Origin of the sequence: Chryseobacterium defluvii, from assembly GCF_003634775.1 — a bacterium.
Lineage (GTDB): Bacteria > Bacteroidota > Bacteroidia > Flavobacteriales > Weeksellaceae > Chryseobacterium > Chryseobacterium defluvii.
Window position 1 is genome coordinate 403,700 of sequence record NZ_RBXB01000001.1, and the last position, 461,373, is coordinate 865,072.

Consider the following 461,373-nt stretch of genomic DNA (forward strand, 5'->3'; position numbering starts at 1 on the left):
TTTAAATTTGGGCTGTCGAAAGACATTCGAAATAATTTTTTTTCATCATTTGTGTTTTTCCTCCCATGAAAATGGGAGGTTTCTTTTTTTATTAACTGTTGATATTTCAAAGGATTTTGAATTATGATTGGGATCATAATTCATTTGGACGTGAAGTGGTAACTTTATCGGCGAGTTAAATACTTTTTTTCATCTTTATACTATCTATGCTTAAAGCTTCCTCTTGAAAGAGGAAGCTTTTATTATAAGAAACTTGTATTTTTTTTTCAACAATTTTCAGATATTGGAATACTTGGCATAATTTTTATTACTAACAACGTAACTCATTATATGAGTTTTCATGGTTATTAGTTTTTTCCCTGGAGCAATCCGGGGATTTTTTTTGCGTTACATTTAAAATAGCTGCCTGTGCCGGATCTTGGAACTATTTATACGCTTAAGAGATGAGAGAAATAAGTATAATAGTAGTAGTTTATTAAGTATGGGAAAATATAAAGTAAAAATAAAAGCCTCTGATATAAATCAAAGGCTTTTAATGAGGTACCTAGCGGATTCGAACCGCTGTAGATGGTGTTGCAGACCACTGCCTAGCCGCTCGGCCAAAGTACCAGTTTTGAAGTGTGCAAATATAAATATTTTTATGAATCAATCAAAGTTTTTTATGCAATTTCTTTCTCGCCAAGACTGTTTATATCTGCTTTTGCCTGTTTTTCAGACTCATAATTTTTAAGGTTAATCACTCTTGTTTCACTCCAGCTGTCGTGCCATCCAGTTTCACCTAAAAAAGATAGGGCATTGAAAGGAACAGCCCTTGAAAATGTTCGGGCAATGATTTGTTTAGATGTGGGTTCGTTTCCATCTATGCTTATTACTTTTGTTCCGGTGATGAATTTTGCAATGGTTCTTCCGTAATACCGCTCTGTTAAATAATAGTATGAGAAAGCAAATAATAAATACACTAATGCAAAAGAGAGATTAATAGCAATATCATTCTCAATTCTTTCCGAATCGATTTCTTCTCCCACAATCAAAACATACAATATTCCAAATAGAAAAATAACTGAATAGAAAATTATCTGTATAAAAATTCTATCTAAAAAATAATTAGCAAGTCTTAGCCAAGATGATGCCTTATGTCTGTCGACAATCTGTAAATATCTTCTCATGTTTTATGTTTTCTAAATTCCGTTGATCATTAGTTTTAAAGTGGCATTCGTATCAATAACAGCCGTAATTCCTGATGGGTTTAAAAGAATATTCGTAGGTTTCAGATTGAAGACTTTTCCATTCATTTTCAATCCTTTGTAATATTCTTTATTGAATGCTTCTTCAATGCTTTTTTTGGAAGCGTGCTCTAATTCCTGGGTAGGAATTCCGTATTCATCCTCAATCATTTTAATGATTTTCCCTCTGAATAGAAGAGTTGCTGTTTTTTGTAAAATGTTAGCTGTTTTCAGGTTGAATTTAGTATTAGATAATACAATTTTCTTTTTAGTCTCATCATACACCGGAATTCCAGAAATAAAAGATTTGCCTTTTACGTATCCTTCCGTTTCTGCTTCGATCATGACTCTGTTTTCAACACCATATACTTTGATATCCGTAATTTTTACCTTAGAACCCCGGACATCATATTCCTTGTTTAAAAACATATTTCTTGCAATGCTGGTTGCTTCTGTAAAAGGAACATTCGCAGTAGTTTGGAGCAGGAACTTATCCGCAAGAAGAGGAATAAAATTAAAATTGGCAGCGGATTTTATCGGTTGGGATGATTCCGGTTTACTTCCGGTAAAGGTTTCAGAATATATATCAATCCCAATATTGGTGTCAATCTGATTGCCATAAAATTTCAGTGGGGTAATGTTCACATTCACTGGGGTTACTTTCAGCCATGTATTGTATTCTTCCGAAATATTGAATGGTTGCGAGAAAACATTCCACGCCATAACGGCATACTGTTGGAAGTTTAGTTGAGTTGCCATTTGCTGGTCAATGGTTTTACAGAATTTTTCCTGCTGTTCTTTTAAGCTTTTTTCAACCAGAGAAGTGATGGGAATTTCAATTTTTCCAAAATCAAGAACAGGTTTGGTAACCCATTTAAAGCCCATTGGTTGTGTATTGGTCACAATGGTCCAATTGTTTTTAAAATTCAGAGCAGTATTAAAATACATGACCGTTTCAAAAGTGGTATTTTGATAAGAATATACACCCAAAGTTCCGATCCCTTTCTCTGCCCATATCTTTAAAGGAACTTCAATTAAAAGATTTTGATTGGTTCCTCCTACCAAACGGATAGGACGGGTTTTCCAGACTTTAACTTTAAACTGGTCGTTATTATTATCCGTATAAGAATCATCCTGGTAAATAAGATCTTTTACGGAAGAGTTGATCATATTGCTGATTCCCGAGAGCGGAATGGTAACCGGCATGGTAATGCTGGATTTGATCTTCGGAAAATTATAAACGACTAATTGATTACTGCTATTCTGTCCGAATACAGTTATAAAAGCCAGCAGAAATACTATTTTGATGAATTTCAATTCTTGATGTTTTAGTGAAACGAAAATAAGAATATTTTAATTTTCCGGTTTAAAACTTTTTTCCAGTTCTATGCTGGCCCCTTTCATTTCTCCCTGCATGGGAGGACTGGTTTTGGTTATCCTGATCTTTATATAATCAATCTGAGGGAAATTTCCATGGATTTTCGAAATAATCCTGCCTGCCACATGTTCCAGAAGCTTGGATTTGATCTTCATTTCTGTATGGATGATTTCATTAATGTCTGCATAGCTTATCGTATCGTGAAGATCATCAGATGCTGATGCTTTCCATAAATCTGTATGGAGTTCTGCATTCACGATATAATAAGTGCCAATAATGTTTTCTTCGGGAAGAACACCGTGATGTGCATATATTTTTACATCTTCAAGAAAGATTTTACTCATGATTCTGATTATATGTGACAAAAGTAATATATTTAAAAACCAAACAATAAAAAAATTAATATGAAAAATCTGAAAAAACTTAACAGGAAAGAATTGAGCACATTAAAAGGGGCCCTTACATGTGGAGGCTGTCCTACTCATGCTACATATGGGCCAGGTCCTGAGTATATGTATTCATGCGAAACGTATTGGAATCTTCCGAACAATTGCAAAGCATGTGTATTGGTAAGTGCTGATTGCTTTCCTCAATAATTTGATCTGATCAACAAAAAAGCACTGTGAGAACAGTGCTTTTGCTTTTTTAGCAATTTTCAGGAATATACTCGCCTCTTGGAACACAGATAAGTTCGCTATTACAGCCTCTTCCGCAAGTTTCATGGATTTCGCAGTTTAAATTGCATATTCCGCTTCCGCCATTTACATTTTTAAGACTTTTTCTGTCTAGCTTTTTTAGATTTTTCATGTTGAATATTTTGATGATGGTTAAAGATAATCAAATATTCAATATATGGTGAAAAATTATTTTATGGATTTTGAAAGATCAAGCATGGCTTCAATCGGCTTCAGAGCTTTTAAACGAAGCTCTTCGTCGATAAGGATTTCCGGCAGCTCGTACTTCATGCACAGGTACAGTTTTTCCATGGTATTCCGTTTCATATAAAAACATTCGGAGCAGTTGCAGCTTTCGTCAAAAACCAATGCCGGAATAAGCTCTTTATGCGGAGCACGTTTTTTCATTTCATGAAGAATTCCTTCCTCAGTGGCAATGATGAACTTTTGGCAATCATCTTTTTCCACAAAATTTAAAAGAGCAGAAGTAGAACCGATGAAGTGAGCCAGTTTTAAAACCGCCTCTTCACTTTCAGGATGAGCAATCAGTTTTGCATCCGGATTGTCAGCCAGCTGTTTGGCAATTCTCTCCATAGAAAATGCCTCATGAACGATGCAGCTTCCGTCCCAAAGGATCATATCACGGCCCGTTTTCTGTGAAAGGTATCTGCCTAGATTTTTATCAGGAGCGAAGATGATCGGCCTGTCTTTTGGTAACGCTTCAATCACGGTTTCCGCATTGGAGCTGGTTACGATAATATCACTTTCTGCTTTCGTTTCAGCGTTACAGTTGATGTAAGTTGCTATTAAAGCATTAGGATGCTGCTCACGCATTTTTCTTAATCCTTCTCCGCTACATCCGTCTGCCAAAGAACATCCGGCCATTGTGTCGGGAAGAACTACTTTTTTAGTCGGATTTAAAATTTTCGCGGCTTCAGCCATAAAGTGTACCCCGCAGAATACAATCATGTCTGCATTGGTTTCTTTCGCCTGTCTTGCCAATTGTAAAGAGTCGCCCAGAAAATCAGCGATGTCCTGAATTTCTCCCGGTTGATAGTAGTGGGCAAGAATAACAGCGTTTTTCTCTTTTTTAAGATCAAGAATGGCTTTTACCAATTCTTCTCCTTGTGGAATGGCAATATCTTTTATATCTAAAAATCCCCTAACCGGAATAGCGGATTTAGCTTTTTCTAATGTTTCGGTACTCATATCACCTCAATGTTTTTTGTTTTTAAAAGTAGAAATTTTTTAATGGCTACTGATAAAATTTTTTATTAAATTTTCTATTTCTTTTTTAGCATCATCCAGATCAATATTTACTACGATCTTATCAAACTCAGTAGCATAAGACATTTCTTCTTCCGCTTTTGCTACACGGGTTTTTATGGTTTCCGCATCATCCGTATTTCTGGTAATCAATCTTCGTTCCAACTCTTCAATGGAAGGAGGTTCAATGAAAATAGACAATGCTTTTTCCCTGAAGTATTTTTTTAGGGAGATTCCGCCTTTTACGTCTACATCAAAAATCACTACTTTTTCCTGTTTCCAGATCTTTTCAACTTCAGATTTTAATGTTCCGTAATATTTATCCGTGTATACTTCTTCATATTCCACAAAAGCGTCTTCTGCAATTTTTTGCCTGAATTCATCCGGTGTTAAAAAATGATAGTCTACTGCATGAACTTCACTGCCTCTTGGCTGTCTTGTAGTACACGAAATAGAAAATTCAAGTTCCGGGAATGTTTCCAGGGCGTGTTTTACCAATGTCGTTTTTCCGCTTCCTGATGGTGCTGAAAATATGATAACTTTATTCATTTTTCTTAGTTATAAATGATGAGTTATGAATGATGAGTTATTGAAACTTGCAGCAAGAAACTTATAGCTCATCATTAATAACTTATAACTTACAAAACGTTTAACGTTTGTTCTTTAATTTTTTCCAGGTCATCTTTCATCATTACCACCAGCTTCTGGATTTCGGCATGATTGGCTTTTGAGCCTAACGTATTGATCTCTCTTCCGATTTCCTGGGAAATAAAACCTAATTTTTTCCCATTGAAATCTTCATTATCCATAACATCTTTATAATATTTCAAATGTTGGGTCAATCTTACTTTCTCTTCGGAGATGTCCAGCTTTTCTGTAAAATAAGCCATTTCCTGATAGAAACGCGTTTCATCCACATTTTCAAATTCTTTCAATGCTTTTTGATAACGCTCTTTTACACTTTGAATTCTCACTTCTTCGAAAGGAAGGACTTCAGATAAATATCTATCGATGTTCTGAATATTTCTTTCCAGCTCTTCATGCAGGATTTTACCTTCTGTCTTTCTAAATTCTTCGAATCTGTCCAATGCATTATTGACAATACTGGCCAGTTTTTCCCATTCCCCTTCACAAAGTTCATCAGGTCTTGAAGTCACGGCATCCGGAAGCCTTACTGCCATTTTAAGGTATTCAAAATCAGGTCCGTCTGAAGCAATGCTGCGAAGCTCATTCATATAAGAATCAATAAGGTTTTTATTAATCTTCACATCGTTGCTTTCTTCAAGATTCTCCAGATTGATGTAGCAATCCACTTTTCCACGGATAATCCTGTCGTTAAGAATTTTTCTGATTTCAAATTCTTTCTCCTTATAGCGTAAAGGCATTTTGATATTTAAATCAAAGCTTTTACTGTTCAGTGATTTAATATCGATACAGATTTTTTTACCTTCGAAAACATCTTCAGCTCTGCCGAAGCCGGTCATTGATAAAATCATAGTTTTTTATTGTAGTACAAAGATAAACATTTAAATTAGCACTGTGAAATCGCAATGATTTTGAAAAGACAAACATTGATAAGATTTACGATTCCCTATGAAAAACTTGATTTCTGTAGTAGGTCCCACCGGAATTGGCAAAACGAGACTCGCGATTGATCTGGCAAAACATTTCAATACGGAAATTATTTCCTGTGATTCCCGGCAGTTTTTTAAAGAAATGAAAATCGGGACAGCCTCTCCGTCTGAGGAAGAATTGGCGGAGGCTCCTCATCATTTTATCGGAAATCTTTCTGTTCAGGATTATTATTCTATCGGGCAATATGAAGAAGATGCCCTGAAAAAGCTCAATGAATTATTTGAAAAACATGATACGGTGATCCTTGTCGGAGGAAGTATGATGTATGAAAAAGCCGTACTGGAAGGGTTGAATGACCTGCCTGAAGCCAATGCTGAAAATCAGGAAAAATTACAGGATATATTGGATTCCGACGGAATTGAAAAACTTCAGGAGATATTGAAAATTCTGGATCCGGAATATTATGCTGTGGTGGATATTCATAATCACAGAAGGCTTTTAAGGGCGATTGATGTGATCTGGCAAACCGATACGAAATATTCTGAACAAATCGCTGTTTCACAGGATTCCAGAGATTTTAATGTGATCAGGATCGGGATTGAAGCTCCCCGTGAAGAACTATACGATAGAATCAACAGGAGAGTGGATATGATGATGGAGAAAGGTTTACTGGAAGAGGCAAGAGGTTTGGAGGAATTCAAAGAATTAACTGCTTTGAATACGGTTGGCTACTCTGAATTATTCAAATATTTTGACGGGGAATGGGATCTGGATTTTGCGGTTTCTGAGATTAAGAAAAACAGCCGGAGATATGCAAAACGTCAACTGACCTGGTATAGAAAAGCCGATGATATTCATTATCTACAGTTGGGGTATTCTCAACAAGATTTTGATAATCTGATTGAATGGATTTCTACACAATTTCAAAACTAAGCCTAATTCTTTTTTAACGCAAAGAAAAATTATTATAACGCCTATAGGTAAGAAAGCAAAGAGAGAATCAATGAAATTGATTCTAAAAAGCCCTCTTCATCAGCGACTTTGTCGCTCATCTTTGCCCCTTAAAATAAAACATTTCGTATTTAAAAACTTTGCGTTTAAAAAAATAACCATTAAGTTCGGGCTAAGCTATTAAGAATATTACGCTGAACTTCACCTTAAGGCTTAAAAAATCTACTTGATTTTTTCTTAATGAAACTTAACTGCTCTCATATTTTTAATGGTTGAATTGTCATTCTGACGAAGGAAGGGTCTCATTGAATATTTATAGATTCTTCGTTTCACTGCGTTACATTCAGAATGACAAGGTAACAAGTACGGCATAAGCAAAAAAAATGCGATCCCGAAAGACCGCATTCAACAATATAATTTTAATTTACTACTTCCAACCACCGCCAAGAGCTCTGTAAAGATCAACAATACATCTCAATCTCATAAAATGCCTGTCATCTATAGAAAATTTAATTTCTACACACAAGCAACTTCAGTTTCTTCAATGTTTTTTTGATTTACTTGCGAATTGATTTTTTCCTTTTTAGTAAAAGTTATAAAACTTATGCCTAAAGTGATCGCCAATAAGCCAATACTCATCCAAACCACAAAATGAATTCCATACTGTGCAATAATGAATCCACCCAAGAAAGCACCAAGAGAAATCCCGATATTGTAACAAGAAGTGAGCAAACTGTTTACAAATTCCAAGGTATCTTTAGGTACAGATTGCGTAGTTCGCAGGTTGGGAACTAAAAAGCCTCCAGTGTGAATGAGCCCCCAAAAGGAAAGAATAATCACCATTGGTATGAAAAAGTCCCCAAAATAATAAGCCAACAGTTGCACAGAAATAAGAAGAACATAAAATAATCGTGAAGTTTGTATTAGCTTTTTACCCAAGGCAATCCCTGTAATCCAATTTCCGAAAATCCCTGCAATTCCGAATAAAAGCAGCATGATACTAATTTCTGTACCGTTCATTTTAGTGATTTTTTCCAAATAAGCAGCCAAATAGCTATAGCTGGAAAACATGGCCGCCAGAGTAAGAACGGTAGAAATCAGATTGAGCCAAAGTTGTGCATCTTTCAAAACGTGAAACTGAGATTTTGTTGCTTTTTCTGAATTTCCGGGAATAGACGGGACTAAAAATAAGAGACTCAAAAAAGCAATCAGACTAATCACACTTGAAAGAAAAAACGAAGCCTGCCAATTATTGAAAAATTCTGCTGCGTAAGTAGTAAGCGGAACACCTAAAACAGTTGCAATACTTAAACCGGCCATCACAGTAGAAACGCCTTTTGAACCATTCTCTTTAAATGCAATGGCCAAAGAAATATTCCAAAATAATGGGTGGAAAATAGCAGGAATAATCCTTGCAATCATCAATATCGTGAAATTGGGGGAAAATGCAGATAGCAAATTGGAAACAATGAACATTCCTAAAACCAAACACAACAATAATTTACGATTAATTTTAGTTGTAATTGCTGTAATAATAGGTGAAGAAAAAGCCACGGTAAGTGCAAATCCACCTAACAACCAGCCTGCAGTATCTACAGAAATATTGAAAACCTTAGCAATTGTCGGCAAGATTCCGATAACCCCAAATTCCGTATTGATAATTCCGAAAGCCCCAAAAGCAAGTGCATATATCGACTTTTTCATATTAGATTAATTTAAACATTAGAATTTATTTCGCCTACTTCCAACCACCGCCAAGAGCCCTGTAAAGATCAACGATACTACTCAGTCGCTGTCTTTTTACGGATGCAAGATTAAGTTCTGCCTGAAGAGAATTCGCCTGAGCGGTAATCACTTCAAGATAATTTGCCATGCCTCCTTTGTAAAGAAGCTGCGCGCTTTTTATTCCTTCTTTTAAAGTCTGTACCTGTTCTGCTGCTTTCTGTTCCTGAACTTTTAAGCTTTCATTGGAAACCATAGCATCTGAAACTTCACCTACCGCATTGAGAACGGACTGACGGAAAGCCAATACATTTTTTTCTCTTTGAATTTTAGCCACTTCCAGATCTGTTTTTAGCTGTCTTTTCTGGAAAATAGGCTGGGTAATTCCCCCTAGAACCGAACCAAATAATGAGGCCGGAATCTGGAACCAGTTATCAAATTTGAAAGAGTTTACTCCGCCGGTTGCCGTAATTTTTAAAGCCGGGTACATATTCGCCTGAGCAATTCCCACCATCGCATTGGATTCCAGTAAAACCAATTCCTGCTGACGTACATCAGGACGGCGGCTTACCATGGCTGCAGGAAGACCGGCTGAAATATTTTGAGGTAAAGAAGTATCAGACATTTCAAGGGTTCTGTTCACCTTATTCGGATTTTCACCTACAAGAATACTTAACGCATTTTCCTGAATGGCAATATTCTGTTCCAATTGTGAGATGAGAAGTTCCGTTGACTGCTTTTGTGCAGTAGCCTGCTGAACTCCCAGAGATGTGGTGTCTCCGCTTTCCCACATTTTTTGGGTAATAGACAGTGTGTTAGTGCTTAATTCAAGATTAGCTTTGGCAATGCTTAATTGCTTATCAAGCATCAGCAAATTATAATATCCTTGTGCAATAGCCGCTACAACCTGAGTTTGTATGGCTTTGGTAGCTTCATACGTTTGCAGGTACTGCATTCTTGAAACTTCCTGCTGATTTTTGATTTTTCCCCAGATATCGGCTTCCCAGGAAAGATTGAATGCTGCATTATAGTCTTCAACATGGCTTTGGCCTAAGAATAGATTAAGGCTTTGGCCGTTCATACTGTTTTTAGAAGGTCTTGAAATTTGTGCATTCACTCCAAATCCGACATCCGGATACTGAAGGTATTTTGCCTGTTTCAGTTTCTCCTGTGAAGAAGCCACCTGTTTCAACGCAATCTGCAGGTCATAATTATTTTTAATTCCTTTTTCAATGAGGTCGCGTAGAATAGGATCATTGAAAAATTCTTTCCATTCCAGATTGGCAACGCTTGCGGTATCTGCGGTAGCGGTGTACTGGAATTTTTCAGGGAGCTGTAAGTCCGGCTCCGTGTAGGCTAATTTAGACACACACGAAACCGAGGCTACAGCCAATATGAGTGTTAGAAAAATATTCTTTATTCTTTTCATAGTTTTTCTTTTTAATGAACAGTTGTTAGAGCCGGCTCATGATCTTGTTTTTGAAGTCTTCTCTTTTTTCTGCTCGGCATTTTTTCATGCAGATATTGGAAAATCACGTACAATACAGGAATGATGAAGATTCCGAATACAACTCCGGTTAACATTCCACCAACGGTACTCCATCCGATAGAATGATTACCTTTTGCAGAAGCTCCCTGTGTCCAAACCAATGGAAGCATACCGATAATGAAGGCAAATGAAGTCATCAAAATAGGTCTCAAACGTAATCTTGAAGCCTGAAGAGCAGATTCTATCAGTGATTTGCCTGCTTTTCTTCTCTGAACGGCAAACTCTACGATCAGGATCGCATTTTTCGCCAGTAACCCGACGAGCATGATCAATCCGACCTGTACATAAATATTATTATCAATTCCTGCCAAACCTGTGAAGGCAAATACTCCGAATATCCCTGTCGGAACCGTTAAGATAATGGCAAACGGAAGAATATAACTTTCATATTGTGCTGCCAGTAGGAAGTATACAAACAGGATACTTAAAAGGAAGATGAAAGCAGTCTGACCTCCTGTTTTAATTTCTTCACGGGTAATTCCTGTCCATTCATAGCCATATCCTCTTGGAAGAGACTGTTTGGCCACTTCTTCCACGGCTTTGATGGCATCTCCGGTACTGTAACCCGGTTTTGGAGTTCCATTGATCGTAACGGCGTTAAATAAGTTATTTCTTGTAACCGTTTCAGGACCGAATGTTCTTTTTAAAGTAACTAATGTCTTTACCGGAACCATTTCGCCCAGATTATTTTTAACGAAAATCCCTTCCAGAGAGTTCACATCCGTACGATAAGGAATATCTGCCTGCGCCATGACTCTGTAATATTTACCGAATCTGTTGAAATCCGAAACAAAGCTACTACCATAATAGATCTGCATGGTTTGCATTAAATCCGTCACAGAAACTCCCAACTGATTCGCTTTATCTGAATCCACTTCAATCGTATATTGGGGATTTCCTGCTGCATAGGTCGTAAAGGCGAATGCAATTTCCGGACGCTTCATCAGTTCTCCGATAAATGCCTGAGTGGTTGTTCCCAATTGCTCAAAAGAACCGTTGGTTTTATCCTGAAGCATGAATTCAAAACCGGATACATTACCAAAACCTTGTACGGTTGGGAAATTGAAGAAGAAAGCATTGGCATCTTTCACCTGGCTTACTTTACCTGTTAAGGCTGCTGCAATCTGATCCGGATCTTTCATTTCTCCACGTTCGTCATAATCTTTCAGCTTAATAAAACCGGCAGAGTAGGGAGAAGCATTGGCATTACTGATGAAGTTCAAACCGTCTGCCACCCAAAGGTGGTTTGTTGCACTTTCACCATTTACTATTTTATCAATTTGTTCCGTTGCTTTGTGAGTTCTTTCCAGTGAACTTCCCGGAGGCGTGTTCACAGCATATAAGACGAAACCTTGGTCCTCCGTCGGAATAAATCCTGAAGGTGCTTTTTTAATCAAGAAAATACTTGCTGCTGTAATGATAACCAGACCTCCTACTGCAACCCATTTGTTTTTAATTAAAAACTTAAGGCTGTAGATATATTTTCTGGTCATGGTATTGAAACTCGCATTAAAGGCATTGAAAAATCTGCCCCCGAAGCCTTTTTTCTGATTGTGTGCTCCATGCTCTCCCTGAGGATCATTTAAGAAAAGAGCACATAAAGCAGGGCTTAACGTTAATGCATTAACTGCAGAAATCAGAATGGCAATAACCAAAGTGAAAGCAAACTGTCTGTAGAATACTCCTGCAGGTCCTTGCATGAAACCAACCGGAACGAATACGGCACACATCACCAAAGTAATGGAGATAATTGCGCCCGAAATTTCACTCATGGAATTAGTGGTTGCCTGATCTACAGACATTCCGGTATGCTCCATTTTTGAATGGACGGCTTCTACCACAACGATAGCATCATCCACCACAATACCAATGGCGAGAACCAAAGCAAACAAGGTAAGCATATTGATACTGAAGCCAAACAGCTGAAGGAAGAAAAATGTCCCGATAATTGCTACAGGCACCGCAATAGCCGGAATCAATGTAGATCTGAAATCCTGAAGGAAAATATACACTACAATAAATACCAGGATAAATGCAATAACCAAAGTTTCCACCACCTGATGAATAGAGGCATCGAGGAAGTCTTTTGAGTTATACATGATGATCGGCTTCACTCCTTTTGGAAGCGTTTTTGAAAACTCATCAACCTGTTTTTCAATTTCAGTTAAAATCTCATTCGCATTGGAATCTGCGGTTTGTAATATCGCAAAACCTGATACCGGTTTACCATCCACTCTGTTGGCTGCAGTATACGTATAGGAACCGAATTCTACTCTTGCCACATCTTTCAGCCTTAAGAATGAACCGTCATTATTGGCTTTGATGGCAATGTTTTCGTAGTCTTCGTTTTTGTTTAATTTACCTTTATATTTCAGGATATATTCGTACGTTTCCTTACTTCCCTGTCCAAGACGTCCCGGAGCAGCTTCAAGGTTGTGATCTTTAATGGCATTCATAACCTCCTGTGGAGAAAGATTGTTGGCTGCCAATCGATCCGGCTTTAACCAGATACGCATGGAATAATCTCTCGTTCCGAAAACCTGAGCCTGTGCAACTCCCGGAATACGCTGTAATTGCGGAATAATATTGATTTTCATGTAATTCTGCAGGAAAAGCTCGTCATATTGTTTCGGATCTTCACTATACAATCCCATAAACATGATGAAGCTGTTCTGAACCTTTTGCGTAGAGATTCCCGCCTGAACAACTTCTTGCGGAAGCTGGCTCATTGCTTTGGATACCCGGTTTTGAACGTTTACCGCTGCATTATCTGCATCAGAACCCTGCTTGAAATATACGCTCAAAGTCATGGTACCGTCGTTACTTGAATTGGAGGTCATGTACGTCATGTTCTCCACTCCGTTTACGGCCTCTTCAATAGGGGTTGCTACTGACCGGGCTACCACTTCCGCATTTGCTCCGGGATAAAATGCCGTCACCTGAACACTGGGTGGTGCAATATCCGGAAATAGTGTAATCGGAAGGTTGAAAACCGACAGTGCTCCCAAAAGTAAGAGTATGATGGATATGACCGTTGAAAGTACCGGTCTTTCTATAAATTGTTTTAACATAAGAAGTTTATTTTTTTAAGTCTTCCGTAATTGAAAAGATGTTTACAAAGGTTTAGCTCTGAGCAGGCTATCCGAAGAAATAGCTTTTGGTTTGATCGTTGCACCATCTTTTAAGCTTCCAAGCCCTGTGTATACGATCTTTTCTCCCGGAGTCAGCCCTTCTGAAATGAAGTAATAGCTTTCCGTTTTTCCTGAGATTTTGATCGGCTTGCTGGTTACTTTCTGGTCTTTTCCAACTACATATACATAGGTTTTGTCCTGAATTTCAAAAGTAGATTCCTGTGGAATAACCATTGCATTAGACAGCATTTGAGGCATACGGACTCTACCCGTATTTCCGGTTCTCAGCATTCCTTTAGCATTAGGGAATTCTGCACGTACACTGATCGCTCCTGTAGTTTTATCAAACTGTCCGTCTACAATGCTCATTTTTCCTTTTTCAGGGTAAATGCTGTTATCTGCAATCACTAATTCTACCATGGGCATATTTTTCAGTTTTTCGTCTAAGGTTGCACCCGGGTATTTATTTTGAAAAGCAATAAAATCAAGTTCGCTTAAAGAGAAATAGGCATAAATTTCACTGATGTCTGATAATAAAGTCAATGGATTAGGATCCGTTCTGGAGATCAAGCTTCCTTTTTTATAAGGAATTCTTCCGATATAGCCACTTACAGGGGCTGTAATGGTTGTAAACCCTACATTGATCTTTGCACCTCCAACAGACGCTTTTGCCTGTGATGCCGCTGCAACGGCTGCTGCGTAGTTGGCTTTTGCTGTTTTCAGCTGTACATCAGAAACTACTTTAGCGGCTACCAATGGCTGAAGACGGTCTACTTCCACCTTCGCTTTTTGAATATTGGCATTAGCGACTTGTAAATTCGCCTGCGCCATATTCATCTGTTCCCCGTAAGCTCTTGAATCTATTTTGAATAAAGGTTGTCCTGCTCTTACATAGGCTCCTTCCTCTACATATATTCTATCCAGATAACCATCTACCTGTGATCTGATCTCTACGTTATTTTTTCCTTCTAATGCTGTAGGGAATTCCTGATATGTAGTGGCTGGAGAAGTAATTACGGTATAAACCGGCAATTCCGGAGCAGGAGGGGCCTGATTAGAACCTTCCGCGGCCTTGCTGCAACTTTGTAAAAGGATAATACTGGCAATGAGTATGATGATCCTTGTTTTTCCAGTTAATTTCATTTTGAGTTTAATTTTTTTAATGAAGTGTTTGAATTAAGTAATGTTATTTTCATTTAAATCCTGTTAATTTTACTAACAGTGTTAATAATGAATTCAAAAAAAATTATTGAATTTTTAATGATCGGTTAGATTGTCGTTTTCATAGCTGTCATTTCTTTTATTGTTGTTTTATATATAAGATGAGGTGTGTTAATTTTGCTAACGGTGTTAATTAAAGATTCTAAGTTGATTCAAATTCAAAAATAGTTGAATATTTAGTGTTAATTTTACTAACGGTGTTAATTTAAAATTCAAAAAAAATTTACAAAGACTTAATAAAGGCCGAAACTGTTTCGTCTAAAGTCGTCTTGTTCATCGTGGAAGGAATATCTGTGTTACGCATCATCATAATAGAGATCAAACCATGTATGGCGGAAAATAAAGCGTGTGACATATGACAGGCGTTATCCGTGTTTGAACCGTTCTTTTTAATGATATCGTACGTGCAGTAATAAATCATGTCCTGAAAGGAAGAAAATTCCTTTTTCATTTGTCCTTTTCCGCTGCACTGCATTCCAAGACCAAACATCAGCTGATAATATTCCTTATTTTTAAAGGCAAACTTCCAGTAAGCATCTACAATGGCTGTAAGCTGTTCTTCCGGAGTATCATATTTCTTTTTGGCTTTTATCAGTTCTTTATTCAAAAGATCGAAGCCGTTTAAAGAAATTTCAAATAAAATGGCTTCCTTGTTTTCAAAATAATCATACACAACAGGAGCGCTGTATTCAATAGCGTCGGCTATTTTACGCATGGAAAGCGATGCCCAACCCTCAGTTTTAGCCAAACCGAAAGCCGCCTGCAAAATATTTGCACGAATAGACTCTTTTTCTCGTTGACGGCGCTCATGTAAACCCATGATATTTTTACTAACAGTGTTAGCAAAACTACGAACTTTTAAACATATCTTCCAAATAATATGTTAACTTTAACATTTAACGCAACTTTATAAAATCCTGAATGGGCTATTAATAAAAGAAATTTTTATCTTTGTCGGCAAAGTATAAGGTTATGAATACACCCTCAAATATGTTGGCGTTAGGAACCAAAGCTCCTTTTTTTGAGCTTCCGAATCCATCAAAAAGTAATGAAATTCAGTCATTGGAAGAACTGAAAGGAGAAAAAGGAACGTTGGTGATTTTTATGTGCAACCATTGTCCGTTTGTTCTTCATGTGATTGATAAGCTTCATGAATTGTATGAAGATTATCATGAAAGAGGAATAGAGTTCATTGCCATCAATGCGAATGATGTTGAAAAATATCCTGCTGATTCTCCTGAAAAGATGATCGAATTCCAGATTGAAAGAAAATTTGATTTTCCTTATTTATATGATGAAAGCCAGGCTGTAGCTAAAGCGTATGATGCCGCTTGCACCCCGGATTTCTATTTCTTTGATGAAAAACTGGACCTTGTCTACAGAGGACAGATGGATGATTCAAGACCGGGAAATAATAAGGAGATTACCGGTGAAGATTTGATTATTGCCTTTGAAAATCTTTTGTTGGGCGAACCGCAGGAGGAAATTCAAAGACCAAGTATGGGGTGCAATATTAAATGGAAGTAATTGCTGGTTGATAGTTGTCAGTTGATGACCTATCAATTCAAGATAAAATATTAGCTGTTCAAAACTGAACAGCTTTTTTATTTGATAAGTGATAAATTTCTACTCATGTAATGCTGGGCAAAGTCGAAGCATCTCATCCTTAAACTCAACCTCAATCTAATAATCTATACACTCACCTTATTATGTGAATAGTCTTTGATAAATTCAGAAGGCGTCTTCTCCGTATATTTTTTAAACATTCTGTTGAAATAGGTCACATTATTGAAGCCACAGCTATAACTGCTTTCTGAAATGCTTTTATCCTGCGCCATCAGTAAACAGGCTTTATTAATCCGATACCGGTTTACAAATTCCGTGAAAGTGATCTGGGTCGCCTTTTTAAAGAAATTGCAAAATGCAGGTAACGTAAGATTCGCCAACTCCGCTACATCTTCTATGTTGATGTCCTTATCATAATGATGTTCTACATAAGTAAAGATATTCTCCAAGCGGGTTTTATTCTTTGAAATGATCGTATAAGGCATAATTTCATTATTCAACAATTCATAATCTTTACACTTTGAAAGCTCAAAAAGGATTTCCAATAATAAAAGGTATCTTTTATAACCTTCCGATTCCAACATAAGTCTTAATTTCGGAAGCAATGCCTTCTTGATCTTATGATGAAAATGAATCCCGTATTTTGATAGTTCCAGTAAATTTTTAATAGACCTGGCTTCCACTTCCTGTTGTGGGAACTGAAGAATCTCTTCTCTGAACTGAAGTACAATTTCTTCATGCGGATCAATAGAATTCAATCCGAATCCGGAATGCGGAATATTGGAACCAATCAACACCAGATCACCATTGGTGTAATTGCTTTTATGGTAGCCAACGTGTCTTGTTCCGTTCCCGGAAATTACACAGACGAGCTCAATTTCCGGATGATAATGATAAGCCCATTTGAATTCTGAAATAGGAGAGTTATTATGGATCGTGCGAAAAGAGCTTTTTTCATCAGGAATTACTCTTTCAAAAGTAACTTTCATTCAATTAATGTTATTTTATGCTTAAAAATAAGAATTATATTAATATAGTTCAAATATTGATTTATTGTGTTAAATTAATGGTAAGACAAATGCTTCTATCTTAGCCACCAAGAAATTATTTTAATGAAAAATTTCAATATCAAGGCGGTTTTATTCTTAAACTATTTTGTTTTTGCCATTCTGTTGAACTCTGTAGGGACGGTTATCCTTCAGGTACAGCAGAATTTTGGGATTTCAAAATCTTCTGCAAGTGTATTGGAAGGTTTTAAAGACTTACCTATTGCTATTTGTTCCTTTCTTTTAGCCTCATTTCTGCCTAAAATAGGAATTAAAAACTCTATGCTGATTGCCTTGTTTCTGGTAAGCTGTATGTGTTTTGTAATGCCTTTCACAAATGATTTCTGGTTCTTTAAATTATTATTTGCCATTGTAGGGATTTCCTTTGCATTAATAAAAATTTCAGTTTTTACTTCCATAGGTCTTGTTACGGACACAGATAAGGAACATTCCAGTTTTATGGGGTTTTTGGAAGGTTTTTTTATGGTGGGTGTATTGGCGGGAAATGTTCTTTTCAGCTTATTTATAGATGATTATAATCCCAAATCTACCCATTGGATGAATGTTTATTGGGTATTGGGAAGCCTTTCATTATTATCTTTTGTATTCCTTTTCTTTTCTAAACTGGATGAACAAGAGGCAAGAAGCGGAAAAACAGATCTATGGGGAGATATTAAAAACAGTATTCGTTTATTCAGCTACAAAAAAGTATTGTTCTTTTTGCTTTGCGCCTTTCTGTTTGTTTTGGTAGAGCAGAGCTTCCAGACATGGACGCCTACTTTTTATAAGGAGATTTTAAAAGTTCCTACTTCCATGAGCATTCAGGCAGGAGCTGTTTTGGCGGGAGCTTTTGCTCTGGGAAGATTTTTATCGGGATTTTTCTCCAGAAAATTCAGTTGGATTTATGTGGTGTCTTTTTGTGTCATTGGCTTTGCCATAAGCATATTATTGGTATTGCCTTTAACTCATAACATTCATATCAACACCAATACCAATTGGTTGAACGCTCCGCTCGTAGTGTATTTATTTCCATTGATGGGAGGCTTCCTTGCCCCTATTTATCCGAGTATCAACTCAGTGATTTTAGCATCCATTCCTAAATACCTGCACAGTGCGATGTCAGGACTTATCGTGGTTTTTTCGGCAATAGGAGGGACAGTCGGGTCTATGATTACAGGTTTTGTGTTTCAGGAATTCAGTGGACAACAGGCGTTTTACCTTTCCCTGATCCCGCTTTCTTTGCTGATCGTTTCAGCCATCTTGATGAACAGAATAACTATACATCCTAAAAATTAAAAAATGAGTAAACAGCTTTATATCAATGAAATCCAGGCTCTTTTTGATGAGGTTCAGAGGGCGCAGATCTTTGAAGACCAGAAAATGATGACCGATGCGGTTCCCCTGTTTCCTGTTTCTGAGATCAATACTCAATATGAGGAAGAAAAACAAAAGGAAGGTTTTGATTTAAAAGCTTTTGTACTGGAGAATTTTGATTTTTTAGGGGCAAAAATTTCTATCCAGCGAGAAGATCAATTACCCATTGATCAGCATATAGAAAAACTTTGGGATGAACTTACCCGTACAGCCTATGAGGAAAAAGGTACTTTGTTAAAACTTCCCAAACCCTATATAGTTCCGGGAGGGCGCTTTAACGAATTCTTTTATTGGGACAGTTATTTTATTATGCTCGGATTGCAGGTCTCCGGAAGAATAGAAATGATGGAAAACATTATTGAGAACTGTGCTTACCTGATTCAAAATGTGGGATTTGTTCCGAATGCGAGCAGAACTCATTTTTTAAGCCGTTCCCAACCTCCATATTTTTCTTTAATGTTGGATTTGTTATTTGACACTACAGGAGATGAAAAAATCTATCTAAAATATCATGATACCTTAGAAAAAGAGTATGCATTCTGGATGAACGGAGAAGAATGGCTTGAAAATGATTCTTCTATTAAACGAGTAGTGAGAACTAAGGACGGAAATATTCTAAACCGTTATTATGATGCCGAAAATGCTCCCCGTCCGGAAAGCTATTTAATTGATATTGAAGACAATCAAAACACTTCCGAAGAATTTTACAGAAATATAAGAAGTGCCTGTGAATCCGGCTGGGATTTTTCCAGCAGATGGTTTGCAGACGGGGAAACGATACAGACTATTGAAACCCTGAACCTGGCCCAGGTAGATCTTAACTGTCTTTTATGGCATTTAGAAGATACTTTGGCTAAATCTTCTAAACTTCAGAATTTAACAGAAAAATATAATTATTATACCCAAAGAGCAGCAAGCCGAAGACAGATGATTGACAATTATTTCTGGGATGAAAATGCAGTAATATATAGGGATTATCACATAAAAAAACACAAAAACACACCGTCTGAACACATTGCTGCTCTTTATCCCTTATTCCTTGGCTTAGCTGGTGAAGAACAGGCAAAAAAGGTTGTCCAAACCATATCTGAAAAATTTTTATATCAGGGAGGATTGGTGACAACAACCAAGCAAAGCGGTCAGCAATGGGATCTTCCGAATGCATGGGCACCCTATCAGTGGCTGGGTTTTAAAGCTATGAAAAATTATGGTTTTGATGAACTGGCGGAAACCATAAAAAATAATTGGTGTTCCAATGTAGAAAGAGTATACAACAATACCGGAAAGCTGATGGAAAAATATAATGCATTGGATACGGAAACCATTGCCGGTGGAGGAGAATATCCTAACCAGGATGGATTCGGGTGGACCAACGGAGTCTATTTAAAACTAAAACAAAACTAAACAAGTAAAATCATATGGCTATGAAAAAAAAATCGATCTTTTTAATTGCCGGAATTGCTACACTTTATTTCAATAATATGTATGCGCAGGAAAATCCTCAGGATTCCACTAAAACGGCATCTATTGATCAGGTGGTAATTACGGGGAATTCCAATCCGAAAAAGAAAATAGAATCCAGTACGGCAATTTCCACATTCAGTGCAAAAGAAATTCAGAAGCAGAATCCGGTAAGTGCGGCCGCCCTATTACAAAGAGTTCCCGGCTTTGCAGTAGAAACTTCAGGAGGTGAGGTTGGAAATAATCTTTTCGCAAGAGGTATTCCTTCAGCCGGAGCGTATGAATTTGTACAGGTACAGGAAGACGGTTTGCCTGTTTTTGAAGATGGGGCTTTACAGTTTGCCAATGCAGATAATTTTTTCCGTGTAGATAATACCGTAAGCAGATTGGAAGCTTTGAGAGGAGGTTCCGGTTCTATTTATGCCAATAATTCTCCGGGAGGGCTTATCAACTTTATTTCTAAAGAGGGAACCAATACCTTCAGAGGAGTAGCAAAGTTGGAAACCAGTACGTATGGATTGATGCGTACAGATGTTAATCTCGGGGGAGCTTTGATTGAAGATAAATTGTTTTTCAATATAGGAGGGTTTTACAGAACCGATGACGGGATCAGAAAAACAGGATTTAAAGCCAATAATGGGGGACAGATCAAAGCCAATCTAAAATATGTTTTTGATAAAGGATATGCTAAAGTCTACTATAAAAAGTTAAACGACAGAAATACATTCTATCTCCCGATTCCTTTGGTTCAGAACGGGAATGATTTAAAAGAATTTCCGGGATTTGATCCGAATTATGGAACTTACAGCTACAGAGCAATCAGTCAGCTTAATATCCCACAAGCGGGAGGCGGTTTTTTCAACAGAAGCTTAGAAGACGGAATTCATCCGAAAGTAGATGTAGTAGGAGCTGAGTTTAAATATGATTTAGGGGATAATTTTACAGTTTTAAATAAAGCAAAATATACGAGTATTGATATGAATTATACAGGGATTTTCCCTGCCGGAGGACCGCAGCTCGCAGCTGATTTTGCAGCCAGTAACGGAATTTCAGGCAATAATTTCCAATATTCTTCAGTGAGTTCCGGAGCTATCATGAATCCTCAATATGTTCAGAAACTAGGATTCTGGGCCATAGACAAACAAATGAATAATTTTGTGAATGATCTGCAGTTCAATTATAAGTTTGATAAAGGAAATATTACGGCAGGGTTTTACAAATCCAACTGGAAATCCCATCAATACTGGAACTGGAGCAATATTCTTACAACGGCTACAGACAGGCCACAGTTACTTAATTTAGTAGACTCTTCTCTGTCTCCGGGTGATTTAGGATATTCTAAAACCTACAACGGGGTGACCAATATGTCATTCTTATTGAGAGATTCTCAGATCCAGGGAAGCTTGAATGATTTATACCTGAATGTTGATTATAACATTACGGATAATTTAAGTTTCAATGGAGGAATTCGTTACAGCCGGGATTTTTATAAAGGCTACGGAGTCAACACAATTAGCTCCAATCTTAATAATTCAGATCTTACAACAGACGGAACTCATAGCTTCCTGACAACAACAGCAGATGAAAATATGTCTGTTTTAGGAAATAAATATACGTATTGGTATTATGATATTAGTAAGGTGTCTTACACATTGGCAACGAACTATAAGATCAACAGGGAAAATGCCATTTATGCCCGCTTCTCCCACGGATTCAGATCCCCGAATGAAGAAGCATATTATAACAATATGAATGATTTGAGTAAAATTGAGCCGGTATATACAGATCAGCTGGAATTAGGGTATAAATATTACTCCCGCTCGTTTGATGTGGCTGTGATTCCTTTTTATTCTACACTTAAAAATCTTTCCTTTACCGATGTGTATTCAGACGGAACTTCTGAAAATAAATTCGCTAACACTACCAATCTTGGGGTAGAATTGGAAGGATACGCAAGATTATTTAATAACTTATTGGAAGTAACATTTAATGGAACCTTCCAGAACCCTAAGTATAATGACTTCACAGGAAGGAATTCTGATGGAACCACATTCGATTACGATGGAAACTCTGTAAGGAGAATGCCTAAGTTTTACTTCAACATTTCACCGGCTGTTAATATTACGAAACAATGGAGAACTTATGTGAGCATGAATTATTATGGAAAACGTTTCCAGGATGAGAAAAATGCACAAACATTGCCGTCGTTTACTGAATTCGGAGCCGGAATGTCTTATCAGTTAGGAAAAATACGTTTTGCAGTTGACGGAACCAATATTTTTAATACTATTGGTATTACGGAAGGTGATCCCAGAGCTGGCTCTCCATCCGGAGACGGAATCATTATGGCAAGACCTATTATGGGTGCTGCTGCAAGAGCTTCCATTACGCTGGATTTCTAAACTTTTTACTTATATTCAAAATACAACCGCTTCAATTGAAGCGGTTGTATTTTGAATATTTTAGAGCTCAAAACTTGAACCACGAATCTCGCAACCCGAATCCCGAACCTCTACCTCAAAAAAGGATTATATTGCTTCTCAAATCCAATCGTTGTAGGATTTCCATGTCCTGAAAAAACCTGAGTTTCCTCATCCAGAATGAAAAGTTTCGTCCTGATTCCCTCGATAAGCTGGTCATAATTTCCCTTGTACAAATCCGTTCTTCCGATGCTTCCTTCAAAAAGGACATCACCGGAGATCATGAATTTTTGATTGTCATTGTGATATACCACACTTCCCGGAGAATGTCCCGGAACGTGATAAATTTTAAATTCTTCACCGTCCAGTTCAAGAACGTTACCTTCATGGATATATTCAACATCCACTTTAACAGGGTTGACCTGAAATCCGAATCTCATTCCGCTTGCCTGAAGCATATCCAAAACTTCCTGATCTTCCTGATGCATCGTCACCGGAACTTTAAACTTGTCAAAAGCCCATTGCAGACCCAAAACATGATCAATATGTGCATGAGTAAGAAGGATTTTCTGAATTTTCAACCCATTGCCGGTAATGAAATCATCAATCGCTTTGGTTTCCTGCTCATTCATATTTCCCGGATCAATCAGCCAGGCATTTTTGTTTTCATTAAAAATAATATAGGTGTTTTCGCTCGCGAAGTTGAATACGAAGCCTTGAATCTGAAGCATGTTCTGAATATTTTCACCAAAAATACGATATTATTAAGAAAATGCCGATTTTTCGTTATCTTCGTTATAATGAAAACATTACGAATATTCTTATTGACTTTAAGCGGATTGGTTTTTGGACAGAATATCCAAAGTATACAATTATTCAACCCGCAGACCAATGATGAAACTCCTGTTATTAAGTTTGGAGAGAAGCTGATTTTGAGTTTTGATGACCTTACCAATTCCAGTGAGATTTACAGATATACGATTAAACATTATGACCGAAACTGGAATGATGATAATCTTTTCTTTACAGAATTTGCAACAGGAAGCCTGAATGGTCTTTTAGATCAGTTTCAATACTCATTCAATACTTTACAAGCCTATACTCATTATACATTGGCATTCCCAAATGAGAGAATGCAGCCAAAAATCTCCGGGAATTTTGAGCTCATTGTTTATAAAGATTCTGCCGAAAAACCACTTTTTAAGAAAAGATTTTATGTAGTTGAAGATGCTGCTGCCTTAGCGCTGAATGTTTCCAGGATTGCAGATGCAAAAAATCCGAATATCAACCAAAGAGTAGAAGTACAGGCTGTTTCAAAAGGGGGTGATCTGTCTTCCAATGTAAATTCTATGTCTCTGAATGTGATGCAGAATAACAACCTGAATGTTACAGCCAATAATTTAAGGCCAAGCTCAACACTAGGAAATAAATTGCTTTTCCAGCAAATGAGCCTGACTTTCCCGGGAAACAATGAATTTTATTATTTCGATAATAAAAATATAGATATGGCAGCAGATATGGTCCGTGCCACTGAAGTAAAAGACGGGCTGAATAATACCTATTTGCATCCTGTTTGGGCCTATCCTTTAAATTATCAGTATCAACCGGACGTCAACGGAGCCTGGTACTACAGAAGGAATGATATGGGAATTGAAAGAAATGCAGAAAGAGAAGCAGACTATGCATGGGTTTATTTTTCTCTGGATTCTGATAAAATGGATAAAGAAATTTATGTGTTGGGCGGATTTAATGATTTTAAGCCTAATAAAGAATACCAGATGCAATATGATGAGGCCAATAAAAAATATGTGGCGAGAATTTACCTGAAACAAGGATTCTATAATTATATCCTGGCTACAAAAGAATCTGACGGAACTTTAAACTTCGGGGAGGTTAACGGGAATTTCTGGCAAACAGAAAACCTTTATCAGGCATTTTTATATTTTGCTCCTTTCGGAAGAAATTATGATGGCTTGATGGGATATGGAGAATTCAGGACACCTGTAAGATAATTGAACTTAAAATATCTCAATAAAACAAAACCTCCAAAAAATGGAGGTTTTTATATTATAAATAGTTCTAGACTAAGTAAAACTCATCCAACTTCTCTTCACACAAAGTTCTGATCACATCGATCCATCGGTCTTCATCATTCAAACAAGGGATATAATGAAAGTTTTCTCCACCTGCATGCAAAAATTCTTCTTTTCCTTCCACGGAAATCTCTTCCAGTGTTTCCAGGCAGTCTGAAACGAAGGCCGGACAAACAATAGCAAGGTTTTTTATTCCTTTTTTAGGAATGGTTTCCAATGTTTCATCCGTATAAGGCTCGATCCACTTATCTTTACCTAATCGGGACTGGAAAGAAACGATGGTTTTTTCTTTTGGAAGATTCAATCGTTCAATAACGGATTCGGTGGTTTTATAGCATTGATGACGATAGCAAAACTGGTGGCTCGGATTATCATCTCTGGAACAGCAATCGTTCAGATTACAGGTTTTGGTAGGATCTGTTTTATAAATATGCCTTTCCGGAACTCCATGATAAGAGAATTGCAGAGCATCAAAATTTTCAGGCAGTTTTTCCTTAATACTTTCAGCCAAACAATCAATATAAATATCCCTGTTATAAAAAGGCTGTATATAATTGATTTTTACACCCGGGAATTTTTTCTTTCTTACTTCTTCTGCCTTTTCGATCACTGTTTCCGTGGTGCTCATTGCATATTGCGGATACAGAGGGAAAAGAACGATTTCAGAAACCCCTTTGTCTGCCAACCTCTGAATTCCGTTTTCAATACTAGGCTCTGCATATCTCATTCCTATTTCTACAGGAACATCTACCAGCTTTTGTAGTTTTTTCTGAATTTTTTCAGTGATGACAATTAATGGCGATCCTTTATCGGTCCAAACCGTTTTGTAGGCTTCTGCAGATTTTGCAGGTCTTGTTTTTAAAATAATTCCACGGACAAGAAGTGCACGGAAGATCCAACGGTAATCAATAACTCTTTCATCCATCAGGAACTCATCAAGATATTCTTTTACATCCTTTACATCTGTAGATTTTGGCGAACCGAGATTGACTAATAAAATTCCCTTTTTAGAGTTTCGGGCTTCGGATTTCGAGAATTGTTTCTCCAAACTTTTTTGTTTTATATTTTTTATAATAACGAACAACTATTAACTGTCAACTAGCAACTAATTACCCATTGACAGCTTCTACTTTTTCCACTAAATCAGGAACGAATTGCTTTAAAATATTCTCTATTCCGTTTTTCAGAGTCGCTGTGGAACTTGGACAACCGGAACAGGCACCCTGTAACAGCATTTTTGCCGTTTTGGTGCTTTCATCATATTCCATTAATGAAATTTTTCCACCGTCATTCTCTACGGCAGGAGCAACATATTCATTTAAAATATCAGAAATCTTCTGCTCATCATCCGTGTAATCTCTGTTGATGATCTTTTCAACAGGATTTTCATGTTTTTGAGGCTCAAGGTTGGAAATTACTCCTCCGTTCTGCAAGTATTCAGCTATGAAACCACGAACAGCCATCATGATCTGATGCCATTCTACAGAACTGTCTTTAGTAACGGCAACAAAATTGTCAGAAATAAAAATTTCCTGAGCAAAATCGAATTCATTAAAAATAGCCTGTGCTAAAGGAACTCCTTCAGCCGACTCTCTTGATTTCACCTCAACGAAACCATCCATCAGCAATTTGCTGGAAACAAACTTCATCACATTGGGATTAGGAGTCATTTCCGCATAAATCTGGTACATTTCTTTCTTTTTTTGAAGGTAAATTCTCGGGTTAGCCAATAGCTCATCCTCAATGACGTTCTTCAGGCTTTCAGCTACATGCTCCCATTCTACAGTTTCCTGTTTGGCAATTGCCACAAAGTTAGCCGTGATGAAAACTCTCTCCACAAAAGGATAATTGAAAAGCTCCTGGGCAAGAGGAATTTCCGATATATCTGAACTTCTGTCCAATTCCAGAGACCCGGGAATCAAGTTGTAATCTGCTACAAATTTCATCACTTTTGGGTTTTCTGTAGGCTCTATAAGTATCTTACGCATTTTTTCGTTAAATTTGAGATACAAAAATACGGATAAGAAGTTAGAAGTTATGAGTTAGAAGTTAGATTTTTGCTATCGCTGTAATTTAAAAATTATGAAGCTGAAACCTTACCTTCAGCTAGCTCGTTTTTCACATAACTTATTTTCTAAATTATCAAATTAAAATTATGGCACTTGTAAAAGAACTTTTAGGAAAGACACCACAGATCGGAGAAAATACATTTTTGGCAGAAACAGCAACCATTATCGGGGATGTGGTGATGGGAAAAGATTGCAGTATCTGGTATAATGCTGTAATACGAGGAGATGTTCATTACATCAAAATGGGAAATAAAGTGAATGTTCAGGATAATGCCATGCTCCATTGTACCTATCAGAAACATCCTTTAAATATCGGGAATAATGTTTCTATTGGTCATAATGCCATCGTTCACGGGTGCACTATTCAGGATAATGTTCTGATTGGTATGGGAGCTATTGTCATGGATGATTGCCTGGTAGAAGAAAATTCCATAGTAGGAGCAGGGTCTGTAGTAACACAGGGAACTCACATCAAGTCCGGAGAAGTATGGGGCGGTATTCCTGCCAGAAAGATCAAAGATATTTCAGCACAGCTTTTAGAAGGAGAAGTCAACAGAATTGCTGATAATTATGTGAAATATTCTTCATGGTATAAAGACTAATATTTTTGAAGCTAAAAATAAAACTCCGCCTAAACTTAGGCGGAGTTTTTTATCCTTAGTGTCAAATAGCCTGAGGGTTTAAGTCATCAATAGGCTTTGTATCTTTAGTAAACTAAAACGGCCTTCTCGTTTTCACATGTAATAGAGGCCGGCTCATTAGCCATCATACAGTCAGAGGTAATATTATACTTCTTATTATATTCGGCCATTTTACTGGTGTATTCCTGAATCTTAGGCAAAATAACTGCTTCCTGTTTTTTAGGATAGGCAATATACGTCACCGGTCCGCCGCATGCCTTTGAGCCAATAGGAGAAAATGCCCATTCATTGGGATCCGTACATTTCTCTTTCGCAATTTCTGCCTCAATTCCTGCTTTTATTTTTTCAAGCTGGTTATTATCATATTTTTGACTGCTTTCATCTGCCGGTCTTTCCGAAACATCTTTAGGAAGAGTATTCGGGTCCGTAGTACTGGTACTTTTACAGGAAACGATAGTGAAAGCTATAACAGGAATATATAGAAATGCTTTTTTCATAAAATAATATTGTATCAGGGATTTTTCAAAATGTATGCCATTACAAGATTTTCCAATTCATTTTCCGTAATTTTGATGGCGATGAACAATGATTTTTTTGACTTAATAGAGCACACCAACAGAAGTGTTTTTCTTACAGGAAGAGCAGGGACAGGAAAGACGACTTTTCTTAATGATTTTGTGAAAAGAACAAGAAAAAAGCATATTGTTGTAGCACCTACCGGAATTGCAGCGATCAACGCAGGAGGGGTTACCATTCACTCTATGTTCGGATTGCCTTTAAGAACCTTTTTACCTACCACAGACCGTATTGATGGCAGTTTGGCAAATAATATTGCTGATCTGATGCCCCATTTCAAGTATAGAAAAGATAAACTTAAACTTCTGAGAGAGGTGGAGATCCTTATCATTGATGAGGTTTCCATGCTAAGGGCCGATGTTCTGGATATGATGGATTTCTCTTTACGGTTTATCAGAAGAAATAACCAGAGGTTCGGAGGAGTGCAGATGTTGTTCATCGGAGATTTATATCAGCTTCCGCCTGTGGTAAGGGATGAACATATTCTGAAACTCTATTATAAATCACCTTTCTTTTTTGATAGCCATGCGATCAAGGAAATTCCTTTGATTACTATTGAACTAACCAAAGTATACAGACAATCCGATGAAGAATTCCTTGAAATATTGAATGCCATCCGTGACGGAGATGTGGCTAATATTGATTTTGAACATTTAAATGAAAGATATAATCCGGAATTTGAACCTGGAAACGAATCTTACGTTTATTTGTGTTCCCATAATAAAATGGCTGATGAGATTAATCAGCAAAAGCTGGCGGAAATAAAAGTTATCCCCTCTACGTATGAAGCTAAGCTTTTCGGTGAGTTCAAAGAAAACCAGTTTCCCAATGAGCAGTTTCTGGAGTTGAAAGTGGGTGCACAAATTATGTTCATCAGGAATGATATTTCTCCGGATAAAAAATATTTCAATGGAAAATTAGGGGAGATTTCTGCATTGGATGAAAATGAAATCCGGGTTATCCTGGATGGAAGCGAAAGGGAAATTGTTGTTAAAAGAGAAGTCTGGGAACAGAAAAAATATTTCCTGGATGCAGAAAAAAACATCAAGGAAGAAGTGTTGGGAAGCTTTGAACAGTTTCCGATTAAATTGGCTTGGGCAGTTACGATTCATAAAAGTCAGGGTCTGACGTTTGATAAGGTGATTATTGATGCCGGGAAAAGTTTTACCGCAGGCCAGGTGTATGTTGCGCTTTCCCGTTGCAGGACATTGGAAGGAATCGTTTTAAAATCTAAGATCACTCCCGAAGTTATTTTTAAAGACAACAGAATTTTACAGTTTCAGGGAGATACTTTCGCCAATGATCATGTGGAAACTATCCTGAATCAGGAAAAATACGATTACAGCATCCGGAAAGTACTTCGTACTATTGATTGCGTGTGGCTGCTGCAGGAAGTGGAAGACTGGAATAAACTATCTGTTACTACGAAAAGTATTGATCATTTAAAAACCAATCAATTGTATCACCAATTGAAACAGGATGCAGCAAACCTCGGAAAGATTTTTGAAAAGCTGGAAAGGGTTTTATTTCAGAAGGCTGCCAATTTTATCAACCAGAAAGAAGAATGGTCTGAAATTGAAAACAAAGCAAAAGGAGCAGTTAATTTTTTCTTCACTGAAGTCAAAGATAAAATCTTTACTCCTTTAAAAGAATTCTATGCTGAGATCAAAGGATCAAAAGGACTAAAGCAATACAATGAGGAGTTCAAGAGATGGCTGGAAGATATTGAAGAGTATCTAAACAGTTTAAAAGAAATTCACCTGTTGGAAACGAAGCTTTTAGACGAAAAGAATGATAAAGAAATTAATCTAAAAATTGCTAAAGTTCCATCACAGGTTCTCACGTTCCAGTTATTTGAGCAGGGAAAAACCATTGCTGAAATTGCTTTGGAAAGAGGTTTGGTAAAAGAAACTGTTATTGGGCATCTGGCGAAATTTGCGGAGCAGGGATTGTTGGATATTTCCAGAGTGATTACCTCAGATAAGATCAAAGCTTTTGAAGAGGAATTCAATAAAAAGCCACATGAGACATTAACGGAATGGAAGAATGCTTTACCCAATGATTTTGAGTTTAATGAGATCAGGATCTTATTGAATCATTATAATTATCAAAAGGAAAAAGAGAAATAAAAGTATACTTAGTTATAGTAAGTCATTTTTATCGCAGTAAAATTACTTCCTTCCGGGCTGTTTATTGAATTTGAAAAATATCTTTTTGTCAATTCAAATACTGTTTCTTCTGTAACATTAAAATCAATAAAATCATCAAAATTCTTTTCTCCGTTTTTTGATGCTTCTTTAGCACTTTCAAGAATAAATTCATCTTTTATGGTTCTATTATAACATTGAATTTCTTCTGGTAGTTTTTGTCCAATATTTATTTTAAAAGAATCAGTTAATATTTTTTTTCTAATTTCATTACCATTCTGAATGATTGAATAAGAGTTTACATTGTATGCACTCACTAAAATTGCAATTTCGGAATCAGGAAATAATTTTATTAAATTATTTTTGAGAACCTGATTGTCATTTTCCAATATATCGAATATTAACTGAGGACTGACAATAATAATTTTGTCATCCAATTTTCCTATGGATAATCCAGTCATATTATTTTGAGCTTGCATGATTGAAATCTCTTTGTTAGGCTTTAGAGTACCAAAGCCTATTTTTTTTGGTACATCATTAATCTAGATATTAATTGCATTAGTTATAATGATAAGATAGATTTTCCAGCTCATATTTTGGGTTTTATGGTTATCTCAAATATATAAATAATATAAAAAAAGATATTAGCAATTGAATTTCAATAGTTTTTTCCTGAATTCATCGATCAGACTTATCAATTACAAAAAGTAACTAATGCGATATATATGTTTTAAATTTGTTTGGTTTTTCAGACCTAACAATTGAAATTATGAAAAATTTTGAGCTCTCTGTTCTGGATCTTGCTCCCGTAAAGCAGGAAAAGACTATCCACGATACCTTTCAGGACAGTTTATCATTAGCTAATTACGTAGAAAATTTAAATTATAAAAGGTTCTGGTTGGCTGAACATCATAATATGGCGAGTATCGCCAGTTCAGCCACCTCTGTTCTCATCGGGTTTATTGCAAACGGAACAAAAAGAATAAGAGTCGGCTCCGGAGGAATTATGCTTCCAAATCACAGTTCTTTAGTGATTGCAGAACAATTTGGAACCCTGGAATCTCTTTTTCCCGGAAGAATTGATCTGGGATTGGGAAGAGCACCGGGAACGGATGGTTTGACGGCGCAGGCTTTAGGAAGAAATCCGGCCATTATCAATGAACAATTCCCTAGGCAAATTTTAGAATTACAGCGATATTTTTCAAAAGAAAATTCAGAATCTTTGGTTCGGGCTATTCCGGGAGAAGGGCTGGATATTCCGTTGTATATTTTAGGCTCTAGTACAGACAGTGCTTGGTTGGCTGCAGAATTAGGGCTTCCTTATGCTTTTGCCGGGCATTTTGCTCCTGAACAAATGGAAATGGCTTTCAATATTTACAGAGAACATTTTGAGCCTTCTAAACAATTGGATGCTCCTTATATTATGGCTTGCGTCAACGGAATTGCTGCAGAAACTTCTGAAGAAGCGCATTGGCTGTCCACCACCTTGTTTCAGGCATTCATCAATATTGTAAGAAACGACAGAAAACCTTTTGCACCCCCTGTTGAAGATATGGATGAAATCTGGTCGCCGATGGAAAAAAGTGCTGTTTTACAAAAATTAAGATACAGTTTTATCGGAAGCCAGCCTGAAATTGAAGAAAAATTAAAAAACTTCCAGGAAAAATTCAATGTGGATGAACTGATCATCAATTCCCATATTTATGATCATCAGAAAAGACTGGATTCTTACAGAATTTTCAGGGAAGCAGCCAACTCTCTATTCAAAGCGTAACAAACCGTTTATATAAATTGGCACATGCCTGTTTTTATGAGTATCTTTGCAAAAATTTAAAAAGTAAAAATGTCTGATATTAAATTAAATACTATTCCAGAGGCAATCGAAGACCTTAAAAATGGTAAAATAATCATAGTAGTGGATGATGAGGACAGAGAAAACGAAGGAGATTTTCTTTGTGCTGCGGAATTAACGACTCCTGAATTAATCAATTTTATGGCGGTTCACGGAAGAGGGTTGATCTGTATGCCGCTTCCTGAAAAAAGATGTGACGAGCTTGGCCTGGATATTATGGTAAGCAGAAGCAGTGATCCTAAAGAAACAGCTTTTACCGTATCTGTTGACCTTTTAGGAAACGGAACTTCTACCGGTATTTCTGCAGGTGACAGAGCAAAAACCATTTTGGCTTTGATGGATGAAAAATCAAAACCAACGGATTTTATGAGACCGGGACACATTTTCCCGCTTCGTGCTAGAAAAGGAGGGGTGTTGAAAAGAGCCGGACATACGGAAGCTGCCATTGATTTGACTCATTTGGCAGGTTTAAAAGAAGGAGGAGTGATCTGCGAGATCATGAATGAAGACGGAACCATGGCCCGTTTACCTGAATTGTACGTATTTGCACAAAAACATAATATCAAAATTGTTTCTATTGAAGATCTGATCCATTATCAGCTCAAAAAAGGAAATCTTGTGGAGAGAATTGAAGAAAGAAAAGTGAAAACCCACTATGGAGAATTCGATTTCTTTGCTTTCAGAGAAACTTCGAATGATCAGGTGCATTTTGCTATAACAAAAGGAAGCTGGACGGTTGATGAACCTATATTGGTAAGAGTTCAGTCTTCAGATTCTTATTTCGATGTATTAACGAGATTAAATAATGGGGAAAAGCCTCTATTGGAAAAAGTGACCAATATGATCAACGAAGAAGGAAAAGGAGCGATTATTTTTATCAATAACGTTTCCAATTCTGAAAATACGCTAAGAAAGTTACAGCAGTTCCTGAATTACCAGGACGGGCAGGAACAACATCCTACTTTAGCATATAACTACAGGGATTATGGAATTGGGACACAGATTCTAAAAAATTTAGGAATTAATAAATTCAAGGTAATCACTCAGAACCCAAATATCAAACCTCAGGTTGGAGGTTATGATGTAGAAGTAACGGAAATGGTTCAATTATAGAATGTGAATAGTGGATACTCAATTTTGCTTCACAATTGACGATTCGCTTTTTTACAGCTAATATAAAAAATGGCTTGATGTATCAAGCCATTTTTATTTCGTCAAAATTCCTGAAACCGTTCAGGAAATCTTTTATATTCATTCTTTTCTTTCCTTCCAGTTGAAGCTCTAAAGGATAGTAAATTCCGTCTTGGGTATAGATTTTAAATTCATTTTTTGAAATATCCAAAGTTCCGACAGGTTTTCCATGATCTGAAAGCTCAAATTTTCCGCCATAGATTTTCAATCCTTTTTCCTCTTCTCCAATTTTTAAAGTGGTAAAAGCGGCAGGATAAGGAGACATTCCTAAAATAAACTGATGAACCGTTTTGGATGGTGCATCCCAGTTAATCCTTGTATCTTCTTTAAAGATTTTATAGGCATTTTTTGGATGTTCAACGTTGGGTTGAGGTTTTTCTACAATAGAATTTTCAGCTAAGCCATCCAGCGTTTTTACTACTAATTTGGCACCCATTTCCATTAAGCGGTCATGAAGGCTTCCTGCATTTTCGTCAGGTAACACTTCCAGTTCTTCCTGAAGCAGGATATTTCCCTCATCTATCTTCTCATTGATAAAAAAAGTAGTGGCTCCGGTTTTTTCCTCCCCATTAATAATGGCGTAATTAATAGGAGCTGCACCTCTGTAATCCGGTAATAAGGAAGCATGAAGATTGAAAGTTCCTATTTTAGGCATTTCAAAAAGAACTTTAGGCATCATTCTGAAAGCAACGACCACAAACACATCTGCATCCAGCTTTCTTAATTCTTCCAAAAATTCAGGATTTCTTAATTTTTCAGGCTGAAAAACAGGAAGATGATGTTCTGCAGCAAAAACTTTTACGGGGGACTGATTGATTTTTTGTCCACGACCGCTTGCTTTATCCGCAACTGTTACAACACCTACCACTTCATGATGAGACTTGTGAATAGCCTCCAATGAATTTTTGGCAAACTCCGGGGTACCCAGAAAAACGACTTTCAATGATTTCATGGTGCAAAGATAAGGGTTATTGAAGGATTTAAAAATTGAAAGATTAAAAGATTAAAGAATTGATACTGTCATTCTGAACGAAGCGAATGCGAAGTGAAGAATCTCAAAATTCTATAAATGACAAAATTTTATGCTAAAGTATACGTTCTGAAATTCAACATTTTTACCTTCCCCGAATCTAAAAGAAAAATTAAATTTTCCAGAATGTTTTCTTTAGGATGATAACTGAGTTGTACAGAAAGCTCTTCAATGGTTGAAGGTTTCTTAGCCAGCAAATCAACGATTTGAAGTGAAATGTTTTTCCCGAAAATAGACTGCTTATTCTGTTCGCAAACAGAACACTGATCACAATTTTTTGAATTCTTTTCTCCAAAATAAGAAAGAATAAGTCTCATTTTGCAGTACTCTTTATTTTCTACATAAAATTTCATTTCCTCCCATTTCTGGATTTTATTTTTCTGAATATGTTCGAAAAGATTCCAATAAGCTCCTTGGACAGCTCTCTCATCTCTTGGCTTTAAAAATTTTACACTGGACAATGCCCCATCCACATATTCCAGGTAATTTTTTTGATGAAGTTCCTTAAGGCGTTCCTTGATTAAAGGAATTCCAACCCCTATCTTGTTGCTTACCTGTTGTTCACTGAACATTACCTTATGAGAAGTGATACCTGAAACCGTACGAAGTAAAAGCTCAATGAAATAAGCGTCTTTCTGAGGCAATTGGTCAATTTCATCAGCCTGCATCAGCAATTCCAGGGATGATAAGCTTTTATTGTCATTGAAATAAATGATTTCCTGATTGTGAAGGAAATTTAAAACATTTTTTATCTTGGCAGTGGAGAGCTTGGTGAAATTTTGAATTCCGGCCATATTAAGCTGAAAGACTTTTTCCGGTAATTCATATTCTGCAATCTGGAAAATAGAGTAGAGATAGGTGATAATCTTCTGAAATTCAGATTTGCTTGGGGTCTGGTTTTTTAAGATCTGATCAAAATTTACGAGCTCCTGCTTATTCCAGAGCAAGAATGCAAAACTCTCTTTTCCGTCTCTTCCCGCTCTGCCAATTTCCTGATAATAATTTTCTAATGAAGAAGAGGGGGAAAAATGAATTACAAAACGTACATTGTCTTTATCTATTCCCATGCCGAATGCATTGGTAGAAATCAATACATGTTGGCTGCTGTTATTCCAAAGACTTTGCTTGGCATTTTTTTCTTTTGTTTTCAATCCGGCATGGAAGAAGTCTATGTTTTTTAGATTATTTTTCTGCAAAAATGCAGTAAGAAGCTCAGCTTCTTTTCTGGTTCTTACATACACAATACCGGAATTTGAATTATACTTTAAGATATCCAGGACTCGCTGAAATTTGTCAGAAACTTCGTCAGTGAAAATTTTAATATTTTTCCTTTTAAAGCTTTTCTGAAAAACATTAACGTTTTTAAGCTCAAGTTTTATTTTAATTTCTTCAAGAACTTTAGGAGTGGCGGTAGCTGTTAAAGCCAGACATGGTATCCCGGTATTATTTTTTCTGAACTCTTTTATGTTTTGATAACTTGGTCTGAAATCCTGCCCCCATTCGGAGATACAGTGAGCTTCATCTACTGCAATAAAAGATAACTGAATATCTTCAACATTCTGGAGAAATTGAGCATTACTCAATCTTTCCGGAGATATATAAAGCAATTTTATTAAGCCTTCTTTACATCGGTTGAATATCAGTTCTGCATCAACATCCTCCAATTCCGATGATAAATATTCTGCTTCAATGCCGCGATGCTTTAATTGGTTAACCTGATCCTTCATTAATGCCAATAAAGGGGAAATAACAAGGCAGACTCCTTCTTTTAATAAGGCAGGAAGTTGATAGCATAATGATTTTCCAGCCCCTGTCGGTAATAAGACCAGGGTGTCTTTTTCCGTAATAACAGAGTCAATAATTTCTTCCTGAGAATCTCTAAAACTATCATATCCCCAAAAGTGTTTGAGGGTGTCATATTTGAGTTGTTGGAATTCTTGAGAGGAAATCATAGGGTAAAAATAAGGAAAGTATGACAACAAAAAAAGTCATGCAAAGCATGACTTTTATATATTACATAATAAGTTTATTATTTTGCTTCGAAGTATACTCTTCTGTTCGCTCTGTTTTTCCATTCAGGACATTTAGTTGCAGGCTCACATTCAGGATACTTAAGATCTTTTTCACCTCTACCGATAGCGTTAAGCTTACCAGATTCAACACCGTTTTTGATTAAATAATCTTTAACATTATTGGCTCTTCTTTCAGATAATCTTTGGTTATAAGCATCAGAAGCTCTTGTATCTGTAGCTCCGATTACGTTATAAGAACCTGTTGAAGAGTTGATATAGTTAACAGCATTGTTAAGGATAGGAGTATTAGATGGTAAAATTCTATCTGAATTCAAGTCGAATTCGATTCCTTCTAAAGTTCTTTCCTCTTCTTTCACTGGTCCGGCAGTTGTTGTTGGACAACCGTTGTTTTCAACTGGTCCAGGAACAGTTACACATTTATCGTAAAGATCAATTACTCCATCCAAATCAGTATCAAGAGCAACACCAGCACCATCAACTCTAGCACCTGCCGGAGTATCAAGTTGTCTGTCCCAATCATCACAAACGCCGTCATTATCAGCATCACCTTTCTTACAAACTTCGATATCCTGATTTTTGTTAGCCAAAACATCTAGCTTGTAATAAATTTCCTGTAATGGGTCATGCCACATTAGGTGGGATTCGTGCTTTCCTAGCTTTAAGGAAACCCCTAAAGTTGCATTGAAGAAATTATCAGATACCTGCTCTTCACGCTTGTTGATATCGCTATATGCAGAGCCTCCGCCATCAAACTCATCATCACCAGTAACCGCATACATTACTCTACCTTCAATGTCAATTCTTCTGTTTACCTTATATTTAAGACCTGCTCCGGCCTGTGCAAACATAGAACCTAGTTTGAACGGTTTAACCTCAGTAGCTAATCTTTGTCCGTTTTCGTCTTTCTGATAAGCTCTGTAAGCTAAAGTTCCAATACCTGCATATCCGTGTAATGCCCATCTGAAAGGAGAATGATTGTCAACTCTTCTTAAAAGATTAGAGAAGTTGATGTCTCCTAATAATGAGATCGCATCATACTGAGTTCTTGCACCCACTTGTTGATATGCGGAAGCATTGGCAGGAGCGGCATCTTTAGTATTGAACCATCCTTGTCTGGTTTCCCCTCTGTCATACTGTAATTTTAACCCAAAAGCATGAGTAATAGCTTTGTCAATACTTACATATGCAGAATAGCCGAAAAGGTTTTTACCATTACCATTTTTAATAGATGTTAAGTCTGCCGACTGAACGAAAGGTACACCTACACCTGCTGAAATTGACCAGTCATTAAATCTTTTAGAGCTATTGGTAAACGGAGATACATTAGCAGAACCTGAAGAAAATGTGTTAGGATATTCTCCAGTTGAAACTGCTGTTGAGTCCTGTGCATAACTAGCAGTAGGTATTGCTAAAGCTAATGCGACAATTGCTAAACTTAATTTCATAGTGTATTTTTTATTTAGTTAATTAAATGATTTTTATTTTGCTTGAAAGTAAACTCTTCTGTTTGCTTCATTTTTCCATTCAGGGCATTTTGTTGCCGGGTCACATTCAGGATATTTTAAATCTGATTCTCCACGACCTTCTGCAACAAGCATGCTGGAAGAAACTCCTTTATCCGTTAAATATTTCACAACAGCATTAGCTCTTTTTTGTGAAAGATTCAGGTTATATGTGTCTGATCCTCTGGTATCTGTAGCTCCGATTACTAAATATTTGCTATTAGAATCTAAGGTTTTGATAATATCAGCAGCATGATTTAGTTTCTCAAAAGATTGAGGTCTTATCTTATCGCTGTTTAATTCAAACTCTATACCTTGGAAATCGGAATTAATTGTTTCTATTGTTGAAGCTGTGTTTGCTGGTGCCGGTGCAGCAGTGGTTGGACAACCATTGTTGTCAGCTGGCCCCGGAACGGTTACACACTTATCATATAAGTCGATAACACCATCAAGGTCCATATCTAAAGCAACACCCGCTCCGTCAACTCTTGCGCCAGCAGGAGTATTAAGCTCTCTGTCCCAATCATCACAAACTCCGTCATTGTCATTATCTCCTTTTTCACAAACGACAAGTTCAGTCGTTGCATTCTCTAATACATTAGCTCTGTAATAAGCTTCTTGTAAGGGGTCATGCCAAGCTAAGTGAGAAAGGTGTTTTCCTAATTTGAAAGATAGTCCTAAGTTTACTGTCCACAGATTATCAGACCTTTTGTCATTAATCATGTTATACTTGGAGACTTTTGAAGAAGGATCATAGTCTGCAGGACCTGCATTTCCACCGCCGTCAAATTCATCATCACCACTGATGATGTACATGGTTCTTGCTTCAATGTCAATAAGCCTGGATACTTTATACTTCAAACCAATACCTCCCTGGTAAAAGAATGAACCAATGTCTAGCTTTTTGTCAATAAACAACGGGATTCTAGCTGGAGATGTACTCCATCTGAATTCATTGTTGTCATGCAGGGAAGTGTTGAAATTCATGAAACCGATACCTGCATAACCATGTAAAGCCCATCTGTAAGGAGAATGATTATCTACTCTTCTTAATAAGTTAGAAAAGTTAATGTCTCCCATTAAAGCAACCTGATTATACTTTGTGGTAGCAGTAGCTATACCACCCAATACTCCTGCAGTACCCTCAAGTTGAGCCTGCTGTTTTGTTTCACCTCTTTGATAGATTAAGCTTAATCCAAAAGTATGGGTGATTTGCTTATCTAAACTCACGTATGCATTATATCCCCAGTTTACTTTCTTATCATAAAAAGAAGTAAGGTCTGAGTGTACCATGAATGCAGCTCCACCACCAATGGAAATAGACCAGTCGTTAAATCTTCTGGCTGAATTGTTAAAAGGTTGAACATTGGCAGAACCTGAGGAAAAAGTATTCGGATATTCATTAGATGAATTTACTGCAATACTGTCCTGAGCATAAGTGGCAATAGGCAACGTGGCCAATAATAATAAACCTAATTTCATACAATATGTTTTATGTTTTCCTAGATAAATTTTTTAATAATATTTTAGAAAATTCTCTCTCAAAAAGATGTTTTTTATGAGGGACTTCTAATCTTTCTGATATAAAATTTAGTTCATTGTACGTAATGATGTCAATGTCTATGACTCGGTCTGTATACCCGCCTGAGACTCTTGAATCATCTATTCTTCCCATTTCAACCTCAATACCTTTAATGAAATTAAGTAGTTGAATTGGTGAAAGATCTGTCAATATTATTGTTGCAATATTACAAAAAATATTGGAACTAACAAATTCTACAGGTAGTGAAATTAATATTTCACTTTTTTTTAATATTTCAATATTGCCGCTTTCGAGCTTTTCCATAGCGACTTCCAGGTTTTTTTGGGGGTCTCCCAAATTACTTCCCAGTAACAAAACGACTTTTTGTTGCGACATATTGTTGAAATGATTGATTTATGAAAAGTTTTTTTAAAAGTGTCTTGGCAAATATAGTAGCAATTCTCATACTGTGTGCCGTATTTTTCTTCTTTTTTATAATGATGCTGGTGTTCAGTTCCATGGGAGGAGAGAAGGCTATCATTAAGAAGAATTCTATATTGACCATCAATTTAAAAACCAATATTATTGATAGTCCGACTGAAGAACAGAATGATTGGTTCGATATAAAAAGCCAAAATAAAAATGTGTTAATCTATGAAGCACTTGAGGCCATTAATAAGGCCAAAACAGACGATAATATTAAAGGAATAAGTATTGAAGCTGATGACCTGCATGCGGGAATTACACAAATTGACGATTTGAGAAGTGCTATTGAGGATTTTAAAAAGAGTGGCAAATTTGTATATGCGTACGGAAATGTAGTTTCACAGTCTTCTTATTACTTAGGGTCTGTTGCAGATAAATACTATTTGAACCCTTCCGGAATGATTGAACTGAAAGGATTGGCTACAGAAGTTACATTTTTTAAAGATTTTGCTGAAAAATATGGTATTGGAATTGAAGTTATCCGTCATGGAAAATTCAAATCTGCAGTAGAACCTTTCCTGAGAAATGATATTTCTCCCGAAAATAAAGAACAGCTAAGCACTTTATTAAATGACATCTGGAAAAATACCTCTACAAGAATTGCCTCTTCAAGAAAGATTGATACAGCTCAATTCAGAACCGTTGTTGATAGCTTATATGGAATGATTCCTGAGCAAAGTTTAAAATACAGACTGGCTGATAAGCTAATTCAGAAAACGGAGTATGACGAAATGATGAAGTCTCAGCTGAATTTAAAGGAGGATGATAAATTGAATAAGGTTTCATTAGGGAAATATATCAGCTCTTATGCTGATGAAAATAAGTCTGGGGACAAAGTGGCGGTATTATATGCTTCAGGATCTATCAATAATGGAGACGAGTATAATGAAATTTATTCTGAAAAATATATTAAATATATCAAAGAGCTTCAGGAGAATGATAGAGTGAAAGCTGTTGTATTCAGAATTAATTCTCCCGGAGGAAGTGCGAATGCTTCGGATGAGATCTTGTTTGAATTGCAGCAATTAAAAAAGAAAAAACCATTGATTGTTTCATTTGGAGATTACGCAGCTTCCGGAGGATATTATATTGCTATGGCAGCAGATAAAATTTATTCCGAACCTAATACGCTTACAGGGTCTATCGGTGTTTTCGGGGTAATCCCTTATTTTAAAGATATTGCCAATAAAAACGGAATCCGCTCAGATATTGTTTCCACTAATGCCAATTCACAGTATTATTCATCCCTGAATGGAGTTACTCCTTATGGCGTTAGTTTAATTACCAGAAGTGTGGAAGGAACTTATAAAAGATTTGTTCATTTTGTAACACAAAACAGAAAGCAAACCTTTGAGCAAATTGATAGCGTTGGAGGAGGAAGAGTATGGAGTGGTGTTCGCGCCAAAGAAATCGGTTTGGTAGATGAATTGGGGACTTTGAACGATGCGATTAAGTTTGCGGCTCAGAAGGCGGGGCTTACGTCTTATCACGTTGCCTCCTATCCTAAAAAAATGTCTCCGTTTGAGCAGGTTTTCAGCGATCTGAATGAAGAAGATATTTCTGCAAGAGTGATTAAAAATAAAATAGGCAAAGCCAATTATGAGATTCTTCAGCAGATTACAGATAAAAAGCTGCAGTCTGAAGTAAAAATGGAAATGCCCTACCAGATAAAAATTAACTAAACTATATTGTACACAAAAATCCCGGACTTGAATTTCAAATCCGGGATTTTATTTTTTTAAATATTTTTAGCTTTTCCTCGTTGCCATTCCGTAGATCCAGAGTACGATTAATGCTCCTCCCACTGCTAATAGCATGCTCCTGAAGTCAAAGTCGTCTACTGTTCCCCAACCCAGCATACTGCCAATAAATCCTCCGACAAAAGCTCCGACGATCCCTAAAATAATTGTTATTAGCCATCCTCCACCTTGTGTTCCCGGCATAATAAGTTTCGCAATTGCACCTGCAATAAGACCAAATATGATCCAAGTTAAAATTCCCATAGTCGTAAATTTTTTAAATTATTAATTGATTAATGCGTTTACTAATGTAAGGGAAAATATGATAAATATCATCTTTTCTTGAAAAAAGAGTCAACAAATTCTATACCATTGAATAATTGAAGGTCCTGCATCTTTTCGCCAACACCTATATATTTCACAGGAATTTGAAACTGATCGGAAATTCCTATAACGACACCTCCTTTGGCTGTACCATCCAGTTTGGTAACTGCTAATGCATTTACCTCAGTGGCTGCCGTAAATTGTTTTGCCTGTTCAAAAGCATTCTGTCCGGTGGAACCGTCAAGTACCAGTAAAATCTCATGAGGAGCATCAGGAATTACCTTTTGCATCACTCTTTTGATTTTTGAAAGCTCGTTCATTAAATTGATTTTATTATGAAGCCTTCCTGCAGTATCAATAATTACGACGTCTGCATCCTGCGCAACAGCACTTTGTACAGTATCAAAGGCAACAGAAGCAGGGTCTGAACCCATATTTTGCTTAACGATAGGAACGCCCACTCTTTCGCTCCAGATGGTTAACTGATCCACGGCGGCTGCTCTGAAAGTATCTGCAGCTCCCAGAATCACTTTTTTTCCTTCAGATTTAAACTGATGAGCCAATTTTCCTATGGTAGTGGTTTTTCCGACACCATTTACTCCTACCACCATAATTACATAGGGCTTTTTGGTGGTGTCGATATTTCCGGTTCCCGCATGAGGGTTTTCCAACAGTAAGCCTGTGATCTCTTCACGGAGTATTTTGTCCAGCTCACTTATACTTACATATTTGTCTCTGGCAACACGCTCTTCAATTCTTTCTATGATTTTAATAGTAGTTGATGCACCTACATCGGAAGCGATAAGCACTTCTTCCAGATCATCCAGTACTTCATCATCTACTTTGCTTTTACCGACTACGGCTTTCGTCATTTTTTCAAAGAAACCCTGGCTGGATTTTTCCAATCCTTTATCTAACGTTTCTTTTTCTTCTTTTTTGAAAATATTCTTAAACCAACTCATAGTTTTTCTTATTTATTAATAACTGCTGTAGCTTCTATTTCTATAAGTATATCATCTCTGAAAAGACGGCTTACTTCTATGAGGCTGCTTACAGGAGGGTTTTGAAGGTTGATATATAAATCCCGGACTTTTCTGAAGTCCGGTGTCTTCGAAATATCTGTAATGAAAATTCCTAATTTTACAATATTTTTTCCGGTAGCTCCATATTCTTTCAGAATATTTTCAATGTTTTTAAAAATCTGCTGGGTCTGCTTCGTAACGTCATTTCCAACCAAGTTACCTTCTGCATCTAACGGAGCCTGCCCCGACAAAAGAATCATAGTAGAATTTCCGCAGTCAATACTTACGGACTTTGATAATCCTTGAATGGTAAAAACTTTTGAAGAATTTTTATATTCTATATGGTTCATTGTTTTCTTCTGACTGAATGAAAATAGAAAAATTATTGTAAAACCGGAACAAGAATCTTTTTCATAATAAATTGATTAATAATCCGGTGAGCAAAGATAGCAAAAAAACTTCCTTAATTGAAGTTATCATCCGTTAAAATCAGAGCTCCACAATGTCTCCCATCCTTGCAATATGATATCCGTTTTTAAGGACTGTTTTGCTTTCTGGGCTATCCGGAATCAGTAGATTATTAGTATGGTTGAAGTGAATAAAATATACTCTCTTTTTCTCTTCCGGCTTCAGGTCTTTAAATAGCTCCATGCTTTCTTCCACTAAAGGGTGGGGAATAGTAGAAATATCCCGGTTCCCGATTTCATCTGCATTGTAAAATGTAGCATCAAGAAAGGCATAATCAACTTTTTTTACAAAATCTACAATATTATATTTCCACTTCTTCCATTTATCAATATCGGGAATGAATAATGCCTTTTTCTCAGGGCCTTCTATCACATATCCTACTGTTTCTGAAAATTCATCACGATGTGGTACCTGGATCGGTGTTATCTTTAAAGACGGACTTAAAACAACAGGTTTTTCGTTTTCCATTTTCTTGACCGTTATATTCTTTAGACTGATCAATTGTGACCATGGTCCATTGTTTTCCAGGAAAGAAGCAAATTTCGGCATGGCATAGACGGGAACATTTTTGGAAGACATAGCCTCTTTACCTAGATACATTAATCCTGTATAATGGCCTATGTGGGCATGGGTTATGAAGACTCCGTCTACTGTTCCTGATGTTTTATTGTTTTGCTGTAACATTTGCAGCTGATAGGTAATATCGGGACTGGCATCAAAAATGTAATTTTTTTGAAGTCGGTGATCCATTACACCAATAGAGATTATTTTTCTCTTCAAATCAGGCTCGCGCCATAGTTTTTCACAACATTTCTTTTGGCATCCTATCTGTGGGGAACCTGCGTCCTGAACATTGCCCAGAACGATCAGTTGCACTCCTGTTTTGTGGACAGCGGGTTGTTTTAATGTTGACTTACTACAGGAATTGCTTATGTATAAAAGAGCAGATATATACAATAGGAGTTTTTTCATCATGTATTTTCTTACGAAAATAAGTATTTGAATAGAATAAAAAAAAACTACCCGGATTCCGGGTAGTTTTTATATTGTAAATAAAGTGTGGATTATTTTTTCAAATAACCGTCTACTTCGTCTGCATTCATTACTTTTTCTTCGAAAACGTAAGCACCTGATTTAGATGACTTCACCATTTTCACAACTTTAGTCATTTTTTTTGACTGACCGCTTTGTAGGGTTGCTACTACTTTCTTTGCCATGGTAAATTATATTTTATAAATTACTTGATTTCTTTGTGAACAGTATATTTCTTAAGAACAGGATTATACTTTTTAAGTTCTAATCTCTCCGTAGTGTTCTTTTTATTTTTAGTAGAAATGTATCTTGACATTCCTGGCATACCGCTTTCTTTATGCTCTGTACATTCAAGAATTACTTGAACTCTGTTTCCTTTTTTTGCCATGATTTCTTAATTATTTAATAAATCCGTTTCTTGCTGCTCTTTCAAGAGCTTCTTCAATTCCAATCTTGTTAATCACTCTCAATCCATGAGCTGAAACTTTTAACGTTACGTGCTTATCTTGCTCTGGAAGGTAAAACTTCTTCTCCAATAAGTTAATTTCAAAACGACGCTTCGTTTTGTTATTAGCGTGAGAAACGTTGTTACCAACCATTGCACGCTTTCCTGTTATTTGGCAAATTCTTGACATATCTCGATGTTCTTATTTGTATAATATTTGAGAGTGCAAAATAACGAAGAATTTTTTAGATAGACAAATGTTTTAAAATTTATTTTCCAAATAGTTAAGATTATTTTTTTAATAATTGAGATTTTAAGGTGCTATTTCGCCGTCTTTCTCTGGAACCATTTGATCAGGAAATAAAATAACAGAAATCCTAATGCAAAAATCGAAATTCTCGATAACAGATCCCCCGCTCTTGTATAAAAAGTCTGCTTGTCATACAAATTAACTTTGGCAAATAAAGTGGTCTGATCGCCGTAAAAAGTATCAGCTATTACATCTCCTTTTGCATCAATGTGAGCAGAAATACCGCTGTTGGCAGAACGTGCAATTTCTCTCCGGGTTTCTATAGCCCTTAGCCTGGCATAAGAAAGTAATTGTTTATGGCCTTCCGTAACGCCCCACCAGGAGTCATTCGTCATGATAGCTAAGAAATTAGCTCCCTTTTTCACGTAATCGGTCACAAATTCACCGTAAATGCTTTCATAACAAATGATAGGAGCCATTTTTCCTTTGTTGTAAGGGTTAGCAAAAGCAACTCTTTCTTTGTCTATACCTAATGAAGCCACTGTTCCGCCCAAATTGAGCATTGCATCACCTAAAACAGGTTTTAAGACATTCATGTACGGAAAGATCTCGACACCGGGTACAAGCTTTCCTTTATGATAGACTTCCACTTTCTGGCCAGGGATGATCTGTACTGCAGAATTATAGCTTTCCACCCATACTCCGGAATTGATCTGATAGGCTTCTTTGGGTAAATCCTGCTGGCCGAAATAGTAACGGTGGGAGGAAATCCCCGTAGCAAAAACGGAACCGGGATGTTTGGATAAGAAATCTTTAATATTGTTTAAAAGAAAACTTTTTTCAAAAGCAGTTTCGGAAATGGAACCTCTTCCGGGGATCGCTGTTTCAGGAGCGATATAATAATCTATTTTTCCCGTTGAATTTTTTTCGGCAAGGCTTAAAAGATCATTTTCTATGGTAAGGCTGTCTTTCAGGTATTTTTCATTATAGGGATCAAGCTCCGGCTGTAATAATAAAACGTTTACCTGACCTGTGGGTTTTTCATCAAAGCTGCTATACTTTATCAATGAAATGATCATAGGGAGGATAATAAGAAGAGCTGCAATGGATATGTTTTTTATTAAATCCTTTCTTTTTCTTCCGGCCTCCCAGGTTCTTACGGTATAAAATAAGAACACGTTGATCACTAAAATCCAGAAGCTTCCTCCTGTTGCTCCCAATGTATCATACCATTGAATAAGTCTGGGGTATTCTGAAAATACATTTCCCAGATTTAGCCAGGGCCAGGTGAGTTCCCATGCCATGTGGAATTTTTCAAAGCTCATCCAGATTGCCACGAAAAAGGCAAGCCCCCAGTACGTTCCCTGTGCATTTTTATACCAATGGTAACATTGGAAAATCAAAGAATATAACAGAGAGTTTACCAGAACCGGAAATACTACTGCCATCAGGGAATGGCTTCCGTCCGGATTTTTGGAGCCGTAGAGCCAACCTGTAGTGACAATATTCCAGATGATAAAGCACAAGTAGGAGAGTCCGAAAACAATCCAGCCTTTTCTTTTATAACTTGAAAATTTGGAAATTCCGTGTTCCATCATCAAAAGAGGAACAAGTGCAAAGAATATAAAAAACGGAACACCGTAAGTAGGCCATGAAATGGACAGCAGCATCGCTGAAATGAGCGTAAGTAAAACGTATTTCATTAAATTAAATTAACATACAAATTTAATGTTTTTGAAATGAATAAATTTGCAATTGATGTTAAAGAAATTTTACAAAATATTGATTGTTCCTTACACGTTGTTTTTACTTTATCTCATGTTTTTAGGCATGGGAAGATATCAATACGATGATAATGTGGTAAGATTGGAACCGATCCTATCCACCATCAAATTTATTGAAGGAACAATTTCATGGAAAGATATCATCATTATTGTACTGGGGAATATCGTGATGTTTATTCCATTCGGGTTTTTGGGCTGGATTTTTCCTCAATTGAAAGATTTGAAAAGCCTGCTTTTTACATTTATGTCAGCGATCATTATTGTAGAAGCTCTCCAGTATTTTACCAGAATGGGGATTTTTGAAGTAGACGATGTTATCCTCAATACTTTCGGAGTGTATTTAGGATGGTTGATGTGCAAACAAATTGAAAATAAATTAGCCGTTTAGTTCCTGAGCCCGTTTTTCAGCGTTTAAAATACCTTTTTTCAGGATTTCTTTGAAGTTGTTTTCTTCGAAGGTTCTTAATGCAGCCTCAGTAGTCCCACCTTTGGATGCAACATCCTTAATGAGCTCTTCTAAATTTTTATCAGAATTGTTGATAAGGTGATAGGCTCCCAGCATAGTTTGTTTTACAAAGAGCTTGGAAAGGTTTTCTTCAATACCCATTTCGATTCCTGCCTTGATCATGGCATCAATAATATAATAGAAATAAGCGGGTCCGCTTCCGGAAAGCGCAGTAACGCCATTCAGCAGGTCTTCGTTTTCCAGATAAACAGATCTTCCGGTACTGTTCAGCAATCTTTCAATATTGATTAGCTGGCTGAAAGAAATACCGTCTGCTGAAGTATATCCGGTGATTCCCATTCCTAAAAGGGTAGGAGAATTGGGCATTGCTCTTACCACAAGAGGATGATGAAGAAGTTTCTGGATCTTTTCAATCTTTATTCCTGCCATGATGGATAAAACCATCTGGTTCTCTTTTAAGGTAAATCTGATGTTTTCGGCAACGTATTGGAAGTCCTGAGGTTTTACAGCAATAATAATAAGGTCAGCATCTATTTCTTTAACATCTTGAAAAACAGAAATCCTGGAATGAGGAAATTCTTCTGATATTTTTGCTAATCTGGATTCGTTTCGTGTGATTAATTGAAGGTTCTCAGGTTTTATAAGTTCGTATTTCAAAAAGGATTTTGAAAAAGATAAGCCCATGTTTCCCGCTCCTAAAATAGCTATTTTCATATGGATTAGTGTCTATTCTTTAAGATGTTTTCTGAAAATCAGTGTGTAATTATCGTTAAAAGTAACCATTTCTATCTTTTTGAAAGAAATTTTATGGGGTTTTTTATCCAGCTTTCCGGTCGGGTCATAATTTCGGATGAGTACGGATGTCTCATTCACTACTGTGATTTCTCCTATTGAAAACCCTTTTTTCTTTCTGCTGCTTTCAATGCTACAATGGAAATCCTGTTTTTTTAATGATTTAAAAAGAGATTCCGGGTTTTTGAGCGATGTATTCCCGATGGCTTTGTGATTGAATTGGATGAGATGCTCTTCAGATAAAATCTTTTTCTGCGTCTTGTCATATTTGTTGCATCTGATGCTTAATATTCGTTCCTGGGGAATTATTTTAATACCTGTCAACATAAAATCTGAAACCTCCTGAACCATTAAAAATTCATCAGATCTTTTAAGAATAAATCCAAATATGCATTCATCAGGGCTTTTTTCAGAAAGATAAATCTTAACAAAATTATTTTTATCAATATGTTTCTGAATCAGTTGATTAAACCCGGCGTCAGATAAAGTTTTTCCCATATTGAAGATTTGATATGCTAAAATAATCTATTTTTCAATAAGTTATGTGGGTTATTGAAGCAGATGTTAAGAACAAAATGAAAAATTAACCTTTATATAATATTGACCTCTCTTTCCAGTTCAATTCCGAATTTTTCTTTTACGGAATTGATGATCTCGGTGGAAAAATCGAAGATTTCCTTCCCGGTTGCATTTCCGGTTGCATTGATGATGACTAAAGATTGGAGCTTATGTGTGGCAACGTTTCCGATTTGCTTTCCTTTCCATCCGCATTGCTCAATAAGCCATCCTGCAGGAACCTTTACCATATTTCCATTAGGATACCCCTGAATATTTTCAAAATTTTGCTTTAATTTTTCAAACTGGGCCAAAGGTATTGTTGGGTTTTTAAAGAAGCTTCCGGCATTACCAATTTCTTTTGGGTCCGGCAATTTGCTTTGCCTGATATGGATGACCGCTTTGGAAACATCCTGGATAGTCGGGTTTTCGATGTTTAATTTCTCCAATTCGGACTGGATAGCACCATATTCGGTTTTAATAACATGTGCTTTTTTCGTTAGTTTAAATGTGACCTCTAAGATGACGTACTTTCCTTTACCTTCCTGCTTAAAGATGGAATCCCTGTACCCGAATCTGCACTGCTCAAGATTGAATGTCTCAATCTCCATGTTTTCCAGATTCAAAACGGTACATTTTACAAAGACATCTTTTATCTCTGTTCCGTAAGCACCAATATTCTGCATAGGTGAAGTGCCCACATTTCCCGGAATAAGGGAAAGGTTTTCTAAGCCACCGTAATTTTTTTCAAGACAATGCATCACAAACTCATGCCAGTTTTCTCCTGCTTTTGCGGTTACCAGAATATGATTTTCATCTGAGCCTTCTTCAGAAATTCCTTTTAAATTGATTTTAATAGCAAGTCCGTCGAAATCTTTTGTTAGTAACACATTACTTCCGCCACCTAAAAAAAGCAAAGGCTGGGAGTTTTCCGAAAGAGTATTTTTTAATTCTTCAATCGTTCTGACTTCGGTAAAATATTTTGCTTTAGCTTCTACGCCAAAAGTATTGTATGGTTGTAAAGAGAAATTTTCGTGCATGTTTATTGATATTCTTTCGGAAGAATTTTTTCTAATTGATCTTTAAATTTTTGTAACTGCCTGTAATGGATGGTATCATTATAAGAGTTGACATAAATGTAAGACTTTTTCGGAGTTTTGATCTGAAAAGTCTCATCTATTCCGTCCAATGACTGTATGCTTGCCGAACTTTCAATCTTATCCAAGCTCTTGATATCGATAGACGAGATAAGTTGTGTCCAGACTTTAGGAGCCAGAGCCAGGTTTTTTTGATGATGAACCTTACGGGCAGTCATCCCGCGTTCAGCATGAATAGAATCCTTTGTAACTTTGATAATTCTGTAGTTTCCCGCACTTCCGCCAATATATGACAGGCTTATCAATGTAATGCTGTCAGAATTATTATTAATAGGTTTTGTTTCTGTTTTTTGACATGAAAAAAATGTCAGCAATAAAAATGTTGAAAAGACTATTTTCAAAGTATTTATAAATATTACTGACATTTTATATTATAGTATTACAGGCTGAATTCAGACTTGTATTTTTCCAGTGCGTCTTTTAGAATTTCAGCACTTCTTTTTAAATCTTCTTCTTTTAAAACATATGCGATTCTGACCTGTTTTTTTCCTAATTCAGGATCACTGTAAAAGCCTCCTGCAGGAGCAACCATAATGGTTTCGTTCTTGTGGGAATATTTTTCTAACAACCACTGTGCGAATTTTTCGGTGTCATCTACAGGTAATTCCGCAACACAATAGAATGCGCCTTTTGGCTTAGGGCAGATTACTCCCGGAATGGCATTTAAAAGGTCCACAAGTGTATTTCTTCTGTGGGTGTATTCTTCCCTTACTGCACGGATGTAGGCCCCGTCGTTTTGATGCGCGGCTGTAGCGGCAATTTGTCCTAAAAGTACCGGGCTTAGTCTTGCCTGTGCGAATAACATGGCTGCATCATGGATTTTTTTAGAGCGGGTAATCATGCATCCGATTCTCACTCCACACATAGAATAACGCTTGGATTCTGAATCAATAATGATACAGTTTTCGCTCAGTTCAGGAAAAGTAAGCATAGAGATCTGTTGCTTTCCGTCATATACATATTCTCTGTATACTTCGTCGGAAATAATAACAATGTCATGCTTTAAGGCAATATCTGCCAACTGTTGAAGTTCTTCACGGGTATAAAGATAACCTGTCGGATTTCCTGGATTGCAGATAATGATCGCTCTTGTTTTGCCGGTGATTTTTTTCTCGAATTCTTCAATCGGAGGAAGTGAAAACCCGGTGTCAATGGTAGACGGAATGGCTACTACATTTACATTAAATGTACTTGTGAAACCATTGTAATTGGCATAATAAGGCTCCGGGATAATGACTTCGTCTCCTTCGTCGCAAAGAGTGGAAATGGCAAAATTCAAGGCTTCTGATCCACCATTGGTTACAATGAAATTATCTGGAGTCAGATCTTTGAAATCTAAAGAGTGATAATAATCCGTCAGCGCCTTTCTATACTCAATATTTCCTTCTGAAAGAGCATATTCCAATACTTTTAAATCAATGTTTTTTAAAGCATTTAAAGCTGTTTCCGGAGTTTCAATATCCGGTTGCCCGATATTTAAATGATATACTTTTATTCCTTTCTGTTTGGCTTTTAAAGCGTAAGGAACCAGCTTTCTCACCGGAGAAGGCGGCATGTGCTGTGCTCTGTTTGAAATATTCGGCATTGTTTTAAAAAAATTTGTATGGCAAAAATAAGATTTTAATTTTCAATACTAAAATATGTATGAAATGTATTGAAAACATGAATGGAATTGCTTTGTCGTGTTTTTATTCTTTTTAGCATATTATCATATTCTTTTTTAGTGTTTTATTAGATTATTTGGTGATAGTGAAAAGATAGGCGCTATAATTCTATTGGTTTTAGTTTGTTATGTTTGTAAAATTGTTGGATTATTTTTAAAAAAATAATTTTAATATTGATTTTTTTTTAAATTTACGGCGATAATACTAAGTATATGAAAAGAAAACTACTTTTTGGAGCTTTAAATACTATGGCTCTTCTTTCTGCGTCTGCTATCATGGCGCAAAATTTCCAGACCATGCCGGTGCAATCCGGTTATACTGCGGATGTAATAGCTAACGGGATAGGTTCTTCATCAGTCTCTACAAATAATGATGTAGATGGAGTGTCTTATGCTTTTGTTGCTAAAGATTTTCAATTAACTTCCACGAGTGCGGCTATTACGTATGGTATTCCTGTTGACGGGATTATTAATTCCGTCGTGACAGCGACACCGGGGCTCAGCTATACATTGGGAAATTTAAGCGGTAATAATTCTTTAAGGCTGGCTGTTACGAACGATAGTGGAACCCTTACTTTTACAACCCCTAAAGCGGCGACTAAATTGTATATGCTTTCTACCAGCGGAAGTGGCGGTTCAACGGTGTCTGTAACTGTGAATTTTTCAGATGGTACGAATCAGCAATTTACCAGTATTAGTGTTGCTGACTGGTATACAGGTACCAATATTGCAATTCAGGGCTTTGGAAGGATTAAAAAACCAACTACACCTTCTACTGCCAGTGATGATATTCCGTCACCTGAAGGTGGAACCAACCCAAGATTATATCAAAACGAATTGGTTATAGATGCAGCTAATCAGCAGAAACTTATCCAAAGTGTAACTGTAACAAAAACGGCTGGTACAGGAATACCAAATATTTTTGCTTTCTCAGTTGATGCTTATTCCGATTGTGCGCCTCCTACATTGCAGGCACCTTCCGCTATAACGGCTAATTCTGCTTTAGTGGCATGGACGGCTCCATCCAATGCTGTAAGCTATGATGTGTATCACAGCACTTCCAACACAACCCCTACAAATACAACAACGCCTACTTATCCGGGAGTAACAGGTACAAGTACAACGATTGGAAGTCTTAATTCGAATACTACCTATTATTATTGGGTAAGAACAAACTGTAGTTCTGCAACCAGCCAAAGTGTCTGGTCATTTGCCGGTACATTTAAAACGGCTTGTTCTACTTTCACTGTTCCATATACTGAAAATTTCGATACTACAAGTACCGGTTCTTCATCGAATAATAACGCACCAAGTTGTTGGGCGTATTTAGAAAGCACATCATTTGTGGGGTACGGATATGTAGTTGCTTCCAATAATTTTTCAGCACCTAATTCTTATTATCTGTACAATTCGAGTGCTACTACTGGAAGCCAGATGTTAGTTTCACCTCCAACTGTAAACCTTTCAGATGGTACGAAACGTGTAAGATTTTATGCGAAAGGAGGAGCGGCTAATTATACATTATTAGTGGGTACTCTATCAAATCCTACAGATCCGGCTTCTTTTACACAAATAGGCTCTCCCATTGCCTTAACGACTACCCATACACAATATACCGTTAATGTCCCTGCGGGTTCTGATCTGCAATTAGCATTTAAGCATGGGTTAGGAGGTTCTGGCCGTTCTATTTATATTGATAATATAACAGTTCAAAATATCCCTTCTTGTCTTGAGCCAACCGCAGTTACATCATCAAACGTTGCTGCATATTCGGCGACGATTGGTTGGACAGCCCCTGCTTCGGTACCGGCGATGGGATATGAGGTGTATTATAGTACAAGCAATACAGCCCCTACTTCAACTACCGTTTTAAATGCTACCAACTCTGCAACTTCTACTACAACTTCTGCACCGTTGAGTGGATTATCAGCTGCAACAGTATACTATGTTTGGGTAAGATCCAAATGTTCTGCTAGTGATGTAAGTGAATGGTCGGTAGGATCAACATTTACTACACTTTGTGCTGCTGTTATTCCTTCATATACTAACGACTTTAATACAATTCCGGGTACTTGTTGGACAAATGCACTTTCCGGAGGATCTCCAGCAACAGGTCCTACAGGAACTACAGCTTATTGGATTGCAGACGGATTCCTTAATGCAGGAACTACTGGAGCAATAAGAATGGAGCTTTACAGCAATACGAGAGTTGGATGGTTGAAAACGACAGCATTTGATTTATCTGCTGGTGGTTATAGAGTAAAATTCGATTATGGGGTAACTACTTTTTCAGGAACTACTGCTTCAGCAATGGGCTCTGATGACGTTGTACAATTCCTTGTTTCTAATGATGGGGGAACAACATGGACTGTGCTTCAGACTTGGGATGTTAATAATACTCCGTCAAATTCAACCAATACCTATATTTATAACTTAACAGGGAATACCAATCCGAATACAATATTCGCATTCTATGGAAGCGAAGGGTCAGTGAATGATACCCCTGATTATAACTTCTACGTAGATAACTTTGTGGTAGAACCAGTGAGTTTGAGTACTTCGGAAGTAAGTGGTGATAAAAAACAGATTAAAATTCATCCAAACCCATTCAAAGATGTATTGAACATTGAGGAAACGAAAGATATGAAATCTATAACGATTACGGATCTGACCGGAAGGGTAGTGAAAACTATCGATCAACCTTCAAAACAACTTTATTTAGGTGAATTGAATGCAGGTCTATACTTAGTGACTGTAAACTTCAAAGACGGATCAAAATCAACCGTGAAAGCTATTAAACAATAATTTATTAATAAAAATAAGTATAAGCAGCTATTGATTCAATAGCTGCTTTTTATTGTTGAAAATTTAAGCTGTTATTAGATATAAATTTTGTTATTTTGAAGATTATAAAAATGAATTACGATGCAAATTCCGGCCATTTCAGTAGATGATTATATTTCGAAGATTCCTGAGGAAAGACAGGAGATTTTTAAAAAACTATTTGATACCATTGATGACAATTTACCTAAAGGCTTCAAACAAGGAGTAAGTTACGGAATGGTAGGATGGGATGTCCCTTTGGAAACATATCCTTCAGGCTACCACTGTACACCGGGTACGCCATTACCTTTTATGGGACTGGCTTCACAGAAAAACTTCATTGCGCTTTATCATATGGGAATATATTCTAAGCCTGAACTTCTTGAATGGTTCGTTTCTGAGTTTCCGAAACATTCCAAAAGAAAACTGGATATGGGGAAATCCTGTGTGCGTTTTAAGAAAATTGATGAAATTCCTTTAGAGCTTATTGCTGAGCTGAGCCAAAAAATGACTGTTGATGAGTGGATCAAATGCTATGAGAAAAACCTTAAGAGATAATTTTGTCAATATTTTTATTCCCTTTTTTCTTTTACTTCTGGTTTCAGGCTGTAGGAGTTTGGGAACTTCACAGCTGGAAAACGGGGACTTGCTTTTTGTAACGGCAAAGGAAACAGGGCTTTCCGGTGCTATCAATAATGTTACCCAAAAGCAGAAAGCCATTTCCTTCGATCATATCGGGATATTAAAAAAAGAAAACCATGCTTTTTTCGTGTTGCATGCCGCACCTAAAGGAGGATCACAGAAACAGGCTTTGAAAGATTTTGTGAGAGATCAGGCTCATGAAGGACAAAAAATTATTGTTTACCGCCTGAAACCCGAATATCAAAAAACCATTCCGTCTGCTATTCATAAGGCACAATCTATGTTGGGAAAACCTTACAATTTTAATTATATCCTGGATGAAAACTCTTACTATTGTTCGGATTATATAGAACGTGCTTTTAGAGATGATCATATTTTTAAATTAGAGCCTATGACATTCATTGACCCTAAAACCGGTAAAACCCATGAATTCTGGAAAGAATTTTATAAAAAGAAAAATCTGAAAGTTCCGGAAGGAGAGCCGGGATGTAACCCAAATGGTTTAGCAGGGTCCGATAAATTAATGAGAATTAAAGAATTATAAATCAAAGAGAAGTACAATAACTTCTCTTTTTTTATATTTTTGTCAAAGAAATATAAGTCAATGCCATAAAAGACGTCCAATTCAAAATAATTTAGCTATGATTACACCCCATCCTGGTCTGCAGGTTTTACAGAACAAGGTCAACCTGCCCAAAAAAGAATTGATATTAGAAATAGAATTGAATGGGAAAATGAAATTTGAACATTTAATGAATGTTGTATATAATCAGTTTGGGATATGTCACAGAGTGTTGTCAGCTAATGTGGAATATGTAGAAGGGCGTAGTTTTGGTTCAGTGCAGTTATATATAAGCGTCAATTCAGAGGAATACGATGAACTTGAGTATTATCTGAACAACAATAAACTTTTGAGTACAACTGTAGAGTACATCTGCAGAAAATATTCTTAGGGGAGATTCATATAGTTTTAATTACAAAAAAAGCGTTCAGGCAACTGAACGCTTTTAATTTTATTTAATTGATCTTAGATTCTTTCAATATCTGCACCAATAGCTTTTAACCTGCCGTCTATATTTTCATACCCTCTGTCGATCTGTTCGATGTTATGAATAATGGATTTTCCTTCAGCCGAAAGAGCGGCAATAAGTAGTGCGTTTCCTGCCCTGATATCCGGTGAAATCATCGTGGTTCCTCTAAGCGGAGTTTCCTGGTTCAACCCGATAACGGTAGCTCTGTGCGGATCACAAAGAATAATCTGTGCTCCCATGTCGATCAACTTATCAACGAAGAACAATCTTGATTCAAACATTTTTTGGTGTACCAAAAGGCTTCCTTTCGCCTGTGTGGCAACCACCAGGATGATGGATAATAAATCCGGTGTGAATCCCGGCCACGGTGCGTCCGAAATAGTAAGAATGGACCCGTCTATAAATTTCTGGATTCTGTAATTTTCCTGTGCCGGAATATAAATATCATCATTGCTTTGTTCAAGCTGGATTCCTAGTTTTCTGAACGTATTGGGAATAACACCCAGCTGATTCCAGTTGACATTTTTAATGGTAATTTCAGATTTCGTCATAGCTGCAAGACCAATCCATGAGCCGATTTCTACCATATCCGGAAGCATTGTGTGCTCAGTTCCGCGAAGATAATCAACTCCCTCAATTGTTAAAAGATTGGATCCGATTCCGGAAATGTTGGCCCCCATTCTGTTCAGCATCTTACAAAGCTGCTGCAGATAAGGTTCGCATGCTGCATTATAAATCCTGGTCTTTCCTTTTGCTAAAACTGCTGCCATTACGATATTAGCAGTTCCTGTAACGGAAGCTTCTTCCAATAAGATGAATTTTCCGTTAAGCTCAGTAGCTTTTAAAGAATAAAAATACTCATCTTCATCATAATTAAACTCAGCACCAAGTTCTACAAGGCCTTGGAAATGGGTGTCTAATCTTCTTCTTCCGATTTTATCACCTCCCGGTGTCGGCATATAGGCTTCGCCATATCTCGCCAGCATAGGCCCCATAAGCATAATGGAACCGCGAAGCTTCGCGCCGTCTTTTTTGAATTCGTCGGATTTGATGTAATCAAAATTTACTTTATCCGCCTTAAAAGTATAATCTCCCTGTCCGTTTTTAGTTACTTTTACACCGAAGTCACCTAAAATTTCAATCAGCCTGTTGACGTCATGGATATCCGGGATATTTTTAATTCTTACCTCTTCATCTGTTAACAAAACTGCACATAAAATCTGGAGAGCTTCATTTTTGGCTCCCTGTGGAGTAATTTCCCCTTGCAGTCTTTTTCCTCCTCTTATTTGAAACGTTCCACTCATTTATTTTTTATTTTTAAAATTGTGCCTTTTCTTAGACTGATTTTTATTATTGTTGTTATTATTTTTATTGCTTCGGTTATTGCTTGTGTAATAGATTTTACTTTTTTCAAGAGAATCAATTCCCGTCAGATCCAGCCTGTTTTCAGATAATTCTTTCAAATGGCGGAAAATTACATCATCAGTAACGTGTTCTTTATTATATACGTTATAAGACTTTTTCATATTATTGGCAATCACTTCAATCAGTGCTTCCTTTTCATCTCCCGAATCGAGTTCGATGGCTTTTTCGATAAGCTGCAGAATACTTTTACCGTAAAATTTGAAATCTCCCTGAAGTTTTGGGTATTCCATTTTCTTTGGCTTTTCCGATAACTGTTCTTTAGTGGGAAAAGGATAGGGCGAGTCTACATCAAGATCATGATTGGCTAGTATGAAAAGATGATCCCAAAGTTTATGTTTATAATTTTCTTCATCACGAAGCTGAGGGTTTCTCTGACCCATAAAATCAATGATGGCCATTGCCATTTCATTCCTTTCTTCTTTGGAAGAAAGCTCTTTGCAACGCTCAACCAACTGTTGTATAATTCTGCCGTATTCCGGCATATGAAGCTGGGTTTTTTGGGTATTATATTCCATAGTATGCAAATATATGGATTATAAGAAAAATTGTATTTAAAATATGAAAAGTTTATGATTTTTTTAATGAAAATATGCAACGATTTTTTCTTCAGGTTGTAGAAAGTGAAAATTATATCGATTTTATTTTGAATTATTCAATAAATGTGTAATTTAGTTATTGGTTTAACAATTAAAAACATTCTTTATGAAAAAAACACATTTCTTACTTTCTTTTCTCGCTTTAGGGCTTATTAATTCCTGTCAGACCACTGATGAAGCCATTAATGAAATGCCACAACAACTGGAAGTTCATGATAAAACCGTAAATGTTACTCACCATGACGGCAGGCCGTTCAGCACAGGGAATAATTCGTCCAGCGCCAAATTTGTTTCCGGGCCTGGTGGTGGTGTTCTGATGCAGGGGTTTTATTGGGATGTTCCTTCAGGGGGAACGTGGTGGAATACAGTAAAAGGTAAAGTAACCGATTGGTCAAATGCAGGAATAGGAGCAATCTGGTTGCCGCCTGCTTCAAAAGCACAGAATGGAGCCTACTCCATGGGGTATGATCCTACGGATTATTATGATTTTGGAAATTATAATCAGAATGGAAGCACCGAAACACGTTTTGGATCCAGAACCGAGCTGGAGGGTCTGATTACTCAGGCTCATGCGGAAAATATGCAAGTATATGCTGACATAGTGATTAATCATAACAGTGGTGGACAATCCGAAGCAAATCCTTATACCGGAACGAGCACCTGGACTGATTTTTCAGGAGTGGCTTCAGGAAAATTTACCAGAAACTATAATGATTTTTATAAAAACTCTTACGGCAATAATGATGAAGGTGCTTTTGGAGGTTTCCCTGATTTATGTCACGCCAACCCTCATGTTCAGGACTGGTTATGGGGAAGAGATGATTCTGTCGGAAAATATTATAAAAATGTAATGAAGTTCGATGGTTGGAGATTTGATTACGTTAAAGGGTTCGGACCATGGGTTGTAAATTCCTGGAACTCGAATATTGGAGGATTTTCTGTAGGCGAATTGTGGGATTCCAATGTCAATACCTTGGAATGGTGGGCTAATAATGCCAACAGTTCGGTTTTTGATTTTGCAGCTTATTATAAAATGGATGAAGCTTTCGATAACGGAAACTTAAACCTTCTGAATGATGATATGATGTGGAAAAGAAATCCGTACAAAGCCGTTACATTTGTAGCCAATCATGACACCGATATTATCTGGAATAAAATGTTGGCGTATGCTTATATTTTAACTCATGAAGGATATCCAACGATATTCTACAGAGATTATGAAGAATGGTTAAATAAAGAAAGATTAAATAACCTGATCTGGATTCATAATAATAAAGCAACCGGAACCACTTCCATTCTTTATACCGATAATGATGAATATGTTGCAAGAAGAAACGGATATAATGGAAATCCGGGACTTGTTGTGTACATCAACAATTCTTCCAACTGGCAGGAAAGATGGATAGAAACCAATTGGAGCAACCAGCAAATTAAGGATTTTACGGGGCACTCTTCCTGGTATCCGACAACGCAGGGTGATAAATGGGTGAAAATCCAATGTCCGCCGAACAGTTATTCCGTTTGGTCTTTAAATCAATAATGAATAAGGAGAGCAATTTGCTCTCCTTTTCATTTATACTTCTATAATTTTCTTTCTTTGATGTGGGCTCGGTAAAAAACACTTCTGATTAGCAATGCTCATCCTGTTTCTGGCAACCATATCATAAATCCTGTCACTTACGGCAGGAAACATTAGCTTTCCGAAAAAGCTTAACAATTTGTAACGGCCTCCGAGGATATTGGCAATTTTAAGTACGGCTTTAGATTTTATCAGATAATACTGATGAGGTTTCCATAAATACAAGGTTTTAAATTGTTTTCTTTCCAGTCCTCTCTCTGATAAAAATTTCTGTCCGAAATCTGACTGCAGGGAAGCAAATAAAAAGTTGTCCTTTTTATCCCTTTCCAGAATCCACTGCACCCAGAAATTGCATACGCCGCACTCTCCGTCAAAAAAGACTATATATTTATTTTCCCAATCTTCCCTCATGATGTAAAATCTTTAATAGATCATTGTTCTTTCCGTTTCTTCTTTTACCTTTTTAAAGTAATTGATCAGCGCCTGTTTCTGTTCAGGAGTCAGTTTAGCATCTGAATGTCCTACAATATAGGATTCCAAAGGCATTTCATCCTTCTCGATCATTTCAATACATTCCTGCAATTTGTGTGCCTGTCTTTTAGGCTCATACGTTGAAAAAATAGAGAAGTTCAGGTGTTTTCTGCCTTCATCGATATGGTTCTTTAAAAACCATGAAGACGGAGCAATGCTGGAATACCATGGATACCTTGTTTCATGGGAATGACAGTCGTAGCATGAGGTGTTGATGATTTTAGCAATTTCCGGTGGCGTTTTTTTTATTTTTAAAAAGTCCATTCCCGGATTTAAAGGCGGGTTGGTTTTATCAATCGGGAAAAACTGAATCATAATAAATGCCACCAAGATGACAACCAATACTTTTTTCATACAGAAGAGTTTTATAACTATAAAAATAGCTAAATTTTTTAAATAAGGAACAGGGTTCAGGATTCTTCATTTATCTGGAATCATTACAGATATGACTTTTAATGAATAATTAAATGGAAATTTTAGTAATTTAAAGCTTTGTAGAATCGATGATTAATTATAGTTTTTAACTATGTTAGATATAAATATTAATAGATTGTATTTATTATTCAACTGTTGTAAGTTTGTTTCAATAATAATTTAAACAACATAAAAATCTAAATTATAATGGAAAAAGATTTAAATGACATCAGTAAATGTCCGTTTCATAACGGAACGATGAAAAAACAAAGTGTAGCTGGTGGTGGAACTCAAAATCAGGATTGGTGGCCCAACCAGTTGAGAGTGGATATCCTTCGCCAGCATTCATCACTGTCAAATCCAATGGACCAGGATTTTAATTATGCTGAAGCTTTTAAAAGCCTGGATCTGGAAGCTGTAAAAAAAGATCTTCATGATTTAATGACAGATTCACAGGATTGGTGGCCTGCGGATTTTGGACATTATGGTCCGTTATTTATTCGTATGGCATGGCATAGTGCAGGGACCTATCGTGTAGGCGATGGAAGAGGAGGAGCAGGTGCAGGACAGCAGCGTTTTGCTCCGTTAAACAGCTGGCCGGATAATGTGAATCTGGATAAAGCAAGAAGGCTTTTGTGGCCTATCAAACAGAAATATGGAAATAAAATCTCCTGGGCGGATCTTTTAATTCTTACAGGAAATATCGCTTTAGAATCTATGGGCTTCAAAACATTTGGATTTGCAGGAGGAAGAGAAGATGTTTGGGAACCGGATATGGATGTGTATTGGGGTGCAGAGACTACATGGTTAGGAGGTGATCTGCGTTATGCGCATGGTTCGGAGGGAGTAGAAAAAAGTGGAGCCGTTCTTCCTACGGATGATAATGCGGATGGAGACATCCATTCAAGGAATCTTGAAAAACCTTTGGCCGCCGTACAAATGGGACTTATTTATGTAAACCCGGAGGGACCGGACGGAAACCCTGATCCGATTGCAGCAGCGAAAGACATCCGTGATACATTCGGACGTATGGCAATGAATGATGAAGAAACCGTAGCGTTAATTGCAGGAGGCCATACTTTCGGCAAAACGCATGGCGCCGGCCCGGCTGATCATGTAGGAGATGAGCCTGAAGCTGCAGGAATAGAACAGCAGGGATTAGGTTGGAGCAGCAGTTTCGGTACAGGAAAAGGGCACGATGCCATTTCAAGTGGATTAGAAGTAACATGGACCAAGACACCTACCCAATGGAGTAATAACTTTTTTGAAAATCTTTTCGAAAACGATTGGGAATTAATCAAAAGCCCTGCAGGAGCTCATCAATGGGTAGCCAAAAATGCTGAAAATACGATTCCGGATGCATTTGATCCCTCAATAAAACGCAGGCCAACTATGCTGACTACCGACTTATCATTAAAGCTGGATCCTGCTTATGAGAAAATATCAAGACACTTTTACGAAAACCCGGATGCTTTTGCAGATGCCTTTGCCCGTGCATGGTTCAAACTGACCCATAGAGATATGGGGCCTCGTGCCCGCTATTTAGGACCGGAAGTTCCGCAGGAAGAGCTTATCTGGCAGGACCCAATTCCGGAAGTTAATCACGAACTGGTAAGCAATGAAGATATTGATTCGCTTAAAGAAAATATCAGAAATTCTGGATTGAGCATACCGGAATTAATATCAACCGCCTGGGCTTCCGCGTCAACATTCAGAGGAAGTGATAAGCGTGGTGGAGCTAATGGAGCAAGAGTCCGTTTGGCACCTCAGAAAGACTGGCAGGTGAATAACCCGGCACAATTACAGAAAGTTTTAAATGTATTGGAAAATATTCAAAAGCAATTCAATGAAGCTCAGGCGGGAGGTAAAAAAATCTCGTTGGCAGATGTAATTGTATTAGCTGGAAATGTTGCTGTTGAAAAAGCAGTACAAGGGGCAGGATATAACTTTACTGTACCTTTTGTTGCAGGAAGAATGGATGCTTCGCAAGAGCAAACGGATATAGAATCAATGGGATATTTAGAGCCTGCTGCCGATGGATTCCGTAATTATCTGAAAAGGAAATATACTATTCCTACAGAAGCTTTATTAATAGACAAAGCTCAGCTATTGACTCTTACAGCTCCTGAATTAACGGTGTTATTAGGAGGAATGCGCGTGTTGGATACCAACTTTGATGGCTCTAAACACGGTGTATTTACCCAAAGGCCGGGGGCCTTGACCAATGATTTCTTTGTAAACCTTTTAGATATGAATACCCAATGGAAAGCTATGTCCGAGGACAAAGAATTGTATATTGGTACTGACCGGTCAACAGGTCAGCCAAAATGGACTGCAACACGTGCAGATTTGGTTTTTGGTTCTAATTCTGAATTGAGAGCAATTGCCGAAGTCTATGCGAGTTCCGATGGTCAGGAAAAATTTGTTAAAGATTTTATTGCGGCCTGGACTAAAGTAATGAATCTTGATAGATTTGATTTGAAGTAATCTAATGTATTTAACATAATATTGAGAAAAACAGTCATATTTGGCTGTTTTTTTAATAAATATACATTGTGTGTTTAAAATATTTGTGAAATTGTTTTGTTTTATCAAAATAAAATATACTTTTGTTAAAAAACGCGCACACATGACTAAAAAATTATTTTCTGTCTTTTTATTGGCAGGCTCTTTCGCTTTTGCCCAGGTTGGAGTAAATACTCAAACTCCGCAAGCCACCTTAGATGTAGTAGGTAACCCTACGGATACTGCAAAATATGATGGGATTATTGCTCCAAGGATTACGGGAGATCAATTAAAATTAAAAACATATTCTTCATCTCAGACAGGAGCTCTTGTTTATGTAACATCCGCGGACTCTGGCCCAAGTGGACAAACATTAGAGGTGACTTCGCCGGGATATTATTATTTTGATGGAACGCTATGGAAGTTAGCAACGGGAAATGATTGGCATACTACAGGAAATACAGGGACAGTGCCGGGAACAAATTTTATTGGGACTTCAGATGATAAAGCTTTGATGTTTAAAGTAAATAATACAATAGGTGGTTTTATTGATAATGTAGATCCTACGGCTTCCTCCACAAATGGTGGAAATACAGCGTTAGGAAAAAATGCTCTGGCTTCGAGTTATAATGTATCGAAAGAAAATACAGCAATAGGAAATGCTGCACTTTTTAGTTTGGATAATACAACAACGAACTACTGGAATACAGCAGTTGGAGCTGGAGCAATGAAAAATTCTATTGCTACGCGGTGGAATACCGCTATTGGGGCCAATGCATTGGCAAACCTAAATACAGGAAACAGAAATATTGCAGTAGGGATAAGCTCATTGTCTGCTGTGGGAATGACAGGAAGTTTTAATGTAGCAATCGGTTCCAATGCTTCTGATAAGATTACCTCGGGAAACCAAAATATTGCGGTGGGTCTTACTCCTTTAAATAGTTTAACCTCAGGGAGTGGAAATATCGGATTGGGTTATTTTTCGGGATTGGGGCTTACCACAGGAAATAATAATATTGCCATAGGCCAACAGACTCAGGTATTTAATGTTACTGGAGATGGTCAAATAAATATTGGAAATGTATTGTTCGGTTCCGGGGCTTCATCGAATTCAGCAGTAGACCCGTCAAAAAAAATAGGGGTCAATTTAAGTGCTGCTCCCCATTCGACATTACAAGTAGGAGGTTCCTTATCAATGGCTTATGCAACCCCTAATTCCGGTAATGTGTTGCTAGATGAAACGTATTATACTGTAAGAGTTTTTAATGGAAATACTGGAATAACTTTACCGGATGCAAGCACATGTAAAGGGAGAATCTATATTTTAATTGGAAGTAATGGGATTAGTACTAAAAATATTTCTGTATCAGGGGGTTCCGGAATCTATGATGATGTTACCAACACGAGCATAACTTCTATTTCGTCAAATCAAAGAATTCAGATACAGAGTGATGGAACAGGCTGGATTGTTATAGGAAGATAGTATAAAGTTTATATTGAAATATGATAAATATCTGCTATTTTAATGGCAGATATTATTATAAATAAAATCTTATGCACACTGTTTTACCTTTTTTATTAGCCATGATAGTAGTAATTGTACTGCTGGAAATGTTGGCTGCAAAATTGAAAATAGCATATCCGATATTATTGGTAATAGCGGGTTTGCTCATAAGCTTTATCCCCGGATTACCGGTTGTAAAGATTGATCCGGACCTTATCTTTTTTATATTTCTGCCTCCACTGCTCTTTGAAGCAGCATGGTCTATTTCGTTTAAAGAAATGAAAAAGTGGTGGCGGATTATCGGAAGCTTTGCATTTCTCGTCGTGTTCTTTACGGCTCTTTCCGTTGCATTGATTACCAATTATTATATTCCCGGATTTTCAATTGGATTGGGCTTTTTATTAGGGGGGATTGTATCTCCACCGGATGCGGTGAGCACAGGAGCTATCACAAAATTTGTAAAGATTCCCCGGTCTACCTCTACCATTTTAGAAGGAGAAAGTCTGTTGAATGATGCTTCTTCTCTGATTATATTCAGATTTGCTTTGGTAGCGGTGGGAACAGGACAGTTTATATGGCAGGAAGCGGCTTCAAGCTTTTTGTGGATGGTACTTGGCGGCGCAGGAATAGGTCTGATATTGGGATGGTTTTTTGTACAGGTGCATAAACGATTGCCTACAGATGCTCCTACAGACATAGTTCTTACGCTTGTTGAACCCTATTTTATGTACTGGATAGCGGAAAAAATGCATAGCTCGGGGGTGTTGGCGGTGGTAGCCGGAGGTTTATTCCTGTCAACCAGAAGATTGCTTTTTTTAAACAGTGCAAGCCGGGTTCGGGGATATAGTGTCTGGGAAAGCTTTGTATTTATTTTAAATGGGATTGTATTTTTTATCATTGGATTACAACTTCCGGAGATTGTAAAAGGGATACGTTCGGAAGGCATTTCATTGAATACAGCAATTGGTTATGGAGTATTGGTTACAGGTGTTTTGATAGGGGCAAGAATCATCAGCTCCTATGCAGCCATGATCGCTACTTTGATTTTTCGGCCCAGTGTGGCTCCTCATGCACGTTCACAAAGGTTAAGGTTTTTTATGCCTTTACTTCTGGGCTGGACCGGGATGAGAGGGGTTGTTTCATTGGCTGCAGCATTGGCTATTCCTGTTACTTTAGATAATGGTGAAGCCTTTCCTCATCGCAATCTTATCCTGTTTATCACTTTTGTGGTTATTTTGCTTACACTGGTTGTACAGGGGCTTACTTTGCCTGCCATCATTTCGCGGACCCAGTTGTTTGGATTATATCCGGAGGAATCAGAGGAAGAAGCAAAGCAGAAGATTGTTGAGGGCTTATATAAACATACATATAGATTTTTAAAAAATAAATATGATAATGAACTGCATGATCATGCCGGTTTACAAAAAATGCTGAAGCATGTGGAAGAAAAAATGGAGGCCTCCGATGATAACTGGATGAATGAAAAAACAAAAGCGATCTTTATAGAAATGCTGGAAAGCCAGCGTGAATATCTTTCGAAAGTCAATAAAGACCCCTCTATTGATGAGGAAATTATTCGTCAGCAATTATTCCGGATTGATCTCGAAGAAGAACGGATAAAAATGATTTGATATGGTGAAGGCAAAATATGTCTTTTTATTACTAAATAATAAAGCCTTATCTTTGCAAAAAATTGGGCTCCAAAAGTTGGAGAAACCCATTAATAATTAACTTATTAAACATTTTTATGTCGAATATTGTCGCAATCGTTGGGCGTCCCAACGTAGGAAAATCCACACTTTTTAACCGTTTACTTGAAAGAAGAGAAGCTATTGTAGATTCTACAGCAGGTGTTACGAGGGACCGTCATTACGGGAAATCTGACTGGAACGGAGTAGAGTTTACTGTAATTGATACCGGAGGATATGATGTAGGAACAGATGATATCTTTGAAGAAGAAATCAGAAAGCAGGTGCAATTAGCTGTGGATGAGGCTACTTCCATCATCTTTATGATGAATGTGGAAGAAGGACTTACCGATACGGATCAGGAGATCTACCAATTATTAAGAAGATCAAACAAACCTATATATATTGTTGTCAATAAGGTAGATTCTGCAAAAGAAGAACTTCCTGCAACAGAATTTTATCAATTAGGAATTGAAAAATATTATACTCTTTCTTCTGCTACAGGTTCCGGAACGGGAGATTTATTGGATGATATCGTTAAAGAATTTCCTACAACAGATTACAAAGACCCATTCGAAGGACTTCCTAAAATTACCATTGCGGGACGTCCGAATGTAGGGAAATCTACCTTGACCAATGCCCTTTTGGATAACGAAAGAAATATTGTAACAGATATTGCAGGAACAACAAGAGATAGTATTCAGAGTCTTTATAATAAATTCGGACACGAATTTGTTCTGGTGGATACTGCCGGAATGCGTAAAAAATCCAAAGTCAATGAAGATCTGGAATTCTATTCCGTAATGCGTTCTGTGCGTGCAATCGAAAATTCTGATGTGGTGATTATTATGGTAGATGCCACCCAGGGTTGGGAAGCTCAGGATATGAGTATTTTCGGAATTGCCCAGAAGAACAGAAAAGGAATTGTGATCCTGGTCAATAAGTGGGATCTTATTGAAGACAAGAAAACCAATACCATGCGTGATTTCGAAAAAGCGATTAAAGATAAGATAGGACAATTCAATGATATTCCAATCCTCTTTGTATCAGCTTTAACGAAACAGAGAATCTTAAAAGCTGTTGATACGGCCATGGAGGTTTACGAAGCCCGTAAGAAGAAGATCAAAACTTCAAAATTAAATGAAGTGATGCTTCCTGTTTTCGAGGGGACTCCACCGCCGGCAAACAAAGGAAAATATATTAAGATCAAATATTGTGTTCAGCTTCCTACACCATCGCCACAGTTTGTATTCTTCTGTAACCTGCCACAGTATGTGAAAGAGCCGTATAAAAGATTTACTGAAAATCAATTGAGAAAAGAATTCGGATTTACCGGAGTTCCGATCGAGGTATATTTCAGACAAAAATAAGCTGATTTGTAGATGAGATAATGTGTTGATTTGCTAATACCATATAGAAATGGAAGTCAAGAATGTAATAGCAAATCAATTATTAAAGTCTGGAACATCAATTGGCGCTAATATATTTGAAGCACAAAGTTCAGAAAGCAGAGCGGATTTTATTCATAAAATGAAAATTGCAGATAAAGAAGCAAAAGAAACTGAATATTGGTTGCTCCTATGTGAGAATTCAGAACATTATAATTTTGATTCTAGTTTGAAACTTCAATTTGATCAGTATTCAAAATAATTGCAATTGCAAAAAAATATTAAAAAAACAATAAATCAACATATCGTCAAATCTTCATATTGTCAAATTTTATGATAACAATACTGTCAAATCAATTTTCTCTAGTTAATTCATGGATTAATGAGCTTCGAAATGTTGAAGTCCAGAACGACAGGATGAGATTCCGCAGAAACATGGAACGTATCGGAGAAATTGCTGCTTTCGAGATAAGTAAAGGATTGGAACAGAAAGAAATTCAGATTCAGACTCCTTTAGATACGATTAGAGTTAAAGAGATTGCGGTTCAACCGGTGATTACCACTATTTTAAGAGCCGGAGTTCCTTTGTTTCAGGGGATTTTAAACTATTTCGACAGAGCGGATTGTGGCTTTGTTGCCGCTTACAGAAAACATGATGCCAATGATTATTTTTCCATCAAACAGGACTATTTAACCTGTCCAAGCATCGAAGGAAGGCCTTTAATCGTTGCAGACCCCATGTTGGCAACCGGAGCATCATTAATTGAAGCCATTAAAGATCTGCTGACCAACGGAAAACCCACACAACTTCATATTGTTGCGGCCATTGCTTCAAAACAAGGGGTTGAAACTATTGAAAAAGCTTATCCCGAAGCCAAAATATGGGTGGGAGCCATGGATGAACAATTAACTTCCAAAGGGTACATCACTCCCGGTTTAGGCGATGCCGGAGATTTAAGTTACGGAGAAAAACTTCAGAGATAAATTTAAGAAAGATTCCAGAAATCTTTCATTAGATTCATCAATAACGTAGGCCGTACTTTATCCATAGGATGCTTTGTATCCGGAAGTACGGCTAATTTTGCGTTAGGAAGACTTCTGTAAACCTCAATGCTTTCCTCAAGACTTACCATATTATCCCTATCACCAATCATGATCTGAACCGGAATATTGATTTCTGCCAAATTTCTTTGGTTCAAAGCTGGATTTTTACCCAGGGAAATCATCATATTGGCGATGGCGGGAAGAAGTTGTTCCCATTTTGAGCCATGTTGAGCTTCCAGCTGTTCGGCGTATTTGGGAATCTTTTCCACAATAACATTGGGATGAAGCATTTTGCTTTCCTTTATTGCCTGTTCCTCTGTCCAGTTAAACTTGGTTCCCAATGTCATAATAGAATTGATTCTTTCAGGATTCTGCAGAGCGTAGCAAAGAGCCACATAACCTCCCATGCTATGTCCGAAAATATAAGTATTCGTTAGATTTTCCTTTTCGCAATATTCACCTAACTCTTGAGTATATTTTTCAATCGTAATACCATCATCAGAAAGATCAATATGCCCATGTCCGGAAAATAAAGGAGTATGAATTTTAAAATATCGGGACAATTCTTCCGTATAAAGGGTGAAAATATCACTGTGTCCTAAAGCTCCATGCAGCAAAAGCAGATTTTTCATAAATATTAGTTTTTGCCCGAAATTATAAAAAACATTTGAGAATCAGAAATGAGGTTATAACCGAAAAGGTTGCTTATACAATCGTAACTCATAATTTATAACTCATAACCTATAACTCATAACTCATAACTCATAGCCTATTGCTTATCAATTATTATTGCCGTACTCACTCATCCATCGCCATTACCAAAATGCTCACCTTATTGTTCCCGGATTTTAAAACTTCCCAGGCAATCATGGAAAGCGTATTTCCCGTAGTGAAAACATCATCGATCAATAATACATGCTGATTGTTAATAGATTCCGTTATTGAGAATATATTCTGATTTTCCAACCGGTGCTTCTTGTCTTTCAAAGCCTGTGCTTTCGAATAATGATTCCTTTTGATGAGGCCGTGTTTAAAAGGAATGCTATACAATTCAGATAAAGTTTCTGTATATACATGCAGCTGGTTGTAGCCTCTTTTCCTTTGCTTTTTAGGATGGAGCGGAACGGAAACAAGCATATCCGGTTTTCTGTCTTCAAATATTACACGCTCATTCGTCCATTCAGCGAGTGTTTTCCCGATTTTCTCCCTGCTCTGATATTTTAAATGATGAATGATTTTTCTGCTGATACTTTCCTTTTCAAACCGCAGTAAAGCATAAGCATTTTCTACCGGAAATAAAAGCTTGCATCTTTCTTTAAGTATATTTTCATCAGAATAATCAAAATGGGAAAAACGGATCTGGCCAAAACATACATTACAAACAAGCAGATCGCCGTCAATGATCCTGCTGCAACTGATACAGCGGTTTGGGAAAAATACATCTAAAATCATTTGTGTGTTTTATAATGCTAATATAGCTTTTTAGCAGTAAAAAGTACCCCACTGACTTCTATCTTCTGGTATCAATTTCCTTCCTGATTCTGTCAATAGAGTTTTTCATATTCAAATTAAAATGCTCTTTTTCCAGTCTGATCGGAGGTGCCTGTCTCACTTCACAGTCTGCAATACTGCATGTTTCACAGGTTACTCCCACATTAATGGTTTTTAATGTTGGAGATTTGATGAAATTGATCTTTTTAATCGTTTGGGAATTCAATAAAATTCCCAGGCAGTAACTTCTGTTGCTTCCGTCGGAAAACGGGTTCTTCTGTGAGGTTGAAATCACCAGATAACTTACCCCCTGATCTTTATAATGCGAAATCTGGGCATCAGTCAAAGTTTCGTTTTCCTTTAAATGATGCAGGTTTTTAACAGCGATCCACCTTCTGCAGTAATGCTCATTGGTGGCATTGGCGTGTGGAGCCTGTTGATGGTTAAGGTGCAGCTCCTTTAAGATTTGTATTTTATCAGAGTTCTTCTTTTTTACCAGACATAAATAAAACAGGTCTTTGATCCCTAATTCCGATGATAGAACATTAGTTAAACGATAATAAAAAGTTTCCGGCGAATTGGTAAAGCTTTCGATGAGGTTTTCAAAACTTTCAGGCTCCCAGTTATTTTGTAAAAAGAATTCCGAAGCCTTTTCCATGATCTCATCTTTGGAAATCAATAGAGCGCCTGCAAAATAAGAGGCATAAAAATTATTCAGAATTTCTTCAAAACTTCCGAAATCCAGCCATGAATATGTGTGAGGACGATTTTTTAATTCCAATACATTGAATCCTATCTCTTTTGCTAAGATGAAAGTCTTCTGGTCTTTTTCAAGCTTTTTATTGAGAAGTAACAGTTTTTTCTCCGGTATAAACAAAGAACGGAGATGGTCCAGCGTTCCATACTTTTCAAAATCCTCAGATTGAATGGTATAATTAAATTTTTCAGCGAGAATATCCCCTAAAACCTCTGCTTTTAAATCCTTATTGATTTCCAGCTGATTTTCCTGGGCAAACAGAACCACCTTTTCTTCAATTTCAGGGAAATAATTGTCATATAATTCCTGAAAAGATCGTAATACCGCAAAATAAAACCGCTCTTTTCCCAAATTATAATTCTGTGAAATTTCTATTAATGCATTAATAAATGCAGTCACTTTTTTAGGGGCATCACTGATGATACTAATGAGATTATTTTTATTAATCCCGAAAAGTTCCAAAGGAATTTCCTTAAAAAAATCCGATTGGAGAATCTCATTGAAAGGAGCAAGGCTTTTATCAAGTTTAGTGGAAACAAGATCATCAAAAGTGCAGCTTAACGCTTCGGAAAGCTGAATGATTTTGTCATGTTTCGGGTATTTTTTACCATTCTCGATCTCATTGAGATAAGATTTTGATAAGCCTGTCTTTACAGCAAGATCCTGCAAAGACCAGTTTTTTTTCTGTCTCTGCTGTTTCAGCTTCAGTCCGAAAACCGTTTTGATAAAGTCACTTTCCGAATTCATACCCAAATATAAATAAATGATTGCGATTATTCGCATAATAATTTTTAAAAATATTTAGCGAACGTTCGCTATTTGTGAAAATTTTTATTTATGTTTGTAATGTCGAATCACAAAATCAGTATGTTATGGAAACAAAAACTCAATTAAAAATAAAGGCACAAAACCCATTTGAAGAAGTTTTTACCCCTGAATTGGTCGATTTTCTGGTAGAGCTTCATCAACAATATAATGACAAAAGAATAACGCTTTTAGAAAATAGAAAACATATTCAGCAGAAATTCGATCAAGGGAATCTTCCGGCATTTTTAAGTGAAACAGAAAAGATCAGAAATGAAAACTGGGCGTGTAATCCGCTTCCTGAAGATTTGCTCGACAGAAGAGTGGAAATTACCGGACCTGTAGACCGAAAAATGATTATCAATGCCTTAAATTCAGGAGCTCTGACTTTTATGGCAGACTTTGAAGACAGCAACTCGCCAACTTGGGAGAATTGCATGCAGGGACAGCTTAATCTTTCTGATGCCATCAACAGAAGTATTGATTTTAAAAATGAAAATGGAAAAATCTATAAGCTTAATGAAAAAACAGCCGTTCTTTTGGTGCGTCCAAGAGGTCTGCATCTGCAGGAAAAGCATATAGAAATTAATGGCGTAGAAGCTTCCGGCTCTTTAATTGATTTTGGAATTTACTTTTTCAGAAATGCCAAGCAGCTTCTGGAAAACGGAAGTGGCCCCTATTTCTATCTTCCGAAACTGGAACATTACCTGGAAGCCCGTTGGTGGAATGAAGTATTTGTTTTTGCTCAAAATTATCTGGGAATCCCACAGGGAACCATTAAGGCTACGGTTTTAATCGAAACCATTACAGCTTCATTTCAGATCGATGAGATTTTATTTGAATTAAAGGAACACAGTGCAGGTCTGAATTGTGGCCGATGGGATTACATTTTTTCCTACATCAAAAAATTCAGGAACCTTCCGGAGTTTATCGTTCCGGACCGAGATCAGGTAACCATGGCTTCACCTTTTATGAGCGCTTATTCTAAAAGAGTGATCGAAATCTGCCATAAAAGAAATGTACATGCCATCGGCGGAATGGCAGCACAGATTCCAATAAAAAATGATTATGAAGCCAATAGCATTGCTTTTGGAAAAGTAAGAAGCGATAAAGAAAGAGAGGTAAAAAACGGTCATGATGGAACGTGGGTGGCTCATCCTGCCTTGGTTTCCGTGGCAAAAGATATTTTTGATCAATACATGCCTTCAAAGAATCAGATTGACAAGAAGTTTGATTATCGGATTTTGGAAAGTGACCTGCTGGAAATTCCAAAAGGTGAGATTACCGAAAAAGGAGTCAGAAAAAATATCAATGTCGGAATCCTTTATCTTGAAAGCTGGTTAAGCGGAGTGGGAGCTGCAGCCATTTATAACTTAATGGAAGATGCGGCAACTGCAGAAATTTCAAGAACCCAAATCTGGCAATGGCTGAAAAATGAAGCCGTTTTAGGTGATGACCGCACTTTAACCAGAGATATGATTCTTCAATGGGAATTTGAAGAACTGGAACGCATAGAAAAATATGTAGGCGAAGAACGTTTCAAAAAAGGGAAATTCAATCTGGCTAAAGAACTTTTCAATGAATTGATTTTCTCCGAAAACTTTGAAGAATTTTTAACCTTAAAAGCATACCCTTTTATTTAAGTTCACAAGGTAGGAGAGTTTGAGATTGAAATTGTAAAATATTCAACTCACAGCTCGAATCCTGCCTGAAAATCATTAATAAGATTAACCCCTAACTCCAAATATTATGAAAACAAGACAAGAACAAATCCAGGCTATAGAACACGATTGGCTGACAAATCCTCGCTGGAACGGGGTGAAAAGGCCTTATACCGCAGAAGATGTTTTGAAGCTTCGCGGTTCTTATACCATTGATTATACTATTGCCACCGAAATGTCAAAAAAATTCTGGGATAAATTGAACTCTCAGGATTATGTGGCTGGATTGGGCGCTTTAACAGGAAACCAGGCTGTGCAGGAAGTGGATGCGGGTCTGGAAGCGATTTATCTTTCCGGATGGCAGGTGGCGGCTGATGCTAATTTATCAGGGGAAATGTATCCCGATCAGTCATTATATCCAGCCAATTCAGTTCCATCTGTGGTGAAGAAAATCAATAATGCATTGTTGAGAGCAGACCAGATTCAATCTGTGAACGGAGGCGGAGATAAAGAATATTTGGTTCCGATCATTGCAGATGCAGAAGCGGGATTCGGAGGAAATCTTAATGCCTTTGAGCTGATGAAACAAATGATTGAAGCCGGAGCTGCAGCAGTCCATTTTGAAGATCAGCTGTCTTCTGCTAAAAAATGTGGGCATTTAGGCGGAAAAGTTTTAGTTCCTACCCAGGAAGCGATCAATAAATTAATTGCAGCCCGTCTGGCGGCAGATGTTACCGGAGTACCATCCATCATTATTGCGAGAACAGATGCGGATGCAGCCGATCTTCTGACTTCAGATATTGATGACAGAGATAAAAAATTTGTAACCGGAGAACGAACTTCTGAAGGTTTCTATGTAGTGAAAAACGGAGTGGAACAGGGAATCGACCGCGGATTGTCGTATGCTCCATATGCAGACCTGATCTGGATGGAAACTTCCAATCCTGATCTGGAACAGGCTAAAAGATTTGCAGAAGGAATCCATGCGAAATTCCCGGGAAAGATGCTGGCGTACAATTGTTCTCCATCTTTTAACTGGGCGGCGAGATTAAGTGTTGAAGAAATGACAACTTTCCGTGAAGAACTGGCCAAATTAGGGTACAAATTCCAGTTTATCACATTGGCGGGCTTCCATGCTCTGAATACGGCAATGTTTGAATTGGCTTTAGCCTACAAAGAAAAAGGTATGGCGGGTTATTCTGAGCTTCAGGAACGTGAGTTTGCTCTTCAGAAACAAGGATTCAGAGCGGTAAAGCATCAATCATTTGTGGGAACAGGATATTTTGATGAGGTTCAGACCATTGTAACGATTGGAGCTTCAGCCACAGTTGCGATGAAAGATTCTACAGAAACGGCACAGTTTCATTAGATCATTTTATAAATTTTTTACGATTATGGAACCTCCTCAGTTGGGGAGGTTTTTTTATGTCTTATTTTTGAGTAAATATTTGAAGAAGATGAGTAATTTGATTTTTGAAAAACAAATACAGGTAACTGAACACCATATTGACGGGAATAATCACGTTAACAATGTTCAATATGTACAGTGGGTAGAAGAAATTGCCGGGGAACATTGGGATTTTGTGAAACATAAGACTGAATTTTCAGAATTTGCATGGATGCTTCTCGATCATCATATCCAATATAAGAAACAGGTGTATTTAAATGATATCATAACCATCAAAACCTATCCAAAAGCACCTGAAGGAATTAAACAACCCAGAAAAGTTGAGTTTTATTGTCATGATCTGCTGGTTGTGGATTCAAGCACGCTTTGGGTTTTAGTGGATATAAAAACACAAAAAATCAAAAGATTGGAAAGGGATTGGCTGGATAGGTTATAATCAGAAATTATATACTGAATAAAAAGCCCAGATATTAATTGCCGATTAAGGTTTTTTTAGTTAGTCTTGTTTATCTTATCTTTGCACCATGATACGTATTACAAAAATTTTTACATTCGAAACGGCGCATGTGCTGTACAATTATGACGGAAAATGTAAAAATATGCATGGGCATTCCTACAAACTGTTTGTAACGGTAAAAGGAAAGCCTGTCAATGATTTGAATAATCCTAAAAATGGGATGGTAGTAGATTTTGGCGATATCAAGACGATCGTAAAATCTGAAATTGTGGATGTATGGGATCATGCAGTGCTTATCAATGCACTTTCTCCACACAAAGAACTGGGAGAGGACCTTGAGCAGAAAGGCCATAAAGTAATTTACTGTACCTTCCAGCCTACCTGCGAGAATATGTTATATGCTATTGCTGCCAAAATAAAATCCAGACTTCCGGAAGGCGTTTCTCTGGCTTATCTTAAGCTTCATGAAACGGAGAATTCTTATGGAGAATGGTTTGCAGAAGATAATAGATAATTGTAGAAAACGAAAATTCAGGCAGTGTTAAAAACGATCATCAATCTTGAACCCGGAAAAAAAGTGTATTTCGCTTCAGATCAGCATTTTGGTGCACCCAATCCAAAAGAGAGCAAAGTACGTGAAGAAAAATTCATCCGTTGGATGGATTCCATCAAGGCAGATGCGCAGGTGGTATTTTTGATGGGTGATCTGTTTGATTTCTGGCATGAGTGGAAGTATGTGATTCCTAAAGGATATGTACGTGTTCTGGGGAAAATAGCAGAATTAAAGGATCATGGAATTCATATTTATTTTTTTGTAGGGAACCATGATCTGTGGATGAAAGATTATCTGGAAGAAGAAATCGGATGTACGGTTTTCTACAAGAAGCAATATTTTGAGATGGGCGGGAAGCAGTTCTTGCTGGCTCATGGAGACGGATTGGGTCCCGGTGACAAAGGATATAAAAGAATGAAAAAACTATTCACCAATCCTATTGCGCAATGGGCTTTCAAATGGCTTCATCCCGATATTGCCATGAAAATAGCGTTGTACCTGTCACAGAAAAATAAAATGATTTCCGGGGAAGAAGACAAAGCATTTTTAGGAGAGGATAAAGAATTTCTGATCATTTATTCTAAAGAAAAGCTGAAAACAGAAAAAATTGATTACTTCATTTATGGCCACCGTCACCTTCCTATGGTGCTGGAATTGGAGCAGAATGCTAAGTACATCAATCTTGGAGACTGGATTTCTTATTTTACCTATGGTGTTTTCCAGGAAGATTTTGAATTAAAAACTTTTGAAGCAGACACAAAAAAATTACCCCTGTAAAGAGGTAATCCTAAGGATGAAATAAATCATCCTGTTTTAATCCATATTCCGGGAATAGGACAGCAATAACTTTACCAAATATCCCGCTTTATATTAAAAAAAATATTAAAAAATATATGCTCATCTTAATATAATTAGGATTGGCAGATTGAAAATAATTTAGAACATTGGAAAATATATTCAACATCCATACAGAACAGGATTTTCTGGAGGCTTCATTGAAAACATTTCGTTATCAGTATGAAAACGTTGAAATATACAGAAGCTTTGTAGACTATCTTAAGATTGATCCTGAACAGGTAGATGAACTGACAAAAATTCCGTTTCTGCCCATAGAAATGTTTAAAAATCATCAAATTCTTGACAGAAATGCGACTGCAGGGTTGTATTTTCAGAGTTCGGGAACTACCCAAATGAATTTGTCAAAACACTTTATTGCAGATGAAAATATTTATCAGGAGAGTATTTATAGGAGTTTTGAACAGTTTATCGGAAAACCTGAAGATTTTATCTTTTTAGGATTATTGCCAAGTTATCTCGAGAGGCAGAATTCATCATTAATTTATATGGTGGATTATTTAATGAAGAAGTCTTCACAACCTGAAAACGGATATTTTCTTTACAATCATTCAGATTTATTCGAGCTTTTGAATACTTTAAAGGATAAAAAAGTAATCCTTTTTGGAGTTTCTTTTGCCCTTTTGGATTTCTTAGACTATTGCCATTTCGGGCAAAGTGAGAAATCTCTTCATTCTTCTGAAAATTTAATAGTGATTGAAACCGGAGGAATGAAAGGCAGAAAAGAGGAAATGACGAAAGATGAGCTGTTGAAAATTTTACAGGATGGTTTCAAAACCGATAGAATATATTCGGAGTATTCAATGACTGAGCTTCTTTCACAAGCCTATTCATTAGGGAATAATGAATACCAATGTCCCAACTGGATGAGAATCATGGTAAGAAATGCAGAAGATCCTTTTAGCTATGAGAACATCGGAAGAACCGGAGCGGTAAACATCATTGATCTGGCTAATATTCATTCCTGCTCATTCATTGCAACACAAGATCTGGGGAAAATAGTTTCTCATGATACATTTCAGATTCTGGGAAGAATAGATCATTCGGATATCCGGGGCTGCAGCTTACTGGTGAGTTAAGAGTTATGAATTATGAGTTATAAGTTATAATGATTGGTTAATTTTGCAACTATCAACTATCAACTATCAACTATCAACTATCAACTATCAACTATCAACCATGTTGAAGATCGAAGAACTTGTTCACGCCTATATTCATGCTCACTGCGATTTTGAAAAAGAAATTGTACTGACGAATCATTTCCAGGCTGATTGGGAAGCAGATATCTTAATTATTGATTCTGAAGGTTTCAGTCATGAAATTGAAATCAAGCTTTCAAAGAGTGATTTTAAAAATGATTTTAAAAAATCTTATCTCAATGCGAATACAGGAGAGAAATTTTTAAAACATGATAAAATTTCCTGTGGGGATTATATATGCAACGCATTCAGCTTTTTGTTGCCTATGGGAATGATCGAGCATTCCCTCATCCCTGAACATTGTGGAATTATAGAGTTTTATCACGATGTCGATAACTGGAAAACGGAATTTTATGGGGTGCGTTCCCCTCAAAAAGTACATCAGGACCCTTACTGGAATCTGGTTGATAAAGATCTTTTCATCAGGAAAATGGCATTGAACTTAATCCAGCGTAAGATGGAGATCAAAGGAAAGCATGAAGAACTCATATTTAAAAATCCTTTTGATATCAAAAAATTAAAATAAAAGCCTGTCGGATTCGACAGGCTTTCTTATGATTGTTTATTTCATTTTAATCATCAGACTCAACAGCGTCTCTTTGAAGTAAAAATTTGTAGATCAGTCCACCAACGATTCCTCCGAGAATAGGGGCTGCCCAGAATAACCAAAGCTGGGACATTGCCGCACCACCCACAAAAACAGCCTGAGATAATGATCTCGCAGGGTTTACGGAAGTATTGGTAATCGGAATGGAAATCAAATGGATCAACGTTAACGCTAAACCAATAGCAATTCCTGCAAATTTTCCGTTAGCCCATTTATCTGTGGCTCCCAGAATAATGATCAGGAAAAATGCCGTTAATAGGAATTCAGCCAGGAAAGCTGCTCCCATAGAATAGCTCCTGTTGTTATAACCGGGCATATCGTAGAAGTTCGTGGCAAAAGCACCTGCTCCTTCTGCAGAATAAGCACCTGCGCCGTTAAGGATGAAGTAAAGAGCACCTGCCGCTGCAATAGCTCCGATACACTGGGCTACAATGTATGGAATAAGGTCTTTTGCAGAAAATCTTCCTCCCGCCAAAAGCCCGAAAGACACAGCAGGATTGAAATGTCCACCTGAAATATGCCCTACAGCATACGCCATGGTAAGAACGGTAAGACCAAAAGCTAAAGAAACACCGAGAAGTCCGATTCCGATGTCGGGAACACCCGCGGCAAAAACTGCACTGCCGCAACCGCCGAATACTAGCCAGAACGTGCCAAAAAATTCAGCAAATAGTTTTTTAATCATATTGTTTATTTTTAAATGTAACCCAAATTTAAAATTTAAATTTTGAAATAAAAAGTTAAAATGTAAGATATTTCAAATCAGGGTGAACCGTTATTTTGAATTTAATGAATGGATAGAGAGATTTGTGAAAGGAATATTTTTTGATAAGACTTTATAGGTGAATTATATACCATAAATGCTTATTTTTCGTTTATTAATTTAAAAGATTCTTAATGAAAAAGTTGTTGAGTTTGATTTTTACATCTTTTGTTTTTACATTTTATTATTCTCAGGCTGCCTCAAAAAAATTACCATGCTACGATCTTACGGAAGTATTAAAGGTAGAGCCAACTGCCCTTTACAAGCCTCATTTGGATGCTTCCAAGAGTTTTGGGGTCAAGCTGCTGAGAGATTCAAAAACCGTCCAAAAATATATCGGTAATGGAAAGCTTCATAAAGTCAAGAAAACAGCAAAAGGATATCGTGTGCAGAAGCTCGATTACAGCAGGGCTTACCTGGTTTCCAAAGCTAAGATTACCCTGGAAAAAATAGGAAGCCGGTTCAGTAAGGAAACAAAAGGGCATACCTTTACGGTTTCTTCCATTACAAGAACCCTGGAGGATCAGTGCAGGCTGAGAAAGGTGAATTCAAACGCTTCATTGGGAATTAGTTCTCACAACTACGGAAATTCATTCGATATTTCATATGTACGCTTCAACAATGTTTTAAAGTACAACCCTAAAATGGAGGCCGCTTTGGAGAAAGTTTTAAAATATTATGCCAATGCAGGCAGAATTTATTACATCAAAGAAAAGCAGCAAAGCTGTTATCATATTACGGTAAGGAATTATTAACATATATTCAATTATGGGTGAGATATTTGCACAAGAAGTTTAGTTTATATAATTTTATGAAACTAAATTTAACCTTGAAAGCATGAATAATTTTACCAGAGAACAGTACGACCTGGCTGTCACTGAATGGACAAACTGTTGCAGTAATTTTTCAACACTGCAAAATCTGATTCCCACCAACTACGTTTTTAATCTTTCCCTTGAAGACATTAATTGGCTGAAAAGCAAGAACCAGTATAAAGACTTTTGTGTGGAAATGGGAGTGTATAATAATCAGGTAGTTTTGATATTGGCGGCACTTGACGGAAGCGGCCACAGAAAAGACGTAGAAGAATACCCGTATGCTGCTCTTACGGAACTGAGTGGAGATCTTAGATTGGTGGAGACACAAGAATATACGGTCATAAAAAATGCCGTCCTTTCTAAAGATCTGAGAAAAATTGATAACGATTCGGATATGTTCTTTCCTGTAGCCAATAAGCCATTAATGGAACAGGATAAAGCAGTAGATGCCATAGAATTGTGGAGAAATGAAGGCGTAAGCTGGTTCTTTTATGAATGCAGCGAATATGAAGGGACAAGAATATTTAAGAAATTTTATGTTCCTGCCGATAACCTTACCCCGCCAAAAGCAGGACTGAACAGTTTTGTCTGCTCATTTGGTCTGAAATATTCTGATATTTATCAAAGAATGCTTCCTACAATTATTTTCATTTCTTTTTATGATGATCTGTCTAATGACGGAAGCATAGAAACCATCTCAAATACTTACGACTGGTCACAGCCATGTCCTCCATTCTGTCAAATATAAAATAAATGTTGGGCTTTAAAATTATACTGTATCTCAATAATAGTCTCCTGTTATTATCCTTTGTATTGGGTATAATGAAGCTTAAACGTCTGAATAATAAAGAAAAATGGTATGTCTATTATATCATTTTTCTTTTCATGATAGAATTGATGAATAAGCTGTTTATTTTTTTGGAGTTAAAGAGTATGCCTTTTTTATATCCGGTATACATTGCGGGAGAATTCTTCATCCTGACTTCTTTATACGCAAAAAAACTTGGGTTAACCCAATACGGGTTTATTCCTTTATCTGCAGTGGCAGGAATTTTTCTTATTTCAGCACCAAGCCTTGGATTCACCATAGATAATGATTATGCAAAAGTAATTTCGAATATCATTATTGTTTGTTTATCCGGCTATGCACTGGTACAGGAAATAAAAGGAAGTGAAGCAGCCAATCGTTTTTTATTGGTAGATGCCTGTATTTTCTTTTATTACTCCGTTTCAGTGTTCACTTTTATTGTTCAGCACCAGTTGGCTGCACTTTCCCAGCAAAACGCAAGCCTGATATGGGGGATCAATAACCTTCTGTCAAGTGTGGTCTATGGAGCATTAATTTATAAATTTTTAAGATTAAAGAAGTAACTTTAAATATCAATTTCATTATCCTGTTAATTGTTACCATAGCAATTATCGTCTTTTTTATTCTGTTGGGTTACAGAACATTTATTAAAAGGATTATTAAGGAAAAAAATGCTCAACATGAAGCTGAAGTTCTTCATCAGAAGAATTTGGTTCTGGAAAATATTAAGGCACAGGAAGAAGAAAGAAAAAGAATTGCCGTAATGATTCATGATGATATCGGAAACCGGCTTAATATTGTTTCACTATGGTTGAATAACCTGGATACACAGGGAGATGAACTGATCAAAAAAAACATATCCGGTCAAATGTCGGCACTCATAGATTCTGCCAGAAGTATTTCCCATTCATTGTATCCTGTGAACCTTGAATCGGTGGGGCTGGTTTTGTATATTGAAGAATTAATTGCCAATCTTTCTCAAAGGATCAATATTTCACTACATGTAAGTCCCAAATACCGGAAGAAAAGCATTTTTACAGAAGTACAGCTGTACAGGATCATCCAGGAATTTACCACCAATGTCCTTAAGCATTCGGAAGCGACAAGAATCTGGATTTATATCAAGGACAATTCCAAAAATATGGCAGTAGTGATTTCGGACAATGGTCAGGGTTTTGACTACGAAGCTGTAAAAAAAGGAATGGGAATTAAAAACATCGAATCCAGAATAAAATCCATGAATGCCCTTCACAAATGGAAAAATATTACCAATCACGGAAGCCGTTTAATCATAAAAATACCAATCACCCATGAATCCCCAAATCAAAATAGCATTAATTGATGATGAGCAGCTGATCCTGGAAGGAGTGAAAATGTTATTGTCAAACGAAAAAAATATATCAGTATCCTTCACGTCCAACAACGGTCCTCATTTTATCGAAAGCCTGGAACAGCTTACACCAAAAGATTTTCCCGACATTGCCCTGGTTGATGTCCAGATGGAGCCGATGAATGGTTTCGAGCTGGTGGAAATCCTTAAAGAAAAATATCCCGATCTCAAAATTATCATCCTTTCTTCCCACTATAAAACTTCCATTCTCGGATATATGGTGAAATTGGGCGTTTCTGCTTTTTTACCTAAAAACTCAGACAGGAAAACATTCATTGATGCCATAACTGCCGTATATAAAAATGGAGTATTTTTCACAGCAGAAGACCATCAGATGTTACTTTCTTATATGAACAGCTCTACCAAGAAAAAAACACTTTTTGAAATGGATGATGAGCTTTCCGAACGTGAAAAGGATGTGGTGAAGCTTATTTGTCAGGAATATACCAATAATGAGATCGCTGAAAAGCTCTTTATAAGCCCGAGAACCGTTGAAAGCCACCGGCAAAGGATTGTAGATAAAATCGGTGCCAAAAATACAGTAGGTATCGTCATTTATGCCATCATTAATAATATCCATTCCCTTGAAAAAATATAGTTCCGTAGAAATACGGAATTTTTTATTTGGTATCTTTTACTCTAGCATGAGTTTCCTTTTCCTTGTTATTTTGAAAAGTGTTTAGTAATGAAGATGCGTTTGATGATCTTAATGACTTAAACACAATAGACGTATTCTAAAAACACATCATCATGGAAACGAATCAGATATCCATTGGAATTTTTTTCGATGGAACAGGAAATAACGGGCTCAATGCAACCTCTACTTATAAACCTTCAAAAAACAATGGCAGTTATTACAGCAGTACTACCAATATTTACAAGCTTTTCGGGTTATTTACCGGGGATCGGAAAATATATATTGAAGGAATAGGAACATTAACGGGGAAAGAAGACAGTGATTTTGCCATGGCGACCTGTAAAAATCCGGCAAGATATACAGGATATTCTTCTGATGATAAGCTGGAAAAGGCTTTTGCTTTCGTCAACGAAAAAATAAAAGATAAGGCCGAAGAATACCATTTTTATGTGTACGGATTCAGCAGAGGAGCCATGTTGGCAAGAACGTTTTGTTATGAATTATTAAAAACAGGATCAAAAATAACCGGAAATATAAAAGTGAAATTCCTGGGAGTCTTTGATACGGTAGAATCTACCCCTTTCAATGATTACAATGTAAGTATATTACCCGGTGTTGAAAATGCTCTTCATCTTTGTGCAGTGAATGAGTGCCGGTACTTTTTCCCTTTGACCGGATTTTTTGAAGATTCGGATAATATGAAGGACACAAAAACAGGAACAGAAACATCAGTATGGAAAGAAATCTTCATTCCCGGAGCGCATGCGGATGTAGGCGGAGGTTATCTGGAAGGGCCGCAGTCTGTTTATGTTTCGGCAGATTACAGAAAAACAACAGATGTTGAAGCTTATGTGGATCATGTAAGAAACACAAAAAAAGATGCAGATGGCAATTACATTTGGAACGAGCTTTTAACAGATTACCGGATTGATGAAGGCATATTTTTTTCTCAGGCCTATGTAGCACGGGATTTAGTATATAATGATCTTTCAAAAGTATATGGGAAGCTGGTTGCATTGGAAACCAATACCATTGAGCAGGTTTTTAGCACTCATTTTACATCTTCCGATTTTGAAATCGATCCGAAAAAGCATCCTTTTTTAATTGTATTTTCAGAAAAGCTGGAAAAATATGTAAAAGATCTTTCACCTGAATTGAAGCCCGGGTATAAGTATGATGATTTTGTGGAATATACCCATATTTCAGCCAATTTCGGATTACATAAAGCGGTTTTGCTTCAACGGTCTGAAAGCGAGATTGACGTTGAAATGATCAATAATAGTCTTAACGTTCCCGGAAATCCCACTATCCATGAACCGGATATTTTTCCTTCGCAATTTCAGAAGGGAATTCCCTATTTGCAGGAAAGTTCGGTGATAGATTATGCATATGGAACCAATATTCCCAATAATGATATCTGGTACCGTTCAATACTGATAAAGTAGTTTACAATAGTTCGTTACTTTTTTTCAGTTTTAAGTTTAGGCGGAGCTGTCCTTTTTAGGGCAGCTCTTTTAGGATCTGCAAGGATTACGTAGAAATACGGAATAAGAAATTTGAGCATTTTTACGCTATTAATTGCTCTTTTTTCATTGTTACTTTGAACTGCTTTAATAAAATGATCCTTTTTTTTAATTCATACATCCATCATCCTTAAGTTTGGGCTGTCCTTTCGGGGCAGCTCATTTTATTTCTCGGCAGTTCATTTCTTTTTCCGTATTTTTGCACCCGAAAATTCAGTATTAATTCTTAATTATATCATTACATGCTTTCGGTTCAAGGTTTAGGGCTACATCATTCGGGAAATTATTTATTTCAAAATGTCAATTTCACCATTAAAAAGGATGATAAAGTTGGTTTGGTAGGTAAAAACGGAGCGGGAAAATCCACTCTGTTGAAAATGCTTTCCGGAGAAATTACATTTTATGAAGGAAACGTAGTTCCTGAAGGCAATATCACCATCGGTTTCCTGAAGCAGGACCTTGATTTCGTAAAAGGAAGAACCGTTTGGAATGAAACGATGCAGGCTTTCGAGCAAATCAATGCCTGGAAAAATGAACTGGAAGATGTGAATCATCAATTGGCAACAAGAACCGATTACGAAAGCGATTCTTATACAAATCTGATCAACAGGATGACTGAGCTGAATGACCTTCTTATGAATCATGATGCCTACAACCTGGAGGGTGATATGGAAAAAGTATTATTCGGTTTAGGATTCAAAGCAGATGATTTCCAGAAAATCACCGATGAATTTTCCGGAGGGTGGAGAATGAGAATTGAATTAGCCAAATTACTTCTTCAAAAGAATGACATCATGCTTCTGGATGAGCCCACCAATCACCTGGATATGGAATCCATTATCTGGCTGGAAAATTTCTTGAAAGATTATCCCGGAGCCATTGTATTGGTAAGTCACGACAAACAGTTCATGACGGCAGTTTGTAACAGGACTTTTGACATCAATAATAAAAAAGTTGACGATTATAAAGCCAATTATTCCAAATATCTGGTTATGCGTGAAGAACGCCGCGAAAAACTGATTCAGGCTAAAAAGAATCAGGATGCGGAGATCAAGCAGATGGAGGATAATATTAATAAGTTCCGTGCAAGTGCTACCAAAGCCTCTTTTGCACAGTCGCTTATTAAAAAATTAGATAAAATTGAACGTATTGAGGTAGATAATGAAGACGTTTCCAAATTCAACATCCGTTTCGTACAGTCTGTTGTACCGGGGAAAGTGATTTTTGAAGCGGAGAATCTTGGGAAATCTTACGGACAGAAAAAAGTTTTTGATGATGTGGATTTCTTCGTTCAGCGAGGAGACAGAATTGCCCTATTAGGACAAAACGGACAGGGAAAAACCACGTTGGCTAAAATTCTTGCCGGCGATATCAAAGATTATTCAGGAACATGGAATTTGGGGCATAATGTGAATATCGGATACTTTGCCCAGAATCAGGAAGAAGTTTTAACTCCTAATAAAACGGTTTTAGAAGAAGCCGAAGATGCGGCTACCGAAGAAACCAGACCGAGAGTAAGAGACTTATTAGGATCATTCCTTTTCCAGGGAGAAGCCGTAAGTAAGAAAACAAAAGTACTTTCGGGAGGGGAAAGAAACCGTTTAGCACTTTGTAAATTATTGTTACGTCCTTTCAATACATTGATCATGGACGAACCTACAAACCACTTGGATATCCAGTCAAAAGAAATCATCAAGCTTGCTTTACAGAAATTTGAAGGGACCTTGATCGTAATTTCGCACGACAGGGAGTTCCTGCAGGGACTTTGTGATAAAATCTTTGAATTCCGTGACGGAAAAATGAAAGAATTCCTGGGGAATATTGATGAATACCTGGAATACAGACAAAAAGAGACCATCAGGGAAATTTCTGCGGAAAAAGCAAAACTTCATGGTGAAGAAGAGAAAGCTGAGGTTAAAGCTAAGGTTGAGGAAAAACCGGCTGCAAACAATAATCCGTCGTCTGCGATTGTAAGTAAAGAGCAGAAGAATATTCAGAATAAAATCAAAAAAGTAGAAGAAAAAATCTCCGAGCTTGAAACCCTGATTGAAGAAATGGAAGCTTCCTTCACGAAAGAAAACCCTTCCGATGAAACATTAGAGAAATATAATAAAGCAAAAGAAGAATTAGACGTAACATTACAGGAATGGGAATATTTAGGAACCCAACTGGATTAAATATTTTTAGAATTTAATAAGCAGGCTTTAATTTTTAATTTAAATTATTTTCATACTTTTGAAGAAATGATTTTTAAAGAAAGCAGACAAATGAAGAACTTTATCTCCAAACTTTTGTTTGGGATATACTTTATTGCGCTGTTTTCTCAAAATTTTCACCATCACGATTCCTTTGATTACTTCAAAGACGGAAACTTTAAAAAATCTGAAAATACGATTTCAAAAAACGTTGCTAAAGAAAAAGCCGGTGACTGTTTGGCTTGTCATTTCTTAGCAAACGGACATACATTGGTTCCTGAAGAATTCAGTTTTACTTTTGAATCTTATACTCATGAGGTAAAGCAGATCATTGCTGTTCAGGAAAAAGTGTGGTCTCAAACCAAATTTACTTTCCAGCTTCGGGGTCCACCCTTCATTTCATAATTCATAGATTTCATATTGGATTTCTTAATGATCTTATCGGCTTAAATAATTCTTAATGGTGAAATGATATCCATTAAGGACGTGTTAAATGGTAAGAATATCAAGCAGAATGTAAATATTTACATCATACACGGTACCGGTTACTTTGTATAAATATCCAATTCAAACATTTTTTAGTTAAAAAAAGTACTGTCTAAGTACACAATCTATTTACAATGAAATTGATATATAGTTTATTGCTGGTCTTTTGTGGATTGGTATTAACGAATGCACAGAAAACATATACTGTACAGGGAACCATTCAGGATTTTCACGATAAAACCATGCTGGAAAATGCAGAAGTGAAAATTGGTGATTTCACCACAAAAACTGATAAAAAAGGAAGGTTTTCATTCGATAAAATTCCCGCAGGAACTTATGCTCTTGTAGCGAAGCATTCTGAATGTAACGATTATACTGAAAATATAGAAGTTCAGCAGGATCTTCATCTGGCGATCACTCTGGAGCATCATAGCGAAGAGATCGAAACCGTCAATCTGCACGGAAGCCATAAAACTAACGGTTCATTAATTGTCAAAACACTCGATAAATCGGAAATCGAAAAGAATTCTACTGAGAATTTGGGGAATTTATTATCCAGAATATCAGGAGTTACGGCATTAAAAACAGGAAATAATATTACGAAACCTGTCATTCATGGTTTGTATGGAAGCCGCGTTTCTATTTTGAACAATGGCGTGAAAATGGCGGAACAGGAATGGGGAGTAGAACATGCCCCGAATGTAGACGTCAATGATTTTGAACATATAGACGTGGTGAAAGGTGCTTCAGCACTGAAGTATGGAAATGAAGGTGTAGGCGGAGTGGTGGTTTTAGAACCATCAATACTGCCTAAAAAAGATACTCTGATGGGGAATATAAAGCTTTCGGGAATTTCTAACGGCAGAGGAGGGGAAATCTCTGCCAATATTGCGAAAGCCTGGGAAAATCAATGGTTTGTAAAAGCGGGTGGAAGCTATAAAAAGTTAGGAGACCTGTATATTCCTCATCATACTCTTCAGAACACCGGAGCGGAAGTGAACTCTTTTAATTTTTCTTTTGGGAATCATAGCTTTATGCAGGGTTTTGATGTTTCATACAGCGGAATCAATCAGGAATTTGGGATTTATAAAGGAGCACATCTGGGAAGTACATTAGATTATTATAATGCATTGACTTTCGGACAAGCTTATTTTCTGGACGATTTCAGTTATGACATTACCAACCCGAAGCAGGAGGTAAGCCACCATATTGCTAAAATTTCAGCGTACAAACGTTTTGCCAACTTTGGAAAATTAACCTTTCAGTACAGTTTTCAGTTGAACCGCCGTAAAGAGTATGATATCAGAAGAGGCGAATTAAATGATCTTCCATCAATGGATTTGAGATTAATTACCCATTCTGCAAGTCTTACACACTTTATTGAAAGAGGAAACTGGAGCCTCGAGAGTGGTATCTCCGCGGCATTTCAGGATAATTATCCAAATCCGGACACAAAGGCGAGACGTTTGATCCCGGATTATTACCGATATGATGCGGGAGCATTTTCTGTATTTAAATACCGCTTCAATTCAAAATTCAATGCAGAAGCAGGAATCAGATACGATTTCAGCAGATATGACGCCTATAAATATTATGATGAAAACGAATGGAATGATAAATACGCAACGATTTTCCCGGAATTTTTCATCCAGAAAAATGATAGCAGGGTTTTAACCCGTCCTATCTTAGATTATCATAATTTTTCGGCGAATCTTGGCCTGAATTATAAGCCTGATAATAATCTTGAGTTTAAATTGAACCTGTCCAGAGCAGACAGAACCCCGAATCCGGCAGAATTATTTGCAGATGGTCTTCACCATTCAGCGGCAGTCATGGAAAAAGGAGATCTGACGATTAAAAAAGAAGAGATTTATAATGCCAATCTTTCCATTTCAGCTCATCTCAACATATTGAAAGGATTGCATATAGAAGCTAATCCCTATATTATGTTTTCCGACAGCTTTATCAACCAGGTTCCTGTAGGAATACAGTCTACCAACAGAGGAGTTTTCCCGGTTTGGAACTATCAACAGATCAAGGCAAGAATTTTTGGTATTGATGCAGATGCTGAGCTTAAAATTCTGGATAACCTGAAATGGAATACAGGTTTCAGCTTTCTGAGAGGAGATGATCTTACTCATAATGAACCTTTGATCCTGATGATGCCTGCCAATTTGAGAAATACATTGGAATTGAAGCTGGATAAGCCGAGAAACTTTTATATAAGTCTTGAAAATATGAATGTATTCAAGCAAAACCGGTTCCCGGTAAGGAATCAGAATGTTGATTTTATTCAGGATGGTGAATTGGTGACAAGGGAGATAGATTTTAGTTCTACTCCTGCCGCTTATTCTATTTTCAATGCTTCCGTAGGAGCCGATCTTTTCAAAAACCTAAATCTGAATTTCAGGATCAACAACCTATTTAATACAGAGTACCGTGAATATCTTAACCGATTAAGATATTACATGCCGGAATCCGGAAGAAACTTTATCGTTACTCTTAAATACAATTTTTAATTATTAATTATTTCAAATTTAAATCAAAATGAAAAAAATATTCAACATAACACTAGTTCTTTTTGCTGCTATTTTATTATTCTCTTGTAGAAATGATGATAATGATATCCCTGAAGATATCCATGAGCATGAGGAAATCGAAAAGCTTGTAGTTAAGGTAACAAATAAAAATGACGCTACTGATGTTCAGACAATCAATTATGTTGGCGGACAGGCAGATACAAGTCTGCATTTGCACCAGGGAAATGTTTATAATGTGGAACTGGATTTTCAGGTAAAACATAATGATCACTACGACAGTGCTAATGGCGAAATCGAAGAAGAAAAAGATGAACATTTCATTACTTACAATTTTGCAGGAGTTAATGTCAATGTCTTAAGAGCAGCCAATGATCTTGTAAGAACCGATGGGAAAAAAGTAGGACTTAAAACGGAATGGACAGTTACTTCCGCTCCATCTGCCGCCAAAGTGAATATTAAATTGATCCATGCACCTACTTCGGTAAATGATAATTCGCCTTCGGCTACCAACCAGTTGGGAAGTGTTACGGGAGGAGAAAGTGATGTAGACGCTTTAATTAATGTTGTTCAATAATAAGCTTCTAAGATAAAGTAATACTGAAAAGTATTATAGTAAAACAGTAGTAAGTCCGGACTTACTACTGTTTTTGTTTTAAATTCATTGGAAATTTTATCTGATATTCCAATAATGTTGAAAGAATTTTGTTACCCAGGACACGGATAAAACCATCGAAATTTAGGATAGTTTTTTATTTAACATTATTTAGCTTTTAAGTTGACTTTAAATGAGTGATTTTCATAAAAATTTCATATTTTTGCAACCTAAAATTTTAATCAATAATGAAGGTTACCGCACAAAACCATGATGATGTAAGTGCATTGCTTACAGTGACATTGGAAAAATCTGACTACAAAGAAAAAGTAGAGAAGCAATTGATTAATTATGCTAAAAATGCGCAAGTTCCTGGTTTCAGAAAAGGGAAAGTGCCTTTAAGTATGGTTAGAAAACAATATGAAGCAGGTATTGCATTCGAAGAAATCAACAAGCAGGTTTCTGATGCTTTGAACAACTATGTGAACGAAAACAAATTAAGATTAGTTGGTCAGCCTGTTCCTCAGCCCGTAAATGAATTCGATTACAATGCGGATCAGTTACAAGTTGCTTTTGAAGTAGGGTACGAACCTGAATTCACTATAGATTTAGCTAAATATGAAGCTCCTCACTACAAAGTAGAGGCTTCTGAAAAAGAAATCAATAAAAGCATTGAAAACATGCAGAAGCGTTTCGCTGAGCAGGTTCCACAGGATAAAATCACTAAAGATTCTTACGTTGCTTTAGAAATTTCTCAGGTAGTTGAAGAAGATGCTGAAGGAGAACACCACCACCATCCGAAGAATGTTACCATTACAGCTGAAAACAAAGAAGCTTTCAAATTGGTAAAATCTTTGAAAATGGACGGAACTGTAAGAGTATCTAAAGAAACTCTTGCCGGTGACGAAGAATTGGCAAAAGAATTAGGATTCAGCAAAGAAGAAGTAGAGCACTTGCACCACAATGAAGTTGAAGTGAAAGTAAGAGATTTCTATTCTTTGAATCTTGCTGAGCTTAACCAGGAGCTTTTCGATAAAGTATATGGAGAAGGAAACATCAAGTCGGAAGAGGAGCTTAAAGAAAAAGTGAAATCTGAGTTGGATGAATATTTCCAGCAAAATGCTGATGTTCACTTTGTGAATAAAGTATTGGAACAGGTTTCTGAAAAAGAAGAAGTAAAACTTCCGGAATCTTTCCTTGTGAAGTGGTTACTATTCTCTAACCAGAACATCCAGACTGAAGAGCAGGCGAAAGAAATCCTTGAAGCAGAGAAAAATCAATTGAAATATCAGATCATTGAAGGTAAATTGATGACTGATAACGAAATCAATCTTGATTATGCTGATGTTTTAGCACAAGCTGAGCAATTGGTAAGAAACCAGTTAGCAATTTATGGAATCCACCACTTAGGAGATGAAGAAATCCAGAAATATGCTGTTGAGATGTTGAAAGATCAGGAACAGGTAAGACAAATCTCTTCTGAGGTTGCTATGACTAAACTTAAAGATGTTATCCTTGAGAAAGCCAGCAAAAAAGAAACTAAAATTTCTCACGACGAATTTTTAGCAGAGCTTAAAAAATAATTTATTTGAAATAGATTGATAAAACCACCGGAATTTCTGGTGGTTTTTTTATTGTTGGACAGAGAATGTCAATTTTTGGAGGAAATTTTTGTTTATGAAGTATTCCCAGAAAGTACGGGATGCCTATTGACCGGGCAGGATTTGAATGTGATTTGGCTTTCATATACTGAAAGTACAAACGGTAAAGAAATAAAATGTAGCCTATTCAGTCATGTCAATCAATATTCATATATTTACGGACTAAATTAAATATATGAAAAAGTTCATTCTTCCATTTTTCTGTGCCGTTTTGTTTACTACTTCAGTAACTGCACAGCAAACCACGGCGGCTTCAGTAAAGACGGAAGCTACGAAATCAAAATTAACCTCTAAAGAAGTAATTGATAATTATCTTAAAGCTTTAGGAGGAAAAGATAAATTGCAGGCTATAAAATCTACTATTATAGATAATACAGTAGAGGTACAAGGAATGCAGGTTGCTATGACAACTAAGAAAATGGGAAATAAGTTCAAATCTGAACAATCCGTAATGGGTCAGAAAATGGTTCAGGTTTTTGATGGTGAAAAAGGATATTTCGATCAGATGGGGCAGAAAATGGATATTCCTGCCGATAAAATTGCGGATTTAAAAAAGAGCCAGGTTATTGAAGCGCTAAGCTATGATGCTGCGACTTTCAAAACAGTAACCACTGAGAAAATCGACGGAAAAGATTATAACGTATTGTCTTCTGATAAAGGAAAATTCTATTTTGATGCTTCTACAGGGTTATTGTATAAGTCCACTTCGGAAGAAGGAACGGCAGTTGTTAAAGGGTATATGACGGTGGACGGGATAAAATTCCCTTCTGAAATAGAAGCGGAAGGAAACGGCCAAAAAGTAGTGATTAAAACCAGTAAAGTCGTAATGAATACCGGAGTTACGGATGCGGATTTCAAATAAGATAAAACTCTTAAAACGATAAAAAAGCCGGGCAATTGCCCGGCTTTTTGTTATATGAATAAATTTAACTCAATTTTAACTAAAATATGAATGATTTCATTTCCACACCTGGTGAATAATTGATTATTTTTAATCTCGGAAATAAAATCAGATTATATGAGAAAATTTTTATCTTCATTTGCAGTAGTCTTTTTAGTATCGGCAAATGCTTTTGCGCAAAATATCCCAATGGATCCTTCTGTTAGGATAGGTACTCTTTCAAACGGAATGAAGTACTATATCAAGAAAAATACATTACCTGAGAAAAAGGTAGACTTCAGACTGGCCATCAACGCAGGATCTATCCTTGAAGACGAAAACCAGAGAGGTCTGGCTCACTTTATGGAGCACATGAACTTCAATGGAACCAAAAACTTCCCGGACAATAAATTAGTGGACTTTCTGCAGTCCATCGGGGTGAAATTCGGTCAGCATCTTAATGCTTATACAAGCTTTGATGAAACGGTGTATATGCTTCCTGTTCCTTTGGATAAACCGGGAAATCTGGATGCAGGATTGAAGGTGATGGAAGACTGGGCATTCAATGCCACCCTTTCTGATGAACAGATCAATAAAGAAAGAGGGGTTGTTCTTGAAGAATTAAGACTGGGATTAGGGGCAGATAAAAGAATGATGGATAAATACCTGCCTAAAATGTTGTATAACTCACAATATGCAAACAGATTACCGATCGGTACCAAAGAGGTTCTACAGAATTTCAAGCCAGATGTGATCAGAAAATTCCATCAGGATTGGTACAGACCGGATCTTATGGCCATTGTAGTTGTAGGAGACATTAATGTGGATGAAGTTGAAAAGAAAATTAAAGATAACTTCGGTAAATATAAAAACCCGGCAAAACCGAGAGAAAGAAAATCATTTGACCTGCCTAATCATAAGGAAACATTAGTTGCCATTGAAACTGATCCGGATGCTACCAATTCTATGGTGCAGTTTATTATGAAGGATTCTGAAGCGTATCAGCCGGATGTAACCATTGAACAATATAATGAAAGCCTTATCAAAAGTCTTGCGACAACGATGTTGAACAACAGGTTGAGGGAGCTGATTAATTCTAATAATCCGCCATTCACATTCGGGTCTGTATATCATGGGGGAACGTATGCAAGAAGCAAAGAAGCTTTCCAGGGATTTGCTATGACCAAAGAGGGCGATCAGCTTAATGCCCTTAAAGTTCTTTTGGAAGAAACAGAAAGAGCTAAAAGGTTCGGATTTACTCAAATAGAACTGGACAGGGCAAAATCTCAGATTCTATCCAATTATGAAAGATCTTACAATAACCGCGATAAAACAGAAAGCGGAATGTTGGTGGATGAATATGTAAGAAACTTTTTAGAGCATGAGCCAATGCCGGGAATCGCTTGGGAGTATGAAGATGCTAAGAAATTCCTGCCATCCGTAACGTTAGCCCAGACAAATGAAATCATTAAAAAATTTGTAAAAGACGACAGCAGAGTAGTGATCATTACAGGCCCTAAAAAGGATAATATAACCATGCCTGCAGAATCACTGGTCCTTAATACATTTGAAAAAGTAAAAGTAGCAGACCTTAAGCCGTATGAGGAAAAAGCAACCATCAAAAACCTGGTGAAGCCATTCAAGTCTGAAGGTAAAATTGCAAAAACAGAAACGGATGCCCAATTAGGAACAACAACATGGACCTTAAGCAATGGGGCAAAAGTTACTTTTAAGAAAACAGACTATAAAGATGACGAAATTGTCTTCACAGCAAGAAGCTTAGGAGGGAATTCCATTATTCCTGATGCAGATTACAATAAAACCCAATTTGCTTTCCCTGCGTTGGCTGATGCGGGAGTGAACGGCTTCTCTAAATCTGACCTAACCAATTATCTGGCAGGAAAACAGGTCAGTGTGAATCCTTTTATCGGTGGTCTGACTGAAGGAATTTCAGGAAGAACAACTCAAAAAGACCTGGGAACAGCAATGGAATTAGTTCATGCCTATTTTACAGGCTTGAATTATAGTCCTGAAGCATTCAATGCTTATAAAACAAAGCAATCTGCTATGACGAATAACCTGTTGTCTAATCCGCAGTTTTACTTCTCAAGTGAGCATGCCAAATTCATGAACCAGAAGAACCCGAGATTCATCGGAATAGTTCCTTTGGAAAAAGAATGGGCAAATACAGATTATAAGAAAGCATATGACATCTATAAAGAGAAATTTGCGAATGCTGGAAACTTCCATTTCTATTTCGTAGGGAATATAGATGAAGCTAAATTCAAAAATGAAGTGCTGCAATATATAGCAAGCCTTCCGTCAACTGGGAAAACCTCTACGTTTAAAGATACGGGGTACAGACAAATCATGGGAGACTATACCAAAATATATAAAAAAGGAAAAGATCCGAAGAGTATGGTAACGATCTCTTATACGGGAGAAGCTCCATATAATGAAAAAGAAGCGTTGGCTTTGGAAGCCTTAGGAGAAGTGGCTACCATAAAAGTGATTGAAAAGCTTAGAGAGGATGAAAGCGGAATCTACGGTGGCGGAGCCAGAGGCGGAATGTCTAAAGTACCCTACAGCGGATACAGCTTTAGCATCAATTTCCCTTGTGGACCGGAAAATGCTGAAAAACTGACGAAAAGTGCCATTGCGGAACTTCAAAAGCTGATCGCGAATGGACCTGAACAAAAAGACCTGGATAAGTATAAAGAAGGAGAATACAACGATCATAAGACAAGTCTGAAAGATAATATGTACTGGATGAATGCCATTGCTAAGAATCAGTTAGACGGAAGTGATAAATATGAAATCCTGAACTATGAAGAGAAGGTAAAAGCGCTTACTGTGAAAGACCTTCAGGATGTAGCTAAGAAATATCTTACCAAAGGAAGAATTGTAGCTACTTTAATGCCGGAAGACGGATGGGAAAATGCCAAGAAAGAAGAAGCAAAGCCTGCTGTTATCAAAACAGGTGCATCCAATTAGAATACTTGGAATCTCAAAATATAAAAACCGCAGATAATCCTGCGGTTTTATATTTTTTAAGAACCATATTCTTTCTTCCATTCTTCAGCGGCTTCACTTAATACGGTGTAAAATTCTTCTCCGTACTTTCTTGTCAAAGGTGTTTTCAGGAATTTGTAAACAGGGACCTGTAATTCCTTTCCTAATGTACAGGCGTCACTGCAAACATTCCATTCGTGGTAGTTCAGAGCAGTGAAAGAAGAATATTCCGTAATACGGATCGGGTAGAGGTGACAGGAGATAGGCTTTTGCCAGTCAATGACACCATCTTCATAGGCTTTTTCAATACCACATTTAGTAATTCCTTTTTCATCAAAAGTTACATATGCGCATTCACGGTCTTCTACCATAGGGGTTACATACATTCCGTCAGACGGATCAGTAGTCCATGTTCCCTGTTCTTCTAAAGCTTTGATGCCTTCCTGGGTAAGGTAGGGTTTTATTGTATCAAAAATGCTATCTAAAATTTCAAGCTCATCCTTATCTAATGGGGCACCTACGTCACCTTCCACACAACATGCCCCTTTACATTTTGTAAGGTTGCATACAAACTCTTCGGAAAATATATCCTCGGAAATCAATTTATCATCTATCTGAATCATAATCTTAAAATAATTGAAAATAAGTACCTGCTTTAAAGGTAATTAAACTAATAATAATCAGCCATAAGCTTATCTCCTGCATCCAGTACTTGGGAAGGAATCTCAGCATTCGGCTAAGAATGATACTGGCAGGAAAAGCCAGCAACAACAAATATTCATAACTTTTATCCATGTATAGGATAATGGTAACCAGCTGAGCCAAAGAGAATACAAGTAAAAAAGTATATTTATACCGGCTTATCGGGCTCTTTTTATTATAATTTCTGAAATGGTCGTACACAGCATAAATAAGCATTAAAAAAATAGGAATTAATGGGAATACGCCACGATAATCCATTACAAATCTCATTTTTCCAAACGGGAAATAATCTGCATTCCATGTGGTGAATCTAAGGAAGAACATCAAAGAAAAATAACTGAATGCTATAAGGGTTATCCCTAAAAGAAACCTGAAAAGATTCAGGGCAATCTTTTCTGAAGTGGCAATAACGTGAATAATCACAAATACAGCCATTGGCCATGTGGTGGGGAGAAAAATAAAATTTAACGCTACAATGGAACCTACCAGTACATAAGATTTCTTACGGATGTCCTCATTTGTACTTGTTAGTAGTAACAAAAGAAAAGAATTGGTAAGAAGCGCCACTGCAATTCCTATATCCAAATGCCCGGGATAAAGCCCGAATATAAAAACCGTATATAAAAATAAGGGCAGATGTGTCTGGTAATTAAGTGCTATGGTATGAAAACAAAAATAAGCCAGGGCAATCCCCAAAAAAGTAATTCCGGCAATAATGGCTTCGTATGTGTTGAAATTCAGTATGTTAAATATTATAACTACTAAAAGAAGAAAACCAATATAAACAGGAATTGAAAAAATATTGCTTTCTTTTGAAAGTAATTTAAACATTTTTTATAAATTTGTGCAAAGTTAATTTAAAAAAGGAAAATAATGACGTCTTTCTTTCTATTCTTAAGTAAAGTTTTCAAATGGTCTTTCGGTTTTTTTGATACCTTTGGAAATGTACTGAACTGGATTTTATTTATCGTTTGCTGTGGATTGTTTACGTATTGGTGCTATGTTTTGGTAGTTACACTAGGTGGCGATAAAGACAAAGACTATTATTCACCTACAGAAGGAAAACATCCTTATTACGATCCAAAGATCTATAAAAAAGAAGGTTAATTAATTGGTTATATAGTAAAAAACCGATCAAAAAATTTTTTTGATCGGTTTTTTTATTAACGATTAAAATTTAGTCATGAATAGGAAGAACCAAAACCGGAATAGGGGAGCTCTTAGTTAAGCCTTTCGTCAGGCTTCCTACAAAAACATCATAAATTCCACTTCTTCCGTGGGAGCCCATTACAATATAATCGGCATTTTTAGCTTTTGCATATTCTAAAATAATATCCTTTGCAATACCTTGTTTTAAAAGGTGTTCGCACTCTACATCGTGAGCCAGTATCCGCTGCTCAATTTTATTAAGCTGAATAAGCTCTTCTCTGATCTCATTTTCTTCCACCTCCGGAAAATATTGGAAACCCATATCACCGATGGCAAAGCCAATATCTGAAGGCGCCACATGAATAAGGAAAATCTTGCCATTAAGCTGCTTGGCAAATTTCACAGCACCATCTACCAGCTGTTCTGTTTTTTCCCCAAAATCTACGGGTAATACAATATTGATCATAATCTAGAATTTGTTATTTAAAGATAGTAAAAAAATGTTAAATCTTATGTTAAATTACTTATAATATTCTGATATCAAGAACTTTTTCACCTTCAAGAAAAGCCTCCAAAACATCATTTTCTTCTACTTTGCCAACTCCTTTGGGAGTGCCGGTAAAAATAAGATCACCTACCCTTAGCGTAAAATATTGAGAGACAAAAGCAATAATATCTTCAAAGCTAAAGATCATATCTTTTGTATTTCCATCCTGGACTTTATCTTTATTTTTTAATAATGAAAACTGCAGGTTCTCAAGATCATAATTTTCCTTTTTAAAAAAGCTTCCCACAACAGCAGAGCCATCAAAACCTTTTGCCAGTTCCCAGGGCAAACCTTTGGATTTAAGGTTGCTTTGAAGATCTCTCGCCGTGAAATCAATTCCCAGCCCGATTTCTTCATAATGCTTATGGGCAGCCTCCTTCTGAATATATTTCCCCCCTTTCGAAATTTTCAGGACCACTTCCAGTTCGTAATGCACATCATTTGAAAATTCAGGGATGTAAAAATCGTTTCCTTTTAAAACAGCCGTGTCAGGCTTCATAAATATAACAGGACTTTCAGGAATTTCGTTTCCTAATTCTTGAGCATGTTCGCTGTAATTTCTTCCTATGCAGATGATTTTCATAATGTATTTTGTTCTTTATACCAAAAAGGAATGTGTTTAAGTCTTTAGAATCTGGAGGATAACTGGATTTTAGTGAATACTTTCTTTGTATACAGTGGGAATTCAGCATTCTGAAGCCATCCGAAATATCCGAGGTCTTTCTGGAAAACGGTTTTCACGCATTGCCCTTTATACTTCCCGAAATTGAAAACCTCTTCCATTTTTTCATTGAAGCCTATAAAGCCTGCCAGATCAGCATTCTTATTGTGGGTAGTGAATTCGCTGAGTGAAGGAATATCTTTCGGAATGTCATCGTATCTGCCAATTTGAGCATCCAGAACTTCAAAGGTAGCCATGACGTCAGCTTCAGCAGAATGGGCATTTTCAAGGGTTTTTCCACAGTAAAACTGATAAGCTGCACTTAGGTTTCTGGGTTCTTTTTTATGGAAAATAGTCTGTGCATCCACCAGTTTGAATTTACTCAGATCAAAATCAACTCCCGCTCTTAAAAGTTCCTCAGCTAAAAGGGGAACATCGAATCTGTTGGAGTTGAAACCTCCTAAATCAGTACCGGAAATCATCTCCATGACTTTAGATGCAATCTCCTTAAATGTTGGTGCTTCTTTCACATCTTCATCATAAATACCGTGAATATGGCTTGATTCCAGAGGAATGGGCATTTCAGGATTCACACGCCATGTTTTGCTTTCCCGGGATGCATCCGGATTTACTTTTAAAACACAGATTTCAACAATCCTGTCTTTCCCGATATTGGTTCCGGTAGTTTCTAAATCAAAAATACACAGTGGTTTATGGAGCTTTAAATTCATTTTTATAATTTGAAAATGTGTTGATTTGATAAATTTTGAAAATGACGGACAGTAATAAACTTCCTGTTTCCCTTATCCATCTTCCAGCCTAATTTAGCTGTTTTTGAAAAATAATTGATACTAAAATATAATACATAATCACCATCGGGATCCCGACAGCTTTAAAAATAATTAAAATAATAACGGCACCAATCAATAAAGCAAGCTTGGGGTAATTGTCCTGAAGCTTCATGGATTTGAACTTCATGGCGATCATTTTAACGGGGCTTACCAGAAGCCATGATGAAATCACCGTTAATCCAAGTAAAAAACTTGTATTGTTAAATAAAAAAACAAAACTTTGATTTTCTTTGAAAGCATAATACAATCCAAAGATCAGAATCGTATTGGAGGGAGTATTCAATCCTTTAAAATAATATTTCTGATCCTCGTCCAGGTTAAAAATAGCCAACCTTAAACAGGAAAAAGCAGTAATCAAAAAGCCCAGATAGCAATACCATGGAAAACCGGTATGTGAATTTTGAGCGAGTGCAACAAACATGGTCAATCCCGGAATAAATCCGAAACTTACCATATCCGCCAGGGAATCCAGCTGAATGCCTAAATTGGAGTTGGACTTCAGGGCTCTTGCTATAAAACCGTCAAAAAAGTCCAGAACCAAGGAAATAACGATACAGATGGCCGTAACCTGATAATCACCTAACACAAGATGAACAGCCCCTATACATCCGGAAAATAAATTTCCCAATGTAAACAAGTTGGCAAGGTTATTTTTAATGAAATTCATGACAACAAAAGTAAAGAATAGAATTTACATTTCAGGATTACTTATATTTGCATTTATGAAAAATTTAAGCGTATTAGAGAAAATAATTGCTATTATTCTCTTACTGACAGTCATATATGCCATTTATGTGTTCTTTACGGATAGTTCATTTTTCGACAGGCTGGTAGAGGAAGACGGATTTTATGAAAATCTGACATCCATATTTTTGTTTTTCACAAGTTTTACCCTGTTCTTCAAATTTTTCAAGTATCAGAAATATTATGGAATGCTATGGAAAATTGGAGTATTGCTAATGGCCTTAGGAATGTTCTTTGGTGGCGGAGAAGAAATTTCTTGGGGACAGCGAATATTCAATGTGCAATCGTCAGAATTTTTTAAAGAAAATAATGCTCAGCAGGAAACCAATCTTCACAATATGGTTGTAGGGGATGTAAAGTTGAATAAGCTGATTTTCTCCAATCTGATGTCTATTTGTTTCGGGATTTACTTTCTGGTATTGCCGCTTTTATGGAATAAATCCGCAAAAATGAAGAACCTGATCGATACATTTGGAATTTCTGTGGCAAGACCGATTCATCTTTACATTTTTGTGATTATTACGGTTTTAATATTGGTACCGATCAATCATGCAAGAAAATGGGAGATTTGGGAATATGCATTTGCTTTAATCATGTTCCTGATTGTTTATAATCCACTCAATATCAAAGAAATTTTTTCTAAAGAAAATCATTCATAAAAAAAGCGCTGATGGAATCAGCGCTTTTTTGTTTCAATTATTTTACAACTTTATAAACGTAGTGTATTTTTCTCTCCGAATAATTTTTTGAATGAGAGCCTTCTTCATTATCATCAAAGGTGCCTATGTAGGTTACTTTTCCTAAACTTTCCAGGGTTTTTACAAATTCATTGCTGTTGGAGTTCATGGCTACATAAAATACCTTTTCTTTTGGAAAGGTTTTAGGATCTTCAAATTTGATTTCGGGAATAGCTTCCTGGTAGCGGAACCACACTTCAGGAGAATATTCAGCATAACTGTACATCCTGGTGTTCTCTTTCTGAACCTGACTTCTAAAGGTTGACAGGCTTTTGAAATTTTTATTGCTGTTGAGCATAGTGTCCAAAACCGGAATCCCAAATATGCCGGTACTGACCATTAGAAAAACCACGGAGTAAAATGCCTTTTCAAAGTGATTCTGCTTATAAATAAAATAGAGGAGTCCAATAGCAGCAATGAAAGCACAAACAGAGAAAAGAACAGTGTAAATATCAATTTGCAAGGGTAAAAAATATACTCCCACAGCAATTGCCAGCGCAACCACTCCTAAAATTGTGAAGATGGTTTTATTAAGAGTAAGCTCCCATTTTTTCAAATTGAAGTTCAGAAACAGGTAATATAAATAATACCCGGTGGTTGCCGCTAAAGGAACCATCATCGGGAAAAGGTAACGTTCCTTTTTAGAAGGGATCAAAGACAGGAAAATCAAAGAAAATAAGGTCCAGTAAAAGAAAAGCATATAGATTTTCGGTTGTTCCGTTCTTTTTTTGATCATTGGAAAAATCAGTCCGATCACACTATATAGAATCCATACTCCTGTTTGTACCGGAAAGCTTAAATATCTGGTGAAAGGCTTGACATCCCTGTTTCCCCTTGCTGTCGCTTCTTTTTCCATAATAGCTAAGAAGGTTTCGGAGTCTGCAAGGTAAATATAGATATACCAGGAAAACCCGATAAGTAGAGTAACAATTGCACACAGGATGATCCCGCGGATTTCTTTCCACCTCGGCCATCCGAACAGGATAATATATCCGAGATAAAAAGGAACAAGCAGAACGTAAGGCCCTGTAGGTCCTTTGCTTAATACGGAAAAACCAAACAGTACTCCTGCGACCAGGTAATTGGGAATGGTCTTGATATCTTTTAAGGCCAGGATGAAATAATACATTCCGATTACCATAAAACTATAACTGTAAATATCCCAGTTGGCCCTTCTTCCTACATATACAACCAGGAAATTAGTAACCAGTACCATAGAAGAAATAAAAGCAAGACGTGAATTGTTGCTCAGAAAATGAACAATCTTATAAAAATAAATGACCAGTAAAAAGCAGGATAAGGCGGCAGGAAATCTCAATGCACCAATATCCCGGAAACTGAAAATTTCTCCCATCCATGCACTCAGCCATGTAGGTAAAGGGGGTTTTTCATATCGCGGAAGATTATTCATTGTTGTGAAAATCCAATGTCCGTCGTTGGCCATTTCTCTTGCCGAAACAAAGTTTCTGGCTTCCATAATATCCACATATAATTTTCCTAAATGAGCAAAAAGTAAGATAGCGCTTACAGCCAGGAGCAAGTAATACAGAGACCGCTGCTGAATTTTCATAACTGGATAATTTCTGCAAAGATATTTAAAAGCTTCAATATCTTTATGCAATCTGAAATTTCGATTATCTTTGCAAATATTTTACATCTATGAATGCAGACAAGTTTTATTCGGTTGTAGTACCGCTTTATAATGAAGAAGAAAATGCGCCTTTGCTTATTTCAGCCATTGAAAGTGTACTGAAAAACTATCGTTATGAACTGATCCTGGTTGATGATTTTTCAACGGATAAAACAGTAAAAGTGATTAAAGATATAGCTGCTCCGAATGTGGTTCTGATAGAGCTGAAGAAAAACTACGGACAAAGTTCTGCATTAATGGCCGGAATTGATTATGCAACCGGAGATTATATCATTACCATGGATGGAGATATGCAGAATGATCCTACCGATATTCCGATGATGGTGGCAAAAATGGATGAAGACGGTGCCGATCTTGTCATTGGAAAACGCCAGAAAAGACAGGATAACCTTCTAAGGACTTTCCCTTCCAAAGTAGCGAATTTCATTATCAGAAGAACGACCAAGTTAAATGTAAAAGATCATGGTTGCGCTTTGAAAGTTTTTACAAACGAGACCGCTAAAAATCTTGATCTATATGGTGAATCCCACAGATTTATCACCCTTCATGCTCATATCAACGGAGCAAGAATTTCAGAAGTTCCGGTAAAACATCATGCAAGACAGTTCGGAGTGTCTAAATATGGAATCGGAAGAACTACAAAAGTGATCAATGATCTGATTCTTTTACTTTTTAATCAGAAATATCTTCAAAAACCGATTTATCTGTTCGGAAATATAGGAATTGTCGCCTTTGCTTTAGGAATGTTGATCAATACATATTTGCTTATCGTTAAAATTTTAGGACATTCCATTGGTGGAAGACCTTTGCTTATTTTAGGTATTTTGCTTGTTTTTGTGGGTATTCAGCTTTTTACTACAGGCATTATCATAGACCTGTTAATGAAAACCTATTATGAATCTCAGAAGAAACGTCCGTTCAATATCCGAAAAATTTCCACTTTTTGAAAAAATTCAAGAAAATAGCGGTTACATCCTTGAAAATTGGCATTAGCCTGCTGTTGCTGTATTTCGTTTTCAGAAAAGTACCTTTTTCAGATGTCTGGGAGCTTGTTAAAACAAGTAAACTTTATTTTTTAATTATAGCTTTAATTGCATTTGTTGTTTCCCAGGTTATTTCTTCACAAAGACTACTTTCTTATTTCCATGCGAACCAGTTTCTTATTCATAAGATCGATAACCTGAAGCTTTATCTGATAGGCATGTTTTATAATTTCTTTATTCCCGGTGGAATAGGAGGTGATGCCTATAAGGTATATATTCTGAATAAACAATTCGGCTGGAGTGCGAAAAAATTAACGAAATCCGTCTTCTCTGACAGGCTTTCCGGTTTACTCGCTATCATGATTTTGATAGAAGCCTTAGCATTCCCTTTGCTTCCGGGATACTATAAACTTTTAATTATTCCTGCCGTAGCAGTTACAATAGCAATAGCAAGAATATTTTTCATGAGATTTTTCCCGGAATTTAAAAGGATTTTTTATAAAACATTGCTTTATTCTTTGGGCGTTCAGCTATGTCAGATGCTTTCCATTTATTTTATTCTCCAATCTTTTACCCAGGTTGAGGATATCTGGATTTATTTTATTGTTTTCCTGGTCAGTGCTGTTTTAAGTGTGATTTCCTTTTCAGGAATCGGAGTCAGGGAATGGCTGTTCATGAAAGCGGCTCAGTATTTTACCTTTAATGCGGATGTATCTGTTTCCACGGCAATGCTGTTTTCATTTATCACGGCAATTGTAGCATTGGTCGGGATCAGCTTTCAGTTTAAAAAAATGACCATTCGCCTTCAGTAATATCTCCTTTGTTTAAAACCTGTTTAATTTTAAAATTTGGTATGTGTATTGTTATATATGCCTAGGATAATAAAAGTTTTTGTTTGTTTGAAATTAATTTATACTTTTAGCAATAGATAGACAACAAAAATATTTTATTGAAATTAAATAGATAAGAAATATGAAAAAATTATTATTAACATTCGTGCTTTCATTATTTGGAGTAATGTCTTTTGCTCAGATTGAAGGAAAATGGAAAACAGTAGATGATGAAACAAAACAGGCCAAATCTATTGTGGAGATTTATAAAAAGTCTGACGGGAAATACTATGGGAAAGTGTCCCAGCTTCTAATAAAGCCGGCTAATCCTAATTGTGTGGATTGTAAAGATGACAGAAAAAACAAGCCTATTTTAGGAATGGAGATCATCAGAGGATTGAAAAAAGACGGGGATGAGTTTACAGGGGGTACTATTACAGATCCTAAAACTGGAAAGACTTATAAATGTACCATTAAAAGAAGTGGAGATCAGTTAAATGTAAGAGGCTATATCGGGCTATCTTTAATCGGTAGAACACAAACCTGGACTAAAGTAAATTAATTACGGTTAAATAAAATTAATAAAACGGCATTTCATACAAATGAGATGTCGTTTTTGCTATGTGAATAATAAAAAAATACTATTTTTGTACTCTAATTTTTCAAAAAAATATGGCAGAATATACTTTTCGTGAAGTAATTGCACAGGCAATGAGCGAGGAAATGCGTAAAGACGAATCCATCTATCTGATGGGGGAAGAAGTTGCAGAATACAATGGTGCATACAAGGCTTCAAAAGGAATGCTGGATGAATTTGGTCCTAAAAGAGTAATCGATACACCAATAGCTGAGCTCGGTTTTGCGGGGATTTCCGTAGGAGCTGCAATGAATGGTAACAGGCCAATCGTTGAATTTATGACCTTCAATTTTTCTTTGGTAGGGATTGATCAGATTATCAATAACGCGGCAAAGATCCGTCAGATGAGTGGCGGACAATGGAACTGCCCGATTGTATTCCGTGGTCCTACTGCTTCTGCAGGACAATTGGGAGCTACCCACTCCCAGGCTTTTGAAAGCTGGTATGCGAACTGTCCGGGATTAAAAGTAGTGGTTCCTTCCAACCCTTATGATGCAAAAGGATTATTAAAAACTGCTATTCAGGATAACGATCCGGTAATCTTCATGGAATCTGAACAGATGTATGGCGACAAAATGGAAATCCCTGAAGAAGAATACTATTTGCCAATCGGTAAAGCAGATATCAAGAAAGAAGGAAAAGATGTAACATTGGTTTCTTTCGGGAAAATCATGAAATTGGCGATCCAGGCTGCTGAAGACCTGGCAAAAGAAGGAATTTCAGTGGAAGTTATCGATTTAAGAACGGTTCGTCCATTAGATTTTGATACAATCCTTACTTCTGTTAAGAAAACAAACAGATTGGTAATTTTAGAAGAAGCATGGCCATTTGCTTCCATCTCTTCTGAAATTACGTATATGGTTCAGCAAAAAGCATTTGATTATTTAGATGCTCCTATCAAGAGAATTACAACTCCGGATGCACCTGCACCTTATTCTGCGGCATTATTTGCAGAATGGTTCCCTAAACTTGAAAAAGTAAAAGAGGAAATCAAAAAAGCAATGTACGTTAAATAATTATAGATTATAGAGAAAAACTTCCGAAAGGAAGTTTTTCCATTTATTATATTCATGAAGAAAAATGCTGAGGGATGTAAATTTAATTTAAATTTGCGCTTTTAAAAATTAAAATTGCTGATATGGCAGAAGTTACAGAAGGTGGTCACCACTTTGATCTTAAGAAACTTTCATTTGTAGGAGTTATCGTATCATTAGGAATTGTATTCGGTGATATCGGTACCTCACCGCTTTATGTAATGAAGGCGATTGTTAATGCTCGAAAAGATGGTGCTACTATGCCGTTCGATGAATACATTGAAGGTGCTCTTTCTTGTATTATCTGGACACTTACACTACAAACCACCATTAAATATGTTATTATTGCCCTAAGAGCAGATAACAAAGGAGAAGGTGGAATTTTAGCCCTTTATTCCTTAGTGAAAAAGCTCAAGAAAAAATGGCTGTACGTAGTCGCCATTATAGGGGCGTCAACATTGGTGGCGGATAGTGTTATTACGCCTTCTCTAACCGTAATGTCGGCTATTGAAGGGCTTAAGATCTACAATCCCGAGACACCAGTAGTAGCAATTACTCTTGTTATCTTATTTGTAATCTTTGTAGTTCAGCAATTCGGTACGGCATCCATTGGTAAATTCTTTGGACCTATTATGGTAACCTGGTTCCTTGTTTTGGGGGTTTTCGGTTCCATCCATATTGTTGATCATATCGAAATCTTAAAAGCATTCAACCCTATTTATGCCTATAACCTTATCACCCATTCATCCAGTGCGATTGTTATAATGGGAGCCGTTTTCTTATGTACGACGGGAGCTGAAGCGTTATATTCCGACTTAGGGCACTGTGGTGCAAAAAATATCAGAATAAGCTGGGTTTTTGTTAAGGTAATGCTTATTCTCAATTATCTTGGGCAAGGTGCCTGGTTATTGGATAATTATCAGCAGGTTTTCAACGGGGTAAACCCGTTCTTTGGAATCATGCCTCAATGGGCAGTTTTACCCGGAGTAATTCTGGCTACGGCCGCTGCTATTATTGCGAGTCAGGCGGTGATTACAGGATCATTCACCATGTTCTCGGAAGCAATGTCCATTTCATTCTGGCCCAATCAGCATATTGAGTACCCTTCAGGGATCAAGGGACAGATGTATATTCCTAGAATCAACTGGGGATTGATGGCATTCTGTTTTGTAGTTGTAATTTTCTTCCAGAAATCAGAAAAAATGGAAGCGGCCTATGGTCTTACAATTACCATAACCATGTTGATGACCACCATTTTATTACTATTCTGGTTAAGCAGAACAAGGGTGAGCAAATTCTTTATAATAGGCTTTGGATTAGTATACCTTTTCTTGGAATCAGGATTCTTTTATGCTAACGTCATCAAATTTATTGATGGAGGTTGGCTGACCATGGTTCTTGGAGGATTTATTGCAATTTGTATGTATGCGTGGTATAACGGAAGATTAATTAAAGCCCACTTTATACAGTTTGTTAAAATAGAAAAATATGTTTCTATTATTAAAGACATGAAATTGGATGAAACCATACCTAAGTATGCTACCAACCTTGCATATTTGAGCAGGGCCAAAAGAAATGATGAGGTGGAATCTAAAATTATTTATTCCATCATCAAAAAACAGCCTAAAAGAGCAGACCATTATTTTATTTTGAGTATTGTCAACCAGGAAGATCCATATACATTCAAATATACCGTGGACGAAATATTACCCGGAACAATCTATAAAATCAATTTCTTATTAGGATTTAAGGTAGACCGCAGGATTAATGACTATTTCAACATGGTTCTAAAAGACCTTATGGCAGATGAAACGATTCCTTCAAGAAGCAGTCATCCATCGCTAAGAGCTCATAATATTCCGCCGGATCTTAAATATGTGATTATTGATAATACCTATATCAATGATATCTTATTGACTGTTAAAGAGAAAATTACTCTTAATATTTACAACTTTGTGAAGTATATCGGAAGTGACGATTTCAAGGCTTGGGGAGTGAGTTCACATAATGTAGAAGTGGAATCAGCACCGATTACAGAGTTAACGGTTTACGACAACAGTATACAGCAGGTTGGATTTATACGCCATAATTCTTAAAATCCATTGGCATAAAGCATAGCATCTATTTAAATAAAAATCGATAAATTTGTAGATAATTTTTTTGATGGATACTGTACAAAAAGAAAAAAATATTGCTTTAATCAAGGATGTTTTACGAAACTACCTTCTGGAAAAGGGTTTCAGAAACACGCCTGAACGATATACCATATTAGAGGAGATTTACAATATGGATCACCACTTCAATGTGGATGATCTTTATCTTCTAATGATGCAGAAAAAATATCATGTCTCTAAAGCAACCATTTATAACACGATTGAAATTTTCCTTGATGCCGGTCTTATCCGTAAGCATCAGTTTGGCGAAAAAACACTTACTTCTTCATCCTATGAAAAGTCTTATTTCGATAAGCAACATGACCATCTGGTGATTTACAAAAAAGATTCCGATAAAGAAATTGAAGAAATTATCGAGTTTTGTGATCCAAGAATTCAAGGAATTAAAGAAGCAATTGAAGAAGCATTTGGCGTAAAAATTGATTCTCATTCGCTATATTTTTATGGCACTAAGAATGATTAATCAATGAGGCTAATTTTTTTTCTGTTAATTTTTATTTCCACAATAGCATTTGCACAGGATAAACCCAAGCCGGTGCAAAGAGACCCGTATTTACAAAATCCTGTAAAAAATCAGCCACAGCAGCTAAGTCCTGGAAACATGGTGAAAATAATTCATGCGGATGAAATTAAGAAAGATCCCCTGAAATATGACGGCAACCAATTTCTTACGGGAAATGTTCAGGTAGAACACCAGGGTTCTATTCTTACCGCCGATGAAGTGATTATTTACAAAGAAGAAAACTTTGTAAAAGCTATAGGAAATACCAGGCTTCAAAATACAGACGGTTCGGTAATTACGGCAGGGGAAATGGAGTATGACGGAAATACCCAGAAAGGGGTTGCCAGGAAAAATGTTATCCTTACCGATCCAAAACAGACGATCAAAACCGATATTATGTATTACGACAGGGTTTCTAACCAGGCCTATTTTAATACAGGGGGCACCATTTCAGACGGCCAGAATGTAATGTACACCAAGACTGCTACCTATTTCCTGGATACAAAAATGATTGATTTCGTTGGGAATGTGAAAATAGACAGCCCTGATTATATCGTTGAAGGAGTCAATATCAAGCAGAATCAAAATACAAAAGTTGCTGAGTTCTTTGGCCCGACCACCATTACCAATCGTGCCAATCCTAAAAACAGGGTGTATACGGAAAGAGGCACTTATAAAATGAATACTAAGGAGGCTTATCTTAACAAGAATTCCAAGATTTTTTACAATGATAAGATTCTTACGGGCGATGATATGTATTATAACCAGCTCAGCGGTTTTGGGAAAGCAACAGGAAACGTGACACTTGATGATCCGCTGGAAAGGCGATACATAAAAGGGGGATATGGAGAGATCTATGAAAAGAAAGATTCTGCCATGATGACTAAAAGCCCTTATGCCGTTAAAATTCTGGAGAAGGACTCTATCTATTTTGCTTCGGAAAAGATCATTTCTTATCAAAAACCGGATTCCTTAGATGCTACTAAAAAGAAGAGCTTCCTCAGGGCATTCAGAAAAGGAAGGTTTTATAAATCCAATGCTCAGGGAAGGGCAGATTCAATTGCTTTCAATGAAACAGACGGTATTTTACACATGTATACAGAACCCATTCTGTGGAGTGGAGAAAAACAAGTGACCGGAGACAAAATTGAAGCTTATTTCAATACGGAAACAGAAAATATAGATTCTTTAAAAGTACTCGGAAATGCTTTCGCCATAAGCAAAGTGGATTCCCTAACCCGTAAAGATGAATTCAATCAGGTGAAAGGGAAATTAATGACGGTTTACTATCAGGATAATAACATAAAAGAAGCGAAAGTAATTGGAAATGCCCAGTCGATCGTTTATGTGGATGATGAAAACCAGCAGACAAAGCAAAAAGAAAGAATAGGGATCACCTTATCTTCCTGCGGTATTATCGGTGCATTATTTGAAGAAAAAGCGTTACAAATTGTATCGTGCAGTATCGGTGCTACTTCAGACACTTATCCGATGAGTATGTTAGAGCCTTCAAAAAGGAAATTTCCTGACTTCAACTGGAATACCAAAGACAGAATAAGAAAATGGCAGGATATTCTTGTAGATACGCCGAATTACCCTGAAGTACAGTATGAAGCTGATAATTCACTGTATGATAAAGCTCAGGAAGCCGTAGAAAAAGAAAAAGCTAAAGAAGAAGCAAAAAAGCCTAAAAGAATAAGGAAATAATAAAACAGTAATGAGTAAGCTGAATAATTCACCTGTTTTTATTAATTACAGGCTTATTCTAAGTTTGAACTTTTCAAAGGCGGTTTTATAATCTATCGTGATAATTTCGGGATTTGATGAATGTTTTTTAGCTTTGCTGAAATTTTTTACTCCATGGAATTGCAAAAAGATTTTTTTACATATCAGGCACAAACAACGAAGTTTGCTGCGGGTTTTGAAGTTGAAAAAGCGGAAGGAAGCTATATTTTCGGGACGGATGGTAAGCAGTACCTGGATTTTGTGGCAGGAGTATCTGCAAATACATTGGGGCATTCTCACCCTAAGGTAGTGAATGCTATAAAAGAACAGGCAGAAAAATATCTCCATGTTATGGTATACGGAGAATATGCCCAAGAAAAACCTGTGGCATTATGTAAATTACTGGCTGAGGCAACGCCCGATCCCCTGGAAATTACTTACCTCGTGAACAGTGGTGCTGAAGCTATTGATGGAAGCTTGAAATTAGCGAAAAGATATACCGGAAGAGAAGAAATCGTTTCATTTAAAAATTCTTATCACGGAAATACCCACGGAGCCTTAAGTGTATCCGGAAATGAAGCCCATAAAAGAGAATTCCGCCCTTTATTACCCCTTGTAAACTTTATTGAATTCAACAACGAAGCAGACTTCGATAAGATTACTGAAAAAACGGCATGTGTAATTCTGGAAACCATTCAGGGAGCAGCAGGATTTCTTGTTCCTGCCCCGGATTATTTAAAAAAATTAAAAAACAGATGTGAAGAAGTAGGAGCTCTTTTAATCCTTGATGAAATTCAGCCGGGATTCGGGAGAACAGGGAAGCTGTTTTCTTTTGAACACTTCGGCATTGTTCCGGATATTCTCGTGATGGGAAAAGGAATGGGGGGCGGTGTTCCTGTGGGAGCCTTCATGAGCTCTTCAAAAATTATGGAATCCCTGGCTCATTCTCCTAAGCTAGGACATATTACTACTTTTGGCGGAAATCCTTTGATTGCGGCTTCCAGCTATGCTACTTTAAAAGAAGTGCTGGAGAGCGGATTGATGGATACGGTTGAAGAAAAAGAAAAGCTTTTCAGGGAACTCCTGATACATCCCAAAATTAAAAATATTAACGGAAAAGGCTTGATGTTAGCGGTAAACCTGGGAATCCCGGAATACACTCTGGAAGTAGCTAAAAGGTGTATGGAAAAAGGGCTGATCGTTTTCTGGCAGCTATACAGAAATGAGTATTTGAGAATTTCCCCACCATTAACGATTTCTCCGGATGAAATAAGGAAAGGCTGCCAAATTATCCTGGAAGTATTGAATGAAAACTAATGAAAATTCCCTTCTTTTGAAGGGAATTTTTATGTTAAGTGAGCAAGATTTTTGATCCTTAAAATTGGCTTAACATCTATTTGAAAATCTCTGATAAATATCATGCATATTGTATAAAAAAGTAAATACATTTTTGTGTAATAAAAAAATTAATTTATATATTGCGTGACGATTAAAACAAAGATTATATGGCGAAACATAAAGTCCATTACGAGTTTCCAATGCACTGTCTCTCAGAAATTTTATATGAATATCTGGCCACTGCAGAAGGATTATCCGAATGGTTTGCAGATGAGGTTGTAGAGAAAGGTGATGATTTCTATTTTAGCTGGGGAGGCGGGCCTGCCGAGAAAGCCACTTTAATCCGATATAAGCCCGAAGGTTTTGTACGTTTCAGATGGGAAGAAGATGAGGGAACTAAAAACTTCTTTGAAATGACTATCGTTATAGATGATATTACCGAAGATTTATCTTTAAACATTACGGATTTCTGTGATGAAGGCGATGAAGAGGAAAATGCAATGTATTGGGAAAATCTTATCGAAAACCTCAGAATAAAATTAGGCGCAGCTTAGAGACGGCTGTTGAACCAACGATTAAACTGATGAACGATTTATCGTTCATTATTTTTTTATAAACAAATCAAATTATACATTGGAAAATCAATATTTTACATCAGACGGGTTACAGGTGAAAAACAGGGCATTTTTGTTTGGGGATGCGGTTAAAGCTTCTTTCTTTATCAGGAACTCCACGCTTATCATGGATGAAGAATGTTATTTTTTCTTAATGGCTTCCATGAGGAAAATGAGGCTGAATATTCCATTAACGTATACCTTGGAATATTTTCAGTCACTTTTTAATAAAGAAATAATAGAAGGAAGGGGAATTACAGACGGGATCATCAATTTCCTGGTCTTCAGAAATTCAGACGGACTTACGCTATCCAAATCAACGGTATCCTATTTTTATGAAATCGATGAATTGGAAGATGTTCTCGCAGTTCATTCAAGATTGCTGGAATTGGATTTAATTAAAGAGATTAATGTAAATAACAACCTGTTAAGCAATATCAGGATTCATTGCCCGGAAAATATATATGGCAGCATCTATGCCCAGGAAAACGACCTGGATGATGTTATTTTACTGAACCCCAATAAAAGAATAGCACGTTCTACTTTAGGCAATCTTTTGTTTTTGGAAGGAGATGTGATTAAAGTTCCCAAACAGTCCGAAGGAGCTTATATCTCTCCTTTATTGGAAAATTTTGTTACTTTTTTGCATAAAAATAACCTTGCAGATATCCAGGAACACGAGATTATTGCATTTGAATCTCAGAAGGCTGAGGAGATTTTACTGATCTCTGATGAAAAAGGCATATTTTCTGTAGGTAAAATAAGGAACAAGAATTTCGGAAATTCCCGGTTCTCAGAACTGGTGGAAAACTGGAAGAAAAGTTTTTAAAAAATTGACAAACCCGGTAAACAACAAAGTTCCAAAAGTCCTTTACCGGGTTTTATTCTGAATAAATCAGAAATTGTTTCTTGAATATATCAATTTAATATTCGTTGAAGATCTCCACGAATTTTTGTGCGATTTCTTTTTGTCCTTTTTTGCTCGTTAAATAGTCCCTGTCTTTGGCATTGTTGATATAACCAAGTTCTACCACAACGGCAGGAGCCTGGGTTTCTCTTAAAATATGTAAATTACGTTCTGTAACATTACATTTCCCTAATTTATTCGTAATCTGCTGAGCAATATTTTTAGATTCTTCAGAAGACTGAACGAAAATTTCATGTCCTTGCTTGGAAGTTTCCGTTTCGGAAGTTTTGTTGACATGTAATGAAATAACCATTATAGGACTCAATTCATTGATCTTCTTCGTTCTGTCTGAAAGAGTTCTGTATTCATCCGAATTTCTGGTTAAAAACACTTCATACTTTTCCTGAGCTTCATTAATTTCATGAATCTCCTCAGCGATATCAAGTACGATTTGTTTCTCGGAAAAATTGTTGTGTGTTGCACCAAAGTCATTACCACCATGTCCGGCATCAATTACGATATATTTCTTTTTGACAGGTGTAAAGGATAAAAACGCCGTTGAAAAAAGAGATAAAGCAAGTAATTTGAGTGCTTTCATTTCCAGTGATTTTTGGTTTATCAAATAACGGAAATTCTTTTTTAAAAATTGGTTAAAGCAATCTTAAAATTTGTTAATTGTATAAATCCGCTTTATTGAAATAATTACAGCTTTTAATTAAGCGAAATATCTTCAGGCGAATTAGCCCAAAGCAGATATTCTCCGCCCAGATTTTGCATAATGGATTTCCATAATGTCTGGTCGTTGGGTAGAGTATAATCTAAATTATAAATATCCACCACTGTCCACATTTTCTTCTGAATCTCATTATCAAGCTGCATGGCAGACCATCCTGAGTATCCTGAGAAAATCTTTACGTCAGCAATATCAAGTTCATGATTAAGGATGGCGTTGATGATGTTTTCAATGTCTTCTGTTAAGTAGAACTCTTCTGTAATTTCAGTATAGGCTTCGGTTACTTTCTTGCCTTTTACAATAAAGAATACCTTATCATTTTCTACAGGTCCACCGTCATATACATCAATCTTGAATTCGAAGAAATTTTTGAATCGGCTACTCATCTGGCTGTTTTTCTTATTCAGGATTAATCCAAATGCGCCACTTTCATTATGGTCTACCACTAAAACTACTGACCTGGAAAAAATATCTCCGGAAATATCTGGGGTGGAAATTAATATTTTACCTTTGTATGAGTAATTCATACTCAAATTTAATAAAAAATATTTATGGAAAACCTTCATGATCATAGAAAAATCTATGCTAAATCCCAACTTATTGAAAGTGAGATAAAACAAAATCCACTGGAGCAATTCAGGGATTGGTTTTTGGAAGCCAGTGAAGATCCTGCGGTGTCTGAAGCCAATGCTATGGCCCTTTCTACCATGGAAGAAGATGGATGCCCGCGTACCAGAATGGTTTTACTTAAAGCATATACCCATGAAGGATTTATATTTTATACCAATTATAACAGTAAGAAAGGAAAAGCAATAGAAAGAGATCATAAGGCATGTCTTCATTTTTTCTGGCCCAGTCTGGAAAGGCAGGTCATTATAAAAGCAGATCTTGAAAAAGTGGCGGAAAATCTCAGCGATGGATATTTTCACTCCAGACCGAAAGGAAGTCAGCTTGGTGCAGCTGTTTCACCGCAAAGCCAGGTAGTCCCGGGAAGAGAGTTTCTGGAAGAAAAACTTCAGCAGCTGGAAAAAGAATATGAGAATAAGGAGGTTCCGAGACCTGTAAACTGGGGTGGATATATTGCCAAACCTTATGAAATTGAATTCTGGCAGGGAAGGCCGAACAGGCTGCACGACAGGATAGTGTACCAATTAGTGGATTTGGACTGGAAGATTTCACGTTTGGCCCCTTAAACACATACAATAAAAAAACCTCATCTGTAAAGATGAGGTTTAATTTTTCTAATCTGAATGATTATTTTTTCTTAGCACCCGAAACTGCGTTGGAAAGATCAGCTCCAGCCTTGAATTTAGCAACTTTTTTAGCAGCAATTTTAATCGGTTTTTTAGTTGCAGGGTTGATACCTTGTCTAGCAGCTCTCTCAGCAACTGAGAAAGTTCCGAAACCTACTAAAGAAACTTTTCCGTCTTTTTTCTTTAAAGTAGAAGTTACGTTAGAAATAAAAGATTCTAGAGCAGCTTTAGCTGCAACTTTAGTAATTCCTGCATCTTTTGCGATTGCGTCGATTAATTCAGACTTGTTCATAATTTTTAATATTAAAGTTAGTTTGTAATTAGAGCAAATATAATACAATTTTCTAATTGTGCAATTTTTTTATTAAAATTTGTGTAATCCTTTCGATTTTTAATGAAAACGATTAAAATATGATAATTTGACTTTTCACGAAAAATCTACGTTACCCGTTACTAAAATCATGCCAAATGCTTATGTGTATTGACTTTAGCAAAAATGGAAAATTATTTTTTACATTTATTAAATTCTAAATTTTGATGTAAACTGTTAATGCTTTTTACTATATTCTTATTGATTCTATAAGTAAAGTTCAAAAAAATTATTTTTAATAAAATTAAACGTCTGTGTTTCTGATATTTTAAAATCATTTTAAAAACTTATTTTATGAATTTTTATTAATAAATTTGCAACATGTTAATAGAAGTTTTCAAGTCTAAAATTCATAGGGTAAGGGTTACGGCCTCTGACCTTAATTATATTGGGAGCATAACGATCGACGAAGATCTTATTGAAGCGGCTGGTTTGGTTGTTGGAGAAAGAGTGTATATCGTGAATGTAAATAACGGAGAGCGATTTGACACTTACGTTATCAAAGGAAAAAGAAAATCGGGTGAGGTTTGCCTGAATGGTCCTGCTGCAAGAAAAGTCCAAAAGGATGATATCATCATTATTATTGCTTATGCACAGATGACCCCTGAAGAAGCTGGAAATTTCCAGCCGAAAATCGTTTTTCCGGACGAAAAAACAAATCTTCTTACCTGATTCATGGAAAAAAAAACACCTCATCCATTAAAATCTGTAATTACCATTATAGTTTCGCTTGCTTTTGCAGGCTTTTTTTTGTGGCTGGCTCTGAAAGGGCTGGATTTTGAAGTTATCCGGAAATCCCTTGCCAAAGCCAATTACCTGTGCGTAGCTTTTGCTGCTGTTTTTGGGCTTTTAGCTTATTGGTTCAGGGCAATCCGATGGAATATTTTGCTGGAACCGATGGGGTATAAAATCTCAGATTCCAATGCACTTTGGTCTATTTCCTTTGGATATTTAATGAATCTTACCATTCCCAGAAGTGGGGAAGTAGCCAGAGCTACTGCTTTGTATGGAGTGGAGAAAGTTCCTGTTGACAAATCTTTTGGAACTATTATTCTGGAAAGAGTAGTGGACCTCATTTGTATGTTGGGATTTTTAGCTTTAACATTGTTTTTTAAATACGATGCTATATTATCGTTCTATGAACGTTCCGGAGTACAGATCAATCCTAATAAAATATTGATAGCCGTTATAGTTGTGATTATAGGTACTGTTTTATTTTTTGCTTTTAAAAAAAAGCTGGCAAATGTTCCTCTACTTGGGAAAGTTATTGGCTTTATTGATGGGATCTTCCAGGGATTGGCTACTATATTTAAACTGAAACAAAAGTTTAAGTTTATTGTGTATACTGCTGCTATCTGGATCTGCTATTATCTTGCGGCTTATCTGGTGTGTTTCTCCCTTCCTGAAACATCTGATTTTACTATTGCCGACGGTTTTTTTATTATTGTTGTAGGGACATTGGGGATGATCATTCCTGCAAGTGGCGGAATCGGAGCCTTTAACCTGGCGATGAAATATGGTTTTATGGCACTGTTTATCTCAATGGGTAAAAGTGCTGAATTTGGTGGAGAAATGGGACTTACATATTCATTTATATCACTACCATTACAGATTGCAATAATGCTGACAATGGGACTTATTTCTATTCCAATGCTGACCAAAGCCAGAAATAAAGCGGTGACAGAAAATAAGATTACAATATAAATACTCCTGGTTTTAAAAATATAAAAGGCTGGTTTCAGAGAAACCAGCCTTTTATATTAATCCTTCAACGTTAATTCCATCTGGATATTGCAACGTTTATAGGGGGTCTCCCTTCCGAAAACCTGTTGGAATCCTAATTTATAGTAGAGGCTGATAGCGGGTTTCAATTTAGTGTTGCTTTCCAGGAATATTTTGGACGCTCCCAATTCTTTGGCTTTTTCGGCAATTGCCTTTCCTAATAGCCAGCCGATATTTTTTCCCTGTGCTTTTGGAGAAACCGCCATTTTTGCCATTTCATAATCATAATCGGGATCGTCCATTTTAATCAGGGCGCAAACTCCTACAGGCTCATTATTGTAAAGCGCAACAAGGATTTTACCGCCTTTATCCAGAATATATTCATTGGGATGATCCAATGCTTTATGATCCGCTTCTTCCATTTCAAAATAGGTGGAGATCCATTCTTCATTCAACATTTTGAAAGCTTCCTGATATTGCGGTTCGAATTCCACAATTTTTACATCCCGGCTTTCACGTTCCTTTTTCTGTTCCTGTACTCTTTTAAACAAAGACTTTTGTTCCAGCAGGTGTTCCCATTCTCTGATGGCTTCCCAAAGATTATGAGACGCTTCATTCAACATCAGCTCAACGGCGGCATCAATATCCGCACATTGAATTTTTATTGTCTGGGAAAGAGCCTTTCCTTTTTCTGATAGACCGACAACGTTTCTACGTTTGTCTTTAGATTCAATCGTATCATTGATCAAACCTGCTTTTGTCATTTCCTTTACAATCTTGGTAACCGAAGGTTGGGAATGCCCTATTTCCTCTGCAATTTCCGTAATGGTCTTTTCGCCTTCTTCGGAGAGCAAAAAATAGACAGGAAACCATTTCGGAACAAAACCTTCCACCTTATACATTTCATAAATCTTGGCAGCGTCTTCGGTCATTTTAGCAGTTAATATCCGCATTCTGCTTCCTAATGCCATTTTTCCGGTTTTTTCAAAAACATTCATAGGTATAAAATTAATTATATAACTGGTTATTCAAATATATTAATAATTTTAATTCCAGCAATAACTTTTACACAAAAAAAGCTTCCGATTTTCGGAAGCTTTTTTAAGGATTACCCAAATGCTCTTTTCAGAAGGCTTTCCACTTTAGGTTCGCTCCCTCTGAAGTTTTTATAGAGCTCCATAGGATCTTTTGTTCCTCCCGAGGAAAGAAGCACTTTGTATTTAGCCGCAATTTCAGGATTGAAAATTCCGTTTTCCTTGAAATACTGGAAAGCATCTGCATCCAGAACTTCCGCCCATTTGTAGGAATAATACCCTGCAGAATATCCTCCCTGGAAAATGTGTGAAAAACTTGGGCTCATTGCTGTTTCAGGGTTTCCCGGATAAAGCTGGGTAGCCTTGGTATATTTGTCTTCAAAGTCTTTCACGCTTTCTTTCTCCAGCTCTCCAACTCTGGAGTGATAGTTCATATCCAGTAATCCGAAACCTATTTGCCTCAAAGTTTGGTAACCTTCCATGAAATTTTTAGACTGTTCGATCTTTTCAATTTTTTCATCAGGAAGAACTTCGCCTGTCTTGTAATGTTTGGCAAATGTTTTCAAAAATTCAGGTTCATAACAGAAATTTTCAAGGAACTGTGACGGCAATTCTACAAAATCCCACTTTACAGATGTTCCTGAAAGAGTAGGATACTGTGTATTCGCCAGCATTCCGTGCAGGGCATGACCGAACTCGTGGAATAAAGTGGTCACTTCCTGGAATGTCAATAAACTTGGAGTATCTTTTGTCGGTTTGCTGAAATTGCAAACGATGGAAATATGAGGACGTGAGTTTTCACCATCTTTTTTATACTGGTTCTTATAACTTGTCATCCAGGCTCCCGCTCTTTTCCCTTTTCTTGGGAAATAGTCCACGTATAGCAAAGACTTGTATTCGCCATTTTCCTTTACTTCATAAGTTTTTACATCTTCATGATATTTAGGAATATCATTTCTTTCTTCAAAAGTAAGTCCGAAAAGCTTATCAGCCAATCCAAACACAGCATCCTGAACCTGATTCAGAGGGAAATACGGCTTCAGCTCCTCATCATTGAAGTCATATTTCTGTTTACGGAGTTTTTCGGCATAAAAAGCGTGATCGTAGCTTTGCATTTCATCAATTCCGTCTGCTTTTGCCAGAGCTTTCAGTTCATTAATTTCATGATCTGCATAAGGTTTGGCTTTCGTTAAAAGTTCATTTAAAAAATCCAGTACTTTGGCCGGAGATTTGGCCATTCTTTCTTCTAAAACATAATCTGCATAGCTTGTATATCCCAATAATTCTGCTTTTTGTTGTTTTAAAGCAAGCAGCTCTTTAATTAAATGTTGATTATCAAACTCACCTCCATCAAAAGATTTTTTACCATTAGCTAACGCAATTTCCTTTCTCAGCTCACGGTTTTCCGCATAGGTCATAAATGGAATATAGCTTGGGTATTGTAAAGTGATAACCCAACCTTCCAGATTTCTTTCTTTAGCCTCTTCGGCATATTGTTCGATGATCGGCTCAGGAATTCCATTCAGGTCTTCTTTATGGGTGATATGTTTGAAGTAAGCATTCGTAGAAGCCAATACGTTTTGTCCGAACTGTAAAGATTTTAAAGAAAGATCCATATTGATCTTCTTTAGTTTTTCCTTGTCTTCTTCATTCAGCAAGGCACCGCTTCTTACAAAACCTTTATAGGTTTCATCCAACAGCATTTGTTGTTCTTCATTAAGGCTATATTTTTCTTTCTCGTCGTATACTTTTTTAATCTTATTGAATAAAGCTTCGTTCTGAGAGATTTTTGAAGAATATTCCGTTAAAATAGGAGAAACTTCCTGAGCAATCTGCTGAAGCTCATCACTGGTTTCTGCAGAATTTAAGTTGAAAAAAATATTAGATACCACATCAAGTCGTTCGCCTGCATAAGCTAATGCTTCTATAACATTCTCTAAATTAGGCTCTTCCGGATTGTTAACAATAGCCTCTATTTCCTCTTCGGATCGTTGAATAAGTTCTTTGAAGGCCGGAAGATAATCTTCATTTTTAATATGAGTAAAAGGTGCTGAGTGATATGGAGTATTAAATTTTTCGGTTAAAATGCTCATTTTTTTAATTTTATTTCATGTAAATTTAACAATTCTACTGAGTTCACGGCTGAAACGACTCAAAAATAATGCCTGAATGAAAGTTGTGACAAAAAGTTTATTATGCAATAATCTTGTCCTATGCAAAGAGGAGATGCAGAAGGAATAATTAATTTTGATCCAACAAAAAGATTATAGTTAAACCTTAATATATTAAACTATGAAAACACTTTTAAAAATTATCGGGATCATTATCCTTTTAATTGTTGCTTATGCAATAATTGCAATGTTGGCTTTCAGTAAAGATTATCACTTTGAAAAATCGATAGTCATTAATGCTCCGAAAGAGAAAGTATGGCAGCATGCAGGCTCTTTAAAAGGATTTAATACCTGGAATCCATTTGCAAAAGCAGATAAAAATGTAGTCATTACCTATTCCGGAACCAGTGGGCAGGTGGGGGAATCTTATCACTGGAAAGGAAATGATCAGGTAGGAGAAGGGGAACAAACAGTTATTGAATCTGTTCCTAATGAAAAACTGACAAGCAAACTTCATTTTATCAAACCTTGGGAAGGAGAGGCCAAAGGAAGCTTTATCTTAACACCGGAAGGAAACGGAACAAAAGTAACCTGGGCTATGGATAACGAGCTTACGCCTATGATGAAACTGATGAAGCCTATGATGGATAATCAGATGGGCAAAATGTTCAGTCAAGGATTGGAAGATCTGAAGAAATTATCTGAACAGTAAAATATAAGCCTTGTCATTGTACAAGGCTTTTTTTATAGAAAGATATTAACATCTTTATAATTGTACATAAAACTATTTTAGGGATTCAATGATTAAAAAATAAAATTATTATCTTTATATAAAGAATAGATTTATGGAGAAGATTGTATTTGAAAAAAATGACATCAGGAACTATGTAAAGAAGGTGATAGCCGAGAAGATCGAGAAGCTGAAGAAGTTTATAGAATTTACTTTAGAAGCCAGTCGTGATATTAAAAAGACTCCAAAATATGATAGTATGAGAGAGGAAATGCAGGAGGAAATTTATCAGATGCAGAAACAGTTAGGTGCTTTAAATGATCTTCAGAGAAATATGTCAAAGGTTTTGAATAACACCACCGGAAGAATACAGCTTGGTTCTTTGGTAATTACTAATAAAGCCCGTTTTTATATATCAGTATCATTGGGAGAGTTCTTTTTTGAAGGTGATCGTTTTTATGCAATATCTCCTGAAAGCCCTATGGCTAAAAAGATGATGGGCATGAAACCCGGAGATTCTTTTACATTGAATAACATTCATCAAAAGATTGTGGAAGTGTTATAGAATTGGGAAAAAGAGATTAGAGATTTTTTGATAGATCAGTAAGCGGTAATTTTGCAACTATCAACTATCAACTATCAACTATCAACTATCAACTATCAACTCAACTTTTTCGTAATTTTGTCTCTATGAATAAGGCAGAAGTTTTAAAACAGATCATAGAGCAAAGAAGAAGCATTTTTCCTAAAGATTATTCTGAAAACGAAATACAGCAGGAAGTCATTGACGAAATTTTACATTCCGCATCATTGGCACCGAATCACAAGCGTACCAAACCATGGCGTTTCAAAATCTTCAAAGGTGAAGAAAAGGCAGCATTAGCCTCAGAAATGCAGGCCATCTACAAGGCCACTCAACCCGAACAGCTTTTTTTAGAGAAAAAATATCAGGATATCGGCTTTAAAATCAATAAAGCGGATGTAGTCGTTTCCATTGTTGTTAATTTCAGCGGAATGGTTCCTGAATGGGAAGAAATTGCTGCCGTATCAATGGCGGTCCAGAATATGTACCTCACATGTACTGCCCATGGAATTGGCTGTTACTGGAGTTCCCCGAAAATTGTGGATCATCTTAAAGATTCTTTGCAGATAGAAGAAAACCAGAAATGTTTAGGGCTTTTTTATATGGGGAAACTGGATGATTTTGAGGTATAAGAATTGTCAATAAAAAAATTAAAACAAATTATTACATTATCATACCAATGCATTAAAAAAAATAGTATCTTTGCACTCTTAAATATTTAACCGGGACGAGTTCCCCTAAAATTCAAACATTATGTCAGTAAAAATCAGATTACAAAGACACGGTAAAAAAGGAAAACCTTTTTTCCACATCGTGGTTGCAGATTCTAGAGCTAGAAGAGATGGTAGATTCATCGAAAAATTAGGAACTTACAACCCAATTACTAACCCGGCAACTATCGAGTTGAACGTTGATTCTGCTGTACAGTGGTTAAACAACGGTGCTCAGCCAACTGATACTGCTAGAGCTATCCTTTCTTACAAAGGTGCACTTTACAAAAAACACTTACAAGGTGGTGTTGCTAAAGGTGCTTTTGATGAAGCTGAGGCTGAAAAAAGATTCAATGCTTGGTTAGATGCTAAAGAAGCAAAAGTTCAAGGTAAAGTTGACGGTTTAGCTAAAGCTGATGCTGATGCTAAAAAAGCTGCTCTTGAAGCTGAAGCTAAAGTAAACGAAGCTAGAATTGCTGCTGCTGCACAAGCTGAAGCTGATGCTAAAGCTGCTGAAGAGGCTGCAAACGCACCTGCTGAAGAAGTTGCTGAAACTGAAGCTACAGAAGGAGAAGCTCCTGCTGCTGAAACTGAAGAAAACACTGAAGCTTAAGAATCAACCTGTATGCGTAAAGAGGATTGCTACTTTTTAGGTAAAATCACACGCAGACACGGTCTTTCGGGGAACGTTATCCTGAAATTGGATACAGACCAACCCGAGCTTTACAATAAACTGGAATCAATATTCGTTGAAATCAACGGATTATTGGTTCCTTTTTTTATTGAAAAATTATCATGGAGCAAATCTGATGCTCTTAATATATCTTTTAAGAATTCTTCTGAGGCAATGGTAGACCAGGCTTTAGGAAAAAGCGTTTATTTACCGCTTGCTACATTGCCCAAACTTTCCGGAAAGCAATTTTATTATCACGAAGTAATAGGTTTTAATGTTCTTGACGAGCAAAATACTATTTGCGGTGAGATTGAATCTGTAAATGATCAGACTGCGCAACATTACTTTCTTTTAAGATTAAACGGAAAAGAAATTGTAGTTCCTATTATTAAAGACTGGATACTGGAGGTAAACAGAGAAGAGAAATTCATCAAAATGCAGCTTCCCGAAGGCTTAATGGATGTATTTTTAGTTCCTTCTAAAAAAGACGAGTAACCCACTGTTACTTATGGCTTATCAATTGCGGGCAGCAAATATTCCTGAACGATCTTATCAGCTTGTGAATGGGCATAAGGCTTATTATACGCTTTAGCTGTTATTACTATCACTACCGGGATTTCCGTACACATGATCACTTTATTTCCTCCGTTCCCGCTGGACTGGTATGTTTCGAATATCCGGTTTGATGTCCTGTAAACCTTTCTCCAGAATAAGTACCCATATCCGTCGAAATTATCATGATCCGGAAAATAATTATGAAAAGACTTTTTGATCCAGTCTTTGTCTAAAATGGTATTTCCGTTCCAAAGCCCTTTATTCTGATAAAGCTGTCCGAATTTTGCAAAATCAAGAGAGCGCATACGTAATCCCCCGGCCAGAGAAGGTTTTTTTTGGGGAGTATAGGACCATTTGTAACGTTCGATTCCCAAAGGTTGAAATAACTTTTTATGTGCATACTTTTCGAGCCCTTCAGGAACGGATTGCTCCAGAATGTCACCTGTAAGTACAACTCCAGCTGTGAAATAACTCCAGTTCTTATGAAGTGCCACAGGAAGATCCAGGGCAAAATGTATCCAATTGTCAGTTGGGTACATGTTTTCTTCGTTCCCAGGGGAATCGGGAAAGTCATCATTACCTTCAAAACCTGAACTCATGGTGAGTAAGCTTTTTATAGTCACATGATCTTTTTCGGAGGAGTAATTTTTGAAACGTTTTAAATTATAGAACTCATTTAAATGTTGATATTCACTCCTAAGATAGCCATCTCTTATGGCAATTCCCGTTAATGCAGAAGCAAAGGATTTCCCTACGGAACGGGTATCCTGTAAAGAATCTCTTCCGGAACCATTAAAATATTCTTCTATGAGCAGTTTTCCGTTTTTAATAACAATAATACTTGTGATATCCTTAAATCTGTTTTCTGCAATTTTTCTATTTAAAAGTCTGATTTTATCCGTATCGAACTTATCTTTGGAAATTTCCCATCCGCTACCGGGTTTGATTTTTTGAATAGAAATTAATTGTTCGGGAATTTCTTTTTGCTGAACCACTAAATTGATTTCTCCTTTTGCAATAACCTTTCCTGTTTGTAAGGTAGGGGCTTCTAAATAAGGCCTGATCTCAATCGTTAAAATATGATTTCCAGGTCCCAGTACATCAATTCCTTCATTGGCCAGATAAAATCTCGTCCACAGATATCTTCCCCAGGAATCTTCACTCGTTGAGCTGATGAAAGGAATCCTGAATGTGGTTTTGCTTGTTTTCGCATCTGCTTTTCCGGCTCCCGGATTCAGGTTTTCCCGGTATATCAGTTTCCCGTCAACATAAAAGGTGAACTGATAATTTCCCTTTTGAAGCAATTCATCAACGCTTAAAGACGGATCAAGACGATGTAAATAGTTTACCAGTGAATTATCCATGAAAACACGGACATCAAAATCTTTATCATCCTGAAATGTTATACGGTTCATAAAATCAGTTTCCTTTAAGTTTTCCATCGGAATAACTTTATCTAGGAAAACTATTCTATTTAAATTGCTTTTCTGAACGGTACTTTCAATCCTTTCGGGCTGAATGATATTTTGATCCTGACCTGATAAACTTAATGCAAGTCCTAGGAGGAAAAAAAGAATAGATTTCATGTCAATATGTATGTAAAACAAAAATAAAAGAGAATCTTATGAAAAAATAGAATGAAATTAACATTCTATTTTTTCATAAGTTGTCTATACTTCATAGGTGTAATCCCGATATTTTCTTTAAAACAGCGGATAAAATGGCTCTGATCTGCAAACCCACATTCAAGAGCAACCTCAGTTAAAGAATCATAGGTGTTGAGTAATAAAAGGGATCGATCCACTTTCATCTTTCGGATGTACTCTCCCAGATTACAGTTAAAATACCTTGCAAAGTTTCTGCTCAAATGAACAGGATGGATATTCAGGGTTTCCGACAACGCAGTAAGATTCAGTTTATCGGTATAATTTTCATGTAAAATTTCATCAAGCTGATTTACCCAAGCCGGTCTCTTTTCATTAAGTTCCTTTTGTCGGGAAAGTTGACCAAAAAGGTTGATTAAAAGCTGATTAACCGAGACTTCAATCGCATCGTCTCCGGCTTTCGTTTCTTTGAAAATTTGGTACATGAGCAGCTTTAATGAAGGGTCTTTAATGCAGAAACTTCCTTCAGTGTAGCCTGTTGGGATATGAAATTCCTCAAACCAGTCCCGTGAGATTTCAATATGAAAACCTCTTGTAAAGACATCCGGCTTACTGTTGTAATGAGGATCTTCCCATTGATGATAAAGCATACTGCCTGCAGTGCAATGATATGTTTCCTTCCTGTTTCCCTCTGTCATGAATCCGTGAAGTAAAAAAGTGAAATAAGCATTTTCGTGGTAATGCCAGTCAACATACGGATGAATATATTCCGTATCTGTAACGGTTAGCCCTCCAAAATGCAGAGTATCATTTGTTTGTCCGAAAAATTCACCACTCCTAAGTGTCTTCATTCTTGCAGCTTTTGGGTTAAACGATCAATCTGCACATACATCTTATTGAAAAATATTTTTCTGTCGCGGTTACCTGACATGTTCAAGGATTTTGAGTTTTTGATCTGATGTTCAAAATAATTTTGTGTTTCTCTGCAGGTTTTGGCGTCATTGATCAATGTATATCCAAACATATTTGTTGGCATGGCAAAAAGCGATTGTTCCGGATGATGAAAAAAGATGTCATTGGAAAGATGCATCAGTTCATTTTCATACAAATGAAACTTTGGATTATTCTCTGTTTTTTGTTCAATATACTCTATCAATTCTTTGACTTCTTTCAGAATAATTTCAGCTTCGTTTTTTTTCAAAAGCCCGGTTTCGTAATAAAATAAAACCTGCTGTAAAATACTGGAAATTGTCATATCATTCCATAATTCTATAACATTTTGTGTTTCATATCTCTTCTTTAGTTCCCGGGTATCTGTTTCGAAATTCGGAGGTGAAAATTGTAAAAAAGGAATAAAAACCTGCTTTGAATTCAACAGATTCATCCAGACATAGATTTTAAAACGGGAAAGCAATGTATCCGAAACAGTATAAAAAAAAGGAATATCCTTCGCCGAATAGTAAATTGTCATCTCCTGAGAAAGGGGAAGATTATCAAAAATGCTGAGGTTATTCCGGAAAAAAGACTGCAGATCTGCCGTATCAGTCACTGCTGAAGTTTTTTTAACTAAGATTTGATGGTCCGAAGTAAGAAATTGATCTAAGGAGATCTGATAGTATTTTGCCAGTTCCAATGCTTCCTCAAAACTGAACTTTGCCTTTAGAGAAGTTCTTCTATGAGCTGCGTCATAGCTTATATTAAGAATATTAGCAATTTCATCATTCAAAGATTTATCCCCGATTTTTCTCCGGATTTCTTTAAGCAAAAGTTCCTGATACATGGTTTTTGTGATTTTCACAAATGTACTTATTTATTTTAATTTTTTTTCACATTCATTTTCACGTTTTCTGCGGATAATTTTGAAATGGAATTTTAAAATAATAAGCTATGAAAACAAAATTTTTATTCATCATCGGTCTTTTATTCAACTACTTAGTGTATGGGCAAGACAGTTTGAAAATGTCCTGGCCAAAAACCCAGTTCATTGCTTTTACCCCTTTAAAAAATGAAATTGAAAAAGTAAATGGGCTGACGGTAGGGTTAGGTTTTGGTCCAAAATATACTCCTAATACCCAACCCAATTTTCAAAAGGTAAATGGACTTAATCTGGATATAAATCCCTTGGGATTTTTAATCTGGATGTTTTATGATCCTTCAAAAATTGCCTATAAAGAAGCCTATTTACAGGTTAATGGAATTAATATTTCCGCTGCAGGATATTTCAGAGGGATTAATCATAACGGAGCCAGCCTTTCCATGTACAATTATGGAAATACAATGAATGGTATTTTGGTTTCTGCCATTACAATGGATATAGAAAAAGGAAACGGAGTTTTAATTTCCGGATTAGGGATTTCGGCAAAAGAATTGAAAGGATTGAGCATTTCTGTATTCAATGATGCCAACACCTTAAAAGGGATGCAAATCGGCTTTCATAATAAAGCAACAACGGGAAAGGGATTACAGATTGGGATTGTGAATAAATCAGACAAACTTAAAGGGCTACAGATCGGATTTTGGAACGAAAATGAAAAGAGAAAACTGCCTTTGGTTAATTGGAATTTTAAAACTAAAAAGTAATGAAAACACTTCCATACCTACTTATAGGAATTAGATTTTTAATGGCTCTTATTATTCTGTTACTAGGCTATTTTAAAGGAGATGAGTCAAGAACTTTACTATTGATCCTTATGTATTTCGGCTTGCTGACTGATATTTTTGATGGGATTATTGCCCGTAAATACGGTGTTTCTTCAGAAAAACTGAGAAGACTGGACAGTCAGACCGATTTGATATTCTGGCTTTCATTAGGATTTGCTTCGTATTGTATCAATCCGGAACTCATCAAAAAAGAATGGGCAGGAATTCTTTTGATAGTAGTGATGGAATCGTTATGCTATATCGTCAGTTGGTGGAAATTTGGTAAAGAAACCTGTACACATGCTTTCTTATCAAAAATGTGGGGAGTAAGCCTGCTGATTGCATTGACTTATTTGATAGGATTTCAGCAAGCAGGCTGGGCATTTAATCTGGCCGTAGGATTGGGATTCATCTCACATCTTGACGTTATTCTGATTGTCTTATTGCTGCCGAAATGGCAATACGATGTTCCCAGTTCCTATCATGCCTGGAAAATTCGGAAAGGCAAAGAGCGAAAGAAAACGATTTTCTTTAATTAATTCATATTTAATACATAGTTTTTAAATGAACAATTGATAAATGATTTTTAATTAAGACAGCGTAATTTCATCATTGCGCTGTTTTTTTGTAACTTTGCGGACATTAATTTTTACATAAAAATTTATCATCAACACATGAAAAAGCGAACCATTAAAGAAATCCTACAGGATTACAAGAAAGTATTACATCATGACATTACGGTTTACGGTTGGGTAAGAGCATTCCGTTCCAATCGTTTTATAGCACTTAATGATGGTTCTACGATTAATAATTTGCAGATCGTTGTTGATTTCGAAAATTTTGATGAAGAGATTATCAATAAAATAAGTACGGCTTCTTCTCTTAAAGTTGTAGGGGAAGTGGTGGAAAGCCAGGGAGCCGGACAAACCGTAGAGATTATTGCTAAGAAAATAGTCATCTTAGGAGATAACTTTACCGAAGAATTGCAGAGTACCATCCTCCAGCCTAAAAAACACAGTCTGGAAAAGCTTCGTGAACAGGCACACTTAAGATTCAGAACAAATTTATTTGGAGCTGTTTTCAGAGTTCGTCATGCCGTAAGTTTTGCGATTCACTCATTCTTCAACCAAAGACAGTTCTTCTATATTAATACTCCTGTTATTACAGGGGCAGATGCAGAAGGAGCAGGAGAAATGTTCGGGGTTACCAACTTCGACCTGGATCAAATTCCAAGAACTGAAGACGGCGCAATTGATTTTGCACAGGATTTTTTCGGAAAGAAAACCAACTTAACGGTTTCCGGACAGCTTGAAGGAGAAACAGCTGCCATGGGATTGGGAAGAATTTATACATTCGGTCCTACTTTCCGTGCAGAAAATTCAAATACAACCCGTCACCTTGCTGAATTCTGGATGATTGAGCCGGAAGTGGCATTTAACAACCTTGAAGATAACATCGATTTGGCGGAAGATTTCCTGAAATATGTGATTCAGTATGTATTGGATCATTGTAAAGATGATTTGGATTTCTTAGACAAGCGTTTTGCGGAAGAGCAGAAATCAAAACCGGAGAAAGAAAGAGCAAAAGAAGGTCTTATTGAAAAACTTCAGAATGTAGTGGCCAAACGTTTCATGCGTGTAAGCTACACAGAAGCAGTTGAGATCCTATTGAACTCTAAAGAAAATAAAAAAGGTAAATTCCAGTATCCGATTGAAAAGTGGGGTGCAGATCTTCAATCTGAGCACGAAAGATATTTAGTGGAAAAACATTTCGAAAGCCCTGTAGTGTTATTCGATTATCCGAAAGAGATCAAAGCATTCTATATGAAGCTTAATGAAGATAACAAAACGGTTGCGGCAATGGATGTTCTTTTCCCGGGAATCGGAGAAATTATCGGAGGCTCGGAAAGAGAAGCCAGATTAGACGTATTGAAGCAGAAAATGGCTGAAATGCATGTTGATGAGCATGAATTATGGTGGTATCTTGATACTAGAAAATTCGGTTCTGTTCCGCATGCAGGGTTTGGCTTAGGATTGGAAAGGCTGGTTCTTTTTGTAACGGGAATGACGAATATAAGGGATGTGATTCCTTTCCCAAGAACCCCTAAAAATGCTGAATTCTAGAACATAAAAAAGCCTTAAAACATTGTTTAAGGCTTTTTTGTTTATTTTTCAATAGTTTATTTAGTATATAATAGAAAGCAAAAATCATGCTAAAAGTTATTTTTCTCGAATAAATTCATTAAATTCGTACAATATGTTATGTTAAAACGTAAATAGTTATATGCTTAAACAACACTTACAACTCAAATTAGGACAGAAGCTGGCACCTCAGCAGATCCAGTTGATGAAGCTGATTCAGCTTCATACATTGGAATTTGAAGAGGAATTGGAAAGAGAGTTAGAGGAAAACCCTGCTTTGGAAATTGTAAAAGAAGATTCTAAAGAGGATGAGTATTCTTCTCTTGAAGATGCCTACCAGGATGAAGGAACAGAAAGCATTGAAACTGATTTTGATGTTAACGAATATTTGTATGATGATGAGCCGAACTATAAAACGGCTTCCAGCAACTATTCTCCCGATGATGAAGAATTTGATAATGAAAGCCTTCTGACTGAGGGTCAATCCCTGTATGATTATCTGCTGGAGCAAATCCATCTTATTAATATCAGCGAAGAAGATTTGAAAATTGCCGAATATCTTATCGGAAACCTTGATACCGACGGATATTTAAGGAGAGAAATCAAAGCGATTGTCGATGATCTGGCTTTTTCACAAGGTATTTATACAACCAAAGAGAAAGTGGAAGACATCTTGGAAAATTATGTTCAGAAATTGGATCCTGCAGGAGTAGGGGCAAGAGGCTTACAGGAATGCTTATTGTTACAGATAGAGAAAAAAGTAAGCTCAGATAAAGCCGTTTCCCTGGCAGCCAATATTCTAAGACATCAGTTTGATGCTTTAACAAATAAGCACTATAATAAAATCATTCAGAAGTATGATATAGAAGAAGATGATCTTAAAGATGCTTTGGATGAAATTTCAAAACTGTCACCTAAAGTGGGCGGTAATTTTGATACTCAAACAATTACCATTAACCAGGAAATTATCCCGGATTTTGTCATTCAGGTAAAAGATGGGCAGGTTGTCCCTTTGCTGAATAGCAAAAATGCCCCGACTTTAAGAGTTTCAGAAGAATACAAAGATATTTTGTCAACATATTCACATGATAAAAATTCAGCGGAGCATAAGCAGGCCGCTTTATTTATCAAACAAAAACTGGATGCGGCAAAATGGTATATTGATGCCATTAACCAGCGTCAGAATACTTTGTTGCAAACTATTACCGCTATTGTTAAATTTCAGAAAGATTACTTTATCACCGGAGATGAAAAATCCTTAAAGCCGATGATCTTAAAAGATATTGCGGATATTACAGGATTTGATATTTCCACCATTTCAAGGGTTGTAAAAAGTAAATATGCAGATACATCAAATGGAATTGTTTATCTGAAAGATCTATTTTCGGATAGTTTGACGAATGATGATGGCGAGGAAGTTTCTACCAAAGAGATTAAAACCCATCTACAGGAAGTAATCAATAAGGAAAATAAAAGAAAGCCGCTTACAGATGACGCTTTGGTGGTGATTCTAAAAGAGCAGGGATATAATATTGCCAGAAGAACAATTGCCAAATACAGGGAACAGCTTAATATCCCGGTAGCAAGGCTAAGAAAGGAACTTTAATAGATTATAAAAGCATTTCAACTGAAATGCTTTTTTTATTTATCCTTTAAGGGTGTCTATTTCTTTAAGCTGTTTCAGATTTTTGTCAAGCTTTCTTAAAATAATTCCATATACTAACCTGTAATAAACCCAGACCAGAAGAACACTCAATCCTGTGCTCACAATAACCAGAATCAGAAAACGAGTAAGAGTGGAATTGGTAAGCTCAATATTCTGTGCGTTTAAAGTGTAAAATACAAATGACACCAGAATGGACGTAAATGCAATTAATAGAACAATATTGGTGAAAATAAAAGCATTGACTGTTTTTTTGAATCGTATAATGTTGATGATAAACCGTTTTAAATTTTCCTCAATATTTATAGACCGGTAATTTTGATAGAATTTATATACAAAATAAGCGGTTACGGCTAAACTCAAAATTTTCAGAACCAGATAAATGTTGTCAAAAGTCTGTTCCAGTTCGGGAGTTCTTTGTGCTCCTAATTTCTTCAAAATACTTAAGAAACTGTTGGAATCTTTATCCTGTATAAGATAAAATAATCCGGCAACGGTAAAGAATAAAAATTCTGCTACACTGATCCAGAAAATATATTTTACATAGTTACGCGATTTCCGGTTCAGCATCTGTAAGATTTCGGTATCATCATATTTTTGCTGAACGGGCTGTTCCTGCCATGTTTTCTTAAAGCTGTCTAAATCAAATTCAGGCATATTTTTCCATCTGTTCTTTGAGGGTTTTCTTTAATCTGTTCATTTTCACACGCGCATTTACTTCGGTGATTCCGAGGTTTTCTGCAATATCCTTGTAAGGCAAATCATCCAGATACATCATTACGATAGCTCTCTCCACATTGGGAAGCGTTTTGATCACGGTATACAAAAGTGATATTTGCTGTTGCTTCTCATCATCATCTTCCACAAAATCTTTGTGGTTGATGTCCAGTTCATTCGTAGGAAGGCTTTTGCTTTTTTTTCTGAAAAGAGTAATGGCTGTATTAAGGGCTACACGATACATCCACGTAGAAATTTTTGAATTTCCTTTAAAAGAATCATAGCTTCTCCAAAGCTGTAAGACAATTTCCTGGAAAAGATCTTCCTCGTCTTCCAGGGAATTGGTATAGAGACGCGATACTTTAATAATCAATCCCTGATTATCCTTGATAAGCTGCGCAAATTCTTTTTCTCTAGAAATCAATGTAGATGTATAATAATTGCACGAAGATAATAAAATAGTAGATATGTTGAGGTGAAGAGATGATGATTTGTTAATTGACCCTCATCACATTATCATATTGCTATTGTCTCATCAACTTATTGCCCATCGCTACATTGCCAAAATTAAATCGTATCTTTGCACCCGCGAGAAAGTCGGCTTGTTGATTCTTGCTTCGGCAGGGGTAGGAAAGTCCGGACACCATAGAGCAGCAAAGCGGATAACATCCGTCACCCGTGAGGGTAGGACAAGTGCAACAGAAAGCAAGTACAGTTCGGCTGTAGTGAAACCAGGTAAACTCTTTGTGGTGCAATGATAAGTATATCGGTTCTTTTCAGCAATGAAAATAGGAGTTGCTCGCTCTGAAAGCCGAGGGGTAATCAGCTCAAGTTTTGCAGCAATGTAAAACGCAGATAAATAACAAGCACTTCTTCGAAGTACAAAATCCGGCTTACAGATTTTCTCGTATTTTTTTATTCGTTTTCCAGCTGTTCTTTAGCTTTTTGCAAATCCAGTTTGTCCTGGCTTGAAAGCTGCGGATATTTCAGATTCATTTTTTCTAAAGTATCAATAATGATCTGAACAGCGGCAACCCTGGCAAACCATTTATCATCTGCAGGTAAAACATACCACGGAGCATATTCTTTAGAAGTTTCATTAATTGCTGCTTCATAAGCTTTCATATACTGATCAAATAATTCCCTTTCCGGTAAATCACCTATAGAAAATTTCCAGTTCTTTTCCTGTTCATTGATTCTGTCTAAAAGCCTTTGCTTTTGTTCCTTCTTGGAAACATTTAAAAATATTTTTATAATAGTAGTTCCGTTCTGAGAAAGGTGCTTTTCAAAATTCCTGATGCTTTCATATCTGTTTTCCCAGAATGTATTGTTGAAATCTTTTACAGAAGTCCATGTTTTCTCACTTAAATTATATTCAGGATGGACTTTACATACCAAAACACTTTCGTAATGAGAGCGGTTAAAAATCCCGATCATCCCTTTCTGAGGAAGAGCAAGGTAATGCCTCCATAAAAAATCATGGGAATATTCTTTGGTACTTGGAGCCTTAAAGCTTGTCACACTGCAGCCTTGAGGGTTTACGCCCCCGAAAACGTGTTCGATCAGGCTGTCTTTTCCTGCGGCGTCCATAGCCTGTAAAACAACAAGAAGAGACTGACTTCCGTCCGCATATAGCTTTTCCTGCAGCTCATGAAGTTTTTCTTTTTCGTAGATTAATAATTCTTCTCCTTCTTCTTTAGTAAGCCTTCCTTTATATTCCGTTGATGTTTTTGCTATTGAAAATTTTCCTTTTACCAGGAAGTCGTCAGAAAAGTTAGTATCCATATTATATTTGTTTCATATAAATATAAAGAAAAAACCGTCTCTTTGAAGACGGTTTTTATTTTTTTAAAATGTAAAGCTTATTTTGCGGCAGCTACTTTTTTAGCTTGTCTTGCAGCTTTCTTCTCAGCCTTAGCAGCAGCTTTTTGCTCTGCAGGAGTTAACGGTTTTGGCTCAGGAGCATTAGCATCTACCGTACCTTTGATATAGATTACGCTTCTGTTGTTTGCCGGGTCGTTAGAGAAAACTTCAATCATTTTGTTGAATCCTCCATTAATAGCCGTGTTGTATCCAACTTTGATTTTAGCTGATTTTCCTGGCATGATAGGATCTTGACTGAACTCAGGAGTTGTACATCCACAAGCTGGTTTCACATTGGAAATAATAAGAGGCTTATCACCAGTATTAGTTACTGTAAAGAATCTTGTTCCATCAGCATTAGGCTTGATAGTACCATAATCATACGTGGTTTTATCAAAAGTGATGGTTTGTGCAGATGCAAGAGCAAATGTTCCAAATAATGCAATTCCTGCAATTAATTTTTTCATATTCTTGAATGTTAATATGTTTGTTAGATAAATTTTGAGAAACAAAGTTAAAAATTATTTTAATTCATACTTAAAAATTTTTTTCTTTAAACTATTTTTGCAAATTGTAAGCCAAAGAATTAGAATTTATGCAGATTTCAGAAAAGTACAATCCAAAGGAAACTGAACAAAAATGGTATAACTTCTGGCTGGAGAATAAGTATTTCCACTCAGAGCCTAATAACAAACCACCATATACCGTTGTAATTCCTCCGCCCAACGTTACGGGGATCTTACATATGGGGCATATGCTGAACAATACCATTCAGGATGTTCTGGTCCGTCGTGCAAGAATGCAGGGCTTCAATGCTTGCTGGGTTCCGGGAACAGATCATGCTTCCATTGCTACTGAAGCAAAGGTGGTTGCCAAACTGAAATCAGAAGGAATCAATAAATCAGATATTACCCGTGAAGAATTTTTAAAACATGCATGGGAATGGACCGATAAATATGGAGGAACCATTCTTGAACAGTTGAAAAAATTGGGATGCTCATGTGATTGGGACAGAACCCGTTTCACGATGGAAGACAAGCTTTCCCAACAGGTAATCAAAAGCTTTGTTGACCTATATAATAAAGGTCTTATCTACAGAGGATACAGAATGGTTAACTGGGATCCTGAAGCTAAAACCAATATTTCTGATGAAGAAGTAATATTTAAAGAACAGAACGGAAAATTATATTTCCTTAAATATAAGATCGAAGGCTCGGAAGAATTCCTTTCGGTAGCTACTACGCGTCCTGAAACGATCTTCGGAGACACTGCTGTTTGTATCAACCCGAATGATGAAAGATATGCTCACCTGAAAGGCAAAAATGTAATTGTTCCGATTGTTAACAGAGTTGTTCCGATTATTGAAGATGAATATGTAGATATAGAATTCGGAACGGGAGCTTTGAAAATTACCCCTGCGCATGATACCAATGACTATGAGATCGGGCAGAAACATCAGTTAAAAATGATTGATGCTCTGGATGATGATGCAAACCTTAACGAACACGGATTGCATTATGCAGGAAAAAACAGATTCGAGGTTAGAAAACTCATTGCAAAAGAATTAGAAGAAAAAGATCTTTTGTTAAAAGCAGAAGATTACGTAAATAAAATAGGAACTTCAGAAAGAACAGGTGCTGTCATAGAGCCTAAAATTTCTGTACAGTGGTTCCTGAAAATGTCTGAAATTGCCAAACCAGCATTGGATGTGGTAATGGATGATGAAGTTAAATTCTATCCGGAGAAGTTTAAAAACATTTATAAACACTGGATGGAAAACATCCGTGACTGGAATATTTCCCGCCAGCTTTGGTGGGGACAGCAAATTCCTGCATATTATTATGGAAGTGGAGATGAAGACTTTGTTGTCGCCGAAACTAAAGAAGAAGCTTTAGATTTAGCTAAAGAAAAAACGGGGAACCAACAACTGACAATCGACAACCTGAAACAAGACCAAGATGCTCTTGATACCTGGTTCTCATCATGGTTGTGGCCAATGTCTGTTTTCGACGGACTGCTTGATCCTGAAAATAAGGATATTAATTATTATTACCCGACTTCTGATCTGGTAACTGCTCCGGATATTATCTTCTTCTGGGTAGCGAGAATGATCATGGCAGGATTGGAATACAAAAAAGAAGTTCCTTTCAAAAATGTTTATTTCACAGGGATTGTAAGAGATAAACAGAGACGAAAGATGTCCAAATCATTAGGGAATTCACCGGACCCATTGGAATTGATGGAGAAATACGGAGCGGATGGAGTTCGTGTAGGAATCTTATTGAGTTCTGCAGCCGGAAATGATCTTCTTTTTGATGAAGAACTTATGCTTCAGGGAAGAAATTTCATGACGAAGATCTGGAACGCTTTCCGTTTGATCAATATGTGGAATCACGAAGACAAACCGGCTAATTCAGGAGAAACACAGACGATAGAGTGGTTTGAAAATAAACTCAATAAAACAATTGCTGAAATTGATCAACAATTTGAGAAATTCAGGATTTCTGATGCTTTACATTTGATTTATAAACTAATCTGGGATGATTTCTGCGGTTTATACCTTGAAGCGATCAAACCAAATTATGGAGAAGGAATTTCTAAAGAAGTGTATGACAGAACTATTATCTTCTTCGAAGAATTAATGAAGCTTTTACATCCGTTCATGCCTTTCCTGACGGAAGAATTATGGCAGATTATTTCTGAAAGAAGTATCGATGATGCACTAGTTATTGCTCAACAGAAAAAAGCCGGAGCATTTGATGAAACCATCATTAAAAACTTTGAAACAGCATCGGAATTGATCTCAGGAGTGAGAAATTACCGTCAGACAAAAGGAATTTCTCCACGAGAAACAGCTGAAATTTATACTAATGCTTCTGAATTTGCGAATGAAGCCGTAATCAGAAAGCTGGCTAACGTATCTGAAATTCATTTCGGCGAAAAAACAGATAAGCCAAGCTTTACTTTCCTTGTGGGAGCAACTGAAGTTTCAATTCCTTTGAGCGAAAACCTGGATTTAGGAGAAGAAAAACAAAAAACAGAAGAAGAGTTAACCTATTTAAAAGGATTTTTAATTTCGGTTGAAAAGAAACTTTCTAATGAGAAGTTTGTTGCCAACGCAAAACCTGAAGTTGTAGAAGTAGAGCGTAAAAAACAAAAGGATGCTCAGGATAAAATTGCAATTTTAGAAGAAAAACTGAAAAGTTTATAACACTTATACTATAGATTATTCTGTTTTGTGATTCGGCGGAGGCGAAGCCTCCGCCGAATCACAAAACCATAAAGAATTGTAAAGCTACATGACACACATAGAAAACATAAAAAAGCTATTTTCAAAGAACTTTGTAGAAAACCCATTACTGGAAAGCTTTGAAGTGGGGAAAATTTACCTTTCCAGCGGAAATCTGGTTGCCTGCGATCCTTTGATTACCAATGATATGCAGCCCTTTTCTACACAATTTCCCAAAGGAGACTTTTCTGTTTTGCTGCATAAGGAAAGAGAAAGCAATTGTGTTGCCTATGCAGAGATTATTTTTAGCAATGAGAAGATCACCGACTGGAAATTGGCTACTACATCAGGTCAGGATACAAAAGATCTGGCGGAAGGAGAAGTTTTCGGATATCCTGTGGAAAGCGGAATGGGGTGTTTTATGGATACAGATACCCAAAGCAGCCTTAATGAATTGGAGAAAAGGCTATATCATAGCAAAGGAGTGGACTTTATGGGGATCTATGAAGAGTTTTTTCATGACTATTTTTTTGATGAGAACGGAGCGATTGATCAGTATGCCTTTCTAAAGCCTGCAAAAGAGCATCCTGGAACCATTTTTGCTTTTGAAACCGGGTATGGTGAAGGATTTTATGCCAGTTATATCGGATATGATGAAAATGCTACACCTGTGAAAATAGTGACGGAATTTATTGAAATTAGTTAATAAAAGTTAATTTTCATTGAAAACATATTCTCTTTTTTAAATTTGATTAAACATTAAAGCACAATGAATATCTCATCGGAACAACCCAAAATTATTGTTGTAGGCAGCTCTTCTATTGACTTGGTTCTGGAAACGGATAAACTTCCCGCATCCAATGAAACGGTTTTGGCATCGAGCTCGGAAAGCTATTTTGGAGGTAAAGGAGCCAATCAGGCAGTAGGAACAGCCAGGCTTGGGGCAAGCGTATATTTCATAGGTTGTGTGGGAATGGATCCTTTAGGACAACAGATTATGAGAAATCTGGTGAACGAAAATGTGAATGTGGGATTTGTTTATGAAACTGATAGAGAAGCAACAGGAACAGCATATGTAACTGCTTCTGGCGGGGATGCCGTAATAGTGGTTGTTCCGGCTGCAAATAAATGTTTAACTACAGATCATATAGAATCTGCCGATAGATATTTTCAAACATCAGATCTTGTTCTTGTTCAGTTGGAAGTATCTTTGAATGTGGTGGAATATGCAATAAAAAAGGCGAAAAAATATGGCAAAAAAGTAGGTTTATATGCTTCACCTGCTCTGAAACTCAATGAACAGATTCTGGATAACGTGGATTTTGTTGTTGCCAAGAGTACTGAATTGTATACCATTTTCGGAGAAGATCAGAAAGAAGAGATTTTAAAAAAGTATTTCAATAAAGTATTTGTAAGAGATGATACGAACTCTACCATTTATTTTGATGGCACGGAAATGAAATACTACAGAAATGATAAAGATAAAACCGTATATAAAATGGGAATGGGAGATGCTTTTACCTCAGGATTTGCAGTGGCATTATGCCACGGTAATTCTGTGGAAGCATGTGTGAAATTCGGGAATGAAGTTTCAGCCAGAGTTTCTGTGAACAAAGGATCGCAAACGGGGCTCCCAAGATTATCAGATTTCATTTCTTAAACTATTTGATACATATCGAAATTCAAAAAGTTAACATAAAAATAAAAGTAAAATTTCCACTTTTATAGTGGATTTTTCTTTTTATACCTATGGAAAAGCTTATTCTCACCACCCAAGATCATATTTCTGTGATAGCCCATCTTTTTCCGCCGGAAAATGACAACAAGAAGCTACTGCTGATTAATTCCGCAACTGGAGTAAAGCAACAGATCTATTTCTCTTTTGCGAAATATTTTGCAGGAAAAGGATTTACGGTAATTACCTATGATTACAGAGGAATAGGCCTTTCAAAGCCGGAGCAGCTAAAGGGTTTTGAGGCATCTATGAGAATTTGGGGTTCAGAAGATTATAAAGCTTTAACCCGATATATCAGAACCCGTTTCCCTGCGTATAAAAAGTATTGCCTGGGTCATTCTGTAGGTGCCCTGATTTTGGGAATGAATGAAGATTCGGAGATGTTCGATGAATTTGTTTTTGTAGGGACCCAGAATGCATTCGTAGGAAATTTGAAATGGCGAACAAAAGTTGAAGCATACCTTGGCTTCGGAATTGTACAGCCTCTGACCACTCAGTTATTAGGCTATTTCCCTTCCCAATGGTTTGGTTTGGGAGAAAGTCTTCCGAAAAATTGTGCTTATGACTGGAGAACCTTAATTTTGAATAAGAAATCGACCAACGGTTTACTGGAGAAAATTGATGATTATTCCAGAAATCTCACGCAGAAAGTATTTGTGATCAGAGCGGAAGATGATGCATGGCTGACTGAAAAAGGAGTCCGGAGCCTGCTCAATGATACTTACCCTCATTTGAAGCCAACGTATAGGTTGGTTCGTGTTTCTGAATCAGAAAAAGGAGAAATAGGACACATTAATTTTTTCAGAAGTTATAATGAAAAACTTTGGAATATTATTTTAAATGAATTGACAGATGAACAACTTGATTGAAAGCACGGTAGAATTTGTAAAAGAAAAATTAAAAGGCGCAGAAGCGGGTCACGACTGGTTCCATATAGAAAGGGTATGGAAACTCTCAAAAAAAATTGCCGAAACAGAAAACTGTAATCAGGAAGTGGTAGAGCTTTCGGCATTGCTTCATGATATTGCTGACCCCAAATTTCATGGGGGTGATGAAACCATAGCTTTAAAAGTGTCGCGTGAATTCCTGGAAAACCAGAATGCTTCTGAAGATACTATTGAGCAGGTATTATTTATTATCAAAAACATTTCATTTAAAAATAGAGGCGAGGTGCCGCAAAATCTTCCTATAGAGCTTAAAGTTGTTCAGGATGCGGATCGTTTAGATGCTATCGGGGCTATAGGTGTTGCCCGGACTTTTAATTTTGGAGGTTTTAAAAATAATCTGATGTACCATCCGGATATTGAACCGAAATTGAACATGTCTAAAGAAGAGTATAAAAAATCTGACGGAACAACGATCAACCATTTTTATGAAAAGCTACTCCTGTTGAAAGGATTTATGAATACTGAAAAAGGAAAAGAAATAGCCGAAGAAAGACACAATTTCATGTTACAGTTCCTTGACCAGTTTTATAAAGAGTGGAATGTTAGCTAGCATTTCTTCAAAAAGCAGTCAAATGACTATATTTGCAATATGGGATTAATCGTTTTTGTTTTGTTTCTGTGTTTGGCATTTTCTCTTCTTTTATCAAAAGTGAAATCAGGAAGAGGTGCTAATTGGGCAAAATTATTCCGTATAGCTTCCGTAGTCGTTTCAATTTCGATATTCACCTATTGGTTTATTAAGAAAAGTGCAGTTGGAGTTGTAAATGAAGCAGTAGGTTTGCAGGTGATTAATATACTTCCCCAGACTTTGGATTTTTATGTTATCAATATCAATGATGCCGATAATAATGGGATATTGGATGTCAAACATATTGGTAAAATCCGCCCGGAACACTACAGAATTGAATATCTTAAAATGGATCAATCTGATGAATACTGGATCACTGGTTACCTGGGAAAGAAAAACCTGGTATATTTTTCCCAACATTCAGTGCCTAATAAAAACATTGATCAGATTGTTGAAGTTCAAAATTATATTAATCAAAGCGTAAAGCTTTCAGATAAGGCAAAGAAGCAGGTTGAAGCTTATAATTACGAAAACATTAAGTTAGGAATTTGGGTAACTTTGGACTTTTTGTTGCTGTTTCTCAATCTGGTTTTATTGCTTAAAAGAAATAGGCTATCCAAAAAAGGATAGCCTAATATATTTTGCAGGCAATGGGTCTTTAAAATAATGTTCCTGTACTTCCCGGAGCCATTTCAGGGACTTTCAAGTCGGTTTTCCATTCTTCGTTCATCTTTTGGATGAAGTGAGCCGATAATAAAGGGGAAGCTTTTTCAATATTTTGATGAACAAAGAAATATAAATTCCGGAGCCCTTCCTTTTTCCATTTCGTTAAACGTTCCAACCATTCATCCAATCTTTCATAATCACTTTCTGCATTTGCACCTACATAGCGGATAAACGCATTGGGTGTGGTAAGACGCATATGAAGCATATCCCTTCTTCCCGCCGTATCTACAATAATATTGGTAATATGATGTGCTTCAAAAAGTTCACAGGTTGTATTGAAAATCTCTTCATTGGTAAACCATTCCGTATTTCTGAGCTCTATGGCTAAAGGAATTTCTTCCGGCCAGTCTTTCACAAATTTTTCCAGCCTGTCATAATCTTTGGGTTTAAAATTATCATGAAGCTGAAGAAAAACCATTCCCAGTTTATTTCCGAAATTCATCATGGAAGTTGAAAACTGGGTCACGGGTTCTGTGACATCAATCAATCTTCTGAAATGTGAAACGGTATTGGTGATTTTAGGAAAGAATTTAAAATTTTCGGGGGTTTTTTCCGCCCAGGTAATGACCTGTTCAGGAGTAGGCATCCCGTAAAATGTAGCGTTTAATTCAATTGAATTGAATTGTGTAGCATAATAGGTTAATTCGTCTTTAGTGCCTTTAGGATAAAATCCTTTTAAATCTGTTTTATTCCATTTTGCACATCCGATAGAAATGTTTTCCAATCCTTTTTTATTCCGGCTCAGAATTTTTTTCGTTTCGGAATGGTCTTTAGGTAATGTAAAATCTATTTGAGAAGGATCTTCTACTTGTCCGAATTTCATATTTCAGGTTTTAGAATTAAACTGTCTAACAAATATAGAACAAAAACCATAGAAACTTCTATGGTTTTTGTTGTTTAAACAATGAATTATAATGGGTAGAACAAAAAATTATTTTACAGTCGGGGTAATCATTTTATTGGAAACTACGGCATATACACATCCGGTAGTTTTAAGGGTCACAGTAATGGTTGCCGGAATAGATCTGTAAGCTGTATCCCCGTATGGCTCAACTATTTTTCCGTTCGAATCTGTTACGGTTCTCCCTTTCACAGAATACGTCATGGTTGCTGTTCCTGTAAATCCGCTGGAAGGGGTAAAGGTAACAATACCTGTATTCGTGTTGAAAGTCCATGTTCCTTGCGGAGTTACTTTTTTGCGGTATAAAGTGAGATCTGTTTCACTGTTTTTCGTAAAACTGAATGTTTTATAATCAATATTATTTTTGCTTCCCGTGGGAGGGGTTGTAATACTGATCGGGCCTTTATACGCAATATCATTATCCAGGACAGGAATATAGACAGGCTGATTTTTACACGTTGATGCAACATCATCATTCGAAACCGCCGAATAAGGCAACGTTAATTTCACATTTCTGATAATATGCTGCTGAAATGCGGCACCTGTTGCAGCAGCAAAACCCAATTTGAGCATTGAAGGAACTGTTGCATTTAATGTCTGTGCAGTAGTTGCGCCTTCAGTATCAGAATTATTATAGTCTGTTATTTGCGGATTGGCATTTTCCGTATAAGGAACAGATGTTTTATAATGATAATAGTTGATAATATTGATAGGAGCTCCGTTGGCGGTTGTCTGCATATCCACCTTGATGTCAAAACCATCTGTTGTAGTAGGAGTAACGAAGTGCGGAATCAGATCCAAAAATACTTTTCTGAATTCTCCGCTTCCGTTCCTAAGATCAAAAGTTGAAGGTAATGTATTGGTTGTATTGGCATAAGTTCTGTCAGCTTGCAGCACTCTCCCTACCGTTCCTGTATTACTTAATGTAGAACGGGTAACCAGAACCGGATATCCAGTATAGCCCGGGCCTAATCCTATCGAGCTGTTAATATCTGCACCTCTGGCACCTCTCATGGTAATATGGCTGGTTGAGGTGCTCCAGGTACCTGAAATTCCGTTTATCCTTGATTCTCCCTGAAAACGTTTAGACTTGAAATTACCAAACTCATCCAGGGCAATTCCCAGATAAGCACCCGTTAAACCAGCTTTTCTAAAGCTTGCATACTGATCTTTAGCTCTGTTGTAAGAATATCCTAACCCGGCTCCCGGAGCGCCAATAACCGGACTTGCAACAGACCCATCATATAAAAAGAACGATAATCCATCACCATAGGTCCCGCTTAAAGGTGTTCCTCCTTTCATTTCGTATTCAAATTCTACATGTAAACCATTAACGGATGTGAATGTTCTTCCGTTGATAAAAAGTCCTCCGAATTGAGAAGAACTCGCAGGTGTAAGCTGTACTCCGGTAGAGGTGTGAGAAGCATTTCCCTGAAGAGTAAGTTCCGGAGCCGATGAGGCATTCATCAATGAACTTGAATACGAATAAAATCCATAAATACTTGCTACTTCCGTACTGTCAGTTTGTGCACTGACACCACTGGAAAGCATCACTAAGATAAGGCTTATCCATGATAGCCCTTTACAACTTCTTTTCATACTCCTTTTACTTTACGACAAAGACGATGTTAATAAATGAAGCTGATGTTGCGTTGGAAAGCACGTCGTAATTTAATACCCCCGTATCGCTAATACTGTTAATTTTAAATACAGTTGAATCATAACCCGTTACATAATAGTACAGGTCTGATGCATTAGGAAAGAAAGGTATGGCAGCCGGTGCTGAAGTACTTCTTGCGTTGGCAGGAACGTTAGCAAATTGATTTTTATAAAGTGTATACAAATCTTTTGTTTGCCCTGCAGCAATAGTTGAGGTATCAAAAACGACACTTGGCATATAAAAGAACTTGGCAACATAAGGAGAAAGACATGACCAGTTGGGTGCTGCCGGGGTACCTATGTTCTGACTGATACATTTTTTATTGGTGTCGAAGATAACTAACCCTGTTGCCGGATTGCTTACAGAAGCCAGATTACTTATTCTAGGAAGCAGTATCCCTTTTGTTGTACTGGATACATCCAAAGCGGCGCTTGGATCAGGGTTTGAAGTGTTGATACCTACTTGTGCAGTAATAACGTGTGAAGTTATTACCAAAATTAATACAATAATTTTGTTCATCGAAATAATTTTTTTGTTGTGTGTGCGGAATATTTTAGCAAAATTTTTGCCAAAATCTTGAAAAATATTCCTTTTTGTGTTTATGTGCGGTGCAAATGTATGCAAAAATTATATTTAAAATACTAATTGGCTTAACGCTAGAATGTTGAGTATTATCTCTAATATGGGAGTTAAATGGCCTTTTTTCTTGTATTTATGATTAGTGGCTAAAGAATAAATAATTTTAATTAAAGGTTTGAAATTTTGAAAAATAGATAAAAATCTATAAAATAATAGCATTTTTATAACTTTAGAAGCTGTAAAATCAGGTATTGTTGATACAAAAGGCTCCAAATCCCCTTACCTGGCATTAGTGAAAAAAGAATGCTAAGAGCAAAAATAAGAAACCTGCAAAATATTTTGCAGGTTTCTCTTGTATATAATTAGTTTATTATTTTATGCCTCACAGCTTGAGCATGAAACAAAGTTAACCATCAGTTCCTTAGATACAGAGGAGCTTCGCTGATAATACAATGTTTTCACTCCTTTTTTCCAGGCTTCAATGTAAAGATAGTTGACATCTTTTACAGGCATTGTTGACGGAATTTGTAAGTTCAAAGATTGTGCCTGATCAATATATTGCTGTCTTTGGGCGGCCTGGGAAATAATTTCCATCGGCGAAATTTCCTTGAACGTTTTGAATACTGCCTTTTCTTCCTCAGTAAGCTCATTTAAATGTTGAACGGAACCATGGTTCAGCATGATTGTTCTCCATGTTTCTTCATTATCCAGTCCTTTTTCTTCTAATAATTTGGCCAGATATTTATTCTTACGCATGAAGTTCCCTTTAGCTAACCCTGCCTTATAATAATTGGAAGCGAAAGGTTCAATTCCCGGAGAGGTTTGTCCTAAAATAGCCGAACTTGAAGTGGTAGGAGCAATAGCCATGGTTGTGGTATTTCTCAAACCATATCCTTTCAATAATTCAGGTTCACCATAAATATTAGCCAATTCTCTTGAAGCCTGCTCTGCCTGCTCTTTAATATGTCTGAAAGCTCTTGCATTAAATTGAGTAGCTTCAAAGCTTTCAAAAGGAATCATATTTTTCTGTAAATAAGAATGGTATCCTAAAACGCCTAATCCAAGAGCTCTATGGCGCATAGCAAAGTTCCTTGCTCCCTGTAGATAATAGTTTCCTTCCGTTTTGTCAATAAATTCGGATAAAACGGCATCCAGAAAGTAAATCGCCAGTTTTACGGCGTTGGTGTCTTTCCATTCATCATAGAGTTCCAGATTCATAGAAGACAGACAGCAGATAAATGATTCTTCCATAGAAGACGGAAGCATGATTTCCGAGCAAAGATTACTTGCATTTACCGGTAATCCCAGATCTTTGTAAACCTGGGGCTTATTTCTGTTCACATTATCTGTAAAGAATATATAAGGAAGGCCTTTTTGCTGACGGCTTTCCAGCACTCTCGCCCAAACTTTACGTTTTTCCATATCTCCGTCAATCATATCCTGCATCCAGTAATCCGGAACGCAAACTCCTGTAAACAAGTTCTGGATCGGACTTCCGATATCTTTAATGGATAAGAATTCTTCAATATCCCCGTGGTCAATGTCCAGATAAGCAGCAAAAGCTCCTCTTCTTACGCCTCCTTGTGAAACCACATCCATTGCCGTATCAAACAATTTCATGAAAGAAACCGCTCCTGAAGATTTCCCGTTATCCGTTACGGCAGTACCTCTGTTACGAAGTTCCCCGAAATATCCTGAAGTTCCTCCTCCGATTTTCGTCTGCATAATTACTTCTCCCATTTTATGGGTAATACCTTCAATGCTGTCCGGGATGTGAACGTTGAAACAAGAAATAGGGAGACCTCTCTGTGTTCCCATATTGGCCCAGACCGGAGACGAGAAGCTGATCCATCCTTTGGTGATCATTTCCTTGAAAGCGGGCTGTAGCTCAGGTTTGTACAATCTTTTGGCGGCTGCCGTCGTAATCCTGTCGATCGCTCCTTCTACAGTTTCCCCTTTCAACAGATATCCTCTGTTCAACATCTGCTCAGACTCTTCATTGAGCCACCATATATTTGTGTTTTGCTCTTCCATAGTTGTTTATATTTTCGAATTCCCGAATGCGTTGCTACTCAGGAATTTTGTTTTTATATTGCTTGTAAAATTTCTACTTTGTGGGAACCGTTCAATCCGCTTTCGTCTCTTAGTCTCTGAAACTCTTTAAAAGACGGAACATTCAGAACCTCATGCTGTACTTCTTCATTGATGTAATTGGAATAATGTAAAAATGTAACACCATCTTCTTTCAGATATACCTTATATTCGAAGGTGGACTGATCCAGTTTTTCAAAATCATCCAGGAACTTCTGAATATTGGCTTTGTTTTCTGAAACGAATTCGGAACTGACCGTATAAGTTACAATTACATTAATCATATTATATTTATCTTATTTTGATATCTATTCCGAAGAATCGGGAATAATTTTTAGTTTTAATTTGAGGTTTGATTTTTTAATCTCTCTGCCTTGACGCTCGCTTCGCTCGCGACCTTAATTAAAACAAATCATTCGCCGTAATACTCTTATCGTGTTTCGTATAATCTACCGGTCTTTTTGCAAAGAAATCATCCATGGAATTGGCAAAAACTTCTTCTTCAAACCACTTCATCGGACGGTATTGTTCCGGAGTGATATTGTAACGGGTGTTCATGTTGATTTTCTTTAAGCTGTCATCAACACGGTATTTCATGAAGTTTAATAAATCTTCTTTTGAGAAAACGCTTAATTCTCCCAGTTCAAAGATCCAGTCAAGGATTTCTCCTTCCAGTTCTACAGACTGGTCCACTAAAGTATAGATATCTTCAATATCCGAATCAGTTAACAGATCAGGCTGTTCCTCACGGATCTTATTGATCAGATAAATTCCTGCATTGGCGTGGATCTGTTCATCTACTGAAGTCCATGCAATGATATTGGACACATTTTTCATATACCCTTTAAATCTTGTGAAAGAAAGGATAATGGCAAATTGTGAGAAAAGAGACACGTTTTCAATCAGGATACTGAATAATAAAAGTGAAGAAACATATTCTTTCGGGGTTGCAGAATTCGCATGCTTAAGAACATTTGACAAGAAATCAATTCTCTTTTTTACGGCTGGGATTTCCACTACGTGAGTGAATTCTTCATTGTATCCTAACACTTCTAATAAACGAGAATAGGCTTCAGAGTGACGGAACTCGCATTCCGCAAAAGTAGCTCCTAATCCATTGAATTCAGGTTTCGGAAGGTGGTTGTATAAATTTCCCCAGAATGTCTTTACAGACACTTCAATCTGTGCAATAGCTAAAAGTGCATTTTTCACAGCATGTTTCTCATGGGGTTCCAGCTGTGAATGAAAATCCTGAACATCTGCAGTAAAATCCACTTCCGAATGTACCCAGAATGATTTGTTGATCGCTTCTACAAATTGAAGAACCTCAGGGTATTCAAATGGCTTATAACTTACTCTTTTATCAAAAATTCCCATACTAAAAATGTCTTTAAATTAAAATAATTAGATCAATGTGGATAAAACTCAAAAAACAATTAACAATTTGATTTGTTGGAACTTATGTTTAAAAGTTTTTCACAAGAAAAGTGTTTTTATTTTTTGTAGCGTGCAAGCACAAAGTTAGAAAACCGGAACTGATTTTGAAAGAGCTAAACACTAAATGGTTGAGTTTTAACCGTAAAAGTTTTCCACATTTACATGAAACTTGCTCTGACATGGACTTACACACAATAATGGAGCAAAAATAAATAAAAATGACGAGTTAAGGTTAAACAATGCTATGTAAATGTTTATAAATAAAGGAAAAAAGTATTAAACATTAATTTGGTTAAAGAAATTTTTATTCTTCGTAACAAATCAAAAATATTTTCTACTTATTGGGTATAAAACATACATCACTTAATGTTAGTAATTCAAGATTTACATAAATCATACGATACAGGAAAAAGTAAGCTGCACGTTCTCAAGGGAATTAATCTTAATATTTCCGAAGGCGAGTTTGTTTCTATCATGGGTAGTTCCGGGTCAGGAAAATCAACGCTTCTTAATATTATCGGGATCCTGGATGAAAAAGATTCGGGAACGTATGAACTGGATGGTGTTCCCATTGAACATTTGTCCGAAGTGAAAGCAGCTGAATACAGAAGCCAGTTTTTGGGTTTTATCTTTCAGTCTTTTAATCTGATCGGATATAAAACGGCATTGGATAATGTAGCGCTTCCTTTATACTATCAAAATGTACCCAGGAAAGAACGTAACCAGAAAGCTATGGAATATCTTGAAAAGGTAGGTCTTGCCCAGTGGGCCAATCACCTTCCCAATGAACTTTCCGGAGGTCAGAAACAGAGGGTGGCCATTGCAAGAGCATTGATTACGAATCCTAAAGTGGTTTTAGCGGATGAACCTACGGGAGCATTGGATTCTAAAACGACTCATGATATCATGAAGCTTCTTCAGCAGATTAATAATGAAGGAAAAACCATTATTGTCGTTACCCACGAACCGGATGTTGCAGCACAAACCAAAAGAAATGTTGTCTTAAAAGACGGGATTATTGAAAGTGATGAGTTTATCAAGCAGGTTGTTTTATAAAAATGTGCTGATTTGAAAATTTGATAATGTATTAATTTGAAAATTTAAAGCCTTATGTCTTCAATATTTTAATCTTTAAATTTTTCAATCATTTAATAATATAAAATTATGTTTGACCTTGATCGTTGGCAGGAAATATTCAGTTCTATCCGTAGTAATGTATTACGGACGGTGCTTTCAGGGTTTACGGTAGCATTAGGTTTATTTATTTTTATTGTCCTTTTCGGTATTGGAAAAGGACTGCAAAATGCATTTACCGAAGGCTTTGCCAGAGACGCCCAAAACCTTATCTCCATTTTTACGGGAAGAACCACTCTGGCTTATAATGGTCTTCAGAGTGACAGAACGGTTACCATGAATAATGAAGACTATGATTTTCTGGTAGGAATGGATAAGGAAAAAGTAGGATATTCCTCTCCGAGATATCAGGCAAGCTTACTGGTTAAATACGGGAAGGAAAGCGGAACCTATCAGATCAACGGAGCTGATACGGAAGAAAAGTTTATTGAAAACAGAAAGCTTCTTGAAGGGCGTTATCTTACCCCCACAGATCTGGAAAGAAAGCAAAATGTTGCCGTTATCGGGAGGATGGTGCAGCGGGATTTGATTAAAAACGGAAGTCCGGTGGGCAAAGATTTAAATATCAACGGAACCATGTTTAAAGTAGTAGGAGTGTTCTCTGATGATGGAGGAGACTGGGATGAAAGACATATTACAATTCCAATCACTACTTTGCAACAAATGAAAAAAGGATCGGATACCGTAAGCACGGTGTATATAGCCTATAACGAAAATATGACGCCGCAAGAGGCCATTAAATATGGGGATGAACTGAAAAGCAGGCTGAAATCCAGAAAAAATGTTTCTCCGGATGATGAAAATGGAGTAAGGGTGTGGAACAATGCACAGAATATGAATGATACATTTATGTTTTTGGCTGTAATCACGGCTATTGTAACTTTTATTGGTCTTGGGACCTTATTGGCAGGGATTATCGGGATTAGCAACATCATGGTATATATTGTTAAAGAAAGGACTCAGGAAATAGGCGTAAGAAAGGCGATTGGGGCGAAACCCAAAAGTATTGTCGCTTTGATCGTTCAGGAAAGTGTCCTGATAACAGTAATTTCAGGGTTTGTAGGAGTGGGGCTCGGGGTATTGGCGTTGAATTTAATAGGAGACAGCCTGGAAGAGTTTTTCATCAAAGATCCTAACGTAGGCTGGGTAACCATTTTTGCTGCATTCATTGCTTTGGTTTTCTCCGGATTGATTGCAGGGTTTGTGCCGGCGTACAGGGCTTCCAAGATTAAGCCGATAGAAGCTTTGAGGGTAGAATAATTAATTTGATCATTTGAAAATATGGTGATATCAAATTAAACTGAAAATAATTATCACTCATCATTTATAACTTATAACTCATATTAGAAAGTGAATATCATATTCAAAAAAGATACATGGCAGGAAATTTATTATTCATTGAGGAATAATAAGCTCCGTACATTCCTGACGATGATCGGAGTGGGATGGGGGATGTTCCTATATGTAAGTCTTCTGGGTGCCGCTAAAGGAATGGAAAACGGGTTTGATAAATTATTTTCCGGATTTGCAACCAATTCTATTTTTCTTTGGGCTCAGAACACCTCTATACCTTACGAAGGGTTTCCGAAAGGAAGACAGATGCACCTGCATTTGTCCGATATGGAAATGCTGAAAAGGAAAATTCCGGAGATCGATTATATCTCGCCACAGAATGCCCGGGGAAGCTTCACCGGAACTCCTGGAGAAGCGATGTCCAGAAATGGTAAAAACGGAACCTATTCGCTGACGGGAGATTATCCGGTAGGTAATAAAATTTCGGAAAAAAAGTTGATCTTCGGACGATATATCAATGATGCGGATGTTTCGGGAAATAAAAATGTGGCTGTTATCGGTGAAGAAATATATAAGAATTTCTTTGATGCCAAAAAGCAGGAGAACCCTCTTGGCAAATCCATTAATATTAAAGGGATCTTCTTCAATGTCATCGGAGTTTTCAGAGTGAAGAAAGGCGGAGGTTTTGAAAATGATCAAACGGTATTCATTCCTCTTTCTACTTACACCAAGATGTATAATGCGGGAGACCAGATTGATATGTTTGCAATTGTGAGCAAACCCAATGCGAATGTGGATAATGTAGAAGAAAGCGTAAAGCTGTCATTAAAATCTAAAAACAAAGTTTCCCCGGAAGATACGAATGCCTTCGGAAGTTTTAACCTGGGAAAAGAGTTTAAGAAATTAACCGGATTTTTAACGGGAATGCAGCTTCTGACCATTATTGTAGGAACCTTAACGATTCTTGCAGGGGTTATTGCCATTTCCAATATCCTTTTGATCACGGTAAAGGAAAGAACTAAGGAAATAGGGATCAGAAGAGCGCTGGGAGCAAAGCCCGCAGAAGTAAGAAACCAGATTTTGTTGGAAAGCGTTGTCATCACATTGTCTTCCGGATTGCTCGGATTTATTTTTGGAATCTTTGTTCTCATGATTTTAAGTATGCTTACCCAAAACCAGGATTCGTTTCCATTCTATAATCCTACAGTAAATTATGGAAACGTATTTGCAGCGATGGCGGTGATGGTAATATTGGGATTGATTATCGGAATGATTCCGGCTCAGCGAGCTGTAAAAATACGACCTATTGAAGCATTAAGAACAGAATAAATAATAAGTTGATCATAAGATAATTGAAGATTTTATAATGATTATAACTCTTTAATTATCCAATCTTAATTTTAAAATCATTTAAATAAATAAACTAGATATATGAAAAAGAAATTCACTTGGAAAAAAGCCATTTATATTCTCTTAGGGCTTTTATTTGTAGTGGCATTATTCTCAGGAATAGGGTATCTGATTAAATCCAACTCCAAAGAGAGTGAAGCTTTCCTTACCCGTAAACCCACCATTCAGAATATGGATGATAAGGTAATGGCTACAGGAAAAATTATCCCAAAAGAAGAAATTGAAATAAAACCCAATATTGCGGGAATCATTGATAAAATTTTAGTAGATGAAGGAGACAAGGTAACTGCCGGACAACTGATTGCTACGGTAAGAATTATTCCTAATATTGCGGATGTAAACAATGCGCAACAGGAAGTCCAGAATGCCCAGCTTCAGATTAGTAACGCCAGAATGAATGTAGAGAACATGCAGAAGCAGTTTGCCATGCAGCAAAAATTATATACCCAGGGTGTTATTTCCAAGCAGGAATATCTGAATTCTCAACAGCAGCTCTTTTCTCAGCAGCAGTCTCTTAAAAATGCCAATCAGCAATTGCTTACGGCACAAAAAAGATTGCAGATCGTAAAAACAGGTGCTACTCCTGAATTACAAGGCCTGGCAACTACCCAGATTCGTTCTAAGGCTTCAGGAACCGTTCTTGAGGTACCGGTAAAAGTAGGAAGTCAGGTAATTGAAGCCAATTCTTTCAATGCCGGAACCACTATTTGTTCTATTGCTGATCTGAACTCTTTGATTTTCCAGGGGGAAATTGATGAAGCTCAGGCAGGAAAATTAAAGCAGGGGATGGATATGAATATCGTCATCGGTGCTTTACAGAACAAGACATTCCCCGGAAAGTTAACGATGATTGCTCCTAAAGGAAAAGACAATAACGGAACCATTAAATTCCCTGTGGAAGGAACAGTTTTCAATCCCAACAATGAATATATCAGAGCGGGATTCTCTGCCAACGGGGAAATTGTACTGGATTCAAAAAAGAATGCTTTGTTACTGGATGAATCCCTTGTTCAGTATGAAAAGAAAAACGGAAAGGATGTTCCTTTTGTTGAAGTGAAACAAAAAGACGGGAAATTCAAAAAAGAATATGTAAAACTGGGAGCCAGCGATGGAATCAATGTTCAGATCCTTCCGGGATCGCCAATTACAAAAGATTCTGAAATTAAAGTTTGGAACCCTTCAGACAAAGACAAAGAAGAACTAAAAGAAAAATCAAAAAAATAGTAGACTAATACTGTATATTCAAATGTAGAATCCTAAGGAGTTTTTCTTAGGATTTTTTTTAATTTTAAACTAAATAATAACGATAACCCATGAAAAAAAGCACTCTTATTCTGATCCTTTTTATCCTGGCAAAATTTGTTCTGCAATATACTCTCATAAGTCCTGAATATGAGCTTCACCGCGATGAATATCTACATATTGATCAGGGGAATCATCTGGCGTGGGGATATTTATCGGTTCCGCCGGTGAATTCATGGATAGCATGGGTCATTATCATGTTGGGGGGCTCCGTATTTTGGGTGAAGTTCTTCCCGGCTTTATTCGGTGCCTTAACGATCCTGATGGTCTGGAAAATAATTGAAGTGTTAAAAGGTAGTTTATATGCTCAGATTTTGGCTTCCACAGGAATCTTATTTTCAGTGCTTCTCCGTCTGAATATGCTATTTCAGCCAACATCACTGGAAGTTTTATGCTGGACAATGATTTATTATTCGCTGATCAGGTATTTCAATGAGAAAAAAATAGCATGGCTGTATATCGGAGCCGTAATTTTTGGATTAGGGATGCTAAATAAATATAATATTGTCTTTTTACCTTTAGGACTTATTCCTGCCCTTTTGCTGACCAGGCAGAGGAATATATTTTTACGGCCTCATCTTTATGGAGCTGCAGCTATTGCCTTTATTATTTTTTTGCCCAATTTATTATGGCAATACAACAATGGTTTTCCAGTCATCCATCACATGAAGGAACTTTCGGAAAGACAGCTGATCAATATCAATAGGCTGGATTTCATGAAATCACAGATATTATTTTTCGTAGGGGTGATTTTTGTAATTATAGCAGGTTTTTATGCCTTGGTTTTTTATAAGCCGTTTGAGAAATTCAGGTTTTTGTTTTTGGGATATATTTTTACCATAGCCTTATTTTTATTTTTTCAGGCTAAAGATTATTATGCGATAGGTTTATATCCGGTTTATATTGCTTTCGGATCAGTGTATCTGTCTCATCTTTTCGAAAAAAGAAAAAAAATTCTCCAGCCTGTCAGTATTTTAATTCCGGTACTGTTGTTCTTGCCTTTATATAGTGTTGCTTTTCCTAATAAAAGTCCCCAATACATTCTCAATCATCAGGAAAAATATAAAAAGCTGGGCCTGCTTCGCTGGGAAGACGGAAAAGATCATTCCTTACCGCAGGATTTTGCCGATATGCAGGGGTGGAAAGAATTGGCCCAAAAAGTTGATAAAGAATTTTCCAAGTTTCCTTATTCTGAAAACACATTGGTACTTTGTGATAATTACGGACAGGCAGGAGCTATTAATTATTATTCTGTAAAGGGAATAAAAGCCGTATCCTTCAATGCAGATTACATCAATTGGTTTGATTTAAGTGAAAAATATGTCAACCTAATCAGAGTGAAGGAATACTCCGAAGATAAAGAAGATGAACTGGAAGAAACAGGAGCGTTCTTTGAAAACTCTAAAATTGTAGATTCTATCACCAATGCATTTGCCAGAGAAAAGGGGACAAGGATCTTTAGCTTTGCGAAAGCTAATATTGACATTAAAAAAAGAATTCAGGAGGAAATCAATGAACAGAAAAACAGGGATTAACAGATAATTAACTCTTCTGCATAGTGATGTATTCTAATTAAATTTTTATTTTCGTTTTAATGAAAAGTACTCGTATGAAGATCTTATTCCAAATTTTATTTCTGTTCTTTGCAACCATTATTCTAAGCTGTAATTCTCAAAAATCAGCCGTTGAAAAAGGAAAAATAATGTATAAATCTGATGATTTGGTAATCATCAAACTGTCTGATAATTTATATCAGCATATTTCATTTTTAAATACTGACTCATTCGGGAAAGTTGAATGCAATGGAATGATTGCAAAAGATGGAAATGAAACTGTGATTTTTGATACTCCTTCTGATGATAAAAGTTCTGCGGAACTTATTTCCTGGATTAAGAATGATCTGCATGCCAACATAAATGCTGTGGTTCCAACTCACTTTCATAACGACTGTGTAGGAGGATTGAAGGAATTTGATAAAAATAATATTCCTTCCTACTCCAATAATAAAACCATTGAACTAGCCAAAGCAGCAGGAGCCAATGTACCGACTCACGGTTTCGATAATGAATTGACCTTACATGTAGGCAGCCAGAAAGTATATGCAAAATTTTTTGGAGAAGGACATACCAAAGACAACGTAGTAGGTTATTTCCCTAAAGAAAATGCCGTATTTGGCGGCTGTCTGATTAAAGAGGTAAACGCAACAAAAGGCTATCTTGGTGATGCTAATGTTCAGGCCTGGTCTGCAACGGTTGAGAAACTAAAGACTCAATATCCTGATGCGAAAATCATTATTCCGGGGCATGGGAAAATAGGAGGGATAGAATTATTGGATTATACGATAAAACTCTTCAAAAATAATTAAGAACAATTTGAACAATATCCGGAAATAAATCCGTTGAAATTTACAGATTGATACCCCTGTGGTAATTTTATATCCACTTCATTTGGTAAACATTCGATTTTTCCGCATTGTAAACACCTGAAATGGAAATGATTGTGCTTATGAGCTTTTTCGGAACAATTCACACAAAAAGCAAAATAAAACTTTCCGTCATCGCTCAAAATTTTATGAATGATTCCGTCATCACAAAAACTGTTAAGGACACGGTAAATGGTGGCCCTGTCTACCGATTCTCCCAGCTCTTTCTGTAAGGTTTCCTGGCTGACGGCTGATTTAGTTTTCTTTAAAGACTCTAGAATCAATTGCTTTGTTTTTGTGTTTCTCTTAATCATAATGCAAATATAAAAATTATTATTGCGACATTATCGCATTAATAAAAAATGTTTTACCTTTGCTGAACAACAGATTAAAAGTTCACTATGGAAAGCAACAATTTTGAAGTAATTATAATAGGCGGAAGCTATGCGGGACTTTCTGCGGGAATGGCCTTAGGAAGATCTCTGAGAAATATCCTGATCATTGATAGCGGCAAGCCATGCAACAGGCAAACTCCACATTCCCATAACTTTATCACCCATGATGGGAAGGCACCGCAAGAAATAAGCTCCATGGCCAAATCGCAGGTAAAGAAATATGACACAGTGAAGTTTCATGAAGGTGTTGTGAGAAATGCTTATAAAACTTCAGGAGGTTTTGAAGTTGAAACAGCGTCAGGTGAAAAGTTTAATGCTGGAAAACTCATCATCGCTACAGGGGTGAATGATATAAAACCTGATATTCCGGGATTTGAAGAATGTTGGGGAATTTCAGTACTGCATTGTCCGTATTGTCATGGTTATGAAGTGAAAAACGAAACGACGGGAATTCTGGCTAATGGAGATATTGCCTATGAATTCTCAAAAATGATTCTGAACTGGACTAAAGATCTAACGTTGTTTACCAATGGGAAATCAACCCTTAGCAGTGAACAGGCTGAAAAGCTAATGGATCATCATATTCATATCAATGAAGATGAAATAAAAGAAATAGTACATGACAATGGGCAGATTCAAAAAATTGTTTTTAAAAACAATAAGGAAATACCCCTGAAGGCATTGTATGCAAAAATACAGGTGGAACAAAATCTGGATGTTTCCCATGATCTGGGTTGTGAAATGTCTGAACATGGTCTTATTAAGGCTGATGCTTTTCAAAAAACAACCGTTCCAGGCGTATTTGCCTGCGGAGACAGTACAACCATGATGAGGTCTGTGGCCAATGCGGTTGCTCAGGGAAATTTGACAGGTGCGATGGTCAATAAAGAGCTTGTTGATGAAGAATTTAATTAAAATAATATCCTTGTAGCTTAGCTGCAAGGATTTTTTTCAGAAAAAATTGGTGATGTAAATTAATTATCGTAATATTGCGATATAGATTATCAATAAAATGGGTGCTACAAAAACAGACTTCTTTACAGAAAAACAAAATAAGCTCGCAACGATTGCGAAAGCTTTGGGACATCCTGCAAGGATTGCCATTATTGAGTATTTGCTTAAAGTGAATGATTGTATCTGTGGTGATATTGTGAATGAATTACCATTAGCGCAGCCTACAGTTTCGCAACATTTAAAAGAATTGAAGAATGCAGGATTAATCAAAGGGAATATTGAAGGAAACTCCATTTGCTATTGTATTGATGAGAACGCTTTTGAAGATTTAAATGCCTTCTTTACCAAAGTTATTTCTATAGTGAAAAAGCAAAAATGCTGTTAAAAAATTTTATCAAAGTATATCGCAATATTGCATTATAACAATTTAAAAACAAATATTATGAAACTTTCTGAAATCAAAACCATTCTGCCAACCTTGGAAAATGTTGAGTTTCAATTGGAAGACGGAAAATTCGTACCTGAGCATTTTCATGTTACTGAAATAGGCATCGTAACCAAGAACTTTATCGATTGCGGAGGAACCATACGAAAAGAAGAAAAAGCGAATTTTCAGCTATGGGATGCTCATGATTTTGAACACCGCTTAAAACCCGGAAAACTTTTACATATTATCAAGCTTTCCGAAGAAAAACTGGGAATCGGGGATTTTGAAATTGAAGTTGAATATCAGGATCAGACTATAGGAAAGTATGACCTGGATTTTAATGGTGAAAATTTCGTTTTGAAAAACAAAATGACGGCCTGTTTAGCAAATGATGCCTGTGGAGTACCGTCACAGAAGCAAAAAGTAAACTTAGGAGAACTTGCTCATCAACAGAATTCATGTTGTGCACCCGATTCAGGATGCTGTTAAATTTTAACTAAACTATTAAAAATGAACGTGTCATTAACAGAACTTATTGAGAACATCCTTATTCAGCCGATAGATGAAGGGCGGAAGAACATTCTTCAACCGTTGATAGATTTTATACAATGTAAAATTGAAGAAAAGAAGCCGGTAAATATCAATTTTATATGCACTCATAATTCCCGCCGGAGTCACTTTTCCCAAATCTGGGCTCAAACCGCATCTTCATATTTTAATGTTCCTGACGTACAGTGTTACTCAGGAGGGACAGAAGTCACGGCTTTATTCCACAAAGTTGCTGAAACATTAGCAGCGCAAGGATTTACTGTTTTTAAAATCTCAGATACTGAAAATCCGGTTTATGCAATTAAATACGCGGAAGACAGACATCCTGTAATAGGTTTTTCTAAAAAATATGATCATCCTTTTAATCCTGCCGGAGATTTTGCAGCTGTTATGACCTGTTCACAAGCGGATGATGGCTGTCCTTTCATTGCGGGAGCAGATCAACGTATCCCTATTACTTTTGAAGATCCTAAAGGGTCTGACGGAACTTCTTTCCAGGATCAGGTATACAAAGAAAGAAGCTTGCAAATCGCAGCAGAAATGGTATACGTTTTCTCACAGATAAAAAAATAGAATGAAAATAGCAGTAATAGAACAAAAACATTATCCTGAAATAGCAGGAATATATGAGCAGGGAATCCGTACAGGAATTGCCACCTTTGAAACCACAGTTCCTAATTGGGAGGCTTGGAATGAAAGCAGGCTTCCTCACAGCAGGCTGATTGCAGTTGATGGTGAGGAGATATTAGGATGGGCTGCTCTTTCTAAGGTCAGTAGCCGTTGTGTATACGAAGGTGTGGCGGAAGTGAGTGTCTATGTATCGGAAGCCCACAGAGGAAAAGGGGTTGGGAAATTTTTAATGGAAAGCTTGATACAAGAAAGCGAATCTAATGGAATATGGACCCTGCAGTCCGGGATGTTTCCGGAAAATGAAGCTACTATAGCTCTACACAAGAAAAATGGGTTCAGAATCATTGGCTATCGTGAAAAAATTGGCAAGCTGGCCGGAATATGGAGAGATAGTGTTATAATGGAAAGACGAAGTAAAACAATAGGAATAGATTAACCATATGCAGCCTAAATTAAAATTCCTTGATCGATACTTGACCCTATGGATTTTTCTGGCAATGTCAGCCGGTGTGGCTTTAGGGTATGGATTTCCTGAAATGTCGAAGGTTACGAACAGTCTTTCCGTTGGTACTACAAATATTCCTTTGGCGGTTGGACTCATCCTGATGATGTATCCTCCTTTGGCAAAGGTAGATTATACATTACTGCCTCAGGTATTTAAAGATAAAAAAGTATTATCCATTTCACTACTATTAAACTGGGTGATAGGTCCGGTACTCATGTTCATATTGGCAATCCTGTTCCTTAGAAATGAACCGGATTATATGGTAGGCTTAATTCTGATCGGCTTAGCAAGATGCATTGCTATGGTAATTGTATGGAATGATCTGGCAAAAGGGAATCGGGAATATGCCGCTTTACTGGTGGCTCTCAATAGTGTTTTTCAGATGCTCTCTTATAGCTTTTTGGTTTGGTTATTTATTAATGTATTACCAAAACAACTTGGTTGGGGGAACTTTAGCGTATCTGTACCAATGGGGGATGTCGTTAAGAGTGTAATCATTTATTTGGGAATACCATTTGTAGGCGGTTTTTTGTCACGGTATTTTCTTGTAAGGTTAAAAGGAAAAGAATGGTATAACAGAAAATTCATTCCTGTACTATCTCCTGTTACCTTATATGCATTATTATTTACCATTGTTCTTATGTTTAGTCTGAAAGGAGATAAAATATTGGAATTGCCGATGGATGTGATAAAGGTAGCCATTCCGCTGACCATCTACTTTATCATCATGTTTTTTACCAGTTTTTTTATAAGCAAACTCATGAAAGTCCCGTATGACAAGAATGCTTCAATCGCATTTACTGCTACAGGAAATAATTTTGAGCTGGCTATTGCCGTTTCCATTGCTGTTTTTGGAATACATTCATCTCAGGCATTTGTAGGAGTAATAGGTCCATTAGTAGAAGTTCCGGTATTGATTGTATTAGTCAAAATAAGTCTGTATCTTAAGAAAAAATATGAACGGGTATAGATTGAATATTCATTCGGGACGAAGAAAAAATCATATTTATATATACTGAAATCTCGTTGGAAATTCCGTACATTTGGGGTGGAAAATCTTTAAAATTATATTAGATGGACATTATTTTCGACCTTATTGAAAAAGAAAGACAAAGACAATCCCATGGATTAGAGCTTATTGCATCAGAAAACTTTGTTTCTGAAAATGTAATGAAAGCAATGGGGAGCGTACTGACTAACAAATATGCAGAAGGATACCCTGGGAAAAGATATTACGGAGGGTGTGAAGTAGTAGATGAGGTTGAAACTTTAGCCATCAATAGGGCAAAAGAGCTTTTTGGTGTTGATTACGCCAACGTGCAGCCACATTCTGGCTCTCAGGCCAATGCAGCTATTTATCTTGCAGTTTTGAAGCCCGGAGATAAAATTATGGGAATGGACCTTTCTATGGGAGGGCACCTTACTCATGGCTCTGCAGTTAACTTCTCAGGAATCCAGTATGATGTTGTTTCTTACGGAGTACAGCAGGAAACCGGCTTGATCGATTATGATCAGATGAGAGAAGTTGCCCTAAGAGAAAAACCTAAAATGATCATTGCAGGATTCTCTGCATACTCAAGAGATCTGGATTACGCTAAATTCAGGGAAGTTGCTGATGAAGTAGGAGCTACACTTTGGGCAGACATTGCCCACCCTGCAGGTTTAGTGGCGAAAGGATTGTTAAATTCTCCTTTTGATCACTGTCATGTGGTAACCACAACTACTCATAAAACGCTAAGAGGCCCTAGAGGAGGAATGATTCTTATGGGCAAAGATTTTGAAAACACCTATGGCCATAAAACACCTAAAGGAGAAATCAAAATGATGAGCCAGGTGTTGGACGGAGCTGTTTTTCCTGGAATTCAGGGAGGTCCTCTTGAGCATGTTATCGCAGCTAAAGCGGTTGCTTTCGGGGAAGCTTTGGATATTCAGTTTGAAACCTATGCGAAACAAGTCCGTTCTAATGCTCAGGCATTGTCAAAAGCTATGATCAACAGAGGTTTCGATATTGTAAGTGGAGGAACAGATAATCACTTAATGCTTGTAGACCTAAGAAATAAAGGAGTAAACGGGAAAGAAACCGAAAAAGCCTTAGTTCTTGCTGATATTACATGTAATAAAAATATGGTTCCTTTTGATGATAAATCACCGTTCACAACTTCCGGAATCAGATTAGGAACTGCGGCTATCACAACAAGAGGCCTGAAAGAACAGGATATGGAAACTATCGCTGAATTGATCTCGGAAGTAGTTGACAATCTTAAAAATGAAGAGGTAATTGCATCTGTTAGAAAAAGAGTTAATGAATTAATGGAAGGGAAAGCATTATTCAACTATTAATATTTACCAAATTGATATAATAAGAATGGGCGTAAGCTCATTCTTTTTTTGTAATCATGGATAAAAAATCTTTTACTTTTGAAGAAATTAAACAGAAGCTGGTTCATTATTGCGTGTATCAGGATCGCTGTCATGCAGAAGTAGAGCAGAAAATGAAAGAATTTTTGCTGATTCCGGAAGCAAAGGAGGAAATTTTTTTATACCTCATACAGGAAAATTATTTGAATGAAGAAAGATTTACAAGAAGCTATATCAGAGGTAAGTTTTACATCAAACATTGGGGGCGGAACAAAATCCGGATCAATTTGAAACAGAAACAAGTTTCTGAGAAGCTGATCGAAAAATGCTTTGATGAAATTGATGAAAGAGATTATGAAAAAACTTTGAGAAAAATTTTTGATGATTATTATTCAAAACAGAATGGATTAAAGGAATACCAGAAGAAATCCAAGACTATAAAATATTTGATGAGTAAAGGTTTTGAATATGAGAAAATAAATGATATTTTTGAATAACACAAAATGATGTAAATAATAATAAACAATTGGAAGAGCAAAAAATATGGCTTTCGCCTCCGCATATGGGAGGTAATGAGTTGAAGTATATACACAATGCATTTGATACGAATTGGATTTCACAATTTGGTCCGAATATCAATGAGTTTGAAAAATGCCTTGAGAATTATTTAGGAGAAAATTCTTTTGTATCTGCCGTGTCTTCCGGAACAGCAGCTATTCATTTAGCATTGAAATTATTAGATATCCAGAGCGGAGATATTGTCATCTGCCAGTCATTTACTTTTGTAGCCTCGGCAAATCCCATATTATACGAGAAAGCGATTCCCGTATTTGTAGATAGCGAACCTGATACTTGGAATATATGTCCAAATGCTTTGGAAGATGCCATAAAGCATAATATTCAAAAAGGAAAAAAACCTAAAGCTATTTTGACCGTCTCTTTATATGGAATGCCTTACAAAGTTGATGAAGTTCTTGAAATTTCCAAGAAATATGAAATCCCTGTTATTGAAGATAGTGCCGAAGCTTTGGGAAGTCGCTATAAAAATCAGCTTTGTGGAACTTTCGGGGACTTATCTATTGTGAGTTTTAATGGAAATAAAATTATTACAACCTCCGGAGGCGGAGTTCTTATTTCCAGAACAAAAGAACATAAAGAAAGAGCTTTTTATCTAGCAACACAGGCCAAAGAGGATAAGGAATATTATAGTCATTCGGAAACAGGATATAACTATAGAATAAGTAATGTTTCGGCAGGCATTGGAATTGGACAAATGGAGGTTTTGAATGAAAGAATCGCACAACGAAGATTGAACCATGAATTCTATAATGACATTCTAGCTCAATTTGAAAACATAGAATTATCTTCTGAACCGAACGAAAATTTTTATTCTAATTATTGGTTGAATACTATACAAATCAAACGATCAGATAAACTATCCAAAGAAATATTAAAGGAAAAGTTTTCAGAAAGTAACATAGAAACCAGATACTTATGGAAACCGATGCATCTGCAACCTTTATATAAAGGATGCGATTTTTTTGGGAGTAATCTTTCTGGTATAATTTTTGACAAAGGTTTGTGCTTGCCTTCAGGTACAAATCTTACGGATATATGCAAAGAGAGAATTTTAAAAGTTCTAAACATGGTGAAGTAATTTGTTTTTTGAAATTTTATTTTAATTTTGCATGGCTATATTATTAAAACTTGAGTTTTTATATCTCGTTAACATGAACATAAATAAAGACAATGTACAATTCTCTTAGAAAAAAAATATTTGGAGGAGATAATGTTGTCAACCTCTCGGACGTAAGATATCTTCCCAGATGGATAATCCTTGTCATAGATATTATCATTCTGATAGCATCTCTATATCTTTCTACTTATATAATAGAGAAAATTACCAAACAGGAATTTATTTATCACAAAGATAAAAGCGTCATTTTTGCCTTTATCATTCTTATAAATACTGTGTTTATGTATGTCTTTAAAACCTATGCGGGGATTATAAGACACTCAACATTTATAGATTTATTTAAACTGTTGATTTCATGTTTCTGTACAATGATTATTGTAGGGACGATCAACATTACTTATTTTTGGGTTACAGGGAGCAAATTCATACTGACTCCTTATTTAATACTTTATTTTATTATTTCCTTTATGGGGCTTTTTCTTTTCAGATTATATGTGAAAGAATTCTTTCATATAGTTCGTGAATACCGAAGAAGCGCCTTAAAAAAAAGAATCCTGGTGTTGGGAATTGATGAACAATCCATAGCCATTGCAAGAGCGGTTCTTGACAATCCCAGTCTTCCTTATCAGGTAGTAGGTTTTCTTACTCAAAGAACAGACACTAAAAGAGCTTCTTTATTAGGAAAACCGATTTATGAGAAGAAAAAAATTGAGGAAACAACAAAGGAAGACCTTGTGATAGATGGGGTAATCATTATCAAGGAAATGATGTCTAAAGATGAAATGAACTCATGGGTAAATTTATTCTTGGAAAAAGATCTCCATATTTTTAAAGCACCATCAGTACAAAAATTAAGAGACAGTGATCTTGGAGGATCTATTAGGAATCTCCAAATTGAAGATTTACTGAACAGAAAGCCAATTAAGATTGAAAATGAAGATGTTAAAAAAAGACACTTCAATAAAGCGGTATTGGTTACGGGGGGAGCGGGATCAATCGGAAGCGAAATTGTCAGACAGGTTGCTCAGTTTGATCCGTCATTGATAGTTGTTTTAGATCAGGCTGAAACACCATTGTATGATGTTGAGCTTGAAATGAAGGAAAAATTCCCTCATATCAGATTCAAGTTTGTTTTGGCTGATGTATCCAATAGGCATAGGATAGAACCATTATTTCAGACTTATAATTTCTCGATGGTATATCATGCAGCAGCATATAAACATGTTCCATTGGTAGAAGAGAATCCTCATGAAGCTATTTTGGTCAATGTCTTAGGATCAAAAAATATTGCTACATTGTCCAGTAAATATAAGGTTAACAGGTTTGTAATGGTGTCAACAGATAAAGCTGTGAATCCTACCAATGTTATGGGTGCATCCAAACGTGCGGCAGAATTATTTGTTCAATCGTTACAAAATGTTGATGGAAATACTACCAAATTTATAACCACGAGATTCGGAAATGTTCTGGGATCAAACGGTTCAGTGATTCCTCATTTTAAAAGACAAATTGAAGCAGGAGGCCCCATTACCATTACTCATCCTGATATAGTAAGATATTTTATGACTATTCCTGAAGCCTGTGAGTTGGTTCTGCAGGCAGGAACAATGGGGCAAGGAGGTGAAATTTTCGTTTTTGATATGGGTGAGCCGGTTAAAATATTGGATCTTGCCAAAAGAATGATAAAATTATCAGGATTTGAACCTAATATAGATATTAAAATTATTTATACAGGATTAAGACCGGGTGAAAAGCTATATGAAGAACTATTAAGTGATAATGCCAAGACACTTCCTACTCATAATGAAAAAATTATGATTTCAAAGGATCCTACGATGGAATTCTTTAATATTGAATCTCTGGTTAATCTAATTACCAAAGCTTCCATAAGAAGAGACAAAGTAGAAGTGGTGCGGATTTTGAAGACTATTGTTCCTGAATTTAGAAGTAATAATTCTATCTATGAAGTATTAGATAGATAAGAAATTATAATGTATATGTACAATTTAAAAATATGAAGAATACGTTTTTGACCATATTATGTATGCTTGTATTAGCTTCCTGTAAGACTAAAACAAATGCTCATAATGATTTGAATTATATGCAGAATATTGAGCAGGTTGCCATAGATGCATCTGTCAGAAACTCCAGTTCCACCATACAGACAGGTGATCAATTGGTTATTTTGATAACAGCAAAAGATATGGATGTTGTAAAACCATTTAATCAGAATTATTCTTCATCAGAAATAATACAGCCTAATACTATGGCAGGAGGGAATACACCTTCACAAGGAACTGTGAATGTGTCTGGACCAACTTATATAGTAGACTCTGAAGGGAATATAGATTTTCCTGTGTTAGGAAAACTAAACACCAGTGGTAAGTCATTGGTAGAATTTAAAGATGTATTAAGAGATAAAATGACCCGTTATGTAATTAACCCTACAGTTAATATAAGACTGATTAATTTCAAAGTTACTGTTTTGGGTGAAGTAAACAGACAGGGTGATTATACTATTTCAAACGGAAAAGCAACGATATTAAATGCATTAGGTTTGGCTGGTGATTTAACAATGTATGGTAAAAGAGAGGATGTATTAGTCATTAGAACTGAAGATGGCAAGGTCACCCATGGAAAGATAAATTTGCAAGATGCTAATTTAATTAATTCACCATATTATAATTTGAAACAAGGTGATGCCATAATAGTTTCATCCAATAACACCAAGGATCTCACGGCTAAACAGAACCCGAATACAGGACTTTATTTAACTGCAGCTTCAATAGCCATTACAGCAGTAGCAGTAGTGGTGAGTTTATTTAAGAAATAAAATTAATGGAAAACCGATACCACTCTTCGCAATCTTCTGAAGTAGATAACAAATCAAATAGTATTATTATTAGTGAAATAATAAAACCTTACCTGCGCAAATGGCCTTGGTTTGTTTTAAGTATACTACTATCTTTAATAATAGGTGTTGTTATTTTAAAGTTTATGACACCTATATATCAGGTACAAACGACGATTCTTATAAAAGATTCTAAAAGTTCATCCTCATCTAAAGAAAGCAATTTAGGAATTCTTCCCGATTTATCGGGGTTTGGGGGACTAAAAACCAATAGCATTGCTAACGAAATAGAAATTTTGAAGTCTAAAAAATTGATTAGAGAAGTAGTAATTGCTAAAAATCTTCAAACTACCATTATTGCAAAAGATAAAATCAGAAATTTAGAGTTATATAAAGAGACATCTCCTGTTGAGGTAAAAGTAGTTAATGAAAAATCTACCAAGGGGGGGGCAAATGTTTTTAATCTACAAATAAAAGGGGAACAATTAATAATAAGCTCAGAAGGTCTTAAAAAAGAAATTATAACGACTTACGGAAAAACTATAAATTTACCGGCAGCTAATATCATTATTACAAAGAATAAAGCCTATAAACCAGAAACAACCAAAGAGATTGATACTAATAATCTCGTTTTCACTATTGCATCTGTAGAAGCAAGAACCAATAGCCTGCAAGGAGCCTTAAGTGTAGGCTTAGTGAATAAAGATGCAACACTTCTTAAGTTAGGAATGATATATCCTGAAATATCAAAAGCAAAAGATGTGCTTAACGCTTTAGTGTTAGCTTATAATAATGATGCAATTATAGATAAAAATTCTGAATCAAAAAAAACGTTAGATTTTATCGAGGATAGAATTAAAAAACTTTCAGTTGAATTAGGCCAAGTTGAAGATCAAAAGGCGGAATTTAAATCAAGGAATAATCTGACAGATCTTGAAACAGAAGCAAAAATAAGCCTGGAAAGCTCTGCAGCAGCTAGAAATAAGCAACTGGATATTGATGCCCAGCTGGAATTGACCAATGCACTCATTGGTTTTGTATCAAGACAGGGACAGTTTCAGGCTTTGCCTTCCAATGTAGGCCTGAATAACCCGGAAGCTACTGCAGGGATCACCGCATACAATCAACTGATCCTTCACAGAAACAGATTACTGGAATCTGCCACTACTGAAAACCCTACTGTTGTGGATGTCACCAAGCAGATCAATACAATGCGTTCTTCTATCGTACAAAGTCTGCAGAGAAACAGAGAGGGGCTGGAACTGGCCAGAAATGAATATTTAGGCGAGCAGAATAAGATTTCAAATAAAGTATCTAAACTGCCTTCCATTGAAAAGATGTTCCGGGGCATTGAAAGACAACAACAGATAAAAGAGAACTTATATTTGCTGTTATTGCAAAAAAGAGAAGAAACAGCTATCGCACACTCTATTACGGCTCCTAAAGCAAGAGTTATAGATGCTGCTTACGAATCATCAATACCTGTGTCTCCGAAGCCCAAAATGGTACTCTTGGCTGCAATTATTATAGGATTGCTTATTCCATTTGCTATTATATATTTGTCTGAACTGTTCAACAATAAAATTGTCACTAAACATGATGTTGAAAAGATTGTTCACGCTCCTGTCATTGCTGAAATCCCAAGTTTGGAAAATGGAGATTCAGATATAGTTAAGTTAAATGATATTACTCCTATGGCCGAAGCATTTAGAATACTTATTACTAATATGAATTTTATGCTTCCTAAATATAATAGCAATAATAATCGGGCTAAGGTTGTTTTTGTTACTTCAACAGTGAAAGGAGAAGGGAAAACCTTTACATCTGTTAATTTGGCTCTGACATTAGCCACACCAAGTAAGAAAGTTTTGATAATTGGTTCTGATATCAGGAATCCACAATTGCAACGTTATAATACTTCTAGAAAAGGTTTAAAAGGCCTTACAGAATATCTTTATACTGATCAAACCAAAGTAGAAGAAATTGTTCATGTATCTTCTTTCAATCCTTATTTAGATGTTATTTATTCAGGAATGATACCTCCTAATCCTACAGAGTTATTATCTAACGGACGTTACGAAAAGCTTTTGGATGAGCTGAAACCTAAATATGACTATATAGTTTTAGATACGGCACCTCTGTTGCTTGTGACTGATACATTCCTGATTGCTGATCTTGCTGATATAACATTATATGTTTCGAGATCAAAATATACTGAAAAATCATTATTAGAATTTGCCAATAGCAATATTGATCAAAAGAAGATCAAAAATGTTGCACTTGTTTTAAATGATATCAACAGGGATAATTTAGGATATGGTAACAAATATGGTTATGGGTACAATAATGGAAAAGAACAAAAATGGTTTGAAAAAATTAAAAATAAATTTACTAAATGAGACATACAATAGCGGTTATTGGACAAGGATATGTAGGATTACCACTTGCGTTAGAATTTGCAAGGCATTTTCCTGTGTATGGGTTTGATATCAATCCGAAGAGGATTGAAGAGCTTAACTCTGGAAGAGATCATACATTAGAAGCGGATTTAAGTTTATTGCTGAATGTAATAAATGAAGCTAAACAAAGTAATTTTGTAAAAGGATATAAAGCATCTAATTCATTAGAAGAAATCAGCAATGCCAATGTCTTTATTGTTACTGTCCCTACACCAATTGACAGATTTAATTCTCCGGACTTAAATCCTTTGCTAAAAGCAAGTGAGATGCTCGGAAAAATCATTAAAAAAGGAGACATTGTAATATATGAATCAACCGTTTATCCTGGATGTACTGAGGAAGAGTGTGTTCCCATCTTAGAAAAGGTTTCCAATTTAATATTTAATAAAGATTTTTTTGTAGGCTATTCACCTGAAAGAATTGTTCCGGGTGATAAGGTGAATACATTAACGACCATTAAAAAAGTAACTTCTGGATCTACTCCTGAAATTGCGGAAATAGTGGATAATTTATATAAAACAATTATTACAGCAGGTACTCATAAAGCCTCAAACATAAAAGTTGCAGAAGCTTCAAAAGCTATTGAAAATGCTCAAAGAGATGTTAATATTTCTTTTGTAAATGAATTGGCATTGATTTTTGACAGAGTCGGTATTGATACCAATGAAGTCTTGGAAGCAGCGGGAACAAAATTCAATTTCCTTAAATATAAACCAGGATTGGTTGGAGGGCACTGTATTTCTGTAGATCCTTACTACCTGGCTCATAAAGCAACACAGTTGGGATATCATCCGCAGGTAATTCTTAGCGGAAGACGTGTGAATGATATGATGGCCCAATTTATTGCTGGAAAAGTAGTAAAATTAATGATCAAGAAGGGGATGCCGATTAAAGGTGCAAAAGCTTTGATTTTAGGTGTTACCTTCAAAGAAAACTGTCCGGATGTGAGAAACACCAAAGTTGTGGAAATATTTTCCGAACTTAAACAGTTTGGTTTAGATGTTAATCTTTATGATCCATGGGCACATAAAGCTGAAGTTAGAGATGAATATAATATAGAATTACTTTCAGACGCTCCTGATTTATCCCAGTATTCAGTGATCGTATTGGCTGTTGCTCATAATGAGTTCAAAGAATATGATTTTAAAAAACTATGTGACGGGAAAAGAGTTATTTATGATGTAAAAGGCCTTATTGACAAAGAGTTTGTTGATGCCAGATTATAATTTTTTTGATATGATACCTATAGTAAAACCATATTTACCTCCCAGGGAAGATCTTATTCCGGAAATTGAAAAGATCCTCTACAGCGGATATATAGCAGAAGGAGAACCTGTATATGAATTTGAAAGAAAATTTGCAGACTTTCTGGATAATAAAAATGTACTGGCACTTCATTCGGGAACAGATGCGCTTCACATTGCATTGCTATTGGCAGGTGTAGGATTTGGAGATGAGGTGATAAGTACTCCCATGACGGCAGAACCCACCAATGTTGCTATTACCATGGTAGGAGGTAAAGTGGTGTGGGGTGATGTGGATCCTAATTCGGGATTGTTGTCTCCGGAATCCGTAAGATCACTTATTACGGAAAAGACCAAAGCCATTCTCCTCGTTCATTATGCGGGAATGGTTTGTGATATGGATGAATTCAACAAGATTTCTCAGGAATTCAATATTCCTATCATAGAAGATGCTGCCCATGCTTTGGGAAGTAAATATAACGGACAATATGTAGGCTCAAACTCTCCATATACTATTTTTTCCCTTCAGGCGATAAAGCATATGACAACCGTTGACGGAGGTTTTCTGACCTTTAAAGAATCGGTTCAGCTTCCAAGAGCAAAAAAAATGAGATGGTTCGGTTTAGATAAAGGAAAAAGCAGACTTGAGAACGATATAACCGAGACCGGATACAAATATGCCATGAACAATGTAAATGCTACCATTGGTCTGGTGCAGATGAAATATCTGGAGGAAGTATTGGGGAAATACATAGGAAACGGTAAATTCTATGATGAAGCTTTAAAAGGCATAGACGGTATTGAACTGGTAAATTATAATAAAAATACCGAACCTTCATACTGGCTTTACACCATGAAAGTAGATCGCAGAGATGATTTTATAGCTTTGATGACTGAGAATGGAATTTCAGCTTCACCTCTGCATCATAGAAATGATCTGCACAGTATCTTTGCAGAATCTAAAAGAGAATTACCGGGAATGGATCGCTTTTATGAAAAGCTGGTTCACATTCCTTGTGGATGGTGGGTTTCCGATGAAGACAGAACTAGAATAGCAGATACCATAAAAAAAGGCTGGTAATTATGATTCCTTTATTTAAGCCTTATATGCCTCAAGACATCTCAGAAGGAGTTAATGAAATTTTATATTCCGGTCAGTTGGCTTTTGGAAAATGGGGAAAGCTTTTTGAGCAAAAGCTCACGGAATTCTTGGGAACAGAATCTCTGCTTATCGTTAATTCATATTCCTCAGCATTAAATATTACCTTAGATGTTTTAAACATTACGGCAGGGGACGAGATTATCATGTCACCGATGTGCTGCTTGCAGTCCACACAACCTCTTTCCGCAAGAGGCTTAAAGATCGTGTGGGCAGATATTGATCCTGAAACCGGTACTTTGGATCCTGAAAGTGTAAAACAGAAGATCACTAAAAACACCAAAGCTATATTTCACAATATGCATTTGGGATATGTGGGCTATATTGATGAAATCAATAAAATAGCGAGACAGCATGGCATTTTTACAATTGATGATTGTGTAGATGGTATGGGACAGGAATACAAAGGAAATAAAATAGGGAATTGTGGTAGTGATGCTACTGTTATTTCTTTTCATGCCGTAAGACTTCCCAATGCAATGGAGTCTGGAGCAATTGTATTTAAAGATCCCGGGTATGTTGAAAAAGCTAAAATCAAAAGAGATCTTGGATTAGAAAGACAACTATTCAGGGATGCAAAGGGTGAAATCAGCGAAAAGTATGATGTTACCATACAGGGATATGGTGCAACAGCCAATGAGGTGAGTTCTTATATCGGGCTGAAGCAGATGGAAATACTTCCGGAACTCATTGCAAAACAAAGAGAAAATGCCAGAAAATGGTCAGAATATCTGAAAAATGAGAACCTGCCATGTACCCCGATAAAAAATGTACCTGATTCCGATCCTATCTATTGGGTATTTGGTATGTTCACGGAGAAGAAGGATGAGATGATGGATTATTTCCGGAATAAAGGCTTTTGGGCTTCTACAGTACATTTAAATAATAACAGATACTCTTTATTTGGCGAATATGTAGATTTGCCAGGAGTGAATGATTTTTATTCTAAATTCTTAGCTATTCCGTCAGGATGGTGGCATAAGCTCTAATAAACAAAACAATGGAGTTTAATTTTATTAAGCACTCGGAATTGACTGAAGGTCTTTTATTGAAAATAATTGAGATCAAACAGCATCATTGGAACTACCCGTTGGAAAATCAAAAAAAATGGATAGAGGAAAATCTGAAGTCCGATGATTTTCATTTAATATTATTTGACAGCAGTGGATTAATAGGATATTTAACCTTGGTAGATCTGGAATTACAGATTGATAGCTCTTCTAAAAATTATTATGGTATTGGAAGCGTGTGTGTGCATGGTGAGATGAAAGGAAAACAATTGGGATTATTGCTTATGAAGCTTGTTGATTACTTTCTAAACGTTAAGAAAACCCCTGGAATTTTACTTTGTAAATCAGAACTTGTAGATTTCTATAAAAAATGTGGATGGAAACTATACAATGGAAAGGTAAGAATAGGAAATGTTTTTTTTGAACATTATTTGCTTTCAACAAATACTATTATGAATGAGCAAATTGATGTACCTTTTTCATTTTAAAAATTTACTTTTATATTATGTTTTTCAAAATAGGATTGGCTGTTAACAGCTTTTGGTATTCATTTTTACTTTTTCTTCCGGATGAGTTTAGTAAGTTTAGAGTAAAATATTATAACAGGAAAGGATGCCGGATAAGTGAAACATGTTCAATATCTCCAAATGTACGGATCAAAGGAAAAGTTGAGATCGGAGATCATAGTTCTGTTGCCCAGAATTCATCTATTTCCGGAGAAAATGCGGGTGTTTTTATAGGAAAAAATGTGATGATTGCTCCTAATACGGTAATAGTTGCCTTCAATCATGTTTCAAAAAAAATAGAACTGTCCATGAGAGAGCAGGGAAATGTTGAAAGTCCGATCTACATTGAAGATGACGTCTGGATTGCCGCTAATACAACAATTGCTATGGGAGTTACAATAGGTAAGGGAAGTATTATAGGGGCCAATTCTTTTGTGAACAAAAGTATACCGGAATATAGTATTGCTGCAGGAGTTCCTGCAAAAGTTATAAAAACCAGATTAGGCTAATAAATATGTTTAAAAATATTATTGCTAATTTTTTTGGGAGATTTTGGAGTATCTTATCCACCTTTTTATTTATACCGTTATATATAAAATACTTAGGTTTTGAAAACTACTCCATCATCAGCTTTACTATTGTTATTGCTGGCTTTATGGCGATCCTTGATTCAGGACTGACATCAACATTATCAAGAGAATTTGCCAGGACTGATCATGATCTGAGTCATAAAAAAAGAGTTTTTTTTTCATTGGAATCCATTTATCTGATAATAACACTTTTAGTTATTGTCACAGTCTTTTTTTCTTCCTCTTTTATTGCTAATAATTGGTTGAATATCAAATCCGGGAATAATATCTCATACCTCATTAAGATTATTAGTATTGATACAGCATTACAAATGCTTTTGAGATTTTACATGGGTGGGCTTTTAGGGCTTCAAAAGCAAGTACTGGCAAACGGTTTGCAGGTTATCTGGGGAGTTTTTCGAAACGGAGTTGTTTTGTTGATCATCATGTTTTATCCCAGTATTGAATTTTTTTTTATCTGGCAAGGGATATGTACAATTGTATTTACAATATTATATAGAATATACTTATTTAAGGAAATTTCAGAAGATAGTAAATTTAGGATCAATCTATCGGTGGATAAGGAAATTCTAAAAAGTGTTTACAAATTTGCAGGAGGAATGCTCTTAATTTCTCTAGTATCGGGAGTTAATACACAGCTGGACAAATTTGTTATCAGTAAACTTTTTCCGATCGAGCAGCTGGGAAATTATTCATTAGCTATCTCATTAGCAATGGGAATTGTAGTAATTATTAATCCAATTTCGATGGCGTTACTCCCAAAGTTCACTTCATTGTTTTCTTCAAAAGCCAACCAAGAGATAATTTCTGTATATAAGTCTTCCAGTCTTTTTACATCCATTATCATAAGTACTTTTTCAAGTGTACTAGCAGTATTTTCAAAGGATCTGATTTGGATTTGGACCGGAAACTCTCAAATAGCAGAGAACAATTATATTATTTTAAGTATAATGGCATTTGCATATTCATTTATGGCTTTTGCCGTAATCCCTTATAATATGGCTATTGCAAACGGATATACGACCCTTAATAATAAGTTGGGATTACTAAGTATTTTGATTACAATACCTTTTTATATATTGGTAGCTTCAAAATATGGAATTGAAGGAATAGCTGCTGTTTTTTGTGCGGTACAACTGCTGATAACAATTCTATATTTAATATTTATTAATAAAAAATTCCTTAATATTCAGCCATTTGGGAGTTTTGTTATTAAAAGTATTGTTTTCCCTCTTCTTTTTTCTTTTTCTTTAAGTATTCTTTATTATTATATCTTATCAAGATTTGATTCTGATATTAGAATTTTATCTTTAATTCTTATTGGTTTAGGCGCATGCATTATATTTGCCTTTAATTATTTAATCTTTGTACCCAAAGCTGAAAAGAAGATAATACAACAAAAAATAAAATTTAGAAAATAAATTTTCTAACATAGAAATGAAAGACACCCCTATTTTAAGTATAATAGTACCCACTAAAAATAGATACTATTATTTATGGTTTTTAGTCGAATATTTTAATGCTATCACAGACTCTTCCATTGAACTCATTATTCAGGATAATAGTGATGATATTGAAGAGCATAGAGCCTTTTATGAAAAAGTAAGAGATTTAAATGATAGCAGAATTAAATACAATTATGTTCATGAAAGCCTTTCTGTGATTGAGAATTCAGATAGAGCATTATATAATGCTACCGGTGATTATGTTTGCTTTATTGGAGATGATGACATCTTTAGTAAAACAATTTTAAATTTTATTTCAGAAATTAAAGAAAAAGACATAGATGCTGTTTTTCCTTTGAACTCGTCTTATAGCTGGCCGGATATTCACTCTAGGCTTTATGGGGACAAACTATCAGGTAAATTTACTCAAACCAACATTACAGGTGAAATAGTGAAAGAAACCCCCAAAAAATTGCTTGATAAAGTATTAAAATTAGGGGGAACGGATATCATCAATCTTCCGAGAGTATATCACGGAATCGTAAAATTGTCGGTACTAAAAAAAATATATGAAAGAACAGGATCTTTCTTTCCAGGCCCTAGCCCGGATATGGCTAATGCCGTTGCACTGTGTAATTATGTCAACCGTTTTATAATTATTGATATTCCTTTTGTGGTGTCCGGGCATTCGTCAAAAAGTACTGGTGGACAAGGAGCTGCCGGAAAACATTTCGGCGAAATTAGAAATATAAAGCATTTGCCGTCAGATACTGCTGATAAGTGGACTCCGGAAGTTCCATTTTATTGGTCAGGCTATACTATATATGCCGAATCGGTGATTCAGGCTCTTAAAAGACTGGGACTTTCCGATGAGTTAAAGACTTTGAATTTTAATTACCTTTACGCAACATGTTTAGTTTTTGATGTACCATTTAAGGATAGAATTGTAAAAACAATGAAAGAAAACCAGAGCATTTCAAAATTGACGATATTATTCAATTATTGTTTGATATGGGCTAAAAGAATCAGGTTTCATCTTTCCGCGAATCTGCAATACATCCTTCCTGAGAAAAATACCAAAAGGATTTTTAAAAAACAAAATATACAGGAAGTCGCGGAATTGAATGATAAACAGATTTTGGAGTTTTATAATAAGAATGGAAAACAATATTTAAATAACAACCTTCCGAAATTCTAATTGTATATTAATTTGGCAACGCATAAAATAAATATCTTTTTAAGTACCCTAAGTTTTATCCTGTGTATTATAGGATACCAGTTGGTAACAACCATATTTTTGCCTTCAACCTCGGATTTTGAGAATATTTCCAGGGCAATTACAGTACCTTACCGAGCTTTGGCACTCGCCATCATGCTTGCCGTTATCTATATCAACATCAGGAATATATCGGATTTCAAATCGCTGCCGCTTGTTGTCCTGATTATTTACTGGCTTGCACTTATTGTAAGGATATTCTCTGATAATTTTTTGAGGACAGATTACCTTATTCAAAGTACTTCCCAGCTCTGGCTGTACGTTTTCGGAATATGTATGGCAGCTTTGGTTTCTACGATCAAAAGCTTTAAATATATTGATTTAAACAAAGCGCTTCATGTCGTTTATATATCCATTATTGTTATTTTGACTATAACGTTATTCTCCAACCAGGCGTTGATCAGTAATACGGACAATGAATATCGAGCCGATGCCAATGTTGCCCTGAATACCATCTCATATGGAAATCTGGGAGTAATGGGAATGTATATGTCCCTGTTTATGCTTCTCAAAGAAAAACATAAGCTCCTGTTGAAAATAGGGATTATATTGGTGCTGATATTATCTGTATACAGTTTACTGCGTTCAGGAAGCCGCGGGCCCATTCTTTCGTTTTTAGTGGTTGTTTTTTTCTGGTTCTTTTCGAAGGGTAAGAATATTATGACCGGTGTTGGTATTTCGATGATATTATTATTGGTCATTTATCTTCTTCAGGATCCCATATTGTCATTAATGGGAGATATCTCTCCGGTGATTGAGATCAGGCTGAGAGAAACCATCAGCGGAAGCGGCCCCGATGAAAGAAGCTTATTGCATGATGCTGCTCTCAAAGTATTCTATGAACATCCTTTTATAGGGGATCAGTTTGCGATTTTTAATAAGAATGGAGAATATGCCTATGCCCATAACATTATACTGGATTCATTGATTGCTTTGGGAATCATAGGAGGAATAATGATGGCTTATATACTGTGGTCGGCTTTGAAATGCTGTTATAAAAATATTCATGATGATCATCCGCATTTCTGGATAAGCCTGATCTTAGTTCAACAGATTTCGTCTAGTATGGTTTCAGGAGCATTTTATCAGGATCAGACTCTTACTGTATTGTTAGTTTATCATTTTATTTTATTTAGGAAAAGTTTTATTGGATGGAAATAGCCATAATTACAAATGTAATCACTACATATCGTGAAGGTTTTTATGATCGGCTTTTAAATAAAGACGGAATAAATGTTACTGTTTATTGCCAAGATAAAATCCCTGGAGTAAATGTAAAATCTATTCACAATAAATATGGTGAAAAAGTCCATATAGTAAAATGCAGTTCTTTGAAAAATGAAAAACTTGCTTTTCAGTTTCTGCCGATAAAAAAAATAATCAAGAGATCGGATGTTATTTTTCTTGACGGAAATCCAAGAATTTTATCTAATATATTATTAGGGATTATCTTATCTTTTACCAGAAAAAAAGTTGTAATTTGGACAATGGCTCATTCCTTCGGTGCAAATAAATATACGGAGTGGTTGAGACTAAAATGGACATCTAAATTTAAGAATATTTTTGTATATACAGATAAAGAGGTAGATATACTGAGGAAAAGGGACTTCTTTAAACAAAATATACTGGGAATGAACAACGGTTTAGACCAGAAAAAGATTGATGATGGAATACAAAATTGGACACAGGAAAAACTGAATCAATGGAAAAAAGAGAAAGGATTGCAAGGAAAAGTACTCTTACTTTCAATTGCAAGACTTGTTCCTAAAAATAAATTTGAACAAATGGTCAAAGCATTGCCGGAAATTACGTCACAAATACCTGATATATGCTGGTGTTTAGTAGGTGGAGGTGAAGAATTTGAGAATTTAAAACAACTCGCAAAAATACTGGAAGTAGAAAAATATATTTACTTTGTTGGGCCGGTATATGAAGAAGATAATTTGGCACCATTTTTTCTAAATTCAAAACTATTTGTACATCCGGCTTCAGTAGGATTAAGTATTATTCATGCCTTTGGATATGGGTTACCTGTTATAGTAAATCCTAATGAAGCAATGCATGGACCGGAATATGGAGCCTTTACAAATAATGAAACAGGGAAGAATTTTAAAGAAGATGATGTTTCTGATTTGGCAAAAACAATTATAGATCTTTTACAGTCACCTGAAAAACTTGATGCAATTAGTAAGAATGTGAAAAAAATTGCCAGGGAAGATTATAATGTAGATGTTATGGTGGAAAGGTTTTTGCAAATGGCAGACAGTACTTTCAAAACATAAGATAAAAACACAAAAATGAAATACAAATGAGTAAGATTACGAAAATTAAAACAATGATAAATGCTTCTTTAGGAAGGATTACTAATCTAAAAAAAAATATTTCCATTGATCATCAATGGTTCGGAAACGAATACGGTGGTTTTTATGTCGCCTCAAATGAATTAAATAATAAATCTATTGTTTATTCTTTCGGAATCGGAGAAGATATATCTTTTGACGAGGCTATTATTAAGAAGTTTGATTGTGAAGTGTTTGCTTTTGATCCTACTCCAAAATCAATAAATTGGGTGAAAAATAAAACTGATCTTCCGGCTCAATTTCATTTTTTTCCTTTTGGAATAGATGATAAAAGCGGAAATGTAGAGTTTATGCTACCTTATAATGATAGCCATGTTTCAGGAAGTGTTATCAAACAGAAGAATGTAAATGAACAAAAAGTAGTAAAAGTTCCGATGAAATGTCTCTCAGACATTATTCGGGATTTAAACCATACCTCTGTTGATCTACTTAAAATGGATATTGAGGGATCAGAGTATAAAATAATAGAAAATATTCTTGATACTCCGCTAGAAATAAAACAGATTTTAATAGAAATACATGAAAGATTTTTTGAAAATGGTAAAGATAAAACACAAAAACTTCTAAGTGTTTTAGAACAGTATGGCTATAAACTATTTGGTGTATCTGATAGTATGGAAGAGCTCTCATTCATTAAAATAAAATAAATATAAATCTTATAACAAGAAATATTAAGATATATCTGAAAATTAAAAATGAAAATTTTATTTATAGCACCAATTCCACCTCCTGTAAATGGACAAAGTAAAGCCTCAAAAGTTTTACAGGATGCTTTAGTTAATCAACATGAAGTAGAAATTATCAACCTGAGCAAGTCAAGTCTGAAAAATGGCGCTAATTCTTTTAGAAGATTTTTTGAAATTATGAATATTTTGAAAGAGGTAAAGAAGAAAAAAAATAATAATGATATTATTTATATTTCTCTAGCGGAATCCTTTGCCGGAAATATGAGAGATTTGGCGATTTACAATTTATGCAAAAAAGACTTGAATAAAACTTATATTCACATGCTTGGCGGTGCAGGTATGAAAGAAATTCTTTCCAAAAAAGGATGGCAAAAAAATGTAAATGCAAAATTCATGAAAAAGCTTGCCGGAGTAATTGTTGAGGGCCCGGTAAATTATGAAACGTTTAAAAAAGTAATTCCTGAAGAAAAAATACATATAGTCCCCAATTTTGCGGAAGACTTTCTGTTCGTTACAGATGAAGAAATAAAAAAGAAATTCGAAAACTTGGATCCGATTAAAATACTTTATTTAAGTAACCTAATACCGGGGAAAGGTTATGACGAGTTGACCGATGCTTATTTATCCCTTTCTGATGAGGAGCAGGGAAAAATAAAAATAAGTTTTGTAGGAGGTTTTGAGAGTGATGAAAGTGAAAAAAAATTTTTAAAGAAAATAGATCAGAATTTAGGATTAAAGTACTTGGGGAAATTTATTGATGGTGAAGAAAAAAGAAAATTATACTGTAAGAATCACGTTTTCTGTTTACCAACCTACTATCCTTTTGAAGGTCAGCCTATAAGTATACTGGAAGGATATGCTACTGGATGTGTAGTTATTACGAGCAATCATAGTGGAATACCTTATATTTTTGAAGATAACGTGAATGGACTAAGAGTGGAGAAAAAATCTATTTCTTCCTTGGCAGGAGCATTAAAAAATCTTATTTCTGAAAAAGAAAGACTTATGGAAATAGCTTTTCATAATCGAGATGAGGCTTTAGCAAAATATAGAACGAGTATTTATCAGGAAAAGCTTTTGAAAATATTTTCTGATCAGTATAGGCATAATTCAAAATAGTAATTAAAGAGATGGCAGTGAAAAAAATCTTCGTTAATTTAGTTTTTTGTTTATTTATAAGTATATCGTGCAATTCTCAGAAAAATAGAAATGAGAAAGAAGAACTGCAGGGTACACTGCAGAATATTAAAGTTTTGTATCAGCTGGGAGTGCTCAGTAAGGATGCTCAAAAACAATTCAATACTTATGGTTTTGAACAAATTGATTTTGTTGACGAAAGCTGTTTTTTCTCAAAAGATAAGTTTATAGTAGATTCAGTAAAACTAAGAAGTAAAATACAACAAATTTTCCCAGATGCCAAGAAATTAGGATATGCGTATATCAATCTGGAATCACCTTATATTGAACTGATAAGAGATAAAGATGCAAATGACCCTGAATTTAAAAAATCCCTGGCTTTTTTCATCCAAATCATTAAAATATGTAAGCAGGAAAGACCATTGATAAAATGGGGATTTTACGCAATACCATTTACTACTTTTTGGGAAATATATACTGGTTATTTTAAGAAAAATGATAAAATAGCTGCTCTATTAAAAGAAGTAGATGTTTTTTACCCTTCAATGTATATGTTTTATGATGAAGATGTGGATATGATCAAAAGTATAGGAAATGATAACTATATTGAAAAGAATATTGAAAATAGTCTTTCTCTTTCTATGAAATATAAAAAGCCGGTCTTTCCGTTTGTTTTACATAGATATCATCCCAGTAATGCTAAAGTTGGCTGGAAGCAGATGAATGCTAGCAAATGGGGGAAATATATTGCAGACATCACTTCAATAGAGGTAAATAAAAAACATGTTGACGGAATTGTGTGGTGGGGAGCCGATGACTTTTTCTATGGAAGAGCCGATGCCCCTAATATTACCAACGAATATAGAGGAAGCAAGAAAGATTATTTAGACTTCAACGGCAGGAATTTATCAAAAAAAGCTTCTGAGATTATTCAGAACTGGAATAAAAAATAATTAAAGAACTATTAAAATTAGCATTTGTATATTTGCAAAATTATATGAATACAACAAGACCATACCAAATTTGTACTAAAACAATTATGGATACTACAGATCCTAATATTGTTTTTAATGAGAAAGGCGAAAGCGATTATTTTACAAATTTTAAAGAAAATATAGAACCCAACTGGCATACAGATGAAAGAGGTTATGACGAATTGATGAAAATTGCCGAAAGGATAAAAAAAACATCAAAAAATAAAGATTTTGATTGCATTATCGGGTTAAGTGGAGGGTTAGACAGTTCCTATGCCGCTTATGTCGCTAAGGAAATAATGGGAATCCGTCCTTTGATTTTCCACGTAGATGCTGGATGGAATACAGATAAAGCCGTTGGAAATATAGAAAAATTGATTAACGGGTTAAACCTGGACCTCTATACCGAGGTAATCAATTGGGAAGAAATGAAAGATTTGCAGGTTGCATTTTTAAAATCTCAGATTTCTGATCAGGATTTACCACAGGATTATGCTTTTTTCTCTGCCTTATATAAATTTGCCAGAAAGCATAAAATCAACTACGTACTTACCGGAGGTAATTTTTCTACCGAATGTTGTAGAGAGCCTGAAGAATGGGGCGGTTTTCCGGGAATTGATGTTACCTTGGTTAAAGATATTCACAGAAAATTTGGTAAAAAAGAATTGAAAACATTTCCTCTGGTCGATATTTTGTCGTATAAAATCTATTACAAATACATTTATGGAATGGAAGTTTTCAAACCATTAAATCTTGTACCGTATGTGAAAAAAGATGCCGAAAATCTTTTGAAGGAAAAATTCGATTGGGAACCTTTCCAGCATAAACACCATGAATCCAGGTTTACCAGATTCTATGAAGATTACTGGTTGCCAAGAAAATTTGGCTATCAGAAAAGAAAAGCACATTTCTCATCACTTATCTTAACAGGACAAATGACCCGCGAAGAAGCATTAGATAGGGTTTCAAGGCCAGAATTATCTGAAGAATTCCTTCAGAAAGAGTTTGAATATGTTGCTAATAAATTGGATTTGACAACAGAAGAATTACAACAGATCTTTGAAGGCGAGAATAAAACATACAAAGACTACAAAAACAAAATGGGTATTATCAAGCTTGGTGCCCAAGCAATGCAGAAATTAGGATTAGAAAAGAGATTATTCAGATGATAACAATTATAGATTACGGGGTTGGTAATATTAATGCTTTTGTAAATGTATACAAAAGAGTAGATGTTCCTGTAAAAATAGCCAAGACAAAAGAAGATCTTGAAGATGCACAAAAACTGATTCTTCCCGGTGTTGGACATTTTGATCATGCTATGACTCAACTGAATAACTCAGGAATGAGGGACAAACTGGATGATTTGGTACTAGATAAAAAGATACCCGTTATTGGGATCTGTGTTGGAATGCAAATGATGGCCAATAATAGTGATGAGGGCAAATTGGAAGGTTTGAAATGGATCGATGCTACAGTAAAGAAATTTGATGAAACGAAAATCAATCAGGTGACAAGACTTCCTCACATGGGATGGAATGATGTAAAGCCCGTGAAAGATATTGAATTGTTTAAAGGATTAGAAAATGACTCTATTTTCTACTTCCTTCATACGTATTATTTTCATTGTAATAATGCAGAAGACATCATGGCGGTAACCGAATATGGAGGTGAGTTTGCTTCTGCAGCCCATCACGAGAATAAATACGGAATACAGTTCCACCCCGAAAAAAGCCATCATTATGGTGAAATTTTACTACATAATTTTGCAAAACTTTAAACACCAATGTTAAGGCCAAGAATTATACCCAGTCTTTTGATCCAGGATAACGGACTTGTAAAAACAGTAAATTTCAAAAATCCTAAATATGTAGGAGACCCGATCAATGCTGTAAAAATTTTTAATGAAAAGGAAGTTGACGAGCTTGCCATTTTTGATATTGATGCTACGGCTAAAGGTCTGGAACCAAATTATAGCCTGATTGAAAGAATTGCTAACCAATCTAGAATGCCACTTTGCTATGGAGGCGGAGTTAAAACCGTAGAACAGGCACAAAGAATTTTCGGACTTGGAATAGAAAAAATAGCACTTTCTTCGGCAGTGATCCAAAACCCTGAGCTTATTACCAAAATTGCAGAAAGAGTAGGAGCCCAAAGTGTAATCGTAGTTCTGGATGTAAAAAAGAAGTTATTTGGAGGATATGAAGTGTATACCCATAACGGAAAAAAATCTACCGGAATAAATCCTTTTAAATTTGTAGAAGAAGCCCAGAGATTGGGAGCAGGTGAGATTATCATTAACTCCATAGACCAGGATGGAGTAATGAAAGGTTTTGATATGGGACTGATTGAAAAAATTAGAGAAAGAATCTCTCTTCCGCTCACAGTATTAGGAGGAGCAGGATCTTTAAATGATATTAAACAGGTTATCAAAAAGCACGGGATTATAGGTGTGGCTGCAGGAAGCCTGTTTGTTTTTAAAGGGGTTTATAAAGCCGTATTAATTAATTATCCTGCAAAGGATGAGAAAAAAGAATTATTTTAAAAGAAATATGCAAATAAAAGATAAGACACTCCTGATTACAGGCGGTACTGGTTCATTTGGAACCGCAGTATTAAGAAAATTTATTAATACAGATCACTTTAAAGAGATTCGTATTTTTTCGCGTGATGAAAAAAAACAGGATGATATGAGAAATCAGTTTAAAAATGATAAACTGAAGTTTTATATTGGAGATGTACGCGATTATAATAGTATTGAACCTGCTATGAGAGGTGTAGATTTTGTTTTTCATGCTGCTGCACTTAAGCAAGTGCCTTCGTGCGAATTTTTCCCTATGCAGGCCGTAAAAACAAATGTTGAAGGAACACAAAATGTAATCAATGCCGCTGCCAAAAATAACGTTAAAAAAGTAATTTGTTTAAGCACTGATAAAGCGGCATATCCCATTAATGCAATGGGAATTTCTAAGGCAATGATGGAAAAAGTTGCAGTAGCTGCATCCAGAAATTTAGAAGATACAGTAGTTTGTCTCACGAGATATGGAAATGTAATGGCCTCCAGAGGATCAGTAATTCCTTTGTTTGTAAAGCAGATTAAAAATGGGGACCCCATCACCATAACAGATCCCAGTATGACTCGTTTTTTAATGTCGTTGGAAGAGGCTGTAGATTTGGTATTATTTGCATTTGAACATGGAAATCCGGGTGATTTATTTGTTAATAAAGCTCCTGCAGGAACTATAGGAGATCTGGCCCAGGCATTAAAAGAAATGTTTAATGCAGATAATCCTATAAAAGTTATTGGTACCCGTCATGGAGAGAAACTATACGAAACTCTTTGTACCCGTGAAGAAATGTTGAAAGCACAAGATATGGGCGACTTTTACAGAATACCTGCAGATAATAGGGATCTTAATTATGCACAGTATTTTTCTGAAGGTGTGGAAGATATATCTAAAATAGAAGATTATCATTCACATAATACTCAGCAGCAGGATGTTGAAGGAATGAAAAAACTTCTCCTAAAACTTCCATTGATAAGAAAAGAAGTTTTAGGAGAAGATATAATGCAATATCCTGATTAATAATGGAGGCTAAACTTATTCCTGGAAAGTTATTCTCAGATAATAGAGGAAAAGTTATGTTTAATAATGATTTCGATGTTTCTGAAACAAAAAGGATATACAGTATCGAGAACATCGATAAGAATTTTGTTCGTGGTTGGCAGGGACATAAAATCGAAAAAAGATGGTATATTGCTGCTTCAGGAGCATTTAGTATTAATCTGATTAAGGTTGACAATTGGGAAAAGCCAGGACAGCAATGTAAAAAACTAAACTTTATTATCACTGCTGAAAAAATGGATGTATTGTATATCCCCCCTGGATATGCCAGTTCAATTCAGGCAATTGAAGACAATTCCAAGCTGATGATAATGTCAGATTATCGGCTTCACGAAATTGATGATGAATATAAATTTCCAATAGATTATTTTGTAATTTAATTATGATTGCAATTGGTATTACAGGAAATAATGGTTTTATAGGCTCACACCTTGTCAATATGTTGAGATTACAGCCAGACCGTTATAAAATAATAAACTTTGATAAACATTTTTTTGAAAATAAAGAGCTGCTTGATAACTTTGTGAAACAATGCGATGCTATTGTACATTTGGCTGCTTTAAACAGACATTCTGATCCTGAAATTATTTATTCAAAAAATCTTGAACTTGTGAATGTGCTTGTGGATTCCTTAAAGAGGACAAATTCAAAAGCTCATGTTATTTTTTCGTCTTCATCACAAGAGGAAAAGGATAATTTATACGGAAAATCGAAAAAACAAGGCAGAGAAATTTTAGCAAATTGGGCACATCAGAATGGCGGAAAATTTACAGGATTGATAATTCCTAATGTTTTCGGGCCTTTCGGAAAACCTAATTATAACTCTTTTATCGCCACTTTTTGTTATCAACTTACCCATGGAGAGACTCCTATTATCGATAATGATGGTGAAATAAAGCTGATTTATGTATCAGAACTCGCCAAAAAAATCATCAATCAAATTGAACAGGAAAAGGGGCAAGAGGTGTATTATGTATCACATACTTCACTTAAAAAAGTTTCAGAGATTTTAATTAAACTTCAAAATTATAAAGACATTTATTTTGAAAAAGGTGAAATCCCTGAAATTAAAGATACTTTTGAACTTAATTTATTCAATACTTTCAGAAGCTATTTTAATTTAAAAGAATATTATCCCGTAAAACTTAATGAATGTAAAGATTCGAGAGGTGCCTTTATAGAAATTATAAGATTGGGCATTGGAGGACAATGCTCATTTTCAACTACTGTTGCAGGTATCACGAGAGGAAATCATTTTCATACAAGAAAAATTGAAAGATTTACTGTAATTAAAGGAAAAGCATTGATACAGTTGAGAAAAATTGATACAGATGAAGTGTTAAATTTTTACCTTGATGGTAATGAGCCTGCTTATGTAGATATGCCTATCTGGTACACCCATAATATTAAAAATATTGGGGAAGAAGATTTATATACAATTTTTTGGATTAATGAAACTTTTAATCCTGAAGACTCAGACACTTATTTTTTAGAAGTTTAAATGGAATTATTAAAAAAATATAATATTGAGCTTTATTTTACTTTTTTTGTAACCTTTGGTTACATATTTTTCTATTCATTTGCGCTCCCGTTTAATACTCTTAATCAATATTTTTCAGTTCCCTTTAGGGTAATTATATTTTTCTTAAGTCTCTATATCATATATTTAAATTGGGATAATGTAAAAAAAAGAAAGGTAACCTTTTTTTCTGTAGGTGTTTTTTGGATATTTTATTTAATTAAAACTTTTTATAGTTTTCATAATTATACCTTTTTTGAAAACACAGGTAAACAGGAATATTCAATTTATATACGAATTATATGTCTGAATCTTATTCCCATTTTTGCTCTTTTAAGTATAAATTTTTCAAAAAAAATAATTAATGATCTTATTCCTCTGATTTTTAATTTTTTATTAGTTATCTTAGGAATTAGTTTTTTATATGTAATATTAATTAGTCACTATTATAATGCTTCAAGCGGGATATTTACCAGTTATTATATTAGCACAGGCCATTATGGATTGTCTTTGATCATAATTTCCATATTTTGTTATTTCCATCCCCCCCAAGAAAAAATTAAGTCAATAATCGGAGTTTTATTGGGAATATTTACAATATTGATTTCATCCGCTAGAAGTCCCTTGTTGGCGGGATTTATTATTTTACTTATCCTTTTATTATATCTCAATAAAATCAAATATTGGTTTACCTTGTTGATATTTATACTTATCTTTTTAGGTGGAATCTATTATTTGAAACACCTTTCTGTTGATTTTCAATTTATTGAAAGGGTTTATGCTGGAATATTTGAAGGAAATGCATCAGGAAGAGGGTATTATCTATTGAAAGGATGGGATGTTTTCAGTAACAATATCTTCTTTGGAGGAAGAACCTTGTTTGAAGATGGCATGTATCCGCATAATGTTTTTGTCGAAATTTTAATGAGCATGGGGCTTATAGGGCTTATATTATTATTTCTTTATTTTAAAGATCTGAAAAAGTTCAGGGTAAATTATATTAAAGAGAATACATACTATTTACCCTTTTTTTTATTTTTTGTTCAATATTTAGTTCTTGTCCAAACCTCATATTGTATTTTTGCTAATATGGAGTTTTGGCATTTTTCAGCTCTATTTATATCTATTATTTTATTTTGTTATGATGAAAAAATTAAAAGTAATGACAGTCGTGGGAACACGACCGGAGATCATTAGATTGTCGAAAGTATTATCTGCTTTAGATGCTTCTGAAGCAGTAGAACATATTATTGTCCATACAGGTCAAAACTACGATTATGAACTCAATCAGATTTTTTTTGAGGATCTGGGGTTACGTAAGCCGGATTATTTTCTTGAAGCAGCAGGAAAAACGGCTACGGAAACAGTAGGAAATATTCTGATCAAAATCGATCCGCTTCTTGAAGAATTACAACCTGAAGCATTTTTGGTTCTGGGAGATACCAACTCTTGTCTTTGTGCCATTCCGGCGAAGAAAAGACAAATTCCTATTTTCCATATGGAAGCTGGAAACAGATGTTTTGACCAAAGAGTTCCGGAAGAAACCAACCGTAAAATTGTTGATCATACAGCAGATATCAATTTAACATATTCTGATATTGCAAGAGAGTATCTTTTGAGAGAAGGTCTTCCTGCAGATAGGATTATTAAAACAGGCTCTCCTATGTTTGAGGTTTTAAATCATTACTTGCCTCAAATAGAAAGCTCAGACGTTTTAAAAAGGCTTAATTTAGAAGAAGGTAAATATTTTGTAGTGTCTTCTCACAGGGAAGAAAATATAAATTCCGAAAAAAACTTCAATGGATTAATAGAAAGCCTTAACGCTATTGCTGAAAAATTTGGGTATCCGATCATTGTTTCCACTCACCCGAGAACCAGAAACATGATTGATAAAAAACAAGTACAGGTAAGGCCGGAAATTCAGTTCCTGAAACCTTTAGGTTTCCATGATTATAATGCACTTCAGATGAGAAGTTATGCTGTTTTATCAGATTCAGGAACCATTTCTGAAGAATCATCAATATTGAACTTCAGAGCTTTAAATATCAGAGAAGCACATGAAAGACCAGAATCAATGGAAGAAGGTTCTGTAATGATGGTTGGTTTGTCTCCTGAAAGAATTTTACAGGGATTGGTTCAGCTTCAGCAGCAGACAACAGGTAAGGAAAGAAACTACAGGCCTGTAGCCGACTATTCAATGCCAAATGTCTCTGAAAAAGTGGTAAGAATCATTTTAAGCTATACGGATTATGTCAATCGAGTAGTTTGGAGTAAAAAATGATGAAAATATTAATTGTAACCCAATATTTTTACCCAGAAAATTTTAAAAGTAATGACATGGCCTTTGAACTTCAAAAAAGAGGTCACGATGTTACTGTCTTAACGGGAATACCCAATTATCCGGAAGGGGAAATATATGATGGTTATGGTTTTTTCAAAAAAAGACACGAAATAATCAATGGAGTGAAAATCATTAGAGCTCTTCTACTCCCAAGAGGAAAGGGAGGAGGAATTAGATTGTTTCTTAACTATTTTAGTTGGGCATTTTTTGCATCATTGAAAGCAAGAAAGTTATCGGCTTCTCAAAAATTTGATGCGGTTATTGTTCATGAGCCATCTCCAATTACTCAGTTCTATCCGGCACTTACGGTAAAAAAGCACCAGAAAACGCCCGTTTATTTTTGGGTAATGGACCTTTGGCCCGAAAGTTTAGAGATTGCTGGAGGAGTGAAAAATAAAATGATTTTGAACTTTTTCACCAAAATGGTTCAGCATTTTTACCGGGAATCTGAGAAGATCCTTATCACTTCCAAAGGTTTTAGAAAGTCGATATTAGAAAAGGGAGATTTTAATAACAAAATTGAATATTTCCCCAATTGGGCTGAAGACACCATTTCTTCGGGTGATCTAAACTATCCGATTCCGGAAATTCCTGAAGGGTTTAAAGTAATGTTTGCTGGGAATATCGGTGAAGCGCAGGATATGGAAAACATAATGAATGCAGCTTTAAAACTAAAGGAAAAAGAGAACATTAAATTCATATTGGTAGGTGATGGAAGAAAAATGCCTTTCGTTCAGGATTTTATAAAAGAACACAATCTTCAGGAAACAGTATATACCTTAGGAAGATTTCCTGTAGAAGCCATGGCATCTTTTTTTAATCAGGCCGATTTATTATTGGTAAGTCTTAAAGATGATCCTATATTTAATTTAACTGTTCCGGCAAAAGTTCAGGCCTATATGAGTTCCGGAAAACCAATCATGGCTATGTTGAATGGAGAAGGATCAGAAAATATTAAAGAAGCTGAATGCGGATTCACTGTTCCTGCGGGAGATAGTGAAAAGCTGGCGTATGAGATAGAAACCGCTTCTCAAAAAAGTAAAGAAGAGCTGGATAAGATGGGAATGAATGGAAAAACTTTCTACGAGAAAAACTTTAGAATGGAAGAATGTATCTCAAATCTTGAAAAAATAATCTCAAAAAAATGAAAATTGTAATCACAGGAGCTTCAGGATTTGTCGGACAAAATCTATCCCGATATTTAAAAGAAAACAAATATGAAGTTTGTGGCCTTTCTTTGAGAAAGGAATGGTATCTTGATCATGAGGCTAATGCCATCATTCATCTTGCAGGTAAAGCACATGATACGGCCAACACATCTGCTGAAGAAGAATATTACACTATTAATACCGATCTCACTAAAAAATTATTTAATGAATTTTTAAAATCAGATATTAGGGATTTTATTTATTTCAGTAGCGTTAAAGCTACAGCAGATATCGTAGAGGAGATTTTGGATGAAGAGCACATCTCGAATCCTAAAACTCCTTATGGAAAATCGAAGCTTTTAGCAGAAAAATATTTGTCAGCGCAAAAGCTTCCGGAAAATAAAAGGCTTTTTATTATCCGTCCATGTATGATTCATGGCCCGGGAAATAAAGGTAACCTGAATCTCTTATATAAAGTTGTTGAAAAAGGAATTCCATGGCCATTAGCTTCTTTTGAGAACAGCAGATCATTTTTAAGTATAGATAATCTTAATTTCTTAATGTTACAGATCCTTGAAAATAAAAGTATTCCTTCAGGAGTTTATAATTTTGCAGATGATGAGTTCATTTCAACTAATGATTTGATAAAAATTATTGGGGATGCTTCTGGCAAAAAAAGCAGACTGCTGAAAATACCTTCCGGAATTATTTCTTTAGGAGCAAAACTAGGAGATATTATCAGATTACCATTGAATTCAGAAAGGTTAAAAAAACTTACTGAAAGTTACAGAGTTTCTAATCATAAAATTAAAAAAGCTTTAGATATCGAACGCCTTCCCGTTTCAGCCACAGAAGGATTAATAAAAACAATTAAAAGTTTTCAAAACCAATGATGGAATATATTGCAGTAATCCTTATTTTGTTTATTTCAATTCTGATTTATTTTAAAATAGCGGATAAATATAATATTATTGATAAGCCTAATCATAGAAGTGCTCACACACAGATTACACTTAGAGGTGGAGGAATTATTTTTCCTATCGCTTTTATTGTTTTTTGTTTATTTCATCTGCATGATGCAGTTAACCAATATTGGTCCTTTGGATTGGGACTTCTGGCAATTTGTTCGATAAGCTTTATTGATGATATCAGGAACCTTTCAAGCAAGATAAGACTTTCCGTTCATTTTGTTTCCGTTATCTTACTGTTATACTTTACCGGAGCTTTTAATTTGATGCCGTATTGGGTTTGGCCTATATTATTTATTCTCATTATAGGAACCCTTAACGCTTATAACTTTATGGATGGCATTAATGGAATGACAGGCCTTTATAGTCTGACTGCATTATCTTCACTAAGCTATATTAATAGAGAAATCGTTCAGTTTACGGATAATAGCTTTATATATTATCCTATTCTCGCTTCTTTGGTATTTTTATTTTTCAATTTTAGAAAAAAAGCAAAATGTTTTGCTGGAGATGTGGGGAGTATGGGAATTGGTTTCTGGGTAATAGGCCTTATTACTTTATTGATTATGCAAACCGGTGACTATAAATATATTTTGCTATTATCAATCTATGGGATGGAGGTAGTGTTAACTATTATTGAGAGAATTCTATTGAAAGAAAATATTTTTGAAGCACATAGAAGGCATTTATATCAGCTTTTTGCTAACGAAAAAAAAGTTTCACATTTATTAATTAGTTTTGTGTATGCTTTATTTCAATTGATTATCAATGCATTTTTGATTCATTCGGAATTTCCGGTATGGATGGCTATTTTAATTATTTTTATTCCTGTTGGGGGACTTTATTTAGGATTAAAGTGGACCTTAAAAAAACAATATAACCTGTAACTGAATTTTACTATGAAAGTTAAAGAAACCCCGCTTAAAGATTGCTATATCATAGAACCCACTATTTTTGAAGATGACAGAGGTTATTTCTTTGAAAAATTTAATGAAAAGAAATTTGAAGAGCTTACAGGAATGAACGGCCATTTTGTTCAGGATAATATTTCAAAATCTTCTTATGGAGTAGTGCGGGGGTTACATTTACAGAAAGGAGAACATGCCCAAGCAAAACTGGTTTCCTGTTTGGAAGGTTCGGTTTGGGATGTTGCGGTGGACTTAAGAGAAGATTCACCTACATTTGGTCAATGGGTGGGGATAGAACTTACAGCAGAAAATAAACTTCAGCTATATATTCCAAGAGGTTTCGGACACGGCTTCTCCGTTTTAAGTGAAACAGCCGTATTTGCTTATAAATGTGATAATTTTTATGATAAAGACTCGGAAGGAAGTGTGAAATTTAATGATCAGGAACTTGGAATAGATTGGAAAGTTGATGAAAAGGATATGATTCTCTCGGAAAAAGATCGGAATGCTCCTACGTTTAAGGAGAAAAACTTTTAAATAGATATGGAAACCACTTATTAAAGTGGTTTTATTTTTTTGATTTTATACTCTTCAATATTTCGTATCTTTGCAGATTCAAAATCAAAAAGATGCGCACAAAATCTGTAGGTAAGAAGAAAATCAATATTGTAACTCTGGGTTGCTCTAAAAATGTTTATGATTCCGAAGTGTTAATGAGTCAGCTTAAAGCTAATGGTAAAGAGGTTGTTCATGAAGACAGAGGGGATATTGTGGTGATCAATACCTGCGGATTTATAGATAACGCTAAAGAAGAATCTATCAATACCATCCTTGATTATGTAGAGGCTAAAAACAGAGGGGAAGTGGAAAAGGTTTTTGTTACCGGATGTCTTTCCGAAAGATACAAACCGGATTTGATAAAAGAGATCCCGGATGTTGATCAATACTTCGGGACAAGAGATCTTCCTGTATTATTAAAGCATCTTGGTGCAGATTATAAGCATGAGTTGGTTGGAGAAAGACTTACCACGACGCCAAAGCATTACGCCTATCTGAAAATATCAGAAGGATGCGACAGACCGTGTTCTTTTTGCGCAATCCCATTGATGAGAGGCGGACACGTTTCCACACCTATAGAGAAATTAGTGAAAGAAGCTCAGAAGCTGGCGAAAGCCGGAACCAAAGAATTGATCCTGATCGCACAGGATCTTACTTATTACGGACTGGACATCTATAAAAAACGTGCACTCGGAGATTTATTAAAAGAACTTGTAAAAGTTGAAGGAATTGAATGGATCCGACTTCATTATGCATTTCCTAGTGGCTTTCCGGAAGATGTATTAGATATCATCCGTGAAGAACCTAAAGTCTGCAACTATATAGACATTCCGCTCCAGCATATCAATTCAGATTTGCTTAAATCCATGAAAAGAGGAACAACTCATGAAAAAACGGATGCTCTTTTGGCCAAATTCAGAGAAAAAGTTCCGGATATGGCAATCAGGACCACTTTAATTGTTGGCTATCCTGGTGAAACAGAAGAAAGATTCCAAGAGCTTAAAGATTGGGTAAAAGAACAGAAGTTTGACAGATTAGGGTGTTTTACTTATTCTCATGAAGAAAATACAACCGCTTATGTGTTGGAAGATGATATTCCGCAGGAGGTGAAAGAGGCAAGGGTCGAAGAAATTATGGAGTTACAGTCTCAGATTTCATGGGAAAAAAACCAAGAAAAAATAGGAAAAACATTTAAATGTGTTTTTGACAGAAAAGAAGGTAATTACTTTATCGGAAGGACAGAATATGATTCTCCTGATGTGGATAATACTGTATTGGTTTCTGCCGATAATACCTATATTTCTATTGGTGAATTTGCGATGGTAAAGATTACTTCTGCGGAAGAGTTTGATTTATATGGCGAACTTGTTTAAAAAAATACAATAAAAACCAATGAGTATTTCATTGGTTTTTTTATGCTCAAATTTGAATTCTTAATAAAAGGTTATTTTATTGATTTTCAATATGTTGTATTCTGTGTGTTAATTAAATTATGCTTAAATTAGTTAATTATGTTAACTTTTTAACTTGTTTTTTAACATTTTTTAACACTGGGTTCTAAATACCCTGTTCATAGAAGGTTACAAGTTTTTTTAACTTAATGTTTAGTTTTTATTAACATATTTTAACAAACTGATTGGGGAGTTTAGAAGTATCATGATACATTTGCTCCGTCGAAACCAATAAAATTCAAAATGATGAAAAGATTCATTCTCGTAATCATAATGATGATTTCAACCCTTGGTGTTTATTCTTTCAAGAATAATGCCACAGATGCGAAAAAAACAAGTTATGCATCGTACTACCACGATAAGTTTAATGGTAGAAAAACTGCAAGCGGAGAGATTTTTGATAATTCAAAATTTACTGCTGCAAACAGAACGCTTCCTTTTGGCACTATGATTAAAGTGACCAATATGAAGAATGGTAAAGAGGTAATTGTGAAGATTAATGATAGAGGACCTTTCCATTCATCAAGAGCATTAGATATTTCTAAAGCTGCGTTCAATGAAATCGGAAATACCGATCATGGTACCATTCCGGTGGAATATGAAATTGTCGATTAAATTTATGATTTAAATTAAATTAAAGCTCCGGCTGATCGAAGATCAGCCGGAGCTTTTTTATACATTCAATTCCACTAAGGCGGGGCAATGGTCGGAATGAGCTGCTTCCTTTAAAATAACAGCTCTGGAAAGCTTATCTTTTAAAGAATAGGAAGTAAAGTTATAGTCCAACCTCCATCCTTTATTTTTGGCTCTTGAGTTTTGGCGGTAGCTCCACCAGGTATAGTGGTCCGGTTCGTTATTAAAAAAACGGAAACTATCGATCAGCTCACATTCTTCGATGAAATTAGTCATCCATTCCCTTTCCATCGGTAAAAAGCCGGATACGTTTTTCAGGCGTACAGGATCATGGATGTCAATGGCCTGATGACAAATATTAAAATCTCCGGAAATAATAAGATGAGGAATCGTTTTCTTTAAATTTTTAATATACTCCAGGAAATCATGGCAAAACTGCATTTTAAATCCTAACCTCTCAATATTGGAAGCTGAAGGAACATAGACAGAAATCACCGAATATCCGTCGAAATCGGCACGGATGATTCTTCCTTCATTATCATAGCTCTCAATTCCACATCCGTATTCTACATGAAGAGGCTTTGTTTTTGATGCTATACCCACGCCACTGTAGCCTTTTCTTATAGCAGAATGCCAATAGCTGTGATATCCTAATTTTTCAAGACTTTCAATATCTATCTGGTCATTTCCGGCTTTGCTTTCCTGAATGCAGATAATATCGGGATCAGCAGTAGACAGCCAGCCTAAAAAATCTTTGGTAAATGCTGCCCTGATTCCGTTAACGTTATAAGTAATAAGTTTCATATTCCAAAAATATTAAAAAACAAGCGGAAAAAATCAATGATTTTTTCCGCCCGGACCCAAATTAAATAAACTATGAAAAAAACTACTTGGGTTCTAAAATACTGAATGGAATTATACATTCTTCCAATGAAATTCCTCCATGTTGGTAAGTTTCTTTATAGTAGTTTACAAAATGATTATAATTCTTAGGATAAGCCAGGAAAATATTGCTTTTTGCAAAGATATATTTTGAGCTTAGGTTTCCTTTTGGTAAAAACAGTTTTTCAGGATTGGTAATAGCCCATACATCACTATCATCATACGTTAAACTTTTACCCGTTTTGTAACGGATATTGGTAGAGGTCTCTCTGTCTCCCACCACTTTGCTCGGTTTTTTTACGTACACTGTTCCGTGGTCTGTTGTAATCACAAGCTTATAGCCGTTTTCTGCTGCTGCTTTTATGATCTTTAATAGGGACGAATTTTCAAACCAGTTGAGAGTTAATGATCTGAACGTTTTATCATCCCGAATCAATTGGTCCACGATATGATTATCTGTTTTCGCATGAGAGAGAATATCGATGAAATTATATACAATCACCAACAGGTCGTTATTCTTATGCTGATTAAAGTCATCATAAATCTTCTTTTCAAAATCAGCATTCAATACCTTCAGATATTTCATTGATTTTGAACCCAGGCCGATTCTTTTCATCTGGTCTTCCAGAAAATCACGTTCGTATTCATTTTTATTGCCTTCCTCATTGTCATTGAACCATTTGTCCGGGAAGCGTTTTTCAATTTCAGATGGCATTAAGCCCGCAAAAAATGAATTTCTTGCATATTGAGTTGCCGTGGGAAGAATACTGTAGTAATAATCCTCTGAAATTTTGTTGTAATACTTGGTAAATAAAGGCTCAATTACTTTCCACTGATCATAGCGAAGATTATCGATCATGAGCAGGAGAACCTTTTCATTTTCCACCTCGGGTTTTACTTTTTCTTTGAAAAGGGTATGGCTCATATGAGGCTTTTCAGAACCATGAAGCCATTCTTCATAATTGTTTTCAATGAATTTGGCGAACTGGATATTCGCTTCTTCTTTCTGAGACTGCAAAAGATCAGCAAACTCATTATCTGTAACCTTGTCAAATTTGATTTCCCAGTTCAGAATCTTTTTGTAATATTCAGCCCAGTCCTGATATGTCCTTAAATAGGACAACTCTAAAGAAAGGCTTCTGAATTCCTGCTGATACTGTAGAATGGTTTTTTGTTCCACAAGGTCATCCTCCTGAAGGTTTTTCTTTAATGATAATAAAATCTGGTTAGGATTTACCGGCTTAAGGATATAGTCTGCAATCTGAGATCCGATTGCTTCTTCCATAATATGTTCTTCCTCACTTTTAGTGACCATTACGATTTTTAAAGAATTATCTTTTTCCTTGATCATGGGAATGGCTTCCAATCCGGAAATTCCGGGCATATTTTCATCAATAAGAGTCAAGGCAAACTTCTCGGAATCTATAAGATCCAAAGCTTCATTCACATTGTTGACAGGAGTTACATGATAACCCTTTTTTTCTAAGAATACGATATGAGGTTTGAGTAAATCTATTTCATCATCTATCCATAATATCTTTTCCGACATAATTTATTTTTTTACATGGTTATTGCATCAAAATGTTGACCAATTCTTTATAAAATCTGCCAAAATGAGCAGATTAAAAGTTAAATATTAGTTAAATGAAATTAAGCAATATTTTTTTATCTGTGATTATTCATTAAAGTCCCGTTTTTATATACTCAAGAGCCCTTTCCAATACTTCGTCTTTTCCCTCTTTTATTCCTTTTATTGTTGGTTTTATAAGAATGTCGGGAATAATTCCTACCCTCTGGGTCTCTCTCTGATCGGGATAATAAGCTCCATGTCCGGTGAAGCTTGTGTCCAGTCCGGCAATTTTAAATCTGATGATATCTCCGTTAGCTCCTGAAGTATGACTGCCAATTAGCTTTGCTTTAGGGTGTTGCTTAAACATCATGGCTGTAGTTTCTGCCTGGCTTTGGGTATTCTCATCAACCAAAACGATAATGTTGCCTTTATAATAATCCGGATTATTTTTCCCGATGCTGTTTTTTCTGCTGTAGAATTTACTCAAATAATTGGTTTCCGGAAAATTAAACTGATAATAAACAGAGCTTTTAGGAAGTAATAGCTTGCTTAAAGGCAATATTGTCTGTTTAGGATAGTTTCTTAAATCAAAAATAATAGATTCGGTAGTTTTCAGGGCATCATACATTTCATTGATATCCTTTCTTTCAATGGTTCCCATATGAACATATCCTATTTTTTTATCCATGTCAATAAATTTCCATTTTTCAGGCATGACAGGCTTTTCATAATTGATATCCCCGGGAAGATAAGTTTTTATGGTAATAGCCATATTCTGACCGTTTCTTTCAAGTTTAATATCAATGGAATCATTATTTGAAAAAAGAAAAAGGTTCTTTACCTTCTTTATTTTGCCCCAGGAATTGGAAGCAGGAATATACTTTCCAAAAGCATTTACCACCTGGGGAATGGTTTTACCATTTATGTCGTAAATTACATCTCCCGGTTTCAATAAACATACTTCATTAAACTTATTGGAATTGATTTTCGTTACAACCAATTTTCCTTCCGCATACTCATATTCCACAGGAATCCTTCTTCTTCCGTACTGATTGAGACTGATCAGTGGAGAGAACAGAAAAGCATGCGAGTCATCTACTTTAGTAACCAGTTCTGCCAGTGTCAAATGGTACTGCTCATCATTATTTACTTGAATAAACTTTGGAATCATTTCTTTCAGGACCTCATTCCAGGATTGATCCGTTTCATATTTATAAGGAAAAAAATACTCAACATAGTTCCAGTATCTGAATAATTCCAACAGGCTTATCTGCTTGGAAGTGAATTTGGAGCCATAAGAATTTTCATTTCTGAAAAAAACTTTCCTTCCGCCGGTTCCGAAATAATGATGACTGCCTAGATTCCTGTTATTTTGGATATAATCAAGCTTTCGGCTTACATTCTCAGAAAAAATAACGGAATCCTGGATCCAGCGTAAATCAAAATTTTTGAGAAAATAAATTTTATCTTCCTGTTCCTTACACTTTGCACATATTTCTACTTTACCAAGATTATCAATCCATTGAGAGTACAATTCATTTAACTGTGCCTTGTCATGAACATTTTCCAATTCATCCATTTTTTGAAAAAGCTGTTGATCCCAGTTGAAACTGCCTTTAGCTACATGAGGATGATAATACTTTAAAAATCCCCATACTTTGCATAAAGACTCCAGTTTTTGAATTTCGGAAATCGTTTGGGCAGAAAAAGTAATACTTAATAATAGAAGGATAAAAACAGAGATACTCCTCATGGATGATTATGACTTTATAACTCAAAGATACAGGTAAACCCCAAAATACATGCTATTTTCTTTCTAAATAGAATTGTAGTTATCGTCATATTATCAATCAAAATTAAATCAGGCTAAAATTAAATTTCCCTAACTTTGTTTGCTAATATCGAATTTTCAATGCAGAATAAGCTAAAAATCATTAATGATCCGGTTCACGGATTTATCAAAATTCCTTATGAAATTTTATTTGATGTTATTGAACATCCCTATTTTCAAAGACTGAGAAGAATTTCTCAGACGGGGCTTTTGAACCTGATTTTTCCGGGAGCAACCCATACAAGATTTCATCATGCTTTAGGAGCTATGCATTTGATGTTTACTGCTTTGGAAACATTAAAACTAAAGGGTGTCGACATTTCAAAAGAAGAGGAGAAAGGCGCGATGTTGGCTATTTTGATGCATGATATTGGTCATGGCCCATTCTCTCACGCATTGGAAAGCATGCTGATGGACGATTGGCATCATGAAAACCTGTCATTGTTATTGATGAACAGATTAAATGAGGTATTTGAAGGTCAGTTATCAATTGCCATTGAAATGTTTCAGGGGAAATACCACAGGAAATTTTTTAACCAGCTTATTTCCTCCCAATTGGATGTCGACAGACTCGATTATCTGAAAAGAGACAGTTTCTTTACAGGGGTTTCGGAAGGAAATATTAATACTCAGAGAATTATCTCCATGATGAATGTTTGCGAGGAAGGAGAGTTGGTGATTGATGCAAAAGGTATTTATTCCATAGAAAATTTTTTAACAGCCAGAATGTTCATGTATTGGCAGGTGTATTATCATAAGACATCAGCTTTGGCAGAATTCCTTCTGGTAAAGATTCTGGAAAGAGCCAAATACTTGGTTTCTCAGGGAGTGGAACTTCCGGCAACAGAAAACCTGAAGTATTTCTTGTACCGTGGAAAAAGTGCAGCAACAGATGAAGATGTGGAAAGATTCACTCAGATGGATGATAATGACGTGATTCAGGCCATGAAACTATGGCAGAATTCTGATGATTTTATCTTGTCTTACTGGTGCCGGTGCGTGATCCAGAGAAACCTGCCAAAAACCATTATTTCTTCCCATCCTTTTGAAAAAGAGTTTATTGAAGAAAAAATAAAAAAAACTAATGAATTTTTCGGAATTGATAATGGAGGAGAACTGGTACATGAAATCAAGAGAAAACTCCTGCCATATAATACGGAAAAGCAGCCTATTTATTTGCTGCAGAAAAATAGCAAAAAGATCAGAATGCATGAATCCGAAGACCAGCTCCTGTCAGGATTAATGGTTAATAAAACGGTGAGGTACATTCTTACCTATCCTAGAGAACTCTATAAAATTAATTCTTAAAGAATATTAAAATTGCAGTCCTGAAACTAAAAAATGTTTGCGAATTATAGAATTTCTTATCTTTGCAGAATATGGAATTTACAGCTTCGCAAATTGCAAGTTTTATAGACGGAAAAATAATAGGTGATGAGAACGCACTTATTACCGGAGTTTCACCAATTGAAAATGGAGAAACCGGTCATCTTTCTTTTATAGCACAGGACAGATTCTCGCATTTTCTGGATACTTCAAAGTGTTCAGTCCTTATAGTTTCAGAAAAATTAATAACAAAAGATAGTTATAGTGCAACCATTATTGCCGTAAAAGATGCCTATCTTTCCTTTCAGGTTTTAATGAACCTTTATCAGGAAATGCAAGGCCGAAGAGAAGGAATTGAAGATGGCTCTTCTATTCATTCCACTGCAGTAATTGGTGAGAAAGTATATATCGGAGCTTTTACCTACGTTTCTGAAAAGGCCAAGATTGGAGAAGGAACACAAATCTATCCTCATGTATATATAGGAAAGGGTGTGAAAATAGGCAAAAACTGTAAAATTGACAGTGGCGCAAGGATTTATGATTATTGTATTATCGGAGATAATTGTGTTATTCATTCCAATACAGTGGTAGGAGGAGATGGGTTTGGTTTTCAGCCTACACCGGAAGGTTTCAAAAAAATTCCTCAATTAGGAAATGTGATCATAGAAAATGATGTGGAAATAGGTTCCAATTGTAGCATAGACAGAGCTACCATCGGTTCTACCATTATCGGGAAAGGAACAAAAATAGATAACCTGATCCAGATTGCCCATAACGTTAAGATTGGACAAAATAATGTGATTGCGGCACAAGCGGGAATCGCAGGATCCACGATTATCGGTAACTGGAACCAGATTGGAGGACAAGTCGGTATTGTAGGACATATCAATATTGGTAATCAGGTTAAAATTCAGGCACAGAGTGGTGTGAATAATAATGTTGAGGACGGAGATGTATTGTATGGATCTCCTGCCATTTCTGCATCAGACTTCCGCAGAAATTATGTTCATTTCAGGAATTTCACAGAAATCGTAAGTAGAATAAATAATCTTGAGAATAACTCAAAAGATAAAACTAATGAGTGATATGCAAAAAACAGTCCGTGAAGAAGTAACGCTTTCCGGAATTGGTCTTCATACGGGTAAAGAAGTAAAACTTACCATTAAACCTGCAAAAGAAAATACAGGTTTTGTATTCGTAAGAACAGATTTAGAGGGACACCCTCAGGTAGAAGCGGATGTAAATTATGTGGTGGCCACTGAAAGAGGTACAACATTAGAGAAATTAGGAGTAAAAATTACTACCTGTGAGCACCTTCTCGCTGCATTGGTAGGTTGCGACATAGATAATGCCGTTCTTGAAATGGATGCTTCAGAACCTCCAATTTTAGACGGATCTTCCAAATTTTTTGTGGAAGCTATCGAAAGTGTGGGCGTAGTAGAACAGAATATTGCCAGAGAATATCTTGTAGTAAAAGAAGTTCTGAACTATGTAGACCCTGCAACAGGATCAGAAATTACCATTATTCCTTCGGATACTTACGAAATCACTACCATGGTAGATTTTGGGACTAAAGTGTTAGGAACCCAAAATGCAACCATGAAAAATATATCTGATTTTAAAGAAGAAATCTCATCTGCAAGAACTTTCAGTTTCTTACATGAATTGGAAATGCTTTTGGATCACGGATTGATCAAAGGAGGGGATATTTCTAATGCCATCGTATATGTAGACAAAGATTTAACTCCGGATACTACAGAAAAACTAAAGAAAGCATTTGGCAAAGACCATGTTGCGATCAGACCCAATGGAATTCTAGATAATCTTACTTTAAATTATCCTAATGAAGCTGCAAGACACAAATTATTAGATGTAATTGGTGATTTGGCTTTGGCAGGAGTGAAAATAAAAGGAAAAGTTATTGCCAATAAACCGGGACATTATGTAAATACTCAGTTTGCCAAGAAGCTGAACCGTCAGTGGAAACTACAGAAAAAGAAAAATGTACCTGATTTTGATTTAACGAAAGAACCTGTTTTTGATATCAACGGAATTATGCGTCTTATGCCGCACAGACCACCGTTTTTATTAATCGATAAAATTCTTGAATTATCAGATTCTCATGTGGTAGGATTGAAAAATGTAACAATGAACGAACCGTTCTTTGTAGGACATTTTCCTAAAGAACCGGTGATGCCCGGAGTTTTACAGGTGGAAGCTTTAGCTCAGACAGGAGGAATTTTGGTATTGGCAAGCGTTCCGGATCCTGAAAATTACTCGACGTATTTTATTAAAATCGATAAAGTAAAATTCAAAAGAAAAGTAGTTCCGGGAGATACCATCATTTTCAAAATCGAATTGATTGAGCCTATTAGAAGAGGTATTGTACATATGCAGGGATATGGATATGTAGGAGATGCAGTGGCTGTAGAAGCAGAGCTGATGGCCCAAGTAGCAAAAAATAAAGTTGATTAAATGATTCATCAATTAGCCGCCGTAGATAAACGTGCGAAAATCAGCAAAAATGTTATTGTAGAACCTTTTACTACAATTGCAGGAGATGTGGAAATCGGAGAAGGAACCTGGATCGGTCCCAACGTAACCATTATGGATGGGGCAAGAATAGGTAAAAACTGCAGAATTTTCCCGGGAACAGTAATCTCTGCAATTCCACAGGATCTGAAATTTGATGGCGAAGATACTCAGGTCATTATTGGCGATGAAACAACGATCAGAGAATGTGTAACTGTAAACAGAGGAACAAAAGCGCTGGGTTATACCAAAATTGGCAAAAATTGCCTGATCATGGCCACTTCCCATATTGCTCACGACTGCGTTATCGGTGATCATGTAATCATTGTAAACGGTTGCGGTATTGCAGGTCATGTGGAAATCGGTGATTATACTGTAATGGGTGGTCTTAGTGCCGTTCATCAATTTGGAAAAATCGGAAAACACGTAATGATTTCCGGAGGTACATTGGTGAGAAAAGACATTCCGCCTTATGTAAAAGTGGCTAGAGAGCCGATGTCTTATGCAGGAATCAATTCGGTAGGATTGAGGAGAAGAGGGTTTACCAATGAAAAAATCTTCGAGATCCAGAAAATCTACAGGGCTATTTTCCAGATGAAAATGAATGTTTCCCAGGCGATTTCGTATATTGAAAAAGAAATGCTTCCAACCGCTGAAAGAGATGAAATCCTTCAGTTCATTCAAAACTCTCCAAGAGGTATCGTGAAAGGATACGGAACAGGAAAAGAATAACCGTAACAGCTAAAAGGCTAATTTGTGGTTTGTCTTTACAAATAAACAAGTAATAATAAAAGATAATATATATTAATGGCAACAAGTAACGATATCAGAAAAGGACTTTGTATTGAGTACAGTAATGATATTTATAAAGTAATCGAGTTCCTTCACGTAAAACCAGGAAAAGGACCGGCTTTCGTAAGAACAAAACTAAAATCAGTAACTAACGGAAAAGTAATTGATAATACATTCTCTGCCGGTCACAAAATTGACGAGGTAAAAGTGATCACAAGAAAATACCAATATCTTTATGATGATGAGAATGGTTTTCACTTCATGAATAACGATGACTTCTCTCAATTGTATCTTAACAAAGAAATGATTGAAAACTCTCAGTTTATGAAAGCAGGAGAAGAAGTTACGATCATTCTGAAAGAAGTTGACGAAACTCCGCTTTCTGCAGAACTTCCACAGTCAGTGTACTTAGATGTTATTGAAGCTGATCCGGGAGTAAAAGGAAACACTGCTACCAACGCTCTTAAAAATGCAATTGTAGAAACAGGGGCAAGAGTAATGGTACCTTTGTTCATTGAACCGGGAGACAAAATCAAAGTAAGCACAGAAGATGGTTCTTACTTAGAAAGAGTAAAAGAATAAACTATAATTTACAACAATTCGGTTTGCCTCTGCATTCCGAATTTTGTTTTATAAGACAACCAATGTTATGAGATTCCATTCTCCACAAAAACTTAAAACTATTGCAGATTTAGTAGGAGCAAAGTTTATTGGGCCTGAAGACTTCGAAGTATTGGGGACCAATGAGATTCATATGGTGCAACAAGGCGAAATAGTGTTTGTTAACCATCCGAAATATTATGATAAAGCCTTAAACTCTGCAGCAACTATTATTTTAATTGATAAAGAAGTTGAATGTCCGGAAGGAAAAGCACTCCTGGTTTCAGAAGATCCTTTCAGGGATTTCAATAGAATCAATACACATTTTACCAGAATATATAACTTCACGGAAGAGCTTCACGATGTTGAAATTGGTGAAGGCACTAAGATCCATCATTCCGCTGTCATTGGAAACAACGTGAAAATTGGGAAAAATACTCTTATTTTCCCCAATGTTGTCATAGGAGACAGAACTGAGATCGGGGACCATGTCATTATTCAATCCGGAACCGTACTTGGAGGAGATGCATTCTATTACCGTAAACTGAATGGCAATTTCGACCGCCTTATTTCCGTAGGAAATGTGGTGATTGAAAATAATGTGGAAATTGGAAATAACTGTACCATCGACAGAGGAGTGACGGCCTCTACGGTGATCGGAGAAGGTTCTGTTTTGGATAATCAGATTCAGATAGGCCATGATACGGTAATCGGTAAAAAATGTTTAATTGCTTCACAGGTGGGAATTGCAGGGTGTTGTGTGATAGGCGATGAGGTTACACTTTGGGGACAGGTGGGTATCGCTTCCGGTAACAAAATTGAAGGCGGGTCCGTAATATTAGGGAAGACGGGAGTCAACAGAGACCTTGAAAAAGGGACGTATATCGGGATGTTTGCAGAAGATTTTAAAACCTATTTGAAAAAAGAAGTAAAGCTGAGAAATCTCAAATAAACAAATTCAAAGTTTTATCTGAAATCAAAGAAAAATAAGTAAATTTGTGAGCATTAATAAATTCATTAAATAAATTTAAATAACAATAAAATGTCAATTTTAGTAAACAAAGATTCTAAAGTAATTGTACAAGGATTTACAGGGAACGAAGGTACTTTCCATGCAGGTCAGATGATTGAATACGGAACCAACGTAGTAGGTGGTGTTACTCCGGGAAAAGGAGGTAGCGAGCACTTAGGAAAACCGGTATTTAATACAGTTGCTGACGCTGTTGAAAAAGCAGGAGCTAACGTAAGCATCATCTTCGTACCGCCTGCATTCGCTGCAGATGCGATTATGGAAGCTGCAGAAGCAGGAATTAAAGTAATTGTATGTATTACTGAAGGTATTCCGGTAGCAGACATGGTAAAAGTAAAATCTTATATCGCTGACAGAGACTGCAGATTAATCGGTCCGAACTGCCCTGGAATCATTACTTCTGAAGAAGCTAAAATTGGTATTATGCCTGGTTTCGTTTTCAAAAAAGGAAAAGTAGGTATCGTGTCAAAATCAGGTACTTTAACGTATGAAGCTGCTGATCAGGTAGTAAGAGCAGGTTTCGGTATCTCTACTGCGATCGGTATTGGTGGTGACCCAATCATTGGTACTACAACCAGAGAAGCTTTGGAATTGTTCATCAACGATCCGGAAACAGAAGCTGTTGTAATGATCGGTGAGATCGGGGGCGGATTAGAAGCTGAAGCTGCAAGATGGTATAAAGCTAGTGGATCTACTAAACCGGTTGTAGGGTTCATCGCCGGGCAAACTGCTCCTAAAGGAAGAACTATGGGGCACGCAGGTGCTATCGTAGGAGGTGCTGAAGATACAGCTCAGGCAAAAATGGAGATCATGAGAGAAAACGGTATTAACGTTGTAGATTCTCCAGCTGACATCGGTGCAACTGTTGCAAAAGTTTTAGGATAAAATAATTCAAAACCAACGATATGAAAAAAATTTTATTAACCTCCGCTTTGGCTCTTTCCACATTATCATTCGCGCAGATTGATTTTAGCAGCACAAGGTTCGGTATAACGGCCGGAGGTAATTATTCCCGAGTAAAAAATGCTCATAATCCTTCAGGGCCAAGATTTGCCTTCCACGGAGGAGCATTAGCTTTAATTCCACTGGGAAGTGATAACCAGTTTTATCTGCAACCGGAAGTATTGTATTATGGAGCGGGAGAAACAGGAAAGGATAAAGATGCTAAAAACGTTGATGGTTATGATGCAGTATATGCCAATAACTATTTAAGCGTACCTGTTTATTTCAAAGGCTATTTTTCAGAAGCTGAATCTGAGTTTTTTGGAATGGCGGGGCCAAGATTTAACTTCCTGTTGAGTCAGAATGTTAAAAATGCTCCTGCATCAAGACCTTACTATGATCCTGATGTAGTTGATCCCACCCAACCGGAAGTTAGCGGAAAAGCGGCAAGCTTTAACTTTGCTATCGGCATCGGTGTAGGATATAGCTACAAGAGACAATTAGAAGTTGCTCTTAAATACGATTTTGGAGTATCTAATACGTATCCTGATCTTTCAAAAGAAAAAGGAGGAACTTCAAAAGGTAAATCCGAACAGGTTATCGGGCTAAGCGTAAGCTACATTTTCCAATAGAATATTTTTATTCAGTATACAAAAAATCTCGGGAATTTCCCGGGATTTTTATTATTATATATGATTGACCTTATCCTCTGATCCATTTCCAAAGCTCCTTCATCGTGGCTTTATTTCCATACATCAGAATCCCCACTCTGTAGATCTTACCCGCCAGGAATATCATGAAAACTGTTGTTCCCAACAGAAGCACTATAGACAGAACCAGTTGCCACACAGGAACACCGAAAGGAATCCTTGCAATCATCGCAACAGGTGAAGTAAAGGGAATAATTGAAAGCCAGAAACCTAAAGGACCGTCCGGATTATTCATTAAAGAAAAACTCCCATACATTCCTAACGTTAGAGGTAAAATGGCAAATAAAGTAAATTGTTGGGTTTCTGTCTCATTATCTACTGCAGAGCCAATGGCTGCATAAATGGAACTGTAAAATATGTATCCTAATAAAAAGTAAATGATAAATACAAAAATGATCAGCGGGAAGTTAAGCTCCAGCAGGCTGTGAGAAATCTGTGTGGCAATCTGGGCAATGTCCAGTTTACTCATCAGTTCCTCATTTCCCCCCGGAATATTCTTTTGAATGGATGAAAAGCCTGTATTTAGGATCAATGCTCCAATGACAGACATCGTGATCCAGATGATAAACTGAGTTAAAGCAACCATCGTTACCCCCAGAATTTTTCCCATCATCAGTTCAAAAGGCTTTACGGAAGAAATAATGATCTCAACCACTCTGTTGTTTTTCTCCTCCAGAACACTTCTCATTACCCTTACTCCATAAATAATGATGAACATAAACGTCACATACATCAGAACCATGCTTAAACCGGTTTTTACCCCAAAAGCAAGATCGGAATCCTCTTTATTATTCTCAGAAACGTTGATGGTTTTTAACGTGAAATGTTGATCCAGATTATTAAGCTCAGTTTCAGCAATACCCAGTTGCTTCATCTTTTCTTTTTTAATCACATTGGTGATGTCGGAAACAATACGTTGCTTGGTATCAAACCCTATTTTGCTATTGACGACGAGCCTGGTATTTTTTTCCAGCTCGTCATAATTATGATTTTTAAGCTCCGGCAGAATAAGAATTCCGTTTAAGGACTCGTCATTCTTTAAAGTATTGATTTTAGCGTTTTCATTGGCATCAGAAATAAAAACATAATTAAGCTGATCATCTGATTTCATCTGACCTTTAAAAAGCCCGCTTTTATCAACAACCTGGATAACATTGTGAGATTCGTTGGCTTTAAACATTAAGCCGATAACTGCTCCAAAAGCAACAATCATCAACGGGGCCAATAACGTTAATATAATGAAGGATCTCTTCTTAACCTGAGTAAGAAACTCCCTTTTTGTAATAAGAAAAATATTATTCATAATTAAGAATGATTACTTACAGCATTAATAAACACTTCATTCATACTCGGAATTTTTTCATCGAATGACCTTACCTTTCCGACATGCACCAAATCTAAAAGAACACTGTTCTGATTTCCGGTACTTTTAAGGTCAAAAGAAGTCAGATTATTCTTATGAGAAAAATTGGAAATTTCATATTTATTTTTAAAAATATCCAAATGTTGTTCATCTACCTCCGAAAGAGTAATCCCGAAAATATTTTTCTTGAATTTCTCTCTTACATCAAACACCCTTCCATCAATAATTTTCTTGGAATTATTAATTAAAGCCACATAATCACACATTTCTTCCACACTTTCCATTCTGTGAGTGGAGAGGATAATAGTAGTTCCGTTATTTTTAAGGTCGATGATCTGATCTTTGATCAAATTGGCATTCACCGGGTCAAAACCTGAAAAAGGCTCATCCAGTATCAAAAGATGAGGTCTGTGCAAAACCGTTACCACAAACTGAATTTTCTGAGCCATTCCTTTAGAAAGTTCAGAAAGCTTTTTCTTCCACCATTGATCGATATTCAGCTTTTCAAACCATTTTTTGGCTTCATTCAGGGCGTCATTTTTACTCATCCCTTTCAGTTCTCCAAAATAAAGGATCTGGTCACCTACGCTCATGTTTTTATAAAGCCCTCTTTCTTCAGGCATATAGCCGATATCTTTAATATGATGTGGACTAAGTTTATCCCCATTAATAAAAACATTTCCGGAATCCGCCTGAGTAATTTGATTGATGATACGGATGAATGAAGTTTTTCCTGCTCCGTTGGGTCCTAAAAGCCCGTAAATACTCCCTTTGGGCACATGTATACTGAAGTCATCCAATGCTACTTTTTTCCCTGCATTGTAGGTTTTAGTAATATGTTCAGCTTTTAACATTAAGTTACTTTTCTGTAATTAGTATAAAAATATCCCGAAAGTTACGGAATAATGAAACAGAATCTGTTGAAAAAGAAAAAATCCTGATGATTATCAGGATTGTATTTTTATTGTTTTACGATCTGTGTGACCTTTTGGGTGTTGTCACTCAGAATGTATCGAATCAGATATTTACCGGGCTTTAATCTTTCAATATTGATTTCCCCTGAATTCATATTGACAGAGTAACTCGCTACCTGCGTACCCAGAATAGAGTAGAAGATAACGCTTTTAATCTTTAAAGAAGAATCCTTAGCCTTTACGATTAAATAATCCTTTGCGGGATTAGGAAAAGCAATAAGAACACCGTCATCAGACTTTTGAGCAGCGGTGGAAGGCTCTCTGAATTGTTGAGCTTTTAAATTGCTGGACAATCCAACAAACGTGCCTAAAAAGATAAATAAAAGTAAAAGTTTTTTCATCAAATTATAATTTCTCGAAATATATTACAAACAAAAATAAATAATTCTGTAATTCCCTGCAATAGTTTTTTACAGAATCTTGTAGTAAATTTGCATAAACTTATTCAAAAAGTATTCCAAAATGATGCATTCAAGAAATAGAAGGCTGAGAGTAAATGAATCTATCAGAAGTCTGGTAAGAGAAAGTATCCTTACCACCAATGATTTTGTAATGCCCATCTTCGTAATGGAGGGCGAAAACAAGCAGGAGCCGATCCCGTCTATGCCGGGGATTTTTAGGAGGAGTATAGATTTGACGGTGAAAGAATGTAAGGAATTATTTTCTTTGGGAGTGAAATCCGTTAACCTGTATATGAAGGTTTCAGAACATCTGAAAGACAACACAGGAAAAGAAGCATGGAATAAAGACGGTTTGATGCAAACCACCATTAAGGCCATAAAAGATGCAGTTCCTGAGATGATTGTAATGCCGGATGTAGCTTTAGACCCGTATTCCATTTACGGACATGACGGAATTATTGAAAACGGAAAAATCTTGAATGATGCCACCAATGATGCATTGGCAAGAATGGCTGTATCTCACGCTGAGGCCGGAGCTGATATTGTGGCACCAAGCGATATGATGGACGGAAGAGTATTGGTGATGCGTGAAGCTTTGGAAGAAAGTGGCTTTACCGATGTCGGTATTTTAAGTTATTCTGCAAAATATGCAAGCTCTTTTTACGGACCATTCAGAAGCGCATTAGACAGTGCCCCTAAAGATAATATGGAAATTCCGAAAGATAAAAAGACCTATCAGATGGATTTCCATAATTCAAGAGAAGCTTTAAATGAAGTTTTCAAGGATATCGATGAAGGAGCGGATATCATTATGATCAAACCGGGACTTCCTTATCTTGATATTGTTTCTAAAGTTCGTGAAGCCATCGACCTTCCGATCGCAGTATACAATGTAAGCGGAGAATATGCAATGGTGAAGGCAGCTGCTCAAAACGGATGGCTGGATAATGACAAAACCATCATTGAAAGCTTAACGTGCTTTAAAAGGGCAGGAGCAGATATGATTTTCACTTATTTTGCGAAAGAAGCTGCAATACTTTTAAATAAATAATTCAGAGTTAAAATAAAAAAACACCTCACAATTGTGAGGTGTTTTTATTTTTTTAGCCAAAACATGCATTATAATAAGGGTCTCCCGGCATAATAGGGTCTTCACCACCATTATCATTTACGCAAATATTGGTCGGGCATAAATACCAGCCTGCAGGACAGTTACCATTAGCATCAGGAAATCTGATATTTCCTCCATTGATTTTCTTTAAATCTTTTTTTGTTAATTTTTTCATGATAATATTTATTGTTTAGTATAACGAAAATAATAAAAATTTATCACATAATGTTGAAATCTTTTCCTTTGGTAAATTTCGCTGCAAAGGGAGCTTGGTTCCCGGAATATTTCAGCACAAAATGTTTTTGGGTATCCGTATCTATTTTGGCATCCACTTCAACATCCTTAGTCTGGAAACTTACATCTAAACCTACCCCGGATTCTTTTTCTAAAAAAATCTCTACACTTTCAGCGTAGAATAATGAAGTACTCAAATAATTGAATTTGATGTTTTTCCTGTACGTCTTGGTTTTATTTTGAGTGAAGGAGGAGTAATTTTTTAAAATTTCAATTCCGGGAGAATCTATATTGGTAATTCTGGATTTCGTAACGCCATTAACCTTCACAGAAAAATCTTTGGCATTTTTGATATTGCCATTAATTCCGATATTGAACAAAGAAGGTAAAGAAAATCCATATTCAATCATGCTTTCTTTATTGAATTCAAAATCCGGGATTAAAGCAGGATTTTTAGGAATGCTGATCAATTGATTTTTAACAGTATTCAGTTCATCGCCGGAAAACAAATAACCGATCAGGTTGTTTCCTGTTGTTCTCCAGTTTCTTCCGTTCCATTCAAAAATTTCGCAGAGCAAAGTGTCAGTGGAAGAATGGGGGAGCAAATCCATATCCTGCCATTTGAAAACTTCTTTTGCATAAGGCCTTCGGTTGACAATATTGATTCCGAGATCCAAAGCCAAAAGCTCGGTCAATTCTTTGTTATTTTCCATATTTTATTGAGTTGATTGGTTGATAAATATATGGAAATAGCATGAATGTTTCCTGTTACAACCAAGCTTTTTTTCCATGAACATAAGTGTCATCGAATTGCTTATCACTCATGAATAAATACAGAATTCCTTCAATAAAAGGGATAATAGTAGCAACTCCGAATGTTACCACATTAAGAATGATCTGAATAATACCTTCCTTCGTATATCCTAAATAAAATTTATTCAAACCCAGCCATCCGACAAGAATTCCCAGTAATGCAGCAGGGATTTTCTTTTCTGAACGGTAAGGGATATTGGCTTGTTGATTTTGAGCATTGTCTGAATTGGTATAACCGTAATTTTCCATTTTAATATTTTTTAATGATTGATTTTTGTTTCCGATAGGTCGGACGAAACTGTAAGTCGTTACAAAATAGAAGGTTGAAAAAGTATTAAAATATCATAAAACTTCAAGGTCTGTATTTTTTATCTAAAATTTAAATTCAAAAAAATTCTATCTTTGCTCCTATGATTTTACGAGGAGAAAACTTAATCAAGGAATACGGTCCTAAGAAAGTTGTAAAAGGCGTTTCTGTAGAAGTTCAGCAGGGAGAGATTGTTGGTTTGCTTGGCCCGAACGGAGCCGGGAAAACCACGTCGTTTTATATGATCGTAGGCTTGGTTAAGCCGACTTCGGGAAGGATTTTCCTGGACAAACAGGAAATTACCACTGATGCGATGTACCGCAGGGCTCAGAAAGGCATCGGTTATCTTGCTCAGGAGGCTTCCGTTTTCAGAAAACTATCCGTAGAAGAAAATATTATGGGAGTTTTACAGCTTACCAAACTCTCCAAACGTGAACAGCAGATGAAATGTGATGAGCTGATTGAAGAGTTTTCACTACAGCACGTCCGTAAAAACAGGGGAGACCTTCTTTCAGGAGGAGAAAGACGTAGAACTGAGATTGCAAGATGTTTGGCAACAAGTCCCAATTTTATTCTTTTGGACGAACCTTTCGCAGGGGTAGACCCGATTGCCGTTGAAGATATTCAAAAAATCGTAAGAAGTCTGGTAGATAAGAATATCGGGATCTTAATTACAGACCACAATGTTCAGCAGACTTTAGCTATTACCAATAAAACATACATCATGTTTGAAGGAAGAATACTGAAAGAAGGACTTCCTGAAGACTTGGCGAATGATCCGCAGGTAAGAGAAGCTTATCTTGGAGAAAATTTCGTTTATCAGAGCATTTTGGATAAGCCTAAGAAGAAGCATTATGCTTATAATATCTGGGCCGGAAACTTTGATTCCAAATCCCAGTTTCAGAACTTTGTGGATGATCATTTCCAGCAATTCGATGACTTAAGATTGATGTATGGTTTTGAAGACATCAGCTTTGCATCATTGGCAAATTCCGATATTGAGCATGTTTTTACGGATGTAGTAGATAAAAATGCGAATAATTCATTTATATTTCAGAAAAAAGAGATTAACTCCCAGTATACAAAAGAACAGGCAGAAGCTGAATCAAAGGCAGCAAGCAAACCGGAGCTTCATTATCTGACAACGTATTTCTACGAAGGATAAATGGAATCTCCTATAATTAAAGATTTTATTCCCGGAGCTAAAGTTTTTTTAGACAACGAATTTGGAGTGGTTTTAAATGAAAGCAGGTCAAATTGTCACGGGATAATTCGTTGGGATACTCCAGATGAAAAAGATCTCGAAGATTGGATTGGTTTGTTTGGAACTTTTACTACTATAGGAGGCAAAATTGTAAATTTCCATGAGTTTGAATATATTAATGACGATGGAAGTTTAAAAAAGTGAAATTTAAATTAAAGCAAAAAATTTGCTAAAAAATAGAATTAAACGTACCTTTTTCTTTTGAAACGGTACGTTTTTTAGTTAATAAAATTCATGGCAAAACCCTTTAACCGAACAGTCACTTTATTTGGAATTTATAAGCAACTTATTCCATTTATCAAGCCTTATCGTTTAATGATCTATGGAACTTTGTTCCTGACCTTTTTGGGTGCTCTTGCCGCACAGGTTAACCCGATTGTATTGAAATATACTGTAGATGAGGTTACAAAACTAACAGGGCTTCCACATCCAATGTCAGAAGGCATTCATATTTTAGTAGTGATCTCCATTATTTTATTGGGAAAAGAGTTACTGAATATCTTTATCAATTTCGGGCAGAAGTTTTATGGGGAAAAAATCCGGATCAATGTAAGTTCGGTTTTGGCGCAATCGGCCATCGATAAAATCCTGATCTACAGAGTGGCCTATTTCAATGATGAAAATCACGAATCCGGAAAATTACAGATCAGAATTGACAGAGGAATTGAAAGCTTAACAAGACTGGTGCAGAATTTCTTTATTGATATTCTTCCGCTTTTTTCCAATGCAATCATTGCCCTGGTCATTATGTATATGCAGAATGTGTATGTAGGAGCCGTTTCCACCGTTATTATCCCGATTTACTTTTATATAAGCTCTTTACAGGCAAAAAAACTGGGGGGAGTCCGAAGGCAATTGAGAAATCAAAGAGAACAGAAAACGTCCGGTTTATTGAACCTGATTAATTCTATCATGGTGATCAAAAGCTTTGTCCGTGAGAAATTTGAAGGTAAAAAGCAATATGATCTGCAGATGCAGCTGATGGAAAGCCAGATGTTCACAAGAAAAACCAACTTTATTTATGATGGTTTAAAGACTTTTATAGAACAGTTTGGAGTTGTTTTGATCATTCTTTTGACGGTTTATCTTGTACTTGACCAGCAAATGACCATTGGAGCTATTATGCTGCATATTATGCTTTTCAATAACATTTCTGCACCCATTCGCCAATTGCACCGTATTTATGACGATATGAATGATGCGATGATCTATGCAGAAGGCTATTTTGATATTTTAAATGCAGATAAGGAAGAAGAACCTAACGGAGATTTCATAGAAAAAGAAATTAAAGGAAAATTTGAGCTAAAGCATGTGGATTTTACCTATCCTAACGGAACTCAGGCTTTGCATGATGTATCCATGACCATTGAGAGTGGGAAAACTACGGCTTTAGTCGGATTAAGTGGTGCCGGAAAATCTACCATCATTAATCTGCTGTGTAAATTTTATCTTCCCGATTCCGGAGAAATTGTATTAGATGGAGTTGATCTGAATAATTACAACAATACCTATCTCAGGGACGATCTTGGATTAGTGCTTCAGAAAAACCATATTTTCCAGGGAAGTATTGAAGATAATATCCGTTATGGAAATATGAATGCCAGTTTTGAAGAGATTCAGGAAGCCGCAAAAAAAGCATATTTGCACGATCAGATTTTAGATTTGCCGGATCAGTATCAGCATGATGCGACACAGCTTTCCGGCGGACAACAACAAAGAATTGCCATTGCAAGATTATTCTTAAAAAATCCGCCTATTATTTTCCTTGATGAACCGACTGCAAGTTTGGATGCTATTGCCACAGAACAGATTAAAAACTCATTAGATGCCATAAAAGAAGGAAGAACAGTGATTATCATTTCTCACTCCTTGTCCCAGATTTTAGATTCTGATACTATTTATGTGATGAAAAAAGGAAGAGTGGTGGAAAAAGGAACGCATGACGAATTGGTTCAGATGAACGGGACTTACCGTGAGATTTTTGATGCTTCGGCCAGAAGCCTTAATCTTGACAAGCTGGTGAGCACATTCAAAGAAAATTAGTTTTTAAATACTACAATAAGCTCAACAAAAATTTTGTTGAGCCTATTTTCTGATTTTTTGTTGAAGTTAATTCTTTTCAGGAACCTGATAAGTTCCGACCTCAGCACCGAAAGCAATGTTTATCCTGTTGTAGCTATTGATTGCAATAATAGCCATCGTAAGGTCTACCATTTCAGTTTCGGAAAAATATTGACTTACTTCCGAATAGATTTCATCAGAAACCTCTTTTCCGTCTAAAGCGGTCAGACTCTCTGCCCATAACAATCCTGCTTTTTCTCTTTCAGAATAGAATGAGCATTCTCTCCATGCGCTTACCAGATAGATTCTTTGCTCAGTTTCTCCCTTTGATCTTAATTGTTTTGAATGCATATCCAGGCAAAAAGCACAACCGTTGATCTGTGAAACCCGGAAATAAAGAAGTTCTAAAAAAGAATTGTCGATAGATGAATTTTCTACATGGTATCCCATGGTGTGGAGTGCATTTACAGCTTTGTTTCCCATTGCGAATGCGTTGATTCTTTGTGACATAATAATTTGTTTTTGATTATTGATGAGACAAATGTATGGGGCAATTTTCTGTAATTTTTTTACAAATGATAAAAAACTATTTTTGTGCCCGGATTCTGCTTAAGGATACCTGGGTAATTCCTATATAATCGGCCAGGTCACCAAGACTGATGCGCTGAATAAGTTGTGGTCTCTGTTTCAAAAAATTGTTATAACGCTTTTTACCATCGTCTTCCAGCATTTCGCTTATCCTTCCCATCATATTGACGGGAGCTCTGGAATATAATTTACTGAAAAGTGTTTCTGCTGAATGATGTTTTTTGCATAAGGCTTCAACCACGTCTTTATGTAAGCGTAAAACTTCAACGGGCTCCAATGCAACAATCATATATTTTGAGGGATTTCCGGTTAAAAATCCGTTAAGCTCTGTGAAAAAAGAATTTTCCGCAAAAAAAGTCATAATGAAATCTTTATCCCCGTTATCAAAGAAAAGTTTTACCAGCCCTTTTTCAAGGAAATAGAAATATTTACAGGTTTCATCAGATTTTAATAGAAAATCGCCCTTTCTGTAATTTTTTAGTTCTAAATTTGAAGTTAATTCATCCATTACAACCTGTTCGGTCTTTGAAATTTTTTCAATGGTCTGGATGAAATGAGTATAATGCATAATCGATATTACATGAGATTCTTAAGTATTTAAAGATAATGAAAATTGGGATTTTCACTATATTTAAGTTTTCTTATAAAAGCGTGTAGATTTATTGACTCCCAAAAAAAATGAATGATCATTATCTGAAAAAACTAGACCGAGTAACCGCTATACTCACTCAACTACAGTCCAAGCCTTTGGTGAGAGCACAGGATCTTGCAGAAAAATTCGATGTGAGCATCCGGACGATTTACCGTGATGTGAAAACATTGGAAAATGCCGGAATTCCAATAGTAGGAGAGGCAGGAAACGGCTATTCTCTGATGGATGGTTATAAGCTTCCCCCGGTAATGTTTACTAAAGAAGAGGTTCTAAGTTTCATTACGGCCGAAAAACTGATGCAGAAGTTTTCCCATCAAAGTTTGGGAAGTCATTATCAGACGGCAATGGAAAAGGTACGTTCCGTATTGAAATATTCAGACAGGAATTTGATTCAGCATATTGAAAAACAGATCGATATTTTCAATTATCAACCCAAACCCGAAGATTCCATTAAGAATGTAATTCCTACCATCTTGGAAAGTATCGCCGAGAAAACTCAGTTGAATATAGAGTATAAAACTGTGGATTCCAGAGTGACAAACAGAACTATTGAAGCGGTAGGAGTCTTCTTTGAATTTAATTACTGGTACATCATGGCTTTCTGTACCCTGAGGAAAGATTTCAGGCAGTTCAGGGTAGACAGGATCCTGAAAATTTCTAAAACACAGAATCCTTTTTCACAGGAATACGGACAAATCAATGATTATAGAAGAAACCCGGAAACGAATGGTACAAAAGTGAGACTTCTGGTGGAAAAAAAGATTATGGGACATCTTGTGAACTCTAAAAAATACTATGGACTAACAGAAGAAATAGAAAGGGAAAATGGAATGGAACTTACCTTTGAAACGGAATGGATTGAAGAAGGTTTTCCGCGATGGCTGATCACTTTTGCGGATTATGCTGTAGTCCTGGAGCCTGAAAGCCTTAAAACAAAACTGAATCATCTATTGAAAACAATTTCAGAAAAGCATCAATAAAGCCCGGCCAATTGGCCGGGCTCAGCTTATAATAAATTTGAATAAAGAGAGTTTTAGATCCTGATCAAAAAGCAGAAGCCTGGAAATGATCGTCAAAATTTATTTTATGGACTTAAGCTTTAAGGCCAAGTCTAAAATCTCTCCCAGAAGAAAGGCGGTTCAATTCCCAACGCTCTCAGGTAAACATATCCCTGTCCGCGGTGGTGGATTTCGTTATCTACGAAATACAAAATGTTTTCAAATACAGGAAATTCATACTGTCCGAATAAATTGAAGGTTTCCTGGAAACGCTCCTCAGAAATCTGGTTAAAATAGTGGTTGATCACTTCCGTTTCTTTGTCCCATCTTTCAAGGATATCTGCTTTTGTTTTAGGAGCAAATCCTTCTTCGCTGTATCCTTCCATATTTCTTTCAACAATTCCTTTTAAAGCTGGTCCTCCGATGCTGATCAGTTCTACTGCCAGTTTTGCAAATGGTCTCATTCCGCCTACGGAAAACTCAAATAATTCCTTTTCAGGGAATGTTTCAATAATTCTTCTTGTCAGGTTTCTGTGTCCTTGCCAATGCTTTAATAATTGTTCAGAAGTCATAAATTGTGCTGTGGCTGTTGCTGTAGTTGTCATAATTTTTTGTTTTGATTTGTTATTGTTAAGACAAAGATAAGATGGGGTAATGACAACAGTTTGTCAGTAGGAATTTGAACAAAAAAAATATTTTTTAAATTTAAAATATCGGACACGGTTTTCCGTTCATAAGAAGACAAACACACAATTAGCTCTCAAAGAATGAAGAAATACATTCTGCCTGTTATGGCAGTTCTTTTATTAACATCATGTAATAAAATTGAAGAAAAAATAGATCAGACAGTTCAGAAAACTACGGAAGCTGTTCAGGAAAAAGCTCAGAAAGCAGTAGAAGAAACAGTAAAGAAAACAGTTGATGAATCTATTAATTCTCTTACCAATTCAAAAGATGTGCAATTCAATGAAGTTTTTCCAAGCTCTGGAACCGCAATAGTAACAGACGCAAAGGGAAAGAAATTCACATTTCCAAACGGTTCCGGAGGATATATTTTCAAATATAAGGCAGACAAAGCCACTTTGATCCCGTTTTTAGAAAGCCAGCCTACAACGGACGAAAGCAGGTCTGATAAAACAGTCAGGAAGATAGACGGACAGAGCATCATTGATAAAATAAGCTTTATAGAGAAATTTCTTCCTGAAAATACCATAGATACAAGTATCATTCAGGACATCAAAAACGATAAAAATATTGAGTATTATAAATTGAAAAGGTTTCCGAATAACAGTACGATCATTTATAATCCAAAGAATCATGTGGTATTGCAATATGTTGAGGTAGATAAATAATTTGAAAGTAGCCGGTTTTTTTAACCGGTTATTTTTTTTAGAAAAATGATATTTTTAACAAATATTATGGTTGAATCTGATGAATTTAAAAAATATCTGGCCAAGTGTTTTCGTTTTAATGATAGATACTAATCAGAAACATAATGTATTGAACTCTTTGAATAACAGTCAAATGTTACGTGAAATTAAATGAACGGACAGTTAAAATTAATACTCAATTCAAAGTGTGTTCAATACTTTTGAAAAATATTATTTTATGTCAGAAGCAATTAATTCAGATCAGGTTTTCAGGGAAAAACTGGAGCACCTTTCGGACTTTGAGTTCAATACCAAGGTAGCCGGTGTTTTTGATGATATGGTAAGCCGCTCCGTTCCGTTTTACGATGAGCTGCAGAGAATGACGAGCGAATTGGCAGGAAATCATGCGCAGCAGGGTAGTTATGTTTATGATTTAGGATGTTCCACAGGCACTACAATGCTTTTAATGGATAAAACGATACAGGAAGGCATTGGATTTATAGGAATTGATGATTCCGAGGAAATGATCCTTAAATGCAGAGAAAAACTGGATAATTTCAAACTCAATCGTCATGTTGAGCTTCAGGTAGCCGATCTCACGAAAACAGTTCCTGTTGAAAACGCTTCGGTAGTGACCATGGTGTTGGTTCTGCAATTCATCCGCCCTATCAACCGACTCAATATTGTCAGGCAGATCTGTGATGGAATGGTAAAAAACGGGGTCTTTATTCTTATTGAAAAAGTGCTTACAGAAGAAAAATCGTTTAACCGGGAGTACATCGACTATTATTACGATTTCAAACGAAGGAATCATTACAGTGAGCTCGAGATTTCGCAAAAAAGAGAAGCCTTGGAGAACGTTTTAATTCCTTATAAAACCAGTGAAAACATCAATATGCTTCATGAAGCCGGATTTGACGAAGTGGAAGTGTTTTTCAGATGGTATAATTTCACAGGTATTATCGCAAAAAAATTATGATACAGATTGGTAATTTCTTTTTCAAATACAGAAACTTTCTTTTTATTGTACTGTATTTGTTACTATTCATCCCGTCACCACCTTTATTTGGAGAAAAACTAGGTCCGGATCATTACTGGATGGCTATTATATTAGGTTTGGGGATTACTGTTTTAGGACAGCTGATCCGGGGAGGAACGATTGGCCTGGCTTATATTGTGAGAGGAGGAAGAGATAAAAAAGTATATGCGGACGGATTGGTTACGGAAGGTATTTTCAGCCATGTCAGAAATCCATTGTACGTAGGAAATATTCTCATGCTTTTGGGAGTAGGTATTTTAGCCAATTCATTGCTGTATACTTTTGTTGTGATGCCGATTTTCCTGTTTATTTATCAATGTATTGTTCTTGCGGAAGAAAACTTTTTGAGAAATAAATTCGGAACTGATTTTGAGGAATACACGAAAAAAGTTCATAGGTGGATTCCTAACCTTTCGGGATTAAGCAGGACTTTTGCTTCCATGGAATTTCAATGGAAAAGATGGCTGATCAAAGAATATAACACTCAATTTATATGGCTTTGCGGTATCGTTTTGATCCTACTTTTTAAATATCCCCAACTGACCAATAGCGATACCCATGTCAGAAATATTCTGGCTTTGGTTTTCCTCCTGATTTTTACCGGATATTACTTTTTGATAAGATATTTGAAGAAATCGGGAAGATGGGTTGCTTAATGCCAATACATAAAAAACTCTGAAAAAGCTTTGTAGGCTTAGGCTGAAAAAAGTATTTTAGTAGTATGAAAATTTATACTAAAACAGGAGATAAAGGTCAGACAGCGTTGTACGGCGGAACACGGGTTTCCAAAGCCAGTGCAAGAGTGGAAAGCTATGGGAATATAGATGAATTGAATTCATTTATAGGCATTGCCAAAAGTCACATCGAAGATACTGAAGTTTTACACCAATTAAAGAAAATCCAGTTTGATCTGTTTACCGTAGGTTCAGAAGCCGCAACACCAGTAGATAAATTAATGTTGGCAAATGGAAAGTCCCGCCTTACATTAACGATTTCCGAAACTGAAATTGAAGAGTTGGAACATTGGATGGATGCTTTCGATGAAAAACTGGAGCCACTGCAATACTTTATCCTTCCGGGAGGGGGGAAATCTGCTACCTTTTTACATGCGGCAAGAACCATCTGCAGAAGAGCAGAACGTTCTTTAGTTTTCTTAAACGAATCTGAAGAAGTACGTCCGGAATTGATCAAATACCTGAACAGGCTTTCAGACTACCTTTTTGTTTTAGCAAGATACGTTTCCAAACTGAACAACGAACCGGAAGAATACTGGAACCCGAATGAAAGATAAAGCATTACTTTTCATTAATGGCGACGCTCCGAAATCTTTTCCGGATATAGAAAATTATAGCCTTATCGCCTGTACCGACGGGGCTTTTCATTATCTGAAAAACCAGGAATTCCCTTTGGATAAACTGGATTTTATTTCCGGAGATTTTGATTCCCATTCCGGAGCTGATGAGAACATTTATGAAGAAAAATTCATTTATACTCCCGATCAGGATAAAACAGATTTCCATAAGGCTTTGGAAATCATTTTGGAAAAAGGTATCCATAACGTGGATGTTTTGGGCGGAAGCGGAGGAGAACAGGACCATTTTTTGGGAAACCTTACCGTTGCCTATTCCTTTAAAGATAAAATGGAAATCAGATTCTATGATGAATTTTCAGAATACTATTTCATTCCCAAAAATTTCATTTTAAAAGAAGTAAAAGATAAAATGATTTCTCTGTATCCGTTTCCCATAGTTGAAAATATTACCACCAAAGGACTCAACTGGCCATTGATCCATGGAAACCTGAGCATTACAGAAAGATTGGGAACGAGGAATTTTGCTGTAGAAAATGAAATCTCTATTGAATACGAAAAAGGTGACCTTCTGATTTTTATTGGCGGAAATTATTTATAACCGCAGGAAAACTTGAAAATCAAAGAAATATCTGCAAAAATTATCTTATTCCCAAAAAACTTTGACCCCATTAAACTTTAAGAAAATTTTAAACTAAAAAATCAAACTTTTTTAGCAATTTTGCATTCTTAATTCACTTGCTGTAAAATGAAAATAAAATACTCGGAACTGATTGATCAGACATTATATTTTCCAACGGAAGAATTCAATGTTTCTGAGAACAATTTGTTATTTCACGATATACCTTTAATGGATGTTGTTGAAAAATTTGGAACTCCTTTAAAGGTAAGTTACCTCCCGAAAATTTCTCAAAATATTCAAAAAGCAAAAAGCTGGTTTAAAGAGGCCTTTGAGAAAATTGATTATAAGAAGAATTATACCTATTGCTACTGCACAAAATCGAGTCATTTTAGATTTGTCCTTGAAGAAGCTCTTAAAAATGATATTTCTATAGAAACTTCTTCCGCTTATGACATGGATATCGTAAAATCTCTTTATGACAGCGGAAAAGTAGATAAAAACATTGAGGTGATTTGCAACGGATTCAAAACAGATGATTATCTGGCAAAAATCTCAGATATGATCAACAATGGTTTTGAAAATATTACCCCTATTTTAGATAATTACCGTGAGCTGGATAAGCTTACGGAAAGTATTGACACCACATTTGACATCGGAATCAGAATTGCTTCTGAGGAAGAACCGAAATTCGAATTCTATACCTCAAGATTGGGGATCGGATATAAAGATATTATTCCCTACTACAGCCAGAAGATTGCTGAACATCCGAATGCAAGATTGAAAATGCTTCATTTCTTCATCAATACGGGGATTAAGGATACAGCATACTACTGGAATGAATTATATAAATGTCTTCGTGTATATGCCCGTTTGAAAAAAATCGCACCTGAAGTGGATTCATTGAACATCGGAGGCGGTTTTCCAATTAAAACTTCTTTGAATTTCGATTACGATTATCAGTATATGGTAGAAGAGATCGTTTCTCAGATCAAAAAGTTCTGTGAAGAAGAAGGAGTGGAAGAACCAAACATTTATACGGAATTCGGAAGCTTTACCGTTGGAGAAAGTGGAGCAAACCTTTATAAAATCACTTCTCAAAAACGTCAGAACGACAGAGAAAAATGGAATATGATCGATTCTTCATTCATGACCACTCTTCCGGATACGTGGGCGATTTCAAGACACTTTATCATGCTTCCGCTTAACCGTTGGGAAGACAGCTACGAAAGAGTATTCCTGGGTGGGCTCACGTGTGATTCGGATGATTATTATAATTCCGAGCAGCACACGAATGCCATTTATCTGCCTGTTTTCAGCGATACAAAACCTTTATACATCGGCTTCTTCCATACAGGAGCGTATCAGGAAACCATTGGAGGATATGGAGGAGTTCATCACTGTCTGATGCCTCAGCCAAGGCACATATTGATCCAGAAAGATGAAAATGGAGAACTTCAGTATGAAATTTTCCGTGAGAAACAGGAACCGGAAGATGTATTGAAACTTCTTGGATATAAATAGAACCTTCTTTGTCATTGTGAGTAGTGAATCAACGAAGCAATCTCAAAAAACATAGATTCTTCACTTCGTTCAGAATGACAGATCACATAAAAAAGCCATCAACGTGATGGCTTTTCTTTTTTATTGAAAGTAATTGGAAATCTTATCCAATTCAAGTTCCGTATAATCTGAAACGGTAATATTGGCTAAAGAATAATCCTGTTGTTTTGAATGTTGGCTTTGATAAGCGGCACAGAAAATATTGGCTTTGTGTGCAGCTAAAATTCCATTCGTGGAATCTTCAATCACCATACAGTTTTCATTCGGTTCACCGGCCATTTTTGCCGCCAGAAGAAAAATTTCAGGATGAGGTTTTGATTCTTTTAAATCTGCACCGCTTATTTTTCCGCTGAAATACTTTTCCAGCCCGAATTTTTCAAAAACCATTTTAATAGTGGTCATACTTGCGGAAGAAGCTACAATCAGCTTTATCCCGTTTTCATAATAATGTTCGATCAGTTTTCTTACCCCGGGAATCAGATCAAAGTCTGCGTCATTATAAAAATAATCTTTAAAAAATGTCCTTTTGATATCGGTAAGGTGTTCGTGGTTATGGCTGAGATTGTATTCGCGGATCAATGTTTCGCAGACCCTTTTGGTAGAAGCTCCGGTGAAAGAAGTGTACAAATCTTCCGAAACTTCAATTTCCAATTCATTGAACATTTTGAAATAAGCTTTTCTGTGCAATGGTTCTGTATCTACAATTACCCCATCCATATCAAAAAGCACGGCTTTTAAAGACATACTGAAAAATTTTTTGCAAAGATAGACATTCGGGTGATAAGTTATGAGTGATGAGTTATAAGTTATAATGTTCCAAAGTTGTAAATAGAAAATCTCATCACTCATAACTTGCCTCCATCTTCCAACTTCTTTGTATCTTTGTGGCAATCTTTGAATCTTTAAATCATTTAATTTTTTAATATAAAATATATGAAAACTTACGCAGGAATTCCTGAAGAAAATGCATCATTGGAAAATTCAACAGTAATGTTGGTTACTGTTCCTTACGATGGAACTTCCACTTGGGGAAAAGGAGCTGACAAAGGCCCTGAATTGTTCTTAAACGCTTCTGAAAACATGGAGCTTTATGATATTGAAACAGGTACTGAACCTTACCTTGAAGGCGTTTACTTAGCGGGAGAAGTTTCCGAAAATTCAACTCCTGAAGCTATGACGGAAGCTGTTTACCAAAAAACAAAAGAGCTTTTGAACAATGACGGTAAATTATTTACCCTTTTCGGAGGAGAGCATTCTGTTTCTATCGGATCTATTCGTGCGGTAGGTGAAAAATTTGAAAATCTTACGGTTCTTCAGTTAGATGCCCATACAGACTTACGCCCTGAATTCCACGGATCTACTTCCAATCATGCTTGTGCGGTGTTCGAAGCCAATCAGAAACATAATTTGGTACAGGTGGGAATCCGTTCTATGGATGTTGAGGAAGTTGAATATTTACCGGAAGGAAGAGTATTTTTTGCTCATGAAATTGCCAACAATGAAAACTGGGTAAATGATGTGTTGGAAAAAGTTTCAGGAAACGTTTATATTACGATTGACCTTGATGCTTTTGACCCCTCAATTGCTCCGTCAACCGGAACTCCCGAACCGGGTGGATTGCAGTGGTATCCGACATTGGAACTATTGAGAAGAGTATTTGAAAAATGTAACGTTGTAGCATTTGATATTGTAGAATTAATGGATTCTCCGATGGCAAAACCAAGTGCCTTCCTTGCTGCGAAGCTATATTATAAAATGCTTGCTTACTATCATATTTATAACAACAACTAAAATTCCGCAAGAATCGGATTTTTTCTGCCACCTATTCTTTGGAAATTTGTGGGGTAAAACAAAATGAAATGTCCACACAAAGTCAAATAGATTATAACAGAATTGCTACTGCGATAGAATATATCAAGAGCAATTTCAGGCTTCAGCCAAGTTTGGATGAAGTGGCGGAGAAAATTCACCTGAGTCCGGCTCATTTCCAAAAGATATTTACGGATTGGGCAGGAACAAGTCCTAAAAAGTTTTTGCAGTTCATTAGCCTTGAACATGCTAAAAATCTTTTAAAGGAAGAAAAAGCGAGTTTATTTGATGCTGCTTATGAGACAGGACTTTCCAGCACAAGCAGATTGCACGATCTGTTTGTGAAAATTGAAGGGATGTCTCCTGCAGAATATAAAAACGGCGGAAAAAGCCTTAGCATCAATTACAGTTTTTCCGAAAGTCCTTTTGGAAAAGTAATTGCAGCTTCTACAGAGAAAGGAATCTGCTATATGGCTTTCGAAGAAGATAAAGAAACAGCATTGGGAGATTTAAAACAAAAATTTCCTAATGCTTCTTTTTTTGAAAAACAGGATGATCTTCAGAAAAACGCCTTATCCATTTTTAATAAAGACTGGACTGAACTCAATACGATCAAGTTACATTTGAAAGGGACAGATTTTCAGCTTAAAGTCTGGGAAAGCCTGCTAACGATCCCCAAAGGAAAATTATCTACTTACGGTACTTTAGCGGATAAAATCGGAAATCCCGGTGCTTCCAGAGCAGTTGGAACTGCCATCGGAAGTAATCCTGTTGCATTCCTGATTCCTTGTCACCGCGTGATCCAATCTTCCGGACACATCGGTGGGTACCGATGGGGTAGTGATAGAAAACAGCTTATTATAGGTTGGGAAAGCTCACAGCTTTACGGAATCAATGGGAATGGGCTTTAGCCCATTTAAAAAAAATAAATCAATTGACTTTAGTCAAACGTATATTCTTAGCCGCCTTAAAGGCTTAAAACGACTTCAACTTAAAATGTAATCGAAAATGATGAGCTTATTTGAAGAAATATCAGATTATCCGCTTAATATACTTCCTCATGACGGAACCGTTCATTATTATGGAAAGGTTTTTTCTAAAGAGCAATCGGATTTTTATTACGATTATCTGTTTAATCGGATTCCATGGGAAAATGATGAAGCAGTGATCTTTGGAAAACTTATTCTAACCAAAAGAAAAGTGGCATGGTTCGGAGAAGAAAAATTTGAATATACCTATTCCAACCGTACCAAACACGCAAAACCATGGACTCCCGAATTATTGGAGTTGAAACAAAGGTGTGAGGAAATTTCAGGAGAAACTTATAACTCCTGTCTTTTGAATTTATATCACGACGGAAGTGAAGGAATGGCTTATCATAGTGACGGAGAAAAAGATCTGAAAAAGAATGGAGCCATTGCTTCCTTAACTTTTGGCGCGGAAAGAAAGTTTTTATTCAAACATAAACAAACAAAGGAAAAAGTGGAGATCTTTCTCGAAAATGGAAGTTTATTGGTGATGAAGGGAACTACGCAAGATCATTGGCTTCACAGACTTCCACCAACAACTAAAGTAAAAACCCCAAGAGTAAATCTTACATTTAGAACCATTGAAGAGGAACATCAATAGTTTTTAGTTGAGCATTCCAATTTGTTTCTGTTTTTCTTGTATTGTAAGATTATATGTATCAGTATTTCTCTGTTTATTATAGAATTGAAATTTAAATCATATAGTGGTGATATTAAAAATATTATATTTGAAGGAGCGGTATCCGAAAAGCTTATAGAGTAGGAGAAGTCAAAAAATATTATATGAAAAATTTTAAAAAAATTTCAAGAGAAAAATTAAAATCCGTTAAGGGAGGTGGTTTTATCAACGATTGTAAAGGAAAAGAAGAGGGAGCTTTTTGTGATTGGATTAGCGCATCTGGATATGGAACAGGTACTTGTGATGGATCAGGTAATATTTCAGGATGTATCCCAGATTAATTTTTAGTGCCTATGAAATAATAAACTGTATAGGTATATAAAAAATAAATGGTGACTGCATTTAAAGTCACCATTACTATTTTAATCTGAATTGAGGATAAGGAAATAAATTTCTTATTTCAAAATATCAGCTTCTATCGAACTGTCATTAAATATCTTGATCAATGCTTTCGTATAATCTGCTTTCGTGGCAAAATTCGGGTTTTCTAAGAATTTCTGTGGATTGATCGCGAAAAGCGGGAACCATGTACTGCTGATTTGTATCTGGATTTTATGTCCCTTTTTAAAGGTATGAACTACATCCTGTAATCTGAAGTTCACTGCCGTTTTCTGATTGGGAACCAAGGCTTCCGCTTTTTCTCTCGAGTTTCTGAATCTTGCAGGCATGATCTCACTTCTTACCATTTGATGATAATTACCGTAAATAACACCGTCTTTCTTTTGTACCGGTTTGAAATCTTCCGGGTATACGTCAATAAGCTTTACCGCAAAGTCTGCATCTGTGGAAGTGGAAGCAATATTCAGTTTGGCCATGATTTCACCGGCGAAAGTAATGTCTTCTGTTAAAACATCTGTCGTGAAAGTCAGAACATCCGGTCTTCCTACGGCAAATCTTTGATCTTCCGACATATAATTTTTAGGAGTGAAGCCGTTGAAATCTTTTAAATGATCTGAGCTTACCACGGGGTTGTTCGGATCACTGTAATATTCTGAATATCCCTGATCTGCAGAATTTTTCAACGTCGCATTAGATAAGTAAAAGTTAATTTTCTGTGCCTTTTTAGGCGGATATACTGCAAATTCTTTCCATTCTTTGGCTCCGGTGTCATACATAAGAGCTTCCGGAAGCCCGGCATCCTGCTTTGTATTTCCCTTCAGGTAGTGGTTGAAGAAACGGGTTTCAACATTTTTTTGATAATAAGTGGCAATGCTGTCTCCAAAATAAATTTCACTGTGGAAGTGCTTTCCCTGCTCATGCGCCCAGGCTCCGTGTGAGAAAGGTCCCATTACAATCGTATTCTTTGCTTTTGGGCTTGTTTTTTCAATCGTTTTATAAATATTTAAAGGTCCGGATAAATCTTCAGCATCAAACCATCCTCCGACAGTCATTACCGCATGATTCACGTTTTTCAGATGAGGTAAAAGGTTCCGTTTTTGCCAGTAATCATCATAATTAGGATGATTCATAATTTCAGTCATGAAAAAATTATCCTTGTAATATTTTTCATAAGCATCTTTTAATGTTCCTAATTCTCTGTAGAATTTCAATCCGTCTTCTGACGTTGTTTTGATCATAGAATCGGTGTACCATGCTTTGTTCTCTGCTTTCGTTTTCTGTACTCCGAAAACAGGGAATGTTCTGAAATATCCCAACATGAATCTTCCGTTATGAAGAAAATCGTCATTCCAGAAATCTGAAATAGGAGCTTGTGGAGAAGAAGCCACTAGAGCCGGATGCTGCGCTAAAATCCCTGCAGCCGTATAAAACCCGGGATAAGAAGTTCCGTACTGACCGACTTTTCCATTATTGTTTTTAATGTTTTTCAATAGCCATTCAATCGTATCATAAGTATCTGTACTTTCATCAACATTGGCTTTACCTTTACGCTCCACTTGCGGAGTCATATTGGTAAATGTGCCTTCACTCATATACCTGCCTCTTACATCCTGGAAAACAAAAATATACTTATCTTTCATCAGGTACGCATTCGGGCCCAGCTTTGTTCTGTATTCATTTTCACCATAAGGCGCAATGCTGTAGCAGGTTCTCTGCATTAAAAAAGGATATTTGTTCTTATTCGATATATCTTTTGGAATATATACCGCTGTAAAAAGTTTTACTCCATCACGCATTGGGATATAAACTTCCTGTTTGATGAAATTGTCTTTTACAAAGTTGTCTTGTTGCTGATTGTTTTGAGAATAGCCTGCAATGAAAAAGAAAATAGACAGAATGAGTATACGGATCTTCATAAATTTAATTTGTAGCTAATTTAACAATAAAATATTTTTTGAACGATGCTGAAATAAAAATGACCGGAAATTCCGGTCATACTAAATTATATAGTAATTATTTTGTTTACATTTTCTTGCCTGCAAACTTATTAAGCTTCATAGTCAGAGAGAACATGATGTAACGTTTCAGAATCAAATCTTCACGGTCTTCAAAATAAGAATTGGATATTGTTCTTCGTACGCTTTGGTTTTGGTTAAGAACGTCATAAACTTTCACTTTCGCAGTCAGTTGTTTAGTGAAAAAAGAATACCCTAAGCTTGTATTCCAGAAGTAGAAATCTCTTTTGAAACCGGGAGCAATGTTTGAGCTTGTATTGTATTCAAAATCATTTCCGAAAACCAGGTTGCTTTTAAACAAATAATTGGTTATCTGTAATTTCAGTGCCTGATTGGTGGTCTCAACCTTTTCAATGCTGTAGTTTGTATAGCTTGAGGTATTGTAGCCGATACTGTACGACGGTTTTATCGTTACCTTGTCTTTGATTTCATACGTAAGATTCAATCCCGGACTTATCGTATAGGTATTGCTGATGTATTGCTGCCCGTTGATAAATCCTTTGTTATAATTATAATTCATATTGAACCTCGGATTAACGGTGAATTTATTGGTCTCCTTCCATTTGAACGTTTTACTGAAACCTCCTCCGAAGTTCAAAAACTTATTTCCGCTCACGTTGTTGTAGGTGACAAACTGTTTTCCGGAATCATCATAATAAGAGTAATTGGCAACATCATTATTTTGATAGGTAAAGTTTAAATTTAGGTAATAATTGATGTTTTTTACCATATTGTAATTGTTGAAATACAAATAAGTGCTGTTTGACCACCTGTTTTTCAACTCAGGATTTCCCTGAAATGCAACCAATGGATTCGATAAATCCGTATAAGGTGTAAGCTGCTCTGCTGAAGGAATCGAGTAGTTTGCATTATGGTATAAGCTCAATCTTTTTCGGTCTGAAAACTGATACTGAATACTCACATTATAATTGGGAAGTACAAAATTTTTCTGCAAATCATACTGTTGACCATTATAAACAGAATTCACTTTCATATCTGAAATATCAAAATTTGCCGAAGCCCACATATTAATTTTCTTTTTGTTGAGCTCGAAAGTTAATTCCGGGGTAATCTCATTCACTTTCTGATTCATGCTGTTGGAAAGAATCATATTGTAGTTAGAGTATTCTCCCGTAATGTCATTAAAATCATTAACGTCCCTCGTATTATTATTAAACCTTGATTCATAATTTAAACTCAGACTTACACTGGCAGAATCGGAAATAGGTTCAGCATATCCCACACTGAAACGGTAATTATTGTTTTGATTCTTGCTTTTTGATAATTGATTCCGGATATCGTCGGGATCTGTACTTTGATAAAAAATGGTTTGAGACTTGTTGATATTATTCCTTTTCGACTCGGAAATGGTGGAGCTCATATTGGCATGTAAGGATCTCCTTTTTTTGTTGAATCTTTTAGAAAAATAAATATTAGGTGTAAATGAATTGTTTTCGGAATCGCTGCTTGTATAGGAATCACTTTCATTAAGAAGAATATCATCTTTCAACGTAGATGATTTCGAATTATTAAAAGTAAAGCCTTTCGTTTTTGAAAAAGAAGGTGAAAAATAAATTTCGGTCAGAGAATCCAGCTTTACTCTCACAGAAGTATCGAAGCTGTATTGTTTAGATTCATTCTCCCCATTATTTTCAGAGTTTGTTTTAAGAGTGAAATCAGGAAGCAAGGTTGTTCTCGAAACTTTTGATCTTGTTTCCATTTTATTGTCTGAATGCATCAAACTAAACGTGTCTAAACTGGTGTCTTTTCCTATCTTATCACTATAATTAAGACCAATGGTTGTAGACCTTTGAATCCCTTTGGTGTTACCACCACCCTGAGTGTAATAGGTGTTTCCACCGCTTGTGACCACACTTCCGCCTTGCATCATCCAGGAATTTCGGCCATTTCCCATGCTATCGAAAACCTCGTCATTGGAAAACCCCTGAGAATTGATATTATTGGAAGAAGCCAGTAAGCTTATTTTAGTATCCTTTTTAAAATAACTTAAAAGCAAGCTGCTTTCATAGCGTTTATCGGAACCATAACCAAGGGTAAGTCTGGAAATCAGTCCTTTGTTTTTCTTTTCGTCTATATTGAAATTGATAGTAGTGTTGTTCGATTTGGCAGTCTTTCCGCTAAGCTCTTCCTCTTTGGTTTTGGTGGTTGTAAACTGGATATTTTTAATAATATCCGCAGGAAGATTCTGCAATGCAATTTTACCGTCTTTATCGAAGAAAGGCTTTCCGTTGATCATGATCTGGTCCACCTCTTTTCCGTTAACGGTAATTTTTCCTTCGTTACTGATCTCTACTCCCGGAATTTGCTTCAAGAGCTCTTCAATTTTACTGTCGGGGCGCACTTTAATAGCAGATGCATTAAACTCAATGGTGTCTTTTTTAATTTTTACGGGAGAAGCTGTAATTTTTACTTCGTCAATATGGGTAACCGTATTTTTCTCAAGTTCGATATCGCCTAATGAGAAGGACTGGTCAATTTTGTTATAGCTTTTAGAGAAAGACAGGAGCTTTTCAGCATCAATTCTTAAAATGGACGGTTCGTTCAATTCATCTGTTTTCAGGGAGAACCTTCCTTCTTTATTGGTTGCGGTGTAGTTGATGATGGAAGAATCTTTTTCTTTTAAAAGATAGACCGTTGCATTTTCGATAGGTATTTTGTCAAAATCAGCAACTTTTCCCTCGATATTTAATTTTTGAGCGTTTAGAATTGCTACATTGATTATAAGAATCAATATCAGAAGAATCTTCTTCACTTTCATAGGTTATTAGGTCTGTAAAGCCGCAAATATATAAAAAAACATCCCTGCTTAGGGATGTATTTTTAAAATATCTTGAAAAAAGCTTAAGCTCTCAAATATCTTGAGTACGCATAACCTTCCTGTCCGTCTTCCGTTTTTACTTTCCACCAGTCGTCAGAAGTCTGCTCGATTAAGGTTACTGAAGAACCTTTTGCAGCTTTACCAACCACAGCGGCTTCAGTAGAAGGCTCCTGTCTGATATTCAGGTTAGAATCTTCCGTAGCAACGGTAAGAGCTGCTCCCGAAGAAAGACCTGCAACCTGTACGTCAATATTGATGTCAGAAGCTGAATAGGTAGAGTCAATAGCTCCTAAAGCATTCCATACTGCATCTTTAGAAGCCGTACTGGAAGCATTTCCTGTAATATAAAGGATGCCATCTTGTTCCTGAACCTGAAGATTTGAAATTCCGGCAGTCTGAGCTGCAGAAACAACGCTTGAATATTTATCTTGTAATGTGCTCATTTCTAATTAATTATTTTACAGTGTAGTTATAATTTACCTTTCCAACTTTCAAAGCATCAACAGATTCTTTGATTTTTCTTGCCTGTTGTGGAGAAACAGTTCCGGTAAGCGTTAATTCCCCGTTTACCACTTCTACTTTTACAGACGGGAAATCTTTCACCGCATCCTGAACTTTTTGCTGAACAGCAGGATCTACAGCCGTAGTAGTTTCTACTGGAGCAACCGGAGCCGGAGCAGCAATTGTCGACATATCCATTACGTCTTTCACCCCATTAATAGCTTTTAACTGAGCAATCATAGCATCTTTAGAAGCCTGATCTGCAAAAGTTCCGCTTAAGTGAGCAACACCATCTTTTACTTCAACAGAAGCATTAGGGTTAGAAGTTACCACAGTTGTAGCCTGAGTTTGAAGATCCGCATCAGAAACTTTCTTTTTACAAGAAATCGACCCAAATGACACAGCTACAGCCAATGCAGCCATTGCGATAGTTTTTTTCATAGTTGTATGTTTATTTAAATGTTTTAATACAATCAAATGTAATAATAAAATTTATACCAAATGGATAAAAAATAGATAAATGTTTCTTAAATTTTTTACAATATTTTCAGAATCAGGCTATTAATTTTAATGCATCAAAAATGTAACATAAAATTAATCTCAACGAAGAAAATCTACAGCTCCAATGAAAAACATTATATTTGTGCCACTTGAACTATTTATATGAAAGGACAAAATAAACTATTTATAGCAATTATTATTGCTCTTATCCTGGGTGTTGGAATTGGTGGGCTTGTACACACCCAATATCCGGAAAGCGCAGAACCATTTTCTAAGAACATAAAACTTCTGGGAACCATTTTCATCAGATTGGTCCAGATGATTATTGCTCCATTGGTATTTACCACTCTGGTGGTGGGAATTGCCAAAATGAGTGATATTAAAATGATAGGAAGAGTAGGAACAAAAGCTATGCTATGGTTTATTTCAGCCTCTTTGATTTCCCTTTTTATCGGGTTGATCTTTGTAAACTGGCTTGAACCCGGACATGTAACCAAATTACCGATTCAAGATGCTGCTTCAGCTGAAGAACTTTTGAAGAGCAGTAAAGGTTTTTCACTGGAAGATTTCGTAAAACATGTGATTCCTAAAAGTATATTTGAAGCTTTCGCGACCAATGAAGTATTGCAGATCGTAGTTTTCTCCATTATGTTTGGAATTGCATTGGCTAATTTGGGTGACGAATATTCTCAGCCCGTAATTAAATTGCTTGATGTAATAGCGCATGGAATCCTGAAAATGGTAGGCTATATCATGTGGTTTGCCCCGCTTGGAGTATTGGGTGCTATTGCAGCTGTAGTAGCCACCAACGGATTTGAAATATTTAAGGTATATGCAGTTTATCTCAGGGATTTCTTCTTTGCGTTAGGAATTCTTTGGCTGGTCCTGTTATTAGTAGGTTATCTTATTTTAGGAAACCGTCTTTTCGAATTATTGAGAAGAATTAAAGAACCATTGTTGATTGCTTTCTCAACCACAAGTTCGGAAGCTGTTTTCCCGAAACTGGTGGAAGAACTGGAACGATTCGGATGCAATAACAGGGTAGTGTCTTTTATTTTACCGTTGGGATATTCATTCAACTTGGACGGAAGTATGATGTATATGACGTTTGCTTCTATTTTTATCGCTCAGATCTATGGCATTGAAATGAGTATAGGACAGCAAATCACTATGCTTTTGGTTCTGATGCTGACTTCAAAAGGAATTGCAGGAGTTCCGAGGGCTTCTTTGGTTATTATTGTAGCTACCTGCTCCATGTTCGGGATTCCACCGGAAGGAATTGCTTTGATTTTGCCGATCGATCACTTTTGTGATATGGGAAGAAGTATGACCAATGTGTTAGGAAATGCTTTGGCTACTTCTGCTGTTTCCAAATGGGAAGGTGAACTTGAAAACCATGGAGGGAAAATGTAATTCGTATGAATTTACAAGCTCATAAAAATCATATTCTCGAAAACGGATTTACCACAATCAATTCCATCTTTTCAGATAAAGAACTTGAAAAGATAGATGAGGTTTTAAAAAATATTGATACTTCAAACGAGAATTTCAGAAAATCTGAAGATTTATTTGCGATAAGACAGTTTTTAAAGGAGCTTCCGGAGATAAAGGATTTACTATTTAATGACAACATAAAAGCTATTATCAATGAAATTTTCGGGGAGAAATATGTCGCTGTAAAAAGTATTTATTTTGACAAACCCGAAAAATCAAACTGGTATGTTGCTTATCATCAGGATTTGACTATTTCTGTTGATAAAAAGATGGATCTTACAGGTTTTGGTCCCTGGACGACTAAGCAGAATCAATTTGCTGTTCAGCCCCCTCTGAATATATTGGAAAATATCTATACGATCAGGATTCATTTAGATGATACGGATGAAAATAATGGAGCTTTAAAGGTAGTGCCAAAATCCCATTCCAAAGGAATTTACAGAGCCGAAACCATTGACTGGAATGTAGAAACCGAAGAAATTTGTAACGTAGAAAAAGGAGGTGTGATGATTATGAAGCCTCTTATTCTTCATGGTTCAAACCGAACAACCAATGGAAAAAAAAGAAGAGTGATTCATATCGAGTTTTCTGATATGGAGCTTCCGGAAGAATTGCAATGGTCTGAGAAAAATTGAATTGAAGAAATAAGATATGCTGAAGGAAATCGAAGCATCTACAAAATACAAAACCTCCGATAATTCCGGAGGTTTTGTATTTTTTATCATTAAGAATTATTTCAAAGAAATCTCATCAATAAAGATATAGGAATCTCCACCTGCTCCCTGATGCCATTCCGGAAGCTTTCCAAAGAAATAGGCTTTTACTTTTATATATCTGGCTTCGGTAGGAAGAATTTCCGTTGCAAAATCTTTGATCTGAACTTTATCATCTTTTGGATCTATGGTATTGTCCAACGTTTTTAGAAGAATATAATCCTTACCATTCATAGAAGCATAATATTCCACTTTTTTAGGCATTAAAATCCATGCTCTGCTGTCCTGAAGATAAGTAGAAGATAGTTTGGTGATTTCCTGAGGCGACTGCATATCAATGATCGCTTCTAAATTCTGTCCCTGATACCCCTGCCATTCTCCTTTTCTCCAGTTCTCGCTTCCGTTAATTCCATCGATAAGAGCCAACTTACCTCCTGCAGTATATTGAGGATTTACACTGGAATTTATTGTGATCTCCCAATGATTGGGCCTTCTGTAGAAATTGGCAACGGTAACAGAGCTTTTTTCCCCTTTTCTTTCAGCATAAGCGGAAACCTGGGTGGTTTTGTAAATGTTGAAAGGTTCCTTATAGACCTTGAAAGTCTTTCTTACATTTGCATCACCTTCATCCAAGGTCATATAGTAGATCTTATCACCCGGATTCAGAGGAGTGATCTCAACTTTGCTAGAGAAATCAAAGAGCCTGTCTGCTGCGATTACAGGAGAAGCTGTCAATTCAGAATATTTGAAATCTTTTGCTGGCTTTACGTTTTCAAAGCCCAATTTTTTAAGCTCAGCTTTGCTGGTGTTTTTGGTGATAATTCTAGTGGTTCCGTCTTCTAAGTGAAGCTTTATTTCATCAAAATAAGGCGTTACGGTTTCCCATTCCGGTTTTCCCGGAGTTACGGAATAGATTCCCATTGTGCTCAGAACATACCATGCGCTCATCTGTCCGCAATCTTCATTTCCGATCAGTCCGTCCGGTGCATTTTTATAGAAGTTATCGAGAATATATTTGATTTTCTCTTCTGTTTTTTGAGGCTTATCGACAAAATTGTATAAATAAGCAATGTGATGACTTGGTTCATTTCCCTGGGCATATTGGCCCATTAATCCGGTAATATCTGCCTGTTCTCTGCCTACTGTTTGTTCGGGTGCTGAAAAAATAGCATCAATGAACTGTTCAAATTTTTCTTTACCGCCATGCGCTTCAATTAATCCTGGAACATCCTGTTGTACAGAATAGGAATAATGCCATGAATTCCCTTCCGTATAGTTGTTGTTCACTTCTCTCGGTTCAAAAGGCTCATACCAGTTTCCGTTTTTTCTTGGCTGCATAAAGCCGTTTTTCGGATTGTAAAGATTTTTCCAGCTTTGAGATCGCTTCATAAAATATTGGTAATCTTCTTTTTTGCCTAAAATTTTAGCCATCTGAGCGATACACCAATCATCATAAGCGTATTCCACCGTTTTGGAAACACTTTCATGCTCATCATCAATACTGATGTAATTGTTCTGTTTATAAGCATTGAGCCCGAAAATATCCAGCATGGCAGAATTTTTGGCAGCCTGAAATGCTTTTTCATAATCGAATCCCGTGATTCCCTTTGCCATCGCATCGGCAATTACAGAAACTGAATGATAACCGATCATACATTCGGTTTCATTAGAAGCTAGCTCCCAAACCGGAAGCTTTCCACCTTGTTCATATTGCTTGATAAATGTGTTGATGAAGTCGGCAGTTCTTTTTCTGTCGATTAAAGTCATCAAAGGATGTGCTCCCCTGAAAGTATCCCAAAGGGAAAAAACAGAGTAGTAGCCAAAATCATTGGCAGTATAAAGTTTATGATCCCTGCCTCTGTATTTTCCATCCACATCCATATTGATATTCGGTTGGGTGAAAACATGGTACAGAGCAGTATAGAAAATCGTTAATTTATCCTTATCATTAGATGTTACCTCAATTTTTGAAAGCTCTTTATCCCATGCATTCGCAGCCTGTACTTTTACGGATTCAAAGTCATTGGATGTACCTTCGGCCAGCATATTTTTAGCGGCACCTTCATATGTAGTAGGTGAAATTGCCACTTTTACATGGATCTTTTCTCCTTTTTTGACAGGAGTTGAAAAAGCCAGAGCCAATTTGGTTCCTGTAAAAAAATTGTTTTCCTGCTTTCCATTAATATCTTTTTTTGAAATTTTCATTGGTTTGGAAAACTCGATTCTTGCATAGATGTACTGATTGGTTGCCCAAGCTTCACTTCTTCTGAAAACTTCAATGGTTTTATCATTAATTATTCTTACTTCACCTTCAAGCAGTTTATCTCTGTGATTTAAATCCAGTATTATATTGGCGTTTCCTGCGTTGTTGAAGGTGTATTCGTGATACCCCACTCGTGTCGTTGTAGTCAGGCGAACATCAATATTATTTTTATCTAATTTCACTGAATAGAATCCCGCTGAAGCCTTTTCATTCTTATGCGAAAATTTTGAAGAATATTCTTTGTTATTAAGGCTTGGATTTCCCATTGTTGGCATCAGCATAATATCTCCATAGTCGGAAACACCTGTTCCGTTAAGATGCGTATGGGAAAATCCGTAGATGACAGAGTCAGAATAATGATAACCGCTGCAGCCGTCCCAACTGCTGTCAATTCTTGTATCGGGAGATAGCTGTACCATCCCAAAAGGAACAATAGCACCCGGAAATGTATGGCCGTGACCTCCTGTTCCAATAAACGGATTAACGTATTGGGAATAGTTTTGAGCGGAAATGATTTGGGTAATGAATAAAGAAAATAAGATTAACCTTTTTTTCATGGAAAAATTTTTGACAGCGAATATATTGAAAAAATAAGCAAGTAATCATGAGAAATTAAACAGATGGTAAGATTATACTTCTCCTTCAAAAAAATCATTTAAATAATCTTGCCTGCTGCTTTCTTCCCGATCGGTCCCCAAGAATTTTTTCCAGGTTTTTGATTCATAATAAACGATTCCCATTTCCCAGACACAATACGTAGGAAGGTGGATTTTATTTTTGTCCCAAACTTCAAATGTTCCGGAACCATCATAATATACACTTTCCCAAAGCTCATTTTCATTTCTCCAGGTGCAGACTAAAAGCAGGTAATTTTCCCCACATCTGTGCATAATGACAAATCCCAGGTCGTCTCTATTTTGAAAACTTTCTGCAGCATTTTCTATACAGGTTTTAGCACTGTCAATATCCTCTTGGACAATATTTTCAAGATCTTTTGCCAGATGATACCATTTGAATCTGGTTTTCCCGACTGTAAAAATCCCCTTGGGAGAAGCGTATTTGGATGGATAAGCGGTGGAATTCATGTTGTTGCTTTTAATGAAGTCAAAGTAATTACAAGGAAATAAATATAAAAAATTATAACGATGCGATTTATCACCTGATGTTATAGATTTTATTGATTCTAAATTGTCGAAAAAATCCGTAAATTTGTAAACATTTATTTTAGTTTATGTTGACGAAAGAAAAGGTTCAGAATTTCCTTAAAGAGATAGAAGTTGATGATTTAGTGAATAATCTTCAGATTATGGGTGATGAGGTGTATATTGATATGACGGCACATTCACCGGCCATGCACGAAAAGAAAAAGCTGGAAGCTGCGATGAAGCAGGCTTTTGCCAGTGAGTTTGGGGAAAATGTTCATTTAAAACTTAAAATTGTTTCTCCGGAGCCTAGTGAAATTCAGCAAAGCCAGATCAAAGGAAAGCAAATCCCGGGAATTCAGAATATTATTGCCATAGCTTCCGGAAAAGGAGGCGTTGGGAAATCTACGGTAGCTGCCAATATGGCGGTTACTTTAGCTAAAATGGGCTTTAAAGTGGGATTATTAGATGCGGATATTTATGGCCCGTCTGTTCCTACGATGTTTGATACAGAAGGTCAGAAGCCGATTTCAGTAGAGGTGGGTGGTAAGAACTTAATGAAACCTATTGAAAATTATGGAGTAAAAATGCTTTCAATCGGATATTTCTCTGGCGCTAATCAGGCGGTGGTTTGGAGAGGTCCGATGGCTTCAAAAGCATTGAACCAGATGATCAGAGATGCAGCATGGGGTGAATTGGATTTCTTACTGATAGATCTTCCTCCGGGAACAGGAGATATTCATTTATCCATCATTCAGGAAGTTCCTGTAACGGGGGCTGTAATCGTGAGTACTCCTCAACACGTAGCTTTGGCAGACGTAAGAAAAGGGATTGCCATGTTCCAGATGGAAAGTATTAACATTCCGGTTCTTGGTTTAATCGAAAATATGGCGTATTTTACACCGGAAGAATTACCGGACAATAAATATTATATTTTTGGCAACCAGGGAGCGCAATATTTAGCGGAAGATCTTGGAATTCCTGTATTGGGAGAAATTCCGTTGATCCAAAGCATCAGAGAAGCAGGAGATGTAGGAAGACCGGCTGCTTTACAGGAAGGCTCTAAAATTGCAGAAATCTATACGGAAACTGCAAGAAATATGGTAGAAAGCCTTGTAGAGAGAAATAAAAATCTTCCTCCGACAGAAGCGGTAAAAATTACAACAATGGCGGGATGTTCGCCGAAGGCTAAAAAATAATCATTCAATAAGATTTGAAAAAACCGAATTGAACAGAACAATATGGAAACAAACATAACACACGAAGATACAGTAACAAGAGTAATGGAAGCTCTGGATAGCATCCGCCCGTTCTTGAATAAGGATGGTGGAGATATTGAGCTTATCGATGTGAAGGATAATCAGGTTTTTGTAAAGCTGTTAGGAAACTGTTCCGGATGCTCACTGAATTTTTCAACCCTGAAATTAGGCGTTGAAAATACCATTAAGCAACACGCTCCGGAAATTGAAAAGGTAATAAGCGTAGAGTAAAAAATAATTACAGATATTTTTTTAAGACAGGTTTTTAGGCCTGTCTTTTTTTATTTTGAAGTAGAATAGTAGGGTTTCGGGCGGCAAGCGAAGCTTGCCGCCCGAAACTTTTTACAATAACAAAAAGCCCCGGAAAATCCGAGGCTTTATCAACTGAATAAAAACTATATATTACTTTACAATGACCCTTTTGGTATGACCCTCAGAAGTTTTGACAAGATAAACACCCGTAGAGAGGTTAAAAGTATCTATCGTTAAAGCATTTTTCTCTTTTCTGATCAACTTGCCGGATAGATCATACAATTCGTAATCCTGTGCTCTGTTGAAATATAAAGTATTTCCTTTGGTAACCGGATTCGGGAAAATATTGAATGTGGCTTTTTCCATTTTGATGTTACCTGTTCCTAAAGTAGGAGCAGCTATTTCGTATATGGATAATGTTCCGCTGATTTCATTGGCGATCAATACATATCCTTTTCCTGTGGTGGTATTTTCAGAAGCGATATAAATGATTCCTTCCGGTCCGTTATCGCCTCCGTACGCTGATGTTGAGCGTGAATGCTTGTAATCCGTAAATGTCGGGTTCTGAGGGTCAGTGATATTATAAACCATTACACCACCCGTTCTTTCTAAAGTGACGAATGCATAGGTTTGTCCGTTGATGGTTCCTAAAGCTACTCCTTCCGGTTCCGGGCCTTTGGCACGGCTTCTGTTTTTAGCTCCGTTAGCTTCATTATCGGCATTGAAAATTAAAGGGAGACTGTTCGCAATATATCTTTCAAATTGGTCACCACTGTCATAAACGATTTGTTGGGTGTCTGCATTAAAAATTGAGAAAGAGCGTGCTCCTAAAGCGTGAATTTCTTCATACTCATTATCTCCATCCGTATTTCCGTTCACACTGGTAACCCTGAATCTTCCTAAATTATGAGAGGCTTTCAAAACAGAAGAATTAGGGAAAACAGCTGCATCTAAAGTATATCCTGCCGCCCCCACAGTAGTTCTTTCACTGAAACCGGATAAGTCTTTTTCATCTCCTTCATTAGCGGCTACAATATAATTGGTATTTCCTACCTTGTAATTCTGCACTGCATCCGGCATATAATATGATTTTACAGGCCAATTGGCAATTACAATTTCTCCATTGGTATCGGAAGCGTCAAAGCCGTTTCCTGGCAGATTCATATCTTTTTTGCCTAATCCCCATATTCCTGTTATGGTCTTAGTGACAAGATTCACCTCTGCAATGGCATTGTTCTCCTGAAGAGTAACCCATGCTTTCTGGCTGTCAGAGCTTACCGTCACATATTCAGGTTCTAAATCCTGAGAAAGGGTATTCGCTGCTCTTACTTTTCTTAACCCTGTTGCCGTTAAAGTTGCCAGCTGAGAATCAAAGTTGTTGAAATTAAGAGTGGTAACATTACTTTGCGTAAGATTATTGATTCCTCCTGAAATATCAATAATACTGATGGTACCTTCCGGATCTACCGTGTAAGCATCATTAGGTTCCCCTTCATTAGCGGTAATGACTTTGGTTCCATCCGGTGTGAAAGTGATCATATCCGGTAAAGCACCTACGGTAACTTGTTTAAGGAAAGTTCCATTGGTGTCGAAGAAAACCACAGAGCCATTTTGCTGAGGATTGGCGTTTGGAGAAGAAACGGCTACGATTCCGTTTTTTACGGCAATACTTGTAATTCCCCCGTAAGGAGCCATATTCACGGTCTGAATAACCGAAGGGATATTTGGATTACTGAAATTAATAATGTCAAATACATCCGTTAAGGAGCTGATGGTAAATAATTTTTGACTTGCAGGATCATGAACTACAATTTCCGTAGAACTGTTATTGCTTCCTGAAGGATCAAAGCTTCCGACGTAATTTAATTGTATCTGATGAGACGGAACAGGCGCGGGTTTATCATTATCAACAATATAAACAGTGGCAGAATTATCTCCTGAAATGGTGGCGCCGGTCGGATTTTCAAGGCTTACCACAAAATATTCTGCATGCTGCTCCTCTAAAGTATCATCTGTGATGGGAATGTTTACAGTATAGCTTGTTGTTGAGGGGGTGATAGCAATGGTTTGATTGGCTAATGTAAAATCATTACTGCCTGCTGTGCTGTAAGGAGCCGGTTTTACTACTAAATTCACCGATGAAGTTGCCGGATTGTTTACATTGATTTTGAAGTTTAAGCTTCCTGCATTTTCGTCCACCTTCACAAAATTTTTCTCTAAGGAAATGGACGTTCCGGCTGTAGTGAATGTACTTGAAGTTGAAGCGGTAATCGCATTATCGCTCAGATCTTCCACCATATTAGGTTTTAAAGCCAGATAATAAGCCTGGTTAGGTACTAAACCGCCGGTTGGGATTACCGTGATTTTGTTGTTGCTGAAGAGGGTGGTAAATGGAACTTGGGAACCTGAGGAGCTTCCCAAACGGAAGTCAATAAGATTTTGTGCATTAGAATCGTTGATCGCAGAATTATCTGTTAACCTTACATCTTCATTAAATGAGATGGTAGGATTTACAGCAATTGACGCATTATTGGTGTTATTTGAGGGAATATAGGTTACAGATGGCGGAGTAGTATCAACAGAGCCTGTAGCTGTTGCGTCTACCGTGAAATTATCAAAACGGTTGTTTCCTACCGTTCCGCCTGCACCAACAGAAAATTCGACCTTTAATTTGAAATTCGGGTTGTTGGCAACTCCTGAAACAGATGAAAAATCAAGTGTGACCAGTTGAGGATTGGCATCTAGTGGAGTTACAGTCTGATATTGAGTAAAAGTTGTCCCGTCTGTAGAATAAGACCATGTTTGAGTTCCAGCACCGGAGCCGGATCTTCTTGTTGTAAATTTCACTACCACATTATTATATCCTGTCGTGGGAAGAGAAAATTGTAAAGCTCCGCCAATGGGATTATTGAAGCGTAAATGAGTACCCGGTACATCACCATTTCTGGCGTTTAAATTTTCGATGCTGAAATTTTGGCCGGTTCCTCCAGCCGGATCAATTACACTGGTTCCTCCTGCAATGGGGGTCAATGATGAGCCACTGACTAAAGATGAGGTTGGCGTTGTAATGGATGCTTCTGAAGCATTGTTATTAAAATTCCAGTAATGGATAAGAGATTGTCCGAAAAGGCTGCTTTGAATAAAGAATGCTGCAGCTACAGACGTTTTTAACAAGTAGTTGTTAATCATGTTTACTAATTAATTTATGCAAAAATGAACTTTCTACCTGGTAAATATTTTAAGCGAATTTTAATAAATGTTTAATAAATGTACCTTGATGTGCATTAATGAGATTTGATTGCTTTTTTAGGATCGATTTTTTTAAATTTTTGCTGCTTAAATTTTCCCATAACGCTTTTTTCAGACTGATACTTCTGGGTGTAAAGAAATCCTGAAATGGCAGTTATAATAATTAATATAAAAGCAACCCATACAATTCTTTTGAGCATTTCTTTCATATGGCTAAGTTTTTAATGTCCTGAATTTCTAGAATGGAAGTTGGATATCCTTTCTGTACAGCATGAATCATTGCCCTTCCAACCTGATGTAGTGTTAATGACTGTGAGGGCAGTAAAATGGGAAAGAACCAGATGAAAGGCTTGAAAAACCACTTGACACGGATCTGTCCGTCAACAGGCTTCATAAATCCCGGGCGAAAATTATAAACGGCTTTAAAACCAAGTCTTTTCAGATCATTTTCTGTTTTTCCTTTCACCCGCGCCCACATAAGTTTTCCGCTTTCGCTTCCGTCTGTATGTTTTCCGGAAACATAATTGAAAACCATTTCCGGATTCTGCTTTAGAACTGCTTTTGCAAAATGCAGAGTCGTGTCATACGTAATTTTGGTATATTCTTCTTCACTCATTCCTACACTGCTGATTCCTGCACAGAAAAAGCAGGCGTCATATCCTTTTAAAACACTGTCGTCCAAGTTATTTTTCAGGAAATCCGTCACAATATACTCTTTTAATTTAGCATGTTTTTTTCCTGACGGTTTCCTGCTTACAGATAAAACCTCCGAAACGGAAGGGTTTTCCAGGCATTCTATGAGAACGCCTTCACCAACCATTCCGGTGGCTCCGGTAAGAATCACTTTTATTGGATGTAAGCTCATTTTTTTAACATTATTAATCTTTATGACGATTGGTGGTTTAAATTTACTTTAAAAAAAATAAAATCAGTTACATTTTGTAACTGATTTTAAATATTTATTAGATTTTTTCATTTATTTCTTATGTTGTAAATGACTGTAGATGTTATGAATAAGGCCATCGGCAACCGATATTTTAGGAACAAAAATCCTGCTGATATCCGCCCATGTCATCACATTATTGAAAATTTTCAGAGCGTATACCAATACATCGGCTCTGTCTTCCCTCAGATTATACCGGGTCATTCTTTCTTCTACAGTTAGCTCATTAAACTCTTTATATACCTTTTTGAGATGAGACAGTGACATGGGTTTGCCATCTTTAGTTTTGCTCATGGAAAAAACTTTGTTGATGTTTCCTCCGGAACCAATGGCAACAATAGGTTTTTTGCTGGTAATATTTTTCTGAATTTCTACTTTCATTTCCTTCCAGTTATCAAGAGTCACCAGATTATTTAATAAGCGTATTGTTCCTATATTGAACGATTTTTCATATTTCATTTTACCGTTTTCATAGAAAGTAAGCTCGGTAGAACCACCGCCAACGTCAATATAAAGATAGGAGAATTCTTTATCCAGGCCTTCTGCAACGTGGTTTTCAAAAACCAAGGTAGCTTCTTCATCTCCTGAAATGATCTCAATGTCAATTCCGGAAGTTTCCTTTACTTCCTTTATGATTTCCTGTCCATTGGCTGCATCCCGCATCGCACTGGTAGCACACGCCCTGTAATGATCAACTTTGTACACTTTCATCAGGTCACTGAATATTTTCATAGAGTCAACCACCATTTTTTCTCTTTCTTCTCCGATTTTTCCCAATGTGAAAACATCCATTCCCAATCTTAAAGGTATCCTCAAAAGATTCAGTTTAATGAATTCGGGCTTTTTATTATTAATTTTTACTTCATTGATTAAAAGTCGGGCGGCGTTGCTTCCTATGTCTATAGCGGCAATCTTCATTTTGTACTCGTTTTAGCTTTTAAATATTTATATGTTTCAATCTGGGAACGGCATTCGTGTTTGTCGTTTCTTACATATTCATTGCTCAATTTCTTATCCAGTATTCTTGCTTTCACATTATCTCTTAGCTGAATATCGAGGATATCCTTCAATTCTTTTTTCAGTTCTTTATTTGTGATTTTTGCAGCGGCTTCAATCCTGTAATCGAGATTTCTGGTCATCCAGTCTGCTGAGGAAATATATATGTCTTCTGCACCTTTATTATAGAAATACATTACTCTTGCGTGCTCCAGATACTCATCTACAATACTTACTCCTTTTATTTTTTCCTTGAAATCTTTCTGGTTTACGGCACAATAAATTCCTCTTACGATCATCCTGATTGTTACTCCGGCTTTTGCAGCATCATACAATTTTATAATTAATGTACGGTCACTTAAGGAGTTGGCCTTAATGATCATTTCTGCTTTTCTTCCGGCCCTGGCTTCTTCAATTTCCTTATCAATATGGTGAACAATTTTTTCACGCATAAATTGCGGGCATATCAACAGACTTTTGCAGGTCTTCAAAACGGGCAAAATATCCTCTTTTGGTTTTTTCAGGACATTGAAAACTTTGTTGATATCTGCCATAATGCCACGATCCGCCGTCATAAGAAGATGATCGCCATAAATTCTGGCAGTTTTTTCATTAAAGTTTCCGGTGCTTACAAAACCATACTGAATTGTTTTATTATGCGATCTTTTTTTAATGACGCAAAGCTTAGCATGAACTTTTTTGTTTGGAATCCCCACCAGAACAGTAATTCCCTCAGGCTCCAGCATATCTTTCCATTCCAGATTGGATTCCTCATCGAATCTGGCCTGAAGTTCAAGCATTACAGTTACTTCCTTACCGTTTCTGGCGGCATAAATCAATGCGTTGATGATTTTTGAGCTGCTTGCTAAACGATAAGCGGTGATCTGGATGGATTTTACATCGGGATCCATGGCCGCTTCACGAAGTAAATCGATCACGGGATTATATTTATGATAAGGGAAAGTAAGAAGTACATCATTTTTCAGAATCACATCCGTTACCCTTTCGCCATGTTCAAAAGCAGGGTGTGTGAAAGAAGTTCTTTCTACAGGTCTTTCATATTTTTCAAAAACATCAGGAAAATCCATGAAATGTTTGAAATTATGAATTTTACCACCCGGAATAATACTGTCTTTTTTGGTTAAATTTAATTTACGGATCAGCATTTCCAGCAATGCCTTGTCCATATCTTTATCAAATACAAATCGGGTAGGTTTCCCTTTTCTTCGGTTTTTAAGCCCTTTTTCTATTTTTTCCGCGAAATTGGTTCTGATATCGTTATCAATATCCAATTCAGCATCTTTAGTCACTTTAAATGCGTTGGCGGCAAATTCATCATATCCGAAATAAGAGAAAATATGCGGAAGATTAAAGGTAATAACGTCTTCCAGCAACATTACGTTCTTTTCTTCAGGATCTTCTGTAGGTAAAAGAAGAAATCTTCCTACAAAACGTGACGGGATTTCAATAATGGCATAATTACTCTGATATTGCCAGTCTTTTTTTCTCATGGCAACTCCAAGATAAAGGCTTTTATCTCTTAAATAGGGCATCGGAGTGTTGTCATGAAGCAAAATAGGAATGACATTGGATTCTACTACTTCATCAAAGTAATTCCTTACGAATTCCTTTTGTTTGGCTGTCAGATTCTTGGAATTCTTTATATACACCTTATGATCTGCCATTTCAGCCTGGATTTTTTTCCAGGTTTTATCAAAGTTTTGCTGTTGCTTAATAACAATGTCATTAATTCTCTGTAATATTTTAGAAGGAGGCTGATAAAAGGATTCAGCAATTACTTTTTCCTTAAAATCCATTGCCCGCTTTAATCCGGCTACACGCACTCTAAAAAATTCATCCAGATTATTAGAGAAGATCCCAAGAAAACGGATTCTTAAATGCAAAGGAACGTTCTCATCCATTGCTTCCTGTAATACTCTTTCATTGAAGGCTAACCACGTAATATCCCTTGGGTTAAAATGTAATGACATATTTGTGTTAAAATTTATCAAAAATAAGAATTAATCATATTGGTAGATGTAATTTAAGGTTAAACTTTAATTAATTTTTAAAACCGTGGATTGTTTTCTAGCAGGGATTTCGGAATACAGTGTGTCAATTTGTCACAAATTTCCGGATGGTATAAATATTGAGAAATTCTGAATGTAAATTGAAATTAAAAATTTAGAAAAAATATAAAATATTATGAGTAAAATAATTGGAATTGACTTAGGAACCACCAACTCTTGTGTTGCCGTAATGGAGGGTAAAGACCCTGTAGTTATTCCTAATGCAGAAGGAAAAAGAACTACACCTTCAATTGTAGCATTCACAGAAGATGGTGAAAGAAAAGTAGGAGACCCTGCTAAAAGACAGGCTGTAACGAATCCAAAAAAGACAGTATATTCTATCAAAAGATTTATTGGAACTCATTTTAAAGATGACGGTAGCGAAATTGCAAGAGTGCCTTATGAAGTAGTAAGCGGACCTAATGATACCGTAAAAGTAAAAATTGACGATAGAGAATATACTCCACAGGAAATCTCTGCCATGATCCTTCAGAAAATGAAGAAAACGGCTGAAGATTATCTTGGACAGGAAGTTACAAGAGCTGTAATCACGGTTCCTGCTTATTTTAATGACGCTCAAAGACAGGCTACTAAAGAAGCAGGTGAAATTGCAGGCCTTAAAGTAGAAAGAATTATCAATGAGCCTACCGCTGCAGCATTAGCGTATGGGTTAGATAAAAATCACAAAGATCAGAAAATTGCGGTATATGACCTTGGAGGAGGTACTTTTGATATTTCTATCCTTGATTTAGGGGATGGCGTATTCGAAGTATTATCTACCAATGGAGATACCCACTTAGGAGGTGATGACTTTGATGATGTGATCATCAACTGGATGGCAGATGAATTCAAATCTGAAGAAGGAGTGGATTTAAAGGCGGATGCTATTGCTCTTCAAAGATTAAAAGAAGCTGCTGAAAAAGCAAAAATCGAATTATCATCTTCTTCACAAACTGAAATCAACTTACCATATATCACAGCTACGGCTACAGGTCCTAAACACTTAGTGAAGACTTTAACCAGAGCTAAATTCGAGCAGTTAGCTTCTGATCTGGTAAGAAGATCTATGGAGCCGGTTGCAAAAGCTTTAAAAGATGCTGGATTATCAACTTCGGATATTGATGAGGTAATCTTAGTAGGTGGTTCTACAAGAATCCCTGTGATTCAGGAAGAAGTTGAAAAATTCTTCGGTAAGAAACCATCTAAAGGAGTAAATCCTGATGAAGTTGTAGCGGTAGGTGCAGCTATTCAAGGAGGAGTTTTAACAGGGGATGTGAAAGATGTATTGCTTCTTGACGTTACTCCACTTTCTTTGGGTATCGAAACGATGGGTTCAGTATTTACTAAATTGATCGAAGCGAATACAACGATCCCGACTAAAAAATCCGAGGTATTCTCTACAGCTTCTGACAACCAGCCGGCTGTAAGCATCAGAGTAGGACAAGGGGAAAGACCAATGTTCAATGACAATAAAGAAATCGGTAGATTCGATTTAACGGATATTCCACCTGCACCAAGAGGGGTTCCTCAAATTGAAGTAACTTTCGATATTGACGCGAACGGTATCCTTCACGTATCTGCAAAAGATAAAGGAACAGGTAAAGAACAGTCTATTAAAATCCAGGCTTCTTCAGGTCTTTCTGACGAAGAAATCGAAAGAATGAAGAAAGAAGCTCAGGAAAATGCTTCAGCGGATGCCAAGAAGAAAGAAGAAGTTGAGATTTTCAACAAAGCAGACGGATTAATCTTTCAGACTGAAAAGCAATTGAAAGAATTCGGAGACAAGCTTTCTGCTGACAAAAAAACAGCCATCGAAAGTGCAGCTGCTGAATTGAAAACTGCATTCGAAGCTAAAAACGGAGATGAGGTAAAAGCTAAAACAGAAGCTTTAGATGCAGCTTGGATGGCAGCATCAGAAGAATTGTATGCTGCAGGACAACAAGCTCCGGGAGCTGATGCAGGAGCTCAGAATCCAGGTGGAAATGCAGGAGGTGCTGAAGATGTACAGGATGCAGACTTCGAAGAAGTGAAATAATAGTTACATAAAGCTAATCAGATAGAAAAATCCCCGGGCTTCGCCCGGGGATTTTTATTTATTCAAATCAATCTTATTTAATTTTGGAATCAATCTTCTCTATTTCTTTTCTATAAAACTCAACTTCTTTAAGAGTAAGCTGATGATAACCTTCTTGAATAATGCTTTCTAATTGTGCTTTGGAAACATCATCTTTTTCTTTTAAAAGTATATCTCTCATTCCTATGATTTCTTTTGCGGAATAAATTTCATCTCTTAAGAAATCTGCAATATTTTGCCGGGAACCTATACATCCCATTTTATAATTCATTATTAAAGGGTTTTCAGCATAAAATTTGTAGATTTCAAGGAAGCGTTTATCATTTCTTTTGAATAATTCCTGACTGGAATAAAGTTTCAATGAATTACTTCCATTTTTTGCAAAATAAAAAAGATCGTCATTGTTAGCCACTTCTGAAAGTTTTTTAAAATATTCATAAATTTTGCTTTTTTCTCCAGCTATCCCAATGCGTGAGGATTCCGCATGGGAAATAGTATCCAATGGTTTAGCAAAATTTTGAACCTTTTCTGAAATCTGAGCATTAAAAAGACAAGCTTGCAAAAAGAATGTAAAGGCTATTTTCATTTTCATACGCTAAATATAATAAAATCCCCGGGCGAAGCCCGGGGATTTTATTATGAAAATTTTATTTTTTGTCAGAATCTATTTTTCCTATTTCCTGCCAATAGAATTTCAAATCATTTTTTGTCAGGTTTTTATACTTCTCCTCAAACTTCCTCAGCTGTTTGTTTTCAAAATTCTCTAATGCATTGTTGCTTTCATCGTTTTTCCATTCTTCTACCAGCGAGAGCATTTCCGTAGCGGTTTTCATGGCTTGCTTCAGATGTTGTTTTATATCTTCATCCGATACTTCACTGCCATACATATAAGGTAATGAAAAAGGGTTTTCTGTATAGAATCGGTAGATTTCAAGAAAGCGCTTATCGTTTCTTTTAAGTAATTCCCTGCTTGAATAAAATTTTAATGATTTGCTTCCGTTTTTGGCCAGATAAAACAGCTCATCATTGTTGGCCGCTTCAGCCAGCTTTTGAAAATACTCATAAACTTTACTTTTCTCTGCTCCTACTGTTATATATTCTGATTCGGCGTAAGCAATAGTATCCAATGGTTTAGCCAGCTTTCTGACCTGATCTGAAATTTGTGCATTAAAAAAAGATAAGGAGAATAAGAGTGCAAAAGCAATGTTCATTTTCATGGCTGCAAAGATAAAAAAACTCCCCAAAACTTATGTTCCGGGGAGCGAGTCTTTTCAAATTAAATTTTATTTACCAAAGAATATTTTATCCTGTTTCTGCTGATCATTATAAATAAGCTGAAAACTTACGGGCATATATTCATAAAGAAGCTTCCAATGTTGTGTCTTGGCATGCTTTTTAAAGCTCTCAAATGATCGTACAAATAGGTTTTCGATCATATCTCTCACATATGAATTTCCATTTCGGTAAATCCAGTCCATTAATTTGATATGATGGGCGATGAGATTAATCTTTGATTCCTGTAGAAGATCCTTTAAGTAATTGATTGTTGCCTGCATAATCCCCGCAAAATTACCTTGTGTTGATAGTTGGTTGATCTCATTTCGAAGTGGGGGATAGAAAAATTTTAAATACTCGATAGCTATTTTTTGATTAATAGTTTTCATTTGTCCGTTCATCATAATTTTAATTTTTCAAACATTACTAGTGCCGCGAAAAGTGTACCAAACTTATAAACTGGCAGCAAGAATAAATATTCCGGTGATCATAGTGATATGTGTTGTCAATATCCAGGTATGGTGTCTGGAATTGGACTTTTTTACTCTTTTCAATCGGAGAGTTTCCTGATTTTTGGTTCGTATTTTTGTAATGAATGTATTGAAAAATGTAATGAAACTACATTTCTGACTGATAAGTCTGTCCCGGATAGATTCCTATAGATTATAGGAGTATTTTAAAAATGACTTTTTTGCAGTTCTCGTCACAAAATGTGGTAAAGTTGTCCAGGAATAGAGGATATGTTATGGAAAGATGTTGAAAATAAAAAAGCTGTCAACACCCGACGACAGCTTTATTGTGTTTTTACCTTCTTGCTATAATTGCAGTTGGTTTATTTTGTGAGTGCAAAGATGTAATATTGTATCCGGTTTTAAAAGGTTTAAAACAGACATTGAATGGTAAAAAACGGACACTATTGCTCTTTATAGGAGGTAGATGTTTCTCCTGTATGCTTTTTAAAATATTTAACGAGATTGGTAGGTTCATTAAAATGAAGAGAATAGGCAATTTCTTTTATACTAAGCTTTTCGAATAATAAAAGACGTTTTATTTCGATGATGACCCTGTTATCAATAAATTCTTTAGCTGATTTCTGAATGGAAGACTGGGTGATCCTGTTTAATGTTTTAGGCGTAATGGCCATAAGGGAAGCATAAAAATCTACACTCCTTTCCCGGGAAAAATGTTTTTCAAGCAATTGCTTGAAGTGGTAATATTGGGACAAATAATGATGATTGGGAATATGCTCATTATTCCTTTGCTTTTGTCTTTCCGCGTAAATTAAAAATAAGCTTGTCAGTTTTTGCAGACTCTCTTCTTTCACAAAAGTATCCATTGATGAAAGCTCTGCCTGCAGTAACAGGAGCAATTGCAGCATCTGAGAAAATATTTCAGGTTCCGGCCGTATTAAAGCACTGGGAAGGGTGGTGTCAAAAATAAGTGTCTGATTGAGAAAAGCAAGTTCGTTAGCTTGTTTGCGAAAGAAATTTTCGGTGAATAAGAGGAGGTACCCACTAAATTGAGGGTTTTTCTCATATTGCTGAATCTGGCCCGGAGCTACAAATAGTATAGTTCCTTTTTCGAGGGTGTATTCTTTGAAATCTACAAAATGTTTGCCTTTTCCTTCCGTAATAATGAATGCAACATAAAAATGTATTCTTTCCGTTTTGCCAAAATAAGTAAATGTTGACAGCATTTTAAAAAAGCTGTCCAGCTCCATAATTTCACATTCATACGGAGCCTTTGCCTGATTAAATCTGATATTTTTAATAATCCTTTCCAAATAAATGCTAGCAGAACAAAATGGGATTTTAATATGAAAGCCGGATCAGTACTTAATATTTTGCTGACTGAAGAGTTGTTTTGTCCTTTTCTACAGTTAGATGAAAGAGGTTGGCATAGTCATCTTCAGCAATATGATCAAAAGGTTTTTTAGCTCCAAAAGCTTCCAGGGTTTCCAGAATAGTATTGGAATGTCCCACAATAATGATGTTTTTTCCGGAATATTTCGAAAGAATTTCTTCTACCAGACTTTTGATATTTCTCGGATCATAAGGGGTAATTTCTATTTTATTCAATAAAGCAATGGGTTCTGCAGTTTGCTGTGTTCTGTGGAAAGGAGTGGAATAGGCAGCAGAGAAATTCACCTTATTCAGTTCTTTAAGTAATTTTTCAGCCCGTTGTTTTCCGGCTTCACTAAGGTTCGGATTGGCATTTCCCTTATCACTAATATCTTTTTCTGCGTGTCTCACAACATAAACATGAGTTGCCTGTGCCTGCATCATGCTGAAGGAAAAGAGAAATAAGAAGACGAATAAAAACTTTTTCATGGTAGTAAAAACCAGGCTTTATCTGGCTGTATGCTAAAATAATAATTATATCCTAAAAACAAATACCTTAATGAGTTTCTTGCTGTCTTTGAAGTTTACAGCTATATTTGTCCCCTCAAAAAAATTAAAATGTTCTCAAAAATTATAGTTCACAGAGTAGGTAATAAAATCAATGGAGAATCCCTAATTCTTTCTCAGGAAGAATTGCAGTTAGATGAAGGTATGGCGGAATTGCTTGAAAATTATTTTCTGGGTTCTTTCAAATCAGAAGAAACCTATCAGTTTTATAGTGATTCTTACCTGGTGAACAATCCTGTTTACAGTGCTGTATCTGAAATTTTTGAAGATAAAGCCAAATTCCTCTGGGAATCTGAAAATATTGCAAAACACCTTTTTGAGGCTGCCGAGAACCCAAGAGTTCAGGGCGGTGAATTATTTATCGTGTATTTTGAAGGAGATGGAGAAGGAGATGAAAAAGTAGATAAAATCGGAATCTTTAAAACGGAGAAAAGAGATTCGTTCTTAAAGATATTTCCTCAAAATGAAACTTTTGAATTGGAAAAAGACCAGGGAATCAGTCTTTCTAAAATTGATAAAGCAGCTTTAATTTATAATAATGGTAAAGAAAGCGGCTATGTGCTTTCCGTTGTGGACAATAACAAAAATGGAGACATGTATTATTGGTTTGAAGACTTTTTGAAAGTAAAACAGCGTGATGATGAATACTTCCATACCCAGGAGGCACTTATGGTTTACAAAGACTATATTACCAAGCAGCTTCCACAGGAATTTGAGGTTTCAAAAGCAGATCAGGCAGATTTTTTAAACAAATCCATCAACTTCTTTAAAGAAAAAGAACAGTTTAATCTCGATGAATTTACCAATGAAGTATTAGGAGATGAACATGTTATTGAAAGCTTTGTGAATTTCAAGACCGATTATGAGCAAGATATGCAGATTAATATTGCCGAAGAATTCCCGATTAACGAAACTGCCGTGAAAAAATCCCAGCGACATTTTAAAAGTATCATCAAATTAGATAAAAACTTTCATATCTATATTCACGGTGACAGGCAAAAGATTGCTCAGGGACAGGATGAAAAGGGGAAATACTATATGTTGTATTTCGAGAAAGAGGATTAACCTCTGATTACCAGGATTATGTCTTGATACTAATACGGAAAAAACGAATAACTCTAATGCTTATATTAGAGTTATTCGTTTTTATGGCGTTGAATAATTGATTCAAAAAAATGAATATCGGGGTTATTGATTGTGGAATAAAATAACAATCTGTTATAATTTTTTTGCTGTATTATCCTAAGCTTCAATTGATCATTGGATAAAAGATTGTAAAAAAAGAAAATATATGAATGAGGTTTTAGATTTTTGTGGTATCTAAAGTATGGCTTACCATCATAAAACTTTAAAAAATTCGTTATATTTGATAGATTTAAGTATTATATGAATTTTGTAGAGTGTCATGAGGAGCCTATCCACATTCCGGGGTATATACAAAGTTTTGGTTATCTTATTGGCATCGATGCAAAATCATACACCATAACTTTTTTCAGCAGGAATATTTCGGATGTTTTTAATATTGAAAATGCAGAACAGATTTTCAATAAGAAAATTACAGATTTTCCTGAAAGTTTTCAGAGCATTATAGAATCTGAAATCTATACTTCTTTAGACAGATTTATCCGGAGAAAAAACGAGACGTATTTTGATAAAATTATGATCAATGGTAAGGAATACCATTTCTCTGTTTTTCGAAGTGATGATCATATATTTTTAGAGTTTGAAGAGGTTCTTATCAATCCGAACAAACGCATATCCAATAAATATGATAATTTCTATTTTATAGAAGATGCGCAGGAAATATGGGACCAGCTTTTAGGCACTTTGTCTAAAATTATAGATTATGACCGTCTAATGGTTTATAAATTTATGATGGACGGTTCGGGAAAGGTGATTGCTGAAAAAAAGAAAGAGAATATGGAAAGCTATCTGGGGCTGCATTACCCGGAAACAGATATTCCCAGACAGGCAAGAGAGCTTTATCTAAAGAAAAGAAAAAGGATTTTCAGTAATGTGCATGCAGAAACAATTCCGATTTTAAGCAGAACTAAAGATCCCATTGACCTTACTTTTACTGCTTCACGGGGGATGTCTCCTATTCATGGACAATACATTAAAAACTCGGGGGCTTCATCAAGTTTCAGCGTTTCTATTATCATTGATAACCATTTGTGGGGATTAGTGACTTGCCAGAATACGGAACCTAAGCACATAGATCTTGAAGACAGGGTGCAGGCGGGAATTTTTACAGCACTGGCATCCAATGCTTATTCCTCATTTAAATCCAAGAAAGAGCTGAATTACCGTTTGGAGCTGAATGAAAAATCATCACGGTTAAAATCGGAATTTCTGAAGCAACACTCTTTATTTGACTCCCTTGTTGAAAATAAAACAGAAATTAAAAATTTACCGGAAGCAGATGGCTTGGCCATTGTTTTTGATGAATATATTGTTACAGAAGGAATCATTCCCCAACGTAATGCTCTTGACAATGTAATAGAATGGGCTTATGAAAATGTAAAGGACAATATATACATAAGCCGTACTTTCCTTAAAGATCATGGGGATGATTTAGGACTGGATGAACGTACAGCCGGTATTATCATTTATTTTATAGAAAAAAGTAAAAATGAGATGCTGATCTGGTTCAGAAAAGAATTTGATGAGCATATTGACTGGGCCGGAAATCCTGAGAAAAAAGTTGAGGTTTTGGTTCAAAACGGAGAAGAAAAACAGATTGTATCGCCGCGAACTTCCTTTCAGTTGTTTACTGAAAATATAAAGGGAAATTCAAAAAGATGGAACTCCGGAAATATAAGTGCTGTACATGCCATTCGTGATGTAATTCTGGAAACATCCCATAAACAGTATACTGTTATCAAGCGTCTTAATGATGAATTGAAAAAAGTGAATGAAGAGCTGGACAGCTTTTCATATACGATTTCCCATGACCTGGGAACTCCATTGACTGTGATGAAACTGAATGCGCAGATGCTGTTGAATAATCTTACCGATGGTTCGGAAAAAAATAAAAATAAAATCAACGCCATTATTGATGAGATAGACAGTATGGCTGAAATGATGCATGATGTTTTACAGCTGAGCCGGGCAAAGTACAGCGAAATACAATTGGAGGGTATTAAAACCAATGCCATGATTCAGAAAATCTCTGAAAACGCCAAGATTACCTTTGACAGTCCGGCAAGTGAAATTATCATCAGGGAATGCCCGGATGTTCTGGCAGATAAAACCATGCTGCATCAGGTCTTTTTAAACATCATTAACAATGCCGTTAAATATTCTTCCCATAAAGAACAGCCTAAAGTGGAAATTGAAGGCAGGGAAGAAGAGCAGTCTATTATATACAAAATTTCGGATAACGGAATAGGAATCCCTGAAGAAGAAAAACACAAGATGTTTAAAATTTTCAACAGACTGGATAATGCTAAGAAATTTAAAGGGAATGGAGTGGGGCTGTCCATTGTCCATAGAATCATGAAAAGAATCGGAGGAGAGGTAAGCTATGAAAGTGGGAAAGAGGGGACGTCTTTTATTTTAACATTTAAAAAGCCCTATCTTTGAAGAACTCTTTAAATCTTATGATGGTTTCGGAATATCTTAAACAAAATACTGCAGAATACCACGACGCTGCCGAAAAGTTATTTAACTCTGAAAAAATTTTTAATAAAACATTCACCTTAGAAGACTATAAAAAGATTATTCATATTAATTACCTGATGCTTTTGCATTCTGAGGATAAGATATTCAAAAGTCTTTCTTACAGGTTTTCTGAAAAACTTCAATTGAATCAAAGAAGGAAGCTGCCTTTGATACAAAAAGATCTTAAAAGCCTGTCATTGCAAAACAGAACTGCCACTTATACCCTGGAAATCGAAAATGAGCATGAAGCTTTAGGGATGCTGTATGTGATTGAGGGCTCTACTTTAGGAGGAAATGTTATTGCCAGACAACTTTCCAAAACGGAAGGCTTTGATGATATTACATTCAATTTCTTTGGCTGTTATCAGGAAAATACAGGTTCTATGTGGAAGGTTTTTAAAGATGTTTTAGACTCAGAAGTCTCTAAAGAAAATTATGAAGAGGTCCTGTCAGGAGCTAAAAAAATATATACATTCCTGCTAAACGTTAATTAAATCTTTTCCCTGTTTATCTTCAATTTTTTTCACTTGCAATTAAATTCCTTAAAAATTGCTCAACTTTTCAATAATTATTAAATTTGGAAGTCAAAAATTTAGACCGGACGAATTAAATAAACAAATAAAAAAGTATACATTATGAAAGTAACCGTAGTAGGTGCAGGAGCTGTAGGAGCAAGTTGTGCAGAATACATCGCAATGAAAAATTTCTGTTCAGAAGTAGTTTTAGTAGATATTAAAGAAGGTTTTGCCGAAGGTAAGGCAATGGATCTGATGCAAACAGCATCATTGAACGGATTTGATACTAAAATTACAGGAACAACAGGAGATTACAGTAAAACTGCAGGTTCTCATGTAGCAGTGATCACTTCAGGGATTCCAAGAAAACCTGGAATGACAAGAGAAGAATTAATCGGAATCAATGCAGGAATTGTAAAAGAAGTTACTGAAAACCTGGTAAAACACTCTCCTGATGTTATCATCATTGTGGTTTCCAACCCAATGGATACTATGGCTTACTTAGTACACAAAACTTCAGGCCTTCCAAAACACAGAATCATCGGAATGGGTGGTGCCCTTGACTCAGCAAGATTCAAATACAGATTGGCTGAAGCTTTAGAGAGTCCGATTTCTGATGTAGACGGAATGGTTATCGCTGCCCACAGTGATACAGGAATGCTTCCATTATTGAGCAAAGCTACAAGAAACGGAGTTCCTGTAACTGAATTCTTAAGCGAAGAAAAGCAACAATACGTAATTGAAGAAACTAAAGTAGGAGGTGCTACTCTTACTAAATTGTTAGGAACTTCCGCTTGGTATGCTCCAGGTGCAGCGGTGTCTGTAATGGTTCAGGCAATTGCATGTGATCAGAAGAAAATGATCCCTTGTTCTTTAATGCTTGACGGTGAATATGGAGAAAGCGATATCTGCTTAGGTGTTCCTGCGATCATCGGAGCAAACGGTGTTGAAAGAATTGTTGATATTACATTAACTGAAGAAGAAAAAGCAAAATTTGCTGAAGCTGCAAAAGCGGTGAGAGAAGTGAATGGAGATTTGAAGTTTTAATCTGAACTTTATATAAAAGACTCCGGCGCGGCCAAAGGCCGCGCCGGAGTCTTATTATCCAACAAGTTAGCTTTATTGTAATTTACTTTGTTCTATTTATAAAACTAGTAACAGCATCTACAAACTCTGTATTTCTTTCATAGTAAAGAAGATGTCCCCCGTCAATAGCGACAACTTTCTGATTGGGAAACTGAAAGTGTTTGTAATGATTGGTCCCTACAGCTTTATCTTTTTTTCCTGTGATAACTAACACAGGAATATTGATGTTTTTTGTAAGTGGGGTATAATCGTAGTAATATTCCGGATATTCCTGAGGTTTTGAAATAACGGCCATCCCAAAATCAATGATTCTTGGATGCAGGGAATCTATTTTGTCCATTTCTTTGATGGTTTCGATATCACTGGTGAGAAATTTATATCCCATCCGTTTTGAACGCAAAGATTGGCTAATTGCAGAAAGTTCAGTAGAAAGACTATCTTTAGGGATGGCTCTGCTTTTTTGCTGAAGAAGCTCATTCCCATATTCAATTTGTTCTCTCACAGATTCATCATTAAGAAAATGGAGCGTAACGTTGGCTAAAATCAGTCCTTTTATGTTCTGAGGATATTTTTTTGCATAATTTACAGCAATGATTCCTCCAAAAGAATGAGCCACCAGATATACTTTGTCGAGATGAAGATGTCGTCTTAATTCTTCAATGTCTTCAACCATTGTATCCAGATGATAATTATCTGACTTTCCGGATTCCCCAGACCCTCGTTGATCCATATAGATCATTTTCATATTTTTCTCAAGGCTGTTACCGCCTAACAATTCAAAAGAAGAATATCCTTGTCCGGGACCTCCGGGAATATAAATGCAGGCCTCTCCATGCCCTGAAACTTTTTATTTAATAGGAATCTGATCTGTTGATGTCTTGAAAAACCCTTCAGACTCTAATTTTCTACTCGTTTGGGCTGAAATGAGATTCACGAATGTGAAGAAGAAAATAAATAGGAAGTTTGTTTTCATATTATTATAACAACTGAGAAGAAAGATTTATTACTAAAGATTTACAGTATGGTTTCCGGAAAGTTTCAGCGCGGCCGAAGGCCGCGCTGAAACTAATATGCAGATGAGACTAACTTAATCTCTTGAATATCGTTCGGAACAGTATATAGTATCTTACACCAACGTCTTCAGATATTTTACGAGGGTTGAAAAATGGGGCTATTGGTTTTTACTGAACGGGTAATATGCGTAAAGCCAGCTTTTATTTGGAATTACTCACTTGCACCACATTTCCTGAACATAATGAATTGTTTTAACCCAATAAAATCTTTTTTGTTATTCAGGGATTGAATATAATCTGATAAAAGAGCCAATCCTTCTTCCCAAGGTTCATTATTGAACAGGCATTCTCCTGTTATAGTTCCGTTAGAGTCAGATATATATATTTTTAACCAGTTTAATTTGCTATTTTTCAGTTTTTGAGAAATCTTATCTTTAAGTAGTTCAAATAAGAATTCATTTTTCGGTGGACCTTCCCAATCCCCTTGCAGAACAGTATTACCAAGTTTTGGATGCCAGAGTGTATGATGATATTCAAAATCGAGCTCCGGATCATGGGTGTCAGAAAAACTATCAATGATAGGTTCAAAGGTTGTATTCAGATAATTGTTTAAAACAGAATCTATTTTTTCTTCAACGGTATTTCCTATTCCTACTATATTTTCTGCTATGCCATCAGGAAAATAGGTCGGGTGAATGGTAATGATCATCAAATGCATCAGTAGAGGATGATAATCTGGTCTATCCAGTATTACAGTGGCAATTTCAAGTTCTGAATTAATGATTAGAGCTAGATATTTGGAATGCCATTCTACTTCATAACCCTTGTCAATTAGCCTGTTTTTTAAGGTATCCAAAAGGAGAACATTAGGATCTGATTGTGGTTGTGCAGATTCTTTTGTTTTAGATTTGTTTTCTGTATTCTGTTTTTTCTTTAAAAAGTCAAAAAATCCCATATTAATTTTTTATTTTGATTGCGATAAGCTTTTTCAGGTCTTCTATTAGAGAATTGTCTTTAACCTCTATCCTGATTCCACGTCCTTCTGCATACTTTTTAGCAGTTGTAAGTTCTTCCTTAGTAGATTCTGCAATAGTACTATTGCTGATCTCCTCTATTGAGCGGTCACCAAAGACAAAGGCAGCCTTGAAAAAATGATTTCTTGGGAGCAGATAGAGGAGTACTCTTTTTTTATCACTGATTCTGAAACTCCATCCGAACTTTTGTCCTGAAAAATGCCATGCATAATTAGCCTCAGGAAAGGCATTTATTGTAAAGGAGAAGAGCTCTTTCCAGTATACATATTTTTCTCCCAAAGCTTTTTCAAGATCAGATTCAGTGGGTTCAATAGATTTATCTGTAAAAATGCTGGTCATTAACTGTAGAATTTTGTTGTTTGAAAGGCTTTCAAAAATAGGATTATTTCGTTACAACGATACATCCTTGTTGTAACAATTTTAATTCAGTTATTTCTATTTCATACCATATGATTTGTATGACGTTAAATATTTGTTGAGTAGCTAAAATAAAAATCTCCCACAGAAGCTGTGAGAGACAAGTAAAATATATGAAATTGACAGTTTTTTTTTAATTATTAAAAACACTGAAAGCGCCTTCTGTAGCTGAAAAGAAATTATTATATATTAATTCCGTATTTCCCACACGAACTTCATAAATATCTTCCCTAAGTGCTTTTACAAGATCATTCGCCACATCTGAAGCCGGAATTCCATTTTCTCTACCTCCGATTCCTACGGAAAGATCAGTATTTACCAATGGTGGCATCAATTCGAAAACTTTTATTTGGGTGTCTTTTGCCAATTCATATCTCAACAATCTGGTATGGGAATGAAGTGCTGCTTTGGAATCAGAATAAGTAGGGACATGAGAACCCGGCACAAAACCTACGATAGACGAAACATTGACGATAGCTGCTTCGCTGTGCTGTTTTAATAAAGGAAGGAATTTTTCAGTCAGCCTGATCGGTGCAAAATAATTGGTAGTGAACTCATCCACTGCTTTGCTATACATATCGGCATTTTCTGAAAGAGTGTATGTATAAGCATGACCGGCATTATTGATCAGAATATTCAACCCTCCGAAAGTTGTTTTTACATCTTCGTACAGTCTGTTGACGTCAGATTCATTTGTAATATCAGCCTGAATGGTGAAAACGTTTTCTAAGTCTTTGGCTGCCTTATCTAATTTTTCTTTGCTTCGTCCTACAATGATGATTCTGTTAGACGGACTTAAAGCTTTTGCAATTTCTAAACCGATGCCGGAGCCCCCGCCGGTAATCAAAATGGTGTTGTTGATAATGTTCATAATAATTTGTTTGTTTTTATATTGTACTATTTGGTACAAAATATGTTAAAAAAATTTATTTTAATAAGGTAAGATTCATTTCAATCATAGCCCGAAGGATTTCAGGAGAACTTTCCATACGTCTTGTTACGTGGATACCATTCCAAAGGTTGGTTAAATGCCAAGCCAGGATTTCAGGATCTTTATGCGTGTTCAATTGTTTCTTTTCTTGAGCTTTTTTAATGGCTTTGGCAAAAATATTTTGTAAACCTTTTAGTAATTCTGCCGTTATTTTCTTAATGTCTTCATCTTTTTCAGAAAGCTGAACCAAAGCGTTTCCAAGGTAACAGCCTCTGTCAATGTCGCAGTCTTCAGCGTTTGCAAGGGTTAAGAAAAACTGTCTGATAAACTCAATCTGGTCTTCTGATTTTTCAACGGCTTCTGTGATTTTCCGGTTAAAGCTTTCCGCAAACTGTTTGATCGATCGAACATACAATTCCTGTTTTCCTCCTTTGAAAGCCAGATAAAAGCTACCTTTTCCTATTCCCATAGCATTCAGCAATTCGTCTGCAGAAGCAGTGTCGTAGCCTTTGTTTCTAAAGACTTCGGTGGCTTTTTGGATCGCTTCCTGCTCGTCGAATATTTTAGGTCTTCCTGCCATTTTTAATTTTTGATGAGACAAAGATATATAATTGTACTGTTTAGTACAAAATAAAAATTCAAATATCTTTTATAGTTTTTGTCAATTAAACTTCGAAACTCATATATAATGCTGTTTCCGAAGAGTCATTATATAATTTTGTATGGATGCCTGTAAAAAGAAAGCCTGCCTTTTGATAAAATTTAATAGCAGGATAGTTGGTATTTTGGGTTTCCAGCTCAACAATTCTGCATTGCAGTGCTCTTGCTTCCCGGTTAACACTTTTAATCAGCAATCTTCCGATATCCTGTCCTCTGTATTTCTCACTGATAAGCATATTCTCTATAAAAAGACTGTTGTTCCACGCCCTGAAGTCACAAATGACCCAGCCGATTAATTCATCATTTTCAAATGCACCAAAGGAATGTCCCTGCGCAATAATTGCATTCAGCTCATCTATATCATTGGAATTGGTTTCCCAAACTTTTCTGTAATGCTGATTTTTTTCCCTGATATTAAATTCAAAAGAATTCCCGATTTCAATGGCAGAAATCACAAAAATCTTATCGGTCTCATAACCATTGAGTCCCCAGTTGAGTGTTGGATTATAAAGTAATTTTTCTAACTTTCTAATTTCCATTATATATAAGAACTTTAATATTAAATTTAGTTTTTACAGAGCCTTTTCAGGAACGTAAATTTTAATTTCAGTTGTTCTCTCCAAAAGTGTTAATGTATTTATTTAATCAAATTTAAATAAAATTTCACACCGCAAAACCTTTAAAACCTGTAAATTTGTTACCAAATAAAAAAATTACCGGATGCTTAGGAAAATTTCAATCGCAGCAGCTACTTTTTTGTCTGTGATTACAATCAATGCTCAGAAGAATAGAAATTCTCAATTGGAAAGACCTAAATTAGTAGTAGGTTTAGTGGTGGATCAGATGAGATGGGACTATTTGTACCGATATTATAATAAATATGGTAAAGATGGCTTCAAAAGGCTTCTAAACACCGGGTACTCTTTAAATAATGTTCATATCAATTATGTTCCTACAGTTACTGCTTTAGGACACACTTGTATTTATACCGGATCCGTTCCTGCGATTCATGGGATTGCCGGAAATGACTGGACGGATAAGGAGACTGGAAAAAATGTGTATTGTACTACAGATGAAAATGTACAACCGGTAGGAACAACGAATGCCAAAGTAGGAAGTCATTCTCCGAAAAACCTTTGGTCTACAACGGTGACGGACGAGCTGAGACTGGCTACCAATTTCCAGGGAAAAGTGATTGGAGTTTCCCTTAAAGACCGTGCTTCGATTCTTCCTGCAGGACATACTCCTACAGGTGCATTCTGGTTTGATGACTCTACAGGAAATTTCATTACAAGTACCTGGTATATGAATGATTTGCCACAATGGCTGAAATCTTTCAATTCTCAAAATCTTCCTGATCAGCTGGTTGCCAATGGATGGAATACTTTGCTTCCTATCAGTCAGTATACAGAAAGTTCTCCGGATAATTCTTCATGGGAGGGGCTTTTAGGGAGTGCAAAGATGCCTACTTTTCCTTATAGTAACCTCGCAAAAGATTATCAGGCCAAGAAAGATAACATCAGATATACACCTTTCGGAAATACTTTGACCTTTAAGGTTGCAGAAGCTTCCGTGGAAGGAGAAAAGTTGGGTAGTGATGATGTCACCGATTTTCTGGCGATTAACTTGGCTTCAACAGATTATGCAGGACATAAATTCGGACCGAACTCTATTGAAGTGGAGGATGTTTATTTAAGACTGGATCAGGATTTAGCTCAGTTTTTCAATTATCTTGATGCGAAAGTAGGTAAAGGAGAATATATGGTTTTCCTTTCTGCGGACCACGGAGGTGCCCACTCTGTAGGATTCCTTAAAGAACATAAAATAGCAACAGGATTTTTCGGTGAAGGAATGGAAAAAGATATTAACCAGAAGCTGAAAGATAAATTCGGAGTAGATAAACTGATCAATGCTGTAGACAATTATCAGATTTATTTTGATAGAAAATTAATGAAAGACCATAAAATAGAGTTGGATGATCTAAGGGATTTTACCATCCGTGAATTAGAAAAAGATCCTACCGTTTTATATGCGGTTTCCGTGCAGGAAGTTCAGGAGGCTACAATTCCGGAACCGATCAAGCAGAGAATCATCAATGGTGTTAACAGGCAGAGAAGTGGCGATATTCAGCTGATTTCTCATGATTCCATGCTTCCACCGTATTCCAAAACAGGAACTACGCACAGTGTATGGAATTCTTATGATTCTCATATCCCGTTGATATTCATGGGTTGGGGAATCCGGCAGGGTGAAAGTAATAGGCCGTATGATATGACGGATATTGCTCCTACCGTTTCTTCCTTACTAAAGATACAGTTCCCAAGTGGGAATGTCGGAAATCCTATTACCGAAGTTATTGGAAAATAATTATACTTAAAAAAAACATTCCTTATCGAGGAATGTTTTTTTTATGATCTTATAAGCTGTTGGATTTCTTTCTGATATTTTCGGTTTGTTTTCCTTATATTCAGGATAAAATATAAAAGAAGGATAATCAGGATTATTCCAATGCCAATGCATATAATCGTGAGGATATTATATTGTTTTTTGATTTCCCGGCTTTTCTTTAGAGTTTCCTTGTTGTGGTTGTTGATGATCTGGTTAATAGAACTCAATTCATTTTGTTCTCTTTTAAAACGCATTTCAAAATGCTTTTTATTGTATAACTGATATCGGGAGGGGTTTCCCATAGCAAGATAATTATCCGCCATTTCCTTATAAATTCCTTCATTAAGGATAATGTCTCCCGTATTTTTGCTGAGGTTTTCAGATTGTATTAATAAGTCTAAAGCTTTTCGATTTTCACGTTTCTGTTTATATACTTCGGCCATACCTTTCAGTGCGAAGGCTTCAAGGCTTTTAGCCTGTACTTTTCTGGCATAATCTGCTGACCGGATGAAGGCTTCTTCAGCTTTATCTCTTTGAAATAAATTCAGATAACAGTAGCCGATGTTGTAGTAGACCACACTCATATTGGCATAAGTTGTCTTCTTTTCCTTTACCTTTTCAAAATTTCTAACGGATATCAGAAATTTTTCCAGGGCAATTTCAGAATTCCATTTACTTTTGTAGATCATCCCGCGAATGGCATAACTTCTGCCCGTCTCAATGTGCTTTTCCGGCGCGTCATCCGGTAGTTTTTTCAGGTATCCGTCTGCTTCATTCAATGTTTCGAGACTTTTGCTGAAAAGCTGCATTTGCTGGTATTGAATGGCAACGGAAATTAAAACACGGGTCTGTATTTTCAAATCATTAGACTTTTGTGCCAATTCTTTTGCCTTTAATGTATAAAGAAGGGATTCGTCAAAATTTCTTTTGGCAATATTGGCTGTCGACATAAGCATATACAGCCTGATCGACATATTGATGTCATTTTCCTTTTCCAGTAATTTTTTGGCAATATGGATAGCATGATCCGGGTTGTCATAAATTTCCAAATTAGCTTTTTTAAGCAAGGAATCATCAGAGACTTTCTGCCCATACAGCGGAAGCTGACAGACTAAAAGAAGAAGGATGATTTTTATAACTGATTTCATGAGGCCTTATTTTTACTGATTTCCTGAATATAGGCATTAGGTGACATTCCCGTAACAGATTTAAATACTGTTGTGAATGCACTGTGTGACGAAAATCCTGAGAACTCCGCAAGATAGCTTACCTTGTAGTTAAGATAAGTGGAATCGGTTTTTAATAAATGAGCAATATGGTTGATCCTTAGCTCATTAATATATCCGTTGAAATTTTTCCCCTTACTGTTATTAATTACTTCTGAAAGATACTTGGTATTAATCTCCATTTGGGCGGAAAGAGAGGAAAGGGACATGTTTTTATTCAGGTAAAGTCCGGATTTCTCCCATTCATTAAGCTTTTGCAGTATTTCAAATTCTTTTTCCTTTGAAATCTTGTTACTTTCCGTGCTTTTCTCTGTCTGAATAACACCTTCATTACTAATAGAAGAGATGAGTTGTGCTCTGTTTTTTTGTTTTTTAAAGAAATCGAACTGTTTTTTAAGGTCTTTTTTTCTGCGGGTTTCAACTAAGAAATAAATGATCAAAAGCATGATGATCAGGAGAAATATAGATGCTAATGTCCAGAATTTTCTCTGCTCATTTTGTTTTTGAAATTCAAGGTTTTTATTTTGATTAGTCTCTACCAGCTTTATGATATATCGTATTCCTTCTTTGTTATTGGAATCCAGCTTAGCTTTTAATTCTGCATACAGTTTATTGTAATCGTAATATTTTTCGTCGTTATGCAGGGCAAAGTAATTTTTTGATAATGATTCATAAATTTTTACTTTCAAATAATTATAGGGCAATTTTTCAATCTTTGAAAGCCCTTTTTCCAGAATTTCAACTGCCTTATTATAATCCTCCTTTAAAAAATAATATCTGGAGGAAGCTTCATAAGCAAGGGCAGATAAAAACGGCTGATCGTTTTTCTTTTCCAGGTCTGAAATTACACCCTCAATCAATTTTCTGGCTTCTTCCGGTTTATTTTGCCTCAACAGATAGGTGGTTTGAAAAATCTTGTTTTCAGTACCGATGATTCTATTTTCTTCGTTGTGGTTATCAATATACCGGTTGCTTTTTTCCAGGTTTTCCAAAGCTAATGCATAATTACGGTTGATCCCGAAATTGAGGGCCTGAAGCTGGTAGAGTTCCGCAACAGTTATTTTAAGTTTAGGATCATTACTCGTTAATAACTTTTTACTGGCCAGCAAATCGGATATAATTCTTTGGGATTGATCAAACAGGTCCAAATTCTGATACTGGTCGGCAAGATCATAATCCCCAAAAACCTGCATGAAATAGGAAAGCTTATCTTTCTCTTCATACACTTCCTTTTGTGTGGAAACATTTACAGATTGTACGTAATCTCCCTTCATGGCATAAGCTTGAGAGATAATGTTCTGCAGAATAATTTTGTGTTCGATATTTTGATCGCTGATCAATAAACTTTGAGAATAGCTGATACAATCGTCAGGATCCTGATATAATTTCTGAAAAGCTTTATCTAATAAGATGCTGAAATCAGGGCCGGATTGCCCATGTATAAAAATGGAACAAAACACAATAAACAATATCTGGATACTTTTTTGACGCATTTTGAATAAAAATAATTCAGTTTTTGTTTTTGTTTTTGCGATTTTGGTACAATTTGTCTTCTGTATTTGAGTTTTGCATGTTATTGTTTATTAGGTACTTAATTTTTCAGTCCTTTTAAATTTCCTGAATTATGCAAGTCAAACACTTTCGAAAAGGTAAATATAATATTAATATTGCTCCTGACAATTTAAAATATTAAGATCAAATCTGAGAATAGAGAAAGGATACTGAATTTTTATAAACATATTCCAAATAAAGTAAAAAGTTAGAAGTTAAATTACAAAAGGTCAGTCAAAAAAAGGATCATCTGTCTGAATAAAATCAGGTTGGTTATCCTCCCGGTCAAACGGGAATCATGTATTAACAATTTTTTGTGAAAGGGGAAGATTCACAGAATTTTAAATTCATAAAACAGTAAAATAAAATTAGGCACACTTTAATTTAAAAGACTTGACCAAAAACTCGCAGATTTTCTGCGAGTTTTGTTTTTTTATATATTGATAGAATCAATATTTGTATATAAATCTTTGATTTGAGGAATAAGGTGTTATTTTTGTTTTAAAATAATAATATGAATATTCAATTAAAAACATTACTCGCGAAGAAAATAAATTTATTTTTCGCAGCAGGTATCCTGTCGATGACAACATTTCATGCCCAATCTTTTACAGTTGAGCAAAAAGCGAAATTTGACAAAAAACAAACTATGCAAATGGTTACCGGTGGTAAGTCTACCATTAAGGGACAAGCTTTTGCAAGAGATAATGAGAGTGGTATTAAAGGGATTGCCGTCCTTAATATGAATAAGAAACAATATGCTGCTCGTGGTACTACTGTTGTGCTCATTCCTTACACCGCCTACTATAAAGAATGGATAGAGGTAAGTAAGAAATATGGTAAACAGGGTAAAGTTGTTGAATTGCCTAAGGAAGCCCGAGAATGCATTCGTATCACACAAGTGACCAATGATGAAGGACAATTTGAATTCACTAACCTGATGCCGGGACAATATCTTTTGTATTCGCAGTTTGGTTATGAGCATACACAACATGCTTCAGAAGTAGTAGGGCGCAGAGATCATTATATAAACAACTCTTATCAGGGCTCTTCGGATATTCTTAACTATTTTACTTATAACGTAAATGCAAGTGCATATGTTGACAAAGTAGTTACTATAAAAAAAGACGGAGATGTGGAACAGGTAAAATTGAAAAAAACATTGTAAAAATTCTTAACTGCTTAATTGACCTGTTAGAATTTTCTTTAATGAAGTTTGATTGTAGACACTTTAAAAGACCATCAAAAAACTCGCAGAATTTCTGCGAGTTTTTATTTTATTAGAATGATGCATAATTTATTCATCATCTTCATCTTCGTATTGCTCAAGGTAATAAGTGAAAGTAAAGCTTTCAAGCTCTTCTTCTGCATCTTCCAGAGTGGTCAATAGGTCTTCGAAAATTTCCAGCTGATCTACACTCATATTTACGAATTCGATGTGTAGAGGCATTTCCAGCCCTCCGGTAATCACATCATATAAAGCATCAAGATTGTCTCCGAAATATTCCGGAAGACTGATTTTTTCTTTCAGCTGGGTGTAAAAATCTTCATAGTCACCAATGTCTGTAAAATCTATATATATCGTTTTCATATTGAATTGAATTTCCAGTTTTTATGTATCAAAAAGGTTTTACATTGTTTGCAAAAATCTTTTTCTTCGTTAGTAGGATTCTTGCCTTCTGCATCTCTCATGAAGCACGTTTTTTCCGGGCAATGTTTTAATCCTTGAGTATGGCCAAGTTCATGAATGGCTACTTTAAAAAATTGTTCATTGGAATTTTCCTTACTTAACCGGAATGTTGAGGCAACACAGGCTCTTCCAGGTCTGTATCCTAACCCCATTACCCCAAAATCTTTGACCTTTCCTTTGGTGACACTGATGTCTTTCGACGTCAGAGCAACGGTAACATATCCCTCTTTGGTTTTCTCTTGCAAAAACTTAATGATAGAATCTGCCCGGTATCGGTTTCTCTCTTTATAATAAGCATTTTCAGGAAAATCTATGGGCTCCAGAATTTTTACATTCGGGTAAACTTTTTTTATTTCCCGGGCTACAAATGCTACATTTTCGGGGTTTATATCCGTGAAGGGCTGAACCAATATGGTCATAGAATCATTTGCCTTTACTGTTTTATGCTTTTTTTCAGTACAGGAAATTATGAATCCAAAACAGAGGAAAAGAAAATACAGGCTATTGCTTTTCAAAGCTTTTATAATGGTTTTTGGTAAGGTAAACATCTCCATCCTTCGTAAAAACAATACGATCGGCATTCCTGTTTCCGCAGTTATAATTGACGTCCGCTTCAAAATATTGTTCCCCTTTGGGTAAATTTCCTTCTCTGTTACTGAACTTGTCACCTCCGATGGCTCTTCCCGGCAAAACTTCACAAAGATTTCCCCGGGAAGGGTTCCAGCCTTGTTTTCGGGCTCCATTTTTTGTGATGTAATAATCAGGAAGTTTATGATTTTGTTTTACATAACTGATGACCTTCTTTTCTTCGGTCAACTGATCGATAGATTGCTGATCGGAAGAATAAGCAACTGTGCTTTCTTCAGAAGATGCGGTTCCGTAGCTTATTTGCCCTGATGCTGAAGCTTCCGTATTGTTTTTCTTTTCATGGTTGAAATTTTTGATAAGATACATTACCAACATTCCGAAAAGCAACCCTGCAAAGGCAAAAAATAACGGTCTTAATTTACCATTCATAATAAATTCATAATGTTTAATTCTACCATTATATCTCTTATTCCCTCCATTCCTCCGGAATATCGCATACCGGAATAGGATTCATTTTATGTTGTGCAGCTTTATTCATTCTTTCGAAAATAAGGAATACTTCCTTATCTCTTCCTTCATAATCGTCTGCCGTTTTGGTTCCATATTCCTTCTGGATCTTTTCAAGCTCAGGATAAGATGCCCCGATCTGATCTTCGTCTGTTCTTTCAGCATCCCAAAGTCCATCGGTTGGAATTGCTTTCTGAATACTCTCTAAAATATTTAAAGCTTTTGCCAATGTATATATTTCAGTTTTGTAAAGATCGGCAATAGGTGAAACATCTACACCACCGTCTCCGTATTTGGTGTAAAACCCGATCCCAAAATCCTCCACTTTATTTCCTGTTCCGCAAACCAATAAGCCATGAAGCTGACCAAAGTAATATAAAGTCAGCATTCTGAAGCGAGATCTTGTATTGGCCAATGCCAGATTGTTGCTCCATCTTCCTTCCACGTGATCATGTACCACATCTTCGAAAGTCTCAAAAACAGGAGTCAGGTTAATTGTTTTCCCCTGAACATTATTGAACCTGTTCTTCAGGTCAGCGATGTGATCCAATGCACGGTTCATCTGGTCTTCTTTTTGACGGATCGGCATTTCCAACAGTAGAACTTCAAGCCCGGTCATGGCGCAAAGCGTGGAAACCACCGCAGAATCTATTCCTCCGGAAACCCCAACTACATATCCTTTTACATTTGCTTTTACGGCATAATCTTTCAGCCAGCTGACAATATGATCAATTACTTTTTGTGTTTGCATTTTTTATTTTGTTTTTAATCTATTCCAAATTCTTTAGGGTATCGTGCTATCCCTGTTATGTTTTTTAATCCGTCTTTTACCAATTCAATAGCCATTCCGTTTTCTTCAGGAATGTCAAATGGAAAAGAAATTCCAAAATTAGTGGTTTTTTTGTATCCAAACTTAGGATAATAATTTTCGTGTCCTATTAATATGGCAGATTCATATCCCAGTTCTCTTGCAATATGATGCCCTTCATGAATAAGCATTCCGCCAATTCCCTGATGTTGGAATGCAGGGAGTACGGAAACCGGAGCTAAAGCTAAAGATTCAAAAGATTGTAAGTCATTTTCAATGGTGATTTTTGTGAGTAAAATATGACCAACAATTTCATTATTTGCTTCGGCAACAAGAGATAGCTCCGGAATAAAAGCCTCGGACTTTCTCAATCTTTCCACTAAAAAATGTTCCTGATGATCACTGTATTCCAGATCCCTGAAAGCTTCTTCAATTACCTGAAAAACCTGTTGATGATCTTTTTCCTCTTCCTGTCTTATTACCATTATCCTGAAATATAATTTTCTTTTTTCAATTCATACCAGAAACAAACTCCATCCGGTTCAACAAATTCGCCGGTTTTTTCAAATCCCAGTTTCTTCAAAATATGATTGGAACCTTCATTCCCAGAATGAGCATGAGCGTAAATAACACCTGTCTTTAATTCATTAAAACCAAAATCAAGCGATACTTTTGCCGATTCAAGCGCATATCCTTTACCCCAAAACTCAGGAAGAAAACGATAGCCGAGATCATAAATATTCTGGTAGCCGTTGATAGGTTCGATCAATAATTTTAAGCCGCTCCAGCCAATTAATAGCCCGCTTTTCTTTTCAATGACCGCAAGTCTTCCTGTTCCGTTGTCAATATATTGTTGCTGAATCATTTGTATGACTTTTTCAGATTCTTTTTTATCGGTCAAAGGCTGCATGCCAATATATTTCATGACTTCAGGATTGGAATCCAGAAGAAACATGCGTTCGACATCATCTTCCTCAAATTTCCGTAAAATAAGTCTTTTTGTTTCCAGTTGCATGTGATTTGTATTTATTGGGCAGCTCCGAAAATAATCAGGTCAGTCTGAGAACCTTTATGAATGGCTGTTTCCTTCATTTTGTTTCCGCCTATATTTAAGGTTTTTAAATTGTAATTCCTGGAAATATCCAGCTTTTGAAGCTGATTATGCTCAAGGTTCAATTTTTTTAAATTCCTAAGATCACTTACGTCAATCGCTTTTAATTGGTTTAAAGATATAGCTAATTGATCGATCCTTGGTAATCCTTTTAAAAAAATATTGTTGATAAAATTATTGTTGACATACACGGAAACCAGATTTTTAAGATTTTCCGCCCTGAATGTAGAGATTCTGCAGTTGGTGCATGAAAACAGCTGTAAGGCATCCAGATTTTTCAAAGAAATTGTTGAGATTGAATTGTCATCCAGAACAACCATTTTGACTTGGCTGAAAAAAACAAGATCATCCGCAGAAGTGATTCCTTTTTTCACCAGAAATAAATTGGATACCTGCAGGGCTTCTTTTCCATCTATAAAACCGTCCTTATTGATGTCGTAATTTTCTATGGCCGCTTTTTCAAAATTCTTGTCCTTAAAATTCAATTTTTGGGCAGTAGAAAACATAACGGTTGCGAATAGGAATAACACAGCAAATATTTTATTTTTCATCAGAAATTGTGTTTAAATCACTATTTTTGTAAACTTAAATTTCATGTAAAAATATGAAGATTTTCAGAACTATTGCACTTTCTTCCATCTTGGTATTGCTATTGAATTCTTGTAAAAAAGAAGCTCAGGACCAATGGAAGGTTGAAGTGAAGGATCCCGTTGAAAAAATTGAGATGGCGGATATTTCCAAAGAATTTTACAACCCGAATATTCCGTTGGATCAGTTTAAAGCTAAATTCCCTTGGTTTCAGGGAACTGTTCCTGATGCCGATTTTGTAAAACGAAGATCCGATGCAGAGGAAATTAAAATATATAAAGAAGCAATCGGTAAAATAGATCAGAATAAGCTTCAGAAGGAGCTACAGGAACTATTTTCCCACATCAAATATTATTTTCCAAAGTTCAAAACCCCTAAAGTGTACCTGTTTTCATCCGTTTTACAGATGGTACAGGATCCTGTTTTCTATGATTCTAAAGAAAATCTGTTGTTTATAGATGTTACAGGATTTATGGGGGAAAACAATCCGAATTACAAAGGATTGGAACTGTATTTCCAAAAATCAATGAACCCACAGAATATTGTGCCTAAAGTTTCTCAGATTTTTGCAGAAAATGCTGTTGTAGCGACTCCTGATCATCAGAAGTTTATAGATCATCTGATCCTGAACGGGAAAATCATGATGCTTCAGGATGCATTCTTACCTGACTTACCTGATTACCTGAAGCTGAACTACACACAGAAACAATATGACTGGGCTGTAGCCAATGAAGCTAATATCTGGAATTATTTTGTGGAAAGTAATTTGATTTTCGGAGATGATCCGAGATTAGTAGACCGTTTTATTTCTCCGGGGCCTTTCTCAAAATTCTATACGGAAATAGATAATGAATCTTCACCCCAGATCGGGATTTTTACAGGATGGCAGATCTGTAAAGCCTATTTTAAGGAAAAGCCGGATACTAAACTGCAGGACTTCCTGAAAATGGATGCCACTACAATTTTTAACGAATCAGGGTACAAACCTAAAGCTGAATAATAAAAAATTAGAAAAAATAGAAAAATGAGAAAGACTCAGATAACGATAGATGTTGAACTGGATGAAAACCACATTCCGGAAAACATTACCTGGAATGCACAGGATGGAGGGGTTGAAAAGGAAGAAACAAAAGCGACGATGATCTCTGTCTGGGATGATAAAGCTATGGAAGCTTTAAGAATTGATCTTTGGACCAAAGAAATGCCGGTAGATCAGATGAAGATGTTTATCCATCAGATCCTTGTTTCATTAGGAAATACCTATCAAAGAGCAACAGGGGAAGAGGATGTGGCACAATGGATAGAGCAGATGGCAGAAGAGTTTGCCATTAAGTCAGCGATAAAAATGTAAAAATCAATTTGAAAATTATCACGATATGTTTTAATCTTCAAAATTCTCAAATTACTTAATCATACAAATTATGAATTTTAATACAAAGGTAATACATGGCGGACAGCACCACGAATCTGCAACAGGTTCTGTGAATGTTCCGGTTTTTTTAACTTCAACATTTGCACAGAAAAGCCCGGGAGTTCACTCAGGATATGAATATTCAAGAGCGGCCAACCCTACAAGACAGGCTTTGGAAGACTCTTTGGCAAGCATTGAAAACGGAGCTAGAGGTTTGGCTTTCGGATCTGGTTTGGCAGCCATTGACTGTGTTTTGAAATTACTGAATCCCGGTGATGAGGTAGTGGCTGTTGATGATTTATACGGCGGAACCTACAGAATGTTTACAAGACTTTTTGAAAAATACCAGTTGAAATTTACCTTCGTGAATTTTGATGATGTTTCTAAAATTTCTGATGTTATTACAGATAAAACCAAACTGATCTGGGTGGAAACTCCGACAAACCCTTTGATGAAATTAGTTGATATCAAAGCCGTTGTAGAGATTGCCAAAGGAAAAGACATCCTGGTTGCAGTAGATAATACATTTGCCACCCCTTATCTTCAAAGGCCGATTGATTTAGGTGCGGATATTGTAATGCACTCGGCTACCAAATATTTAGGTGGTCACTCTGACGTTATTGCCGGAGCTTTAATTGCTAAAGATGCTGAATTGGGAGAAAAACTTCATTTCATTCAATTTGCAAGCGGAGGGATTTTGGGACCTCATGATTCTTATTTGGTATTAAGAGGAATTAAAACATTAGCATTAAGGGTTCAAAGACATTCGGAAAACGGAATGGCAGTGGCGAAATATCTGGAAAATCACCCTGCAGTTGCCCAGGTAATCTATCCGGGACTGGCATCTCATCCACAATATGAGCTGGCAAAATCCCAGATGAAAGATTTCGGAGGAATGGTTTCTTTTACCTTTAAATCCGGTAAAAAAGAAGATGCTATTAAATTTTTAGAGAAACTGAAGGTTTTCACTTTAGCAGAATCTTTAGGCGGAGTAGAATCTTTAGCCAATCATCCTGCTTTAATGACTCATGCTTCTATTCCTGCCGAAAAACGTGCGGAATTAGGCATTACCGATGATTTAGTTCGTCTGAGTGTTGGAATTGAAGATGCAGAAGATCTGATTGCCGATTTAGAAAGAGCCTTTTCTTAAATTATAAAATAAATATAATGAGAAAGATTCAGATTTTAGTGTTACTGAGCTTTTTCAGCCAGTTTCTGTATTCTCAGGTAAAACAGACCGATGAGTTGTATAAAACGGCTAAAAAGCTGGACAGTTTGATATTTGATATCGGATTCAACAAGTGTGATCTTTCTCATTATAATTCCATAGTCAGCAATGACCTTGAGTTTTATCATGATAAAGGCGGAATTACTGCCGGAAAAGAAGCTTTTACAGCGTCCATTAAAAATAATATCTGTGGCGGACCCAACAAAGTGAAACGCGAGCTGGTTCCGAACAGTATGAAAGTGTATCCTTTGTACAATAATAATGTCTTGTACGCATTTATTCAGGAAGGCGAACACGAATTTTTTGAGTCTGTTAACGGAAAATGGAACAAAGGAAGCCGTGCAAAATTTACCATTCTATGGATTTTAGAAGGTAAAGACTGGAAAATGAAGCGGGTTCTCAGCTACGACCATCACTTATAATAACTATGAAAAATACAAGAAAAGCAACTGCTCAGGATTTACCTCAATTAGCTGAATTATTTGATCAGTACAGGATTTTTTATCATAAAGAATCTGATATTCCGGCGGCAGAAAATTTTTTGAAAGAACGAATTGAAAAACAAGATTCTGAAATTTTTGTTGCTGAAAAAGATAATGAACTTGTAGGGTTTGTACAATTATACCCTATATTTTCATCTACAAGAATGAAACGCTACTGGTTGCTGAACGACTTATACGTTAATGAAAACCACAGAGGAAAAGGCTATTCCAAAGAACTGATCGAAGAGTCGAAAGAACTTTGCCAATCTACCAATGCCTGCGGAGTTTTACTGGAAACAGGAAAGAGCAATGATATCGGAAATCAGTTGTATCCGGCTTGCGGATTTGAACTGTATGATTCCGTGAACTTCTATGAATGGACAAACAATTCATCTATCAATTATCCTTAATATTTTTATACATTATCAATTACCTATTACCCATATTAATATGACAGATTTTCAAAAATACGTTCAAAGATATTTAGACAATATTCCATCCGAAAACTGGCTGGATGAAATGAATACATCAGGAAATAAAACAGTTGAAATGTTTTCCGGACTTACGGAAGAACAATCTCTTTTTGCCTACGATGAAGGAAAATGGACTCTGAAAGAAATGCTTTTGCATTTATCAGATACTGAAAGAGTATTCCAATACCGCGCATTGGCTTTTGCGAGGGGAGAGCAGGCAGAATTACCCGGCTTTGATGAAAACGGATATGCAGATAATTCTTATGGAAACGAAAGAACGTTGGACTCATTACTGGAAGAATATAAGCTGGTGAGAAAATCTTCTCAGATCTTTTTTCAAACCCTTAATCCATCAGCCTTAAGTAATATAGGAACTGCCAACGGAAACCCAATCTCTGTAGAAACCATCGGGAAATTGATTGTCGGACACAATTATCATCATTTGAATGTTATTGAAGAAAGGTATTTACCGAGGTTGTAAAAAGAAATTATATCAAATTACATCAATAGAAATGGGCTTTAGCCCATTTTTTTATTGGATTTTTCAATCTGGCTTTAGCCAAAATAACGGAAATGTTTATTTTTGATAAAAACACAAATGTCATTTATCAAAATTTATATTCATATTGTATTTTCCACGAGAAATAGAATTCCTTATCTACATTCATCCGAACTAAGAATAAAAGTTTGGAAGCATATAAAATAAAATGCTTATGAAAAAGGTGTTTTTTTGGATATGGTAAACGGATATTCAGATCATTGCCATTGTCTTGTCTCTTTGGGCTCGAATCAAAATATAGAAAAAATTGTCCAGTTGCTTAAAGGAGAATCTTCTTATTGGATCAATAAAAATCAATTAACAAAAGAAAAATTTTCCTGGCAGGATGAATACTTTGCTGTTTCTGTTTCTGAGTCAATGGTAGAATCTGTAAGAAATTATATTAAGAATCAGGAAAAACATCATCATAAGAAAAACTTTGCGGAAAAATATCAGGAATTTATTGAAAAGTATAATTTTCAAACATAAATTTTGGCTAAAGCCAAGAGATTTTTTACTTTTATAGACGGGCTAAAGCCCGCCCTATTGAATTATGGAAAACATTATCGAAATACTAAAATCCGGCGGAACGATCCTTTACCCTACAGATACCATCTGGGGAATAGGTTGTGATGCTACGAATGTAGAAGCGATCAACAAAATCTTTGAGATCAAGAAGCGTGAAAAAAATAAATCCATGATCATTTTGGTGGAATCTGAAAAGAGATTGCAGGATCTGGTGGATGTTCCGGAAATGGCTTGGGAAATTATCGATCTCAGTGAAAAACCGGTTACGATTGTATATGAAAATCCTAGAGGTTTGCCGAAGGAATTATTGGCAGAAGACGGAAGTGTAGGAATTAGGCTGGTAAAAAATGATTTCTGTAAAAAACTCATCTCAAAACTGAATAAACCAATTGTTTCTACATCAGCCAATTTTAGTGGAGATAAAAGCCCTTTGAAATTTTCGGACATATCTCCCGAAATGATTAAGTTGGTAGATTATGCAGTAGAGGAGGACAGAGAAAAAGTTTCCCAATACTCAGGCTCTTCCGTTATCAAAATATGGAGTGACAACAGGATAAAAGTTCTTCGGGAATAACAGCAGATTTAATTATCTTTGCAAAATCATTTTAACCATTAAGGTATTAAGCATATTGAGGTCAACCTGGTACACTTAATCTCTTAGTGGTTTTACATTAATAATTAGATATGTTCATTAACCTTACTCAAAATAAAAATCTAAAGCTTTTCAAAATCATTTCTGAGGTAGCCTTCCGGAATAATCAATCGGTATACATTGTAGGAGGATATGTTCGGGATTTACTGATGAAGAGAAAAGCATCTACAGATATTGATTTTGTTACTGAACAGAACGGAATAGAGCTGGCTCAAAGCGTTGCACAGGAAATTGACCCGAAACTGAAAGTTTCTGTTTTCAAAACTTATGGAACGGCAATGATTAAATATAAAGACCTTGAACTTGAATTTGTAGGAGCAAGAAAAGAGAGCTATTCCGAGAACAGCAGAAAACCGGAAGTAGAAGGTGGAACGCTGGAAGATGATCAGAAAAGGAGAGACTTCACCATCAATGCCATGGCAATATCTCTGAATAAAGATAATTTTGGCGAGCTGATCGATCCATTCAACGGAATCGAAGATCTGGAAAACGGGATTTTAAGAACCCCGTTGGAGCCGGCTCAAACGTATTCTGATGATCCGTTGAGAATGATGCGTGCCATTCGTTTTGCCTCTACTTTACAGTTCAAAATAGAAGACAACTCATTATCTGCTATTCAACAGGAAGCAGAAAGGATTAAAATTGTTTCCATGGAAAGGATTATGGTGGAATTCAATAAGATCATGCTTTCTGAAAAACCTTCCCTTGGTTTGAGATTAATGGAAGAAACCGGACTTTTAAAGCTGATCATTCCGGAACTGATAGAATTGAAAGGAGTGGAAGAAGTGGAAGGACAAACCCATAAAGACAACTTTTATCACACGCTGGAGGTAGTTGATAATATTTCTGTGAATACAGACAGTCTTTGGTTACGTTGGGCCGCATTGCTTCATGACATAGGAAAAGCTCCGACTAAAAAATTTGTGGAAGGAACGGGATGGACATTCCACGGACACGAGTTTTTGGGCTCAAAAATGACAAAAACCCTTTTCCAGAGATTGAAGTTACCATTAGGAAATGATATGAAGTATGTCCAGAAAATGGTAAAATTATCATCACGTCCTATTGCTCTGATCACAGATGATGCTTCCGATTCGGCACTTCGGAGATTATTATTTGATGCAGGGGAAGATTTGGAAGACCTGTTTACCTTATGTAAAGCCGATATTACAACTAAAAACCCTAAAAAACAGGAAAAGTTTATCAAGAACTTTGAATATGTAGCGGTAAAAATAAAAGAAGTGGAAGAAAAAGATCAGGTAAGAAACTTCCAGCCGCCTATTTCAGGAGAAGAGATTATGGAAATGTTTGATCTGAAACCGGGAAGGGAAATCGGTATTTTAAAAGAAAAAGTGAAGGAAGCCATCCTGGAAGGTGACATTCCTAATGACAAAGAAGAAGCAAGAAGCTTTGTGATTGCTGAAGCTGAAAAGCTTGGACTTCAAATAAAATAATAAAAAGCAGACAGAAAATGTCTGCTTTTTTTTGAATACCTTAATAAAAATCGGGCGGCTTCGTAGAAGCCGCCCGAAAAAAACACAAATGATGAAAAAAAATATTACGCCAAAGGCGCATTGTATTAGTTTGCATAGAATCCGTTAGAACCTTTACCTGCTGTAAAAGTGCTGATAACAGATCCTGAAGTATTATAAACAGTGATCTTACTGTCTTGAGTAAACCCGTTTGCGTCAGAAGTATAAATTCTTCCATTCACCACGTTGAACCCGTATAATGTAGAGAAAGAATTATCCGTAACAGTAAACAATGGGGTAGTAGGAGCTGCTGTAGCATTCATATCCATTACATATACCTTGTTTCCTGAAGTGAAGTAAAACTTATTCGTATCAATTTCAAGATTCGTAGCATTGGCAATTCCTGTTAATGTTGTTGTTTTCACAATAGAACCGGTGCTTGAAATCTGGTAAATGTAAGAATCTGCAGTACCTTTTGCAATTACATATACATTATTGTTATTGGAAATGGTTTTGTTGATATTCCCGTTAGGTAAAGTAATTACAGACTGGATTTCATTGTTTGAAGTATTGATATAAGTAATCTTATTTCCAAAACCATAAGAAGCATTCTGAACGAAAATATTTCCTCCTGCCTGCACAATTCTCTCAACAGAATCCGTAAAAGTAATCTTCTTTACAAAAGATAGATTAGCTGCATTGTAAATACTTACGTACTTATCTCCGCCGTATTTATCGTTCGTTACATACAGGGCATTATTAGCAACTGCCATATAACGGGGCTGGTTGATCTGTTCTGTGATTTCTCCTGTACTTTTGAATGTATATCGGTTGACTACCTTTACTTTATTAGAGTTGTTTAAAACCAGATATGCTTGATTTCCATTGAACGCGATGGTTTGTAAAACATCTCCGAGATTAGATCCGTTATTAGCTGCAAAAATATTATCCTGTTTAAGGCTTAAATCTCCCGTTACAAAAGTTACGTCTGCATTAGGAGTTCCGAAATTACCTTCGTTGGTAATTAAAATCCCGTTTTCGTAAGAAGTCGTAGGGATCATAACTTCATCATCATTACTACAAGAAACGTTGAAAAGTAGTGCAAATGCAAAAAGAAGTTGTAAAATTCTGGTCACTTTCATATAATTGATATTAAAAATTTATTTCTCCGTATATACTGTAGTTCCTTTTCGGAAGAGGATAATAAGCCACTGCTTTATAAATTGTATTGGTAGCGTTATTTACTCTGAAACCTAAAGTATACTTCTTTGAAAGCGTAGCTGAAATCCCTGTATTTAAAACAAAATAAGGATCCAAAGCATCCGCTCTTTTCTCGTCTGTTGTTGTGTATGTCAGCCCATTAAACATACCCTGAACATACAGTTTCAGGAAATCATATTGGTAATCAAAACTTCCGAAAACTTTATGTAATGGTACATACATCATCTGTTTTTGAGTCTCTTTATTGATAGACCTGGCATACGTATATCCGGCATTAAGTTTAAAGCGATGCTTATTGATTTGCTTATAATAGGTTAATTGAGATTCCAGACCGTAAGACTCCACCTTATTGGTGTTAAAAGCCGCCCAATATCCATATTGTGTAGGAAGCCAGCTGATATAATCTGAAATATCCATATAATACGGACTCAATGAAAGCTTAAAATTTCCAAATAGAAACTCGTGTGTCATATCCCCCTGAATAGAAGTCTCCGGTTTCAGGTTAGCATTACCTCCCGGTTCCCAGTACAAATCGTTGAACGTTGGAAACCTGAAATTTCTTGACATATTGAAAGCTACATGATACCATCGTAAAGGATTCCATTTTCCGGAAAAAGAATATAGAATAGGAGAGTCAAAATCCTCAACAAAATCTTTTTTGATCCCGGCTTCAAAGCGTAAATTATTACTAACGAAATACCTCAGTAATCCCGCTAAAGAACCCACATTTCTACTGATATTACCGATTCCGGAACCATAACCTTCCCCTTTATTTACCTGGAATTCGGAAATAACATTCAGATTGAGTTTAGGAGTGAAGAAATAGTTGAAATCATTTTTGAAAATATAATTCTTTCCCGTAGCTCCACTGGTTTTCGGACCTGAAATATCTCCAAAATACTGGAAATTTTCTTCCGTAAAAGCCGCTTTCAGGCTGTTGGAAAATGTACTTTTCTGAATATCCCATGAAATCAGGCTTCTGGTACTCTGGGTTTCATATTTTGTCTTATTCCCGTTCTCCACAAAAATAGGATAGTGTTGTGAAGAATCGAAAAACTGGCTTTGCCATGAAACAGTTTGCCTGTCTGCAATTTTATAGGAAGCCCCAACATTGAAAGTCGTATTGTAATACCTTCCGTTTCTGTTGATATACTCTTCTTCCTCAACTTCATAATCATTCTGACTAATGAAATAATTTCCTGAAACCTTAAAGCTGAATTTATCATTACTGTAAGATGCTTTCGCAAAATTATTATAAGTTTCGAAAGAAGAAAATTCAGAATATAAAGAAGCATGAGCCCCCTTATTAAAGTTTAACTCATTATTCAAATGAATGCTTCCTCCGATAGCACCGCTTCCGTAAATAATACTTCCACCACCTGCTTTTACTTCAAGCTGATCATATCCGAAAACCGGAATATTATTAATATCTCCCTGACCTAAAAATTGGGAATTAATATTGATACCGTTCCATACAAAAGCTGTATGACTGGCTCCTGTACCTCTGAATGAAGGCGAAGAAACCATTCCACGTCCATTTTCCTTAATATAAAGGGAAGTCTGGAAACGTAAAACGTCAGATAAATTAGCGGAATTTTTTTGAATGTCTGCCGGAGAAAGAGTACGTATCGGATGAAAAAGCTTCACCCTCTTCATCTGATTATCAAAAACAGTAACAGTGTCAATCGTTTTCTCTTGTCCAAAAAGAAAACAACCATAAGACGATAAAAGTAATACTAAAGACCTTTTTATATCCATATTATTTTACTTTTCCTCCGAAAGCAATATATTTTTGTGTTATAACTCTGGCAGGTCTCCTGACTTTCGCTTTCTGCGCCTTCCCGTTTTCACAGTGGCCCGTTGCAGAAATCCTTATGCGATTTACAGTTGCGGGGACAGTTTGGGATTTTCACCCAATTCCCTTTTCATTCCAATACCTTGGAAACCAAAATTTTTGCAAAGATAGATGATTTTTATGTAAACAGAAAAGTAAAATCGTGAAATCGTAAAATGTGGGGGTGCTTCTGAAGTTTTAAACCGATATTCTTTCTGTCATTTACCTATTGACTATAAAAATGTAGCATCAAATGAAAACGGAAGCAGGTCCTTTATAGACTTAACCTTGATCACTTCTTCATTCATGCTTGAAAAATAAAGATCAATATTTTCGTTTTGCTTGGTCTCAAACTCCAGTAAACTTTGTCTGCAGGCTCCGCAAGGCGGAATAGGAGGGTTTTTCTCAGAAAATTCCTTAGGCCCGCCGACCACAAATATCTTTTTTATTTTTTCCTTCGGGAAATTAGCCGCTACCCAGAACAAAGTTGTTCTTTCCGCACAAAGACCGGAAGGAAACGCCGCATTCTCCTGATTATTGCCGGAATAGATGTCTCCGTTTTCCAACAGCACGGCACAGCCCACCAAAAACTGAGAGTAAGGAGCATAAGCATTCTCACGCGCCAGTTTTGCTCTTTCGAATAATGTTCTTTCTATATTGCTCAGCTCGCTGCTATTTTTAAAATATTCGTAACCGATCTGTATGTCTTTTTTCATATATTGTGAAACTAAAAAAGGGGGATAAAATTAGCTCTTTTTCATCAGGTGGGCAAATAGTTTTTATTCTTCTTTTTCAACTGAAATTCAAAAAGTTCAAACATGTTATATACTCCTATACAATTCAGAAATGTAGAGCTCCAAAATAGATGGGTAATGTCACCGATGTGTATGTATTCCTGCGAAAATGGTGTTGCTAATGATTTCCATTTTGTCCATTACGGAAGCCGTGCACAAGGTGGAACAGGATTAATCATGGTAGAAGCGACGGGAGTGGAGCCCCGTGGAAGAATTACCAATCATTGCATGGGAATCTGGAATGATGAGCAAGCCCGTGAACTACAAAAAATTGTCAACTTTATTCATAAAAACTCCGCAAGTAAGATAGGAATTCAATTGACTCACGCAGGAAGAAAAGGTTCTACATGGAATAATATTCAGATTCCGGTAGAAGAAGGCTGGGAAACCATTGCGCCAAGCCCTATTCCTTATCATCCTACTGAAAGAATTCCTCATGTACTTTCTGTTGAAGAGATCAGAAATTTGGTTCTGAATTTTAAAGATGCGGCCAGAAGAGCCGTTGATGCAGGTTTTGATATTATTGAAATTCACGGGGCCCACGGATATCTGATCCATCAGTTTCTATCTCCGCTGTCCAATATCAGAACAGATGAATATGGCGGAAGCTTTGAGAACAGGATTCGTTTTTTACTGGAAATTGTTGATGCAGTGAATGAAGAACTGAATGAGAATACAGCTCTTTTTGTAAGAATTTCCGGGACAGAATATGCAGAAAATGGCTGGAATGTTGAAGATAGTGTGAAATTGGCAAAAGAATTAAACAATCATCACGTTGACTTGGTAGATGTTTCCAGCGGCGGGAATATTCATGGAGCTAAAATTCCGGTTTTTGAAGGATATCAGGTTCCGTTTTCCTCTCAGGTAAAAAACCGGGCAGAAGTAAATACGGGAACCGTAGGTTTGATCACCACGGTGGAACAGGCAGAAGAAATTTTACAAAAAGGTGATGCTGATCTTATCTTCATCGCCAGAGAGATATTGAGAAATCCTTATATAGCCGTTCAGGGATCATTTGAAATGAAAGAAGAATGCTTTTTCCCGCATCAGTACCTGAGAGCGAAAATTTCTTCTTAATTTTATAGAATATTTGAAAAATAAATATCCATGAAAATTGAAGACTTCATGCTTCCTTGTCCAAGCAAAAAATTCCTGGGAATCGAATGCTTCGGATGTGGTACCCAGAGAGCCATCGTATTGGTTTTTGAAGGGAAATTCTCTGAAGCTTTTCATATGTTTCCGGCGGTGTACACCTTACTCCTTTTTTTGATGATGATAGGTGTAAGTTTTATCGATAAAAAAAGGAATTATGGAAATATTATTGTTTTTTTAGCCATTATTAACTCAATTATAATGGTATTTTCCTATTTTTATAAACACTTTTATTTACAGACACATTAAATTAAAATTATAAACTATGAATCAAAAATTACCAAACGCAACAACAGTATTAATTTTGGGAATTGTTGCTATTTTAGGAAGCTGCTGCTGTAACGGGATTATTGGGGTAATCTGCGGATTGATCGGGATGAATCTTTACAACAAAGATAATGCGTTATATCTGGCTAATCCGGGGCAGTATACGGATTATAATAACCTTAAGACAGGACGTATTTTATGTATTATAGGTCTTGTGATAGGAGTATTGAGCTTAATCTGGTTTATCTACGTAATTTCAACAGGAGGTTGGGATGCTTACATGGAACAGATGGAACAGATCAAAAATATGGGGAAATAATTCTTCCATGATAATAAAAAAAGACCGCAATCTGCGGTCTTTTTTTATTATATAGGTCGTTCTGTTTACTTAACAATGAACTTCAATGTAGACTGATCCAGCTTTAAAAGATAAACGCCCTGTTCTAAATTCTTGATCTTAATTGAATTTCTACTATTCTTAAAAGGATGATCAATAGTCTGTAACACTTTTCCTTGTAAATTATAGATTTCAGCCTTTTTTACATTTTCCGTATTCCCTTTTATAAAGATCTCCTGATTAGAGATTGGATTCGGAGAAATTTGTAAACTTTCCGTTTCCTTTACATTCGTTTCTGAAGACGTTACAAAAGTTGTATTGCTTTGTTTTGCTGCTGTTGAATAACAAGTCCAGCTTAAATTATCAATCGCAACTCTGTTTCCGGATACAGTATTTACCAAACTTACCACTACATTTCCTGAAACATTGATATTGTTGATCGTAGTCGTTGCAGAAGTTGCGCTGTATGGAATTGTTCCTACCGTTGTACCATTTACCTGAACATTAAACGTTCCGTTACTTCCTGTAAACTTCAATTGAGTAGTTACCGTTAAAGAACCGATACCATTATTTAAAGTATTAGATTGTAAAGAACCGTCTCTTACAGTAATCGCTTTAGCAGAAATCGTCTGATCTGTTCTTGCATCAGTCGCAGTCCAGGTTACCCCTCCATTCGTCCATGTTCTTGTTAAATAACTTGAAGAACTTGCTGTAGGAATCGTTTCAAACGTTTCATTCACACAATTCGTAGGCGGAGTTACGGTTCCTGAAGTAGTTCCTGAAACGGTTGAGCTGTTTGAAGAAGAATTTCCGGCCGCATCTTTTGCAACAATATAGAAATTATATGTTGTAGAAGCACTTAATCCTGTAATAGTAGTAGAAGTGGAGCTTACGGTAGTTTTTAAGCTTCCGTTCATGTACACTGCGTATGAAGTAACTCCCACATTATCCGTAGATGCATTCCATGCAAGGGAAATGCTGCTTGAAGTAGTTCCTGAAACATTCAGCCCTGTAACAGAAGTTGGAGCCTGAGTATCCGATGAAGGTTGTTGAGAACCCCAAATAAGATCAACATAGTTAGGATTATCAATAAAAGGATTTCTGTTCCCCTGGAAAGTATATGAAGCATTATTTCTGTTAATTTCAGCTTGTGAAACAGGATCTTGATTATGCCATGCCAATAAAACATTCAATTCCCAAGTTTGTAACCCCGGGAAAGTGGAACTTCCCAACATATTTCCTGAAGTGAACGTAGAAAGTTTACTTTGATAGCGGGTTACAAAATAAAAGATCATACGTGCAACATCTCCTTTAAAAACATCAATAGGTTCGAAAACAGTTCCCGAATATCCTGAAGACACAGAATTTCCAAGTTTTGAACCGTTCTGGGATGTGAAAGTAGCAGTTCCCACTTTTCCGAAAGGATAGTTGGATCTCATACCGTTGACCTTACCATCCGTTGCTCTGATAAAATGAATATCAGAAACCATAGGTGCAGCCTGATTGAATAAACTTTGCGGTACAATATGCTCGCGGTTATAGCAGTTACCTTCCACCGAATATGTTCCGCACTGATTGGTTACAGGAGTATATTTATAGGGGTCTGTTCCCGATGGATTTTCAGAATAGATATCCAAAATAGACCCGTCGTTCTCATAATTTTTATCAATATCGGTTGTTTTATACCCGGTCCAGAGACCACTGTAACCCTTATCCTGATGACCATTGGTAATAATGTTGCTCAAAGCACTTTTAAGGGCTGCACCGGACAATCCGCTGGCAGAATTGTAATACCCTGCAGGTGCCTGGGCATAAGCCAAGCCGCCTACTAGAAGGGAGAGAATAAATTTTTTCATTAGAATATAATTTTTCAGTAAGAATACTACATTTTTATGAATGAAAAATTACGACACTGTTAATTTTGAAATGTTATGCATTGAGCTTTAAATTGAGCCTTTAAGATGTCCCCCAGTTTTTAAGGTTATGAAGAATCTGTTCAGAATTATAACTTTTATTTTTCTCTTTGAATATCCAAAGTTTATCCTACTGAAACCTTTAGAATAGGCGTAGTCAAAACATTATAATATATAATTTGGATCCCGGGGAAATAACTAACGGAACCGTATTACTAAAGATATAAATCTGAGCATCAATAGAATCGGGCTTTAGCCCGCTTTATATAAGCAAAAATGAATGAAAGGCTTTAGCCAAAACTTATATTTAATGAACAAAAAAAGCCAACACAAAAATGTATTGACTTTTCATATATCTGATTATTCAGTTTTAATTATTTTCTCTGTGGCGGGTAATTCGCCATAATTTCTGCCACAATTTCAGGAATTTGTTTTTGCTTAGCCCGTGGTGAGTCTACAGAAATTCCACTTCCGATCCCCTGCCAAACCAATTTATTGGTTCTTGCGTCAATAAGATCAATGATCAAAGCACCTTCATTATAATTGCTGCTCCATGTTCTGCTCATTCCTACACCCCAACCGAAAGGACCACCCCATCCCCACATTCCGTAAGGAGAGTTATTGGTAATATCGGTAACTTTTTTATGATTGGCTTTTACATTAATGATCAGATCCGGGTTTTCACCGGAGGTAAGACCTTTGCTTTGTACTTGTTTTGACAATTCATTCAAAACTCTGTCTTTATCAATATCATTCAACTTCAGATCATCAATTCTCAGTTTATAGGTCTTGTAAGAATTGAAGTTGGCCGTTTCGGCATAATCTGAACGTACCTGGAAAGGACTACACGACGTTAAACCTAAAGCAGCCGAGGCTAACAAAATAAAAATATATTTTTTGCTCATTACACTTATATTTAAATTAGAGAATTCGCGAATCAGTGATTTCATTTTATTTATTTTTTTTATCGTTTTTAATGAATGTATCTGTCTTTTTATCATATCCGTAAGGACAGTGTTTACAGCCACTTTTACAGCAATATCCCCTTTTCAGGTGAAACTTTTCTGTAAAAACCTTGTATCCCTGTTCATTATAGTAAAAATCCTCATTTTCTTTGATGTCAAAAAGGGCCATAAGTTAAATCTTGATCAAAAAATTTTATATTTGTTATTATGATAATTGTATGCCAAAAGCCATTAAAAAAACTTAAAATTAACGGCATCGCTCTTTTTCCCTTTATCTTCATTAGGAAACCCGAAGATAAGGAAAATAAAATACTTATCAATCACGAGAAAATCCATTTAAGACAGCAACTGGAATTACTGGTTATCTTCTTTTATATTTTTTACGTGATCGAATATTATTACTGGTTTTTCAGATTAAAAGACAGCTTTATGGCCTACAGGTATATTTCGTTCGAGAGGGAGGCGTATGCAATGGAAAGAGATTTACAATACCTTAAAAAGAGAAAATTCTGGAGTTTCCGGAAATACCTGGGCAACTCTTAATCTTTATTTCTGGTCTTCCCACTCCTTATCAAAATTTTTCTGTGTTTTATAAGGTGGAAAATACTTATCGTGGTTTCTTCTGATATCATAAAATATGGCTTTTTCAATCAGTATACTCAGATCAGGGATAATCCATTCGGGAGAGCCGTTTTTTTCCTGTCCGTTGGTGAAAACTTTCACTGCTTTTCCATCTTTCATTTCAACTTTCATTAATAAACAAGGTCCCATATATCCTGAGCAAGGATGACCTGTATAGACTTCTTCGGCAGTAGTTCCATCATTAAAAGCAATTTTCAGCTCTAGATAATTTCTAGGCTTTGTAGACTTTACCCCATATCGGGAATAGCTTTCAATAGTCCGGATGGTTTTTAAATAATTGATGGCGTTTTGTCTGCTCTCTGGAATATAGCCCGGATGCATTGGACTTTGAGTATGATTTTCAATTTCATTTTCAATCTGAGTGTTCAACATATTTATTATCTTATCATTCTGCTTGTTAGCAACATCAAATTCAGAACGGGGAATAAATAGGTCACCCAAAAATGCATATACTATAATTGCTGATAAAATAATAAAGAACCAGGGCGATAGAAAATAACTGGTCGTTTTCTTCATAATAATCTTTTAAGTTTTGTTTAACTAATTTATTAAAATAAATTCAAGAAATTTGCAATCGATGAAACTTCCGGAAATCCAAATCCCCATTGTTGAAATTCTCGTAGGGAAAAATGTGAGGCTCTTTATAAAAAGAGAAGACCTTATTCATCCTCAAATATCAGGGAACAAATACTGGAAACTTTTCTATACTACTAATAGATATGTAGATAAAAAACCTCAGAATTCCCGCCTTATTACTTTTGGAGGAGCTTATTCCAATCATATTGCAGCAGTTTCTGCGGCAGGGAAATTATTGGACATTCCAACAGTAGGAATCATAAGAGGGGATGAATTGAGAGATAAATGGCGGGAAAACCCGACTTTGATGTTTGCTTCAAGGAATGGAATGAATTTCAGATTTATTACCCGCGAAGAATACCGGCATAAAGAAAAACTAACGGAATTTCTGCAGGCTGAGTTTCCGGATGCCTTGATGGTGCCGGAAGGGGGAACCAATGAAGAAGCTGTAGAAGGGGTAAAAATGATGCTGAATGACGAAACAAAAGATTTTGATTATCTTTGCACAGCAGTCGGAACCGGTGGTACCATTGCGGGAATTTCAAAATTTTGTGAAGAGAATCAGAAAGTTATAGGCTGTACAGTCGTGGCAGACTCTTCATTGGAAAACAAAATATTGGAGTTAACCTTCAGGAAAAATTTTAATCTAATAGATTCAGATTTTGGAGGTTATGGTAAAATAAAAGATGAAAACATCCGTTTTATCAATGATTTTAAAGTGAAATATGGGATTCCTCTGGAACCGGTTTATACTGGAAAAATGATGCAGAAGGTTTTTGAACTGATGGATGAAGGGTATTTTCCTGAGAACAGCAAAATTTTGTGCTTTCATACCGGAGGTTTACAGGGGATTGAGGGAGCCAATTTGCTTTTGAAAAAACAGAACAGAAATTTAATTATATAAAGTAAAATTGAAAAACATGAAAAGACTTTTCTTGCTTATAAGCCTTTTAGTTTTATCAAAATTCTCAGCTCAGAACTGGGCTACTGAAGATCAATATATCCAGAAATTTGCTCAATATGCCGTAGAAGAGATGGAAAAGTATAAAATTCCGGCTTCTATTACTCTTGCTCAGGGACTTTTGGAAACCGGAGGAGGGCAGAGCAGACTGGCTCAGGAAGGGAAAAACCATTTCGGAATAAAGTGTAAAGAAGACTGGACGGGCAAAACGATGAGACATACTGATGATGCCCCTAACGAATGTTTCCGTGTATATGATGATCCGAGACAGTCTTATGAAGACCACTCTATATTTTTATCAACCAGAAAATATTACGCGAATCTTTTTAACCTCGATATGAAAGATTACAAAGCGTGGGCACACGGACTTAAAAAAGCGGGATACGCAACCAATCCGCGCTATGCTTCCATTCTGATTGGTAAAATTGAAAAATATAAGTTGTATGAATTCGACAATACCAATTCCAAAGAGGTATTGTACGCCGTTCTTAGGATGTACCCTAATTTAAAGGATGACAGAACTTTTATGGCCCAGCTGGAACCTGCAAAGGTGATTAAAAAAGACCCGGTAACCGTTAATGTTCCTTACAAGCAGACTTCTTATGCGCAACAGCAAAAAAGAGTGGAGAAGATCAAAACAAAGGCGGAAATCCTTAATTCCATCCTGATTAAAAGTCACCCGAATGAAGGGTTGAAATATATTATCATTCCTGAAGATACCAATGTTCAGTTCATTGCCAATAAATTCAAAATCAGTGAAAGTAAGCTGATGAAGTGGAACGAACTGGAAACTGATGTTTTACACAAAAACGATATCGTTTTCCTTGAATCCAAAAATTCCGATGGAAATAAGCCTACTTACAAAGCAGAAGCAGGCGAGGATATGCATGATATTGCCCAAAAATTCGGAATTAAATTAAATAAATTATACGCTAAAAACAGAATGGATGAAGGTCAAAAACCATCTACCGGACAGTTGATTTATTTAATAGACAAAAAACCCAGAAATTAATAGTTGTTAGTTGCTAGTTATCAGTTGACGGTGAATGCTGTTGATTAAAAAACTATCAATTATCAACCCTCAACTATCAACCAAAATGAGATACCAAAGAAGTTCGGCTTTATTTGAAGAGGCTTACAAGTACATTCCGGGAGGAGTAAATTCACCCGTTCGTGCATTCAAATCAGTGGGAGGAGTGCCTGTTTTTATGAAATCTGCAAAAGGGGCTTACCTTACTGATGCGGATGACAATACATACATAGATTATATTAATTCATGGGGACCTGCTATTTTAGGTCACACCCATCCGGAAGTGTTGGAAGAGTTGAAGATCCAGGCAGAAAAAGGCTTCTCTTTCGGAGCACCGACGGAACTGGAAACAGAAATCGCTAAATTCATTACGGAAAATGTCCCGAATATCGATCAGATCAGAATGGTTTCTTCGGGAACTGAAGCTTGTATGAGCGCGATCAGACTGGCAAGAGGATATACGGGAAGAGATAAGATCATCAAGTTTGAAGGATGTTATCATGGTCATTCAGATTCTTTCTTAATAAAGGCAGGAAGTGGTGCTGCAACTTTCGGAAACCCGAATTCTCCGGGAGTTACTCAGGGAACTGCAAAAGATACTCTTTTGGCCCGTTATAACGATTTTGAGCAGGTGGAAGATCTATTTCGTCATAATCAGGGAGAAATTGCTGCGGTCATTATCGAACCTGTAGCCGGGAATATGGGATGCGTTCTTCCCGAGAATAATTTCTTGCAAAACCTAAGAAAAATCTGTGACGAGAATGGAACCTTATTGATTTTTGATGAGGTAATGACCGGCTTCAGACTGGCGTTTGGAGGTGCTCAGGAACTTTACAATGTAAAAGCAGATTTGGTAACGTATGGAAAAGTAATCGGCGGAGGTTTGCCGGTGGGAGCTTTTGCCGGAAGAAATGAAATTATGGATCATCTGGCCCCGAAAGGGGGAGTTTACCAAGCCGGAACATTAAGTGGGAATCCATTGGCGATGAGAGCAGGATTGAAAACACTGCAGATCATCAAAAATGACGGAGATTTCTTCAACAGACTGAATAAAACAACGGAGACACTTGATTTTGAAATCGGGAAGATCTTAAACGAGAAAGGAATTGCCCATAAAATCAACAGGAAAGGCTCTATGATGTCTGTATTCTTCCATATCAACAGGGTTTCTAATTTTGATGAAGCTCAGGAAGCGAATCATTCATTATTCAATAACTTTTTCCACCAAATGTTGAACAATGGTGTTTATCTTCCGCCAAGCGGCTATGAAACTTATTTCATCAGTGATGCCATTAAGGATAGGGAAATTGATATGACGTTGGAGGCTGTAAGAAAATTTGAATATTCTTAATAGAAAAAAATACAATAAATAAAAGGATGAGGTTTTTACTTCGTCCTTTTTTGTTTCGATAGTGTATGATTTTAGATATCTGATTTATCTTAGAATAAAACCTTAATAAGTCATGGATGTATATAAAGATATGGCAATAAGAAAAATACAGAAGTGTGATAAAACTTATATTAATTCTTGTTAACGTGAATTTAACAATTATTAAAATTTGTTAAATTAGCTAACTATTGATAATAAAAATTAGTACTAACCCTTAAATACACAAGATAGATGAAAAAAATCTACATGAGTACACTTTTCTTATGCACTACCGCTATATTATATTCTCAAAACGTATTGTGGCAGAAAGACATCAAATCCAATACCCAGGATTTCCTTTCCCAGGTAACCACCACGATTGACGGACAGTATTTGATCACAGGAAGCTCCATTCAAAGCTCTAAGTCTCAGGCTTCAGGCAGTAAGCAAAATAACGGCTACGATTTCCATTTAGTCAAGCTCAACCAGCAAGGCGAAGAAGTCTGGGAAAAATACTTCTCAGGACAGAACCATGATTTCCTGTCTGCCACAGTGAACACTCAGGAAGGAGGCTTTCTTCTCTCTGGAACATCTTATAGTGGGAAATCTTTGGATAAGAAAGAAGATTCCAAGGGAGGCTCAGATTTGTGGCTGATCAAAATCAATGAATTCGGGGAAGAGCAGTGGCAGAAAACACTCGGGACTGCTTCCGATGAAGAAGCCAGAGCTGTGATTCAAACCACAGACTTAGGCTATTTTGTAGCAGGAAATGTACAGAACTCGGCTAAAGGCTATGGTTCTAAAGATATCTGGATCATAAGACTCGATAAAACAGGAAAACAGACTTCGGAACTGATCTTAGGAGGAAAAGGACTCGATGAAGTAGAGAAAATGATTCCGACCAAAGATGGAGGAGCTTTATTAGGCATGTATTCCAGAAGTAATATCGGAGGATCAAAAAAGACTGAGAACTACGGTGAAGGTGATTACTGGATTATTAAGCTAAATAAAGACGGAAAGGTAGAATGGGAAAAGAACTATGGTGGAAAAGCAGATGATCATTTGAGAACCCTTGCTTTAACTTCTACAGGATATTTGATTGGTGGAGAATCAAGATCAGAGAGATCAGGAAACAAAATCTCTGGAATAGAAGAAGGAACCGATTTATGGTTAATTGCCTTAAATGAAAGAGGAGAAGAATTATGGCAGAAATCCTACAACTTTAAGAACAGGGATGTCTTGATGGGAATGAGTGTGATCAGTGGGATAATGGAAGCAGGAAGCGGGAAGTCTAATGAAAATGCAACCAAAGGAATATTATTAGGAGGCTATACCCAAGCAGAAGGAAGAATAGAAAGTGATGATGAGACGTTCTGGATGCTGTATCTGGACCAGGAAGGAAAGGAACAATGGAGAAAGCATGTGAAAGGAGAATCCAGAAAGAAAGAAGAAAGACTTTCGGATATTAAGCTTAACAGGGATGGTTCAATCATTTTAGCAGGAACCAGTGCAGAGGAATTAGGAAAGGAGAACTGGAAGATTGTGAAACTGGGAGACGGACAGATTGATCAGCTGATCGAAAAGCAGGACATCAGAGTCTATCCGAATCCTGTATCAGATTATACCTATGTAGAGATCGGCTATGAGTTTAAGGAAGCGGATATTTTACTGTATGATATGAGCGGTAAGCTGTTGCAGCAAACCAAGACCAAGAATAAGGTAACGAAGATCAATACTCAGCCTCTGGTTCAAGGAGCTTACCTTGTGACCATTAAAACAGATACTAATAAAACAGCGAATGCTAAGATTATTAAGAAATAAATTAAAATGAGAAAAATATTAAAAACAATAACTGCAGGAATTTTTATAGCAATACATTGTAATACTCTTGCTCAAGTAGGAGGTATTGATGGCATTGCTAAAGGAGAAGTTAAAGATGTAAATTTTAATAAAGATTTTGCGGTTGATCTGTATACAGGTACAGTCAATATTAATATTCCCTTAGAAAAAATACAGCAAGGTAGTCTTCCTCTAGATTTAGGATTGAGCTATGACGCAACAGGAGTACTGGTCAATAATATTTCTGGAATAGTAGGACAAAATTGGCATTTAAACGCAGGGGGATCAATAACCCGCAAAATAAAGGGAATGTGTTTTGACGAATTAAATTATGATAAAGGTGGACAACCAGGTTTAAGTAGTGCTATGACATATCAAACCGGTTTTTTTGAGGCGCGAATTTTATTGAATCGTAACGACTGGAAAGATTTGGCTCATATGCAGCGTATTTTAACAAGAGCAATTGCTATTGCACCTATTGGACCATTTTACGGAGGACCTCCCTATTATGAAATTGATTTTGGTGACGGGTTACCCGATTTTGATAAAGTTTTTAAAATTGATACGGAACCGGATATTTTTTATTTCAACTTTTTTGATAAGAGTGGCTATTTCTTTATGGGGGAAGATGGAAACTGGAAGGTTTCATCAAAAGATAATTTGAAAGTGTTGTATAATGAAGAAACCGATTTAGTAAACCCTCTTTCAGGGATAAAATTTAAAAGTCCTGCAGTTGAAATTTCCGAATCGTATAAAAGAAAATCTATTGGAAGATTAACGTTAGTTGATGATAAAGGAGTTAAGTATATTTTTGGGGATAATGACTTAAAAAGCATGGAAGTAGTTATGGGGGAATATTACACTACTGAATTCTTTTACCCATTTGTTGCGAAATGGAATCTAAAAAAAGTAATAGATCCCAATGGTAAGATACTTTATGATTTTACCTATAAAACAGGGCAGCATTTTTTGTCAAATTTGTTTGTTGAAGCCCGCCATGAAGTTTCTTCAAATGAAGATAACGGAACTTATACTTATTCTGCAAATCCTCAAACTTGGTCAAATTTTTATAAACTCTATAGGGAGAGTGGAGATTTGTACAAGCCTTCATACTTAAGTCGGATAGTAGCGTTTGATGGTACTTCAGTAGATTTTGCTTACGTTGAGAAAGCAAATATCCAGTATACAAGATCGGGCAATGTTTTTTTTGAACAAAAACCATATCCTGATTCTCCTTATTATCCTTTATTTAATCGTAAATGGCTACACGAAAAATTAAATACAATCTATTCTGACGAGATACCCGCTACCGACGGGACAGATCAAAAAAGTATCAGATATGTTTTAAGTGAAGTCAAAGTTAATTTCAATAATAAATTGATTAATAAATTTAATTTTCAATATGCTAATGCAGACCCAAGAGTATTTTTATATCAAATTATTAAAAATGATGATGAAAAACATCAGTTTTTTTATCATTACCCTAACGATTTACCGGGATATTTTTCGGAAAAAAAAGATATGTGGGGGTATTATAATGGATATTCAACTTCTCTTTCTCACTCCAATAATTACAATTTTTGGCAAAATTTTGAAAATAATAAGTATTCAACAAGAGGCACAGTAACCTCTAAAATGTTGAATGGCTCTCTTCAGCAGATCGTATGGCCAACAGGAGGGAGTACAAATTTTGTATTTGAGCCTCACTCTTTTAGACACAGGGTAATCAACCAAAAATCATTGAATAATAGTGTAATTACAGAAACCTTCCCAAATGGTGGTGGTGGATTGAGAATTAAGAAAATCATCAGTGAAGGGAAGGAAAGAGAATTTTTCTATAATAATTCTTTTGATGAAATGGACAATAATATATCATCTGGGATATTATTGTATGAGCCTATATTTTTTCTACGTCATCCCGTTTATGAGTTAAATTTTGGTGATGTAACAGGTACTATGATTCCATCAGGTGGAACATCTTCTGCTGATGGAATAAACCCAAAATCAGATTTTTTTAAATCCAATGTTGCATACAGTACTGTATTTGAAAAAACTAATGATGGATATATAAAATATACTTTTAATGATTTTTTCGATTCTCCGGATTACTATATGGAAGAGAGAATGAGACCCTTCAATAAACTTTCTAAAAAAATTGACATGAGTTTTGATAGAGGACAATTAAAAACTAAAACTTATTTTGATGCCAACCAAAATATGATTTTGTTTAAAAGCTATGCATATAAAAAACTATTTGGAGGATTAAGCTCGAAAGGAATAGATTACAATTATTTTACAAGTAATTATTCTGAGCATCCACAGGATGATGTTTTCGGGGGAGGTCTTTTTCCGATTTCACAACCAGATTGTTTAGGGTGTAATTCCAAAATGGATCCTTACTTAATCTATTACTCAGATAAAGTGTTAGAAACTGAACTTACCACTGAATATTTTAAGGACGGCAGAAAAATAGAGTCTTTAAAAAGATATTATTATAAAAGTCCTTTGGATGCCAGCTACAGCCTGATTGACAAAATAGAGGAATATCCTAGCAAATATGACTTATCAAAATTCAAAACAATTAGATTTGATTATGCGATTGATACGGATACATCAGAACCAATTATTCAGAGTATGATAGAAAAAAACATGGTAGGTATTCCTTTAGCGGTGACACAATATAATGAGCAGAATGAACCTATTTCTAGAACAGAAACTATTTATGCTAAAAATTCAATAACTAATAATTTAGTACTTCCTGTTTCAACTAGAACTTCAAAGACGGGAACGTATGGTTATGGAAATGATGCAGCAGTACATAGACAAGTAACCTATGATTTATATGATGCTCATGGACGTATTTTACAGTATACAGATGGATCAGGAATTCCTACAACTATCATTTGGGGGTACAACAGATCACAGCCTATTGCAAAAATAACAGGAGCTACCTATAATCAGGTTGAGGCAAATGTTAATATTGGATACTTACAAGATGCATCGGATGTTGATATTGATGTTGCATCGGAAAATATTTTGATCTCATTATTGGATGATCTAAGAAAAAATATGGCATTCAAAGATCATCACATTACTACTTATACCTATGACCCGTTAGTTGGAATAACAACTCTTACCGATCCTGATGGATTACGAGAGCATTATAAATACAATACCAAAAACAAGTTGGAAAAGATTATGAATTCTGAAGGTAAAGTATTGGAAGAGTATCAATATCATTATAAAAACTAGTGAACCAATGAAAAAAATATTAATTATAGTATTGGGGCTAATCTTCAATTACTCCATTTCTCAAAATCTTACAAGTACTGAAAATTATGTATACAAGAAAACTCACCTTTCAGATCCTTCAGATCCAGTACAAAAACAGTTAGAAACTGTACAATATTTAGATGGACTTGGGAGACTTAAGCAAATTATTTCAATAAAATCTACTCCAACTGGGCAAGACTTAGTAATACCTGTGGTGTATGATCAATTTGGTAGAAAGACTAAAGATTATCTTCCTATACCCGTATCAACTTCTAATGCGGCAATTCAAAACTCTGTTTCAGAAAGTACGATAAACTCATATTATGGAGTCACTAATGCTTTTTCAGAAAAAGAACTTGAATCTTCTCCTCTAAGCAGAATATTTCAATCTGCAAGTCCGGGTGAGGATTGGAAAATGAGTTCTGGGCACACCGTGAAGTACGGATACGATGCCAATTCTATAACGGATCAGGTAAAAAAATATCAAATTACTACTACTTGGGATAGTGCTAACCAAATGTATACTTCCTCTCCTTCCCAGATTATTTATTATGAGGAAAATTCATTATATAAGTTTACGATTAAGGATGAAGATAATAATGAGAAAATTGTTTTTAAAGATCTGTATGGCCATATTGTTCTTATCCGAAGAAATGATGGAACAAATAATTTAGATACCTATTATGTATATGATAAATATGATCAGTTAACATATGTTATTCCTCCTTTAGCATCGGTTGAATCTGTATTATCTCAAGCTATTCTTGATAATCTATGTTATCAATACAGGTTTGATAATAAGAAGAGGGCGGTGGAAAAAAAGTTTCCCGGAAAAGGTTGGGAATATATGGTGTATGATAAACAAGATCGACTAGTTGCTATTCAGGATGCCAATTTAAAAATACAGAATCGGTGGTTGTATACCAAATATGATCAGTTTTCAAGGGTGATTATGACCGGTATTTGTATGGGTATGGGAACGAATCGTATAGATGAGCACGATTATGTAAACACTAAAGGCAACAATAATGAGAGTAGATCATCTTTTGTAACAATAAATTACAGTGGGATGGATGTCTATTATTCAGTAACACAAGGGTATCCTCAGTATGATAAGGTATATAATTTTCTTAGTTTAAATTATTATGATACTTATCCTGAAGGTTCTCCAGTTATTCCAACGCAGGTATTAGGGCAAAATGTAATGTCTCAGGATGCACAAAATTCTAATATGAGTACCAAAACTTTACCTACTGCCAACTATATAAAAAATACAGAAGCCAATGATTTTAGATGGACAAAACACTATTTCTATTATGATACTAAAGGGCGAGCTATAAGTACCCATTCCATCAATTATTTAGGGGGATATACTAAGACTGAGACGAAACTTGATTTTTCAGGAATTGCATTACAAAATAATACCTATCATAAAAGATTAATTACTGATGTTGAAAAAGTTATAACTGAAACTTTCACTTATGACAATCAAAACAGATTACTAACCCATAAGCATAAGGTGGATAATAATCCTGAAGAAATTTTATCTCAGAATACCTATAATGAGCTTTCACAATTAATCAGTAAAAAAGTAGGAAGTACTGTTGGATCTGCAAACCCACTTCAAACTATAGATTACGCCTACAATATCAGAGGATGGCTAACCAAAATCAATGATCCAGTAAATCTAAACGGTAAATTGTTTGGTTATCAATTGAGATACCAGAATCCAGAACCGAACCAACTGGGGATTGATGAAGCAAAATATAATGGCAATATCTCCGAAGTAGATTGGAAGATGGCAACTGATGGCATTCTAAAGAGGTATTCATATAAATATGATAGGCTTAACAGACTTGTTCATGGCATAAGTTTCCAACCTCAAGCTACTATTCCAAATGATGATTACTTTGAATATCCGGAGTATGATCGTAATGGAAATATCGTTTCTTTAATCCGGGGAGGTAAAACGGCTGCAAGCCCTGTGACTACAACGACCTTCGATGAGCTACGATATTCTTATGAAGGTAATAGGCTTGTTAAGATTGTGGATAGTCAGAATAATACATCTGGATATCCAGGAGGAGGAAACTTAATAACTTATGATGGAAATGGTAATATGACCAGTATGATGGATAAAAGAATTAAGGAGATCAGTTATAACTTTCTGAATCTTCCCAGTTCTATTACCCTATTAGAAGGAAGTGGTAAATCACAAAAAGTTCAGAATATTTATCAATCGGATGGTACAAGACTTTCTAAGAAATATACGAAAGGAACTACTATAATAACTACCGACTACTTAGACAATTTTCAGTATGAAAATAGTACATTACAGCCAACAGCACCTGACTTAAAATTTGCATCAACTGCAGAAGGGTATTATAGTTTTGAAAATAATAAGTATATTTATCAATATAAAGATCAGGTTGGAAACGTTAGAATTTCTTTTTATAAAGATGCGAATGGCAACCCGGTTATAGATAATGCCACTGATTTTTATCCCTTTGGATTGGAGCATCATGATGGTGCAGCGAGTATATCCATTACACCAAGCTATAAATATAAGTATCAGGGACAGGAATTACAGGAAACCGGTTTTTACTCCTTCAAATGGAGAAATTATATGCCGGATGTAGGTCGTTTCTTCAACGTAGATCCTTTAAGTGAAATATATGCTTACCAATCTCATTATAACTTCTCCGAGAATAGAGTAATAGATGCTTTAGAAATTGAAGGTCTAGAAGCGGAAATTATAAATAAAGAAAACGAGTGGGCTAGTTTTGAAGGGAGGCCATATGACGGGGGGCTTGAATCTATAACTACCTATACTGATGGGACAAAAGAAGCTAATATCAAAACAGTTGAATTGGAGTCATCTTATAAAACTCCTAATGATTCTGGTTTTGGATGGGGTGATGCAGCAAGGGTTGGCGTAAGTTTTGTGCCCTTTGTAGGCAGTGGTTTGGATATATATGAGGGGGCAAGAGATGGAAATTGGCTACAGTTTGGATTTGGTATAGGTGGTATGGCGTTGGATATTGTAACTTTAGGGTCTGGATCTATTGTTAAAGGTGGAGTAAAAACCATTGGAACCCATTTGGTTGAAGAAGGGATGGAGAAAGCCACGAAAGAGTTAGCAAAAAATGCTTCAAAAGAAATAGGCAGTAGTGGAGGAGGTGAAATTTTATCAATGAATGTTGAAAGAATTATTTCACATGGAGAGAAAATTGATGATCTTACAAATGAAATTAAAGGAATGACTTGGTTAACGGGTAATGAGCATGCTATTGTTAGACTAGCTAGTGGTGAAAAAGCAATTATAAGTGGAGGATCCGGAGGGATAAGCTTTAGACCAAAACAGATCAAAACTCTTTTTGGACATACACATCCCACTTCAGCGGGACCGAGTTCAGCTGATTTTAACTTTTTGAGAAAGTATGAATTCTCTGGTTCCAAAAAGTTAGGACAAAGCAGACAATACATACTTCATGGGGGGGAAACTACTTTAATAAGACCTTAATATTAATTCTAATGGCAATTATATTTACAGATAAAACAGAATGTTTACTTTGTGGTAAAAAAATAACGGATGAAGAAGATTTTTTTATATTTCCGCCCTTTATTCAGAATGTAAAAGATATATACTACAAATTTAATGATACGGGATTTCATTCTAATTGCTTGAAAAATGATGAATTAGGAAATCAGGCAATTCTATTTGCTCAGGAATATATTGATAAAACCAGGCCAAAAAATAGAATTTGTATTGTTGGTGGAAATCTAATTCAAAGGTTTGAAGATTACATATTTATTGATATGTTAACTTCCGATAAGGAAGAAGCACTATTTAAATTTAACTTTATTACATTGGATAGGAATAACTTACAACGATGGAATGACAGAGAAAACTTTATCCAGTATGCAGAGGAATTTAAAAAAGAAAATAAATGGGAGGATCTTACGGAGTTTAAGTACTTAGATAACTTAATTAAAAAAGTTTCTGACCCCAATTAAATTTAACATAAGAAACTTACAAAGCCTTTACTAAAACTATAGTAAAGGCTTTATATAATATTATAAGAGAATCATCCAGATGACAAAGTTGTTAATCTTACCTTTGATTAATCTAATAATATTGTACAAATTTATTACCGTTGAATTAGACTAAAGAGCCGTCAGGAAATTATTTCCTGACGGCTCTTTCAATTTGATACGAAGAAACTATTATAACTAAATTATTGTAAAGCAGATAAAAGGTTTACTCCATCTACAGTAGCCCAAGCTCCGGCAACTAAAGATACTTTGGTAACACTTGCGGTATTAGTAAATGTTTTTCCTCCGTTTGTTACAGCATATCCCCAAACACCTGGATTATCAGAATTCACATAATTTAAAGGAGATACAACAACTTTACTAGGATTTGCGTTTACTTGGTTGTTATTCGTTGCGTCATCCTGAATTAAAACTGCATAAGCATTTTTACCACCAGTGTTTTTATATCCACTGACATATACGTTTGAGAAAATACCAGTACCCTGTCTTTTGAATTGAATAGCAGAGATTTCTACAGATCCTGCAGTTTCTGGATTTGTATTCGTATCTCTTATTAAAGTAATATTAGAAATTTTCGGAGGAGTATTATCTATGTTTGCAGAAGCTTCAATCTCCATTCCGAAATTACCTGTTACTGTTTGGAAAGCAAACCAGTTGCTGTTGTTTTGCCCGCTCCATGCATCCTGCCAATCGAAAGAGTCATCATAATTACCATAAGCAACAAGGTTTTTTGCGCTTACAGTACCTCCGAAGAACTCAAATCCATCATCGGTTCCTTTATAAGCAACCAAGTTTTCTAAAATAGTACCATCACCTACGGCGTAGAATGTGAAGGTATTGGTTTCAGAAGTTCCGTCATTAATTTTCTTACCAGCATATTCTACTCTAACATATTTCAAAATACCAGAACTGTAATTAGCATCATTACCACCGTATGTAATAAAATTACCATCTTCAGATACAGCAGTTGGGCTTCCGTTTACAGCCTTGATAGGAGCTCTTCCATAAATAGTAATTCCTCCCCAACCTCCAGGAACTTTAGCAGCAGTTGTAAAAACAATTGGTTCGCTAGCAGATCCTAAAGCAAGTATTTTTCCACCTTGTAAAACAACCAAACTTGAAGTAGTAGTAGTAGAAACTGTAAATGTTGCACCTGCTTCAATAGTAAGAGTTGCTCCATCAGCTACCTTCACGATACCTTCTAATGTATAATTTCCTTTTTTTATAGTTAAGTTGGATGTAATATCACCGGATAGTTTTCCTCCTTCAGGCAGAACTCCTGAAGTATTGCCCGGAGTTGTAATAGTTCCACCATCTCCATCATTTACTTCAATAGTACATGAAGACAATGTCAAAAGCAATGTCAATGATAATAAAGTTAAAAGATTTCTTTTCATTTTATAATAAGATTTTTAATTTTTAATATTTTCTAGAATGTATATCCTACAGTAAAATTGAAAGATATACCATTAAAATAACTGTTTAATGCATAGTTATTATTAGTTTCTACTGGGTAATAGCTATTATCTCCCAATTCAACACGATATTTGCTGTCCAGAATATTCTGTACTGCGAATTTTACATTCCAATTTTTATCGAGTTGATTTTGGTAGACAAAGTCTAACTGATGGAATGGCCTTTCATAATAATTATCTGAACCTGCCCCCCCAACAGCATAAATTTTTGATCCAGACACATTATACACTAGGGAAAAAGTTTTTGCAAAATTTTTAGAATTTTTATATTCATACTTCAAATCTGCATTGATGGTATATGGTGCAGCACCTTGTAGTCCTCTTTTATGAAGTTGTTCTTCGGTATATCCTTGTGGTTTTTCAATTACTAATTGTTCCGGGCTTCTTTCTACATCAGAATACATGAATGTTGCATTAGCACCCAAAGTAAATCTGTCTAGAGATTCAGAGAATCTGCCCAAGTTCAATATACCCTCTAATTCTATCCCTGCTAGTGTTGCTTTTTTAGAATTGTAGTAGGTAATAACAACACCACTTGCATTTCCTGAAGGAGCAATAGAGCGTTCTATTGCCTTATCTATTCTTTTTGCAAATAAATTAACTGCAAACATTTCTTTATTAGAAGGGAAATATTCCCATTTTAAATCTGCATTATAGTTTTCACTATTCTGAATATTTTCATTACCAAGGATGGATGAATTATCTGGATTGATATATTCAATTGGCATTGTTTCTATAAGAATAGGACGGGTTATAGTCTTACTTAAAGATAATCTAAAATTATTCTTACTATTCAGTGCCTTTTTTATAGAAAGAGATGGAAGAAAATAATTTTTATTATTAATTATTTCAAGTATTTCTGGCTGACCTTTTTGATACCTGATTAGTCTCATATCATTTTCAAGCCTTCCGCCTATCAAGATATCCCAGCTATCGTTTGGTTTATAATCAAAATTAAGATAGCCGGCATTTACAAATTGATAAATATTAGATAAGTATAAATTAGGGTTGGTTCCTTCTAAATAATAAAGTTGATTATTCTGAATCGAATTGTCTAATGTAGATTGTGGACGATCCACATTAATATATACAGAAGTATTACCATTCGTTGGGTTACCAAAAATAAAGCGATATGAGTTTTTCCTTACATCAGCAAAACCATTATATCCTATTGATAATTGTAAAGGATAGTCTTTTCGATCACCTTTATTACCCATAAAAACAGAATATTCCCCATAAGCTGATCCATAAAATCTACCATCAACATCAAGATATTGACGGATGAAATTATTACCTCCGTAAGAAATTAATGCATTATCAAAATTTTCAGGAGAAGTAAGTTCAAAAATCTTTCTATCCGGCTGACTATAATTATTGATAACATAACTTCCTCCTGTCTTAAATTGATGACGGTCTCCGATTTTTTGTGCAGCAGTTAATTGCAAATCCAAAAATCTTGAAATATCCTGCTGATTGGTTCTGAAGAAACGTACATCTTGGATGCTGAAGTTTTTATAACCATTAAAGTCCTCAATAATATTAGAGGAGTTTTGTAAATAAATGGCATTTAAATTTACATTGGTACCTCTGTTTTTATAAGCTAATCCTAAGAGAGTTGAAGACTCTGTTTCGTATTCATACCCTTTTCTGTATAGCAGGTTACTTAGTTGTATAACACCACCATTATCTCTGTATTGATTGTTATCTCCTTCCTTGTAAGAATACTTTGACGATTGATTTAAAGAGAATAAAATTCCAAGATTTCCGGTTTCTCCAGCTTTTATTTTTTGTACTGTAGTGAAGCCAATGCTTGTATTTGGCATTGATTTAATATTATCCACATTCCATGAATCTTTAAATGAGGATAAAGACTGTTCTCTTGTGAAAATATGACCATTGGGTTTCGAGTCCCTCACTTCTACAGGCAATCTTCTGTCTCTAGAGTTTAAACCAAGATAGCCTTTTATTCCGTCTGCACCTTCAGCTACTTTAAAGTTATCTCTGAAAGTACTTAAAGTATTTACTCCAACACTGAATTCTACTTTTGTAAACGCTTTATCAATCGTTAAAGTTTCAATATCGAAAGTTGCTCCGGCGAAATCTCCGTAAAGATTGGAGTTAAAAGTTTTATAGATATTAAGTTTCCCTACAACGTCTGTTGGAAACTGCTTTAAAGCAATGATTTTTTGAAAAGGGTTGTTAGAGGGCGAACCAAGACCGTTAATCAATAGATAATTGTATCTTTCTTCCAATCCTCTTACAAAAAGTCCTCTTCCTTCTACTGTAGTGATCCCGGTTACCTTGGTAAGACCTTGTTCTACATTAGATATTCCTTTTCTGGAAATTTCTTCAGCACTTACAGCCTGTTTTTGTATAATAGCCTTTTTCTGTTCCCCAAGTACTGCAGTTTCTGTTTTCTTGTTACTGCTTCCCTGAATGACTACGCCATCAATTTTGTTTTCCTTTTTTATGCTATCCTGCTTGGTTTCCTGTGCATAGAATACAGATCCGGACAAAAACAAAACGGCAATGCTAAGCTTATGAATTTTCATTATTTACTTTTCTTTATTTACACTTAGATTCTTTCGGTGCAAAGGAATAAAAGAAAGGCGTTGTAAATGGTTTAGTAAAATTTAATTTTTTCTTAACTATATATTAACAAAACAACATTATTGTTAACTTTATGTGAACGATAGGGTATTTATTAATCTGTCATTCAAAAATTGTTAACTTTGACTCAGTAAAAATTAAAAATGAACCAAAAGAAAATACTCTTAATAGACGATGAACTGGATATTTTAGAGATTCTGTCTTACAATTTAGAAAAAGAAGGATACGACATTTATACGGCGACCAACGGTAATGAAGGAATAGATAAGGCTAAAGATATTATTCCGGATCTTATCCTGTTAGATGTCATGATGCCGGAAAAAGACGGGATCGAAACTTGCCAGGAACTTCGTAAAATAAAAGAGCTACAGAAAACACTTATTGTTTTCCTTTCCGCCAGAAGTGAAGAGTTTTCTCAATTGGCAGGCTTCCAGGCAGGAGCGAACGATTATATTGTGAAGCTCATCAAACCGAAAATCCTGATTTCTAAAGTAAATGCTTTGTTACAGCTGACATCTCAGGTTTCAGATAATGCGAAGCTGATTGAAATCGGTGATCTGGTGATCGATAAGGACAACTTCAGAGTTTCTAAAAACGGACAACAGTTCTTACTTCCTAAAAAAGAATTCGACTTACTTTATCTGCTGGCATCCAACACGGAAAAGGTTTTTAAAAGAGAAGAAATCCTTGAAAAGGTTTGGGGGAATGACGTGATCGTAGGAGAAAGAACCATAGACGTTCATATCAGAAGATTAAGAGAGAAATTAGGAATTAATACGATTCAGACCCTGAAAGGAATAGGCTATAAGCTTATCGTATAATCCCTGAAAAAAAACTTATCTTTACATCAACCAATAAAACTTTGTAAAATTGAAATTTTACAGACTTACCCTCGTCGCCTCGTGTCTTTTGACACTGGTGATGTTTCTTTTAGTAATCATTTTCGATTCGCTAAAGGAAATCTATTATAAGACACCCTTCTTCAAAATAGGTCTTTTCATATGCATCGTGCTTATTTTCATCATTAATTATGTTGTGCTGGAATTGCTGTTCAATTATTACGGTAAAAAGCAGGTACGCACAATTTCTGAAATCCTCCCGCAGGAAATGGTGAATGATAATGACGAAAACATTACGATTAAAGAACTGGGCGAAAGGTTTTCCGATCTTAACCAACAGAAGGCTTCCCAAATTGACATGATGAAAGAGATGGAGAGTTATCGTAAGGAGTATATAGGGAACGTTTCTCACGAACTTAAAACTCCCTTATTTTCCATCCAGGGATATGTGGAAACACTGAGAGAAGGCGGCGTTGAAAATTTAGGAATCAGAGACAAATACCTGGAAAGAATCGGGATCTCTGTGGAAAGATTGATCGCTATCGTTACAGATTTGGATATGATCAACCGGTTAGAAGCAGGAGAAATCAACCTTACGGTTTCCAGATTCGATGTCAATCTCCTGATCAAAGAAATTTTTGACCTCCTTGATCTTGAAGCAGAAAAAAATAATACCACCTTACAAATTCAGACCCTGCATCCGCAGATCTTTGTAGATGCCGACAAACAGAAGATTTCCCAGGTTTTTATTAATTTAATTTCCAATGCCATTCATTACGCCAACAGACAGGAGGCAAAAGTAGTGGTAAAAACCAGTGTCCTTAAAAATAAAGTGCTTATCGAAGTTATAGATAACGGAATGGGAATCAAGCCTGAAATCCTGCCGAGGATTTTTGAAAGATTCTACCGGGTTGAAACCAGCAGAAGCAGACGTGAGGGCGGCTCCGGATTGGGGTTGGCCATTGTAAAACATATCCTTGAAGCTCATAACGAAAACATTACGGTGGAAAGCGTATATTTAGAAGGAACTAAGTTTAGTTTTATGCTCGAAAAAAGTAAATAATTCCGCAAAATGTATGAAAAAAAAATATTTTAAAAAATTCTGAAATATTTTTTTGTGACATGTCATTTATTATATATTTGCAACAGAAATTTATCATAATAATAAGGCAAAAAGAAATTTAAAAACTGGTATGGTTTACAAAATCCGCGTAATATTAGATGCGAAAGAAGATATTTTCCGTGATATTGAAATTAAAGGAAAACAGACTCTATGGAACTTACATTTAGGAATTAAAAGTGCATTCAGCCTGCTGGGAGACGAGCTTTCCACTTTTAATTTACTGGAGGAAGATGGGACAATCGTGAAAAGCGTCCCGTTGGAAGATATGAGTGATGACGGAGATGGCGAGATTATGTCGGATGTTTATATTGATGAAGCATTTGAAAGCATAGGAGATAAAGCTCAGTTTCAATATGGCCTTCTTGATCTTTGGGAATTCTTTTGTGAGCTTGTTGAAATTATTGAAGAAACAAAAGGAGTGAATTACCCTATCACCGTATACAGATTCGGAAACGTGCCTTTAAAGGCTCCAAGTAAAAACGGAAGCTCAGGTTCTAAAAAGAAATCAGCAATGCCTTTAATGGATGATGATTTCAATTTTGATGACGATTTTTCCGGAGGAAACTTTTCAGATGAAGATGACAGCTTTGATGATGATGAGGAAGAAGATTACAATGATGATATCTTTGATGAAGAAGATGATGATCATGAAGAAAGATAAATAAGTATCAACCCTGAATATGTTTTCAGGGTTTTTTTGTGCCTTGTTTTTAAATACAATCCTTATTTTTGTTAAAACTTGATTAATGAAGAAAATAATCTTAGCAGCAATTATTGGCTTGGGAATTGTATCCTGTGCTGTTCAAAATACAAACAAAAAGACTATGGATTTGCCGAAAGAATGGAAGCATACTACAAATATCTATGAAGTTAACTTAAGACAATATACTCAGGAAGGAACCTTTAAAGCTTTTGAAAAAGAAATGCCCCGCCTGAAATCAATGGGAGTGAAAACGCTCTGGTTTATGCCGATTACTCCTATTGCCCAACAAAATAAAAAAGGAAGTTTGGGAAGTCAGTATGCAGCAGCAGATTACACTTCCATCAATCCTGAATTCGGAACCCTGGATGATTTTAAGCACATGGTGAACGAAGCCCACAGACTGGGTTTCAAAGTCATTATAGATTGGGTAGCCAATCATACGGGTTGGGATCATATCTGGACCAAAACACATCCTGAATTCTATTTGAAAGACCCGGATGGAAAATTCCATATTGCTTCCGGAATGGATGATATCATTGAGCTGGATTATAAAAACCAGGAAATGCGGAAAGAAATGATCGATGCTATGAAATATTGGGTAATAGAAACCAATATTGACGGTTTCCGATGTGATCTGGCTTCATGGGTAGAAGTAGATTTCTGGCAGCAGGCCCGTCCTGAAGTAGAAAAAATAAAGCCTCTTTTCTGGATAGGAGAATTTGATGAGCTTGAAAATCCGGATTACGGAAAAGTATTCGATGCGAGCTATTCCTGGACATGGATGCATAAATCCGAGGACTACTACAAAAAAAACCTTCCTTTGCAGGAGTTAAAAGACTTATTGGTAAAATATTCTGCGATTGGAGATGCTTCCATGAGAGCGTGGTTCACCACCAATCATGATGAAAATTCCTGGAATGGTACAGAATATGAAAAATATGGAGCGATAGCAAAACCAATGGCGGTATTTTCGGCAACATGGAATGGTATTCCTTTATTATATTCAGGACAGGAATTACCAAATATGAAGAGACTGCAATTCTTTGAAAAAGATGTCATCCAATGGACGAATAATTACCAGATGGCAGATTTTTATAAAACATTATTGAACCTGAAATCCTCAAATCCTGCCTTACGCGGAGGTGACTCAAATGTGATCACCTATTTGCTCAACACAACAGCAAATGATAAGGTGTTGGCTTATGTAAGGAAAAATGGGAAAGATGAGGTTCTTGTTGTTTTAAATATGTCAAAAGAAGCAGTGAATTTCAGTATTGAAGACGAACATTTATCCGGGACATTTAAAAATGTTTTTGAAGGAACAAAAAGAGACTTCAATGCCGGGAAAGATTTCAGCTTTAAGCCTTCAGACTACGCTGTATTTGAAAAGTAAATTAAGGTTTTAGCAATAGGAGCGGGCTTTAGCCCGCTTTTTTAATCCAATGAAAAGGCTTTAGCCCAAAATGAAAGAATGGACAAATCAATAATTTTAGATACGGTTAAAAATAAAATCTCCGAAAAGATCCGGAACTTTGAAAGTCTGATTACAGAAACCCGTGCTTCAAATAACGATACCAAAAGCTCGATGGGAGATAAATATGAAACCGGCCGGGAAATGCTTCAGCAGGAAATCAATAACCTTCAGAGACAGCTCAATGAAGCCTTACATCAACAGGCAATTATTCAAAAAATATCACCGGAATCTTCAGAAAAAGTACAAAATGGAGCATTAGTAAAAACCAATAAAGGATTGTTTTATATTTCAGCTTCTGTAGGAGAAATTGTTGTTGAAAATACCAAAATCATGACCATTTCGGATGAAGCTCCTCTGGCAAAAGTTATGATGGGATTAAGAACAGGACAAACATTTGCCATTAATACTCTGGAACAGACCATTGAAAATATTTGGTAACCTTAGATTATTGGGGAGATAGCTTTATGGAGAAAAGAAATTCGGCAGGCTGAAATCTGTAAAAGGAAACACTAAAAATATCATGGTAGTTTTTTTATAACAAAACGTTTGATAAAATCTAACAGTTTTTCATTTACTTTTTTCTAAATTTGAACCATAAAAATCGCTTTTCAACATGCAGAATTACTTAGACCTTTTACAGCATATTTTAGATAACGGAACAGATAAAACAGACAGAACCGGTACCGGAACAAGAAGTGTGTTCGGATATCAGTTGAGATATGACCTGTCGAAAGGTTTTCCTTTGGTAACCACCAAAAAAGTACATTTGAAATCCATTATCTATGAATTGCTTTGGTTTTTGAAAGGCGATACCAATATCAAATACCTGAATGATAATGGAGTAAGCATTTGGGATGAATGGGCTGATGAAAACGGAGATTTAGGACCGGTTTACGGAGCACAGTGGAGAAGCTGGACAGGAGCAGATAACAAAGTGGTGGATCAGATATCGGAAGTGATCGAGCAGATCAAAAAAAATCCGGATTCCAGAAGACTGATTGTTTCCGCATGGAATGTTGCTGAAATTCCGAATATGGCTTTGGCTCCATGTCATGCATTATTCCAGTTCTATGTTGCCGATGGTAAATTATCTCTACAATTATATCAGAGAAGTGCAGATGTTTTCCTTGGTGTTCCGTTTAACATTGCAAGCTATGCATTACTGTTGATGATGGTTGCACAGGTTTGCGGTTTAGAAGTCGGAGATTATGTTCACAGCTTTGGAGACGTTCATATTTACAATAATCACTTTGAACAGGTAAACAGACAGCTTTCGAGAGATCCGAGACCACTTCCTGTCATGAAATTGAATCCGGAAGTGAAAAACATCTTTGATTTCAATTTTGAAGACTTTACCCTGGAAAACTATGATCCGCATCCGGGAATCAAAGCACCTGTTGCCATTTAAATTTGACGGATAATAAAAGGAGAGAATTGTAACAAACCCCCTCTGTTTCCGACATATTATTGAAATCATTAATATGTTCAATAAACTATTTTTCAGTGTTTCAGTTGTAGCTTTCAGTTTGGGTTTTGCCCAAAATATCAATAAGCAGAAACTAGATGAGTACTTCAAAGCTTTAGATGAAAACCATAAAGTGATGGGAAGTTTTGCCATTGCAGACAAGGGGAAACTAGTTTATACGAATACTATTGGTTTTGCTGATGTAGAAAGCAAAAAGAAAGCTGATATCAATACCATTTACAGAATAGGTTCTATTACCAAAACTTTTACCGCTGTTCTGGTAATGAAAGCAATTGAAGATAAAAAGCTCACTTTAGATACAAAGCTAAGCCAGTTTTTTCCGAACATCAAAAATGCAGAAAAAATAACCATTGAAAACCTTCTTACCCACAGAAGCGGAATTCATAATTTTACAGATGATAATTTGTATCTTACCTATTATACACAACCCATTACTCAGGAAAAGCTAGTCAGTATTATCGAAAAAGCAGGTTCTGATTTTGAGCCGGGTTCCAAATTCCAGTACAGCAATTCAAACTATTCTTTATTGACCTATATCTTAGAAAAAGTATATAAAAAATCTTATGCTGAACTGATTGAAAAGGCCATTATAAACCCTTTAAACTTAAAGTATACCAAAGTAGGAGGCAAAATTGACGTTTCCAATAACATCGCCAACTCATATACTTACGAAGGAAATACTTATGTAAAGAGTCCTGAAACAGATATGTCTGTCCCAAGCGGTGCAGGAGCGATCATTTCCACTCCTTCAGATCTTATCGCATTTATGAATGGTTTGACTTCCGGAAAATTGATTTCCCAGGAAAGCCTTGATAAAATGAAAAAGTTCAAAGACGGTTATGGTTTCGGATTGGTGGAAGTTCCTTTCAATCAGAAAAAAGGATTTGGTCATAATGGAGGTATTGATGAATTTCATTCGACATTATACTATTTCCCGGATGGAGAAAAAACCTTCTCAATGGTTACTAATCAGTCAAGTTATGATAACAATAATATTTCTATTGCGGCTCTAAGTGCTGCTTATGGAAAAGATTTTGCTATTCCGGCTTTCAATGTTATTGCGGTCTCTGAAAATGAACTTCAACAATTCGTGGGAAATTATGCTTCTCCCGAAGTCCCATTGAAAATTAATATCTTTATCAAAGACAAAACCTTAATGGCTCAGGCTACAGGACAGGGAGCTTTTCCTTTGGAAGCTACTTCCAAAACAAGCTTTAAATTTGATATGGCAGGAATTGTGATCGATTTTGATCCCGGAAAAAAACAATTTGTGATCACTCAGGGATCCCACAAAACTACCTTTACAAAAGAATAATATGATGAAGTATTTAAAAATAAACATTGAAGAAAAAGCAGACATTGAGGTATTGAAAAATACAGTTCTACAATTAAAAGGAGTAAGCTCGGCAGAAATCATTGATGATGAAAATCCGGAAAGCGAACTGAAAAAAGCATTTGCCAAAACGAAAGAACAGCTTAAAAAAGGTGACTATGAAACATTAGTCAATGATATTTTCGACATATTAACAAAAAATAATTCTAAAAATAATAAATAGACAGATGAAAAAGGCTATTTTATCTATTGCCATACTTGGAGTGATGTTTACCGCTCATGTATCGGCACAATCCGAAACTTCAGGTAGAGAGAAAGTGTACAGAGCCACTCACACCAAGGTAACGGAACTGAAGCATACCAAACTGAAAGTAAATTTCGATTATCAGAAAGAGCAAATGAACGGGGAAGAGTGGTTAACGGCCTCTCCTTATTTCTATCCGTCCAATGAATTGGTTCTTGATGCAAAGAGTATGCTGATTCACGAAGTAGCCTTAGACAACAATGGCAAAAAATCTCCTTTACAATATGAATATAAAGATGATATTTTAAAAATCAGACTCGATAAAACTTATCAGAGAAACCAGGATTACACCGTTTATATCAAATATACATCACGCCCGAACGAAGTAAAACAACAGGGAAGTGCTGCCATTAATGATGCAAAAGGTTTGTATTTCATTAATGCTCAGGGAAAAGAAGCAGATAAACCGACTCAGATCTGGACACAGGGAGAAACAGAATCCTCTTCTGCATGGTTTCCAACCATTGATAAACCCAACCAAAAGACCACTCAGGAAATCTATATGACCGTTCCTGATAAATACGTAACATTATCCAACGGTATTTTAAAAGATTCTCAAAAAGAATCCAACGGTTTGAGAACAGATCACTGGGTAATGGATAAAAGGCATGCAACCTACCTGTTCTTCATGGGAGTAGGAGAATATGCCATTGTAAAAGACAAATGGAAAAATATTCCGGTAGATTATTATATTGAAAAAGAATACGAGCCATACGCAAAACAGATCTATGGAAACACCCCTGAAATGATCGAGTTTTTCTCTAAAAAGCTGGGTTACGATTATCCTTGGGCAAAATATGCGCAGATCTCAGGAAGAGACTATGTGAGCGGAGCCATGGAAAACACGACAGCCACCCTTCACGGAAGTGATATTCTTCAAAAACCGGGACAGCTCATTGATGAAAACACCTGGGAAGATACTATTGCCCATGAATTATTCCACCACTGGTTTGGAGATCTGGTAACAGCAGAAAGTTGGAGTAATCTTACCGTCAACGAATCTTTCGCCAACTATTCAGAATACCTTTGGAACGAATATAAATACGGAAAAGACCAAGCGGATTATCACCAGATGGAAGACGTAAACAGATATATTCACAATTCGGGTGATTTCAAGAAAAATCTGGTGAGATTCAATTACGACTCCCGGGAAGATGTTTTCGATCTGGTAACCTATCAGAAAGGAGGCGGAATACTTCATATGTTAAGAAATTATTTAGGTGATGATGCATTCTTTGCCGGAATGACAGATTACCTGAAAACCAATGAATATCAAAATGCTGAAGCCCACCAGTTAAGACTATCATTTGAAAAAGTTTCAGGAAAAGACCTGAACTGGTTCTTCAATCAATGGTATTTTGGAAGCGGAAATCCAAAGCTGAACTATTCATATACCTATGAACCGGTTAAAAAACAGGTTTTAGTTACCATTAATCAGTCACAGGATCAACCGTTTGAATTCCCTCTTGCTATTGATGTGTATGACAACGGAAAACCAAAGAGATATAACGTTTGGGTAAAAGCCGAAGCAAAAAATACATTCAGTTTTGATGCTTCTAAAAATCCGGATTTAATCAATATCAATGCAGACGGTATTTTGTTATCGGATATTACAGATACCAAAACTCCGGAGCAGTATCTGATGCAGTTTACCAATTCCAAAGAATTCAAAAGCAGATATAATGCACTGAACGGAATCAAAGATCAGGTTGGAAAAAATACTTCTGCTACAAAATTATTAGCGGCGGCATTAAAAGATCCGTACTTCAGAGTAAGAATGAAAGCATTGGAATTGATGGATCTTACCAACCCGGAACAATTAAAAGCTTTAGGAGCAGATGTGGAAAAACTGGCTTCCAATGACCCTAAAACCTTAGTTCAGGCGGCAGCCATATCAGCTTTGGCTAAAACTAAAGATAAGAAATACCTTCCGATCTTTGATAAAGGTGTGAATGCTGTTTCTAATTCTGTAAAAGGAAAGTCATTAGGAGCAATTATTGCTATCGATCCTACAAGAATCAATTCTTTAGCAGAGAAAATCGACCTTGAAGGAGCATCAGAAGACCTGTTGATTCAATTGTTACCCATTGTCGTAAAAAATAAGATAACTTCTCAAATGGCTAATATTGCTCAGATAGCGGCATTTTATCCGTTTGTGAAATTCCAGAATCCGGAATTGGGTAAAGTGGCTGAAGAAGGCTTCAACTGGATCATGACCTCAGATAATATAAAAGCTACCGAAAGCATTACTAAAATGATAGGACACATAAAAGGTCAGATCGCCGATAACCCACAGGCTAAAATGATGATCTCTCAGATGCTGAAAGACGGACTGAGCAAAAAAATGGAATTGCTTAAACAGAATCCACAAAGCGCAGCAAGCATCAACAAGCAGATTGATGCCCTGAACAAATCAATTGAAGATTTTAAATAAACCTCAAAAGCACTTCCAACGAAGTGCTTTTATTTTTAACTGATCAAAATCATAGCCCTATTAACCATTTACTTTTATAAATTAGTATAAAATTTAAGGAATTATGAGTTTTGGAATTGAGGCAGCAAGCTATTATGTGCCTTCTTTGTATTTGGAAATTAAGGATTTAGCAGAGGAAAGAGGAATTGACCCTGCAAAATTGGAAAAGGGATTAGGATTGCATAAAATGGGATTTCCTGATGTTCATGAAGATGCTGCCACATTTGCAGCGGAAGCATTGTTAAAATTGATAAACGACTATCAAATTCATCCAAAGGATATATCCAGGATTTATCTGGGAACAGAAAGTGCGCTCGATGCCGCAAAGCCTACTGCTTCTTATGTCATGCAAATGGTGGAAAAAGTATTAGAAAAAGAATTGGGAGCAAGATGCTTTAAAAATTGTGATGTAGTAGACATGACTTTTGCTTGTGTAGGCGCAGTGGATGCTCTTCATAATTCTCTGGATTTTGTCAGGGTAAACCCGGATAAAAAAGCGATTGTGATTGCCAGTGATTATGCAAAATACGAGTTGGCTTCTTCCGGAGAGTATACGCAAGGTGGAGGAGCTGTAGCTTTATTGATTTCTTCGCAGCCGGACCTATTGGAAATTGAAAACCATTGGGGAGTAGCCACAGAAAGTGTGTTTGATTTTTTCAAACCCAGGAGGCACTATAAAAAAGAAGAATTAATCAGCAGTCCTGAATCTTTCCCTGATAAAATAGAAATTTTTACAGATGAGCCGGTATTTGACGGTCAATATTCCAATCAATGCTATCAGGACCGGATAAGAGAAGCTTACCAGCATTATAAAGAAGTTTCTGGGAAAGATAAACCTTATGAGGCTTGGAAATACCTTATTTTCCATCTTCCTTATGCTTTTCATGGAAAAAGGGTTTTTACGGAAATTTACAGCTTAGAAAACGGCCTTTCCTATGAGACTCCTGATGAACAAAAAACAGTAGCTAAATCAGAAAATTACCTTCAATTTATTAATAATAAAATTGAAAAAACACAAAGAGCCTCTTCAGAGATTGGAAATATGTATACGGCTTCGGTTTTTATGGCTTTGCTTTCGGTATTACAAACTTCTTTTAACGAGAATGAAGAATTAGCCGGAGAAGAAATTGGGTTTTTAGGTTACGGAAGCGGTTCCAAATCAAAAGTTTTTGCCGGGAAAATTTCCGGAAACTGGAAAGATGTAGTTTCAAAATGGAACTTGTTTGAGAATTTAAAAAACAGGACAGCCATTAATTTTGAAACATATGAAAAGTTGCATAGAAAGCAATTGGATCAATCTGTTAATCAAAATTATAAAGGATTTGGATTACAATCTATAGAATTGTTTAATCCAGTTCTGAAAGGAGCGAGGTATTATGCTCATCAAAAATAAATTCTTAATCCTATTTAACATAAAAAAATACCTTTAATAAAGGTGTTTTTTTATGTTTGATTTTTCACAATTTATTGAGAAAAAAATTACGGTATATTAAGAAAAATAGTAAATTAGTAGGCAGAAAATTATTCAAAAAAACACAATTTTATGAAAAAAGTATTACTTATTGCAGGCATATTGCTTGCCAATTCTACTTTCGCACAGTTGTATACACAATCCGGAGCAATACAATCTACAACAAATTCATCTTCTGCTAATGTGGGTATAGGTACAGCCTCTCCACTAGCAAACCTGCATCTGGTTTCGGGTTTTTCTACTCCTGATCAAACGGGAGATCTGATTATAGGGAATGTTAATTATCCGAACTTAAGATTCGGGGTTAGCAATCAATATAGCTGGATTCAAAGTCATGCCGGATCTCCTTTGTATATTAATTATCTGGGAAACAATAATCTTATATTCAATCATACAGGAGGTAATGTAGGAATAGGCACTGAAGCCCCAAGTCAGAAATTAGATGTGCGAGGTAATATTTTAGCAGGTGCTAGTGATGCTACAGAAGGAATTAATGCTTTTGCTATCAGGTATGCTGACGGGTCATTAAGCAATTGGGGATCATTAAGAAGTTCTGCTGCCACCTATATGAGTTTTGGAGTAAAAGCAGATAATATAAATGGAGGATGGCTATCTAGTAATGGGACGTTAAATTTTGCTAAAGTAGCTATGACTATGGGGAATGAAGGATTTGATTTTTGGACATCTCCACAACAACAGATAGCTTTAAATTCTCCAGTTTCTATGACCCCGGCAGTAAAAATTACTACCAATGGTAATTTAGGAATAGGTACCATTTCACCAGCATATAAATTAGATGTTGTAGGTAATGCTCAGTTTCAGGATATTATAAGCGGTGGTTCTAACTCATGGATTTTCCATACTCCTGATGATGGAAGAAAAACTCTTCATATAGCTTATGGTTCACCAGGTGCATGGGGATGGGGGAAAGCTTTTGTTCTATCTGGAGATACGGGAAATGCCGCCTTACAAGGTAAATTTGAAGCAAAAGAAGTAAAAGTAACCCTTACCCCAACAGCAGATTTTGTATTTGAAGAAGATTATAGCTTACCAAAGCTCGAAGAGGTAGAAAAACACATCAAAGAGAAAAAACACCTTCCAGAAATCGCTTCGGCGAAAGTAATGGAAAAGGAAGGAGTGAATGTAGGAGAGTTTCAAATTAAATTATTGCAGAAGATAGAAGAGTTAACCCTTTATTCAATTGAACAGAACAAACAGATCAAAAAACTTCAAGAAGAAAATAAAAACTTACAGTTTCAGTTTGAGAAACTCAAAAAAATAGAGAAGCAATTGGAACAAATACTTTCAGAAAAAAAATAATGTGAAATTTTCATAAAATAAATCATAGAGCAGGAATTATCAGCTCTTATTGCTTTTCATGAATCACTTCCAGCTTTTCACCCATAATTTTAGTCACAAACATCGCAGCCACAACATCCCCAACCGCATTCAAAACGGTTGCCAAAGGATCAACCAGTGTACCGATAATCATTACCGCAGGAATAGCTTCTTGCGGTAATTTGTATACGGAGATCATCAGCATTTCTCCGATATAACCTCCGTTGGGGATTCCGCCGGCAACAATGCTCACAAAAACCGTAATTCCTAACGCTAATAAAAGATTGGATGGCTCAAAGAAATCCCTTCCGATAATTAAGAATGCTACATAAATTTTAATAATAGAGGACATGGAAGAGCCATTCTTATGCAATGTAGTTCCAATTGGGATCACCAAATTGGCGATAGAATTTGGAATACCGATTTTAGAGGCTGCCTGTAAATTAGAAGGCATAGTGGCAAAACTGCTGCACGTGCTCAACGCTGTAAGAGTAGGATAAATGGCGTTGGTCCAAAAGCTTTTCACTCCATTTTGTCCATTGGCCACAAAAGCATATAAAGAGAAAAATACCAGGAAATAAATAATTCCAGCAATGTAATAAAGCCCCAACGGCTTTCCATAAAATCCAAAAAGCTGAGGCCCTAAAGTCGCTACCTGATAGGCAAAATAAGCTCCCAAACCTATCGGAGCCAGCTTCATGATCAATAAAAGCAATTCCTTCATCACTTCATATCCCGAAGCAATAAAAATTCTGAACGGTTGTCCTTTTTCACCTGCTTTTCTGGCCGCAAAACCTGTTAAAAAAGCAAAAATCAGAAGAGCAAGCATATTTCTTCTTGAAAACAATTCTGTAAATTCTCCTACAGTGAAAAAGCTTACAATTCTGTTGCCCCAACTATCTTCAGTGGCTGTTTCCGTGATCACTTCAGAACTTCCGGAAATAGAAGACACCGGGAAAAGATAGATCACGCAGATCGTAAAAATAGCCGCAATTAAAATGAAAAGCAAAAAAGTAAAAGACATGGTAAGAATAATCCTTCCGAACTTTGATTGCTGTTCCAAAGAAGCAATCGAATTGGAAACTGCAAAAAACACCAAAGGAACAACACTTACGAAAAGCAGATTAAGGAAGATATCTCCAAGGGGTTTAATATAATCTACAACAGCAGGTGCTGCAATACCTATGATGCTTCCGATTGTAATTCCTAACAGCAACAATATAATTCCTGAGTAATTTTTCAATACCTCTTTCATGCAGGGCTTTTTATCAAAGATAGGTTTATTTTTAACATTCCGTTATATAATTTTTAGGCGTAAAATTTCTACATTTGAGTAAACATCGTTGATATGGCTTATATCGATTATTATAAAATTTTGGGCGTAGACAAGAACGCCACCCAGGATGACATTAAAAAAGCCTACCGAAAACTTGCCAGAAAATTACATCCCGATCTTAATCCCGATGATAAGGAGGCTGAAAAAAAATTCAAAGAACTTAATGAAGCCAATGAGGTATTGAGTAATCCTGAAAACCGCGCCAAATATGATAAGTATGGAGAACACTGGAAGCATGGAGAGGAATATGAAAAGGCTCAACAACAGCAAAAACAGTATCAGCGACAAGATTATGGAGGTTTTTCAGGAACTGATTTTGGCGAGGGAGAAGACTTTTCAGACTTCTTCCAAAGCATGTTTGGCGGGGCAGGTAGTTTCAGAAAAAGTTCCCGTGGGAGCGCATCCGGAAAATTCAAAGGACAGGATATGCATGCCGAACTGAATTTACATTTAAGGGATGCTGCCAAAACCCATCCGCAGACTTTTGAAATTAACGGTAAAAAAGTAAGAATCACCATTCCTGCGGGAGTATATGACGGGCAGCAGATCAAATTGAAAGGACATGGAAATCCCGGCTTTAACGGAGGCCCAAACGGAGACTTGTATATCACCTTTAATATTCCGGTAGATCCGGATTTTGAAAGGGTAGGAGATGACCTGAAAACAAAAGTAACAATTGATCTGTATACAGCTGTTTTAGGAGGAGATGTAAAGGTAAATACACTGGACGGAAGCGTCAGCCTTAAAGTAAAGCCTGAAACCCAGAACGGAACCACCGTACGATTGAAAGGAAAAGGATTTCCCGTATATAAAAAAGAAGGGCAGTTTGGCGATTTATTTGTAACCTATGATATCAAATTGCCTACCCATCTCACAGACAAGCAGAAAGAACTTTTTGAACAACTTAAAAATTCCTGAGCCATGAGTGAAAGAATATCACGAGAAGAACTCGTAAAAATATACAATATAGAAATCACTTTCTTTGATGAGCTCGTAGACTTTGGCCTGCTGAATGTACAGAATGAAAATGATATCTTGTATATAAGTTATGAAGATCTGCCTGCTTTTGAAAGATTTACCAATTGGTATTATGATCTGGAAATTAATCTACCAGGTTTGGAAGTGATCCATGATATGCTTCAAAAAATAGAAGATCTGAAGAGAGAAAATCGTGAGCTGATGAAGAAACTTTCCGCAATAAGTGAGAAGTATGAAAATATTTAGTTTAGCTTTGTAGACTTTTTAAAGCAAAATTAATATAGAATGAGTGAAGAAAAAGTAATCAGATTAAAGCCTAGCAGAAAAGATTTCGAAGAAGTTTATTTTAATGGCACTCAGGGGAGCTTGTTTTTCTCACCCACTACAAAGGGAAAGACCATTACAACTATAATCGTTGGGATCATTCTGTTGATTTTACTTTTTTTGAAAGATACATTAAACAAAGAAAACGTCGGGATTTTATATTTTGTAAGTTTTTTATTTCTCCTTTGCGTTGTTTTTCTTTCAGTAAGTATTAATAATATAGCCAGGTGGAAAAAAGGAGTGGAGGCGTATTTAAAGTCCCTTGAAAGGTGCAGCATATATGAAATACGCTTCAATAATGAATTTTTCAAGGTTAATATCGATCATCAGGAAGAAAATAATCTATGGAAAGATTTTGTAACGGCAGATATTAATGATGATTATATTTCATTAGACGGAAAGCACAGCTATATGTTTCCAAGGAAATCCATGAGTAAAGAAGAGTATAGCTTACTTACAAAATCAATACGGCAAAATATTGATCAGCAATAAAAAAATCAGAGCAACTGGCTCTGATTTTCTATTTTATTTTAGTCCAACCAACCCATTTCCTTCATCCATTCATCATTGTAGACCTTCGCCACATATCTTGAACCATGATCATGCAGTAAAACAACAATTACGTCATCTTTGGTAAACTGATCCTTCATCTGGATCAGGGAAGCGATAGCGCTTCCTGCAGAATAGCCACAGAAAATTCCTTCTTCTTTAGCCAACTTTCTCGCATAAATAGCCCCGTCTTTATCGGTAACCTTTTCAAAATGGTCAATAACAGACATATCATAGTTTTCAGGAATGATGTCCTCACCGATTCCTTCCGTGATATAGGTATATGCGTGATCGTAATGAAGCTCACCCGTTTCATGGAATTCCTTCAAAATAGAACCGTAAGTGTCCACCCCAATTACTTTGATATTTGGATTTTTCTCCTTGAAAAACATCCCGCATCCTGTAATGGTGCCTCCCGTTCCTGCTCCTACTACAAAGTGAGTTAGCTTTCCGTCAGTTTGTTCCCAGATCTCAGGCGCTGTGGATTCATAATGAGCTGTTCTGTTGGATAAATTATCGTATTGATTAACGTACCATCCGTTTTCAGTTTCTTTGGCCAGTCTTTTGGAAACTGAATAATAGGAGCGCGGGTCTGTAGGTTTTACATCCGTTGGACATACAATCACCTCAGCGCCTACGGCACGAAGAATATCACATTTTTCTTTAGATTGTTTGGAGTTGGTTACAAAAATACATTTATAACCTTTGATAATGGCTGCAAGTGCCAATCCCATTCCTGTATTGCCTGAAGTCCCCTCAATAATGGTTCCTCCCGGTTTCAATCTGCCATCTTTTTCAGCATCTTCGATCATTTTAAGAGCCATTCTGTCTTTCACCGAGTTTCCTGGATTGAAAGTCTCTACTTTGGCTAAAACTAATGCCGGAAAATCTTCCCCTAAAACTTTATTTAGCTTTACTAATGGGGTGTTTCCTATAGTTTCAAGAATATTTTTTGCGTATTTCATAATCGATTTTATAAGCGGTGCAAAGATACAGCTTTAAAATTAGAATTTAAATAAGATCAATGGTGAAAGGTGAATAGTCAATTAATGCGAATAGACAAAAATTCACCATTCACATTAATTATATTTAATCGCTTTCACCGGTGAAATCTTACTGATCAGGTAGCTCGGAATAATCAGGGCCAATGCGGAAATGATCAGAATTCCGGCTGAAATGGAAATAATAGCAACCGGGTCTAAATCCACAGGAACTGTACTTACGTAATAATTTTCGGGGTTCAGTTTAATGATACCGAAAAATTTCTGCAGTAAAATTAATCCAAGGCCAATAACATTTCCATATAAAAGCCCGGGAATCATAATGATAAGAGTATAATTAATGAAAGTTGCCCTAATCTGGGAGTTGCTCGCTCCTAAAGTTTTAAGCAAACCTATGGAATTGGTTCTCTCAATAATAAGAATAAGAAGAACCATAATAATATTGATAATCACCACAATCAGCATAATGATAATGATTAAGGCAATATTGGTGTCAAAAATACTGATCCAGTCGGTGATCTGTGGAAATTTTTCGGTGGCTTTCTCTGCATAGTTTTTATATCCGATCTGTTTTTCAATTTCAGGGAAATCCCTGTCGATATCATTTACATTTTTCAGGAAAATGTCAATTCCTCCTACTTCATCCGGTTTCATATCCTGAATTTTTCTTACATGATTGATCCCGCCGATAACAAACTGATCATCAATCATTTTAATATCCGTTCTGTAAATCCCCACTACTTCAAATTTCCTGTATATAGGTTTCTGATCCGCTTTTGAGAACACGGTGACAATACTGTCTTTTACTTGTAAGTGAAGATCATTTGCTATTTTTTGTGAAATAGTGACTCCATGATTGTATCCCACCTCAGTTACCTTAGGAGTAGTCCCGGAAATCAGGAATTTTTTAAATCTTAAACTGTCAAAATCTTTCCCGACTCCCTTAAAAATAATCCCGGCAAAATTATGCTCATTACGCATAATTCCTGTAATCATAGCATATTTCTGAATGCTTGCCACATCAGGAAGCTCTTTGATTTTTTGAATATTCAAGCCCTGATTGTCGAGAACCGAAGTATTGTAAGAAGAGTTGGATCTTGTAGATTTCACGGTAATGTGGCCGCTAAAATCCGCCAGTCTTTCCTTGATGGCCTTCTTTGATCCGAAACCTGTGGAAACCGTAATCAGAGAAACAATAATCCCTAAAGCAACAGAAAGTCTGCCGATGAAGATGATAACCCTTGAAAGGTTATTTTTGTTATCTTTGGAAAATGCTATTTTTCTAGAGAAATATAAAGGAAATTTCAAGCTTATGAATTTAGATTTCAAAATTAAAAATTTACTTTTTATTTGCCTAATTTTTTTAGGAGTATTCAACCAATATTATTCTCAGGCTCAATATAAAGACTGTTTCAAAACCGGTGCAGACAGACCGGAATTGTATCTGCCTTTATTAAAAGATAAAACAATCGGAGTGGTGACCAATCAAACTGGATTGATGAGTGACAGGACTCATCTTGTAGATTTTCTGGTTAAGAATAACATCAGGATAAAATCCATCTTTGCTCCGGAACATGGCTTCAGAGGAAATGCCGATGCCGGGGAAACGGTAAAGAATGGAGTTGATGCCAAAACCGGAATTCCTATTGTTTCCTTATATGGGAATAATAAAAAGCCCACACCGGAACAACTTAAAGGTCTTGATATAGTCGTTTTTGATATTCAGGATGTAGGAGTGAGATTCTATACTTATATTTCCACATTGACCTATCTAATGGAAGCGGGCGCTGAAAATGGTGTAGAGATCATAGTTCTGGACCGCCCAAATCCACACGACGGGTATACAGACGGGCCGGTTTTAAAGCAGAAGTGGACCAGTTTTGTAGGCATGCATGAAGTCCCGGTAGTATATGGTTTAACAATCGGGGAGTACGGAAAAATGGTCAACGGAGAGAAATGGCTGAAGAATGGAGTACAGGCAAAATACACCTTGATTCCTATGCTGAATTATCATAAGAAACAGCGTTACACGATCCTGGACAAGCCATCTCCAAACTTACCTAATGATAAATCAATCAATTTATATCCCAGTTTATGTTTTTTTGAAGGAACCCAGGTTTCTGCAGGAAGGGGAACAGATATTCCTTTTCAGGTATATGGGTCCCCATGGACCAAAGACTTACCCTATCAATTCACGCCGAAACCTAACTTCGGAGCAAAAGATCCATTCCTAAACGGAAAATTATGCTATGGTGAAAATCTCTCCAACTATCCTGTAGATTTGCGTGAACTTAATCTTGAATGGGTTATTAAAGCATATAAAAATTATAAAAACCCCAATCAGGATTTTTTCCTGAAAAACCTATGGTTTGATACATTAGCAGGGACAGACGAATTAAGAAAACAAATTATTGCCGGACAATCGGTTGCAGATATTAAAGCATCCTGGAAGCCGGGTTTGAATAGTTTTGAAATGATCAGGACCAAATATATTGTATACGAAGATTAATCAAAGTTTTGAGGCGGATTATTATCGTTTTTGCCTTTGTTTAAGATCACAAGTCCGATAGATAGGCCAATAACCCCTGCCAAAGCAGTTAATATCGCTCTTTGCAATTTGTCCGGAAGGTCATTCCCTATGTAATTCATTAAAAAAAGTATGACAAAAGTAATGATCGAAATGATGATATGGTTTTTTCCGAATAGTTTCATTTTATTTTAGTTTATAAGAAATCATTACCCCTCCTCTGTACGGGAGAATTTCTCCACTTCTGTTCCAGCCCTTTGCATCATCATACCTGATAAAACTATCAGGCGGAACACTTTCATATCCGTGATAGAAACCTTGTGAGGTTCCTCCTCCTAAATAAATATCAATATTCCACCGTTCCTTCCATTGGAACTGATAACCTACCGTGGCTCCAGCCATAATATTAAATCCGCGCTGGAATTTTTCCGTCCCACGGTAATTCCATTTGGTAAGGTCAAATAAACCAAAACCTGTATTGATACCTACATACCAGTGTTTAAACGCCTCATTAAAATAATATCTTCCTTCCAGGTGTCCCATATAAACCTGCATATGGTTTCCTGAAAATGATTTCCATGGGGAAATAAGGACATCGCCCTGTAATGTATATTTTTTGCTTAACTGTTTTTCTAAGCCTACATTGACAACTCCTATCGGAGCCAGTAAAGCATTTCCTTTTATATACAAGCTCTTTTCTTCCTGAGCCTTTACATTTCCCAATAAAAATAAAGCAAAAAAGCTGGTAAGAAATTGATACTTCAGCATAAGTATTATTGAATTTGTTGTAATAGCTTTTCCGAAAGACTTGCGTCCTTATTGGCTTGTAAAGCTAATTTTTTTGACATTTCAGCGTATGTTATGGCCATTTCCTTATTTCCTGTAAGGAAATACAGCCTGGCCAGGATATAAGTGTTTTCAGAAGTTTCACCTCTCATGACAGATTTTTCAGCCCATTCAACAGCTTTTTTAAGAGATGAAGGAGTTTTTATGTGCTCTGAAAACACCCATGCTGCTTTTAATAAATCATTAGAATCAAAGGAATCCGAATTTTTATAATATTCAAGTGCTGCTTTCTCATATTCCGCAAAATTGGCATTTTGCTCATAAAAATTAAGCTTCGTCTGGTTTAATTTTATTGTAGCATCATACTCTCCAATTAAAGGCACTGCTTTTTTCAGAAAATAGTCATCATTGATCTTCTTATTTTTTTCATCAATAGACTCTTCCATAATTTTAGATAACATTAATTGATCATCAAATTGTTTATAGGTATCTGCCGGCAGGTATTTAATGATTTCCTCTTTTCTGGAAGTGAATATTTTATAATTGGGATCGTCTACGGATTTTAAAAAGAATAATAAATAACCCACATCATCTTTAGTGAATTCATCTGTTTTCTTTTTATTTTCAAAGTATCTTTCAGATGCCTTTTTGGCAAACTCAAAGTCAGAAGTGGAAGTAAGTTTCATGACATTGATCAGGAATTCCGGATCTTTCTCTCCCTGTGCAAAACGTTCTTTCAAAGAACCTTTTTTATTGTTGGGAGCATTAACGTCCTGTGCCATAGAAAGGAACAGGCTTTCCTCCATATATCCGTAATTTTGGGAGATCAACTCACCGTTACCATTCAGAAAAAGATAAGTAGGATAGGAGCGTACCGCATATTTGGCAGCAATATCCCTCCCTTCTCCTTTTTCCATATCAAATCGGGCATTCACAAAATTAGTATTGAAATAATCTCCTACGGATTTTTTGGTGAAAATATTCTTTTCCATCATTTTACACGGACCGCACCATGAAGCATAAGCATCAATGAAAATTAATTTTTTTTCTTTCTTAGCTTTAGCTATAAGGTCTTTAAATGGTAAATCCTGGAAATGGATGGCTTCCTGAGCAAAAAGTACAATGGATAGGAAAATAAATAATCCGGAGATAATCTTCTTCATTTTTCTATTAAATTTCTAGGCGAAGATAATTATTTTTACCGTACAAGTATCTTAATAAAAAGCTAAAAAAGTTTAAAGTGTGCATAGATGAAACTCATAGAATAAATCAGGACAATTATTCTATGAGTTTTCAAATGCAAAGAAAGTAACCAAAATTATTTAATGAGAAATAGTTTTTTCCATTTAGCAACAGTATTCCTGCTGAGATGAAAATGTTTTGCCAGTTGTATATTATTAAGCTGATGTTCTTTCTGATGATCCAGGATTTTTAAAATGGTGGTTTTATCATAGGAACGGCATTTTTGATTGAAGACAAAGCTTTCCTGATTTTCCCCGAATACCAGATTGTTGATGCTGATTATATCCAGGGTAGATAAATGTTGTTTTTTGAGAATATGCATGCATTGCATCCTTTTTTCAGGATACTTTCGGGTAATAATATCATCATAGATACGGTGATAATCTGGAGATACTACTTCTGGTATTTGTCTATCCATTTATAAAGGGTTGTTTTAGGAATTTTGTAATCATCAATTATTTGTAGTTTTGTTTTTTCACCGGTCTCAATGAGTTCCAGCATAAATTCTATCACTTCTTTGGTGTATATTTTTTTTCTGAACTGTGGAAGACTGGTTTTATGCAGGCGAGAGGCAGAATTATTATTCGAACTTGGGGGAGCAAATAAAATCAGATGTTGGGAATAGAGTCTGAAAAAATCATATTCCAGTAATTTGCTCCATTTTAACAGGGTATCCGTATCGAGGCTTTTAGCCTGATAAACCTGCTCAATATCTTTTGCACTGCATTTGAAAAAATTGCAAATACGGACCAAGTCTATCTCACATTCAATACATCGCTGCTGAATCAATAATCCTATGTGAATGTCTTTAAAACGCATAATCGTATATCTTTTTTCATCTATGCGAATATATCAGGTTCAGGGTTATTTTACGAGAAATTGAATACAACTTAGATACATCATTATGCATCAAATGAGTTTTACATGTATTCCTGAATTAGGATTGGTTATTCTAAGCTTTTAAGGAAAAAGTATATATCGGTATCAGAAGGAATATTCAGCTTTTTTCTTAATCTGTTCTTTTTGGTCTGTACAGAGCGATGCTGCATAAACCTGTAATCTGCAATTTCCTTAGATGAGAATCCAAGCCAGATCATAGCAGAAAATTCCAATTCAGATTTAGTGAGATTAGGGTTGATTTTTATTAGTTTTTCATAGAGATCAGGATATACTTCCCGGAACCGCGTTAGAAATTCAGTATTGTTTTCTTTTGCCAATTGAACAATTTCATCAAAAGCATCGTTTACTTTCTTTTTTAAAACCCGGGTCTCTATTTCCTTTTGTTCAATAATCTCTTTTTTCTCTGCAATAAGCTTTTTTTTCTTTTGGTCTGCGCAGTACAGATATATAAAAATAAAAAGACAAATGCAGAGGCCAATCCCGGTATATATCCATAATTTCTGTATCGAATTATTGCTTTCTTCCTTCTTTTCTTCTTCAAGTTTTTTGATGGATTCGTCAACTCCTTTTACTTGTGCTCTTTCAATACTATCCTTTAAAAAAGTATACTTTTCAAGATATGTTTTTTGTTGTTCCGTACTGTCGAGTTTTTCATAAGTAATAGATAATTGCCTGTAAATGTTTGAATTATGGAGAGGGTTGTTGATCTTATTGATGGTCATTGATTTCTTTAAAGACTTCAAAGCATCCGTATATTGTTTTTTTTCATTATAATAATATCCGTAATAATAATATATTACCGAGACATCGTAAGAAGTTGTTTTTTCATTTAACAAAAGCAGAGCTTTGTCCAGATATATTTTCGCAGAATCCAGGTTCCGTTCATACTCGATATAATGCCGGGCTATATTGGATGTATTAAATGGGGTAGGATATAACTTTTTTGATTTTTGAAGATAAATCAGTGCAGAATCTTTTTGATGGGTTACATATAATAAACTGGAACGGGTACTATATATATACGTTAAAAATTTCCTTTTTGTAAGGGGATCGTTTATTTTCAATCCATAAAAAATGGCTTTAGCATTATTTTTTAATGCAAGCTCATATAAATTCAGAGGATAATAAGTCTGGGAATATTCCTGATAAATTTTCGAGATAGTATAATCATCTGCTCCATATTCTTTTATAAGCTTTTCGGCAATATTAAGGGTTTCTATACTTTTTCTAAAATTTCCCGACCGCCAGTAATAGTTGCTTAAATTGGCAAGAGCCCATATTTCACCTTTATGATAATTCTGCTTTTTGGCTTGCGCCATAAGCTTTGTATTCCAGGCGATCATTTCCTCACGGGATTTGGTTTTTTGAAGCTTCTTATTCTCTGTTATCAACAAGGAATCAAATTCTTGGGGCGCAAGAATTTTTTGCGCAAATAGGGAATTGTACAGTGAAATAAAGAAAAAACACCATGAAAATAATATATATTTCATCTGGAAATACTGTTATAACAAATATAAGAAAACAATAAGAAGAATGAGGCTGAGCCTCATTCCAAGTAAAAATAAAAATGTATAGCTATGAAGTTACTGACCTAAAAAGACAAACATATTGACACTCATGCTTTGGGGACGGATATCAATAGGCTGTTGAGTTACTCCACCATTCATACTGTTGGTGGTAATGGTATGGTTGTGGGTATCTTGCCATAGTTCCGTAGGGCTCACATTATTATCTTGTAAGGTACCTGAACTATTTAGTGCTGCCAAAAACGATGTTGAGGGGCCGTTAGCTATTTGGGCTTGATTTGGGTTAGTTCCGTTTCTGATATCATAGTGAATATCAGGGCTCACACTATTGGTAGTACCACCAAGCTGCACATTAGGCAGCTGGTTCTGCGAAATCGTCTTTGTATTGCTGCTGCTGATGCTGCCTAGTGAGCTGCCGTTCTGAACCAGGTAAGAATTAGTGGCATTAGGCAGATTGGTACTGAAGCCAAGCGAAGAGGCTTTAGATTGCTGTGATGTTGTAAGTGTGCTGATAGATCTTCCGTCCAGTCTCACCCATCCATTGTGATCCGCTGTCAGAAAGCTGGACTTGATGTCTCCAATAACCGTATTTTCAAACGCCATCCATTGGGTACCGTTAAAATAATAATAACCGGTTTTACTTATGTTAGCGGTTTTAGAAGTAAGCGGAACAGTGGGCATAACGGTAATATAAATAATAGATCCGGTTTGTGCTGTGGTATACACAGGATCTTTACTAATTAGTTGGTCTCCGGAGAGCCTGGGGGCTATCACACCGTCAATAGCCGAGGTGGTTGCCGGTTTTCCCGTAATATCCAGTGTCGCAAGTGGTGTCTGAGTATTAATGCCAACCTGAGAATATGCTTGATACCCTAAACATATGCAGGTAAAAAGAAGTAAATTTTTCATCCGTATAATTTTTTTTATTGTATTAATGTTTAATACAAATCTAATTTTTTGAAGAATATTAAGTATAAAAACCTGATACATCATAGATACATCACCCATCTTAACTGCTGATTATCAAGGCTAAGATGGGGTGTTATGTAATTCTTGTTTTTATCTTTAGGGTTTCCAGAAGCTCCATACACTTCCGTTGAAAACAGCAAGTTGTTTCGCAGTGGTGTCATACACCATCATGCCGGGAGCAGGATTGATAATAGCAAGGTGTGGGCTGGCTACTTTAGGCAAGATCATTGCTTTGTTGCTGTCCTCCAGGACTAAAATTCCCGGAACGGCAGAAGGAGTCCCGATGGATACTTTGGCTCCCGGTTTTTCTGTTAAAGGACTTTGCAGGGAAGTGTCTACAACACCTGTAGAATTTACGCTAAGGTCTTTCCATCCGGTTGCGTATTTTACTTTTACTTTTTTGTCGTTGGTATCGTATATTAAAGTTCCGTTTACAGCTCCTGTTACTGATGCTGCAGAATTTACCCAGGGTAAAATAATTCCCCTGTTTTCTGGCCCGAATTCTAAAGAAACAGAATTATTGGTTACAGTAGTTTTACCTATTGCTACTTGCGAAAATGCAAAAGTAGAGAATAGTAAAATGCCTGATATGATTAATTTATTCATTGTTAATGGGTTTAAAATTAAGTTCTTAAAAATTTTGACAAAAATTTCGGTCTTTGCCAAAGCAAAAATTCACAGCTTATTGAGGACAAGTTTGTGTGTTAAAGCATTTCCATCCTGTTCCGTCATAAATGCTTAAACAATCAAGGTTGGTATCATAGACCATCATTCCTTCTACCGGAGTAAGTGCATTTTTTTGCAGAGTAGTTAGCCTGTTTACTACAAAGCCTTTTGTTTTGGCTTCTAAAACCGTCCATGCGCCGTTTCTTACCATCGGCCAGTTCCCGTTATTAGCTCCGGCTCTTCCTAAAGCTGTGATTCCCTGTTTAGCAGGTAATGAAGTTCCTGTAGTGGTTGCCGGTTTGTAGCAAAAAAGCTGGCAAGATACAGATGCATTTTGTGAATCACCCACGCTTTGACCACCACCTGCGGCAATAGGAACTCCATTGGCTCCCACACAAGTAGTTCCGTTACAAAGATTAAGTAAAACAGCCTGATTATAAGTTCCGGAAGTAGGCGTTACCGCAGGATCCACTCCATTTCCGCCTTGCAGTGTCCCTCCCGCTGTTACCAACTGGGAATTTGTAATATTGGCACCGCCTTCTAAGGCATCGGGACAGCCGTCATTATCACTGTCTAAATCCAAAGAATTGGGCAGGCCATCTCCATCGGTATCACAGGTTACTTTTAAATCTTCGGAACCAATCGCAATATTGTAAACATATGATCCGAAGTCGGTGTCTCCTAAATTAGACCAGGTTCCCGTAAGAGGTGTACTTGAGGAAAATGCAATCGTATAAGGGATAGCATCAGGGATAAAATCAGATGTGTTATGGTACATGAAATAGAATACTCCATCATCTACCGCCATATCTACTAATTGAAAAGTATAGCCACCACTTGTGATGGTATAGGTTCTATTGATAACGGTACCCATCAAAGTCCATGCGGTGGTTACCGGGTTGGGTGAACTGTATATTGTAATCACTTCGCCCACTCTTTTCCAGTGATAAAAAATACCGTTGTCATAGGCTAAATTTTTGAAGCCGGTTCCTAAGTTGGCGCTGCCTAAATTGGTAAAATTTCCAGCGATAATATCGGTGGTATACAGAAGATTTCCTGCGACATCTACCGTATAATACTTACTGTCATCATACGCAAGATTGGTGATACTTCCTGCAATATTTGTGGTTTTATAATAAGCACCAAGTGGATTTACACTACAGTTAATTACCGGGCAGACAAATGTAGAGCCAATCCCGTCTAATTGTTTGTAAAGGTCTAAAAAGTTAGTAGATGAAAATTCATTGGGATCATATAGATGGTACACCGGATGATTGGTGATGGAAGGACATTCTACCGTGTCCAGTATCCCGTCATTATCATCATCCAGGTCTGTGGAATTGGCGATTCCGTCTCCATCGGTATCCTGTGCCTGCAGACTGTTTACACTAAAACTAAAGATCAGGAAAGTGTAAAATAAGAGTAATTTAATTTTATTCATCATTTTTTTTAATTTGTTTAGCAATAATTTATGTTTGTGTTTTAGAATGATTCAAGATTTATATTTCAGTGATCATAAAACAGCCTGTATTGGTTCTGTTCAGTATGATCAGATAGCATTCTTCATGGTGAACTGACTAGATTCGCCCATTATTATACTCCAAAAAAATTGCTGTTTTTTGATTGAGTGGGGTGGTTTGTAACGTCTGTGTGGAAACCCGGAGGTGCAAGAGCATAAGAAAAATCCGTAATGTTTCTGTTATCACTTTTGTTTGTCTTAAGGATACCTCCTGCCATTAACAAGGCAGAAGGTGTAACAGTTCCGATAGTTTTGAGAATGATTGTTGATGTTGAAGAATTGACCATCGAACTATGCAAAATACCTGTACATCCGGATGGGGGCTGTACATTTGTTGCCGTACTCATTAAAAGACAGAGTAAACCCAAGAAATTTTCTTCCATCATTGTGTTTTTTATGTGTTTTTGTGTTTTTTCAATCAATTAATCAATCAAGATCAAATAGATCATATCCTAAAAAATACCTATCATTATAAGCATATCATTTTTATTTAGTTGCCCTGTTTGTATATGATATTGTTATAGCTATTTTAATTTAAATTTTCGAATTTTTCCTTACTTTAAACCCTACTTGTGCGATAATGAAGAAAGGAAAATAAAATGTAACTAATAATAATTTTTTCATCATTTGGTTATGGCAATGGTTTACAAATAACATAGCAAAAAGAAAGTCATTTGTTATTTAAACTGAATGTATTTTGTTGTTACTCTAAATTCTTTTACCACTTGTCTTATTTTTCAGCAAATATATAATAGCCTAAAAATAAACCCCTAAAAACACATACATCATAGATACATCATTCTATTTTTTCACCAATACATGGGCTCTTTTCTGAAGAAAACAATTCTCTTTGAGACAGAAGGCTGCTTTGATATTAAAAAAAATAAAACGGATATTCTGCGGTTAGCATCCAAATAAAAATGCCATCATGTAGTTTGAAAATAGTATGATGGGAATAAAAAAATGTAAATTTTGATTTAGAATTTAAATAGGAAGTGTACTGACGATAAATTTGTATTCTGATCTGCCGGCTCACACATTTTGTATTTTGCAGATGATTTCCATAGAATCAAATGGAGGAAAAGTATTATAATATAAATAAAAAAACCACCTTTAATAAGGTGGTTTGTGGTTTCTCCAGGAATCGAACCAGGGACACATGGATTTTCAATCCATTGCTCTACCAACTGAGCTAAGAAACCATTGTTTTTTAATGTGGGTGCAAAACTAAGAGTTTTTTTTATAGTATGCAAGTTTTTTTATGCTTAGAGAAAAAAATATGCATGAATCAAGGCATCTCCGGTATCGTAGACTGTTTTTTTAATTCTTTATGCTGGAAGAGCTATTGAAAGATTATAAAAAAAACCGCCTTTGTTAAGGCGGTTTGTGGTTTCTCCAGGAATCGAACCAGGGACACATGGATTTTCAATCCATTGCTCTACCAACTGAGCTAAGAAACCATTACTTCGTTGTTTTAAAGTGATGCAAAAGTAGTAACTTTTAGCATATGAAGCAAGTATTAACAAATCTTTTTTCCGGACAAAGTAAAAACTTACTGATTTTCAGCCGGATTATTTTCCTGTTCTTTCCTGATATGCTCGCTCATTTCCTCTAAAACAGGTTTTATCGTGCTTTCAGGAAGGTCACTGATACGGATATACATCAGGCCATCTATTGCATCATTGAAATTAGGGTCTACATTGAATGCAATTACCTTTGCATTTTGTTTGATATATTTTTTAATCAGAACAGGTAACCTGAGCTCCGGTTCAAGATCGTCGATAATTTTATCCAGCTTATTAAGGTCAGATTCCATTTCATCGAAGAATAAATTCTTGTCACGGTCTCTGAGCTTTACTTTATACTCATTTTTAGGAGTGATATATTGCGCTACTGCCGAATCATAATAATTGGAACGCATGAATTCAATCATCAATGATTTGGAGAATTCCGAAAATTTATTGGAAATACTTACACCGCCCATTAAGAATTTATGGTCCGGATTTCTAAGGCATACATGAACAATTCCGCGCCATAAAAGAAAAAGAGGAAGCGGTTTTTGCTGATATTCCTGACAAATATAAGCACGCCCCATCTCAATTACTTTTTTAAAGAACGGATGGATATCCTGTTCAAATTCAAAAAGAGAACTGGTATAAAATCCTTTTATGCCATATTTCTTCATGACTTCTTTCCCTAAAGCCATCCTGTATGCTCCTACCAATCTTTCCTCAGCATTATCCCAAAGAAAAAGATGGTGATAATGTTTATCATACTCATCAAGGTCAAAAGGAAGATTACTTCCTTCACCTACTGCACGGAACGTCAGTTCTCTTTGTCGCCCGATTTCCCTCATAATGGATGGAATCTCTTCGTAGGCAGTAAAGTAGACCTCATAATTTCCGTTACTGAAGAACATCTTGTCAGTACCTTTCAGCTTACTGATGTCTTTAAGAATATCTTCTTTTGGGGTTTCATCAATAATATTCTGAACAATATTTTCCTCTTTAAGCAAAGGGAATTTTATGGATAGGTTTTGAAGGTTGATACTTTGGGCAAGAGACTTTCTTTTTTCATAGTAAGATTTCATCATGTACACCTTACGTTTTAAGAACTCTCCTAATTCTTCAACGGTTTCCATATCATCCATTGCTTTTACAGCGATAGGTCTTCCGATTCTGATACGGATGGGCTTCTCCCTTTCATTCATCATTTCTGCGGGAAGCATCAGGGTCTGTAAATTAGGATGAAGTTTGGCCACCTGGTAAAACAGGCGGCTGTTTTTAGCATGAAAGTACATAGGGACTACCGGAACCTTGGCTATTTTAATCAGCTTAAGAGCCGGCTTCTCCCATTCTTTATCTAGAATTTCCCCGTAGGGGTTATTTTTATTAGAAACTTCGCCCGCCGGAAAAATGCCCACACAACCTCCATTCTGTAAATGTTTCAATGTCTCACGCATTCCCGAAGAGCTGCTGTAAGCATCTTTTCTGTTTTCGAAAGGATTCACGGAGATAACGTACGGCTCCATAGGCTTTATCTTTTCCAGGAGGAAATTACCCATTACCTTAAAATCCGGACGTACTTCCGATAGGATTTTGCACATTAATATTCCATCAATCGCACCAAGCGGATGATTGGAAACAAGAATAAAAGGTCCTGTTTTTGGGATTTTGGCTAAGTCTTCCTCAAAAGCGATATAACTTAGATTTCTTTCTCTCACAAATGAGTCGAAAAAGTCTTTGCCTTCCTTATCTTTAAGTTTGTTGTACAGCTTATTTACTTCATTAATCTTGGCAATACTCATCACGGCAGAAGCAACAGGGTTCTTTAAGAACCCGATTTTGCCCAAACCGGAAGCTTTGATCAGATCATTTTTCGAAATTAAACTCATGTGTGTTAAGTCGCTATTAGTTTTATTGTGTTACCATTTGAAGTGTATTTTTTGAAATTTGCTCCAATAATACACTTTTTTGCTGGTAAAATTTATCAATCTTATCTATCTTCGCATTCCTTACGGTAAATAAAGACACATTTTTCACGACTTCAGTTTTAAATATTTTCTGAAGTTCTTCATTAAGCTCATCTACAGTATTGAATTTATCTTCCAAACATAAAGCTAATGAAATTGCAGAATTCTGCATGAGGGAAACTTTGATTTTATATTTTGATAAATATCCGAAAATTAAACTCATATGATCTTCCGCGATGAAAGAGAAATCTCTGGTAGAGATTTTCAGTAAAGTCTGATGCTCCTTTAAAATATAGGATTCTTCACTTTGATTTTGGTCTGAAGCTCCCACTTTAGTTCCTTCTTTAGTAGGATCCACAAAAGATTTTACATAAAATGGAATATTTTTTTGTTGTAAGGGTTGTAACGTTTTCGGGTGGATCACACTTGCACCATAGTAAGCCATTTCAATAGCTTCTTCGTAAGAAATATGGGAAAGAAGCGTAACATCTTTGAATTTTCTCGGGTCACCTGTCATTACCCCAGGAACATCTTTCCAGATCGTCATAGCGTCTGCATTCAGGCAGTATGCAAAAATTGCGGCAGAGTAGTCGGAGCCCTCTCTTCCTAAAGTTACCGTAAAGTTGTTTTCATCAGAGCCGATGAAACCTTGCGTTACATAGCAGATTTCCGGATTCAGGGTTGAGATGAATTCTTCTGTTTTTGACCAGTCTACCACACCTTCTCTGTAGGAATTATCCGTTTTCACATAATCTCTTGCATCCAGCCATTGATTGGTGAACTGTATTTCATTCAGGTATTCGCTTACAATTTTAGTGGAAATCATTTCTCCGCAGCTTACCACCTGATCATATACAAAATTATAATTAGGAGACTTGTTTCTTCTTAAAAAAGAATCAATATCATCGAAAAATACATTGATTTCCGCAAAAACAGGGTGATCTTCAGGGAATAAGCCTTCTGCAATTTCGATGTGTTTCTGTTTTATATTTTCAATTTCAGTTTGATAGTTATCCTTCTTGAAATAAAGTTCTACAACCTTTTCCAATTCATTAGTGGTCTTTCCCATTGCCGATATTACCAGCAGACATTTAGAAAAACCCTGGCTTTTTAAAACCATTGATACATTTTTGACACTTTCGGCATCTCTCACGGATGCCCCACCAAACTTGAAAATTTTCATTAAATTATTAAAAATAAAATTGTTAGATAATAAAATATTTGAGTTTTTTACGGAGGTCAAAATTATAAATTTACAATGAGATATGAAAGTGGGTAATCACTGCGAAGGGACAAAGCTTGAATTATAGTCTTAAAATTATGGAACTTTTGAGAAATTTCGCACCCGGATATATAAAAAGGGGACCCAATTATTGGATGAAACTGTAAAGAAAATGCCGGATTGGATGGTATGATGCTGAAAAACAGCGTGTAACGTCTTTGATGATAAAATTTTCTTACTATGATAAATTTTACGAAATTTGGGAAAACATAAAAAATAGAATATGTCAGATCAATCATTACAGACTTTAGGAGAATTTATTATTGACAAACAAGATGATTTTCAGTATTCAACAGGGGAGCTTTCCCGTCTTCTAAGTGCTATAAGGTTGGCTTCAAAAGTGGTAAACAGAGAAGTAAATAAGGCAGGTATTGCTGATATTACCGGAGTAGCAGGTAACCAAAACATTCAGGGGGAGGAACAGCAGAAGCTTGATGTTCTGGCTAACGATATTTTTATTACGGCATTATCGCAAAGAGAAGTGGTATGTGGAATTGCTTCGGAAGAGAATGATGATTTCATTGATATTAAGTGTGGTGATAACGGACACTTAAGCAAATATGTGGTGCTTATAGATCCTCTGGATGGCTCCTCTAATATTGATGTGAATGTTTCTGTAGGAACAATTTTCTCTATTTACAGAAGAGTCAGTGAGCCGGGAACTCCTGTTCAGCTGGAAGATTTCTTACAAAAAGGCATCAATCAGGTTGCTGCGGGATATGTGATTTATGGTTCTTCCACGATGATCGTTTATACAACAGGAAACGGAGTGAACGGATTTACACTGGATCCGTCTCTTGGAACTTATTACCTTTCTCATCCGAACCTTAAATTTCCCAAGAATGGTAAAATCTATTCCATCAATGAAGGGAACTATATTAAATTCCCTCAAGGGGTTAAAAACTATCTTAAATATTGCCAGATGGAAGAAGGGGACCGTCCTTATACATCAAGATATATTGGTTCTCTGGTAGCGGATTTTCATAGAAATATGCTGAAAGGAGGAATTTATATTTATCCATCTTATTCACAGGCTCCCAACGGGAAACTGAGATTGTTATATGAGTGTAATCCAATGGCATTCCTTGCGGAACAGGCGGGCGGAAAAGCAACGGATGGTTTCAGAAGAATTCTGGAAGTTGAGCCTACCGAACTTCATCAAAGGATTCCTTTTTTCTGCGGAAGTACCGAAATGGTGGAGAAGGCGGAAGAGTTTATGCGAATTGACAGTGTAAAATAATGACGGCAAAATATTTCAGATATTTATTACAATTCAAACGCCCGAGTGGAACATCTCGAGGCGTTTTGTATAAAAAGGAAACCTTTATTCTTGAAATTTCGGAAAACGATAAAAAGGGAATAGGTGAATGCGCAATTTTCAGAGGGTTAAGCTTTGACGACAGGCCGGATTATGAAGAAAAGCTGCAATGGCTTTGTGAAAATATTCAACAAGATACTGAATATTTAAAAGGGGAATTGAAAGCATTTCCTTCCATTTGGTTCGGATATGAACAGGCTGTTTTAAATCTAAAGCACGGTGATAATCTTTATCTTCCAAGTCAGTTTACAAAAGGAGACACCCCAATTATCATCAATGGTTTGATCTGGATGGGAGATATCGGCTATATGGAAGAGCAAATTCAGGATAAGCTGGACCAGGGGTTTCATTGCATCAAGTTAAAAATTGGAGTTGACTGGGAATCTGAACATGATATTCTTCAAAAGCTGAGAAAGAAGTTTTCAAAAGAGAAGCTGGAATTGCGAGTAGATGCCAATGGCGGATTTGTTACTGATGAAGCAAAGGTTGTTTTACAGCAGCTTGCAGACTTGCAGATTCATTCTATTGAACAGCCTATTAAAGCGGGAAACTGGAAAGATATGGCTGAATTGTGTGCGCAAAGTCCAACTCCCATTGCTTTGGATGAAGAACTAATCGGTATCATTGAATTACCTGAAAAGAAGGAACTTTTGCAAACCATAAAGCCACAATATATAATATTGAAACCATCCCTTGTGGGTGGCTTCACAGGCTCTGACGAATGGATATCCCTTGCTGAAGAACTGGGGATAAAGTGGTGGATTACTTCCGCATTGGAAAGTAATATAGGATTAAACGCCATTGCCCAATATACCTATACTAAGAACAATAATATGCCTCAGGGTTTAGGAACCGGCGGGCTATTCACTAATAACTTTCACAGTGAATTAGAATTGCAAGGCGAAGAACTTTTTTTTAAAAATAGTAGTTTTAAAATCGATAGGTTTTAGTTTTTTGTTATTACTCAGTTTAATTAAATCACGTCTTTTACGAAAATTGTTTTCTTGATATATGTCAATATATGAGAAAACGTTTTTTTTACTTTTTCCATGATAAAAAATTTTGTATTTCCCTATGTAAAGAGTTACAATCTTTATGCCACTTTGCCATACTGATTTTAACTTTAACACACACTTAAATTAATTAAACTTTAATTAATAATTTGTTAGGAAATAATTGTGAATAGGTTTTCGTTGTTTTTTAATCGGTTGGTTATTAGGTTTCTATCTATTCCATTCAGGTTTTGAAAAATATCTTCTTGAACCTGTGAGCTCGACAGGTATCCCCAATGGTTTCCCACATCAAACTTTAAAGTATTCAGTAAGTCATCTTCAATAAATGTACAGTCAATAATAGAAACAATATCTTTTAAATGGTCAATGCTGCTTGGTCCGTTCTTTCCCAGCCGGGGAGTAAGAATATTCTTGGTAAACTGCGAAATTCCTAAAATAGCATCCTTCCTGTTCAGATAAATAGAAACTCTGTTGGCCAGCAAAGGAAGTTTATTGAAAGAGTCCTCCGAGTCATCAAACACTTTATAGGAAACATCTGCATTCAGCAAAAGCACCTGATCGATAACTCTTACAATGTTTTCCCTTTTAAGGCTATATAACATACTCTGTAGCACCCTGTTTCCCATTGAATGGGCCATCATATGAATTCTCTGGTTGCACGGGGCAAGAACCTTATGGGAAAAAATATCCTTTAAAAATTGAGTGTAAAAGTAAAACAGCCTCATTAAAGAATTTCCCGAATTAATGCTTGCTGCCTTATCATCAAAATACGTTAACGGAACAATGCTGCTGGAAGCCGGCCAGCTGACAAACAGGATGTGCTCAACCGGGGATTCCGGATTATCAATAAATAGTTTTTTAAGATCAATGATTGCTTTCAGCTCATCATCAAAATCATAGGCGTATCCATGAATAAATATTAGAACATCGCTTCTTAACTTAGTGGAAGACATGTTCTTATAAAGCTCATAAAACATTCTTTGGGTCCCTCCTAAATTATTAGCAGTTAAGCCGGATTTCTGCTTGTTTCTTTCATTCAGCAAAACCTCCAGAACGTCTTCATAGCCTTGTTTTTCCGGTTCTGAAAAGAGTTTGTAATTTATAATGTTCCGGTTGGTATAATTTTTTTTCTTTTTGAATTGTGCAGTCGGTTCCTTGTATCCTTCAAAATCACATTTTGCGATCCTGAAGTTAGGAATTGAATATTCATCATTGGAAAATGAATCTACCGTTTCGCCTTTATGACGAACGATTTTCCTATTGCTGAGTATATAGACAGCCATGTTATCAGTTTAGAGTCGGGTTTGGTTTTAGTTTGCCTAAATTTCGTAAAAAATATTGAATAATAAACAATTGAACCTTAAATTTATCACTTTCGTAAACCCTAAATTTTCCATAACTTTGTGAAACTTTTGCACAAAATAAAGCGAACGTAATGGAAGAAGAAAAAAAATCACTCAATTTTATTGAGCAAATTATTGAAGATGATCTGGCAAACGGGCTGAAAAATGATCAGATCCGTTTCCGTTTTCCACCTGAACCTAATGGTTATCTGCATGTAGGGCATACTAAAGCCATCTGCATCAACTTCGGTTTGGGTGAAAAATACAATGCACCCGTAAACCTTCGTTTCGACGATACGAATCCTGAAAAAGAAGAACAGGAATTCGTAGATTCTATCAAGAAAGATGTTGAATGGTTAGGTTTTAAATGGGACAAAGAATTGTATGCATCCGATTACTTCCAGCAGCTTTACGAATGGGCCGTTCAATTAATCAAAGAAGGAAAAGCTTATGTAGATGAGCAGTCCTCTGAATTGATTACGGAGCAAAGAAAGAATCCTATCGAACCGGGAGTGGAGTCTCCTTACAGAAACCGCCCTGTTGAAGAATCGTTAGATTTATTCGAAAGAATGAAAAACGGTGAATTTGAGGAGGGTTCCATGTCTCTTCGTGCTAAAATTGATATGCATTCTCCTAATATGAATATGCGTGATCCTGTGATGTACCGAATTTTAAAAAGACCACATCACAGAACCGGAACCGCCTGGAAAATTTATCCGATGTATGACTGGGCTCACGGAGAATCAGATTATCTGGAGCAGGTATCTCATTCATTATGTTCTTTGGAGTTTGAAAATCACAGACCATTGTATAATTGGTACCTGGAACAGGTGTATGACGAATCCAAGGTAGCACCGAAGCAAAGGGAATTTGCAAGGATGAATGTCTCTTATATGATCACTTCCAAAAGGAAGCTGCAAAGGCTGGTTGCTGAAAAGGTAGTCACCGGATGGGATGATCCTAGAATGCCTACTATTTCAGGGATGAGGAGAAGAGGGTTCACGCCGACTTCTATCAGAAATTTCATTGAAAAAGTAGGAGTTGCCAAAAGAGAGAATCTTATTGAGCTTCAGTTGCTTGAATTCTGTGTCCGTGAAGACCTGAATAAAGTTGCAAAACGTGTAATGACAGTGGTAGATCCGGTCAGACTCATCATTGAGAACTATCCTGAGGATAAGGAAGAATGGGTAGAAACGGAAAACAATCCTGAACAGGAAAATGCGGGAACAAGAGAAGTTCCGTTCTCCAGAGAATTATATATTGAGCGTGAAGACTTCAAGGAGGAAGCCAATAATAAATTCTTCAGACTGAAATTAGGAGGAGAGGTCCGATTAAAATCTGCTTACATCATCAAAGCGGAAAGAGTAGAGAAGGACGAAAATGGGGAAATTACAACCATTTATGCGACCTATGACGAAAAAAGCAAGTCAGGAAGCGGTACGGAAGAAAGTTTAAGAAAAGTAAAAGGAACACTGCATTGGGTCTCTGCAAAACATGCACTGCCTGTTGAGGTGAGGGTTTTAGATAAATTGTTCACGGTTGAACAACCGGATGCAGAGAAAGATGTAGACTTCTTGAACTTTATCAATCCTGAATCTATGACCATCGTGCAAGGGTTTGCCGAACCTAGCTTAAAAAATGTGGCAGTTGGAGAGCCTCTTCAGTTCCAGAGAATCGGATATTTCACAAAAGATCAGGATTCTACGGATACTCATCTGGTATTCAACCGTACAGTGACATTAAAAGACTCTTATAAGCCGGAGTAAAAATCTATTTATACCAATATAAACAGAACAGGGCTTATTTTACAGGCCCTGTTTTTTTATTTAAAAATATTAAAATTGTGAAAATATTACATTTATATACAAGTTCATTTAAAGGACTTTCGCAGGAAAGTTGGATGTTGGCGCTGGTAATGCTCATCAACCGTTCAGGATCTATGGTACTTCCTTTTTTGGGAGTTTATATGACGGATCATTTGCATTTCAGTATTGAAAATTCAGGGATCGTCCTGAGCTTTTTTGGAATAGGATCAGTAATAGGATCCTGGTTGGGGGGTATGATTACCGACCGTCTCGGAGAATACCGGGTACAGAGCCTGAGCCTGTTGCTCAGTGTGCCGTTGTTTTGTTTAATTCCGCTTTTTACTACAGAAGCAGGATTGGCGGGTATCATCTTAGCCCAGAGTATTGTAAGTGAAGCGTTTCGCCCTGCCAATTCAGTAGCGATTACAAAATACGCGAAGCCTGAACACATTACAAGAGCTTTTTCATTGAACCGTATGGCAATTAACCTGGGATTTTCGATCGGGCCTGCTTTAGGTGGGATTTTATCCGCTATTTCTTATGAATTCCTGTTTTATAGTAATGCTGCAGGAGCATTGCTTGCGGGTTTGCTGTATATCTGGTTCTTTGGAAAGCGAAACCAACGGGTTGTGGCTAAAGCAAAGAAAGTAAAAGAAGCAAAAGCTGTGGCCAAAGAAAACTCGCCTTACCGGGATAATAAATTCCTGATCTACTGTTTCTTTTGTATGCTGTTTTCCATATGTTTTTTCCAGTTATTCAGCACGTTAACGATATTCTATAAGGATACGGCCCATCTCAGTCAGCAAAACATCGGGTATATTTTGGCATACAGTGGCTTTTTGATCGTATTGCTGGAAATGTCTTTTGTACAGATTGCAGAAAAATATTTTAACCTGGCTTTTACCATGTTGATCGGAACCTTTTTGTGCGGGTTTTCTTATGCAATGATGGCTGTAGACCATCGGATGATCACCCTGGTGATTTCTATGACTTTATTGTGCATCGGGGAAATCTGGACACTGCCTTTTATGTCTACTATCACAGCCTTACGTTCTGGAAATCATAATAAAGGGGCGTATATGGGACTGAACGGGATATCATTTTCCATAGCGTTCATTATCACTCCATATTTGGGAACAATGATTGCAGAGAAGTTTGGATTTGAAATCTTATGGATTGGAACAGGAGTTTTAGCGACTCTTATAGCGGTGGCTTTTTATTTTATCATTCCATGGATGCTGAAAGATAAAGCTAAAGCTAAAGAATTAGAAAGTTAGATTTACAAAAAGAATTCCGGACATCAATATTAATGCCCGGAATTCTTTTTTAATTTTAGTTATTGTGTTTGAACTCATAGAATGAATAGGTTATTTTTCCTAACTTTTACACTTTAATTTTTAACTTCCAATACACTAATGCGGAGAATTAACCTCTTGTTTTTAATTCTTTTAAGCCCATTTTTCTTATCCCAGGAAAATGATTCCACCACATTGATTTCAGAAGTAAAAGTTGATGCTTATAAAAAACCGGTTCACTTTATGGCATCCACAAAATCGGTTTCCGTAGTTTCAAAAAATCTTCTGAATCAGAATACTCCTGAAAGAATGCTGGAATCTGTAAATCAGATTGCGGGTGTAAGGATGGAGGAACGTTCTCCGGCAAGTTACAGGATTTCTGTAAGAGGAAGTACATTGCGATCTCCTTTCGGAGTCAGGAATATAAAAGTGTACCTGGATGATCTTATCTTATCAGATGCTTCAGGGAATACCTATTTTAATGTTATTTCTCCTGAGCTCATTGATAGGATGGAAATCTATAAAGGTCCGGAAAGTGGAGATTACGGAGCTGTAACAGGGGGAACTATTCTTCTTCAGACAAAAAGATCTGATCAATTATCTGCGAATCTTAGCGCAGGGAGCTACGGAACTTTCAACCAGAGTTTTAAGTTTTCAAAACAATCAGGAAAACATTTTGTCGGTATTTTTCAGAATTATTACAGAACGGACTCTTACAGAGAACAGTCTGCTGTTGAAAGAAAACAATTTTTTATAAAAGATCAATTTCAATATTCGGAAAAGGGATCACTTCATGCGATGCTGCTATTATCGGATCTGGATTATGAAACTCCTGGAGGATTAACCCGGGAGCAAATGCTGATCAACCGAAAACAGGCACGACCTGCAACGGCAACGCTTCCGGGTGCTAAAGAGCAGGCTGCGGGAATCCGCAACAAAATGATCCTTGCCGGAATTTCTCATGAATATACTATAAGTCCGGAATTCTCTCATTTTATATTGGTTCAGGGTTCTTATGTTGATTTTGAAAATCCTTTTATCACCAACTATGAAAACCGGTTTGAAAAGAATTTTGCATTAAGAACCCATTTTAATTATGAGCACCATTGGAAGACCATTACAGCAGCTTGGAGAATGGGTTTTGAGGGCGGAATCAATACTATTCTGGTCAAAAACTATGATAATACAAAAGGGGTTGAAGGAACGCCTCAAAATTTTGATGAGCTTACAAACAGATCAGGATTTTATTTCCTTTCACAGAAACTGAATTTTAAAGAAAGGCTTTTTACGGATATTTCCCTAAGCTTAAATTCCAGTTCGTATACGTGGAACAGATTATTTCCGGCATCCGGTAACGGTAAAGTGAACTTTAAAAATCAATGGCTTCCCAATTTCGGGGTTACTTACCTTTTGGGAAAAGGATTTTCGGCAAGAGGGAAAATAGGAAAGGGGAATTCAGCTCCTACCAATGAAGAAATCCGTTCCTCCAATCAGGAATTTAACCTGAATCTTCGCCCTGAATACGGTTGGAATAAAGAAATTGGTATCCGGAAGCAGTTTGGAAATGTCATTTTTTTAGAAGGAAGCTATTTTGATTTTCGTATGAAAGACGCTATTGTAAGAAGACAGAATGAAATAGGGCAGGAGTATTTTGTGAACCAGGGTAAAACAGTGCAGAAAGGAATGGAAATTCTTTTGGAGTCGAAGAACTTTACCTTAGACAACCCTTATTTCAGTCGGTTTAAATTTAGATTTTCAGGAAGCTTTTATCATTTTAAGTTTAAGGATTATGTGCAGAATGCAGAAAATTTCTCAGGAAACGATCTTACCGGTGTTCCCGCTACAAGCTTAAATAGCTTACTGAACTTTATATTCTTTCAAAAACTGTCTATTGATTATTCTCATTTTTATACTTCAAAAATGCCGTTGAATGATGCCAATTCCGTATGGTCCGAAGCAAGTTTCGTAGGTAATATTCAATTAGGGTTTCCTATAGAATGGGGAAAAACAACATTCAATCTTTATCTTCAAATTCAGAATCTCTACAACACGGAATATGTTCTGGGTTTTGATATTAATGCTTTTGGAAACCGCTTTTATAATCCGGCGGCAAAAAGGAGTTTTATTGTTGGGATGAAAGTGGATTTTTAAACTTCTTCCGGATTGAACAGATCTTGTTATGTATAAAAATTAAAAAAATACGCGTAAACATCTGCGTAATCTGCTCGATCTGCGAGAGATCATCTGAACTATTTAGAAAGTATACTTCCTATAATCATCTCTGCATGAACCCTTGAGTTTTCAATAAACCAAAGATGGGTATCTTTCCCTCCACAGACAACACCTGCAAGATAGAGGTTAGGAACGTTGGTTTCCATCGTTTCAGGATGATAAACAGGATTCAGACAGTCTCCCTGTAATTCTATTCCCGAATTTCTCAGAAAATCAAAATCAGGAAGGTAGCCCGTCATGGCAAGAACAAAATCATTTTCAATTTCATGAACCTGTCCGTTTCCATCCTTAAAAACAACAGTTTTTTCTTCAATTCTGATCATTTCGGCATTAAAGTATGCATTAATACTTCCTTCCGCAATTCTGTTTTCTATGTCAGGCTTTACCCAATATTTTACGCTCTCTGAAATTCCAGAATGGCGAATGAGCATCGTCACTTCAGCTCCTTTTCTGTAGGTTTCCAAAGCTGCATCCACGGCAGAATTGCTGGAGCCTATTACCACTACTTTTTGTTTCGCATAAGGATAAGGTTCCGTATAATAATGCTTTACTTTTGGTAAATTCTCTCCCGGAATATTCATCATATTCGGGATATCATAAAAACCTGTTGAGATAATTACATTTTTAGACAGATATTTTGATTTTGAAGTTTCAATTTCGAAGAGTTCATGAGTCTTTGAGATATTCAGCACCTTTTCATACAGGTGAATATTGATGTTTTTTTGCCTTGCAATACCCTGGTAATATTCCAAAGCTTCCTGCCGTCCTGGTTTGGGTGCTGTTGAAATGAACGGAATACCGTCAATCTTCAGTTTTTCCGCAGTCGAAAAAAACCTCATATATAAAGGATAATGGTATAATGAATTAACAATGGTCCCCTTTTCTATAATCAAATAGCTGAGATTATTTTTCTGAGCTTCCAGTGCACAGTTTAATCCGATAGGCCCACCTCCGACAATAAGAATATCCAGAATTTCCATAGGACAAATTTAATCAAAAGCTTAAACCGCATACATACTTTCCAAGAGAACTTATCTATGATATTTTATGGCATTAGTTTTGGTTATTTTTTCAAAATGATAAAAGATGAGAAAATTATTTGTAATTCTGCTTGCCCTTACTGTTTTGGCTTGTAAGAAAGCACCTAATAGACCTGTTAAGGATCAAAAAGATTCTGTCTCTCATACTAAAGTTGAGCCCAAAGATTCCATACCCATTCCGGTAAATAAGGAAGAAGTTTTGAGAAAGACAAATGATGAGCTTTTGCAGGCTCTAAAGAATAAGGATTACAAAAAATTTGCTGAATTCATACACCCTGAAAAAGGAGTCCGGTTTTCTATGTATGCTTTCGTAGATCCAGGTGGGGATAAGCATTTTTCAAAAGCCGATTTTGAAAAATACTCTTCCGCTAAAACTATTTTCACCTGGGGAGCATTGGACGGTTCAGGGGATTCATACAAGGTGACGATTAATGATTATCTGCAGAAATGGGTGTTTTCAAAAGACTTCACAGTTTCTCAGTTTTCTTTGAATGAATTTCAGAAAACAGGAAATTCACTGAATAATGTAAAGGAAATCTATCCAAAGAACGATTTTACCGAAAACTATATCAAAGGAACAGAGAAGTATGGCGAAATGGATTGGAAAACACTTCGCTTTGTCTTTGAAAAATTTCAGGGAAAATATTATCTGGTTGCTGTAGTGAATGATCAATGGACGGTCTGATCCAACACTTCAGCTAATTGTTGAGTGAGGTTTTTTCTTGAAAACTGCTCAATATTTTGAATGCTTTCAATACTGTTGCCGTTTTTCCATAGCTCAAATTTTTTCAGGATAAAACTTTTAATGGATTCGGAATCGGAATAGCTGAAATGTTTACCTGCCTGTGTCTGTTCCAGTATTTTAGAAACATCGGCCTGATCAGGACCGAATGAAAGAATCTGTTTTCCGGTAGCCAGATATTCGAATATTTTCCCCGGGATAATTCCTTTGGAAGATTCATTGGGGAAATTGGTGATCAGCAATACATCTGAGCTTTGCATTTCTTCAATAGCCTTATCATGAGAAAGATATCCTAAATTGAGAATATGATTTCTTAAGGCTGAATTCTCAATATAGTCCAGGATTTTATCATCAACTCTTCCGGCAAATTTTAGAATAAAGTTTTCTGCAAAATCCGGGTGGGTTTTTACCAGTTCATCAAGAGCTTTCCAAAGTTTTTCAGGATTTCTCAGCTGTTCCAACACTCCTATATAACTCAAAGTAAACTTTGCTGTTTTGCTCTTTTGCGGATCTGTTTTGCCCGAATCGCTTTCATCAAAACCGTTGGTAATGCAAATTGCATTAGCTCCCGCCTTACGGAAATTTTCTGCATCGGTATAGCTTGTAGCCAGGGTAATATTTGCATTTTTAAAAACTTCACTTTCCAATTGTCGGTGTTTCCTGTCGGAGCTTTTAGTAAGCTTTAAATGTTGGTAATAAGAAATTTCAGTCCATGGATCCCGGAAATCGGCAATCCATTTCAGACCCGTTATCTTTTTTTTAAGCTGTAACCCGATGAGGTGTAAAGAATGGGGTGGTCCTGAAGTTACTACCACATCTATTTTATTTTCTTTGAGGTAATGCGCTAAAAATTTCACAGAGGGTTTTACCCAGAAAACTCTTGCATCCGGAATGAAAAAGTTTCCCCTTACCCAGATAGAAAGTTTGGATTTCCAGCTTTGATGGGTACCCACATCGAATTGCCCGGCTTTAAATTTTTTATTGCTCTTATTAAGCTTTTCGGCCAGTTGGTAAGGTTCCCAGATCTTTGTTTTTACCATTTCAATATTTTCAGGAACGTCTTTTATCAAGCTTTCATCCAATAAAGGATAGCTTGGGTTTTCCGGAGTATAAATAATGGGTTTCCAACCGAAATCGGGAAGATATTTAGCAAATTTCAACCATCGCTGTACACCGGGACCTCCTGCAGGAGGCCAGTAATAGGTGATGATTAATATTTTTTTATGTTCCATTGATTATGAATACTGCTTGTCATTCTGAACGAAGCGAAAGCGGAGTGAAGAATCTTATTCTATTTCCTCATTCAGAAACTTCCAACTGGGATTGAATTCATTAATTAAATTATCTTTCTTACTTCTTGTCCATCCTTTTATTTGTTTCTCTCTGATTATTGCGGTGTCAATATCATCAAAATGTTCAAAATATAATAAATAAAAGCATTTATATTTTGAAGTAAAAGTTTTTTCACTGGATTCTGGATTTTGGTGCCAGTATAATCTGTTTTTCAAATTATTAGTAACACCTGTATATAATACTGTTTTTGTTTTGTTGGTCAGTATATACACATAATAGTTATGAGTTGCTAAAGTCTTCATTTGATTTGAGATTCTTCACTCCGCTTTCGCTTCGTTCAGAATGACAGACGGGAATTTAGACAGTTTTTGTAAGCTCTTTCTTTTTCTTCTTATTCATCCAGAAGATGCCAAAAGCACTTAACAGGATAAATAATCCAAAGCAAAGCAAAGAAATCCATTTTCCCTTTTCAATCACTTCCGGCTCAAATATCATTCTGATATTGTGGGTTCCCGCCGGAACATGTACGGCACGAAGCAAATAATCTGCTTTGATATAGGGAACTTCTTTCTCATCCACAAACATTTTCCAGCCGTGAGGATAATAAATCTCAGAAAATACCGCCAATTGAGGAGTTTTGGAATGGGATTTAAATTCCAGCTCATTCGGCTGATATTTTGTTAAATTGATGTATGCTGTAGAATCTGCCTGAACGGGTTTGTTATTAAAATAAGACTTATCTGAAGAAGCAATAACGGCAGTTTTTTTACTGTCGATCACTCCAATAGATTTGATCTCTTCATTAGGTGTATTCACAAATTTCAGATCATTTACAAACCACGCATTTCCATTAGCTTTTGGATTAGGAACCGCCTGAGGTTGTTCAGGTCCGCCCGCTACCCAATATTTTGCATTAAGAAGGTTCAGGATATTAGGAACTCTTACCGAATCCATTACCTGGAAGTATTCGTTGATTACATCATCATATCTTCTTAATTTCACGGCATGATAACCTCCGATAGACGATTTAAAGTATGATGTATTGGTTTCACTGAAGGTTCCTAAAATATTATTGAAAATTCTGTAATGAGACTTATCTTTTTCAGCGATGGTTTCCAGTGTTTTATTCACCTGAACATTCGCTAGAATGGATTCTAAATTCGGATTTCCGGCCACTTTTTCAGCCAACAGGTCAGAGCTTTCAGTCTGGAAAGGATTTTCCGCAAAAACTTTGTCTACATAGTTTTCATCATTCAGATAACGTTTATTCACGGTCCAAAGATCAAATAAACTTACTACTCCAATGATGATTAATGCTACATTCTGACTTAATTTCTGCTTTAAGGCAAAGAATAAAGCCGCCGCTGTTATGGCAACATACAGGAATGCTTTGATAGCATCAATTTTAAATAATTTGTATCTCTCCTCTACAAGGAAATCCAAAAGGAAAGGAGGGAAATACGTCTTCTCGTTGGCAGTTGCAAAAACTAAAAGAGATTTTCCAAAAAGCAATAAGATCAGTAATAATCCCAATGTTCCGCCGCTTACATACATAAGGGTTTTCTTTTTGTATTCTTCCGTCAGCTTTTCATCTGTGAAGAATCGGTACAATCCTATGATAGCAATGAATGGGAATAATAATTCCACGACCACCAAAATAGAGGATGGGGCTCTGAATTTATTATAGAAGGGTACAAAATCTATAAAGAAATCGGATAAAGGCATAAAGTTGCTTCCCCAAGCCAGTAGTATAGTCAGAATAGAAGCTCCCAATATCCAGTAACGGTATTTTTTCCACCCGAAAAAGAATCCTAACACTGCCAGAAAACATACAATAGCTCCCTGATAAGCAGGTCCGGAAGTTCCCGGCTGGTCACCCCAATAGGTCACTCCGCTGAAACCTTTGGAAATTCTGTCCATTTCAGACTGGGAAGAAACATTTTCCTGTACAAGCTCCTGAACCCTGTTCATAATTTCTTTCGCTTCAGGTTCCTGGCTTCCGCCTCCCATTAATCTGGGAATAAAAAGATTCAATGTTTCAAGCTGGCCATAGCTCCACATCAACATACTTTCTTTATCCATTCCCGATTCTCCTGAAGTATGGTTTTCATTGTTCAGGATTTGCTTTCCACGAACTGTTTCTTTCACATATTCGGAATTGGCCATGATTCTTTGGGAATTCATTCCAACGCCAATTACACACGCCACAGCAATAATTCCTGAAGAAATAAGGAAATGCTTCATCGGTGTTTTTTTCTGGATGGCTCTGATGAGTTCAGATAAGAAAAGGAATCCTAACGCAATAAACAGATAATAAGTCATCTGTGGATGGTTTGCCGCAATCTGAAGACCCATAAACAGGGTGGTGACGATGAATCCCCAAATATAGCTTTTACGGATATAAACCAGCAAAATACCGGCTAAAAGCGGTGCGAAATATTCAATCGTATTCACTTTACCATTATGCCCCGCAGCAATGATGATGTAGAAATAGGTGGAGAGTCCAAAGAAAGTGGCTCCCAATAAAGCATACTTCCAGTTTCTCACCGCAACCATTCCTAAAAAGAAAAACCCTGCAAAAAGTAAAAAAAGATAATTAACAGGTCTCGGAAGGAAGTTCAGGTAGCTGTCAATTTTTTTTATGATATCCCCCTTAAACTGGCTTCCCATTTGATAGGTAGGCATTCCTCCGAACATGGAATCACTCCAGTAGGTTTCTTTTCCGGTATCTGCTCTATAATCGAGAAGTTCTTTGGCGCCCCCTCTGTACTGAACAATATCATGCTGAAAAAGCTGTTTTCCTGTAAAAACAGGAGTGGAATATAAAAATGCTAAAACTATAAATACAACTAATGAAATTGCAATATAAATTAAGTTTTTATTTTTTGCCATGCTGGTTATTATCTTTTATTGCCGGAATTTTTACCTTTTATCATTTTCTTTAATCTCCTCATAATCTACAGTTTCTGCGTCCCATTTGAGATTGTGGCTGTTATTTTTATTTGAGTTCTGTATATCCTCCTGCTTATTATTGTTGTTAAATCTGTAACTGTAAAATGTCTTAAAGAAGATCCTTTTAAGGATATTCCAGACAAAGAAAATAATAATGGCTGCAAGTACAAGCTCAAAAATATATTTCATGATGTTTCAATTATTTGGAAGAAGGGTTGATCATCACCGAAGAATTGGAAACGCTTTTCATAGACTGGGATTGCTTTCCATCTGAAATGGTTTCAATCTGGGTGGTTTTTACCGTAATATTCTGGTTGGTGATCCATCCTGTATTCTGATCAAATTTTATAGTCCCGTTTTGAGCAAGCTCACTGCTCAGGCTATGCGTAATGGGTCCCTGTGTTTTTTTCTCGGTTTTCTTAGGAATTCCTCCTGTCACAGAAATTTCTGCCGTACCGTTTCCGACACTTTTCAGCGTATAGCTTGAAGTTACTTTAATGGTTCCGCTTGGATCCGCATTTTCAGTATTCGTCCATTTATCTCCAACTTTTGCTCCTTTTTTAGGAATAATAGTCAGGTTTTTATTGAACTGATCTTTCAATATGTTTTCATTGAAAGTTTCCTTAAGGCTCGCTACAACATTAGCTTTTTGATTGGCATCTTTGATAAGCGTTCCAACAGCATTACCTACTTTGGTGTAGATGGCTTCAAAACCTGTGATGGAAATCACATGTCCTTTTGTATCCATCTTCATATTCAGCTTATTTCCCGAAGTAAGCGCTTTATTAATGTTCCAGATCATTTTCAGATCATCTTCTTTAGGCATCGGTTGTTTAGTGTCTACAACAATTGTTTTTCCCTGTGCGGATTGTGAATTTCTTTTTCCGACAAGATTTAGGGTCATATCATATACATTTCCTTTGATGTCATTTACCGTGAAAGTCATTTCATCAGTAGATTCACTTGTTCCCGTAATCGATTTCCCCTGAGGGTCTGTCATGGTTTTTACATCTCTCTGATACGTTACAAGTGGATATGTTTTTCCTTTTTCAAGCTTGAAAGACTGGGTATAGATCCCCGCAGAATCCTTAATAGCCGGATTTTCTTCCACTTTGGCTACAGAGTCAGCCGGAACTTCCACTGTAATGGTCTTTCCTGTTTTCGGATCTACTTTTGTGATTTTTGCCGTTTCTTTTTTACAAGAAACCAAAGCTATGGAAATCAGCGCTAGTGCTGCTATATTTTTCATTTTGATTATTTTTTTAATGTTATCGGATTAATTGATTTTCGTAAGTTTCTGTCTCATTGCTTCATACAGGATGGCTCCACACGCCACAGAAACATTCAAGGATTGTGTTTTTCCTTCAATAGGTAATTTTATTTTTTCGTCGGAATGATGTAAAACTTCTTTGGAAATTCCCGTTTCCTCATTTCCCATTACGATAGCACATGGTTCTGTGAAATCAATATCATAAATCAGTTTTTGAGCTTTTTCACTCGCAGCAAATACCGAAATACCACTTTGCTGAAGAAAATCTACAGTGTGGGCCAGGTTGGCTTCTTTACAGATTTTGATATTATAAATTCCTCCTGCGGAAGTTTTTATAGCATCTGAATTGATGGGGGCAGCTCCTTTTTCAGGGATAATCACGGCATCTATTCCTACACATTCCGCAGTTCTGCAGATGGCCCCGAAATTTCTTACATCCGTAAGCCTGTCGAGAATAAGCAGAAAAGGAGTCTTTCCCTCTTCAAACAGTTGAGGAACAAGATCCTCTACTTTATGAAACGGGACATCAGAAATAAAAGCCACCACTCCCTGATGGTTTTTTCTGGTAAAGCGGTTCAGTTTTTCAACCGGAACATAATTGGGACGTATTTTATTTTTAGCTAAAACAGCTTTCAGCTCAGCATAAATAGGACCTTGCAGTGCGTTCTGCACAAAGATCTTATCAATTGTTTTTCCAGCTTCAATAGCTTCAATCACGGGACGAAGCCCGAAAATAAAATCATCTTTTTTATCGTTGGTAGTATTCATTAATCTTCAGTTAAATGTTGTTTGCCGGAATAATGTCCGTATATGGTGTTTTCTTCCAGAAGGGTTGCTTTTCCTTCAAATATCGGATTACCTTCCAGATCGGACCAGACAAGTTTGAAAACATTTGCAGATGTTTCCTCGATTTTTAAATTATTGATCATAGCTTGATTGTCTTCAACCCATGAAGTGATGTATTCCCCGACAAACCCTGTACCTTCATTGATTCTGTTAGCACTTTCCGATAAAATGGCATGCTCAACATTGTTCATATATTCACCAATCAGATTTCCGGTATTAGTAAGTCTAAAATGGAAGCTACCGCGAACAGACATAATTATTAATATTTTTCTCCTAAAATTGCTCTTTTTTGTGCCATGGCATAGCCGTAATGAAGGCTTTCATGCATATTGTTGAAAATAATGGCGTCCTGGATACTCTTCAGATCTAAACCAAAGCTTGTCGTGTAAGGCGTATAGTCTGAAAAGAAATCGCTGTCATAATCTTTCATTAAAATTTTTGAAGTCTCAGTCAGTAAAAACTCAAGGTCTTCCACCTCGGATTTCTGAACATTCAGATTAGGTAAAGTTCCCTTTTTATAGGTTTCAATCCAATATTTATCAATTCTGAAAGGATTTCCGCTTAAATAATAATGCAAAAGCTGCTGAGTGGCAACCGTGTGTGCAATATTCCAGTAAATATTGTTGTTAAAACCATCAGGAATTAACAAAAGGTCTTCATGAGACGTATTTTGTAAAATATCCAAAAGGTTCCTTCTTACCTGTCTGTGAGCTTGAAAATGATAATTCATTTTGCAAAATTTTAATCACCAAAAATAGTTTAATAAACTGGAAATGACAATTTTTGAGTCTGAGTTTACTATAAATTTATATATTTTTATGAAAAAATCTAATATTTTAATTGCATTTTAAAGGTTCAACTGTTCGGAATCTCGCATCAATGCGGGAATATTTAACAAACTTTAACTTAAAAATGGCATTAATTGTGTTGATTAATGCAAGTATTTATTAGAAATTTACCAATTATTTTAAATTAAACTATGTCAGATACATATCAAGCAGAAGATATTCGTCAGTTAACGGAAAAAATAAAGGAACAAAACTATTTATTTTCTCTTCTGAGACAAGAAATCAACAAGGTTATTATTGGACAGGAATATATGGTGGACCGTCTTTTGGTAGGTCTTTTGGGGAATGGGCACGTTCTTTTGGAAGGGGTCCCGGGCTTGGCTAAAACCTTAGCCATAAAGACATTGGCGGAAGCTGTACATGGTGAGTTCTCAAGAATCCAGTTTACTCCGGATCTGCTTCCCGCAGATGTGGTGGGAACCATGATTTATAACATCAAAGACAATGATTTTTCAATAAAAAAAGGTCCTGTTTTTGCCAACTTCGTGTTGGCGGATGAGATCAACCGTGCACCTGCAAAAGTGCAGTCTGCTCTTCTGGAGGTGATGCAGGAAAAGCAAGTGACCATTGGCGACGAAACCATGAAACTTCCAAAGCCTTTTCTGGTATTGGCTACTCAAAATCCGATTGACCAGGAAGGAACCTACCTGTTGCCGGAGGCACAAAGTGACCGTTTCATGCTGAAATGCAGAATCGACTACCCTGAATTTGAAGATGAAAGAACTGTGATGAGAATGGTTTCCACCTCCCATCAGCCTGAAATTAAACCTGTGATTTCTTTGGATAATATTGTTGATGCCAAAAATCTTGTCAACCAGATTTACCTGGACGAGAAAATTGAAAAGTATATTTTGGATATGGTTTTTGCAACACGTTATCCTGAAAAATACGGACTTTCCGAGCTTAAGAATTATATCAGTTTCGGAGCCTCTCCGAGAGCGTCCATTAACCTTGCCATCGCTTCAAGAGCTTATGCTTTCCTGAGAGGCAGGGCATTTGTGATTCCTGAAGATGTGAAAACATTAGCCAAAGATGTGCTGAGACACAGAATTGGTCTTACTTTTGAGGCTGAAGCGGAAGAAATTTCGAGTGAAGAAATCATCAATAGAATTTTGTCCAAGATTCAGGCTCCTTAATCATATCACTTAAATGGAAGAAATTGTAATCAGAAAAGCTGTTCAGGAAGATTGTGCTCCTATGTTGGAGCTGATCAAAGAACTTGCTGAATATGAAAAAGCTTTGCATGAAGTTACTGTAAGCCTGGAGCAATTTACCGAAGACGGATTTGGCAAATCTCCGGTTTGGGGAGCTTTTGTAGCAGAAATTAATGAAGAAATTGTAGGAATTTCATTGTATTACGACAGATATTCAACATGGAAGGGGAGAAGGTTGTATCTTGAAGATCTGGTAGTGACGGAAAAAATGAGAGGAAAGCAGATTGGCAAAAAATTGTTTGATGCTACACTGGAATATGGAAAATCCAATTCCTACAGCGGAATGGTTTTTCAGGTACTCAACTGGAACGAACCGGCAATCAATTTCTACAAAAAATACAATCCGAAATTTGATGATGAATGGTTAAATGTATCAATAGAGTTTTAAGTTATAAATTATGAGTTATGAGTTATGAGTTTCATTCTTCCTCATCTATAACCTGTAATCTAAAACCTGTAATCTAAATGAAAATAAAAGATATTGTAAAAAAAGTAAAGCAGATAGAAATCCGTACCCGCAAAAAGACGGAAGCTACTTTAATGGGGCAATATCACAGTGCGTTCAAAGGACAGGGAATGACTTTTTCGGAAGTCCGCCCTTATCAGTTCGGAGATGAGATCCGTAGAATTGACTGGAATAAAACAGCACGCTTCCGCGAACCGTTTGTAAAAGTGATGGAGGAAGAACGGGAGTTGACGATGATGTTGCTGGTAGATATTTCCGCTTCCATGGATTACGGCACAAAAACACAACTGAAAAGAGAATATGTGGCAGAAATTGCGGCAAGCTTAGGTTTTTCCGCAGCAGGCAATAATGATAAAGTAGGCCTGATCTTGTTTGCAGATAAAGTATATAAAGTGATTCCGCCGCAAAAAGGAAGAAAACATATTCTTTCCATTATCAGTAATATTTTAACGGCAGATTACGTTCCTTCCGTTTCCAACATTGATAAGGCGATGGAATATATGATGGGAATTTTTAAAAGAAAATCCCTGGTTTTCTTATTCTCGGATTTCGAAAACCCCTATGATTCTAAAATTTTAAGGGCAGCCTCGAAAAAACACCAGGTGTTGGGAATGAGAATCTATGATGAAAAGGACAATGAAATTCCTGATGTAGGGTATGCTTTGCTGTACGATGTAGAAACCGGAGCTCAGGTTTGGGCGGATACATCCAGTGCAAGATGGAGATATACTTTTGCAGAAGCCCAAAAACAAAAAGTAAAAGCCCTGGAAGAAGATTTTGCGAATAGTTCGGCAGGCTTTATGAATGTAAATGCAGGTGCGGATTATTCAAAATTGCTATATAATTATTTTCAGAAGAAATAATAGATCAAAGGGAGCGGGCTTTAGCCCGTTCAATATAAAATAAATAAAAACCAATTAGGCTTGAGCCAAAATTTATTTTTGAAGTTGAAAAAAATACTATTTATTATATGTTTCCTGGTCTGTGCCAATGCTTTTTCACAGATGCTTTCTTCCAATATCGAGAAGAAAACCCTTGCATTGGGGGAGACCGATCATCTTATTATTAAAATTGATAATATCGGAGGGCAAAAAGTTTCTGCTGCTCCCAAGGATGAATTGCTTCCTTTTCATTTCGAAGAAATCAAAGACAGCATAGGAGTCAATGCCAATTCCTATGAAAGGAAAATAGAATTTGCGGTGTATGAGGAAGGGAAATTCACTATTCCTGAGCTTGAATTCAATGTAGGAGGGAGAATTTTAAAAACTATTCCTTATGAAATAGAAGTCATTAATACCGCTCAAAAAGGAGACCAGATTAATGACATCATGAAGAACAAAGACGTAAAACTGGAGGCAACCGATTATTGGGAACTTTATAAGTGGTATGTCCTTGCAGCTTTAGCTTTAATTGCTTTGATCTTAGCCATTATTATGTTTGTAAAATGGGGCAGAAAGAAAAAAAGCTCCCCTGTGGTGGCAACCAATCAGACGCTGAAAGAGCTGGATTCACTTAAAAAGAAAAAATATATCGAAGAAGGTAATTATCGTTCCTTCTATGTGGAACTTATTGATATTTCAAGAAATTTTATCACCAGACAGTATCATGTACCGGCAGATGTCTTATTAACAGACGATCTGATACAGCTTATGAAAAAGAACAACACCATTTCTCAGGAAAATGAAAAAGTAGTGGAAGAAGTTTTTGTAAGAGGAGACCTGGTGAAATTTGCCAAAACATTCCCGGATAAAGATACTATGGAGAAAGATTTTACAGATATCAGAGAATTTGTGAAAAGGTCATCAAAAGATTTAGAATTTGAAAACTTAAGAAAGGATGTTTAATTTCGAATTTTACAGTCCATGGTTCCTGCTTCTTTTTCTGCTGTTGATTCCTGTTTTTTTTAAGGATGTAAGCAAGCAGAAGAAAAAAGGGATTAAGGTTCCCACTGTTCAGCACATGAAAAGCAGTGGTGGTATCCATTTGGTGCTTTTTCTTTTAAAAATATCAAAATACATCATCCTGTCTGCACTGATCATTGCGATGGCAAGGCCGAGAACTTTTACGGTCTCCCAGGACAGGGACGATACCAAAGGTGTGGATATTATGCTGTCTATTGATGTCTCCCTGAGTATGTTGGCCAAAGATTTGTCACCGGATCGTATTACAGCATTAAAAGACATTGCAGCAAAGTTTGTGAACAAGCGGCCCAACGATCGAATCGGTGTTGTAGCATATGCTGCGGAAGCGTTTACGAAAGTTCCCGTAACTTCTGATCATCAGGTGGTGGTGGATGAAATAAAAAATTTGAATTCTGCCGGTCTTGAACCCGGAACCGCGATTGGTGAAGGATTAGCCGTTGCTGTCAATCACCTGGTTAAAAGTAAGGCAAAAAGTAAAGTGATCATTCTGATGACAGACGGTGTAAGCAATATTGAAAATGCAATTCCTCCGATGGCCGCGGCAGAACTGGCTAAAAACAACAATATAAAAGTATATTCCATAGGAATCGGAACCAATGGATATGCTTTGATGCCTACGGCACAGGATATTTTTGGTGATCTGATATTCACGGAAACGGAAGTAACCATTGATGAGAATACATTAAGAGAAGTATCACAGACAACAGGGGGTAAATATTTCAGGGCAACTTCCAATAGCAGCCTGGAGGAAATATATGATGAAATCAACCAACTGGAGAAGTCGGATGTAAAAGTATCGAAGCTGTATAATTATCAGGAATATTTTAAGATCTTTTTGTGGATCGCTTTAGGTATGTTGGTCATTGATGCTTTACTGAGATGGGTATTTTATAAAATTCTAAGCTGATGGAGTGGTATTTGGGAAATTACTGGTATTTATTATTGCTGTTGCTTTTGCCTCTGCTGGCTTTCTTTTTGATCCGTTTTCTGAAATGGAAAAAGAAAAAAAGAGAAATTTTTGCAGACAATTCTTTTCATGAAAATTTGTTTGAGAAAAAATCCGGTTTTATTAAATTCTTTCCTGCTTTATATCTTTTGGGAACCCTTTTCCTGATATTTTCAATTATTGATCTGCTGAATGGTTCAGAAGAAGTAAAAAGCAATCAGAGACTGAATAATGTAGTGTTTATGCTCGATGTATCCAATTCGATGAATGCGGAAGATATAGAGCCCAGTCGTTTGACTCAAGCCAAGAATCTGATGATCAATACGATGCAGAAGATGAAAAACGATAAGGTAGGAATTGTAATATTTGCAGGAGAAGCCATTTCCATAATGCCACTGACAACGGATTATAGTTCTGCGGAAACCTACATCAGCGGAATAGAAACCAGATCCATGCAAATTCAGGGTACGGATTTTCTGAAAGGAATGCAGGCGGCAGTTGAAAAATTTAAAAACGTAAGTAAAGATTCAAGGAAAGTGATTTTGCTAAGCGATGGAGAAGATAATGAAGGGAATGATAATGCGGCGATCCGTTTAGCTAATAATCAGGGGATCACTGTAACCTCAGTGGGAATAGGGTCGGATGAAGGTGCGCCGGTTCCTGAATATGAATTCGGTCAGTTAATGGGATATAAAATTGATATGAACGGGCAGACTGTTATTTCGAAAAGACAGACGGAAGCGCTCAAAAAAATAGCAGAATCCACCGGAGGAACCTATATTGATGGAAACAATATCAATGAATCACCGGATAAAATTATTGATGCGGTCAACAAGAAGCTTTCATCTTCGGAAACATTGGTGAAATCTCAAAATGCTAATCATTATTATCAGTATTTTTTAGCGGTTTCCCTGTTCTTCTTCTTTTTGATTTATATTTTCAATCCTAAAAGAGATTTTAATGTGTAATTTCTCAATCGCTACCGGCCGTTTACTTTAACCGAATTTTAACAAATGAAAACCTGTTTCTTAACATATAAAGGAATAATTTTGCATATGATGAATACTAAAATCATATTTTTATCGTTAATTGTGGCCTTTTCATTCTCAAGCTTCCTGTTTGGGCAGAATAACTACAGGACTTTAGTCTATGAAGGAAATCAGAAATTTAACGGGAAAGATTATGATGGTGCATCTTCTAAGTATATGGAAGCCGTAAAATCCAATGAGAAAGATTTTACAGCGCATTACAATTTAGGAAATGCCTTATATAAAAATAAGAAATATGAAGAAGCCAAAGCGGAATTTGAGAAAGCACAAAGCCTTTCCCAGACACTTCCGGATAAGGCGGCGGCACTTCATAATTTAGGGAATACCTATATGCAGATGAACCAGCCCGAAAAGGCGGCAGATTATTATAAACAATCCCTGAAGCAGGATCCTTATAATGAAGCAACAAGAAAGAACTATGAAATTGCCAAGTTAAAGGAAAAGCAAAACGAACAAAAGAAAAACCAGCAGAATAATGCTGGAAAAGGCGGCGGTGGAAATGATCAGAATAAGAATAATGATCAGAAAGGAGATAAGAAAGATCAGCAGGATCAGGGAAACGGACAGCAGAATAAAGGGGAAAGCCCACAAGGAAATAATCCTGATCAGAATCAAAATAATGAAGGCAAAATGCCTAAAGATCTTGAAAACGCAATTTTAAATAAAGTAAGCGAAAAAGAAAAAGAAACCGCCAGAAGAATTTTAAATAAAAATTCTTATTCGATGCCTCAAAGCAACGAGAAAGATTGGTGATGCAATATAGACTGATTTACATATTATTACTTCTTACATCCGTAATTTCTTACGGACAGGTAAATCTTTCTCTTGATACAGATAAAAATGAGTATAGCGGAAAAGATATTGTGAATCTTACCGTGGTGCTGGAACTGGATGGAAGTGATCTGGAACAACAGACGGCTTTTCAGCTACCCGACCTTTCAAAATTTAATATTATTGGAAGCGGCTCTGTAACCAATACATTCATTGATCCCGCCACGAATACGGTGATTACCCAAAAAGTATCCAGGATTGCCCTGGAACCCAAGAAAAAAGGTAAGATCAAAATCGGATCTGTACTGGTTACCATCAATAATAAAATCTATAAAACCGAGCCATTTGATATAGTTATAAAAGATATTGATAAAAGATCATTAGCGACCAATCCTGTATCCAATGAAGTATATCTGAATATGGAGATAGAGGACAGGGAGGTTTATCAGGATCAGCCGACCATTGCTGTTCTAAGAGTCTATTCCAGGAGTATGGATAACCTGAGAAAAGTAAATAACATCCACCTTCCGAAACAAGACAATATCAATGTTCATCCGATTAATTTTGCAAAATCCGAAATTGATCCTTCAGGTTATGGAAATATGCCTTCCCAGATTTTAGCAATGTTCCTGGTATTCCCTAATGAATCAGGATATGTTGAAGTTCCTTCCGTATCGGCTTCAGTGAGCACTTATTCCACTAAAAATAAAATACTTTCGAATAAGGTAAAACTGAATGTAAAAAAACTTCCGGAAGGGTCTCCCGAATACTTTAAAAATGCGGTAGGTAATTTCAGTATAAGCGTTTATAATGCCTCCAAAGAAAAGGTAGAGGTAAAAAAACCAATTAATGTTGTGGTGAAGGTTGCCGGTGAAGGAAATTTATCCGACCTGGAATTGCCAAAACTGGCATTGTCTCCCGACTATGAAGTTTTTGCTCCTAAAATCACTTCTAAAGTTACTCCGGGTTTAACGGGCATTAAAGGAGAAATATTGGCTAATTATGTGGTAATTCCTAAAAAGCCGGGCCTTATTGCCATTAAAACCGAAGAGTTTGCTTTTTTCAATCCTGAGAGCAAAGAATATGTGGATCTTGGCCAGGAAACATTAGCCCTGAATGCCCTTTCTCACGAACAGGTTCTTGAATCCAAAACCACAGTGGAAAGAGTCAATGAGTATACCAATAATCTTTTGGAGACGGTAAATACTCCCGTACTGAAAACCACATCGTTTAAGGTGAAGGAAAAGAATAAGTTCCATTGGAATATCCTTCTGACCAATATTGCTATTTTATTAGGGTTATTTATTATTTATCTTTTATTTAAAAATTGGCAAAAAAAGCGGGCTTTAGTTAAAGAAACCGTATCTTCAAAACCTTTGGGTTCTGTAGCTGAAACGGAAAATGAAATCAGAGAAAGATTAAAAACGGATGTGAGCGATTATTTCAGCTATCTGGAAAACTTAAAGGATCATGGAGAATATCAGAAATTCTTTGATACGGTTGATGAGCTTGATGCCGAAGTAAGAGGTCAGTACTTTCAAAGTTCTGCTGAAGATTTTAGAAAGTTCCTGGAAAGCTATAAAGGAACTGCCATTGCTGAAGAATACAGAAGTCTTTCTCAAAGAATCCAGATCGAAAAATATGCCCCTGTAAAATCTAACGAAGGCATTGAGGAACTTTTAAAAGCAATTGTAAATTTGTATTCTCAGATTAGCAAATAGTCAATTATTTTTCATATTTTTGCGAAATTTTTAATTACAAAAGATGGAAGTTTTTGATCATTTTTCACTTAAGGAAATTGTTACCTGTTTTATGGTTCTTTTTGCCGTAATTGATATTATCGGCTCTGTTCCTATTATTGTAAGTTTACAGCAGAAATTCGGGAAGATAGAAGCAGAAAGAGCGTCTATTACAGCCGGGGTTATAATGCTGGTGTTCCTTTTTGTGGGGAATAAAATCCTGAAATTTATTGGAGTAGATGTAAATTCTTTCGCCATTGCCGGTGCATTTGTGATTTTTATCATTGCCCTGGAGATGATTTTAGGAATTGAAATCAATAAAACTTCGGAAGCGAAGTCCGCATCCATTGTCCCTATTGCGTTTCCGTTGGTTGCAGGTGCAGGAACCTTAACCACTACACTTTCTCTCAGGGCTGAGTTTCATGATATTAATATTATTTGTGGGATCATTCTCAACACAATTTTCGTATATTTGGTGCTGAAATCGGCCACATGGTTGGAGAAGAAAATGGGGGAAGCTACTTTAGCGATCCTGCAAAAAGTTTTCGGAATTATCCTTCTGGCGATTTCAATTAAATTATTCACTGCCAACTTTGCCCAATTGGTGCAAGCTTATATTAATTTTTAAGAATCATGGAGAAGACTTATAAAGTATTTTTAGTGTTGTTTATCGTTTTTATTGCCATTAATTTGTATGCCTTAGACTGGAAATCAGAGATTTTATCAGAAGATAACCTGAAATTTGTATTTTCTATTGCAACAGCGATTATTGGTCTTATCTTACTTTTCGTGTTGAATACATGGAGTAAGATCGGCGCAAAGAAATAATTTTAACTATTATAAAATAAAAGCCTCTTTCCATTGGAAAGAGGCTTTTATTTTTTGATCATATCATTCCTGAGGAATGATAATTATCTTGGAAAAGGAAGTGTATTTACAGGATAGCATCCGCAAAGGCAATCCCATTGATCGAATTCTTCAGAACATACACCAATAGCTTCACATCTCCAAACATGTCCCACAGGACAAGCCGGAACATTTGGTCCACCTCCTTTGATTTGTTTTAAATCATCTCTCGAAATTTTCTTTAGATTTTTCATAATGTAATTTTAATTTGTTGGAACTCAAATATAACAAAATTCATTAAATAGGGAATTAAAATTCAAATATTTTTCTGAAATAGTATTTCTATAAAATCACAAGGTTTTTCAAAACAGCTTCAGATTTCAGTTCTGTTTCCCTCCATTCTTTCTCCGGATCGCTTTGAGCGGTTATTCCACCGCCAACGAACGTATGGACTGAGTTCTGATGAAGTTTTGCACAACGCAGATTAACGAAATATTGTATCGTTTCTTCTGTCTCAATTTTAATATATCCTGCGTACAATTCGCGGGGGTATTTTTCAAGCTTTTGAATATTCTCCTTGCAAAATTCTTTAGGGATTCCGCAGACAGCTGGAGTAGGGTGAAGCTCACGGATGATCTGATCCAATTGTTCAGGCTGTATTTTGGCTTTAAAATCCGTTCTGAGATGTTTGATATTGCCTGAAACATGATCATAAGTTTCCGAAACATCTATCATGTCTGTATAGTGTTCAAGAATGTTTTGAATATAAGAGGAGACGGGCTTTTGCTCTTCGATTTCCTTTTCGGACCAGCTTTCTGCGACCGGAAGAGTTCCCGCAAGACTCATCGTTTCAAATTCATGGGTAATCTTGTTGAATTTTCCCAATACTTCTGAAAAAGCACCCATCCATGATTCTTCTTCATTGATGAAAATATATCTGAAAGCATTAGGATAAGAGTTGCACAGATTTTCAAAGCTTTCTTTCAGATCAATTGTATGGAAGTCCTTGAAGATCTTTCTTCGGGAATATACAAGCTTAGGAAGCTTATTTTCTTTGATAATCTGTATTACCTGTTCGAGCTTTTGTAAATATTCCGTTTGAGTTTCAGCTGTAAAATTACGGTCGTCCTTAGGTAAAGGAATATTTGTTATGCTTTGTTGTTCGAACAGTTCTGAATTTATTTCAATGATATTTCCGTCAAAATCTATTTGTTTCAGGCCATCAAAAGAATTAAACTTTATACAGTTATGGGTAGATTGACCGTCTGTTGAATATAACGTTTCGTTGAAAGGAAATTTGAAATAGATCATTGAGTTGATGCTTTTAAAAATCATTACCTGGAAAACATATAAGAAACTCCCAGATTGATTTTTCTTTCCGCAAAGGTATTATTAGTCTTAAAAATGTCAAAATCAAACGAGCTGTTTTTTAACGAAACATTCTTTATTTTATAGTGCTGGTAACCTGCCGTCACGGTAATTTTTTTCAAAAATCGATATTGAAGCCCGAAAGAGAATCCTAAATTGACTTTATGGGTTTTGAAATTATCCCAAGTATTATTTTCAGGAACTAAAAACTGCATTTTGTACATATTCCTGTTCATGGATACGCCAGCGTACGGACGAATATTTTTCCATTCGTAAAACAATTTCATATGAAGAGCGTATTCAAAATGTCTGTTGTTGAACCTTTGGAATACTAAAGGTTCATTGTCCTCGGTAAAATAATAGCCATTAAAGGAGGAATTATCTTTGTTTGCATTCAAGTCTAATGAAGAATTCCAATGATAAAGATTGAATGCCATCATGAATGATAATCGGGTATCCGTAATATTTTTCTCTGCCCAGATCCCAATAGTTTCTCCCCATTGCAGGTTATCTGAAAATTCTTTGCTCCAGGAATTGCTTTTTAATCCCATTCCTGCTTCGGCTCCATAATGAAATGTCGCTCTTCGGATATATTTCTGGGTCCTGATTTTTCTGATCTTCGGATTGAATTGTATAATTTTTTTGTCTGCAATAGCCAGAGCGGGAAAAGCAATATCCCGGAATTTAATAAGCAGAGGCTTTTCCAGATAGATGGTATCATAAACGATCAATTTTTCATAGACATAGACTGTATCAGTCTTCTTTTTTCTTTGTGCCTGGGAAAACTGACTGAGAATAATTAATATAAGAAAAGCTGCTTTTCTGAGAAACATGGCGGGATGTTTTTATCTTTCTACAAATACGGTATCTCTCTGGATGATTTTTTTTACAATAATAACTTTTTTTGAATTGTGTTTTGCCGAATCTTTCTGAATTGTTGTTTTTCGTGATTTTTGAAGCTCCGTGTTTTCTTTTACATCAGAAGGAATTTCCGGGTTGCTTTTTGGATTATCGGATTGCGTTAAACTTTTGTGACGAGAAGCATCACTGACAGTCAAATTAGGATCGGACTGTTGAAAGGTTTTTTTTTCTGACCCATTGTTTTTTATATCTGAATTTGCATCGGTTGTATTGATCACATGATCATGATTATTGATTGAATAATTGTTGCGAGGATTCAATAAGAAAACAGAAGCTATAATGATTAATAAAATGGTTCCACTGATAATTATTTTCTTTTTCCATGTCTGATTGGAAGAAGAAGAGAAAATAATCCCATTCATTTTAGCATTTTGAGGAATCTCGAGTTCTTTTGAAGGAGATATTCTGAAGTCTGCAAATTTATTTTTGAAAGTTTGTGCCCACAACAATCCTCCCAGTCCTGCTATTACAAAAGCCTGAGCTATTTTGTTTTTGCTTCTCGGAGTATCCTGATTCACAATACTATTCATCAGAAAGTTTTGAATAGCTTTTTTTGCCCTTGATAAATGAGACTTGGATGTATTGACGGAGATCCCCAACAAACCGGAAATTTCGGCATGAGAAAAGTTTTCAATGAAGTACAAATTGAAAACTGATTTGTGATGGGAGGGAAGGCTGTCTATGGAGGATAACAGCTCTTCTTTGGTGAAGTCATATATGAAGATGTGTTTTTCTTCTGAGGAAGGATAATTCATATCTGAATAGGTATCTGGAATTTCTGATGATGCGGAGGAAACAAAGATCTCTTTATGGCTTTTACGTAAATACTGCAATGCATTATTCACTACAATTGTTTTGAGCCAGGCATGAACTGCTTTTTCATCTCTTAGCTGATGATTGTTTTGAATGGCAGCAATAAAACTATCCTGCACAATATCTTCTGCAGTCTGGATGTCCTGTATATATCTGCGACAAATCCCAAGGAGTTTTGGTGAATACTCATTGTAAATCTGTTTCCAGTCGATAGGGTGGTTTTGTCTCATATAGTATCAGTTTTTGGATATAAAAATGGAATTGATTTTCCATGTAAATAACCGCAGATCTAATTATAATCAAATGAATTAATCAAAATTTTCATGTGTCTTTTCTTATAAGATGCAAAAAAATGAAAAGGTTGCAGCAATGATATAAAAAAAGACTCAAAAAATTGAGCCTTTATATTTTTAATGATTATCCGTATTTATTTTAAAAGAATATTATTCGTCATAGTGGTATGATTAATGAGAATTCCATCTTCATCACGGATTTCAATTTCTGAGACATGCATGGTTTTACCTTTTCTGATGAACCGGGCGGTTGCGGTAACGATTCCGTTTTTTTTGCTTTTTAAATGGTTTGAATTGATATTGGTTCCTACTCCGTAATATTTACTGCTATCGATGAAAATATTGGACAGGCTTGAGCCCAAGGTTTCCGCTAAAACACAGCTTGCACCACCATGCAGAATTCCGAAAGGCTGATGTACTTTTGGCTGTACAGGCATTGTGGCAGTCAATGTTTCATTTTCCAGGTCTATATCAACGAATTGTATTTCTAACGTTTTGGCTAACGTAATGTCTCCCCAATTATTTAAAAATGCTAATATCTCTTCTTTCGTTTCTCCTCGCATGTTGTATTATGATGAATGATTAGTAATGAATAAATGGTAATAATTTTGCTAACTGCTAACTGCTAACTGCTAACTGCTAACTGCTAACTGCTAACTGCTAACTTCTAACTTCTGATTCTCATCAGTACCCATAATATTAGGATTCCAGTTGGCAGGAACTTTCGGTACAATATCATTTTTAATATAGTAATCCTGAATCTCCTGCATAATCTCTGCAAAAGGAGCGGATGCAATTCTTTCATAGGGAATGGTGTATCCCAGATAAATAATTTTCCTTTTAAAATCTCCCGCAGCCAGAACTATGGGGACTTTTGCTGCTAAAGCCATATGATAAAATCCTTTTCTCCATTTCGGAACCCAACTTCTGGTTCCTTCAGGAGTGATAACCAGGCTAAAATCTTCTTTTTCAAATTGCCTGGCGACAAAATTTACCAGGTCATTCTTCTGGCTTCTGTCAATACCGATTCCTCCCAGTCCTTTTACAAGACCCCCATACCAGGCTTTGGTATGTGCGTCTTTAATGATTATTTTTAAAGGTTTTTCCAGGGACCAATAGGCAAAATTCCCCAAAATATATTCCATATTGTGGGTATGAGGGGCTACTACCAGAATGCATCTGTCCAGATTGTTTACATCTCCCTGGAGAACCACCTTCCAGCCCATCATTTTCAACATCAGTTTACCTATCAGTTTCTTCATATTTTCAGTATTAAAACAAGAAAGTATAACCAATGAGGTTATACTTTACAAATATATTGAAATATTATCGCTCTTAAAATAAACCGCTGATTAAATCTACGATTTTCATTACAATTTCTAATGCTATTTGTACCATGGTTAAAAATATTTGTTTTTGGTTTGGGAAGATTATAATTACTATACGAAGGTATAATAAATTTTTAACATAAAGAATAAAAACAATATGATTTTTTATTCTTTTTGAGAGAAGAAGAGTGTGAATTTCAAACGGTTGCTATCCATTCACACCTTCTGCCACTCTCTGCAGTTCATTATTTAGTTTGTATGGAAATTTCGTTTTTTCCGTCTTTAACTTTAATATCTACATCCTTATTCATTTTTTTGACTTCAGATGCCATAGAATCGATTACTTTATCCGCCTTATCATTCGGAACTTTTTTACCATTGATGATAATACTGTCCTTATCATCGGAGCTGTATTCAATAGTAGATCCATTTACCGAAATTTTATTTTTTTCGATTCTGATATTTCCTTCTTCATCTTTGTCCTGATCATCATCGTTGATTCCGTCTCCATTCAAATCTCCGTCGAAATCAATTCCGTTACTTTTTACCGGAATCACTACAGATTTTGAAGGAATTACCAATTCATAATCGATGCTGTAATCTCTAAATCTGTGTTCATAAGGATATTTAACATAGTTTGGAAGAATAATCTTATTGTTTATAATATCTACCGGAACATTTACGTTCAGTGGAAGGTTATATCCTTTTGCTTCTTTTTTAATGATCAGGTATGGGGTTTTAATATCAGCTTTTCTTGTAACTTCTACATGAACCCAGTCTTTTTTATAAACAGAAACCTTATCAGAGTAAAGATCATCATCATATCCTTTAAAGTTTTGAGGGATGGCCACTTGTTTTACATCTACATATAATGTATCTGAAACGGTGTTGATAGAAACTTCTTCAGTATCTTCTTTATGACCTTTTAAGAACATTTCTTTTTTAGCCATACTGATTCCAAAATAAGTTGAAACAGCGATTAAACCCAGAATTAGTGCACCTAAAACCCAACCTGTATTTCTTAATTTTGTTTTTGGCGAAATTAATTTAATACTTAATAAAGCAAATAATAAGGCAGGAATCAAACTTCCTAAGATAATCATTGCCATAAGAACGTATCTCATTCCGTCATTATCAAAATAAAAATCCATTTCGCTGATAGGAGGGAAGTCACTATTTCCCATAAATCCGAACAATACAAATACACCTATTAAACAAGAGAAAGACATTAAGGCAAATATTCCTCCTAAAATATATCTTATTACATTCCAGATTCCGCTCCCGGCATTATTGATGTAGGGTTTGCTTTCGATGTACATCTCTCCGACCCTCTGAGTAGATTCATTGGCAAATTGCACCAATTTATTAGACTCATTCTTAAGATTGTCGAAGTTCATAGGCTTTCCCTTCATTTTCAGGAAATCTGCTGCAGTTTCCGCTTTGGGAAGTACGATCCAAAGAATGATGTACAATAATGCGATTAATGAAGAAGAGATGGCTGCGGTAAAGATTCCCAGAACGAAGATTCCTAACCAGATGGCTCTCATGGCAGTAATATCCATTCCTACGTAGTGCGCTAAACCGGCACAAACTCCAGCGATTTTTTGTCTTTCAGGATCACGGAACAATTGTTTTTTATCCGAATAAGTAGTTCCTGTATTGTTTTGTCTTGCGTGGTTCTTTTCAGAATAATAAGCTTCTTCCTGCTCTTCGATCTTTTCAGGAGTACCGATTTGAGCAATGACTCTTTCTACGTCTCCATCGTTGATCACTTCTCTTTTACCTAAAGAATCTTTGAAGATTTCAACCATTCTGATTTCTATGTCATGCATTACCTCTTCTGCCTCTGAAGCATCTAATGAGTTTCTCAGTGCATTCAGGTAATCGCTAAGCTTTATATATGCGTGTTCTTCTATGGTGAAAGAAAAACCTGCGAGTCCTATTGAGAGTGTCTTGTTCATAGCTTTGTTTTTTAATTTTTTTGAGTGATTTGGTTTACTGAATCTGTTAATTCGTTCCAGGTATTTTGAAGTTCATCTAAAAACAGCTTACCTTTTTCTGTGATCTGGTAATATTTTCTTGGTGGTCCTCCTGTGGATTCTTCCCATCGGTAAGAAAGGAACTCACCATTTTTCAATCTTGTTAAAAGGGGGTAGAGTGTTCCTTCTACTACGTCCAGTTTTCCTTTTTTCAGTTCATCTATAAGGTCGGAAACATACATTTCACGATGATTGATGAGACTTAAAATACAGAATTCCAGAATTCCTTTTCGCATTTGCGCTTTGGTATTTTCAGTATTCATCTTTATTAAGTTTTAATGAGTTATATTTTTAGAAATCTGCCCCTAGCTAGTTGAGCCTATTCTAATTTTACATTACAAAGATATGTAATTAAAATGGTAATATGCAATACAAAGTAGTGAAAAATTATAAATAAACAATATAACTAATTGATAATCAGTCTAATTATTTTTAATGCTAAATTTATGGAATGAGGATTTTATGAGTAATCAGGTCAAATTTTTAATAATTTTACCCTTTAAACTGGTCGTTCTTAAAGTGACCAATGCTTTTTTCTCCAATTCTTTCTGATATGATATAAATCTGAAGCTTTTATAGAATTTACGTACAATAAGCACCATTTCCATCATGGCAAAATGTTCACCGATGCAAAGGCGTGGGCCAGCTCCGAAAGGATAATAGGCAAAGTTTTTAGCATTTTCATCCTCGAAGCGCTCCGGAATAAAGGAATTGGGATCATCCCAATATTTAGGGTTTCTGTGCAACCCTGTTATATAAAGTATAATTAAAGTATCTTTTGGCCAGGAATATTCTTTAAAACTGTCATTTTCTAACGCTTGACGATCGATTGCCCATGCGGGAGAATGAAGTCGCATCGCTTCTTTAATAACATTTGAAGTAAAAGACTTTTTCATTAAACTTTCAGGAGTGAAGCTATTTTCACCTTCTTCCGATATTTCCTGTTTTAATTTTTTCTCTGCTTCAGAATTCTGACTGATTTCAAAAAAGGTAAAACTTAAAGCATTGGCAGTTGTTTCATGACCTGCGATGAAAAGAATCAGCATTTCATCAACAAGCTGTTCATCAGACATTGGAAGTTGCGTATCCTCATATCGTGTCTGAATAAGCATATCCAGCAAATCATTTTTTTCTTCTCCTGAACTTCTTCGTTTATCCAAAACACTTTGAATAATGGCTTTTGATTTTTTACTTTTTTTAATCGTCTTATCTATAACGCCAAAAACTTTTAAAATTTGAGAATAAAAAGGCAAACGCACTTCTTTTGCAAAAACCTCCTGAACTTCAGTAATGATTTTACCCAACTCCAACACTTTATTTTCATCAATATCCGAACTGAAAAGGGTTTTCGCAACAATATTAAAAGCCAGTGTATGAAAAAAAACATTCAAATCGACTTCCGGTTCTTTGTCAAATGATTGAAAAGCGGCATCAATTTCCTTTTCCATAATGGAAACCAGATTGGCAATTTTTGCTTTGCTAAAACCTGGCTGAATCAATCTTCTTTGTTTCAGCCAATCTTTTCCGTTGTTTGTCAGCAAACCGTTTCCAAGGTATTTTCCTAAGGTGACGGACTGTATTTCAGATTTAAAATAATTTTTATGATTTTGCTTTAAAATATATTCGATGACTTCTTTATCCTGAGAAAAAATAAAATTTTTGTTCGTTAAAGTTGCTTTGATATAATAATTATCGCCAGCGATTGCATGGTTTCCGCTGATCACTTCCAAAGGGTTTTTTATCCCTTTAAATAAAGAATACAATTTTCTTTTTCCTTTAATTTCTGCCGGATAATTGAATGCTGAAACCATATCGAATATTTACAATAAAAATACAATTTATCCTTTATAAAATAGCTTTAAATCAAAAGCTTTATTTTTGTACAGAATTTGATTTAAACATTCAATCATAATTGAAAACACAGATATGGTACATCTTCGATTTTTATTGCCTTTTATTCTTTTAGGGAAATCAGTTTTAGCTCAAAATCAATTTGAATTAAAAGATGCATCGGAAAATTATGATGTGAAATTGAAAGTTGAAGTTTGTGACAAAGATGAATGCAGCGGAAAGGGAACTATTGAACTGCTGGATAAAAAGACTTCAAAAAAGTTTCAGACATTTACTTCTAATAATTTATTTTTCTATCTGAATGAAGAGCAAAAACCCACTGCGAACATCATTCAGTTATATAATGAACAAAGCCCATTGATTTTTGATGACTTTAATTTTGACGGAACGGAAGATATGGCCATCAGAAACGGAAATGAAAGCAGCTATAGTGGTCCTTCTTATGATGTATATGTTTTTAATATAACAAAAAAGCAGTTTGTATTAAGTGAAGAGCTGACCGATCTTGCCCATGACAACCTGGGAATGTTTAATACGGATTCCGAACGCAAAAGATTGATCACCTATTCAAAATCCGGATGCTGCTGGCATATGACGACAGAATATACAGTGCTTCCGCAAAGAGGCTTATTTAAAGTGTACGAACTGGAAGAAGATGCAACGGGTGGTGAAAGGGTGAAAGTGACCAAAAAAGAATTCATTGATGATAAATGGATTACCCATATTAAAGAATATCCGATACAAGAATATTATAAAGAAAATTAGTCATGAAGATACAGAAGGAGATCGATTTTATTTTAGCTGTTGATGCTTTAAAAAATGTACAAAGAAGAAATTACAATGCAGATGATTCGCGAAGGGAAAATACCGCAGAACATTCATGGCAGATTATTATTTTAGCACAAATCCTTTATCCGTACGCCAAAAACAGAGCGGATATTGATTTGTTGAGAGTCATAAGAATGCTTTCCATTCATGACCTGGTGGAAATAGAAGCCGGAGATACTTTCCTGTTTGACGAGCAGGCTATGGTTGGAAAATTTGAAAGAGAAAAATTGTCTGCACAAAAGATTTTCGGAATTTTGGATGAACCTTTATGTTCAGAATTTTTTGACCTCTGGCTGGAATTTGAAGAAGAGAAAACTCCGGATGCCATCTTTGCCTGTTCTATAGACCGGATTATGCCGTTCATCCTGAATTCCCATACGTCAGGAAAAAGCTGGACAGAAGCAAAAGTAACGGAACAACAAATCAGAAAAATGCTTGAAAATGCTATCAGCAGAGCATCGGATGAAATGGGAGAGGCCTTTGAATTGTTATTAAACAGAAGCCTGGAAACGGAAAAGGTTTTGAAATAAAAGGGGTTTCGGCGGCCGAAGGCCGCCGAAACCTTTCACTATTTATAGTATTTGGATTGGTTTCTTGTATTCATCAATCGCTACAAAAGTAAAGTCTCCCACAATAGCCCTTTCTCTTTCATAGCAATACATCTGCTCCGTATAGATTTCAACATTTACCTTCATACTGGTTTTTCCTACGTGAATTACCTTTCCCACTAATTCAACAATGGTTCCGGCCGGAATAGGCTTTTTGAAATCAATTTTATCGCTGCTTACAGTTACTACTCTTTTCCTTGCGAAGCGGGTAGCGGTGATAAAGGCTGCTTCATCCATCAGCTGCATGGCTGTACCTCCGAAAAGAGTATCGTAATGATTGGTCGTGTTGGGGAAAACCGCTTTAAAGATTCTGGTTTCGGATGCTTCAATTCTTTCTTCTGTAGTCATATTTCATTATTAATTAAAGCGAAATGAAATAGATTGGAACGAAGAGATCATAACAGGAACAGAAATCCCTGAACATCCATCGGATCAATAAACTTCAAATCGCGAAAGTTTTTTGTATAAAGAAAAAGGCAGGTCTCCTGACTTGTACCCTCTTTATTTCCTTCCCATGCATTGCACAGTGGATTCATAATAAAGATCTCGGTTACTTACAGTTGCGCGACAGTTCGTGATTTTCACACGATTCCCTTTTAAGCTGCAGTTAAGCAGTACCAGTTTCTTGGTGAATAAGTTTTACACTTTTCAGTGACAAAAATAAGGATAATCTTGAGAATTCCTATATTATTCAGGATTTTTAAAAATAATCTGGCTTACAGCCCTTCCTTCCTTGATGGTCCAGAGTGTTGTATACCTGTTTTCGCCGGAACCGTTGATCATGTAAAGGAAAATATGATCATTATCGAGAGCGGTTACTGCAATATTATTGAAATCCATAGTAGGCTGGAACATATTTTTGACGGCATCTCTCACGAATACTGAACCTCTTCCCGGTTGTTGTACGCGTATAGATTTGATTTCAGTTAAGTCTTCGGGAAGCTCTTTGCCCACTCCCCATGATTTTACTTTATCAATTGTAATGATATTTCCATCGGCATCTTTTTCCTGCTTTTTGATTTTCGCATAGGACGGATAAATATCGATGATTACCTTAGTCCTTTGATTTCCCGGGATTTTCGGATTAGTATCATCCGTGAAAATTAAAGATTTCCCGTTTTTTGACTTGGATGGAGTGAATTTTGGTAATTGGTCAATGAATGCAATACGTTCCTTATTCACCATTCCTTCTTTGTTAAGGCTGTCGTATCTTACAAAAGGTTTTTCTATTTCAGGTTTTTCAGGATATTGTATCCATATCCATTCTGTTTCTCCGGGAGCAGGCTTTACATAGACAAATACATCACCGGTTTTCATACGGATTTTATCAATGATTTTCCTGTAGTCATCCTTGTGTACACGTACCATTGCATAACCTTCCTGAGCTTTTACCACTCCAAAAGGGACTTTATTTTGTCCATTAACAAAAACTAAAGAAAAAATACTGAACAGAAAGATATACAACGTCTTGCTTTCGGAAACCATCATGAAAATTTTAATTTTCAAATATATAAATTAAATACTTCGCAATACATAATTATATTGTTGCATTATATGAAAATCTTTAATGTGGCTTAATGAATTATTTTTTTAAATTTGCTATATCAAAAAAATTAAAACTTTTCTGATTGTCTGTTTACAATCTAAATCATTATTTTATAATATGATTCAGACCTTTTCTTTTTTCTATAAAAAGAGCTATTGGGCAAGTAAAACTGACAATCAATAAACTTTAAACCTAATCATGATGAAAAAAAAGTTCTTTCTCTTATTATTTTTATTAATAATTTCATTTTATAAAAGTAATAATTTAAGTGATATATACTTATTGCCACCTTCAAATATTAAAGTTACGAATATAACTCCTACTTCGGCAACTGTATCATGGGATCCTGTTTTTGGAACAGGATATGTTGTATCTTATAATATAGTTGGAAATCCAGGCTCTGGAGGAACTAATTACACCTCAAACTCATCTATAACAATTACAGGTCTTACACAATGTAAAAACTATGAGGTAACAGTAAGTAATGCCCAAGCTGGAGCTGGGCCTTCTGCTGCTGTTTTTTTTACGACTTCTATGTTGTATTGTATGGATAATTCTATTACACCAGCTACTCCCAATATATATATATCAAATGTTACCGTAAATGCAACAGGTTTACCCGTTATGGTGAGTAATTCAACAGCTACTTCTTATTTTACAAACTATCGTACAGATCCTATGCGTAAAGTAAAATTAGCAATAGGAAATACCAATAATACCATTTCAATAACTAAAGCAGGATCTTACATAAATACTCCGACAACTTTGAAAGTTTGGATTGATTATAATGGGGATAGGAGTTTTGATTCTTCTAGTGGCGAGCTAATATTCAACTCAATTAATGATACAAATCCCACAATCACTACCACTTTTGATATTCCTTCACAGGTTTTTTTAGGACCATGTAAAGTAATAATGAGAGTTATTTCTTCTACATCACAATATATTGGTTCTTGTGGGGCTCCGGGCGAGATTGAAGATTATGAAGTGGAATTTGTAGACCCTTCAAGTCTTATAGTTGAAGAAAATGAAAAAAATAATGAAATTATAGTATACCCTAATCCTTGTTCAGATGTTTTAAATATTTTGGGAGTTTCCTCAGACACAGAATTTGAAATATATAATATAGCTGGACAAAAGATAAGCAAAGGACAGATTTTAGATTACAAAGTTAATGTTCACAATTTGATAAAAGGAACATATTTTATTCAAATTAATGACAAGAAAAATACTACTCGATTAAAGTTTATTAAGAATTAAAAAGAGGTTGTCTCAAAAACACCCTCTCTCGGACTCCTGTCTGATAAATTTTGACGTTTAGGGAATTCTTAGAGCATTAGTTTATCTTTTGAAACAACCTCTTTCAATTAATCATTATGATGAAGGTAAATATTTTAAAAATTGTAGTTCTTTATCGTCTTTAATAAGCTTCAGATGAGTGTCAGACAGAAGATAAATATCATTGGAAATGGAAAGAACATAATGATATTGGAGATCTGAAATAATGAATCCTTTCCGTTTCGACTGCTGCTGAATTAAAAACTTTACTTCTTCAATAAACTTAGGCGAAAGTCCATAAAATGGTTCATCCAGTAAAGAAAAATCCGAATTCGAATAAATAACTAAAAGTATTTCAATAAGTCGTTTTTCACCATGAGAAAGATTTTTGGCCGTTTCATTTAAAAAAGGCTGAATCAGGACTAATGAAAATAGTTCCTCTGCATTTTTTTTATCGCAAAATAAGCTGATTAAACTTTTAACCTTAGTGTTTTTGGGTAAAAAAGATTGTTGGGGCAGGTAGGTAATTCTGTTTTTTCTGTCAAACAGGGTGTTGAGAATACTATGATCAAATCGTATAAATTGGGTGTCACCCTTTACAGTTCCAAATATAATTTGAAGTAAAGTAGATTTACCTTCGCCGTTTCTTCCCAGAAGCCCGGTAATTTTTCCTGTTTCACAGCTTAAGTAAATATCCTGTAAAATTTTCTTTGAGCCAAAAGATTTCGTAACACTATCTATATGCAACCTGCTCATAAGAATACTGTTGTAAATTTAACGATGAGACTTATTGCCAAAGTAAGATCCACAAAAATGTTTTCGAAAATCCAAAATTCGCATAAAAATAGTATTCATTTTTATACCTTAGCTCATAGATAAAATACTGGAAAGTTGGAAAGATCAAGAAAAAACATAGTCCGAAATTATGATATGAAAAACCTGTTAGAGAAGCTGCCAGTAAAGAAAATAAAACAGCAGGAATCAGCAGTTTTATATAAAATATTCCAAGAATTTTAAAAATCATCTTCATTTTAATATTACCCACTGTTTTTTCATAATATTTCGAAGTTTCCAAATATAATCCTTATAAAATTATTCAAGAACCATATCCATAACTTATAAACTTTGACACATCAAAACAAATTTTTATTTTTCTACAGTCATTTTATATAGCAGCTAATTAAATCCTTTCCAGCTCATCCGCATCAATTGTCGTCTTGAAAGTCCCATAGTTCACAATCACCTTATTCTTGGAAATCTTTTCAATGGTTCCTACACTTGTACTTCCGGAAATACGGACGCGCTGTCCTACTTTCATCCAAAGAGCGCGGTCAGTTTTACGTTTTTCTTCCAGTTTTTCGTTGGTTTCCGCTATTTTTTCAATGACTTCCTCCTTCTTCAGCTGTTGGGTGATTTTTCTTTTAACCACCTGAAGGCGCTTCGTTTCATCCTTATCAGCTCCGATTTTTCTGAACTTTTCCTGCTCCAGTAACTTTACGAAATCCTTCACCACATCCTTTCGTGATTTTCCTTTCGTATAGCTGTCAATAAAGGCTTCGATCTTGTTTCCAAACTGAAGTTTTCGATGTTCTTCCTCATACAATTTCTGGAAATTATACAGCTTTTGCTGAAGCTGGTCATTCAGTTTTTGAAGGTTGTCGCGTTTATCTTCAACAGATTCTTTTCTTTCCGCAAGATCGGATTTCAGTTTTTCCACCTCAAACTTTTCCTGCTGAAGCTTTACAATGGTTTTATCAAGATTCACAATATCATGTTCCACTTTTTTCTTGGCAGAATGAATAATAAATCTTGGAATTTTATTCTTTTCAGCCACCTCAAATGTAAATGAACTTCCGGCTTGTCCCACTTCCAGCTTATACATCGGTTCCAGAGTCTCTTCATTAAAAAGCATTGCCGCATTCTGAGCATTTGGAAGCTGTTCTACAACAAGCTTGATATTGGTATAGTGCGTTGTAATGATCGCAAAGCTCTTTTTGTCATAAAAAAACTCAAGGAAGCTTTCTGCTAAAGCCCCTCCTAACTCAGGATCAGAACCGGTACCGAACTCGTCGATCAGTAAAAGCGTATTCGCATCAGCCTCACGGATGATTCCGGACATTTTCTTAAGCCTTGATGAATACGTTGACAGATGATTCTCAATAGACTGATTGTCTCCGATATCCGTCATGATCTTCTCAAAGAAAAACATTTCGGATTTCGGATGAACAGGAACTAAGATTCCACTCTGGATCATCAGCTGAAGGAGTCCGACTGTTTTCAAGGTGATCGATTTTCCACCCGCATTCGGTCCGGAAATACAGATAATTCTATTATGCTCCGTGAACGTCAGCGTCTGAGGGAAAATAGTTTTGTTTTCCACTTTATTCCTTAAAAACAATAAAGGATGGAAAGCATCTTTTAGCCTTAACGTTTTATGGCGGTTGATTTTAGGTAAAACTCCATTGATCAGCTCTGCGAACTTCGCTTTAGCTCTTGTTAAATCAAGATCAAAAATATACTTCTGATATCTCCAAAGCTGAGGTTGGAATTCCGATAACTCAGCGGTAAGCTGTCTTAAAATTTTATCAATTTCCTTTTTCTCTTCCTCTTCATTTTCACGAAGCTTGAAATAATGCTTCACCACAGAATCCGGTTGGATATAAGTAATGGAACCTGTTTTTGAAAGCCCTAAAACTCTTCCGGGAACTCTTTTTTTGAATCCTGATTTTACCGCTAAAACTCTTTGATCATCAATAATCGTTTCGCGAATATCATCCAAAAATTCACTTTGCCCGTAATTGAACAATGCCCGGTTGAAATTTTCCTGGATTGCTTTTTTCGCAACCTGTATTTCCGCTCTTATTCCTTTTAAAATGGGAGAAGCCTCACTTTTTACTTCCCCGAAGCGGTTAAAGACTTTATCTACTTTATCAATAATTTCTTTTCTGAACTCCAAAACAGAGGCGTCTTCCATCAAGGTAGGGAAGGTTTCCGGCATCGTTGGGAAAAACTTTTGTAGCTTTCCGATTTGCTCTGTGATGGTTTTTATTTTGATGAAGGCATTGTTTTCCAGTCGGAAATTTTCGATCAGCATTAATTTCAATTCACTTTCAATATCTTCATACTCATCAAACGGAATGGCATTTGAACTTTCAAAACTCGATAAATATTCCGATGTTTTTTTCAAAGAAAGTTCCGCCTCGTCAATTTCCATTGGACGAAGTTGAAGAATTTGTTCTCTCGTTTTCGGAGAATACGCAAAGGGAGAAATTTCCGCCAGTAATTGCGGAAACTCTAATTCGTTTAAATCTTCTTTATTTATATACACACTGCAAATTTAGTGAGAAAATGTTAATTTGCTAATGTGGTCATTTGAAAATGAGTTAATTTGAAGATTCGAGAGTATTGAAATGAGAAGGTTTTATTACATTTGAAATATGAAACTGCAAACCGAACGATTACTTTTAAAAGAAATCAATGAAAACCATGTTGAAGATATCCTGCGAATCCGGAGTAATGAGATCATCAACCAATTTGTACACAGAAATCTACCTAAAAATAACTACGATGCGTTGGAATTTATTTTAACGATCAAGAAAAGAACGGAGAATAACCAGACTTTCTATTGGGGGATTTCTTTAAAAGATCAACCGGGTCTTATCGGAACAATCTGTCTCTGGAATTTCTCTGAAGACAGAACCGTTGCGGAAGTTGGGTATGAACTGCTACCTGAGTACCACAGAAAGGGAATCATGTCCGAAGCATTGGCTGCGATTGTAAATTTCAGCTTTAATGATTTACATTTGCAGGAGATTTTAGCAATCACAGATAAGTTGAATGAAAACTCAAAGCTACTTCTTTTGAAACATCATTTTCAGCTGGAAGAGGGAAGAAAAGATGAAGGGTTTCCGGATAATCTTGTTTTTAGTTTAAAGAATTCATCAATTTGATGTTCCAATTTTTAATTTATATTATTGCGTCAAGACAAGTACATCTTTGATTGCAAATGGGAATGATCAATCATATCGTTTTATCAAAAGATAAAGTATGTGATTACAATAATCAATAAAATAAAATAAATGACCTGGACAGAAGTTTTAGCTCCGATAAAAAAAACAGAATATTTTACGACTCTGTGGGAAAAAGTAAAGCAGGAATATGTAACTACCAAAGTGTTTCCACCTAAAAGTCAGATTTTCAGAGCGTTGGAAATTACGCCTTTTGAAGATATTGAAGTCGTTATTATCGGTCAGGATCCCTATCATAATGACTATCAGGCGAATGGGTTGTGTTTTTCCGTTTCTGAGCAGGTGGCTGCGCCTCCTTCTCTTAAAAATATCTTCATTGAGCTGAAAGATGATCTTGGAGTCGTAAGGACCTCAAAAGAACTGGATGACTGGGGAAGACAAGGTGTTCTTTTATTGAACGCCACTTTAACCGTTCGTGCCCATTCTCCGAATTCTCATAAGGATTTAGGCTGGGAAAAGTTTACGGATTTTATCATTAAAGAAATTTCTGATAAAAAAGAAAATGTGGTTTTTGTATTATGGGGAGCTTTTGCACAAAAAAAAGCCGAACTCATTGATCCGGCTAAACATTTTATCTTAAAATCAGCACACCCGTCACCCTTTTCCGTTCACAGAGGATTTTTCGGGAGTAAGCCTTTTTCAAAAATTAACGAATATCTTATTTCAAAAGGGAAGAAGCCTATCGTATGGTAGGTTTTGGTCCGGTTTCTTTAATCCTGATCCCGATTTTATATTTTCCATTCAGTGCTTTCGCTCCGCCTTCTGCTGTTGGATAAGGAGTAATTTCAGCTAAGGAAATCGTATAACTATTGAATTCAGCGGAAGAGAATAAGTTTTTTCCTGCATCATCCATCGTTGCCAGGCGTAATGTTACAGGTCTAGTTGCTATTCCCATGACTTCAACTTCGGCAACGGCAGCTCCAGCCCAGATGCAATTGACTCCTTTCGGACAACGGCTGTCTTCGGAAACCTTTTTGAAGGTCACATTCATATCATATTCCTTCAGGAATTTATTTTCTCCTTCATTGAAATAAATGAGACTTCCTTCTTTACCCATGTTTTTTGTTTCTTTAGTATTGGTTACCACAGGAGCTTTTGTGGATGTTTTTGTTTCCTTTTGAGCATTGCAATTGGTTAATGTCAATACTCCCAGACTGAATATTATGGCTTTAAGTGTCATCATTTTAAATAATATTAAGCATATCTAATAGTACTACCAAAAACATTGCCACACCTACCACAAGACTGAATCCGGTTCCGTAAATGAAGCCTATCAAAGCCCCTTTAGTCGATTTAAGCGCCTTGTCCATATCTTTGCTGTCATGAAGCAATTCCCCTACGAATACCCCTGCAAACATTCCGATTAAAAAACCGATAGGAGGGAAAAACATTCCGATGATGGTTCCGATAATAGATCCGATACTTCCCCAACGTGTTCCACCGTATTTTCTATTGGTTTTCGCAGGAATTACATAATTAAGAACCGCAGATATAGCTGTAAGAATTCCAAAGATCCAGATATAGATCATAGATAAATCGGAATCGGTCCCGAATTTATAAATTAATAAACCGCAAAGGCTGAGAACCAGTCCCGGTAAAATAGGAAGAACAGTTCCTATAATTCCAAGTAACAGTAAAATAAGGCAGATAATATTAATCAATGCTATATCCATATGGTAATTTTTATACTGCAAGATAAAAAAAAGAGGCTTATGAAAAGCCCCTTTTATAGTTGATATCCGAAAATTAAAGATTTAGGATGATGTATTGGAGGATCAATCCCGAGTTACCAATATTACCGGATGCATGATTATGGAAAGCGGTGTAGAAAATATTTCCGCTGTTGTTACTTCCGTTACATGCTCCCATAGTATCTCCATGAGCCTGGTGAGTCGCCCACGAACTCTGAGGAATGGTAATAGTCATAGGATTGCTTCCGGTAGGATTATGACAAATAGTAACCCATCCATTGGTAGCACTATTTCCTATAGGAACCTGAGTAGCAGAAGCATCATGATATTTATTGGTTTTTATCATTAAGGCTTCATTGTTGTTTTTTACCATGACATCCCAGAAAGTAGTATCATACATATTGATTTTTTGCCACGAACCAAGATCGAAATGAATATTCAATGTATTAAAACCTAAAGCATTGGCCAGATTTACATCAGAAATTGTAGTATTGTTGATGGTTCCTGACGTCCCGTTGTTAACAGAGCATAGTTTGGTGTCCGGAATAAATCCACCCGCCATATTACAGGCGTTAGAATTGGAACCTCCGCCGGTAAGATAGGCTACAGCCCAGTCCGATGCATATAAGCTTCCGCCATTGCTCACAAAAGTGGAAAGGTTATTGTAAACCGCCTGATCATCTGCTCCAACACCCGGCTTGGAGCCGCAATTCAGAAAGATAACATCGTATTGTGCAACGGTGCTCATTACTTTCAGATCGTTATAAGTAATTTGGGTTAAGGTATATCCCAATCCGGTAACAATGCTTTCAATGTCATCATACGTACCTTTTACATAGGCCATGTTGGCCACCTGATTAAGCTGGGTAACTGCATTGTCTAAAACAGTTGTTTCATTCTTTTTAATGTTGACATTCACTTCGGTTCTGAAGTTGGAGCCATTTCCGGTCTGGATACTGACAGTGTGCGACCCTTCCGGTGCTTCAAGGGTAAATTCACCATTGGCATCAGAATAGGCGTAATACATTTTGGAATTCTCATCGAAAGTGAAAATCAATGCACCTCCGATTTGTTTTGCACCATTTTTAGATACTACTTTTCCGGATACTTTGCCCATTTGAACAGTGGGTGTGGTAATTTCATTTACCTCATTAGTGTCGTTACTGTTACAGCCAATGAATAGAAACATCATTACTGCAATAAGAAAAAAGTTGAGTTGTTTCATATTATTGAAATTTTTATGGTTTGTTTTTATTTTTTACATAACAAATATAATAAATATTTAAAAATGTTGTAAATTTTTTTTATTTTAATTAGGTAATATGTATGATATTTTTAATTTGTTTAATAAGTTTTCAATATTTAAAAGTTGTGTGAATACAACGACTAATTTTATAAATTTGCTATAAGGAAAAATTAAATGAACGACCAGTTAGAAGAAACGAAAAATTTTATACAGGAACTCAGTGAGCAACTATATATTTATATTAGTCAAATCTCACCAGCTGGCTTTGACTGGGTTTTTCATGCCATTGTAAAACTAGGAATACTTATAACTGTTTTTCTAACGATTGATTTTATTCTTAAACCTATTATCAATTATACATTCCGTTTTTTTCATAATGAAAAAAAATATCCGGTAATAAAGTCCATCTATCAATCTAGAGTAACTAATTCTGTCGCCCATATTATTGCTATAGTACTGGTTGCGGGTATCAACACGTATATATTTCCGGCTAAGTCAATACCCAAAACCAATATATTTATTATAAGATCCATTAATTTAGGATTTGTATTGATTTTTGCAGGAATGCTTTACAGGGGACTTACCGCTTTCAGAAATTACTTTACGATCAAGCAGGATTTCTATAAGATTATGGCATTGAATGCTATTTCAGAAACAGTAAGAATTTTAGGAATTTTCATCTTTTCCATTGTGGGGATCTGTGTTATTTTTGGGATCAAAGGAACTACCATCGTAGGGAGTTTAGGAGCCATTACCGCAGTGTTGGTATTGGTTTTTAGGGATACGATCTTAGGATTTGTAACGGGGATTCATGTTTCTACCTCTAAAAGCATGAAGGTAGGAGACTGGATCAGTATTCCCAAATACAGCATTGAAGGGAATATTTCCGAAATAAGCCTTTTGACCACTAAGATTTTAAATTTCGATAAAACGATTTCCACTATTCCTACATACGACCTGTTAACGACTGAGATCAAAAATCTTCAGGTTATGTCCGAGTCCAATACGAGGAGGATTAAAAAATCAATTTATTTCAATATCAATTCCTTTAAGTTTTTAAGCGATGAAGATATTGAAAGGCTAAAACAGATCAATCTTATCTCTGATTATCTTGAATCCAAAGCCTCGGAAATAAAAAAAGAAAAAGAAAGCCTGGCTCATAAAGACAGAGTAATCAATGGACGTCAGCTTACCAATATCGGTGTATTCAGATACTATGCTCAAAGATATGTTGAAAATGATCCTGATATTGATAAAGAAGGAGCTATCATGGTGCGTCAGCTGGATATTACGCCACAAGGTCTGCCTTTGGAAGTTTACTGTTTTGCCAATGACTCGAAATGGGAACATTTTGAACAGATCCAGGCCGATATTTTTGATCATTTGCTGGTCGCATCCAAAGAATTTGATCTTCAGGTCATGCAGGTAAGTGTAAAAGTATAATTAATGAGAAACTATAAGTTAGAGATTAGTTTATTCTAAAAGATCAAAGAAAATGTCTTTCTCTAACATCTAACTTCTAAATAAAACAATGACAAAACTAAGTGTAAACATTAATAAAATTGCAACGTTAAGAAATGCAAGAGGTGGTGATATGCCGAGTGTAACGGAAGCTGCAATTAAAATTCAGGAATTCGGAGGCCAGGGAATCACGATTCATCCCAGACCGGATGAAAGACATATCACCAGAAAAGATGTCTATGATCTGAAGCCGGTAGTCACTACGGAATTCAATATTGAAGGGAATCCGCACCGTCCTTTTATTGATATGGTGCTGGAAGTAAAGCCGGAACAAGTGACGCTGGTTCCTGATGCAGATGATGCCATCACTTCTAATGCGGGTTGGGATACCATTAAACATTTGGATTTTCTAACGGAAGTCATTGCGGAATTTAAAAACGCAGGAATTCGCACTTCCATTTTTCTTGATCCAAAGCCTGAGCTGGTGGAATATGCGGCTAAAACAGGGACCGACAGAATTGAATTATATACGGAAGCATATGCCAAGAATTACCCGGTCAATAAAGAGCAGTCCATAAAACCTTATTATGAAACGGCTGTTGTGGCTGCAGATTTCGGATTGGGCCTGAATGCGGGACATGATTTGAGCCTTGAAAACCTGAAGTATTTCGCAGATAATATTCCAAATTTACTGGAAGTTTCCATTGGTCATGCTTTGATTTCAGAAGCATTGTATATGGGATTGGAAAATACAGTGCAGGCTTATTTGAAAAGATTAACAACCTGGTAGATTGAAGGCTCGAAGCCAGCAGTATGAAACTGGAAGATGCCAAGGCAGGTAAGACTTCCGGCATCCATCTTCAAGCTTCCAATCTCAAAATTTTAAATTATGGAAATTTTACATTCAAAAATATTCGGCGAAAACCTTTCGTCAACACCACTTTTGGTATTTCATGGGTTATTTGGAATGCTGGATAACTGGGGGAGTTTTGGAAAAGAGTTGGGAGAGGTGCTTCCGGTTCATTTAATTGATTTAAGAAATCACGGAAGAAGTTTTCATTCCGACAGCATGACCCATGACGACTTAGCCAATGATATTGCCCATTACATGGAACATTACGGAATTCAGAAAGCTCATGTTTTAGGACATTCTTTAGGAGGAAAAGCAGTGATGCAGTTTGCCATAAACTACCCGGAAAAGGTTGAAAAGCTAATTGTAGTGGATATCTCACCGAAAGCATATCCTCCACATCATCAGGGAGTAATTAAAGCCTTGGAAAGTGTAGATTTCAATACGGTAGGTTCAAGAAGCGATGTGGAAGCTGTTTTAACTCAATATATTCCTGAGAAATCAACCATTCAGTTTTTGGCGAAGAACCTGTATTGGGATGATCATAAAAAGCTGAACTGGAGATTTAATCTTAAAACATTGTCTGAAAAGTATAATGAATTTGTTTCCAACGCTATTAAATTTGGAGTTTTTGATGGACCGACGCTTTTCATATCCGGTGAAAAATCGAATTATATTCTTCCTCAGGATGAATTTGCCATAAAGCAGCAATTTCCTCATGCTGAAATTGTAACCGTGAAAAATGCGGCTCATTGGGTTCAGGCAGATAATCCGGTAGAATTCAGTCATGTTGTTAAACAATTTTTAGATTTGAATTAATCTGTTTTTCCGTCATAATAAATACGTTAAAGTTTTCTTAAAACAGTGAATTATTGGTTTGGGTATATTGAATATTTTGTACTTTAGAGTAATCAAATCGTTAAAAATATTAGTATTATGGAAAAGAAAAAATTAAAAAAACCTTTGTTTGCTTCATTTTTAGAAAAACAAATTAAAGATCCTCAAACCATCAAAGGAGGTGTAAATACGATTACATGGCCGCACATTGATATTCCGACAACAAGTTGAATTTAATGAATATGAAAAATTCAAAAAAACCTTTCTTTGCTTCGTTTTTAGAGAAACAGGTCAAAGAACCTGAAAAGGTAAAAGGAGGAGGGTCAATTACCTCGGCCCTTCAGGATAATGTTACACGTCCCGGAGGAGACCATGTCACATTGAAGTATCCATCCGACAGTGATGAAGCTGTAGACTAATCAAAAAAATAATCAACCATCAAATCAAATTATCAATTATGAAAAACAAGAATTCAAAGAAAAAGCCTTTTTTCGCATCATTTTTAGAAAAGCAACTTAAAGATCCTGAAAAAGTAAAAGGAGGAACGGATGTAACCATTCCGGAAAGGGATTCGGTTACAAAACCAATTTACGATGTTGCCCAAACGATGAAGTACCCTTCTGATGGAGACGAAGAAGTACAGTCTGTATAAGATGTGTTTTTTGTATTAATAATAAACATATTAACAAAATCATATTTAAAAGGAAACTTAGAATTTAAGTTTCCTTTTTTAATAATTTCCCCATGATTCTTTGCATTACCCATTCTCAGGATTTTTATAATATAGACCTTTTTTTTCAATATCTGTCGAAGAAAAATATTCCCTTTTTCAGGCTGAATTCCGACCGCATCAATCATCTTCAGAAAATCAGTCTCAATGAAAGTTTTTTTGAGCTGACGGATGAAGACGGCCGTGTTGTCAACTCACGCAATATCAAAGGAGTTTGGCACAGAAAATCGTGGAAAGTTAGTGTCCCGGAGGAATTGGATGAAGAATACGAGAAAATCTTTCTGAATGAATACGGAAGTTTAAGATATAATCTTTTCAGCTTGCTGGAAGATGTTCCCTGGATTAATCCTTATGAACAGGAGAAAAAAGTGGATGCCAATAAATTGTATCAATTAAAAACTGCCCGGAAAAACCATCTCCTCATTCCCAAAACTATTTTTTCCAATGATGAAAAAAAAATAGTGGAATTTTTTCATGAACATTGCCGTGGAAGGGCGGTAGCCAAGCTTCATGGAGCCCTGGCAAAATCCATGGATGCGGAAAATTTCCTTTCAACAACGATCATAGAAGAAGATAATTTAGAATATATCTCGGATATTGCTTACTGTCCGATGATTTTCCAACCTTATATCGATAAGGAATATGAGTTAAGGATTGCATATATCGACGGGGAGTTTTTCACAGGAAAAATCAACAGTAGTGGTTCTGCCGATTGGCGGATCAGCCGGGAACATTTGTTCTGGACTCCCTATGAGCTTCCTGCGGAAATTAAAAATAATATAACAGCGATGATGAGGGAAATGGGACTCTTCTTCGGGGCCATAGATATGATCAAAGGAAAAGACGGGAATTATTATTTCCTTGAGGTGAATCCTCAGGGAGAATGGGGGATGCTGCAAAAAGAATTAGGATTCCCGATCGCAGAAAAAATAGCCGATAACCTTATTAAAAGAATATAATCAATGAACAATAAAATATTAATTATTACCCATACACAAGATAACTTTTCTATTGAGAAAGTAACGGAATATATTGAACAAAACGGCTTCGGGGTCATACGCTTTGATGTTGATCTGTACCCGCTTCAAAATAAATTAACCACCGTGTTCCAAAACGGAAAATGGATAACTATGCTTGAAACAGCTGAAAATACTTATCGTCTGGATGATATCGCTGCAGTATGGTACAGAAGGGCTTACAATATAGGAAATGGTCTAAAAGAAGAATTGGAGCCTAAATTCTTCGGTGCAGCCATGGGAGAAATCCGCAATACGCTTTTTGGGTTTTTAGAATCCATTGACGCCTATTCTTTAGGAAAGCCAAGTGTTTACAGAAGGCTGGACAGTAAGGAAGAACAATTGAAAGTTGCCAGTAAAATCGGATTCAAAATACCGGAAACCTGCATTAGCAATAATCCCGATGAAGCCAAAAAATTTATTCTTAAACATAAAAATGTGATTGGTAAGATGCAGACCGGCTTTGCGATTTATGAAGATGGTGTGGAAAATGTAGTTTTCACTAATGTGATTAAAGAAGAAAATCTGGAAGAGCTGGATTCTCTGATGTATTGTCCGATGCAGTTCCAAAGAAAAATCGAAAAGAAAAAAGAGTTGAGGATTACAGTGGTAGGACACGACATATACGCGTTTGAAGTAGATTCTCAACAGTTTGATGACGCAAAGGTGGACTGGAGGAAAGATGGAGTCAACCTCATTGATAAATGGGTAAGAACAGAACTTCCTGCAGAGATAGAATCCAAAATTATTGAACTTTTGGATGTTTACCATGTAGATTATGGAGCTATAGATGTTATTGTTTCTCCTGAAGATGAATATTATTTTATAGAAATTAATGCCGCCGGAGAATTCTTCTGGCTGGATAATCTTACCGAAGATAATCTCATTTCCAAAAGCATTGCAGATATTCTATGCGACAAGGCTCCGAGAAGGAATAATAAAAGCCTTAGCTATATAGAGAAAAGTTGATAAAATTTAAACGGGAATCTCTTTATCATTCACTAAAATAGTATATTTGTGAAAATTAAAAAACACAAAAAAAATGAAAAAAAGTATTGAAATTTTAGTGATGGTTTTAATGTGGTTTCCGGGTATGATTATGGCTCAAAAAACCATTGATTCAACAGTTTATAAAACAATAAAAGTACAGCCGAGCAAACTGGATAAATCCGTTAAGATGGCAGATGAGCCTCATATTATTTTTTATGATCAGAAAGTAAAGAACAACAAAATTTTGTTGTGGCTTACGGGAACAGGGGGAACCACCAACCATGTTCCGGGACCGTTTATTAATACGGCTTTGGAAAGTGGTTATAAGGTAATTGCGCTTTCATTTATTACGACACCGGGAGTATCTCAGGTTTGTGTAGGAAAAACATTGAACTCAGACCCTGATTGTGCTAGTGAGTTTAGAAGAATGCGGGTCTATGGAACGCCTGGTTTTTCCCTGATACCAGATAAGCCTCAGGATGCCATTGTACCGAGACTTACGAAATTATTGCAATATCTTTCAAAATCTGATCCTCACGGAAACTGGGCGGGCTATTTGAAAAATAATAAACCGGACTGGAGCAAAATTGCCATTGCAGGGCAATCGCAGGGAGGAGGAATGGGTGAGTTTATTGCACAGAATGATTCTGTTGACAGGGTGATCAGTTTTTCCGGGGGATGGGATTATTCAAATTCAAAAGAGAAAAAGATTGCCGGTTGGTATTTTAAGAAAAATAAAACTCCGAAAGAAAGATGGTACGCAGCTTATCATGTCAATGAAGCGGCCTCTAAGCCTTTAGCGGAAATATGTAACGCATTGGGAATACCAAAGGATCACATCTTTGCTTTGGATAAAGAAATAAACCCTGCTGCCGGAAATCCTAAGGCAAAAAAGAAACCGAACCCATATCATACACAAGGTATTGGTAATATTATATATAAACCTATATGGCAGACCATGCTTGGAAGCGGAAAAATAAATTAAATAATCAATGATATTTGTAACGGGTGCAACCGGACTTTTGGGTAGAGTAGTAGCTCTGGAGCTTCTTAAACACGGAAAAAGTGTTCGTGCTTCCAAAAGACCCGCAAGTGATTTGGAGGAAGTTAAAAATTCGTATAAATTTTATACGGAAACCCCTGAAGCATACTTCAATGCCATAGAATGGGTAGATGTGGATTTTGACGATGTTTTATCGTTGCAGGAGGCATTACAGGGAGTGGAAGAGATCTATCACTGTGCAGCCAAAGTAGGATTCGATCCTAAAGATGATAAAGAAATGTACCATACCAATACGGAAGGTACAAAGAACCTTTTATATGCTGCAGAAAACTCAGCAGTCAAAAAATTCTTGCACATCAGCACCGTTGCCGTTTTAGACCTTTTTAATGAGAAAGGAGAGTTGGATGAGAGTTCGGATTTTAATCCCAAAGAAGAGCACTCTGCCTATGCCATTTCCAAACATTTGGCTGAAATGGAGGTCTGGAGAGCATCTGCTGAAGGATTACACGTGGCTATCGTTAATCCCGGAATGATCTTAGCCAGTGGAAGATGGGGGCAAAGTAGCGGAGAAATTTTTCAGATTTTTGAAAATAATGGATTTACATTTTCAGGAGGCTCTGCTTATGTAGATGTAAGAGACGTTGCCAGGATTTCTGTAGAATTGATGGAAAAGAACATCTCCGGAGAACGCTTTATTGCGGTTTCCCAAAATAAGAGGTATCTGGAAATAGGAACGCAGATCAGGAAAAAACTGGGATTGAAAGCCCCAAAGGTTTTATCCAGAACACAACTGAATCTGGGCCGTTTGGCCAATATCTTATTCGGATGGCTTATTCCTAAACTAAGGATGATCACAAAATCCAATATAGAATCCGTATCATCATTCAACACCATATCCAATCAAAAAGTTAAAGAAAGGCTGGATTATCAGTTCATTCCTATAGAAGAAAGCATTGAATACCACCTTACTAATTATATTAACGATAAAAAGCTGAAGAAATAAATGAATCTTGCAGAGGCTATCATCACGAAGAATGTAGAAAAACAGGCTACAAAATCGGCCATTGGTTTTAAAAAGAAAGAAAGCTGGAAGGAACTGAGCTGGAAGAAATTCAGTGAAATTGTATTTAAAACAGCCAATGCACTGAAGAATGCAGGGATTCAGGAAAATGATAAAGTAGCTATTTATTCGGACAACTCCGCAGAATGGATGATCTTTGACCTTGCCTCAATGGCAGTCGGAGCTATTACAGTTCCCATTTATTCCACGAATAATGCAGAACAGGCAGAGTACATTATTAATGATTCTCAGGCCAAAATAATCCTGGTAGGAGATCAGGCTCAATATGATGCTTCTCTGGACACCTTAAAAAAAGAAAACAGTCTTCAGTCTATTATTGTCTCCAAAAAAGCGGTGTGGATTAAAAAAGAATTCAACAGTTATTATTTAGAAGACTTTATCGCCAAATCTTCTTCCGAGCTTGAAATTTGTAAAAAAGATGAGAAAGATGTAGCGACTTTAATCTACACTTCCGGGACAACAGGAACGCCAAAAGGGGTCATGCTTACCCATGGGAATTTTCTCAAAGCTTTTGATGCTCATTTTGAGTTTTTCAAGTTTAAAAACTTCGAGGAAGAGCTTTCTCTCGCATTCTTACCTTTAAGTCATGTTTTTGAAAGAAGCTGGAGCCTGCTTTGCCTGTATGGCGGGGCAAGAGTTTATTTTTTAGAAGACCCGAAAAACATTGCCAAGGCATTGGAGGAAATAAAACCAACCATGATGTGCGCCGTTCCGAGGTTTTTCCAGAAAGTATATGCAGGAGTCCTGGAAAAAGCACAGGAAGGTTCTTCTTTAAAAACAAAAATCTTCAATTGGGCAACCGAAATAGGAAGGCAAACTGCAGAGCTGAGAAGGAATGAGCATCCGGTTCCGTTCGGATTAAAGCTTAAAGAATTTTTTGCAAATACATTGGTTTTCAGTAAAATTAAAGAAAAAATGGGTGGCAGGCTCTGGTTTTTACCTTGTGGCGGAGCTTCTTTATCCACGGAGGTAACCCAATTCTTTGAGTCCGTAGGAATTCACATTACTGTTGGATACGGTTTGACGGAAACAACCGCCACATTGACTCTTTTCCCGTTGACTCACTTTGAACACGGAACCAGTGGAAAACCATTACCCGGAGTTGAAGTCCGTATCGGTGAAAATGATGAGATACAAGCCAGAGGAAACGGAATCATGAAAGGATATTATAACAGGCCGGACGAAACAAAAGCGGTATTTACAGAAGACGGCTGGTTTAAAACAGGAGACGCCGGAAAATTTGACGAAAAAGGAAATCTCATCATTACAGACAGGATTAAAGATCTGATGAAAACATCCAATGGAAAATATATTGCCCCTCAACAGATCGAAAACCTTCTTACCAATAATAATTTGATCCAGCAGATTATGTTGATTGCGGAGGGAAGACAATTTGTTTCTGCTCTTATCGTCCCTAATTTCGAGTTTTTAAGAGACTATCTGAAGAAAAATAACATTCCGTTTACCAATTGGGAGGAAATTGTAAATAAAGATCAGATCATTAACTTTTACAAAGAGAAAATCAAAGAATTACAGGAACATCTTTCAGATTATGAAAAAGTGAAAAAGTTTACACTAATGCCGGCTGAATTTGAGATCAACACCGGAGAAATTACCCCTACTCTGAAAGTAAAAAGAAATGTAGTTCTTACAAAATATGCAGATATTATAGAGAAAATGTATTAATAAATGTCATCCGGACTCTGTTCGGAATACCATTTATTGATGATATTTAAATTAAACTATGACAACACAGGAATTTTTAGGAAAAGAAAATTATACGATACGGGCACAAACCGTTTCAGAAAGCTGCCCGTCAAATATTGCCCTGATCAAATATTGGGGTAAATATGATCATCAGATCCCTGCAAACCCGAGTATCAGTTATACACTGAACCACTGCAAAACCAATACAACAATAGAGTTTTTGGCGAATGAGCCATTTTCCGTGCAAACTTTTTTAGCAGGAAATGAGGAAATAAAGTTTGCCGAGAAAATTGAAAAATACTTCAGAAATATAGAGCAATACCTTCCGTGGATCTTAAAAGGAAAATATGTGATCCAAACGGAAAACACATTCCCGCACAGTTCAGGAATTGCCAGCTCTGCTTCAGGATTTGGAGCTATCGCCAAATGCCTCATGAAACTGGATGAGGATTTTTCAGGAAAATCATCCGAAGAAGAATCTTTACAGAAAGCCTCTTTTTTATCAAGATTGGGAAGCGGAAGCGCATGCAGGAGCCTGTACAACGGATTGGTGGTCTGGGGAAAATCTCATGAAGTGGAAGGAAGCTCAGATCTGTTTGCCGTAAAATATCCCGATTCTGAAATTCATGATGTTTTTAAGGATTTTAATGACTGGGTTCTATTGATTCATGAAGGGCAGAAAAGCGTTTCTTCAACCGTCGGGCATGGCTTAATGAAAACGAATCCTTATGCAGAAAGAAGGTTCCGGGAAGCCAGAGAGAATTTTGTTCCGATGAAAGCAATTCTTAAAAGTGGCGATTTGAAAGAATTTATCAAATTGGTGGAGCATGAGGCGCTTACTCTTCACGCTATGATGATGATGAGTGATCCTGCTTTTATTCTGATGAAAACAGGAACGCTGGAAGTAATCAATAAAATCTGGGATTTCAGGAAAGAAACCGGCTTGCCATTATTCTTTACTTTAGATGCCGGAGCAAACGTACACCTTCTGTTCCCGAACGATGGCTCTGAAGAAAAAATCAAAACCTTTATTGAAGCTGAATTATTACCACATACTCAGAAAAACGGAGTAGTGAAAGACGTAATGAAATTTTAAGATATTCTGGAACGGGCTTTAGCCCGTTCTTTTTTTAGTACTGAATATTAATCCTCAGTAGCTATCACATCACGGTCTCCGTCTTCTTCTTTTCCTTCCTGGATCATTTCTTCTGCTTCTGCTTTTTCTTCAGAAGTGGCTGTTTCCACTCTTTCTTCCTGTGCATCATTGTGATGATCGATGAAAAACTCACAATATACCGGAAGGTGATCAGATCCGAAATTTTCTAAGGTTTTAAGCTGATTGATGAAAATATCCTCACTATGAAACATCAGATCGATCGGAAATCTCAATAAACGATATTTAGCGTGGAAGGTAGAAACAAATGAATGCCCGATTCTGGGATCAATTAAATGACTCACCTTTCTGAATAAAACGGAAGATTTTGACCAAGCGACATTATTAAAATCACCCACTACAATCACTGGCTTATGGATTTCTTTTACCCGTTTTGCAGCACTCAGCAGATCACCGTCCCTTTCTTTTGAAGTTTCTTCTTCCGTAGGACTTGGGGGCGGTGGATGGACTCCGAAAAAAACAAAGGAAAAGCCGTCGTTGGTTCTCAGGTGCACTTCAATGCTTGGAATATCATCGGCCACAAAATAATGTGTTTTCGCTTCCTGAATCTCAATTTTAGAATAAAAATGCATGCCATAAGTGTTTTCCAGGGTCACTTTATGCTGATAAGGATATTCTTTTTCTAAAGTACACAATGCCATTTCCCAGTCACTGTTGCTTTCCATGGTCAGAAACATTTCCGGGTGATATTTTTCTATCAGCTTAATGAACCTTTCATACTCTTTATTGAATTGATATACATTGGCGGAAATAAAATGGATGTGTTCAGAAGATTGATGCTTTTGGGTATGTTTCTTCACAGGATAAAGAGGGGTGTATTTAATAAGGGTAACCCCATGATGAACAAACATTATCATTAAAAGCCCCTGATAATACCACAGGTTTTCCGGGGCATCAATTAAAAAGCCGAGAATCAATGTGATCAGAATAAAATAAGTGATCTGTATCTTCCCGAATTCGGGTACCCGGAATACCCAGTGCGAATGCTGTATTTTAGGCAATACCGTCAAAAGCAGTAACAATACGGTGAGGAATAAATAAATGGTCCACATATTTTGTAATCTAGCAGATAAAAATAAATGAATTCTGTAAAAATGCAATTATTTATCTTTAAACTTTATTAAATTTATAGGAGTGTCAATCAAATTTTCCCTATTTTTATCTATCAGATAATTCAATATATGAATAAAGTAACCTTACTTCTACTATTGTGCAGTGCCTTCTGCTTTGGGCAGCAAACTCCAAACCAGGAGGTGGAAAAGCCCATCAGGAATCTTTTTCTGGCCATGAAAAATGCAGATCCGGAACTTTTGAAAACAGTTTTTGCAGAAAATGCCATTTTCCAGACTATTACGAAAGAGGGAGCCGTGAAGACCGATAATGTACAGGATTTTATTGCTACCATTTCCAAAGTTTCCAAAAATGATCTGGATGAAAGAATAACGATAGAAGCTGTTCATACCGACGGAAATCTGGCAAGTGTTTTTACCCCTTACCAATTTTATTATAAGGGAAAATTTCTGCATTGCGGAGCCAACAGCTTTCAATTGGTGAAGCAGAATAATGAATGGAAAATTCAGTATTTAATTGATACAAGAAGAAAGGACAATTGCGGAGAAACAAAATAGAAATGAAAATTCATCATATAGCGATCATCTGTTCAGATTATCAGATTTCAAAAAAATTCTATACGGAAATTTTAGGATTGAATATCATCCGCGAAGTGTATCGTGCGGAAAGAAAATCTTACAAGCTGGATCTGGCCATAGGGGATCATTACATCATTGAATTATTCTCATTTCCTGATCCTCCCCAAAGACCGTCACATCCGGAAGCCTGCGGTTTAAGGCATCTTGCTTTTTCTGTGGATAATATAAAAGGTAAAAGGCAGGAATTATTGGAAAAAGGCCTGCATTGTGAGGAAATCAGGATTGATGAATTTACCGGAAAAGAATTTTTCTTTACCCAGGACCCCGATCAGTTGCCATTAGAGTTTTATGCAGTATAAATTAAAATTAATGAGCATATCCGGTAAAGAAGCTGATCGCCATAATGATCAAGACGATAGACGAAATGATGACATAAGTATAATCCCTCTCTTTCAGATAACCGATTAAGGCAAATATAATTCTCATCAGCGGGGTGAAAATTAATAAAAGGATCCCCAGCTGGATAATGGCCATACCTTCTCCTTTGCATAAAGAATTCCAGAAATGTCCCCATACTTTTTCTGAAGAGTTGCCTATATCAAAGGCTGAATAGTTTTTAGGCATCTTAAAGCCTTCCAGGAAAAGCTTGATGAATCCGATCAGTGAAGTGATCACAGATAAAATGACACCTAATCTTAAGAGGTTTCCAACGGAACGGTTCAGGTCAATATCAGTGAAGTTCTTTCTCATCTGAAGCTTTGGTTTATTCCGTTATACATCATATATACCGATAAAATGGTAATCACAATCGCAAAGAATGTTTTCAGCTTTTTGGTTTTGGAAACCATTAATGTTTTGGATCCTATAAAACTTCCTACAACAACACCAATCAGTACCGGAGCAACAATTACCGGAATGATCTCTCCTCTCTGAAAATAGATCAGTGCGCCCGCAACAGCCGTTACCCCAATCATGAAATTACTCGTCGTCGTAGAAACTTTGAATGGCAGCTTCATCATATTATCCATTGCAAGAACTTTCAAAGCACCGGAACCAATTCCCAAGAGTCCGGACATGGCTCCTGCAAACATCATCATAAAAAATCCGGGAATCGTATTTCTTGCAGAATATTTTTTAATGATGCCTCCTTTATCCGGAAAGGTACCATATAATTTAAGTTTTTCTTCCAGACTTCCCTGGATCAAAGGTTCCTGATGGTCTGGTTTTCCTTTAAGATTTAAAATAACAGTCAGAAGCAGGATGCTTGCAAAAATAATCCCGATAGTATTGGGATTCAGCATTCCTGAAACCAATGCACCCACAATAGCACCTGCCGTGGTGGCGATTTCCAGAAACATTCCGATCCTCATATTGGTAAACCCTTCCTTTACAAATGCAACGGCAGCACCGGATGAGGTACCGATCACGGAAATTAATGAGGCTCCGATCGCATAATGCATAGGAACACCATAGCCTAATGTTAATAATGGAATAATGATAACTCCTCCTCCCAAACCTGTAAGCGAACCTAAAAGTCCGGCCGAAATTGCTCCGAGAAAGAGAATGATGATTTCTGACATGTTACAAATATAAAACTATTTGACGTTCTCTGCCAAACTTTAAAAAAAGATAATTTTAACGTATTTTTGTGGACATAAAAAGTAATATGAAATTATTCTATATTATTCTGGGTGCAACCCCAAAAGGAAGGAATATTGAGCAGCATGACGTGTTTTTCGGAATCGCTGAAAACCTGAAGGAACTGGTTCCGCATATGAAGGATTTCTGGAAAGAAGCGGATGGGAAAATTCATATCGACTGTTATCAGGAAGTGAGGTTTGCAGATGGTTATGAAGTGAAAATTGTTGAAAAATCTACCAATATTACGTCTGCAGACCAGTTGTATTTTATCAATCTCGGAGGCTATAAAAAAGGATATTTTGAAGAATTTCATGAGCAGCATCTGATGGTGGGAAGTTCGATGGGAGAGGTAGTGAAAAGAGTAAAAGAAACTGAATTTTACAAAACGATGGGATTCGAAAATGCAGTCAGCCATATCGATGATAAACATGGAGTGGATATTGACGATATTTTCAATGTGAATGATATCCTGCCACAGGCCATGAAAGAGAAATATTCTATTATCCTTGAGAAATCCGATGCAGAAAATAAGGAAAACCCAATAGGATTGGGATATCTGAAAATAGATAAAATTTAAAATAAATCCAGGAAATAAAAATGAAAATAGGAATTTTAGGAGGCGGACAGCTGGGAAGAATGCTGATACAGAGCGCATTAAAATATGATGATCAGTTTTATACACTCGACCCCGCTTCTGATGCACCATGCCACAACATCTCCTACTTTACGCAAGGGAATTTTAATGATTATGAAACGGTTCTGAATTTCGGTAAGGACAAAGATGTTGTCACGATAGAAATTGAGCATGTGAATGCAGATGCCTTGGCTGAACTGGAAAGTCAGGGTATAAAAATAGTTCCGAATCCTCATATTATCAAGACGATTCAACAGAAGATTCTTCAGAAAGAATTTTATAAGATCCATGATATACCGAGCCCGGAATTCCAGATTATCTGGAACAGTGACGAGAAGATCATTATGCCGCTTCCTTTTGTTCAGAAAATGAATACAGGAGGATATGACGGAAAAGGTGTCCAGGTGATCCGGACGGAAGAAGATTATCAACATCTATGGACGGAACCATCCGTTATTGAAAGCCTGGTGGATATTGATAAAGAGCTTTCCGTTATTGTAGCCCGAAACGAAAGCGGAGAAACCAAAACGTTCCCGGTTACCGAAATGGTAGCCGATCCGAAATTAAACCTTTTGGATTTCAATATTTGTCCGGTTTTCCTCTCAGAAGATATTCAGAGGCAAATTGATTCCATCACGGAAAAATTCCTGAATGCCATTCATTCTCCCGGACTTTTTGCTATTGAATTATTCCTGGATAAAAAAGGTAAAGTGTGGGTCAACGAAACGGCTCCCAGATTACATAATTCCGGCCACCAAAGCCAGGAAGGAAATGCCAATTCCCAGTTTGAGCAGATGTACAGGGTGATAAAAAACCTTCCTTTGGCAGATACGGATATTATAACATACAGTGGAATGCTGAATCTGGTAGGAGCAGAAGGATATGCGGGAAAAGTAATTTATGAAGGAATGGATGAGGTTCTAAAACTTCCTAAAACATATATTCATTTGTATGGCAAAACGGAAACCAAACCGGGCAGGAAAATGGGACACATCAATGTACTCGCAGATTCCAGGGAAGAGCTGATGGAAAAGCTGATAAAAGTAAAAGAAATGGTGAGAGTGATCGCTGAATAATAAACAAAAGACTGTTGGAAAACAGTCTTTTGTTTTTATCGGTTATATTATTCAACCCTTTGCTTTTTAAACATTTCAGGGTTATAGTTAATAATAAATATTCCCAGAATGATTAATATGGCAGCAAGGATGAATTTAAAAGAAATGTGTTCATCCAGAATCAGCCAGCTTAAAAATATAGAGATTATGGTATTGATATACGCCAAAATAGAAACCTGTACGGGAGAGACCTTGGTTAGCGCATAATGATAAGCAAAAAAAGCTGCAACAGATCCGAAAACAGCAAGATAGAGCGTCGCAGAAATACTTCTTATACTCCAGTTTCCGAAATTGTAATTTTCCGAAAAAAGAAAAGCAAAAATGATCTGCACAATTCCGGCAAAAGCAAACTGGTAAAACAGATTTAAGGAAATATTTCCGCTTTGAAGGTTCAGCTTCTTGGTATAAAGTGTTCCGGATGCCCATCCGACGATTGCTATGAAAAGATAAAAGATTCCCATGGCATAATCCGGGTTTTTCAGATCATGGATGCCATCCCAGAAAATAAAGAGGATGCCGCTGAAGCACATCAGAACTCCCACCAAAGCCTTAAAACTGAACTTTTGTAAGCCCAGAGCCACACTTCCCAAAAATATCATGATAGGAGAGCAGGCGCTTATCAGAGAAGTCAGACTGCTCGTAACGGTCTCTTCAGCTACTGTGGTCATTCCATTGGCTATGATCAGCATTAATAAGGAAAAAATGATCTGATATCCTAAATTTCGCCAGCCAATCCATTGAAATTGTCCTCGGTAGATCAGAACGATAAACATAATGACAGCAGCAAGGAACTGACGGATTCCGGCTACAAACCATGCAGGAATTGTTTCTACTGCAATACGGATAGAAAGAAATGTGGTTCCCCAGACGATAGCTACAGTGAGTATGGCGAAAGTAAGTTTATAATCTTTCAAAATATAGATGAAATGGAGGTACAAAGATATTTAATCTTTACTGAAAAGAGATACGAAGTCTATTTATAAAAACTATAGTTTAAAATTATAATGAATTTGCGGCATAAAAAAAGAGTACATGATGTACTCTCTTGTATTTAAGGCTCGAATCCGCCACAGGTATCATAAGCTACGCAGACCCATTTGCCGTTTCTGAAACAAAGCTGGCCCCCTGTACAATTGATACCCCCTACGATTTTTTTTAACTCGTCCTTTTGAAGTTTTTTCAAATTTTTCATTGTTTTGATTTTTTATGTTGGCATAACAAATGTTGTAAAAAAAACGGAGAAATCAACAAATTTAACACAGTTTAACTCACACTGCGGTTGAGGTATTTGCTCATTACAGATTCATAGGCTGGTACAAAAGTCCGTTTTCAAAAAAGACTTTAATTTTTTATCTTTGAGCATCTAATATATAGTAAAATGGTAGGAATTATTATGGGAAGTCAGAGCGACTTACCGATTATGGAACAGGCGGCCGGATTTTTAAAAAGCTTACAGATCCCGTACGAGCTTACGGTAGTTTCCGCACACAGAACACCGGAAAGAATGTTTGATTATGCCAAAACGGCTCAGGAAAGGGGCTTAAAAGTAATTATTGCCGGAGCGGGCGGAGCAGCACATCTTCCGGGAATGGTAGCCAGCTGTACCACATTGCCTGTAATAGGTGTTCCGATCTTGTCTAGTAATTCCATTGACGGCTGGGATTCCGTACTTTCCATTCTTCAGATGCCGGGGGGAATTCCGGTAGCTACTGTCGCTTTGAATGGTGCTTTAAATGCAGGGATTTTGGCCGCAAAAATCTTAGGCAGTGGAGATCAGAGCATTGCAGAAAAACTTCAAAAATATCAGGATTCTTTAAAAGATAAAGTATTGGGAACGGTAGATGATATTAAGGCACAGCATCCTAATCAGTATGATCAATAAACAAAACGCTTCGGATTTCGAAGCGTTTTTTATTTTATAGGAAAATCAAAAAGTTCTTTGATGTCTATTTCTAATGCTTTAGAAATCACATAGATCGTACTTATTGTTGTATTAACTTCTCCTCTTTCTATTCTTCCAATTTGAGATATGGGAATGTCAGAAGAATTGGCTAATTCTTCTTGCGATATTTTTTTTTCTGCTCTTAATTTTTTTAGATTATCTCCAAAAGCTCTTATGAAATCAGGATTTCTTACATTGTTCACAAAGCAAAGTTGAGCCTTGATGTAAGAAAAAATAAACTCATATGTGCGCTATTTATTTTTTTTATTATATATTTGGCAAAAATATTTTCCCATATTTGGGAGATAAAAAAAAATTTATATTTTTAACAACGAAAAACACAAACTTATGAGAAAAAATTATCTCAGGCTATTCCTGTTAATAGCCTTCCTGTTTACCGTGTATTCCTGTGTACACGATGAAGTATATTCCGCTGAAAATGCTGCAACGGTGGAATATCATTCCAAAAGCCTCTGGAAAGAGGATGAAAAATACATTAAAAACATCATCAAAATCTACTCTGAGCATGAATCTGAAATAAAAAGGGTAAACGGAGTGCCTCAATGGGATTATGCCATGAGCATGGGAAAGTATGATGAAACTTTTATGGTGGTTCCCATTGTAGAAAACAACAAGGTAGTAAGTACACTCTCCTGTGCAAGGTTTGATAAGAAAGTATATTTCAAATATGAAAATTCAGAAAAAAACAATGAATTTTTCAACAGCATTATTTTTGGGAAATATACTCAGGTGAAACCTGCGCAGAAACCAGAAAATGATAACACCAGTACCCAAAAAGGCAGCATCTGTGTAACACAAAGCGTATCTTTATGGTACCCGAACAGTGAGACTGATCCTAATTCAGGAGGACACTGGGAGACTAACTACTACACGAATTGCTATTCTTACCTGGATTATTCTGACCCTAGCTGGGAAAGCGGAGGCAGTGGCGGTTTTGATTATGGTGGCGGTGGCGGAAGCACTACCGATCCTAATAATCCTCAGAATCTTACTCCTTGTGAAAAAACAAAATCAAACCTTAACAAACCGAATGTACAGCAAGGAATAAGTGATGTGAAGGATCAGGCCAAGAAAACGCTTTCTGACATTAATGCCGGAGAGATTGGCTTTAAAGAGAAAAAAGATGGCACCATAGTCCCTGCAGATGTTAATGCAAGCCACAAAGTAGTTTTTAATAATGTAACTGATGGCTATGGAGCCTATCATAACCATACTGCAACTGGAACCCATATGTTTTCGCCGCCGGATATCGCAGATACCTTATTTGGATTTGCCGCAGCACAAAGCGCACAAGACGGGGTGGGAAATGCCTATTTTGGTATGATTGCTGCAGAATGGTGTAATTGCCCTCCTGATAATGTACAATATATACACTATGTAATAAATTATGCGGGAACTGGTACGGAATTGGGAAGTTATGTTTATACGCCTACACAAATGAATAAGTTTGTAACAGATTATCAAAAGCTTGTAAGTAATTTAACAAATAAATCTAAGAACGGGTCAACATACATTAAAACTTCAGGAGACCTTAATGAAAAAGGATTGGAAAAATTATTTCTTGAAACATTAAAAATTATGAATTTAAGTGGAAAGGTAAATCTACAACGAGTAGAGCCCAATGGAACAGTTTATAATGTCGCTGAAGATATTAACGGTATGCCCGTTGGAACACCTTGTCCTTAATAATCAATTAAAAAAATAAATATGAATACAATAAAGACAAAAATTTTATTCGCATTAACATTATTTATAATCTTAATGTCTTGTAAAGCGCAAACTTTACCTCTAAATACTTCCTTTTTAGATATTCCAAATGGTGCTTACGTAAAAGACACTAATAATGAATTAAATCCTTATGTGGGAATCTACAAAACAAGCTTCAATGGTAATGAAGTTACTTTATTTATTACCAAACAAGAACACAAATTAGAAGAAAGTTCTCAAAAAAATTATTATATGGATGCTTTAGTAATAAAGTATATTGTAAAAAATTCCTCAGGAATTATTTTGCAAGATACTCAGAATAATAACCTTAATATTGCAGCTTTATACAGTATTGATATTGATTCTGTTGAAAATACTATAAATTTTGTTTATACAGGAACAAATTGTAATGTTGGCTTTGGAGGAATTAAATTAAAAAAGATTAACCCAACACAGATTTCTTGGGAATATCGTCCTAATGATATAACTACAACAGCAGATAAATGCCCTCCAACTTTAGACACTACTATTTATCTTCCTGAGACAAAGGATTTAATTTTTACTAAGCAATAATATAATGCCTCTTCAGAGGCTTTTACCAAATGATGAAAAATAAATTAAAATTGCTATTTACATTAGTATTAACTATGAGTTTAGTATCTTGTAAAGCGCAAACTTTACCTCTTAATACAGCTTTTTCGACTATTCCTAATGGAGCTTACCTTAAAGATACTAATAACGAATTAGCTCCATATATAGGTACTTATAAAGCTAATTTTAATGGGAATGAAATTACTTTATATATTACCAAACAAGAAAATAAATTAGAAGAAAGTTCCCATAAAAATTATTATATGGATGCCTTAATTGTAAAATATATTGTGAAAAATTCATCAGGTACTATTTTACAGGACACTCAAAATAATAATACATATAATATTAAACTATATAGCATCAGTACAAGGACTGCTCAAAACGCGGTGAATCTTGCTTATAGTGGAACGAACTGTAATGTTGGTTGGGGGAAAGTTATACTTAAAAAAATTAATTCAAATCAAATTTCTTGGGAATACAAACCCAATGATATTACGACAACAGCAGATAAATGTCCTCCTACTTTAGACACAACAATTTATCTTCCCGAGACAAAGGATTTAATTTTTACAAAACAATAATACAAAGCCTCTCCGGAGGCTTTTTCAAATGATGAAATATGAGACAAATATTATTTATTTTGACTTTTTTATCTGCTTATTTTAATTCTCAGGTTATAAAAGATTCTGTTCTGGGAAAACCAAAATATGTAAAAGAATATGTGATTTTTCTGAATGATTCGGGACCCTTTACTTTTATGAAAGGTGATGATGAGTATGGTCATGCTACCATAATGAAGCCAAAGAATTTGAGAGAAAGTATGTCGGGTACATGGTTTGGATCAGATTTTTGCAGATACATCAATAATGAGACTTATTATGACAAAAACCGAAATATTACAAAAGAAACATGGTATTACAGATCGGGTGAAATTGTTGATGATTATACTTATACATACGATAGTCTGGGGAGACTAATAAATGAAAGGTCTACTGATAAATATTCTACAACCAACAAGAAGAATATTTATAAGGGCCCAAGTAAAAAAATAAAATTTATAGAATATCGCTCAAAATGGGAAAATGAACCTGCTAAAATCTATTTTGGGAATCGTGAATTTTATGGCCCATTCTTAGAAACAAAATTTGATACTTTATCAAAAACCGATAGTATTTTTGCTGTAACCGATTTCATATGGAAAAAGGTTGGAGAAAATTCTTTTCAAGAAGGAAAAGATTCAATTTTCCGTAAAAAACTTTGTCAGGTTAATTTTTATGACAACGAGTTTCAAATTAAAGAATCAAAATTCTTCGATTACAAAATTGATCGTTATAACAAAAAACTTTTCCAAAGTGGATATATGAAATACGAACGCGACTCATTAGGAAGAATTAAAAAAGAAACACAAATTCAGGATGACAAATATCATTATTTTGTATTAGAGAAAGACGGAAAATATCGTGAAGAAATAAAAGATGGAGGTTATGCAAGTACATCATCAATAATTTATGAATATTATAATGACGGAAACCTTAAAACAAAAACACATTTTTATCAGGGAAATATTTCAAATCAAATTCAGTTTGTATATAAACATAATCAAATAGAAAAACTTTTTTATTTAGACACTTGGGGGAAAAATAAAGAAGATTTAAAACCGACTGAGGTCATATTCAAATACAAATTTGATAAGCAAAGAAATTGGACAGAAATTATAAAAAATGTAAATGGAAAGGATTTGTATAAATGGATTAGAAAAATAGAATACTGGGAAAAATAAAACCTCCGGTTGGAGGTTTCGCTTCATAGCAATAAAAAACGCCCCGGATTCGGAGCGTTTTTTTATTTTATTAAGATCAAAAAATATTAGTATCTGTAATATTCAGGTTTGAATGGCCCGTCCACTGTTACACCAATATATTTAGCTTGTTCTTCAGTCAGTGTTTCAAGTTCAACACCTAATTTCTTAAGGTGAAGAGCTGCTACTTTTTCATCCAGATGCTTAGGTAAAGTATACACTTTATTTTCGTATTTATCTGAATGCTTCCAAAGTTCGATCTGAGCCAATGTCTGGTTAGAGAAAGAGTTAGACATTACGAAACTTGGATGTCCTGTTGCACATCCTAAGTTGACCAATCTACCTTCTGCCAAAATGATGATCTCGTTTCCGTCCACGTTGTAAACATCAACCTGTGGTTTTACTTCGTATTTTGTAGAACCATAGTTTTCGTTTAACCAGGCCATATCGATTTCATTATCAAAGTGTCCGATGTTACAAACGATCGTTTTATCCTTCATTTTCTTGAAATGAGAACCTTGTACAATATTGAAGTTTCCGGTTGTTGTAATAATGATATCTGCATTTTCGATAACAGTATCCAGTTTTTTAACTTCGTATCCTTCCATTGCCGCCTGTAGCGCACAGATCGGGTCAATTTCTGTAACCGTAACAATAGAACCGGCTCCTCTGAATGAAGCGGCTGTACCTTTACCTACATCTCCGAATCCGCAAACAATTACTCTCTTACCGGCTAACATTACGTCTGTAGCTCTTCTGATCGCATCTACCGCAGATTCTCTACATCCGTATTTATTATCGAATTTAGATTTCGTTACAGAGTCGTTTACGTTGATAGCAGGCATTACTAAAGTACCGTTCTGCATTCTTTCGTATAATCTGTGTACTCCTGTAGTAGTTTCTTCAGAAAGACCTTTGATCTCTTTGGTTAATTCCGGGTATTTATCGAAAACCATATTCGTTAAATCCCCACCGTCATCAAGGATCATATTCAATGGTTTTCTGTCTTCACCAAAGAATAAAGTCTGTTCAATACACCAATCGAATTCCTCAGCGTTCATACCTTTCCAAGCATAAACCGGGATTCCCGCAGCCGCAATAGCAGCAGCAGCATGATCCTGTGTAGAGAAAATATTACAAGAAGACCAGGTAACTTCAGCCCCTAAAGCTACTAATGTCTCGATAAGCACAGCAGTTTGGATCGTCATGTGAAGACATCCTGCGATTCTTGCTCCTTTAAGAGGCTGTTCAGCTCCGTATTCTTCACGGATTGCCATTAAACCAGGCATTTCAGCTTCAGCAAGAGTGATTTCTTTTCTTCCCCATTCTGCCAGGGAAATATCCTTTACTTTATAAGGAACGTATTGGGTTGTTGTTTCCATCTATCTGAAAAATTTTTCGCAAATTTACAAACTAAAATCCTGCTGACCAAAAATATGCCCCTTTATCGAGATTTTTCGGATGACAACGCCACCATTCTTGTATGGAAGTATGATGAGAATGAAGAATTGGATATTAATGAGCTTTTAGAGCCTGAAAATGTAGAAAAGGTAAGAGATTATCATCCTAAAAAGTTGTTGGAAGTATTAATGGTCCGAAAGCTTTTGAAAGGCCTGAAACCGGATTCTAAAATTTTATATAAGGAAAGAGAGCCTTTTTTGTCTCCTAAAGATGCGGAAATATCCATTACCCATTCTTTTCCTTTTGCAGCCATAGCGATTTCCAACAATAAAATAGGGATTGATATTGAAAAGTTCAACCCCAAAATATTAAGAGTGATCGATAAGTTCACTTATGAAAGCGAAAGAGGGTTCATTCCTGAAGATAAAGCAGATACTTTCTATACCATTATCTGGAGTGTAAAAGAGAGTATGTACAAAATCCATCATTCCAAATACTGGTCTTTAAAAAAGAATTATGAAGTAAAGCCCTTTGAGCTGAAACATCTCCATCATATCCGCTGCAGGGTATACGACGATCAATTTTCAGATGAGTTTAAAGCGAGAGTGGAATTTTTTGATGAATACTGCTTTACGATTGTGGAGGAGTAGCCTCAGATTCGTTTCTGTATTTTTCAATTACTTTTCTTTGCTCTTTTGCGACATCGTAAATAAGTTCCAGGATATCGTGAATATTTTTCAGTTCCGTAAGATGAGAAATCTTATCAGGATCTCTTCTGTCTACAATTTCATTTTCCTCAATTTCTGTTTTTCTTTTCAGGAGAAGGTCTTCAATGGAAGAATCTTCCGGTTCCAGCCGGCTTTCCATTTTTAAGGTTTCATTGATTTTTTCTCCTTCTAAGAGTTTGGACACCTGCATCATTTCGGCTTCAATTTTTCTATCCCAGCCTTCAAAATCAATTTCAGGGAATTTTTTATTATCCTGTGAGTATTGAGAGAAAGATGCGGTATAAGCAGTAATAAGATGTGAAGTTGCTACAAATTGGTGTACAACTTCCAGTTTTTTCTGTTGGTTTTTAGGTTCAGAAATCATTCTCTGAAAATTATCCGAAAGATTGGCCAAAGCTATGATTGCATTTTTACGTTTTACTTTGTAATCTTCGATATCTGTATTTTCTTTCATGAACTTGGCAATCACACTCTGGAAATAAACCAGGTTACATTCTGCTGATTTTTTCATGAGATCCAGATTTTGTGTATGCTCCCATACCGGCAATACAATATAGGAAACCAGAAAAGCAATAATTCCCGCAATTATTGTATCAACAATTCTATCCCTGAAAATAACATTTACATTTCCCGGACTGAGAAAGTTGAAGCTCAGGAAGACATAAATAGTCATGAAAAGAACTGCCCAGAAATATTTTCCTTTCAGCAAACTGAAACATAAAATCATACTCAGCAGCAGGATCGTAAATAAAATCCCATTGATATGGATGAAATGCAAAATACCATATGCGATTAAAGCGCCGGCGATCGTTCCATATAAACGGAGGAGATTTCTTTGTTTGGTGATAGAGTAGGCGGGCTTTAAAATAGCGGTGATCGTAATCAAGATCCAGTAGGTGTGTCCGATCCCTAAAAGCTGAAACAATGAAAACAGATAGCCGATGAATAAAGCGGTAGTAATTCTTATAGCATGCCTGAAATGGGATGATGATAAAGAAATATTATTTCTTAATACCTTAAAATTCAGTTTTTCTTCATTCGGCATAAACTTTTTAAGGTCCAATCCTGTGGAAAGACTTTTGGCCAGCTTTACATCTTGAGAAAAAACTTTGTAGATCTCATTGATTTCCTTGGTAATTTCATTGATACGCATTAAGATCTGGCGGAGAATCATGAAGTTTTCCAGGTTATCAGAAGACAGTTGCTTATTTCTAAGCTCGAAATAATTATAATTAAGATTTTTAAGTTCAAGCTCCAGATTGAACATGGGCTTTGCCCGGGTACCACTTTGGAGAGCGATGCCGATATTGGTGATTTCTTCTGAAAGCAGATTAAGGTAATCATGAATGTTAACCAAAATCATACTGTCTTCAAAACTTTGCTGAAGTTTCTGGTAATCACTTTCGGAAGTCATTAATTTTTCATGGAGATCCATTGAGTTCAAGAACATCAGCATCAGCAAACGGCTGGTTGTTGTAGACTCATTAACGATGGTTCTTGTCTTGAAAACGGTTTCGCGGGTCTCCTCCTGAAGGTTTTTAATGCCTATCTGCTTGGCGATAACCTGTGAGGTGAGTTTATCAAAGTCGGGGTTCTTCTGATAATAATTGGCTTTAATCTTTAAAAATTCGGCTAATTGAAGATAATTTTCCCCAATCATCTGGCTGGCCAGTTTATAGGGCTGGATTGTCGTTACAATGAGGAATACCAATAAAAACCATATACATCCCGAAGTAAAAATCAAAAGGCTTTTGAAGATATTACTTCCTGTAAGATGCCCATCAATGAAAATTGCCAGAACGACTAAAGATAAGGACCCTACTGCGGCCAATCGTTGCCCGTAAACACCAATCAGGGAAAAGAACATTCCGAATACAATAATCTCGAGCAGGACAAGAATTTTAAAATTCATCACGAGACTGGCAATCAGAGCTACGAGAACAAAACAGAAAATAGCAAACGTTAATGCGTTTCTCCTCCGGATGAAAGGTCCCGGTTGGTCGGTAAGGGCAACGAAGCTGGTCCCGAGAGGAAAAAGAAAATACTCCTTTAGAATTCCGAAGTGAGCGAGAACTAAGCAGGGCAGAACGGTTGCCAATGTAATCCTGATAGCAGAATATACATATTGGCTGGTGACAAATTTTTTAAGTTCTGCTGAATAATTCATACTACAAAAATACTTATTGGAAATAAAAAAAGCCTCATAAAAATGAGACTTTTCTAAACTTTTATATTATGTTTTTTTAATAATCCACGTTAGACGTTTCATCTCCAATGTTCCATGTCAATCCGAAACGAAGGGTGTTATCCAAAGCAGTATTAATTTTAGACATATTAATCAGGTAAGAAACATCAAGCCCGAAAGAACGGTACTTCAATCCGATACCTGCCGTAGCAAATTGTCTTGCTCCCTGTTCTTCACTTTCGTGGAAATAACCGCCTCTTACAGCAAAAGCATTGTCATAAGAATACTCAAGACCTGCACTGTACATGATGCTGTTCTTATTTTTGAAAGATTTTCCGATACCTTCCATTACCCCTACATTAGGAATTTCATAGATAGGCTGTCTTGTATTGGGATCCATTCCTACAAATTCTGACCCAGGAACTAAGATTTTAGAACCTTCAATACTTAAACCTACTTTATTCACATCATCCAGGTACATGTCATAACCAACCCCTAATCTTGCCATTGTCGGAAGATAAGATCTTGATTCTTCATTTCCTGTATAATCTAATTTAGGACCTAAATTCTGAATAGCAAAACCTGCATTTAGTTTTCCGTCATATCCACCGAAACTTGAAAATCTTGGTGAAGTATAGTATCCTGAAACATCTACTGCAAAAGAGTTTGCTGGTTTAATGGTATTGTCTGTATTGAAACTTCCACCTAAGTCTGAACGGATGAACCTACCTGTTACAGCCATGGAATAAGAATCAGAAAGCTTCAAACCATAAGCAACATCAATGGAGAATTCATTTGGTTTTGATGTACCCATAGGAGCCACTTCATTCCCTACCAACTGTGTTAAGTCTACTTCTCCCATATTGAAGTAATAAATACTTGCGGAAATCGTAGATCTTTCTTCCTGGCCTAAAAATTTATGGAATGCACCATATAGTAAAAATACATCATTGGTAAGTTTTCCCATATAAGGCGTATAATTTACCCCTACGGAAGAACTTGTTCTGCTAAAAGGATATTTCGCTGCGTTCCAGAATTGGGAAAATGCATCCGGCGATGTAACTACACCTTGATCACCCATACCTCCCGATCTTGCGTCCGGTGCAATTCTTAGGAACGGAGCTCCGGTTAACACTGGATTTACTTTACTTAAATCTTGCGAATAGCCTAAAAAACCAGCACTTAAACCAAATCCTAATAACAGTTTAGTAGTTAAATTCATATGTTGTTTTTTATATATTATCAGTTTTTTATTAATATTATTATCTATGTTATTTTAAAATTATTTCAAAAGTACCATTTTTTCTACAGCTGTAGCACTTCCTTTGCATTTTTCTTGATTTTGACTCTTTGCAAATATCTTAAAAATATACGTACCTTTTGCAACTGTATCACCAAAATCATCTTTTCCGTCCCATTCTATAGCCTGACGTGGCGTTCTAAAGCCCTGCAGGAACGGTTCAGCAACAACTGCTTGTGATAAAGTTCTCACCAATTTTCCGGTTATTGTATAAATTTGAACGTTTACATCCAGAATATCATCACAATTATGCTCAAATTGTATATACGTTTTGTTCGTAAAAGGATTCGGCCAGTTCAGTGGTCTGTTGATGATCAGATGTTGATCGGACTCATCCTTAACTTCAAAATTTAACGTAGCAGTCGTAGAATTATTGTTTATATCCCAAACTTTAAATGTTAATTGATGCTGCCCGATCGCCAAATTTCTGAAAGGATAGGTTACATTACCTTTCTGATAATCTGTCAGACTTGGATTCAGACATCCGTTCCCCTCTCCTGAAGCAAAGAAATCATTCAGAACGATGGTATTGATAATCTGCCCGTCCAGATACACTGTAATGTCGTGCCCGATTCCCGAACCTGTGGAATTGATTCCAGTATCATCGGTTATACAAGCAAGAAGCATCGGATTTTGATCGGTAATACCTCCGTTGGCAAAATTGGTGTTATTCATATATAATTTTACTTTAGGAGGCTCGCTATCATTAATTCCGTTGGGATTAATGTCTCCCACCTGTACAGGCTGATTGTTGAATACGTCAGTAGCTTTATTATCTGCGTAGCCCAGTATTCTACCTTCACCTACTGCATAATTAATATCCTTCGGAACATAAAACTCTACAGTGAATACACCATTTACCGCAGTTCCCGAAGCTTTTACAATAGCGCTTCCTTCTTCTGTATAATTCAAAACAGGTAAGCCGCCATCATTATTCAATGTCTTTTTATTCAGTCTCTTATCAAAAATATTAATGACAACCCGTCCGTTGAAGCTTGTATTAACAGTTCCGTTCGGATTGTTGATGTGTCCTTTTACTTTTACGAAATCCAAACCTCTGATGAGTCCCGGTACCGGAGTTTCTATATTGTCAATGACCAGTAATCTCTGAGGCCTGCTTAATTTCATTGCCGGATCCCCAAGGAAATTTACCTTCAGGTGATTGGAATCACTCCCACGGATTTTTTTAGCATTAAGGTGGGCATTTCCTAAGGACTCGAAATCATCATTAACCAATTTGAAGATCTCCCTGGTATAAAGACCGGTGAAATCTATTCCATAGCCAATTCCTACTGCGCGGCTTGAAGTGATCATCGTAGAAACACCGCCTTGTTTTAATTTGATGAACTGTTCCCCTGCCGAAACCGTGCCCGGTTCATCCCAAAGAGTAAATTCACACGTAATTGTTGAAACGAAAGGGAATCTGCTGTATACATTAGAGAAATTATTGGAGTTCTGAACTTCATCAGACGTCAATACCCTTTCCTGTGCCCATCCGTTAATTCCTCCGTGTCCGAAGTAGAAAAGATATAAGCTGTTTCCGATATCATTGGAGATTGCTTGGTTTACCTGCGGATATCTTTGTCCTCCGGCTGTACTTTGAGCCTGGAAGGCATCCAGATAGAGCTTTCTTACATTATATTCTTTCAGAACATTTCCCGGCTGTTCAAAAATACTTACCAAAGAATTGTTCATGGTGGTATGGAAAGGGATAGGGTTGGCGGCATCTTCATTGTGATCATCATCCACTACAAAATCCAGCTTCATACGCCATTCTCCAAATGGAGTAGACTGGCTCGGCAAAGAATTGTAATACGCTAATGTTTTATCCATCATATTGGTGGCTTCCGTAACATTCGCTGCCGGAATTCTTCCTACGGGCAGGTCCGGAAGATTATTGGTTATAAAGGATGTTGTCTGGGGTTTTGTCATGACAATATAATCGTCAGTAACAAAAGAACTGATGAAGTCATTCGACTCTTCACTCTGATAACTTGAAACTACATTGGTGTTATTGGAAATCCTGTTTTTATAATCATAAGACGTATCTCCCAATATAAATACATACTTTAATCTTCCCAGAGGAGTATTGAGTTTAGTGACAAAATCTCTTACCGCAGTAAGGTCTTTGCTCCCGCTGCCAAATTCTTCGTAGATCTTATTGGCATCAACAATCTGTACATTGTAATTATTTTTAGTCTGATGGTAATTGGCTAATCTCTGAGCCTGTCCCATCATTTCAGGTACTGTAATGATCAGGTAATCCACATTTTGTAAGGAAGACAGATCCTGATTCGCTATTTTGCCTACAATCTGAGGGGTAAAAGCTGCATCGGCCCTGAAAGCTACAAATTCATTATTGAAATTAGGATCAGAAGTAAAATATCCGAAATTGAAAACGGCATTTCCTGTAGCTTTATTTACCCTTCTATTGGCATTGGTGATGTCTGTAACGTCCCATATTTGCTCAATTCCTGAAGCATTGGCAACACTGAAGCCATAATTGGTATTATTACCACTTACCAAAGAAAAATCCCTGAAGTTCATTTGGGTGCCATTAAAGCTCAGATTATCTTTATACTGTACTTCCACATAATCTATATAGAAAACTCCGTTAGGGTTTACGGCGATATTGGGTTTCAGGTTGAATGAAATCTGTGATCCGGATAAATTGGTAATACTTCCGCTATATCTTGCCTGGTAAAAATCAAAAGAATAGCCCGGGGTATTAGCAGGAACAGAAACAGTCAGTGGATTTTGGTTATTAATATCAAATCCAATAGTGTTTTGTTGGGATTTATATCCTACTACCTGTGCTCTGTATCTTATTTCGTCTCCTGCCTGAATAGGTGAAGCTGTGGTAAATGTCACCGTTTTATCTGCAATAAGAGGAGCGTCTTCAACCCAAATTCTTCCTACTTTCAAGAGGTTTTTCTGATCATTATTGATAACCTGGTAATTATCATATCTCGTAATTAAGGAGGCCGGAAGGTTAACGTCTACCGGTTGCACTCTTTTCCCCAATCCTTTATCTACATTGATGTAATAATAAGAGAAATCTTCATAAATGTTTTTAAGGTTATTGCTTCTGTCGTTTCTGGTGTCCTTTCTTTTAAATCCGTTTCCGTTGGTTGTATCGTATAGGTTATATCCATTCGGTCCCTGAGCATAGAAAAGCGCATAATCTCCATCATTCCATACTCCGTCATCTTCGCCTATTACCTGTATGGCATTTTCCTGTAATGCACTATATTTTACATCCTGGTTATGTTCCGGAAGCATGATCCCTCCATTTCCGTAAATTCTGAAATTTTTTGGATTTACGGTTGATGGATTGATTCCAATGTCCTTTAAAAACTGGGTTGTAATTTTGAAAATCCCGGACTTGTCAACTTTTATTTTATAAAAATTTCCACTGGATAGGGGGTTATTGGTAGTTCCAACTTTATAGGTACTCCCAAAGTTGGTAGAAACCGATGTTTCGGAAACTTCAAATGAAGCTAACCGCTGAACCCTTCCTTTTACATTTTTAAAAAGGGAAACGTTAATGCCTGCATATCTTTCTCCTTCCAGATAATAATAAGTGATATCTGCAATATCGTAGTTGGGAAGCAGATCTTTGTTCATGTCATAAAGTTCCTTGCCGGAAACCGTTTCCCACACAGGATTTGAAACTTTTAACTGCTTTTCTCCTATTTTTTGTTTTGTTTGTATAAAAATGTTATTTTGGCTGAAAGAAAATCCTTCATTTTTGAAATTCGGAAGATTTAATTTTGTATCACCGAAGTCCAGAATTTTAGAACCTCCCCATTCAATGGTGGTTCTTTGGGCGTAAATTGCTGATACAAAGAATATTAGAAATAAAATCGCGATTTTTTGTCTCATGTTCGTTTTTGAAATTTCTGAATTACAAAATAAATGAAAATTTTATAATTAAATTATAATACAATAAAATTAATTTGTTATCGTTTTTCAAAAAAATCAAATCTTTACTTGATTTATTGAATAATTTATTTTTTCTTTGTACTTTGAAAATATTTATATCGACTATGAAAAAACTAAAGTTGTTTTCATTAATAGCATTAAGTTCTACACTTGCATTAACCAGTTGTGGTGGATCAGGTACTAGCAAAGGTGGTGGTACTAAAAAATTTGTCAGCAAAACGGGTTGGAAACCAAACGAAAAACAAGGTTGGTTTTTTGCAGGAAAGCAACAAAAGCAGAAAGGTTGGCCGGGAATGGTATATGTAGAAGGTGGAACTTTTACAATGGGATTAGTGAAAGATGATGTTATGCACGATTGGAATAACTCTCCTCGCAGAATGCAGGTAAGTTCTTTCTTCATCGGGGAAACAGAAATTACTAACTATGAATACCGCGAATACCTTACATGGTTGAAGTATGTATTCCCACCAAGCGATCCTAGCTTTAAGGAAATCTATAACGGTGCATTACCTGATACCTTATTGTGGGATAACAAATTATCCAGAAACGATTACAATGAAACGTATTTCCGTTCTCCTGAATTCGACTACTATCCTGTAGTAGGGGTTTCCTGGACTCAGGCAAACAGATATTGCGAATGGCTTACAGACAGAGCGAACGAAAAAGCTTTAATGCAAGCTGGTATCATTGCCAAAGATTTATATATCAATGAATCTAATAACCAGGGAGGAACTGCATTCAACATGGATAAATTCAAATCGAATGATCCTGAAATGCAAGGGTATATCAATGAGCAGAGATTACAGCAAAGAACAGGTTTGAAAACTACAAACCAAAGACTTTTAGCTGCTAACAGAGCTCCAAGTGCAGCAATGGTTCAGAAATTCAGACTTCCAACAGAAGTGGAATGGGAATATGCAGCTCTTGGTATGGCTAAAAACAGAGAATACAACCAGTACTTAGGTAAAAAACCTGAAATCGAAAGACTTAGAGGTACTAAGGGAAGAGATAAAGGAATGTACATGGAAAACTTCAAAATGGGTAGAGGTGACTATTCCGGTATTGCCGGATGGAAAAATGACGGATCTGCAAGAACTTCAGACGTTAGACAATACCCTTCCAATGACTTAGGAATCTATGGTATGTATGGTAACGTTTCTGAATGGACTGCCGACGTTTACAGACCTATCATTGATGAAGACATGAGTGACTTCAACTACTACAGAGGAAACATGCCTCAGGCTATTGTAAGAAACGGTGACGGTACTTATAAAATGGTAGATGAAAGCAGCATTAAATACGACACTTTAGCTGACGGAAGATTGGTTTACAGAAACTTACCTGGACAGTACGAAAGAGAAACTATTGCTGATTACAGAAACTACAGAGATGGTGACAGACAATCTTCTCTTGAGTATTACAGAGCAGGTGATTCTACAACATCTTTCAATATGTACAACGCTCCTACACAAAGATTCGTTGTAGACGGAAGCGGTAGAGTGGTATTGCAGAAAGATACTAAAGAGAGAACATCCGCAATGACGAATGATATCAGAGTAGTAAAAGGAGGTTCTTGGCAGGATACAGCGTATTGGTTGGATCCGGGTCAAAGAAGATATAAAGACCAGAACAGAGCATACGGATGGATTGGATTCCGTGTAGCTCAGGACGCTAGAGTTAGCGATAAAGGTAGAACAAGAAGATAATATTTATCAAAAAATACTTATAAAAAACCTTCCGGATTATCGGAAGGTTTTTTATTTTTGACCTATGAATACAGAACAGTTTTATCCCTTATTTTTAAAGTCCGATAAAGTTACCATAGACAGCAGAAAGATTGAGAAAAATGATGTTTTCTTTGCTTTTTCCGGAGACAATTTCAATGCGGCAACGCTGGCTGATCAAGCGGTGGAAAAAGGGGCTTTAGCGGTAATTGTTGAACAGAAGGGTTTTGAAAATATCAGCAAAAATATTTTTTATGTTCCTTCTACTCTGCAATTTCTTCAGGATTTGGCGGTATATCACAGGAATAAGCTTCAGATCCCGATTATCGGACTTACAGGGAGTAACGGGAAAACAACAACGAAAGAACTGATTCACGCTGTTCTGTCAGAAAAGTATAATGTTCAATATACCATAGGCAATTTAAACAATCATATCGGAGTGCCTTTAACCATTCTTTCCATCAAACCGGAACATGAAATGGCGGTTATAGAAATGGGAGCCAATCATCAAAAAGAAATTGAATTATTATGTACTATTTCTCAACCGGATTATGGGTATATTACCAATTTCGGTAAAGCACATTTGGAAGGATTTGGAGGATTTGAAGGAGTGATCAAAGGAAAATCTGAACTGTACGATTTTCTCATAAGCCACCATCGGACCATTGTGGTGAATGAAAACGATACAATTCAGATGGAAAAAACCAAAGATTATGAGCCGACAGTAACTTTTGGAAAAAATGACTCCGATTATTATTTCGAATCTTTTTCAGAAGAACATTGTGTGGGATTGGTTTATCATGAAACAAAAATACTTTCCAGGCTTACCGGAGAATATAACTTTACCAATCTTTGTGCTGCTGCAAGCCTGGGTCTCCATTTTGGAATCGAAGTAGAAAAGATTAAAAATGCGGTTGAAAATTATGTTCCAACGAATATGCGTTCTCAAATCGTTAAGAAAGGCGATAAAACATTAGTTCTGGATACCTATAATGCCAATCCGAGTTCAATGAGTGCTTCTCTGAGTAACTTTATAACATTTGAAGGCCGTAAAACCATTATCATCGGAGATATGCTGGAACTGGGTGAAGAAAGTGCAAAGGAACATCAGAATATCCTGAAACTGGCTCAGGAATTAGGCTTCGATGAAATTATTACCGTAGGGAAAAACTTTAAAAATGTCAATTCTTCCGCCATTTCTTTTAAAAATACAGCAGATCTGATAGATTATTTAAAGCTTCACAGGATTCAGTCCGAAAATGTCCTGTTAAAAGCTTCGAGAGGAATTTCACTGGAAAAGGCAGCAGAGTTTATTTAATGTTGCTGCTCCAGAATTCTTTAATGATCAGTTCAATATTTTTGAAAGTATTAGGAAAGACCTCATTTTCTATTTGAGAAACATTTTTCCAGGCCACCTCCGTAATTCCTTCCTCGGTTTGCGGTTTGGAAGTATCCTCACCTTTGAAGCTCATATCGAACCAGTGGGTACATTTCAGGATTTTCTCACCGTTCCTTTCAATGTAAATATGATAAGTAGTATTGATGAATTTATTTAGCGTTACATCTTTTAGTCCCGTTTCTTCTTCAATTTCCCTTACTGCGGACTCTTCCCTGGATTCATTTTTTTCCATTTTCCCCTTAGGAAGATCCCATTTGCCAAGTCTTTTGATAAAAAGAATATCGCCGTCAGCATTGCTTACAATGCCACCTGCAGCTTCAATGATTCTAAACAGATTTTGAAATTCTGCCCAGATCTCATCCATATTTTCACCAAAAACATTCAATTCTTTTACAGATGTATTTTCGAGAAGATCCAAAGCGATTTCCAAGCTTGTGACGTTTTCGTATCTAAGCATTTTTTCTAAGTTTTCAGATTGCTTAGACAATAATAATTTTTTTTCGTTCACAAAAACTTTATACATATATTTGTAATAATTAGAATTTAAATACAAAAATAAAAAAATGAATTTAGAAGGACGAAAGATTATTGTCAATAAATCATCTAAAGAGCTTACTGAAATATTAAAATCTCCGGAAAACTATAAAGACTTTATGCCAGATGGTCTTCAAAAATTTGAAACAAGAGAAGACGGTTTTAAATTCGGGTTACAGGGAATGCCGGAAATTGCGTTGAAGATAGATGAGGTAAATGATCAGAAAGCGGTTTTGAAATCTGCAAGTTCAAGTTTGGATTTCTCATTGACGGCAACACTGAATCCTATTAATGAAAACCAGACGGAAGTTCAGATGCTTTTTGAAGGAAAATTCAATCCTTTTATCAAGATGATGGTAGAAAAGCCTTTACAGAATTTCATCAATGCCTTAACGGATAAGATCGAAGCTTATAAATAAAAAAAGAACCTTCAGCAATGAAGGTTTTTTTATACCATAATTCCGGAGCAGTGATCCTTGGAGCTTCCCGTCGCGGAGGAAAAGACATTGATCTCGTTGTTCAGCCTTAAAACCCCCATAAAAGCAAATATCAAGGCCTCTTTATAATCAATAATACCTGGTTCAGGGATGATTATTTCCGCCCGGGTTTTCTCCCTTATTTTCTCAATCAAAAAAGAATTATACGTTCCACCTCCTGTAAACAGAATATTTTTAAGATTATTTTCATTGATAACCCTTGAAATTTGTTGGCTTATATGCTCTGTAAAGGTGGCCATGAAATCTATGTACTCAATATTTTCTATCAAAGGGAAAATATATGTATTGCACCACTCAATTCCCAGAGATTTCGGACGTGAGTGCTTATAAAAATCTAATGAATTAAGAATGTTTAAAATAGAAGTATTTATTTTTCCTTTTCCGGCCAGCTCACCATTTTCATCAAAGCTTTTGTTGAATTGCTGAGCGAGCCTGTTCAAAACAATATTTACAGGGGCAATATCAAAAGCAATCCTTTTTCCATTAGCTTTTAATGAGATATTTGAGAATCCTCCTAAATTGAGACATGCATCATATTGGGAAAAAAGCAATTCGTCTCCGATCGGAACCAGAGGAGCTCCATTTCCCCCCAACAGGACATCCTGCGATCTGAAGTCGTAAACTACAGGAATTCCTGTTTCCAGTTTAATGGCTCTGCCGTCTCCAATCTGTAAGGTAAATTTCTTTTGAGGCTGATGAAAAACCGTATGACCGTGAGAAGAAATCAGGTCGATATGACTAAGTTTATTTTTTTGGATAAATTCCTGAACTTGCCGTCCTAAATAAAAGCCGTATTCAGAGTGCAATTCCAACAGCTCTTCTGCAGAGAGGTAAATAGCGTTTCTGAGTTTATTTTCCCAGGAATCCGGGTAGGGGATGGTTTCCGATTTAAGGATTTCAAAGCTCCAAACCTGTTCGCTTTTTTCGAATCTGGCAAAACAGATATCCAGTCCGTCTAGGCTTGTTCCGGACATTAAGCCGATCGCCTGTGAGATCATCATAGCTTATTTTTGTTTTTCGGTAAGTTGTTGGGTACTGAAATCACCGGAATTATTAAAGAATGTATATTCGGAAAAGTCATCTTTAGCAGTCATTCCGTTAGCTCCTACGAGTGTGGAACCATCTTCCATGGTAACATATACCGTGTCTTTAGTATAAATACGGTTCTTTCTTTGGTCCCAGTAAATGCTTTGCATGGCAAATCGCTGCCCTTCATTGGTAGTGATTCTCACATCGCCTTTAGCTTCATAGAATTTTTTATATTCGAAAATACGCGCATATTTAGCGGTTATTTTCCCGGGAACCTTAGGCTTTTTCTTATCAAAAAACTGGATGTTTATCCCTTTTTTGGCCACTACATACGGACTGTCTATCAGTTCATATTTTTCGATGATGGGAGCAGTAGCCCTCAGGGTTACAAAGCCGGAATCACGTTGGATGATATTGGCATTGTTGATGATCTGTGAAGGAAAGTTTTTATTCTGATTTGCATTTGTTTTGGTAAGGTCTTCTTCACAGGAGGTCAATATAAAAAATATAGCACAACTAAAAAGGTATGCTATATTTTTATATGATATGTTTGATACAAACTTCATTCTAGTTATATAGGGTTTTTCTGAACCATCTGTCAGCAAAGTTAAAGCCTATTCTGAAATTAATGAAATTTTGGTTAATTAAATTATCTTTTAATGTACCACGCTTACCTACTTCCAGTCCGAGTTCAAGACCACTCATTCTTGTAATACTGCTGTTTTTGAATGGAAGAAGAACACCTGCGGAAACCCCGAATTTATTAATATTGTTTCCTGCTATCTTTAAGTTACCTTTTTCATAGAAAGCACCATAGCGGTATACCACTCTTGAAAAATAGCTCCTGAAGTTGTTATAGTTCGGAAGATACCATCCTCCGGCAGAAATCCTGTAAGAATCTTCAAAATCAAAAGTGCTTCCGAAATAAGAAACGGTTTCTCCTTTTTTATAATCTCCCTGAAGGGAAACAAACCATTGGTTTTCACTACCGTATCCAATACCTAAAGAAGCCTGTAATGGTAAAAGGTTTTTAGATTTTGTACTTTTCTGTTCAATGATGGTTTCACCGGCTTTTACGTCTCCCGTAGTATAATAATAGGTACTGTTGGTATAATCAGTCGTCATATTACTTGAATTTCCGAAAGTTGTTGTTGCACCGATGGTGAGCTTACGGTCTGTACTTGTATTTAAATGCTGGTAGCTGGCACCCAGAGTGAAATTGAAGTTCTTGATACTGTTTTTAGTTTCATAACCATTAATTAACTCTGCATTGGAAGAGGCAAGTTCATTGATATCATATAAGTTTCCGAAATATAAGTTAGCTCTTACGCCCACCGCAAATTCCTGGTTGATTTTATATGAAACAGCAGCCTGTGCTGTGTTCAATGTACCGGTTCCTTTGAAACGATTTCGTACTTCGGTTTCCGTACCATCTTCGTTCTTTATAATTTCGGAATGAAGAATATCATAACTTTTTGAACTGTACGGCTGATAGGAAAGTCCCATTTTTACCTTTGGAGACAAAGGAAACGCTAATGAGATATTGGATAAATACGTAGAATGTTTCGTAGACTTCGTATTATTATAATCAGATTTGAAATAATTATTTTCGTTGGTTGCCTCCAGTTTGATGCTTGTAAGTTCAAAATTGGCATTGTTGGCTGGATTGGCAAAGTTAAAGCTACTGGTGAAATCACTTATAAAAGCAGTTGATATACCCCCCATTGAGGTAGTTTCAATCGTATTATCATATTTTACATCTCCAATTCCGTAGGTTGCATAAGGTGAGTTACTTAAACTCTGTGCATTAAGGAAATACCCGACTGATATGAATGATAGTACAAAGATTTTTTTCATTCTATATTTTTAAACAATGCGCAAATATCTTAAATATTAATGAATTGTAAAAATTTCATGAGGTTAAAGTTTGTTAAGGGGAAAAAGACGGATTCTGAATGGCAATAGTCAATTGTGAATGAGAATAATGAATATATTGTAATCAATTGATCATTCACTTGCGAAGCAAAATTCACAGGTCACAAATCTACTCTTTCACAAAATTCTTTATCTTTGAAACATGAATTGGGAGAATATTGCCGGACAAGAAAACCTGAAAAAACTTCTAAAAGATAGTATTGCGGAAAACAGAGTAAGCCATGCCCAGCTTTTTGTAGGAAAAGAAGGCTACGGTACATTACCTCTTGCTTTAGCCTATGCAAAAGAAATTTTAAACGGGGAAAATGAGCACGCCGCTTCAAAAGTTGAGCATCTGAATCATTTAGATCTGCATATTAGCTTTCCTGTGTATACGGACAACAAAAATTCTTTAAGCAAGAATAAGTTTGAAGAATTCAGGGAAATGATTTTAGCATCTCCTTATGCCAGTTATGATGACTGGACTGCATTTCTGGATTCTGAGAACAAGCAGCTTTTTATTTCTGCAGATGAAATAGATGATCAGAATCAAAAGTTTTCACTCAAAAGTTTTGAAGGTGGAACCAAAATCCTGATTGTCTGGAGAGCTGATAAAATGAATATTTCCGCTTCGAATAAGTTCCTTAAGTTTCTGGAAGAACCGCCGGCGAAAACCCTTATCCTTCTTACCGCCGAAAACACCAATGATATTCTTCCCACCATCCTTTCCAGGACCCAGATAGTGGAAGTTCACAGAATCAATGACGAAGACCTGGAAAAATATATCCGGACCCATTTTTCCGTTTCAGAAGAAAAAGCGAAGGAAATTATCCATGAAGCCCAGGGAGACCTAAATGAAGCTGTAAAGCTTCTTAATTCCGGGAATAAGAATGATGAATTCGAAAAATTATTCATTCAATGGGTACGTGATGCCTTTCAGGTGAAAAAGAAACCTGAATTCCTTAAAAATATTATTTTCTGGGCCAGGGAAATATCGGGGTGGAACAGAGAAAAACAAAAAAACTTTCTTAATTATTGCTCTGAAATCTTTAGACTGGCCTTGCTTCAGAACTATCAATCAGAAAGCCTGGTGTATAAGAAAATTGATGCGAACGGTTTCAATTGGACGGGCTTTTCCAAATTTATTAGCGGCGGCAATATTGAGAGCATCTTAGAAGAGATCAACACCGCCGATCTTCATTTGACCAGAAATGGAAATCCGAAAATTATCTGGACGGATTTAGGAATAAAATTATCAAGATATATTCATAAAAATACATAAAAATAGTCCTGAATATTCAGGACTATTATGTTACTATTAAGCAGCTTTCTTTACTTTTGCCGCTGTTTTCGTCTTAGGTTTGCTGTTTTCAGCTGTTTTTGATTTGGAATCGCAAGATTTGTGATGATCACCACATGCTTTTTTATCTTGTACTGAGCATTCTTTTTTGTCTTTACCTGCACAACATCCTGCCTTAGGTGTTTCCTGTGCAAAGCTGAAGGTAAACAATCCTGCAACCGCTAAAACGGAAATAAATTTTTTCATAATTCTATAATTTTTTATCTGAAGTCAAATATAATAATTTCAGTGAGTTGTATTAACAAAAAATTAAAAATAAATTAAAAATCAATCAATCGTTTGATTTGTTTAAAAAAGTTGTGTAAATTTGCCCCCTGAAAAAATAGAAGTGAAATGATTTCAAAAGAAGAAAATATATTATTTGCTGCAGAAAAGCTTTTTGCTGAAAAGGGCTTTGAAGGCACTTCCACCAGGGAGATTGCCAAGGCGGCCCAGGTGAATATTTCTATGATTTCCTATTATTTCGGTTCAAAAGAAAAATTATATGAGAAGCTGGTTGAATACAGGATGAATGAAGGACAATTTTTTTCAAAAGATATTTTGGAAAGAACCGATATCAATGAATGGGAAAAAATAGAAAAGATTGTGGAACAGTTTACCGGAAGAGTAAGAAACCATAAATGTTTTTACAGGATCATGCAAAGGGAACAGTTGTATACGGAAAATCCCCAGATCGTAGAATTCCTCAAACAAACCAAAATGGGATTTATCACCATGTACTCAAGAGTATTGGAGAGCGGACTGAAAAAAGGAATTTTCACTAAAAATCCTCCCATCTATTTACTCCATGCCACAGTGAGCGGAACTTTGTTTTATGCTTCCAATGCCAAAGAAATGTATAAAGAATTTCTTCATAATACGGAGGAGGAGGAAACTTTTGATGAAAAATACTACACAGAACTTAAAAACCATATAAAATACTTACTAAAAGACCTTTTAGGTTATGAAGAGAATAAATAACTCAGTCATTGCCATATTCTTTTTTATAGGAATTGCCAATGTGAATGCCCAGGAGAAAAAACAACTTACGTTGGATGAAGCTGTACAGATGGGAATTCAGAACAGTAAAAATCTTAAGATTGATGCTGCTAAAATTGAAGAAGCTACGGCTGATCTTCTTGAAGCTAAAAACAAACAGCTTCCGGATCTTAAATTATCAGGAAGTTATATGCGTCTCACCAATGCAAAGGTTGATCTGAAATTTTTAGGAGAGTCCGGCGCCGGTAACGGCGAAATGGCAGCTCCGAAATCTGTATTTCTGGGACAGGCAAGCTTATCCATGCCATTGTACGCCGGGGGAAGAATCAAATACGGAATTGAATCAGCGAAATATCTGGTAGAAGCTGCAAAACTAAGCACAGAGAACGATAAAGTTGCTATTGCCTATAATGTGGCACAAGCTTATAATAACTTATTCAAAGCGAGCCAGTCCATAAAAGTGCTGGAAGAAAACCTTACGGCTTCCGAAAAAAGAGATGAAACCTTCCTTAAGCTGGAAAATAACGGAGTGATTGCCAGAAATGACCGCTTAAAGGCAAATCTTCAGACTTCTAATATTGAGCTTCAGCTTCTTGAAGCCAAAAACAATTACAACATTGCCAATATCAATATGGACTTATTGTTGGGGCTCCCGGAGACTACAGAACTGGAAGTTGATCCCAACTATATTGAAGAAATCCAGGAAACCCAACCTGTAAGCTATTATCTTAATGAAGCCCAGCAAAACCGAAAAGACCTGCTTGCCTTGGATCAGCAGAGAAAAGCAGCAGCATTGGGAACTAAGGCGGCAAAAGCTGAAAATTATCCTACAGTGGCATTAACGGGTGGTTACGTTGCTGCAGATGCCCCGAAATTCATCACCATTTATAATGCGGTAAATGTAGGAGTAGGCGTTTCTTATAATCTGGCGAACCTTTGGAAGCAAAACTCAGCTTTAAAGCAATCTCATGCAAGAGAGATGCAGCTGGATGCTACCAACGAATTATTGAATGATAATATCAAGCTTGAAGTCAACAAGGAATATCAGAATGCAGATTATTCAAAACAGAGAATTGCCGTTTTTGAAAAATCAGCATTACAGGCTAATGAGAATTACAGGATTACCAAGAATAAATTTGATAATGGTTTGGCTACCATGACTGAACTTTTAGATGCGGATGCCGCACAGATCTCGGCTAATGTGGGAGTGATTAATGCAAAAGCTGATGCCGCCTTAGCCTACAGAAAACTATTACAGACAACAGGAACTTTAACAATTAAATAAGAACGATACCCAAATGGAAAATAATAATACACAGGCAATCGAACCTAAAAAGAAAAAAAGTTTAGTCTTTCCCATCATTTTAGCTGCTGTAGTAATCGGAGGCGGAATTTACGGTTACAGAGCCTATTCTTATGGTCAGACTCATGAAGAAACCGATGATGCGCAGATTGCTTCCAATATGGCCCCGGTAATTTCTAAAATTTCCGGTTATGTGGCAGAAGTAAAAGTAAAGGATAACCAGTTTGTGAAAAAAGGGGATACTCTTGTTATTTTAGATAACAGAGATCAGAAGATGGCATTGCAACAGGCTGAAGCAGCCCTGGCTACTGCAAAGAGCAATATTTCTACGGCACAGGCAACCACTACGGCAACTTCTAAAAATATCAATACTTCGGAAGCGGCTGTTGCCACTGCGAATGCCCAGATAGAAGCAGCAAAGGTAAATGTATGGAAAACGTCTCAGGATCTGAAAAGATATAGCAATCTTGTAAAAGACCATTCTATTACAGAACAACAATATGAACAGGCTTTAGCAGCTAAGCAGTCTGCAGATAAACAATTACAGGTTCTCGTGGATCAGAGAAACCAGATTGCCCAGCAAACAAGTGCAGCTTCATCACAAACAGTGGCAAGTTCTCAACAAATCAATGTGGCGAGCTCTGTGGCTAAACAAAGAGAAGTAGATGTGGAAAATGCAAGGCTTAACCTGTCTTATACGGTAATTGTTGCTCCTGAAGACGGGTATGTAGGAAAAGTTCCGATCCAGACCGGACAATATTTGCAGGCCGGTGCCCAATTGTTCAGCCTAGTGAAAAATGATCAGAAATGGATTGTTGCCAACTTCAAGGAAACACAGGTGGATAAAATGGTTGAAGGACAAAAAGTGAAAATTGAAATTGATGCTTTTCCTGATAGCAAGTTTGACGGAGTAGTGGCATCTTTCTCTCCTGCAACCGGTGCTACATTCTCCATTCTTCCGCCGGATAATGCAAGTGGAAACTTCGTGAAAGTAGTCCAGAGGCTTCCTGTGAAAATTGATTTCGTAAACCTTGATAAAAATATTGCCAAAAAGCTGAGAACAGGAATGAATGTGAAAGCTGAGGTGATATTGAACTAACATTAAAAATTGTAAAAGGTCAATTAACTTCGTTGTCAATAGTGAATTGCTTTACTATCAATATAAAATATGTAGTTGTATAATTAATTCACTATTCACTTGCATAGCAAAATTCACCATTGACTTTTTTTACATAATAACAAACTTATGCAAGATTCATTAGTAGAATATGGAGCCCGCAGAGTCATCATTACCATCACGGCTATTCTTTGTGCTTTGCTTGAAATTGTAGACTCCACCATTGTAAACGTCGCCCTGAACGAAATGAAGGGTAACCTGGGGGCTACACTTTCCGAAGTGGGCTGGGTAATTACAGCTTATGCTATTGGGAACGTAATCATTGTTCCTATGACGAGCTGGCTTTCGCAGCAGTTCGGACGTAGGAATTATTTTGCGGCTTCCATTATCATATTTACAGTATTTTCATTTCTGTGTGGAAACGCCACCAATATCTGGGAACTGGTATTTTTCAGGCTGATGCAGGGGATTGGCGGGGGAGCTTTACTGGTGACCTCGCAAACGATCATCACCGAATCGTATCCTATTGAAAAAAGAAGTATGGCACAAGCTATTTATGGCTTAGGAGTGATCATCGGCCCTACTTTGGGTCCGCCATTGGGAGGTTATATTGTGGATAATTACAGCTGGCCCTATATTTTCTACATCAATATTCCGATCGGGATTGCAGCAACATTAATGACACTTCAGTTTGTAAGAAGCCCTAAATATGCAGAAAAGCGTAAGATTTCAGATGTAGATTGGCTGGGGATTGCTTTATTGGCGCTTACGGTGGGCTCATTACAGTTTATTCTGGAAAGAGGGCATGAAGAAGACTGGTTTGAAAGTGGAATGATTGTAACGTTCACTACAACAGCCGTTATTGGATTCATACTTTTCCTTTGGCGGGAACTCACGTTCAAATATCCGATTGTGGAACTGCGGGTATTGAAAAACGGAAATTTAAGGATTGGTACCTTCATGTCATTCGTTTTAGGATTCGGATTATATGGCTCCACCTTCATTGTTCCGCTATATACGCAAAGTATTTTAGGATGGACAGCCCTTCAGTCGGGAGCTTTGATGATTCCTGCTGCCTTAACAACCGCTTTCATGATGCCCATCATAGGGAGATTGCTTACAAAAGGAGCTAAACAGCAGATTTTAGTATCTTTAGGATTATTTATCTTCTTTATCTATAGTTTCTGGGGATATAAAATCCTTACGCCTGATACGGGCAAAGATGCCTTCTTCTGGATGTTGATCGTAAGAGGGGCAGGATTAGGATTGCTTTTCATTCCGATTACTTCTTTATCTCTAAGTACATTGAAAGGACAGGAAATCGGGCAGGGTGCTGCATTTACAGGGATGATGAGGCAGCTCGGAGGTTCGTTCGGGATTGCTGCGATCACTACATTTATTGCGAACGAAAGTCAGAAACACAGAGTGAATTTACTTTCCCATCTTGACATCAACAGCTTTGATGTACAGCAAAGGCTGAATGGTTTGAAGGCAAGCTTTGTTGCGAAGGGAATGACACCTGATGCGGCTATGAATGCGGCTTATAAAATTCTGGACCTATCGGTCACTAAACAGGCAACGGTACTTTCCTATATGGATGTATTCCTTTATCTGGGTGTTATATTTCTGGTTTGTATTCCGTTTATCTTGTTTATAAAAGAACGGAAAAGCAAACAGAAGCTAGATTTAAGTGAAGCGATGCACTAAACATACAAAGCCTCCGGATTTCCGGAGGCTTTTTTGTGACAATGTAAGTTTAATGTCTCTCTACTGACATACAGTTGTCAAAAAATGAGTTTATCTTTACCCGTCTAAAGAATTTTAATTAATACTGAAAATATATTGTCATGAGTTATTGTTTGGCCATAGATGGAATGCAGCCGGAAAGCAGGAAAGAGCTACATAAAAACTATCACGATAATCATTATGGATTTCCTATTCATGATGATAACGAATTGTTCGGAAGACTGATTATGGAAATTAATCAGGCCGGACTGAGCTGGGAAACGATCTTAAAAAAAGAAAAAGGTTTTAGGAACGCTTACAGTAATTTCGATATACAGAAAATTGCCGCTTACACGGAAAAAGACAGGGAAAGACTTCTGAATGATCCTGAGATTATCAGAAATAAACTCAAAGTAAATGCAGCGATTGAAAATGCGAAAACTGTTCTTGAACTTCAGAAAGAGTTCGGTTCCTTTGAAAAATGGCTCGAACATCATCATCCTGCAACTCTTCAGGATTGGATGAAACTTTTTAAGAAAACCTTTAAGTTCACCGGTGGGGAAATTGTCAATGAGTTTTTAATGAGTATTGGTTATCTGGAAGGAGCTCACAAAGAAACCTGCCCGGTTTATAAAGACATTTTACAGCATAAGCCCATGTGGAAAAAGAAATAAAAAACCTCCGGAATTTCCGGAGGTTTTTTGTGGGCAATAATCAATTAATTATATCAAATAAGTCTAGTTAGATATTTTTACAATTCTTTCGGATAATAGTTCCTCTATTTTTCTTTTTTCGTTATGGGAAAAGCAGTGTATGGAGAAGTTCAGCTTGGAGACTTCGCTTGAATTTTTAACATGGATGCTCAAGGTATTTTTATTGATTTTAAAATCATTGATATAGTCATAAGGAATGTCCAGATGCCTTTTAGTGCTCATTATGCTGTGGTTGAGAATATTCTGTTCTCTTATCAACAGATTTTCCGGTAAAATATCCAATTTCAGATAAGATAATTTCACGGTTACAGATATAAAAATTAACAAAGCCAGTAAAAGAATAATGAATATCTGACTATACATATTATTGTATTCTATGATAAAAAAAACTGACAAAAGCATATACAGTAAAATGGCTACTGAAATGGAAAGTATGTTTTTCCGGATGACAGTATTCCTGTTGTTCTTTTTCATTTTGATCGGAGTAGTTTAGTATGATATAGGTTTAGATTTTAAATTACGTTTTTGGATGCTGAAGACCAGTCTTCAGTAATGCGGATTCTGTCATGCTCCGGGCCAATGAATCTTGTTTTGGAGTGCTGTATCTTGAGTACAGAGGATGAAGTAAAGCTGTTTTTCATAATTTTTTAATTTGATATTGAATTACGGGTATATTTTGTAAATATCTAATAGGTGTGAATTAATTCTTGGTTTTTAAATAATAATTTCTAGTTATGATTCATTATTTAGTCTCTGATTCTTTATATTAACTAAATATTAATCGACTTATTATATGGGATTATCATAAAATTTAAATTTTAACTTTTGTTTAGAAATAGGTTGTAAATTTTGATATTAAAAATAGTAGGGGATTATTTAAAAAAATATTAACTCTGTAATTCAAAGTTCTTTGCTTATTAAAATTATTATGAATCTATTATCTACTTTTGACCGTATTCATTTCCAGGCAAAACATAACCGGTGGTTACGGTACTTTACAGTTTTTAACCGTATTGCTTTGGCGGCAGGTTTCCTGCCTTCCGGATTTGTAAAAATAATGGGAGAACGGTTTACAGCCTTATCCTCTAATCATCCGATGGGGCACTATTTGCAGGTCTTATTTGAAACAGGCTATTATTATCCGTTTATAGGCGTAATCCAAGTGACGGCTGCTATTTTTTTACTGATACCTCGAACCGCAACATTAGGAGCCCTGATTTATTTTCCGATAATTCTGAATATTTGCGTTCTGTCATTATCCGTACGGTTCGATGGCTCTCTGGTTTCATCACCCTTAATGGTTCTTGCCAATTTGTATCTGCTTTGCTGGGATTATGACAAACTAAAAATTATTCTGCCGTTCAGCCAGCCTATACAAAAACCGAAACAGCTGAATAATCAGTTTCCGGTTGTATTTTTTGCCGGAGTTTTTTTGGCAGTTCTTACGGTAGGGTTTACCCTTACGAATGTTTATGATATTAAGCCCAGAAATACATGGTCAGATTGTACAAGTCAATTTAAAAACAACGATCCGGTCATAAAAAAAGCCGGCGAACATTTTTGTGATTGCATCCATAAAAAAGGAAAACCATTGAATACTTCTATTGATGAGTTTGAAAGGACGGTAAAGAAAGCAGGAATTAAATAAAAGAAGCCTCTGAATTTCAGAGGCTTCTTTTTGAGTATAACAAACGTAAAGTTCTTATGTAAGATTTGCCGGCAATAGCCTGAGCTTCTTTTCCTCCAAAAATAAAAAACTGATAATCTGGATTTTCATTTTGTAGCCTTTCAAATTTTTTCTCACTGATGCTTTTACCATCAAAGAAATAATAATCAGGGGGTTGATCTTGCATAATTGAAATCCCTCCTAAATAATGCTGCACTGGTTCTATAATAAACACTTTATCATTAATTGTTTCATTTTTTGTAAATAATATAGATTGATTTTCATACAAATCCGCATCTATTACATTGGGTACTTTTCTTTCAGGATTTGATCTGATTTTTTCATTCAGCGTATCAAAGTTGAAAGACAGAACATTTCGTTTGGAAATAAGATCACTCGGTATTTCTAAAGAAAAATAACCATTTTCGTCCGTAAAGGTTTTGATATATTGAGTTTTATGAATAAAAATTACTTCCGCATTGGGAATTTCTTTTTTGCTGTTTTTAAAAATAAGTTTTCCTGACAACATTGTCAAGTTTGATGTATTCTGTTCTGTTGTAACAAAGGTATGGGCGGTCGTCTGTGCCTGCGAAAACGTAAGGTTAGTGATTAAAATAACTCCGGTTGCTATTTTTGAAAATGATACTGGTAATTTACCACAGACCTCTTTGCCGTTTGCCTGATTAAAAATATCCTGGACTTCCTGTTCGGTCTTCTCTGTAAAGTCAACTACGTGCTTAGAACATATATCACAAAATTTTCCATGAAGCGAACTTTGCATATGGTCCCAATTTTCAGTACAGGGTTTATGAATGTTTAATTTCATCGGTTTTTTCAATACCACCAAATTACATAAATTTTTACATACCTCTCATTGCTTAAACAAGAATTTTATGTTCCTTTCCCCATTTTTCAAGTTCTTCAATAATGGGTTTCAATTGATGCCCGATAGGAGTGAGCTCATATTCAACACGCGGAGGAACTTCTGCATAAACGGTTCTGGTGATAATCTTGTTCTCTTCCAGTTTGCGGAGCTGAAGAGTAAGCATACGTTCCGTAATATTCGGAAGCTTTTTTCTTAATTCTCCAAATCTCAATTTTCCGTTAATGAGATAACAGCAGATCGCTAAAGACCATTGTCCGCCGATAATATTGGACGCATATACTTCAGGACATTCATCAGCAAGAGCTTTTTTATTCGCGAAATGGGTTGAATTTTCCTTTATTTTAGTCATTACTTACATTTTTTATAGTACCCTACAATGGGTAGCTAATATCCGGAATCTAAGTTACATCTATTATTTTTGTCAAAAGAATTTTAAAGAATGAAAACATTAATTATAGTTACTCATCCTGATATCGAAAACTCAGTAATCAATAAAAGGTGGATCGATGAGCTGAAAAAATCTCCGGATAAATACACCATTCATCAATTGTATCAAACCTATCCTGATGGAATCATTGATGTTCAGAGAGAACAGGAATTAATAGAATCTTATGATAAAATCATATTCCAGTTTCCCTTTTACTGGTTCAGCAGTCCGCCGCTTTTGAAAAAATGGTTCGATGAGGTGCTTTTATACGGTTGGGCCTACGGAAGCAAGAGTGGCTATAAAGCAGGTGGGAAGAAAATAGCTTTGGCGATTACCACAGGAATTGATGAGGACGCCTACAGCGCATCGGGGAAATATAAATACACCATGAAAGAGCTTACTACTCCCTTCGAATTGGCTTTTGAATACATCAAGGCGGACTATAAAGGAGTTTTTGCCTATTACGATATCGAACGTAATGCTTCCGAAGAATGGATTGAGAGAAGTGTTCCTATGTATCTGGGATTTATTGAACGGTTGAATTAGTTTAGTGGCGAAATTTGGAGTTTAGTTTTTTGAAATATATTTTTCTAGTTCAAGTGCTTGATCCTTGAAATATTCTTTGAATTTAGAAGATAATTTTCCATCTGTAAACTTTATAATGGTATAACTGCTGTCAAAAGCAATAATTTCCAGATAAGATTTTTCAATCAAAAATTTATCGTTTTCCCAAACAGCCATATCTTCGGCGGATAATTTTGAAATTAAGTTTAAATTCAGTTCAGTATTTTTAGGAACCGCCGAAATAATTCCCCATATAATTTGAGTCCGGGAATTAAAAAGTATTTCAAACTGTTTTGTGTTTAGTATAAAAGTATCTTGATCAAAATGAATTGGAATTGTATCATCACTAATAAAATCAAGGTCAGTTAATATCCAGTCATACTCTTTGAGATCCTCCCAAACTGGTCTTAGAATTTCATTTAAATTAGTATGCAATTTTACAATTTTTGTACTTCTTATTATCCAGTTCATTTAATCACTATTTTTTAAGGCAGTATTTATCCTTTTTTCTGCTTCTTCTTTTGTAATTCCATTGTAAAAGTCATGTACGAGTTGATGTTCGTAATCTCGATGTGGATAGATCAGAGGTCGTCCAATGGTATTGTTTACTTCAACTGTTGCAGGAATATTTACAGTAAATTCATAATCTGGTAAATAATTGGAAAACCAACCAAAATAAGTAGCTTCAAATTCTTTATTGTTATAGTTTTCAACAAATTCATCAAAGCTCTTTTCACTCAATGTAACCCATACACCATAATCAAGATCCTGACAGCTATCTATAACTTTCTGAACAAAAACTACGCGTATGAACCGATCAGTTTGTTCAGGATATTCAATGATACAGAAATCTGAAGTAAGTTCTGAATACTCTAGTTCCTCTTCCGTTAAGTCCAGATAAGGAGAAGGTGAAGAGTAGGCAATTGCGGGCCATTCATCATGTTCTTTTCCACAACATTTACAGGTAAATTTCATATTTGAGTTTTAAAATTACTCTAAAATACTCAAAATTCTTTATCCCACCGTCTTTGTATCTTCCTCTTTCAAAATCTTTTTCTCCTTCATGGAAAGCATCATTCTTTCGCATTTGTAGCGTTCCCAGTCGAAATTATTAAGGAAATCAAGAGCAGCCTGGAAGCCACGGTTGAAAAGCTCTTCTTTTTCGTCCTTTTTCATAAAGAAATTGAGCCAGTTGCTCATTCCGCAGTTCACTGTTTGAATGCTGAACAAGTGATAAAATGTATGTTTGGTAAGAAAAGTTTTGTCATTAAAACCTTTCAATGTTCCGATGATATTTCCGGCAAAAGAGAGCGGTGTTTTCAGAAGCTCTTCACTGGTTTTTCCCTTTTCGGAAAGAATATCGGAATCACTGGTCAGCTGTACACCGAATAAAGGCATCCTTGGGAAAAAAATGTCGCTGGAATGGAAAAGGTCAATCGGAAAGTTGGAAATACTTCCGCCATCAATAAATACACCTACGGGATTGATCTCTTCCGGCTTTGTATTCATCCAGAATTTCCATGCGTATTTCACTGAATCATCCGTTTTGTCGATCATCTTCTGAAACGGTTCGAAGAAAAAAGGGACGGACATGGAGGCTCTTACAAATTCTGCAGGACTTATTTTTTTCAGTTCTTCCTCGGACCAGTACAAATTGGCCATGGTTGGCAATTCCACTTTTATCTTGGCATTGATATCTGTAGTAATGACAATATATTCTGATTTTAGCTGATAGAAAGGATTGTTTTTGTAGTAGTCGTTGTTTAAGGCACTTTCATAAAAAATCCTGTACCGGGTCTGGTCGATATGTTCCAGATTATTCACTTTGATCTCTTCAATACTGTTCAGGGCAATAGCATAATATTCCATTCCGTTTCCGTAGCGGTAATTAAGATTCAGCTTCTGTTCCTGTTGGATAAACCTTTCATTCAGTTCTGCAACGGTTTTTATGCCGAAACCTTTCATCACATCCGTCATCTGGTTTAGAAATGCATTTCCCGGATTCAAACCGCTATTCTGTTTTTTAAAATCATTGTAAAACTTTTTGGCACACAGAAAAGCAATAAATACGGGGATTAAAGGAATGAGGAACAGTAATTTTGTTCGTAATGAAGTTTCAGAAGGCATCACAAAAGGAATAATAATAAGAATAATCATGATGACAGCCGCAATTATGGCATTGACCTTCAGGAAATTCCTGTTGTTCAACATCGCATGAATAAAGGTCTTTACATAGGGTTTTCCATCCATGAAATCTGAAAAATCCCAGTTGAAGAGAATATCCTTGATCACATCGCTTTTCGCTTCTTCCTTCGTACGGCAGGCGGCAATAAGCATGGTATTAATGGCTCCTGCACTGGTTCCCGCCACTTTCAGAAAACGGATTCCGAAAATTTCCAGCCCGTAAAGATAACCAACAAGAGCACTTCCCCAGACTCCGCCTCCTTCCTGGACAAACTCTACATATTGATTGCCTTCCGCATCCAGCAGGTCCGAAAACTCTTTGGATGAAATATTCTCATGCAGGGCAGTGAGCTTATCTTTAGATGCCTTAGAGAGAAATTTCTCTTCGAGAACGGTATTTAATGCATCGGTTTTCATAGGTAATAGGGTGTTTGGTTGGCTTACAATAAATTATACCATGCTATCACTTAATTTTTTTATTTAACATAATATATTTACTGCGATTTGATGATTCGTTTTATATTATAAAATTAAATGTAAATTATTTTCAAAGCATAGGTATTTTCACCCTAATGAATAAGTAAAATCACCATTGTTTTCTTCTTGCATAAATAAAAGTGATGATCACGATGAGCGCCATTAAGCCTAAAGTGAAAAAATACCCGTTTTTATGATGAAGTTCAGGCATATTGTCAAAATTCATCCCGTAAAGCCCTGCAATGAAGGTTATAGGTAAAAAGTAAACGGAATAAATCGCCAGGACTTTCATTACCTGGTTGGCTTTTTGGTCGGACAATGCCAAAAACATGGATATAAGGTTGGTGATTTGCAGATTCAAATGATCAAAATCGGCAACAACATCTTTATGCTTATCCTTTAAATCGAATACTTCAGAATCTTGCAATCCAAGAAGTTTAAACTTATCAATAGCATCTGTGGAAATAGTAAGAACCCTCGAATTCAGTCCGGATTTTCTTTTCAGCTTATATAAACGTCTGATCTGACTGGTGTGATTGGTGTTTTTCAGGAAAATTTCATTTTCGATATTATCCATGGTTTCCATCAGGCTCACCGATTCATCGTCAAAACTCTTCATCACCAGTAAAGCAATCATTAAGGCCACTTTTTCCGATGAGGCTTCCATATCGGTTCCGGAAAGCTGTTTTTTGGTTTCGGTGATACTTTTGGTTTTCATTCTGTGAATCGTGATGATCGTATGATTCAAAAGGAAAATACCGATTTTGGTGCTGATATCGCTAATGGTATTGAGGTTTTTTCTTTCAAGCTCCGTGCTTTCACGCAACAGGAAAAATTTCACATTCCCGTCCTCTTCATATTTAGGCAGGTGATTAGGGTCCAGTGTGTCTTCAAGAAGAAGATTGTTGATCTCATATCTTTCATGAAGAAATTTCAGGTCTTCCACCGTAGGAGCCTCCACGTCTACCCATTCACATTGGGAATCTCTGTATATCGTATTAATTGGCATAGAGTAAAAATACTAATATTTTGAAATAGTATGTGTTAAATAAGTTTATCTTTGCCAAAATTAAAAAACTATATGATTAAAAGTACAATAAAAGGGATCGGATTTTATGTTCCGGATAATGTTGTAACGAATGATGATCTAGCAAAATTAATGACCACAAATGATGAATGGATCACCGAAAGAACAGGAATTAAGGAAAGAAGACATAGAAAAAATAGAAATGATTCCGAGGAAACGACAGCGTATCTAGGATTTAAAGCTTCGGAAAAAGCACTTGAAAAAGCGGGTTTAACAGCTAAGGATATTGATTATATTATTTTTGCCACTCTTTCTTCGGATTATTACTTTCCGGGTTGCGGCGTTTTGCTTCAGGACTTGTTGGGCTGCGATACCATTGGAGCTCTGGATGTAAGAAACCAGTGCTCGGGGTTTGTTTATGCCATGAGTGTTGCCAACGCTTTTATCAAATCAGGGACGTATAAAAATATTTTGGTCGTAGGAGCGGAGGTCCATTCTTTCGGCTTGGATTTTTCCGATGAGGGAAGAGGTGTTTCCGTTATTTTCGGTGACGGGGCGGGAGCCATTGTACTTTCTGCTACGGAAGATGAAAATGCAGGTGATATTTTGGCGGTGAATATGCATTCCGAAGGAAAATATGCGGATGAGTTGTGTACACAGTTCCCGGGTTCAAAATTCGGATGGAGCGACAGAATGCGAAAAGAGCCTGAAAATGTAACGAATAAGGAAGTATATCCTATCATGAACGGAAATTTTGTCTTCAAACATGCGGTAACAAGATTCCCTGAAACCATGCAGGAAGCTCTTGAAAAAGCAGGTAAAACAGTTGAAGATCTGGATATGTTTATTCCGCACCAGGCAAACTTAAGAATTGCCCAGTTTGTACAGCAGAAATTCGGATTGCCGGATGAAAAAATCCACAACAATATCCAGAAGTATGGAAATACAACGGCAGCTTCCATTCCGATTGCATTAAGCGAAGCCATTGAGGAAGGAAAAGTGAAAAGAGGAGATCTTGTTCTTCTTTCAGCTTTTGGAAGCGGGTTTACATGGGGGAGTGTATTGTTTGAATACTAAAAAAAGACGAAGTAAATTTACTATCAGATAAAAAAGTCCGCAGAATTCCTGCGGACTTTTTATTTTTCAGCCTTATCACAAAGTAAAAAAAACGCCAGTTGGAAACCGGCGATTGGTATTTGAATTAAAGTGATTTCAATAACTTTTCAGTGTCTGAATAGTCCTGTCCTGTACTTTTAGCCAGCTCAATAGACTTTTCCGCCCAAAGTTTAGCATTCTTTTTATCACCAATCTTGTTGTAAAGATTAGCTAAAGTATCTGTATTGGCATAATTCTGATCTTTCTTTACAGATTCCTGAGCCCATAATAATGCTTTCTCCAAAGAAGCTTTGTCATTAACATTTTCAAAGAAATTCCACGCTGCTGAATTTAATTCTTCAGAACTTGCATTGGAATAATCTTTATAGACATGTAATGTTTGTTTTTTATACGTTTCAAAATCTTTTTCCTTTAAAGCTCTGTTTGATTTTACTTTTGCTAAAATTTTAGCAGCTTCATCTTTTGCTAAAAATTTCTGGGATTCAGTCATGAAATAATTGTCATTCCAAGTTTTGGTATCGGCGTTGTATGACTTCTTAATCACCGTATTGATCTTGATATTTTTATCAAACTTCTCGTATTTATCTGCCGGTAAAATTTTAGTGATATCGGCTTTCTTCTCCTGGAATATTTTATATAACGGACCTTCTGTACTTTGCGTTGCAGAAAGAAGCATCTGAATGTCTTCCTGGCTCATCTCTGTTTTAGTTTTGAAATAACGCTCCAGCACTCTGCCTGCAAATTCAGTATCATTATAAATGGTCAGCCCGGCAAGATTCTTTAAAAACTCGGGATCTTTTTCTCCTTTTTCAAATTTCTGTTTTAATGCAGTAAGCGTTTTATCCGGATCTTCCGCATCTTTTGCAAACTGGATGAAATCATTTTCTTCCACATAGCCTAATGTTCTGTGTACCTCTTCTCCGTTTCCGTTGATGAATAAGTAGGTAGGGAAGGCCTTTACATTATATTTCTTGGCAATATCAATTCCTTCTCCTTTTTCCATGTCAATTTTGGCATTGATGAAGTGGCTGTTATAATAATCGCCTACAGATTTAAGCGGGAAAATATTTTTTACCATCAGCTTACATGGTCCGCACCATGAAGCATAAGCATCAATAAATACAAGTTTATTCTCTTTCTTCGCCTTGGCTAATATAGTAGCGAAATTACTGTCTTCAAATTGAATTCCCTGTGCAAAAGCAAAAGCTCCGATAAACAAGGAAGAAAATAGGGCTAATTTTTTCATAAAAACTTTTTATCCGTACAAATGTAATAATTATGTAAACACATAAGTCGTACAGTAAGTAAAATAGTTACTGGTTTAATGTTTTTTTTGAAAAGCAACAAAAAATCCGCAGTAAAATGCGGATTAAGGTTTATTTCTTTTTTACAGTATCATTTTTTATAGTAGCCGTATCTGAGGGTGTTATCGGAGCGGGCTCGGAATGGGCAACCGCCGTGTCGCCCATGAGATTCCGTAAAGAATCTTTGTTATGAGCATCTTTAAACTCTTCTCTTTTTTCTTTATTCTGAGCACAGCTTCCTAAAAAAAGTAAGCCTAAGATTGCTCCTATCCATAATTTTTTCATAGTAATTATTTTAATGCGAGTATGTACTCAAATATAACAAAATGTTTTAATATATTACTTTTGCCATGCTTCATTGATATAAAAAATCCGTAGCACTTTCATCTACGGATTTTCCATTTTTACGTTAAACATAATGTTATTTTATTTAACAGGTGTTGTGGCCGCCGAATCCATTTTAATCTTGATACTGTCAGGATTGGTCATTTTTGTAGTCACTGTATCTGTCGTAGTAGGCGATACGTTTTGTCTTGTATTATCTACTGCTGTCGAATCAGTACTACTGGATGACATAGAGGATTCTTTGGTTCCACAACTTACTGCGAGTAATCCTAACCCAAAGGCTGCTAACATTAACTTTTTCATATAAACTATTTTGTTTGGTGTGATAAGGAAAGTCCAATAATTATTCCGAACCAGTCTTTCTGCGTATTAAAAAAGAATAAAATGATGTAAAGTTTGTTAATAAAAAATCCCGGAAGAATCCGGGATATATAGTATTCATTACTGATTGTTTATTAATTATCCTAAATACGGATATTTATAATCCTTAGGAGAAACAAATGTTTCTTTGATACTTCTTACGGAAGTCCATCTCAGTAAGTTCATTTTAGAACCTGCTTTATCATTGGTTCCGGAAGCTCTGCCTCCACCGAAAGGCTGCTGTCCTACAACGGCACCAGTCGGTTTGTCATTGATGTAGAAGTTTCCTGAAGCATTCTCCAACGCTTTAAAAGCTTCATTGATCGCATAACGGTCTTGTGCAAAAACAGAACCCGTCAATGAATACGGAGAAGTGGAATCTACCAGTTTTAATGTTTCTTTCCAGTCCTGATCTTCATATACATATACAGACAGGATTGGACCGAAAATTTCCTCCACCATACTTTCATAATGAGGGTTGGTAGTTTCGATCACAGTCGGGTGTACAAACCATCCTTTAGAATCATCACACTTACCACCGATCACTACATTAGCTTCACTGGATATATTAGCTCTCTCTATGTAGCCTTTACATTTTTCAAATGAATTCTTATCGATAACAGCATTGATGAAATTGGAAGGATCTTCAGGAGAGCCGATCTTAATTGAATTAACCTGAGTTTCCATCACCTTTTTCACATCTGCCCAAAGAGATTTAGGAATATAAGCTCTGGAAGCTGCAGAACATTTCTGTCCCTGATATTCGAAAGCACCTCTTACCAAAGCAGTAGCTACTGCCTCAACATTCGATGAAGGGTGAGCAATCACAAAGTCTTTTCCTCCTGTTTCCCCAACAATTCTCGGATATGTTCTGTAGTTATGAATATTGTCACCGATCATTTTCCACATTCCCTGGAATACTCTTGTAGATCCTGTGAAGTGAAGACCTGCAAAATCAGGATGCGCCAATACTTTTTCAGCAGTTTCTTTTCCGTCTGTGAAAATCATATTGATAACTCCTGCAGGAAGTCCTGCTTCCGTTAAAACATCCATAATTACTTTAGCGGAATAAATCTGCTTGTCAGAAGGTTTCCAAACCACTACGTTTCCAAGCATGGCCATACAGGTAGGAAGGTTACCGGAAATAGCCGTAAAGTTGAAAGGTGTTACTGCGAAGCAAAACCCTTCAAGAGGTCTGTATTCTACACGATTCCAGATTCCGCTGTCGGAAACCGGTTGTTCAGAATACATTTCGGTCATGAATTCCACATTGAATCGTAAGAAATCTATGAATTCACAGGCAGAATCAATTTCAGCCTGATGTACATTCTTAGACTGTCCGATCATAGTAGCTGCATTGATTACATCTCTGTAAGGACCAGCCAATAGATCAGCGGCCTTTAAGAAAATGGCAGCACGTTGTTCCCAACCCAGCTCATTCCATTCCTTTTTAGCGGCCAATGCTGCATTAATAGCGTCATCCACATGCTGCATCGTACCTTTATGATAAAAACCGAAATCATGGGCATGATCCTGAGGAGACTGAAGCTGGACTTTATCATCCGTTCTTACTTCTTTTCCATTGATAACCATAGGAATTTCTATCTTTTCCGCCCACATTTTTTTGTAGGTAGCGATAAGGCTTTTAACTTCCGGAGAACCCGGTGCATAAGAATTTACTGGCTCGTTTACTGCAAATGGGACTTGCGAAATTGCTTTTGACATATTATGTTGTATTATTTTTAATTTGCGAATGATACAAATTTACAACATTTATTTGATGTCAATGGTCAATTTTACTTTGTAAGTGAATAGTGAAATTTTAAATAGGATAAGAAATTGACTACGAAATAAATTGACCATTCACTTATTGACAATAATACCATTACATCTTTTCATTTTCTAATATTTTGAGTACCAGTTTTTCTTCCTGTGTAAGATCTGCTTTATCATCATTCACCTCAATTTCTTCCAACTCATCAAGGTATTTTTTAATGGTGTTGTTTTCATAAAGATTGATGACCAGCGGATGCACGTAATACTTTTTGCAGACTGCGGTAGTGTTGCCGAGATGAGAAGCTACAATCTCCAAAGCTTCTTTTACTTTCCTTTTGTATTCGGTATTGCTTTCCGCATACCCTATTTCTTTGAATGCGATCAGTGCACTCACTGTTCCTGACCAGGTTCTGAAATCCTTAGCCGTAAAATCTTCTCCGCTGATTTCTTTGATATAATCATTCACCACTCCGGAATCTATGGAATGACGGTTCCCTTCATCGTCATAATACTGGAAAAGCTCTTTACCGGGGATATCTTTACATTTTTGTACCAGCCTGGACAATCTCCGGCTCCTTAAATCTACATTATGCATGACCCCTTTCTTTCCTTTAAAGGAAAAAGTGATTTTTTGGCCGTTGATTTTTACATGCTTGTCTTTAAGAGTGGTTAGCCCGAATGAACCATATAATTTTTCATAGGCATTATTCCCGATACGAATGTTGGTTCGCTGCATCAGGCTTACAATAAGAGCCAGTATTTTTCTTTTTTCAAAGTTTCTCAATGCGAGATCTTTTTCGATCTGTAAGCGCATTTGAGGGAGCACATATCCAAATTGAAGCATTCTGTAAAACTTTGTATGATTTCTTAAAGCGCTCCATAAAGGATGGTACCGGTATTGCTTTCTTTTTTTGGCATCAAGACCCGTCGCCTGAAGGTGGCCGTTATCCAATGCACAGATCCATACATTTTCCCAGGCAGGAGGAATCACCAGCTTATTGATTCTGGATATTTCATCCTTATCCTTAATCTTTTTCCCATCTTTATAATAGGAATATTTTTTCCCCGTTTTCTTCCTTGTGATTCCGGCGGTTTCTGCATCGGTAGTATATACAAGATGTACTGCCTTTGCAGAAGCTTCCGGATCATTCATAATTCTGACGATTTTTGAAGGCTTTAGGTGGGAAATGAGTTCCAGTTCTGTATTCTTCTCCATAAGAAATGGTTAAGAGTTTCTACCCTTCGAAAAGATTAGTAAAAGAATAACTACAACTGCACAGACTAAAAGTATTCCCCACCACATTCCGGCCTCAAAAATGGTCTCTACTGCCTCACAACTTGTTAATAATAATAAACTAAATATGATAAAACTGTAAAAACTTAATTTTTTCATGATATCTGTATTTGGTAATTAATATTATACTCTTTGATGATCGGGCTTCCAGTTTGTAATGGATCTTTTAATGTCGTCTCCTGAAATGTTTTCGTGGAGTGCTCTGTACAAAAGATCTTTAAACTCTTCATCATAGGCAAATCTTAATGCGGCAATCTGACCAAAACTTAATTTTTCAACAACATCATCAGACCCTTTATTAAATATTTCAAAATACCGTTGCCTGAATTCAAGAATTACAATACGGTTCTGAATGCCCAATGCATAATGTTGCCTGACCATAATGGCAAGGTAAAAAAGCAGGAAAATAACAAGGGAAAATAACAGCCAGACCAGTTTGTTTTCAGGATCGTACCATATATTGTAAACACCTGCAATTTCCAGCAAAAGCAATAAAGGAAGAAAAATAAAATGATGTGGCGGATAATATTTCTTATGATTTTTATAATTCTGCTTTTTCATATAATAGGATATAGCAATAATCTTTCCAAAATGTTATATTATTAATAATAATTATTGTTTTTATGTTAAAAAACAACAGGTATATTGAATATGCCGTAAAAAATTATCATTTATTCAGGCTTTAAGTTTTGCCATCAAATTTTTTGTAACTTTCGGTTTTAAAAATTAGAAAATGACTTCAAAGGAAAAAGTAGCTGCGCTTCGTGAGGAAATGCAGAAAAATAATGTTGATGCATTTATAGTATATTCAGCCGATCCGCATATGAGCGAATACTTGCCGGAAGAATGGCAGGAAAGAGCATGGTTGTCGGGATTTTTAGGCTCTGCAGGCTTTGTGGTAATCACTCAGGATAAAGCGGGGCTTTGGACAGATGGACGGTACTTTACTCAGGCGGCAATAGAATTGGACGGTTCCGGGATCGATCTTTTCAAAGAGGGTATTGAAGGAACTCCGAATTATATCGACTGGATCATTTCTGAAATTCCGGCAGGAGGAAAAGTAGCGGTAAATGCTTTGGCAGCCTCCCATGCCAACTGGGAATTGCTTTCACAAAAATTAAATTCAAAAAATATAACGCTGGTAGATATTCCTCTTCTCAAACAGGTATGGAAGGAAAGGGGAACACCATCTAAAAATCCTATATTCGTGCACCCTGTAGAAAGGGCAGGAAAATCCGTGCATGATAAAATTGCAGCGATCCGCCAGAAAATGGAGGACCAGGAGGCAACCATCCATATCATATCCAGCCTTGATGATGTAGCATGGACCTTAAATTTGAGAGGGAGCGATGTAGAAAGTAATCCGGTATTTTTAGGATATATCATCATTACTAAAAATGATGCGATCTTATTCACTGATCTTGAAAAACTGGAAGTGGCGGCAAGAAAGCAGCTGGATGGCTCTTTTGTGAAAATGATGCCGTATGAAGAATTTTTCAATCACCTGAAAACTTTCAAAAATGAAAAAATATTGGTTTCCCCGAACAGTAACCAGTTAATTTTCGAAACATTAAAATCCGATAATCAGTTTATCAAAGCTGCAGTTCCCGGAAACCTGATGAAAGCCCAGAAAAATGAAACAGAGCTGGAAGGTTTCAGAAAGGTAATGGTAAGAGACGGGGTAGCGATGGTGAAATTCCTTTATTGGTTAACGCATAATGCCGGGAAGGAAGCTATGAATGAATATTCTATCGGTGAAAAGCTGAGAGGTTTCCGTGCAGAAGGTGAAAATTTTGTGGGGGAAAGCTTCGGAAGTATTGTAGGATATAAAGATAACGGTGCTATTATGCATTATTCTGCAAAAAGGGAAGGAAGTAAAGAAGTAACCAATGAAGCAAGTATCCTTGTAGATTCAGGAGGGCAGTATCTTGAAGGAACTACGGATATTACCAGAACATTTGCTTTAGGAAGCGTTTCTGAAGAATTTAAAAGAAATTCTACATTGGTATTACAGGGCATGATCCGTCTGTCCATGGTGAAATTCCCGAAAGGAACCAAGGGAGTGCAGCTGGATGCTATTGCAAGGCTTCCTCTTTGGATGGAAGGGAAAGATTATAATCATGGAACCGGACATGGTGTGGGAAGCTTTATGAATGTACATGAGGGGCCTCAAAATATCAGAAAGGATATGAATCCTCAGGAATTGCTTCCGGGAATGGTGTGTTCCAATGAACCGGGCTTCTATGTGGAAGGTGAATACGGAATCCGTCATGAGAACCTGATTGCGGTAAAAGAATCTGAAAAAACAGCATTCGGAACTTTCTATGAATTCGAAACGTTAACGTTCTGTCCGTTCTTCAAGGATACTATTGTAAAAGAAATCCTTTCAGAAAAAGAAATTGAATGGTTAAATGCTTATCACAAAACATGTGAGGAAAAAATTGGTCCTCATCTGGAAGGAGAAGTTAAAGATTGGTTCTTAGAGTTGGTAAGCCCGCTTTAATAACTTAAAAATAATTGTAAAGCCCTGTACATTTTCTGATACAGGGCTTTTTTATGCACTACCGTATTTTTACGGATATGGTTTTAGGGATTACCCTGAGATATTGAAGCGAGTCGGGATCTATCTTTGTCATATCAAAAGAACATCATTCATAACTTCATATAACTTAGTAATTCAAAAGCGGTAAAATCATCTCATTCCTGAGGTGATTTTATTTTATGTTTTCAATGGACATTCCTTCGTGGGTAAGCACAAGACTTTCCGTGGCAGCCTGAGAATCATTGCTGATCAATACAGGACCGATATATCGGGAAGGAAAACAGTTTTGAAGTTTCCAGACAATTAATGGATTATGCTGATCGTCCAGCAATTTGATGATAACATCCCGTCTTTCCACAGTTCCGAAATATTTTGTTCTGATCCAGTTGAAAAAATCATTGTCACCTTTTACAATATTTCTTTTTAAGATGACATCGGAAAATTTTAAGAGTCCCGGTGTTTTCATTTCGGAGTCCAGCTTAGAGCTTCCCTCCCTTACTGAAATAACATCAATGTGCATATCTAATCCGGAAACTTCCAGGAAATCAATTCTGGTTCCGCCCCATTCGACAATAAAATGGTAACGGTTGATAATTTTTGATGGCATGATTAACAGTTTTTAGTTTGTTTAAAGTTACTGATTTTAAATAAGTAATGATTGATCAATAAAATTGAAATTCATAATTTATAAATTTCACATAGACAATCTGCATCACTTTTCACTATAAAAATTGCTTCTAAAAAACTTACCTTTGCATTATGAATAACGATACCATTTGCGCACTGGCTACAGCCAATGGAATAGGGGCTCTGGGGATCATCAGGGTTTCCGGAAATGACGCTTTACCGATAGTTCAGAAAAGTTTTCCGGCCAAACAGCTGAAAAAGCAAAAATCCCATACCATTCATTACGGCTATTTTATGGATGGTGAGGAAGCGATTGATGAGGTGATGCTTTCCATTTTCCTGGCCCCGAAAAGTTTTACGACTGAAAACTCGGTGGAAATTGCTTTTCACGGTTCGCCACACATTGGAAAACGTATTCTTGAAACCTTAATTAAAAACGGAGCGAGAATGGCCAAAGCGGGAGAATTTACGCTTCGTGCTTTCATCAACGGAAGAATTGATCTTTCTCAGGCTGAAGCCATTGCAGATGTGATCGCCTCTGAAAATGAAGCTTCCCGGAAAGTGGCGATCAACCAGCTTAAAGGTGGGATTACCAATGAAATATCGTTATTAAGAACTGATTTGCTGAATTTCGTTTCCCTGATCGAACTGGAGCTTGATTTTGCTGAAGAAGATGTGGAGTTTGCGGACAGAACGGCTTTAAACCAGCTGTTGAATACAATTGAATTGAAATTAAATTCATTAATTGAAAGCTTCCAGTACGGAAATGCCATTAAGAATGGGACCGCTGTTGCCATCATCGGAAAACCGAATGCCGGAAAATCCACGTTACTCAATGCTTTACTGAAAGAGGAAAGAGCGATTGTAAGCAATATTGCCGGAACTACCAGGGACACCATTGAAGAGGTCCTTCATATCAAAGGGCACGCTTTCCGGCTGATTGATACGGCAGGATTGCGTGAAACAGAAGATGAAATTGAAGCCATTGGAGTAAAAAAAGCCAAAGAAAAGGTGGAAAATGCTAATGTCCTGGTGTATTTGGCGGATGCGGGAACAGAAGATTTCTCAGAAGATATTGAAATGATCCGTTCTTTGTTACGCGATGATCTGAAACTGATCATTTGCGCCACCAAAATTGATGAGGTTATTCCCCCAAAATACGAAGCAGTAGAAGATATCTTCCGGAAAGAGATCGAAAGTGATTTCGATTTCATCAGGATTTCAGCCGTTGAAAACCAGAATATCCAGGATCTTAAAAATGAACTGTCTTCTTATGTAGAACAATTAAAATCCGAAGAAAGTAATGTGATCATTACGAATCAGCGTCACTTTGAAGCCCTACAAAAATCTCTGGATGCTGTACATAAGGTAAAAGAGGCTATTACTTTCCAGATCTCTACGGAGCTATTGGCGTATGAATTGCGTAATGCTTTGGAACATTTAGGGGAAATATCCGGGGAAGTTACTAATGATGAGGTATTGGGGAATATTTTTTCTAAGTTTTGTATCGGGAAATAACCTAACAAATCAACAACAGCCTATATTCCCCCTCTTTCTCTACCGGAGCCCGATGTACGCAAGGCGGAACTTTTTGTTCCGGATGATCCACTGCCAATCTCCAAAGATGCCCCAGTCCTAAATTAATAGGCTTGGCATTGGGCCTGGCTTGGTAATGAAGATCAAAGTAATTATCTTTCAAAAATGTTTCAAATTCGTCTTCCGGACCGTTGTGTAATTCTTTCAGCTTTTCCCGGATTTCAGGAATTAAAATCTTTTGTATTGCCTGATCATTGGGTAAGATGTCACTGGCAGCACCATGGTAAGTACATAAAAAAGTATCAGTGCCAATAGGTGAGCGATCTACATGGTAGGAATAGACATCGGTTGAAATGAAATCGAACTCATCGTCTCGTTCATAACATTGAAGCAGGTTGAGAGAAGGGGATGCCCCGAAATCAGTTAATAATTGTAAATCATTCAAGATAATTTCCCGGGCGGTATTTCCTTTTTCTGATAATTTCAGTGCCAGAAGGTCTTCCATGGAAACTTCCGTGATGTTTTCTTTTAACTGGAGCTGAAGTACAATTTCTTTAAAATCCCCGTCTATATTTCTGTGCCAGCACAGGGCATTCGTATTCCCTTGAAAGTGGGTAGTCACCAATTCCGGAAAATTGGAAACCATCTTGATCTGATTGGTATGAGGAAATGGGTAGTTCATGTGTTGAGTAAAATATTTACTCGTTAATTCTATGCAAAAATACTGAATAAGTTCGGGAAATTAGAAGAATAGGGATAGAAGTAAACCATTGAATTTTTTCAGATTCTGTATCGCAAGTATAATCAATATTTTGTCATCATTTCCATAAGTATTAATATAGAGATGATCTTCTTGGAAGACTGGTATTCCGGGTTGAGTTGATCCCTTATTTCACCCAAAACCTTGCTCAGCTTATTGCTTACGGTTTTATTGCTCAGGCCTAAAGCTTCTGCTGTTTCATGAACGGACATATTTTTCCGTATCCTCATATCATATACTTTTTGCTCCAGGGGAGAAAGCTGGGAAACTACCTCATCGATCATGGCGAATAAAGTGGATATCTCGTTATTTTCAATAATTTCAAAGTATTCGGTATCGGTTATTTCCAGTTCAGGAAAATCAGACTCATCTATGCTTACCGTGGCTGATAACTTTTTATAGCTGTTATAATAGTCGATGACCCGGTAATGGAGATAGCGCAGCAGATAACCTTTTGCGCTTTCCGACTCATCCGTCTGTATGGTGTCCGTATTCTCTAATATTTTTATCCAAAGATTCTGAAGCAGCTCCTCTGAAACCTCTTTGTCTTTGGTTCTCACAAAAACAAAGCTGTAAAGGCTGTCCCAGTAACGCTCATACAATACCATAAAAGCAGGCCGGTCCCCTGATTTTATTTTTTTCAATAATGTGTGATCTGTATAATTCATGATTGGTACTGCAAAATTACTTAAACGAAAATTAACTTTTTGTGAACTTTAAATAAGGTAAGGTTAATTATTTCTGAAAAATATTCATGAAAATGATTGGGTAATGTTAATAAGTCATCCTGGATGATAGAAAATAGCGGTAAAAATAGGTCAGTATTAATAGAATGTTAATTCTGGCCCGGGGAAGTTTTTCATTTTCACAGTCTTATAGGTAGTAGTATTTGTGAACGAATCATGAAAATAAGATACAAAAATAGGGAAGCTTTTGTTTTCAAACTTTGGCAGAGAGAAATTTCCAATGAGAAAATGTCAGAAAAAGAAAACCGGATATTGGAGCAATGGAAAATCCATGCAGAAAAAGACCTGGATCAGGGGCATATGAAAGAATCCAAAGAAAGAGTATTATTGGCTCTGGAGCCGTACTTTGCACAACCGGTACAAGGCAGCCGTTATCCGGGCTTCACCATTTATAAGATTGCGGCCGTTATCCTGTTGATGATAACACTAGGGAGCATCTTCACCTATCATACCTTTTTTAAGCCGGATATTTATGTGGCAACTTCAGGAAACAGAAAGGTACATCTGGCGGATGGTTCTGTCATAACATTATTGCCTGGAGCCAGGCTTACAGTGGAAAAATCTTTTCCTTCTGAAACCAGGCTGGTGGATTTAAAAGGGGATGCTGTCTTTTCTGTCGCTAAATCTAAAACCCATCCTTTCGTTGTGCGGGCGGAAGGTTTTAGTACCAAAGTGCTGGGAACCGTTTTTAAAATCTCACAGTCAGGGACGAATAAAGAAGTTGATCTTTATGAAGGTAAAGTAGCGGTATCCTCAACGGGAGTTCCTGTTTCTTACCTTAAGCCTAATCAGACCTGGACCAACTTTGGATTGGCGCGTACTGCAGCTGTCATCTCATTCACTATGGAAAAAAAATCCGGTAAAAAGAGGTCTGCATTACTGTCTCTAAGCTTTAGTGACGTAGCATTAAAGGAAGTGGCCGAAGTTCTCCAAAAGAATTATAGCATAAAAATCCTGTACCCGAAAGAAACGGCTGAGAAAAAGATCACAGCGGACTTTACAGGGGGAAGCGCCGATGAAAATATAGAAGCATTAGCATTTATACTGGATCTGGAAGTGCAAAAGGAAAATCAAACCTATATACTGAAAAAATAACGATTAACGTAAAATTATTCAAAAAACAAACAATTAGTAAGGGAAGATATGAAAAGCTTGAAATGTGGTCTTACAGTCGCGGCAATATTTTTTACGGTAACCGCTGCTGAGGCGCAGGAACTGGTACAAAAAGTATCATTTTCAGCTCCTGCAAACAAACCGTTAATTGAGGTCCTGGAAGAATTTGCAGGAAAAAGAGGAATGCGGCTCGCATATTCAAAAAACGATATTAAACAACTTAAAGTTCAATCTGTAAAATGTGAAAATGTCCCGGTAAACAGCTGCCTGAAAGATATCACCAGCGGACTCCCTGTGGTATTCCGTCTGCGTGGGGATCTTATTTCAATAAAATATGACGGCTCAACTGTTTCGGTACCGGGTAACGGGAAAATTTCCGGAAAAATTGTAGATGAAGTGGGAGATCCGGTAGTGGGAGCTGAAATAAGTATAGCAAAACAAACGATTACCACTGATAACAATGGTGATTTTGTAGTCAGCCTGCCTTCAGGAATATATACTCTTATCATAAAAGCTTCCAAATACAACACGTTACGGGTAGAAAAATTATCGGTCGCCAATAACGAAACCAATACGGTTTCCTTTGCCATGAAAACTGCTCAGGATAAAATTGCAGATATTAAAGAGGTTGTAATTATAGGAACCCGTAAAGCAGATACTCAGGCCGGTTTATTAGCCCAACAGAAAAAAGCTGCCCAAATGAGTGACGGGATCTCTGCCGAGCAGATTTCCAAAACACCGGATAGCGATGTGGGCGGAACGTTGAAGAGAGTAACGGGAATCACAACAATCGACAATAAATATGTAGTTGTGCGGTCTATGGGGGAGCGCTGGAACACTGCCGCAATGGATGGAATCAGCCTGCCGAGCACAGAGGCGTACAACCAGAATTTTTCCTTCGACATTATTCCTACGGCAATGGTAGAAAGTATCATTGTAAGTAAAACAGCTACTCCGGATATGAATGCCAGTTTTGCAGGGGGGTATGTTGAAGTAAAAACGAAAGATATTCCCAATGAAAACTTTACAACGGTAACATTAGGAGCGTCTTATAATGATGTAACCACTTTTAAGGAATTTTTAACCCGTCAACGCGGAAAGTATGATTATTTCGGATATGATGATGGTACGAGAGATTTTCCAAAGGGTTTGAAGGCAATGAACTGGACCAATCCTCTGTTTTTTGAACAATCGAAACAGTTTACCAATGATAATTTCACCAATTATGCCACTAAGGCCGATATGGGGTCTAATCTGCAATTGGCATTAGGAAGGACATTCCGGTTTAAAAACAATAATAAATGGGGCTTTGCGGCAGCTTTAACAATAAGGAACGAACAAAATAAACTGGAAATAGATCATACAGGACGGGGAAACTGGCTCGATACGACATATCTCACAAGCCCTTCGGAAGAAGACTATCAGGAAGCTCCTGTAAAGTTTTACAATTTCAAAAATAAGGGAGCTTCCTACACCTATAATTCAACCGTGGCCGGGATGGTGAACTTTGGACTGCAATTGGGGAAAAGCAGACTTTCATTCCGGAATTCCTATACTCATATTTATGATAATACACTTACGAGAGTAACAGGCTGGAATGAATATACAGGCGGAAGCGGATTGCCGGGTAATGCAGAAGTATCATATAACTATTTCTATCATGGAATCGTTCCCAATAACGATCCGGCACAAATAAAATACTTAGACAAACCTTATACGGATAACGTAGATTATCCCATTTATCAGACCCTTTTGCAGAACAAGCTGGAAGGGAACCATAAAATCGGAAATTTTGAGGTCGACTGGTTTGCAGCCAGAACAGGTGTATCATCTGACACCAAAGACTATACACAGCATCAGACTTTTTATGATTTTATTGGAAATGAGATCTTAACCTACCATCAAATCAATAATTCCTCCAGTGATTTTGCGAGAGGGTATATTGAAAACAGGCAGACCGATTACAATTATGGGGCCTCCTTCAAATGGAGTATCGATACAGGCAGTTTTAAAAATGATATCAAAACAGGGTATGCCGGAGCCTCAAAAAGCAATACGAACCAGCAGCAGAAATTTTTGTTGAGAGTGGATGAAAAGACAGGAAGTAATAACCTGATTCTATATGGTCCGCTTTCCGGGTGGTTTGACGGATCTCATTATGTGCCGGGTGGAATAGGATGGGAAACGAGGCCACTCTATGAAAATGAAAAGTATGAAGGAAAAGTGGATCAGCATGCCATATATGTAATGTTTGACAACCGTTGGAAAAATAAATTCAGGCTGGTCTGGGGCCTCCGTGTTGAATATTTCAAATATAATCTCATTTCCCAGCAATTAGATCCTGGTGATCCGCAAAATGTATACAAAACAGCCGTTGAAGATAAGCCATGGCAATGGATGCCTTCTGCCAACTTTACGTATAGCCCGACCAATAAAATTAACGTAAGGTTAGCATACAACAGGCAGGCGATCCGGCCCCAGTTTAATGAAAGAACAGGGTTGCCATACTTCGATCCCATTGCTAACGGATTGATTCATAATACGGAAATGGTCTCATCAATAGTAGATAATTATGATTTCAAATTTGAATGGTTTCCCGGATTGGGAGAGATATTTTCAGCAGGGCTGTACTATAAAGATATCGACAGGCCTATTGAAAGGGAAGGTAATATTTCCAACGAAGGAAACCTGCATCTCTATAACGGAAATTCTAAAAATGCAAAATTAAAAGGATTTGAATTGGAGGTTAGGAAAAACCTGGGCTTCATTGCAACAGATTCTTTTCTGGAAAAACTCTTTATCAACGGAAACTTCACCTATAATAATACAAAAGTGATAGCCTTTAAAGATAAGGCAAAAACGACTGATGAAGATCCCACCTACGAAGTAGAAAGACCCTTGTACGGTCAAACTCCTTATGCCTATAACTTAGGATTAATGTATGATGGAGAACGTTTAGGACTAAGCTTTTTATACAATGCAAAAGGGGATCAGTACATCACCGTGGGATATGCTTATAACGGGGAAGAAATACAAAGGCCATATGCCGTAGCCGATGCGCAAATCGCGTATAAGTTCCTGAAAGATAAAAATCTGGAGGTGAAGTTCAATATCCGGAATCTGTTTAATAGGGTAAAGGAATATTATAACAACTACAACTCGTATTCGGTTTCGAAAGGTGGTGCTTCGCAAACGGAAAGAGAACTATGGGAGCTTTTACCGGGGGCAACCAATAAGTACGATAAAAATATTGATAAGATTTTATTCCGGGCGTACAGCGGAAGAATGTTTGGATTAAGTGTGAATTACACTTTTTAAATAAAAAACAGAAGAAAAGAGCTCAATGTAATGCACAGGTTCCGGTATCCTGAAAACGGATCAAAAAAATACTGCTGATGCGCAAAACAGTATAGATTCAAATAAAAACCGGCGTCAATAGCTGCTCCCAGGTATTGACAGAATCCACAGGGAGACTTGGCGATAAGGCTCCTCCCGCGTTGCTGAGTAAAAAAAATTAACCAAATCGCAGAAATACAGAGGAGGGTATTTCTAAATAATAAAACGGCCGAAAATCATAAACAGCCGGGTAATTCTAAAAAATTGTAACAATGAAAAAACTAACTCTGATCGCAGCTGCAGCATTATCGCTTACTGCTTGTCAACATGATTCATTAGCGGGGTCATCTTCATTTGATATGAAATCTGCTTCTGCAGAATATATTACAGCTTCTGCACTTCCTGTAACTACCGTTAATAGTGATATTACTACAAACACTACTTGGAGTGGAGTGATAGAACTTGACGGAAATATAGCGGTGAAAAACGGTGCAACGCTTACTATTCAGCCTGGAACATTTATCAAGGCTAAACCAAACACTGCCGGAGAAGGAAGAGGTGTTTTAATTATCACAAAAACAGGTTCAATCAACGCTACCGGTACAGAATCTCAGCCTATTATCTTTACAAGCTACAGATTATTGGATGGTAACGAAGATACTACTGCCAATCCGGGAGATTTCGGAGGGGTGGTTTTATTGGGAGATGCTCCTACAAACGTTCCTACAACCACTACTGTAGAAGGTCTTCCTACAAATAATCCTGAATTCTATTTTGGAGGAACCAATTCCGGCCACAATGCAGGGACTATGAAATACGTTCGTATCGAATTCGCTGGTTATGATTTCGTTGGGGCTAATTCAGGAAATGAGGTTAACGCTTTAACTTTAGCTGGAGTAGGAAACGGTACTACGTTAGATCATATCCAGGTATCTTACGGTCAGGATGATTCTTTCGAATTCTTCGGAGGTACTGTGAACGCTTCCAACTTAGTGTCTTTCGCGGCAGAAGATGATAATTTCGATTTTGATAACGGGTATACAGGTACTATTACTTGTGCACTTTCTTTGGCCGATTATAATTCTGCACATACGGTAAGCGGTGGAAGTCCGGATTCTAACGGTATCGAGTTGGATAACAACGCAGGGGGAACGTCTACTACGTTGCTTACACATCCGGTAATTAATAATCTTACCATCATCGGAGCTAAAAACAGTGCACAAGGTGCATTGTATGAAAATGGTATTCACATCAGAAGACACGGAAGATTAACATTGAATGATGCTGTAGTTACGGGATATCCTGTAGGAATTAAAGTAGAAGGTACCGGTTCTGAATTATCTTCAGCCTCTACGTACAGTTCAATCAAAGTACACGGATTTACAACGTCTGTTACAGGTGCAGGAACTGCAGGAATCCCTGCAGCTAACCTGTTAACGGGATCACCGGCAGCACTTTGGGGGATGAGCCAGCCATTCTACAACGAAGGCGGTTGGAATGTATCTCCTAGAAACTGTGGTAACTTCCAGGGTGTATGGACAAAATATGATTTCTCAGTTGTAGAATAAAAAACTAAATGCAGGGAAAGCAGTGATTGCTATTCCCTGCTTTTTAATAAATCATTAAATTATGAAAAAAATACTTTTATCAACTATTATACTTGTATCAGGTTTAGCTTCTGCACAAAGTCTGGTATGGAGCAATTCTTTTGATTCTGCTGCTGATTTGCAGGGATGGACCTTTCATGACCTGAACAGCAATGGAAATGGCTGGGTACAAGGCTCGAATATCTATTATAACGGAACCAGCCTGGCATACGGTACTTCAGGAACCCTGCGGTATTCTATCAATTTGGTGCCTTCAGGAAATGCTACAGGATTTGCCACTGAAAACGATTGGATTATTTCTCCACAAATAGACCTTACGGGGGCGTCCGGAACAATTACACTGGCGGGATACATCGGCAGGCAAAGGTCTACACACACAAGTGTGAGCAGAGATGTTTATATCTTTGTAAGCACGCCTCAGAAACCGGTTCCTGAGCTTTCCGATTTTCAACAATTGGCCACTGATGCACAGAATGCAGGTGGAGCATTGTATAAATTCAGTGCTACAACCGCCAATTTACCTGCAGACCTTACCCAGTTTGCAGAATCCTTGGTTAATATTTCAGCATTTGCAGGGAAAAAGATTTATATCGGATTATGGTCCAACAGGATAACCTCCGGTGCAGCTTCCAACTCTCAGAATATTAACATCGACGAAATGGCTATTTTCGCTTCCGTTCTGAAAACGAACGAGGTAAAAGCCCTTAAAAGCCTGACTAAAATAACAGAAAATCCGGTAACGGAATTTTTAAATCTGAAACTTAACCCTGACCTGAAAGAAAACAAAACGGATGTTATCATCTATAATATGGCGGGACAAAAGGTTTATGCCGCCCCGTATTCAAAAACTATGAATGTTGGAGGGCTGCCAACCGGAACCTATATGGGTGAAGTATCTGACGGCAGCATAACAGAAAGACTGAAATTTATTAAAAAATAATCTTGATCAGCAAGGAGATCTGATGAAGAATTTTATAAAAATATAAAGATGAAAAGACTTTCACAATAAGTTTAAAAAAGACCTATCCCATATAATTTTTATAATTAGCTATTGCCCTGCACACCTTAGGGCAGGGCAATATTTCTAAGATTAAACTTTATAATTTTAAATAATATACATGAAAAAGCTTATAGCACTGATACTACTTGCAACCTTATCTTCCTGTGCAGACAATACTGTTATGGAGCGGTATGACAAAGCACAAAAACCTGCTACCGTCAACATTAAAGGATACTCCAAGCCGGATGTGCTTCAGCTCAGGCTTAACGGGTTACCCGTATCGATCAACGGAAGCACTTCCTATACCGATAAAATAGAAACCCAGCTCAGTTTTGTAGTGGATGAAGGGGAAACGGATGATCTGGAAATTTACAATCATCAAACAGGAGCTCAGATAGCCCGATACAAAATCAACTATGATAATACAGATCAATATAAAAACCTTTATTTTTTTAACCTGCCCGGAATTTTCCTGCAAACCTATGCCGTAAAACCTCAGGTAAACCTGGGGAAAGTGGGTTTTGAGTTTATTTTTCCTAACCTGGGCGAATATTCAGGCTCTACATTACAGAACGTTAAAGGAGTTCTGAAAAGAGAAAACGGGGTAATATTGGCAGAGTTTGAAAATATTGGGAAAGACAATTTCACGGCAGTGAAAATATATAATTATTTCAGTGCAACCGCACCGGTATATTTGGAATTGTATAAGCCCGGAACTTTGGAACCTTATTCAGGCCCCAATCTCATAAAAGTGAAAATAAAACAGGATATAGGAGCCAATATGATTGTGCTTCAGGAAAAACTGGAAAATGGACAGCTCGTCGTAAAAGGCGAGATAGATTTTGCTGATTATCTCTAAAAAAGAACCATAATTAACGGGTTGATGAAAAATTTCTTTACACTTCAGGTATTAACGCTGATCATGGCATCCATCTTTGCCGTTTCTTGTACCCAAAGGGATCAGGATATTCCCGAATTCCCGGAAGGAACCACGGAATATGTGAATGCATGGGTTCAGGACAGCATGAAAAGGTATTATTATTGGGCAGACCAGATGCCGGCTAAGCCCAATTACCATCTTCCGGTAAAAGATTTTTTTAAAAGCTTATTATCTCCCCAGGATCGGTTTTCTTTCATTGTCAATACCGAAGATTCTTCCACGTATCCCCGTTCTGTGCGCAATATGTATGGCTTTGACTTTGCCGTTTTACAGCTCGCAAATGGAGAAATAGCCACCGTCATAAAGCTTGTGCTTAAGAATTCTCCCGCCTTAAATGCAGGGCTGGAAAGAGGGATGATGATAAAAAAGATCAATGGTCAGGCTATTACAGCAGCAAATGTAGGACAATTGACATCCTCTATTGCGGATCATACTGTCCTGGAACTTACGGTAGGAAATTGGGTGAACGGTTCCATTGTGAATGAAAAAAATATTATGGTGTATTATGGCTTTTCATTCCAGCAGCCGATTATGTCTAAAATTTTTGAAAAAAACGGTAAAAAAACGGGCTACCTTTATATCTATGACTTTCCGGATGGAATGACACCTGCCCTGAATCAGAAATTCGCTGATTTTAAAGTAGCGGGAGTTCAGGAGCTTATCCTTGATCTCCGGTATAATTACGGAGGTTCTGTGTCCTCAGCTGCAGCCCTATGTTCACTGATTCCCTCGGGAATATCTGCTCATTCTCCGTTTATTATTTATAAAGGAAATAAAAACGGCGGAGAAGTGAAGAGAACGTTTTCACAACAGATCGCGTACGATTCGGATGCCCTTGATTTCAATACACTTCATGCCAATGCCCTGGGATTAAGCAAAGTGTATATTATCACATCAAATAGTACGGCATCAGCATCGGAAATAGTGATCAATAACCTTAAACCTTATATGCAGGTTATTCAGATGGGTGAGGTAACCCTTGGAAAGGACATGGCAGGATTTATTATTGATGATAAAAGAAAGCCGAGAAAGATCTCATGGCAGATTCATCCTGTTATTTATAAAGTATTCAATGCTAACGGCGGGGGCGGGTACAATAACGGGATTATCCCGCAAACTGTTGTTAGTGAATTTATGGCATTGCCATTATTGCCGTTGGGTGATCCTGATGAAACCCTCATATCCTCCGTGTTGAATACCATTTATTTAAAATCTGCCAATACAGGATCTTTTGATAAAAAGCCCGACATTTTATTTCAAAGTGATCTACCCCCTTTTACAGAAATTGGAAAGTAACCTATAAATAATAATACAATGCAGGGAATAGATCCTAAATTTCACAGCAGCCTTATAGATCGTATGAAGTATTATCGGTACTTATTAAATGAAATAAATAATGAATCCGATATTCAGTCCTCTGATATCATCTCCCGAACTTCAGAATTGGACGAACTTTATAATGAGTATCTGATGAATAAAAAGCAATTGGAAAACAGTATTAAAAATTACCGGCAATACCATCTTGATTTACATAAATCAGTGACTGCGAGATTGCGGGAATTGAAAAGAAAGGTAAGGCAGGAATAATAAATATTTATAAACAATGAAAATTCTTTCTTTGAAGTAAAGGCTTGGCATTTGGTTAAGCCTTTTTGTATGGGTTGACTATTCCGGAATTATTTCTACTTGTTTCAGAGACTTCACATATTATCTTTTTGTAATATAAAAAAAACAAATCTCTTATGGTTGAATTATCACTTTTTTATTTCTATATTTGCTTAAAACTAAATAATTATAAATCTTTATAATTATAAATACACAAATTGTAATAAATTATTTCTAAGAATAAAAATATAAACCATAGACATGAATGGTTATTTGGCAATTAATATCAAATTATCTTTATTATTAAAAATATAACAAAAAAGCAATTACTCTTATTCAGCCATAACAGAACTGTCTGTACATCTGATGCATAGCGTTTTGTTTGGAATTTCCCTCAGATCAATTCAATACTATCAACACAATGAAAAATGTAGCCCTTTTTTACGTAGTCCCTTTTGTAGAACATAACATCGGTTCTCCGACTAATAATGTCTTAATTAAAAGTATTTGGTCAGTGAATAACAGCACTATTAAAAAATCGTTATCAAATTCTTTTTATAATTAAATACATAACAAAATTATTTACTTTTATTCCGCTTTACACAATCGTTTTTGATACCGGAAGGTATTGCGCTTGTTTGGAATTTCTGTGATCATCCAATATCTAATGCCATGAAAAACTTAACCATTATCGGACTTACGCCTTTTGAAAAGCCGGATGTTAACCTTATGCTCAAATTGCATCAGGCGGGAGCATTTCCCGTTCTCAGCTTAGGGTACGAGCTAACGGCCGCCCGGGAGGCATTGAATCAACTTGATCAAATACATGTACCATCTTATGGTATTTCATTCCCCAATAACGAATTAACGTCACTTTCCATCCCGGAAAAAGTAAGCCTTATCATTCTTCCCTCCGGTATTTCTATACATGCCTCTTCAGAATTACCCATAATATATCAGGTAGGTAGTTTAGAGGAAGCCCGAAACGCTGAACAGGCAGGTGCAAAAGGTATCATTATAAAAGGAAATGAAGCAGGCGGACTCGTCGGCTATGAATCCACCTTTGTATTGTTCCAACGTATCATTAAAGAAATTAAAACAATACCTGTATGGATACAAGGGGGGATTGGGCTTCATACCGCAGCCGCAGCAAAGGCACTGGGAGCCGCCGGTGTAGTGCTCGATAGCCAGCTTGCTCTTTTTCCTGAAAGCTCTGTTCCGCAGGAAATTAAAGATCTATGTTCCAAATTGAACGGAACAGAAACTAAGATGATAGCCAATCATCGAGTATTGGTGAGACCCAACTCACCTGTTTTACCGGAAAATGCCACTGCTGAAGATCTTCAATCATATTTTACCGATCTTGACCCGGGTACGAGCTACATTCCAATGGGGCAGGACATTTCCTTGGCAACAGATTTATACGAAGACTTTAAAAACCTGAAAAAATTGGTTTTCGGCTTCAAAGAAGCCATGTATGGCCATCTGAAACAAGCTAAAGCACTTCAGGTGATCAGTCCGGAAAATACGCTGGCCAAAGATCTTGGTCTGCATTATCCCATTGCACAAGGGCCAATGACCCGTGTAAGTGATGTGCCTTTGTTTGCCAATGCGGTAGCAGAAGCCGGTGCTTTACCATTTGTCGCTTTGTCTTTATTGAAAGGAGAGCAGGCCAAAGCTCTGGTGATGGATACTAAAAGATTGGCAGGTGAAAAAACCTGGGGAATAGGGATTCTGGGGTTTGCCCCTCAGGAACTGAGAGAACAGCAGACCTCTTATATACTGGAAGCCAAACCACCTGTTGTCCTGATCGCCGGAGGAAGGCCGGCACAGGCTAAAATATTTGAAAAAGAGGGGATAAAAACATTCTTACATGTTCCTTCCCCGGCTCTGTTGGATATTTTCCTGAAAGAAGGAGCAACCAACTTTATATTTGAAGGACGCGAATGCGGGGGACACGTAGGCCCGCTTTC

At 36.3% G+C, this 461,373-nt stretch carries 446 protein-coding genes, 3 tRNA genes, 1 other RNA gene, 2 pseudogenes and 2 riboswitches (1 of these 454 running past the window's edge); of the genes and pseudogenes, 253 read left to right on the plus strand and 199 right to left on the minus strand.

Going from position 1 to position 461,373, the window contains the following annotated elements:
• Window positions 1-538: 538 nt before the first annotated feature.
• The 4 genes from BCF58_RS01910 to folB form a co-directional block, all read right to left on the minus strand.
• Window positions 539-609 (minus strand) — tRNA-Cys (locus BCF58_RS01910).
• Between the two features lie 50 nt (window positions 610-659).
• Window positions 660-1,166: an RDD family protein gene (locus BCF58_RS01915; protein ID WP_121460109.1), complete on the minus strand. Its 507-nt coding sequence runs from the start codon at window positions 1,164-1,166 to the stop codon at window positions 660-662.
• A gap of 12 nt (window positions 1,167-1,178) precedes the next feature.
• The gene (locus BCF58_RS01920; protein ID WP_121460110.1) at window positions 1,179-2,540 is read right to left on the minus strand and encodes a DUF4403 family protein; all 1,362 of its coding nucleotides are present in this window, start codon (window positions 2,538-2,540) and stop codon (window positions 1,179-1,181) included.
• A gap of 36 nt (window positions 2,541-2,576) precedes the next feature.
• Complete coding sequence (folB, locus tag BCF58_RS01925) at window positions 2,577-2,945, minus strand: dihydroneopterin aldolase (RefSeq protein ID WP_185144817.1); 369 nt, start codon at window positions 2,943-2,945, stop codon at window positions 2,577-2,579.
• A gap of 60 nt (window positions 2,946-3,005) precedes the next feature.
• On the opposite strand from folB, the gene BCF58_RS17260 reads away from it, so the two are divergent.
• The gene (locus BCF58_RS17260) at window positions 3,006-3,197 is read left to right on the plus strand and encodes a bacteriocin-like protein (protein WP_147462007.1); all 192 of its coding nucleotides are present in this window, start codon (window positions 3,006-3,008) and stop codon (window positions 3,195-3,197) included.
• Window positions 3,198-3,246: 49 nt separating this feature from the next.
• Here BCF58_RS17260 and BCF58_RS17325 read toward each other — a convergent pair whose 3' ends face one another.
• The 4 genes from BCF58_RS17325 to BCF58_RS01945 all read right to left on the minus strand — a co-directional run bounded on the left by BCF58_RS17325 (window position 3,247) and on the right by BCF58_RS01945 (window position 6,025).
• The gene (locus tag BCF58_RS17325; protein ID WP_170148961.1) at window positions 3,247-3,408 is read right to left on the minus strand and encodes a bacteriocin-like protein; all 162 of its coding nucleotides are present in this window, start codon (window positions 3,406-3,408) and stop codon (window positions 3,247-3,249) included.
• Window positions 3,409-3,464: 56 nt separating this feature from the next.
• Window positions 3,465-4,484 carry a quinolinate synthase NadA gene (gene nadA / locus BCF58_RS01935; RefSeq protein ID WP_121460112.1) on the minus strand — a complete coding sequence of 340 codons (1,020 nt, stop codon included), beginning with the start codon at window positions 4,482-4,484 and terminating at the stop codon, window positions 3,465-3,467.
• A 39-nt stretch (window positions 4,485-4,523) separates the two neighbouring features.
• Window positions 4,524-5,090, minus strand: coding sequence for a guanylate kinase (gmk, locus tag BCF58_RS01940; RefSeq protein WP_121460113.1), 567 nt, complete (start codon window positions 5,088-5,090; stop codon window positions 4,524-4,526).
• Window positions 5,091-5,179: 89 nt separating this feature from the next.
• Window positions 5,180-6,025: a YicC family protein gene (locus tag BCF58_RS01945; protein WP_262696983.1), complete on the minus strand. Its 846-nt coding sequence runs from the start codon at window positions 6,023-6,025 to the stop codon at window positions 5,180-5,182.
• Between the two features lie 109 nt (window positions 6,026-6,134).
• On the opposite strand from BCF58_RS01945, the gene miaA reads away from it, so the two are divergent.
• A complete protein-coding gene (gene miaA, locus BCF58_RS01950; protein ID WP_121460115.1) occupies window positions 6,135-7,049 on the plus strand; it encodes a tRNA (adenosine(37)-N6)-dimethylallyltransferase MiaA in 915 nt (304 codons plus the stop codon).
• A 534-nt stretch (window positions 7,050-7,583) separates the two neighbouring features.
• Here miaA and BCF58_RS01955 read toward each other — a convergent pair.
• The 5 genes from BCF58_RS01955 to BCF58_RS01975 form a co-directional block, all read right to left on the minus strand.
• Window positions 7,584-8,771 (minus strand): MFS transporter, encoded by a 1,188-nt coding sequence (locus BCF58_RS01955; protein ID WP_121460116.1) that lies wholly within the window; start codon window positions 8,769-8,771, stop codon window positions 7,584-7,586.
• 34 nt (window positions 8,772-8,805) lie between these two features.
• Entirely contained in the window at window positions 8,806-10,218 is a 1,413-nt protein-coding gene (locus tag BCF58_RS01960) for an efflux transporter outer membrane subunit (protein WP_121460117.1), read from the minus strand.
• A gap of 11 nt (window positions 10,219-10,229) precedes the next feature.
• The gene (locus tag BCF58_RS01965) at window positions 10,230-13,409 is read right to left on the minus strand and encodes an efflux RND transporter permease subunit (protein ID WP_121460118.1); all 3,180 of its coding nucleotides are present in this window, start codon (window positions 13,407-13,409) and stop codon (window positions 10,230-10,232) included.
• Between the two features lie 42 nt (window positions 13,410-13,451).
• A complete protein-coding gene (locus BCF58_RS01970; RefSeq protein WP_121460119.1) occupies window positions 13,452-14,612 on the minus strand; it encodes an efflux RND transporter periplasmic adaptor subunit in 1,161 nt (386 codons plus the stop codon).
• A 301-nt stretch (window positions 14,613-14,913) separates the two neighbouring features.
• Complete coding sequence (locus tag BCF58_RS01975) at window positions 14,914-15,510, minus strand: TetR/AcrR family transcriptional regulator (protein ID WP_121460120.1); 597 nt, start codon at window positions 15,508-15,510, stop codon at window positions 14,914-14,916.
• 152 nt (window positions 15,511-15,662) lie between these two features.
• On the opposite strand from BCF58_RS01975, the gene BCF58_RS01980 reads away from it, so the two are divergent.
• On the plus strand, window positions 15,663-16,217 hold the full coding sequence (locus BCF58_RS01980) for a thioredoxin family protein (protein ID WP_121460121.1): 555 nt from the start codon (window positions 15,663-15,665) through the stop codon (window positions 16,215-16,217).
• Window positions 16,218-16,381: 164 nt separating this feature from the next.
• On the opposite strand, the gene BCF58_RS01985 is transcribed toward BCF58_RS01980, so the two are convergent.
• Entirely contained in the window at window positions 16,382-17,245 is an 864-nt protein-coding gene (locus BCF58_RS01985; RefSeq protein WP_121460122.1) for an AraC family transcriptional regulator, read from the minus strand.
• A 123-nt stretch (window positions 17,246-17,368) separates the two neighbouring features.
• Here BCF58_RS01985 and BCF58_RS01990 point away from each other — a divergent pair, with 123 nt between their 5' ends.
• From BCF58_RS01990 to BCF58_RS02000, 3 genes are read left to right on the plus strand one after another with little or no spacing between them, the layout of a single operon-like run.
• Entirely contained in the window at window positions 17,369-18,598 is a 1,230-nt protein-coding gene (locus BCF58_RS01990) for an MFS transporter (protein ID WP_121460123.1), read from the plus strand.
• 3 nt (window positions 18,599-18,601) lie between these two features.
• Window positions 18,602-20,080 (plus strand): trehalase family glycosidase, encoded by a 1,479-nt coding sequence (locus BCF58_RS01995; RefSeq protein ID WP_121460124.1) that lies wholly within the window; start codon window positions 18,602-18,604, stop codon window positions 20,078-20,080.
• 20 nt (window positions 20,081-20,100) lie between these two features.
• Entirely contained in the window at window positions 20,101-22,539 is a 2,439-nt protein-coding gene (locus tag BCF58_RS02000; RefSeq protein ID WP_121461015.1) for a TonB-dependent receptor, read from the plus strand.
• 110 nt (window positions 22,540-22,649) lie between these two features.
• On the opposite strand, the gene BCF58_RS02005 is transcribed toward BCF58_RS02000, so the two are convergent.
• Window positions 22,650-23,288, minus strand: a complete 639-nt coding sequence (locus BCF58_RS02005) for an MBL fold metallo-hydrolase (protein WP_121460125.1) — start codon at window positions 23,286-23,288, stop codon at window positions 22,650-22,652.
• A gap of 69 nt (window positions 23,289-23,357) precedes the next feature.
• On the opposite strand from BCF58_RS02005, the gene BCF58_RS02010 reads away from it, so the two are divergent.
• Window positions 23,358-24,569 (plus strand): type IX secretion system plug protein, encoded by a 1,212-nt coding sequence (locus BCF58_RS02010; protein ID WP_121460126.1) that lies wholly within the window; start codon window positions 23,358-23,360, stop codon window positions 24,567-24,569.
• A gap of 67 nt (window positions 24,570-24,636) precedes the next feature.
• On the opposite strand, the gene hemH is transcribed toward BCF58_RS02010, so the two are convergent.
• Together hemH and BCF58_RS02020 are read right to left on the minus strand one after the other, a co-directional pair.
• Window positions 24,637-25,698 (minus strand): ferrochelatase, encoded by a 1,062-nt coding sequence (gene hemH, locus BCF58_RS02015; protein WP_121461016.1) that lies wholly within the window; start codon window positions 25,696-25,698, stop codon window positions 24,637-24,639.
• Window positions 25,699-25,759: 61 nt separating this feature from the next.
• Window positions 25,760-26,638 carry a NifU family protein gene (locus tag BCF58_RS02020; protein WP_121460127.1) on the minus strand — a complete coding sequence of 293 codons (879 nt, stop codon included), beginning with the start codon at window positions 26,636-26,638 and terminating at the stop codon, window positions 25,760-25,762.
• Window positions 26,639-26,805: 167 nt separating this feature from the next.
• On the opposite strand from BCF58_RS02020, the gene BCF58_RS02025 reads away from it, so the two are divergent.
• Window positions 26,806-27,321 (plus strand): gamma carbonic anhydrase family protein, encoded by a 516-nt coding sequence (locus BCF58_RS02025; protein WP_121460128.1) that lies wholly within the window; start codon window positions 26,806-26,808, stop codon window positions 27,319-27,321.
• 104 nt (window positions 27,322-27,425) lie between these two features.
• On the opposite strand, the gene BCF58_RS02030 is transcribed toward BCF58_RS02025, so the two are convergent.
• Window positions 27,426-27,857, minus strand: coding sequence for a hypothetical protein (locus tag BCF58_RS02030; protein ID WP_121460129.1), 432 nt, complete (start codon window positions 27,855-27,857; stop codon window positions 27,426-27,428).
• An 81-nt stretch (window positions 27,858-27,938) separates the two neighbouring features.
• On the opposite strand from BCF58_RS02030, the gene BCF58_RS02035 reads away from it, so the two are divergent.
• A complete protein-coding gene (locus tag BCF58_RS02035) occupies window positions 27,939-30,065 on the plus strand; it encodes a helix-turn-helix domain-containing protein (protein ID WP_121461017.1) in 2,127 nt (708 codons plus the stop codon).
• Window positions 30,066-30,073: 8 nt separating this feature from the next.
• Here the strand turns inward: BCF58_RS02035 and BCF58_RS02040 are convergent, their stop codons facing one another.
• Complete coding sequence (locus tag BCF58_RS02040; RefSeq protein ID WP_121460130.1) at window positions 30,074-30,562, minus strand: hypothetical protein; 489 nt, start codon at window positions 30,560-30,562, stop codon at window positions 30,074-30,076.
• A 290-nt stretch (window positions 30,563-30,852) separates the two neighbouring features.
• On the opposite strand from BCF58_RS02040, the gene BCF58_RS02045 reads away from it, so the two are divergent.
• The gene (locus tag BCF58_RS02045; protein WP_121460131.1) at window positions 30,853-31,857 is read left to right on the plus strand and encodes an LLM class flavin-dependent oxidoreductase; all 1,005 of its coding nucleotides are present in this window, start codon (window positions 30,853-30,855) and stop codon (window positions 31,855-31,857) included.
• A 69-nt stretch (window positions 31,858-31,926) separates the two neighbouring features.
• Complete coding sequence (gene ribB / locus BCF58_RS02050) at window positions 31,927-33,048, plus strand: 3,4-dihydroxy-2-butanone-4-phosphate synthase (protein WP_121460132.1); 1,122 nt, start codon at window positions 31,927-31,929, stop codon at window positions 33,046-33,048.
• 82 nt (window positions 33,049-33,130) lie between these two features.
• Here ribB and fmt read toward each other — a convergent pair whose 3' ends face one another.
• From fmt to folK, 5 genes are all read right to left on the minus strand, one after another.
• A complete protein-coding gene (gene fmt, locus BCF58_RS02055; protein ID WP_121460133.1) occupies window positions 33,131-34,078 on the minus strand; it encodes a methionyl-tRNA formyltransferase in 948 nt (315 codons plus the stop codon).
• Between the two features lie 128 nt (window positions 34,079-34,206).
• Window positions 34,207-36,108 carry a RecQ family ATP-dependent DNA helicase gene (locus BCF58_RS02060; RefSeq protein ID WP_121460134.1) on the minus strand — a complete coding sequence of 634 codons (1,902 nt, stop codon included), beginning with the start codon at window positions 36,106-36,108 and terminating at the stop codon, window positions 34,207-34,209.
• Window positions 36,109-36,185: 77 nt separating this feature from the next.
• On the minus strand, window positions 36,186-37,634 hold the full coding sequence (locus BCF58_RS02065) for an OmpA family protein (protein ID WP_121460135.1): 1,449 nt from the start codon (window positions 37,632-37,634) through the stop codon (window positions 36,186-36,188).
• 33 nt (window positions 37,635-37,667) lie between these two features.
• A complete protein-coding gene (locus tag BCF58_RS02070; RefSeq protein ID WP_121460136.1) occupies window positions 37,668-39,173 on the minus strand; it encodes an OmpA family protein in 1,506 nt (501 codons plus the stop codon).
• A 10-nt stretch (window positions 39,174-39,183) separates the two neighbouring features.
• Window positions 39,184-39,609: a 2-amino-4-hydroxy-6-hydroxymethyldihydropteridine diphosphokinase gene (gene folK / locus BCF58_RS02075; RefSeq protein ID WP_121460137.1), complete on the minus strand. Its 426-nt coding sequence runs from the start codon at window positions 39,607-39,609 to the stop codon at window positions 39,184-39,186.
• A 20-nt stretch (window positions 39,610-39,629) separates the two neighbouring features.
• Here folK and sppA point away from each other — a divergent pair, with 20 nt between their 5' ends.
• Window positions 39,630-41,381, plus strand: coding sequence for a signal peptide peptidase SppA (sppA, locus tag BCF58_RS02080; RefSeq protein ID WP_121460138.1), 1,752 nt, complete (start codon window positions 39,630-39,632; stop codon window positions 41,379-41,381).
• Between the two features lie 66 nt (window positions 41,382-41,447).
• Here sppA and BCF58_RS02085 read toward each other — a convergent pair whose 3' ends face one another.
• From BCF58_RS02085 to lnt, 8 genes are all read right to left on the minus strand, one after another.
• Complete coding sequence (locus BCF58_RS02085) at window positions 41,448-41,702, minus strand: GlsB/YeaQ/YmgE family stress response membrane protein (protein ID WP_121460139.1); 255 nt, start codon at window positions 41,700-41,702, stop codon at window positions 41,448-41,450.
• 68 nt (window positions 41,703-41,770) lie between these two features.
• Complete coding sequence (gene ftsY / locus BCF58_RS02090) at window positions 41,771-42,724, minus strand: signal recognition particle-docking protein FtsY (RefSeq protein ID WP_121460140.1); 954 nt, start codon at window positions 42,722-42,724, stop codon at window positions 41,771-41,773.
• Between the two features lie 8 nt (window positions 42,725-42,732).
• The gene (locus tag BCF58_RS02095; protein ID WP_121460141.1) at window positions 42,733-43,134 is read right to left on the minus strand and encodes a RidA family protein; all 402 of its coding nucleotides are present in this window, start codon (window positions 43,132-43,134) and stop codon (window positions 42,733-42,735) included.
• 139 nt (window positions 43,135-43,273) lie between these two features.
• Complete coding sequence (locus BCF58_RS02100; RefSeq protein ID WP_121460142.1) at window positions 43,274-44,227, minus strand: MBL fold metallo-hydrolase; 954 nt, start codon at window positions 44,225-44,227, stop codon at window positions 43,274-43,276.
• 89 nt (window positions 44,228-44,316) lie between these two features.
• A complete protein-coding gene (locus BCF58_RS02105) occupies window positions 44,317-44,469 on the minus strand; it encodes a DUF4295 domain-containing protein (RefSeq protein WP_002976755.1) in 153 nt (50 codons plus the stop codon).
• A gap of 20 nt (window positions 44,470-44,489) precedes the next feature.
• Entirely contained in the window at window positions 44,490-44,672 is a 183-nt protein-coding gene (rpmG, locus tag BCF58_RS02110; RefSeq protein WP_053327078.1) for a 50S ribosomal protein L33, read from the minus strand.
• Between the two features lie 10 nt (window positions 44,673-44,682).
• Complete coding sequence (gene rpmB, locus BCF58_RS02115; RefSeq protein WP_121460143.1) at window positions 44,683-44,919, minus strand: 50S ribosomal protein L28; 237 nt, start codon at window positions 44,917-44,919, stop codon at window positions 44,683-44,685.
• Window positions 44,920-45,050: 131 nt separating this feature from the next.
• A complete protein-coding gene (gene lnt / locus BCF58_RS02120) occupies window positions 45,051-46,682 on the minus strand; it encodes an apolipoprotein N-acyltransferase (RefSeq protein WP_121460144.1) in 1,632 nt (543 codons plus the stop codon).
• Window positions 46,683-46,737: 55 nt separating this feature from the next.
• Between lnt and BCF58_RS02125 the strand changes: the two genes are divergently transcribed.
• Window positions 46,738-47,151, plus strand: coding sequence for a VanZ family protein (locus BCF58_RS02125; protein WP_121460145.1), 414 nt, complete (start codon window positions 46,738-46,740; stop codon window positions 47,149-47,151).
• On the opposite strand, the gene proC is transcribed toward BCF58_RS02125, so the two are convergent.
• The 5 genes from proC to BCF58_RS02150 all read right to left on the minus strand — a co-directional run bounded on the left by proC (window position 47,140) and on the right by BCF58_RS02150 (window position 51,318).
• Entirely contained in the window at window positions 47,140-47,943 is an 804-nt protein-coding gene (gene proC / locus BCF58_RS02130; RefSeq protein ID WP_121460146.1) for a pyrroline-5-carboxylate reductase, read from the minus strand. The genes BCF58_RS02125 and proC overlap by 12 nt on opposite strands.
• Window positions 47,944-47,955: 12 nt before the next feature.
• Window positions 47,956-48,519 (minus strand): hypothetical protein, encoded by a 564-nt coding sequence (locus tag BCF58_RS02135; RefSeq protein ID WP_121460147.1) that lies wholly within the window; start codon window positions 48,517-48,519, stop codon window positions 47,956-47,958.
• Window positions 48,520-48,611: 92 nt separating this feature from the next.
• Entirely contained in the window at window positions 48,612-49,622 is a 1,011-nt protein-coding gene (gene murB / locus BCF58_RS02140; RefSeq protein WP_121460148.1) for a UDP-N-acetylmuramate dehydrogenase, read from the minus strand.
• Window positions 49,619-50,098 (minus strand): hypothetical protein, encoded by a 480-nt coding sequence (locus BCF58_RS02145; protein WP_121460149.1) that lies wholly within the window; start codon window positions 50,096-50,098, stop codon window positions 49,619-49,621. The genes murB and BCF58_RS02145 overlap by 4 nt, the downstream gene beginning before the upstream one ends.
• Window positions 50,099-50,112: 14 nt before the next feature.
• Window positions 50,113-51,318 (minus strand): pyridoxal phosphate-dependent aminotransferase, encoded by a 1,206-nt coding sequence (locus BCF58_RS02150; protein WP_121460150.1) that lies wholly within the window; start codon window positions 51,316-51,318, stop codon window positions 50,113-50,115.
• A 291-nt stretch (window positions 51,319-51,609) separates the two neighbouring features.
• Between BCF58_RS02150 and BCF58_RS02155 the strand changes: the two genes are divergently transcribed.
• From BCF58_RS02155 to BCF58_RS02170, 4 genes are all read left to right on the plus strand, one after another.
• Entirely contained in the window at window positions 51,610-54,201 is a 2,592-nt protein-coding gene (locus BCF58_RS02155) for a fibronectin type III domain-containing protein (protein WP_121460151.1), read from the plus strand.
• Window positions 54,202-54,321: 120 nt separating this feature from the next.
• Window positions 54,322-54,777, plus strand: a complete 456-nt coding sequence (locus BCF58_RS02160) for a DUF1801 domain-containing protein (protein WP_121460152.1) — start codon at window positions 54,322-54,324, stop codon at window positions 54,775-54,777.
• The gene (locus BCF58_RS02165; protein ID WP_121460153.1) at window positions 54,737-55,405 is read left to right on the plus strand and encodes a YiiX/YebB-like N1pC/P60 family cysteine hydrolase; all 669 of its coding nucleotides are present in this window, start codon (window positions 54,737-54,739) and stop codon (window positions 55,403-55,405) included. The genes BCF58_RS02160 and BCF58_RS02165 overlap by 41 nt, the downstream gene beginning before the upstream one ends.
• Window positions 55,406-55,502: 97 nt before the next feature.
• Complete coding sequence (locus BCF58_RS02170) at window positions 55,503-55,814, plus strand: NIL domain-containing protein (protein ID WP_121460154.1); 312 nt, start codon at window positions 55,503-55,505, stop codon at window positions 55,812-55,814.
• Window positions 55,815-55,888: 74 nt separating this feature from the next.
• On the opposite strand, the gene murA is transcribed toward BCF58_RS02170, so the two are convergent.
• On the minus strand, window positions 55,889-57,196 hold the full coding sequence (gene murA / locus BCF58_RS02175; RefSeq protein ID WP_121460155.1) for a UDP-N-acetylglucosamine 1-carboxyvinyltransferase: 1,308 nt from the start codon (window positions 57,194-57,196) through the stop codon (window positions 55,889-55,891).
• Window positions 57,197-57,832, minus strand: coding sequence for a DUF4290 domain-containing protein (locus BCF58_RS02180; protein WP_121460156.1), 636 nt, complete (start codon window positions 57,830-57,832; stop codon window positions 57,197-57,199).
• A 187-nt stretch (window positions 57,833-58,019) separates the two neighbouring features.
• Here BCF58_RS02180 and BCF58_RS02185 point away from each other — a divergent pair, with 187 nt between their 5' ends.
• Window positions 58,020-59,453: an alpha-amylase gene (locus BCF58_RS02185; RefSeq protein ID WP_121460157.1), complete on the plus strand. Its 1,434-nt coding sequence runs from the start codon at window positions 58,020-58,022 to the stop codon at window positions 59,451-59,453.
• Window positions 59,454-59,486: 33 nt separating this feature from the next.
• Here BCF58_RS02185 and BCF58_RS02190 read toward each other — a convergent pair whose 3' ends face one another.
• Entirely contained in the window at window positions 59,487-59,903 is a 417-nt protein-coding gene (locus tag BCF58_RS02190) for a thiol-disulfide oxidoreductase DCC family protein (protein ID WP_121460158.1), read from the minus strand.
• A gap of 12 nt (window positions 59,904-59,915) precedes the next feature.
• The gene (locus BCF58_RS02195; RefSeq protein WP_121460159.1) at window positions 59,916-60,377 is read right to left on the minus strand and encodes a heme-binding domain-containing protein; all 462 of its coding nucleotides are present in this window, start codon (window positions 60,375-60,377) and stop codon (window positions 59,916-59,918) included.
• A 267-nt stretch (window positions 60,378-60,644) separates the two neighbouring features.
• Between BCF58_RS02195 and katG the strand changes: the two genes are divergently transcribed.
• The 6 genes from katG to upp all read left to right on the plus strand — a co-directional run bounded on the left by katG (window position 60,645) and on the right by upp (window position 68,506).
• On the plus strand, window positions 60,645-62,924 hold the full coding sequence (katG, locus tag BCF58_RS02200) for a catalase/peroxidase HPI (protein ID WP_121460160.1): 2,280 nt from the start codon (window positions 60,645-60,647) through the stop codon (window positions 62,922-62,924).
• 142 nt (window positions 62,925-63,066) lie between these two features.
• Window positions 63,067-64,425, plus strand: a complete 1,359-nt coding sequence (locus BCF58_RS02205; protein WP_121460161.1) for a hypothetical protein — start codon at window positions 63,067-63,069, stop codon at window positions 64,423-64,425.
• A 71-nt stretch (window positions 64,426-64,496) separates the two neighbouring features.
• Window positions 64,497-66,077 (plus strand): Na+/H+ antiporter, encoded by a 1,581-nt coding sequence (locus BCF58_RS02210; protein WP_121460162.1) that lies wholly within the window; start codon window positions 64,497-64,499, stop codon window positions 66,075-66,077.
• 116 nt (window positions 66,078-66,193) lie between these two features.
• Window positions 66,194-67,504: a ribosome biogenesis GTPase Der gene (gene der, locus BCF58_RS02215; RefSeq protein ID WP_121461018.1), complete on the plus strand. Its 1,311-nt coding sequence runs from the start codon at window positions 66,194-66,196 to the stop codon at window positions 67,502-67,504.
• Window positions 67,505-67,553: 49 nt separating this feature from the next.
• On the plus strand, window positions 67,554-67,784 hold the full coding sequence (locus BCF58_RS02220; protein ID WP_121460163.1) for a four helix bundle protein: 231 nt from the start codon (window positions 67,554-67,556) through the stop codon (window positions 67,782-67,784).
• Between the two features lie 71 nt (window positions 67,785-67,855).
• Window positions 67,856-68,506 (plus strand): uracil phosphoribosyltransferase, encoded by a 651-nt coding sequence (gene upp, locus BCF58_RS02225; RefSeq protein WP_121460164.1) that lies wholly within the window; start codon window positions 67,856-67,858, stop codon window positions 68,504-68,506.
• A 2-nt stretch (window positions 68,507-68,508) separates the two neighbouring features.
• On the opposite strand, the gene BCF58_RS02230 is transcribed toward upp, so the two are convergent.
• The 3 genes from BCF58_RS02230 to BCF58_RS02240 all read right to left on the minus strand — a co-directional run bounded on the left by BCF58_RS02230 (window position 68,509) and on the right by BCF58_RS02240 (window position 71,561).
• Window positions 68,509-69,198, minus strand: coding sequence for an alpha/beta fold hydrolase (locus tag BCF58_RS02230; RefSeq protein WP_121460165.1), 690 nt, complete (start codon window positions 69,196-69,198; stop codon window positions 68,509-68,511).
• Window positions 69,199-69,364: 166 nt separating this feature from the next.
• Window positions 69,365-70,018 (minus strand): ComF family protein, encoded by a 654-nt coding sequence (locus tag BCF58_RS02235; protein WP_121460166.1) that lies wholly within the window; start codon window positions 70,016-70,018, stop codon window positions 69,365-69,367.
• 58 nt (window positions 70,019-70,076) lie between these two features.
• Window positions 70,077-71,561 (minus strand): helix-turn-helix domain-containing protein, encoded by a 1,485-nt coding sequence (locus tag BCF58_RS02240; protein ID WP_121460167.1) that lies wholly within the window; start codon window positions 71,559-71,561, stop codon window positions 70,077-70,079.
• A gap of 125 nt (window positions 71,562-71,686) precedes the next feature.
• On the opposite strand from BCF58_RS02240, the gene aceB reads away from it, so the two are divergent.
• From aceB to BCF58_RS02275, 7 genes are all read left to right on the plus strand, one after another.
• Window positions 71,687-73,261, plus strand: a complete 1,575-nt coding sequence (gene aceB / locus BCF58_RS02245; protein ID WP_121460168.1) for a malate synthase A — start codon at window positions 71,687-71,689, stop codon at window positions 73,259-73,261.
• 106 nt (window positions 73,262-73,367) lie between these two features.
• The gene (gene aceA / locus BCF58_RS02250) at window positions 73,368-74,648 is read left to right on the plus strand and encodes an isocitrate lyase (protein ID WP_121460169.1); all 1,281 of its coding nucleotides are present in this window, start codon (window positions 73,368-73,370) and stop codon (window positions 74,646-74,648) included.
• An 88-nt stretch (window positions 74,649-74,736) separates the two neighbouring features.
• Window positions 74,737-75,123: an acyl-CoA thioesterase gene (locus BCF58_RS02255; RefSeq protein WP_121461019.1), complete on the plus strand. Its 387-nt coding sequence runs from the start codon at window positions 74,737-74,739 to the stop codon at window positions 75,121-75,123.
• A gap of 88 nt (window positions 75,124-75,211) precedes the next feature.
• Complete coding sequence (gene queD, locus BCF58_RS02260; RefSeq protein WP_121460170.1) at window positions 75,212-75,658, plus strand: 6-carboxytetrahydropterin synthase QueD; 447 nt, start codon at window positions 75,212-75,214, stop codon at window positions 75,656-75,658.
• 24 nt (window positions 75,659-75,682) lie between these two features.
• Window positions 75,683-76,474 (plus strand): UDP-2,3-diacylglucosamine diphosphatase, encoded by a 792-nt coding sequence (locus BCF58_RS02265; protein ID WP_121460171.1) that lies wholly within the window; start codon window positions 75,683-75,685, stop codon window positions 76,472-76,474.
• A 167-nt stretch (window positions 76,475-76,641) separates the two neighbouring features.
• Window positions 76,642-77,631 (plus strand): LuxE/PaaK family acyltransferase, encoded by a 990-nt coding sequence (locus BCF58_RS02270; protein WP_121460172.1) that lies wholly within the window; start codon window positions 76,642-76,644, stop codon window positions 77,629-77,631.
• A 100-nt stretch (window positions 77,632-77,731) separates the two neighbouring features.
• On the plus strand, window positions 77,732-78,277 hold the full coding sequence (locus BCF58_RS02275; RefSeq protein WP_121460173.1) for a hypothetical protein: 546 nt from the start codon (window positions 77,732-77,734) through the stop codon (window positions 78,275-78,277).
• A gap of 46 nt (window positions 78,278-78,323) precedes the next feature.
• Here the strand turns inward: BCF58_RS02275 and aqpZ are convergent, their stop codons facing one another.
• The gene (gene aqpZ / locus BCF58_RS02280) at window positions 78,324-79,040 is read right to left on the minus strand and encodes an aquaporin Z (protein WP_121461020.1); all 717 of its coding nucleotides are present in this window, start codon (window positions 79,038-79,040) and stop codon (window positions 78,324-78,326) included.
• A gap of 215 nt (window positions 79,041-79,255) precedes the next feature.
• Here aqpZ and BCF58_RS02285 point away from each other — a divergent pair, with 215 nt between their 5' ends.
• The 13 genes from BCF58_RS02285 (at window position 79,256) to BCF58_RS02345 (ending at window position 95,645) form a co-directional block, all read left to right on the plus strand.
• Complete coding sequence (locus tag BCF58_RS02285) at window positions 79,256-79,876, plus strand: DUF5715 family protein (RefSeq protein WP_121460174.1); 621 nt, start codon at window positions 79,256-79,258, stop codon at window positions 79,874-79,876.
• Between the two features lie 82 nt (window positions 79,877-79,958).
• Window positions 79,959-80,687: a hypothetical protein gene (locus tag BCF58_RS02290; RefSeq protein ID WP_121460175.1), complete on the plus strand. Its 729-nt coding sequence runs from the start codon at window positions 79,959-79,961 to the stop codon at window positions 80,685-80,687.
• Window positions 80,688-80,761: 74 nt separating this feature from the next.
• A complete protein-coding gene (locus tag BCF58_RS02295) occupies window positions 80,762-81,310 on the plus strand; it encodes a hypothetical protein (protein WP_228434708.1) in 549 nt (182 codons plus the stop codon).
• A 65-nt stretch (window positions 81,311-81,375) separates the two neighbouring features.
• On the plus strand, window positions 81,376-82,089 hold the full coding sequence (locus BCF58_RS02300) for a sensor histidine kinase (protein ID WP_228434709.1): 714 nt from the start codon (window positions 81,376-81,378) through the stop codon (window positions 82,087-82,089).
• Entirely contained in the window at window positions 82,058-82,735 is a 678-nt protein-coding gene (locus tag BCF58_RS02305) for a response regulator transcription factor (RefSeq protein WP_121460177.1), read from the plus strand. Before BCF58_RS02300 ends, BCF58_RS02305 begins: the two co-directional genes overlap by 32 nt.
• A gap of 152 nt (window positions 82,736-82,887) precedes the next feature.
• A complete protein-coding gene (locus tag BCF58_RS02310; protein WP_121460178.1) occupies window positions 82,888-84,219 on the plus strand; it encodes a T6SS phospholipase effector Tle1-like catalytic domain-containing protein in 1,332 nt (443 codons plus the stop codon).
• Between the two features lie 320 nt (window positions 84,220-84,539).
• On the plus strand, window positions 84,540-86,474 hold the full coding sequence (abc-f, locus tag BCF58_RS02315) for a ribosomal protection-like ABC-F family protein (RefSeq protein WP_121460179.1): 1,935 nt from the start codon (window positions 84,540-84,542) through the stop codon (window positions 86,472-86,474).
• Window positions 86,475-86,564: 90 nt separating this feature from the next.
• Window positions 86,565-86,897 (plus strand): hypothetical protein, encoded by a 333-nt coding sequence (locus BCF58_RS02320; RefSeq protein WP_228434710.1) that lies wholly within the window; start codon window positions 86,565-86,567, stop codon window positions 86,895-86,897.
• Between the two features lie 215 nt (window positions 86,898-87,112).
• A complete protein-coding gene (locus tag BCF58_RS02325; RefSeq protein WP_185144818.1) occupies window positions 87,113-89,497 on the plus strand; it encodes a TonB-dependent receptor in 2,385 nt (794 codons plus the stop codon).
• Window positions 89,498-89,525: 28 nt separating this feature from the next.
• On the plus strand, window positions 89,526-90,092 hold the full coding sequence (locus BCF58_RS02330; RefSeq protein ID WP_121460181.1) for a hypothetical protein: 567 nt from the start codon (window positions 89,526-89,528) through the stop codon (window positions 90,090-90,092).
• 266 nt (window positions 90,093-90,358) lie between these two features.
• Window positions 90,359-91,693 (plus strand): trigger factor, encoded by a 1,335-nt coding sequence (locus tag BCF58_RS02335; RefSeq protein WP_121460182.1) that lies wholly within the window; start codon window positions 90,359-90,361, stop codon window positions 91,691-91,693.
• Window positions 91,694-91,946: 253 nt separating this feature from the next.
• Window positions 91,947-92,633, plus strand: a complete 687-nt coding sequence (locus tag BCF58_RS02340) for a hypothetical protein (protein WP_121460183.1) — start codon at window positions 91,947-91,949, stop codon at window positions 92,631-92,633.
• 156 nt (window positions 92,634-92,789) lie between these two features.
• Window positions 92,790-95,645 carry a M16 family metallopeptidase gene (locus BCF58_RS02345; protein ID WP_121460184.1) on the plus strand — a complete coding sequence of 952 codons (2,856 nt, stop codon included), beginning with the start codon at window positions 92,790-92,792 and terminating at the stop codon, window positions 95,643-95,645.
• A gap of 56 nt (window positions 95,646-95,701) precedes the next feature.
• On the opposite strand, the gene BCF58_RS02350 is transcribed toward BCF58_RS02345, so the two are convergent.
• Window positions 95,702-96,286, minus strand: a complete 585-nt coding sequence (locus BCF58_RS02350) for a DUF3109 family protein (protein ID WP_121460185.1) — start codon at window positions 96,284-96,286, stop codon at window positions 95,702-95,704.
• A 4-nt stretch (window positions 96,287-96,290) separates the two neighbouring features.
• Window positions 96,291-97,196, minus strand: coding sequence for a DUF6427 family protein (locus BCF58_RS02355; RefSeq protein ID WP_121460186.1), 906 nt, complete (start codon window positions 97,194-97,196; stop codon window positions 96,291-96,293).
• A gap of 42 nt (window positions 97,197-97,238) precedes the next feature.
• Here BCF58_RS02355 and BCF58_RS02360 point away from each other — a divergent pair, with 42 nt between their 5' ends.
• Window positions 97,239-97,472: a DUF6341 family protein gene (locus BCF58_RS02360; protein WP_121460187.1), complete on the plus strand. Its 234-nt coding sequence runs from the start codon at window positions 97,239-97,241 to the stop codon at window positions 97,470-97,472.
• A gap of 70 nt (window positions 97,473-97,542) precedes the next feature.
• Here the strand turns inward: BCF58_RS02360 and BCF58_RS02365 are convergent, their stop codons facing one another.
• The 4 genes from BCF58_RS02365 to BCF58_RS02380 form a co-directional block, all read right to left on the minus strand.
• A complete protein-coding gene (locus BCF58_RS02365; protein WP_121460188.1) occupies window positions 97,543-97,980 on the minus strand; it encodes a universal stress protein in 438 nt (145 codons plus the stop codon).
• Between the two features lie 58 nt (window positions 97,981-98,038).
• A complete protein-coding gene (locus BCF58_RS02370; RefSeq protein ID WP_121460189.1) occupies window positions 98,039-98,644 on the minus strand; it encodes a fumarylacetoacetate hydrolase family protein in 606 nt (201 codons plus the stop codon).
• 44 nt (window positions 98,645-98,688) lie between these two features.
• Entirely contained in the window at window positions 98,689-99,453 is a 765-nt protein-coding gene (locus tag BCF58_RS02375; protein WP_121460190.1) for a 3'-5' exonuclease, read from the minus strand.
• An 88-nt stretch (window positions 99,454-99,541) separates the two neighbouring features.
• Window positions 99,542-100,240, minus strand: coding sequence for a CDP-alcohol phosphatidyltransferase family protein (locus BCF58_RS02380; protein WP_121460191.1), 699 nt, complete (start codon window positions 100,238-100,240; stop codon window positions 99,542-99,544).
• 55 nt (window positions 100,241-100,295) lie between these two features.
• Here BCF58_RS02380 and BCF58_RS02385 point away from each other — a divergent pair, with 55 nt between their 5' ends.
• A complete protein-coding gene (locus BCF58_RS02385; protein WP_147462009.1) occupies window positions 100,296-100,976 on the plus strand; it encodes a hypothetical protein in 681 nt (226 codons plus the stop codon).
• 37 nt (window positions 100,977-101,013) lie between these two features.
• Here BCF58_RS02385 and BCF58_RS02390 read toward each other — a convergent pair whose 3' ends face one another.
• On the minus strand, window positions 101,014-102,624 hold the full coding sequence (locus BCF58_RS02390; protein ID WP_147462010.1) for an ArnT family glycosyltransferase: 1,611 nt from the start codon (window positions 102,622-102,624) through the stop codon (window positions 101,014-101,016).
• Between the two features lie 89 nt (window positions 102,625-102,713).
• On the opposite strand from BCF58_RS02390, the gene BCF58_RS02395 reads away from it, so the two are divergent.
• From BCF58_RS02395 to BCF58_RS02440, 10 genes are all read left to right on the plus strand, one after another.
• Complete coding sequence (locus BCF58_RS02395) at window positions 102,714-103,652, plus strand: glycosyltransferase family 2 protein (protein ID WP_121460194.1); 939 nt, start codon at window positions 102,714-102,716, stop codon at window positions 103,650-103,652.
• The gene (locus BCF58_RS02400; RefSeq protein WP_170148963.1) at window positions 103,649-104,500 is read left to right on the plus strand and encodes a lysylphosphatidylglycerol synthase transmembrane domain-containing protein; all 852 of its coding nucleotides are present in this window, start codon (window positions 103,649-103,651) and stop codon (window positions 104,498-104,500) included. The genes BCF58_RS02395 and BCF58_RS02400 overlap by 4 nt, the downstream gene beginning before the upstream one ends.
• A 160-nt stretch (window positions 104,501-104,660) precedes the next feature.
• Window positions 104,661-105,080: a DUF2147 domain-containing protein gene (locus BCF58_RS02405; protein WP_121460196.1), complete on the plus strand. Its 420-nt coding sequence runs from the start codon at window positions 104,661-104,663 to the stop codon at window positions 105,078-105,080.
• Window positions 105,081-105,190: 110 nt separating this feature from the next.
• A complete protein-coding gene (locus tag BCF58_RS02410) occupies window positions 105,191-106,171 on the plus strand; it encodes a pyruvate dehydrogenase complex E1 component subunit beta (RefSeq protein ID WP_121460197.1) in 981 nt (326 codons plus the stop codon).
• Window positions 106,172-106,293: 122 nt separating this feature from the next.
• Window positions 106,294-108,285, plus strand: a complete 1,992-nt coding sequence (locus tag BCF58_RS02415) for a KUP/HAK/KT family potassium transporter (protein ID WP_121460198.1) — start codon at window positions 106,294-106,296, stop codon at window positions 108,283-108,285.
• Window positions 108,286-108,352: 67 nt separating this feature from the next.
• Window positions 108,353-108,826, plus strand: a complete 474-nt coding sequence (locus BCF58_RS02420) for a Fur family transcriptional regulator (RefSeq protein WP_027374694.1) — start codon at window positions 108,353-108,355, stop codon at window positions 108,824-108,826.
• A 3-nt stretch (window positions 108,827-108,829) separates the two neighbouring features.
• Window positions 108,830-110,572 (plus strand): OstA-like protein, encoded by a 1,743-nt coding sequence (locus BCF58_RS02425; protein ID WP_121460199.1) that lies wholly within the window; start codon window positions 108,830-108,832, stop codon window positions 110,570-110,572.
• A gap of 153 nt (window positions 110,573-110,725) precedes the next feature.
• Window positions 110,726-111,907 carry an aspartate aminotransferase family protein gene (locus BCF58_RS02430; protein WP_394337656.1) on the plus strand — a complete coding sequence of 394 codons (1,182 nt, stop codon included), beginning with the start codon at window positions 110,726-110,728 and terminating at the stop codon, window positions 111,905-111,907.
• A 188-nt stretch (window positions 111,908-112,095) separates the two neighbouring features.
• On the plus strand, window positions 112,096-112,482 hold the full coding sequence (locus BCF58_RS02435) for an START-like domain-containing protein (protein ID WP_121460200.1): 387 nt from the start codon (window positions 112,096-112,098) through the stop codon (window positions 112,480-112,482).
• Window positions 112,483-112,561: 79 nt separating this feature from the next.
• Window positions 112,562-113,371 carry an aminotransferase class IV gene (locus BCF58_RS02440; RefSeq protein ID WP_121460201.1) on the plus strand — a complete coding sequence of 270 codons (810 nt, stop codon included), beginning with the start codon at window positions 112,562-112,564 and terminating at the stop codon, window positions 113,369-113,371.
• Window positions 113,372-113,465: 94 nt separating this feature from the next.
• Here BCF58_RS02440 and BCF58_RS02445 read toward each other — a convergent pair whose 3' ends face one another.
• A complete protein-coding gene (locus tag BCF58_RS02445; RefSeq protein WP_121460202.1) occupies window positions 113,466-114,047 on the minus strand; it encodes an N-acetylmuramoyl-L-alanine amidase family protein in 582 nt (193 codons plus the stop codon).
• 113 nt (window positions 114,048-114,160) lie between these two features.
• Entirely contained in the window at window positions 114,161-114,709 is a 549-nt protein-coding gene (locus BCF58_RS02450) for a YqgE/AlgH family protein (protein ID WP_121460203.1), read from the minus strand.
• 24 nt (window positions 114,710-114,733) lie between these two features.
• On the opposite strand from BCF58_RS02450, the gene pdxH reads away from it, so the two are divergent.
• Window positions 114,734-115,375 (plus strand): pyridoxamine 5'-phosphate oxidase, encoded by a 642-nt coding sequence (gene pdxH, locus BCF58_RS02455; RefSeq protein WP_121460204.1) that lies wholly within the window; start codon window positions 114,734-114,736, stop codon window positions 115,373-115,375.
• A 61-nt stretch (window positions 115,376-115,436) separates the two neighbouring features.
• Here pdxH and BCF58_RS02460 read toward each other — a convergent pair whose 3' ends face one another.
• Window positions 115,437-115,727, minus strand: coding sequence for an HU family DNA-binding protein (locus BCF58_RS02460; protein ID WP_047097388.1), 291 nt, complete (start codon window positions 115,725-115,727; stop codon window positions 115,437-115,439).
• Between the two features lie 399 nt (window positions 115,728-116,126).
• On the opposite strand from BCF58_RS02460, the gene panD reads away from it, so the two are divergent.
• Both panD and BCF58_RS02470 read left to right on the plus strand, forming a co-directional pair.
• On the plus strand, window positions 116,127-116,477 hold the full coding sequence (gene panD / locus BCF58_RS02465) for an aspartate 1-decarboxylase (RefSeq protein ID WP_121460205.1): 351 nt from the start codon (window positions 116,127-116,129) through the stop codon (window positions 116,475-116,477).
• Between the two features lie 3 nt (window positions 116,478-116,480).
• Complete coding sequence (locus tag BCF58_RS02470; protein WP_121460206.1) at window positions 116,481-117,509, plus strand: lysylphosphatidylglycerol synthase transmembrane domain-containing protein; 1,029 nt, start codon at window positions 116,481-116,483, stop codon at window positions 117,507-117,509.
• Window positions 117,510-117,565: 56 nt separating this feature from the next.
• On the opposite strand, the gene BCF58_RS02475 is transcribed toward BCF58_RS02470, so the two are convergent.
• Entirely contained in the window at window positions 117,566-118,525 is a 960-nt protein-coding gene (locus BCF58_RS02475) for a bifunctional helix-turn-helix transcriptional regulator/GNAT family N-acetyltransferase (RefSeq protein ID WP_121460207.1), read from the minus strand.
• A 110-nt stretch (window positions 118,526-118,635) separates the two neighbouring features.
• Window positions 118,636-120,654 carry a M3 family metallopeptidase gene (locus BCF58_RS02480; RefSeq protein ID WP_121460208.1) on the minus strand — a complete coding sequence of 673 codons (2,019 nt, stop codon included), beginning with the start codon at window positions 120,652-120,654 and terminating at the stop codon, window positions 118,636-118,638.
• A gap of 199 nt (window positions 120,655-120,853) precedes the next feature.
• Here BCF58_RS02480 and BCF58_RS02485 point away from each other — a divergent pair, with 199 nt between their 5' ends.
• The 5 genes from BCF58_RS02485 to rimM all read left to right on the plus strand — a co-directional run bounded on the left by BCF58_RS02485 (window position 120,854) and on the right by rimM (window position 123,863).
• The gene (locus tag BCF58_RS02485) at window positions 120,854-121,384 is read left to right on the plus strand and encodes an SRPBCC family protein (protein WP_121460209.1); all 531 of its coding nucleotides are present in this window, start codon (window positions 120,854-120,856) and stop codon (window positions 121,382-121,384) included.
• Window positions 121,385-121,517: 133 nt separating this feature from the next.
• Window positions 121,518-121,967 (plus strand): hypothetical protein, encoded by a 450-nt coding sequence (locus tag BCF58_RS02490; protein ID WP_121460210.1) that lies wholly within the window; start codon window positions 121,518-121,520, stop codon window positions 121,965-121,967.
• 125 nt (window positions 121,968-122,092) lie between these two features.
• The gene (locus tag BCF58_RS02495) at window positions 122,093-122,617 is read left to right on the plus strand and encodes a nitroreductase family protein (RefSeq protein ID WP_121460211.1); all 525 of its coding nucleotides are present in this window, start codon (window positions 122,093-122,095) and stop codon (window positions 122,615-122,617) included.
• 121 nt (window positions 122,618-122,738) lie between these two features.
• Window positions 122,739-123,308: a 30S ribosomal protein S16 gene (locus BCF58_RS02500; RefSeq protein ID WP_121460212.1), complete on the plus strand. Its 570-nt coding sequence runs from the start codon at window positions 122,739-122,741 to the stop codon at window positions 123,306-123,308.
• 12 nt (window positions 123,309-123,320) lie between these two features.
• Window positions 123,321-123,863 carry a ribosome maturation factor RimM gene (rimM, locus tag BCF58_RS02505; protein WP_121460213.1) on the plus strand — a complete coding sequence of 181 codons (543 nt, stop codon included), beginning with the start codon at window positions 123,321-123,323 and terminating at the stop codon, window positions 123,861-123,863.
• A gap of 11 nt (window positions 123,864-123,874) precedes the next feature.
• Here the strand turns inward: rimM and BCF58_RS02510 are convergent, their stop codons facing one another.
• The 3 genes from BCF58_RS02510 to BCF58_RS02520 all read right to left on the minus strand — a co-directional run bounded on the left by BCF58_RS02510 (window position 123,875) and on the right by BCF58_RS02520 (window position 127,325).
• The gene (locus BCF58_RS02510) at window positions 123,875-125,509 is read right to left on the minus strand and encodes a serine hydrolase domain-containing protein (RefSeq protein WP_121460214.1); all 1,635 of its coding nucleotides are present in this window, start codon (window positions 125,507-125,509) and stop codon (window positions 123,875-123,877) included.
• 65 nt (window positions 125,510-125,574) lie between these two features.
• Window positions 125,575-126,378 (minus strand): helix-turn-helix domain-containing protein, encoded by an 804-nt coding sequence (locus BCF58_RS02515; protein ID WP_121460215.1) that lies wholly within the window; start codon window positions 126,376-126,378, stop codon window positions 125,575-125,577.
• Window positions 126,375-127,325: a helix-turn-helix domain-containing protein gene (locus tag BCF58_RS02520; protein ID WP_228434711.1), complete on the minus strand. Its 951-nt coding sequence runs from the start codon at window positions 127,323-127,325 to the stop codon at window positions 126,375-126,377. Before BCF58_RS02520 ends, BCF58_RS02515 begins: the two co-directional genes overlap by 4 nt.
• Before the next feature lie 89 nt (window positions 127,326-127,414).
• Between BCF58_RS02520 and BCF58_RS02525 the strand changes: the two genes are divergently transcribed.
• The 4 genes from BCF58_RS02525 (at window position 127,415) to rpoN (ending at window position 131,914) form a co-directional block, all read left to right on the plus strand.
• Window positions 127,415-128,107 (plus strand): LA_2272 family surface repeat-containing protein, encoded by a 693-nt coding sequence (locus BCF58_RS02525; RefSeq protein WP_121460217.1) that lies wholly within the window; start codon window positions 127,415-127,417, stop codon window positions 128,105-128,107.
• A complete protein-coding gene (locus BCF58_RS02530; RefSeq protein ID WP_121460218.1) occupies window positions 128,107-128,706 on the plus strand; it encodes a CDP-alcohol phosphatidyltransferase family protein in 600 nt (199 codons plus the stop codon). The genes BCF58_RS02525 and BCF58_RS02530 overlap by 1 nt, the downstream gene beginning before the upstream one ends.
• A gap of 135 nt (window positions 128,707-128,841) precedes the next feature.
• On the plus strand, window positions 128,842-130,290 hold the full coding sequence (gene asnS, locus BCF58_RS02535; protein ID WP_121460219.1) for an asparagine--tRNA ligase: 1,449 nt from the start codon (window positions 128,842-128,844) through the stop codon (window positions 130,288-130,290).
• 160 nt (window positions 130,291-130,450) lie between these two features.
• Window positions 130,451-131,914 carry an RNA polymerase factor sigma-54 gene (gene rpoN, locus BCF58_RS02540; protein ID WP_121460220.1) on the plus strand — a complete coding sequence of 488 codons (1,464 nt, stop codon included), beginning with the start codon at window positions 130,451-130,453 and terminating at the stop codon, window positions 131,912-131,914.
• A gap of 39 nt (window positions 131,915-131,953) precedes the next feature.
• Here the strand turns inward: rpoN and BCF58_RS02545 are convergent, their stop codons facing one another.
• Both BCF58_RS02545 and BCF58_RS02550 read right to left on the minus strand, forming a co-directional pair.
• Window positions 131,954-132,628 carry a beta-carotene 15,15'-monooxygenase gene (locus BCF58_RS02545; RefSeq protein ID WP_121460221.1) on the minus strand — a complete coding sequence of 225 codons (675 nt, stop codon included), beginning with the start codon at window positions 132,626-132,628 and terminating at the stop codon, window positions 131,954-131,956.
• Entirely contained in the window at window positions 132,621-133,112 is a 492-nt protein-coding gene (locus tag BCF58_RS02550) for an RNA polymerase sigma factor (protein WP_121460222.1), read from the minus strand. Before BCF58_RS02550 ends, BCF58_RS02545 begins: the two co-directional genes overlap by 8 nt.
• A 165-nt stretch (window positions 133,113-133,277) precedes the next feature.
• Here BCF58_RS02550 and rnpB point away from each other — a divergent pair.
• Window positions 133,278-133,600: RNase P RNA component class A (gene rnpB, locus BCF58_RS02555), an RNA gene on the plus strand.
• A gap of 3 nt (window positions 133,601-133,603) precedes the next feature.
• Here rnpB and BCF58_RS02560 read toward each other — a convergent pair.
• Together BCF58_RS02560 and BCF58_RS02565 are read right to left on the minus strand one after the other, a co-directional pair.
• On the minus strand, window positions 133,604-134,473 hold the full coding sequence (locus tag BCF58_RS02560; protein WP_121460223.1) for a polyphosphate kinase 2 family protein: 870 nt from the start codon (window positions 134,471-134,473) through the stop codon (window positions 133,604-133,606).
• Window positions 134,474-134,550: 77 nt separating this feature from the next.
• The gene (locus BCF58_RS02565; protein ID WP_121460224.1) at window positions 134,551-135,018 is read right to left on the minus strand and encodes a DUF1573 domain-containing protein; all 468 of its coding nucleotides are present in this window, start codon (window positions 135,016-135,018) and stop codon (window positions 134,551-134,553) included.
• A gap of 128 nt (window positions 135,019-135,146) precedes the next feature.
• Here BCF58_RS02565 and BCF58_RS02570 point away from each other — a divergent pair, with 128 nt between their 5' ends.
• The 6 genes from BCF58_RS02570 (at window position 135,147) to BCF58_RS02595 (ending at window position 141,660) form a co-directional block, all read left to right on the plus strand.
• Window positions 135,147-137,762: a valine--tRNA ligase gene (locus tag BCF58_RS02570; RefSeq protein ID WP_121460225.1), complete on the plus strand. Its 2,616-nt coding sequence runs from the start codon at window positions 135,147-135,149 to the stop codon at window positions 137,760-137,762.
• 88 nt (window positions 137,763-137,850) lie between these two features.
• Complete coding sequence (locus tag BCF58_RS02575; RefSeq protein WP_121460226.1) at window positions 137,851-138,486, plus strand: DUF4241 domain-containing protein; 636 nt, start codon at window positions 137,851-137,853, stop codon at window positions 138,484-138,486.
• A gap of 63 nt (window positions 138,487-138,549) precedes the next feature.
• Window positions 138,550-139,440 (plus strand): ribokinase, encoded by an 891-nt coding sequence (locus BCF58_RS02580; RefSeq protein WP_121460227.1) that lies wholly within the window; start codon window positions 138,550-138,552, stop codon window positions 139,438-139,440.
• Window positions 139,441-139,529: 89 nt separating this feature from the next.
• Window positions 139,530-140,384 carry an alpha/beta hydrolase family protein gene (locus tag BCF58_RS02585; protein ID WP_121460228.1) on the plus strand — a complete coding sequence of 285 codons (855 nt, stop codon included), beginning with the start codon at window positions 139,530-139,532 and terminating at the stop codon, window positions 140,382-140,384.
• Window positions 140,368-141,012, plus strand: coding sequence for an HD domain-containing protein (locus BCF58_RS02590; protein ID WP_121460229.1), 645 nt, complete (start codon window positions 140,368-140,370; stop codon window positions 141,010-141,012). The genes BCF58_RS02585 and BCF58_RS02590 overlap by 17 nt, the downstream gene beginning before the upstream one ends.
• A 39-nt stretch (window positions 141,013-141,051) precedes the next feature.
• Window positions 141,052-141,660, plus strand: a complete 609-nt coding sequence (locus BCF58_RS02595; protein WP_121460230.1) for a hypothetical protein — start codon at window positions 141,052-141,054, stop codon at window positions 141,658-141,660.
• A gap of 28 nt (window positions 141,661-141,688) precedes the next feature.
• On the opposite strand, the gene BCF58_RS02600 is transcribed toward BCF58_RS02595, so the two are convergent.
• From BCF58_RS02600 to BCF58_RS02625, 6 genes are all read right to left on the minus strand, one after another.
• Window positions 141,689-142,579, minus strand: a complete 891-nt coding sequence (locus tag BCF58_RS02600) for a DUF72 domain-containing protein (RefSeq protein ID WP_121460231.1) — start codon at window positions 142,577-142,579, stop codon at window positions 141,689-141,691.
• A gap of 108 nt (window positions 142,580-142,687) precedes the next feature.
• Window positions 142,688-144,256, minus strand: a complete 1,569-nt coding sequence (locus BCF58_RS02605; protein WP_121460232.1) for a hypothetical protein — start codon at window positions 144,254-144,256, stop codon at window positions 142,688-142,690.
• Window positions 144,257-144,263: 7 nt separating this feature from the next.
• Window positions 144,264-144,836: a hypothetical protein gene (locus BCF58_RS02610; RefSeq protein ID WP_121461024.1), complete on the minus strand. Its 573-nt coding sequence runs from the start codon at window positions 144,834-144,836 to the stop codon at window positions 144,264-144,266.
• A gap of 435 nt (window positions 144,837-145,271) precedes the next feature.
• Complete coding sequence (locus BCF58_RS02615) at window positions 145,272-146,930, minus strand: ribonucleoside-diphosphate reductase subunit alpha (protein WP_121460233.1); 1,659 nt, start codon at window positions 146,928-146,930, stop codon at window positions 145,272-145,274.
• Window positions 146,931-146,983: 53 nt separating this feature from the next.
• Entirely contained in the window at window positions 146,984-147,271 is a 288-nt protein-coding gene (locus BCF58_RS02620) for a hypothetical protein (protein WP_121460234.1), read from the minus strand.
• Window positions 147,272-147,389: 118 nt separating this feature from the next.
• Window positions 147,390-148,364, minus strand: a complete 975-nt coding sequence (locus tag BCF58_RS02625; protein WP_121460235.1) for a ribonucleotide-diphosphate reductase subunit beta — start codon at window positions 148,362-148,364, stop codon at window positions 147,390-147,392.
• 426 nt (window positions 148,365-148,790) lie between these two features.
• On the opposite strand from BCF58_RS02625, the gene BCF58_RS02630 reads away from it, so the two are divergent.
• The 6 genes from BCF58_RS02630 (at window position 148,791) to bla (ending at window position 155,928) form a co-directional block, all read left to right on the plus strand.
• Complete coding sequence (locus BCF58_RS02630) at window positions 148,791-149,480, plus strand: ABC transporter ATP-binding protein (protein ID WP_121460236.1); 690 nt, start codon at window positions 148,791-148,793, stop codon at window positions 149,478-149,480.
• 108 nt (window positions 149,481-149,588) lie between these two features.
• Window positions 149,589-150,818 carry an ABC transporter permease gene (locus BCF58_RS02635; protein ID WP_121460237.1) on the plus strand — a complete coding sequence of 410 codons (1,230 nt, stop codon included), beginning with the start codon at window positions 149,589-149,591 and terminating at the stop codon, window positions 150,816-150,818.
• Window positions 150,819-150,908: 90 nt separating this feature from the next.
• Window positions 150,909-152,180 carry an ABC transporter permease gene (locus BCF58_RS02640; RefSeq protein WP_121460238.1) on the plus strand — a complete coding sequence of 424 codons (1,272 nt, stop codon included), beginning with the start codon at window positions 150,909-150,911 and terminating at the stop codon, window positions 152,178-152,180.
• Between the two features lie 102 nt (window positions 152,181-152,282).
• Window positions 152,283-153,485, plus strand: a complete 1,203-nt coding sequence (locus BCF58_RS02645; RefSeq protein WP_121460239.1) for an efflux RND transporter periplasmic adaptor subunit — start codon at window positions 152,283-152,285, stop codon at window positions 153,483-153,485.
• A gap of 89 nt (window positions 153,486-153,574) precedes the next feature.
• Window positions 153,575-155,098, plus strand: a complete 1,524-nt coding sequence (locus BCF58_RS02650; protein WP_121460240.1) for a glycosyltransferase family 39 protein — start codon at window positions 153,575-153,577, stop codon at window positions 155,096-155,098.
• Window positions 155,099-155,172: 74 nt separating this feature from the next.
• A complete protein-coding gene (gene bla / locus BCF58_RS02655; RefSeq protein WP_121460241.1) occupies window positions 155,173-155,928 on the plus strand; it encodes a subclass B1 metallo-beta-lactamase in 756 nt (251 codons plus the stop codon).
• Here the strand turns inward: bla and BCF58_RS02660 are convergent.
• Window positions 155,925-156,299 (minus strand): Fur family transcriptional regulator, encoded by a 375-nt coding sequence (locus tag BCF58_RS02660; RefSeq protein ID WP_121460242.1) that lies wholly within the window; start codon window positions 156,297-156,299, stop codon window positions 155,925-155,927. The genes bla and BCF58_RS02660 overlap by 4 nt on opposite strands.
• 87 nt (window positions 156,300-156,386) lie before the next feature.
• Between BCF58_RS02660 and BCF58_RS02665 the strand changes: the two genes are divergently transcribed.
• From BCF58_RS02665 to BCF58_RS02850, 38 genes are all read left to right on the plus strand, one after another.
• Entirely contained in the window at window positions 156,387-157,295 is a 909-nt protein-coding gene (locus tag BCF58_RS02665) for an NAD(P)/FAD-dependent oxidoreductase (RefSeq protein WP_121460243.1), read from the plus strand.
• A 97-nt stretch (window positions 157,296-157,392) separates the two neighbouring features.
• Entirely contained in the window at window positions 157,393-157,719 is a 327-nt protein-coding gene (locus BCF58_RS02670; RefSeq protein WP_121460244.1) for an ArsR/SmtB family transcription factor, read from the plus strand.
• Between the two features lie 57 nt (window positions 157,720-157,776).
• A complete protein-coding gene (locus BCF58_RS02675; protein WP_121460245.1) occupies window positions 157,777-158,250 on the plus strand; it encodes a DUF6428 family protein in 474 nt (157 codons plus the stop codon).
• A 21-nt stretch (window positions 158,251-158,271) separates the two neighbouring features.
• Window positions 158,272-158,883 carry an arsenate-mycothiol transferase ArsC gene (locus BCF58_RS02680; protein WP_121460246.1) on the plus strand — a complete coding sequence of 204 codons (612 nt, stop codon included), beginning with the start codon at window positions 158,272-158,274 and terminating at the stop codon, window positions 158,881-158,883.
• A gap of 1 nt (window position 158,884) precedes the next feature.
• A complete protein-coding gene (locus tag BCF58_RS02685) occupies window positions 158,885-159,376 on the plus strand; it encodes a GNAT family N-acetyltransferase (RefSeq protein WP_121460247.1) in 492 nt (163 codons plus the stop codon).
• Between the two features lie 4 nt (window positions 159,377-159,380).
• Complete coding sequence (gene arsB, locus BCF58_RS02690) at window positions 159,381-160,415, plus strand: ACR3 family arsenite efflux transporter (protein ID WP_121460248.1); 1,035 nt, start codon at window positions 159,381-159,383, stop codon at window positions 160,413-160,415.
• A gap of 104 nt (window positions 160,416-160,519) precedes the next feature.
• The gene (gene glyA, locus BCF58_RS02695; protein ID WP_121460249.1) at window positions 160,520-161,785 is read left to right on the plus strand and encodes a serine hydroxymethyltransferase; all 1,266 of its coding nucleotides are present in this window, start codon (window positions 160,520-160,522) and stop codon (window positions 161,783-161,785) included.
• 56 nt (window positions 161,786-161,841) lie between these two features.
• The gene (locus tag BCF58_RS02700) at window positions 161,842-162,300 is read left to right on the plus strand and encodes a regulatory protein RecX (RefSeq protein ID WP_185144819.1); all 459 of its coding nucleotides are present in this window, start codon (window positions 161,842-161,844) and stop codon (window positions 162,298-162,300) included.
• A 65-nt stretch (window positions 162,301-162,365) separates the two neighbouring features.
• Complete coding sequence (locus tag BCF58_RS02705) at window positions 162,366-163,460, plus strand: aminotransferase class I/II-fold pyridoxal phosphate-dependent enzyme (protein WP_121461026.1); 1,095 nt, start codon at window positions 162,366-162,368, stop codon at window positions 163,458-163,460.
• Window positions 163,461-163,552: 92 nt separating this feature from the next.
• Window positions 163,553-165,481, plus strand: a complete 1,929-nt coding sequence (locus BCF58_RS02710; protein ID WP_121460250.1) for a polysaccharide biosynthesis protein — start codon at window positions 163,553-163,555, stop codon at window positions 165,479-165,481.
• Between the two features lie 62 nt (window positions 165,482-165,543).
• A complete protein-coding gene (locus BCF58_RS02715; protein ID WP_228434712.1) occupies window positions 165,544-166,332 on the plus strand; it encodes a polysaccharide biosynthesis/export family protein in 789 nt (262 codons plus the stop codon).
• Between the two features lie 5 nt (window positions 166,333-166,337).
• Window positions 166,338-168,749: a GumC family protein gene (locus tag BCF58_RS02720; RefSeq protein WP_121460252.1), complete on the plus strand. Its 2,412-nt coding sequence runs from the start codon at window positions 166,338-166,340 to the stop codon at window positions 168,747-168,749.
• Entirely contained in the window at window positions 168,746-170,035 is a 1,290-nt protein-coding gene (locus tag BCF58_RS02725; RefSeq protein ID WP_121460253.1) for a nucleotide sugar dehydrogenase, read from the plus strand. Before BCF58_RS02720 ends, BCF58_RS02725 begins: the two co-directional genes overlap by 4 nt.
• A 10-nt stretch (window positions 170,036-170,045) precedes the next feature.
• Window positions 170,046-171,134 carry a DegT/DnrJ/EryC1/StrS family aminotransferase gene (locus BCF58_RS02730; protein ID WP_121461027.1) on the plus strand — a complete coding sequence of 363 codons (1,089 nt, stop codon included), beginning with the start codon at window positions 170,046-170,048 and terminating at the stop codon, window positions 171,132-171,134.
• A 2-nt stretch (window positions 171,135-171,136) separates the two neighbouring features.
• Complete coding sequence (locus tag BCF58_RS02735) at window positions 171,137-172,201, plus strand: DegT/DnrJ/EryC1/StrS family aminotransferase (protein ID WP_121460254.1); 1,065 nt, start codon at window positions 171,137-171,139, stop codon at window positions 172,199-172,201.
• Window positions 172,202-172,212: 11 nt separating this feature from the next.
• Window positions 172,213-172,710 carry a GNAT family N-acetyltransferase gene (locus BCF58_RS02740; protein WP_121460255.1) on the plus strand — a complete coding sequence of 166 codons (498 nt, stop codon included), beginning with the start codon at window positions 172,213-172,215 and terminating at the stop codon, window positions 172,708-172,710.
• A gap of 17 nt (window positions 172,711-172,727) precedes the next feature.
• Window positions 172,728-173,237, plus strand: coding sequence for an acyltransferase (locus tag BCF58_RS02745; RefSeq protein WP_121460256.1), 510 nt, complete (start codon window positions 172,728-172,730; stop codon window positions 173,235-173,237).
• 5 nt (window positions 173,238-173,242) lie between these two features.
• Window positions 173,243-174,739, plus strand: a complete 1,497-nt coding sequence (locus BCF58_RS02750; RefSeq protein WP_121460257.1) for an oligosaccharide flippase family protein — start codon at window positions 173,243-173,245, stop codon at window positions 174,737-174,739.
• Between the two features lie 16 nt (window positions 174,740-174,755).
• Window positions 174,756-175,961, plus strand: coding sequence for a glycosyltransferase family 2 protein (locus BCF58_RS02755; RefSeq protein WP_121460258.1), 1,206 nt, complete (start codon window positions 174,756-174,758; stop codon window positions 175,959-175,961).
• Between the two features lie 99 nt (window positions 175,962-176,060).
• Complete coding sequence (locus BCF58_RS02760; RefSeq protein ID WP_147462011.1) at window positions 176,061-177,200, plus strand: O-antigen ligase family protein; 1,140 nt, start codon at window positions 176,061-176,063, stop codon at window positions 177,198-177,200.
• On the plus strand, window positions 177,191-178,321 hold the full coding sequence (locus BCF58_RS02765; protein ID WP_121460260.1) for a glycosyltransferase family 4 protein: 1,131 nt from the start codon (window positions 177,191-177,193) through the stop codon (window positions 178,319-178,321). The genes BCF58_RS02760 and BCF58_RS02765 overlap by 10 nt, the downstream gene beginning before the upstream one ends.
• A gap of 26 nt (window positions 178,322-178,347) precedes the next feature.
• Window positions 178,348-179,046 (plus strand): FkbM family methyltransferase, encoded by a 699-nt coding sequence (locus BCF58_RS02770; RefSeq protein WP_121460261.1) that lies wholly within the window; start codon window positions 178,348-178,350, stop codon window positions 179,044-179,046.
• A gap of 48 nt (window positions 179,047-179,094) precedes the next feature.
• Window positions 179,095-180,204: a glycosyltransferase family 4 protein gene (locus BCF58_RS02775; RefSeq protein WP_121460262.1), complete on the plus strand. Its 1,110-nt coding sequence runs from the start codon at window positions 179,095-179,097 to the stop codon at window positions 180,202-180,204.
• A gap of 11 nt (window positions 180,205-180,215) precedes the next feature.
• Entirely contained in the window at window positions 180,216-181,175 is a 960-nt protein-coding gene (locus BCF58_RS02780) for a hypothetical protein (protein WP_121460263.1), read from the plus strand.
• A gap of 44 nt (window positions 181,176-181,219) precedes the next feature.
• Window positions 181,220-182,365, plus strand: a complete 1,146-nt coding sequence (locus tag BCF58_RS02785) for an N-acetyl sugar amidotransferase (RefSeq protein ID WP_121460264.1) — start codon at window positions 181,220-181,222, stop codon at window positions 182,363-182,365.
• Window positions 182,362-182,976, plus strand: coding sequence for an imidazole glycerol phosphate synthase subunit HisH (hisH, locus tag BCF58_RS02790; RefSeq protein ID WP_121460265.1), 615 nt, complete (start codon window positions 182,362-182,364; stop codon window positions 182,974-182,976). Before BCF58_RS02785 ends, hisH begins: the two co-directional genes overlap by 4 nt.
• Before the next feature lie 6 nt (window positions 182,977-182,982).
• Window positions 182,983-183,741, plus strand: coding sequence for an AglZ/HisF2 family acetamidino modification protein (locus BCF58_RS02795; RefSeq protein WP_121460266.1), 759 nt, complete (start codon window positions 182,983-182,985; stop codon window positions 183,739-183,741).
• A 7-nt stretch (window positions 183,742-183,748) separates the two neighbouring features.
• A complete protein-coding gene (locus tag BCF58_RS02800; RefSeq protein WP_121461028.1) occupies window positions 183,749-184,783 on the plus strand; it encodes a polysaccharide biosynthesis protein in 1,035 nt (344 codons plus the stop codon).
• Between the two features lie 2 nt (window positions 184,784-184,785).
• Window positions 184,786-185,202 (plus strand): WxcM-like domain-containing protein, encoded by a 417-nt coding sequence (locus BCF58_RS02805; protein WP_121460267.1) that lies wholly within the window; start codon window positions 184,786-184,788, stop codon window positions 185,200-185,202.
• A gap of 2 nt (window positions 185,203-185,204) precedes the next feature.
• Window positions 185,205-186,323 carry a polysaccharide biosynthesis C-terminal domain-containing protein gene (locus BCF58_RS02810; RefSeq protein ID WP_121460268.1) on the plus strand — a complete coding sequence of 373 codons (1,119 nt, stop codon included), beginning with the start codon at window positions 185,205-185,207 and terminating at the stop codon, window positions 186,321-186,323.
• On the plus strand, window positions 186,324-187,538 hold the full coding sequence (locus BCF58_RS02815) for an O-antigen ligase family protein (protein ID WP_121460269.1): 1,215 nt from the start codon (window positions 186,324-186,326) through the stop codon (window positions 187,536-187,538).
• Window positions 187,486-188,622 (plus strand): non-hydrolyzing UDP-N-acetylglucosamine 2-epimerase, encoded by a 1,137-nt coding sequence (gene wecB, locus BCF58_RS02820; protein ID WP_121461029.1) that lies wholly within the window; start codon window positions 187,486-187,488, stop codon window positions 188,620-188,622. The genes BCF58_RS02815 and wecB overlap by 53 nt, the downstream gene beginning before the upstream one ends.
• On the plus strand, window positions 188,619-189,830 hold the full coding sequence (locus BCF58_RS02825; RefSeq protein WP_228434713.1) for a glycosyltransferase family 4 protein: 1,212 nt from the start codon (window positions 188,619-188,621) through the stop codon (window positions 189,828-189,830). The genes wecB and BCF58_RS02825 overlap by 4 nt, the downstream gene beginning before the upstream one ends.
• Window positions 189,827-190,723 (plus strand): NAD-dependent epimerase/dehydratase family protein, encoded by an 897-nt coding sequence (locus tag BCF58_RS02830; protein WP_121460271.1) that lies wholly within the window; start codon window positions 189,827-189,829, stop codon window positions 190,721-190,723. Before BCF58_RS02825 ends, BCF58_RS02830 begins: the two co-directional genes overlap by 4 nt.
• Window positions 190,720-191,685: an MraY family glycosyltransferase gene (locus BCF58_RS02835; protein ID WP_228434714.1), complete on the plus strand. Its 966-nt coding sequence runs from the start codon at window positions 190,720-190,722 to the stop codon at window positions 191,683-191,685. Before BCF58_RS02830 ends, BCF58_RS02835 begins: the two co-directional genes overlap by 4 nt.
• A 12-nt stretch (window positions 191,686-191,697) precedes the next feature.
• On the plus strand, window positions 191,698-192,243 hold the full coding sequence (gene rfbC, locus BCF58_RS02840; RefSeq protein WP_121460272.1) for a dTDP-4-dehydrorhamnose 3,5-epimerase: 546 nt from the start codon (window positions 191,698-191,700) through the stop codon (window positions 192,241-192,243).
• 92 nt (window positions 192,244-192,335) lie between these two features.
• Window positions 192,336-193,637 (plus strand): 30S ribosomal protein S12 methylthiotransferase RimO, encoded by a 1,302-nt coding sequence (rimO, locus tag BCF58_RS02845; protein ID WP_121460273.1) that lies wholly within the window; start codon window positions 192,336-192,338, stop codon window positions 193,635-193,637.
• Window positions 193,638-193,958: 321 nt separating this feature from the next.
• On the plus strand, window positions 193,959-194,330 hold the full coding sequence (locus tag BCF58_RS02850) for a septal ring lytic transglycosylase RlpA family protein (protein ID WP_121460274.1): 372 nt from the start codon (window positions 193,959-193,961) through the stop codon (window positions 194,328-194,330).
• Between the two features lie 57 nt (window positions 194,331-194,387).
• On the opposite strand, the gene BCF58_RS02855 is transcribed toward BCF58_RS02850, so the two are convergent.
• The 3 genes from BCF58_RS02855 to BCF58_RS02865 form a co-directional block, all read right to left on the minus strand.
• Complete coding sequence (locus tag BCF58_RS02855) at window positions 194,388-195,152, minus strand: exodeoxyribonuclease III (RefSeq protein ID WP_121460275.1); 765 nt, start codon at window positions 195,150-195,152, stop codon at window positions 194,388-194,390.
• Between the two features lie 82 nt (window positions 195,153-195,234).
• Window positions 195,235-196,779 carry a T9SS response regulator signal transducer PorX gene (porX, locus tag BCF58_RS02860; RefSeq protein WP_121460276.1) on the minus strand — a complete coding sequence of 515 codons (1,545 nt, stop codon included), beginning with the start codon at window positions 196,777-196,779 and terminating at the stop codon, window positions 195,235-195,237.
• A 133-nt stretch (window positions 196,780-196,912) separates the two neighbouring features.
• Window positions 196,913-198,553 carry a S41 family peptidase gene (locus tag BCF58_RS02865; protein WP_121460277.1) on the minus strand — a complete coding sequence of 547 codons (1,641 nt, stop codon included), beginning with the start codon at window positions 198,551-198,553 and terminating at the stop codon, window positions 196,913-196,915.
• A 159-nt stretch (window positions 198,554-198,712) separates the two neighbouring features.
• Between BCF58_RS02865 and BCF58_RS02870 the strand changes: the two genes are divergently transcribed.
• The 8 genes from BCF58_RS02870 to BCF58_RS02905 all read left to right on the plus strand — a co-directional run bounded on the left by BCF58_RS02870 (window position 198,713) and on the right by BCF58_RS02905 (window position 206,485).
• On the plus strand, window positions 198,713-199,939 hold the full coding sequence (locus tag BCF58_RS02870; RefSeq protein WP_121460278.1) for an HD domain-containing protein: 1,227 nt from the start codon (window positions 198,713-198,715) through the stop codon (window positions 199,937-199,939).
• A gap of 71 nt (window positions 199,940-200,010) precedes the next feature.
• A complete protein-coding gene (gene lpxD, locus BCF58_RS02875) occupies window positions 200,011-201,042 on the plus strand; it encodes a UDP-3-O-(3-hydroxymyristoyl)glucosamine N-acyltransferase (protein ID WP_121460279.1) in 1,032 nt (343 codons plus the stop codon).
• Window positions 201,035-202,432 (plus strand): bifunctional UDP-3-O-[3-hydroxymyristoyl] N-acetylglucosamine deacetylase/3-hydroxyacyl-ACP dehydratase, encoded by a 1,398-nt coding sequence (locus tag BCF58_RS02880; RefSeq protein ID WP_121460280.1) that lies wholly within the window; start codon window positions 201,035-201,037, stop codon window positions 202,430-202,432. Before lpxD ends, BCF58_RS02880 begins: the two co-directional genes overlap by 8 nt.
• Window positions 202,433-203,221, plus strand: a complete 789-nt coding sequence (lpxA, locus tag BCF58_RS02885; protein ID WP_121460281.1) for an acyl-ACP--UDP-N-acetylglucosamine O-acyltransferase — start codon at window positions 202,433-202,435, stop codon at window positions 203,219-203,221.
• A gap of 75 nt (window positions 203,222-203,296) precedes the next feature.
• The gene (gene efp / locus BCF58_RS02890; RefSeq protein ID WP_121460282.1) at window positions 203,297-203,863 is read left to right on the plus strand and encodes an elongation factor P; all 567 of its coding nucleotides are present in this window, start codon (window positions 203,297-203,299) and stop codon (window positions 203,861-203,863) included.
• A 67-nt stretch (window positions 203,864-203,930) separates the two neighbouring features.
• A complete protein-coding gene (locus BCF58_RS02895) occupies window positions 203,931-204,833 on the plus strand; it encodes a UDP-3-O-(3-hydroxymyristoyl)glucosamine N-acyltransferase (RefSeq protein ID WP_121460283.1) in 903 nt (300 codons plus the stop codon).
• Window positions 204,834-204,923: 90 nt separating this feature from the next.
• Window positions 204,924-205,796 carry a succinate--CoA ligase subunit alpha gene (gene sucD / locus BCF58_RS02900; protein WP_121460284.1) on the plus strand — a complete coding sequence of 291 codons (873 nt, stop codon included), beginning with the start codon at window positions 204,924-204,926 and terminating at the stop codon, window positions 205,794-205,796.
• A gap of 20 nt (window positions 205,797-205,816) precedes the next feature.
• Window positions 205,817-206,485: a porin family protein gene (locus BCF58_RS02905; RefSeq protein WP_121460285.1), complete on the plus strand. Its 669-nt coding sequence runs from the start codon at window positions 205,817-205,819 to the stop codon at window positions 206,483-206,485.
• A 70-nt stretch (window positions 206,486-206,555) separates the two neighbouring features.
• On the opposite strand, the gene BCF58_RS02910 is transcribed toward BCF58_RS02905, so the two are convergent.
• The 3 genes from BCF58_RS02910 to BCF58_RS02920 all read right to left on the minus strand — a co-directional run bounded on the left by BCF58_RS02910 (window position 206,556) and on the right by BCF58_RS02920 (window position 209,241).
• Complete coding sequence (locus tag BCF58_RS02910; protein WP_121460286.1) at window positions 206,556-207,866, minus strand: ABC transporter permease; 1,311 nt, start codon at window positions 207,864-207,866, stop codon at window positions 206,556-206,558.
• A 2-nt stretch (window positions 207,867-207,868) separates the two neighbouring features.
• Window positions 207,869-208,780, minus strand: coding sequence for an ABC transporter ATP-binding protein (locus tag BCF58_RS02915; RefSeq protein WP_121460287.1), 912 nt, complete (start codon window positions 208,778-208,780; stop codon window positions 207,869-207,871).
• A 107-nt stretch (window positions 208,781-208,887) separates the two neighbouring features.
• Window positions 208,888-209,241 carry a T9SS type A sorting domain-containing protein gene (locus BCF58_RS02920; RefSeq protein ID WP_121460288.1) on the minus strand — a complete coding sequence of 118 codons (354 nt, stop codon included), beginning with the start codon at window positions 209,239-209,241 and terminating at the stop codon, window positions 208,888-208,890.
• A 121-nt stretch (window positions 209,242-209,362) separates the two neighbouring features.
• Between BCF58_RS02920 and hemB the strand changes: the two genes are divergently transcribed.
• Entirely contained in the window at window positions 209,363-210,352 is a 990-nt protein-coding gene (gene hemB / locus BCF58_RS02925) for a porphobilinogen synthase (RefSeq protein ID WP_121460289.1), read from the plus strand.
• A gap of 52 nt (window positions 210,353-210,404) precedes the next feature.
• Here hemB and BCF58_RS02930 read toward each other — a convergent pair whose 3' ends face one another.
• From BCF58_RS02930 to BCF58_RS02940, 3 genes are read right to left on the minus strand one after another with little or no spacing between them, the layout of a single operon-like run.
• Window positions 210,405-210,587, minus strand: coding sequence for a bacteriocin (locus BCF58_RS02930; protein WP_121460290.1), 183 nt, complete (start codon window positions 210,585-210,587; stop codon window positions 210,405-210,407).
• Between the two features lie 43 nt (window positions 210,588-210,630).
• Window positions 210,631-211,359 carry a hypothetical protein gene (locus BCF58_RS02935; protein WP_121460291.1) on the minus strand — a complete coding sequence of 243 codons (729 nt, stop codon included), beginning with the start codon at window positions 211,357-211,359 and terminating at the stop codon, window positions 210,631-210,633.
• 55 nt (window positions 211,360-211,414) lie between these two features.
• On the minus strand, window positions 211,415-211,708 hold the full coding sequence (locus BCF58_RS02940) for a TM2 domain-containing protein (protein WP_121460292.1): 294 nt from the start codon (window positions 211,706-211,708) through the stop codon (window positions 211,415-211,417).
• A 161-nt stretch (window positions 211,709-211,869) separates the two neighbouring features.
• Between BCF58_RS02940 and lptB the strand changes: the two are divergent.
• The 3 genes and pseudogenes from lptB to BCF58_RS02955 all read left to right on the plus strand — a co-directional run.
• A pseudogene (gene lptB / locus BCF58_RS02945) lies at window positions 211,870-212,595 on the plus strand (LPS export ABC transporter ATP-binding protein); the annotation flags it as partial.
• 336 nt (window positions 212,596-212,931) lie between these two features.
• Window positions 212,932-213,174, plus strand: a complete 243-nt coding sequence (locus tag BCF58_RS02950) for a hypothetical protein (protein ID WP_228434715.1) — start codon at window positions 212,932-212,934, stop codon at window positions 213,172-213,174.
• 171 nt (window positions 213,175-213,345) lie between these two features.
• A complete protein-coding gene (locus BCF58_RS02955) occupies window positions 213,346-215,073 on the plus strand; it encodes an ABC transporter ATP-binding protein (RefSeq protein ID WP_121461032.1) in 1,728 nt (575 codons plus the stop codon).
• Between the two features lie 66 nt (window positions 215,074-215,139).
• Here the strand turns inward: BCF58_RS02955 and BCF58_RS02960 are convergent, their stop codons facing one another.
• Window positions 215,140-215,601: a carboxymuconolactone decarboxylase family protein gene (locus BCF58_RS02960; protein WP_121460294.1), complete on the minus strand. Its 462-nt coding sequence runs from the start codon at window positions 215,599-215,601 to the stop codon at window positions 215,140-215,142.
• A 76-nt stretch (window positions 215,602-215,677) separates the two neighbouring features.
• Window positions 215,678-216,247 carry a Crp/Fnr family transcriptional regulator gene (locus tag BCF58_RS02965; RefSeq protein WP_121460295.1) on the minus strand — a complete coding sequence of 190 codons (570 nt, stop codon included), beginning with the start codon at window positions 216,245-216,247 and terminating at the stop codon, window positions 215,678-215,680.
• Between the two features lie 110 nt (window positions 216,248-216,357).
• Here BCF58_RS02965 and BCF58_RS02970 point away from each other — a divergent pair, with 110 nt between their 5' ends.
• On the plus strand, window positions 216,358-217,311 hold the full coding sequence (locus BCF58_RS02970) for a helix-turn-helix transcriptional regulator (protein WP_121460296.1): 954 nt from the start codon (window positions 216,358-216,360) through the stop codon (window positions 217,309-217,311).
• Window positions 217,312-217,442: 131 nt separating this feature from the next.
• Here the strand turns inward: BCF58_RS02970 and BCF58_RS02975 are convergent, their stop codons facing one another.
• Window positions 217,443-217,934 carry a DinB family protein gene (locus BCF58_RS02975; protein WP_121460297.1) on the minus strand — a complete coding sequence of 164 codons (492 nt, stop codon included), beginning with the start codon at window positions 217,932-217,934 and terminating at the stop codon, window positions 217,443-217,445.
• 162 nt (window positions 217,935-218,096) lie between these two features.
• On the opposite strand from BCF58_RS02975, the gene BCF58_RS02980 reads away from it, so the two are divergent.
• The 6 genes from BCF58_RS02980 to BCF58_RS03005 all read left to right on the plus strand — a co-directional run bounded on the left by BCF58_RS02980 (window position 218,097) and on the right by BCF58_RS03005 (window position 223,190).
• Window positions 218,097-218,681 carry a hypothetical protein gene (locus BCF58_RS02980; RefSeq protein WP_121460298.1) on the plus strand — a complete coding sequence of 195 codons (585 nt, stop codon included), beginning with the start codon at window positions 218,097-218,099 and terminating at the stop codon, window positions 218,679-218,681.
• Between the two features lie 256 nt (window positions 218,682-218,937).
• Entirely contained in the window at window positions 218,938-219,678 is a 741-nt protein-coding gene (gene cmoA / locus BCF58_RS02985) for a carboxy-S-adenosyl-L-methionine synthase CmoA (RefSeq protein WP_121460299.1), read from the plus strand.
• Entirely contained in the window at window positions 219,675-220,394 is a 720-nt protein-coding gene (locus tag BCF58_RS02990) for a methyltransferase family protein (protein ID WP_121460300.1), read from the plus strand. Before cmoA ends, BCF58_RS02990 begins: the two co-directional genes overlap by 4 nt.
• A gap of 65 nt (window positions 220,395-220,459) precedes the next feature.
• Window positions 220,460-221,029 (plus strand): cob(I)yrinic acid a,c-diamide adenosyltransferase, encoded by a 570-nt coding sequence (locus BCF58_RS02995; protein WP_121460301.1) that lies wholly within the window; start codon window positions 220,460-220,462, stop codon window positions 221,027-221,029.
• Window positions 221,019-221,648 carry a thiamine diphosphokinase gene (locus BCF58_RS03000; RefSeq protein ID WP_121460302.1) on the plus strand — a complete coding sequence of 210 codons (630 nt, stop codon included), beginning with the start codon at window positions 221,019-221,021 and terminating at the stop codon, window positions 221,646-221,648. Before BCF58_RS02995 ends, BCF58_RS03000 begins: the two co-directional genes overlap by 11 nt.
• 147 nt (window positions 221,649-221,795) lie before the next feature.
• The gene (locus tag BCF58_RS03005) at window positions 221,796-223,190 is read left to right on the plus strand and encodes a type III PLP-dependent enzyme domain-containing protein (RefSeq protein ID WP_121460303.1); all 1,395 of its coding nucleotides are present in this window, start codon (window positions 221,796-221,798) and stop codon (window positions 223,188-223,190) included.
• Window positions 223,191-223,310: 120 nt separating this feature from the next.
• On the opposite strand, the gene BCF58_RS03010 is transcribed toward BCF58_RS03005, so the two are convergent.
• Window positions 223,311-223,973 carry an HAD family hydrolase gene (locus BCF58_RS03010; protein ID WP_121460304.1) on the minus strand — a complete coding sequence of 221 codons (663 nt, stop codon included), beginning with the start codon at window positions 223,971-223,973 and terminating at the stop codon, window positions 223,311-223,313.
• Window positions 223,974-224,162: 189 nt separating this feature from the next.
• On the opposite strand from BCF58_RS03010, the gene speB reads away from it, so the two are divergent.
• The 4 genes from speB (at window position 224,163) to BCF58_RS17330 (ending at window position 227,026) form a co-directional block, all read left to right on the plus strand.
• On the plus strand, window positions 224,163-225,020 hold the full coding sequence (gene speB / locus BCF58_RS03015) for an agmatinase (protein WP_121460305.1): 858 nt from the start codon (window positions 224,163-224,165) through the stop codon (window positions 225,018-225,020).
• Window positions 225,021-225,088: 68 nt separating this feature from the next.
• Window positions 225,089-225,949 (plus strand): bifunctional helix-turn-helix domain-containing protein/methylated-DNA--[protein]-cysteine S-methyltransferase, encoded by an 861-nt coding sequence (locus BCF58_RS03020; RefSeq protein ID WP_121460306.1) that lies wholly within the window; start codon window positions 225,089-225,091, stop codon window positions 225,947-225,949.
• A gap of 100 nt (window positions 225,950-226,049) precedes the next feature.
• The gene (locus tag BCF58_RS03025; protein ID WP_121460307.1) at window positions 226,050-226,667 is read left to right on the plus strand and encodes an alpha-ketoglutarate-dependent dioxygenase AlkB family protein; all 618 of its coding nucleotides are present in this window, start codon (window positions 226,050-226,052) and stop codon (window positions 226,665-226,667) included.
• A gap of 182 nt (window positions 226,668-226,849) precedes the next feature.
• Entirely contained in the window at window positions 226,850-227,026 is a 177-nt protein-coding gene (locus BCF58_RS17330; protein WP_170148964.1) for a bacteriocin-like protein, read from the plus strand.
• Between the two features lie 114 nt (window positions 227,027-227,140).
• Here BCF58_RS17330 and BCF58_RS03030 read toward each other — a convergent pair whose 3' ends face one another.
• The 4 genes from BCF58_RS03030 to BCF58_RS03045 all read right to left on the minus strand — a co-directional run bounded on the left by BCF58_RS03030 (window position 227,141) and on the right by BCF58_RS03045 (window position 232,880).
• Window positions 227,141-229,000: a CocE/NonD family hydrolase gene (locus BCF58_RS03030; protein WP_121460308.1), complete on the minus strand. Its 1,860-nt coding sequence runs from the start codon at window positions 228,998-229,000 to the stop codon at window positions 227,141-227,143.
• Between the two features lie 106 nt (window positions 229,001-229,106).
• On the minus strand, window positions 229,107-231,878 hold the full coding sequence (locus BCF58_RS03035) for an outer membrane beta-barrel protein (RefSeq protein WP_228434716.1): 2,772 nt from the start codon (window positions 231,876-231,878) through the stop codon (window positions 229,107-229,109).
• A gap of 83 nt (window positions 231,879-231,961) precedes the next feature.
• Complete coding sequence (locus tag BCF58_RS03040; RefSeq protein ID WP_121460309.1) at window positions 231,962-232,381, minus strand: SH3 domain-containing protein; 420 nt, start codon at window positions 232,379-232,381, stop codon at window positions 231,962-231,964.
• Between the two features lie 10 nt (window positions 232,382-232,391).
• A complete protein-coding gene (locus BCF58_RS03045; RefSeq protein WP_121460310.1) occupies window positions 232,392-232,880 on the minus strand; it encodes a BON domain-containing protein in 489 nt (162 codons plus the stop codon).
• Window positions 232,881-233,102: 222 nt separating this feature from the next.
• Between BCF58_RS03045 and BCF58_RS03050 the strand changes: the two genes are divergently transcribed.
• The gene (locus tag BCF58_RS03050) at window positions 233,103-234,353 is read left to right on the plus strand and encodes a dicarboxylate/amino acid:cation symporter (protein ID WP_121460311.1); all 1,251 of its coding nucleotides are present in this window, start codon (window positions 233,103-233,105) and stop codon (window positions 234,351-234,353) included.
• Window positions 234,354-234,358: 5 nt separating this feature from the next.
• Window positions 234,359-235,069, plus strand: coding sequence for a phytanoyl-CoA dioxygenase family protein (locus BCF58_RS03055; RefSeq protein ID WP_121460312.1), 711 nt, complete (start codon window positions 234,359-234,361; stop codon window positions 235,067-235,069).
• A 96-nt stretch (window positions 235,070-235,165) separates the two neighbouring features.
• On the opposite strand, the gene BCF58_RS03060 is transcribed toward BCF58_RS03055, so the two are convergent.
• A complete protein-coding gene (locus BCF58_RS03060; RefSeq protein WP_121460313.1) occupies window positions 235,166-237,967 on the minus strand; it encodes a GH92 family glycosyl hydrolase in 2,802 nt (933 codons plus the stop codon).
• Between the two features lie 72 nt (window positions 237,968-238,039).
• Complete coding sequence (locus tag BCF58_RS03065) at window positions 238,040-238,495, minus strand: hypothetical protein (protein WP_121460314.1); 456 nt, start codon at window positions 238,493-238,495, stop codon at window positions 238,040-238,042.
• A 146-nt stretch (window positions 238,496-238,641) separates the two neighbouring features.
• Here BCF58_RS03065 and BCF58_RS03070 point away from each other — a divergent pair, with 146 nt between their 5' ends.
• Window positions 238,642-239,751: an Mrp/NBP35 family ATP-binding protein gene (locus BCF58_RS03070; protein WP_121460315.1), complete on the plus strand. Its 1,110-nt coding sequence runs from the start codon at window positions 238,642-238,644 to the stop codon at window positions 239,749-239,751.
• 42 nt (window positions 239,752-239,793) lie between these two features.
• The gene (locus BCF58_RS03075; protein WP_121460316.1) at window positions 239,794-240,042 is read left to right on the plus strand and encodes a NifU family protein; all 249 of its coding nucleotides are present in this window, start codon (window positions 239,794-239,796) and stop codon (window positions 240,040-240,042) included.
• Window positions 240,043-240,213: 171 nt separating this feature from the next.
• On the opposite strand, the gene BCF58_RS03080 is transcribed toward BCF58_RS03075, so the two are convergent.
• The 5 genes from BCF58_RS03080 to ppk1 form a co-directional block, all read right to left on the minus strand.
• A complete protein-coding gene (locus tag BCF58_RS03080) occupies window positions 240,214-243,252 on the minus strand; it encodes a choice-of-anchor I family protein (RefSeq protein ID WP_121460317.1) in 3,039 nt (1,012 codons plus the stop codon).
• Window positions 243,253-243,347: 95 nt separating this feature from the next.
• Window positions 243,348-243,521: a hypothetical protein gene (locus tag BCF58_RS17335; RefSeq protein WP_170148965.1), complete on the minus strand. Its 174-nt coding sequence runs from the start codon at window positions 243,519-243,521 to the stop codon at window positions 243,348-243,350.
• Window positions 243,518-244,177 carry an NAD-dependent epimerase/dehydratase family protein gene (locus BCF58_RS03085; RefSeq protein WP_121460318.1) on the minus strand — a complete coding sequence of 220 codons (660 nt, stop codon included), beginning with the start codon at window positions 244,175-244,177 and terminating at the stop codon, window positions 243,518-243,520. The genes BCF58_RS17335 and BCF58_RS03085 overlap by 4 nt, the downstream gene beginning before the upstream one ends.
• Window positions 244,178-244,288: 111 nt before the next feature.
• Window positions 244,289-245,173: a Ppx/GppA phosphatase family protein gene (locus BCF58_RS03090; RefSeq protein ID WP_121460319.1), complete on the minus strand. Its 885-nt coding sequence runs from the start codon at window positions 245,171-245,173 to the stop codon at window positions 244,289-244,291.
• The gene (gene ppk1, locus BCF58_RS03095) at window positions 245,170-247,242 is read right to left on the minus strand and encodes a polyphosphate kinase 1 (protein WP_121460320.1); all 2,073 of its coding nucleotides are present in this window, start codon (window positions 247,240-247,242) and stop codon (window positions 245,170-245,172) included. Before ppk1 ends, BCF58_RS03090 begins: the two co-directional genes overlap by 4 nt.
• A 214-nt stretch (window positions 247,243-247,456) precedes the next feature.
• Between ppk1 and dnaK the strand changes: the two genes are divergently transcribed.
• Window positions 247,457-249,355, plus strand: coding sequence for a molecular chaperone DnaK (dnaK, locus tag BCF58_RS03100; RefSeq protein ID WP_121460321.1), 1,899 nt, complete (start codon window positions 247,457-247,459; stop codon window positions 249,353-249,355).
• 73 nt (window positions 249,356-249,428) lie between these two features.
• Here the strand turns inward: dnaK and BCF58_RS03105 are convergent, their stop codons facing one another.
• The 5 genes from BCF58_RS03105 to BCF58_RS03125 all read right to left on the minus strand — a co-directional run bounded on the left by BCF58_RS03105 (window position 249,429) and on the right by BCF58_RS03125 (window position 252,999).
• Window positions 249,429-249,986, minus strand: a complete 558-nt coding sequence (locus BCF58_RS03105) for a hypothetical protein (protein WP_121460322.1) — start codon at window positions 249,984-249,986, stop codon at window positions 249,429-249,431.
• 55 nt (window positions 249,987-250,041) lie between these two features.
• On the minus strand, window positions 250,042-250,611 hold the full coding sequence (locus BCF58_RS03110; protein WP_121460323.1) for a hypothetical protein: 570 nt from the start codon (window positions 250,609-250,611) through the stop codon (window positions 250,042-250,044).
• Between the two features lie 66 nt (window positions 250,612-250,677).
• Window positions 250,678-251,073: a DUF7674 family protein gene (locus BCF58_RS03115; protein ID WP_121460324.1), complete on the minus strand. Its 396-nt coding sequence runs from the start codon at window positions 251,071-251,073 to the stop codon at window positions 250,678-250,680.
• Between the two features lie 509 nt (window positions 251,074-251,582).
• Window positions 251,583-252,452 carry an AraC family transcriptional regulator gene (locus BCF58_RS03120; RefSeq protein ID WP_121460325.1) on the minus strand — a complete coding sequence of 290 codons (870 nt, stop codon included), beginning with the start codon at window positions 252,450-252,452 and terminating at the stop codon, window positions 251,583-251,585.
• A 52-nt stretch (window positions 252,453-252,504) separates the two neighbouring features.
• On the minus strand, window positions 252,505-252,999 hold the full coding sequence (locus tag BCF58_RS03125) for a phosphoglycerate mutase family protein (RefSeq protein WP_121460326.1): 495 nt from the start codon (window positions 252,997-252,999) through the stop codon (window positions 252,505-252,507).
• A 129-nt stretch (window positions 253,000-253,128) separates the two neighbouring features.
• Here BCF58_RS03125 and BCF58_RS03130 point away from each other — a divergent pair, with 129 nt between their 5' ends.
• The 4 genes from BCF58_RS03130 (at window position 253,129) to BCF58_RS03145 (ending at window position 258,302) form a co-directional block, all read left to right on the plus strand.
• Window positions 253,129-254,142, plus strand: coding sequence for a nucleoid-associated protein (locus tag BCF58_RS03130; RefSeq protein ID WP_121460327.1), 1,014 nt, complete (start codon window positions 253,129-253,131; stop codon window positions 254,140-254,142).
• 321 nt (window positions 254,143-254,463) lie between these two features.
• Window positions 254,464-256,662 (plus strand): ATP-binding protein, encoded by a 2,199-nt coding sequence (locus BCF58_RS03135; protein WP_121460328.1) that lies wholly within the window; start codon window positions 254,464-254,466, stop codon window positions 256,660-256,662.
• Window positions 256,659-257,234 (plus strand): biliverdin-producing heme oxygenase, encoded by a 576-nt coding sequence (locus BCF58_RS03140; protein WP_228434717.1) that lies wholly within the window; start codon window positions 256,659-256,661, stop codon window positions 257,232-257,234. The genes BCF58_RS03135 and BCF58_RS03140 overlap by 4 nt, the downstream gene beginning before the upstream one ends.
• 141 nt (window positions 257,235-257,375) lie before the next feature.
• Window positions 257,376-258,302 (plus strand): malate dehydrogenase, encoded by a 927-nt coding sequence (locus BCF58_RS03145; RefSeq protein ID WP_121460330.1) that lies wholly within the window; start codon window positions 257,376-257,378, stop codon window positions 258,300-258,302.
• 82 nt (window positions 258,303-258,384) lie between these two features.
• Here the strand turns inward: BCF58_RS03145 and BCF58_RS03150 are convergent, their stop codons facing one another.
• The 6 genes from BCF58_RS03150 to BCF58_RS03175 all read right to left on the minus strand — a co-directional run bounded on the left by BCF58_RS03150 (window position 258,385) and on the right by BCF58_RS03175 (window position 262,935).
• Window positions 258,385-259,161 (minus strand): alpha/beta fold hydrolase, encoded by a 777-nt coding sequence (locus BCF58_RS03150; RefSeq protein WP_121460331.1) that lies wholly within the window; start codon window positions 259,159-259,161, stop codon window positions 258,385-258,387.
• A gap of 404 nt (window positions 259,162-259,565) precedes the next feature.
• Window positions 259,566-260,309 carry a DUF6348 family protein gene (locus tag BCF58_RS03155; RefSeq protein WP_121460332.1) on the minus strand — a complete coding sequence of 248 codons (744 nt, stop codon included), beginning with the start codon at window positions 260,307-260,309 and terminating at the stop codon, window positions 259,566-259,568.
• Between the two features lies 1 nt (window position 260,310).
• Window positions 260,311-260,727 (minus strand): DUF3788 domain-containing protein, encoded by a 417-nt coding sequence (locus tag BCF58_RS03160; protein WP_121460333.1) that lies wholly within the window; start codon window positions 260,725-260,727, stop codon window positions 260,311-260,313.
• Window positions 260,728-260,938: 211 nt separating this feature from the next.
• Window positions 260,939-261,676 carry an SDR family oxidoreductase gene (locus tag BCF58_RS03165; protein ID WP_121460334.1) on the minus strand — a complete coding sequence of 246 codons (738 nt, stop codon included), beginning with the start codon at window positions 261,674-261,676 and terminating at the stop codon, window positions 260,939-260,941.
• Window positions 261,677-261,731: 55 nt separating this feature from the next.
• Window positions 261,732-262,316, minus strand: a complete 585-nt coding sequence (locus tag BCF58_RS03170) for a TetR/AcrR family transcriptional regulator (protein WP_121460335.1) — start codon at window positions 262,314-262,316, stop codon at window positions 261,732-261,734.
• A gap of 85 nt (window positions 262,317-262,401) precedes the next feature.
• Entirely contained in the window at window positions 262,402-262,935 is a 534-nt protein-coding gene (locus BCF58_RS03175) for a GNAT family N-acetyltransferase (protein WP_228434718.1), read from the minus strand.
• A 181-nt stretch (window positions 262,936-263,116) separates the two neighbouring features.
• Between BCF58_RS03175 and pafA the strand changes: the two genes are divergently transcribed.
• Complete coding sequence (gene pafA, locus BCF58_RS03180) at window positions 263,117-264,763, plus strand: alkaline phosphatase PafA (protein ID WP_121460337.1); 1,647 nt, start codon at window positions 263,117-263,119, stop codon at window positions 264,761-264,763.
• A gap of 41 nt (window positions 264,764-264,804) precedes the next feature.
• Here the strand turns inward: pafA and BCF58_RS03185 are convergent, their stop codons facing one another.
• Both BCF58_RS03185 and BCF58_RS03190 read right to left on the minus strand, forming a co-directional pair.
• Window positions 264,805-265,932, minus strand: coding sequence for a tetratricopeptide repeat protein (locus tag BCF58_RS03185; protein ID WP_121460338.1), 1,128 nt, complete (start codon window positions 265,930-265,932; stop codon window positions 264,805-264,807).
• Window positions 265,929-267,503 carry a helix-turn-helix domain-containing protein gene (locus tag BCF58_RS03190; protein ID WP_121460339.1) on the minus strand — a complete coding sequence of 525 codons (1,575 nt, stop codon included), beginning with the start codon at window positions 267,501-267,503 and terminating at the stop codon, window positions 265,929-265,931. The genes BCF58_RS03185 and BCF58_RS03190 overlap by 4 nt, the downstream gene beginning before the upstream one ends.
• A gap of 707 nt (window positions 267,504-268,210) precedes the next feature.
• Here BCF58_RS03190 and BCF58_RS03195 point away from each other — a divergent pair.
• A complete protein-coding gene (locus tag BCF58_RS03195) occupies window positions 268,211-268,729 on the plus strand; it encodes a hypothetical protein (RefSeq protein ID WP_147462012.1) in 519 nt (172 codons plus the stop codon).
• A 129-nt stretch (window positions 268,730-268,858) separates the two neighbouring features.
• Here BCF58_RS03195 and BCF58_RS03200 read toward each other — a convergent pair whose 3' ends face one another.
• The 7 genes from BCF58_RS03200 to BCF58_RS03230 form a co-directional block, all read right to left on the minus strand.
• The gene (locus BCF58_RS03200) at window positions 268,859-269,152 is read right to left on the minus strand and encodes a barstar family protein (RefSeq protein WP_121460341.1); all 294 of its coding nucleotides are present in this window, start codon (window positions 269,150-269,152) and stop codon (window positions 268,859-268,861) included.
• Entirely contained in the window at window positions 269,149-269,670 is a 522-nt protein-coding gene (locus BCF58_RS03205; RefSeq protein WP_228434719.1) for a matrixin family metalloprotease, read from the minus strand. Before BCF58_RS03205 ends, BCF58_RS03200 begins: the two co-directional genes overlap by 4 nt.
• Before the next feature lie 82 nt (window positions 269,671-269,752).
• The gene (locus BCF58_RS03210; RefSeq protein WP_121460343.1) at window positions 269,753-270,268 is read right to left on the minus strand and encodes a ribonuclease domain-containing protein; all 516 of its coding nucleotides are present in this window, start codon (window positions 270,266-270,268) and stop codon (window positions 269,753-269,755) included.
• 37 nt (window positions 270,269-270,305) lie between these two features.
• Window positions 270,306-271,097: an NAD(+) synthase gene (nadE, locus tag BCF58_RS03215; protein ID WP_121460344.1), complete on the minus strand. Its 792-nt coding sequence runs from the start codon at window positions 271,095-271,097 to the stop codon at window positions 270,306-270,308.
• 14 nt (window positions 271,098-271,111) lie between these two features.
• Entirely contained in the window at window positions 271,112-271,639 is a 528-nt protein-coding gene (locus BCF58_RS03220; protein WP_121460345.1) for a GNAT family N-acetyltransferase, read from the minus strand.
• Complete coding sequence (locus BCF58_RS03225) at window positions 271,639-272,169, minus strand: GNAT family N-acetyltransferase (RefSeq protein WP_121460346.1); 531 nt, start codon at window positions 272,167-272,169, stop codon at window positions 271,639-271,641. The genes BCF58_RS03220 and BCF58_RS03225 overlap by 1 nt, the downstream gene beginning before the upstream one ends.
• An 11-nt stretch (window positions 272,170-272,180) precedes the next feature.
• Window positions 272,181-272,816, minus strand: coding sequence for a leucine-rich repeat domain-containing protein (locus BCF58_RS03230; RefSeq protein WP_228434720.1), 636 nt, complete (start codon window positions 272,814-272,816; stop codon window positions 272,181-272,183).
• 53 nt (window positions 272,817-272,869) lie between these two features.
• On the opposite strand from BCF58_RS03230, the gene gldB reads away from it, so the two are divergent.
• The 9 genes and pseudogenes from gldB (at window position 272,870) to BCF58_RS03275 (ending at window position 279,619) form a co-directional block, all read left to right on the plus strand.
• A complete protein-coding gene (gene gldB / locus BCF58_RS03235) occupies window positions 272,870-273,853 on the plus strand; it encodes a gliding motility lipoprotein GldB (protein ID WP_121460348.1) in 984 nt (327 codons plus the stop codon).
• Window positions 273,854-273,877: 24 nt separating this feature from the next.
• Window positions 273,878-274,204 (plus strand): gliding motility protein GldC, encoded by a 327-nt coding sequence (gene gldC / locus BCF58_RS03240; RefSeq protein WP_121460349.1) that lies wholly within the window; start codon window positions 273,878-273,880, stop codon window positions 274,202-274,204.
• A 70-nt stretch (window positions 274,205-274,274) separates the two neighbouring features.
• Window positions 274,275-275,414: a cystathionine gamma-synthase gene (locus BCF58_RS03245; protein ID WP_121460350.1), complete on the plus strand. Its 1,140-nt coding sequence runs from the start codon at window positions 274,275-274,277 to the stop codon at window positions 275,412-275,414.
• Window positions 275,415-275,431: 17 nt separating this feature from the next.
• On the plus strand, window positions 275,432-275,914 hold the full coding sequence (locus BCF58_RS03250) for a nuclear transport factor 2 family protein (protein WP_121460351.1): 483 nt from the start codon (window positions 275,432-275,434) through the stop codon (window positions 275,912-275,914).
• A 5-nt stretch (window positions 275,915-275,919) separates the two neighbouring features.
• Window positions 275,920-276,384 carry a GNAT family N-acetyltransferase gene (locus BCF58_RS03255; RefSeq protein ID WP_121460352.1) on the plus strand — a complete coding sequence of 155 codons (465 nt, stop codon included), beginning with the start codon at window positions 275,920-275,922 and terminating at the stop codon, window positions 276,382-276,384.
• 40 nt (window positions 276,385-276,424) lie between these two features.
• Window positions 276,425-276,928 carry a DinB family protein gene (locus BCF58_RS03260; RefSeq protein ID WP_121460353.1) on the plus strand — a complete coding sequence of 168 codons (504 nt, stop codon included), beginning with the start codon at window positions 276,425-276,427 and terminating at the stop codon, window positions 276,926-276,928.
• Window positions 276,929-277,045: 117 nt separating this feature from the next.
• Window positions 277,046-277,474 (plus strand): annotated as a pseudogene (gene tnpA / locus BCF58_RS03265) (IS200/IS605 family transposase).
• Window positions 277,475-277,538: 64 nt separating this feature from the next.
• A complete protein-coding gene (locus tag BCF58_RS03270; RefSeq protein WP_121460354.1) occupies window positions 277,539-278,087 on the plus strand; it encodes an L-threonylcarbamoyladenylate synthase in 549 nt (182 codons plus the stop codon).
• A 110-nt stretch (window positions 278,088-278,197) separates the two neighbouring features.
• A complete protein-coding gene (locus BCF58_RS03275; protein ID WP_121460355.1) occupies window positions 278,198-279,619 on the plus strand; it encodes a CCA tRNA nucleotidyltransferase in 1,422 nt (473 codons plus the stop codon).
• A gap of 125 nt (window positions 279,620-279,744) precedes the next feature.
• Here BCF58_RS03275 and BCF58_RS03280 read toward each other — a convergent pair whose 3' ends face one another.
• The 3 genes from BCF58_RS03280 to cdd form a co-directional block, all read right to left on the minus strand.
• The gene (locus BCF58_RS03280; protein WP_121460356.1) at window positions 279,745-280,779 is read right to left on the minus strand and encodes a YncE family protein; all 1,035 of its coding nucleotides are present in this window, start codon (window positions 280,777-280,779) and stop codon (window positions 279,745-279,747) included.
• 10 nt (window positions 280,780-280,789) lie between these two features.
• Window positions 280,790-282,616: a TonB-dependent receptor plug domain-containing protein gene (locus tag BCF58_RS03285; RefSeq protein WP_121460357.1), complete on the minus strand. Its 1,827-nt coding sequence runs from the start codon at window positions 282,614-282,616 to the stop codon at window positions 280,790-280,792.
• Window positions 282,617-282,648: 32 nt separating this feature from the next.
• A riboswitch (cobalamin riboswitch) is annotated at window positions 282,649-282,823 on the minus strand.
• Window positions 282,824-282,925: 102 nt separating this feature from the next.
• A complete protein-coding gene (cdd, locus tag BCF58_RS03290) occupies window positions 282,926-283,408 on the minus strand; it encodes a cytidine deaminase (protein WP_121460358.1) in 483 nt (160 codons plus the stop codon).
• 102 nt (window positions 283,409-283,510) lie between these two features.
• Here cdd and namA point away from each other — a divergent pair, with 102 nt between their 5' ends.
• Genes namA through BCF58_RS03305 form a run of 3 tightly spaced genes read left to right on the plus strand, consistent with a single transcriptional unit; the run spans window position 283,511 to window position 285,224 of the window.
• The gene (gene namA / locus BCF58_RS03295) at window positions 283,511-284,563 is read left to right on the plus strand and encodes an NADPH dehydrogenase NamA (RefSeq protein WP_121460359.1); all 1,053 of its coding nucleotides are present in this window, start codon (window positions 283,511-283,513) and stop codon (window positions 284,561-284,563) included.
• Between the two features lie 30 nt (window positions 284,564-284,593).
• Complete coding sequence (locus BCF58_RS03300) at window positions 284,594-284,887, plus strand: DUF2752 domain-containing protein (protein ID WP_121460360.1); 294 nt, start codon at window positions 284,594-284,596, stop codon at window positions 284,885-284,887.
• Between the two features lie 16 nt (window positions 284,888-284,903).
• Window positions 284,904-285,224, plus strand: a complete 321-nt coding sequence (locus BCF58_RS03305; protein WP_121460361.1) for a CCC motif membrane protein — start codon at window positions 284,904-284,906, stop codon at window positions 285,222-285,224.
• Window positions 285,225-285,289: 65 nt separating this feature from the next.
• Here the strand turns inward: BCF58_RS03305 and BCF58_RS03310 are convergent, their stop codons facing one another.
• From BCF58_RS03310 to BCF58_RS03320, 3 genes are all read right to left on the minus strand, one after another.
• A complete protein-coding gene (locus tag BCF58_RS03310; RefSeq protein WP_121460362.1) occupies window positions 285,290-287,098 on the minus strand; it encodes an endonuclease in 1,809 nt (602 codons plus the stop codon).
• 431 nt (window positions 287,099-287,529) lie between these two features.
• A complete protein-coding gene (locus tag BCF58_RS03315; protein WP_394337658.1) occupies window positions 287,530-288,105 on the minus strand; it encodes a DUF4136 domain-containing protein in 576 nt (191 codons plus the stop codon).
• Window position 288,106: 1 nt separating this feature from the next.
• On the minus strand, window positions 288,107-288,289 hold the full coding sequence (locus BCF58_RS03320; RefSeq protein WP_121460364.1) for a DUF5522 domain-containing protein: 183 nt from the start codon (window positions 288,287-288,289) through the stop codon (window positions 288,107-288,109).
• 38 nt (window positions 288,290-288,327) lie between these two features.
• On the opposite strand from BCF58_RS03320, the gene BCF58_RS03325 reads away from it, so the two are divergent.
• A complete protein-coding gene (locus BCF58_RS03325; RefSeq protein WP_121460365.1) occupies window positions 288,328-288,663 on the plus strand; it encodes a hypothetical protein in 336 nt (111 codons plus the stop codon).
• A 3-nt stretch (window positions 288,664-288,666) separates the two neighbouring features.
• Here BCF58_RS03325 and BCF58_RS03330 read toward each other — a convergent pair whose 3' ends face one another.
• The gene (locus BCF58_RS03330; RefSeq protein ID WP_121460366.1) at window positions 288,667-289,278 is read right to left on the minus strand and encodes a hypothetical protein; all 612 of its coding nucleotides are present in this window, start codon (window positions 289,276-289,278) and stop codon (window positions 288,667-288,669) included.
• 61 nt (window positions 289,279-289,339) lie between these two features.
• Between BCF58_RS03330 and BCF58_RS03335 the strand changes: the two genes are divergently transcribed.
• The 7 genes from BCF58_RS03335 (at window position 289,340) to BCF58_RS03365 (ending at window position 301,827) form a co-directional block, all read left to right on the plus strand.
• Window positions 289,340-290,242 carry a 1-aminocyclopropane-1-carboxylate deaminase/D-cysteine desulfhydrase gene (locus tag BCF58_RS03335; RefSeq protein WP_121460367.1) on the plus strand — a complete coding sequence of 301 codons (903 nt, stop codon included), beginning with the start codon at window positions 289,340-289,342 and terminating at the stop codon, window positions 290,240-290,242.
• Window positions 290,243-290,258: 16 nt separating this feature from the next.
• Complete coding sequence (locus BCF58_RS03340; protein ID WP_121460368.1) at window positions 290,259-291,311, plus strand: glucosaminidase domain-containing protein; 1,053 nt, start codon at window positions 290,259-290,261, stop codon at window positions 291,309-291,311.
• Window positions 291,312-291,396: 85 nt separating this feature from the next.
• Window positions 291,397-292,680 (plus strand): glutamate-1-semialdehyde 2,1-aminomutase, encoded by a 1,284-nt coding sequence (hemL, locus tag BCF58_RS03345; protein ID WP_121460369.1) that lies wholly within the window; start codon window positions 291,397-291,399, stop codon window positions 292,678-292,680.
• Between the two features lie 270 nt (window positions 292,681-292,950).
• Window positions 292,951-294,519 (plus strand): T9SS type A sorting domain-containing protein, encoded by a 1,569-nt coding sequence (locus BCF58_RS03350; RefSeq protein ID WP_121460370.1) that lies wholly within the window; start codon window positions 292,951-292,953, stop codon window positions 294,517-294,519.
• Between the two features lie 6 nt (window positions 294,520-294,525).
• On the plus strand, window positions 294,526-297,789 hold the full coding sequence (locus BCF58_RS03355) for a hypothetical protein (protein ID WP_121460371.1): 3,264 nt from the start codon (window positions 294,526-294,528) through the stop codon (window positions 297,787-297,789).
• Window positions 297,790-297,796: 7 nt separating this feature from the next.
• On the plus strand, window positions 297,797-301,333 hold the full coding sequence (locus BCF58_RS03360) for a DUF6443 domain-containing protein (protein ID WP_121460372.1): 3,537 nt from the start codon (window positions 297,797-297,799) through the stop codon (window positions 301,331-301,333).
• Window positions 301,334-301,344: 11 nt separating this feature from the next.
• Window positions 301,345-301,827, plus strand: a complete 483-nt coding sequence (locus BCF58_RS03365) for a hypothetical protein (RefSeq protein ID WP_121460373.1) — start codon at window positions 301,345-301,347, stop codon at window positions 301,825-301,827.
• A gap of 221 nt (window positions 301,828-302,048) precedes the next feature.
• Here the strand turns inward: BCF58_RS03365 and BCF58_RS03370 are convergent, their stop codons facing one another.
• Window positions 302,049-303,263 (minus strand): hypothetical protein, encoded by a 1,215-nt coding sequence (locus BCF58_RS03370; RefSeq protein ID WP_121460374.1) that lies wholly within the window; start codon window positions 303,261-303,263, stop codon window positions 302,049-302,051.
• Between the two features lie 32 nt (window positions 303,264-303,295).
• Window positions 303,296-305,893, minus strand: a complete 2,598-nt coding sequence (locus tag BCF58_RS03375; RefSeq protein WP_121460375.1) for a TonB-dependent receptor plug domain-containing protein — start codon at window positions 305,891-305,893, stop codon at window positions 303,296-303,298.
• A 201-nt stretch (window positions 305,894-306,094) separates the two neighbouring features.
• On the opposite strand from BCF58_RS03375, the gene BCF58_RS03380 reads away from it, so the two are divergent.
• From BCF58_RS03380 to BCF58_RS17560, 11 genes are all read left to right on the plus strand, one after another.
• A complete protein-coding gene (locus BCF58_RS03380; RefSeq protein ID WP_121460376.1) occupies window positions 306,095-306,772 on the plus strand; it encodes a response regulator transcription factor in 678 nt (225 codons plus the stop codon).
• 49 nt (window positions 306,773-306,821) lie between these two features.
• On the plus strand, window positions 306,822-307,853 hold the full coding sequence (locus BCF58_RS03385) for a sensor histidine kinase (protein ID WP_121460377.1): 1,032 nt from the start codon (window positions 306,822-306,824) through the stop codon (window positions 307,851-307,853).
• 130 nt (window positions 307,854-307,983) lie between these two features.
• Entirely contained in the window at window positions 307,984-308,574 is a 591-nt protein-coding gene (locus BCF58_RS03390; protein ID WP_121460378.1) for an IS1096 element passenger TnpR family protein, read from the plus strand.
• Between the two features lie 85 nt (window positions 308,575-308,659).
• A complete protein-coding gene (locus BCF58_RS03395; RefSeq protein ID WP_121460379.1) occupies window positions 308,660-310,009 on the plus strand; it encodes an alpha-amylase family glycosyl hydrolase in 1,350 nt (449 codons plus the stop codon).
• Between the two features lie 78 nt (window positions 310,010-310,087).
• The gene (locus BCF58_RS03400; protein ID WP_121460380.1) at window positions 310,088-310,528 is read left to right on the plus strand and encodes a hypothetical protein; all 441 of its coding nucleotides are present in this window, start codon (window positions 310,088-310,090) and stop codon (window positions 310,526-310,528) included.
• A gap of 175 nt (window positions 310,529-310,703) precedes the next feature.
• A complete protein-coding gene (locus tag BCF58_RS03405; protein ID WP_121460381.1) occupies window positions 310,704-311,498 on the plus strand; it encodes a thymidylate synthase in 795 nt (264 codons plus the stop codon).
• 73 nt (window positions 311,499-311,571) lie between these two features.
• Window positions 311,572-312,891 carry a serine hydrolase domain-containing protein gene (locus BCF58_RS03410; protein WP_121460382.1) on the plus strand — a complete coding sequence of 440 codons (1,320 nt, stop codon included), beginning with the start codon at window positions 311,572-311,574 and terminating at the stop codon, window positions 312,889-312,891.
• 1 nt (window position 312,892) lies between these two features.
• The gene (locus BCF58_RS03415; RefSeq protein ID WP_228434722.1) at window positions 312,893-313,132 is read left to right on the plus strand and encodes a hypothetical protein; all 240 of its coding nucleotides are present in this window, start codon (window positions 312,893-312,895) and stop codon (window positions 313,130-313,132) included.
• A 4-nt stretch (window positions 313,133-313,136) separates the two neighbouring features.
• A complete protein-coding gene (locus tag BCF58_RS03420; protein ID WP_121460383.1) occupies window positions 313,137-315,647 on the plus strand; it encodes a M1 family metallopeptidase in 2,511 nt (836 codons plus the stop codon).
• A 103-nt stretch (window positions 315,648-315,750) separates the two neighbouring features.
• The gene (locus tag BCF58_RS03425) at window positions 315,751-317,079 is read left to right on the plus strand and encodes a hydroxymethylglutaryl-CoA synthase family protein (RefSeq protein WP_121460384.1); all 1,329 of its coding nucleotides are present in this window, start codon (window positions 315,751-315,753) and stop codon (window positions 317,077-317,079) included.
• 150 nt (window positions 317,080-317,229) lie between these two features.
• Window positions 317,230-318,477 carry a hypothetical protein gene (locus BCF58_RS17560; RefSeq protein ID WP_228434723.1) on the plus strand — a complete coding sequence of 416 codons (1,248 nt, stop codon included), beginning with the start codon at window positions 317,230-317,232 and terminating at the stop codon, window positions 318,475-318,477.
• 46 nt (window positions 318,478-318,523) lie between these two features.
• On the opposite strand, the gene BCF58_RS03435 is transcribed toward BCF58_RS17560, so the two are convergent.
• A complete protein-coding gene (locus tag BCF58_RS03435) occupies window positions 318,524-319,750 on the minus strand; it encodes a dicarboxylate/amino acid:cation symporter (RefSeq protein WP_121460385.1) in 1,227 nt (408 codons plus the stop codon).
• 93 nt (window positions 319,751-319,843) lie between these two features.
• Here BCF58_RS03435 and BCF58_RS03440 point away from each other — a divergent pair, with 93 nt between their 5' ends.
• Genes BCF58_RS03440 through BCF58_RS03450 form a run of 3 tightly spaced genes read left to right on the plus strand, consistent with a single transcriptional unit; the run spans window position 319,844 to window position 321,625 of the window.
• Entirely contained in the window at window positions 319,844-320,749 is a 906-nt protein-coding gene (locus BCF58_RS03440; RefSeq protein WP_121460386.1) for a DnaJ C-terminal domain-containing protein, read from the plus strand.
• 3 nt (window positions 320,750-320,752) lie between these two features.
• On the plus strand, window positions 320,753-321,055 hold the full coding sequence (locus BCF58_RS03445; protein WP_121460387.1) for a chaperone modulator CbpM: 303 nt from the start codon (window positions 320,753-320,755) through the stop codon (window positions 321,053-321,055).
• 39 nt (window positions 321,056-321,094) lie between these two features.
• Window positions 321,095-321,625, plus strand: coding sequence for a hypothetical protein (locus BCF58_RS03450; RefSeq protein ID WP_121460388.1), 531 nt, complete (start codon window positions 321,095-321,097; stop codon window positions 321,623-321,625).
• A 38-nt stretch (window positions 321,626-321,663) separates the two neighbouring features.
• Here BCF58_RS03450 and BCF58_RS03455 read toward each other — a convergent pair whose 3' ends face one another.
• On the minus strand, window positions 321,664-322,647 hold the full coding sequence (locus BCF58_RS03455) for a PLP-dependent cysteine synthase family protein (RefSeq protein WP_121460389.1): 984 nt from the start codon (window positions 322,645-322,647) through the stop codon (window positions 321,664-321,666).
• Window positions 322,648-322,761: 114 nt separating this feature from the next.
• Window positions 322,762-323,991, minus strand: coding sequence for an ABC transporter permease (locus BCF58_RS03460; RefSeq protein ID WP_121460390.1), 1,230 nt, complete (start codon window positions 323,989-323,991; stop codon window positions 322,762-322,764).
• 4 nt (window positions 323,992-323,995) lie between these two features.
• Between BCF58_RS03460 and BCF58_RS03465 the strand changes: the two genes are divergently transcribed.
• Window positions 323,996-325,192, plus strand: a complete 1,197-nt coding sequence (locus tag BCF58_RS03465; protein WP_121461035.1) for an exo-beta-N-acetylmuramidase NamZ family protein — start codon at window positions 323,996-323,998, stop codon at window positions 325,190-325,192.
• Here BCF58_RS03465 and BCF58_RS03470 read toward each other — a convergent pair.
• From BCF58_RS03470 to BCF58_RS03535, 14 genes are all read right to left on the minus strand, one after another.
• Window positions 325,189-325,395: a hypothetical protein gene (locus tag BCF58_RS03470; protein ID WP_121460391.1), complete on the minus strand. Its 207-nt coding sequence runs from the start codon at window positions 325,393-325,395 to the stop codon at window positions 325,189-325,191. The genes BCF58_RS03465 and BCF58_RS03470 overlap by 4 nt on opposite strands.
• A gap of 1 nt (window position 325,396) precedes the next feature.
• Entirely contained in the window at window positions 325,397-325,978 is a 582-nt protein-coding gene (locus BCF58_RS03475; protein ID WP_121460392.1) for a DUF3575 domain-containing protein, read from the minus strand.
• A gap of 5 nt (window positions 325,979-325,983) precedes the next feature.
• Window positions 325,984-327,159 (minus strand): thioredoxin family protein, encoded by a 1,176-nt coding sequence (locus BCF58_RS03480; RefSeq protein WP_121460393.1) that lies wholly within the window; start codon window positions 327,157-327,159, stop codon window positions 325,984-325,986.
• Window positions 327,160-327,314: 155 nt separating this feature from the next.
• A complete protein-coding gene (locus BCF58_RS03485) occupies window positions 327,315-327,656 on the minus strand; it encodes a helix-turn-helix domain-containing protein (protein WP_121460394.1) in 342 nt (113 codons plus the stop codon).
• Window positions 327,632-328,057 carry a transposase gene (locus BCF58_RS03490; RefSeq protein ID WP_121460395.1) on the minus strand — a complete coding sequence of 142 codons (426 nt, stop codon included), beginning with the start codon at window positions 328,055-328,057 and terminating at the stop codon, window positions 327,632-327,634. The genes BCF58_RS03485 and BCF58_RS03490 overlap by 25 nt, the downstream gene beginning before the upstream one ends.
• A gap of 128 nt (window positions 328,058-328,185) precedes the next feature.
• Window positions 328,186-329,628: a helix-turn-helix transcriptional regulator gene (locus tag BCF58_RS03495; RefSeq protein WP_121460396.1), complete on the minus strand. Its 1,443-nt coding sequence runs from the start codon at window positions 329,626-329,628 to the stop codon at window positions 328,186-328,188.
• Window positions 329,629-329,721: 93 nt separating this feature from the next.
• Complete coding sequence (locus tag BCF58_RS03500) at window positions 329,722-330,573, minus strand: hypothetical protein (RefSeq protein ID WP_121460397.1); 852 nt, start codon at window positions 330,571-330,573, stop codon at window positions 329,722-329,724.
• Between the two features lie 156 nt (window positions 330,574-330,729).
• Window positions 330,730-331,239, minus strand: a complete 510-nt coding sequence (locus BCF58_RS03505; RefSeq protein ID WP_121460398.1) for a hypothetical protein — start codon at window positions 331,237-331,239, stop codon at window positions 330,730-330,732.
• A gap of 76 nt (window positions 331,240-331,315) precedes the next feature.
• Entirely contained in the window at window positions 331,316-332,743 is a 1,428-nt protein-coding gene (locus tag BCF58_RS03510) for a thrombospondin type 3 repeat-containing protein (RefSeq protein WP_121460399.1), read from the minus strand.
• A gap of 149 nt (window positions 332,744-332,892) precedes the next feature.
• Entirely contained in the window at window positions 332,893-333,204 is a 312-nt protein-coding gene (locus BCF58_RS03515; protein ID WP_147462013.1) for a hypothetical protein, read from the minus strand.
• 743 nt (window positions 333,205-333,947) lie between these two features.
• A tRNA-Phe gene (locus tag BCF58_RS03520) sits at window positions 333,948-334,020 on the minus strand.
• A 185-nt stretch (window positions 334,021-334,205) separates the two neighbouring features.
• Window positions 334,206-334,278, minus strand: a tRNA-Phe gene (locus BCF58_RS03525).
• Between the two features lie 92 nt (window positions 334,279-334,370).
• Window positions 334,371-336,212: a lysophospholipid acyltransferase family protein gene (locus BCF58_RS03530; RefSeq protein ID WP_121460401.1), complete on the minus strand. Its 1,842-nt coding sequence runs from the start codon at window positions 336,210-336,212 to the stop codon at window positions 334,371-334,373.
• 22 nt (window positions 336,213-336,234) lie between these two features.
• Window positions 336,235-337,473 (minus strand): aspartate kinase, encoded by a 1,239-nt coding sequence (locus tag BCF58_RS03535; RefSeq protein ID WP_121460402.1) that lies wholly within the window; start codon window positions 337,471-337,473, stop codon window positions 336,235-336,237.
• 322 nt (window positions 337,474-337,795) lie between these two features.
• Here BCF58_RS03535 and fbp point away from each other — a divergent pair, with 322 nt between their 5' ends.
• Both fbp and BCF58_RS03545 read left to right on the plus strand, forming a co-directional pair.
• Window positions 337,796-338,812 (plus strand): class 1 fructose-bisphosphatase, encoded by a 1,017-nt coding sequence (fbp, locus tag BCF58_RS03540; protein WP_121460403.1) that lies wholly within the window; start codon window positions 337,796-337,798, stop codon window positions 338,810-338,812.
• Complete coding sequence (locus BCF58_RS03545) at window positions 338,812-339,840, plus strand: o-succinylbenzoate synthase (RefSeq protein ID WP_121460404.1); 1,029 nt, start codon at window positions 338,812-338,814, stop codon at window positions 339,838-339,840. The genes fbp and BCF58_RS03545 overlap by 1 nt, the downstream gene beginning before the upstream one ends.
• Before the next feature lie 215 nt (window positions 339,841-340,055).
• Here the strand turns inward: BCF58_RS03545 and BCF58_RS03550 are convergent, their stop codons facing one another.
• Window positions 340,056-341,186: an alpha/beta hydrolase gene (locus BCF58_RS03550; protein ID WP_121460405.1), complete on the minus strand. Its 1,131-nt coding sequence runs from the start codon at window positions 341,184-341,186 to the stop codon at window positions 340,056-340,058.
• A 152-nt stretch (window positions 341,187-341,338) separates the two neighbouring features.
• On the opposite strand from BCF58_RS03550, the gene BCF58_RS03555 reads away from it, so the two are divergent.
• The 3 genes from BCF58_RS03555 to BCF58_RS03565 all read left to right on the plus strand — a co-directional run bounded on the left by BCF58_RS03555 (window position 341,339) and on the right by BCF58_RS03565 (window position 346,497).
• Entirely contained in the window at window positions 341,339-343,012 is a 1,674-nt protein-coding gene (locus BCF58_RS03555) for a glutamine--tRNA ligase/YqeY domain fusion protein (RefSeq protein WP_121460406.1), read from the plus strand.
• A gap of 134 nt (window positions 343,013-343,146) precedes the next feature.
• Complete coding sequence (locus BCF58_RS03560) at window positions 343,147-344,328, plus strand: MFS transporter (protein ID WP_121460407.1); 1,182 nt, start codon at window positions 343,147-343,149, stop codon at window positions 344,326-344,328.
• Between the two features lie 138 nt (window positions 344,329-344,466).
• Window positions 344,467-346,497: a TonB-dependent receptor gene (locus BCF58_RS03565; RefSeq protein ID WP_121460408.1), complete on the plus strand. Its 2,031-nt coding sequence runs from the start codon at window positions 344,467-344,469 to the stop codon at window positions 346,495-346,497.
• A gap of 98 nt (window positions 346,498-346,595) precedes the next feature.
• Here the strand turns inward: BCF58_RS03565 and BCF58_RS03570 are convergent, their stop codons facing one another.
• The gene (locus tag BCF58_RS03570; protein WP_121460409.1) at window positions 346,596-347,558 is read right to left on the minus strand and encodes a YpdA family putative bacillithiol disulfide reductase; all 963 of its coding nucleotides are present in this window, start codon (window positions 347,556-347,558) and stop codon (window positions 346,596-346,598) included.
• 106 nt (window positions 347,559-347,664) lie between these two features.
• Here BCF58_RS03570 and BCF58_RS03575 point away from each other — a divergent pair, with 106 nt between their 5' ends.
• On the plus strand, window positions 347,665-348,303 hold the full coding sequence (locus BCF58_RS03575; protein WP_121460410.1) for a hypothetical protein: 639 nt from the start codon (window positions 347,665-347,667) through the stop codon (window positions 348,301-348,303).
• Here BCF58_RS03575 and BCF58_RS03580 read toward each other — a convergent pair.
• The 8 genes from BCF58_RS03580 to BCF58_RS03615 are packed head-to-tail and all read right to left on the minus strand — an operon-like array spanning window position 348,288 to window position 355,451.
• The gene (locus BCF58_RS03580; protein ID WP_121460411.1) at window positions 348,288-349,592 is read right to left on the minus strand and encodes a glycosyltransferase family protein; all 1,305 of its coding nucleotides are present in this window, start codon (window positions 349,590-349,592) and stop codon (window positions 348,288-348,290) included. The genes BCF58_RS03575 and BCF58_RS03580 overlap by 16 nt on opposite strands.
• Before the next feature lie 54 nt (window positions 349,593-349,646).
• Window positions 349,647-349,955, minus strand: a complete 309-nt coding sequence (locus tag BCF58_RS03585; RefSeq protein WP_121460412.1) for a GIY-YIG nuclease family protein — start codon at window positions 349,953-349,955, stop codon at window positions 349,647-349,649.
• Between the two features lie 55 nt (window positions 349,956-350,010).
• Entirely contained in the window at window positions 350,011-352,545 is a 2,535-nt protein-coding gene (locus BCF58_RS03590) for a YfhO family protein (RefSeq protein WP_121460413.1), read from the minus strand.
• Between the two features lie 30 nt (window positions 352,546-352,575).
• Window positions 352,576-352,794, minus strand: a complete 219-nt coding sequence (locus tag BCF58_RS03595) for a hypothetical protein (RefSeq protein WP_121460414.1) — start codon at window positions 352,792-352,794, stop codon at window positions 352,576-352,578.
• Window positions 352,795-352,804: 10 nt separating this feature from the next.
• Window positions 352,805-353,854 (minus strand): DUF6263 family protein, encoded by a 1,050-nt coding sequence (locus tag BCF58_RS03600; protein ID WP_121460415.1) that lies wholly within the window; start codon window positions 353,852-353,854, stop codon window positions 352,805-352,807.
• A gap of 27 nt (window positions 353,855-353,881) precedes the next feature.
• Window positions 353,882-354,643 carry a 23S rRNA (guanosine(2251)-2'-O)-methyltransferase RlmB gene (rlmB, locus tag BCF58_RS03605; protein WP_121460416.1) on the minus strand — a complete coding sequence of 254 codons (762 nt, stop codon included), beginning with the start codon at window positions 354,641-354,643 and terminating at the stop codon, window positions 353,882-353,884.
• Window positions 354,643-354,975: a hypothetical protein gene (locus tag BCF58_RS03610; RefSeq protein ID WP_121460417.1), complete on the minus strand. Its 333-nt coding sequence runs from the start codon at window positions 354,973-354,975 to the stop codon at window positions 354,643-354,645. Before BCF58_RS03610 ends, rlmB begins: the two co-directional genes overlap by 1 nt.
• A gap of 5 nt (window positions 354,976-354,980) precedes the next feature.
• On the minus strand, window positions 354,981-355,451 hold the full coding sequence (locus BCF58_RS03615; RefSeq protein WP_121460418.1) for a DinB family protein: 471 nt from the start codon (window positions 355,449-355,451) through the stop codon (window positions 354,981-354,983).
• 249 nt (window positions 355,452-355,700) lie between these two features.
• Between BCF58_RS03615 and BCF58_RS03620 the strand changes: the two genes are divergently transcribed.
• From BCF58_RS03620 to BCF58_RS03665, 10 genes are all read left to right on the plus strand, one after another.
• Complete coding sequence (locus BCF58_RS03620; protein ID WP_121460419.1) at window positions 355,701-356,705, plus strand: AAA family ATPase; 1,005 nt, start codon at window positions 355,701-355,703, stop codon at window positions 356,703-356,705.
• Window positions 356,706-356,718: 13 nt separating this feature from the next.
• Window positions 356,719-357,171 carry a GNAT family N-acetyltransferase gene (locus BCF58_RS03625; RefSeq protein WP_121460420.1) on the plus strand — a complete coding sequence of 151 codons (453 nt, stop codon included), beginning with the start codon at window positions 356,719-356,721 and terminating at the stop codon, window positions 357,169-357,171.
• Window positions 357,172-357,248: 77 nt separating this feature from the next.
• Window positions 357,249-358,112: a DUF58 domain-containing protein gene (locus tag BCF58_RS03630; RefSeq protein ID WP_121460421.1), complete on the plus strand. Its 864-nt coding sequence runs from the start codon at window positions 357,249-357,251 to the stop codon at window positions 358,110-358,112.
• Window positions 358,113-358,196: 84 nt separating this feature from the next.
• Complete coding sequence (locus BCF58_RS03635) at window positions 358,197-359,093, plus strand: BatD family protein (RefSeq protein WP_185144820.1); 897 nt, start codon at window positions 358,197-358,199, stop codon at window positions 359,091-359,093.
• Window positions 359,086-360,078: a VWA domain-containing protein gene (locus tag BCF58_RS03640; RefSeq protein ID WP_121460423.1), complete on the plus strand. Its 993-nt coding sequence runs from the start codon at window positions 359,086-359,088 to the stop codon at window positions 360,076-360,078. Before BCF58_RS03635 ends, BCF58_RS03640 begins: the two co-directional genes overlap by 8 nt.
• A complete protein-coding gene (locus BCF58_RS03645; protein WP_121460424.1) occupies window positions 360,078-361,085 on the plus strand; it encodes a vWA domain-containing protein in 1,008 nt (335 codons plus the stop codon). Before BCF58_RS03640 ends, BCF58_RS03645 begins: the two co-directional genes overlap by 1 nt.
• Window positions 361,086-361,172: 87 nt before the next feature.
• Entirely contained in the window at window positions 361,173-361,919 is a 747-nt protein-coding gene (locus BCF58_RS03650) for a tetratricopeptide repeat protein (protein ID WP_228434725.1), read from the plus strand.
• A complete protein-coding gene (locus tag BCF58_RS03655; protein WP_121460426.1) occupies window positions 361,919-363,658 on the plus strand; it encodes a BatD family protein in 1,740 nt (579 codons plus the stop codon). Before BCF58_RS03650 ends, BCF58_RS03655 begins: the two co-directional genes overlap by 1 nt.
• Window positions 363,659-363,701: 43 nt before the next feature.
• On the plus strand, window positions 363,702-364,304 hold the full coding sequence (locus BCF58_RS03660) for a MarC family protein (protein WP_121460427.1): 603 nt from the start codon (window positions 363,702-363,704) through the stop codon (window positions 364,302-364,304).
• A gap of 5 nt (window positions 364,305-364,309) precedes the next feature.
• A complete protein-coding gene (locus BCF58_RS03665) occupies window positions 364,310-364,504 on the plus strand; it encodes a hypothetical protein (protein WP_121460428.1) in 195 nt (64 codons plus the stop codon).
• Between the two features lie 83 nt (window positions 364,505-364,587).
• Here BCF58_RS03665 and BCF58_RS03670 read toward each other — a convergent pair whose 3' ends face one another.
• From BCF58_RS03670 to BCF58_RS03710, 9 genes are all read right to left on the minus strand, one after another.
• Window positions 364,588-364,776 carry a bacteriocin-like protein gene (locus tag BCF58_RS03670; RefSeq protein ID WP_121460429.1) on the minus strand — a complete coding sequence of 63 codons (189 nt, stop codon included), beginning with the start codon at window positions 364,774-364,776 and terminating at the stop codon, window positions 364,588-364,590.
• 88 nt (window positions 364,777-364,864) lie between these two features.
• Entirely contained in the window at window positions 364,865-365,833 is a 969-nt protein-coding gene (locus tag BCF58_RS03675; RefSeq protein WP_121461036.1) for a chorismate-binding protein, read from the minus strand.
• 23 nt (window positions 365,834-365,856) lie between these two features.
• Window positions 365,857-366,723, minus strand: coding sequence for an outer membrane beta-barrel protein (locus tag BCF58_RS03680; RefSeq protein WP_121460430.1), 867 nt, complete (start codon window positions 366,721-366,723; stop codon window positions 365,857-365,859).
• Window positions 366,724-366,735: 12 nt separating this feature from the next.
• The gene (locus BCF58_RS03685) at window positions 366,736-367,854 is read right to left on the minus strand and encodes an RNA polymerase sigma factor (protein ID WP_121460431.1); all 1,119 of its coding nucleotides are present in this window, start codon (window positions 367,852-367,854) and stop codon (window positions 366,736-366,738) included.
• Between the two features lie 197 nt (window positions 367,855-368,051).
• Window positions 368,052-368,480 (minus strand): PaaI family thioesterase, encoded by a 429-nt coding sequence (locus BCF58_RS03690; protein ID WP_121460432.1) that lies wholly within the window; start codon window positions 368,478-368,480, stop codon window positions 368,052-368,054.
• 90 nt (window positions 368,481-368,570) lie between these two features.
• Window positions 368,571-369,179, minus strand: a complete 609-nt coding sequence (locus BCF58_RS03695) for a 1-acyl-sn-glycerol-3-phosphate acyltransferase (RefSeq protein ID WP_121460433.1) — start codon at window positions 369,177-369,179, stop codon at window positions 368,571-368,573.
• Window positions 369,180-369,490: 311 nt separating this feature from the next.
• Window positions 369,491-371,206 carry a PspC domain-containing protein gene (locus BCF58_RS03700; protein WP_121460434.1) on the minus strand — a complete coding sequence of 572 codons (1,716 nt, stop codon included), beginning with the start codon at window positions 371,204-371,206 and terminating at the stop codon, window positions 369,491-369,493.
• 11 nt (window positions 371,207-371,217) lie between these two features.
• Window positions 371,218-371,547 (minus strand): PadR family transcriptional regulator, encoded by a 330-nt coding sequence (locus BCF58_RS03705; RefSeq protein ID WP_029295092.1) that lies wholly within the window; start codon window positions 371,545-371,547, stop codon window positions 371,218-371,220.
• A 207-nt stretch (window positions 371,548-371,754) separates the two neighbouring features.
• Window positions 371,755-373,095 (minus strand): cytochrome P450, encoded by a 1,341-nt coding sequence (locus tag BCF58_RS03710; RefSeq protein ID WP_121460435.1) that lies wholly within the window; start codon window positions 373,093-373,095, stop codon window positions 371,755-371,757.
• A 115-nt stretch (window positions 373,096-373,210) separates the two neighbouring features.
• Between BCF58_RS03710 and BCF58_RS03715 the strand changes: the two genes are divergently transcribed.
• On the plus strand, window positions 373,211-373,900 hold the full coding sequence (locus BCF58_RS03715; protein WP_121460436.1) for an XAC2610-related protein: 690 nt from the start codon (window positions 373,211-373,213) through the stop codon (window positions 373,898-373,900).
• 2 nt (window positions 373,901-373,902) lie between these two features.
• Window positions 373,903-374,493 (plus strand): HD domain-containing protein, encoded by a 591-nt coding sequence (locus BCF58_RS03720; protein WP_121460437.1) that lies wholly within the window; start codon window positions 373,903-373,905, stop codon window positions 374,491-374,493.
• Between the two features lie 42 nt (window positions 374,494-374,535).
• Here the strand turns inward: BCF58_RS03720 and BCF58_RS03725 are convergent, their stop codons facing one another.
• Window positions 374,536-374,919 (minus strand): acyl-CoA thioesterase, encoded by a 384-nt coding sequence (locus BCF58_RS03725; protein WP_121460438.1) that lies wholly within the window; start codon window positions 374,917-374,919, stop codon window positions 374,536-374,538.
• Window positions 374,920-375,029: 110 nt separating this feature from the next.
• Window positions 375,030-375,208: riboswitch (cobalamin riboswitch) on the minus strand.
• A gap of 50 nt (window positions 375,209-375,258) precedes the next feature.
• On the minus strand, window positions 375,259-376,077 hold the full coding sequence (locus BCF58_RS03730) for a hypothetical protein (RefSeq protein WP_228434726.1): 819 nt from the start codon (window positions 376,075-376,077) through the stop codon (window positions 375,259-375,261).
• A gap of 238 nt (window positions 376,078-376,315) precedes the next feature.
• Between BCF58_RS03730 and BCF58_RS03735 the strand changes: the two genes are divergently transcribed.
• Complete coding sequence (locus tag BCF58_RS03735; RefSeq protein ID WP_121460440.1) at window positions 376,316-377,377, plus strand: GEVED domain-containing protein; 1,062 nt, start codon at window positions 376,316-376,318, stop codon at window positions 377,375-377,377.
• A gap of 114 nt (window positions 377,378-377,491) precedes the next feature.
• Here the strand turns inward: BCF58_RS03735 and BCF58_RS03740 are convergent, their stop codons facing one another.
• Entirely contained in the window at window positions 377,492-378,151 is a 660-nt protein-coding gene (locus BCF58_RS03740; RefSeq protein ID WP_121460441.1) for an ATP-binding cassette domain-containing protein, read from the minus strand.
• Between the two features lie 424 nt (window positions 378,152-378,575).
• On the minus strand, window positions 378,576-380,723 hold the full coding sequence (locus BCF58_RS03750; RefSeq protein ID WP_121460443.1) for an endonuclease MutS2: 2,148 nt from the start codon (window positions 380,721-380,723) through the stop codon (window positions 378,576-378,578).
• 109 nt (window positions 380,724-380,832) lie between these two features.
• Here BCF58_RS03750 and BCF58_RS03755 point away from each other — a divergent pair, with 109 nt between their 5' ends.
• Both BCF58_RS03755 and BCF58_RS03760 read left to right on the plus strand, forming a co-directional pair.
• Window positions 380,833-381,345, plus strand: coding sequence for a GNAT family N-acetyltransferase (locus BCF58_RS03755; RefSeq protein ID WP_121460444.1), 513 nt, complete (start codon window positions 380,833-380,835; stop codon window positions 381,343-381,345).
• 129 nt (window positions 381,346-381,474) lie between these two features.
• Entirely contained in the window at window positions 381,475-382,116 is a 642-nt protein-coding gene (locus tag BCF58_RS03760) for a uracil-DNA glycosylase (protein WP_121460445.1), read from the plus strand.
• On the opposite strand, the gene BCF58_RS03765 is transcribed toward BCF58_RS03760, so the two are convergent.
• The 3 genes from BCF58_RS03765 to BCF58_RS03775 all read right to left on the minus strand — a co-directional run bounded on the left by BCF58_RS03765 (window position 382,103) and on the right by BCF58_RS03775 (window position 384,339).
• On the minus strand, window positions 382,103-382,606 hold the full coding sequence (locus BCF58_RS03765) for a hypothetical protein (protein WP_228434727.1): 504 nt from the start codon (window positions 382,604-382,606) through the stop codon (window positions 382,103-382,105). The genes BCF58_RS03760 and BCF58_RS03765 overlap by 14 nt on opposite strands.
• A gap of 1 nt (window position 382,607) precedes the next feature.
• Window positions 382,608-383,096, minus strand: coding sequence for a DUF456 domain-containing protein (locus BCF58_RS03770; protein ID WP_121460446.1), 489 nt, complete (start codon window positions 383,094-383,096; stop codon window positions 382,608-382,610).
• A gap of 73 nt (window positions 383,097-383,169) precedes the next feature.
• Window positions 383,170-384,339 carry a peptidase associated/transthyretin-like domain-containing protein gene (locus BCF58_RS03775; RefSeq protein ID WP_121460447.1) on the minus strand — a complete coding sequence of 390 codons (1,170 nt, stop codon included), beginning with the start codon at window positions 384,337-384,339 and terminating at the stop codon, window positions 383,170-383,172.
• 195 nt (window positions 384,340-384,534) lie between these two features.
• Here BCF58_RS03775 and BCF58_RS03780 point away from each other — a divergent pair, with 195 nt between their 5' ends.
• The 12 genes from BCF58_RS03780 to BCF58_RS03830 all read left to right on the plus strand — a co-directional run bounded on the left by BCF58_RS03780 (window position 384,535) and on the right by BCF58_RS03830 (window position 395,131).
• Entirely contained in the window at window positions 384,535-385,803 is a 1,269-nt protein-coding gene (locus BCF58_RS03780) for a mechanosensitive ion channel family protein (protein ID WP_121460448.1), read from the plus strand.
• Window positions 385,804-385,891: 88 nt separating this feature from the next.
• Window positions 385,892-386,611, plus strand: coding sequence for a pyridoxine 5'-phosphate synthase (locus BCF58_RS03785; RefSeq protein WP_121460449.1), 720 nt, complete (start codon window positions 385,892-385,894; stop codon window positions 386,609-386,611).
• A 99-nt stretch (window positions 386,612-386,710) separates the two neighbouring features.
• A complete protein-coding gene (locus BCF58_RS03790; protein ID WP_121460450.1) occupies window positions 386,711-387,490 on the plus strand; it encodes an alpha/beta fold hydrolase in 780 nt (259 codons plus the stop codon).
• A 117-nt stretch (window positions 387,491-387,607) separates the two neighbouring features.
• Window positions 387,608-387,739, plus strand: coding sequence for a microviridin/marinostatin family tricyclic proteinase inhibitor (locus BCF58_RS17265; RefSeq protein WP_147462014.1), 132 nt, complete (start codon window positions 387,608-387,610; stop codon window positions 387,737-387,739).
• A gap of 11 nt (window positions 387,740-387,750) precedes the next feature.
• Window positions 387,751-387,927 (plus strand): microviridin/marinostatin family tricyclic proteinase inhibitor, encoded by a 177-nt coding sequence (locus BCF58_RS03795; RefSeq protein WP_228434728.1) that lies wholly within the window; start codon window positions 387,751-387,753, stop codon window positions 387,925-387,927.
• 38 nt (window positions 387,928-387,965) lie between these two features.
• Window positions 387,966-388,160, plus strand: a complete 195-nt coding sequence (locus tag BCF58_RS03800; protein ID WP_121460452.1) for a microviridin/marinostatin family tricyclic proteinase inhibitor — start codon at window positions 387,966-387,968, stop codon at window positions 388,158-388,160.
• A gap of 92 nt (window positions 388,161-388,252) precedes the next feature.
• The gene (locus BCF58_RS03805) at window positions 388,253-389,197 is read left to right on the plus strand and encodes an MvdC/MvdD family ATP grasp protein (RefSeq protein ID WP_121460453.1); all 945 of its coding nucleotides are present in this window, start codon (window positions 388,253-388,255) and stop codon (window positions 389,195-389,197) included.
• A gap of 3 nt (window positions 389,198-389,200) precedes the next feature.
• Window positions 389,201-390,223, plus strand: coding sequence for an MvdC/MvdD family ATP grasp protein (locus BCF58_RS03810; RefSeq protein ID WP_121460454.1), 1,023 nt, complete (start codon window positions 389,201-389,203; stop codon window positions 390,221-390,223).
• A gap of 73 nt (window positions 390,224-390,296) precedes the next feature.
• Window positions 390,297-391,229 carry a BPSS1187 family protein gene (locus BCF58_RS03815; protein WP_121460455.1) on the plus strand — a complete coding sequence of 311 codons (933 nt, stop codon included), beginning with the start codon at window positions 390,297-390,299 and terminating at the stop codon, window positions 391,227-391,229.
• 7 nt (window positions 391,230-391,236) lie between these two features.
• On the plus strand, window positions 391,237-392,250 hold the full coding sequence (locus BCF58_RS03820; protein ID WP_121460456.1) for an NAD-dependent epimerase/dehydratase family protein: 1,014 nt from the start codon (window positions 391,237-391,239) through the stop codon (window positions 392,248-392,250).
• Window positions 392,251-394,014, plus strand: a complete 1,764-nt coding sequence (locus BCF58_RS03825; RefSeq protein WP_121460457.1) for an AMP-dependent synthetase/ligase — start codon at window positions 392,251-392,253, stop codon at window positions 394,012-394,014.
• A 58-nt stretch (window positions 394,015-394,072) separates the two neighbouring features.
• Window positions 394,073-395,131, plus strand: a complete 1,059-nt coding sequence (locus tag BCF58_RS03830; RefSeq protein ID WP_121460458.1) for a diphosphomevalonate/mevalonate 3,5-bisphosphate decarboxylase family protein — start codon at window positions 394,073-394,075, stop codon at window positions 395,129-395,131.
• Between the two features lie 47 nt (window positions 395,132-395,178).
• On the opposite strand, the gene BCF58_RS03835 is transcribed toward BCF58_RS03830, so the two are convergent.
• Window positions 395,179-396,261, minus strand: a complete 1,083-nt coding sequence (locus BCF58_RS03835; RefSeq protein WP_121460459.1) for an endonuclease/exonuclease/phosphatase family protein — start codon at window positions 396,259-396,261, stop codon at window positions 395,179-395,181.
• Between the two features lie 129 nt (window positions 396,262-396,390).
• Here BCF58_RS03835 and BCF58_RS03840 point away from each other — a divergent pair, with 129 nt between their 5' ends.
• Both BCF58_RS03840 and gloA2 read left to right on the plus strand, forming a co-directional pair.
• Entirely contained in the window at window positions 396,391-396,837 is a 447-nt protein-coding gene (locus BCF58_RS03840; RefSeq protein WP_121460460.1) for a nuclear transport factor 2 family protein, read from the plus strand.
• A gap of 2 nt (window positions 396,838-396,839) precedes the next feature.
• Window positions 396,840-397,217 carry an SMU1112c/YaeR family gloxylase I-like metalloprotein gene (gloA2, locus tag BCF58_RS03845; protein ID WP_121460461.1) on the plus strand — a complete coding sequence of 126 codons (378 nt, stop codon included), beginning with the start codon at window positions 396,840-396,842 and terminating at the stop codon, window positions 397,215-397,217.
• A 7-nt stretch (window positions 397,218-397,224) separates the two neighbouring features.
• On the opposite strand, the gene BCF58_RS03850 is transcribed toward gloA2, so the two are convergent.
• Both BCF58_RS03850 and BCF58_RS03855 read right to left on the minus strand, forming a co-directional pair.
• Window positions 397,225-397,608 (minus strand): DUF1634 domain-containing protein, encoded by a 384-nt coding sequence (locus tag BCF58_RS03850; protein ID WP_121460462.1) that lies wholly within the window; start codon window positions 397,606-397,608, stop codon window positions 397,225-397,227.
• On the minus strand, window positions 397,605-398,438 hold the full coding sequence (locus BCF58_RS03855) for a sulfite exporter TauE/SafE family protein (protein WP_121460463.1): 834 nt from the start codon (window positions 398,436-398,438) through the stop codon (window positions 397,605-397,607). Before BCF58_RS03855 ends, BCF58_RS03850 begins: the two co-directional genes overlap by 4 nt.
• An 86-nt stretch (window positions 398,439-398,524) precedes the next feature.
• On the opposite strand from BCF58_RS03855, the gene BCF58_RS03860 reads away from it, so the two are divergent.
• A complete protein-coding gene (locus tag BCF58_RS03860) occupies window positions 398,525-399,076 on the plus strand; it encodes a DUF1543 domain-containing protein (protein WP_121460464.1) in 552 nt (183 codons plus the stop codon).
• A 20-nt stretch (window positions 399,077-399,096) separates the two neighbouring features.
• Window positions 399,097-400,209 (plus strand): 5-(carboxyamino)imidazole ribonucleotide synthase, encoded by a 1,113-nt coding sequence (locus BCF58_RS03865; protein ID WP_121460465.1) that lies wholly within the window; start codon window positions 399,097-399,099, stop codon window positions 400,207-400,209.
• Window positions 400,210-400,256: 47 nt separating this feature from the next.
• Here the strand turns inward: BCF58_RS03865 and BCF58_RS03870 are convergent, their stop codons facing one another.
• A complete protein-coding gene (locus tag BCF58_RS03870) occupies window positions 400,257-401,162 on the minus strand; it encodes a DMT family transporter (RefSeq protein WP_121460466.1) in 906 nt (301 codons plus the stop codon).
• A gap of 137 nt (window positions 401,163-401,299) precedes the next feature.
• Complete coding sequence (locus tag BCF58_RS17340) at window positions 401,300-401,440, minus strand: bacteriocin-like protein (protein ID WP_170148967.1); 141 nt, start codon at window positions 401,438-401,440, stop codon at window positions 401,300-401,302.
• Window positions 401,441-401,626: 186 nt separating this feature from the next.
• Between BCF58_RS17340 and purE the strand changes: the two genes are divergently transcribed.
• Window positions 401,627-402,130, plus strand: coding sequence for a 5-(carboxyamino)imidazole ribonucleotide mutase (gene purE, locus BCF58_RS03875; protein WP_121460467.1), 504 nt, complete (start codon window positions 401,627-401,629; stop codon window positions 402,128-402,130).
• 29 nt (window positions 402,131-402,159) lie between these two features.
• Here purE and BCF58_RS03880 read toward each other — a convergent pair whose 3' ends face one another.
• Window positions 402,160-402,393 carry a helix-turn-helix domain-containing protein gene (locus tag BCF58_RS03880; RefSeq protein WP_121460468.1) on the minus strand — a complete coding sequence of 78 codons (234 nt, stop codon included), beginning with the start codon at window positions 402,391-402,393 and terminating at the stop codon, window positions 402,160-402,162.
• Between the two features lie 145 nt (window positions 402,394-402,538).
• Between BCF58_RS03880 and BCF58_RS03885 the strand changes: the two genes are divergently transcribed.
• The 4 genes from BCF58_RS03885 to BCF58_RS03900 all read left to right on the plus strand — a co-directional run bounded on the left by BCF58_RS03885 (window position 402,539) and on the right by BCF58_RS03900 (window position 406,292).
• A complete protein-coding gene (locus tag BCF58_RS03885) occupies window positions 402,539-403,897 on the plus strand; it encodes a hypothetical protein (protein WP_121460469.1) in 1,359 nt (452 codons plus the stop codon).
• Window positions 403,898-403,918: 21 nt separating this feature from the next.
• Window positions 403,919-404,491 carry a DUF6705 family protein gene (locus BCF58_RS03890; protein ID WP_147462015.1) on the plus strand — a complete coding sequence of 191 codons (573 nt, stop codon included), beginning with the start codon at window positions 403,919-403,921 and terminating at the stop codon, window positions 404,489-404,491.
• 32 nt (window positions 404,492-404,523) lie between these two features.
• Window positions 404,524-405,093, plus strand: a complete 570-nt coding sequence (locus BCF58_RS03895) for a DUF6705 family protein (RefSeq protein ID WP_170148968.1) — start codon at window positions 404,524-404,526, stop codon at window positions 405,091-405,093.
• A gap of 176 nt (window positions 405,094-405,269) precedes the next feature.
• Window positions 405,270-406,292 (plus strand): hypothetical protein, encoded by a 1,023-nt coding sequence (locus BCF58_RS03900; RefSeq protein ID WP_147462016.1) that lies wholly within the window; start codon window positions 405,270-405,272, stop codon window positions 406,290-406,292.
• 86 nt (window positions 406,293-406,378) lie between these two features.
• On the opposite strand, the gene ahcY is transcribed toward BCF58_RS03900, so the two are convergent.
• Complete coding sequence (gene ahcY / locus BCF58_RS03905) at window positions 406,379-407,692, minus strand: adenosylhomocysteinase (protein WP_121460473.1); 1,314 nt, start codon at window positions 407,690-407,692, stop codon at window positions 406,379-406,381.
• Window positions 407,693-407,746: 54 nt separating this feature from the next.
• Between ahcY and BCF58_RS03910 the strand changes: the two genes are divergently transcribed.
• The gene (locus BCF58_RS03910) at window positions 407,747-408,361 is read left to right on the plus strand and encodes a 4'-phosphopantetheinyl transferase family protein (protein WP_121460474.1); all 615 of its coding nucleotides are present in this window, start codon (window positions 407,747-407,749) and stop codon (window positions 408,359-408,361) included.
• On the opposite strand, the gene BCF58_RS03915 is transcribed toward BCF58_RS03910, so the two are convergent.
• The 3 genes from BCF58_RS03915 to porU all read right to left on the minus strand — a co-directional run bounded on the left by BCF58_RS03915 (window position 408,342) and on the right by porU (window position 415,809).
• Window positions 408,342-410,606, minus strand: a complete 2,265-nt coding sequence (locus tag BCF58_RS03915) for an FUSC family protein (RefSeq protein WP_121460475.1) — start codon at window positions 410,604-410,606, stop codon at window positions 408,342-408,344. The two genes, BCF58_RS03910 and BCF58_RS03915, sit on opposite strands and share 20 nt — an antisense overlap.
• A gap of 76 nt (window positions 410,607-410,682) precedes the next feature.
• A complete protein-coding gene (gene porV / locus BCF58_RS03920; protein ID WP_121460476.1) occupies window positions 410,683-411,846 on the minus strand; it encodes a type IX secretion system outer membrane channel protein PorV in 1,164 nt (387 codons plus the stop codon).
• Between the two features lie 60 nt (window positions 411,847-411,906).
• A complete protein-coding gene (porU, locus tag BCF58_RS03925) occupies window positions 411,907-415,809 on the minus strand; it encodes a type IX secretion system sortase PorU (RefSeq protein WP_121460477.1) in 3,903 nt (1,300 codons plus the stop codon).
• A 164-nt stretch (window positions 415,810-415,973) separates the two neighbouring features.
• On the opposite strand from porU, the gene gldJ reads away from it, so the two are divergent.
• The gene (gene gldJ / locus BCF58_RS03930; RefSeq protein ID WP_121460478.1) at window positions 415,974-417,575 is read left to right on the plus strand and encodes a gliding motility lipoprotein GldJ; all 1,602 of its coding nucleotides are present in this window, start codon (window positions 415,974-415,976) and stop codon (window positions 417,573-417,575) included.
• Window positions 417,576-417,639: 64 nt separating this feature from the next.
• Window positions 417,640-418,911, plus strand: coding sequence for a UDP-N-acetylmuramoyl-tripeptide--D-alanyl-D-alanine ligase (locus BCF58_RS03935; protein ID WP_121460479.1), 1,272 nt, complete (start codon window positions 417,640-417,642; stop codon window positions 418,909-418,911).
• On the opposite strand, the gene BCF58_RS03940 is transcribed toward BCF58_RS03935, so the two are convergent.
• Window positions 418,904-419,449 (minus strand): NUDIX hydrolase, encoded by a 546-nt coding sequence (locus tag BCF58_RS03940; RefSeq protein WP_317126232.1) that lies wholly within the window; start codon window positions 419,447-419,449, stop codon window positions 418,904-418,906. The genes BCF58_RS03935 and BCF58_RS03940 overlap by 8 nt on opposite strands.
• Window positions 419,450-419,555: 106 nt before the next feature.
• Here BCF58_RS03940 and BCF58_RS03945 point away from each other — a divergent pair, with 106 nt between their 5' ends.
• Window positions 419,556-419,945 (plus strand): SRPBCC family protein, encoded by a 390-nt coding sequence (locus tag BCF58_RS03945; RefSeq protein ID WP_121460481.1) that lies wholly within the window; start codon window positions 419,556-419,558, stop codon window positions 419,943-419,945.
• Window positions 419,946-419,974: 29 nt separating this feature from the next.
• On the opposite strand, the gene BCF58_RS03950 is transcribed toward BCF58_RS03945, so the two are convergent.
• The 3 genes from BCF58_RS03950 to BCF58_RS03960 are packed head-to-tail and all read right to left on the minus strand — an operon-like array spanning window position 419,975 to window position 422,909.
• Window positions 419,975-421,021, minus strand: a complete 1,047-nt coding sequence (locus tag BCF58_RS03950) for an anhydro-N-acetylmuramic acid kinase (protein WP_121461038.1) — start codon at window positions 421,019-421,021, stop codon at window positions 419,975-419,977.
• Between the two features lie 6 nt (window positions 421,022-421,027).
• A complete protein-coding gene (lptC, locus tag BCF58_RS03955) occupies window positions 421,028-421,618 on the minus strand; it encodes an LPS export ABC transporter periplasmic protein LptC (protein ID WP_121460482.1) in 591 nt (196 codons plus the stop codon).
• 1 nt (window position 421,619) lies between these two features.
• On the minus strand, window positions 421,620-422,909 hold the full coding sequence (locus BCF58_RS03960) for a hypothetical protein (protein ID WP_121460483.1): 1,290 nt from the start codon (window positions 422,907-422,909) through the stop codon (window positions 421,620-421,622).
• A 220-nt stretch (window positions 422,910-423,129) separates the two neighbouring features.
• Between BCF58_RS03960 and BCF58_RS03965 the strand changes: the two genes are divergently transcribed.
• On the plus strand, window positions 423,130-424,248 hold the full coding sequence (locus BCF58_RS03965; RefSeq protein ID WP_121460484.1) for a DNA polymerase III subunit: 1,119 nt from the start codon (window positions 423,130-423,132) through the stop codon (window positions 424,246-424,248).
• A gap of 36 nt (window positions 424,249-424,284) precedes the next feature.
• On the opposite strand, the gene BCF58_RS03970 is transcribed toward BCF58_RS03965, so the two are convergent.
• Window positions 424,285-424,512, minus strand: coding sequence for a hypothetical protein (locus BCF58_RS03970; protein ID WP_121460485.1), 228 nt, complete (start codon window positions 424,510-424,512; stop codon window positions 424,285-424,287).
• A 147-nt stretch (window positions 424,513-424,659) separates the two neighbouring features.
• Between BCF58_RS03970 and BCF58_RS03975 the strand changes: the two genes are divergently transcribed.
• The 5 genes from BCF58_RS03975 to BCF58_RS03995 all read left to right on the plus strand — a co-directional run bounded on the left by BCF58_RS03975 (window position 424,660) and on the right by BCF58_RS03995 (window position 430,123).
• Window positions 424,660-425,286, plus strand: coding sequence for a TetR/AcrR family transcriptional regulator (locus BCF58_RS03975; protein ID WP_121460486.1), 627 nt, complete (start codon window positions 424,660-424,662; stop codon window positions 425,284-425,286).
• A complete protein-coding gene (locus tag BCF58_RS03980; RefSeq protein WP_121460487.1) occupies window positions 425,270-426,589 on the plus strand; it encodes a TolC family protein in 1,320 nt (439 codons plus the stop codon). Before BCF58_RS03975 ends, BCF58_RS03980 begins: the two co-directional genes overlap by 17 nt.
• A gap of 13 nt (window positions 426,590-426,602) precedes the next feature.
• Window positions 426,603-427,706: an HlyD family secretion protein gene (locus tag BCF58_RS03985; protein WP_121460488.1), complete on the plus strand. Its 1,104-nt coding sequence runs from the start codon at window positions 426,603-426,605 to the stop codon at window positions 427,704-427,706.
• A 147-nt stretch (window positions 427,707-427,853) separates the two neighbouring features.
• Window positions 427,854-429,431, plus strand: a complete 1,578-nt coding sequence (locus tag BCF58_RS03990; RefSeq protein ID WP_121460489.1) for a DHA2 family efflux MFS transporter permease subunit — start codon at window positions 427,854-427,856, stop codon at window positions 429,429-429,431.
• A 140-nt stretch (window positions 429,432-429,571) separates the two neighbouring features.
• Window positions 429,572-430,123 (plus strand): DNA-3-methyladenine glycosylase I, encoded by a 552-nt coding sequence (locus tag BCF58_RS03995; RefSeq protein WP_121460490.1) that lies wholly within the window; start codon window positions 429,572-429,574, stop codon window positions 430,121-430,123.
• A 63-nt stretch (window positions 430,124-430,186) separates the two neighbouring features.
• Here BCF58_RS03995 and BCF58_RS04000 read toward each other — a convergent pair whose 3' ends face one another.
• Together BCF58_RS04000 and BCF58_RS17640 are read right to left on the minus strand one after the other, a co-directional pair.
• A complete protein-coding gene (locus BCF58_RS04000; protein ID WP_147462017.1) occupies window positions 430,187-430,636 on the minus strand; it encodes a hypothetical protein in 450 nt (149 codons plus the stop codon).
• Between the two features lie 38 nt (window positions 430,637-430,674).
• A complete protein-coding gene (locus BCF58_RS17640) occupies window positions 430,675-430,803 on the minus strand; it encodes a hypothetical protein (RefSeq protein WP_262696984.1) in 129 nt (42 codons plus the stop codon).
• 287 nt (window positions 430,804-431,090) lie between these two features.
• On the opposite strand from BCF58_RS17640, the gene BCF58_RS04005 reads away from it, so the two are divergent.
• Window positions 431,091-431,810 (plus strand): DoxX family protein, encoded by a 720-nt coding sequence (locus BCF58_RS04005; protein WP_121460492.1) that lies wholly within the window; start codon window positions 431,091-431,093, stop codon window positions 431,808-431,810.
• 16 nt (window positions 431,811-431,826) lie between these two features.
• Here the strand turns inward: BCF58_RS04005 and BCF58_RS04010 are convergent, their stop codons facing one another.
• Entirely contained in the window at window positions 431,827-432,654 is an 828-nt protein-coding gene (locus BCF58_RS04010) for a peptidase associated/transthyretin-like domain-containing protein (protein WP_121460493.1), read from the minus strand.
• Window positions 432,655-432,706: 52 nt separating this feature from the next.
• Window positions 432,707-433,063: a winged helix-turn-helix transcriptional regulator gene (locus BCF58_RS04015; protein WP_121460494.1), complete on the minus strand. Its 357-nt coding sequence runs from the start codon at window positions 433,061-433,063 to the stop codon at window positions 432,707-432,709.
• Window positions 433,064-433,153: 90 nt separating this feature from the next.
• On the opposite strand from BCF58_RS04015, the gene BCF58_RS04020 reads away from it, so the two are divergent.
• A complete protein-coding gene (locus tag BCF58_RS04020; RefSeq protein WP_121460495.1) occupies window positions 433,154-433,687 on the plus strand; it encodes an NAD(P)H-dependent oxidoreductase in 534 nt (177 codons plus the stop codon).
• Window positions 433,688-433,708: 21 nt separating this feature from the next.
• Here the strand turns inward: BCF58_RS04020 and BCF58_RS04025 are convergent, their stop codons facing one another.
• From BCF58_RS04025 to BCF58_RS04040, 4 genes are all read right to left on the minus strand, one after another.
• Window positions 433,709-434,176: a hypothetical protein gene (locus BCF58_RS04025; protein ID WP_121460496.1), complete on the minus strand. Its 468-nt coding sequence runs from the start codon at window positions 434,174-434,176 to the stop codon at window positions 433,709-433,711.
• The gene (locus BCF58_RS04030) at window positions 434,177-434,680 is read right to left on the minus strand and encodes a DUF2199 domain-containing protein (protein ID WP_121460497.1); all 504 of its coding nucleotides are present in this window, start codon (window positions 434,678-434,680) and stop codon (window positions 434,177-434,179) included.
• 39 nt (window positions 434,681-434,719) lie between these two features.
• Entirely contained in the window at window positions 434,720-436,306 is a 1,587-nt protein-coding gene (locus BCF58_RS04035; protein ID WP_121460498.1) for a patatin-like phospholipase family protein, read from the minus strand.
• A 169-nt stretch (window positions 436,307-436,475) separates the two neighbouring features.
• Window positions 436,476-437,375, minus strand: a complete 900-nt coding sequence (locus BCF58_RS04040; RefSeq protein WP_121460499.1) for a magnesium transporter CorA family protein — start codon at window positions 437,373-437,375, stop codon at window positions 436,476-436,478.
• A 72-nt stretch (window positions 437,376-437,447) separates the two neighbouring features.
• On the opposite strand from BCF58_RS04040, the gene BCF58_RS04045 reads away from it, so the two are divergent.
• A complete protein-coding gene (locus BCF58_RS04045; protein WP_121460500.1) occupies window positions 437,448-438,470 on the plus strand; it encodes a 3-oxoacyl-ACP synthase III family protein in 1,023 nt (340 codons plus the stop codon).
• Window positions 438,471-438,594: 124 nt separating this feature from the next.
• Here the strand turns inward: BCF58_RS04045 and BCF58_RS04050 are convergent, their stop codons facing one another.
• The 6 genes from BCF58_RS04050 to BCF58_RS04080 all read right to left on the minus strand — a co-directional run bounded on the left by BCF58_RS04050 (window position 438,595) and on the right by BCF58_RS04080 (window position 444,149).
• Window positions 438,595-439,755, minus strand: a complete 1,161-nt coding sequence (locus BCF58_RS04050) for a thioredoxin fold domain-containing protein (RefSeq protein WP_121460501.1) — start codon at window positions 439,753-439,755, stop codon at window positions 438,595-438,597.
• A gap of 130 nt (window positions 439,756-439,885) precedes the next feature.
• The gene (locus BCF58_RS04055; RefSeq protein ID WP_121460502.1) at window positions 439,886-440,098 is read right to left on the minus strand and encodes a hypothetical protein; all 213 of its coding nucleotides are present in this window, start codon (window positions 440,096-440,098) and stop codon (window positions 439,886-439,888) included.
• Window positions 440,099-440,239: 141 nt separating this feature from the next.
• Entirely contained in the window at window positions 440,240-440,449 is a 210-nt protein-coding gene (locus BCF58_RS04060; protein ID WP_228434729.1) for a cytochrome C551, read from the minus strand.
• A 168-nt stretch (window positions 440,450-440,617) separates the two neighbouring features.
• Window positions 440,618-442,243: an L-glutamate gamma-semialdehyde dehydrogenase gene (gene pruA / locus BCF58_RS04065; protein ID WP_121460504.1), complete on the minus strand. Its 1,626-nt coding sequence runs from the start codon at window positions 442,241-442,243 to the stop codon at window positions 440,618-440,620.
• Between the two features lie 160 nt (window positions 442,244-442,403).
• Window positions 442,404-443,510, minus strand: a complete 1,107-nt coding sequence (locus BCF58_RS04070) for a DNA topoisomerase IB (RefSeq protein WP_121460505.1) — start codon at window positions 443,508-443,510, stop codon at window positions 442,404-442,406.
• Between the two features lie 201 nt (window positions 443,511-443,711).
• Complete coding sequence (locus BCF58_RS04080) at window positions 443,712-444,149, minus strand: DUF6526 family protein (RefSeq protein ID WP_121460507.1); 438 nt, start codon at window positions 444,147-444,149, stop codon at window positions 443,712-443,714.
• Window positions 444,150-444,321: 172 nt separating this feature from the next.
• Here BCF58_RS04080 and BCF58_RS04085 point away from each other — a divergent pair, with 172 nt between their 5' ends.
• A complete protein-coding gene (locus tag BCF58_RS04085) occupies window positions 444,322-446,091 on the plus strand; it encodes an aminopeptidase P family protein (RefSeq protein WP_121460508.1) in 1,770 nt (589 codons plus the stop codon).
• 211 nt (window positions 446,092-446,302) lie between these two features.
• Here BCF58_RS04085 and BCF58_RS04090 read toward each other — a convergent pair whose 3' ends face one another.
• Entirely contained in the window at window positions 446,303-446,737 is a 435-nt protein-coding gene (locus BCF58_RS04090; RefSeq protein WP_228434730.1) for a phage tail protein, read from the minus strand.
• A 152-nt stretch (window positions 446,738-446,889) separates the two neighbouring features.
• Here BCF58_RS04090 and mnmE point away from each other — a divergent pair, with 152 nt between their 5' ends.
• Window positions 446,890-448,275 carry a tRNA uridine-5-carboxymethylaminomethyl(34) synthesis GTPase MnmE gene (mnmE, locus tag BCF58_RS04095; RefSeq protein ID WP_121460510.1) on the plus strand — a complete coding sequence of 462 codons (1,386 nt, stop codon included), beginning with the start codon at window positions 446,890-446,892 and terminating at the stop codon, window positions 448,273-448,275.
• A gap of 1 nt (window position 448,276) precedes the next feature.
• Here mnmE and BCF58_RS04100 read toward each other — a convergent pair whose 3' ends face one another.
• Together BCF58_RS04100 and BCF58_RS04105 are read right to left on the minus strand one after the other, a co-directional pair.
• Complete coding sequence (locus BCF58_RS04100) at window positions 448,277-448,975, minus strand: DUF1826 domain-containing protein (protein ID WP_121460511.1); 699 nt, start codon at window positions 448,973-448,975, stop codon at window positions 448,277-448,279.
• 122 nt (window positions 448,976-449,097) lie between these two features.
• Window positions 449,098-449,721 carry an RNA polymerase sigma factor gene (locus tag BCF58_RS04105; RefSeq protein ID WP_121460512.1) on the minus strand — a complete coding sequence of 208 codons (624 nt, stop codon included), beginning with the start codon at window positions 449,719-449,721 and terminating at the stop codon, window positions 449,098-449,100.
• 234 nt (window positions 449,722-449,955) lie between these two features.
• On the opposite strand from BCF58_RS04105, the gene BCF58_RS04110 reads away from it, so the two are divergent.
• The 8 genes from BCF58_RS04110 to BCF58_RS04145 all read left to right on the plus strand — a co-directional run.
• Complete coding sequence (locus BCF58_RS04110) at window positions 449,956-450,894, plus strand: FecR family protein (RefSeq protein WP_121460513.1); 939 nt, start codon at window positions 449,956-449,958, stop codon at window positions 450,892-450,894.
• Window positions 450,895-450,942: 48 nt separating this feature from the next.
• Window positions 450,943-454,230, plus strand: coding sequence for a TonB-dependent receptor (locus tag BCF58_RS04115; RefSeq protein WP_121460514.1), 3,288 nt, complete (start codon window positions 450,943-450,945; stop codon window positions 454,228-454,230).
• 290 nt (window positions 454,231-454,520) lie between these two features.
• On the plus strand, window positions 454,521-455,816 hold the full coding sequence (locus tag BCF58_RS04120) for a hypothetical protein (RefSeq protein WP_121460515.1): 1,296 nt from the start codon (window positions 454,521-454,523) through the stop codon (window positions 455,814-455,816).
• A gap of 61 nt (window positions 455,817-455,877) precedes the next feature.
• Window positions 455,878-456,795 carry a T9SS-dependent choice-of-anchor J family protein gene (locus BCF58_RS04125; protein ID WP_121460516.1) on the plus strand — a complete coding sequence of 306 codons (918 nt, stop codon included), beginning with the start codon at window positions 455,878-455,880 and terminating at the stop codon, window positions 456,793-456,795.
• Window positions 456,796-456,973: 178 nt separating this feature from the next.
• The gene (locus BCF58_RS04130; protein WP_121460517.1) at window positions 456,974-457,714 is read left to right on the plus strand and encodes a hypothetical protein; all 741 of its coding nucleotides are present in this window, start codon (window positions 456,974-456,976) and stop codon (window positions 457,712-457,714) included.
• A gap of 24 nt (window positions 457,715-457,738) precedes the next feature.
• A complete protein-coding gene (locus BCF58_RS04135) occupies window positions 457,739-459,091 on the plus strand; it encodes a S41 family peptidase (protein ID WP_121461039.1) in 1,353 nt (450 codons plus the stop codon).
• 18 nt (window positions 459,092-459,109) lie between these two features.
• Window positions 459,110-459,382 (plus strand): hypothetical protein, encoded by a 273-nt coding sequence (locus tag BCF58_RS04140; RefSeq protein ID WP_121460518.1) that lies wholly within the window; start codon window positions 459,110-459,112, stop codon window positions 459,380-459,382.
• 822 nt (window positions 459,383-460,204) lie between these two features.
• Window positions 460,205-461,373, plus strand: the 5' portion of a protein-coding gene (locus BCF58_RS04145; RefSeq protein WP_394337662.1) for an SDR family NAD(P)-dependent oxidoreductase. It continues 5,701 nt past the right edge of the window; 1,169 of the gene's 6,870 nt are visible here — the first part of the coding sequence; the start codon lies at window positions 460,205-460,207; the stop codon falls past the right edge of the window.

Coding starts and splice junctions, on each gene's coding strand:
- BCF58_RS01915 (WP_121460109.1), bottom strand. CDS start 1,166: ATGAGAAGATATTTACAGATTGTCGACAGACATAAGGCATCATCTTGG.
- folB (WP_185144817.1), bottom strand. CDS start 2,945: ATGAGTAAAATCTTTCTTGAAGATGTAAAAATATATGCACATCACGGT.
- BCF58_RS17260 (WP_147462007.1), top strand. CDS start 3,006: ATGAAAAATCTGAAAAAACTTAACAGGAAAGAATTGAGCACATTAAAA.
- BCF58_RS17325 (WP_170148961.1), bottom strand. CDS start 3,408: ATGAAAAATCTAAAAAAGCTAGACAGAAAAAGTCTTAAAAATGTAAAT.
- nadA (WP_121460112.1), bottom strand. CDS start 4,484: ATGAGTACCGAAACATTAGAAAAAGCTAAATCCGCTATTCCGGTTAGG.
- gmk (WP_121460113.1), bottom strand. CDS start 5,090: ATGAATAAAGTTATCATATTTTCAGCACCATCAGGAAGCGGAAAAACG.
- BCF58_RS01945 (WP_262696983.1), bottom strand. CDS start 6,025: ATGACCGGCTTCGGCAGAGCTGAAGATGTTTTCGAAGGTAAAAAAATC.
- miaA (WP_121460115.1), top strand. CDS start 6,135: ATGAAAAACTTGATTTCTGTAGTAGGTCCCACCGGAATTGGCAAAACG.
- BCF58_RS01955 (WP_121460116.1), bottom strand. CDS start 8,771: ATGAAAAAGTCGATATATGCACTTGCTTTTGGGGCTTTCGGAATTATC.
- BCF58_RS01960 (WP_121460117.1), bottom strand. CDS start 10,218: ATGAAAAGAATAAAGAATATTTTTCTAACACTCATATTGGCTGTAGCC.
- BCF58_RS01965 (WP_121460118.1), bottom strand. CDS start 13,409: ATGTTAAAACAATTTATAGAAAGACCGGTACTTTCAACGGTCATATCC.
- BCF58_RS01970 (WP_121460119.1), bottom strand. CDS start 14,612: ATGAAATTAACTGGAAAAACAAGGATCATCATACTCATTGCCAGTATT.
- BCF58_RS01975 (WP_121460120.1), bottom strand. CDS start 15,510: ATGGGTTTACATGAGCGCCGTCAACGAGAAAAAGAGTCTATTCGTGCA.
- BCF58_RS01980 (WP_121460121.1), top strand. CDS start 15,663: ATGAATACACCCTCAAATATGTTGGCGTTAGGAACCAAAGCTCCTTTT.
- BCF58_RS01985 (WP_121460122.1), bottom strand. CDS start 17,245: ATGAAAGTTACTTTTGAAAGAGTAATTCCTGATGAAAAAAGCTCTTTT.
- BCF58_RS01990 (WP_121460123.1), top strand. CDS start 17,369: ATGAAAAATTTCAATATCAAGGCGGTTTTATTCTTAAACTATTTTGTT.
- BCF58_RS01995 (WP_121460124.1), top strand. CDS start 18,602: ATGAGTAAACAGCTTTATATCAATGAAATCCAGGCTCTTTTTGATGAG.
- BCF58_RS02000 (WP_121461015.1), top strand. CDS start 20,101: ATGAAAAAAAAATCGATCTTTTTAATTGCCGGAATTGCTACACTTTAT.
- BCF58_RS02005 (WP_121460125.1), bottom strand. CDS start 23,288: ATGCTTCAGATTCAAGGCTTCGTATTCAACTTCGCGAGCGAAAACACC.
- BCF58_RS02010 (WP_121460126.1), top strand. CDS start 23,358: ATGAAAACATTACGAATATTCTTATTGACTTTAAGCGGATTGGTTTTT.
- BCF58_RS02020 (WP_121460127.1), bottom strand. CDS start 26,638: ATGCGTAAGATACTTATAGAGCCTACAGAAAACCCAAAAGTGATGAAA.
- BCF58_RS02025 (WP_121460128.1), top strand. CDS start 26,806: ATGGCACTTGTAAAAGAACTTTTAGGAAAGACACCACAGATCGGAGAA.
- BCF58_RS02030 (WP_121460129.1), bottom strand. CDS start 27,857: ATGAAAAAAGCATTTCTATATATTCCTGTTATAGCTTTCACTATCGTT.
- BCF58_RS02035 (WP_121461017.1), top strand. CDS start 27,939: ATGAACAATGATTTTTTTGACTTAATAGAGCACACCAACAGAAGTGTT.
- BCF58_RS02040 (WP_121460130.1), bottom strand. CDS start 30,562: ATGCAAGCTCAAAATAATATGACTGGATTATCCATAGGAAAATTGGAT.
- BCF58_RS02045 (WP_121460131.1), top strand. CDS start 30,853: ATGAAAAATTTTGAGCTCTCTGTTCTGGATCTTGCTCCCGTAAAGCAG.
- ribB (WP_121460132.1), top strand. CDS start 31,927: ATGTCTGATATTAAATTAAATACTATTCCAGAGGCAATCGAAGACCTT.
- fmt (WP_121460133.1), bottom strand. CDS start 34,078: ATGAAATCATTGAAAGTCGTTTTTCTGGGTACCCCGGAGTTTGCCAAA.
- BCF58_RS02060 (WP_121460134.1), bottom strand. CDS start 36,108: ATGATTTCCTCTCAAGAATTCCAACAACTCAAATATGACACCCTCAAA.
- BCF58_RS02065 (WP_121460135.1), bottom strand. CDS start 37,634: ATGAAATTAAGTTTAGCAATTGTCGCATTAGCTTTAGCAATACCTACT.
- BCF58_RS02070 (WP_121460136.1), bottom strand. CDS start 39,173: ATGAAATTAGGTTTATTATTATTGGCCACGTTGCCTATTGCCACTTAT.
- folK (WP_121460137.1), bottom strand. CDS start 39,609: ATGTCGCAACAAAAAGTCGTTTTGTTACTGGGAAGTAATTTGGGAGAC.
- sppA (WP_121460138.1), top strand. CDS start 39,630: ATGAAAAGTTTTTTTAAAAGTGTCTTGGCAAATATAGTAGCAATTCTC.
- BCF58_RS02085 (WP_121460139.1), bottom strand. CDS start 41,702: ATGGGAATTTTAACTTGGATCATATTTGGTCTTATTGCAGGTGCAATT.
- ftsY (WP_121460140.1), bottom strand. CDS start 42,724: ATGAGTTGGTTTAAGAATATTTTCAAAAAAGAAGAAAAAGAAACGTTA.
- BCF58_RS02095 (WP_121460141.1), bottom strand. CDS start 43,134: ATGAACCATATAGAATATAAAAATTCTTCAAAAGTTTTTACCATTCAA.
- BCF58_RS02100 (WP_121460142.1), bottom strand. CDS start 44,227: ATGATGAAAAAACTCCTATTGTATATATCTGCTCTTTTATACATAAGC.
- BCF58_RS02105 (WP_002976755.1), bottom strand. CDS start 44,469: ATGGCAAAGAAAGTAGTAGCAACCCTACAAAGCGGTCAGTCAAAAAAA.
- rpmG (WP_053327078.1), bottom strand. CDS start 44,672: ATGGCAAAAAAAGGAAACAGAGTTCAAGTAATTCTTGAATGTACAGAG.
- rpmB (WP_121460143.1), bottom strand. CDS start 44,919: ATGTCAAGAATTTGCCAAATAACAGGAAAGCGTGCAATGGTTGGTAAC.
- lnt (WP_121460144.1), bottom strand. CDS start 46,682: ATGAAATACGTTTTACTTACGCTCATTTCAGCGATGCTGCTGTCCATT.
- BCF58_RS02125 (WP_121460145.1), top strand. CDS start 46,738: ATGTTAAAGAAATTTTACAAAATATTGATTGTTCCTTACACGTTGTTT.
- proC (WP_121460146.1), bottom strand. CDS start 47,943: ATGAAAATAGCTATTTTAGGAGCGGGAAACATGGGCTTATCTTTTTCA.
- BCF58_RS02135 (WP_121460147.1), bottom strand. CDS start 48,519: ATGGGAAAAACTTTATCTGACGCCGGGTTTAATCAACTGATTCAGAAA.
- BCF58_RS02145 (WP_121460149.1), bottom strand. CDS start 50,098: ATGTCAGTAATATTTATAAATACTTTGAAAATAGTCTTTTCAACATTT.
- BCF58_RS02150 (WP_121460150.1), bottom strand. CDS start 51,318: ATGCCGAATATTTCAAACAGAGCACAGCACATGCCGCCTTCTCCGGTG.
- BCF58_RS02155 (WP_121460151.1), top strand. CDS start 51,610: ATGAAAAGAAAACTACTTTTTGGAGCTTTAAATACTATGGCTCTTCTT.
- BCF58_RS02160 (WP_121460152.1), top strand. CDS start 54,322: ATGCAAATTCCGGCCATTTCAGTAGATGATTATATTTCGAAGATTCCT.
- BCF58_RS02165 (WP_121460153.1), top strand. CDS start 54,737: ATGAGTGGATCAAATGCTATGAGAAAAACCTTAAGAGATAATTTTGTC.
- BCF58_RS02170 (WP_121460154.1), top strand. CDS start 55,503: ATGATTACACCCCATCCTGGTCTGCAGGTTTTACAGAACAAGGTCAAC.
- murA (WP_121460155.1), bottom strand. CDS start 57,196: ATGAGTGGAACGTTTCAAATAAGAGGAGGAAAAAGACTGCAAGGGGAA.
- BCF58_RS02180 (WP_121460156.1), bottom strand. CDS start 57,832: ATGGAATATAATACCCAAAAAACCCAGCTTCATATGCCGGAATACGGC.
- BCF58_RS02185 (WP_121460157.1), top strand. CDS start 58,020: ATGAAAAAAACACATTTCTTACTTTCTTTTCTCGCTTTAGGGCTTATT.
- BCF58_RS02190 (WP_121460158.1), bottom strand. CDS start 59,903: ATGAGGGAAGATTGGGAAAATAAATATATAGTCTTTTTTGACGGAGAG.
- BCF58_RS02195 (WP_121460159.1), bottom strand. CDS start 60,377: ATGAAAAAAGTATTGGTTGTCATCTTGGTGGCATTTATTATGATTCAG.
- katG (WP_121460160.1), top strand. CDS start 60,645: ATGGAAAAAGATTTAAATGACATCAGTAAATGTCCGTTTCATAACGGA.
- BCF58_RS02205 (WP_121460161.1), top strand. CDS start 63,067: ATGACTAAAAAATTATTTTCTGTCTTTTTATTGGCAGGCTCTTTCGCT.
- BCF58_RS02210 (WP_121460162.1), top strand. CDS start 64,497: ATGCACACTGTTTTACCTTTTTTATTAGCCATGATAGTAGTAATTGTA.
- der (WP_121461018.1), top strand. CDS start 66,194: ATGTCGAATATTGTCGCAATCGTTGGGCGTCCCAACGTAGGAAAATCC.
- BCF58_RS02220 (WP_121460163.1), top strand. CDS start 67,554: ATGGAAGTCAAGAATGTAATAGCAAATCAATTATTAAAGTCTGGAACA.
- upp (WP_121460164.1), top strand. CDS start 67,856: ATGATAACAATACTGTCAAATCAATTTTCTCTAGTTAATTCATGGATT.
- BCF58_RS02230 (WP_121460165.1), bottom strand. CDS start 69,198: ATGAAAAATCTGCTTTTGCTGCATGGAGCTTTAGGACACAGTGATATT.
- BCF58_RS02235 (WP_121460166.1), bottom strand. CDS start 70,018: ATGATTTTAGATGTATTTTTCCCAAACCGCTGTATCAGTTGCAGCAGG.
- BCF58_RS02240 (WP_121460167.1), bottom strand. CDS start 71,561: ATGAATTCGGAAAGTGACTTTATCAAAACGGTTTTCGGACTGAAGCTG.
- aceB (WP_121460168.1), top strand. CDS start 71,687: ATGGAAACAAAAACTCAATTAAAAATAAAGGCACAAAACCCATTTGAA.
- aceA (WP_121460169.1), top strand. CDS start 73,368: ATGAAAACAAGACAAGAACAAATCCAGGCTATAGAACACGATTGGCTG.
- BCF58_RS02255 (WP_121461019.1), top strand. CDS start 74,737: ATGAGTAATTTGATTTTTGAAAAACAAATACAGGTAACTGAACACCAT.
- queD (WP_121460170.1), top strand. CDS start 75,212: ATGATACGTATTACAAAAATTTTTACATTCGAAACGGCGCATGTGCTG.
- BCF58_RS02275 (WP_121460173.1), top strand. CDS start 77,732: ATGTTGAAGATCGAAGAACTTGTTCACGCCTATATTCATGCTCACTGC.
- BCF58_RS02285 (WP_121460174.1), top strand. CDS start 79,256: ATGAAAAAGTTGTTGAGTTTGATTTTTACATCTTTTGTTTTTACATTT.
- BCF58_RS02290 (WP_121460175.1), top strand. CDS start 79,959: ATGAATAATTTTACCAGAGAACAGTACGACCTGGCTGTCACTGAATGG.
- BCF58_RS02295 (WP_228434708.1), top strand. CDS start 80,762: ATGAAGCTTAAACGTCTGAATAATAAAGAAAAATGGTATGTCTATTAT.
- BCF58_RS02305 (WP_121460177.1), top strand. CDS start 82,058: ATGAATCCCCAAATCAAAATAGCATTAATTGATGATGAGCAGCTGATC.
- BCF58_RS02310 (WP_121460178.1), top strand. CDS start 82,888: ATGGAAACGAATCAGATATCCATTGGAATTTTTTTCGATGGAACAGGA.
- abc-f (WP_121460179.1), top strand. CDS start 84,540: ATGCTTTCGGTTCAAGGTTTAGGGCTACATCATTCGGGAAATTATTTA.
- BCF58_RS02320 (WP_228434710.1), top strand. CDS start 86,565: ATGAAGAACTTTATCTCCAAACTTTTGTTTGGGATATACTTTATTGCG.
- BCF58_RS02325 (WP_185144818.1), top strand. CDS start 87,113: ATGAAATTGATATATAGTTTATTGCTGGTCTTTTGTGGATTGGTATTA.
- BCF58_RS02330 (WP_121460181.1), top strand. CDS start 89,526: ATGAAAAAAATATTCAACATAACACTAGTTCTTTTTGCTGCTATTTTA.
- BCF58_RS02335 (WP_121460182.1), top strand. CDS start 90,359: ATGAAGGTTACCGCACAAAACCATGATGATGTAAGTGCATTGCTTACA.
- BCF58_RS02340 (WP_121460183.1), top strand. CDS start 91,947: ATGAAAAAGTTCATTCTTCCATTTTTCTGTGCCGTTTTGTTTACTACT.
- BCF58_RS02345 (WP_121460184.1), top strand. CDS start 92,790: ATGAGAAAATTTTTATCTTCATTTGCAGTAGTCTTTTTAGTATCGGCA.
- BCF58_RS02350 (WP_121460185.1), bottom strand. CDS start 96,286: ATGATTCAGATAGATGATAAATTGATTTCCGAGGATATATTTTCCGAA.
- BCF58_RS02355 (WP_121460186.1), bottom strand. CDS start 97,196: ATGTTTAAATTACTTTCAAAAGAAAGCAATATTTTTTCAATTCCTGTT.
- BCF58_RS02360 (WP_121460187.1), top strand. CDS start 97,239: ATGACGTCTTTCTTTCTATTCTTAAGTAAAGTTTTCAAATGGTCTTTC.
- BCF58_RS02365 (WP_121460188.1), bottom strand. CDS start 97,980: ATGATCAATATTGTATTACCCGTAGATTTTGGGGAAAAAACAGAACAG.
- BCF58_RS02370 (WP_121460189.1), bottom strand. CDS start 98,644: ATGAAAATCATCTGCATAGGAAGAAATTACAGCGAACATGCTCAAGAA.
- BCF58_RS02375 (WP_121460190.1), bottom strand. CDS start 99,453: ATGAATTTAAAGCTCCATAAACCACTGTGTATTTTTGATTTAGAAACT.
- BCF58_RS02380 (WP_121460191.1), bottom strand. CDS start 100,240: ATGAATTTCATTAAAAATAACCTTGCCAACTTGTTTACATTGGGAAAT.
- BCF58_RS02385 (WP_147462009.1), top strand. CDS start 100,296: ATGAAAAATTTAAGCGTATTAGAGAAAATAATTGCTATTATTCTCTTA.
- BCF58_RS02390 (WP_147462010.1), bottom strand. CDS start 102,624: ATGAAAATTCAGCAGCGGTCTCTGTATTACTTGCTCCTGGCTGTAAGC.
- BCF58_RS02395 (WP_121460194.1), top strand. CDS start 102,714: ATGAATGCAGACAAGTTTTATTCGGTTGTAGTACCGCTTTATAATGAA.
- BCF58_RS02405 (WP_121460196.1), top strand. CDS start 104,661: ATGAAAAAATTATTATTAACATTCGTGCTTTCATTATTTGGAGTAATG.
- BCF58_RS02410 (WP_121460197.1), top strand. CDS start 105,191: ATGGCAGAATATACTTTTCGTGAAGTAATTGCACAGGCAATGAGCGAG.
- BCF58_RS02415 (WP_121460198.1), top strand. CDS start 106,294: ATGGCAGAAGTTACAGAAGGTGGTCACCACTTTGATCTTAAGAAACTT.
- BCF58_RS02420 (WP_027374694.1), top strand. CDS start 108,353: ATGGATACTGTACAAAAAGAAAAAAATATTGCTTTAATCAAGGATGTT.
- BCF58_RS02425 (WP_121460199.1), top strand. CDS start 108,830: ATGAGGCTAATTTTTTTTCTGTTAATTTTTATTTCCACAATAGCATTT.
- BCF58_RS02430 (WP_394337656.1), top strand. CDS start 110,726: ATGGAATTGCAAAAAGATTTTTTTACATATCAGGCACAAACAACGAAG.
- BCF58_RS02435 (WP_121460200.1), top strand. CDS start 112,096: ATGGCGAAACATAAAGTCCATTACGAGTTTCCAATGCACTGTCTCTCA.
- BCF58_RS02445 (WP_121460202.1), bottom strand. CDS start 114,047: ATGAAAGCACTCAAATTACTTGCTTTATCTCTTTTTTCAACGGCGTTT.
- BCF58_RS02450 (WP_121460203.1), bottom strand. CDS start 114,709: ATGAATTACTCATACAAAGGTAAAATATTAATTTCCACCCCAGATATT.
- pdxH (WP_121460204.1), top strand. CDS start 114,734: ATGGAAAACCTTCATGATCATAGAAAAATCTATGCTAAATCCCAACTT.
- BCF58_RS02460 (WP_047097388.1), bottom strand. CDS start 115,727: ATGAACAAGTCTGAATTAATCGACGCAATCGCAAAAGATGCAGGAATT.
- panD (WP_121460205.1), top strand. CDS start 116,127: ATGTTAATAGAAGTTTTCAAGTCTAAAATTCATAGGGTAAGGGTTACG.
- BCF58_RS02470 (WP_121460206.1), top strand. CDS start 116,481: ATGGAAAAAAAAACACCTCATCCATTAAAATCTGTAATTACCATTATA.
- BCF58_RS02475 (WP_121460207.1), bottom strand. CDS start 118,525: ATGAATGTTTTTGAAAAAACCGGAAAAATGGCATTAGGAAGCAGAATG.
- BCF58_RS02480 (WP_121460208.1), bottom strand. CDS start 120,654: ATGAGCATTTTAACCGAAAAATTTAATACTCCATATCACTCAGCACCT.
- BCF58_RS02485 (WP_121460209.1), top strand. CDS start 120,854: ATGAAAACACTTTTAAAAATTATCGGGATCATTATCCTTTTAATTGTT.
- BCF58_RS02490 (WP_121460210.1), top strand. CDS start 121,518: ATGGAGAAGATTGTATTTGAAAAAAATGACATCAGGAACTATGTAAAG.
- BCF58_RS02495 (WP_121460211.1), top strand. CDS start 122,093: ATGAATAAGGCAGAAGTTTTAAAACAGATCATAGAGCAAAGAAGAAGC.
- BCF58_RS02500 (WP_121460212.1), top strand. CDS start 122,739: ATGTCAGTAAAAATCAGATTACAAAGACACGGTAAAAAAGGAAAACCT.
- rimM (WP_121460213.1), top strand. CDS start 123,321: ATGCGTAAAGAGGATTGCTACTTTTTAGGTAAAATCACACGCAGACAC.
- BCF58_RS02510 (WP_121460214.1), bottom strand. CDS start 125,509: ATGAAATCTATTCTTTTTTTCCTCCTAGGACTTGCATTAAGTTTATCA.
- BCF58_RS02515 (WP_121460215.1), bottom strand. CDS start 126,378: ATGAAGACACTTAGGAGTGGTGAATTTTTCGGACAAACAAATGATACT.
- BCF58_RS02525 (WP_121460217.1), top strand. CDS start 127,415: ATGAAAACAAAATTTTTATTCATCATCGGTCTTTTATTCAACTACTTA.
- BCF58_RS02530 (WP_121460218.1), top strand. CDS start 128,107: ATGAAAACACTTCCATACCTACTTATAGGAATTAGATTTTTAATGGCT.
- asnS (WP_121460219.1), top strand. CDS start 128,842: ATGAAAAAGCGAACCATTAAAGAAATCCTACAGGATTACAAGAAAGTA.
- rpoN (WP_121460220.1), top strand. CDS start 130,451: ATGCTTAAACAACACTTACAACTCAAATTAGGACAGAAGCTGGCACCT.
- BCF58_RS02545 (WP_121460221.1), bottom strand. CDS start 132,628: ATGCCTGAATTTGATTTAGACAGCTTTAAGAAAACATGGCAGGAACAG.
- BCF58_RS02560 (WP_121460223.1), bottom strand. CDS start 134,473: ATGGATACTAACTTTTCTGACGACTTCCTGGTAAAAGGAAAATTTTCA.
- BCF58_RS02565 (WP_121460224.1), bottom strand. CDS start 135,018: ATGAAAAAATTAATTGCAGGAATTGCATTATTTGGAACATTTGCTCTT.
- BCF58_RS02570 (WP_121460225.1), top strand. CDS start 135,147: ATGCAGATTTCAGAAAAGTACAATCCAAAGGAAACTGAACAAAAATGG.
- BCF58_RS02575 (WP_121460226.1), top strand. CDS start 137,851: ATGACACACATAGAAAACATAAAAAAGCTATTTTCAAAGAACTTTGTA.
- BCF58_RS02580 (WP_121460227.1), top strand. CDS start 138,550: ATGAATATCTCATCGGAACAACCCAAAATTATTGTTGTAGGCAGCTCT.
- BCF58_RS02585 (WP_121460228.1), top strand. CDS start 139,530: ATGGAAAAGCTTATTCTCACCACCCAAGATCATATTTCTGTGATAGCC.
- BCF58_RS02590 (WP_121460229.1), top strand. CDS start 140,368: ATGAACAACTTGATTGAAAGCACGGTAGAATTTGTAAAAGAAAAATTA.
- BCF58_RS02595 (WP_121460230.1), top strand. CDS start 141,052: ATGGGATTAATCGTTTTTGTTTTGTTTCTGTGTTTGGCATTTTCTCTT.
- BCF58_RS02600 (WP_121460231.1), bottom strand. CDS start 142,579: ATGAAATTCGGACAAGTAGAAGATCCTTCTCAAATAGATTTTACATTA.
- BCF58_RS02605 (WP_121460232.1), bottom strand. CDS start 144,256: ATGAAAAGAAGTTGTAAAGGGCTATCATGGATAAGCCTTATCTTAGTG.
- BCF58_RS02610 (WP_121461024.1), bottom strand. CDS start 144,836: ATGAACAAAATTATTGTATTAATTTTGGTAATAACTTCACACGTTATT.
- BCF58_RS02615 (WP_121460233.1), bottom strand. CDS start 146,930: ATGGAAGAGCAAAACACAAATATATGGTGGCTCAATGAAGAGTCTGAG.
- BCF58_RS02620 (WP_121460234.1), bottom strand. CDS start 147,271: ATGATTAATGTAATTGTAACTTATACGGTCAGTTCCGAATTCGTTTCA.
- BCF58_RS02625 (WP_121460235.1), bottom strand. CDS start 148,364: ATGGGAATTTTTGATAAAAGAGTAAGTTATAAGCCATTTGAATACCCT.
- BCF58_RS02630 (WP_121460236.1), top strand. CDS start 148,791: ATGTTAGTAATTCAAGATTTACATAAATCATACGATACAGGAAAAAGT.
- BCF58_RS02635 (WP_121460237.1), top strand. CDS start 149,589: ATGTTTGACCTTGATCGTTGGCAGGAAATATTCAGTTCTATCCGTAGT.
- BCF58_RS02645 (WP_121460239.1), top strand. CDS start 152,283: ATGAAAAAGAAATTCACTTGGAAAAAAGCCATTTATATTCTCTTAGGG.
- BCF58_RS02650 (WP_121460240.1), top strand. CDS start 153,575: ATGAAAAAAAGCACTCTTATTCTGATCCTTTTTATCCTGGCAAAATTT.
- bla (WP_121460241.1), top strand. CDS start 155,173: ATGAAGATCTTATTCCAAATTTTATTTCTGTTCTTTGCAACCATTATT.
- BCF58_RS02660 (WP_121460242.1), bottom strand. CDS start 156,299: ATGATTAAGAGAAACACAAAAACAAAGCAATTGATTCTAGAGTCTTTA.
- BCF58_RS02665 (WP_121460243.1), top strand. CDS start 156,387: ATGGAAAGCAACAATTTTGAAGTAATTATAATAGGCGGAAGCTATGCG.
- BCF58_RS02670 (WP_121460244.1), top strand. CDS start 157,393: ATGGGTGCTACAAAAACAGACTTCTTTACAGAAAAACAAAATAAGCTC.
- BCF58_RS02675 (WP_121460245.1), top strand. CDS start 157,777: ATGAAACTTTCTGAAATCAAAACCATTCTGCCAACCTTGGAAAATGTT.
- BCF58_RS02680 (WP_121460246.1), top strand. CDS start 158,272: ATGAACGTGTCATTAACAGAACTTATTGAGAACATCCTTATTCAGCCG.
- BCF58_RS02685 (WP_121460247.1), top strand. CDS start 158,885: ATGAAAATAGCAGTAATAGAACAAAAACATTATCCTGAAATAGCAGGA.
- arsB (WP_121460248.1), top strand. CDS start 159,381: ATGCAGCCTAAATTAAAATTCCTTGATCGATACTTGACCCTATGGATT.
- glyA (WP_121460249.1), top strand. CDS start 160,520: ATGGACATTATTTTCGACCTTATTGAAAAAGAAAGACAAAGACAATCC.
- BCF58_RS02700 (WP_185144819.1), top strand. CDS start 161,842: ATGGATAAAAAATCTTTTACTTTTGAAGAAATTAAACAGAAGCTGGTT.
- BCF58_RS02705 (WP_121461026.1), top strand. CDS start 162,366: ATGGGAGGTAATGAGTTGAAGTATATACACAATGCATTTGATACGAAT.
- BCF58_RS02710 (WP_121460250.1), top strand. CDS start 163,553: ATGTACAATTCTCTTAGAAAAAAAATATTTGGAGGAGATAATGTTGTC.
- BCF58_RS02715 (WP_228434712.1), top strand. CDS start 165,544: ATGCTTGTATTAGCTTCCTGTAAGACTAAAACAAATGCTCATAATGAT.
- BCF58_RS02720 (WP_121460252.1), top strand. CDS start 166,338: ATGGAAAACCGATACCACTCTTCGCAATCTTCTGAAGTAGATAACAAA.
- BCF58_RS02725 (WP_121460253.1), top strand. CDS start 168,746: ATGAGACATACAATAGCGGTTATTGGACAAGGATATGTAGGATTACCA.
- BCF58_RS02730 (WP_121461027.1), top strand. CDS start 170,046: ATGATACCTATAGTAAAACCATATTTACCTCCCAGGGAAGATCTTATT.
- BCF58_RS02735 (WP_121460254.1), top strand. CDS start 171,137: ATGATTCCTTTATTTAAGCCTTATATGCCTCAAGACATCTCAGAAGGA.
- BCF58_RS02740 (WP_121460255.1), top strand. CDS start 172,213: ATGGAGTTTAATTTTATTAAGCACTCGGAATTGACTGAAGGTCTTTTA.
- BCF58_RS02745 (WP_121460256.1), top strand. CDS start 172,728: ATGTTTTTCAAAATAGGATTGGCTGTTAACAGCTTTTGGTATTCATTT.
- BCF58_RS02750 (WP_121460257.1), top strand. CDS start 173,243: ATGTTTAAAAATATTATTGCTAATTTTTTTGGGAGATTTTGGAGTATC.
- BCF58_RS02755 (WP_121460258.1), top strand. CDS start 174,756: ATGAAAGACACCCCTATTTTAAGTATAATAGTACCCACTAAAAATAGA.
- BCF58_RS02765 (WP_121460260.1), top strand. CDS start 177,191: ATGGAAATAGCCATAATTACAAATGTAATCACTACATATCGTGAAGGT.
- BCF58_RS02770 (WP_121460261.1), top strand. CDS start 178,348: ATGAGTAAGATTACGAAAATTAAAACAATGATAAATGCTTCTTTAGGA.
- BCF58_RS02775 (WP_121460262.1), top strand. CDS start 179,095: ATGAAAATTTTATTTATAGCACCAATTCCACCTCCTGTAAATGGACAA.
- BCF58_RS02780 (WP_121460263.1), top strand. CDS start 180,216: ATGGCAGTGAAAAAAATCTTCGTTAATTTAGTTTTTTGTTTATTTATA.
- BCF58_RS02785 (WP_121460264.1), top strand. CDS start 181,220: ATGAATACAACAAGACCATACCAAATTTGTACTAAAACAATTATGGAT.
- hisH (WP_121460265.1), top strand. CDS start 182,362: ATGATAACAATTATAGATTACGGGGTTGGTAATATTAATGCTTTTGTA.
- BCF58_RS02795 (WP_121460266.1), top strand. CDS start 182,983: ATGTTAAGGCCAAGAATTATACCCAGTCTTTTGATCCAGGATAACGGA.
- BCF58_RS02800 (WP_121461028.1), top strand. CDS start 183,749: ATGCAAATAAAAGATAAGACACTCCTGATTACAGGCGGTACTGGTTCA.
- BCF58_RS02805 (WP_121460267.1), top strand. CDS start 184,786: ATGGAGGCTAAACTTATTCCTGGAAAGTTATTCTCAGATAATAGAGGA.
- BCF58_RS02810 (WP_121460268.1), top strand. CDS start 185,205: ATGATTGCAATTGGTATTACAGGAAATAATGGTTTTATAGGCTCACAC.
- BCF58_RS02815 (WP_121460269.1), top strand. CDS start 186,324: ATGGAATTATTAAAAAAATATAATATTGAGCTTTATTTTACTTTTTTT.
- wecB (WP_121461029.1), top strand. CDS start 187,486: ATGAAAAAATTAAAAGTAATGACAGTCGTGGGAACACGACCGGAGATC.
- BCF58_RS02825 (WP_228434713.1), top strand. CDS start 188,619: ATGATGAAAATATTAATTGTAACCCAATATTTTTACCCAGAAAATTTT.
- BCF58_RS02830 (WP_121460271.1), top strand. CDS start 189,827: ATGAAAATTGTAATCACAGGAGCTTCAGGATTTGTCGGACAAAATCTA.
- BCF58_RS02835 (WP_228434714.1), top strand. CDS start 190,720: ATGATGGAATATATTGCAGTAATCCTTATTTTGTTTATTTCAATTCTG.
- rfbC (WP_121460272.1), top strand. CDS start 191,698: ATGAAAGTTAAAGAAACCCCGCTTAAAGATTGCTATATCATAGAACCC.
- rimO (WP_121460273.1), top strand. CDS start 192,336: ATGCGCACAAAATCTGTAGGTAAGAAGAAAATCAATATTGTAACTCTG.
- BCF58_RS02850 (WP_121460274.1), top strand. CDS start 193,959: ATGATGAAAAGATTCATTCTCGTAATCATAATGATGATTTCAACCCTT.
- BCF58_RS02855 (WP_121460275.1), bottom strand. CDS start 195,152: ATGAAACTTATTACTTATAACGTTAACGGAATCAGGGCAGCATTTACC.
- porX (WP_121460276.1), bottom strand. CDS start 196,779: ATGTCGGAAAAGATATTATGGATAGATGATGAAATAGATTTACTCAAA.
- BCF58_RS02865 (WP_121460277.1), bottom strand. CDS start 198,553: ATGAGGAGTATCTCTGTTTTTATCCTTCTATTATTAAGTATTACTTTT.
- BCF58_RS02870 (WP_121460278.1), top strand. CDS start 198,713: ATGCAGAATAAGCTAAAAATCATTAATGATCCGGTTCACGGATTTATC.
- lpxD (WP_121460279.1), top strand. CDS start 200,011: ATGGAATTTACAGCTTCGCAAATTGCAAGTTTTATAGACGGAAAAATA.
- BCF58_RS02880 (WP_121460280.1), top strand. CDS start 201,035: ATGAGTGATATGCAAAAAACAGTCCGTGAAGAAGTAACGCTTTCCGGA.
- lpxA (WP_121460281.1), top strand. CDS start 202,433: ATGATTCATCAATTAGCCGCCGTAGATAAACGTGCGAAAATCAGCAAA.
- efp (WP_121460282.1), top strand. CDS start 203,297: ATGGCAACAAGTAACGATATCAGAAAAGGACTTTGTATTGAGTACAGT.
- BCF58_RS02895 (WP_121460283.1), top strand. CDS start 203,931: ATGAGATTCCATTCTCCACAAAAACTTAAAACTATTGCAGATTTAGTA.
- sucD (WP_121460284.1), top strand. CDS start 204,924: ATGTCAATTTTAGTAAACAAAGATTCTAAAGTAATTGTACAAGGATTT.
- BCF58_RS02905 (WP_121460285.1), top strand. CDS start 205,817: ATGAAAAAAATTTTATTAACCTCCGCTTTGGCTCTTTCCACATTATCA.
- BCF58_RS02910 (WP_121460286.1), bottom strand. CDS start 207,866: ATGAATAATATTTTTCTTATTACAAAAAGGGAGTTTCTTACTCAGGTT.
- BCF58_RS02915 (WP_121460287.1), bottom strand. CDS start 208,780: ATGTTAAAAGCTGAACATATTACTAAAACCTACAATGCAGGGAAAAAA.
- BCF58_RS02920 (WP_121460288.1), bottom strand. CDS start 209,241: ATGAAAAAACTTTTACTTTTATTTATCTTTTTAGGCACGTTTGTTGGA.
- hemB (WP_121460289.1), top strand. CDS start 209,363: ATGATGCATTCAAGAAATAGAAGGCTGAGAGTAAATGAATCTATCAGA.
- BCF58_RS02930 (WP_121460290.1), bottom strand. CDS start 210,587: ATGAAAAAATTAACAAAAAAAGATTTAAAGAAAATCAATGGAGGAAAT.
- BCF58_RS02935 (WP_121460291.1), bottom strand. CDS start 211,359: ATGGAAAATAACAAAGAATTGACCGAGCTTTTGGCTTTGGATCTCGGA.
- BCF58_RS02940 (WP_121460292.1), bottom strand. CDS start 211,708: ATGGAAAATTACGGTTATACCAATTCAGACAATGCTCAAAATCAACAA.
- BCF58_RS02950 (WP_228434715.1), top strand. CDS start 212,932: ATGGAATCTCCTATAATTAAAGATTTTATTCCCGGAGCTAAAGTTTTT.
- BCF58_RS02955 (WP_121461032.1), top strand. CDS start 213,346: ATGATCTATGGAACTTTGTTCCTGACCTTTTTGGGTGCTCTTGCCGCA.
- BCF58_RS02960 (WP_121460294.1), bottom strand. CDS start 215,601: ATGTCACAAAGAATCAACGCATTCGCAATGGGAAACAAAGCTGTAAAT.
- BCF58_RS02965 (WP_121460295.1), bottom strand. CDS start 216,247: ATGCATTATACTCATTTCATCCAGACCATTGAAAAAATTTCAAAGACC.
- BCF58_RS02970 (WP_121460296.1), top strand. CDS start 216,358: ATGAATGATCATTATCTGAAAAAACTAGACCGAGTAACCGCTATACTC.
- BCF58_RS02975 (WP_121460297.1), bottom strand. CDS start 217,934: ATGACAACTACAGCAACAGCCACAGCACAATTTATGACTTCTGAACAA.
- BCF58_RS02980 (WP_121460298.1), top strand. CDS start 218,097: ATGAAGAAATACATTCTGCCTGTTATGGCAGTTCTTTTATTAACATCA.
- cmoA (WP_121460299.1), top strand. CDS start 218,938: ATGTCAGAAGCAATTAATTCAGATCAGGTTTTCAGGGAAAAACTGGAG.
- BCF58_RS02990 (WP_121460300.1), top strand. CDS start 219,675: ATGATACAGATTGGTAATTTCTTTTTCAAATACAGAAACTTTCTTTTT.
- BCF58_RS02995 (WP_121460301.1), top strand. CDS start 220,460: ATGAAAATTTATACTAAAACAGGAGATAAAGGTCAGACAGCGTTGTAC.
- BCF58_RS03000 (WP_121460302.1), top strand. CDS start 221,019: ATGAAAGATAAAGCATTACTTTTCATTAATGGCGACGCTCCGAAATCT.
- BCF58_RS03005 (WP_121460303.1), top strand. CDS start 221,796: ATGAAAATAAAATACTCGGAACTGATTGATCAGACATTATATTTTCCA.
- BCF58_RS03010 (WP_121460304.1), bottom strand. CDS start 223,973: ATGTCTTTAAAAGCCGTGCTTTTTGATATGGATGGGGTAATTGTAGAT.
- speB (WP_121460305.1), top strand. CDS start 224,163: ATGAAAACTTACGCAGGAATTCCTGAAGAAAATGCATCATTGGAAAAT.
- BCF58_RS03020 (WP_121460306.1), top strand. CDS start 225,089: ATGTCCACACAAAGTCAAATAGATTATAACAGAATTGCTACTGCGATA.
- BCF58_RS03025 (WP_121460307.1), top strand. CDS start 226,050: ATGAGCTTATTTGAAGAAATATCAGATTATCCGCTTAATATACTTCCT.
- BCF58_RS17330 (WP_170148964.1), top strand. CDS start 226,850: ATGAAAAATTTTAAAAAAATTTCAAGAGAAAAATTAAAATCCGTTAAG.
- BCF58_RS03030 (WP_121460308.1), bottom strand. CDS start 229,000: ATGAAGATCCGTATACTCATTCTGTCTATTTTCTTTTTCATTGCAGGC.
- BCF58_RS03035 (WP_228434716.1), bottom strand. CDS start 231,878: ATGAAAGTGAAGAAGATTCTTCTGATATTGATTCTTATAATCAATGTA.
- BCF58_RS03040 (WP_121460309.1), bottom strand. CDS start 232,381: ATGAGCACATTACAAGATAAATATTCAAGCGTTGTTTCTGCAGCTCAG.
- BCF58_RS03045 (WP_121460310.1), bottom strand. CDS start 232,880: ATGAAAAAAACTATCGCAATGGCTGCATTGGCTGTAGCTGTGTCATTT.
- BCF58_RS03050 (WP_121460311.1), top strand. CDS start 233,103: ATGAAAGGACAAAATAAACTATTTATAGCAATTATTATTGCTCTTATC.
- BCF58_RS03055 (WP_121460312.1), top strand. CDS start 234,359: ATGAATTTACAAGCTCATAAAAATCATATTCTCGAAAACGGATTTACC.
- BCF58_RS03060 (WP_121460313.1), bottom strand. CDS start 237,967: ATGAAAAAAAGGTTAATCTTATTTTCTTTATTCATTACCCAAATCATT.
- BCF58_RS03065 (WP_121460314.1), bottom strand. CDS start 238,495: ATGAATTCCACCGCTTATCCATCCAAATACGCTTCTCCCAAGGGGATT.
- BCF58_RS03070 (WP_121460315.1), top strand. CDS start 238,642: ATGTTGACGAAAGAAAAGGTTCAGAATTTCCTTAAAGAGATAGAAGTT.
- BCF58_RS03075 (WP_121460316.1), top strand. CDS start 239,794: ATGGAAACAAACATAACACACGAAGATACAGTAACAAGAGTAATGGAA.
- BCF58_RS03080 (WP_121460317.1), bottom strand. CDS start 243,252: ATGATTAACAACTACTTGTTAAAAACGTCTGTAGCTGCAGCATTCTTT.
- BCF58_RS17335 (WP_170148965.1), bottom strand. CDS start 243,521: ATGAAAGAAATGCTCAAAAGAATTGTATGGGTTGCTTTTATATTAATT.
- BCF58_RS03085 (WP_121460318.1), bottom strand. CDS start 244,177: ATGAGCTTACATCCAATAAAAGTGATTCTTACCGGAGCCACCGGAATG.
- BCF58_RS03090 (WP_121460319.1), bottom strand. CDS start 245,173: ATGAAGATTGCCGCTATAGACATAGGAAGCAACGCCGCCCGACTTTTA.
- ppk1 (WP_121460320.1), bottom strand. CDS start 247,242: ATGTCATTACATTTTAACCCAAGGGATATTACGTGGTTAGCCTTCAAT.
- dnaK (WP_121460321.1), top strand. CDS start 247,457: ATGAGTAAAATAATTGGAATTGACTTAGGAACCACCAACTCTTGTGTT.
- BCF58_RS03105 (WP_121460322.1), bottom strand. CDS start 249,986: ATGAAAATGAAAATAGCCTTTACATTCTTTTTGCAAGCTTGTCTTTTT.
- BCF58_RS03110 (WP_121460323.1), bottom strand. CDS start 250,611: ATGAAAATGAACATTGCTTTTGCACTCTTATTCTCCTTATCTTTTTTT.
- BCF58_RS03115 (WP_121460324.1), bottom strand. CDS start 251,073: ATGATGAACGGACAAATGAAAACTATTAATCAAAAAATAGCTATCGAG.
- BCF58_RS03125 (WP_121460326.1), bottom strand. CDS start 252,999: ATGAAAAAGTTTTTATTCGTCTTCTTATTTCTCTTTTCCTTCAGCATG.
- BCF58_RS03130 (WP_121460327.1), top strand. CDS start 253,129: ATGTTCTCAAAAATTATAGTTCACAGAGTAGGTAATAAAATCAATGGA.
- BCF58_RS03135 (WP_121460328.1), top strand. CDS start 254,464: ATGAATTTTGTAGAGTGTCATGAGGAGCCTATCCACATTCCGGGGTAT.
- BCF58_RS03145 (WP_121460330.1), top strand. CDS start 257,376: ATGAAAGTAACCGTAGTAGGTGCAGGAGCTGTAGGAGCAAGTTGTGCA.
- BCF58_RS03155 (WP_121460332.1), bottom strand. CDS start 260,309: ATGGGATTTTTTGACTTTTTAAAGAAAAAACAGAATACAGAAAACAAA.
- BCF58_RS03160 (WP_121460333.1), bottom strand. CDS start 260,727: ATGACCAGCATTTTTACAGATAAATCTATTGAACCCACTGAATCTGAT.
- BCF58_RS03165 (WP_121460334.1), bottom strand. CDS start 261,676: ATGAACATTATCAACAACACCATTTTGATTACCGGCGGGGGCTCCGGC.
- BCF58_RS03170 (WP_121460335.1), bottom strand. CDS start 262,316: ATGGCAGGAAGACCTAAAATATTCGACGAGCAGGAAGCGATCCAAAAA.
- BCF58_RS03175 (WP_228434718.1), bottom strand. CDS start 262,935: ATGGAAATTAGAAAGTTAGAAAAATTACTTTATAATCCAACACTCAAC.
- pafA (WP_121460337.1), top strand. CDS start 263,117: ATGCTTAGGAAAATTTCAATCGCAGCAGCTACTTTTTTGTCTGTGATT.
- BCF58_RS03185 (WP_121460338.1), bottom strand. CDS start 265,932: ATGAAATCAGTTATAAAAATCATCCTTCTTCTTTTAGTCTGTCAGCTT.
- BCF58_RS03190 (WP_121460339.1), bottom strand. CDS start 267,503: ATGCGTCAAAAAAGTATCCAGATATTGTTTATTGTGTTTTGTTCCATT.
- BCF58_RS03195 (WP_147462012.1), top strand. CDS start 268,211: ATGCAAATGGTTACCGGTGGTAAGTCTACCATTAAGGGACAAGCTTTT.
- BCF58_RS03200 (WP_121460341.1), bottom strand. CDS start 269,152: ATGAAAACGATATATATAGATTTTACAGACATTGGTGACTATGAAGAT.
- BCF58_RS03205 (WP_228434719.1), bottom strand. CDS start 269,670: ATGACCATATTGGTTCAGCCCTTCACGGATATAAACCCCGAAAATGTA.
- BCF58_RS03210 (WP_121460343.1), bottom strand. CDS start 270,268: ATGAATGGTAAATTAAGACCGTTATTTTTTGCCTTTGCAGGGTTGCTT.
- nadE (WP_121460344.1), bottom strand. CDS start 271,097: ATGCAAACACAAAAAGTAATTGATCATATTGTCAGCTGGCTGAAAGAT.
- BCF58_RS03220 (WP_121460345.1), bottom strand. CDS start 271,639: ATGGTAATAAGACAGGAAGAGGAAAAAGATCATCAACAGGTTTTTCAG.
- BCF58_RS03225 (WP_121460346.1), bottom strand. CDS start 272,169: ATGCAACTGGAAACAAAAAGACTTATTTTACGGAAATTTGAGGAAGAT.
- BCF58_RS03230 (WP_228434720.1), bottom strand. CDS start 272,816: ATGAAAAATAAAATATTTGCTGTGTTATTCCTATTCGCAACCGTTATG.
- gldB (WP_121460348.1), top strand. CDS start 272,870: ATGAAGATTTTCAGAACTATTGCACTTTCTTCCATCTTGGTATTGCTA.
- gldC (WP_121460349.1), top strand. CDS start 273,878: ATGAGAAAGACTCAGATAACGATAGATGTTGAACTGGATGAAAACCAC.
- BCF58_RS03245 (WP_121460350.1), top strand. CDS start 274,275: ATGAATTTTAATACAAAGGTAATACATGGCGGACAGCACCACGAATCT.
- BCF58_RS03250 (WP_121460351.1), top strand. CDS start 275,432: ATGAGAAAGATTCAGATTTTAGTGTTACTGAGCTTTTTCAGCCAGTTT.
- BCF58_RS03255 (WP_121460352.1), top strand. CDS start 275,920: ATGAAAAATACAAGAAAAGCAACTGCTCAGGATTTACCTCAATTAGCT.
- BCF58_RS03260 (WP_121460353.1), top strand. CDS start 276,425: ATGACAGATTTTCAAAAATACGTTCAAAGATATTTAGACAATATTCCA.
- BCF58_RS03270 (WP_121460354.1), top strand. CDS start 277,539: ATGGAAAACATTATCGAAATACTAAAATCCGGCGGAACGATCCTTTAC.
- BCF58_RS03275 (WP_121460355.1), top strand. CDS start 278,198: ATGTTCATTAACCTTACTCAAAATAAAAATCTAAAGCTTTTCAAAATC.
- BCF58_RS03280 (WP_121460356.1), bottom strand. CDS start 280,779: ATGAAAGTGACCAGAATTTTACAACTTCTTTTTGCATTTGCACTACTT.
- BCF58_RS03285 (WP_121460357.1), bottom strand. CDS start 282,616: ATGGATATAAAAAGGTCTTTAGTATTACTTTTATCGTCTTATGGTTGT.
- cdd (WP_121460358.1), bottom strand. CDS start 283,408: ATGAAAAAAGACATACAGATCGGTTACGAATATTTTAAAAATAGCAGC.
- namA (WP_121460359.1), top strand. CDS start 283,511: ATGTTATATACTCCTATACAATTCAGAAATGTAGAGCTCCAAAATAGA.
- BCF58_RS03300 (WP_121460360.1), top strand. CDS start 284,594: ATGAAAATTGAAGACTTCATGCTTCCTTGTCCAAGCAAAAAATTCCTG.
- BCF58_RS03305 (WP_121460361.1), top strand. CDS start 284,904: ATGAATCAAAAATTACCAAACGCAACAACAGTATTAATTTTGGGAATT.
- BCF58_RS03310 (WP_121460362.1), bottom strand. CDS start 287,098: ATGAAAAAATTTATTCTCTCCCTTCTAGTAGGCGGCTTGGCTTATGCC.
- BCF58_RS03315 (WP_394337658.1), bottom strand. CDS start 288,105: ATGAAATCACTGATTCGCGAATTCTCTAATTTAAATATAAGTGTAATG.
- BCF58_RS03320 (WP_121460364.1), bottom strand. CDS start 288,289: ATGGCCCTTTTTGACATCAAAGAAAATGAGGATTTTTACTATAATGAA.
- BCF58_RS03325 (WP_121460365.1), top strand. CDS start 288,328: ATGATAATTGTATGCCAAAAGCCATTAAAAAAACTTAAAATTAACGGC.
- BCF58_RS03330 (WP_121460366.1), bottom strand. CDS start 289,278: ATGAAGAAAACGACCAGTTATTTTCTATCGCCCTGGTTCTTTATTATT.
- BCF58_RS03335 (WP_121460367.1), top strand. CDS start 289,340: ATGAAACTTCCGGAAATCCAAATCCCCATTGTTGAAATTCTCGTAGGG.
- BCF58_RS03340 (WP_121460368.1), top strand. CDS start 290,259: ATGAAAAGACTTTTCTTGCTTATAAGCCTTTTAGTTTTATCAAAATTC.
- hemL (WP_121460369.1), top strand. CDS start 291,397: ATGAGATACCAAAGAAGTTCGGCTTTATTTGAAGAGGCTTACAAGTAC.
- BCF58_RS03350 (WP_121460370.1), top strand. CDS start 292,951: ATGAAAAAAATCTACATGAGTACACTTTTCTTATGCACTACCGCTATA.
- BCF58_RS03355 (WP_121460371.1), top strand. CDS start 294,526: ATGAGAAAAATATTAAAAACAATAACTGCAGGAATTTTTATAGCAATA.
- BCF58_RS03360 (WP_121460372.1), top strand. CDS start 297,797: ATGAAAAAAATATTAATTATAGTATTGGGGCTAATCTTCAATTACTCC.
- BCF58_RS03365 (WP_121460373.1), top strand. CDS start 301,345: ATGGCAATTATATTTACAGATAAAACAGAATGTTTACTTTGTGGTAAA.
- BCF58_RS03370 (WP_121460374.1), bottom strand. CDS start 303,263: ATGAAAAGAAATCTTTTAACTTTATTATCATTGACATTGCTTTTGACA.
- BCF58_RS03375 (WP_121460375.1), bottom strand. CDS start 305,893: ATGAAAATTCATAAGCTTAGCATTGCCGTTTTGTTTTTGTCCGGATCT.
- BCF58_RS03380 (WP_121460376.1), top strand. CDS start 306,095: ATGAACCAAAAGAAAATACTCTTAATAGACGATGAACTGGATATTTTA.
- BCF58_RS03390 (WP_121460378.1), top strand. CDS start 307,984: ATGGTTTACAAAATCCGCGTAATATTAGATGCGAAAGAAGATATTTTC.
- BCF58_RS03395 (WP_121460379.1), top strand. CDS start 308,660: ATGAAGAAAATAATCTTAGCAGCAATTATTGGCTTGGGAATTGTATCC.
- BCF58_RS03400 (WP_121460380.1), top strand. CDS start 310,088: ATGGACAAATCAATAATTTTAGATACGGTTAAAAATAAAATCTCCGAA.
- BCF58_RS03405 (WP_121460381.1), top strand. CDS start 310,704: ATGCAGAATTACTTAGACCTTTTACAGCATATTTTAGATAACGGAACA.
- BCF58_RS03410 (WP_121460382.1), top strand. CDS start 311,572: ATGTTCAATAAACTATTTTTCAGTGTTTCAGTTGTAGCTTTCAGTTTG.
- BCF58_RS03415 (WP_228434722.1), top strand. CDS start 312,893: ATGATGAAGTATTTAAAAATAAACATTGAAGAAAAAGCAGACATTGAG.
- BCF58_RS03420 (WP_121460383.1), top strand. CDS start 313,137: ATGAAAAAGGCTATTTTATCTATTGCCATACTTGGAGTGATGTTTACC.
- BCF58_RS03425 (WP_121460384.1), top strand. CDS start 315,751: ATGAGTTTTGGAATTGAGGCAGCAAGCTATTATGTGCCTTCTTTGTAT.
- BCF58_RS17560 (WP_228434723.1), top strand. CDS start 317,230: ATGAAAAAAGTATTACTTATTGCAGGCATATTGCTTGCCAATTCTACT.
- BCF58_RS03435 (WP_121460385.1), bottom strand. CDS start 319,750: ATGAAAGAGGTATTGAAAAATTACTCAGGAATTATATTGTTGCTGTTA.
- BCF58_RS03440 (WP_121460386.1), top strand. CDS start 319,844: ATGGCTTATATCGATTATTATAAAATTTTGGGCGTAGACAAGAACGCC.
- BCF58_RS03445 (WP_121460387.1), top strand. CDS start 320,753: ATGAGTGAAAGAATATCACGAGAAGAACTCGTAAAAATATACAATATA.
- BCF58_RS03450 (WP_121460388.1), top strand. CDS start 321,095: ATGAGTGAAGAAAAAGTAATCAGATTAAAGCCTAGCAGAAAAGATTTC.
- BCF58_RS03455 (WP_121460389.1), bottom strand. CDS start 322,647: ATGAAATACGCAAAAAATATTCTTGAAACTATAGGAAACACCCCATTA.
- BCF58_RS03465 (WP_121461035.1), top strand. CDS start 323,996: ATGAATTTAGATTTCAAAATTAAAAATTTACTTTTTATTTGCCTAATT.
- BCF58_RS03470 (WP_121460391.1), bottom strand. CDS start 325,395: ATGAAACTATTCGGAAAAAACCATATCATCATTTCGATCATTACTTTT.
- BCF58_RS03475 (WP_121460392.1), bottom strand. CDS start 325,978: ATGCTGAAGTATCAATTTCTTACCAGCTTTTTTGCTTTATTTTTATTG.
- BCF58_RS03480 (WP_121460393.1), bottom strand. CDS start 327,159: ATGAAGAAGATTATCTCCGGATTATTTATTTTCCTATCCATTGTACTT.
- BCF58_RS03485 (WP_121460394.1), bottom strand. CDS start 327,656: ATGGATAGACAAATACCAGAAGTAGTATCTCCAGATTATCACCGTATC.
- BCF58_RS03490 (WP_121460395.1), bottom strand. CDS start 328,057: ATGCGTTTTAAAGACATTCACATAGGATTATTGATTCAGCAGCGATGT.
- BCF58_RS03495 (WP_121460396.1), bottom strand. CDS start 329,628: ATGAAATATATATTATTTTCATGGTGTTTTTTCTTTATTTCACTGTAC.
- BCF58_RS03500 (WP_121460397.1), bottom strand. CDS start 330,573: ATGAAAAATTTACTTCTTTTTACCTGCATATGTTTAGGGTATCAAGCA.
- BCF58_RS03505 (WP_121460398.1), bottom strand. CDS start 331,239: ATGAATAAATTAATCATATCAGGCATTTTACTATTCTCTACTTTTGCA.
- BCF58_RS03510 (WP_121460399.1), bottom strand. CDS start 332,743: ATGATGAATAAAATTAAATTACTCTTATTTTACACTTTCCTGATCTTT.
- BCF58_RS03515 (WP_147462013.1), bottom strand. CDS start 333,204: ATGATGGAAGAAAATTTCTTGGGTTTACTCTGTCTTTTAATGAGTACG.
- BCF58_RS03530 (WP_121460401.1), bottom strand. CDS start 336,212: ATGAGTTTAATTTCGAAAAATGATCTGATCAAAGCTTCCGGTTTGGGC.
- BCF58_RS03535 (WP_121460402.1), bottom strand. CDS start 337,473: ATGAAAATTTTCAAGTTTGGTGGGGCATCCGTGAGAGATGCCGAAAGT.
- fbp (WP_121460403.1), top strand. CDS start 337,796: ATGTCAGATCAATCATTACAGACTTTAGGAGAATTTATTATTGACAAA.
- BCF58_RS03545 (WP_121460404.1), top strand. CDS start 338,812: ATGACGGCAAAATATTTCAGATATTTATTACAATTCAAACGCCCGAGT.
- BCF58_RS03550 (WP_121460405.1), bottom strand. CDS start 341,186: ATGGCTGTCTATATACTCAGCAATAGGAAAATCGTTCGTCATAAAGGC.
- BCF58_RS03555 (WP_121460406.1), top strand. CDS start 341,339: ATGGAAGAAGAAAAAAAATCACTCAATTTTATTGAGCAAATTATTGAA.
- BCF58_RS03560 (WP_121460407.1), top strand. CDS start 343,147: ATGTTGGCGCTGGTAATGCTCATCAACCGTTCAGGATCTATGGTACTT.
- BCF58_RS03565 (WP_121460408.1), top strand. CDS start 344,467: ATGCGGAGAATTAACCTCTTGTTTTTAATTCTTTTAAGCCCATTTTTC.
- BCF58_RS03570 (WP_121460409.1), bottom strand. CDS start 347,558: ATGGAAATTCTGGATATTCTTATTGTCGGAGGTGGGCCTATCGGATTA.
- BCF58_RS03575 (WP_121460410.1), top strand. CDS start 347,665: ATGAGAAAATTATTTGTAATTCTGCTTGCCCTTACTGTTTTGGCTTGT.
- BCF58_RS03580 (WP_121460411.1), bottom strand. CDS start 349,592: ATGGAACATAAAAAAATATTAATCATCACCTATTACTGGCCTCCTGCA.
- BCF58_RS03585 (WP_121460412.1), bottom strand. CDS start 349,955: ATGAAGACTTTAGCAACTCATAACTATTATGTGTATATACTGACCAAC.
- BCF58_RS03590 (WP_121460413.1), bottom strand. CDS start 352,545: ATGGCAAAAAATAAAAACTTAATTTATATTGCAATTTCATTAGTTGTA.
- BCF58_RS03595 (WP_121460414.1), bottom strand. CDS start 352,794: ATGAAATATATTTTTGAGCTTGTACTTGCAGCCATTATTATTTTCTTT.
- BCF58_RS03600 (WP_121460415.1), bottom strand. CDS start 353,854: ATGAAAAATATAGCAGCACTAGCGCTGATTTCCATAGCTTTGGTTTCT.
- rlmB (WP_121460416.1), bottom strand. CDS start 354,643: ATGAATACTACCAACGATAAAAAAGATGATTTTATTTTCGGGCTTCGT.
- BCF58_RS03610 (WP_121460417.1), bottom strand. CDS start 354,975: ATGTCTGTTCGCGGTAGCTTCCATTTTAGACTTACTAATACCGGAAAT.
- BCF58_RS03615 (WP_121460418.1), bottom strand. CDS start 355,451: ATGAATTATCATTTTCAAGCTCACAGACAGGTAAGAAGGAACCTTTTG.
- BCF58_RS03620 (WP_121460419.1), top strand. CDS start 355,701: ATGTCAGATACATATCAAGCAGAAGATATTCGTCAGTTAACGGAAAAA.
- BCF58_RS03625 (WP_121460420.1), top strand. CDS start 356,719: ATGGAAGAAATTGTAATCAGAAAAGCTGTTCAGGAAGATTGTGCTCCT.
- BCF58_RS03630 (WP_121460421.1), top strand. CDS start 357,249: ATGAAAATAAAAGATATTGTAAAAAAAGTAAAGCAGATAGAAATCCGT.
- BCF58_RS03640 (WP_121460423.1), top strand. CDS start 359,086: ATGTTTAATTTCGAATTTTACAGTCCATGGTTCCTGCTTCTTTTTCTG.
- BCF58_RS03645 (WP_121460424.1), top strand. CDS start 360,078: ATGGAGTGGTATTTGGGAAATTACTGGTATTTATTATTGCTGTTGCTT.
- BCF58_RS03650 (WP_228434725.1), top strand. CDS start 361,173: ATGATGAATACTAAAATCATATTTTTATCGTTAATTGTGGCCTTTTCA.
- BCF58_RS03655 (WP_121460426.1), top strand. CDS start 361,919: ATGCAATATAGACTGATTTACATATTATTACTTCTTACATCCGTAATT.
- BCF58_RS03660 (WP_121460427.1), top strand. CDS start 363,702: ATGGAAGTTTTTGATCATTTTTCACTTAAGGAAATTGTTACCTGTTTT.
- BCF58_RS03665 (WP_121460428.1), top strand. CDS start 364,310: ATGGAGAAGACTTATAAAGTATTTTTAGTGTTGTTTATCGTTTTTATT.
- BCF58_RS03670 (WP_121460429.1), bottom strand. CDS start 364,776: ATGAAAAATCTAAAGAAAATTTCGAGAGATGATTTAAAACAAATCAAA.
- BCF58_RS03675 (WP_121461036.1), bottom strand. CDS start 365,833: ATGATCTATTTCAAATTTCCTTTCAACGAAACGTTATATTCAACAGAC.
- BCF58_RS03680 (WP_121460430.1), bottom strand. CDS start 366,723: ATGTTTCTCAGAAAAGCAGCTTTTCTTATATTAATTATTCTCAGTCAG.
- BCF58_RS03685 (WP_121460431.1), bottom strand. CDS start 367,854: ATGAGACAAAACCACCCTATCGACTGGAAACAGATTTACAATGAGTAT.
- BCF58_RS03690 (WP_121460432.1), bottom strand. CDS start 368,480: ATGCGAGGAGAAACGAAAGAAGAGATATTAGCATTTTTAAATAATTGG.
- BCF58_RS03695 (WP_121460433.1), bottom strand. CDS start 369,179: ATGAAGAAACTGATAGGTAAACTGATGTTGAAAATGATGGGCTGGAAG.
- BCF58_RS03700 (WP_121460434.1), bottom strand. CDS start 371,206: ATGAACAAGACACTCTCAATAGGACTCGCAGGTTTTTCTTTCACCATA.
- BCF58_RS03705 (WP_029295092.1), bottom strand. CDS start 371,547: ATGAATACTGAAAATACCAAAGCGCAAATGCGAAAAGGAATTCTGGAA.
- BCF58_RS03710 (WP_121460435.1), bottom strand. CDS start 373,095: ATGGTTTCAGCATTCAATTATCCGGCAGAAATTAAAGGAAAAAGAAAA.
- BCF58_RS03715 (WP_121460436.1), top strand. CDS start 373,211: ATGGTACATCTTCGATTTTTATTGCCTTTTATTCTTTTAGGGAAATCA.
- BCF58_RS03720 (WP_121460437.1), top strand. CDS start 373,903: ATGAAGATACAGAAGGAGATCGATTTTATTTTAGCTGTTGATGCTTTA.
- BCF58_RS03725 (WP_121460438.1), bottom strand. CDS start 374,919: ATGACTACAGAAGAAAGAATTGAAGCATCCGAAACCAGAATCTTTAAA.
- BCF58_RS03735 (WP_121460440.1), top strand. CDS start 376,316: ATGATGAAAAAAAAGTTCTTTCTCTTATTATTTTTATTAATAATTTCA.
- BCF58_RS03740 (WP_121460441.1), bottom strand. CDS start 378,151: ATGAGCAGGTTGCATATAGATAGTGTTACGAAATCTTTTGGCTCAAAG.
- BCF58_RS03755 (WP_121460444.1), top strand. CDS start 380,833: ATGAAACTGCAAACCGAACGATTACTTTTAAAAGAAATCAATGAAAAC.
- BCF58_RS03760 (WP_121460445.1), top strand. CDS start 381,475: ATGACCTGGACAGAAGTTTTAGCTCCGATAAAAAAAACAGAATATTTT.
- BCF58_RS03765 (WP_228434727.1), bottom strand. CDS start 382,606: ATGATGACACTTAAAGCCATAATATTCAGTCTGGGAGTATTGACATTA.
- BCF58_RS03770 (WP_121460446.1), bottom strand. CDS start 383,096: ATGGATATAGCATTGATTAATATTATCTGCCTTATTTTACTGTTACTT.
- BCF58_RS03775 (WP_121460447.1), bottom strand. CDS start 384,339: ATGAAACAACTCAACTTTTTTCTTATTGCAGTAATGATGTTTCTATTC.
- BCF58_RS03780 (WP_121460448.1), top strand. CDS start 384,535: ATGAACGACCAGTTAGAAGAAACGAAAAATTTTATACAGGAACTCAGT.
- BCF58_RS03785 (WP_121460449.1), top strand. CDS start 385,892: ATGACAAAACTAAGTGTAAACATTAATAAAATTGCAACGTTAAGAAAT.
- BCF58_RS03790 (WP_121460450.1), top strand. CDS start 386,711: ATGGAAATTTTACATTCAAAAATATTCGGCGAAAACCTTTCGTCAACA.
- BCF58_RS17265 (WP_147462014.1), top strand. CDS start 387,608: ATGGAAAAGAAAAAATTAAAAAAACCTTTGTTTGCTTCATTTTTAGAA.
- BCF58_RS03795 (WP_228434728.1), top strand. CDS start 387,751: ATGAAAAATTCAAAAAAACCTTTCTTTGCTTCGTTTTTAGAGAAACAG.
- BCF58_RS03800 (WP_121460452.1), top strand. CDS start 387,966: ATGAAAAACAAGAATTCAAAGAAAAAGCCTTTTTTCGCATCATTTTTA.
- BCF58_RS03805 (WP_121460453.1), top strand. CDS start 388,253: ATGATTCTTTGCATTACCCATTCTCAGGATTTTTATAATATAGACCTT.
- BCF58_RS03810 (WP_121460454.1), top strand. CDS start 389,201: ATGAACAATAAAATATTAATTATTACCCATACACAAGATAACTTTTCT.
- BCF58_RS03815 (WP_121460455.1), top strand. CDS start 390,297: ATGAAAAAAAGTATTGAAATTTTAGTGATGGTTTTAATGTGGTTTCCG.
- BCF58_RS03820 (WP_121460456.1), top strand. CDS start 391,237: ATGATATTTGTAACGGGTGCAACCGGACTTTTGGGTAGAGTAGTAGCT.
- BCF58_RS03825 (WP_121460457.1), top strand. CDS start 392,251: ATGAATCTTGCAGAGGCTATCATCACGAAGAATGTAGAAAAACAGGCT.
- BCF58_RS03830 (WP_121460458.1), top strand. CDS start 394,073: ATGACAACACAGGAATTTTTAGGAAAAGAAAATTATACGATACGGGCA.
- BCF58_RS03835 (WP_121460459.1), bottom strand. CDS start 396,261: ATGTGGACCATTTATTTATTCCTCACCGTATTGTTACTGCTTTTGACG.
- BCF58_RS03840 (WP_121460460.1), top strand. CDS start 396,391: ATGAATAAAGTAACCTTACTTCTACTATTGTGCAGTGCCTTCTGCTTT.
- gloA2 (WP_121460461.1), top strand. CDS start 396,840: ATGAAAATTCATCATATAGCGATCATCTGTTCAGATTATCAGATTTCA.
- BCF58_RS03850 (WP_121460462.1), bottom strand. CDS start 397,608: ATGAGAAAGAACTTCACTGATATTGACCTGAACCGTTCCGTTGGAAAC.
- BCF58_RS03855 (WP_121460463.1), bottom strand. CDS start 398,438: ATGTCAGAAATCATCATTCTCTTTCTCGGAGCAATTTCGGCCGGACTT.
- BCF58_RS03860 (WP_121460464.1), top strand. CDS start 398,525: ATGAAATTATTCTATATTATTCTGGGTGCAACCCCAAAAGGAAGGAAT.
- BCF58_RS03865 (WP_121460465.1), top strand. CDS start 399,097: ATGAAAATAGGAATTTTAGGAGGCGGACAGCTGGGAAGAATGCTGATA.
- BCF58_RS17340 (WP_170148967.1), bottom strand. CDS start 401,440: ATGAAAAATTTGAAAAAACTTCAAAAGGACGAGTTAAAAAAAATCGTA.
- purE (WP_121460467.1), top strand. CDS start 401,627: ATGGTAGGAATTATTATGGGAAGTCAGAGCGACTTACCGATTATGGAA.
- BCF58_RS03885 (WP_121460469.1), top strand. CDS start 402,539: ATGAGAAAAAATTATCTCAGGCTATTCCTGTTAATAGCCTTCCTGTTT.
- BCF58_RS03890 (WP_147462015.1), top strand. CDS start 403,919: ATGAATACAATAAAGACAAAAATTTTATTCGCATTAACATTATTTATA.
- BCF58_RS03895 (WP_170148968.1), top strand. CDS start 404,524: ATGAAAAATAAATTAAAATTGCTATTTACATTAGTATTAACTATGAGT.
- BCF58_RS03900 (WP_147462016.1), top strand. CDS start 405,270: ATGAAAGGTGATGATGAGTATGGTCATGCTACCATAATGAAGCCAAAG.
- ahcY (WP_121460473.1), bottom strand. CDS start 407,692: ATGGAAACAACAACCCAATACGTTCCTTATAAAGTAAAGGATATTTCC.
- BCF58_RS03910 (WP_121460474.1), top strand. CDS start 407,747: ATGCCCCTTTATCGAGATTTTTCGGATGACAACGCCACCATTCTTGTA.
- BCF58_RS03915 (WP_121460475.1), bottom strand. CDS start 410,606: ATGAATTATTCAGCAGAACTTAAAAAATTTGTCACCAGCCAATATGTA.
- porV (WP_121460476.1), bottom strand. CDS start 411,846: ATGAATTTAACTACTAAACTGTTATTAGGATTTGGTTTAAGTGCTGGT.
- porU (WP_121460477.1), bottom strand. CDS start 415,809: ATGAGACAAAAAATCGCGATTTTATTTCTAATATTCTTTGTATCAGCA.
- gldJ (WP_121460478.1), top strand. CDS start 415,974: ATGAAAAAACTAAAGTTGTTTTCATTAATAGCATTAAGTTCTACACTT.
- BCF58_RS03935 (WP_121460479.1), top strand. CDS start 417,640: ATGAATACAGAACAGTTTTATCCCTTATTTTTAAAGTCCGATAAAGTT.
- BCF58_RS03940 (WP_317126232.1), bottom strand. CDS start 419,449: ATGCTTAGATACGAAAACGTCACAAGCTTGGAAATCGCTTTGGATCTT.
- BCF58_RS03945 (WP_121460481.1), top strand. CDS start 419,556: ATGAATTTAGAAGGACGAAAGATTATTGTCAATAAATCATCTAAAGAG.
- BCF58_RS03950 (WP_121461038.1), bottom strand. CDS start 421,021: ATGATCTCACAGGCGATCGGCTTAATGTCCGGAACAAGCCTAGACGGA.
- lptC (WP_121460482.1), bottom strand. CDS start 421,618: ATGAAGTTTGTATCAAACATATCATATAAAAATATAGCATACCTTTTT.
- BCF58_RS03960 (WP_121460483.1), bottom strand. CDS start 422,909: ATGAAAAAAATCTTTGTACTATCATTCATATCAGTCGGGTATTTCCTT.
- BCF58_RS03965 (WP_121460484.1), top strand. CDS start 423,130: ATGAATTGGGAGAATATTGCCGGACAAGAAAACCTGAAAAAACTTCTA.
- BCF58_RS03970 (WP_121460485.1), bottom strand. CDS start 424,512: ATGAAAAAATTTATTTCCGTTTTAGCGGTTGCAGGATTGTTTACCTTC.
- BCF58_RS03975 (WP_121460486.1), top strand. CDS start 424,660: ATGATTTCAAAAGAAGAAAATATATTATTTGCTGCAGAAAAGCTTTTT.
- BCF58_RS03980 (WP_121460487.1), top strand. CDS start 425,270: ATGAAGAGAATAAATAACTCAGTCATTGCCATATTCTTTTTTATAGGA.
- BCF58_RS03985 (WP_121460488.1), top strand. CDS start 426,603: ATGGAAAATAATAATACACAGGCAATCGAACCTAAAAAGAAAAAAAGT.
- BCF58_RS03990 (WP_121460489.1), top strand. CDS start 427,854: ATGCAAGATTCATTAGTAGAATATGGAGCCCGCAGAGTCATCATTACC.
- BCF58_RS03995 (WP_121460490.1), top strand. CDS start 429,572: ATGAGTTATTGTTTGGCCATAGATGGAATGCAGCCGGAAAGCAGGAAA.
- BCF58_RS04000 (WP_147462017.1), bottom strand. CDS start 430,636: ATGAAAAAGAACAACAGGAATACTGTCATCCGGAAAAACATACTTTCC.
- BCF58_RS17640 (WP_262696984.1), bottom strand. CDS start 430,803: ATGAAAAACAGCTTTACTTCATCCTCTGTACTCAAGATACAGCACTCC.
- BCF58_RS04005 (WP_121460492.1), top strand. CDS start 431,091: ATGAATCTATTATCTACTTTTGACCGTATTCATTTCCAGGCAAAACAT.
- BCF58_RS04010 (WP_121460493.1), bottom strand. CDS start 432,654: ATGAAATTAAACATTCATAAACCCTGTACTGAAAATTGGGACCATATG.
- BCF58_RS04015 (WP_121460494.1), bottom strand. CDS start 433,063: ATGACTAAAATAAAGGAAAATTCAACCCATTTCGCGAATAAAAAAGCT.
- BCF58_RS04020 (WP_121460495.1), top strand. CDS start 433,154: ATGAAAACATTAATTATAGTTACTCATCCTGATATCGAAAACTCAGTA.
- BCF58_RS04025 (WP_121460496.1), bottom strand. CDS start 434,176: ATGAACTGGATAATAAGAAGTACAAAAATTGTAAAATTGCATACTAAT.
- BCF58_RS04030 (WP_121460497.1), bottom strand. CDS start 434,680: ATGAAATTTACCTGTAAATGTTGTGGAAAAGAACATGATGAATGGCCC.
- BCF58_RS04035 (WP_121460498.1), bottom strand. CDS start 436,306: ATGAAAACCGATGCATTAAATACCGTTCTCGAAGAGAAATTTCTCTCT.
- BCF58_RS04040 (WP_121460499.1), bottom strand. CDS start 437,375: ATGCCAATTAATACGATATACAGAGATTCCCAATGTGAATGGGTAGAC.
- BCF58_RS04045 (WP_121460500.1), top strand. CDS start 437,448: ATGATTAAAAGTACAATAAAAGGGATCGGATTTTATGTTCCGGATAAT.
- BCF58_RS04050 (WP_121460501.1), bottom strand. CDS start 439,755: ATGAAAAAATTAGCCCTATTTTCTTCCTTGTTTATCGGAGCTTTTGCT.
- BCF58_RS04055 (WP_121460502.1), bottom strand. CDS start 440,098: ATGAAAAAATTATGGATAGGAGCAATCTTAGGCTTACTTTTTTTAGGA.
- BCF58_RS04060 (WP_228434729.1), bottom strand. CDS start 440,449: ATGTTAGCAGCCTTTGGGTTAGGATTACTCGCAGTAAGTTGTGGAACC.
- pruA (WP_121460504.1), bottom strand. CDS start 442,243: ATGTCAAAAGCAATTTCGCAAGTCCCATTTGCAGTAAACGAGCCAGTA.
- BCF58_RS04070 (WP_121460505.1), bottom strand. CDS start 443,510: ATGGAGAAGAATACAGAACTGGAACTCATTTCCCACCTAAAGCCTTCA.
- BCF58_RS04080 (WP_121460507.1), bottom strand. CDS start 444,149: ATGAAAAAGCAGAATTATAAAAATCATAAGAAATATTATCCGCCACAT.
- BCF58_RS04085 (WP_121460508.1), top strand. CDS start 444,322: ATGACTTCAAAGGAAAAAGTAGCTGCGCTTCGTGAGGAAATGCAGAAA.
- BCF58_RS04090 (WP_228434730.1), bottom strand. CDS start 446,737: ATGCCATCAAAAATTATCAACCGTTACCATTTTATTGTCGAATGGGGC.
- mnmE (WP_121460510.1), top strand. CDS start 446,890: ATGAATAACGATACCATTTGCGCACTGGCTACAGCCAATGGAATAGGG.
- BCF58_RS04100 (WP_121460511.1), bottom strand. CDS start 448,975: ATGAACTACCCATTTCCTCATACCAATCAGATCAAGATGGTTTCCAAT.
- BCF58_RS04105 (WP_121460512.1), bottom strand. CDS start 449,721: ATGAATTATACAGATCACACATTATTGAAAAAAATAAAATCAGGGGAC.
- BCF58_RS04110 (WP_121460513.1), top strand. CDS start 449,956: ATGAAAATAAGATACAAAAATAGGGAAGCTTTTGTTTTCAAACTTTGG.
- BCF58_RS04115 (WP_121460514.1), top strand. CDS start 450,943: ATGAAAAGCTTGAAATGTGGTCTTACAGTCGCGGCAATATTTTTTACG.
- BCF58_RS04120 (WP_121460515.1), top strand. CDS start 454,521: ATGAAAAAACTAACTCTGATCGCAGCTGCAGCATTATCGCTTACTGCT.
- BCF58_RS04125 (WP_121460516.1), top strand. CDS start 455,878: ATGAAAAAAATACTTTTATCAACTATTATACTTGTATCAGGTTTAGCT.
- BCF58_RS04130 (WP_121460517.1), top strand. CDS start 456,974: ATGAAAAAGCTTATAGCACTGATACTACTTGCAACCTTATCTTCCTGT.
- BCF58_RS04135 (WP_121461039.1), top strand. CDS start 457,739: ATGAAAAATTTCTTTACACTTCAGGTATTAACGCTGATCATGGCATCC.
- BCF58_RS04140 (WP_121460518.1), top strand. CDS start 459,110: ATGCAGGGAATAGATCCTAAATTTCACAGCAGCCTTATAGATCGTATG.